This window comes from Mycobacterium botniense, from assembly GCF_010723305.1.
In the GTDB taxonomy this organism is placed as follows: Bacteria; Actinomycetota; Actinomycetes; order Mycobacteriales; family Mycobacteriaceae; genus Mycobacterium; species Mycobacterium botniense.
The window spans coordinates 1,086,883-1,548,255 of sequence record NZ_BLKW01000002.1; the positions used below are offsets into that span (position 1 = coordinate 1,086,883).

Below are 461,373 nucleotides of genomic sequence, written 5' to 3' on the forward strand. Positions count from 1 at the left end.
CCCAGCGCAAGCATAAAGAGCACGCCGGCCCCAGCAGCGTGATTGTGGTGTCCAGACCAAGGTCGCAGCTCATTGCGCGCCGAGTGTAGTCGCGTGGTCTCCGGGTACTTTCAGATCATGCGATTCGCCTTCAAAACCTCGCCGCAACACACGACCTGGACCGACATGCTGGCCCTCTGGAAGCAAGCCGACGATATCGAGGTCTTCGAGTCTGGATGGACGTTCGACCACTTCTATCCGATCTTCTCGGATTCCACCGGCCCCTGCCTGGAAGGCTGGACCACGCTGACCGCGCTCGCGCAGGCCACCACGCGGCTTCGGCTGGGCACTCTGGTGACCGGTATCCACTACCGTCACCCCGCGGTGCTGGCCAATATGGCCGCAGCACTTGACATCATCTCCGGTGGCCGACTCGAACTGGGCATCGGCGCCGGCTGGAATGAAGAAGAGTCGGGCGCGTATGGCATCGAGTTAGGCAGCATCAAAGAGCGCATGGACCGATTCGAGGAAGCCTGCCAGGTGCTGACCAGCCTGCTCAGCCAGGAGACCACAACCTTCAACGGCCGTTACTACCAGCTCAAAGACGCTCGCAACGAGCCCAAGGGCCCAGCGCCCGCACCCGCCGATCTGCATCGGCGGCAGCGGCGAAAAACGGACGCTGCGCATCACCGCGCGGTATGCCCAGCACTGGAACTTCGTCGGCGGCCCGGCCGAGGAATTCGCCCGTAAGCGCGACGTGCTGGCCGCCCATTGTGCCGATATCGGCCGGGACCCCGAGGCGATCACGCTTTCTGCGCACCTTTTTCTGGGGCCGGACCGCAACTACGGGCAGGTCATCGAGAACGCGGCGGCGCTGGAAGCCGAAGGACTGGACCTGGGAATCGTGTATATCGCACCGCCGCATGACCCGGCCGTGCTGCAGCCGCTGGCTGAGGCCATCCGGGACTCGGGCTTATGCGATCGAGAGTGACCGGCTGGCCGGGTCATGCGCGGCAGCCGAACCGCCCCGCCTGGTTGAGGCCGGGCGATATCTCCGCGCCATCGCCCTCAGATAACAATTTAATAAAACTGAGCAAATGTCGATGCGGTAGCCAGCGCGCGCGTCAGCCTGGACTACACCCCGAAACGCAACAGATCCTCAGCTGTGACCAGCCGTTCGTGCTTGGCCGGGAACTCACGGCTCTTCAACGGGTGTCGGAACAATGACCAGGCGATTCGTCCCACCCGTGACTGCGGTATTGCGGTGAGAGGCACGGTGATCACTCCAGCAATCGGTCGACTGAACCTGGACTCCACTTTAACGCAGAGCCACATCCGGTTATTACACACCCACCAGCTGGCAAACGCTGAGCGACTCGCCGAGCAATTATCGGCGCTGTTCCATGAAAGCCGGGCTAGCGTTGCGGCGCGGTCGTCGCCTTGATCGGGACCGGCAGCGCGCTGCTCCCCATCAGGTAGCGGTCCACGGCCGCCGCCGCAGCGCGGCCCTCGGCGATCGCCCACACGATCAGTGACTGACCCCGGCCCATGTCGCCGGCGACAAACACGCCGGGCACCGAGGTGCTGAAATCGTCGCCGCGGGCCACGTTACCACGGTCGGTGAACTCGACGCCCAGGTCGGTGAGCAGCCCCTCTTTCTCCGGGCCGACAAACCCCATCGCCAGCAGCACCAGGTCGGCCCCGAGTTCGAAATCGGTGCCCTCGACCTTGACAAACCTGCCGTTCTCCATTCGCACCTCATGCCCCCTGAGCCCGGTGACATGCCCGTTGCGGCCGACGAATTCCTCAGTGTTAACCGAGAACACCCGCTCCCCGCCCTCCTCATGGGCCGCCGACACCCGATACATCAGGGGATAGGTTGGCCACGGGGTGGATTCGGCGCGGGTGTCCGGCGGACGGGGCATGATCTCAAACTGGTGCACGCTGATCGCGCCTTGCCGGTGCACGGTACCCAGACAGTCGGCCCCGGTATCGCCGCCACCGATGATCACGACCCTCTTGCCTTTGGCTGTGATCGGTGGCTGACCGTCCGGCCCGAGCACGTCATCACCTTCCTGTACCCGGTTAGCCCATGGCAGATACTCCATCGCCTGGTGGATCCCATCGAGTTCACGACCGGGAATGGGCAGTTCACGCCAGGCGGTGGCGCCACCGGCCAGCACCACCGCGTCGAACTCGGCGCGGAGCTGATCGGCTGCGATGTCCACCCCGACGTTGACGTTGGTGCGAAATTCGGTGCCCTCCTGTTGCATCTGTTCCAGCCGGCGGTTGAGGTGACGCTTTTCCATCTTGAATTCGGGAATCCCGTAACGCAGCAGGCCTCCGATGCGGTCGGCGCGCTCGAAGACGGTCACGCTGTGACCGGCACGGGTGAGCTGCTGAGCGGCGGCCAAGCCCGCCGGCCCTGAGCCGACCACCGCGACGGTTTTGCCGGTCAGCCTGTCCGGCGGCAGCGGCCGCACCCAGCCTTCCTCGAAGGCGCGGTCGATGATCTCCAGCTCGATTTGCTTGATAGTCACCGGGTCCTGGTTGATCCCGAGCACACATGCCGGCTCGCATGGTGCTGGACACAGCCGCCCGGTGAAATCCGGGAAGTTGTTGGTGGCATGTAACCGTTCGATCGCGTCGCGCCACCGGCCCCTGCGCACCAGATCGTTCCACTCCGGGATCAGGTTACCCAGTGGACACCCGTTGTGGCAGAAGGGAATACCGCAGTCCATACAGCGGGTTGCCTGGCGTCGCACGATGCGCTCGTCGAAGTCTTCGTAGACTTCGTTCCAGTCGCGCACACGCAATTCCACCGGTCGACGTTTCGGCAGCTCCCGGTGGGTGTACTTCAAAAAGCCCGTCGGGTCAGCCATGGGCAGCCGCCATCACTGCCTGGTCGACGTCGGTGCCGGTGCGCTCCGCCTCAGCGATCGCCTGCAGCACTCGCTTGTAGTCGCGTGGCATCACTTTGGCGAAGTGCCGCTGTTGTGTTGGCCAGTCAGCCAGGATGCGTTGGCCGACCGCGGAATCAGTGGCATCGACATGCATTTCGATCATGCTGTGCAGCCACTCGAGGTCGTCCTCGTCCAGTTGGTCAAGATCCACCATTTCGGTGTTGAGGTGGCTCGGGAAGGTTCCATCCGGGTCGTACACGTAGGCCACACCCCCCGACATGCCCGCCGCGAAGTTGCGTCCGGTGCGGCCAAGTACGACCACCCGGCCGCCGGTCATGTACTCGCACCCGTGGTCACCGACTCCTTCGACCACCGCATGCGCGCCGGAGTTGCGGACCGCGAACCGTTCGCCGACCACACCGCGTAAGAAGGCCTCGCCGCTGGTGGCACCGAACAGGATCACATTGCCGGCGATGATGTTATCTTCGGCGACATAGTTTTCCGGCGTGTTGTCCGGGGGACGGATCACGATACGGCCTCCGGACAAACCCTTTCCGACGTAGTCGTTGGCGTCACCGTATACCCGCAGCGTGATGCCTTTGGGCAGGAACGCTCCGAAACTGTTACCTGCAGATCCGTCGAAGGTGATGTCGATGGTGCCATCCGGCAAACCTTGACTGCCATATGCTTTCGTCACTTCGTGGCCAAGCATCGTGCCCACGGTACGGTTGACGTTGGAAATGGTGGTGGAGAAGCGCACCGGGGTTCCGGAGTCCAGCGCCTCGCGGCTCATCACGATCAGCTGCTGGTCGAGTGCTTTGTCCAGACCGTGGTCCTGGCTGGAGCTGCAGTACAGATCCTGATTCATAAATGCCGACTCCGGCTCGTGTAGCACAGGAGTCAGGTCGAGTTTGTGCGCTTTCCAGTGCGCGCGCGCCAGGGTGGTGTCCAGCGAACCGACCTGACCGACGGCCTCGTTGAGGGTCCGGAAACCCAGCTGTGCCATGTATTCACGGACTTCCTCAGCGATAAACAGGAAAAGTTCTCGACAAACTCGGGCCTGCCGGTGAAGCGCTGGCGCAGAATCGGGTTCTGCGTCGCTACACCCACCGGGCACGTGTCGAGATGACATACCCGCATCATGACGCAGCCGGACACCACCAACGGTGCTGTGGCGAAACCGAACTCTTCGGCGCCCAGCAATGCGGCGATCATCACGTCGCGTCCGGTCTTAAGCTGCCCATCCACCTGGACCACGATCCGGTCGCGCAGGCCGTTGAGCAGCAATGTCTGCTGTGTTTCGGCCAGCCCCAGCTCCCATGGCGCGCCGGCGTGCTTCAGTGAGGTCAGCGGCGCCGCGCCGGTTCCGCCGTCGTGCCCGGAGATCAACACCACGTCGGCGTGCGCCTTGGACACACCCGCGGCGACTGTGCCCACGCCGACCTCGGCGACCAGCTTGACGTGAATCCGCGCCGCAGGGTTGGCATTCTTCAAGTCGTAGATCAGCTGCGCCAGATCCTCGATGGAGTAGATGTCGTGGTGCGGCGGCGGGAGATCAACCCGACCCCGGGGGTCGAGTGCCGCACCTCGGCGATCCACGGATACACCTTGGCGCCCGGAAGCTGCCCGCCCTCACCGGGTTTGGCGCCCTGGGCCATTTTGATCTGGATGTCGGTGCAGTTCGTCAGGTAGTGCGAAGTGACGCCGAACCGGGCCGAGGCCACCTGTTTGATGGCGCTGCGGCGCCAGTCACCGTTGGGGTCACGCTCGTAGCGGCTGGCGTGCTCGCCGCCCTCCCCACAGTTCGAACGTCCACCCAGCCGGTTCATCGCAATGGCCAGCGTCTCGTGTGCCTCGGCCGAGATCGAGCCGTAGCTCATCGCCCCCGTCGAGAAGCGCTTGACGATCTCACTGGCCGGTTCCACCTCATCGAGCGGCACCGGCGGACGCACACCCGTTTTGAACTTCAGCAGCCCGCGCAGTGTGGCCAGCCGCTCGCTCTGATCGTCGACCAGCTTCGTGTACTCCTTGAAGATTTTGTACTGGCCGGTGCGGGTGGAGTGCTGAAGTTTGAAGACGGTCTCGGGGTTGAACAGGTGATACTCTCCCTCACGGCGCCACTGGTATTCCCCGCCAACCTCAAGCTCGCGGTGCGCCCGCTCGTTAGGCCGATCCAGGAACGCCAACCGGTGGCGATCGGCGACGTCGGCGGCGATGTCGTCGAGGGTGATCCCACCGGTGGGACAGCTCAGACCGGTGAAATATTCGTCGAGCACTCCCTGCGAGATGCCCACCGCCTGGAACAGCTGCGCTCCGGTGTAGGACGCCAGCGTGGAGATGCCCATTTTCGACATCACTTTCAACACACCCTTGCCGGCGGCTTTGATGTAGTTGCGCAGTGCGGTCTCACGGTCGATGTCTTCGAGCACCCCGCGGTCGATCATGTCTTCGATTGACTCGAACGCCATGTAGGGATTGATGGCTCCGGCACCGAAGCCCACCAGCATGGCCATGTGGTGCACCTCGCGGGCGTCGCCGGACTCCACCACCAGCCCGACCCGGGTGCGTAAACGCTCCCGGACCAGATGGTGGTGCACCGCCGACACGGCCAGCAGCGACGGGATCGGGGCCATGGTTTCGTCGGACTCGCGATCGGAGAGGATGATGATCCGCGCGCCGTCGGCAATCGCCGCCGACGTTTGCGCCCGGACCTCGTCCAGCGCGGCCTTCAGGCCTGCGCCGCCCTCGGCCACGGGGTAGAGGCACCGAATCACCTGGGAACGTAATCCGTGCCGACGGCCGTTGACCTCGATTTCGGGGTCGAGGTTGATCAGCTTGGCCAGCTCGTGGTTGCGCAGAATCGGCTGCTGCAAGACGATCTGGCGGCAGGAATTCTCATCGGGGTTGAGCAGATCGCCTTCCGGCCCGATGACGCCCTGCAGGCTGGTCACAACCTCCTCGCGGATGGCGTCCAAAGGCGGGTTGGTCACCTGCGCGAACAGCTGCTGGAAATAGTCGAACAGCATCCGGGGCCGCTGCGAAAGCACCGCAACCGGGGTGTCGGTGCCCATCGACCCGACCGGCTCGGCACCGGTACGCGCCATCGGCGCGACCAGCAGGTTGAGCTCCTCATACGTATAGCCGAATACCAACTGGCGCAACACAACCCGGTGGTGCGGCATTCGTACGTAGTTGCCCTGGGGCAGCTCCTCGAGAGGGATCAACCCGTTGTCCAACCACTCCTGATATGGGTGCTGGGCGGCCAGCTCGGCTTTGATCTCCTCGTCGTCGACGATGCGGCCCTGGGCAGTGTCGACCAAAAACATCCGCCCGGGCTGCAGCCGCATCCTCCGCACAACTTTGGACGGATCCAGGTCCAGTACCCCGGCTTCGGAGGCCATCACGACCAGCCCGTCGTCGGTGACCCAGATCCGGGACGGGCGCAGGCCATTGCGGTCCAGCACCGCACCCACCACGGTGCCGTCGGTGAACGTCATCGACGCCGGGCCGTCCCACGGCTCCATCAGCGAGGCGTGGTACTGATAGAAGGCCCGGCGCGCGGGATCCATCGACTCGTGGCGCTCCCAGGCTTCCGGGATCATCATCAGCACGGCGTGCGCCAGACTGCGCCCGCCCAGGTGCAGTAGTTCGAGGACCTCGTCGAAACGCGCGGTGTCTGATGCCCCCGGGGTACAGATGGGAAACAGCTTCTCCACGTCCTCGTAGGAGCCGAAGATGTCGGTGTGGATCAACGCCTCCCGGGCACGCATCCAGTTCTCGTTTCCGGTGACGGTGTTGATCTCCCCGTTGTGGGCGATACGCCGGAACGGATGCGCCAGCGGCCACGAGGGGAAGGTGTTGGTGGAGAACCTCGAGTGCACGATTCCGAGCGCGCTCGCCAGCCGCTCATCTTGTAGGTCGAGGTAGAAGGCCTTGAGCTGCGGAGTGGTCAGCATTCCTTTGTAGACCAGCGTCTGGCCGGAAAGACTTGGGAAATAAACTGTTTCGCGACCAGGACCGTCCTGTCCGGGGCCTTTGGTGCCGAGTTCGTGTTCGGCGCGCTTACGGATCACATAGGCGCGGCGTTCGAGGGTCATACCCGAGGCTCCGGTGATGAACAGCTGCCGGAAAGTGGGCATCGCATCACGGGACAGCGCACCGAGCGAGGAATCATCGGTGGGCACGTGACGCCATCCCAGCACCTGCAAACCCTCGGCCTCGACGATCTTTTCCACCGCGGCGCAGGCCGCGGCCGCATCTTTGGACGACTGCGGTAAAAACGCGATGCCGGTGGCGTACTCACCCGGCTCGGGAAGCTCGAAGTCCACCACCGCGCGCAGGAATTCGTCGGGCACCTGGATCAGGATGCCGGCGCCGTCACCGCTGTGCGGTTCAGCGCCCTGGGCGCCGCGGTGCTCAAGGTTGAGCAGCGCGGTGATCGCCTTGTCCACAATGTCGCGGCTGCGTCGGCCGTGCATGTCCACAACCATCGCCACCCCGCACGAGTCGTGCTCGAATGCGGGGTTATACAGCCCGACGCGGTTAGGCGCCATTGCTACCTGACCCTTCACCAAACTTTCTGTGCGGCATCTGGACGGCTCCGTCGAAGCCGCGCCCGGAGGTTGTGGGCTAGGCCCCTTCGGTCTTGTCGATGAGGTGCTCGCCGGGTGGCGATGATCCGGTCAGGGGGTAGCCCGTGCAGCGCTGAACGGTGGCCCTGTACCCGTCTCGACAAGTCGTAAAACGATATGACAAAAACCGCCTGACATGCCAACTTAGTTATACTAACTCACTGGTTAGCGGTATCGCGCCGACCGCTTCATCCGCACTCGGCAGCTTTGCCGTGTCCTGTTGTCCGCCTGAGTGATTGGCGGTAGCGGCGCGCCGATCGTGAATCGGCGTCGCCGGGCGGGCGGGGAGACCAACCGCTGGGCCGGTTTGCTGTGATCGCCGCCCGAGGAATCGCCGCTACTGTCACGCGGATCACACACCGCATCCCGGGGGGCGGTGAAGTCCGTGGCAGCGGTCCCGCTGAGGTGAGCGAGTTACTCGGTGCCAGTATAGCCAAGACACCCCGGGGCTGCCGCCGGTCGAGTTTGCAAAAACTTGACCAGATTCTTAGAGAGAACCCCGGCCGGCCCGGCACCGCCGCGATAGCCGCACCTGTGCGCCGTCGGGTCGGCGCTCGCCCGAATACGCCTACAGCAGAATATGTTTCGTGAACGAATTGTTGACGCCCCGCGCGGCGGGCCTGCGTCTCACCGGTGAGCGCCATCCCAGCCGCCGGACCGTGTGACCGGGGCGGCCCGGTGCACAACCCCGCCGCCGGCTGTTCAAGCTTTTCCCTCGCACAACCACGGGGTAACCGATACTGGATGCCATGTCCGTGGGTTGGCTTATGAGGCTCGCCGCGCAGTTGGGCGCGTCGTCAGCCATCCCGGTCCGCCGGCGACGTGGGATATGACCGACCGTGACGACTTCCTGCGCGACCGGGTGTCCCCTGGACAGCCCGGTCCCCCGGCTGCGCAACCGTCGCCTCTCCCGCCCCGGCATCCCCGGACTGCGCCCCCTCCGATGGTCCCGGTGCCCCCGCGTTCGCCGGCAACTCCCCGCCCGGCACCGCGGTCACGCGTCGCCCCCACCGAACCGCCACGACCGGTGACTGCCGCGCCCCCGCCCAGTGCCCGGGCCGGCGTCGACGTTGGGTCAGGCGGCCGTCACATACGCCGGCCCGGCCGTGGCTGGCGGCATCTGCTTCGCGTCGCCACCTTCGGTCTTGTCGACCTGGGCCTGTCTGCCCAGGAACGTCAGGAGGCTAACGATGAAGCCGCGATCCGGGCTGTGCTGCGGGGCAACTATAAGGTCGGCGTCGTCGGCAAAGGCGGCGTCGGCAAAACGTCAGTGGCCGCCAGCATCGGCTCGATCTTTGCTGAACTGCGCCGGCAAGACCGCGTCGTGGCGATCGACGCCGACACCGCGTTCGGCAGGCTGGCCAGCAGGATCGATCCCCACGCGAGCGGCTCGTATTGGGAACTGACCGCCGACAAGAACCTGCAGTCGTTCGCCGATGTGCGTGCCAGGGTCGGCAGCAATTCCGCCGGGCTTTATGTGCTCGCCGGTGAGCCGGCGGCCGGTCCGCGCCGGGTGCTTGATCCCGCGATCTACCGGGAAGCCGCGCTGCGGCTGGATCGCCACTTCACGATCTCAGTCATCGACTGCGGGTCGTCGATGGACGCGCCAGTCACCCAGGAGGTGCTGCGCGATTTAGATGCACTGGTGGTGGTGTCTTCGCCGTGGGCCGACGGAGCCTCAGCCGCCGCGAAAACCTTGGAATGGCTGGCTGAGCATGGCCGCACGGATCTGCTGCAGCGCACGGTGGTGGTGCTCAACGATTCGGATGGCCATGCCGATAAGCGCACCCGCTCCTTGTTGGCGCGCCAGTTCCATGACCGTGGACAGAGTGTGATCGAAGTGCCCTTCGATCCGCATCTGCGGCCTGGTGGCGTCATCGACGTCAATGCCGAGATGGCGCCGGCGACGCGACGGAAGTTTTTGGAAATCACCGCGGTGATCGCGCGGTTTTTCGCCGCGCGACCCGCGGGTGTGCGCCACCCCACGGGCTGGTGATGCTGCGCGCTCGAGTTCCTCCCGGACGCAGTGAAAGCGCGGTCGCTGGCCTCCGATCCCGCGCCGGCACACCAAACTGATCGGGCGGCGATACGTTACCGGGCCGACGTCTGCTGGTCTGCGTTGTCGGTGTAAGACGATTCAAAGAACTATCGGCACATGCTTCTCTGCGCACGCGTCAAGCACGGCGTCGACGACGTCCTGGGAGCGCACGGTCTCCAGATCCTCCACTGTCACCGAACCTTTATTGCTGCGGTGCTGGGCTGCCACCCGCGAGTCACGGAGCCGTTCAGCGCGTTCGATCACATTGCGCGCGAAGCGTCCGTTCTGCATGATGTCGATGCCGTGCCTGCCGTCAGGTCCCACATACGCCCGCAGCATCGTGCACGCGACATTGAGCGCCTCGCGCGCGGCGGGCTCGATGACGGTTGCGCGGGGCTCGCCGTAGCGGACCGCGATTTCCACCAACTCATCGGGCGTGTAGGACTCGAACCGCAGCTTGCGGTTGAACCGGCCCGCCAAACCCGGGTTCACGGTGAGGAATTGGTCGACTTCCCGCTCATATCCGGCGCCGATGAAGCAGAAGTCGAACCGGTGCACCTCCAGCGCGATCATCAGCTGGTTGACGGCCTCCATGCCGATCATGTCCGGTCGGCCGTCTTGGTGGCGTTCCACCAACGAATAGAACTCGTCCATAAAAAGAATGCGCCCGAGCGAACGATTAATCAACTCATTGGTTTTCGGTCCCGAAGCGCCGATGTGCTCTCCACAGAAATCGGCGCGTTTCACTTCGATGATCTCGGGGTGGCGGACGATGCCCAGCCCGGCGAAAATCTTTCCCAGTGCTTCGGCGGTGGTGGTCTTACCGGTGCCGGGCGGCCCTACCAGGAGCATGTGATTGGTTTGGTTGGTCACCGGTAATCCGGCCGCCAGCCGCAGCGCCCGGACCTCGATCTGATCCTCAAGCTCAGCAACAGCTTTTTTGACTTCGGCCAGACCCACCTGGTTGTTGAGCAGCGCGCGCCCCTCCTCCAGCAGCTGCGCTCGCCGCTCCCGGTTAGCTTCTTCTTGGCGCTGTTCCTCGGACCGTTCGGTGGTGACGTCCCACTTATTAGTCCGACTGTTGATGGTCTCTTCGTCGGTGATCACCAGCTGCAACGCGGGGTCGGCCAGCGCCTGTTTGGCCGGCTCGATGAGCGCACCGTTGATCGTGGCCTTCGACAACCAGATCTGCGCTTTATCTTCTTCACCCAGCTGACGGTGAGCCATGCCCCGTACATAAGCCAGATCAGCTGCGATCAAAGGAAATTCGTTGGGATCTATCGCGGTGACCGCGGTGTCGGTCAGCTGGTGGCGCCGCCATTCCTGGGGACCGTCGTGTCCGGCGCGCAGTTCGACCCGGTCCGTCCAGTCCAGCGCGACCCGCGCCTGCCCGAGGTGGGCGGCGGCGTGCGCGGCCAACGCGTTCGTGCCGGCGGTGACCGCCGCCATGATGATGGCCTGCGGCGGCAGTATGCTCGCCGCGATTGAAATCACGTCCGGCCAGCGCTGGGTGGCGAACATCAGGTACGCCCGGATGTACTGCTGCCACTGGTGATTTTCCCAGCTGTCCAGTAAGGACGAATTTTGCAGCAGTGCATCAGCCTTCTCATACTGGCGGTCATCGACCAGCGCGCTGGCCAAGGCGAGACCCGCGTGCGATGCCTCCGTCACCGAGATCGACAGGTACGGCCCGGCTTTGATGGCCGCCGACAGATGCACCCCAAGCCGGTTAGTCTCCCGATGCAGCCGGGGTCCATAGGCGTAAAGCTCCTGCAGCGTCGATAACGAGTCGTCGCCCGCGGCGACGCGGCCCAGCCAGGCATCAGCCATCGAGGGGTCGATCTCCGTCGCTTCGCGAAACAATTCTTGGGCCGCAGCCGGGTCGGAGTTGAACACCGCCATGGCCTGGTCGAACCGTTTGCGCGCGGCGACTATTTCGGTGCTGCTGGTCATCGTCTAATCCACCGGTTCAAGTTCAGAAGTCCGTAGGCTTGTCGGTTCAGAGGATATGTAACGGTTCTCGGCGCGGAATAGTTCGACTTCCACGATATGCACCTGCCCGGCTGCCTTCACTTCGACGGTTGCCGGACCGATCTGGGTGATCAGCACATCAGCAGATCCCCGGTACGCTGCCTCTGGTGCCCCGACAGAGACCAGCGTGTTGGGCCGTGGTGCCGGTGTCACCGTGCCGTCCACAACACTGACGGTGGTGCCGGCGACGGGTCTGACCCGATTGTCGACAGCGATGTCCGGCATGCGCAGGCTGGCCCAGCGCCGCAGGTCCCGGGTGTGCACGGTGACCCGTTCCCCGGCCCCGGCCATCCGCAGCACGAATCGTTTTGCTAGCGCATCTTCGGCGGCGATATGGACCCGGCTGAAGTCCCCCGGGTCGTCGAGGGGCAGCATCATCCGGTTCCCCCTGCCGACCTTGCCCAGCAACACCCCTGACGGTCCGATCGGTATCGGCAGCGGGCCGCGCAGAGCGCCGCGGCGCACCCCCGACAGCGGTGGTATCGGCCCGCACAGGTTGGCCGCGATCGCCTGGGTCTGCTCCCCCGGCAGCGTCCGCAGCATTGTGCTCGGCGGAGCCGTCGGCGGCTGCCCACTGCGCACAATGACCGTGGCCATGGCGTTGCCGTCGGGGAATAACGTGACGTTCTGAATGATGCCGTCAGCACGCAGCGACCACGCGTGTCCCAAGTTGTCCGCGGTGATCTCGGCGGGCCGATACCAATAGGCCGTCAACCAGCCGACATCACCGCGCGCGGTGTGCCAGCGCCGGTTCGGCGGGTTCAGCGCGGCCTGTCCCAGCCGCCGCTCCAATTCGACGATATCGGTCGCGGTCGCGACCTTGGCGCGGATACCGCGTTGGCGCATCATCGCGCTGATGCGCTGCCCGGCGGCCAGGGTTGCGGTGCCGATCGAGGTACGCCACTGCAGTGCCTCGGCATTGGGCAGCGCTGCGACCCGCACGATCAACCAGGTTTCCCGCTGCCCCGCATACGGGGGGGTGCCGATCAGTGTGTCGTAGACCCGCGGATAATCGCCGGTGCTGCGCCGACGGGCACCAGCACTGACAACGCTCAGCGAATTGATCGTCAACCCGAGGCTTTGGTGCAGCAACGGCAGCAGATCAGCGATATCGACAGTGTTTTCGGTGTAGGTCGATGTCGACCCGGTGAACAACGTCGGGGTGTGCGCCTTACCGAGCAACTGCACAGCGACCGCCGCGACACCCTCCTGGTAGCGAAGACCGCCACCAGAGCGGTCGTTGGCCACCGTAATGGGTTCGCTCCATTCGACCGGGTGGCCACGCTGGCACCACAAGATCACCCAGTACCACAGCGGATGACCGCGCCAGTGGATCACCCCAGCGCAGACCCCGATGACCAAACCCGCTGCCGCGCCTGGATATCCGCCAGCGCTCCATCCGGTTAGTCCGGCAGCCAGGACCCCGGCGATGACAAGTAACCTTCTCGTCGCCGTCATCGTGCCCGCCTGGCCCGGGCTATCAGGTACGCGATCATGATCCCGGCCATCACCACACCGGCGAACCCCAGCGCGATGTTGCGGGCCCGGTGATCCGGCGGCGGTGGCGGGGCGGCGGGCGTGATCAGCCGGCTGTGCGCGCCAGGCGCCACTTTGTCGCCGGGAGGCACAGTGAAGGTCAGTGCGGCCACTGGATCCACCACCCCATAGCCGACTTGATTGTCCACCCCTCGCGGCGGATTGTGCGCGGTCTGCAAGATCCGGTTGATCACCTGGTGTGCGGTCAGTTCGGGATATTTCGCGCGCACCAGCGCAGCCACCCCGCTCACATAGGCCGCCGAGAAGCTGGTTCCCCAAAACGGCATGTTCTTTTCGCCCGGCCGCACCGGTGGATAGGCGTTCGCCGGTCCCCCGGTTTGCGGAGACAGCCCCATGATCCCGACTCCTGGTGCGGCTGCGGCTACCCACGGTCCAGCCAGGCTCTTACTGATCGGCGCCCCGGTGTTGTCCACCGCACCCACCGACAGCACGTAATCGGAGAACCACGACGGTGACGACACCGTCTTGACCTGATGCCAGTCGCGGGGATCGGATGCGTCCAGCGGGTCAAAGGACGGGTTCTGCGCGCACTCGTCTTCGCCCTCGTTTCCCGCCGCCGCGACGATGACCGCGTCTTTGACCGTGGCCGCATACCAGACAGCGGCGCCAAGCGCACTTTGATCCAGCGGGTCGGCAGCCGAGACACATGAGGTGACGCTGACATTGATTACCTTCGCGCTCATATTGGCCGCGTGCACGATCGCGCTGGCCAGGGTGGCGATGGTGCCGGCTTTCTTGCGCGCCTCCATGTCACCACCGGTCGGGTTGACCGGTTCGTAGGCCCGTGACGATTGGCGAATCGAAATGATGGTCGCGTGCGGCGCCACCCCGACCACCCCGTCCGGGGCTCCGGGTGGCGGTGGCGGTACCTCGGGATCATCCGCCTGGTCGGGAGCCGGATCGCCCGGCGCGTTAGCTGGTTCGTCGGCCGGTGGCGGAGGCGGCGGCGGCGCGGGTTTGACTTCGGTGATCGTTACCGGCGGAGGTGGTGGGGGTGGTGCGGGCGGGGGCGGGGGACTGCCCGGCGGTGGCGGCGCCGAGTCGCTCGCCGGTGGTCCCGCCGGCGGGGGAAATGCGGGAACCGCTGGCATTGGTGCGGGCATCGGGATGCCTTGCGGCGCAGCGGCGATCACGGAGGCCACGATGGTGCCGTGTGCGTCGCAATCCATCAACCCGTCGCCGCCCATGATGTAGTCGCCCCCGGGCACCGCCGGCAGCCGTTTGCTGGGGTTCACACCGGTATCGATCACAGCGACCGGGACCCCGTTACCTGTCGAGTACTGCCAGGCCCTGCTGATGTTGAGCATGGTGAAACCGGGCGCGGTGATGGCCACATTCGGTTCGGCGACGGTAATCGTTCGGGCGCAGATATTGCTTTGCCGCATCGGCTGATCCGGTCCTGGTTTGCCATCTGCGGGCACCCGGGCGGGGTCGATGGTCGGCGGCGGTATAGCCGACGCCATGGGCAGACTCGCCGGTAACCCGACAAGGAGACAGACCCCGAACATCGCTGCGATCCGCTGGTTCCACGCCGTTGATCTCGTCATCGCATACGCACCCAGGTGAACAGTCCGCCGATCCATGCAGCCAGCGGCAAGGCTACGATGATCGCCACTATTTCAAGCCATTCGGCGATCATCCGCACCAGCGGGGTGAACCGGGTGATCGGCACCAACAGCCCCGCCGCCAGTCCGGCACCGCCGAACCCGGCCAGCACGGCTGCACCCCAGAGCACCGGTCGAGTAGCTGCCGCGGGTTCGGCCAGCACGTATTTGAGCACGCCGGCACACACGGCAACCACCGCCCCACACACCAGCGCGATGGCTTGTTTTTTGTCCGCGAACGCCCGGCCCCGACTGATGAAGATCAGCACGAACAGTCCGGCGAGCACGGCCGCCGCGACGCTCTTGCCCCGGCCCGGCTCCACGGTGGCCCACACCGCGGCGGGCAGTGTCAGGCCCGCGCCGACACAGATTCCCGTGAGCACATGGTTGGCGCGGATCGCGGCGGCGGCGATTTGTGCTCCGCGTGGTGTGGTGTCCGGGGTCGTCTCCTCTTCAACGCCTTCCTCCTCCACCGGTGTGACGGCATCGGCCGGCAACCCCGCGGTCCGCCGAAAAAGATCCCGCCCAGTGATGGATCCGAAGTATGGTGGTCGGATCCGGGCCGCCCACAATGCAATCGTCGGCGCCATCGTCAGCAAAAACAGCAACGCGACCAGCACGCACATACCGAGCCACTGGGCCGGAATCGGTCGCCACATCCGGGCTGCGGCAACGGCACCGCCGAGGGCGCACACCGTCACCACTGTCGCCGCCACGTTGATATACCGGTGTGTGGTCACCGCTAGTCCGCAGGTCAGCACCCCAGCGGCGAGGGCGGCGATGAATACATGCGCTGAACCGAGGGCACCGGGCGCCCCGGCGCCCAGACTCACCGCCAGCAGTGGCAGCGCCAACCAGGCGAACCCGTCGAGCATGTCGCAGCGGTGCGGCCACCACCGCGCCACCACACCCGCTCCGCCAGCGGCCACCAGACCGAGAATGCCGGTGACGATACTGGGCGCCAGCGAGTCAGTGGCCAGGCGATTGCGCACCGCCGCCGCCACCACCACCGCTGAAATCATCGCCACGATAGCCAGGGCGGTGTGTGCCGCGGTGTCGGCCGACACGGGTTCGAACAGTTTTTTGCCGATCCGGGCCAGCCCGGTGGACAGCGACTCGTATTGCGGTTCGAACGACTCACCGTCTTCCGCCGGGACCAGGACGAGTGTGGCGCCGTCCTCGACGCCGAGTTCGTCGAGAGTCTTGGTGACATCCAGCCGCACGCCGTTCGCTTTGTGCAGCTCATAGCCGACTCCGGGGTCCAGCCCGGCTTGACCGCGGCGTTTGAGCTCGTCGTTGAGCAGCTCGACGATGTTGTCGATGAACATCTCGACCGGCACCGAGGCCGGGTAGACCTGCGAAACCAGGTGTTCTCCGCAGACCACCGCGACCGCGCACCGCGCCGGAAATGCGACCTTCGCCATTTAACGCGGCCTATCGGCGTCCGGAATATATTTATCTGCCAGTGCCGCGGTGATTTCGAATAACCGCAGTCGCGTTTTCTTTTTTAATTCGTGCTCGATATCGATGATCCCGCCTTTCGCAAGGTGGGGATCGTAGGGCATAAATTCGACCGTGGCCCCCGACTTGCCAAAACGCTCGGTGAGGTACGCCCTGGCGTCTTGGTCGTATTTATTGCGGCTGTCGTTGAGAATGACCATGCTGCGGGATACCAGTTCGTGATAGCCCATTGCACGCAACAGGTCGATGGAGCGGGTCACCGGCAGGGACGTGTCGGCCGTGAGGCCGGAGACGAAAACCAGTGTGTCACAGTTGTCGAAGACGGCTTTCATCACCGGGTGCTCAAGGTCGTCAGAGGTGTCCACCACGATGATCGTGTGGGTGCGGCGCAACCGCGACAACACCCCGGTGAACATCGAGGGCACCAGTGGGCGTGGCTGGTCTGAGGCCCGGTTTCCGGCTAGAACATCGAGTCCTATGCTGTTCTGCCCCAGGTGTTCTCGAATATCCGCATAGCCTTGAACGTCGGTGTCGTTGAGAACGGCGGTGTAATCGCCGGGGGGATTTTCGTCGATTCGGCCGGCCAGGGTCCCGAAACCGGGCGCGGCGTCGATCGCGACGACATTCTCGGGTCGGCATGCCCGAAAAACCGCACCGATGCACGCGGTCATGGTGGTTTTGCCCACGCCACCCTTGCCGGAGATCACCCCGATGACATACTGCTTGCGGATGTGCCGCCGTATCCGTTCCTGCAGTTCCCGATAATGACGTTCAGCCGGCGACTCACCCAGATTTACGGTATGAAATGACATTGCGTAGATGACTTTGCGCCAGCCTGAACCGGGCGGAATCCTTCGCGGTGCGACCATATCCGAAATGCGCAATGTCCCCGATACGGATTCTTGTTGCGGACGCGGCACGGTCGGTTCGCGGCGGCTCTGTCTGAACTGCTCCGCAGAATTCAGCGGCGCATTCCACGGATTTGTCACGATGCCGATGCTAACATGGGCGTGAAATCCTCGCTCACACAATCTTTCGGTACGAATACCATTCTTCCTGGGCGGGCAGCCGCCGCATCAAGTGAGTGACGGCCGAGGCGATGTTGCCGGCGGTCCCGGGAGCAATCACGACCCACTTCTTGCCGGCCGACAGCACATGTTCGGCGACCATTCGCCCTTCGGGGGTGTCGATGATAGTGACGACGCTCGATTCCACGTGTGTCCGGGAGGGCCGCCCGGTGTTCACGCCGGACTGGATTGCGACGATCGCGGCCTGAGCCGATCGCCGGGGGTTGGCCGCCATCATCAGGATCTGCAGCTGATCGGCTTCTAGGTGCTGATCCTCCAGGAACGTGCGCAATGTCTCTTCACTGGTAACAGCCGCCTGCAAAGCAGTGGCGTCAAGCGTGACCGGCCGCAACGGCGCAGGTGAGTTGGTGCCGCACAGGCGCTCGATCTGGGTGCTGATGATTGTGTTGGCCGCGCTCTCCGCGCTCGATGTCCCGGCGCCACCGATGCGGACGAGATTCTCGGACCGCTCCATGACCACCCACCATTGCGCAAACCGCGCTAAGAGCGCATTGTCTGGGCTATCACCGCGGCCCGGCCTGCGTACCGAGAACAGCAGCGCCACGTCGCGGCGGGCAAGAACGGTCAGCCATTCCACCACGGCCGGGTCCACGCGCCCCGATTCGTCGATCACGCCCGCGGCACACAAATCGGCACGCACCGGGTGCGCCAGCGTCATCCGCGGAGTTTCGATACTGGGCAGTATGGGCCGCAGCCCCAACTCGGGGGCCACCACCTCGGTTCCGGTAAGTACCTGCAGCACCCATAGCCCGTCGACGGTGGTGGTTAACATGGTTTCTCAACCGAACCGCTGGGGCGCACGCGCTCGCGTGCGCCCCAGCTTCGCCCAGTGACGCTTAGATGCTCAGCCCGCTGGCCAAAGAAGCATCTTGGTGTGCTGCGGCCTCGGATACCTGAGCATGCGTTCTGCCGAATGTCAAGACGACCTCAGCAAAGTGCTGGAACGACGCGTTGACCTGCTGCAGCAGCCCTTGCCAGGCCGCCGCGTGGTCACCGTGGTGGCTCTCCATCAGTGCTGAATTGAGAGCCGCCAAATCCGACTGGCAGTCGCTGAGCAGCGCCGACGCGGTGCCCAGGTGGGATTGGTAGTCGGCGATATTCCCATACCTGTAGATGATGGGCTGATCCATGACGTCTTTCTCCTTCTGTGCAATACGGGTTGTTCGGGCCGCCTGTCCCGGGCTAGGTGAGCTGACCGCCGACGTCGGTCCCGGCGATAAGTTGGGCCGCGTCCGTCGCTTGGCTTTCCCACTGCAACGATGCAATTCCCAGATTTTCAGCGAGATGCATAATGCTGTTTTTCAGCTGTTCTCCGGCCTGGGTGATCTCTGCCGCTTTAGCCGCTGAGGCGACCCCGGCTGCCCCCGCTAATGATTGGCCTTGGATCAGATCGTCGTTCGCGCTCTGCGCTTGCATAATGATTGCATGGGTATGATCCATAAGCGATTGGATTTTTTGCTTAGCCAGCTGTAACTGCTCTAACGGAATACTTGCTACATCGGCCATTCGCGTCTCCTTATCGTGAAATCTCCGACGTCCCGAACGCCGGGAGTGAACGTGAGTCTAGGCTCTTCTCGGGTGTTGTCACTTCACCTTTACTAACCACCCTCAGGCATCACCTCCTGGCTGTCGGGACGGTTGCCACGGAAGAGGTTGCGGCATCAGCTGTTCTGCGGTTGTTCGCCGACGACGATGCGGGCATGCGTCACCTTATCCTTCTCTGCATCGGCGTTGTCGCGCCCCAGCATCCCGGCGGCGGGTGATACCGGCAGCGCCGCCCCTCCCATCGGGGTGGTGGCCGGGGTGCGTATCTCCGCCGCGTTGAGCAACCCTCCCGGCCTGAGACCGGCCGGTCGCCCACCGAGTTCCGGCTCGAACGTGCTTGCCGGGCGCGTGAAACTGGTCAATCCGGCTCCCGGGTAGCCGACACCGACACCACCCGCACTGCCGCCCGCCCCCGCCAGGCCGGCGGCGCCTCCACCGCCAGCCGCGACTGGTTCAGCCACCGCGGCAACCGGTTCGGCCGCAGCGGAAGCACCCGACTGCGACAGCAACGAGGGAAACATACCCATCAACGTTTGCGCCGGGCTCGACAGGCTCTGCGATGCACTTTCGACCAGCTGGCTGGGCGCATCGCCTGCCGATTTCGCTAATTCCGGCACGCTTGAAATCATTTGCTGGAAGGGCTGTGCGAGCTGCCCGATCGCGTCCATGGGCGATGCTGTTTGACTGGCCATCTGCACCGCCGCTGTCGGTCCCGATTGCAACCCCCCTGCAGTGTTCGCTGCGGATTCCGCAACGCTTTCGGCGGGCGCTGCCGCAATGCCCGGCGATGCCCCCAGCGGTGTGATCGGCGGAGGTGTACTGGTTACTGCGGCCATTAACGTGTTCAGGACGCTCGCATAGGCGACCCCAGCGCCCGTATTCTGGCTCCAGTATTCGCTGTATTCACCTTGCAGTTCGCAAATCCGTGGAGTAAGCGCACCAAGAACCCACGGGTTGATGTTGTTGTCTGCGACAAACTCGTCGCGATTCGCCTGACACACCGCCGAGGGGATCACGGTCGATCGGGCGACGGTGTTGGCCTCCACCGCAGCTTGCCCGATCGCGACGTGCTTTAAACAGTGGGCCGCCAAAGGCTCCAGTCCGAGAAAATTGAGTTCGCTGCCTTTCAAGGCCGATGCGGCACCGCCGAGGCCGATCCATGACTCCATGGTTGCCGCGATGTTGGCCATCGACGCGCCCATCGATAATTCGTGCGAGATCGCCTCGCTCAGCCACGCCGCGATATTGGCGATGATCGTCGAGGGGTTACTGCCCTCCAGGAGCGCAGCCACGCTTTCCGGTGGACCGAACCACAGTGGGTCGGGCATAACGACTCAGTTAAACAACCGTCGATGACAGGCTCGCGGCACTGAGCAGTTCGTTGAGCACGTAGGCAATCGACGAAATCCCTTGCGCCCCCGCATAAGCGGCTCGCTGACCGACATGTTCAGCCACCGAGCCGAGGTAGGCCGTGCCCGCCCCGTTAAGCGCCGCGGAAAACGCTGCATCATCCGAGGTGGGCACCATGGGCGTTGTCCCTGTGAGCGCCGCGGCTCCCGCCGCGTTGTTGGCCGCCACCTCGCCGCTGATCACCGCCTCCGTGATCGCCGACAGGTTCACAGCCTCCGGGAGCACGTTCAGGAAAGCGGTCATGTCAACTCCTCACGCTGTTCAGCGGACCTTACCCGCGGAGTCGTCTGAGTCTACGGCGTCCCCCACAGGTCATGGGCAGAAATTCTGCCGCAGCCCGCGCCGATCGGCAATTCAGCTAATCCAGCTGCTCCGGTGAGCCCACGAGCACTCCCTCGATTTCTCCGTCAGTCGTGACCAGCAGCCCACGCCCGGGCGGCAGCTGTTGGGCGCTGATTCTGCCGTAGACCTTGACCTGTGCCGGATCGTTGTCCATGAACAACGTCGGTGAGCGGGATCCGGTCAGCTTTTGCAGGAGCGGATTCATCATCACCTGCGAGCCCCAGTTCCCGGGCAAACGTGCGGCCACCACATGCAGACCGACCTCACGGCTGCGTTCGATCAAACCCCACAACGGAGCGGTGGCTGCCGGCTTGACCATCTGATTGTGCGGACGAAGCTCGTGCTCATCGTCGATCAGGACGAAGTGATGCGGGCCGGCCCATGGTTTGCGGTTCAGCAGCTCTTCCTGGGTCAGGCCCGACGGCGGCAAGCGGTCCCGCAACAGCGCGGCAAGCTCTCCGATCACTGCGTCGATGTCCTCCGCCGTATAGGCGTAAGCCCGCACGTGCGGGCCCCGGACCCGGCCGATCAGCGTGGTCTTCGGGTCGATGATGGTGATCTGCGCCTGTTCCGGGGTGAGGCGGCTCACGATCGCCTGCCCGAAAGCTGCCAATGTCGTGGTCTTTCCGCACAGCTGGCGACCCATCACCAGTATGTTGGGCACCAGCCGCGTGGGCAGGGCCACCGGCTGCAGAGCGCTTTCACCGAGTGCGAACGGGATATTCAACGGGTCGTCCGCCCCAGCGGTGCGATCGAACGCCTCGATGATCCGGCTCAACATCACCCGTTCAGGCAACCGGGACAGGCGCTCCACCTTGCCCACACCGGTCACCTCACCGATGACAGACCCCAGACGGCGGGTGCCGACTCGCTCGCCTTTGGTCCCGGTGATCTCCGGAAGGCCCACCAGCAACTCGTAACCGTCGCGAGTCAGCCCGAATCCCGGTCGATCCAGCGTGTTGCGAGCGGCCTTGCGCTGCTCGGGCGACGTGCCCATCTGGGTCTCGTCGGGGTTACTCAGCCGCAGCTGGATACGCGCGTTGGACACGGTGACCATGCCCTGCTTCTGCCCCACGAACCAGCCGTTGGCGCTGGTCATGACATGTACACCGTACGACAGGCCCTGGCGGGCGATGGCGATCGCGCGATCACCCATCGCGAAATCCTTCTCGTAGAGCTCCCCGTAGTTATCGATGACCAGGAAAACGTCACCGAACTTGTCGTCGGGATCGGTTCCACCGCCCCCGGCCGCTCCAAACCGTCGTTCGCGAAATTCGGTGATATCGATCTGATAGTGCTTGAACGAGGCCTCGCGGGCCCGGATCAGTCCCTCGATCGTCGCAATGGTCCGCGACACCCCTTCGGTGTCGTTGAGGCTGACCACCCCCGCCACGTGCGGCAGGTCCTCCACCGGAAAAAGCGACGCCCCGATGCAGAAGAACGTCACCCGCTCCGGCCGATACATCAGCCCAGCCGAGGTTATCAACGTCATCAGCGTGGTGGACTTGCCGCGTTGGGCGGTGGCAACCACCATGATGTTGTCCATCTCGGCGTCAATGACGTGCACGCGTTGCGCATGCTCCTCGGGAATGTCGATGATCCCGACCGGGAAGATCAGCCCGGGGTTTTGCCCATAGTCGATATGCCAGGGTTTGCCCCGCCAGCGCGCTACCAATGCGTCGACGGGTTCGCTGACTTCCAATGGTGGAAGCCAGATTTGGTGCGGTAACCGAGCTGGGTGCGCGATCAACGACTCACGGATCACGTCCAGGATCTTCTTCTTCTTAAAACCGTCAGCGTGATAGAGGAATTCGTCGGGCTCCTCGGGTTCCTCGGCATCAGCCAGCGCCGCGGTGTCTTCGGGGCTTAACGGTTGGTACTCCCACGTCAGCGGACGCGGCTGCGAGAAGCTCAAATCGACTGTCCGGTCGACTTTCTTGGACTTCTTCGGCAGCACGAACGGCGCTGACAGGTAAAAGCACCGGAAGGGCTCGAGATCACGCGGACCGACTTTGAGTAGCGCGTACCCGGCTTCCCGAGCCGGCAAGTGCAGCGCAGCGTCGCTGCCGATGACATCACGTGAGTCTTCGGCGGTCTCCGCGCGCAGCGCAATCCGGAATGCGATGTTGCTCTTGACTTTACTCAACGACGTAAGATCCAAACGCTGGCCGCCCAGTGTGAAAAACACGTTGCAGCCGCGGCCTTCCTGTCCGATGTGGATGACCAGCTGGACCCACTCCGGATGATGATGGAACAGCTCCAGGTACTCGTCGATGATGACCAGAAGGATGGGGACCGGTTCCAAATCGCGGCCCGCTAACCGCATCTCCTCGTACTCGTTAGCGTCGCGCGCGCCAGCTTCTTTGAAAAGCCGGTAACGTCTTGCGATTTCGCCGTTGATCGCCTTGCGCATTCGCTCCGCAAGATGCCGGTCGTCCTTTCCCAGATTCGACAGCGACCCCGCGACATGCGGCAAGCCTTCGAGGTCTTGGGCGGCAGATTCGAACTTCATGTCAACAAAGATGACGATGAACGTTTCCGGCGAGTGGGTCAGCGCGATCCCGTTGCACAACGACAGGAACAGCTCCGACTTGCCTGAGCCAGACGTCCCGATCACCATGGAGTGAAAACCGTAGCCGCCGAAGTCTTTTGCCCGGAAGATGATGTACTGTAGCTCGCCGCTCGGCTTGATTCCGACAGGCACTACTGCCCATTTCGGGTCCCCGCGGCCTCGGCTTTCGGCCCACAATCGGTCGACGTCGAGCTGGCGTGGATCGCTGATCCCCAGCGCGCGGAACAATTCACCGCCCTGGCTGTCGGTTTCGGATAGCTCTCCCGCACTCATCGGCGACCAGCGCGCCAGCGCCCGCGCATACCGGTGGGCGGTGCTTTCGGCGAGCATGTCGGCCGCCGCATAGAACGCGTCGCGGTGATAGAGCCGACCTTCCCGGAGCTCAAACCGCTGGTCATCCTCGGCGAACCCGACACCCACGCCGGGACGTGTCGCCAGCCGCAGCACCGTGATGCCGGCCATGCCCTTCTGCCCGGTAACCCCCTCCCATTGCTCCGGGGTGCCGGTGTTGTCGTCGACGATTACCCAGTGCGAGCCCAGCGAAAGACCCGATGACTCCATCGGCGAAGGCATCGACGTCGGGCTGGTACCGGCCGGCGGTGTCCACGGACCACGGCCCTTGCGGTGCAACTCCGCATCCAGGGCTTCTTCGAGTTCCATCGGGGAGGTGAACACTAACCGGCGCAGCCCGCACGCGTCGAACATCTCATCGTGCTGGTTGTGCGGTAACCACACCAGCCAGGACCACTGCTCGGGGTGACGCGTCACGACCATCAGCTTCAAGTCGTTGGGGCTGTGATAGACGGCCAGCGAGCACAAAACCGCACGAAAGAGGCTGTGGAGCTCTGCGGGGTCCTGCCCGATGACGCTGAACCCAGGTTTTGACCGCAGACTCAAAACCTTTCCGATACCACGAATCTTGCTTTGCTCAAGGATGAAATCCCTTAACGCACCGCCGGTTACCGGCTCCAGTTCCTCACCAATCGGAACCTCCGGCCATTGCAGCGACACCGCGGATTCGCTGGCCTGCTGGACACCAATCCCTAATCGCACATCCAGAAAATCCGGATCGCCGGGCCGGCGCTCCCACATCCGCGGACCGCCGATGACGGTGTCCAGCTTCTGCGGATCGGCGTGGACGAAAAGCTGGCTCCGCCGCTGTTCTTGCGCAGCACGCTGAATTTCATCGCGATCCTCGTCCAACTGGCGCAAGTAGATTCGGCGCTGTTTTTCTTGCTCACCCCAACTTATGCGTCGGCCCCGGCCGAACCGGCCGCTGAACATCAGCGCCCCGAACCCGAACAGACCCACCATCGGAAAAAACCCCGACTGTAGTGATCGGACACCCGAGGTGTACATCACGACCAGGGTGCCGATGATCCCCACCAGCAGCGCCGGGACCGCGATCATCATCAGGATGTTGCGCGGCTCCCGCTCAGGCAGTGCCAGCGGCGGCGCGACCGCCACCCGCACCGGGGGAACGGCCGGCGGCTGGGTGCGCGCGCCCCGGACGAATCCGCGTTTGGACATGCCTAACCCCCCGCCTGTTGGTTGGCTTCCGGGATGGGGGCCACCGCGCCGTGGCCGGTGATGGTGTCCCGGGCCACCAGGGCGCTGTCGCGGCTGATTGCTGGCCCTGCTGCGAAGGTGCGCACGATGGGCCAGGGTGCCTGCACGGCGCTGCGCGGGTCCAGTCCGAGTGCCTGCAGGGTCCGATTATCCGATTGGATTCCGTACCGAACGCCTTGCGGCGAAATCCAGTACAGGCTTTCCCGGCTCTCAGAGGTCGCCACACCGCTTGTGGTTGCGACGAAGTTCGCCGCGCCCGGCAGCAGCAGTACCTGGTCGGCTTCCACGGAGTCGGGTCCGCGATCGTCGCGAACCAGGCGCACCAACCGGGAATCCATCGTGATCGGGACCGGCAAACCCCGGCCGCTCAGGAGGGTGATGGTGGCCTGCGGGTCGCTGGTCTGCTTCTGCCAGGCTACACACGTTACTGGGTTAGCTGATGTGTCAACGAAATTCAGCTTTCCCGAGGGATAATAGTCCACGTTCAGCATGTCGACTGTCGGGATGTGGATAAGCTTGTCCGGAGTGACCAATATGGGGATGGCCGAGCCCGCCGGATTCGCAGTGCGCAACAGATCGGCCACAAAGCTGGTGATCTTTTGAACGCCGTCGGATAGCAGCGCGTAGAAGCCGGTGACCGCGCCGGTGGCATCGCGGGTTTCCAGTACGCTGCCGACCGTCGCGCCGGGTAGCCACCGTGACGGTGTTCCCACTTCCGGGATTGCCGGCACCACAAGGGGTTCGGTCGACGGCATGGCGTCATAGAGCGCGTTGGAAATCTCGATGGGGTAAGTCACCCCGGGATCGAGGCCAAGGTTGAAGGTGACCGACCGGTCGGTGGGATCGATCCGGGAGCGTTGCCCTCCCCAGATCACATAGGTCATGCCCTTGTGGGTCGCGAGGATCGCCTGCCGTGGCCCGAGCGGAGTCGCCCGCCCCGACGACGACAATTCGCCGGCGATCGAAGTCACCACCGGCGCACCACCGCTACCTCGCGTGGACGCGGTATCGCACACCGACCATGCCGACGTGCTGTTGGGCGTGACGGTAAGACTGTCTGGCACGCCGGGGATACCGATCATCGGCCCGGTGGGGTATCTGGCGATTTCGCTAGCTTTCACCCAGGTGGGTCCGGCGGGATTACCCACCGCCAGCCGCGCCGAGGTCAGGTTGAGTGCCGGGTACAGCCGCCCGTTGATCTTCGCGTAGATTGCGCCGGTGTCGCGGTTTCCGACGATTGCCGACTGGCCCACCAGACCGGACGGCTTCCAGATGTGCAGCAAAGCCATCCAGCCCACACCAATCAGCACGAAAACCACCGACAGCGCCACCGCCGCTTGCTGTTTGCGGTCGTCGTGTTTCATCCGCACGGAGAACCGGGTGATCGCGGCCCGCAGGCGCCGGTTGTAGAACAGGTGCCCCGAATTCTGGTCGCGGTTGGACAGGTTCAGCGGCACTGTCAGTATCCTTTCGGCGGTCGACGTGCATCTGCCTGCTGCACCAGGGCGATGAGGTTTTCACCATTGCGGCTCACACCGTAGCGGTGCATCACATAATTCATCGACGCACAGATATTCGCGACCGGATCGTAGATATTGGTCGAGGTGCCCGGTTGGTGGTACTGCGCGAAGGTAGCCGGGAGCATCTGGGTGAGGCCGCGAGGATAGCCCAGGCCATGACCGTCGGGCCGCAGCGGGCCGGGTGCGGTCGCCGGCACGGCGCTCACTGCAGCGGGGTGGCCGCCGGATTCCCTGGCGATCAGCGTGCAGTAGCCGTGCAGCCAGTTGCGCTGCGCTGCTGGATCGGTGATACCGAGCTGATTGAGGGCCGCCACCACGCGATCCCTGATGCGGACGGCGGTGAAACCCTTGTGGTAGCGCACAGCAGTCAACGGGATGGCGCCCGGTGTCGATGAGTCCGGTGACTGCGCAGCGGATCGCCGATGCGAATAGGCAATTCGCCTTAACCGCAGCGCGAGCAGATGCGAAAACCGCCGTGAGCGTCGAATGTGCCGGCTCTGCGTGCGCAGACGAGCCGTCATGCGCCGCAGCGCTTCTCGGCGGCCCGGTGGCGTGTCGGCCGCCGGCATCGCATCAGCGTAGGCGTCGTCCAGAATCGCTCGGGTGCCGTGGTGTCCCAACCGGTGGCTAGCGCGCGCAGCGGCCAGCACCGCCCCGAGCTCGTCGTCGGCCGCAGCTGCTCGGCGCAGCTCGGCTACCGTGCGCAGGGTCGCTGACGCCGCGACGCTCATACCGTCTCGGGTGGCCAGATGAGTGAACCGCTCCGCGCGGCGTCGCAGTGCCGGTGCCTGCACCAGATCGGCTTCGCGACAGCCACCCCGGTACCCGCCCCTGTACAGATGGTGGCCACGAGCGAGCAGCACAAGCGCGTCCGTCAACGGGTCGGACATCAGTGCAGGTCTCCGCCGTAACGTGCCTGGTTTTCGGCTTCGGCCTCTTCACGCAGCGCCGTGATCGCCAGGTTGAGCCGGTTGGCCAGCTCCACGTGGTTGTAGCCGACCATGACATCCGGGTGCAGCTGCAACTTCACCAGCCGGCCATCGGAATTCACAACGGCATGAATATCACCCAGATCGGCGCTGTAGGTGACGGTCTCGGCCTGCGTGATGAGGGCTTCCCATTTATCGGCTGCCTCGCTCAGGTCACGCAAAACCGAGTCGACGAGATCCTTGTCGCTGACTTTGGCGCGACTACCCGATCCCGGCACTGTCACAGTATGTCGACCCCTCCGACCAGCGTCAATTCATCCGCCGAGCCCAAAACACCCTCACCGGCACGACGTTCTCGCGCGTTTTCGGCACCGTGAAACCCACCGCAACGACAGCCGGTGTTACGAGTCGGCAGGCCACTTACTGGCCGGCGGCGCACTGAGCGCTTGGAACCACGCGAAGTGGTAGTTCGCCGATACCCGGTCACCGGTCGCGATACCTTCGGTGGCGGCCAGCAGCAGGCAGTTGAGGAGCAGCGCAGCGTCGACATCGGGGTATTGGGCGAGCAGTTGGTAGCGCACGATTTCGAGGTGGACCCGCAGGACGTCGAGTTCAACATCGACCACGCCGGTGCCGGCAGCACCGGCTTTGGCCAGGGTGTGCACGATCCGCGGCAGCCCGTCGCGCCAGTGCGTGGCTTCGCTGAGCAACCAGCCCAGATCGTTGACGGGTGGCAATTCGCGGGGTTTCAGGGACGATTCTGTCACCTCGAACTCGGGCGGGCGGCCCAACGAGTCGCCGGGGGCATAGGTCGCCGAGATCTCGGCGTGGCCCAGCAACACACCGGCGTTGCCGCGGTGGCGCCCCGGTTCGAGTAGGCAGACATCCGCGGGTAGCGCGATGCCGGGCGGGATCCAGCCGTAAGCCAGATCGGTAACCAGTATCGTTGTGCCGTCCTCGCGGTCGCCGACAGCCCAGCGCAATCCCGGTTCTTGGCGGGCGACGAACTCCAGCAGTCGCTGCAACCGTTCGCGGCGGGATTCCGGTTCGGCCCGGGGTTGGCGGTGGTTCAGACTGTCGCCGGCATATGTGTCGCTGTGCCAGGTAACCGGTACGTCTGCGGCTGAGGACGCCTCATCCCACGGACCGGGAACTCGGTGGGGGGCGGGCTTGGCGTAGCGGACTTCCGGAGTTTGAGTGCTGGCTGGCCCTGCCTGCCCGGCTGCTGATTCGCTGGTGGGAGTCTCACCCCCGGGCAACCGCCAGTACCCTGCGGTCGGCAGTTCCTCGGTCGTGGCTTCCGGGGCGCGGATCTCCAGGCGATCGGCCGCTGCGGCGTCGGCAACGGCGGCCCCGCCATGTCCGGTCGGCGGCGGTATCGCGACGCGCGGCTCGGCGACGGCGGGTTCCCCAGGCTGCGGCCTGGAAACCATGTCGAACCGAGGTTCCAGCCGCGTGACCGGCACCTCTTCCGTGGGGGGTTCCGACGCGGCGGTCTCGTCGACAGCGGGCTGCCGATGCTGAGCGGTTGTCGGCTCACCGGCGGGCGGCTGCGCCGGCTGAGCGGTGAGGGTGTCGGCGCTGCCGTGTGCTCCTCGTTTATTTCCGGTGCTTTGCTGGAGAGCTTGCGGTTCGGCCACCGGGGTCGTGCGCTGCTGCGGAGCGACCCTCGGCCGGTCCGGGCCGGCTGCCGGGAGGCGGTGCGCGTTGCTGAAATCGGGGGCGGCGACGCCGTCCCCAGAAGAGACTGGAGTTTGTCCGGGCAATTCCTGAGGCAATTCCTGAGGACTTGCCCGCAGATGGCGGATCGCCGATTCGACGCGCCGAGCAGCAAAGGTACGGGCCCGGTTGATCACCCGAGCCTCTGCCGCCTGGCGGGCCGGATCGGCCATCCTCGATAACCGAATGGTCCGTAATTCTTTGTTGGCGGACTCAGCGATCCGCTGCAGGTCTGCTTTGAGATAGTCCGCGAGCGCTGCCGTCTCAGCGGTGACGGTTGACAACTCAGCAGGCCAAAGCCCGCCGAGCACCCAGGGGGTGCAGTCGACTGGAGAGCTGAAGGCCGGGATCTTGAGCGATTCCCGGGCAGCTTTCCGGAGGCGCTGACGCGCCGTTATCCGACCGAACATCGCCACTGGCCAAGCGTACCGTCATCTCCGACTTAGCTATTCCGGGTAATCGCCGCTCGGCAAACCGCTCTCCGACGTTGGTGGGTCGTCATCGCGGCGACGGATCGAGGCGTTATCCACCCGGGTGTGGGCGACCGCATTACCGGTGAATTGTCGAGATGAGGAGGTCCGGATAGGGTGAGCTCATGACCGCAACGGCGCTGCAACAGCACCTCGACGAAGTGCGGGCTCTGCTGCAACGCGCGCGCGAGTTGTTCGGCGCTAACCCGGTAGAACCGCCAACCGATATCCTGCCCGAGCCCGGCACCGTCAGAATCTGGGTGCGCTAAGACGGCTTTTTGCCCTGCCGGCGACGCAACCGGTGCGCCAGGAGTTTTTCGATCGCCACATCGAGATCATGGGGAGTGGGTACCTCCGCGGACGGGGTATGCCCGGCGGCCACGATTTCGCCACGCACCTCCATGAGCGCCTTGAGATACGAGACGTCCGCAGTCAATACGATGCCCTCGGCCAGAGTCTGCGCATCGGTGTCCATCGCCGCTTCACTCAGCGCGACGCTGTGGACATACCCGCCCCGACACGAACGCACCAGGATGTGCCCACTCGGGTGAACGGTGTCGAAGGCCGGGTTGGCTTCTGTCATCGATGGTCGGTGCGCAGATGTGTCATCTTCGCCGCGGCCTGCTCGTCATGGTGTTCCCAGGCATCTGCTGCAACCCGCAGGTTGTGCGCCATCTCGGCATGGGCCTCGGCTTGCCGTTCATAGCACTGCCGCCGTTGCTCGAGCAGTTCACGGCCGGCTTCCCGCAGCCCGCTGAAAATCGGACCCAGCGAGTCCAGGCTCTCTTGAATAGCCGCGTGCGCCGCGGGGATGCTCCGCAAATAATCAGACGCCTCCTCATGATGGCCGGCGGCCTCGCGCAGATTCGCAGGCACCACGTGGATGTGATCTGCCATCGTGTATTTCTCCTTTTGCCATGCCGACGGTTCCCGCCGGGCGCACTGCTACCCTCGCCGCTAACCTGAGGCGCCGGTGGTGGCCGCCGGTCGGGTCGGTGTCGGTGCCTCGGACTTGGCCGGCGCGGTCGTCGTCGCCGGCGGATGTTCCCAGCCTAGAAACCCTGGCCCCGTGACGGTGGAGATGTGCTGAATCTGGCCGTTGAGCAAAGCCTTGCTTTTCCCGAGCGCCAGTGCGTGGTGATCGGTGAACATCCCGATATCCCCGGGCGCGAGGAGCGACGGATCGACCGGATCGACGACCGGGGTTCCGGGTGGGGGGATGGTAATACCCTGCTCGCGGAAAGCATCGGGGATAGGTGTCCCGCCCGCGGCGGCTTTGATCGCCGCAGCGAGTTGTGGGCTGGCGGCAGTGACCGTGTCCCCATTGGGCAGTGTGACAGTGGTTGGCCCCGCTGGTGGCTGGGATGGTGTTCCTGCCCCGGACTCGTCGTCGGGTGCATTGTGGTCCGGGTGTTCGGGCACCGGCTCGTCGTTCGGGTCGTCGAGGTCCATCAACTCGTCGGCGCGGTCCCGCGGTGCGCGGACATCTCCGGGGGTCCACGCCCCGGGAACACCGCCAGGCGCACCCCAGCCCGGCATCACACTGGGCACTCCCCCTGAACCGGGTGCCATACCACCCAAGCCGGGGATACCCGGTATTGTCGGCGCCAGCGGCATCGGCGCCGGCGAAAGTGGGGCCGGCGCATCCCCGGGCAGTACGCTGGGATCCTGCGCAAGCAGCGACTCGAGGTACGGATCCAATGCAGCGTCTGAGGATGCTGCCGGGTCGTCGCCGCGCAGCGCCGCCACAACCGGTGCAGCCCGTGGCGGCTGGCCTTCGCCCGGAGCGCCCGGGCCTCTTGTGGACGCGCCGTACAGCGACGTCCATGCGGCCATCAATGCGGATTCGGAGGTGTCATCGAGGTTCGCGCTGGCCACCACGGCTCGGATATCCCGGAGTTTGCCGACCAGAAACCGCTGAAAGTCGCGTGCTCCCGCTGGAGTATCCAGGTCGGTTCGTGTCCGGACCGCCGCCTCGATTTCCTCTTATAGCCTATCGAGCGCGCCCCTGCCCGCTCCGGCTTTCAGGTGAGCGTTCAGGATTGCGGTGACGACCTGCAGGTCGAGTTGCGCGGTTGCCGAATTCTGATGTGCCAAAGCAGCTTCCGCATCCCTCATCGCCTGTGCGGCAACGCTTTCCTGCCGCTCAGCCCATGCGGCGCCCGGCGGGCTTAAAGCTAAGCTCTGGGCTCGACTCGTCGGGCAAAAGTTGTCGACCGTGGCCATCGGTTAGCCGGCCGGACCCGTACCCGGTGCCGAACGGTGTTGCGGCCACTCCATGCCGCGCGAGAGTACCCAGGTAGACGATCACCGACAATTCACCGCAGCCCGTTCTTGTGCGTTCCCGCACCAGTCGTCAGCGTCACTGCTCGGCATAGCACGAGCGCAAACTCTCCAATGCTGTCTTTTTCGCCTCGGCGAGTTCACGGGCATGGGCCACGACAGCGATGATCTCGCGTTGTTTGGCGGTCAGGAATCTGTGGAACTCGCGCGCACCGATCGGGGTGTCGGTGGCGAAAAGGGCGAATTTCTGCACGGCGGATTCGATCTCGGCTCCGATCTCATCCAGACGGCGGGCACCTTCGAGTGTCGCGGTGTGTGCGCTGGTGACCACGTCGGCCAGCGCGCGGTCGGCATCCACCGCCGCGGCGTACTGTTGCGCGAGGCCCGCCTGCCTGGATTGCAGCGCGGCTACCGCGTGTCCGGTCTGTTCTGCCACGAGTTGACCCTACTTACCTCATCACTCACTGGGTTGGGCTTGGCTATATCACCGGCCGGCGGATCTGCACGTTCACCCCTAACTGGCTGATGCGCACCGGAGCGCCGGCATGGGGCGCCTCGATGACCAGGTTGTTGCCGATGGCCATCTGCACGTGTCCTGCGTGGGGGAAAACGAGGTCACCCGGCCTGACCTGTGAACGTGGGATCGGGATCCCGTCGTGAATCTGTTGATAGGTGGTGCGATCCACGTGAACACCGGCCTGCGCGTAGGCCCATTGCACCAGCCCCGAACAGTCGAACCGGTCGGGGCCGGCTGCGCCCCACACATACGGGCAACCCAGTCGCGACAGTGCGGCCCGCACCGCAACTCCGGCGCGACTACCCGCCGATGGTGTCCGCGATCCCGTGAGAGCGCGCCGGCGCAGTATGCGATAACGCAGCGCCCGCAGCGCTGCCTGGTGCTGCAGAGCTTGCCCACGCGCCCAAAGCACGTGGGCTCGTTGAGCGCGCATCCGCGCCACACGCCGCCGGATCGCCTCCCGCTGCGCCAGGGGAGTATCCGATCTGGTGGCCGCATCGGCGCGAGCTTCGTCCAGCACTCCGCGCGTCAGCTGGCGGCCGCGGGCATAATCATCTCGGGCGTGGGTGATGATGTCCGCGAATTCGGAGTCTGCCAACGCGGCTGACCGCAGGGCTGCTCGGCTGTCCTGCACCGCATTCTCGTATCGTTGGTGTCCCCAGCCGGGGTTGATTGCGGCAGCATGTCTCAATACTCCGTCGTAATACCCGGTTCCAGGGTCCAGCGGCGCGTGGCGTACGAGTCCGGCAAACAGCCGGTGTGCACGGCTTAGGACCTCGAGTTCGCGTTCACTCACGCGATCCCCTCACCGCTGTCGTCGGCCACCTGATCGCCGTTGGCGGAGTTGACCGCGTCGGCGAAGGCCCGGACCCGCGCGAGCGCCCCGGGCGGGATGACACCCCGGTTGCGGATCTCCCACATCTCCTCGACAGTGACTCCCACCAACACAGCAATAACGGCTTCGGGTAGCGACGAGCGGGCGCATGCCTGGTCGAATCGCGCACCCAAGCTGGCGGGGATTCTGCTCAGGAGTGCCCGGCGCATCGATTCCAGTGCGCGCAGATGCCCCATCAGCCGGCCGGCCGAGGCGGCGTCGGCGCTCACCGCCACCCGCCACGAGTTGGCGGCCAGCATCTCGGCCTTCGCACACTGCGCAATCACAGACATAATATACGACTCGTAGTCGTTTGATGTCGTCGCGGGCAGCTGTTCTATCACAGAATGCAGCGTGTCGAGCTGCGCTTCTGCATACGCTTCGAGGACTTCGGTGTCACTGTGACGGTTGACTACGACCATCTCTCTGGGCCGCGGCGACAGCGGTGCCGGCGGCTTGGCTGCGAGCACCCGGGCCAGTTCAGCGTCGGCGTCGGCGGCCACGACCAGCCTCGAATAGGTGCCCGGAGGCAGGCCGAGAGCGTTTTCCACCTTCTGAACGGTGCTTTTGTGTGGCTTTCGGGCACCACGTTCGAGATAGCTCAAACCCATGATGCTCACGCCGGTGGCGGCCGCAAAATCTGCTAATGACCAGTTGCGTGACTCACGCAACGCCCGGATGGCCGCTCCCGCCGATTCGCGACTCACCGCAGCGCTCCGGCCATAAACCGGATACTACACATCCGCGAAACAGAGGTACATGCCATATGCGTTTCTATCGCGTTCTCTTGCGTCCCCTTACCTATTTCGCATACAGTTTCATATACACTTCGTGTAAGGAGACCGACCTATGGGGTACCCCTGCTCAGCTAACCCAGAACTGTGGTTCGGCTACGCCGATGACGATGACGGTGACGGTGCCGCCAAGGCCCGTGTGTACGAACAGTCGGCCACCGAAGCCCGGCTCTTGTGCCTACGTCGCTGTCCGCTCGCGCAACAGCGGGTATGCGCCCAGCGCGCGGTCGAGCATGGCGAAGAATACGGCGTCTGGGCTGGCGTGAAGCTTCCCGGCGGCCAGTACCGCAAGCGTGAACAACTCGCTCGCGCCCACGAGGTGCTGCGCCGTATCGCTGCCGGGGAGATCAACTCCAGGCAACTGCCGGAAAACCAGGCGCTCCTCGCGCGACGTGAGCACGATCCCGTTCCCGCCGAGGCGAACGTCTTCCATTTGCCGATCGCCCAAGTCGGCCCCCGGTCGGCGGCGTAGCCGAATCAGACCAGCGCACGCGCTACCCTCCCCCGGTTTCCCGGCCGACGGCGGGTGAATCACCGTGCCGTCGTCATCCCGCAGGTGCGAGCCGTCCAGCGGGTCGATGCGCACCGCCCACCTCGGTGTCCAACTAAGCCGGCGGCTCAGCGCGTACTGTCGCGGTATCGGCGCCAGCACTACTGCCAGCGACGACGGGGCATGACGATCGCGGCACGCCCCACACCGCGAGCGGACGGAAAAATGCAGACGCACAGCGCGGAAGAACGAGGACGATGAGGAAGAAACGGAAAGGCAGAGACAGGTGTCCACCGACAAAACCGGCGCCCAAACCAGGATCAGTTGCGCCGATGGCAAGTACACCATCGCCGTGGAGGGCGAACTAGCCGGACACGTTGCCGTTGCTGACCGCGGTGAGCAGCGCGTCTTCTACCACACCGAGATCGACCAGCGGTTTAGTGGGCGGGGCTTGGCGACCATCCTCGTCCTGGAGGCACTCCGGGCTGCCCGCGCCGACCGTAAGCGCGTCGTCGCGGTGTGCTCGATGGTTGCCGCAGTCCTCACAAAGCATCCGGAGTTCGGGGACATCACCGATCCCGTCACACCCGATATCGAGCACTGGGCACGCTCTTTGCCCCAGGTATCGGCGCCACCGCGACAGGCCCGCTGAACCGAGCCGAAGACCGCGCACAAGGGGACATTCGACATTCGTGGGCGAAGGGGGACTTGAACCCCCACGTCCCGAAGGACACTGGCACCTGAAGCCAGCGCGTCTGCCATTCCGCCACTCGCCCCGAACGACCGGTCGAGCCTACCACTCTCATAGGCGGGTAATAGCCCGCTCCCCACCGTAGTGCAAGCTCGTGCGATGCGTCCCCACCATCATCCCCGACCGGCGCAAAACCGTTGCTGAACTGCTCCTCCCCGATGTTCACAGCAACACAGAAGCGGCAGATCCGCGGTGTCCCGATACCATTTTCTGGCAAGGATGGGGATGACACGCGGGAGGGCCGTCGGTCCCGCTGTAAAGCTTTTCAACGACGAGTGAGGCGGGCGCTGGAGATGAACAGCCACAAGGGCCTGGTTCAGCGCATCGAGCGTAAACTCGAGTCCACTGTGGGTGATGCGTTCGCTCGAGTGTTCGGGGGAGCGATCGTCCCACAAGAATTGGCCACCATGTTGCGCCGGGAGGCAGCCGACGGGGTTCGCTCACTCCCAGGAAATCGTTTTTTGGCACCTAACGAATACATCATTACTCTCGGTGTGCACGACTATCAGAAGGTAGGCACCGAGCCGCACCTCACGTCAGGCGCTTTAGCCGAGCACCTGGTGGGATACCTCAGCGAACAGGGGTGGCAAACATATGGTGATGTGGTTGTCCGCTTTGAGCAAGCGCCGAACCTGCACACCGGCCAGTTTCGCGCCCGTGCCGCCATCAACCCCGATGTCGAGCCCCGCCCGGCAGTTAGCGATTCCGCCCCACCACAATCAGATCAGGCGTTTAGCGCAGAACCAGGAGTATCGCCAATGACTGAGAATTCCAGCTATCGCAGCGGTCAGGGGCAGGGGCGGCCCAGCGATGAATACTACGAGGACCGTTATGCGCGTCCAGACGACGATCCTCACGGTGGCCAAGAAGCCCACACCGGCCAAGACAGCCGGGGTGGATATCCGCCGGAGTCTGGTGGCTACCCCTCCCCATCCGGATATCCTCCACCGCGCCAACCCGAGCAGGGCGGCTACCCAGAACAGGGCGGCTACCCCGACCAGGGACCGGGCGGCTACCCCGACCAGCGCGGCTATCCCGAACAGGCTCGATACCCGGACCAACGAGGCTACCCAGAACAGGGTGGCTACCCCGACCAGGGACCGGGCGGCTACCCACCGCCTTACGAGCAACGGCCTGGCGGTTACGGCCCGGCACCAGGCTACGAGCCCGGGTATCGCCCGGGTGCCGGCGGCTACGGGCCGCCCGGCTACGGCTATGGCGATTACGGGCGCGGGCCCTACCCGCCACCTGATCAACGCGCACCCTACCCCGACCAGGGGGCCGGTTACGAGCAAGGCGGCTGGCCGGGTGGCCCGGGCTATGGTCGACAAGAGTATGGCCAGGCCGATTACACCCGTTACGCGGACGGTCCCGCAGGCGGGGTGTACGCTCCGCCCGGCGGCTACGGGGAGCCCGCCGGCCGCGACTTCGACTATGGCCAGACCGCCATGTCCGGCGACTACGGTCAGGCCGCCGGCTACGGCGGTTACGGCCCGAGCGGGTATCCGCCGGCCGGTGGGCCCACGGTGACTTTGCAGCTCGATGACGGAAGCGGCCGCACCTATCAGTTGCACGAAGGTTCCAACATTATTGGCCGCGGACAGGACGCCCACTTCCGGTTGCCTGACACCGGGGTATCACGTCGACACTTGGATATCCGCTGGGACGGACAGGTAGCGCTGCTCTCGGACCTCAACTCCACCAATGGCACCATGGTCAACAACGCGCCGGTTCAGGAATGGCAGCTGGCCGACGGTGACGTCATCCGGCTGGGACACTCTGAGATTATCGTTCACATCCAGTAAGCCAGCCGCGGCGAAGCCGCCTTGCTTCGCCCCACTGTGGCCGCCGTCCAAGTATCGTGACGTTGCTAATGTGCTCGCCGATCGGGGCATGACGTGAGCGTCACGAGGACGGAGAGGACGCCAGATGCAGGGATTGGTGCTGCAGCTGACGCGCGCCGGATTTTTGATGCTGCTCTGGCTATTCATTTGGTCTGTGCTGCGGATTCTGCGGACCGATATCTACGCGCCGACCGGTGCTGTCATGGTGCGACGGGGTTTGTCGCTGCGGGGTCCGCTGCTGCCCTCGCGTCAGCGCCGAGATACCGCACGACACCTGGTGGTGACCGAGGGGTCGCTGGCGGGAGCACGTATCACTCTCACCGGTCAGCCGGTGCTGATTGGGCGTGCCGACGATTCCACCCTGGTACTCACCGACGACTATGTTTCGACCCGCCATGCTCGGCTGTCTCAGCGCGGCTCAGAATGGTATGTCGAGGATTTAGGATCGACCAACGGCACTTACCTTGACAGGGCGAAGGTGACGACGGCGGTACGAGTTCCGATTGGGACGCCGGTTCGGATCGGCAAAACGGTGATCGAGTTGCGCCCGTGACACTAGTCCTTCGCTATGCGGCTCGCAGTGACCGCGGCCTGGTACGCGCGAACAACGAGGATTCGGTGTACGCAGGTGGACGGCTGCTCGCTCTGGCCGACGGTATGGGCGGCCATGCTGCAGGAGAAGTGGCCTCGCAGTTGGTCATCGCCGCGCTGGCCCCTCTCGACGAAGACGATCCCGGTGGCGATCTGCTGGGCAAGCTTGATGCGGCTGTCCGGGCAGGTAACGCCGCCATCGCCGCGCACGTGGAGATGGAACCGGATCTCGAGGGGATGGGCACCACACTCACCGCCATCCTCTTCGACGGTAGCCGCATCGGTCTGGTGCACATCGGTGACTCCCGGGCCTATCTGTTGCGCGACGGCGAACTGACTCAGATCACCAAGGACGACACCTTCGTGCAAACTTTGGTGGACGAGGGCCGTATCACTTCCGAAGAGGCGCACAGCCATCCGCAGCGGTCGTTGATCATGCGGGCGCTGACCGGCCACGAGGTCGAGCCCACCCTGACCATGCGCGAGGCGCGCGCCGGGGACCGGTATCTGCTGTGCTCAGACGGCCTATCCGATCCGGTCAGCGATGAGACCATTCTCGAGGCACTGCAGATTCCCGATGTGGCCGAGTGTGCAGACCGTCTCATCGAATTGGCGCTTCGCGGCGGCGGACCGGATAACGTGACCGTCATCGTCGCCGATGTCGTCGATTTCGACTACGGTCAGACCCAGCCAATACTGGCCGGGGCCGTGTCCGGCGACGACGACCAATCGACTCTCCCCAACACCGCCGCCGGCCGGGCCTCGGCCATCCAGCCTCGCAAGAGCGTCGCGCAACGCGTGCTGTCGCAAGTTGATACGTTCGCCCGGCCACGACGATCACGGCGCCGGATGGTTCTCGGCGCCACCCTTGTGGCACTGTTGATACTCGCCGTTCCTGCGATCGGCTGGACGGTTATCCGCAGTTATTACTACGTTGCCGACTACAACGGCACCGTGTCGATCATGCGGGGCATCCAGGGATCGATCTTGGGTATCAAATTGCAAGCGCCGTATCAGTTTGGCTGTCTCACCGGTCGTAACGAACTATCGCAGATCAGCTACGACCAGTCCCCGGCGAACCGCGCCTGTCAGCCGATGAAGCTGCAAGACCTGCAGCCCTCTGCACGCAAACAGGTCGCTGACGGGCTGCCGCCGGGAACCCTCGACGAGGCGATCAAGCAGCTCCGCGATTTAGCGCACAATTCCCTTTTGCCGCCATGCCCTCCGCTTCGCACCGCGTCGCCACCGGGCCCGCCGACCCCGAGCCGAGCGCCCACGCCGAGCCCCACGGTGACCGCCCATGCACCACCCCCGCTGCAGCAGGGCACCGATTGCCGGGCGGCCGCATGACGACACAGCCGCAGCCGCCGGTGGCGGTGACACCTCCGCTGCCGACTCGGCGCAACGCCGAATTACTGCTGTTGTGCTTCGCAACCGCGATCACCGTCGCCGCTTTACTGATCGTGGAAGCCGACCAGGAGCGCGGTGTGCGCTGGGATCTGACCAGTTATGGGCTGGCGTTTTTGACGTTGTTCGTGTGCGCGCACCTGGTCGTCCGGCGCTTCGCCCCCTATACGGACCCCCTGCTGCTGCCAGTGGTCGCACTGCTCAACGGCCTGGGACTGGTCATGATTCATCGGCTTGACCTCGCCGACAACACGTTTAGCGGCAACCGGCACCCCAGCGCGAACCAGCAGATGCTGTGGACCCTGGTCGGTGTTTGCGCATTCACCCTAGTGGTGAGCTTTTTGAAAGACCATCGGCAACTCGCGCGGTACGGCTACACCAGTGGATTGGCCGGCCTGATCCTCTTGGCCATACCTGCGCTGCTGCCCGCGTCGTTCTCCGAACAAAACGGTGCCAAGATCTGGATTCGATTGCCGGGCTTTTCAATTCAGCCCGCAGAGTTCTCCAAAATCCTGTTGCTTATCTTCTTTTCGGCGGTGCTGGTAGCTAAACGGGGGGTGTTCACCAGCGCGGGCAAACACGTGATGGGCATGACGCTGCCGCGTCCAAGGGACCTCGCTCCGCTGCTCGCGGCCTGGGTCATGTCGGTGGGGGTGATGATCTTCGAAAAAGACCTGGGTACGTCGCTGCTTCTGTACACATCGTTTCTGGTGGTCGTTTACCTGGCTACTCAACGGCTCAGTTGGGTTGTCATCGGGCTGACCTTGTTCTCCGCGGCAAGTGTCGCAGCGTACTACCTGTTCGACCACGTGCGGATCCGCGTCCAAACCTGGGTTGATCCATTTGCCGATCCTGAAGGTAGCGGTTACCAAATCGTGCAGTCACTTTTCAGTTTTGCCACGGGCGGCATCTTCGGCACCGGGCTGGGTAATGGGCAGCCCGATACCGTACCCGCAGCATCGACCGATTTCATCATCGCCGCCTTCGGCGAAGAGCTGGGCTTGGTCGGGCTGGCCAGCCTGTTGATGCTTTACACCATCTTTATCGTGCGTGGCTTGCGTACCGCGATCGCGATCCGCGATAGCTTCGGCAAGCTGTTAGCCGCAGGTCTGGCCTCGACCTTGGCGATCCAGTTGTTCATTGTCGTCGGCGGCGTGACCAACCTTATCCCGCTGACTGGATTGACCACCCCGTGGATGTCCTACGGGGGATCCTCGCTGCTGGCGAACTACGTGCTCCTCGCCATCCTGGTGCGTATCTCACACGGTGCGCGCCGCCCGTTCCGTACCCGGCCGCGAAACACATCACCGATTGCGGCCGCCGGCACCGAAGTGATCGAGCGGGTATGAACGCCTCCTTGCGCCGGATGTCGGTGACCGTGATGGCGCTCATTGTGCTGTTGTTGCTTAACGCCACGTTGACCCAGGTGTTCACCGCGGACGGGCTGCGCGCCGATCCGCGAAACCAGCGGATCTTGCTTGACGAGTATTCCCGTCAACGCGGCCAGATCACGGCGGACGGGCAGCTGCTGGCCTACTCGGTGGCCACTGACAGCCGCTTCCGGTTTCTGCGGGTGTATCCCAATCCGGTGGTCTACGCACCGATTACCGGGTTCTACTCGCTGCGTTATTCCAGCACCGGTCTGGAACGGGCGGAAGATCCGATATTGAATGGCGCAGATCAGCGGCTGTTCGCCCGTCGGCTGGCCGACTTTTTCACCGGCCGCGATCCGCGCGGCGGCAACGTCGACACCACCATCACTCCCCGGGTGCAACAAGCTGCCTGGGATGCCATGCAACAGGGCTGCGGTGGTCCGTGCAAGGGAGCGGTAGTCGCGCTTGAGCCCTCGACCGGCAAAATCCTCGCGCTGGTGTCGTCGCCCTCGTACGACCCTAACCAGCTCGCGTCGCACAACCCCGAAGAGCAGGGACAAGCGTGGCAGCGGCTGCGAGACGATCCCGACTCCCCGCTGACCAATCGCGCTATCTCGGAGACCTATCCGCCCGGTTCCACGTTTAAGGTGCTCACCACCGCGGCGGCGCTGCAGGCCGGGATTGCTGAAGACGAACAGCTCACCGCGGCGCCTACGATTTCGCTGCCGGATAGCACTGCCACCCTGGAAAATTACGGCGGGACCGCGTGCGGAAGCGAGCCGACCGTGTCGCTGCGTGAAGCGTTCGCTTTGTCCTGCAACACGGCGTTCGTCCAGCTCGGCATCCGTGTCGGTGCCGACGCGCTGCGCCGGACCTCCCAGTCATTCGGGCTCGACAGCGCACCCGGGCCCATCCCGCTGCAAGTCGCCGAATCCACTGTGGGGCCCCTGCTCGACGCTGCCGCGGTGGGTATGTCCAGTATCGGACAAAAAGACGTGGCCGTGACGCCACTGCAAAACGCGCTGGTTGCGGCGACCATCGCCAATGCCGGGGTGACCATGCAGCCGTATCTGGTTGCCAGCCTCAAAGGCCCGGACCTCACCAACATCAGCACCACAGCCCCGCGTCAGCAGCGCCGCGCGGTGTCACCGCAGGTCGCGGCTAAGCTGACAGAATTGATGGTCGGCGCCGAGAAGGTCACACAGCAGAAAGGGGCGATCCCCGGCGTGCAGATCGCATCAAAAACGGGTACCGCAGAGCACGGCACCGACCCGCGTAACACTCCCCCGCACGCCTGGTATATCGCGTTTGCACCGGTGCAAACCCCCAAGGTGGCCGTCGCGGTGCTCGTGGAAAACGGTGCCGACCGGCTTTCCGCTACGGGCGGTGCCCTCGCCGCGCCGATCGGGCGGGCCGTGATCGAGGCCGCGCTGCAGGGGGGACCATGACCGCGCGCGTCGGTCTCACGCTGTCGGGCCGCTACCGCCTGCAACGCCTCATTGCCACCGGCGGAATGGGCCAAGTGTGGGAGGCCGTCGATAATCGGCTGGGTCGGCGTGTCGCAGTCAAAGTGCTCAAACAGGAGTTTTCTCAGGACCCCGAATTCATCGAACGGTTCCGCAACGAAGCGCGCACCACCGCGATGCTCAACCACCCTGGAATCGCCAGTGTGCACGACTACGGCGAAACCACCATGAATGGTGAGGGTCGCACCGCATATCTTGTGATGGAGCTGGTCAACGGGGAGCCGCTGAACTCCGTGCTCAAGCGCCTCGGCCGGCTTTCGCTGCGGCACGCGCTAGACATGCTTGAGCAGACCGGGCGTGCACTGCAGGTCGCTCACGCCGCCGGTTTGGTGCATCGTGACGTCAAACCCGGCAACATCCTGATCACACCCACTGGGCAAGTGAAGATTACTGACTTCGGTATCGCCAAAGCCGTCGATGCGGCGCCGGTCACGCAGACCGGCATGGTGATGGGGACCGCTCAATACATTGCGCCCGAGCAGGCTTTGGGCCATGAGGCCACCCCGGCCAGCGATGTCTACTCGCTGGGAGTTGTTGGATACGAATGCGTTTCAGGTAAGCGACCGTTCAGCGGTGATGGCGCTTTGACAGTGGCGATGAAGCATATCAAAGAGCCCCCGCCGCCATTGCCCAGCGACATTCCACCGAATGTGCGCGAGCTCATCGAGATCACACTGGTGAAAAACCCCCAACTGCGCTATCGCAGTGGGGGACCCTTTGCCGACGCCGTTGCCGCGGTGCGCGCTGGTCGTCGGCCTCCGAGGCCCAACCAAATGCCTGCCGGGCGCGCGGCCCCGGCCGCTATCCCGTCCGGCCCGCAAACGCGGGCCGTGATCAACCCCACTGGCCGAGGGCCCGCGGTAACCCACCGGTCTCGCGCCACCACAGGTGGCCACCGTCCACCACCGCCGCGGCGCACATTCTCCTCGGGTCAGCGGGCTTTGTTGTGGGCCGCCGGCGTGTTAGGGGCGCTGGCAATCATCATCGCGGTGCTTATCGTCATCAACTCCCGTAATGAGAACGTCCAGCAGCAACCGTCCACACCGACCGTTACCGATACCGGGACTCCCACACCCAGCACGACTCCGAGCGGTACCGGTACGTCACCGACTCACCCGTCCAAGTGGACGGATCGCGGGGTGACAGGTCATGCTGGACAGCGGAGCACGCACTTCCAACCTTGCCCGGTTGACGATGCCGGCCGAGACGGCCCGCGGAGGGGCTGGGCAATTGAACCTAGCTGGGCTGTCCCATCGATGCCGCAGCACCGCGCGTCGCTGGCCTGACCTGGGATAATGCGATGACCACCCCGCAACACCTTTCCGACCGCTACGAACTAGGTGAAATCCTCGGCTTCGGCGGCATGTCCGAGGTGCACCTGGCGCGGGATGTCCGGTTACACCGCGATGTGGCGATCAAGGTGTTGCGCGCCGACCTGGCTCGTGACCCGAGCTTCTACCTCCGCTTCCGACGTGAAGCGCAAAACGCCGCGGCGTTGAACCACCCGGCCATCGTCGCGGTCTACGACACCGGCGAGGCACAGACGGAGGCCGGCCCGCTGCCCTATATCGTCATGGAGTACGTCGACGGTGTCACCTTGCGTGACATCGTGAACACCGAGGGTCCGCTGCCGCCTCGCCGCGCCATCGAGGTCATTGCCGACGCCTGCCAGGCGCTGAATTTTTCGCACCGCAACGGCATCATCCACCGCGACGTTAAACCGGCGAACATCATGATCACCAAAGATAATGCCGTCAAGGTGATGGACTTTGGCATCGCCCGGGCAATCGCGGACAGCGGCAACAGCGTCACGCAGACGGCGGCAGTGATCGGGACCGCGCAGTACCTCTCACCTGAACAAGCCCGCGGGGATACCGTCGACGCCCGTTCGGATGTGTATTCGCTGGGTTGTGTCCTCTACGAAATCTTGACCGGCGAGCCCCCTTTCGTCGGCGACTCGCCGGTTGCTGTCGCCTACCAGCATGTCCGCGAAGATCCGATACCCCCCTCACAACGCCATGAGGGCATCTCGCCGGATCTTGATGCGGTGGTGCTCAAGGCGCTGGCGAAAAACCCGGAGAACCGGTATCAGACCGCGGCGGAGATGCGCGCTGACTTGATCCGGGTGTACAACGGTGAGACTCCCGAGGCGCCCAAAGTGCTCACCGACGCGGAACGGACCACGCTGCTGGCGGCCGCACCCGGTGTGAGCACCAGGGGTTCGCGCACCGACTCGCCGCCTCATCAGCTCGACTTCGCCCGAGACCGCGCAATCGGCTCGGTAGGCCGCTGGTTGGTCGCGGTTGCGGTGCTGGCGGTGTTGACGGTGATCGTCACCATCGTGATCAACACATTCGGCGGCAACACCCGCAACGTCCAGGTTCCCGATGTGCGGGGTCAGGCGTCGGCTGATGCCATCGCCGTCTTACAGAACCGGGGCTTTAAAATACGCACCCAGCAGAAGCCTGATTCGACGGTCCCACCCGATCATGTGATTGGCACCGATCCCGCCGCCAACTCTTCGGTGGCTGCGGGCGACGAGATCACCGTCAATGTGTCAACCGGGCCCGAACAACGTGAGCTGCCTGATGTCTCCTCACTCAGCTATGCCGACGCTGTGAAAAAATTGAAGGCCGCGGGGTTCGGGCGTTTCAAACAGGTGAGCTCGCCGTCAACGCCGGAGCTGAAAGGCCGGGTGATAGGGACCAATCCCCCGGCAAACCAGACGTCGGCCATCACCAACGTGATCACCATTATCGTCGGATCCGGGCCGGCGACCAGAGAGGTTCCTAACGTCGCGGGACAGACGGTCGAGTTGGCGCAGAAGAACCTCACTGTGTACGGGTTTAGTAAGTTCAGCCAGGCTTCGGTGGACAGCCCGCGCCCCGCCGGGGACGTGATCGGCACCAATCCGCCTGCGGGGGCGATGGTTCCAGTGGATTCGGTGATCGAATTGCAGGTCTCCAAGGGTAACCAGTTCGTGATGCCGGACTTATCGGGCTTGTTTTGGGCAGACGCCGAACCACAACTGCGAGCATTGGGATGGACCGGTGTGTTGATCAAAGGCGCCGACGTGGACGCCGGCGGTTCCAACCACAATCGCGTTGTCTACCAAAACCCGGCGCCGGGTCAGGGGGTCAACAAAGACGGCACTATCACGCTCAAGTTCGGCCAGTAGCGCCTCATCGGGCGGCTACTGCGGCCACGTCTACCGGAAAGTGCGGGCGCACCGCGGTCATCACCTCCCTCTCGAGGCGACGGATCAGCGCTTCGTCTCGTGGCTGCCCGCAGTAACCGAGCCAGTTAGCCAGCATACGATGCCCACCCTCGGTCAGGATCGACTCCGGGTGGAACTGCACGCCGTGAATCGGCAGATCGATGTGCCGCACCGCCATGATCACACCGCTGCGGGTTCGTGCCGTCACCTCCAGCACGGCGGGCAACGTTTCCGGCAAAATCGTCAGCGAATGGTAGCGTGTCGCTGTGAATGGATCCGGAAGTCCTTGCAGCACACCAACATTCGTGTGGAAGACGCTGCTGGTCTTCCCATGGATCAGCTCGGGTGCACGATCGACCGTGGCGCCGAACGCAACCCCGATCGCCTGATGTCCCAAACACACCCCCAGCAGCGGGATACGCGCCGCCGCGCACGCTCGGACCAGCTCGATCGACGCACCTGCCCGCTGCGGGGTGCCCGGTCCGGGACTGAGCAGCACGCCGTCGAAGTCGTTGACCACAGCCGCCGCGTCGGACAACCTGGTGTCGTCGTTGCGCCACACGTTGGCGTCGACTCCGAGCTGGCCCAGATACTGGACCAGATTGAAAACGAAGCTGTCGTAATTGTCGACGACCAAGATCCGCACCGTGCCAGGCTACCGCTGGGCCTGCCCGCCCGACTCGAGCGGCTCACCACACCGGCGGGCTCAGTAGTTCACCGGACCGGCCGGCTGCGCGAAATGCATCCGCACGGGTTCGGTGTAGCCGACGATCCGCAGATCCGCTTTGACTTGTTCGTCATAGCCCAAGCCGAACCGGATCACATACTGTTTGTACAGGGCGACCTGGGGCGAAGCCGCCAATGCGGCTTGCATCGCCACAGCATTGCCGACCGCGCTAATCGTGTAGGGCGGACTATAGGTCCGACCGTTGAGCAGCAACGTATTGCCGACACAACGAGGCGCCGAGGTCGCGATGATGCGCTGGTCCTGCACCTGGATTCCCTCCGCGCCGGCCCTCCACAACGCGTCGAGCACCGCCTGGATATCTTGCTGATGCACCACCAAGTCGTCGGGAGAAGCGTCCCGCGGGAAGCGGCCGTACGGGTCGCGCTGGGCGTCGGTGAGGCTGACCACCAGACCCGGCCCGTGGACAGGATCCAGCCCGGCTTCACCGGCCAGCACTTTCGCGCGTGCCTGCATCGCCCGCAAGGCCGCGTCGGAGGACCGGCCGTGGGTGGTGTCGATCTTGGCGGACAGTGCATCTCGTTCGGCGCTGAGCTGCTTGACCGAAGACTGGGCGTCGTGAACCAGGTCGACCAGGCGGGGAGCGTCGCTGCGGCGGATTTCGGCGCCGCCAGACACCCCGTGTGTGGCCACCAGCAAGAGTCCGGCCGACAGGCAGACCAATGGCACACCAAGGCGCCATGGTGACGGCCGGTTTTCGGCCTGGCCACGCCCGGGGCCGCCCAGCAGCCCGGCGAAGAACCCGGCAATTGGTGCCCGCATCGGCCCTCCGTTTCCTGAGGCCGGGTAGGTTACCCTCGGACCCGACCCCTACGCGCGACTGCAGTCGTTATCGTTACACCGAACCTGCTCACCGTCCGAGGTAGTCCCGAGGTATCGATGCCCAAGTCCAAGGTCCGCAAGAAAAACAACTTTACCGTCACCGCGGTGAGCCGAACGCCCGTCAAGGTGAAGGCCGGCCCGTCGAGTGTGTGGTTTGTGGTGTTTTTCGTCAGTTTGATGCTGACCGGTCTGGTCTGGCTGATGGTGTTCCAGTTGGCCGCCACCGGCAGTGCGGCACCCTCGGTGCTGAACTGGATGGCCAACCTCGGCCCATGGAACTACGCGATCGCGTTTGCTTTCATGATCGCCGGTTTGTTGCTCACCATGCGGTGGCGCTAGTTGCACAGCGCAGCGTAATGAATTCATCATGCGCTCGCCCGGTGCCGGAGCTGGCAACTTCGCCAGTCCGCAATCACACGGATGTGATTTATCCCCATTGTGGATAGCACCTGTGGATAACCCCATCGGTAGTGGCAGGAACGTCGAGTAGAGCCGTGCAGCAAACAGAATGGGCGCCGTCTACAGCCGGAATCGCTGGTTGTGCGGTCGCGGGGGCGCTGATGGCTATCGGCTCTGTGACCCTAGTCACAGATTTTCCGGGCCGGATTCTGACCGGTATTGCCGCCGCTGGTTTGATCTTGTTTGCGGCCGTTTCGTGGCGCGCGCGGCCGAAGTTAGCAATCACCAACGATGGTGTGCTTGTCCGGGGCTGGATTCGGACGCAACTATTACGCCGATCGGATATCAAGATCATCCGCATCGCCGAGTTCCGGCGCTTCGGCCGGAGGGTCCGGCTGCTCGAGGTCGAGACGGCCGATGACCATCTGCTCATCTTCTCCCGCTGGGATTTAGGGACCGACCCCCTGTCCGTTCTCGACGCACTCGTCGCCGCCGGTTACGGACGCTGAGCGCGCTTCACGAAACGGTGATCGACTCGATGACAACCGGCTCGATCGGCCGGTCGTTCCCGTCGGTGCGGGTGTTGGCAATCGCGTCGACTACCTGCTGCGACTCCACGCCGATCACCTCACCGAAGATGGTGTGGCGCCGATTCAGGTGCGGCGTCTCGCTGACGGTGATGAAAAACTGTGAGCCGTTGGTGCCAGGGCCGGCATTGGCCATGGCCAGCAGGTAGGGCCGGTCGAACTGCAGCTCGGGGTGGAATTCGTCGGCGAACTTGTAGCCCGGGCCGCCCCGGCCGGTGCCGGTCGGATCGCCGCCCTGGATCATGAAGCCCTTGATCACCCGGTGGAAAACGGCGCCGTCATAGAACGGACCAGATGTGCCACCGGAGGCGTTCTGGCTGGAGTACTCTTTCGTGCCTTGCGCCAGACCGACAAAGTTGGCGACGGTTTTGGGGGCGTGGTTTCCAAAAAGCGCAATCTTGATGTCACCCCGGTTGGTGTGCAAGGTAGCGGTGGCGGTCTGCAACGGACTGAGAGTCACGGCATCACAGTCTGCCACCGGTTGTCGGCTCTTTCCGTCTGGGGTCCCGAAACGCCCGTCGTTTCTTCGTTCGCCAGCATCCGCATCCGTTGCCGGGTGGGCTGAGCTCATCGGCCAGCACCCAACGATGGCAGTCTGAGTAAGGCGACACACACCGTCGGCAGAAAGGGCAGGAGATGAGCACGACAATGCAACCGCGGCCGACGCCCCGGCAGCGGCTCGTTCGGGGGTTGACCTATACCGTGGTCGGGCCGGTGGACGTCGTGTGGGGCACCGTCGGGCTCGGCGTGCATTCCGCGCGGACCGGCGCATCTGCTGTGCGGCGCCGCTACCGGCAGGGCCGTGTGGCTCCGCACCTCACGGCCGCCCACAAGACATTTGCTCAGGAGCTGGCGGCGGCGCGGGAAGTGATGGCCGGGTTGCCGCAGGCGCTGCAGGAGGCTCAACAATCCCCGCGCCGCCGAACACACCGCTGGATGGTCGGCGTAATTGCGGCAGTGGTCGCCGCCGCCGGCGGCGTAGCGGTCGTCACGATCATCCGCCGTCCGTCGCGTCCGGAGCCGTCACCTCGTCCGCCGAGCGTGGACGTGCACCCCAAACCGTGAATGGCGGTGCATCACGACGGCGCGCTGTGGAGCCTAGGGGACTTGAACCCCTGACTTCTGCCTTGCAAAGGCAGCGCTCTACCAACTGAGCTAAGGCCCCGTGCTGTGGCCAGCGTTGTGTGGTCGCCGCCCATGTGCTCACCCGCGGTGCGACGACCGTTGGTCGCTCACAACGCGGTCGCCGCCAGCGCGGCCTGTGCGAGTCACCCACGTCGGCAAGCACATGGTCGTGGGCCTAGGAGGACTTGAACCTCCGACCTCTTCGTTATCAGCGAAGCGCTCTAACCGCCTGAGCTATAGGCCCGTACTCGGGTCCGGCCGATCGCCGAGATTACCCCAATCGTCGTCGGCTCCCCAAAACGTTCCGGGCACCGCGGCCCGAAATGCCAGGGCGCTAATCGCGATCTGCGAGCATCACTTCGATACCGCCGATCAAATCGGTGGTGAGGTTGTACACCAGGGCGCCGATCGTGGCCATCGCGGTCAGCAACACGATGTTGACCAGGCCGATCAAGAAAGCGCCGCCGAAGATGGTGCCGCTGGAGACGAGGTCGGCACTGCCACTGGTGTTGTTCAGCAAATCGCCGACGTTGCTGTTGAGTTTGCTCCACACCCCCATTCCGCCGAGCACGAGATAAAGGAACGCCACCGCGATCATCCAGACGAAAAATAACGCTATGGAAAGCACCAGGGATACTTTCAAGGTGCTCCACGGGTCAATGCGGCGAATCTGCATACTGGCTCGTACCGGACCGCGGGGCCGACGGGAAACCTGGATGCGTGGTTCCGGCGACGCGGGCGGACTCGACCGCAGCGCGGCCGGGCTGTCCGGGCCGTAGTCGGGTGTCCTGCGCTGCGCGGAGCGCGGAACCGGACCGGATAGATCGGGCAGTTCACTGGTGTAGGCCTCAGCGCGCGTGCCTTCGTGGTGGACAGATTCAGCGTCTGGCGGCGGGGGTTTGGCCTGCCCACCGGTGCCAGCGGCGCCCGGCGTGGCTGTGCCCGAGATAAAGCGTGCTAACCGAGCGTCCGCCCCGGAAAGCTGGCCAGGCGCGCGTCCTTCGTCGTGTGCCGGAGGTTCCGACGAGGGCCGATGCGTCGCTTTGGGCTTACGGGGACCACCGCGCTGCCACGGTGGAAGGCTTCCGCTCTCGGGGCTTCGGCCGGCACCGGACCCTGACCGACGGGCATCCCCGCGGTCGATTGACCCGTTTCCGTTCGGACTGTCGCCCAGGTTGGGGTATCCGGCCTCGTTCGGTGAAGTCACCCCGGCTCCTTTACCTCGATACCTGGCCCGCCCGCGCGGTTGGGGTTGCGTTACGTCGTGTCCGGCTCGGCGCCCGGCTCCTCCGCACTGTCGGTCTCCTCGGCGTTGCGTGCAATGGCTAACAGTGTGTCGCCCTCGTCCAAGTTCATCAACCGCACGCCCTTGGTCTGTCTGCCTGCTTTGCGAATCTCGCGCGCCGCTGTCCGGATGACGCCACCCCCCGAGGTGATCGCGTACAGTTCGCTGTCATCATCGACAACTAGCGCTCCGACCAGCCTGCCACGTCGGCGGTCGTATTGGACGGTCAGGACTCCCTTGCCGCCGCGGCCCTGCACCGGATATTCCTCGATTGCCGTGCGTTTGGCAAAACCCCCTGCCGTGGCGACCAGCAGATATGTGCCTTCGCGCACGACGTTCAGCGATAGCAGCCGATCATCGGCGTTGAAGCGCATGCCCTGCACACCGGATGTCGCGCGACCCATTGGGCGTAGTGCTTCGTCTGTCGCGGAGAACCGGATTGCCTGGCCGTTGGCCGAAACGAGCAACAGGTCGTCATCGGCTGAGCACAGCACCGCCCCGACGAGTTCGTCGTCGTCGCGCAAGTTGATTGCCACAATCCCGCCCGAGCGGTTGGAGTCGAACTCGGTGAGCCGCGACTTTTTGACCAGCCCTTTCCGGGTGGCCAGCACCAGGTACGGGGCGTCGGTGTAGCTGTGGATCTGGATGACCTGAGCGATGCGTTCCCCGGGCTGGAACGCCAACAGGTTGGCCACATGCTGGCCACGTGCTGTTCGGGAGGCCTCCGGCAACTCGTAGGCCTTCGCCCGGTACACCCGGCCCTGGCTGGTGAAAAACAGGATCCAGTCATGTGTCGAGCACACGAAAAAGTGCGCGACGATATCGTCCTGCTTGAGGCCGGCGCCCTGGACCCCTTTGCCGCCGCGTTTCTGGCTGCGATACAGACCGGTCTTGGTGCGCTTGGCGTACCCGGTCTCGGTGATCGTGACGACGACGTCCTCGCGGGCAATGAGGTCCTCATCGGTGACCTCGCCGTCGGCGGCCACAATACGGGTGCGCCGATCGTCGCCATGTTTGTCGACGATCTCTTTCAGTTCGTCACGAACGATGTGGCGTTGACGCTCGGGTTTCGCCAGGATGTCCTCGAGGTCGGCGATCTCGGCTTCGATTTTGGCCAGGTCGTCGATGATGCGTTGCTGTTCCAACGCTGCTAACCGACGCAGCTGCATGTCCAGGATGGCCTGGGCCTGGATCTCATCGATATCGAGCAGCTCGATCAGCCCGGCCCGGGCGACATCGACAGTTTCCGAGGCCCGGATCAACGCGATCACCTCGTCGAGTGCGTCGAGTGCTTTGACCAGACCGCGCAGAATGTGGGCACGTTCATTGGCTTTGCGCAGCCGAAAGGTGCTGCGGCGCACGATGACGTCGAGCTGGTGCTCCACGTAATGGCGGATCAGCTGGTCCAGCCGCAGTGTCCGCGGCACTCCGTCGACGATCGCTAACATGTTGGCGCCGAAGCTAGTTTGCAGCTGGGTATGCTTATAGAGGTTATTCAGCACCACCTTGGGGACCGCATCGCGTTTGAGTTCAACAACGATGCGCAGGCCCACCCGATCACTGCTTTGATCTTCGATGTTGGCGATACCGCTGAGCTTGCCGTCGCGGACCTGTTCGGCGATCGAGGCGATAAAATTATCGTGGTTGACCTGATATGGCAGCTCGGTGATCACCAAAGAGGTTCGGCCGCGCGAGTCTTCCTCGATTTCGACCACACCGCGCATCCGGATCGATCCGCGGCCGGTCTTGTAGGCCTCAGCGATACCTTCGGTCCCCACGATTAACCCTGCGGTGGGAAAGTCGGGACCTTTGACGCGCTGCATAACCGCGGCCAGGGTTCCCTCTTCGTCAGCATCGAAATTTTCCAGACACCAAAACACCGCCTCGGCGAGTTCGCGCAGGTTGTGCGGCGGGATGTTCGTCGCCATCCCGACTGCGATCCCGCCCGAACCGTTGGCGAGCAAGTTGGGGAACCGGCTCGGGAGCACAGTCGGTTCCTGCACCCGTCCGTCGTAGTTCGGTATGAAATCGACTGTTTCTTCGTCGATTTCACGCAGCATTTCCATTGCCAAGGGCGTCAGCCGGGCCTCGGTGTTATGGCTGACGAAGCCGTTGGTGATGAAGGCGTGATCTTGGGTGCCGATGCGCAGGCTGTACACCGGCTGGGTCCCGGCGTCGGTGACGCTGATGACTTTCGCGTAGTAGTAACGCCCGTCCGTGAGCTCCTCGGCGATCGCTCTGACATCGTGATCCGCAATTCGCGCAAGGATCTCCTGGCCGTTGATCCGCCATTGACCGATGCTGTCAATATTGCGGGAACGCAGCCAATCCCGGTCGTTCGGACGGTTCGCACCATATCGCCGAATGAAACGACCCAGCCCTGGCACCTGGTCGCGGTCGCACGCTGCCGGCGGTGGGACGGCTTCCAAGAGACCGGTGAGTGTCTTTTGCTTGCCGGCGGCGAATCCGATGTGATCAGCGAATAGCTCGACCTGTGCGCGGCTGTCGATCACGACCTGGTGGTCACCGCCATCGTCGCGGCGGCGCGCGGAAACGATCCCGAACTCGAGCAACATTTGTTGAACGTCCGCCGCGAGGGCCTTGCTCGCCGTCGCATAACGCACCTCAATTGTGTTATCTGGCAGAAGAAAACACGATCCACCGCTCTCGAACAGGGCTTGCAGAAAAACGTGCTTGGTTCCCGCCGGCGATTGCCAGAGCCACTCCGGAACGGACGTGGCGGTCGCTGGTCGGCCGACCAATGTGCTAAGGCAACGAGTGCCTTTCATAGCGTCGAGGTCCTGGACCTCAAGCTCGTACAGACATGGTCCGGAACCGTTGGGTCGGTGATAGATACGGCGCGGGCCGCCGACAATGGCGTCATACGCCGCCACAACATCGGCAAAGTAGCGACGGTCGACGCTCCGGAACAGCGCGCGTGGAGGTGAAACTTTCTCACAGACAAAAGCCCCGAAAAGCAATGCTTCCATCGCAGCGTTCCGATCAGCTGCACCAAATCCCGCCGGTGGCGTACGTTGCAGCACGACGCGATCGTCGGGGCGGATCTCTGCGACGAGCTTCCACAGCAATGTCGGTACACCGGCTACGTCGACCAAACAGAGCAGAGGGTGATTAGCCGTGCATGTGACTTCGTATCCTTCAGCAGTGCGCACGGTAAAAGTCTGATGTCGACCCGAATGGAACAATCGATCCGCGACTACTGGATCACCTTGGCGGCCAATAACTTTCAGGTCAATGACATTGTCCGAGTTGGGTCGGGCGTCCCGAACGAGGTCGCCGATCCGCACCGATCGGCCCAGGGGTAGGCGGACGAGTGCATCGGCGGTGACACAGTACCTCATCGCCGCCGGTGGGTCATTACCCGGCGAACCGAAGTTGCCCTGACCGTCGACCAAGGGATACCGCATCGACCAGGGCTGAGCCATCCGCACCAGCGTGTCGTAAATCGACGCGTCCCCGTGGGGATGGTAGTTGCCCATCGTCTCAGCGACCGAGCGGGCGGACTTGGCATGGCTCCGATCTGGACGGAAGCCGGAGTCATACATCGCATACAGCACGCGGCGATGCACGGGTTTGAGCCCATCCCGGACTTCCGGCAGCGCTCTCCCGACGATGACGCTCATCGCATAGTCGATGTAACTGCGCTGCATCTCCTGCTGGATATCGACCGGTTCTATCCGGTCGACCGAATCATCCCCCGGCGGCAGCGTGGTATCGGTCATATCTTCCTCGCTGGTACATCAGGACGAAATCCACTCACCCGGCTGTTCAGCTCGCGCTCCGCGTGCACCTGGTAGCCGGTATCAGGCCGCCGTGGTTAAACATCAAGGAAGCGCACATCTTTTGCGTTTCGAGTAATGAAACTCCGCCGGGCATCAACGTCCTCACCCATCAAGATGGAGAACAGTTCATCCGCCGCGGCGGCGTCGTCGAGCGTTACCTGGCGCAGGATCCTGGCGGCCGGGTCCATCGTCGTTTCCCACAGTTCCTTGGCGTCCATCTCACCGAGACCCTTGTAACGCTGGATGCCGTCGTCTTTGTTGATCTTCTTGCCGGCCTTCAACCCTGCTTCCAGCAGGCCGTCGCGTTCCCGGTCGGAGTAAGCGAACTCGGGGTCCGCGCGCTGCCACTTGAGCTTGTACAGCGGCGGTTGTGCAAGAAAAACGTGCCCGTTTTCGATCAGCGGACGCATGAAGCGGAACAGCAAAGTTAACAGTAGGGTCGAGATGTGTTGACCATCGACATCAGCGTCGGCCATCAGGATGATCTTATGATAGCGGAGCTTGGTGATGTCGAACTCGTCGTGGATTCCGGTGCCCAATGCAGTGATGATCGCCTGGACTTCAGTATTTTTCAGCACCCGGTCGATGCGCGCCTTTTCCACGTTGATGATCTTCCCGCGCAACGGAAGGATCGCCTGAAACATCGAGTCGCGGCCGCTTTTGGCTGACCCTCCTGCCGAGTCGCCTTCTACGACATACAGTTCCGAGATACGCGGGTCGGTGGAGCGACAGTCGGCAAGTTTCCCGGGTAAGCCTCCGATGTCGGTAGCCGTTTTGCGGCGCACCAATTCCCGGGCTTTCCGGGCTGCGATCCGGGCCTGCGCTGATGACACGGCCTTGTTGACTACCGTCTTGGCATCGGTCGGGTTGGACTCGAACCAGTGAGTGAGTTGCTCGTTGCAGACCTTCTGCACGAACGACTTGACCTCGGTATTACCCAGCTTGGTTTTTGTCTGCCCTTCGAACTGAGGCTCAGCAACCTTGACCGAGATGACCGCGGCGAGCCCCTCTCGGATGTCGTCACCGGTCAGGTTTGGGTCTTTGTCTTTCAACAGCTTACGGTCTTTGGCATATTTATTGACCACTGATGTGAGAGCGGCGCGAAAGCCCTCTTCGTGAGTGCCGCCCTCGTGGGTATTGATGGTATTGGCGAAGGTATGCACTGATTCTGAGTAACCAGCGTTCCACTGCATCGCCACTTCGACTTCGCAGCCGGGTCCTTTACCAGAGAACGCCACGATACTGTTGTGGATCGGGTTCTTGGTTCGGTTGATGTGCTTGACGAAGTCGACCAGCCCCCCCGGATAATGAAACGTACGATGCTTAACCTTTTGCGGGGCAATCGATTCAGCCGCCTGTTCTTCTGCCGATTTGGGCGCTTCCGCAACGTCGCTGACGACTTCGTCGACCACGTCGTGTTGCGTAACCCGCTCGTCGGTCAGGGTAATCGTGAGCCCCTTGTTAAGAAATGCCATCTCTTGGAGCCGGCGCGCGACTGTCTCGAAGTTGTATTCCGTCGTCTCGAAAATGGTGGGGTCGGGCCAAAATCGGACAGTTGTGCCAGTTTTTTTGGTCTTCGCTCCTTGTTTGAGCGTCCCGGGAACCGAACGGTCGTAGAATTGCGACCATTCATAGCCGTCTCGGCAGATCTCGACTTCCATCCGGGTGGACAGCGCATTGACCACCGAGACGCCCACACCATGTAGCCCGCCAGATATTGCGTAGGCTTCAGAATCGAATTTTCCACCGGCGTGCAACTGGGTCATCACCACATCGACCGTGGGGATCCCTGAGGCGTGCATGGCAACCGGAATGCCGCGGCCATCGTCTTTGACTTCAACCCCGCCATCTGCCAGCAACCGAACCTCAACCCTGGTCGCGTATCCGGCCATGGCCTCATCGACGGCGTTGTCGACGACTTCCCAAATCAGATGATGAAGACCACGTTCGCCGGTGGACCCGATGTACATGCCCGGGCGTTTGCGGACAGCTTCGAGGCCTTCGAGAATCGTGATGGATTCGGCGCCGTATTCGTCTTGTGCCTTCTTGTTCGGGGCAGCCACGGTCGGAATGCTCTCCTCGGGGTTGTATGCGAGCGGTCCAATCACCGCAGCAATCGCTCCGTCCAGTCTACCGGCATCGGCGGACAGCACCCGTTTTCTGGGGGTGTTTCCGGCTGGCTGGGCGCGTCGTGAGATCGTTATCGGCAACTGAGGTGGGTCCTACCGCTTGCCGCGGGCATGAACGGATTTTCGGTGCCTCTCAGGCCCGGCTGTTAACCATACGTGTCACGGGGTCCTCGGCCAGCGATGTGCAAAGGTCCCTTTCGCCACGACGGTGCTGTTGGGCCCGTGATCTTCAAGGCCTTCACCACGCCGGTCCCGGCAACGGCACTGATCTTTGCCAGCAATTGACGGTGCATCATTCGCAGCTGCGTCGCCCAGGCTGTTGAGTCAGCCGTGATGTTGAGCACTCCGTCGCGCAATGCGGTCGGATTGGCGTGTTCGGCGATGTGCTCGCCCACGATCACGGCCCATTGTCCCACCACAATGCCTTCTGTGACGCGTGTCGACCAACCGCGTTTTCTCGTGAGCTCGCGTACAGCGGCACCGAGCCGTTGTGGATCGCGAGAATCGGGTCCCGGCCCCGACCAGCCACGCTGACGCCCCCTGCCCGCGACTCGGCGCCCAGCCGAAACGACTTCACTACCACCAATACCTTTGCCGCGCGTGCTCGCTGCTGTGCGCACCTGATTGAGTGCACGTTTCACCAAGTCCATATCCGCTGACCGAGGTAGCTCCGAAGGAATTTTCGGTCTTTTGCGTTCAGTCATCGGCGTATCACCGACACGTGACCAGTGTCATCATGGCGTAACCCGATCATGACCCGCCGGGCATTTTCGGTAACCGGAACATGCTCCGCCAGGGCAGCGGTCATCAAGACTTGTTCTGCCGATGCGGTGACAGCAGACAGCGCATGTCGCCGCGCTGTGTCTAGTTCGGCGAAGACATCGTCAAGCAGCAACACCGGCTCAGCGCCTTCGCTTCGCAATAACTGGTAAGCGGCCAACCGCAACGCCAACGCCATCGACCATGTCTCACCATGGCTGGCAAAGCTTTTCGCCGGCTCATCACCTAACTGTAACTCCAAATCATCGCGGTGGGGCCCTACCAGACAGACTCCACGTTCAAGTTCTGCGCCACGATGTTCGGCCACAGCAGCCAAGAAGCTGTGTTGTATGTCGTCCATGTCCGTCGCCTCATCGGGGGAAATTTTCACACTGGGCCGATAACGTATCGACATCGGATGCGAGCCGGGCGCCAGGACGGCATAGGCTTTTACCACCTCGGGCGCCAGTTTGTTCACCAAATCGATTCGTGCGCTAATCAACTCTGCGCCGTAGGTCGCCAACCGGCTATCCCACACCGTAAGAGTGTCCAGCGCCGCCCGATCCGGGCGGTGCCGCGGCGCTGATAACGTCTTCAACAGAGCTGTGCGCTGGCGCAAAACTCTGTCGTAATCAGCGCGTACAGCAGCAAAAGCCGGGCGCCGGACGGTTGCCAAGTCGTCCAGGTAACGGCGACGGTCTGCCGGCTGGCCGCGTACCAAGGCTAAATCTTCAGGAGCAAACAACACCGCCCGAACAACACCGACGACATCACGAATAGTGCGCACCGGTGAACGATTCAATCGCGCTTTATTCGCCCGACCGGGATTGATTTCAACGTCGACTATGCATTCCCTCCCCTCATGTACCACAATCGCTGAGATCACCGCTCGCATCAGGCCTTTGCGAATTAATGGCAAATCCGTTGTCACGCGGTGTGAACTCAGTGTCGATAAATACCATAATGCTTCGATCAAATTCGTCTTACCATAACCATTAGGACCTTCGAACACGGTCTGACCGGGCTGTAGTTGCAGATCGACGTGTGCCCACGACCGAAAATCACGGAGTACCAGCTGCCGGATGTACACCTATTCACGTGACCTGGTTGCTAACTGATGCCACTTCACGACCCGGATAACGAGCACCAATCTTCTGTTCACCGTCATTCGATCCACAAAGTTAACACAATGCCGAAAAGGTTCATCGTGCCGCTCCGATCACGGTTTCACCTTCTCAACCTGGTAAGCGCACTGGCATTAATAAATACGTATAGTCGGTGGGTACGGCGGAGTAAGGCCCTGGACCCTGGATCTGGGTGTCTTCCTCCAAAGCCGGCCGTAATACCGCTGGCTTATTGGCGGTTGTGAAACATAGTGACACCCGCTCGGAATGCAGTGCCGCTAATCCGTCGATAAGGTATGTCGGATTAAACGCAATCGTCAACGGGTCACCGGCGAACGACACCGATAGATCCTCCTCGGCCCGCCCGACGTCATCAGCGCCGGCAGCGAGCTGCAATACGTCATCGCGAAATTCCATCCGCACCTGTGCGCCCCGGTCGGCTACCAGGGCCACACGTTTAATCGCCTCGGTGAGTTCCGAGACGCTCATCGTCGCCACAGCCGTATGTTCTACCGGTAGGAGCTGTCGGAACTTGGGGAACTCCACATCGAGCAACCGGGTAGTACTCCGTTTACCGTCACCAGCGATACCCAGAAGCCCGTCTTTCCCGATACCAGGTCCCGTCCCCAACGCGAGATGTATCTCACCACCGTCGCCCCCACCCTTGGCAACGTCCACCAAGGTTTTCGCCGGTACCAAAACCGCTGCCTCCACGTCCGGTACCACCGGTGACCACGTTAACTCCCGAACCGCGAGCCGAAACCGATCAGTAGCAGCTAAAACAAGTTTCGCACCGAAGATCTCGACACGAATCCCGGTCAGCATAGCCAATGTGTCGTCGCGGCCGGCCGCGACGGCCACCTGGTTGATTGCTTCGACGAACACGTCCGCCGGCAGTGTTCCGGTCTTGTCGGGCAACGCCGGCAGTGTCGGGTAATCCTCAACTGCCATCGTCGGCAACGAAAACCTGGCGTTCCCGCATGTCAACAATACACGGGTGCCGTCGGCGGAAAACTCGACAGGCTTCTCGGGCAGAGCCCGGGTAATATCCGACAAAAGCCGCCCGGAAACCAAAACAGTTCCGGGAGAAGCAATTTCAGCGGGAACGTGAGCTTCGGCGGAGACCTCGTAGTCAAAGCCGGAGATCGTCAGTCCGTCATCGGAACCGGTTAACAAGATGCCGGCGAGAACTGGCACCGTCGGCCGAGAAGGCAAGTTCTTTGCCACCCATGCGACTGCCTCGGCGAAGGTGTCTCGGACGAGACGAAACTTCAAATCAGTGGAGCCCACAGTGGTTGTGGCCACGTTCATAGCGTCCCTTCATTACTTCAGAACAACACGGTGGGATCTCGGGGCCGCTGGGTGCCGAACACTTGTGGCCCTGCATCCGCCAGGACAGCCGTGACGGCAGTCGAACAATCACGGTAGAGCGTCTGGCGCAAAGTGAAAAGGCTAGTCGACGGCGGCCGCCATGCACCAGTGACCGAGCAGGCCGTTCGGGACGGTTTTCCCCGACAGCTGTGATGAGAACAGATGAGGAAGATGATCCAGCAGTAGTAGTAAGGCTTGTGAAGGTTGGGGACAAGCTCGTTTTGTGCTGGTGAGGGAGGAGCAGCGGTGGGGATAGAGCCGTGGACAGCTGTGTGCGGTGGTGCCAACCGTGGGGATAATGCCCGAGCTGGGGATGGGGAGAGCTGGCGGTGGGGATCAACTGAGCAGGTTGTGCACAGACTATCCACAGCGTTCACCGATGGGGAAGGTCAGCGTTTCGACCGTTGACGGATCCGGGTCGTGAGTTCCTTGACTTGGTCGAACACCTCGCGCCGCTCAGCCATCTCCGAGAGTATTTTGCGTTGGGCGTACATGACGGTTGTGTGATCGCGGCCGAACGCTTGGCCGATTTTCGGCAGCGAGAGGTCGGTGAGTTCACGGCAGAGGTACATTGCGATCTGCCGCGATTGGGCGAGGGCTCGGGTTTTACCGGGGCCACGCAATTCTTCAACTGTGGTGTCGAAGTATTCCGCGGTCGCAGCCATGATCGTTGCGGCACTGATTTGCATCGTGCTGGCGTCGGCGATCAGGTCGCGGAGGACAATCTCTGCCAAGGATTTGTCGATCGCCGTTTTGTTCAGGGAAGCGAACGCGGTGACCCGGATCAGCGCACCCTCGAGTTCACGGATGTTGCGTTCAATGCTGCTGGCGATCAGTTCGAGGACGTCGTCGGGTACCGCTAGCCGTTCCATTTGTGCTTTTTTACGGAGGATCGCGATACGTGTCTCTAGCTCGGGTGGTTGTACGTCGGTGATCAACCCCCATTCGAACCGGGTTCGTAAACGATCTTCGAGCGTCGCCAGTTGCTTGGGCGGCCGGTCAGACGAGATGACGATCTGCTTGTTGGCGTTGTGCAATGTGTTGAAAGTGTGGAAGAACTCTTCTTGGATACCTTCTTTTCCCTCGATGAACTGGATATCGTCGACAAGAAGGACGTCGACGTCGCGGTAGCTTCGTTTGAACGCTACTTTACGGTCATCCCGAAGCGAGTTAATGAAGTCGTTGGTGAATTCTTCAGTCGAGACATATTTTACTCTCATACCTGGGAAAAGGCGCTGAGTATAATTTCCCGCGGCGTGCAGGAGATGGGTTTTACCTAATCCAGATTCACCCCAAATAAACAAGGGATTGTAAGCCCGTGCCGGGGCCTCGGCAATAGCCAAAGCTGCTGCGTGTGCGAACCGATTGGAGGCACCGATGACGAACGTATCGAATGTGTACCGGCGATTTAAACTGGTTCCGCTGCCGGTTGATGATTCATCAGTAAGTGGGCGCTCGATAAAGTAATTGGGCCAGTTCGCCTGCGCACTGGCAAGAGCTTCGCCGTCTTCATCGACTTCGTCAATGTCGGGGCCGACGATGTCAGGTTCGGTACCGGCGTTGTCATCGATCTGGTTGCTCGCAGGTGGTGCGATGCGGACCCCGAGTTGGATTTCGTGCCCAAGACGTCGGCTGAGGGCTTCAGTTATTTGAACCCGCAGATGACGTTCGATCTCGTTCTGCACGAAACTGCTCGGAACCGACAGAAGAGCAAAGCCTTCGACAATGGTGAGCGGCTGAACAAGGTTGAGCCAGGCTCTTTGCTGTGGGGTTAGTGGGGGAGTGCGCGGCTGGTTGTCATCAGCGGCATCAGCGGGATGGGACTCACCGTTGAGTTCTGAAACAACCGCGTTCCAGACCAGTGCGAAGTTTGTGCTGGGATCCTCAGTCAACGACGGATCCCCCTCATTCCGTGTCGAACTGGAAGCACCCCGAGCGACGGGGAACTGTCCACATACTTATCCACAGGTGTGGACAGGACAGTTGTCATCACGCCGCCAGCTCCGGTGATGGTTGACGCAATCGGCGCTCCAGGCAGCCGCCGGAGGTTGTTCTGCAGTGAGAGCCGACGCGCCATTGTCGCTTCGTTGCCGGGCGCCGTTCCACCCTGAAACGGCATTGCCTGAAGCTAACAGTTTTCTGTGCGCATGGCCAACCGTTCGGCAACATTGGGGTGAGTGCGAGGGTGACCTGAGGGGCAGGTGCGCGGAGATCGGATGGGCCGGCCGGGTGAAAGAGTTGATCGACGGATTGTTTGTGTGGAGGGCAAGTTTGACCAGGCGAAGGTGGGTCAGTACCCTCGAACAGTCGCCCGAACGGTGGCGATCCAGCTGCGACCCGGGTAAGCCACACGGGGACCGCGCTGGGTACCCGCGAGATGGTGGGCTGCGCAGGCTCACCGAGGACTTTTACGGATCATCGTTTCCGGTCGATAGGGCTTTACGGCGTGAGCGGCTGGACTGCGATATGAAGTAGAGCGAGGAGTGAGCCGTGGCGAAGGGCAAGAGGACTTTCCAGCCAAACAACCGGCGCCGTGCCCGGGTGCATGGTTTTCGGCTGCGGATGCGCACCCGTGCCGGACGTGCGATCGTGTCCAACAGACGCCGTAAGGGACGTCGACTGCTGACTGTGTGATCTGGGTACGGGTATTGTCGCGGTGCTTCCGGCACGTAACCGCATGAAGCGGTCGACGGAGTTCGACAACACCGTGCGATTCGGGATCCGGGCGGTACAGCCGGACCTCGTGATTCATGCACACCGGGGAGTTGACGAGACCGGTCCACGGGTCGGCGTGGTGGTCACCAAAGCGGTAGGTTCAGCGGTGGAGCGGCACCGTGTGGCGCGGCGGTTGCGGCATGTGGCACGCCGTCTGCTGACCGATATGGATCGGCGTGAGCTAGTGGTAATCCGGGCGTTAGCAAGTAGCCGGTGCGCGACGTCGACGAGACTGGAAGAGCAGCTGAAAGCGGGGTTGCGTCGTATTCACGAACGAACAAGGACCGGTCGATGAACACGGCATCACGGTGGGCGGCGCGGCTTCGGAATGCACGAACTGCGCCGGTGCGCGGTGTGATTGCCACGATTCAGCTGTACCGGCACATGATCTCGCCATTACGGTTGCCCACATGCCGCTTTATGCCGACCTGTAGTCAATATGCGGTTGAAGCCCTGAACACCTATGGGTTAGTACGGGGCGGTTGGTTGGCTATCATTCGACTCAGCAAATGCGGACCGTGGCATCGTGGCGGATGGGATCCCGTACCTGAACCCGATAGCAGAAGGGAAAACGTTGCGCAGTGCATCCGCTGCCACCGTGGCACGGCAAACGTAGGAGAGAGTGAGTCTTTTGTTTGATTGGTTCAGCCTCGACATCGTCTACTACCCGGTGTCGGCGATCATGTGGCTTTGGTATAAAGCATTTGGATTCTTGCTCGGGCCGTCGAATTTTTTCGCGTGGGCACTCGCTGTTATGTTCCTGGTTTTCACGTTGCGCGCGTTACTTTACCGGCCATTTGTACGCCAAATCCGTACCACGCGCCAAATGCAGGAACTGCAGCCACAAATTAGGGCATTACAGAAAAAATATGGCAAAGATCGTCAGCGGATGGCGCTGGAGATGCAAAAGCTTCAACGCGAACATGGTTTCAATCCCGTTCTGGGGTGTTTACCGATGCTCGCGCAGATCCCGGTGTTCCTGGGGCTCTATCACGTGTTGCGGTCGTTTAATCGCACCACGGGAGGGTTCGGACAACCACACCTGTCGGTCGCCGATAACCGTGCAACCGGGAACTACGTGTTCAGTCCCACCGACGTGGCGCATTTTTTGGATGCCAACTTATTTGGTGCGCCCATTGGTGCGTTCATGACCCAGCGCACCGGATTGGACGCGTTTACGCATTTCAGCCGGCCCGCGGTGATCGCGGTCGGTACGCCCGTGATGATCTTGGCGGGTATTGCGACCTACTTCAACAGCCGTGCGTCGATTGCGCGGCAGAGCCCCGAAGCAGCGGCGAATCCCCAGACGGCTTTGATGAACAGGCTGGCGCTGTATGTGTTCCCGCTGGGCGTGGTTGTCGGCGGTCCTTTTCTGCCGCTGGCGATTATTTTGTACTGGTTTTCGAATAACATCTGGACTTTCGGTCAGCAGCATTACGTGTTCAGGATGATCGAAAGGGAAGAAGAGGCGAAAAAGGAAGAGGCGCTCCAACGACGAGCCGCGAGCGCGCCGGCACCGGGAGCGAAACCAAAAAGGTCAGCGAAAACAGCGGCAACCAGTGGTGATGGTGGGGCAGAGATAACCAGCGATGAGGTGCAGGCAGATCCTGCGGCCACGGAGTTGAGCGGGCAACACCAACCGGGAAAACCGTCGCAGATGCGGTCGGGCAGGGACGGTGGGGCGGGACGCGGCGGGGGTTCGGTCGAGCGTTCGCCGCGCCCGGGCGGACGCTCGAGACGACGGAGACATTGAGGGGGTACTTCGTCAGCGATGGTCGATGGGACCAGGTGGTGCGATCCGGGCGGGGCGCCGCCGTGGAACGGCGAGGTAGAGACGGTAGGCGGGGTACGAAGCTGGGGGCACGGGAAAGATAGGCCGCGATAGAGGAGAGATAGGCATGAGGGACGCCGAGACGACCGAGTGCGACAACCCCACAGACAGTCGTGAGGAAAAGCTGGTGGACCATGGGAGGCCGGCAAGTTCGGCGAGCACCGGGATAGACGACGTAGAAGAGCGGTTGGTGGCCGAGGGGGAAATAGCCGGCGACTATCTCGAGGAGTTGCTGGACTTGTTGGACTTTGACGGCGACATCGATCTGGACGTCGAGGGTGACCGTGCGGTGGTGAGCATCGATGGCAGCGCGGATTTGAATAAGCTGGTCGGGCGCAGGGGGGAAGTGCTCGACGCGTTACAGGAATTGACACGCTTGGCAGTGCAGCAAAAAACGGGCGTGCGGAGTCGGTTGATGCTCGACATTGCGAGCTGGCGGCGGCGACGGCGAGACGAGTTGTCAGCGTTGGGAAGCAAGGTGGCGCGACGGGTGCTGGAAACGGGTCAGCGGGAGGAACTGGCGCCGATGACACCGTTCGAGCGGAAGATCATCCACGACGCGGTTGCGGCGATGCGTGGGGTGCGCAGCGAAAGCGAAGGTGTCGAACCGTCACGGCGGGTCGTGATTCTGCGCGACTGATGCGGTAACCGGGGTCCAGGCCAGTGAGTCTGGCGTACGGGGCCGCCACAGAGTGGAGGACTGTTTCACGTGAAACATGTCGCGGTCGGTGCGCTGCCGGAAGCGGCAAAAGTGGTGTTTGGATCGCGACTGGATATCGCCGAGAAGTACGCGACGATGGTGGCCGGCGCGGGAGTGGAGCGGGGAATTCTCGGTCCTCGGGAAGCGAGTCGCATCTGGGATCGTCACGTCCTGAACAGTGCGGCGGTGGCGGAAGTGCTCGCCCAGGGTGCGCGGGTGGTGGACATCGGGAGCGGCGCTGGGTTGCCCGGTGTGCCGCTCGCAATCGCCCGCCCAGATCTGCAGATGGTGCTTCTCGAACCGCTGTTGCGACGAAGCGAGTTTTTGAATGAAGTCGTTGACGAACTCAGGTTGCCAGTGCAGGTCGTGCGGGGCCGGGCCGAAGAAGACCACATCCGGGAAATGATCGGCGAGATGGATGCGACAGTCTCACGGGCGGTGGCCGGCCTGGACCGGCTGGCAATGTGGAGCGTGCCACTTCTGCGGCCGGGCGGGCTGCTGGTTGCAATTAAAGGAGAGCGTGCCGCGGAGGAAGTGCAGCGGTATCGGCGTGTGATGAACGATTTGGGCGCAGTTGATGTCAGGGTAGTGAGGTGTGGCGTGAACTACTTACGTCCTCCCGCCACCGTCGTGCTGGCACGACGGGGGAGGCGCGTACAACGGAGGCATATGCGGACGGGCAGCAGGCGACCGCGATGAGTTCGCCACCAGATCCCCCGGCGATGACACCCGGGCATGGATCGCGGCCGGCATCGTCGGCGCCATACGCATCTCCGGTGCCGGTGTCGCATCCACCGGGATTGACCGGGCCGCCCAGGCCCGATGTTTCACGTGAAACCTCCGACGAATTCGATACCCCGATCGGCGCGGAGGCAGAGCGCGCAATGCAGGTTTTGCATACCGCGCACGGCCGACTCCCACGCCCCCGAAACCGGCGCCTCTTCACCATCGCGAACCAAAAAGGCGGCGTCGGTAAAACAACAACAGCCGTCAACCTCGCAGCCGCGCTCGCCATTCAGGGACTTAAAACCTTGGTCATCGACCTGGACCCGCAAGGTAACGCCAGTACGGCGCTCGGTATCACGGAACGGCATTCCGGCACCCCCTCTTCTTACGAGATGCTGCTGGGTGAAATTCGGTTGCACACGGCACTACGGCGCAGCCCGCACAATGAGCGGTTGTTCTGTGTACCGGCCACCATCGATCTCGCCGGGGCGGAGATCGAGCTGGTGAGTATGGTGGCCCGGGAAAACCGGCTCCGTACCGCACTGGCCGAGCTGGACCGGTTTGATTTCGACTACGTGTTCATCGACTGTCCCCCATCGCTTGGGTTACTGACCATCAACGCACTCGTCGCCGCACCCGAGGTTTTGATCCCCATCCAATGCGAGTACTACGCCCTCGAGGGGGTCTCGCAGTTGATGAGCAACATCGAGATGGTGAAGGCCCACCTGAACCCCACGCTCGAGGTGACGACTGTCATCCTCACCATGTACGACGGCCGCACGAAACTCGCGGACCAGGTCGCCGATGAAGTGCGACGCTATTTCGGCAGCAAAGTTTTACGCACCGTCATCCCGCGCAGTGTCAAGGTGTCGGAGGCACCGGGATACAGCATGACCATCATCGATTACGATCCCGGTTCCCGCGGTGCCATGAGCTACCTCGACGCGAGTCGCGAACTCGCCGAACGCGATCAACCACCATCCGCAAAGGGGCAACCATGACTCAGCCGTTACGCAGGAAAGGCGGCCTCGGCCGGGGCCTGGCTTCCCTGATCCCTACCGGACCATCTGACAGCACCTCCCCGCAGCTGGGACCGCGGATGGGGGATGCTGCAGCCGATGTCGTCCTGGGTAAGCCGGTTCCGGAGACGGGTATGGGCGCAGTGTATCGGGAGATCGACCCGGCAGCGATCGAGCCGAATCCCCGCCAGCCGCGACAGGTGTTCGACGAGGAGGCCCACGCTGAACTGGTGCACTCGATCCGCGAGTTCGGGCTGCTGCAGCCGATCGTCGTGCGCGCCCTAGACGGGTCCCACAATTCCCACAATGGCACGCGCTATCAGATTGTGATGGGGGAGCGGCGCTGGCGCGCAGCGCAAGAGGCAGGGCTGAGCACGATCCCGGCCATTGTGCGCGAGACGGGTGACGACAACCTGCTACGCGACGCTTTGCTGGAAAACATCCACCGGGTCCAGCTCAACCCGTTGGAAGAGGCAGCGGCCTACCAGCAGCTGCTCGACGAATTTGGCGTGACCCATGATGAACTGGCCGCTCGCCTCGGACGGTCCCGCCCGGTGATCACCAACATGATCCGGTTACTGCGGCTGCCGCTCACCGTACAACGGCGGGTGGCCGCCGGAATCTTGTCGGCGGGTCACGCCCGAGCGTTGCTGTCCTTGGAAGCCGGTCCAGAGGCACAAGAAGAGCTGGCAGCGCGGATTGTCGCCGAAGGGCTCTCGGTGCGCGCCACAGAGGAAGCCGTGATGCTGGCCAACCGTGGTGGCGCGTCGACACCGACGCCGCCACGGCGCAAGCCCATCCAGATGCCGGGGCTGCAGGACGTTGCCGAGCGGTTGTCGGCGGCGCTTGACACCCGGGTCACGGTCAGCCTCGGCAAACGCAAAGGCCGGATAGTCGTCGAGTTCGGCTCGGTGGACGATTTGCAACGCATTGTCGACCTGGTCAACGGACTAAAACCCTGATCCAGAGACACCACGTCGTTACGTCACTGTGACATTACCGCCCCCGGTAGCCGGAAAGCCGGTTGCAGGAGGCTCTGCCGCACGTAGAAATCAATTGTGGATCAACAGTTTTCGGCCCAGAACCCGGATCGGGTACGGGAATAGCCGGAACAAGGGTCCGATCACCGGCGCAGTGGCCGGGCGGCCGGGATCCCTTTTATCCTTATAGGGGTTGCTGGGAGCAGGTTCGCCAGGCCGGGACGCCAGCCCGGGGCGTCCGGAGCTGGCCAGCTGCGGTAAAGTCGGCACGCGCCGAAGCCAGGAGTCTAGTGTCCGTCCACATCCAACCGCTACGGCTTGAAGCTTTTGAGCAACTTCCCAAACATGCACGCCGGTGTGTCTTCTGGGAGGTGGATCCCGCCACCCTCGGTGCAGAGGATCATCTCACCGACCCGGAGTTTGAGAAGGAAGCCTGGCTGTCAATGGTCATGCTGGAATGGGGTTCGTGCGGCCAGGTGGCTCGCATGATCCGGGCCGGTGATGCCGACGATGAGGGCGGGGAGCGGCCTTGCGTTGGTTATGTCCTTTACGCGCCGCCCCGCACGGTGCCGAGGGCGCATCGCATGCCGACCGCTCCCGTTTCCGCTGATGCCATCCTGCTCACGTCGATGGGTATCGAACCCGGGCACACCACCGACGACCTGCGCCGAAGTCTGATCACCCGTGTGGTTGACGAATTAGTGCGGCGCGGTGTCCGCGCTTTGGAGGCTTTCGGGCGCACGCCGGCAACCGCCGAACTGCAAGACCCGCGGATGATCGATCCCGCCATGCGGCCCGTGGTGGAATGTCTCGGCGACTGCTCCGTGGAGCATTGTGTGATTGATGCGGAATTCTTGCGCGATGTGGGGTTTGTGGTGGTCGCACCCCACCAGTATTTCCCGCGGCTGCGGCTCGAGTTAGATAAAGGCCTTGGATGGAAGGCTGAGGTGGAGGCCGCCCTGGAACGGTTGCTGGAAAACGCACAGTTGGAGCACGCGGTGCCAGCGGGTGGGTCGCTGGTTGACCAGTGAGCCGCTAAGGACCGCTGAGCCGGCTCGTCTGCTCCGCCGATAACTCGTGGGCAAGCAGCTCAGCGAAGGTAAACGTGCCGGTGGGTCGATCATTCTTGCCGAGCAGGTAAAGCCGCTTGACCGCGGCCAGGATACCTTCGGCGATGGCATCCCGAGTTTGCGCAGTAACCAGCATTGCCCGGTCGTTGGGGTTGCTGATATAGCCGACATCAACCTGAACGGTGGGCATCCGGGTCAGGCGCAACAGATCCCAGGTCCGGCCGTGAGTACGGCAATCGCGTAAACCGGTGCGGGCCACAATTTCCCGTTGAATAAAGTCCGCGAGATTGCGGCCGATGGTGGACACCGAACCGTGCGAATTGCCGAAGTAAAACGAGGCCACACCATTCGCGGCCGGGGTTGGCTGGGTGGCACAGCGCAGACTGATCATCAGATCTGCACCGACCGCGTTCGCGGTGCCCGCGCGTTCGGCGTCGGTTGGGCTGCTGTGAATCGGCCTGGACAGGAACGTTTCCATGCCGATGGCGGTCATTCGGCCTTCAAGACGGCTTGCCAAGTCCCACAGGAGCTCTGCCTCACTGATCGGTCCGGCGGGCCCCTGCATCACCAGACCGTGATCGGCGCCGCCGCGGCCGGGGTCGATGATGATCCGCTTGCCGGATAGCTTTGGACCGGACCGGCGGACCAGCTCTTCTTCACGAATAGCGTGCGGCGAACCGCCCGTGACCCGTGAGCTGAGAAAGTATAAGGAGCGCAGCGTCTCTGGGCCACAGATCCCATCGGCGTACAGCCCGTACTCGCGCTGGTAGGACATCAACGCGTTGTGGGTTTGCAACCCGAAATAGCCGTCCACCAGGCCGGTATAAAAGCCGAGATCTTGCAGCCGGGCTTGCAGCGTGGCGACATCGTCACCGTACATGGGGGCGCCGAATTGGTGATAGAGCGTGCGGGCACCGAGACGGTACGAGGCTTCTTTCAAGGCGCGGTAAGTCGCTTCTCCGACGATGCCGTCGACAAGCAGTCCCCGATGCTGCTGGAACGCCCGCACCGCCCGATCCAGCTCCTCGTCGAAAACATCGAGTGCGACGTGTTTGCCGGTGGCGAGGTCTTCGTCAGGATTGTCCAGCAGACCTAAGGCTGCCAGCTTAGCCCGAATCTCGGTGACCGCCGGACCGCGGTCACCGAGCCGCAGCACCTCGCTCTCTTCGCGGCGGGGACTCGACATCACAGGCCTTCCGGGAACCACAGACACCGCCGCCGGTGCAAGGCGGCTACGCGGTATTGTCGCAGACCCTGATCGACTGCGGGATAACGCGTGGCGACGGAGAGGGTAACTAGACGAGGTCGGGAACGGCGTCGGACAGTTCTCGCAGCAACGCGGCCTTCCCCTTGGCGCCCACGATCCGTTTCACCGGCTGACCGTCTTTGAACAAGATCAAGGTCGGGATCGATACCACCTGAAAATTGCGCGCTGTTTCGGGGTTAGCGTCCACGTCCAGCTTGGCGACCGTCAGTTGCCCGGCTTTTTCGGCGGCGATCTCCTCCAGAACCGGTGCCACCATCCGGCACGGACCGCACCACGTCGCCCAGAAGTCGACGAGTACCGGTTTGGTGCTGGACAAGACCTCGGTGGCGAAGGAGGAGTCCGAAACTTCTTTGGGGGTGTTGGCCGCGCTGGTCATCGCTGTGCTCCAATCAAGGTGTCGGTACCGTCGGTGTCGGCAGGTATGTGTGCGTGTTCGGCCAGCCAGCGTTCGGCGTCGATGGCGGCGGCGCAACCGCTGCCGGCGGCGGTGACGGCCTGCCGGTAGGTGCGGTCCACCAGGTCGCCGGCGGCGAACACACCGTCGAGGGAAGTGTGGGTGGTGCGTCCCTGGACCAGCACATAGCCGTCGGGGTCTAAGTCGATGATGCCGCGCACCAGCTGTGAGCGCGGCTCGTGACCGATGGCGATGAACACTCCGCTGACTGCCAGCGTGGTGTGGGCACCGGTGCGGGTATCACGCAACTGCAATCCGGTCACACGGGTATCACCGTGCACGGCGAGCACCACATGGTTGGTCATAAACCGAATCGTGTCGTTGTGGCGGGCGCGATCCAGCATGATTTTCGACGCCCGGAACTGCTCACGGCGATGCACGATGGTGACGCTGCGGGCAAACCGGGTCAAAAACAGCGCCTCTTCCATCGCCGAATCCCCACCGCCGATCACCGCGACATCTTGATCACGAAAGAAAACCCGTCACAGGTGGCACACGAACTAACCCCGCGGCCCAAAACTCCTGCTCACCGGGCACATCCAAATACCGCGCCGCCGCGCCCATCGCTAAAATCACCGCCCGCGCCTGATAACGGCCCTCGGCAGTCACCACCGATTTCACCGGCCCCTGCAGCGAGACCTCCTCCACATCTTCCATCCGCAAATCCGCACCAAACCGCAGCGCCTGCTCGCGCATCTCCTCCATCAACTGCGGCCCGGTGATCCCCTCCCGAAACCCCGGATAGTTCTCCACCTCCGTCGTGGTCATCAGCGCACCACCAAACGACGTCCCCTCAAACACCAGCGGCGCCAACTGCGCACGCGCCGCATACAACGCCGCCGTATACCCGCGCCAACCATACAAGCCTCTCCGGTATGCACCGCAGTGCCAGTGTCTACAGACGTCTACCAACACCAGCGTGGGTACTGCTGTTCCCACGACCTCCGGTCAGACGTCTGCCAACACCAAGCCTAAGGGCCGCTCATCCGGTGAACCCCTCAGGGCGGGCGACCCAGGTGCTGGCCAACAACTGTGTATCTGCTGCATTGCAGTGCGATGCCACCACCAGCACCGCGAGGCGGTCGGGTTTATCCGCTGGCAGCACCAGCAGCACGCCGGAACGCCCGTTGATCTCGATCGGCCGGGCGCCGAATACCTGGGTAGACGTGGCATAACCGAGGCCGTTGAGACACGACGCGCGGTGTGCGGGGGTGCTCAGCGCACCGTAGTCGGGTGTGCGGTGGAGCAGGGCCAGGATTTCTGCCTCGGAGAGCGGAATGGCCGGGGGCGAGACCGTGATGTACTGGGCGGTCGCCGGTGTGCTGGGGGTGGGGGCCGGTGCCCGCAGCAGCGCCGCTGTTCCCAGCACGACCACGGCGGTGAGCGCCCCCAGGCCGGCCATCGCGGCGAGCACCTTCGCCGGGAAGGGACGCGGCCGGGCGGCATGGACCGCATTGTGGGGGACGCATGCTGCGGAAACATTCGAGCAGCGCAAGACCGCGATGCCCGCCAGCGCTCTCCGGATCGCTGCGATCGGATAGCTGCGCCCGGACCCGCGTGCCGCCGCTGCGGCAGCGTCGTGACGATGGTTCGACCGTGGATCCTCAGGACGCGCCTCGGCCATCGAGGTGCCGGACGTCGCCCGGTCTGGTTGCTCCACCGGATCGGACTCGGTATGCCTCATCCGCCCCAGTGTCCGTCATACCCAGCCGGGCCGCCATCCACAGCTCAGGTAACGGCACGTGTCAATCGACGGGATTTGCCGGGCTGTGCGGATCACCCGGGGGCTCGCCGGGGCGGGTGTCGAGGGAGCCGAGAACCGCTGCGAGCCGGGCCCGGGCCCGGGCACATCGACTCTTGACGGTGCCCTCGGCCACCCCAAGCATCCGGGCGGTGTCGGCGATCGAGTAGCCCTGCATATCGACGGCGACGACGGCCGCGCGCTGCTCGACGGGCAGACCCATCAGTGCCTGCTGCACCACGATCGCAGTATCGACCTGAGCGGTTCGGTCGGGCACCGGGTGCACGTCTTCCAGGGCGGCAGTTGGGCGTGTCTTGTTGCGGCGCAACCGATCTAAACAGGCGTTGACCACGATGCGGTGCAGCCAGCTGCTGACCGCAGCATCGTGGCGAAAAGAACGCGCACCGCGATGCGCGGAGAGCATCGCGTCCTGTACCGCATCGGCGGCATCCTCCGGATTGCGGCTGGTGAGCTGGGCGAGCCGGTGAAGCCGACGTTTATGACGGTGAAATAACTCTTCGAACGCATAAGGGTCACCGGCAACGTGGGCGGCAAGCAGCTCGGCGTCACTGCGGTGCAGCCGGTTGCCGGTCCTGAAACCCACGGCCGGACAGTAACCAATCAAGCGGCCTGCGGCACTTCACCCCTGCGCGTTCCTCTGCACCCGGGCGCGCCGGCGCGGGGACGCGAGGGGGGCTAGTGGTGAATCAGGAAGCGGCCCGCACGGTGACCTCGGAGACGTCGGCGCGGCTTTTACCGCCGGTATTTCCCAGCGTGGAGATCCACACCAGCAGATTCGAGGTGGGCGCGGATGTTTTCACCGGGATGTCGTTGTGTCCGGGGTGCAACGGTACCGGCGGGGTCAGCGGTGTGGTGTCGTCGAGTTTGACCGGTGTCGCCGTTGCCGACGAGCGAATCTGCACGACGGTGCCGGTGCTGGAGATGTCGATCGCAACAGCGCCGACGACCGTCGGCTGCGGCAGCTGCAACAACAGCCCGACGCCGCTTTTGAAGCCGGGGAACGGCACGGCGTCGTTGTAGGTGTCGGTCGCCCATACCGTGGCGGGATCACCGTCGATTGCCAACCCGGCCTGGCTGGGGTTGTCGGGGTCACCACCCGGCGAGAACACCGTTGCCCGCACGGGTTTAACGATGCTCCCAGCCGGCGCTGAACGGCTGGCAGACGCCGACGCGGTTGTGGAAGGCGTGTTGAGGCCCAGTCTGGCTTTGTCGAGTCCGCCGCCGACATCACCGAAGATGCGGCTGAGCACCGAGGCCAGCACCAGCAACGCCACCGCGATGATCGCCAGTGCGGCACCAATGCCGATGAGCAGGTTCCGGCGGCGCCGGGCGCGGACCTCCTCGTCGACGGGTGCCGCGTGGTAGAAGGGATCGGGCAGCGACACCGGATCGTTGATCGGGCCCAACACCTCGGTGCGGTCGGCGACGACGGCCGCCTGCTGCAGGAGATTCAAAAGCGTTGAGGCGCTGCGTATCCCGCCGTCCTGCTGGACTGACCGGACGGCGATTGCCGAGATCTGGAACGGGATATCGGGGTCGATCACGCACGGATCGAGGGGCTGCCCGGTGGCATCACGCTCAGCCGGCGCCAACCCGCTGCGCACACCCGATTCGGGCAGCGGCCACCGGTTGACCAAAAGTGCATACAGGGTGGCGCCGATTCCGCGGATGTCGTCTTGCGGATTGGCATCGGGCATGGTTGCCGGGTAGGCCAGCACCACATCGCCGTCGATGCTCACCCGCACCCGGCTGGGGTGATCGAGTGACAGCGCCACGCCCAATCGGTGCGCGGCGTCAGCGGCCGCGGCCAACGACTGCATCGCCCGTACGGCGCCGACTGGGGACGGCGCGGTGTCGGCGACTTCTTGTAACGAACCGCCGCGGACCCACTCAGCAACCACTAAACCGCCTGCGCCGGTGCGCACGACGTCGAGCACTCGGGCAATACCGGGCGTGTGGATGCGGCTCAGCCGCAACGTACGGGACAGGATTTCCTGCCGTTCCTCGTCAGGTAGTGCTCCATCCGGGTCCACGAAGGTCAGCGCGACCTGCCGGTCTAAAGCCGTGTCCAGCGCTTGCCAGAACTGCAGGGGAGGTGCACCGCCGTGAAAGACCAACAGCCGGTAACGTCCCCCGGCCACCCGGGCGCCAGGAACCAGGTGGACCACGTCCTGAGGCGCCGACGAAGGTGCACTCTGTTCCCACGGGGTCTCCCGCGGACGCGGCTCGGGGAGTGGATTGTCCGAGAAGCGGGCGCTGGACTCATCGGGCCGGTGCAGCGCCGACCGCGGCAGCTCGGTGTCCGACGTGGCGCTCGGTGAGGCGGTGTCGGATGGGTGATCGGTCACCTCCGGTCCTTTCCCTACAGCCGCCCCGGCTACCTTTCCTCTCGGGTCCCGGATCGGCTCCGGGACCGCATATCCCCTTGGCGTTAACGGATTCCTGTGCTTAGGGTACGTGAACCCACTGCGGACGGGTGGTCGAACGGTGGGGGCTGTTTTGCTGCGGGCCGCCCTCAGTCGGGTGCGCCCGGGCATGTGATGTCCGAAGGGCATGAACCCTGCCCGCCGCTTCGCGTGTGGTCGACCGTGTCCGCGGGTGATCCATCGGCTGACAACATCCAGTGCAGCGTGTGCCTCCGGCAGCTGCGCGCGCAGCATGACCGCCGCCATGACCGGCAGCATCACCGCGGTGAGCGCGAAAAGCCGCAGTAGCGAGCCAACTCCGCCGCTGTGGGTTGTCAGCACAGCCAGTCCGAGCAACCAATCCGACACACGGGCGATCAGAGCGGCCGACAGCGAGGCCGCGAGGGTCACCAGAATGGTTCGCACTTCCGTGACGCCGACCAGGTGCCCGCCAGCTGGCCGCAACGTGCGCCGCAGCAGGTAGTAGCCGACGATCGCACCGGCCAGGAACCCGAGACCGTTGGCAAATCCGAGATAACCGGCGACCAACGCACGGTCATCGGTGAGGTGGGGCGCCAGTACCGACGCGACGACCTTCACGGTGGTGATGACGACGATGATCGCGATCGGCGTCCAGGGCTGCTCTCGTGCGTAAAAGACGCGCAGCTGAAGTAACACCAGCGCATAAGGGATCAGTGTGAACGCCGATAACGAGATCGCCGCACCCAGATACCCTGCGTCGACGTCGCCGAAATGACCGTAGGCGAACAGTGCGCTGCCGATTGCCGGGCCGCCGACGGTCATGACCGCCACCGTGGGAATCAGCGTGATCATGGTCAGACGCGTGGCCAGCGAGAGATCGGCGAGCACGGCTGCGGTGTCATCGGCGGCCGCATTGCGGCTTAGCCGCGGCATAACCACGGTCAATACCGTCACCCCGACGATGCCGAACGGCAGCATCAACACCAGCCAGGTGTAGTAGTAGATCGCGGGACCCGACGCTGCTGCGGTACTGGCGATCTGGTTGGTCACCACGAGACCGAGCTGGCTGATCAGTACGTAAAGCACCATGGCGGCCGCCATGGCGCCGAAGCGTTTGAGCCGTTGATCGATTCCCCACAGTGGGCGCAGGCTGACGTGTTGGCGTCGCAAAGCCACCAGCAGCACCGCGGTCTGGGCGATCACCCCTGACGTGGTGCCAATCCCCAGTACCAGCAGCTTGTGGTTGCCCATCCGCACCGGGTCTACCGACAGCTCTCCGGGTACTAACACGTAGAGGCCGAGGGTCGCGATCGCGACAACGTTATTGACCACCGGCGCCCAAGCCGGCGGGCCGAACACGTTCCGGGTGTTCAGGATCGCCATGAACACCGACGACAGGCCATAGAAAATCACTTGTGGTAACAACAGGTAGGCGAACGCGGTAGTGAGCGGTTCGTTGACCTGAGGAGTGTGCCCGAGCATCAGGCGCACCAGCAGCGGTGCAGCGCACACCGACAGCACAGTGGCCGCTAGCAGCACGCTGGTGGCCAGTGTGACGAGACGCCGCACGAACGCCGCGCCACGATCGGGGTCGTTCTGCTCGGCGCGGGCCAGCACCGGGACGAAGATCGCTGTGAATGTCGCCTCCAGCACCAGCGCCGCGACGAGGTTGGGCAACTGGTTGGCGACCGAGAAGGCACTCGATAGTGCAGCCCCCAAGATCGCCGCCAGCAACACGATTCGAGCGAATCCGGTGATCCGGCTGACCAGGGTTGCCAACGCCATACCCCACGAACGCGACACCACAGCGGCGTCTGAGAGCTCAAACCTGGACTGCGACGCCGCGTGCGCGGAGCGCGGCAGCGCCGTCGCCTGTGATGGAGTGTGCGGCGGGAGCAATGGCGGCACACGCCGGCCCGCGGGTGTCATACTCGGTGCTCTTCGTCCATGCGGTTATCGATGTCATCAGGCAGGCCGGCGCCTGTCGCCACGGGCGGTTCCGGGCGGTCGAAATCGGCGCGATCCGGTTGACCCCGGAAGCGGTGCCAGAGCCGACGGCCCGCCAGTGCGATCAGCACCCCGGCGGCGGTCAGTGTGATCGCAAACAGCACCTTGCCGTAGGCGTTGGAGTGTACCGACAAGCGGACCGGCTCTCCGAGCGGCAAACCATCCGGGGTGTGCAGGGACACGTCCACGGCCACCCGTTGAGTGAAGTTCACCTCGATGGGGACGCGGAGCGGCAGATACCCGGGAGGCAACTCGATCTCCCCGATGTCGGTCACCGTCATGCCGGGTGGCGCGTCGACATTCAGCCGCACCCGGATCGGAACAGCCAGGCCGTTATGCAGCGCGAGCGGCAGCGGACTGTGTTCAGTGGCCAGGGTGTAGGAGCCACCGGGATTGACGATCGTCACCGCTGCGAACAGATCACCGATGGTGTCGCCGACAATCGCCAAGCGCTGCTGAGCCAGCTCGTTGCGGATATCGGGGGGCTCGGACTGGCTGAGCGCTCTCAGCATGTCCTCACGCAACGGTGCGGTGTACTGGGCGCCAGTCAGTCCGGTGCGGGGGTCGGCGGTCAGCGCCGAGGTCAGGCCCCACAGTCGGCCCACCTGAAAGGCGACCTGGCTAACGATGTCATCGGTGAATCGCCCGCGCACATCGGGATCGGGGCCCACCGGCTGAGGTGCTCCGGTGACCGCCTCGGCGTGCGCGATCACTGCTGGCAGCGGTCTCGGCACCGCCAAACCTGAGCGAATTGTGGTTGCCAAGGTGGTGAGGATGGCCTGCGCGTCGTCGGCCTGCAAACTCCACGACGCCGGCGGCATTAAGATCTGGGTGCGCGGCGCCACCCCTGGTTGCAGGCTGCGCCATAACATCGACCCCAAAGCATCCTGACGACGAGCGATGCTCGAGTCGTGCTGGAGAGGAATCGCCAGTGCGGCGTCGGCATAGGTCGGTATTACCGGCTGGGCGCCCGCGGCTGCCAGTGCTGCGCCGACCGCCGGGTCGAATGGCGCGGTCACGACCTGCGGTGATATTCGCCGCGGCGCGAGGTCAGGGGCGTGATCAGCGGTGGCGCTGGTTGCGGAGGCGCGCTCAGAAAAACCGGCGGCCGCGACGGCCACGGTGGCGCCGTTGGCGCTGAGCAAATCGGTGATCCGGTTGGTCAATGGACCGTCTGCGATCAGGGTGACTCCTCTGGTCGAGGAGGTGCCCAGGATCTTGTCGACGATGTCGCTCGTGTCGCGGGTGGCGATCGCACTCAACCCGGGGTCGTTGATCCGCTGCAATGCGTCAAGATCGGCTTGCGCGTACGGGGTCGACGCGACGCACATTCGGTGCGCGAGGGCGCGTAGCCGGTCTAACCACAGCACCGCGGCGGCTTGCCCGGTGCCCGGGTGGGTGGGGGTGCCGGGCTGTTGGGCGGTACTGTCGGGAGAGTCGGATACCACGTAACCCCCGGTCATCGCGTTGACGGTTACCAGCAGGTCCGGGTCGACGGCTAAGCACAACGAGCGGCCAACCGCGCCGTCGGGGTCCACGTCATGCCGGGTCGCGAACTCGGCGGCGGAAAGCAAAACGTCCAACCGCCCGCCGGGCGCCAGCGAGGTCGCCAACTCGTCGTCAACCAGCCGGACCGGATGGGTGCCACCGGGCACTCCGGGAGCCAGCCGCGGGCGGTCGGCCAGCGGCCACAACATGGTGATCTGGATGGGTTTGGAGGTATCGGGGGCCACCATTGAGGCCAGCGTGTCCGCGGACGACCCGCCATACGGTGGCACCCCCATTACGGGCAGGAGAAACCGGGCATTATCGAGGCGGGCGGGTGCGCCGTAATCGGGTGTCCCGTTGACATTGACGAGAACCGGGTAGACACCGGGTTGTTCGATGGCCAACGACGGCCCGGCTAGCGAGTGCACCGGAGCCGACAAGGTGAAGCCGGCGTGGTGGCCCCGCTGTAGTTCGGCTGCGACGGTGACGAAGTCGGCGATTGGCTCATATTGGTCGGTGGCACCGTCGAGGGCGGAACGCAACCCTGCTGATGACGCGATCGCAGTGGCGCGTTCAAGGCGGACCATCACATCCCGGACTGCGCGGTCGCCGACATTGGTCACCGTCCCGGTGACTGTGATGACGGGCTCGCTGGTGGTGGTGACCACGTCCGGGGTGACTTGATCGACTCGCACCTGAACAAATGACCCGGAACCGGGCTCGCCGGCCGCAACGTGGGGCGCCGTCATGGGTGCCATGAGCAGAGTTCCCAAACCGGCTACGATGCCGGCAACCACGGCGAGGCGCGACACGACCGCCCGCCGGAGCCGCAGCATGGTCACGGGTCTGGACCGTGACCGTTCTTCCGGCCCGGGGCGGGTTTGTCGGGACGGCGATAGCGGGTCCGCGAATGCGTCTGGGGCTGTCGCTGCGGCGCACTGGGCGGCAGCGGGGGTAGCGCGCCCGGGCCGCCGGTCTGCAACTTGTCGATCAATTCATCGGCTACCTCGGCCAGTCGCCGCTCATCGGCGTAGGCCAACCGAGACCGCAGTTCGCAAAGCGGAACCCACGCCACTTCGGTGACCTCCACGTCATCGTCGGACAGCTGGCCACCGGCAAAACGCATCAGATAGTGGTGCACCGTTTTATGCACCCGCCGTCCCTCGGTGACGAACCAGTAGTCAATACTTCCCAGCGCGGCCAATACACTGCCGTGGATTCCGGTTTCTTCCGCGACCTCACGGATCGCGGTCTGCTCGGCGGTCTCACCGAGCTCGATGTGGCCCTTGGGTAATGACCACAACATCCGTCCACGCCGATCAACACGTCCGATCAGAGCCGCAACCTGCTCCTCCCGCGGCCGGTCGATGCCGTCGATAACCAGCCCGCCGGCAGAGGTTTCGTGGACGGTGCGCAGCCGCCGCGACGTGCGCCGCGCCCGGCCTGAAGGCTGCGGCGGCGTCTTACCCGGAGCTTTGGCCGGGGCCTCCGCGACCGCTTGGCTGTTGACGCGTTTGTCGGCGGGATCGGCAGCCCGACGACCGCGGCGCCGACCGCGGCGCCGACGGGCTTTGGCTTGTTCGCCGTCCGACACCCAAGCGATAGTAGCTGGCACGGGTCGGGCCTCCAGGGTGTACTCGCCGTGCAACCCGACTGGGGCTGGACGGCGGCGCGCGGGCCGGCCGCTCAGCTCCTCCTCACGCTGCCGGGGCAGCGCACGTTGTCGCCCGACTAGGCTAGTCGAACGTGCCCGAAACCGCCCAGGACTGCGACCTGCTGACCACTGCCGCGGTCGCGCTGAACCGCCACGCCGACCTGTTGCGCGAGCTGGGTTCGGCGTTCGCCGCCGCCGGTCATGAGTTGTACCTGGTCGGCGGCTCGGTGCGGGACGCATTACTGAACCGGCTGAGTCCGGATCTAGACTTCACCACCAACGCCCGCCCTGAGCAGGTCCAACAAATCCTGCGGCGGTGGGCCGACGCCGTGTGGGACACCGGGATCGCATTCGGGACCGTCGGCGTCGGCAAGGGCAATCACCGCCTTGAGATCACGACATTTCGCGCCGACCGCTATGACCAGGTGTCGCGCAAACCGCAGGTGCGTTACGCAGACCGTCTCGAGGACGACCTGGTGCGCCGCGATTTCACCGTCAACGCCATGGCGGTGCGAATCACGCCGACGGGAGCAGGCGAGTTCCTCGATCCCCTCGGCGGTTTGGCGGCGCTGCGCGCAGGAGTATTGGACACGCCCGCGCCGCCGCCGGTGTCTTTCGGTGACGATCCCCTGCGGATGCTGCGTGCCGCCAGGTTCGTGTCACAACTGGGCTTCACCGTCGCACCGCGGGTCCGCGCGGCGATCGAAGAGATGGCGTCCCAGCTGGCCCGAGTCACCCCGGAGCGGGTGGCCGCTGAGCTGGACAAGTTGCTGCTCGGCGCCGACCCGGTCGCCGGCATCGACCTACTGGTGCAGACCGGGATGGGCGACGTGGTCCTGCCCGAGGTGGGCGGGATGCGGATGGCGATCGACGAGCACCACCAGCACAAAGACGTCTATCAGCATTCATTGACGGTGTTGCGTCAGGCGATCGCTCTGGAGGACAACGGTCCTGACCTGGTGTTGCGCTGGGCGGCGCTGTTGCACGACATCGGCAAGCCCGCCACCCGCCGGTTTGAACCGAATGGCACGGTGACCTTCCATCATCATGAGGTGATCGGGGCCAAGATGGTCCGGAAACGCCTGCGGGCCCTGAAATACTCCAAGCAAATGGTCGACGACGTCTCCCAGCTGGTGTACCTGCATCTGCGGTTTCACGGTTACGGGGACGGCAAGTGGACCGATTCGGCGGTGCGTCGCTATGTCACCGACGCCGGGCCGCTGCTGCCACGACTGCACAAACTGGTGCGTGCCGATTGCACTACCCGCAACGCCCGGCGGGCCGCGCGATTACAGGCCAGCTACGACCGGTTAGAGGCCCGTATTGCCGCCCTGGCGGCTAAAGAGGACTTGGAACGGGTGCGGCCGGACTTGGACGGGAACCAAATCATGCAGGTGCTGGGCATCCCGCCTGGTCCGCAGGTCGGTGAGGCGTGGCGTTATCTCAAAGAGCTGCGGCTGGACCGCGGACCGCTGACCCGCGAGGAGGCGACCACCGAGCTGCTGACATGGTGGCAGAGCCGTCAGCAGGCGTAGCGGAACCCGCAGTGATCGGGCAGCATCCGAACAGGTATGGAGTATTGCCTGGGCGACGGTGACGGCGCAGCCAGAATATGGGATGGCCAACCCGACCTGGACCTCGACGGCGACGGCCGGTTGGATGCCCTCAGCCTGGATTTCGACGGCGACGGAATGCGTGATGACGCGCTCGCCGACCTTGACGGGGACGGCGTCGCCGATCATGCGGTGCTTGACCTCGACGATGACGGCGCCCCGGAAAGTTACTTCACTGACGATGGTTCCGGCACCTGGTCGATCGCGGTCGACGGTGTCGCGCGGGGAGCACCGGCATCCGGCGGGAACCTCCGGTGGTTCGGGCTTGACGGAGCGGAGCACAGCGGCGGTCCACTCATCGATTTCGACGGCGACGGACATGCCGATGACCGGCTACTCGATCAAGACGGCAACGGAACCGCCGACCGAGTGATGCTGGCCGACGACGCGGGCGGTTACCACACCGCGTATGTCGATAGCGACGGTGACGGACGCTGGGATATCAAACTGAGCGATACCGACGGTGACGGCGCCGCTGACGGGGCAGCGACACTGTAAGGACAAGGAGTTCGCGCCGGGTGCGCAGTCGGCCACAATCCCTGATACGACGACGAGCAGCCACCCGCACGTCGTCGCGGCGGCGGGAGCGCGTGTGGCCCGTCGGGGCGCTAGCGCCGACAAGCGACAGCTGACGGCGAATAACGTTGCTGCAGAACATCTGCACTGTTGACGTGAAAGGCCCGACGACCAGATCTGAGGCGCTCGGTCCTTTTCGGGACGTTCTCATCGCCCGGGGCCCGGCGGCCCCGCGAAGGCTTGGGCGACGCCCAGCCAACGGCGCGCCTCGGCGCCGGTAGCGGTGATGTCAAGGGTGCTGGGCGGGCGCCGCTGGGTAACCAGGAAGCAGAAATCCTCGGCAGAGCCGGTGATCCGCTGGGTCGCGTTTGCCGGTCCCCACGACCAGATGCTGCCGTCAGGTGCCCGGAGCTCGATGCGAAACGGTTCGGCGGGCGGCGTCAGCCCATTGATGGTGAACGCGTAATCGCGGGTGCGCACACCGAGATGAGCGATCGAGCGCAGCCGCGAGGTAGGGGGCTTGCGGACGCCGAGGGTATCTGCGATATCGAGCCCGTGTGCCCAGGTCTCCATTAAGCGCGCGGTGGCCATCGACGCCGCGCTCATCGGCGGGCCGAACCAGGGCAGTTTGCGGCCCTGGGGAACCGTGAGCAGCGCGTCGTGCAGGCGGGTACGGGTGCAGCGCCAATCCTCGAGCAGCTGCGTGGGGGGTAATGCGGCAAATTCGTCAGCGCCTGCGTCGACGAAGCCGCTGGGGTTCACCGATGCGGCCCTCAGCAGCTCGGCGAATCCGCCCGCATCGGTGATTGCGGTGAGCGCCACCCGATCAGTCCACAACAGGTGGCCTATCTGGTGGGCGATCGTCCAGCCGGGCGCAGGCGTCGGTTCCCTCCAGCGCTCATCGGGTAGCGGCGCGACCAACGCGTCGAGCTCATCGCTTTCGGTGCGCAGGTCAGCCACGATCGGGGCGCAATCGGTCACCGGGGTACTTTACGTGGGCCAACGCTGTATCGGGTGTGGGGGCCGCCGCGACATTGATCGAAACAAGCCCGGGAAGCGGCGCGCCGATCGTCACCGACGGGGGATACGGCCGGGTGAACCGCCAAGTCTTCTGCGTGATGTGAGGCAACGCTGTGCCCCGTCACGCCCCTGAGGTTAACTGCGAAACACACATCGGTCACCGGCCACGCTTGTTCGTCGCCTTGTCGCGGGGTGCCATGATGGTGGGGTGGCGCAGCCCGAAGACCCCGAGGACTATGTCGCACCGACCGCGCATCGAGTGCGAGCGGGCACATTGTTATTGGCCAGCACCGCTCTGCTCGAGCCGACGTTTCGCCGCAGCGTGGTCTACATCGTCGAGCACAGCGGCGGCGGCACATTGGGTGTGGTGCTCAACCGGCCCAGCGAGACCGCTGTGTACAACGTCTTGCCGCAGTGGGCCAAGCTGGCTGCCAAACCGAAAACGATGTTTATCGGGGGGCCGGTGAAACGCGACGCGGCGCTATGTCTGTCGGTGCTGCGGGTGGGCGCCGATCCGCAAGGGGTACCGGGTTTGCGGCACGTGTCTGGGCGACTGGCGATGGTCGACCTGGACGCCGACCCCGACGTGATTGCTCCGCTCGTGGAAGGTGTGCGCATATTCGCGGGTTATTCGGGGTGGACGATCGGACAGCTCGAAGGAGAAATCGAGCGGGACGACTGGATCGTATTGTCGGCCTTGCCATCTGATGTTCTGGCTGAGCCCAGGACTGATTTGTGGGCACGGGTGCTACGACGGCAGCCGCTGCCGCTTTCGTTGCTGGCCACCCACCCGATCGACATCAGCCGGAACTGAGTCAACGACAGCCAGACCGCATCGCGGCGGTCAGAGTTCACCGCGCCGACCCGGCCGCTTCGGCCAGGACGCCGACCCTTTCGCAGTGAGCAGCCGGGTACTGCGTGGCGGAGCTGGCCGTGCTACTGCGACGGGGTAACGGCGTTGACGCCCAGTAACCTCAATGAGCGGCTCAGTCCCGCTGCCGCTGGAGCAGGCGGCGCGCCCGGCGCGGGCGCCGTCACACGGAATCCGGTGAGAATAGCGTTCGTTGCGGGCGCATCAGCGACCGCTTCGGCGATGTCGGTGGTCACCGCCAGCGACACGAGGTATCTGTCCGGCGCCGAATCGGCAATGATGTAGCGCCGCGACGTGTTGAGCGTCATGTCGTTCTGACGGTAGGTTCCTTCGATGTTCGAGGACGGGAAACCGTCGTAGTCAGCCAATGAGGCTCTCGTCGTTCGCCACGCGGGCAGTTGCTGACTGTCGATATAGCCGTGGCTGATAGCTTGTCTCGGGTCGAAGTCGCCGATCAATTTGTAGACCACCACCTGAGCATTCGATGTGTACAGGCTCCTGCTGGGCCGTTCCGCGATCACCACAAAGGCGTCCGGGACGTTGGGGTCAGGCACCTGCGACCAGCCGGCCGGCATCGGCAATGTGATATCGAGCGCGTTGAAACCTTGTGGCTTTTGCGGCTCCAGTTTGACTCCTTTGGTCTGCAGGTAATCACGAAGCGTCCCCGAAGTGGCCGGGACCACTGTCGGCCCGGCCGGCGGTGTTGTGGGAACCGCAGGAGCAGGGGATAAGGACGGATATGGCGTCGTCGGCGAGGCAGCGCCGGGCCTGCTGCTGGCGGCCGAACCGGGGGTGATCACAGCGGTGGGGGGTACCGTCGTCGGCGTGGGGGTCGGCGGCACCGGCAGCAGAGGTTCAGCCGAAGCGGTGGTGCCCGCAAAACCGGGGACACCGATCGCCCCGAGGGCCAGCCACGCTGCGAGTACCCGCCAGGCCCGAGCAGTCTTCACCATTCGCCTCGGTCCTCCCGCTTGAGCTCTCATCGGTCACCAATGCTTAGGCGCTGACTGTAACCGCTGGTCAGCGCCATGCACCAGGTCCGGAACCGAGCTGGGATGAAGCTCTGACCGCTCTGCAACCCAACCGAGACCAAGTCGTGGCCAGCGAGACGCCCGGCGCCTCCTTATACCCTGTTGACGTGACCGAATCCCGGACTGCCGCGCCGACCAGCAACTCCGGCGCCCCAGACGCGGACATCGACGTTCCCCGGCATCGCTACACGGCGGAGCTGGCGGCCCATATCGAACGAACGTGGCAAGACACGTGGGCTCGCCAAGGGACGTTCCACGTGCCCAACCCCGTCGGCTCGCTGGCGCCGGCAGATGGCTCCGCGGTGCCGGAGCGCAAGCTTTTCGTGCAGGACATGTTTCCCTATCCCTCGGGAGAGGGGTTGCACGTCGGTCACCCGTTGGGCTACATCGCCACTGACGTTTACGCGCGCTACTTCCGTATGACTGGCCATAATGTGCTGCACGCGTTGGGATTTGACGCTTTTGGATTACCCGCGGAACAATACGCAGTGCAGACTGGCACGCACCCGCGTGCGAGGACCGAGGCCAACATCGCCAATTTCCGGCGCCAACTGGCGCGGCTAGGTTTCGGTCACGACAGTCGGCGAAGCTTCGCGACCACCGATGCCGATTTCTACAAGTGGACACAGTGGATCTTCCTGCAGATCTATAACGCGTGGTTCGACGACCGCGCCAACAAGGCGCGTCCGATCAGTGAATTGATAGCCGAATTCGATTCCGGTGCACGTCGTCTCGACGATGGCCGGGAGTGGGCCACATTATCGCCCGGGGAGCGTGCCGACGTTATCGACAGCCACCGGCTGGTTTACCGAGCGGATTCGATGGTGAACTGGTGCCCTGGCCTGGGTACCGTTCTGGCCAACGAGGAAGTGACCGCTGACGGACGCAGCGACCGGGGGAACTTTCCCGTGTTCCGGAAGCGATTGCGGCAATGGATGATGCGGATCACCGCTTACGCAGACCGGCTCCTCGACGATCTCGATCTGCTGGACTGGCCGGAGAAGGTCAAGACCATGCAGCGCAACTGGATTGGCCGCTCCACCGGAGCTTCGGCCCTGTTTTCAGCGACTACCGCCGAGGGCGCCATCGATATCGAAGTGTTCACCACCAGACCAGACACCATGTTCGGTGCCACGTACCTGGTTTTGGCGCCGGAGCACGACCTGGTCGATCGTTTGGTGGCGACTAGCTGGCCCGACGGAGTCGACGAGCGCTGGACATTCGGCGCTGCCACACCTGCCGACGCTGTCGCTCGGTACCGGCGCGCGATCGCGGCGAAATCCGACCTTGAGCGGCAGGAGTACAAGGAGAAAACCGGGGTCTTCTTGGGCAGTTACGCCATTAACCCGGCCAACGGCGCACAGCTGCCGATCTTCATCGCCGACTATGTGCTGCTCGGATACGGCACCGGTGCGATCATGGCGGTTCCCGGGCACGATCAGCGAGACTGGGAGTTCGCTCAGGAGTTCGGGCTGCCGATCGTCGAAGTCATTGCCGGTGGTGATATTTCGCGATCGGCTTACGTCGGCGACGGTGTGCTGGTGAACTCCGGGTTCCTCGACGGCATGGATGTGGCTGCGGCCAAGAAGGCGATCACCGCCCGGCTGGAGTCCGAGGGCCGCGGCCGTGCTCGCGTCGAATACAAGCTGCGGGACTGGCTGTTCGCGCGCCAGCGGTATTGGGGCGAACCATTCCCCATCGTGTACGACAGCGACGGACGTCCACACCCGCTGCCCGAATCCGCGCTGCCTGTCGAGTTACCCGACATGCCCGACTATTCACCGGTGCTTTTCGACCCGGACGATGCAGACAGCGAGCCGTCACCTCCGCTGGCCAAGGCGACCGACTGGGTGCATGTCGAATTGGACCTTGGCGACGGACTCAAGCGTTACACCCGAGACACCAACGTCATGCCACAATGGGCGGGCAGTTCCTGGTACGAATTACGCTACACGGATCCGCACAACTCAGAGCGCTTCTGCGCCAAAGAAAACGAAGCCTACTGGATGGGTCCGCGGCCGGCAGAGCACGGTCCAGACGACCCGGGTGGTGTTGACCTCTACGTCGGTGGTGTCGAGCACGCCGTGTTACACCTGCTGTATTCGCGGTTTTGGCACAAGGTCCTCTACGACTTGGGTCATGTGAGCTCTCGTGAACCGTATCGCCGGCTGGTCAATCAGGGCTATATCCAGGCGTTCGCCTACGCCGACAGCCGGGGATCCTATGTGCCGGCCGAGAAGGTGGTCGAACGTGACGGCAGATTTTTTTATCCCGGCCCCGACGGGGAAATAGAGGTATTTCAGGAATTCGGCAAGATCGGCAAGAGCCTGAAGAATTCGATATCACCGGACGAGATTTGCGATAACTACGGCGCTGACACGCTGCGGGTCTACGAGATGTCGATGGGGCCGCTAGAGGCCTCGCGGCCGTGGGCCACCAAGGACGTCGTCGGCGCATTCCGTTTTCTGCAGCGGGTGTGGCGACTGGTGGTCGACGAATACACTGGCCAGACCCGCGTTGATGATCACGCGGCTTTAGACGACACCACTGTGCGCCTGCTGCACCGCACCATTGCGGGTGTATCCGACGACTATGCGGCACTGCGTAACAACACCGCGACGGCTAAGTTGATCGAGTACACCAATCACCTCACCAAAAAGCACCGTAACGCGGTGCCACGGACGGCGGTCGAGCCGTTGGTGCTGATGCTGGCGCCGCTGGCGCCGCATCTGGCCGAGGAGCTTTGGCAACGGCTGGGCCATACCGGCTCGCTGGCGCACGGCCCGTTTCCGGTGGCCGATCCCACCTACCTGGTTGACGACACCGTCGAATATCCTGTGCAGGTCAACGGGAAGGTGCGCAGCCACATCACGGTAGCCGCCGACGCCGGCGCAGACGCCGTGGAAGCAGCCGCGCTCGCCGATGAGAAGGTGCAGGGTTTCCTGGCGGGTGCCGCACCGAAACGGGTGATCGTCGTGCCCGGCCGGCTGGTCAACGTGGTTTTGTGATACGTCGTCGTGGTGGTGCGAATAACGCGGTTAGGGGTCGGTCTCAGTCCCGCATCGCCGCCAGGTTGACCTGGTGTGGCCGTCACACGGCAGGGCGGACCACAACTTCGTGGATATCTCCATCAGGCGGTGTTTTCAGCACACCGGCCACCACTGCGGCCACGGTCTCGGGCCGCAGGAATTTCCCCGGCTCGTACTCGCCGCCCTCGTAGGCGACCAGTTCGCGCTGCATATCGGTAGCGGTGCGGCCGGGGTACACCGTGGTGACCCGCAATGCCGGCTCGTCGTCACGCAGGGCGTCAGCGAAGGCGCGTAACGCGAACTTACTGGCCGAGTAACAGGCCATACCCGGCGACACTCTGCGCCCGGATCCGGAATTGATGAACACGACATGACCGTGCGCCCGCCGCAGGGCCGGCAGCAGCGCCAATGTCAGTGCAACCGCCCCGAATACGTTCACGTCGAAGGTGACCCGCCAGTCGTTGATGTCAGTCTCGGCGACACGGCCCGGTCTCGACACCCCGGCGTTGTGCACCAGAACGTCGAGTTCGGAAACGGTTGCGGCGACAGCCTGTGTCGCGGCAGCGTCGGCTAGGTCCAGCCTCAAGGCGGTGGCACCAAGCCGCCTGCTGACAGCGTCGAGCCCGGGCGACGGTCGGCCGGCCAGCAGCAGTGTGTGTGTCGGCGCCAGGGCAGCGGCGATCGCCGAACCGATGCCGCGGCCGGCGCCGGTGATTAGTGCGGTCGGCATGACTGCCAGCTTAGGACGGTCGCGCGCCGACCACCGTGACAGCGCGGGTAAACGCACACGTCAAAACTGTTTTCGCCGGTGCTGATCCGCCGCGAACCGGATGGTCCGGTCGGTGATGAATAAGCGCCGGGGTATCTCTTTGTCGGAGAAGATTTCACGCACGCTCGTGGTGGGAGCTAGCCGAACTGGTCGCGGGTTCTCCGCACGCCAGTCGCTCCAGCGGGCCCAACGCTTTCATCAGCGTTTCCAAGTCCGATTCGGGTAGTTGGTTGAGCATTGTCGCCAGGGCAGCCCGCCGATTGTCGAGCGACTCGGCGAGGATAGAGCGACCACGCGGAGTGATGTCAACCAGTACGGCCCGCAGGTCTGAGGGGTCACGCGAGCGTTTCACCAGTCCGATCTTCTCCAGCCGGCGGATCGCGACCGTGGTGGTTGGGGTTCGGACCCGTTCGTGTGCAGCCAGGTCGGTCATCCGGATCGGACCCTGCTCGAGCAATGTGACCAGGATCGACAATTGCGCCAGAGTCAGATCCCCGGCCATAGCGCCGCTGGGGTCTCCGCGGCGTAGGATCGAAAACAGTTTGGCCAGCGTGCGGTGGAGACCCTCCGCCAACTCCCTCACTTCTGGCGCGATGGCATCACTGTCCACCATAATTCGGCAGTCTAACCTGGCTCACCCTCGGCAAACCGCAATATCGTGTAAACAGTCAAAGTACTTGGGACAAGAACCGCTGCAGCCGCTCCGTTTGCGCAGCTTCGAATATCTGGTCTGGCGGCCCGGTTTCCACTACCTTGCCGTGATCCATGAACACAACGGCGTCTGACGCCGAGCGGGCAAATCCCATTTCGTGCGTGACGACCAGCATCGTCATCCCATCGGCGCCGAGTTCGGCCATCAGTTCCAGGATGTCTTTGACCATCTCAGGATCGAGCGCCGAAGTCGCCTCATCGAACAGCATCACCTGGGGTGACATCGCAAGAGCGCGGGCGATGGCGACCCGTTGCTGCTGACCACCCGACAGCGCCCCGGGTCGGGCATCGGCCTTGTGTTTGAGTCCGACCCGGTCCAGTTGCGCCAGCGCCAGTTCCCGGGCGGCGTCCGCAGATAAGCGTTTCAGCTTGCGCGGTGCCAGCATGACGTTGTCCAGCACGCTGCGGTGCGGAAACAGGTTGAACTGCTGAAAGACCATGCCGATACGTTGGCGAAGGTGGTCGGGGTTGTCGCGCAGCACCGAGCGACCGTCGAGCAGGATGTCGCCGCTATCGGGCTCATAGAGACGGTTGAGCGTGCGCAGCAACGTCGACTTACCTGAACCCGAGGGGCCGATCACGGCCACGGTGTCGCCCGCCGGCACATCGATGTCGACACCGCGAAGTACCGTATGTTTGCCGAACGCTAGATGAATGCTTTTGCCCGCGAGTGACACTGGCTTGCGGCGGGCAACCTCGGTCATCATGTCATCTCCTGACCAGACGTCGACGTGATCAAATCGAACGTCTCCTCCGGCTCAGCAAAGGTACGGCCCCGGCGAAGGCGCGCGTCGATGACGTTGACCAGATGGGTCAGCGGGATCGTCAACATCAGGTAGAAGACACCGGCGGCAACCAGTGGCGACAGGCTACCGGTCTGGGCGTTGAGGTCACGGCCGATCTGAAACAGCTCGCGCTGCCCGGCGATGAGCCCCAGGAAGTACACCAGCGCAGAGCCCTTCAGCAGTGCGATGACCTGGTTGACCAGTGCGGGCAGCACTCGGCGGATCCCCTGCGGTATCACCACGAGCCGCATCGCGGCCGGGTAGCTAAACCCCAGTGCGCGAGAGGCTTCGAGCTGTCCCGGCTCGACGCTTTGGATCCCGGACCGAAAGATTTCGCCGACGTATGCCGCAGAGGTCAATCCCAGCGCGGCGATTCCGAGCGGGTACGGGTTGTTGGCAGTCAAGCCACCCACCAATGGGCCGACGCCGAGCCCGATCAGCAGGATGATCACCACCTCGGGCAGGCCGCGGAAGATATCGGTGTAGACCCGGGCCGGCCAGCGCAGCCAGCGGGAATGGGACAGCCCGGCGATCGCCAGCAGCATGCCCAACACCAACCCGATCACGCTGGCGCTGACGGTGAGGATCAGTGTGTTGGGCAGCCCGGTGGTGAACAGCAGCGGAATTGCTTGTTTGTACAGGCTCCAGTCGAAGAACGAATCCCGTAGCTGGTCCAGCGTGGACTTGGCCGGTGCGGGCTCATCGACCGCCCGGTGGTGACGTGCGGCGATCGTGGCGAAATTGGGCAGATGCGGAGTCAGGGCCGCTTTGGAGCCGGGTCGCCAGCCTGGCGGCAGCGGCCGGGGGACCCAGTCGGTGTAGAGCTGCGACCAGGTGCCATCGGCGATGACGGCATCCAGTCCCGAATTGAGGGCCTCGATGAGCGGACGGTTTTCTTTAGCGACCGCATACGCCACATAATTGCCCGTGCTGAAGGTGTGCGCGACGATCGCGGTCGGATCCCCGGGGTGTACTGCGTTCAGTGCTTCCAGAGCCGGTGCTACCCACGCGTCAACCTGGCGGGTTTTCAGGCTGGCGTAGACGGTGGTGAAGTCGGGGAACTTCACCGGCTGCAGGTGCAGGTTGTCGACGACATAGGCATCTTCCACGGTGCCCTGAACGACACCGATCCGCTGTCCATGGGTGAGGTCGTCGAAACTGGTGATCGCGGAACCGGCCGGCACGACCAGCGAGAAATATCCGAAGTCATAACCGTTGGTGAACCCAACCGTGCGCCGGCGCGCTTCTGTGGCGGTGATCGAGGCGGAGCCGACGTCGAAGCGTCGTGACGCCACCTGGGCGAGCAGCCCGGAAAAATCGGTGCCGAGGAAATTGACGTGCAGGCCGAGCTTACGGGCGATAGCTCGCAGCAGCTCGTTGTCGAAACCCGTGAACTGCCCGGTGGCGTTAACGCACGTGGTGGGTGGCGCTTGCGAGAGGGTGCCGACCGTCAGGGTGCCGGGCGTGCGCAGCCCCAACGCGCCGATGTCCACCGAACTCAGTGGTTTGACCTCAGCGGTCGTGTATTTGTCCTCGTGCGGGCGAGTGGCAGTGGCCAGTTTTCTGGGCAGCGCGGTCGCGCCCTCGATACCGGGTGGGGAGCATTGATCGATATCTGCTGCCGCGGGCGGAGCCGGCGCCAGGCCGCAGACCATGAGGATCGTTGCGGCCACCGCTAGCGCTTTTCCGCCGAAGTGGCGGTGCTCGCCGACTTTGAGGGTCATAACCGTTAAGGTATCCGCCGACAGGCCGATCGGCCTGTCGGTCAACACCTCGTGTACGCGTTAATCCCCGGGTGGCAACCGCGTGGCTGAAGAACCCGCGTCGATGCACTCGGGTGGGCTGAACACTCCGCGACGGATCAACTCGGCCAGCATGGTCTGGGCCATCAAATCGGAGCGGGCAATACATGCGGCCCGCGCCGCTTCTGGTTCACGTCGGTGGATGGCGGCGGTTTCTTCTTCGTAGAACGGCAGCATTTCGTCGCGGCTGTTTTGGTAGGTCACCCAGAAGACGCGGGGGACAAAGCTTTGCGACGCGCGGATAGCCGCATGCAGCCGCGGGCCCGCGTACTCGTCGTTTATCGTGCGCCGGTATTCGTCGGCGACGTCAAAGAAGGTCCGGGATTCTCTCGAGGCGCGCAAGGAGCGCATAAGCGCGCCGAGCTGACCCAGGATCCGCGGGGTGGGATTGACCGCCGCGCGTGCTGAGGCGATGCCGTTGAGTAGACCGTCGAGTTCGTAATGTTCCCGCACAGTGGCCTCGTCGAACCGCTCGACGAAGGCACCGCGGTGATAGCGGAGAGACACAATACCGTCGTGCTCGAGTTGGACAAGGGCCTCTTGGATGGGGACCCGGCTGACCCCTAGACGGGTCGCGATCTCGTTACGGTCGACCCGATCACCGGTGCGCAACTTTCCCGTCAGCACCAGGCTGAGAATGTGCGAGACGATCAGGTCTTTTTCTTTAACTCCGTACTTTTTTGGCATCGCTGTCTTTCAGCCCGATTCCACAATCGGCGCTGGCAGTTTCTCACGGAGCATGCCGGATCGTGCTGTGTTTGAGTCGCGGCACCGAAATTTTTCGGCCACACCTCGGTCGGCAATCTGGGGCCTCAACGCGTGTCGCGCCACCGACACAGCGCCTCGGCGCCAGTCAGGTCGTAATCAGGTCCGCTGCAGCCGATGGTCAGCAGGCTTACACCCAGGTCCACAAGGGTCTCGGCTTCGCCGATCAACCCGCCGACGGGGGCACCGGGGCGCAACCCGGTTTCACCGCCAACCGCGGCCGATCGCTCGATACTGGCCGGGTCACGCCCGAGGGCCGCGCAATGCTCAGCCAGCACAGCCGATTTCGCCGGGTAGGTTTTGGCGGTAGCGAAGCTGTGCCAGATGTCGGCGTACTCGGCCACCAACCGCAGGGTTTTCCGCTCGCCCTCACCGCCGATGAGCAACGGAATGTGCCGCGTGGGTGGCGGGTTGAGCTTGGCCAGCCGCGATCGGATTCGGGGCAGCGCGGCCGCCAGGGCGTCGATGCGGCTGCCGGCCGTGCCGAACTCATAGCCATACTCGCGGTAGTCCTTATATTTCCATCCGGAGCCGATCCCCAAAATGAGCCGGCCGTTGGAGATGTGGTCGACAGTTCGGGCCATATCGGCCAGCAGGTCCGGATTGCGGTAGGAGTTACACGTCACCAGCGCCCCGAATTCGATGTGCGAGGTCTGTTCAGCCCAGGCCCCGAGCATTGTCCAGCACTCGAAGTGCGGACCGTCGGGATCACCGTAGAGCGGGAAGAAGTGGTCCCAGTTGAACGCAATATCGACACCGATGTCTTCGCAGCGCCGGACCGCATCACGGATCTTGCCATAGTGCGGGGCCTGCTGGGGTTGCAGCTGTACCCCGATGCGGACGGGACGGTCGGGAAAACTCATGCCCATAACGGTAGGCGGTTGAGGGGCGCTTAGCCGTTGAGCACGGCGCGCACGATGTCGGTCAGTATCCGGGGCTGGTCACTGTGGACCGAATGACCGGAATCTGGCACGACGTGCACACCCTGGAAGTGCCTGGCGCGTCGGCTGAGTTCCGCGACGTCCTCGGCGGTGACGAAGTTCGAGGCGCCGCCCCGCACCAGGGTGATAGGCACCGACGCGGCGGCGACATCGTTCCACAGATCGTCGAAATCGGGAACCGTGCGCATGACGTCATAGCGCCACATCCAACGGCCGTCATCGAGTCTGCGGGAATTATGGAACACGCCGCGCCGCAATGTCTTGACGTCGCGGTGTGGCGCGGCAGCAATCGCCAGATCCAGCATGGCGGTGAAACTGGGAAACTCCCGCGGGCCGTGGATCAACTGCACAGTGCCACGCTGATCGGCGGTCAGCTCGGAATGCCGCCGCAGCGAGGAGGGGGTGACGTCGATCAGGATAAGCCGGCGAACCAGGTCGGGCGCCACCGCGGCCAACCGGATCGCAGTCAGCCCTCCCAGTGACATGCCCACGACCAGGGCGGCACTGGGCGCAAGCTGGCGCAGCACCGGGGCCAGGGTGTCCGCATTGCGGCGCGGCGAATAATCGCTGTCGTCGCGCCAGGCGGAACGACCGTGGCCGGGTAGGTCCACAGCCAAAGCCGGCTCGCCCAGCCCGATGATCACAGTGTCCCACGTGTGCGCGTTTTGCCCGCCGCCGTGCAGAAAGATCACCCGCGGGGGGAGATCGCCCCACCGGAGTGCGCTGATATCCCCGCAGTCGAGCCGCCGCACGGACGGCAGCGGACCGACCACTCCGGCCTGCGCGGCGTTTTCGGCCAGCAGCGCGAACTCGGAGAGCCCAGCCAGATCCTCGTCGGAGATATCGAAGCGATCGGTCACAGAGACTGACCTTACGAGCCGTGCGGGGATCCAGCGCCCGGCCCCGCGCCGTCGCCGCGTTAGCCGATGATGAACTCTTCGAGCCGCGCGCGTGCCAGATCGTCGGGCATCTGCTGTGGCGGGCTTTTCATCAGATATGCTGACGCCGGAATCACCGGTCCGCCGATACCGCGGTCTTTGGCGATCTTGGCCGCTCGGATGGCGTCGATGATGACGCCGGCCGAATTCGGCGAGTCCCACACCTCAAGCTTGTACTCCAGGTTCAGCGGCACGTCGCCGAACGCCCGGCCCTCCAGTCGCACATAGGCCCACTTGCGATCATCCAGCCAGCCGACGTGGTCGGAGGGGCCGATATGCACGTTTTTGGTCTTGAACTCACGCTGCAGGTTCGACGTGACCGCCCGGGTCTTGGAGATCTTCTTCGACTCCAGCCGCTCACGCTCGAGCATGTTGAGAAAGTCCATGTTGCCGCCCACGTTGAGCTGCATCGTGCGGTCCAATTGCACGCCGCGGTCTTCGAACAGCTTGGCCAGCACCCGGTGAGTGATGGTGGCACCGACCTGGCTTTTGATGTCGTCGCCGACGATCGGTACCCCGGCCTCGGTGAACTTTTTAGCCCACAGCGGATCGGAGGCGATGAACACCGGCAGCGCGTTGACGAACGCCGCGCCGGCGTCAATGGCGCACTGGGCGTAAAACTTGTCGGCCTCTTCCGAACCCACCGGCAGATAGGACACCAGCACGTCGACGCGGGCGTCCCGCAGGACTTTGACAACGTCGACCGCCTCGGCATCGGAGAGTTCGATGGTGTCGGCGTAGTACTTGCCGATCCCGTCCAGAGTTGGCCCCCGCTGTACCACGACATTGGTGGGCGGCACATCGGCGATCTTGATGGTGTTGTTCTCCGAGGCGAAAATCGCGTCCGAGAGATCAAAGCCGACCTTCTTGGCGTCCACATCGAACGCCGCGACGAACTTCACATCACGAACGTGGTAGGGGCCGAACCGCACATGCATCAGGCCCGGCACGGATGTTGTCTCCTCAGCATCCCGGTAATACTCGACGCCCTGTACCAGCGAAGACGCGCAGTTGCCGACGCCGACAATGGCGACTCGGATCTCCGTCGACGCCTCGGGCGCGGTGTACTCACTCATAGGGCGTTCTCCTTACCTCTACCTGTGTCCTGCTGTTCACGTATTGCCGGGTTTTGCCGGGTTTTGCCGGGTTTTCAGGCCTGTTCGGCGCGGCTCTGCGCTACTCGCTCGGCGGCGATCAGCTCATTGAGCCACTTGACTTCACGTTCGCTGGACTCCAGCCCGAGTTGATGCAGCTGGCGGGTGTAGCGATCAAACGAACTGCTGGCCCGTGCAATTGCTTGCCGCAAACCTTCGCGGCGTTCCTCGACTTGACGGCGACGGCCCTCCAAAATGCGCATCCGGGCCTCCGCCGGGGTGCGGTTGAAGAATGCCAGGTGCACGCCGAAACCATCGTCGGTGTAGTTGTGCGGACCGGTGTCGGCCACCAGCTCGGCAAAACGCTGCCGGCCGGCGTCGGTCAGTTGATACACCCGTCGGGCACGCCGTACCGGCGTCCCAGCGGGCGCGGCGTTTTCGGCGATCAGCCCCTCAGCCTGCATGCGCCGCAACGCCGGGTAGAGGGAGCCGTAGGAAAACGCTCGGAACGCCCCGAGTAGACCCGTCAATCGTTTCCGCAACTCGTAGCCATGCATGGGCGACTCGAGCAGGAGACCCAGGATGGCGAGCTCCAGCACCGAATCACCTCCTTTGCTCGGCTCGCTACAACGGATCGACGCGTCGAGCAATCCTATCGCGTCGATATATTTACCACTACATCGGTGTGTGTTCCGGTCCCGTTCAGCCCCAGGTAACCGCCGAGCCAGTTGGCTGCGGCGCTGGTATGCGGCCCCGCGAGCCGGCCTGCGCTCCCGCGGATCCAGCCACGGACGCGGTGTCGGTCACAGCCCGGTGCCGGGATAGGCGTCGTACTCTGGTCAGCGTGCGATTGCAGCGACAGGTGGTCGATTATGCGCTTCGGCGTCGGTCCCTGCTGGCCGAGGTCTACTCGGGACGTACCGGTGTATCCGAGGTGTGTGACGCGAACCCCTATCTGCTGCGCGCCGCGAAGTTTCACGGCAAGCCCAGTCAGGTGATGTGCCCGATCTGCCGAAAGGAGCAACTCACACTGGTGTCGTGGGTGTTCGGCGATCAGCTCGGCGCGGTGTCAGGTTCGGCGCGCACCACCGAAGAGTTGCTCGCGATGGCATCCCGATACGAGGAGTTCTCCGTGCACGTGGTAGAGGTGTGCCGGACGTGTAGCTGGAATCACTTGGTGAAGTCCTATGTGCTCGGCGCCGGCCGTCCGCCCAAAGGCTCGCGCACCACACAGACAGCGGGTAACGGGGCTCGCACGGTCAGTGAATAGCGGAGAACCGCGCGACCGGTGGGCCAACGCCGGTGGGCCCGCTGCCAGCGGGGGATCCCGATATGTGCCGCCGGACGACCGGCTGACGACGGTGCTTCCGCCGGTCTGCGACGACTCATCGGCACAGCTGCGCGATCCGATCGACGCGGTCAAGGCGGCACTGGACGGACCGCGCCTGAAACCGGCCCAGCCGGGGCTGCTCAACACGGTCACCGCCGCGCCGGATAACGCACCGCCGGGGCGTGCGCGGCGGCACCCGCCGGGCGCGGGCGCCTCCCCACCGGGTGGTGGGGAGGGTGTTATTCCACCCGGTCCGCTGCCGCGTCGGCCTCCCCGCCTGAACTGGCCCTGGATCCGACGGGTGCACTGGCGGTGGGTGCGCCGCGCGCTCTACGTCACGGCAGCGGTCGTGCTGTTGTTGCCCATCGTCACCTTCGCCATGGCCTACCTCATCGTCGATGTCCCCAAGCCAGGTGACATCCGCACCAACCAGGTCTCGACGATTTTGGCCAGCGACGGTTCCGAATTGGCGAAAATAGTCCCGCCGGAAGGCAATCGGGTCGATGTCAACCTCGACCAAGTTCCGATGCACGTACGTCAGGCGGTGATCGCCGCCGAGGATCGCAACTTTTACTCCAATCCGGGGTTTTCGTTGACCGGCTTCGCACGCGCGGTGAAGAACAATATCTTCGGCGGTGATCTGCAAGGCGGATCCACGATTACCCAACAGTACGTGAAAAACGCGCTGGTGGGCTCTCAGCGGGTTGGGCTAAACGGGCTGATCCGCAAGGCCAAAGAGCTCGTGATCGCCACCAAGATGTCAGGAGAATGGTCTAAAGATGAAGTGCTGCAGGCCTACTTGAACATCATCTACTTCGGCAGGGGTGCCTACGGGATCGCAGCGGCCGCTAAGGCCTACTTCGACAAGCCGGTTGACCAGCTCAACGTGGCCGAAGGCGCCCTGCTGGCGGCGCTGATTCAACGGCCGTCCACCCTTGATCCGGCGGTTGACCTGAAAGGCGCCAAAGCCCGCTGGAACTGGGTACTGGACGGCATGGTCGAAATCGGTGCGCTGTCAGCGAAAGAGCGTGCCGCCCAGGTGTTTCCGCCAACACTGCCGCCAGATGAGGCCCAGGTGCAGAACCAGACCACTGGTCCCAACGGGCTCATCGAACGCCAGGTGACCAAGGAGCTGCTCGATCTGTTCAATATCAACGAGCAGACTCTGAACACCCAAGGTTTGCAGATCACCACCACAATCGACCCCAAGGCTCAGAAAGCCGCGGAAGAGGCGGTGTCGAAATACCTTGAGGGACAAGATCCCGACATGCGGGCCGCGGTGGCCGCGATCGACCCGCGGAACGGCGCGGTGAAAGCCTACTACGGCGGTTCGGACGCCAACGGTTTCGACTTCGCACAGGCAGGGTTGCAAACCGGCTCATCGTTCAAAGTGTTTGCGCTCGTCGCCGCGCTTGAACAGGGTATCGGCCTAGGCTACCAGGTGGACAGTTCCCCACTCACCGTCGATGGGATCAAGATCACCAACGTCGAGGGCGAGAGTTGCGGGATCTGCTCAATCGCGGAGGCGCTCAAACGCTCACTGAACACGTCGTATTACCGGTTGATGCTCAAACTCAAACATGGCCCAGAAGACGTAGCCGACGCCGCTCACCGGGCCGGTGTTGCAAGTAGTTTCCCCGGTGTGGCGCATACGCTGTCCGAAGATGGTCAAGGCGGACCACCTAACAACGGGATCGTGCTGGGCCAGTATCAGACTCGGGTAATCGATATGGCCTCGGCCTACGCAACGCTGGCCGCCTCGGGTGTCTATCACCGGCCGCATTTCGTGCAGAAGGTGGTTAGCTCCGACGGCCAGGTGCTCTTCGATGCGGGTGCTCAAGGTGATACCGGCGAACAGCGCATCGACAAGGCGGTCGCCGATAATGTGACAGCAGCGATGCAGCCGATCGCCGGCTATTCGCGCGGCCACAACCTCGCCGGCGGGAGGCCGTCGGCGGCTAAGACCGGTACCACCCAGTTGGGCGACACCGGCGCCAACAAGGACGCCTGGATGGTCGGCTACACGCCGTCACTGTCGACAGCGGTGTGGGTAGGCACTGTCGGGGGCGACAAGCCCCTGGTGAATAAGTGGGGTTCGCCCGTGTACGGGTCGAGCCTGCCGGCTGACATCTGGAAGGCCACGATGGACGGCGCGCTCAAGGGGACACCGAACGAGTCGTTCCCCAAGCCGACGGAGATCGGCGGTTACGCGGGTGTGCCGGCAGCCCCGCCGCAGCCGGAGCTGCCGGTGCAAGCGCCGCCCTCGGAGACCGTCATCCAGCCCACCATCGAGGTAGCGCCGGGGATCACCATCCCAGTGGGCCCGCCCACCACCATCCCCGTGATTCCGCCCGCCGGGGGCCCAGCAGCCCCGCCGGCGGCGGGACCGCAAGTTCCCGCACCGCCGCCGTGACCGGAACCGAGGCTTCACGTATCACGTCGCCTGGGCCACTGGCCGCTGATCTGCGCAGCGCCGACGATCGAGATTGCCCGAGCCGCACAGACGTCTTGGGTGCAGCCTTGTCACATGTCATCGGCGGGCCCGTGGGCCGGCACGCGTTACTGGGGCGCACACTGTTTTGGACGCCGTTACGGGTGATGTTGGCGATCGGGCTGGTGTTTTTGGCGCTGGGGTGGTCGACAAAGGCGCCCTGCCTGCAAAGCACCGGTACCGGACCAGGTGATCAGCGAGTGGCCAACTGGGAGCACCAGCGCGCCTATTACGAGTTGTGTTATTCCGACATCGTGCCGCTGTACGGCGCGGAGTTGTTGAGCCAGGGCAGATTTCCGTACAAGTCTAGCTGGGTCGAGACCGATTCCTCCGGCAAGCCGCAGCTCCGTTACGACGGTCAGCCAGCGGTGCGCTACATGGAGTATCCGGTGCTGACCGGTATCTACCAGTACGCGGCGATGGCGGTGGCCAAGACCTATACGGCGCTGAGCAAGCTGAGCGTGTTCCCGGTGGTCGCCGAGGTGGTGGTGTTCTTCGACGTTGCCGCGTTCGGGCTGGCGCTGGCCTGGCTGGCGACCATCTGGGCCGCGGCCAGACTGGCCGGACGACGGGTCTGGGACGCGGCGCTGGTGGCAGCTTCTCCTGTGGTGATATTTCAGATCTTCACCAATTTTGACGCGCTCGCAACAGCATTCGCGATCGCTGCGCTGCTGGCTTGGGCACGGCGAAGACCAACCTGGGCCGGTGTGTTGTTCGGGCTGGGTGTCGCAGCGAAGCTCTATCCGGTGCTGTTCTTGGGGCCCTTGTTGGTCCTGGGAATCCGCGTTGGGCGCGTTGGTGAGGTGATCCGCACCGCAGTGACCATGGTGGCGACCTGGCTGGTGGTGAATCTTCCGGTGATGCTGCTTTTCCCGCGCGGCTGGTCAGAGTTTTTCCGGCTCAACACCCGTCGTGGTGACGACATGGACTCGCTCTACAACGTCGTGAAGTCGTTCACCGGCTGGCGCGGTTTCGATCCCGCACTGGGCTTTTGGCAACCACCGATAGTGCTGAACACCGTCAGCGCGGCACTCTTTGTAATGTGTTGTACAGCAATAGCTTACGTTGTGCTAACTGCTCCGCGCCGGCCTCGGGCGGCGCAGTCGATATTTTTGGTGGTGGCGGCATTTTTGTTAACGAGCAAGGTGTGGAGTCCACAGTTCTCGCTGTGGCTGGTGCCGCTGGCGGTACTTGCTGTGCCGCATCGGAGGATCCTGCTGGCGTGGATGACGGTGGACGCGGTCGTCTGGGTGCCGCGGATGTATTACCTGTACGCCGTTCCCAACCGGAGCCTGCCGGAACAGTGGTTTACTGCGACCGTGCTCCTGCGCGACATCGCCGTCGTGGCGCTGTGTGTGCTGGTGGTGCGGCAGATTTACCGGCCCGGCGAGGATTTGGTGCGTTGGGGTGGGCGCCTGGATGACCCGGCGGGCGGGGTGTTTGACCGGGCGCGCGACGCGCCACCCGGCTGGCTGCCCCGGTGGCTGCGGCCGGCTCAATCACGGCGGCCGGCCGCAGCAGGTGCGACTCCTGATTTCGCGGGTTAGGCCAGCATCCGGTAACCTGGGCCGGTCGCCGACGCAGCAGGTGGCCCTCCTGCCACGGACCGCCCGTGGCCGCACAGACCAGAGGAGGTGATGAGGTTCCCGTGCGTCCTTACGAAATTATGGTCATCCTCGACCCCACTCTCGACGAGCGCACCGTGGCCCCGTCCTTGGAGACGTTCCTTAACGTTGTCCGAAAGGACGGGGGAACCGTGCAGAAAGTTGACATCTGGGGTCGCCGCCGGCTGGCGTACGAGATTGCGAAACATTCCGAAGGCATCTACGTGGTGATCAACCTCGACGCCGAGCCGAAAACGGTCTCTGAGCTGGACCGTCAGCTTAGGTTGAATGAATCGGTGCTGCGCACCAAAGTGCTGCGCACCGACCAGCGCTAGCGCGTCCGGTGACGATGCAGGCCGTCGAGCGGCAGACCCGTTAATGAACGACTGCCAAGCGTCAGAGCCGTTGCGTAGGCTCTGCGATAGGCGCTTACCGCAAAGCGTCGGGCTCAAATCTATCCACGCACGGATCCCAGGAGGACGTTGTGGCTGGTGATACCACTATCACCGTCGTCGGTAACTTAACCGCCGACCCCGAGCTGCGGTTCACCCCGTCCGGTGCTGCCGTGGCGAACTTCACCGTCGCCTCAACGCCGCGGATCTATGACCGCCAGAGTGGAGAATGGAAAGACGGCGAGGCATTGTTCTTGCGCTGCAATATCTGGCGAGAGGCAGCCGAGAACGTGGCCGAAAGCCTCACCCGGGGCGCGCGGGTGATCGTCACCGGCCGGCTCAAGCAGCGGTCCTTCGAAACCCGCGAGGGCGAAAAACGCACCGTGGTGGAGGTCGAGGTCGACGAAGTCGGCCCGTCATTGCGCTACGCCACCGCCAAGGTCAACAAGGCCAGCCGGAGCGGCGGTGGAGCGGGCGGAGCCCGACCAGCGTCGGCTGCGCCGAGCGCTGGAGCCGCTGACGACCCGTGGGGCAGCGCGCCCGCCGCGGGCTCGTTCGGTGACACTGATGACGAACCACCCTTCTGATACCGACTTGAGCCCAGGAACGAAAGAGGAACGAGAGAGAAAGATCCATGGCTAAATCGAAACGGCGCCCCACGCCGGAAAAGCCGGTCAAGACGAAGAAGTGCGTGTTCTGCGCCAAGAAAGACCAAGTGATCGACTATAAAGACACGGCGCTGCTGCGCACCTACATTAGTGAACGCGGCAAGATCCGGGCGCGCCGCGTCACAGGTAACTGTGTGCAGCACCAGCGTGATATCGCGCTCGCGGTGAAAAACGCCCGGGAAATGGCGCTGCTCCCATTCACGTCATCAGCGCGGTAACCGATAAAGGGCCGGAACGGAAAGAGCACAGCGATGAAATTGATCCTTACCGCCGACGTCGATCATCTCGGTTCTGTCGGCGAAACCGTCGAGGTCAAAGACGGGTATGGGCGCAACTTCTTGCTTCCGCGCGGGTTGGCGATCGTGGCCACTCGGGGCGCGCAGAAGCAGGCTGAGGAGATTCGCCGCGCGCGGGACAGCAAAAAGGTGCGCGATTTGGAGCACGCCAACGAGATCAAGGGCGCCATCGAGGCGCTGGGCGTGGTCACGCTGCCGGTCAAGGCCGCGGGCGATACCGGCAAGCTCTTCGGCTCGGTGACCGCCGGTGATGTGGTCGGCGCGATTAAGGCGGCCGGTGGACCGAACCTCGACAAGCGGATCGTGCGGTTACCCCGGGAACACATCAAGGCGCTGGGAGCTCATTCGGTGTGGGTACGTTTGCATCCCGAAGTCGACGTCGAGGTAGCGCTCAACGTCGTGGCGAAAGACTAATCGGGCAATGAGGCGGGTGGCGGCCGCTGCGTGGCCGCCACCAGTGCTCCCAGCCGGGCGAACAAATCCCGGTCACTTCTCACTTAGCTAACGTAACGGTTCGTTAACGCAGCGCATAACTGACCGCAACACAACACGCCCGAAATCGCAACCCGGCCCGACACGCCGAAGAGATTCTCATCCACAGAATTCACGGCGGGTTATCGTCCGGCTAGCTGCGGTGATGGTGCAACACCCGACATCGGTCCACAGGTTGTCCACAACCGCTTCAACACGGCGACAAATATATATGCACACTCGATGCACAGGTTTATGAACAGTGCCACTTGGAGTCCGTGCCAGCAACGTTTAACGTCGACCGTCGCGAGACGAATGCCGGCGTGTCAGCACGAGATGATGCGAGTCCGCGCAGCGGGTCATCCAGGAGGTGGGCAGGTGGGCTGAGGCGAGCGGTGTCGGTGTCTTGTTCTACTGTTCACGACATTCGAATGTGCGTTCGACAGCTGCTGCGTCGAGGGGAGGTGAGCGCCCATGGCGGTTATCGACGATCTCGGCTATCCCGGCATGGATGCGTCGCCATCCAGTGACGACTTCGGCCGTCAGCCCCCACAGGACCTCGCCGCTGAGCAGGCGGTGCTGGGTGGGATGTTGCTGAGCAAGGATGCGATCGCCGATGTAGTGGAACGGCTTCGGCCCGGCGACTTCTATCGGCCGGCGCACCAAAATGTTTACGACGCAATTTTGGACCTCTATGGGCGCGGCGAGCCGGCCGATGCGGTGACAGTAGCCGCTGAACTGGACCGCCAAGGCCTGCTGCGCCGGGTGGGAGGCGCGCCCTACCTGCACACGCTGATCTCGACAGTCCCGACGGCCGCCAACGCGGGCTATTACGCGGGGATTGTCGCCGAAAAAGCACTGCTACGCCGGCTGGTGGAGGCCGGGACGCGGGTGGTGCAGTACGGCTATGCGGGTGCAGAGGGCGCTGATGTGGCCGCGGTGGTCGACCGCGCCCAGGCCGAGATCTATGACGTCACCGACCGGCGTCTCTCTGAGGACTTCGTCCCACTCGAGGATCTGCTGCAGCCGACGATGGACGAGATCGACGCCATCGCGTCCAATGGCGGCATAGCGCGCGGCGTGCCGACCGGGTTCACCGAACTCGACGAGGTGACCAACGGGCTGCACCCCGGACAGATGGTCATCGTCGCCGCCCGCCCGGGGGTGGGAAAAGCGCTGGCACTCAACACGCCGCTGCCCACTCCCTCGGGGTGGACCACGATGGGCGACGTCGCCGTCGGTGACGAACTGCTGGGCGCCGACGGGATGCCGACCCGGGTGCTGGCCGCGACCGATGTGATGCTGGGTCGCCCGTGCTACGAGATCGAGTTCTCCGACGGCACGGTCATCGTCGCCGATGCCGATCACCAATGGCCGACCGGGTATGGCATCCGCACGACAGCTGAACTGCGTTGCGGTCTGGACACGATCGCGGCAGCCGGCTCGATTGCGCCCTATGCGGAGCGCCGCGCGACAGCCACCTTGATGGCACCGGTGCTGCAGCTGACCGCGGTGCGCCGGGTGCGCAGCGTTCCGGTGCGCTGCGTCCAAGTGGACAACGCCGCGCACTTGTATCTGGCGGGCCGCGGCATGATACCCACGCATAACTCCACTTTGGGATTGGATTTTCTGCGGTCGTGTTCGATCCGCCACCGGATGGCCAGCGTCATCTTCTCGTTAGAGATGAGCAAGTCCGAGATCGTGATGCGCCTGCTGTCGGCGGAAGCGAAAATCAAACTGTCCGACATGCGTTCAGGTCGTATGAGTGATGATGACTGGACCCGGCTGGCGCGGCGGATGAGCGAAATCAGCGAGGCACCATTGTATATTGATGACTCGCCGAACTTGACGATGATGGAGATCCGCGCTAAGGCGCGCCGGCTGCGGCAGAAAGCCGACCTGAAGCTTGTCGTCGTGGACTACCTGCAGCTCATGACCTCGGGTAAAAAGTTCGAGTCGCGGCAGGTGGAAGTGTCGGAATTCTCGCGCAGCCTCAAGCTGCTCGCCAAGGAGCTGGATGTTCCCGTCGTCGCGATCAGCCAGCTCAACCGCAGTCCTGAACAACGCCACGATAAGAAGCCGATGCTGGCTGATCTTCGGGAAAGTGGTTCACTGGAACAAGATTCAGATTTGGTGATTCTGCTGCATCGCCCTGATGCTTTCGAACGCGACGATCCGCGCGCCGGCGAGGCCGATCTGATTGTTGCTAAGCACCGCAACGGCCCAACCAAGACGGTCACCGTCGCGCACCAGCTGCATCTGTCGCGGTTCGCCAATATGGCGCGGTAGTCATCCGGTACCGGTTCTCACCGAACGTGGTGGAATCTCACGAATGGTGGCCGAGTGGTTAATGCTCGTCCTCGTGACATGACAATGGCGGCTGCGCCGCGAAGGTGAGAATATCTTGAACTGTTGACGTCACGAAGGAGCCTCTGCACCAACGACATTGGTTCGTTAGCTGCTCATCGGACCGCCATGATGGGCAGTTGCAGATATGAGGAGTGTTCCCCGCCGGTGTGGATGATGTGCTGTCCGCTGTTGCGCGGGGCGTATTCACGTAGTCCGGGCATCCATGGGCCAAATAGGTTTTGCGCGCTGATGATCAGCCTGAGCTGCTCGCCGGGGTAAAAGACCAGCCCGATCGGCAGCAGGTCGATATCGACGGCGACGACTTCACCGGGAGTCAGTTTCTCGATGCGGTCGAAGCTGTGGACGGGGACTTCGTCGGTCGACATCGTCTCGTCTAAGTGCCGCATCGACACGCGCAGGCGGCCGCTGGATCCCTTGTACCGCAGGATCGACGCTCCCCGCTCGGTGACATCGTGGATCATGGCGCCGTGGTTGGGCACGGTGAAGCCCTGCAAAGGTGTTCCCTGCTCACTGAGCTTCTGGACGAAGACAAACAGATCCATGTCGTCAGCGCCCTCCGCCTCGACCCACAGCCGCGCTTTGGGGTAGCCGACCATCGTGGTCTCGTGGTCGAAGCGGACAATGAAGGACACCCAGCTTGGATTAGCTTGCGTGTCGTAGACCGTCGTCACCTGCTGCGCAGGCGCCTGGGTGCGTAGTGTGCGTGAGCGGCCGTCGAGGTAGTACTTCGTGTAGGCGATGCCCTCCGGCGGGAACTGATGGGCGGCCAGATTGACCCTGTCGCCGCCTTCCAGGTCGAGAAGGGCGTACCGCACGCGCGGCGTCTGTTCCCAGCCGTTGTCCTCACCCTTGAGGAAATGATCGAAAAACCGGCGCAGATCCTCGGTGTTGGCCTCGTCGTAGTAGTCGGGCCATTCCTGGCTGTTGTGGATGCGCAACCACTTGTCCTTCGACCCAATTTGCCGCCAGGCGCGGAAAGTGCCCGCCGTATGCAGCGTGTTGGAGTAGCTGGCCACGACGTATGCCGGCACAGTAATCCGGTCGACGCGCGGGATCTTGTTCTGCCACAACTGATTCATCAGCGGGTAGCGCTGTGCCTCGGCGAGAATGTCTTCCTTGCGGTTCTTGCCCCAGAAGCTGTTGTCGCGGAGTTGTCGGGCGAACCCGGTGTCGGGTATTCCGCCGCGCATCACCAGATCGCGGTAGACGTCGCTGATCCCCTCCCACGGGTTGATCGCCGCCAGGTGGGGCGGCTGTTCGGCCGCGGTAAACCATTGCGCGACCGCTAGATAGGAGGTGCCGCTCATGGCGACCTTGCCGCTGCACCAATCCTGAACGGCCAGCCACTCAATGAGATCATGGCAGTCTTGGCCTTCTTGACGGTCCCACAGCACGCTGTCACCTTCAGAGTCGCTGACGCCCCGAGGATCGGGATTGCAGATGGCGTAACCGTGAGCACACCAGTACGCGGGGTCAGGCCCCTCGAACTTGTGCAGACCCGACACGATCGCGTTGTCCAGACCGACCAACCCGAACACTGCCATCGCGGCCGGGGCGCTGCCCTCACCCTTACCGTACGGGCTCCACGCCACGATGACCGGCACCTTCTCGGCGCCGGCCGGCCGGAAGATGTCGACATAGATCGTCACTCCGTCACGGAGGGTGACCGGGACGTCCTTGTCGAGCACGATGTCGACCGGTAGCGCCCTAAACGGAGGCGCGAGCCGAAAGCCGGCGGGTAGGGTCCGCGTGCCGGGATCGAATCCGCTGAGCACACCGTACCTGTCACCCGGTTCCAACGGATGCGATGGCATAAACACCTTCTCCACCCGAGCCATATGCCTCCTTTGACATCGCGGCGCGCCCTCCGCTCTTCCCGACGATAGGGCCCAACCCGGCAAGAAATCAACAGCCGTTGAGATGATCGCGCGGGCGACGGTAGATTCGGGGCGTGACCGCTAACAGGACGCCGGCGGTGCGCCGCGGGCGTCGGCCCGGTATCAGCACAACCCGGCAGGCCATCCTCGACGCGGCCCGCGCCCGGTTCGCCAGCGATGGATTCGCTGCGACGACGATCAGGCAGGTCGCTGCCGATGCGGGAGTCGACGCTTCGCTGGTGATGCAGTTCTACCAGTCGAAAAATGAGCTGTTCGGCGCGGTCATGTCGATATCGCCGGAGGCGTTGGCAGATTTGACTCATGCGTTCGAGGGACCCGTCGAGCGCCTCGGCGAACGTGTGGTTCGCGCCTTTCTGGGTGTGTGGGAGGGCGCTTCTCAGGATTCGGACGCGCTCATGGCGATGCTGCGGGGCGCCATCGTCAACGAGCGCGCAAACGCACAGCTACGGGAGTTCATCCAAGCCCGGCTACTCGACAGCATCGACTCATGGCCGGTCCGCCACGACGATGCGGCGCTGCGCGCCGGACTGGCGTCGGCGATGCTCGTCGGGATCGTCGTCGGACGACGAATCGTCGGTGTTCCGGTGCTTGCGAATGCAGACCGGGAAACACTCGTCGAACTTCTCGCACCGGCAGTCCAGAGCGTGCTGACATCGCCGGCCTCGGAATCGGAGAGTTCGTCAGGCGAACTCGTGCGCAGCAGACAGGAGACGAACCGCGAATGCCAAGACGAACGGAAGCGCACTGGTGCGGCTGAGCGTGAGAGCCCGCATGTAAAGACTCACTAGCCTCGGTGATATCTGACGGGTGATTGCGGTGCGATGCGGGTCTGTTAATGTCGAGCCCTAATGGCGGTAATGTCATCGATGAAGCTCGACTTGAGTTGGCACACTTAATCTTTGCAGATCTCTGTGCGAATGTGATTGCTGCTGGCCGTCGCTCAACCGTTTGCGCTTCGCGCTTTGCGCCGACCGAGCGTCGGGAAAGCAGATCTCGGACTGCCAGGCGATCACAGACACGGACGTGTTCACGCATCAGTCACTCGAAGCCGGCCTATCACATCAAATCTATTGTGCTGCAATATATCTAGTGCACATACCGAATTGTCCTACCAGGGAGCACTTGAGCCATACCACAACTGGGGAGACACCGCGGCAAAGGCGACTTCGAGAGCGGCCGCGTTCGCGCTCATCGGTATCTCCTCCCTCAGCCGGTTCGCGATGAGCCCTAAGACGGAACAGGCCCTAACACGCACGGGGCCGACTGACGCCTTCGACACCGCGCGATATCGGCTGGGTAGCTTGTCGGGCACGTGCCATCTCCAGTCATGCCAACCCTACCTTGCATATAGGTAAGGCTTCCCTATCGCTCACTCAAAAGTGTTGAGGCACATCACGTTAGCTTGACCAGTCCGAGTGGTCGTGCCAGTATTACCACGCGTGCACCTCGCTAGGTGAGGCTTCTGCACCGGACACAGGCCACTGACCCCGAACGTCGAGAGACGGGTCAGGACAGCTCCTCCCGGCCTAAGGGTTGAGCCCAAGTGGCTTCCGAAGATTGATCGGATACGCCGTGCAGTGCCGAAACCCGGACGAGTGGGGTGTCGCCGCGGTTGATCGTCAGGTGGCCCGACCCTTTTGTGCGACGTATCGGCATCCCTTGTGCCCTGGCCGTGAGGAGGTGAGAGCGAGATGAGTCCTAGTGATAGTCCCTATCCGAGTTCGGTGACCGTTTTGCTCAGATCAGTCCTCGGTTTAGTCCTCTTTAGCTGAATCAGACTGCACTGACCGAGCGTTCACGGGCACGCTTTGTTTTGCTATGCGCGCGTGTCGATTCCGAACCTAGGATTCTGCAGTTCTCGAGTTCTGGTCGCATCGTTACGGGAGGTTGTGATGTCGTTGCCGCCGCTGTGCCGAAGCTGTTCGCGGGTGTTGCCGGCGATGGTTCGCACTGCATCACCCACCTCTGGGCAGACGATGCCGAAGCTGTAGGCGTGGCTTTATCACCGACCTCGGACGCCACCGGCGCGGAGGTTAACTGCTGCACTGATAAGGAGAAGTTCGATGGCTTTTGTTGTGACACAACCGGAAACGCTCGCAGGTGCGGCGGGCGACTTGGCACGGATCGGGTCGGCGGTAGCTACGATGAACGAGGCTACTTGGGCACCGATCACTGGTGTGGTGCCGCCCGCCGCCGACCAGGTTTCGGTTTTGACGGCGCTCGAGTTCGCCGCCTACGGCCAGCTATATCGGATGCTCAGCGTTCAGGCTGAGCAGGTTCTCGACGCGTTCGTCGCTACCTTGAGGGACAGTGCTGGATCGTATGCGCTCACCGAAGCCGCCAACACTGTTGTCGCCGGGGGGTGAGGTGGTGATCGGTGTGTGGGATTTCGGGGCGCTGCCTCCAGAGATCAATTCCGGCTTGATGTATGCCGGTGCGGGCTCGTCTGCGTTGATCGCTGCCGCAAACGCGTGGGCCAGCTTGGCCCAGGAACTCGACGCGGCCGCAAGCGGCTGCGCCGCAGTGCTATCCAAGCTGACAAGTGACGCGTGGAAAGGACCGGCAGCGGCGGAGATGGCCAGCGCAGCGGCCCCCTACGTGGCGTGGCTGCACGCCAGCTCCGACCGTGCCGCCCGGGCGGCCAGCAGTGCCGCCGCCGCCGCCAACGCCTATCAGACCGCGTATGCGGCCACCGTGCCACCAGCGGTGATCGCTGCCAACCGGGCGCAGCTGGCGGCGCTGGTGGCCACCAACGTGCTGGGCCAAAACACCCCGGCCATCGCGGCCACCGAAGCCCACTACAGTCATATGTGGGCCCGCGACGCCACCGCCATGTACAGCTACGCCGGTCACTGCGCCGCCGCAGCGGCTCTCGACCCGCTGACCGCGCCCCCGGCCACCACCACCCCCGTCGGGCCGGGCGCCCAAACCGCTGCAACCGCACACGCCGCCGCGGCCGCCGCCAGCCAAACCACCCTGTCCCAACTCATCACCACCCTGCCCACCACGCTGCACACACTCGCCACCCCCTCGGCGCTAAGTTCAGCGTTGAATTCGCTGAACGTCATCGATCCGGCGAACGCCTCGTCGGCCTCAGGTTTGTCCGGCCTGCTGAATATGCTCAGCGGCCGAACCGGATCGTCATTAGGCGCCTTCCTCAACTCAGAAACACTCTCGTCCGCTTTCTCCGGTGGGTTTTTCAACCCAGAGGGCTTCCTGTCAGCGTTTCACGCATTTGACTGGATTGCGATCTACGCGGCCACCGATTACGTGCACAGCGTTATGGGCGCAGGAGCAGGCGGAGGTGTCGGGGGAGTCGGCGGGGGGGCGATATCGCAGATGGGCAGCGTCACTGCGGCCCCGCCCAGCCAAGGTGTACTCGGCGTTTTGGCTGCTGCCCACACCGGCGACGCCGCGGCCACCGCCGGTGTCGGTAAAGCCACCATGGTCGGGGGGCTGTCGGCACCACCTGCCTGGACCAGCACGGCAGCGCCAGCTGTACGTCTTGTTAGCGCCGAGAGTCCACTATCAGCTGCGACACCCTTGGCTAGCCCAATCCTCACAACCGGGATGCCGCGCCTCTCCACGGCTCGTATGGTCGGCAAAACCCCGGGTAACCGGCACAGCACGCCTGCTAACGGCACACCCGCTTACGGTATCCCTACCGACGATGGCATCCCCAGCCGATCCCTTTCCGCCCACACACCCGCCGGCGGGTAGCGGTCTAATTTCTCGACTCACGCACAATCCGTGTGTTCAGGAGGCGCAGCAGGACAGCTTGGTGACATCGGTGGTGTAGGACTGGCAGGTGATCTTGATAGCTTCGGCCATGGTCAGATACGGGGCCCAGGTGTTAGCGACCTGTTGCACGGTCATGCCGGCGGCCAGGATGTAGACCCCGGCCCCGGCGATCTCGCCGGCGTCCTTCGCGACTGCGGTGATCCCGAGGATCCGGCCGGTGTCGGCGTCGGCGACCACTTTGACGAAGCCGCGGGTGTCGCGGTTGACCACCGCCCGGGTCACGTGGTGCAGGGGCAGCACGCGGCAGTCGCAACGGATGCCGGCCGCAGCGGCCGCCTCGTCGGTCATCCCGACCGCTCCTAGCGCGGGGCTGGTGAACGTGACCCGGGGCAGGTGCGTGTAGTCGACCGAACGGTTGGCGCCGGTGAACGCGTTATCAACCACCATCGTGCCGTGCGAGGCGGCGACGTACACAAACTGGCGATGCCCGGTGACATCCCCGGCCGCCCAGATCCGCGGGTTGGACGTGGCCAGCTGATTAGTGACCACAATCTCCCCCGCATTCCCGGTCGTGACGTGCACCGCCTCGAGGTTGAGCCCCTCGGTGACCGGGGTTCGGCCCAGCGCCACCAGCAGCCGCTCAGCGGTGAACTGGTGCGGGGCGCCGGCCACCGAGGCGACCACTACCCCCTGGCCGGTGACCGGATCGGTCCGCACCGAGTCGATGCTCGCCTGGCCGACCACACGGATGCCCTCGTCGGCGAACACCTCGAGCAGAGACTGCGACGCCTCGGGCTCTTCACGGGAGGCCAGCCGGGAGCGGACCAGCATGGTGACCTTGGTGCCCAGCCGGGCAAACAGCTGGGCCTGTTCGACGGCGACGTACCCGCCGCCGAGCACCAGCAGTGTCGCGGGGACCTCCTTGAGCTCCATCGCCGTGGTCGAGGTCAGGTAGTCGACCTGGTGGAGTCCATCAATCGCGGGGACGGCGGGCCGGGAGCCGGTCGCGACCAGGTAATGCGCGGCCGCCACCAGCCTGCGGGTGCCGTCCTCGGCCATCACCTGCAGGACCGGCGCGTCCGGGGTGCCGTCGAATGAGGCGTCCCCGCGCAGCAGCGTCCAGCCGTAGTCGGCGGCGATGTCGAGGTATTTCTCCGCGCGCAACGCCTCGACCAGGGACCGCTTTCCCTCGATGAGGTCGGGCATGTCGACCGGCTCGGCACTCGTGGTGATCCCGGGGAATCGGCCGGAGTCGAGGGCCACGTGGCGGGCCTCGGCGGCGGCGAGCAGCGCCTTGGAGGGCACACACCCGGTGTTCACGCACGTTCCTCCCACTGTGGCGCGCTCGATCATCGCCACCGACTTGCCCAGCGTGGAGGCGCGGATCGCGGCGGCGAACGCCGCCCCACCCGACCCGATGACGGCAAGATCAACCCTCGTGTGTTCCACTTGGCTCAGGGGTTTCATCGGTTTCATCGGTGTTCCGCGGGCAGTTCACAGCCTTCGGGCCCGCAACGGCGGCGACGTGGCGAGACCAGGTCCCACACCGCGTAGACGACCATGACCACTAGCCCTGCGTACAGCACAACCCTTGCCGGCCCGTGAGCGAGAACACCGCTCATGAACGAAACCCACCCGATCAGAACCAGAATCGGACCGATCACCCCCAGGGCGCTGCGACGCCACTGCCGATGAGCCCCCAGTGCGTTGGCGACCAGGACGAGCACCGCGAACAGTGGCAAAACGTTGATGAAGACGTCTTCCCACCGGGACAGAAATCCCAGCCCGAGAGCGGCCCCGATAGCACCCACTGCCGGGAAACACATGGCGCACGCCATGGCCGACACCACGGTGCCCACGACGCCCACCTTGTCGGTCATCATGCGCACAATCTGTTGCACTTGGCCCTCCTGACTCGCTTGGGTAATCCGTCCGCTGGGGCCAGAATGGACCTTCCAGTACAGGTGAAGGTCAAGTCCTCAAATCACACGGGAGATAGGGGCAGTGCGGATCGGAGAGCTGGCCGCCGCCGTCGGCACCAGCACCAAAACCTTACGTTTCTACGAAGAGCAGGGCCTGCTCCCCGAAACCCAACGCACCGCCGCCGGTTACCGCGACTACCCACCCGAAGCCGTCACGAGGATCGACTTCATCCGCCGAGGCAAGGCCGCCGGGCTTACGCTCGCCCAGATCCGGCAGATCCTGCTCATCCGCGACCGTGGTCAGGCACCCTGCGAGCATGTCCGCGATCTTCTCGACACCCGACTCGCCGACCTCGACAAGCAGATCAGCAAGCTCGTCGCGCTTCGCGACACGATCGCCCACCTACGCCACCAAGCAGCCACACCCGAACCCGCCACCTGCACCGCCGAACAGGTCTGCCGATACCTGTAGTGGTGTGGCCGGGCGCTGCAGGCATCATCGTTCTCGCAGAGTGTGGCGCTGGCGGCGGCCAGGTTCCAGCGGTGGTCGGCGACAATCGCCCGGTATGGTCTGTGGCTCTAGTGGGCGTCCGGGGTTTGGACATGCTCGGGGCGAAAGCCCCGCCCAATGAGAATCGGCGGAATGAACTGCAGCGGGCCCCGGCCGACGATCGACGGGATACGGAACGGGGACAGATCACCGCTCAAATAAGGCCGGATTGCGGCGTTTTGGATAAACACCTGGCCAGCCTGGATGATCCGGGTCGGCAGCTGCCGGCGACGTTGCACGTTGGCCAGGTGAGCAGTGGTCACTCGGCCGCGGCGCAGCGGGGCGCACAGGAGATTGGCTGCGGCCACCGCATCGGCAACAGCGAGGTTGATACCGACTCCGCCCACTGGCGACATGGCATGCGCGGCATCGCCGATGCAGAGCAGCCCCGGACGCCACCACCTTTTGAGCCGGTCCACCCGCACATCGAGCTGACTGACGTCGTCCCAGGAACGCAGATCGTCGACTCGTTCACCGAGCTGCGGTCGCACCGCCACCAGGCGCTGCTTAAACGCCTCCAGCGAACCGTCCCGGGGGTTCGTCCCCTTCGGCACCAGATAGGCGACCTGCCAGTAGTCACCCCGGTAGATCATGGCCATAACAAAGCCCTTACGGATCACTGCGAACAGCTCACGGGGATCGCCCGGGCACCATCTGAGCCGAAACCACAGCACATCCATCGGGGAATACGCCCGCACGACGCGCAGCCCCGCCGCAGCCCGCACCGCCGACGTGCGGCCATCGGCGGCTATCACCAATTCAGCGCGCACCTGCAGCTCCGGTGTACGCACCCCGGCGACCCGATCGCCGTCGAAGATCAAGTCTGTCACCTCAGCGTTACGGATCAAGGTGAATTCCGGGTAGGTAGAGGCCTTTTCGGCGAGGAAGTCCAGGAAGTCCCACTGCGGCATCAACGCGACATAAGGCTGGCTGAAGCCAAGCCATTTGAGCGCACTGAAGTTGCCGAAGGTGCGAAGTGAGCCGTCAGTGTCAAAGGCAACACGATCGATCTTGGTGTGCGGCAGACGTAAGAACTCATCGATCAACCCCAGTTCGTCCATGATCCGCAGTGTGGACGGATGTACGGTGTCGCCGCGGAAATCACGCAGGAAGTCGTTGTGCTTTTCCAAGACAACAACCGGGATCCCGGCACGAGCCAGCAGCAGGGCGTGCACCAGGCCGGCGGGACCTCCACCAGCAACGCAAACCTGGGCCTGCACAATTCGGGTCATGACCTGACACTACTCACGGACACCCGCCGGTCTGTGGGCGCTGGCCGGCGGTGCAGGTCGACTGCCACCACGGTCTTGTTAGTCGGGCGATCGGCAAGGCGAGACCTCGACACATCAGGCGTTCAGGATTGTCACCGACCGTAATCCGAGGTACGGTTGGCCACCGGCTGTTTTGAGAGAACGACAACGACCATTCATCACCACGACGCCCGCCTTGACCACTATACCCTACCGGGGTATAGTTCAGACATGGTTGTGGCCGGGGTATAGTCGCATGGATCCCGCGAGGTATCACGTAACGCTCGGCACAGCCGCGGGCGCTGCAACGGGAGCCGCGGCTAGTTACACAGCCGGTGAATTCCCGGATTACGGTTCATTACCGCCGGAAGTCAACTCAGCCAAGATATATCTCGGCCCAGGCTCAGCGCCGATGCTTGCCGCGGCGACAGCGTGGGAGGTGCTCGCCGACAATTTATGTTCCGCGGCGGCCTCGTTTCGGCGGATGATCGCAGATCTGACTACCGAGGGATGGATGGGGCTGGCCTCAGTGGCGATGGCCGCGGTAGCCAGTACCTACGTGTCCTGGATGACTGACACCGTCGCGCGCGTCGAGCAGACCGCCGGCCAGGCCCGGCAGGCGGCGGCTGCCTACGAGACAGCCTTCGCGATGATGGTGCCACCCGCGGTGATTGCGGCCAACCGCGCCCAATTAGCACTGCTGGGGCGGCGAAACCCGTACGGACACCAAGCCCATGCGATCGCGGAGACCGAGGCCGACTACCACGACATGTGGGCCCACAACGCCGCCACAATGTATTGCTATGCCGCCCAGTCAGCCACCGCGTCGAGCTTGGCGCCGTTCCTTCCACCACTGCACACCGCCACTTCGTGCACGACCGAACTTCTGTCGGCCCCCGCAGCGCTGAGAAGGCTCGGCCAGCCGGTGCCGGCGACCATCCCGGCGGCAGCAGCGGTGGGTCGTGCAGGCTGCCTTGGGCCGCTATCGGTGCCCCCGGCCTGGACCTTGACGGGCACCCCCGAGTCGCGGCGCGCCGCCGGTTATCGCTTCATCGCGAAACCGTTGCGCCACAACACTACCGACCTCGTGCCCGCCTGGGGATAGCAGGTCGCGGCTACCGTCCGATGCCGAGAGCTCAGCACCGCACGCTTCGGATGTCGTCATAATGTCGGCATCGGTGAGCGGTTGTCTGCGCGCAGGTACGTGAAGACCATCGCGACGACCACTGTGATCAAAACGACACGAATGAAGAAGGAAGACGCGTATCTCCGTGTTGCATGACTGACCGGGGTGAGCAGCTGATCCTGTCGTGCCGGAATGCTACCCGGATGCTCGCGACGAGATCCGCCAGTTCAGGTAAAGGTTCGGACACGTTTTCAGTTGTGACGCGACACGTCAGGCGGCACCGCGGTTTTTGTCGTGAGGTGACCGACAATGCGGGACATGACGCAATCGCGAGCGCCCGGCATTGGCGCGTGAGATCTCGCGGCAAGCGTTTCTGCGGGGTGCCGCCGGAGCGTTAGCCGCTAGTGTGGTTTTCGGATCAGCCCGGGTGACTGCGGCCCCGAATACCGCCGGCTGGGAGGATCTTTCCAGCGCCCTCGGCGGAAAAGTGTTACGGCCTGACGACGGTGCCCAATTCGCGGCGGCCAAGCAGGTTTTCAACACTAACTACAACGGCTATGTACCGGCAGCGGTCGTCACGCCGACATCGGTGGCGGACGTGCAAAAAGCGATGGCTTTCGCTGCTGCCCACAACCTCAAAGTTGCTCCGCGCGGTGGTGGGCACTCCTACGTCGGGGCCTCCACGGCAAATGGCGCCATGGTTGTCGACCTGCGCCAATTGCCGGGCGGCATCAATTACGACGCCTCCACTGGACAGGTTACTGTGACACCCGCCACTGGTCTGTATGCGATGCACGAGGCACTGGCCGGCGTCGGCCGGGGCGTGCCGACCGGTACCTGTCCCACGGTCGGCGCTGCGGGGCACGCCCTGGGCGGTGGACTGGGCGCCGATTCACGGCACGCGGGTTTGCTCTGTGACCAATTGACGTCGGCAACGGTCGTGCTACCCGGGGGACAGGCAGTCACCGCATCGGCCACCAGCAACCCCGACCTGTTCTGGGGTTTGCGCGGGGGCGGTGGCGGCAACTTCGGCGTGACCACCGCGCTAACTTTTGCCACGTTTCCCACCGGGGACGTCGACGTCGTCAACCTCAATTTCCCACCGCAGTCGTTTGCTCAGGTTCTGCTTGGTTGGCAGACGTGGCTGCGTAACGCCGACCGAAACAGCTGGGCGCTGGCGGATGCCACCGTCGACCCGCTGGGCACGCATTGCCGGATCCTTGCGACCTGCCCGGTCGGGTCAGGAGGCAGCGTGGAGCGTGCCATCATCTCAGCCGTTGGTCTGCAACCGATCGGGACCGAGAACCATACGTTCAACCGGTTAGATCTGGTGAGATATCTGGCCGTCGGTAACCTCAACCCGTCGCCGCTGGGATACGTCGGCGGATCCGATGTTTTCCCGACCATCAGCGCCGGTGCCGCCCAGGGGATCGCCGCGGCGGTCGACGCCTTCCCCCGCGGGGCCGGCCGCATGTTGGCGATCATGCATGCGCTCGACGGCGCCCTCGCCAGTGTGCCCCCCGGCGCCACGGCCTTTCCGTGGCGCCGGCAGTCGGCGCTGGTGCAGTGGTATGTTGAAACATCTGGTGACCCGGCGGCAGCGACCAACTGGCTCGCCACGGCACACCAAGCGGTGCAACCGTATTCGGTTGGTGGTTACGTGAACTATGTCGAGTCGAATCAACCGGCGTCGCGGTATTTCGGCCCGAATCTGCCCCGCCTGAGCGCCGCACGCCAGAAGTACGATCCCGGCCGTGTCATGTACTCGGGGCTGAATTTCTAGCCACTGCTTAACCGGGCCCCAACAGTATTCGGCTGCATCTGGCTGCCACATCGCCCCCGCCGGCAGCGGCGCGTCACCGACCGTGATAGTCACCAACGTGATCGGCAAAACGGCTTGGCATCTCAAGCCACGGTCTCGACGACACATCGCCGATGTCGCACCCGGATCGGCCGGTCCTGGCGAGCCACCTTTTCACTGGTTTTGGTCCAAACGTGCCGGATGTCCTCGAGTTGCCTGTTTGTGGTTTCGGGGGCGCACCGGTAGACGAAGACAAAGCTGATCAGGGCGAGCGCACCGAGAATGGCGAACACGGCTGTGCCACCAAGCGATGTCAGCAGCGTAACGAAAACAGCGACGACGATCGCGTTGGCCACCAGATTGGCGGTGTGCATGACAGCTGATCCGAGTGACCGCAGCCGTGCCGGCAAGCTCTCACCGGCATACACGCACGCCAGGGGACCGAAGCCGGCGTTGAAACCTAAGGTGAACAGCAGTACGCCGACGACTCCGAAGACGGTCGGCATGCCACCGGAGTTCCCGCCGAATGCGAAGGCGCCCATCAGCACCAAGTCTGCACTGACCATGATGGCGATTCCGGTTAACAAAACCGGCCGGCGGCCCAGCCGGTCGACGAACACCAGCGAGACGAATACTGCGACCAAAGCAAAGACCTGAATGAGTGCTGGCAACACCAGCAATGCGAAGTTGCCCCGCAGGCCCATCGACTGAAACAGCAACGGGCCGTACGAGATGATCGCATTAATGCCGGTGATTTGGACGAGAAAGCCCAGCACCACGACGAAGATGGTCGCCCGCAAGTACGGTCCGCGGATCATCTCGGCAAGTGCGCGAACACCGGCCTGCTCTTCGTCGAGCGCTGTACTGATCTCGACGAGCTCAGCCTCTACATCCGCAGTGGGCTGTCCCCGCTGCAAGGCACGCCGCGCGTCAGCGACGCGGCCCTTGATCATGTACCACCGAGCGGTGTCGTCCACTCGGCGCAACAGCGCCAGCACCAGAAGAGCCGGTACAGCGGCCAACCCCAGCACCCACCGCCAGCTTTGCTGAGTGCCCAGCAGATAGGCGGAGAGATAGCCGAGCGCAATGCCTGCCACGTTGGCCGCCTGATAGGTGACGAGCAGGGACCCCCGTATCCGGGCCGGCGCCGATTCGGCCACGAACACCGGAACCACCACATACGACACCCCAATAGCCAGACCAGCCAACAGTCGTGCGGTAACCAGCGCGGGCAACGACACCGAGAGCGCGCCGAACAGCGCAAACCCCGCGTAGGACGCCACCACCACGATCAGCGATTTTCTCCGCCCGATGACGTTGGCAAGCGCACCGGCACCGATCGCTCCGGCGATATCACCGACGGCCAGCGCCGTCGTCACCACTTCTTGGTGGCGCGCGCTCAGGCTGAACTCATCGGTGATGAACAGCAAGACGCCGCCGATACTGGAGACGTCATAGCCGGAGACCAGGCCAATGCTCACGGCGACCAGAGCCACCAATAGGCCGTAGTGCGACGACGGTTGCTGGCAGGGCCGGCCGAGTCGCAGCCCTGTCGGCGTTGATGCCGGGCGCCGAGTGCTCACTTGACGGCCAGTGACAGACCGAAGTCGCCGGCAGTGTCGGTCCACCAGCGGGTTTGATGCAGGCCCGCCGCGGCCAGTTCGGAAACCACCATCTCGCGGTGGAACTTACAGGACACCTCGGTGAGCATTTCCTCGCCGGCGGCGAACTCGACGGTCAAGCCCAGCGCGCCGACCCGCACCCGCTGGCGGCTACTGGCCCGCAGCCACATTTCGATTCGCTGTTCGGCGGCGTTCCAGCATGCGACGTGAGTGAAGGCGCCGAGATTGAAGTCGGCGTCGAGTTCACGGTTGATCACGGCGAGCACGTTGCGGTTAAACGCAGCGGTCACCCCGGCGGGATCGTCATAGGCGCGAATCAACCGGCCAACGTCTTTGACCAGGTCGATACCCAACAACAGGCTGTCCCCAGGCTGTAGCACCGCAGCCAGTGATGCCAGAAACCGGGCGCGCGGTCGAGGGGTGAGGTTCCCGATCGTCGAGCCCAAAAACGCGAACAGGCGGCGGCCTCCGCAGGGAATTTCGGTCAGGTGCTCCTCGAAATCGCCGCACACAGCCGCGATGTCGAGACCCGGGTACTCGAGTGATATCGCTGTCACCGCAGCCGCCAATACGCTGGCGTCGACATCGAACGGCACGAATTTACGCAGACGTTCACAAGCGCCCAGTGCGTCGAGCAGTATTCGGGTTTTCTCCGACGTTCCGCTGCCGAGTTCGACCAGGGTGTCCGCCCCGGTGGCTGAGGCGACCTCAGCGGAACAGGCGTGCAGGATCTCAGTCTCGGCCCGGGTCGGGTAATACTCGGGTAGCCGGGTGATCTGGTCGAACAAGACGCTACCTGTCGCGTCGTAAAACCACTTGGGCGGCAACGACTTCGGACAGCCTGTCAAGCCTTCGAGCACATCGCGACATAACAGCGGATATAGCGAGTCCGCGGCGAGGTGATTGGACAGCGACAGGGTCATCACAGTCCTTCCCAATCGAAGCGGCCAGCAGTCAGGTCAGTGGTTGGGCCATGCGGGTCAGGGTGGGAACGATGCCGTGGGCGATGACGTCGTCAGCGAAATCATCGGCGGGACAGCGGCCCTGTTCGACGGCGCGGATCAGCTGGGCCATCATGTCCTGCAGCGAGGACGGGGCGCGGTGAGCGGCGATGTCCACGCAGCGGTTGGCGGCAACATACAGGCGCCGGTTGGCCAGCCCGAGGCGAGCCGCGGTGTCCCAGGCGGTGGCCACCGGTTCAACGGCTTCGGCGGCCTGGTCGGCGGCCGTGGGGTCGTCAAGCAGGGTGACGATGGTGAATACCACCGCAGGCCAGATGTCGTCGGGAACGGCATCGAGGTAGCGGATTTCCAGCCAGCCGCGGGGGCGCACCGGAGGAAACAGGGTGCTGAGGTGGTAGTCCAGATCCGCGGCGGTGGGACAGCGTCCGCCCAGCAGGGTATGCCCGTCAGCCCAGTCGGTGAACGGCACGTACTCGGTGACGGGCACCACCTCGGGTTGGTGTACCAACATCACCGGCGCCTTGAGCGCATAACGTGCCCAGTCGGCGCCGGGATCCTCACCGCTGGCGCTCAAGATGGGCCCACAACGCGCGGAGTCCAGCTCACTCCATACCCGTTGGCGCGTGGACAACCACCCCGAAAACTTTCCGGCCAACAGCGGAGAATTGGCCGCGATCGCGACCATGGTCGGGCCCAGCGCATGAGCCAACCGCACCCGAGCCGCCCAGCCGGCTTGCGGGCCGGCGTCCACATTGACCTGCACCGAGGCCGTCGAGGTCATCATCGCCGCACCGGCCGCAGCGGTGCGGCTCGCGATGAAAAACCGTTCCATCGCCCGATAGCGCGCACCCGGATTGGCCCGCCTGGCCGGGCGCAGCGGGTCGGCGCCCACCAGCACGAGGCCCAACCCCGCCTCCGCGAAAGCTGCACGCAGCACCTGCTGGTCACGGCGCATCGCGTCGATCGCGGTCAGCACCGACTTGACGGGCGGGCCCGACAACTCCACTGCGCCCCCAGGTTCAACACTGACCGCGCTGCCACCCGGCAACGCCGGCAGCGAGTCGATCACGTCGACGATCTGCGGCCAGGCGGGCCGGCGAGCGAGCTCGCGCAGATCGAAACAATGTGCTTCAAGCTCCAGGCCAACCCGGCCCGCGTGGCCATCGGTCAAACACGTATCGCTGATGTAGTGCGCAGCATCCACTGAATCGGCGAGTTCGCCTTCGACCAGGCACGACCCACGCAACTGCGATGTACACGCCATATCACCGATTCCTCTCGCCTGGGATCCGGATGTCGCAAGTCACTGGGTATTCGTCACCATGCCCGGTGTGGTTGGGGTGAAAAGATCCGGGTATGCCTTTGGTCTGAGGTAGCAGGTTTCGGTCCGTGACCGGTCTCGGCAGGCTCAGCGGATGTGGATCAGCGGATACGGGCAGGAACCAGTCCGGGTGTATTCTTAGTTACGCGAACGAACTATCCCACTGGCGTCGCCGATGACACGGGCTCGAACCGTGCGCGCCCGGGCTCGATGACGGAAAAAGGAGGCGGTTATGTCCCGAACTCCGGGGGATACCTGGGACATCGTGACGAGTGTTGGGTTTACCGCATTAGCTGTCTGTGCGGCGCGTGCGCTGGACGCTGCGCTGGAGCCACCTTTGGCGAACGATACTTTCGCCGCCAGTTTCGTGGCCGCCTCCGGTGAGCCAAATCTCATGACGGCACTGGCAAAGACCGATCTGAGCAGTGCAGTAGGGTTCAATGCACGCTGGGTGGGAGTGCGGACGCGGTTTTTCGATGACTTTTTCACCAGCGCGATCCGGTGCGGATCACGGCAGGCCGTGATTTTGGCAGCTGGATTAGATTGCCGCGCATACCGATTGGTTTGGCCGGACGATTGCATCGTTTACGAGGTCGATCAGCCGCGAGTGCTCGAGTTCAAACAACAAGTGCTTGATAAGCGGGGCGCGCAGCCATCGACGCGCCGTATGGCCGTCGCGGCGGATTTACGGGAGGACTGGGTCCGCCCGCTGGTTGCAGCGGGGTTCGACCCCGCGCAGCCGACCGCATGGGCGCTGGAAGGCCTGCTGCCGTATCTTCCCGGTCCTGCCCAGGATGTGCTGTTCGAGAAGCTGCACGAGTTGTCAGCAGTCGGAAGTGAGATTGCCGCCGAACTCGGGCCGGAGCCCGGAGAGCTGCGAGAATACGCCGAGCACATGCGGACCGTCCGCCAAGATGGCACACAGTCCCCGATTCTGGATTTGTGGTACGACGACCCGCATATCAACATCAAAAGCTGGCTGCGTGAGCGGGGTTGGGACGTCACCAGCGCCGACTTGGTCGATAAGGCCGCTAACGACTATGGTCGACCATTCCACGGGCTGCCACCCGTGTTCGAGCGGCTGCTGCGCACTAAATTCTTCACCGCAACTCGCAAACGTTGAAGCACAGTGGTTTTGCTGAATAAGAAGATGTCTAACCTCAGCAGACGAATCGGAATAGGGGCAGATTTGGCGGTCGATGAGCGCGTCGCGGGAGCACAACCATCGACAAGTCAACTCGGGGGGCCTCGCGCCAACTCAACTGCTACTAATCGATGGGGAGGATGACGTCAGCCATGACGGCAAAGAATTCAGCCGACGTGTCGGAAGCTGCGGCCGATTTGGTGGCTTTGCTCGCCGACGAGGGGGTGTCCCACTTTTTCCTCAATCCCGGCACCGATTCAGCCCCGCTGCAGGAGGCGCTGGCGGCGGCACGCACAGCCGGAACGCCCGCCCCGCAAGCAGTGCTGTGCGTCCACGAAAGCGTCGCGCTGGCGGCGGCCATCGGCCACCACATGATCGGCGGACGACCCCAGGCAGTGATGGTGCACGTGGACGCGGGAACATTGAATCTTGGTTGCCAGATCCACAACGCCCAGCGCAACCGGACGCCGGTGGTCGTGTTCGCCGGGCGCGCGCCGTACACCTCGGTACCACAGATCCGCGGTCATCGCGATAGTCACATCCACTGGCAGCAGGAGCAGCTCGACCAGCAGGCCGTCATGCGTGCCTACGGTAAATGGCATATGGAGGTGCCGCGTGGCCGCGAGCTAGCGCCCATTGTGCGCCGGGCATTTCAGGTCGCCCAGTCCAGCCCACCCGGGCCGGCCTACGTCATGTTGCCCCGGGAAGCTTTGATGGAGCCCGGTTCCCGCCCGCTGCCGCGGCGGCTGACGCCGGCTGTGCCGCCAGGCCCGGACCCGGGTGCGCTGGAGCGTCTGGCAGCGATTCTGGTGGCCGCTACCAAAGTGGTGATCGTCACGGCACGAGCCGGTGCCGACCCGGCCAGCGCGTCCGTGCTGGCGCGGATCGCCGAGTTGCTGGGCGCGCCGGTAGTGGATCAGGGTGACCGGCGCAACCTGCCGAGCGGTCACCCACTGCACAGCGTGGGTGATCCGGCGCCGCTGGAATCTGCTGACACCGTACTACTTGTCGACTCCGAAGTGCCTTGGGTGCCCACGCAGATCGCCCCCCCTAAGGACGCGCGGGTGGTGCAAATCGACGTGGATCCCATCAAGCCGGCGATGCCGCTGTGGTGCTACCCGGTCGAGATCGCGCTGACCGCCGATAGCCGCGCAGCACTCCCGTTGCTCGAACAGGCGCTGCTGCGCCAGGCCACGGCTGAACTACGGCAACGATGGAGTGGGCGTCGGCACGCTGCGGAAGCTGAAATCGCCCAACGTCGGCACCAGGCGCATCGCAAGGCGGAATCCAGCCGCTCGGCTGATGCCCCAGACGCGATGCTGGCTGCCCTGAATCGCGCGCTGCCAGAAGATGCCGTGGTGATCGAGGAAGCCGTCACCAGCCGGCCCGCGGTGAGCAGGCAGGTGTCACGAGCACCGGGGCGTTTCTTCGACACCGGCGCGCCGGCGCTGGGCTGGGCACTTGGCGGCGCCTTCGGCGCCAAACTCGCGCGCCCCGAAGCGCCGGTGGTCGCGATCTGCGGCGATGGCTCGTTCAACTTTAGTGTGCCGACTGCAGCGTTGTGGTCCGCTCACCGGTATGCCGCCGCATTCGTCACGGTTGTGCTGAACAACCATTCCTATTGGGCATCGAAGCAGCCGGTGATCGACCTGTACCCCGATGGAGCATCCGTACAGGCCAACGACTTTGCCGAGACACAGCTAACACCCGACATCGATTACGTCGCGCTGGCAGCGGCGTGCGGGGGAATCGGCCAGGTTGTGCACAGTCCCCAGGACATGGAGGACGCCGTCCAGTGGGCACTCGCCGAGGCCGGCCAAGGCCGCTGCGCGGTATTGGACGTGCATCTGCCGCAGCCATAACCGTGTTTGTCTCGTGACCGCGGCGTTTCGGGCGAGGTCACACGTGGGCGAGGCGCGCACGGCGAAGCTGGTGCACAACAGTGGTGGAACAGTGGTGGAAGAAGAACCCGTGAAGGCGATCGCGATTGAGGAAACGTGTCGCTATGAGAAGCCCACGACAGCGGGATTCGCGTCGCAAGGCTGCCGGTGACGGCTGATGTGCCCGCCGCTCGGAAAGCTGATGGGCTTCACAAATTTTCGTCTTCCAGAGATTGCGCCAAGGTCTTTTCGTTGACCGGTCCAGGTAACCAGATGCCGCCGGATTCGCGGGTTACGGTGGACGGTGCGCGAAAATCAACGTCTGCGCGCTAACCGTGTCGGAGGCCGTATCAGGATCTCGATGCGCAGCGCCTACGGGCAAGATGCCCGTGCAGTATTTCCAGACCAATATCGCCGCCACGACTCGGGCGTGTTCTCGCGTGCCGCACCGATTGGCGCGACAAGCGGTCGGCGTCGACACGGTGACGTTCTCCACCGACCGGCCGCACAGCAGCCGGACATCCTGGGCGGCCGGGCATCCTTCCATGTCGGCGGAGAGGGTGGCAGCCAAGCGGTACGGTACTGGGCTGTACTACCTGAGGGTTCTATCGTGAATGCTGTGTCCGAGGCCCGCGATCACGCCGTCGACTCTTCACCATGGTCTCCGCGGGAGGCTGAGTTACTTGAGGTCACATTGCGGCTGCTGCAGGAACACGGCTATGAACGGTTGACCGTCGACGCGGTGGCGGCCACCGCCCGGGCCAGCAAGGCAACCGTGTACCGGCGCTGGCCGTCGAAAGCTGAACTGGTGTTGGCCGCGTTCATCGAGGGTATCCGCCACGTCGCGGTTCCCCCCGAGACCGGCAGCCTCCGGGGTGATTTGTTGCGAATCGGGGAGAAGGTGTGTGAGCACGCCCGCCAGCACGCCAGTACCATCCGCGCTGTCCTGGTCGAGGTGTCGCGCAACCCCGCGCTCAACGAGGTGATGCAGCATGAGTTCGTCGACCAGCGGAAAGCCTTGATCCACCACGTGCTGCGACAGGCCGTTGACCGTGGTGAGATCGATAGCGCCGTCATCAGCGACGAGCTGTGGGATCTACTACCGGGCTACCTGATCTTCCGGTCCATCATCACCGGCCGGCCCCCGACTCGCCGTACTGTGCGAGCCCTGGTCGACGACGTCGTCCTGCCTAGCCTCACCCGGCCCACGCGATAACACACAGGGCACCACCGGCGCTCTGCTCCGCTGAGCTCGACGGGCTGTTTACTCGTCTCTTGTACTGTCCGGTCCCGTACCGTACTGTAAAAGCCGTCGCCTCTCGCTCGACACGCTGGGAAGACGACCTCGCCTGTGCGATCGTGTCACCGGTTATCGAAAGGTTAACGGGTGAACGGGATTTCAATTACCAACGTAGTCAGACGGGGATGGATGCTGCTGGTCGCCGTCGTTGTCGTGGCGGTCGCGGGGTTCGGCGTGTATCGCCTGCACGGCGTCTTCGGAGCGCACCATAAAACGTCAGCTGCCGACGGCATCTCAAATGAAATTATTCCGTTCAACCCCAAGCATGTGACCCTCGAGGTCTTTGGCGCCCCGGGGACTGTCGCAACCATCAACTACCTGGACGTCAATGCTGAGCCAAAACAAGTCGTCGACACACCGCTGCCGTGGAGGTACGAAATTACGACCACGCTGCCCGCGGTCGTCGCCAACGTGGTGGCGCAGGGCAACGGCAATTCCATCGGGTGTCGCATCACCATCAACGGCGTCGTCAAAGACGAAAGGACCGTCAACGAAATGAACGCCTACACCTTCTGCCTGGATAAGTCCGGATGAGCAACCACCACAGTCGCCGGCCTTTCGTGGCGCGTACCATTCGCCGGCTTTCGGTGCCGATTCTGCTGTTCTGGCTCGCCACCGTTGCCATAACGAATGCTGCGGTACCGCAACTGGAGGAGGTCGGCCGGAAACATAACGTGGCAGCGAGTCCGCCCGACGCGCCGTCGCTGCTGGCAATGAAACACATGGGCACGGTGTTTCACGAATTCGATACTGACAGTTTAGCCATGATTGTGCTGGAAGGTGATAAGCCGCTCGCCGACGACGCGCACCGCTTCTATGACACCGTAATCCAGCGACTAGCTCAGGACACCAAGCATGTGCAGCACATACAGGATCTCTGGGGAGACCCGCTGACGTCATCGGCCTCGCAGAGCACTGACGGTCAGGCCGCGTATGTGCAAGTCTATCTTGCCGGTGACCAAGGCAGTGCGCTTGCAAACGAATCCGTCGCCAGTGTGCGCGACATTGTGCGACAGATACAGCCGCCGAAGGGCGTCCAGGTTTATGTCACCGGCCCGGCGCCGCAATTCGCAGATCAATTTACGGTGGGGAGCAAAAGTACCGCCAAGGTCACCGGGATGACTTTCGTGGTGATCGCGGTGATGCTCCTGTGGGTGTACCGAGCAGTTGTCTCGATGATTCTGGTACTTCTCACCGTCTTTATTGAACTGGCTGCGGCGCGCGGCGTTGTGGCCTTTTTGGGGAACTCCGGGATCATCGGGTTGTCGGTATACTCGACCAATCTGCTGACGTTACTGGTCATTGCCGCTGGGACGGACTACGCCATATTTTTCCTCGGGCGTTACCAAGAAGCACGCGGTGTGGGCGAAGATCGCGAGACTGCCTTCTACACCATGTTTAACGGTACCGCTCACGTTGTGCTGGGCTCGGGCCTGACCGTGGCGGGCGCGGTCTCGTGCCTGAGTTTTGCTCGTATGCCCTATTTTCAAAGCCTGGGTCTTCCTTCCGGCATTGGTGTCCTGATCTCGTTGGTGGCGGCGCTCACCCTAGGACCGGCCGTGATCACCGTGGCTAGTCATTTCGGTCTGTTTGAGCCCAAACGCACGATGCGCACCCGGGAATGGCGGCGGATCGGCACGGCGATTGTCCGCTGGCCCGGACCGATTCTGGCGGTGGCTTCTGCGGTAGCACTGGTCGGGCTGCTCACCCTGCCGGGATACCAGACCAGTTACGACCCGCTGCCATATATGCCGAATGCAGCCCCTTCTAAAATTGGATACACGGCCGCTGAGCGGCATTTTTCTGCGGCCCGGCTGAATCCGGAGCTGCTGATGATCGAAACCGACCACGATATGCGTAATCCGGCGGATATGCTCATTCTAGAGAGGGTGGCCCGAGGCGTCTTCCATACCCCTGGTATCGCCCAGGTACAGTCCATCACCCGGCCCTTGGGAACACCGATCGACCACAGCTCTATACCGTTTCAAATCAGCATGCAAAGCGTCGGGCAGATCGAGAATCTGAAATACCAGAAAGACCGGGCGCATGACCTGCTGACGCAAGTTGCTGAGATCTCGAAAACAATCGATATTTTCAGGCGCCAATACGCCCTGCAGCAGCAGCTCACAGCCGCGACCCACGACCAGACGCAAAGTTTTCACGAAACCCTCGACACGCTCAACGATTTGCGTGATAAGCTTGCGAATTTTGATGACTTCTTTCGGCCGCTGCGCAGCTATTTCTACTGGGAGAAACACTGCTACGATATTCCGGTGTGCTTTGCCTTTCGATCCATCTGGGATGTGATGGATGGTCTCGATAAGGTTAGCGAGCAGTTAGGAAAACTCTCGGTAAGTTTCGACAAATTGGATACGATCCAACCACAACTGCTTGCACTAATACCACAACAGATCGACAGTCAGGAAACACTCCGCAAGTTAACTCAGTCGAATTACGCCACCATGTCCGGGATCTATGACCAGACGTCGGCATTGATTGAAAACGCGTCTGCCATGGGGCAAGCGTTCGACGCTGCGAAAAATGACGATTCGTTCTATCTGCCTCCGGAGGTTTTCGACAACTCGGATTTCCAGCGGGGTCTGAAACTGTTTCTCTCGCCGGATGGCAAGGCCGCCCGCATGATCATCACTCATGAAGGTGATCCCGCGACTCCCGAGGGTATCTCGCATATCGACCTGATCATGAAGGCCGCCCACGAGGCCGTGAAAGGCACCCCCGCACAGGAGGCTAAGTTCTATCTCGGTGGTACCGCAGCAGCCGACAAGGACATCCAAGAAGCCGCCAAATACGATCTTATGATCGCCGCAATATCTGCGCTGAGCCTCGTTCTACTCATCATGATGCTCATCACGCGGAGTCTGGTGGCCGCGATCGTCATTGTGGGTACGGTGGCCTTGTCGCTGGGCGCCTCATTTGGGGTGTCGGTGCTGGTGTGGCAGTACGTTCTTGGCATCAAGCTGTACTGGATCGTGTTGGCGCTGGCCGTCATCCTGCTCTTGGCGGTGGGATCCGACTATAACTTGCTGCTGATTTCCCGGTTCAAGGAGGAAATCAGCGCCGGATTACGGACAGGCATTATTCGTGCGATGGCCGGCTCCGGGTCGGTGGTGACCTCAGCCGGGCTGGTGTTCGCCTTCACTATGTGCTCTTTTGTGTCGAGCGACTTGCGGGTTCTCGGCCAGATCGGAACCACCATCGGCCTTGGGCTGCTGTTTGACACGCTGATCGTGCGCGCCTTCCTGACTCCTTCGGTTGCAACGCTGCTCGGACGCTGGTTCTGGTGGCCGCAACGGGTGCGCCCGCGACCGGCCAGCCAGATGCTGCGGCCCTATGGACCGCGTCCCGCGGTTCGGCAACTGCTGCTGTGGGACGACGAGGCGACAACGGTGACGTCCGAATGATAGCCCGGGCCTGGATGAGTGAGTCATAACTCCCGCGCTGCGCGTGCCGCGGGCGGTGTCGAGTGTGTATTGGTGGCGGGGACACGCCGGGCGAGCCGCCGTGATTGCACGCTCGGCGTGTCGTCGGGTGCTGGATGCGGCCGGCGGATCGCCTCACGCCAGCTCGCCTTCGCCGCGCAACTGGGAACCGTGTGGAAGCAGCAGCTGACGACAACAAGTGACGCGGGAAGCGGCTCATCGACAGCGAACAGGCCGCTGTCAGTACACCCGGGCCCATCGGTTGCTGAAGAGTTCGTTGACGGCAACGTCGTGGCAATCTGCCGTTAGCTCCATGCTACGGCCGGAGCCTATTGTTACGACCACACCACGCTGGGCGGCCCCGGGTCCTGGACGCTGCGACTGTACAAATGATTCCTCACCGGCAGGTGATGTCGGCGTCGCAGCAGGAATGAGGCGTGACGGCGTTGCGTCGAAGGAGCGTACCGGACATGACAAGTCGCTGCGAATCACCCTGCTCGGGAAGCGATATCGTGCGGCTCGACGCACTGGGCCCGAACGGTGACTACCGCACCCGTAACCGGGAAATCATCACAGATACCGCTGGCGTTGCCGTCGCCGCGCTCAGCATCGTCCCGGAGTTGTTCGTCGCTCGAAGCATCGCCACGCAGCGGCGGATCCACCCGCTTCCGCTGGCCCAACGGCAAGCCGCACTGAAAAAGTCGGCTGACATTTTTCGCTACGCCCAGATCGCCGGGCTGGATTTCGAGTCCTACGTCACGCGGGTGACTCGGGTGTCGGGCCTGCCGATCGCCATAACTCGGGCCGGAGCCCTAGAGGTGGCGGCCGCGCTCGGCCAGACACCGGATGCGGTGTGTGTGGCCCGGCCGATGGGTTCAGTATGTGACTGGCGGGACGAGCTCACCCGCAGCGGCAGCGGTGTGTGGGTGCGCCGGGGAGAGGTTTTGGCTGTGCACGCCTCTGCCAACCATCCTGGGGTGCACAGCGGCTGGCCGCAGGCGTTGGCGCTGGGATACCGGGTCGCAGTCCGCCCGTCCCGGCGGGAGCCCTTCACCGCGCATCGCGTGGTCATGGCGTTGCGTCAGGCTGGATTCCGGCCTGAGGACGTGCTGTATCTGCCGGCGGACCATGCCGGTGCTGACGAGATGATCCGCGCCGCCGATCTGGCCATCGTCTTCGGGGGCCGAGATGTCGTCGACACCTATGGCGCCGACCCGCGGGTGTTAGTCAACGGGCCTGGGCAATCGAAGATCCTGGTCACCGCCGAACAAAACTGGCGCGATTACCTGGATCTGATCGTGGACTCGATCAGCAACCGGGGCGGGATGGCTTGTCAGAACGCCACGGCGGTGCTTTACGAAGGTGACCCGGCACCGCTGGCTGAGGCTATCGCGGAACAGCTCGCGCTCATCCCGGCGTTACCCGCGGGCGACGAAACCGCGCTACTGCCCACCCGGCCCATCGGGCAGGCACACGCGCTGGCCGAGTACGTGGCCGCCAAGGCGGCGGGCTCGATCTCGCTGTTGGGTGCTGATCACGTGATCGGCGACCTCGGGGACGGCAGTGCTGCGCTCCGGCCGGCGGTGCACCTGCTGAACGCACCCGAGGTGGACAAGCTCAACATCGAGGTGCCATTTCCCTGTGTGTGGGTCAGTGCGTGGTCGCGCAACGATGGTCTTGCACCGCTGAGGAATTCGCTGGTGATTACTGCCATCACCTCCGATGAGCAACTGATCGACGACCTCCTTGCTGAGCCCACGGTGACCAACCTCTACCGTGGCCGGCACCCTACGCACTTCTCAGCAACATGGATGCCGCACAACGGCTACCTGGCCGAGTTCCTGATGCGCAGCAAAGGGTTCATTCGGGACTAGCCCGGGCGCCACGCCGGCGAGAGTCGGTCAATCACCTCAGCCAGGCCGGTGAGCGGCGGCAACAGCAGAAGGTGGGCGCGTGCCCCGCCGGAGGGGAACGCCTCGGCTGTCACCAGATGCGGCGGGGTGACCTGCCGACCAGGTAGCCGGTGGGGAAGGACATCTCAATCACCCGCAGCTGGTGATTAGCGTTCGACGCAAGCTCGAGAATCACGCAGCTCTCACCTACTGCTTTAGACTCCAGCACCCTGTAGTGTTGACCGCCACCGTGGATGTCGGTGATCGGGTCACCTGAGCGCAATCGTTCGACGGGGACCAGCTCGGCGGTTTCGTCTAACTCCACGCGGGTAACGGTAGGCGAGATCGGCGAGCAGAAAGACCGGTTTCCGCAGATTAGGCGCGGACCGGCCGGCGTGCGGTGTTAGCCACGTTTGGCGCGCACCGACTGAAAAGTGCCGAAGCTCCTGGTCCGCACACTCACAAAACCGTGTTGCTCCAGGATGTCGCCGAGTTCGTCCTCGCCGAACACGCGGGCCCACCTGTTCGGCAACAGCTGCCAAACACGAGCGGCGAATCCGGCGGTGGGCACCATGACGGCGACTCGCCCGCCTGGTCGGAGCACCCGCGCCATCTCCGCTATCGCTGCGGATGGATCCGGCACGAGCTGGAGTACGGCGATGCAGACCACCGCATCGACCGTTGCCCCGCGCAGCGGAAGCTGTTGCGCATCTGCGCGCAGGAAGCCGACCTGGGGTCCCGAGTGGGCCCGGACAGCGCGCGCCAGCATTGATTCGGAGATGTCGATACCCAAGGCGAGTCCGTCGGGGCTCACAGCACGGCCGAGAGCCGCCGTCACAGTACCCGGGCCGCAGCCGACGTCCAGGGCGGTTCCGCCGGCGGGTATGGTCAACGACTCGGTGGGATTCAGCCATGCCGCGAACAGCCGGCGCAACGCCGCTTGGTTGTAGTCGTAAACCATCGAGCCGATTCGCGTGGTGAACATCGCCTGCAACGGGCCGGTGTTTTTCGGCACACCCGCACCCGCCGCGTCAGCACCCACCAGATCGAGGTAACCCTTACTGACATCCGGCTGCGATGGGGGGTCAGCGAGGAGCTCAAGCGCCCGTTGTAACGCGGGAGGCACTGTCGTGGTCAGATCGGTCATAAGCATTCCTTCGAACAAACACAAAGTGATACAGACGATTACGAAACGGCAGTCGCGACACGCAACAGCCGCCCCACTTGAAGCCTACCGTCAACTGGGCGCTGACGCCGACGCCGCGAGTGCCGCCGGTCAGCGTCAGCAACGAGGAGAGAACACCATGCAGATGAGCGGCAACACGATCCTGGTAACCGGCGGAGGCACCGGAATCGGTCGCGGGCTGGCCGAAGCGTTACACCAGTCGGGTAACCGGGTGCTCGTTGCCGGGCGGCGCCGCGAACCGCTGCAGGCCGTCGCGCAGGCCCATCCAGGTGTGGACTATCTGACGTTGGACCAGGCCGACGCGGCCGACATCCAACGAGTCGCCGCGCGGATAACCGAGCACTATCCGGACCTCAACGTGGTCGTCAACAATGCCGCCATCCAGCGCGTCGAGGACCTCACCGGTGCCGACACGTCGGCGGCGGAGGAGACGGTTGCGACCAACTTGCTAGGGCCGATCCGCCTCACCGCCGCGTTACTGCCGGTGCTGATCAGGCAGCCGCACGCCGCGATCCTCAATATCACGTCCGCACTGGCGTTCATGCCGAGCGCCCTAACACCGACATATTGCGCGACCAAGGCGGCGCTGCACTCTTACACACAGTCGCTGCGCTTTCAGCTGCGCAACACATCGGTTCAGGTGATCGAACTCATCCCTCCGCAGGTGCAGACCGCGCTTCAGGGAGAGCGCGGCTTCGATCCGAAGGCGATGCCGCTCGACGAGTACATCGCCGAGACGATCACACTGTTGCGGACGCAGCCGCAGGCCGACGAGATCGTCGTGGACCGAGCCAAGCGGTTCCGGTTCGCTGAGCGAGAAGGCAGGTACGACGCCATCTACCAGGTTTTCAACGAGGCGATGACCGCGCGGCTTCGCCGTGGCGGTGACTGACCGGCGCAGAGCCGAGAATGCCGATGCTCCGACAGAACCGAAAAGCCTATTCGACACGGCCGCCACAATAGACGGGGTTTTTCATATCGGCCCGGCGCATGCGGCACGTGAGGCGAATATGGGTGTAGCCGTGGTGAATGCAGCACACGCCGCCGGTGTACGAAAATTTGTCTTCTCCGGCCCTCAGACAAAGTGACAGCTGTGCGCTGCTAATCAAGTCGACAGCCACGACGTCGCTGCGAGTATCAGCAAGATGCTCGGACTGCCGATTACCCCGACACACACCTTTTGGACGAGTGCACGTCGCAGATGCCGGCGGGTTTTAAACGCAGTTCACCGTGTAATACCTGCCGGTACAGGACGACGTTGGTGAGGTGACCTCCGTCAATAAACACCTTCGACAACAGCTGAACCCTCGAAGGTCGCTAGCGGGCGCACCGCAGTGAGAGAATCGCCGACTTGACCTGCGGGCCCCCTCATCCGAATCGCGCTGTCGCGTTCCCAGTTGTTTGGAATAAACATCCCCTTGCTGATGTGGTTCATCACCACCTGGCCACGCTCTCCGTAGGGCACCTCGTCACCGGTGTCCGGGTCCACCACCCAGAACACGACATAGGGAGTGCGTGGATCGAATACGAACGGGTGACCGTCCCTGCCGGTTCGGGTGCTAGCCTGCGAAAGAATCATCGTGCTGCCGAAAACCATTGTGATGACAGTGTTGGGAAATATTTCACGAAGTAGGTCCAAGGTATCGGCATCCGCATACGCACCGCTGAGCAACACGTACCGCAGTTTACGGTTGCAGAGGTCGACCAGCACATCGTCACGCGCAATTGCCTCGAGCAGCGGTGGGGTGGTTTGTAGATTGGCGACCTCCTGAGACCGCAGGATCAATTCGGCTTGTCCGACGACGTGGTCGAGATATTCCGATACCTTGCCGGCGACACCACGCCGCACAACCTTCTTGACCCAACGCGGATCGATGTCGATCGAGTAAAAAATCGAGCCGAGCCGCTCCGCGACCAGCCGGGAAAAGTAACCGACACCGTGTGGCCCGCTGGGCATCACGCACAAAAAGCCACGGCCCCGGAGGAAGCCGCCCGCTACGAAATCCTCGGTCTGCCACCGGATAACTTGTTCGATCCAATCCGGCAGTTGCGCGGTCCGTTTAGGAGCGCCAGTAGTACCACCGGATTCGAATACCTGGGGTAGCGGAGGCGGTGATCCGTATCCACGCGGTATCAGATCCCCGATCGGTACACTGCGCAGATCATTCACCACGTTGGGAAACAACCGCAGATCACTGAACGTGTGGATGCCGGTTAACGGGTCGAAGGGCAGGGTTTCAGCCCTGCGCAACCAGAATGGGGAACCGGTGTCCTCGCTGAAATGCCAAGCGATCGCCGCGTGCAAGTACGCCTGCGGATCAGGCACTGCAACCGCCCGGGGCACATCCAACAACGACAGATCGACGTCGGCCACGCTACAGATCTTCGCTCGGCTCTGGCCGCCGGGCGACCGCAGCGCGAACTGTTCGCGCCACGGTGGCCTTGCCGTAACCAAGCCGGGCATGCGGGTCGCCCGTTATCCGGACTCACTCTGGTATGGGAAACCGCCTGCGCCGCGGCGACAGACGGCGGCGAACCTCCGCGGCTACATCCGGGCGGTGACGGTGGGCGATCGCCTGCAGGCTACAGCACGCAACCGCGGATTGCCGTCATCGCCGGTCGCGAAGACGAGAGGATCATGTCCGGCAGGGAGAATCTGGATCCACGCGCGGTGCACAGCGCTCTCGCTGAACAACGCGGTATCGGCGAGAGCGCGGTCATCAGGGTTCCCGAGGAGCGGTCTGGGCAGCGGCCGGCGGTGTTCGTCATGCCACGCGCAGATCACCAGATCCGCGAAACCACAGTGCGGGATTGCCTGCGGCACAGGGCGCTTCGAACAGCCGAGAGACATTCACATTGTCAGGAGGATTCCGCGTAATCCCGCCGGCAAGGTCCTGCGCAAAGAACTGCCGATGTCCGGACCGCCGCCGACAAAATCTCGCGGGAGATCAACAGGGTGGTCGTTTTCGCCCACCGATCGGGCGTTACGACGCACCGATGCTCTGTCCCGCGGACGACCCTAACGAGCAGGCCGTACCCCTGTTGGCGGGTGAGCTAGCTCTTCATGCCGACAGTGATCACGTCCGATAAAGGCCGTGTCCACGGGGGCCGGCGGACACGGTGCTGTGCAGTGATGACGAAACCGGCGGTCTCGAACAAGGTCCGTACCTCAGCCGCCGAGGCATGATGGGCGGGTTTCCACCTGGGGGCCGAAGGTCCCTGCAGAAGAGGTTGGCGCGCGCTTAAGGCTGCGACCGCCACCAGCCCGCCAGGGGACAGCACACGAGAGAACTCCCGCAGCGCTGCGGCCTGGTCGAAAAAGTGAAACGCCGAAGTCGTCACAATCGCATCAAGCGTCCCGTCGCCGAAAGGGAGGGTCTCGGCCGGGGCGCGCAGCCACTGCACCCGGGGGGATCTGGCACGCGCTGCATTCAGCATGCCGTCGGACATATCGATTCCATAGACTTCGTCCGGATGCAGCTCACGCTCTATCCTGTCCGCGAGAATTCCTGTTCCGCAGCCTATATCGGCGATTCTGCGAGGTTGATGCACGCGCAGTTGCGTAATCACCTCGTCGTGCGGGGGACGGTAGACCCAGCGCTGCAGAAAAGGAAGGTCGTAGACCGGCGCGGCAAAACCCCAGATCCGCGTCACCGCACCATTAAGGCCACGCCGTCTAGGTGCGGTCATCGCGCAGTCATCACTAAGGCGCAGGAGGCGTTGTGCAGTCCCGCCGTCGAAGTGCTGTGGTGCCGGCTTGCCGTCACAGAGCCCGGCCGCCTTCCACCCCGGGCACGTCACCCGGCCGTTTCATGTAGACGCTGACACGCGAGATGAGCCCGGCATTGTTCCGCTCGAAGCGGATGCATTCCGGGTAGGCCGTGGGAACGGCGTTGATCTCGAAGGTCTCGGTCAATTCGACGTAGCATAGCCGCTCACTCACATGCGAGATGCGCTGCACCGTCAACCGGTAGCCCGGAAGACGGGAGAAAACATCGCGCAGGAAAGCGATGTAGGGCTGTTTGCCCTCAACGATGTCGCAAAACGGCCCGTCACGGACCAGGCCCTTGTCTACCATCGTGGTGGCAAGACCGTCCCAGTCGTTGGCGCTCAGGCATCTCAGATAACGTTCGATGACATTGTCAGCGGCTGCAATCACCTCAGCCATCACGCCTCCTCATCAGCGCCTCGCGAATCGCTCGACAGCACTACCGTAAGCCCGGTGCACCAGATGGGGCAGTCACCGCGATCCATTGCCCGGTTCGCCTGTCACACTCGTATCACGTAACCCGTCGGGTGGTGCAGCTGATGAGAGGACAACACGATGGCTGCTATCGATGACCTGCTGTCGACGTTCATGATCAGCCGGGCCTCCTTCGACGGCGGCGTCATGTCGCTGCGGCAGTTTGTCGGCCCCACCCTCGCTGACCACCGGGGGCGAATCGAGATGCCGGCCTACGCCGTGATGGTCGAGTCGGCCACCAGCGGTGCATTCTGGTATTCGCTGGGTGAACCGGTGGGCAGCGTCCAGTCCTGGCTGTCTCTTGCCTCCGCCGCGCCGGTCGTGGCCAACCAGCAGCTCTCTGCGAAGTCCCTGTTGGTGCGCCGGGACGACCGCTACGGAACCCTTACCGTGCAGATCAGCGATGAGCGGGACGACGTGGTCTGTGTAGGAGTGGGTCGATGCGTGCGCGTCGGCCGCACCAGCGATGCGTTGTCGGCGATCGACGGTGCACCGTCGGAGACTGGAAGCGCTTTCGCATCGCCCACCGGCGTTCTGCCGCCGCCGATCGATCCTGAGTTAGACGGTTCGCAAATCCTGGCTGAAATCGGCAAAGGGCGTATTTCCCCCGGGCCACTCTGTGAACTGCTCTGTGCCACAGTGAAGTCAGACAACGACACCACTCAGCTGGTCGTATCACCGCAGCAGTGGATGGCCAATCCGCTGGGAACCATGCAGGGCGGAGTAGTCACAGCCATTGTCAGCCAGGCCTGCGTCCTTGCCGGCCAGCGGTATACAATTCCGGGCCAACAGTATTCGCTGGCGGGGTTCAACATTAACTTCTTCAGGTCGCCGCCGGTCGACGGCGAGCTGACAGTGACGACTACCTTAGACAAGCTAGGCCAGCGCATCGGCACACTCTCCGCGATCATGACGGGTTCGAACGGTGTTACATTCGCCCGTGCGGTGGCCGATATCGAATACCAACCGGCACCGCGATTGGATTGATCGGTGTGCTGGTGGCCGCACTCTCGTCGTCGACAGCGAGGTGGCCCCCGAGGGCGGTGGTGACCCCCAACCCGCTAGGTTCATTACTTGTGAGCTGGTGGATCACCCGGACAACTCAAATATTGTGTGAAAAAGTGCCGGCGCCGCCGGAGCAGGTGCGCGACTTCTACGCAGATCTGAACAACCTGAAAACCGTTCATCCATTGATTGTTTCGGTGCGAACCACAGCACGCAGGGAAAATAGCGACGGTTATGAGCAGACCTATCGGATATGTGACCGGATTCCCCTGCGGGGGTTCGCCATCAGGATCGGCTATCAGGCGCATCTCAGGGTTTACACGCACGGGAAGGTGATCACCGAGGCCCGCCAGTTCCCTCGGGTGCGTTTAACCGGAATGGTATCATTCGAGCTGGTCGATTCGGGAACCCTTGTCACTGAAAGGCTTTGGATTCAAGCTCCGCGGCCGCTGGCGGGGATCACGAATCGTGAAGCTGTCAAAGCCCATCGCGCGATGCTGTCTGGTATCCGCAGTCACTTTGAAACACGATCATGAACAGCTCTCTGCGGCGTTAACACGGAATCTCCAGGGTATCCCGTAGAGCTCCGACTGCCGTCGCATCCCGAGTCGCTGTACGCACCGACAGATGACCCAGCAAGGCGATCGGTGCAACACAACCTTGGGTTTGGGCCGGACACCTCCCGTGACCACAGGCCCTGAGCGGTTCAACGAAAGCTCTGACGGCGCGCGACTGGTGTTGAGTGCTGACCGGTCTCGTCGAGGCTTTCAGTGAGTTGCTCGCCGAGTGCTGCGACAAGGGCGATCTGGGTGGGCTCGTCCTGGGATGGTGAGAGCATGTCCGGCGATCGGTTTGTGGGTGTCACGAGTTCCGGCAGGGGATGAGGACACCCCCACACCGTGGTGTTTCTGGACCGCCGGATGGCCAGGGTGGTGTCACCGAGACCTCCGCGTGAATCACCCCGTCGATCGGGCCGCGGAGTGGTCGGACCTGGCTGACCTGCAGGTTAGGGGCGACACGGGCGCCGATGCGACCAACATGGAGCCACTTGAGGGAATTTTGGTGGTGCACCGCCGTGTCTTCCGCTCATCTGGCCTCGTCAGATCTAAGCTTGCGATGACTACGAGGAGGGGCATCGACGTATCGGCGGCAACTATGGTGTCAGCTGGCCATATGGCCGGGACACGCCACGGCAGAGGACCGAACCGGCCGGGGGATACCCTGCGCCGGTTCGTTGTCCTCGGCGGCGCCGATGGATCGCTCCTGATCCGCGTTCCAGTCGCCGAGCGACTGGGCGGCGGCGAGGTCAGCGCAGCACCGGCATTCCCGCGTTGGACGGGCTCCGTGGCGTCGCAGTTGCCCTAGTACTCGCAGAGCACGGCGGGATCGCCGGCATGAGGGGCGGATTCATCGGTGTCGACATCTTCTTCGTCCTCAGCGGGTTCTTGATCACCTCCCTGCTGCTTGACGAGCTTGGCCGAAGCGGTCGGATCGACATGCCCGGTTTCTGGATTCGCCGCGCCCGCCGACTGTTGCCCGCGTTGGTGTTGATGGTGCTGGTTGTGGGCTGTGCGCGCCGACTCCTGCCGCCGGAAGCGGTCGCGGGCCTACGGGACGACGCGATCGCCGCATTTGTGTGGGCAGCCAACTGGAGGTTCGTAGCTCAGCGGACCGACTATTTCACCCAAGGCGCTCCACCATCACCTCTGCAGCACACGTGGTCACTGGGTGTGGAGGAGCAGTATTACCTCATCTGGCCGGTGCTCATGGTGGGGGTCGCTGTGCTGCTGGCCGTACGCGCCCGGCGCCGCGGCGTCTGGGCGACGCTCGGCGGGGTACGCTTCACCGTTTTTCTGCTGGCCACACTGGGAGCACTGGGATCGGCCGCTGCGGCCATTGTGCTGGCCGGTAATGCTTCCCGAGAGCGGGTGTACTTCGGCACCGATACCCGTGCGCAGGCACTCCTGACCGGCGCGGCGGCGTCAGCGTTGCTGGTCCGGGATTGGCCCGCGCTGAACCGTGGATGGTGTCTGATCCGGTCGCGAGCGGGCCGGTGGGCTGCCCGCCTGTTGCCTGTGGTCGGGATAGGTGTGCTGGCAATGGCCGCTCACCATGTCACGGGCAGTGGCCGCGAATTTCGCGGTGGACTGCTGGCAGCGCTGGCCGTAGCCGCGGTGCTTGTTATCGCTCCGGTGGCCTTAGACCAGAGCGGGCCGGTGGCCCGTGTGCTGGCCTGGCGTCCTTTGGTGTGGCTTGGGACCATTTCCTACGGCGTCTATCTGTGGCACTGGCCGATCTTCATGGTGCTCAACGGGGAGCGAACCGGGTGGTCGGGATTAACGCTGTTTGCCGCTCGGTGTAGCGCCACGGCGGCGGTGGCCACAATGTCATGGTGGTTGATCGAACAGCCGATCCGGCGCTGGCAGCCGTTACATGTACCGCTGCTCCCGTTAGCAGGGGCCACGGTGGCAACAGCTGTCGCGCTGACGGTGGTGATGGTCCCCGTCGAAGCCGGGCACGCAGGTGGGAACAGCCTGCCGCCCGGGGTCTCTTCCGTCGCGGCAGTTTCGCCGTCCCCACCGCAAACGTCGGCAGCGGTGCGGGCTGCCGCGCGGCGAAATCCCAACCGTCCGTTTACCGTCTCGGTATTCGGTGACTCGATCGCCTGGACGTTGATGCATTACCTGCCGGAGACACCCGGATTTGACTTCGTCGACCACACTGTCATCGGATGCAGCATTGTCCGGAGCGGCCCATATCGCTATTTCGGTCAAGTCATCGATCAAAAACCCGAATGCGACAACTGGCCGGCCCGATGGTCAGCGCAGATCAATCAAGATCAGCCCGATGTCGCGCTGCTGATCATCGGCCGCTGGGAAACGATCGACCGAGTCAACGAGGGACGCTGGACACATATTGGCGATCCGGCATTCGATTCTTATCTCACTGCCGAACTTCAACGGGCGCTGGATATTTTGAGTTCGACCGGGGCTCGGGTGATGGTTGCCACCGCACCGTATAGTCGGCGGGGCGAAAAACCAGATGGCAGCCTGTATCCGGAGGACCAACCCGAGCGAGTGGATCAGTGGAACACGTTGTTGCGCCGAACGATTGGTAACCGCTCGAATGTCGTTGTGCTGGATTTGAATAAGCGATTATGTCCCGACGGTGTCTACACGGCCAAGGTGGACGGTATCCAGGTACGCAGTGACGGCGTTCACCTGACGCCGGAAGGGGTGAAATGGCTGACGCCGTGGCTGGAAGAATCCGTCAGATAGCTCCGCCGTAGCTTGGCGGACGGTCAATTATCTACCCGACAGCTTATTTCCATGCTGTCAGCATCCCTGGCCAAAAAGTTGACGCTCAGATAGCCGTTTTCCACATTCCTTACGTAGTCGAGGTAAGGTTTCGTTCCGGCCATCTCTGTGTTGTCTGCCAGGATCAGCGTTCCCGGTGATAGCTGTGACTCCAGCAGTTGAAGCACGGGCAGGTAGAGCTCTTTCCAACCGTCGAGGAGCAAGAAATCGACCGGTCTGTCGAGGGTCGGGAGCGTAGAAAGAGCATCGCCTTCAAGCACTGTGATCACGTCATCCAGCCCGGTATCAGTGAAAGTCTTTTTTGCGGCGGCTATCTTTGTCGCGGCGAGCTCAGTGGTGACGACATGCCCACTGCCGTTGTCACGAACCGCTGAAGCTAGGTGGATAGTCGAAATTCCGAATGACATGCCGAATTCCACGACCGTCGCCGGACGCGTCGCCCGCACCAATGAATACAGCAGCCTGCCGGCCTCGGGGGTAACCGGAATGTAGAACTCGCTCATCGCATCGGCACGTTCCTGCGCACTGGCCGAGGACAGCCGCTCCAACTCGTCTTGCCGGTCGCGCAGCAGGGGTGTCTGTTTTTTCGCCTCGGCGAACATTCGATCCAACGCCTCGGCGACTCGAGAGTCTCGCAGAGTAACGGTCATGGGGTCGAGCGTACGCGGCGGCGGTTTCGACTTCAGGCGCATCAGGCACCGTTAGGAGACAAGCTGCCTGATGTTGGTTTCGCACCTCGTCGTTCTGCGAGGCATCCACCGTTGCTCGCCGCGGTGACCACGATCGCCGATCCGGCGGTGCACATGTTGTGGTTGTCGGATAGGGAGCTGGTTTTTCCACCACCCGCTTTGTTTACGAAGACTGTGGTAGCAGAACAATTTTGCCATGCGTGTGTCGCTGTTCAAGTTGCGCGAACGCGTCCGCAACTCGCTCGAGCGGATAAGCAGCGGCAATATCGACATCGATCGCGCCGGTAGCGACGAGGTCGGCCATTTCCGCCAGCACCTCCGCAGTCGACGCCTCGGCGCTGCCCTCGGTCTTGGCGCCGACTTCGGCGGCTTTCTGAAATGCGATGATGGTGTTGATCCGTTCCGGCGGCACACCAAGGTCCACTGCGAGCTGCACGTATTCCGGGCCGAATAAGTCGATGAACGCGTCGATTCCGTGCGGCGCCATTTTCCGCAGCCGGTCCGCCAGCGCATCGCCATATGCCACCGGGGTGACGCCGTGACTCTGCAGCCAGTCGGCGTTGCGCTCCGAGGCGATGCCGAGCACTCGCGCCCGGCGACGGACTAACAACTGCACAACCAGGCTGCCCACCCCACCGGCGGCCGCCGACACACCCACCGTCTCGCCCGATTGCGGCGACACAGCGCGAACTGCCGCATATGCGGTGACGCCAGCGACATACAGTGAACCAGCCACCTCCCAACTCAATTGAGGAGGCTTGCGGATCAACTGACGTGCCGGGACAACAGTGTGGGTGGCGTGGCTGGACCGACGCAGGCTGAAGCCCATCACCTCGTCGCCGACCGAGAACTGTGTCACCCCCGGTCCTACCGCCGCCACGACACCGGCGAGATCACTGCCTTCGCCGCACGGAAACGTCGCGGGAAACCTCTCGTGCAGTGCACCGGTCCGGATCGCCGCTTCACCCGGGTTGATCCCCGCGGCGCGAACTTCGACCAGCACCTCGCCTTCGCTTGGCGAGGGTATGTCGATGTCAGTCACGTAGAGCACGTCCCGCCCCCCGTAGCGGTCGAAACGTACCGCTCGCCCTGTCGTGGAAGTCATCTGATCTCCTTGTCCGACAACGCGCTGCATGAACGGCGAAATAATTCATCGGGGCCACAGCGGCGCCCCAGAAGCGCTGCCAACCCCTCAGCTCTGCACAATGATCGGATCGCCGATGTGCACCATGTCGAAATACCATGCGGCGTTCTCTGGGCTCAGATTGATGCAGCCATGACTGACGTTCGCGTAGCCTTGCGAGTCCACCGACCAGGGGGCTGAATGCACATACACCCCGCTCCAGGTGACACGAACCGCATATTGGCCCTCGATGAGATACCCCTCGGGAGAACTGAGGGGAATACCAATCGTGCGCGAATCGAATGTGACGGTCCGTTCTTTCGATAAAGCGCTGAAGTGTCCGATCGGGGTCGGACGGGTGGGTTTACCCATCGACGCCGGCATCACCCGCATCACCTCGTCGTTGACGCTGACGGTGAACGTATGAGCTGAGATGCTGGCAACGCCGAGGACCGCGTCACCGGTTTCGAAGCCGGTCGACAAGCCGTGAACCTGCACCGTCACTTTTGTGTGCGCGGGCCAGTACTGCTCTGGAATCCATTGCACGACATTGTCATCCACCCAGCTAAAGTGCCCCGGGGGCCGGCTCGGCGAAATAATCGTGATACTGCGTTCGGCAGCTGCCCGATCGGCTACCGGTCGGGTGAACGATATGACTACCGGATGGGCCACACCCACCACTTCCCCCGCCGCTGGTCGGATCGACCCAACGCGGGCCGCATCGGGTACCGCGACCCCTGCCGAGGCGAGGCTGGCAGGCACCACCGTGGCCGTCGCCGCAGCCCCGACCGCGACGACGACGAATAGACATCGAACCGCTCTCCGCATGGCGTCCACCCCTCTGAGGTGCCGGGATCGACAGCACCAGACGCTGTGTGCCTTACTTTCTACCCCATTCTGCGTTCGGCAAACGATTACCGCAGCGAAAACATCTCATCGGAAGGGAAGGACCGCACGAGTCTGGCGGTGAGGCAAACATACCGGACGCCCACCTGCGGGCCGTCACGTCGTGGCCTTTACCCGGGCGGCGGCAGATTCCGGCATCGGTTCGTAGCGGACGAAAGAGCGGGTAAACGATGCGGCACCGTGCGAGAGTGAGCGCAAGTCGATCGCGTAGCGGGTGAGTTCGATCTGCGGTACCTCCGCCTTGACGACGGTGCGGTCGTTGGCCGCAGTGCCGGTGCCCAGGACACGGCCACGGCGCCCGGACAGGTCACTCATCACTGCGCCGACCAACTCGTCGGGTACCAGCACCGAGATCTCGTCGATCGGCTCCAACAAGATCACCTTGGTCGCCGCTGCCGCCTCTTTCAACGCCAGCGCACCCGCCATCTGGAATGCGAAGTCCGAAGAGTCCACGCTATGGGCCTTGCCGTCAAGCAGCGTGACCCGAATGTCGACCACCGGGTAGCCGGCCAGCACCCCCTTTTCCATCTGCGCGCGCACCCCCTTTTCCACGCTGGGTATGAATTGCCGCGGCACCGCACCTCCGACCACTTTGTCAACGAACTCGAACCCGGAGCCCTCCGGCAACGGCTCGACCTCGATGTCGCACACCCCGTACTGTCCGTGTCCCCCGGACTGTTTGATGTGGCGGCCATGGCCTTTTGCCTTGCCGGCGAAGGTCTCTCGCAACGGCACGCGAAGCTCGACTGTGTCGACGGTGACGCCGTAGCGTTTGGCGAGCGCGTCGAGTACCACACTGGCGTGGGCCTCGCCCATACACCACAGCACGATCTGATGGGTTTCCTGGTTCTGCTCGATCCGTAGCGTCGGGTCTTCGGCGGCCAGCCGCCCCAACGCAACTGAGAGCTTGTCTTCGTCGGTCTTGGCATGCGCTTGGACGGCAATGGGCAACAGCGGCTCCGGCATGGTCCAGGGTTTGAGCACAAGGGGATCGGATTTGTCCGACAGTGTGTCGCCGGTTTCTGCTCGGCTCAGCCGGCCGATCGCGCAGATGTCACCGGCCACCACGGCAGGCGCGGGCCGCTGTTGCTTGCCCAGAGGGAAAGTGAGAATCCCAATGCGTTCGTCCTCGTCGTGGTCGGTATGCGCGCTCACGGAGGTGGCGGAGGACCCGAAGAACGAGGTGAAATGACCCGAGACGTGGACCGTGGTATCGGGTTTGATGGTCCCGGAGAACACCCGGACCAGGCTGATCCGACCGACATACGGGTCCGAGGTGGTCTTCACCACCTCGGCGAGCAGCGGCGCGTTAGCATCGCACGTGAGGTTGGTACGGGAGGCGCCGTTTGGTGTAAACACTTCCGGCAGCGGATGTTCCAGGGGAGGGGGGAATCCTCTGGTGGCGATTTCCAGCAATTCCAGTGTGCCGACACCGGTGCTGCTGCAGACCGGGATCACCGGGAAAAAGGAACCCCGGGAAATCGCTTTTTCCAGATCTTTGATCAGTACCGACTCGTCGATTTTTTCACCGCTGAGGTAACGGTCCATCAACGACTCATCTTCAGATTCCTCGATGATTGCCTCGATCAGCGTGCCGCGCGCTCCGTCGATCTGGTCCGCGTAGGACGAGTCCGGTGCATGCGTGGTCCGTTTACCGTCGGTGTATTGGTAATGTATCTGCGACAGCAGCCCGATCAGACCGTGGTCAGTCGGCAGATACAGCGGTAAAACCTTGTCGCCGAATGCTTTCTGCGCTGCTGCGAGCGCGTTGGGATAGTTTGCGCGGGCGTGGTCGAGTTTGGTGATGACCACCGCGCGAGGCATGCTGACCTGGCTGCACTCCTGCCACAGCGACTTGGTCGGCTCGTCGACACCCTCATTGGCTGCGATGACGAAAAGCGCGCAATCTGCCGCGCGCAGCCCGGCCCGCAGTTCACCCACGAAGTCGGCGTAGCCGGGTGTGTCGATCAGGTTGACCTTGACACCGTCGTGTGCCAGCGAAGCCACGGCAAGGCCAACGGACCGCTGCTGGCGGATCTCAGCATCGTCATAATCGCAGACCGTGGTTCCCTCGGCGACGGAACCGGGTCTGGTCAACACGCCGGATGCGACGAGAAGAGCTTCGACAAGGGTGGTCTTGCCGCCCCCCGACGGCCCCACCAGCACCACATTGCGGATGGCGGCCGGGTTGTCCGGGACGGGAGCGACTGCGGCCCCCTGCGAAGTAGTCGTCTTGTCAGCCATGACGTCTCTCTCCTTGTACCTGCGTCGTCTCGCGCGCGGGGTATCCCCCAAGCCCTCCAGGACTCAGTAAGTCACCATTCCCTCCTGTGACCCGTAACACAAGGGCGTGAGCCTGGACGCCCAGATGGAATTTCAGGCGTGCCAGCTCACCCATCGCCGCACCGTAACGGCGATCACCGGGCCGGTCAGCGGGACCGATCGATACTGCGGATACTTGGCACGCAACAGCTCGTAACCGGTGTGCATGAGCGCGCCGTCACGGTGGATGCTGGCCATACCGTCGGCACGCACCCACCACAACTGCGTCCAGTCCGGGGCGTAGTGGTCGACCAGCACGCTGACGCGAGGGTTGATCTCGATATTGACCAAACGGCGCAGCCGCCGTGTCGACTTGGGTTTGGCGTCGACAGCGCTGTAGACCACGTTGTCGCCGAGCGCGAACACCACCGGCACCAGATGTGGGCCGCCGCTGGGTGTGACGGTGGCCAGACGCGCTACCGGTGCCTGCGCGAACCTGGCCCTGGGGTCGAACCCGCCCACGCCGTCAGCTTAGGTCGCTGCCGACGATCCGACCGGTTGACACCGCCCGACATCCACTCCGGCGGCGGGAACACCGTCAACGCGGCCGCCGTGCCGACGTGCCGAACGGCACCGTGCCAGATCAGGCTGGGACACCACGTGAGGTCCTCTTCCCGCCTCACCCGATCGTTTACGCTCGCTTCCGGGGCGGTCGACTGCGTTCACGGTGCGTGAAGGTTCGCTGATCGCTAATTCAGACTCAGCGAGATGGTCGGCAATGTCAGCCACCACCGTCAGTCCGTGTTTCACACCGGGCAGCTCCTGTTTCGTTTGCCAGGCCGATAACGTGGCTATTCCCCAACCCATGTGGAAATGAACGACTGGGTGTCGGGACGCGATGACAGTGCACCACGGCTACCTGGACTACGGTTAGGTGAACAATAATTGCGTCGTCCGGAGACGGGCGCTGCGAGAATTCGGGCAATTGGGGCAGGTCAGGCCCGCCCGATGCAGGAGGTGACGGGATGAGCAAATCGCACCGCCGCACACCGTGGTGGTCGTGGTGGTTACTCATTTTGACAGTTGTGCTGGGACTGGGCCTGGTCACACCGCCGGCGCACGCTTCGCCGCCGGTACGTGGCCGGTTCACCGAGGCTCCCGCTCCACCGCCTGACCCGTTAGCGACCGTCGGGCAGGTAGGCCCGGCCATCGTCGACATCGACGCCCAGCTGGGCTACCAAAACGCGGTGGGAGCGGGAACCGGTATTGTGCTCGATCCCAACGGCGAGGTGCTGACCAACAACCATGTCATCGCGGGCGCCACTGACATCAAAGCCAGAGATATCGGAAACGGTCAAAGCTATGACGTGGATGTTGTCGGATACGACCGCAGCCATGACATCGCCCTGCTGCGGCTGCGCGGGGCGAGCGGTCTGCCGACAGCCAACCTGGGTGACTCGTCCCAAGTGGCGATCGGCGAACCGGTTGTCGCCTTGGGAAACGCCGGCGGAGTCGGGGGAACTCCCAGTGCGGTGGCGGGCCACGTGACCGCGCTGAACCAGACCGTCACCGCCTCAGACGCCCTGACCGGAAGCTCGGAGACGCTGAGTGGACTGATCCAGATGGATGCGGCTATCCGGCCCGGAGACTCGGGTGGGCCCACCGTGAACGCCGCTAACCAAGTGATCGGCATGAACACCGCGGCGTCCGACAATTACAAGTTTTCCGGCGGCGGGACAGGGTTCGCGATTCCGATCAATCAAGCCAGGGCGATCGCCGGACAGATCCGTGCCGGTGCTGCATCAGCGACCGTGCATATCGGCCCCACGCCGTTCCTGGGCGTCGGTGTCACCGATCACGGCGGCAACGGCGCAAAGGTGGTTCGGGTGCTACCAAATGCTCCTGCCGCACAAGCGGGCATCGCGAAGGAGGACGTGATCACCGCAGTTGACGGGCAACCCGTCGACTCGGCCACTGCGCTGACGAGCATCCTCGACCAGCACCACCCCGGGGACACCATCTCGTTGAGTTGGCATGGCCCGCTCACCGGTGAGCACACAGCTAACGTGACGTTGACGGAGGGGCCGCCGGGCTGATACCGACGCGCAGCGACGGCTGCATCCAATCCTTTTGGTACCGTCCAGGATTGGGTTTGCGGTCTCGGGTAACCGTGGCATCGTGGATGTGATGAACCCTGTAGATGACAGCGCCGAGCACGGTCCGGCGGGGGGCAGTCACCTCGAAGGCGGTCTGGTCGAACATCCCAGTGCCGACGATTTCGCCGAGGCCCATATCCTGCCTGCCGATCCAACGTGGTACAAGCACGCCGTTTTCTATGAAGTGCTGGTCCGGGCCTTCTACGACGCTAACGCGGATGGTTCGGGCGACCTGCGTGGGCTCATCGATCGCCTCGACTATCTCCGATGGCTCGGCATCGACTGCATCTGGCTGCCACCGTTTTACGACTCTCCGCTACGTGACGGCGGCTATGACATCCGTGACTTCTACAAGGTGCTGCCCGAATTCGGTACCGTCGATGATTTCGTTGCGCTGGTTGACGCCGCCCATCGGCGCGGTATCCGCGTTATCACCGACCTGGTGATGAACCACACGTCCGACTCACACCCGTGGTTCCAGGAATCCCGTCGCGACCCTGACGGGCCATACGGTGATTACTACGTGTGGAGTGACACCAGTGAACGTTACGCAGACGCCCGGATTATCTTTGTCGACACCGAAGAGTCGAACTGGACGTTTGATCCGGTTCGCCGCCAATTCTATTGGCACCGGTTCTTTTCTCACCAGCCGGATCTGAACTATGACAATCCAGCCGTGCAGGAAGCGATGCTCGACGTCATTCGCTTCTGGCTTGGTCTGGGTATTGACGGGTTCCGGCTCGACGCAGTGCCCTATCTTTTCGAGCGTGAGGGTACCAACTGCGAAAACTTGCCGGAGACGCACGCGTTTCTCAAACGCGTCCGCAAGGTTGTGGACGACGAATTCCCGGGCCGGGTGCTGCTCGCCGAGGCTAATCAATGGCCGAGTGACGTCGTCGAATACTTTGGTGACCCCGAGACCGGCGGCGACGAATGCCATATGGCGTTCCATTTTCCGCTGATGCCGCGCATCTTCATGGCCGTCCGTCGTGAGTCACGGTTTCCGATCTCAGAGATCCTGGCGCAGACCCCACCGATCCCGAAGATGGCCCAGTGGGGGATTTTCTTGCGCAACCACGACGAGCTCACGCTGGAAATGGTCACCGACGAAGAACGTGACTATATGTACGCCGAGTACGCTAAAGACCCGCGGATGAAGGCGAATGTGGGGATTCGGCGTCGACTGGCCCCGCTGCTGGAGAACGATCGAAACCAGATCCAGTTGTTCACCGCGCTGTTGCTGTCGTTGCCGGGATCACCGGTGATCTACTACGGCGACGAAATCGGCATGGGTGACGTCATCTGGCTGGGCGATCGCGACGGTGTCCGCACTCCGATGCAGTGGACGCCGGATCGCAACGCCGGCTTCTCCACCGCCAACCCCGGCCGGCTCTACGTGCCCCCCTGCCAGGATCCGGTGTACGGCTACCAGGCCGTTAACGTGGAGGCCCAACGTGATACCTCAACATCACTGCTGAACTGGACCCGTACCATGCTGGCGGTGCGACGACGACACCCCGCATTCGCCATCGGAGCCTTCCGTGAGCTGGGCGGATCCAATCCATCGGTGCTGGCGTACGTGCGCGAAGCCGATGACGACACGGTGCTCTGTGTCAACAATCTGTCGCGATTCCCACAGCCTATCGAGCTGAACCTGCAGCACTGGAACGGCTACACACCAGTGGAGTTGACTGGGCATGTGGAGTTTCCTCGCATCGGTCACTTGCCCTACCTGCTGACCCTGCCGGGACACGGGTTCTACTGGTTTCAATTGAACGCTTCTGAGGAGACACCATGAGCTCGCCAGCCAATCTGCCGTGGTCAGAGTGGCTTCCACAACAACGCTGGTACGCCGGGCGCAGTCGGGAGTTGTCCACCGCCGAACCCGGTCTTACCGTGGCCCTGCGCGACGACCTGGACTTGGTGCTGGTCGACGTCTCCTATGCCGACGGGTCGACGGAGCGCTATCAAGTGCTCGTCAGCTGGGGTTCAGGACCCGTCTCGGAGTACAGTGCGGTGGCCACCATCGGCGCCGACCAGGACCATACCGCTTACGACGCGCTCTACGAGCCGAGGGCAGCTCGATACGTGCTGTCGTTGATGGATTCGTCGGCGATACGCGGCGATGTCTCGTTTATCAGGGAGCCCGATGTCGTGTTGCCGCTGGACGCAGCGTCATGGGTCTCGGAAGCTGAGCAAACCAACACCAGCGTCATTTTCGAGCAGGAAGCCATTCTCAAGGTCTACCGCCGGGTCACTGGCGGAATTAACCCCGATATTGAGCTGAACCGGGTCCTCGGTCGCGCGGGTAACCCCCATGTCGCGCGGTTGCTGGGCTCCTACGAGGTGGTTGTGCCCGGACAGCCGGACGATAACCGCTGCCCGTTGGGCATGTTGACTGCCTACCAGGCCAACGCGGCTGAAGGGTGGGCGATGGCGACCGCCAGCGTGCGGGACCTATTTGCTGAGGGAGACTTGTACGCCCACGAAGTTGGCGGAGACTTCGCCGGCGAGGCGTTCCGGCTTGGGGAAGCTGTCGCGTCCGTGCATGCCACGCTCGCCGAATGTCTGGGCACGTCGGAGGCCGCGTTTCCGGTGGACACGATGCTGGCTCGGCTGTCGGCGACAGCGGCGGCGGTGCCCCAGCTAGCGCCGTACGTCGCCGCAATCGAACAGCGATTCCAAAAGCTTGCCGAAGAGACGGTGACAGTTCAGCGCGTGCATGGCGATCTGCATCTCGGACAAGTGCTGCGCACGCCGGAAACCTGGTTGCTGATCGACTTCGAGGGTGAGCCCGGCACGCCGCTCAGCGCGCGACGGGCACCGGATTCCCCGCTTCGCGACGTGGCCGGGGTGCTGCGCTCCTTCGAATACGCTGCTTACGGGCCGCTGGTAGATCAGACCGCCGACAAGCAACTGGCCGCCCGTGCCCGGGAGTGGGTCGAGCGGAACCGGGCCGCGTTCTGCGACGGATACGCAGCAGGATCGGGAATTGATCCCCGCGACTCAGCGCTGCTGCTGGCCGCTTACGAACTGGATAAGGCCGTCTACGAGACCGGTTATGAGGCCCGCCACCGGCCCGGGTGGCTGCCCATACCGCTGCGGTCGATCGCCCGGATGACCGCGGCCTAACCCGTGAGCGTGCTGTCCGGTCCGGTCTGGTCGGTCCACCGCGTCACGGCCAGGGAGGGTGAAAAACATCGGCAGCAACGCCGTGATGGCGCTGCTGCCGATGAGCGGAGGGGTCAGGCGGCGTTGGAGGTGCCGTTGAGTGTGCGCTGGATGTCGGGTTTCATGGCAACCAGCTGCTCATTCCAGTACGGCCAAGAGTGAGTTCCGTTGGGCGGGAAGTTGAAAACGCCGTTGTGCCCGCCTGCCGCCAGATAGTTGTCCCGGAAGCTTTCGTTGGTGCGCAGCGTAAAGCTCTCCAAGAACTTGGCCGGCATGTTGTCGCCGCCCAGATCGTTCGGGGTGCCGTTGCCGCAGTAGATCCAGATGCGGGTGTTGTTGGCGACCAGTCGGGGAATCTGGACCATCGGGTCGTTGCGTTTCCACGCCGGGTCGCTGGACGGACCCCACATACTGTTGGCGTTGTAACCGCCAGAGTCATTCATCGCCAGCCCGATCAACGTCGGCCACCAACCCTCTGAAGGGTTCAAGAAGCCCGAAAGCGAGGATGCGTAAGGGAATTGCTGCGGATAGTACGCCGCTAAGATCAGTGCGGACCCACCCGACATCGACAGGCCGACGACAGCGTTCCCGGTTGGTGAAACACCTCTGTTAGCTTGCAACCACGGAGGCAGCTCCTTGGTCAAAAAGGTCTCCCACTTGTAGGTGTAGTCCTGGCCGTTGCCCTGCGATGGCTGGTACCAGTCGGTGTAGAAACTGGACTGCCCGCCCACCGGCATAACCATCGACAACCCGGACTTGTAGTACTCCTCGAAGGCGGGTGTGTTGATATCCCAACCGTTGTAGTCGTCCTGAGCACGCAGGCCGTCGAGCAGGTAGACCGCGTGCGGTCCGCCGCCCTGGAATTGGATTTTGATGTTGCGGCCCATTGAGGGTGAGGGCACCTGCAGGTACTCGACCGGAAGACCGGGTTTTGAGAACGCCCCCGCAGTCGCCGAGCCTCCCATGGCGCCGACCAAGCCGGGTAATAGGGCAGCCCCCGCTGCCGCGATGATCAGCCTGCGCGGCAAATGTGCCGTTGCAGCACACAACTTTTCAACGAACTTCATAGCTCCTACCCATCCCAACTGTCATCGCCGCACACTGCGGTCGAATGCCGTTCTTAGGCAGTGAAACACAGCGCCGTCGAGTCTTCGGTTTATTGCCGCCGAGCAGTAGGTCGCGGTTGGCTAACGATTGGGAGTCGGAGCGGACTCGAGCCCGGCTGACCCCATCGGTGAAGGCTGGGCGAGCTATTTTTGCAAGCGATGCAGCCGCACTTCTTGTAGCGCGCGGTTATCGACAGTTGCGGTCATATAACTGCCAGCGGGTTCTCGTCGGCGGTCCGTCGGTGATCCGGGGTTCAGCAAGCGCAGGCCGCTAGTCGTCGTGGTGTCCCAAGGGATGTGACTGTGGCCGAATACCACGACGTCGCTGTTCGGGTAGAGCCGCGACAGCCGTGCTTCGCGACCGGTGGCGGCGCCGGTGTCGTGCACCACCGTGAACCGCAGCCCGCCGAGTGACGCTTCAGCGCGTTCCGGCAGCCGTCGCCTCAGCACAGGCCCGTCGTTGTTTCCCCAACAGGCCAGCAGGCGACGGGCTCGGTTCTGTAGCTCGTCGAGGAGTTCCGGTGCCACCCAATCGCCGGCATGGATGACAACATCGGCGTGTGTCACCTCGTCCCAAACTTGCGCAGGCAGATCGGGCGCCCGGTGTGGAACATGGGTATCGGCGAGCAGCAGCAACCTCACACCACCATCCTGCGCCGTCACCCTGGCGCACCCGATCGGGGGTTGCCGTGCGGCGCCGACCCGAAATCGTGGCGCGGCAGCGGTGGGCCACTCACCGGCAACCAACACCAGGCCAGGAAATATCGCATGCGATCTCATTTCGGGCGGCGAAGGCACCGGAAGCCACTCACGGCAGGGATATCGGCGTGTCAGTCTCAGCACCCGCGGCCCGGCTGTACGCCCTGGCGAGGCGGGGAAGCCGCTCGACGCACAGCCAGTCGGGCGGCTCCGATGCGGAGCCAAGTGCGGCGTCATGCCGAAGCGGAGCGTCTGGTTCTGACCACGCGATGTTCATCGCCGGGTCTGATGCCGCGGTGCTCCCCCGGGGCGCGCTTGCCCGGATGATGGCCGGGGTTAGACTAGCGGGCCGGAACTAGAGGAGAATATGAATGCGCACCTTCGAGTCGGTCGCGGAACTAGTTGCGGCCAAGGGAAAGAGCCTCGGACACAGCGACTGGGTGACGATCACCCAGGAAGCCGTGAACTTATTCGCTGACGCGACCGGGGATCATCAGTGGATTCACGTGGACCCGGAAAGAGCAGCGAAAGGACCGTTCGGCGGGACCATTGCACACGGGTATATGACATTGTCGCTGCTGCCGCGATTCCAGCATGAGATTTACACCGTCAAAGGCATCAAACTCGCTATCAACTACGGGCTGAACAAAGTTCGCTTTCCCGCCCCTGTGCCGGTGGGTGCCAAAGTACGTGCGCACAGTTCGCTGATTGACGTCGAGGATCTCGGCAACGGCGCGGTGCAGGCGACACTCTCCACAACCGTCGAGATCGAAGGATCCGCCAAACCCGCGTGCGCGGCGGAAAGCATCGTCCGCTACATCTCGTGACAACACGTGAGGCGGCAGGTTTGCTCAGGTGACCGGGAGTGCGGGAACACGGGTGCGCAATCGTTTATGCCGGCTCAGAATTCGCCGACAGCGTGCTCCAGGCGTTCAGCTAACCGAGCTTGAGCCTGAGCGCGGCGGGCCGGCAAGTGGTGAGACGGGAATAATGTTGACACAGGCTCGTATTCACGTAGAGTGCGGCGCGCCACGGTCATCTTGTGCAGTTCAGTGGCGCCGTCAGCGATGCCCAACGACTCAGCGGCGACCATCATCTTGACGAACGGCATTTCGTTGGACACCCCAAGCGCCCCATGCAGGTGCAGGGCACGCTGAACGACGTCGTGTAGTACTTGGGGCATGGCGACCTTCACCGCCGCAATGTCCCGGCGGACCTTCTGATAGTCCTGGTGCTTGTCGATCAACCACGCGGTGCGCAGCACAAGCAACCGGAACTGTTCGATCTGGATCCAGCTGTCGGCGATCTTCTCCTGGGTCATCTGCAGATCCCCCAGCCGCCCGAACCGGGTTTGTCGTGAGACCGCCCGTTCGCACATCATGTCGAACGCCAGCCGCGCCAGCGCGATGGTGCGCATCGCGTGGTGGATGCGCCCTCCACCGAGCCTGGTCTGAGCGATCGCAAATGCCTGACCTTCACCACCCAGCAGGTGATCAGCCGGCACCCGCACGTCGGTATAACGCACGTAGCCGTGGCTGGCATGGTCGGATGACTCGCCTCCGACACCGACATTGCGCACGATCTCGATGCCCGGCGTTTCGGCGGGAACGATGAACAGTGACATTTTCTCGCGCGTGCGGGCATCGGGATTAGTAACAGCCATCACGATGAAAAACGACGCGTGCCGGGCGTTGGAGGAAAACCACTTCTCTCCGTTGATCACCCATGAGTCGCTATCACGTTCCGCACGCGTGACGAACAGACCAGGGTCGGATCCGCCCTGCGGTTCGGTCATCGAATAGCACGAGGTGATCTCCCCGTCGAGTAGCGGCTGCAGGTAGCGGGCTTTTTGTTCCTCGGTACCGAACAACGCGAGGATTTCGGCATTACCGGAATCCGGCGCCTGGCAGCCGAACACCGATGGCGCCCAGCGGGACCGCCCGAGAATCTCATTAAGCAGCGCCAGCTTCACCTGGCCGTAGCCTTGGCCCCCGAGTTCGGGTCGCAGATGCGCGGCCCACAGTCCCTGGTCCTTCACCTGTTGCTGCAAAGGTCGCAGGACCGCCATCGTGTCGGCGTTCTTCTTGTCGTACGGATCAAGCGGAACCACGTCGAGTGGCTCGACTTCCTCAGTAATAAACCTGTCGACCCAGTCCAGTTTCTTCTGGTACTCCGGTTCTGTTTCGAAGTCCCACACCGTCGTCACCGTCCCATGGCGTCTGTGGACGCCGGCGTCTGTGCTGAAGCGAGATCATCGTAATGCGGACGGGCGGTGATGTTGAAGGCGTGGTCACTGCCGGCTACTGGTACACGCCCATGACGGTCCGGTCAACGGCACCTGGCGAGGGGCCGGACGTCGCGGCGAGCAGTGACTAGCCTGGCATGGTGACCATCGTGGCACGTGCCGCGGCGAAAGCCGACATCCGCACGCTTTCACATGTCCTGGCGAGGGCTTTTTACGACGATCCGGTGACGACCTGGATGTTGCCCGACACCAAGTCGCGGACCAAAAACCTGTCTCGGCTGTTCGCGACGATGACCCGACACCACCACCTGGGCGGTGGCGGCGTGGAGGTGGCCTGCGACGGGCCGGTTATCGGCGCCGCGGCGCTGTGGGATCCGCCCAACCGGTGGCAGCAAACAGTCCGCGCACAACTGGCGATGACACCAACACTTGTCCGTGCGTTCGGTTTTCGGCTTCTATCTGCCCACGAAGCGATGGAACTACTGAAAAGGTGTCACCCCGAAGAACCACACTGGTATCTGGCCGTCATCGGAAGCGACACAGGGGTGCGTGGCCGCGGATTCGGGCAAGCGCTGATGCGCTCGAGGCTGAACCGCTGCGATGCCGAACGCTGTCCGGCTTACCTGGAGTCGAGCAAAGCCGAGAATGTGCCCTACTATGAGCGATTCGGGTTCATAGTCACCGGCGAGATCGTACTGCCCGGCGGGGGGCCGACCCTGTGGCCGATGTGGCGGGCACCGAGGTAGAGGCGCGATATCCACAGCTAGGACCGGCGCGCAAACCGCGATAACGTTAGCGTGTGCGCTTCCAGGGGAAGACCGCATTCGTCACCGGCGGCGCTGTCGGGTTCGGGCGCGCGTTCGCCCGGGCGTTGACTAGCGAAGGAGCCGCTGTCGCCATTGCCGATATTGACGCCGACACGGCTGAACGCACCGCCGCCGAACTGACGTCACACGGCGCCCAGGTGATCGCGGTGCCTTGCGATGTCGCCGACGAACATCAGGTAGACCGGGCTGTCGCTGTAACGATCAAGCGGTTCGACGGCATCGACATCCTGATCAACAACGCCGGCCTGCACTTGACGAAGTACAACCAGCCGTTTGGCGTGCTGTCTCGTGACGACATTCGCGATTTGTTCAACGTCAACGTGATAGGTGTCATCAATTGCACTCTGGCATGCCGTGATTCGATGCGCGAACGCGGCGGCGGTGTTGTGTTGAACATATCCTCGATGGCGGGCTTCATCAATATCAGCCCTTACGGGGTGTCCAAACTCGCGGTGCGCGGTCTGACGGTCGCCTTCGCGTCGGAGTTATCCCCCGACCGGATCCGTGTCAACGGGATTGCACCGGGTTTGATGAACACCGAGAACGCTCTCGCGGACCTGCCTCATTCCCTCGTCCATGACATCGTTCGTGAACGTCAGCTCGTGCATCGGCTCGGCACCATGGATGACGTCGTGTCGGCCATGCTGTTCCTCTGCTCTGACGAGGCATCGTTTATCACCGGTGAGACACTCAAGGTCAGCGGCGGCTACCCACTCACTGTGTAGGCTGGTTCATGGCCTTAGCACGACTCGTATCTGCCCATTCCGCCGTTACCCGAAACCTGGTCTCGGGGGGAGGCCTGCTGGAAGCCAAACAAAGTCCTTGGATAACGACATCGCCGCTGAGGAATCCGCGTCGTTCACCATGCCGATCCCCGGCGCAGACCCGGGTCCGGGCACAGGACATAACGGCTCAGCCATGTCGCAGACCTCGCCATCATCGACCGCGGCACCTCAGCGTGATCGGGATGTCACAGGGCGGTCCCGGCGGTGGCCGTCGACAACGCCGTCGACCTTCAAAAAAGCGATACGGTCACGCACCGGCTCCGTGTCATGCAGCGGCGCGTGGTATGCCCACGCCACATCCGCTGGCCCGTCGGGGACCGAATAGTAGGACGCCCGGCTCTTATACGCGCACTAGGTAACGGTATCGCTCGGCTGCAGGTCGACCAGACGCCGGCGCGCGACAGGTAAAACCGGACCGGCAGCAGCGTCTCGAACAGCCGAAAAGGATGTACAGATCTCCGTGTCTGCGCCTCGGCGCGACTGTGAAACCGGCGACGGCCACTCGGCGTGTCGCGTCGTGATATTCACTGTCGCGGGCGAAAGCCCCTACGCAGAGGTCATGACACACACGTCACTCATCGTGACTCCTGCGCAGGCCGAAGCGTTCGCTCACGAACTTGATGCCATCAAGCAGCGTGTGGTGGCTGAACTCGGCGAACGTGACGCCTCCTACCTCTGCCGCGTCATCAGACCCGTAGGGGGACCTGCTTTGTTACCGGCTGGCATAGTCGTGGGCAAGATCGTCAAGCTGGCTTTTCCGCCGAAGAGTCGCATGGGGGACACGGCGCGAAGGGGTGGCCGGGAGTCAGTCGCGGACTGAGCTGTGGCTGCGATGAGGAATATGCCAACGCGCTGAGGGCATCCGCAGTCCGGTCGCAAAATTCCGCGGCGTCAAACATCCCGACCGTGAGGGCGCGAATCGATGTAACGGCGACCAGAAAGTCGAAGACCACGTCGACGCGTGCTTCGAGGTGATCGGCGGCTAACAGTTCAGCGAGTTGGGCGCGTACATCGTCCTCGCTGCGCGCTACCAGCCGCGCATAGAGCCCCTGATCATGCTGATAGGCCAGGAGCAGGCCGGGAACCGCTGCCCGCGTAACCGGATCGGCCAGCCATCTGAGAAAAGCCTCGACCCATGCCCTCAGGTCCGCGCGCACGTCGCCGGTCGGTGTCGGCAACGGCGCAGGCCGAGTATGCCCAAACGCCGCGTCCTCGATCAGTGCTTCCCGCCGCGGCCAGCGCCGATAGATCGTGGGAGCGCCAACGCCCGCGCGCCGGGCCACGGCAGTGATCGTGGTCTGCTGATAGCCCACCTCGACCAGCAATTCGCGGGTCGCCGCTAACACGGCGCGATCCTTCTGCGGATCTCGCGGCCGGCCGGGTGGTTGCGGCTCGGATTCCACAAAACACCACCAAATCGTAGTTTTATTACATGTCAGCATATAACGTAATTGGGCATGTTGACATCACACGACGAGCTGCTGTGCCACCAGCTGCCCACCACCTTCGACCACGTTGATCAGAGCGACCTGCGCTGGACCGAGCGCATCGTGATGTACGGGTTCGACAAATCCGGTGACATCAATGTGATGACCGGGCTGGCCCGCTACCCCAACCGCAACGTCACCGACGCCTACGCGATGGTGACCCGACGGGGTGGAAAGACCACGGTGGTGCGGATGTCGACCGAACTCAACCCGGACACCGGGCCGCTTGGGACGTATACCGTCGGGCCGTACCGGTACGCGATAGAAGAACCGCTGCGACAAGTACGGGCCGTGCTCGGAGCGAACGACTACGGGTTGAGCCTGGACTTGCGGTTACGCGGCCGGTTTCCCCCCTATGAGCAGACACCGGCCTTTCACCGCAGCCGCGGCCGAGTCCTCGAGGACGCGCGGCGTTTCTACCAGAACGGTGAACTCGAAGGCTGGATCGACGTTGGGGGAGAGCGCATCGACATCGACTCACGGCGCTGGTGGTTCGGCCGTGACCACTCCTGGGGTATCCGCCACGGACCCGGTGGCGGGAGCCTACCCGACGGTGTGCAGTTGCAGCCCGCAGAAATCCCCGACGGTGTGCTCTATTACATGGGGATCTTCGAATTCGATGATGAACTCGTACATTTCGCGCAGCGCGAGACCAGCACCGGGCAGCGCTGGCAGTTCGAGGGCGAGCTGCTCTACCCGCTGGGCAGCGGCCGCGAATCGGGCCAGATCATCGACGTCGAACACGACCTGAAATTCCGCGACGACCTGCGTGTCATCCGTTCGGGCACCTTCACGGTGCACCGTGGTGACCGTAGCGTCAGCACCATCGACGTCACGCCGCTCTGCGACTTCTGGCCCGGGTTGGCCGGCTACATGGAAGTCAATGGCTACGCGTCCGGCTATTGGCGGGGCACTGACTACATCGACGGGTACACCGTGGACACCGGGAACGTCGATGTCATCCGGCCGGTGAGCATGCTCAGCGAAACACTGTGCGAGGTCCGCATGGACGGCAAGGTCGGACACGGCCTGGTGGAGATGGTGTTCATGGGCGCCTACCCGCGTTACGGCTACACGGGGTGGTGACCCGTGGCGCGACTAAACGCCGACGAGCTGCCTGCGGCGCTGGAACCTATTGTGAGAGAGAAGGTCCCCGGGGCTCGCCGCGCGAAGATCGACAACTGGCGGCGCGCCGAGGGCGGGTTTTCCACTGAAACATTTCTTTTCGACCTGGTAGGCGTGGAAGCACCTGAGCCGGGCACCAAGGGTTTGGTTTTTCGCCGGCCGCCAGAGCACGCGATCCTGCCCGACTACGATCTGCGCCGCCAGTTCCTGACCATGCAGCGGCTGGCCGACTCACCGATTCCGGTGCCCACCGTGCGTTGGATCGACACCGATTCCGATGCGCTGGGAACACCCTATTTCGTGATGGACCGCATCGACGGAGCCGTCACGGTCAGCGACTCTCCGCCCTATCATCAGTGCGGCATATTCGCTGACGCGGATGCCGCCGGGCGGGCCAAGCTGTGGAACGGCTGCCTCGACCTCATCGCCGACATCCATCGGATTGACCCCTACCGCTACCGGCTTGGCTTCCTCGACCTGGCGGCCTTCGGGGATAGTCCACCGCAGCGGCTAGTTAATTTCCTTCGCTACGCCCTGAATTGGGCCAGCGGAGACGCACCGTTGCATCCGGCCTTCGTCCGAGCGCTCGACTGGCTGGACACGCACCTGTATACCCCTGAGCACGTCACACTCTGCTGGGGCGACAGCCGAATGTCCAATGTGCTTTATACGCCGGATCTTTCGCCTGTCGCCGCACTAGATTGGGAGATCGCCTACCTGGGCGATCCAGCTGGCGACGTCGCCTGGATGCTGATGACCGACTGGATCAGCAGTCCGTTCGACGGGCATGCCCCGGCACCGGGCACCCCTGGCCGCGACGAAACCATCGACCGTTACCAGCAGCGAACCGGACGCCGGCTGACGCATATTCGGTTCGCCGATGTGACCGCTCCGCTGTTGCTGGCGATCGCCTTGATCCGGCTGAACACCATACTGGCGATGGAGGACGTTGACCTGGCCGGCATCTGCGCCCAGCGCGTGGAGTTCGTGCTCGAAGGCGACTGAACCCGCCGCGTTATCAGGTCATCGTCCCGATCCCACCTCGTGACGGCTCAAGGGTCGATCACGGGAGGGCCTTGCCTATGAGCGGGGCGGCAGCCGCTGACGGGTGACCTGGTGGCGGCGCGTCACCTCGTAATTGCTATCGACGTCGTGGAGGAGCCGCGTCATCGGCACGAATGTCGAAGTCGCACATCCTGTAATCTTGTGCCGCCGACCTAAACAAACTCCGCGCACATTTCCAGTCGCTAGTCCACGCCGATCGTCACTTCTGTCGACTTGATGAAAACTGTCGCCGGCTGACCGGCTTTCAGACCGAGATCGATCACCGCGTCTTTGGTGACCGACGATGTGACGACCTGGTCACCGCCGTCGAGGCGAACTTTCACGATCGCCATCACATTGCCGAGCTCAACCTCGGAAATGGTCCCTTTGAGCTGGTTACGTGTCGATAGCCGCATCGTAATCCTTCCTGTAGTCCGCGCTCTCCGACGAGCCTAGGCCCGGCGCGATAACTACGTCACGGTTTCACTGGCGAGGGCCCAATAACGCCACGGAAGCATCGACGGCCGGTTCGACGATCTCGCGGACGTCTCTTCCGTCTTCGACGGCCAGTGCGGTCAGCTCCCGGAGACCTCCCAGCAGAATCACCGCCAATGGTGGTGTCAGCGGCGCTAAACCGGCCCGCTGAAACCCCGCGCTGCCGCTGAGGTCGATGAGCAGGTTGGTCAGTAGCTGTAACCCGTGCCGCTGCACCGGGCGTGCCGCGGCGCCAAGCGACGGAAGCTCACGGATCCAGCTCAACGTGATCGCCGGGCGCGCCTCGATATGGTGGACGTAGGCCTCAACCGCTTGACGGATCTGGTGATGCCAGTCAGCCTCCGGGTCGACAGCAGTTCGGATATCGTCCGCAAGTCGCTCAGTGTCAGCGCGTAGCAACTCCAGAAAGCATTGTTCCTTACTGGAGAACTGGTCGTAGAACGTCCGTTTGGATGTGCGCGCATGGCGCACGATATCGGCAACGGTGGTGGCTCGGTAGCCCCGTTCACCGATCGAGTTGGCGAGTCCGTTCAGCAGCCGGCGGCGAAACGGGTCGACGTTCCCACAGGCCGCGTCGTGGACTGCTGCTGTCACGGCCCTGCTCCCTTTGGTTAGAGCCCTTGTCAGGCCTAAAGCCACAGAGTACCGTACAGGCAGCGAGCATTGGTACGCGACGGTACCAGAATGGATTGGGGGTGTCCCCGCTATGAGCGACGCAGTCTCCGACGTTCCGGTCGTGCGTGCCGTCAAGCTGCCTCCGACGCCCCGGATCCCGAAGGTGCTGCAAGGCCTGGCGTTCACCGTCTCACGCCGATGGATGGTGCAGCAGCTGCTTCGCCGCTACGGCAATGTCTTCACCATCGATTTTCCGGTTTATGGTCCTGCGGTAGTGGTGGCTGACCCGCGGCTCGCCCGCCAAGTCTTTACCACCAGTCCAGACGATCTCGGTAACATCCGGCCCAACCTGAGCCGTCTGCTCGGGTCAGGGTCGGTGTTCGCCCTCGACGGCGACGACCATCGACGGCGGCGTCGGCTGTTGGCGCCGCCTTTTCACGGCAAGAGCGTCAAGAATTACGAGGCGGTTGTCGAAGAAGAAACCCTCCGCGAAACTGCGCACTGGCCTGAGGGCAAGGAGTTCGCAACTCTGCCCTCGATGATGCGGATCACCCTCAATGTCATCTTGCGCACGGTTTTTGGTGCCGGTGGCGCCGAGTTCGACGAGCTGCGGCGGATAATCCCCCCCTGGGTGACACTTGGTTCCCGACTGGCGATCCTGCCAAAACCCGCCCGCACCTACGGTCGCTATAGCCCGTGGGGACGGTTGGCGGAATGGCGGCGCAAGTACGACGCCGTGGTTGACAGGCTGATCGACGGCGAGCGGGCAGACCCGCATTTTGAGGAGCGCACCGACATATTGGCGCTGATGTTGCGCAGCAGCTACGAGGATGGTTCACCGATGTCGCGCAAGGATATCGGCGACGAGCTGCTGACATTACTGGCGGCCGGTCATGAGACCACCGCGGCGACGCTGGGGTGGACGTTCGAGCGGCTGAGCCGTCACCCCGATGTTCTCGCGGCGTTAATCGCAGAGGCCGACACCGACAACCACCAGCTGCGGCAGGCGGCGATCCTCGAGGTGCAGCGCGTGAGGACCGTCATCGACTTCGCTGGCCGTCACGTCTTAGCACCGGTATACGAACTGGGCGAGTGGGTGATCCCAGGGGGTTATTCGATCGTTGTCAGCATCGCGCAAATACACGCCAATGCCGATGTCTTCCCTGATCCGGACCGTTTCGATCCGCAACGCTTCATCGCGGGCAAGCCGCCCACCTTTGCGTGGATCCCGTTCGGCGGTGGCACCCGGCGCTGCGTCGGAGCCGCCTTCGCCGGTATGGAAATGGACGTGGTGCTGCGAACAGTGCTGCGGCACTTCATTATCGAGACGTCGACGGCCCCGGGCGAGAAGTGGCATGCGCGGGGCGTTGCATTTACTCCGAAGGATGGCGGCCGCATCGTCGTGCACCGGCGCCGCTGATGCCGATAGCGCCACCGGCGCGTCCGATCAGCTGCCGGCGACAGCGTTCGCCCCAGTGGCGCCCTGCGCGGACGCAAGTTCCCTGCGATCACTGCCCGGCGGTTGCTCGTCGCGGCAACGTCCACTCGGGCCGTACGTAATGGCAGGTGTAGCCGTTGGGGTGGCGCTGCAGATAGTCCTGATGCTCGGGCTCAGCTTCCCAGAAGTCGCCGGCGGGGCTGACTTCCGTCACCACCGTGCCCGGCCACAGCCCGGACGCCTCGACGTCGGCAATGGTCTCCTGCGCGATCCGCTTCTGCTCCTCGTCGAGATAGAAAATCGCCGAACGGTAACTGGTCCCGACATCGTTGCCCTGGCGATTCTTTGTCGTCGGATCATGGATCTGGAAGAAAAACTCCAGCAGCGTGCGGTAATCGGTGCGGCTCGGGTCGTAGACGATTTCAATGGCCTCGGCGTGCGTGCCATGGTTGCGGTAGGTTGCGTTGGGAGTATCGCCGCCGGTGTAGCCGACACGAGTGGACACCACACCTGGCTGTTTACGGAATAACTCCTGCATGCCCCAAAAACAGCCACCCGCCAGGATCGCCTTGCCGTAGGTCGTCATCTTTTTCTCCTTCAATGACGTTCTGGGTATCTTCTGGCATGAAACCGGGGCAGGCGCCTCCATATTTCATCGAACGCGATGCCGTGCTGCCCACGGTGCCGGTCGCATCGCCGGCGGCCAGCAGACTTGGTCCAGTGCCACACTATGTCGTCTGGCTCAATGCCGCCTCACTCGGATGGTGTGGCGTCGATGCGCTCCACCCGCACGCCTATTGTCACGGCGCGCGACCTGACAGATCCGTCTGACTCGGCGGCACGTATGCTGCTCGCTGTGCTGCCCACAGCTAGCCGAACGAGCCGAACGGCCGGCCTCAGGACAGGGTAGTGACCGGTGTTTAGTCGACGGGAATTAGCCGACGCCTTTCGGAAATTCGAGCAGACCGTGGCCCGCGCTGCCGAAACCCGGGACTGGGACGCCTGGGTCGAGCACTACACGCGCGATGTCGAGTATGTCGAGCACGCGGCCGGAACCATGAAAGGCCGCGAGGAGGTGCGGGCCTGGATCCGCAAGACCATGACGACATTCCCGGGCAGTCACATGGTCGCCTTCCCGACCTTGTGGTCGGTGATTGACGAGTCAACGGGGCGGATCATTTGCGAACTGGACAACCCGATGGTCGATCCCGGTGACGGCACCGTGATCAGCGCGACGAACATCTCGATCCTTACCTACGCGGGCGACGGCCAGTGGCGCCGTCAAGAAGACATCTACAACCCGCTGCGGTTTGCCCGGGCAGCGATGACCTGGTGCCGAAAAGCACAGGCTTTGGGCACTCTCGACGACGCCGCGGCCCGCTGGATGAGCGCGCACGAAGGAATGACATGAACGCACGACCCAAGCTCGTGATCGGCGCCAACGGCTTCTTAGGCTCGCATGTCACCCGTCAGCTGGTCGCGGGCGGTGCCGATGTCCGCGCGATGGTCCGGCCGACTGCCGACACCCGCAGTATCGACGACCTCGCGGTCACCCGATTCCACGGCGACATCTTCGACACCGCCACGCTGCACGCCGCGATGGACGGCTGCGACGACGTGTACTACTGCGTGGTCGACACCCGCGCGTGGTTGCGTGACCCGTCGCCACTGTTTCGCACCAATGTGGAGGGCCTGCGCAACGTTTTAGACGTCGCCAAGGACGCCGACCTGCACCGGTTCGTCTTCACCAGCACCTACGCGACAGTGGGCCGGCGACGTGGCCGGGTCGCCACCGAAGACGACCCGATTCGCCGTACCCGGCTTACTCCATACGTGCGATCCCGGGTGCAAGCCGAGGACATGGTGTTGCGCTACGCCTCCGAGTTCGGGTTGCCGGCTGTGGCGATGTGTGTTTCGACCACCTACGGCGACGGGGACTGGGGCCGCACCCCGCACGGCGCGTTCATCGCCGGTGCGGTGTTCGGCAAGTTGCCTTTTCTGATGCGCGGCATCCGCCTGGAGGTCGTCGGTGTCGACGACGCCGCCAGGGCACTGATTCTGGCCGCCGAGCATGGGCGCACCGGCGAGCGGTATCTCATTTCCGAACGCATGATGCCGTTGTCTGAGGTCGTGCGGATCGCGGCCGACGAAGCCGGTGTGCCGCCGCCCCGATGGTCGATCCCGGTGCCGGTACTGTACGGGCTGGGCGCGCTGGGCAGCCTGCGGGCGTGGTTTACCGGTAAAGACGCTGAACTCAGCCTTGCCTCGGTGCGGATGATGCGCGCCGAAGCCGAAGTCGATCACGGTAAGGCGATGCGGGAGCTGGGGTGGCACCCGCGTCCCGTGGAGGAATCCATCCGGGAGGCCGCACGGTTCTGGATGAAACAACAGGCGAGAAAACGCAACACTACGACCGCAAACTGACCTTACCGCTGCGGTGGGGTGCCCTCAGGGTCGATGCCGGCCGTCAGGCGCCCGGCCCGCTGCCGCGCGCCCACTGCCCGGCTTCGAGGAGCATATCGCCGATGGTAGCCGTGGCTCACCCGGCCCGGAGCAGCGCGGCCGATGAGGACCGGCCCGCATCCCGCGCGGCGGGAATGATCAGCGCCGCTCAGCGTTGCACCTCGCATCCACGCGGGAGGAGTTGCCAATGACGAGTGACCGGATCGTCTTAGAACCCAGCACAGAGCACCCGATCACGATCGAGCCGACCAACGGGCGGGTTCAGGTGCGTGTCAACGGCGAACTGGTCGCCGACACGTGTGACGCGCTGGCGTTGCGTGAGTCTACTTACCCTGTGGTGCAATACATTCCGATGAGTGATGTTGTTCACGAGGTACTGACCCGCAGTGACACGACAACGTATTGTCCGTTTAAGGGTGAGGCGAGCTACTACAGTGTGACCACCGCAGCCGGCGACACCGTCGAGGACGCCATCTGGACGTATGAACACCCCTATCCGGCGGTGGCCGCGATCGCCGATCGGGTCGCCTTTTACCCCGACAAGGCCGAGATCACCGTCAACGCCGATTAGCCGAAGAGTTCTTCGGCCAGCCGGGTATCGCTGTATTCGCGGATCGAGACAATCAGCCCATCGCAGGTGTCGAAGAGGAAGACATACGGGTTGTCATAACGCGCTCCGCCGACGGTGATTCGGCCGTGTGCCTCCACCACGACACAGTCACCGTCGTGGATACACCGGATGAAATCGAGGGTCGTTTCCGCGAGGCGCTGGCGCCGCTGGATCTCGCGCCGCAGTGTTGCCTTATCGATTGACGTGCGAGTGACAATGCTCCAGTAGGTGAAGTCGTCGCTGAGCAGCGTGAAGCATTCGTCGAGATCTCCGCTCTGGCATAGGCATTGCAAAAACATCCACGCCAGCTCGGCCTGGGGATCATCGAACGGCGTGGTCACCCGGTCATCCTGGCGTGTGGCGCGCTGGGTGGTCAATTATGCCGGTTACACCGAAGCCCGGTCGGCAACCCCTATGATCACCCGCAACCCGTCGATAGGGGACGCGAGTCGTGGTGGTCAGCAGTGCTCGCACGGTCACTTTCTCGACTGTAGTCAGCTTCGGGACGATCCGGAGATGGAACGGCTGCTCGAGCCGATGTGGCCGCATCGCTATCGCGCGGTGCGATTGCTCGAAGTAAGCGGGCTGGCGCGGCTGCCGCGTTTCGCATCCCGCGCGGCCATCCGCGATCTCAGTGCGCTGTGATCGGCCCGCTGACCTGCCCGGGTGTCATCGGAGGTCATGGGTTGTCTCAGGGTTGTCGGGGCCGGCCGCCGTGCTGTGGCTGGTGTCGTCAGCGGGGACGAGGATGCTGATCCGGTCGCCTGCCGCGAGCCGGACGGTGGGCTCAGCCTCGATGAGCCGGCGCTCACGGAGGATGGACACCGGGAGATAGCCGTCGGGCCAGGCGATTTCGCCCAGGCTGCAGCCGACAGCCGCGGATTCGGCGGCCAGGGTGTGTTCGACGATGCGATACCCCACAAGCTGGCTTCGCGGAGCGTGTTCGGCCTCCGGAGCGGCCCACTCGGCGGCTTGATGACTCGCGGTGATTCGCGGTTGAGCCTCCGCGAGGTAGGCGTGCACCGCGCGCATGACGCTCTGAGGGGTTAACCAGCCCTGCACATGCCGGGCGTCGACATCGATGACCGGTAGACCGTCGCGACCGTAGACGACAAGCTGCCGCAACGCCTGGGCCAGGCTATCGTTGGCAAACAGTGCCTGGGGTCGGTGGACATGGGTGAGAGGACCCAGCAAGGCCGTCCAATCCCGCTCGATGGCAGGGGTCCGGTCGGTGAGCTCCAGCGGGGTGGCGAACGGATCCATGGCGTCGGCGGCGGTGAGATTGACGAACGCGTGTGTGGGAGTAGGGCGGTCGATGTCGATGCCGCGGCGCAGCAGTTTGGTCGTGTAGATGGTGCCGTACGACAGCGCGCGGGACACGGTGGTGGCAATCGCAACGGCTAACATCACCGGCAGGGTAAGGGTATAGTCGCCAGTCATTTCGACCGTGCTGGCCAGCGCGGTGAGCGGCGCACGGGCCGCCGAGGCGAACACCGCGCCCATCCCGACAATCGCGTAGAGCGCGGGTTCTCCGGCGGCCGGGCCGATCAGGTGGTGAACGATCAGCCCGAAGGCCATACCCGATGTCGCCCCGACGAACAGCGAGGGCGCGAACACGCCACCTGAGCCGCCGATACCGATTGTCAGGCTGCAGGCCAAGATTTTGCCCCCCGCGAGGATGAGCAGAAACCACAGCGCATAGTGACCGGCGAAGGCGGCATACATCACGGGGTAGCCCACTCCGTACAGTTGCGGCACGCCCAGCAGCAGCAGGCCGAGCACGATACCGCCCACCGCGGGACGTGCCCATTCCGGACGGTGGCGCCAGACGCGGTCGCACCAATCCTCGGTTGTGTACAGCACCCTGGTGAACAACACCCCGATCAGTCCGCACAGTGCCGCAAGCAGCGCCACCAGTAGGTAGTTGGCGATGTGGTCGAGAGCGATGCCGCTGGGCAGTTGAGTGAGGAAGGGGGCCGAGCCGAAGAAGACCCGGGAGATGACGTCGGCGAGCATCGCCGACAGCATGATGGTGAAGATCGCTTCGATAGAGAACTCTCGCAAGATCAACTCGACACCGAAGAACACCCCCGTGACGGGGGCGTTGAAGGTGGCCGAGATACCGCCGGCCGCGCCGCAGGCCACCAAAATACGTAGCCGGTTCTCCGGCATCCGCACCCACTGGCCGAGGCTGGAGGCCAGCGCTGCACCGATCTGCACAATCGGTCCCTCACGGCCGACGGAACCGCCGGTTCCGATGCACAGCGCCGAGGCGAGCGCCTTGACGATGGTCACCTGCGGCCGGATGCGACCGCCGTTCTCGGCCACCGCGATCATCACTTCCGGCACGCCGTGGCCGCGCGCCTCACGGGCAAAGTGGAAGATCAACGGCCCATACAGCAACCCGCCCAGGACCGGGATGAGTACGAAGAATGCAAGGCCTAACCAGGGCAAGTGGCCGCTGGGCACCCAGCCTTGCTGGCCGAATGCCGGGTGTCCGGTGGCCAGCCAGGTGAACCCGTAGATGAGGTAGCGAAACGCTACCGCCCCAAACCCGGCGCCGATTCCCACCACGATCGCCGCCCAGAGCAGGCCGAATCGGCGTGACCGGAGCCAGCCGGTTGTCCCACCCCCTGCCCTGGATACCGATCGGCCCGGCCACGCCGGAGCGGCAGCTGCCCGTGATTGCCCCATTCGCCATCACCTTTCTGCAGCGGCTTTCTTACTTCTGGCCCGCGCGGACGCGGGAATACGCGGTACCAACCCGGCACGCCAGCAAACATTGCCCACTACCATGATGTCTTACGACAACATATCGATGGAGCTTATCCACCCCGGACAGCACCGTGGTGCCGATTGAGCGCGGGTGAACGGATCCGGGCCCCGAGACCACAGCTGCGTGGGCCGGACGGGACGAGCGGCCGCCGCGGGCGGCCGCTCTGTGCACCAGCGCGCGCTCAGCCGGTCCGGACGGCGATGTTCCGCGGGCGGTCTATGGGCGCGCCGCGGCCGACATGACCGGTAGTTGAAGACGTCCACACCGCAACGGCCAGCAGTGTCATGGGATCGCCGCATCGGGCCCCACATGCCGCGACGATCCGCCGAACCCGAAAGAGCACCCGGCGAGAGGGGCGCTCACCATCGGCGGTTTCCGGAGGAGGCTCTTTTCAACGTGTTCGCTCTGTGATTTATGGCACAATTTGGATGTGCCGCAAATGGCGAAGCGTGGACCCGGCCGTCCTCCCGCAGCGAAGGCGGCGGACACGCGAAAGCGTATAGTGCGCGCAGCGCGCGAAGTCTTTACCGAACGTGGCTATGACGCGGCCACATTCCAGGAGATCGCGCTCCGCGCCGATTTAACACGTCCGGCAATTAATCACTACTTTCCCAGTAAACGCTTGCTCTATCGGGAAGTAGTGGATCAAACCAACGCCCTGGTCGTCACGGCAGGGATCGAGCGCGCGCGCCGCGAGACCAGGTTGATGAGTCAGTTGTCGGCGTATATGACGACCGTGATTCACGGCGATTTTGGGGATCCCGCAGTTGTGGCCTTTCTGATTACTACCGTGATCGAGTCGCAGCGGCATCCGGAATTCCGTCGCCTCGAGAATGGCTCAATACGCGCGACCCGGTTATTCCTTACCCAGGCAATTAACGAAGCCAAGGAGCGCGGCGAGATCACCCTCGAGACCGATGTTTCCACGGTAGCCGAGATGCTTCTGGCCTTAATTTATGGTGTCAGTCTCTATGCCGGCTTCATCGGAAGTGTGGGGGAGGCTGAAACCGTCACCGAACGGCTCCTGCAACTGATGAGCGGCACGCTGTGGCGGCTCGAGTCCTGACCGGGGCGTAGGAGGCGCCGCACTTGCGCGGCGGCCTGCGACAGATGTCCCGCGCCGCGTTCCCGGCCGTCCGCACCGCGGTGATGTCACCCACACCGGCGCATAGCTTACCTAAGTTGTTCGGTAGCATGGCTCACGACATGACTGATGTTGAGGACGTGCAATCCGTACGGACCGACGGCGACACCTGGGCCATCACCGAGAGCGTCGGTGCCACGGCGTTGGGCGTCGCCGCGTCCCGCGCGGTTGAAACGGCGTCACCCGATCCACTGATCCGTGACGAGTTCGCCTACCTCCTCGTGTCGTCGGCCGGGCTGGCGTGGGCGCGCCTTGCCAGCCCCGATATGGACTGGATCGGCGACGACGAGCACGGGCGCCGTGCCCACCGGGTGGGTTGTGATTACCAGGCGGTCCGCACCCACTTCTTTGATGAGTTCTTCAGCGCCGCTACCCAGAGCGGCATCCGCCAGGCAGTGATTTTGGCTGCTGGGCTGGACTCGCGGGCTTACCGACTGGACTGGCCGCCGCACACCATTGTCTATGAGATCGACCAGCCCAAAGTGCTCGAATACAAAGCGGGCATCCTGGGATCCCATGGAGCGGTTCCCACCGCAACACGGCGCCCCGTCGCAGTGGACCTGCGTGACGATTGGCCGACCGCACTGATCGCCGCCGGTTTCAACCGAACCCGGCCGACGGCCTGGCTGGCCGAAGGGCTCCTGCCGTACCTGCCCGCCGATGCGCAGGACCGCCTCTTCGAGAGGCTCACCGCGCTGAGTGCACCGGGCAGCCGGGTGGCCGTCGAAGTGTTTGGTTTCGATGGCAGCAACGAGCGGCGCCGAGCGGCGCGCCGCGCACGATGGGCGCGTATGCGGCGGCTCGGTCTGGACGTCAACGTCGAAAAGCTGACTTACCCGGATGCCAACCGCGCCGACGCCGCTCAGTGGCTCACCGACCACGGCTGGCAGGTGCACGCCGTCAGCAACGCCGACGAGATGGCGCGCCTGGGCCGCCCAATACCCGCAGACCTGGTCGAGGAGACCGTCGCCAGCACGCTGGTGCGGGCACGCCTGGATCGACCGGACAGATAGGGAAACGCGAACACCATGAGCACAATGCGCACCGATGACGACACCTGGGACATCACCACCAGCGTCGGCACCACCGCGGTCATGGTGGCTGCCGCCCGGGCCATCGAAACCGACAGGCCAGATCCGCTGATCCGTGACCCCTACGCCAAGATTCTGGTCACCAACGCCGGAACCGGTGTGTGGGAAATGATGCTCGATGATTCGGTGGTCGCCAAGGTGGAGTCCATCGACCCCGACAGCGCGGCGGTCTTCCACCACATGCGCAACTATCAAGCGGTCCGCACCCGGTTTTTCGACGCCTACTTCGCCGATGCGATGACGGCGGGGATCAGGCAGGCGGTGATCCTGGCTTCGGGGCTTGATTCCCGTGCCTATCGGCTGGCCTGGCCGACCGGCACGACCGTGTTCGAAATCGACCAGCCCAAGGTGCTTGCCTACAAATCCGAGACACTCGCGGCGCACGGCGCGACACCGACAGTCGACCGCCGCGAGGTGCCTGTCGATTTGCGCCAGGACTGGCCGACCGCACTTCGTAGTCAGGGCTTCGAGGCGGCGACGGCGACGGCGTGGTTGGCTGAGGGATTGTTGATGTATCTGCCCGCCGATGCCCAGGACCGGTTGTTTGAGCAGATCACCGAGCTGAGCGCGCCGGGCAGCCGTATCGCGGTCGAAACCGCTGCCCGCCACGCCGACGACAGGCGTCAGGAAATGCGGGAGCGCTTCAAAAGAGTGGCCGACGAGCTGGGCATCGAACAGACGGTGGACGTGCAACAGCTGATCTACCACGACCAGCACCGCGCGCTGGTGGCCGACTGGCTCAACGAGCACGGCTGGCGGGCGAGGGCGTGCAACTCGGCAGACGAGATGCGCCGGCTGGACCGCTGGGTCGACGGTGTGCCGATGGGCGACGATAAAGACGCGTTCGCTGAGTTCGTGGTGGCGGAGCGGCTGTGATGTCGTCCGGCGACGTCGCGGGCCGACACGGCCCGGCAAAGAGCCGGCCCATCAGCCGGCGCACGGACAACGACTCGTGGGATATCGCGACCAGCGTGGGGGCGACCGCGGTCATGGTGGCGCTGGCCCGCGCCGCCGAGACCGCGAGCGACGCTCCGCTTATCCGCGACCAATTCGCTGAGCTGCTGGTTTCCACTCCCGAACTGGAGAAAGTTCGTGCCCAGGTGATGGGGTGGTGGTCGGCTTCGGCAGATGACGACGACGTCGCGATGGACGCCCAGCAGATGATCAGCTACCAGGCGGTGCGCACCCACTTTTTCGACGCCTACTTCACCGACGCCGCAGCTGCCGGGATCCGCCAGCATGTCATCCTGGCAGCCGGTCTGGATTCCCGCGCATACCGGCTGGCGTGGCCGGAAGGCTGCGTCGTTTACGAGATCGACCTGCCCAAGGTGCTGGAGTACAAGGCCGAAACGCTCGCCAGGCACGGTATCGCACCAGCCACTACCCGGCGCGCGGTCCCGGTCGACCTCCGTCACGACTGGCCGAAAGCGTTGCGTGACGCGGGTTTTGATGCAGGATCGCCGACGGCATGGTTAGCTGAGGGATTGTTGCCATTTCTGCCGGCTGCGGCGCAGGAAGCCATGTTCGTCGCGATCGACGACCTCAGCCCGGCCGGCAGCCGTGTGGCGGTCGAGGTTTTCGGCGTGGACCCAGAGCAGCGCAAAGAAGCCGAAAAGAGATGGGCCAGGCTGCGAGAAGCACGAGAAAAACGCGGCGAAGATGTCGAGTTCGACCCGTTCGAACTCTGGTACCACGATGAGGACCGCCCGGACTGCGCCGAGTGGTTTTCCCGCCATGGCTGGGCGACCCGCACCGTGGACAGCCGCGAGGAATCTGCGCGACTCGGCCGAGCGCCCGCGACCGACGACAGGCGTCCGGTGAATTCTTTTCTCATGGCGACCAAGCGTTGAAGGTGACTGCCGTCGACAAAACCTGACCGGCACCTGTTACCCAACCGGGTGGTTGGTTAGGATTGGGATTCCGCCGGTGAGGAAGGGAAGCCCAATGACCACCGAAGCCGCCGCACACGGCACTGCCGCCAAAATATCGGCAGGCCAGGACGTCCCGCAAACAGTGACCCGACTACGCGAGACGTTTGCCAGTGGGCGAACCCGCACGCTGGAGTGGCGGCGCACCCAGTTGCGGGCCATCGAGACGATGATGGCTGAGAACGAGGACAAGATCGCCGCCGCCCTGGCTGATGACCTTGGCCGCAAACCATTCGAAGCCTGGATGGCCGACATCGCCGGCACCGCCGCCGAGGCGCGGTATGCGGCCAAGCATGTGGGCAGGTGGATGCGCCGTAAGCACCGCCTGTTGGAACGTGCGCAGCTACCCGGGCGTGGCTGGGTGGAGTATGAGCCCTACGGGACCGTGCTGGTCATCGGCGCGTGGAACTACCCGTTCGTTCTGACACTCGGCCCGGCTGTCGGAGCGATCGCTGCTGGAAACACAGTGGTGCTCAAGCCGTCTGAGATTGCACCGGCCTCGTCGCGGCTGATGGCCGAACTGGTGCCGGCCTATCTCGACCGGGATGCGGTCGCGGTGATCGAGGGAGATGGTGCGGTGAGCCAGCAGCTGATCGCCCAAGGCTTTGACCGGGTGGTATTCACCGGTGGCACCGAGATCGGCCGCAAAGTCTACGAAGCCGCCGCCCCGCACTTGACCCCGGTGACCCTCGAACTGGGGGGGAAGAGCCCGGTGATTGTCGCGGCGGACGCCGATGTGGATGTCGCGGCCAAGCGGATCGCCTGGATCAAACTGCTCAATTCCGGCCAGACGTGCATTGCCCCCGATTATGTACTGGCCGACGCAACCATCCGAGACGAACTGGTGACCAAGATCAGTGACGCCATCACCACGTTTCAGTCCGGCGAAGCGGCGGGAATGCGCATCGTCAACCAGCGGCAATTCGATCGGCTGAGCCGCTATCTGGCTGACACTAAGGGCAAGATCGTTGTGGGCGGGAACGTCGATGCGTCGGCTCTGCGGATCGAACCGACTGTGGTCGTCGACCCTGATCCCGACGAGCCGTTGATGAAAGACGAAATCTTCGGCCCGATCTTGCCAGTAATCTCGGTCCAATCTCTCGACGAAGCAATACGTTTCGTGAACTCTCGGCCCAAGCCGTTGTCGGCGTATCTGTTCACCAAGGCACGCGCCGTGCGCGAACGGGTGATCAAGGAGGTGCCGGCGGGCGGCATGCTGGTGAATCATCTGGCGTTCCAATACTTCACGTCCAAGCTGCCGTTCGGCGGGGTCGGCCCGTCAGGTATGGGCGCTTACCACGGCCGCTGGGGTTTCGAGGAGTTCAGCCATCGCAAGTCAGTGCTCACCAAACCCACCCGACCCGACATATCGAGGTTCATCTACCCGCCGTATACAGAGAAGGCGTGGAAGTTAGCGCGTCGGCTGCTTTAGCCGTGTCGGCGCGTACCTGACCGAATAGCCCGGCGACGATTCGGGCCACGCAGCGGCCCGGCCACGGTCGGGCCGCTACACGCAGAAAGGAAGTTCATGCCCGGAGTACAAGATCGTGTCATCATCGTCACCGGAGCCGGGGGAGGGCTGGGCCGCGAGTACGCTCTAACGCTCGCGCGGGAAGGCGCCAGCGTGGTAGTCAACGACCTGGGCGGCGCGCGTGACGGCACCGGGGCGGGCTCGGAGATGGCCGACCAGGTGGTTGCCGAGATCAAGGACGCCGGGGGCCGCGCTGTCGCGAACTACGACAGCGTCGCCAGCGAGGAGGGGGCGGCCAACATCATCAAGACTGCGCTCGACGAGTTCGGCGCGGTGCACGGTGTGGTGAGCAACGCCGGGATCCTGCGTGACGGCACATTCCACAAGATGGCGTTCGAGAACTGGGACGCTGTGCTCAAGGTGCACTTGTACGGGGGTTACCACGTGCTGCGCGCGGCCTGGCCGCATTTCCGCGAGCAGAGCTACGGGCGGGTGGTCGTCGCCACCTCCACCAGCGGGCTGTTCGGCAACTTCGGACAGTCCAACTACGGGGCGGCCAAGATGGGATTGGTCGGGTTGATCAACACGCTGGCGCTGGAGGGCGCCAAATACAATATTCACGCCAACGCGATTGCACCGGTGGCCGCGACCCGGATGACGCAGGACATCCTGCCCCCGGAGGTGCTGGAGAAGCTCAAACCCGAATTTGTGGCGCCGGTGGTGGCGTATCTGTGCACCGAAGAATCTGCGGATAACGGGTCGGTTTTCATCGTCGGCGGCGGCAGGGTGCAGCGGGTCGCATTGTTCGAGAACGAGGGTGTGAACTTCGAGAACCCGCCGTCAGTGGACGACGTGGCCGCGAAGTGGGCGCAAATCACCGACCTGTCCGGGGCTAAACAGGCGAGTTTTTCGGTGCGCTGAGCTCTTAGGCGCAAATAGCCCAGGCCGGGCCGGGGCTGAGGCTCATGCTGAGCGTTTGCCGATCTAACCTAGCACCGCGGTAGCGGCGCCGCAGCGATCATGGGATGAGACTGGCGAATTCGCTGATCGTGATTGCACCGGTTTCCACCAGCGGCACGAGGCCAAACCCGAGGGCGAACGGGATCAGCCCGACGTCGGCGGCCACCGGGTTGCCGATCGCGTCAAGGAGATTGCCAGCAGAGACTCCTTCCACAAATAGCGTCGCATCGTATTCGGGCAGTGTGACGCCCAGTGCAAGCGCAGCATCTGCCAACGGCTGCACGGTGGCGACGTCAGTGGAGACGGTGCTGACGAGCGCATCGACGACATTGCTCGCCGAAACCGGGACGTCCCCATGGGCGAAGGTGCTGATGGCGTTGATAAGTTCCAGCAGGTTCGACGGCGGGTTCAACGGGTTCGTGAGGAGGTTCGGGGTCAGGCCGAACGTGTAGGCCGCATTCAGAAGTGGTTGCAGCGAGGTGAAGTCGAACGTGAACGACAACGATTGCAGATCTTTGACGAAGTCGCCGATCCCCTGTTGCGTCCCGGCGGCCAGCGCCGTTATCAGCTGGGAGGGGCTGATATCGGTGGGGAATAACCCGAACGGCGTGGGCACATCCGGCGGATTCTGGGTGTCCCAACCTTGGGTGAGGCTGCCGTAACCCAGGTTGACCAGGATAGCCGTGTCCGGTTCAAGCAGAGCGTAAAGCGGCTGGCCGATTCCGGGGATCACCTGCAGCGGCTCCAGCAGCGGCAGACCGGTCGCCGGAATCATGTAATAAGTGGTGTCGGCGTAGGTGCCCAGATCGATGACATTGGTCAGCTCGGACGGGTCCAGGTAGGTGGCGTGCTCGTAGGCGATGCCGATCAGGGCGTTGAGGTCGGACAGCAGGTTGATCGGGTAGCGCGGGAAATCGGCAAATCCGTCGTATTCGTTGGTGTAAATGTCGGTGGGGTAGAGATCGCTCGGGGTTGCGCCGCTGAACGTCGCCCCGAAGCTGGGGATGGACAGGCCGGCGAAACGTTCCAGGAGTCCGCCGTCGGGGTTGTTGGGATCGCCGACCAGCACGAAACTCACGTCTGAGCTCGGCACACCTTCGGCATGCAGCTGCGACATTTCCAGCGAGGCGATCGTGGAGCTCTGCGAGTAGCCGAACACCTCGACGTGGTTGTGGTCGGCGATCTGCTGGCTGATCGCGGTGTTGAGGGTGGCTTCCCCCTGGGTGACCGACGAATCGAACGGCAACGTGTTGACACCGGTGACCGGGTAGAGCCCTTCGGGCGTGGTCAAGGGCAGGACAGAGGTGTCGGGCAGGTGCAGGAACAGCTCGTTGGCGGCGTCGACATAGGTTGGCGGGGGTACCGGGAAGCCGCTGGGGCCCATCACCAGGGCGGTATCATCGCCGAACGCCAAGGCTGAGTGCAGTATCGACGTCAGCCCCAGAAGAGACGCACCGGCACCAGCCAGTAGACCAAAAGCGAACCAGCCGGACTTTGACCGTGGCATCGAAACCTCCCCTGGGCAGGGACAACGTTACTAAATCACCAAGTTATTCAGCTGCGTTCGGGCCGACGCGGGAATTGTGGGGCGCCGGTGACCTTTACGGCCGGGCCCTGCCCCTGATCGGATCGAATTCGTGCGGGCGCTGAGGCCGTGTGCGGCGTTACGGGCACCCGCCAAACCGCGCACGTTCCAGTGTCGTGTACTCCGGGTTCCTGTCCCCACGTGCGAGAGGTTCTGGCAAAACACGCCTGGGTTAAAGCCGACGAGGCTTTTCGCGGGGGTTGGTATCCGCCGCCGACGGTACAACACGCAACCTGACCTGCGCCGGACACCCGGTCCAGCGCAGGACAGGTTGCCGGTTTCCTGGTCAGCTGTCAGGGGATCAGGCTGCCGAGATCGCCTGCGATGCTGGTCGCAGCGTCCAGGAGTACGTCGAATTCGAAACCGCCGGCCAGGGTGACAAGTGCCATATCAGCCGCGATCGGCAAACCAATCGCGTTGACCGGGTCGCTGAGGTTGTTCAAGAACAGGCTGACGTCGTATGCGGGCATACTGGTCAACAGTGCGTTAGCGAGGTCTGCTGTGGGCAGCAGAGTGGCATAGGCCGTCGACGCCGCACCGGAAAGCGTATTAACGACGTTGACGATATCGGTGACCAACGAGCCGGGGTCACTGGCAAGGGTCGACAGCGCCGTCAAGGGGCCGGCTAACGCGCTTGAGGTTCCCGAGGCGGAATCCAGCAGCGAGCCAAGTGAGAACGTCACCGGATTCGGTCCGCTACCGGTCAAATCGGCAATGAAGTTATGGATGCCTTCCTCGGTGCCGCTGACCAGAAGCCCCGGTAACTGTTCGAATGCGCTGAGGCTGGGGAATAAGCCGAACGGGGTGGGAATGTTGGCGGGGCTGGTCGACCAGCCATACAGCGGGTCGCCGTAGCCCAGGTTGACAAGATACGTCAGATCCGGCTGCAACAGGTCGGCTACCGCGTTGCCGAAGAAGGGGATCGACCTAATCGGATCGAGCAGCGGCAAATCGTTGACGGTGATCATGTAGTAGTTGGTGAGGCTGTCCGCTGTGCCGGAGCCATAGTCCATCGAACCAGGCAGCAGCAGAGCGCTTTCGACCTGCGTGGACGTGAGGTCCGGGTAGGTGCCGTGCACGTAGTAGATACCGGCGAAAGCATTCAGGTCGGACAGCAGATCGATCGGGTAACGCGGGAAGTCGGCGTACCCGTCGTACTCCAACGTGTAAATGCTGTTCAGGTAATCGTCGGCGGGGGTCGCACCGCTGAAATCAAGACCGAGACTGGCGATTTGCAAACCGTCAAAACGTTCAAAGAGCCCGCCGTTGGGGTTCATGACGTCGCCGATCATCGCGAAAGACAGAGGGCTGTCCGGCTGTGGCGTGCCGTTCGGGTCGAGCGCCTCCATTTCCAGCGAGGCGATGATTGTGCTTTGTGAGTAACCGAAAACCAGGGTGGCTTCAGGGGTTAACACGCCATTAGGGTTGATGGTGTTGTTGAGGATCGTCACCCCCTGCGCGACTGACGTGTCCAGGGGCAGACTTTTCACCCCGGTGAGCGGATACAACCCTTCGGGGGTAAACAGGGCGTTTTCCGGATAGGGATTCGTCGGTCTGATATCGGGAAAGTACAGCTTGTTAACGGCTGCCACATACTCCTCGGAGGGTATCGGGTCACCGCTGCCGCCCATCACCCAAGTGATTTCGGGTGTGACAGGGTCGACCGCGCTGTCACCGTATGCGAAGGCCGTGTTCATCATCCCTGTGAGGGTTAAAAGACCTGCACCGCCAGCTGCGGTCAGCCCGAATCCCAGGAGTCGAAGCTTGTAACCCCACATACGACCTCCCCAAAGACGGCACTTGTGTGACTCGAGGGTCCACCACGAGCAAGCTTTTGGATGCACGTGCAACATACCCCGAACCGCGCTCCTCCTGTGGGAAATCCTCAAGATTTCCTTTGAAAAATCTCAGTCCGGGCTAGTCTGACATGCGGTTTTTCGCGGAGCGTCCTCAGCTGCCGGTCGTCGTCGTGTCACAGCCGCCGCGGGACCCGTTGTGTGGTCGACCGGTTTGTCGATGCGGTTTCGTGCGCAGCCTGATTCTGGCGCGCCCGTGATCAAAGCTGTGCCGCTATGTACTCTGGCGCGTTCATCCTGGGCGCCGCCGTCACCGTCGAGATCACCATATCAACGCCAAGAGAGTGGCTCGTGCTGCTCCGGCCTTAACCGACGAACGCTGTCGCCGCACGAAGCCTTTGGCCCTCAATAACTCTCGATGCTTTCGGAGGAATGGTTGAGGACAGAAGCTGAGCGATAGTACCGCTGGCGCAGAAGGTCATCGACGGGGTGATCAAGCGGCCGAAGACCTACGGGACCACTGCGGTCATAGTGCTAATAGTCGCGGTGACCGCCTGATAGACAAGCTCGAGTTCGATGCTGGCCACCAGGGTGAGCAGCCCGGTGTCTGCGGCGATGGGCAGGCCGATGGCGTCGATGGGGTTGTTGAGGTTGGCGTCAAAGAGGCTGATGTCGTAGCCGGATAAGCTGATTACCGCGGCGTTGACGATATCGGTGGTCTGCATCGCCAGGGTGGCCAGGGACTCGCCGGCGCTGCTGAGCGCGTTGGTGACATCGGTCAGCGTTGTTGCCGGATCGCTGAGGCCAGCCGACACCGCCGTGACAAGATCGGTCATGCTCGGCAGCGACAGCGCGGGATCCACGGTTGCCGACACCCCTGACACCAGCGCCGGCAGCGACACGGTGGCCAGGTCGTTGCTGAAAGCGCTGATACCCTGCTGCGCCCCGGCGGCCAGCTCGCCGGCGACGGTGATCGGGCTGACATCGGGAAACAGCCCGAACTCGGTGGGCACATTAGCCGGAAGTGAATAGCCAAGGTTGCCAGGGCCATAGCCCAAATTGATCAACACCGTCAAATCCGGGCCGAACAGGGCGGCCAACGGTTTGCCGACCACCGGGACATCCGAGAGCACGGCCACCAGCGGCGGGGTTTCGTCAATCATGTAATAGTTGGTGAGGGTGTCCGCGCCGAGCGCCTGCGAGCCCGGCAACAACGTTGCGGTGGCAACCTCTTCGGGCGTCAGCTCCAGGTAGATGCCGTGCAGGCTGATCGTGCCCAGCACGGCGTTGAGGTCGGCCAGAAAGTCGATGGGGTAGCGCGGGAAATCGGCATACCCGTCATATTCGAGGGTGTAGATGTCGGTGGGGAAATCATCGGCGGGAGTGGCGCCGTCGAACGAGATCCCCAGACTCGGCACGGCGAAACCGTCGAAGCGCTCCAGTATGCCCCCGTTAGGTGCGCTGGGGTCACCGATCAGCACGAACTGCAGCCCGGCGTCGGGTTTCGGTGTGCCAGTGGGGTCAAGCTGCTCCATGACCAGGCTGGCGATCGTGGCGCTCTGCGAATACCCGAACACTGTTGACGCATCACCGGCTGCGGTGTTGGTGGCGATGGCGTTGTCCACGATGAGCATGCCCTGGCCCATCGAGGTGCTCAGCGCCGGAAACCCGGCCAGCGGCCCGGTCGTGGCAGTGGGGTAGTTGAGTGAGAACGGCATGCTGAGTTCCGGATATTCCGGGGTGAACAGCCCATTCTCGTAGGGAGCGGGATAGGTGGTGTCGGGGAAATTCGGGTGAATGTAGAGGGTGTTGGCCGCTTGCACATAGCCGGGAACGTTGTAGTCGGGCAGCGGGATGCCGCTGCCACCCATGACCAGCCCGATCGTCGTCGGATCAGCGGGCTCAGAGGCGGGATCCCCGTGGGCGAGCGGCGGATTCATTAGTGCGGTGAACGCCAGGACGCCCGTAGTTGTCAGCAGTCCCAGGCCTAGCGAACAAACCAGCGAATGAGGTTTACAGCCGAACATGTGCGACCTCCCAATTGTGGACAGGCCTACTGGTGGTGAATCGCAGTACTGAATGTCGAAGCAGGACAGCTCTCCACTGGGAAAAGTCTAGACCTTTCGCATGATTTTCTAAGAAATTCACAGATTTCTTTGTGAGATACTTAGCTGGCGCTTGTGGTGCTCACACGTTCGCGCGGCGGGTGCCGCTACTGCCGGACCCCGCCCCCGGCAACCGCGAGCACGCAACCGTGGTCGGAAACCCTCTTCGCATTCAGCCGAGCAGCGCCTGACGCAACCGATCCACGTCCGCGGCGGTAACGCCCGCGTCCCGCAGGTAGCCGTGCAGCGATCCGTAGGTTTCGTCGATCGTTTGCCTGGCCACGGCCAGGTATTCTTCGCGCACGCCGAGGACTTCGTCGGATAGCCGGGCCTCGGTGAACGCCATCACCTCGGGGGTCAGTTCTGCTTCGGCGCGCTGCCGGATCATGTCCATGATCCGGACCCTGAGGTGCGGTGCGGCGTCGTTGCTGCGCAGATAATCGGTCAGAATGCTGTCGCGGTCCAGGCCGATCGCCTCCAGCACCACCGCGACGATAAAGCCGGTGCGATCCTTGCCGGCAAAGCAGTGCGCCAACAGTGGCCGCCCGGCCGCCAGCAGGGAGACCACCTGGCGCAGCGCCCGACTGGCCCCGTTGGCGGTGGGAAAGCGCCGGTATTCGTCGACCATGTAGCGGGTCGCCGCGGCGGCAACGGATTCGTCATCGGGTTTCTCGGTCATCAGCCGCTGGAATGCCTGCTCGTGCGGGGGTGCCCCATCGGTGGCGGTCTGGTCGGCGGCGAGATCAGGGAACGGCAGCAGGTGAACCTCGACACCGTCGGGAACCCGACCCGGCCCGCGCCGGGCCACCTCGCGGGGCGAGCGCAGGTCGGCCACATCGGTGACACCCAGTCGTCGCAGCGCCGCACGGCCGTGGTCGTCGAGACCGGTCAGCTCACTGGAGCGGAATAATCGCCCAGGCCGCAGCACATTGATGCTGTCAGCTACGTCGCGAAAGTTCCACGCCCCGTTGAGTTCCCGCACATCAGCCGCCATAACAGGTGCCCGCCGCGACGAAAACGCTTGGTTCCCTAGCCAGTTCAGCTCGTGCGATAGTTCGCAAGTGCACCTCATCGGGTCCATCGAAGATGCGCATCGCGCGATGCCAGCCGTACAGGCGGGCCAGTGGGGTGTCATCGCTGACACCGGCGGCGCCGTGCACCTGGATAGCGCGGTCGATGACCTGGCAGGCCACCTGCGGGGCCACCGCTTTAATCTGCGAGACCAGCACGTGCGCGGCTTTGTTGCCGTGCTGGTCGATGGTCCACGCCGCCTTCTCGCACAGCAGGCGCGCCTGATCGATCTCATTGCGGGACTGGGCAATCCACTGCTGCACCACGCCTTGCTCAGCCAATGGCCGGCCAAACGCGACGCGGTTCCGGGCCCGGTCCACCATCAACGCCAGCGCGCGTTCGGCCGCGCCCAGCGCGCGCATGCAGTGATGAATGCGACCCGGTCCCAGCCGCGCCTGGGCGATCGCGAAACCCGCACCTTCATCGCCAAGAAGGTTAGCCGCGGGCACCCGGACATTGTCGTAGATAACCTCGCAGTGCCCGTGCTGGTCCTGCCAGCCGAATACCGGTGTCGAGCGGACGATCGACACCCCCGGCGTGTCGATCGGCACCAGGATCATCGACTGCTGCTGATGGGCGGGCGCGTCCGGATTGGTGCGCCCCATCACGATGAGAACCTTGCAGCGCGGATCAGCAGCCCCCGACGTCCACCACTTGTGACCGTTGATCACGTAGTCGCCACCATCGCGGGTGATCGACGTTTGGATGTTACGGGCGTCACTGCTCGCGACCGCCGGCTCGGTCATCGAAAACGCGCTGCGGATCTGGCCGTCAAGCAGGGGCTGCAGCCACTGCTGGCGCTGCTGCTCGGTGCCGAACATGTGCAGGATTTCCATGTTGCCGGTATCCGGTGCCGCGCAGTTGAGCGCTTCGGGCGCGATCTCGGTGCTCCAGCCGGTCAACTCGGCCAGCGGCACGTACTCCAGGTTGGTCAACCCCGATATCGCAGGCAGGAATAGGTTCCATAGTCCGCGTTCTTTAGCCTTGGCCTTGAGGTCCTCGACGATCGGCGGCACCGTGTGATCATCCGGACCGGCTTCGCGGCGATAGCGGTCGTAGTCAGCCTCCGCGGGAAAAACATACTCGGTCATGAACGCAGACAGCCGTTTGTGGTAGTCGTCCGCTTTAGCCGACATCGCAAAGTCCATGTCGGTCACGATAGGCGACGCCGAGCCGCGGCGGGCACGCCGCCGATATCGAGCTTGTGCGCGTCAACTCCTGCGGCGCACAACGATGCGTTGTGACCCCACAACCCCGTGAGCGCTACCAAATTCCCCGGATCAGTCGGATCATCAACGGCATGATTCCGCCCAGGTGATTGGTACATGCTGTGCCGGGAACTCCGAGGAAGCGCGGCGGAGCCCCGGGCGGGCACACTTCGGTGATGACCCGCGGTGCGGGTTAGGGTAGCGAAGCGTGCGGCCGAGGCCGCGTCGGCCGGGGAGGAATGGGCAGGAAAGTACGGAAACGATGTGCGCGTCATGACAGGTTCACAGACGACGATCGGCGTGGTCGCCGAAGCCGGGCCAGAGGAGCGGCGCGTCGCCCTGGTGCCCAAGGCGGTGCCGGCACTGGTGAGCAGCGGTGTGGCAGTGGTGGTCGAGTCCGGCGCGGGGGCGCGGGCGCTGCTTCCCGACGAGTTGTACACCCGGGCGGGTGCCACCATCGGTGATGCATGGGCCGCCGACATTGTGGTCAAGGTCGCGCCGCCGACCCCCGAGGAGGTCAGTCGGTTGCGCCGCGGGCAGACATTGATCGGCTTTCTCGCTCCCCGCGACACCAACAACCAGATCGCGGCGCTCGCCGCGGCGGGTGTGCAGGCGTTTGCGCTGGAGGCGATCCCGCGAATCTCACGGGCGCAGTCAATGGACGCGTTGTCGTCGCAAGCCAACGTGGCCGGGTACAAGGCGGTGCTGCTGGCCGCGTGGGAGGCGACCCGGTTCTTTCCGATGCTGACCACAGCGGCGGGCACGGTAAAGCCCGCCACGGTGCTGGTGCTCGGTGTCGGGGTGGCGGGGCTGCAGGCGCTGGCCACCGCGAAACGATTGGGTGCGCGCACCACGGGCTATGACGTGCGGCCTGAGGTGGCTGACCAGGTCCGATCGGTGGGCGCTCAGTGGCTTGACCTCGGTATCGGCGAAATCTCGGCCTCAGGTGAAGGGGGATATGCTCGCGAGCTGACCGAACAGGAGCGCGAGCAACAGCAGAAAGCACTCGAACAGGCGATCGGCGAGTTCGACGTGGTGATCACCACCGCTTTGGTTCCCGGTCGCCCGGCGCCGCGACTGGTCACCACCGAGGCGGTCAAGGGGATGAAGCCGGGCAGCGTGGTCGTCGACCTGGCCGGTGAGACGGGCGGTAACTGTGAGCTCAGCCAGCCCGGCCAGACCGTCGTCAAGCATGACGTCACCATCGCCGCTCCGCTGAACCTGCCGGCGACCATGCCCGAACACGCCAGCGAGCTCTACAGCAAAAACATCACCGCACTGCTGGATCTGCTGCTCAACGACGGCAAGCTGGCCCCGGACTTCGACGACGAAATCGTGGCGGCGGCGTGTGTGACCCGCGCCGGCGACGAGGCAGAACGCAGCCAGGGCTAGGAGCGATGAATCCCGGAGAGGGTGGCTAAATGTACGACGAACTGCTGGCCAATGTGGCGATCCTGGTGCTGTCCGGGTTTGTCGGCTTCGCTGTGATCTCCAAGGTGCCCAACACGTTGCACACCCCGCTGATGTCGGGCACCAACGCCATTCACGGCATCGTGGTGCTCGGCGCACTGGTGCTGTTGGGCCGCATCGAGCACCCGTCGCTCGCGCTACAGCTCATCCTGTTCGTCGCCTTGGTGTTCGGCACCCTGAACGTCATCGGCGGCTTCATCGTCACCGACCGCATGCTGGGCATGTTCAAGAGCAAAAAGCCGGTGCCGGCCCGAGAGGGCGCCGAAGCGTCGACACCCGCGAAGACCCACGGGCAAACCCGATGAACTATCTCGTCAGCATTCTCTACATCATCTCTTTCGCGCTGTTCATTTACGGGCTGATGGGATTGACCGGCCCGAAAACCGCGGTGCGGGGCAATCTGATCGCCGCGACGGGAATGGCGATCGCAGTGGCGGCCACACTGATCGCGATCCGCCACACCGGTCAATGGCTGTTGATTATCACCGGCCTGACCGCCGGTGTGGTGCTCGGCGTACCCCCGGCGCGGTTGACCAAAATGACCGCGATGCCGCAGCTGGTGGCCTTTTTCAACGGGGTCGGCGGCGGCACGGTGGCGTTGATCTCACTGTCGGAATTCATTGAGACGACCGGTTTTTCGGCCTTCAAGTACGGCGAGTCACCCACCGTGCACATTGTGGTGGCGTCGCTGTTCGCCGCGATCATCGGGTCGGTGTCGTTCTGGGGCTCGTGCATCGCTTTCGGCAAGCTGCAGGAGATTTTGCCGGGCCGGCCCATCGGACTCGGCCCCGTCCAGCAGCCGCTCAACGTGCTGTTGCTGCTAGCGGCGGTGGCGTGCGCGGTGGTCATCGGGGTGCATGCCCGGCCCGGCAGCGGCGGAGTGCCGTTATGGTGGATGATCGGGCTGTTGGTCGCAGCCGGTGCGCTCGGGCTGATGGTGGTGTTACCCATCGGTGGCGCAGACATGCCGGTCGTCATCTCGATGCTCAATGCATTGACCGGGCTGTCCGCGGCGGCGGCCGGGCTGGCGCTGAACAACACCGCCATGATCGTCGCCGGCATGATCGTCGGCGCCTCCGGGTCGATCTTGACCAACTTGATGGCCAAGGCTATGAATCGATCCATCCCCGCAATCGTCGCCGGCGGGTTCGGCGGTGGCGGCGCGGCGGTTGGTGGCGACGGAGGGGACAAGCACGTCAAGTCCACCTCTGCGGCCGATGCCGCGATCCAACTGGCGTACGCCAACCAGGTGATCGTGGTTCCGGGCTACGGCATGGCCGTCGCACAAGCCCAGCATGCGGTCAAGGACATGGCCACGTTACTCGAATCCCGTGGTGTGCCAGTCAAATACGCTATTCACCCGGTGGCCGGCCGGATGCCCGGGCACATGAACGTGCTGTTGGCCGAGGCCGAAGTGGACTACGACGCCATGAAGGATATGGACGAGATCAACGACGAGTTCGCCCGCACCGATGTCACACTCGTCATCGGCGCCAACGACGTCACCAATCCGGCGGCACGCAACGAACCGAACTCACCCATCTACGGGATGCCGATCCTGAACGTGGACAAGTCGAAATCGGTGATCGTGCTGAAACGATCGATGAATTCCGGTTTCGCCGGGATCGACAACCCCCTGTTCTATGCCGACGGCACCACCCTGCTGTTCGGTGACGCCAAAAAATCGGTAACCGAGTTGACCGAAGAATTGAAGGCGCTTTAGCCAGTTGGCCGAGCCGAACCCCCTACTCCGCTGGGAACAAGAACAAGGGAGTGAGGTGACCGGCGCCGTTCACACCGGGGGATATGCGGGCGGCGGATAGCCGTTGCCGTCGACGACACCGCGCAGACCCCAGGGAACATACCGGAAGAAAAACTCGAGCTCGTCAGAAAAGTCGTAGTCCGGGTTGGGATCCGTATCCATGGCGCACCTCTCGGCTCGTGACCTGTGCAGCAGTCTAGCCCCATGCGTCAACCGGGCGACAGTGCATGGGCGGCTGCGCTTAAACTTCCAACCAGTTGATTGACACCGTGTTGTCCGGGTCCTGGCGATAGTGAGTAGACGATGCCATCCGAAAACGGGGTTTCCCGCCGCGAGGAGTTGCTGGCCGTGGCCACCAAGCTGTTTGCCGCGCGCGGATATCACGGTACCCGGATGGACGACGTCGCCGACGTGGTGGGGCTCAACAAGGCGACGGTCTACCACTACTACGCCAGTAAGTCGCTGATCTTGTTCGACATCTACCGCCGGGCCGCCGAGGGCACGCTGGCCGCTGTCCACGACGATCCGTCCTGGACTGCCCGGGAGGCGCTGTACCAGTACACCGTCCGACTGCTCACCGGGATCGCTCAAAATCCCGAGCGGGCCGCCGTGTACTTCCAGGAACAGCCCTACATCACCGAGTGGTTCACCGAGGAACAGGTCGCCGAGATCCGAGAGAAGGAGACCCAGGTTTACGAGCATGTGCACGGGCTCATCGACCGCGGCATCGCCAGCGGCGAGTTTTACGAGTGCGACTCGCACGTGCTGGCGCTGGGCTATATCGGGATGACGCTGGGCAGCTACCGCTGGCTGCGGCCCAGCGGGCGGCGCACGGCCAAGGAGATCGCCGCCGAATTCAGCACTGCTCTGTTGCGCGGGCTGATCCGCGACGAATCGATCCGCAAGCAGTCCCCCCTCGGCCCGGGAGCCGATATCGATACAGCCGGTCGGGGGGCCTGATCGCCGGGATCGCGCCCGTGCGCGCGCCCCTTCTACCGACCCCTGTGCACACCGCCGACGTCACCCGGCCCGGCATCGCTTCGGTGTGCCTCAGGCATGAGCCGGATCGACTCGCCGCGGCCTAACCACCGCCGGGTTTGACGTGTTTGTCGAGAAAAGCGATCTGGTCAGCGACCACGCGCTCGAATGCGTCGTCGACGTAGATCGCAAAATGGCCTTCCGGATACATCTTGACCTCGCCGCGCGGCGCCTTGGCCGCATAGCGCAGCGTCGGATTTGCCGGTGCCACCGAGTCGGCCTCGCATACGCAGAACAGAATCGGACAGGTGACTTTCGCGGCGAGGCGTCCTGGACGGTAGGCCAGAATTGTGATGCCGAGCCGGGCGGCGACCTCGTTGGGCACCGTCACACCCTCAGGTACCAGGCGCATAAAGCCTGGGTACGCATCCGGGGCGTTCATCAGGGCAACCTCGTCCGGTCGGCCCACGACCGGGACCATCACCGGGGATCTACCCATCCAGGCAGCGACGAGGTCACGCACTGCCAGCGCGGTGATGCGTGCGGTGACCAACGGACGGAGTGTGCGCGCCGAGGCGATGCCGTCGGTGAACGGGCATTGGGCGACAACGGCTGAGATTCCCGGCACCCTTGCTGCGGTCGCGATCACATGCCCGCCGCTAAACGACGTTCCCCATAAACTGATTCGGCCGTGGTCAACGCCATCGAGGGTATGCGCGTAGGCCACGGCAGCGGCCCAGTCCGCCAGCTGCATGCCGATGTCGAGCACCTGGCGCGGCCGACCCTCGCTGTCGCCGAAATTCCGGTAGTCGAAAACCAGACAGGCATACCCGGCCGCACAGAATCGCTCGGCATAGCTGTCCAGCCGCATGGTGCGCACGCCGGCCAAGCCATGTGCCATCACTAGCAGCGGCGCCGCGCTCTTGCCCGGCGGCCGGTACAGCCAGGCGCTGACCCGGTCCTCGCCTGAGGTGAAGCAGACATTCTCGCGGTATGCCATACGTTTGTCCTCCCCGCCGCCCACGGCCATCGGCCTGGATCATTCCGTACCGTGCACGCGCCGTCACCGGGTGCACCATGAATTCGTGATCGCCGCATGTGATACACCGGCGCCATGACGGCGAGTATTCGGCAGAGCCTGGCGGCGGCGGTGGGCTCACGCCACGTCATCACCGATCCCGACGTCCTCGCCAGCCGCAGTGTCGACCACACCGGCCGATATCGGGGCCGTGCCGGCATGCTGGTGCGGCCCGGTTCAGCGGGCGAGGTCGCCGAGGTGCTGCGCATCTGCTGCGACGCCGGCGCCCACGTGACCATCCAAGGGGGTCGCACCTCGCTCGTGGGCGGCACCGTACCGCTGCACGACGACGTGCTCTTGTCGACTGAGCGGCTGTGCGCGGTCGGCGATGTCGACACCGTCGAGCGTCGTATCCAGGTCGGCGCCGGTGCCACCCTGGCCGCGGTACAGCGCTCCGCGGCCGCGGCCAACCTCCTGTTCGGTGTCGACCTGGGAGCCCGAGACACGGCAACCGTAGGTGGGATGGCCGCCACCAACGCGGGAGGCCTGCGCACCGTGCGCTACGGAAACATGAGTGAGCAAGTCCTCGGCCTGGACGTCGTGTTACCCGACGGCTCGGTGCTCCACCGGCATAGCCGGGTGCGCCGGGACAACACCGGCTACAACCTGTCGGCGCTATTCGTCGGTGCGGAAGGAACTCTGGGTGTCATCACTGCGCTTGACCTCCGCCTGCACCCCACGCCATCGCATCGGGTGACCGCGGTGTGCGGGTTCGCCGACCTTGAGGCAGTGGTCGAGATGGCCCGGGTGTTGCGGGACGTCGACGGGATCGCGGCCTTAGAACTCATCGACGCCCGCGCCACTGCACTGACCGCTACACATCTCGACGTGCCGGCCCCGGTCCGAGGTGACTGGCTGCTACTGGTCGAGCTGGCCTCCGACCACGACCAGTTCCAGCGGCTGGCCGAGGCGATCAGGGGGGCGCGGATGTGCGACGAGCCGGCGGTCGGCACGGACCCGGCCGCCCAGCAGCGGCTGTGGCGGGTCCGCGAATCGGTGTCCGAGGTGCTCGGCGTTGACGGGCCGCCGTTGAAGTTCGACGTATCCCTGCCGCTGGCCGCAATCAGCGATTTCGCCCGGGACGCGGCCGCGTTGATTCACGCACGCATCCCGGAGGGATTGCCGGTTTTATTCGGGCACATCGGCGAAGGCAACTTGCACCTCAACGTACTGGGCGGTGCGCTGGAACGAGAAGATGAACTGGTCGGCGCGATGATGGACCTCATCGCCGCTTGCGGGGGCAATGTCAGCTCCGAACACGGTGTGGGCACCCGGAAACGGGCCTACCTCGGTATGACACGCGAACCGGCCGATATCGCCGCCATGCGGCTCGTCAAGGCTGCGTTCGACCCCACCGGATACCTCAACGCCGCCGTGCTGTTCGGCCCGTCTTGAGCCGTTCGGCCGCGAGTGTGGGAGTCAGCGAAAAAACGGAAAAAACATTGTGCTCTCGGGCACGGGGAGTATGTGCGGCGACCTGGCCCACACGATTGATTGCCCCCGACGAATCGCTGATTTCCGGGTTCAGGATGAGTTGGGTGTTTTGATCCCGACCACATGGCGCAGCTGCGCCAGAAACTGGTCTGCATCGTCACTGCGAATCATGTAGTGCGAGATCGCGATACGGATCGCAGCGGCCGCTTTCACCGCGGCATTAGATCCAGGAAGCAGCCGTTGTAACCCTTCCCGCATCTCGGGGAGAACGCGGGAAAACTCCGCGATGACATGTTCAGGTTCGATATCGACCATCCGCACGCCCGTGGCGGCGTGCTGATATTCCACGATGAAGCGCAACGCTGCGTCGAGCTTCTCAACCCCGGTCAGTCCGGCTGTCGCCTTGCTCAGGCCGCTGTCGAAGGCCTGGCGTTCATAGCGGGAAAACGCGGACAGTAGCTCCTCTTTGGATGCGAACCAACGATACAGCGTGGGGCGCGACACCCCGGCTTGCGCCGCCACCTCCGAAAGGCTCAACTTGGACCTGCCGTTGCGGCCGAGCACCTCCGCGGTGGCGGCGAGAATGCGCTGTTTGGTCGAGGTGTCGGCCTCAGTGGCGGCGCGGCGACTCATAGCCGAACTTTACAGAGTGTCGATGAAGTGTCACGGTGCTTTGGCGCCACTGTCATGATCCTGTGGGTGAGCCGCTGTGTCCGGGTCGATACCGGCCTTCCCATCGTAACCGTGTCCGTGCACGGCAGACCGGTGGGGCAAACAGCGTTCGGACCTCGCGGAGGCGCTCAGGCCGCCACCCCCGGGAACTTTACACATTATCGTAAAAATGTCACGACTGAGGGTTGCGCGCTCGACGAGAAAGCTGGCCATGTATTTCACGATCACCCATCCCATGCATCGTCACCCGTACCATCCCGAACTGGTTAGCGGGGCGGGGGTCGCCGCTGTTGCCGCAGCGGCGGAAGCCGCCGGATTCCACGGGTTCGGGTTCACCGACCACCCCGCTCCGTCGCAGCGCTGGTTGGACGCCGGCGGGCACGACGCGCTGGACCCGTTTGTGGCGATGGGTTTCGCCGCAGCCTGCACGACAACGCTGCGGCTGATCCCCAACATCGTGGTGTTGCCCTACCGTAATCCATTTGTGGTGGCCAAATCCGGTGCGACACTGGATGTGCTGTCCGGCGGCCGGTTTACCCTCGCGGTCGGAGTCGGTTACCTGAAACGGGAGTTCGCGGCCCTCGGGGTGGACTACGACGAACGCACGGAGTTGTTCGACGAGGCGCTGCACGTTATTCGCACGGTGTGGACACGCGACGACGTGTGGATCGAGGGACGGCATTTCAGCGCCCGTGGGATCACCGCCCATCCCCGACCGGTGAGCCAGCCGCACCCGCCGATCTGGATCGGCGGCAATACCGCCGCGGCCCGCCGGCGGGTGGCAGCGCACGGGGATGGCTGGTGCCCGTTCGCGGCGCCCGCCCAGCTAGCCCAGACCGCGCGAACCGCGGTGATCGACTCGGTCCAGCGCCTCGCCGCCGGTATCGACGATCTGCGCTACCGCCTCGACGCGGCAGGCCGCGACCACTCGGCGGTCGACGTGGTGTTCACCAACGCCGCGGGCGGCAGTCCCGCAGACGCGGACTTCAACGCCGACGCCTACCTGGCCGGTGCGGAAAAGCTGGCGGCGCTTGGGGTCACGTGGCTGCAGGTGGGTTTGCCGGGAGACAGTCTGGCGCACGCACTGGAGACCATCGAGCGGTTCGCGGCTTCCGTGATCGACCCGGCGGGCGGCTCGTAACTCTTTACAAGCGTGGCCTGAAATGTCACGCTCCCTCTGTGACCACGGAATCTGAACAGACACATTGGTCGGTCGCCGGCCTGCTCGAGTTGTTCGATGTGCAGCCCGACGGAACCAACCATTTCACGGGCGGAACCGGCATCGCCGGCGCTGACGAGCGCCAGGTCGTCGAAGGCAGCCAAGTGCTAGCGCAGTCGATTATCGCTGTGGCCAAACAATTTCCGGAGAAATCGGTCCGCTCCGCGCACGCTGTTTTCGCCCGCGCTGTCGCCCCCGGCCCGCCGGTGGAATTCGACCTCGACGTCGTGCATGAAGGCCGCTCCACCGCTACCGCGGTCGTGGCGGCGCGGCAGGGCGGTCGACGCTGTATGACGATGACCGTGCTCGCCGACATCCCGTCGCCAGATGTGATCCGTCACCATCTGCCGCGGCCGGACGTTGCCGCCCCGGCCGACGCACATGTCTGTGAGATGCCGATGGCCGGGCGTGAGGTGCGCCTCGTGGACGTCGTCGACGTCAACAGCCCCGACGAAGTCGGGCCGCCCGAACTGTACGCGTGGGTGCGTTACGACCCGATCCCGGCCCGGGACGATCTCGCCAAGGCGTTGATCGCCCATTTCACCGGGCATTTGGGGATTTCGACCACGATGCGTGCGCACGCCGGGATCGGCACCAGCCAGGCGCACCTGAGCGTGTCCACCGCCCCGATGACCCTGACCGTCAGCTTCCACGAGCCGGTGTCGTGGAGCGGTTGGTTGCTGTACACGCACGAAAGCACCCAGGTGGGCGCCGGGATGTCGTATGTCCGCGGTGCGGTGCACACGGAGGACGGGGCGCTGATCGCGTCGTTCACGCAGGAGGCGCTGATCCGCCCACTGCGCAGCAGCGACACCGCAATCGAAGCCCGGGCCCGGTTGTAGCGGTCAGCTGACACGGAGACCGGCACACCGCACGTCCGGTCGACGCGGGTCACCGGTGGGCATCCGGTGGGGGCGGCAGTTCAGCCACAACACGTGCGCGCGTCTCGTCGAAACTGAGAAACCCCTTGATAGGCAGGCTCTCCGGTGGCGGGTCCGGATAACTCCAGGCGACGTCATCGACGACTGTGTTGCCGACGACTGCGGCCCAGTACGTCGCCGCGCCTTTGTAATTGCAATACGACGTGGTCTCGGTGGGCCGGAGCAGGTCGATGCGAACGAATGCGGGGTCGACGTACAGGCGGGGTTGCACTGCTGTTTCGAAGACGATCACCGTGTCGTCGGTGTCGACCAGTGTGGTGTCAGCGACGGTGACGCGCAGATGCCGTTTAGTCGGGCGGCAGTCGATGCGGTGATAGGGGTTGGGCGGATAGGTGACGAGTCTGCGCCCCTCCTCGAACCACACGTCGACGGCATCCCAGGGGACCGCGACGAACCCCGGCGCCTCCGCGACCGGCTGGTGTGGCAGCCCGCCGACCTCACCGGCCGGAAAGGCGTAGCTCAGGGCATGGTTGCGCCGGTGCACCAATAATGCACGCTCGGTGTCAAGCACCACGTGCCCGTCGCGAAATGCCTGGACACGGCGCGGGTGTGGTTCTATGTACACCACCTCACCCGGCAATGGGGGAGTGAACCATCCCGCGGGATCCGAACTGAGCGGACCACGCCCAGCGGTAAGCGTCATGGCCGGAATTGCGCTGGCACCGTGGCCAGCCGTGCGATTGTGAGCGATCCTGTCATGGGCCGTCCTTGCACGCAGTGTCCCGTTCCGTGGTGCCGATAGCCTCCACGGGTGGTCAGCATAGTTGCCCAGGTTTACAACTTGGCGTGTAAGTGTTAACGATTTCAGAGAGGATCTGTCGTGGCCGGACCGATGGAGGGCGTCAGGGTCATCGAGCTGGGGATCTGGGTAGCCGCCCCGGCAGCGGGCGGGATCCTCGCGGATTGGGGCGCAGACGTCATCAAGATCGAGCCACCGACTGGTGACCCGGCGCGGACGTTCGGCCGCATGCTTGGAGTTGCCGGCGGGGAGAACCCGCCGTTCGAAATGGACAATCGCTCCAAACGCAGCATCGTTGTGGACTTAACCACCCCGGATGGCCGGTCGACTGCACTTGAATTGCTCAGCAGCGCCGACGTTTTCCTGACCAATATCCGGCCAGGTGCGCTGCAACGCCTCGGAGTGGACTTCGAGACGGTGGCCGCCCGCAACCGGCGGCTCGTCTACGGGTTGATCACCGGGTACGGTATGGCCGGACCCGACGCCGACCGCGCCGCCTATGACGTGGCGGCGTTTTGGGCCCGTGCCGGGGTGGCTCACTTACTCACCCGTCCCGGTGACACCCCTCCGTTTCAGCGTGGCGGCATGGGTGACCACATGGTCGCGATGACCCTTGTCGCGGCGGTGTGCGCCGCCCTGCTGGCCCGGGAACGCAGCGGAGCCGGTCAACTGGTGACGACGTCGCTGTACCGGCAGGGCACCTACACGGTCAGTTTTGACCTCAACACGTACCTGATGTCGGGGCAGCCGATCGCCGTCGGCCAGCGCGAATCGATGGCTAACCCGTGCATGAACAACTACGCCGCCGCAGATGGGCGGCGGTTCTGGGTGGTGGGCCTACAAGGAGAGCGCCACTGGCCGGCGCTGTGCCGGGTAGTCGGGCGACCCGACTGGCTGACCGATCCCCGTTTCGCCACCGCGCGCGCCCGCGCGGCCCACGCTGTCGAGCTCATCAGCGAGCTGGACGCGATTTTCGCCACCAAAGCGCTCACCGAATGGGCGGAGATCTTTGCCCGTGAACCGGAGTTCTTCTGGTCACCGGTCAACAGCCTCGAAGACGTTCTGGCCGACGAACAGTTCTATGCCGCGGGCGGTATCGTCTCGGTGCCTGGTGCCGACGGTGGTGTCCCGATGGTTGCAACACCGGCAGATTTTCACGGCACGCCGTGGGCCCCACGCTCGATCGCCCCACAGCTCGGCGAACACACCGAGGAGATCCTCGCTGAGCTGAAAGCTCGCCGCACGCCCTGACCACACCGCTCAGCCCGGACCAGACGAGACTTTACAGATTGTGGTGACAATGTCACATTGTTGTGGGTCGCGTCATCAATCTCCGGTGAATGCGGGTGACCAGTCGGGCCGGCCAGGCCGGCCTACCGGTCAGGGGTGCAGCGATAGGGAAGAGATCTATGGTCAGTCAAGCTTTGCGCCGGCGTGGCCGCGGTGCCGACCACGCTGGGCCGATGCGCAATTCGCGCGACGGCAACACCATCTCCCTCAAGTACCGGCTCGACGTTATCGGCTGCCGTGTCACGGACGTGGTCCGGTCTATCGGCGGATGGTTGTATGACCGGGCAATGGCGGGCTGGGAGGTGAACGTGATGCTGCCGCGGATCAGCGATGCGCGGCCGCTGCAGATTCTCGGCGCGCGAATGCTCGGCGCGCACGGGGACGTCAGCACGACCGGTCTGGCAAACCACGGGTTGGCTGTCAGCGCCGATGTGTTCGCACAGAACGCGGCTATCCGCAAGACTGTGCTCGAAGCCTTGGACAGTGGTCTGACCGAGGTCACATTGTGGGGGGACAGCTGGCCGGTGCGGGTTCAGCGCGGCCTTGGTGCCGTCGACTACCGGCTGAGCGGGGCAGCGCGTGCTTTTAAGCACCAAGCGCTTGCCGCGGCACAACTTCCGCACGAATCGGTTGGGTTGCTGGAGACGTTTTTCACCGACAGGCGATCGTTTTCGCCGCTGGGTTCCGAGCTGATTTCAGCCGGCTAGCCCCGGAACGCCCGTGGAATGCTGGCACAGCCGTACCATTGCACCAGCTGCGTTGTCAGCAGCGCCGGTTCGCGGTGAGAGTGCGACGGTTTGGTCGTCGATGTTGCACCGGAGGCGTGCAGTGTGCGGTGATGTCACGCCCCGGCACGGCGAGGATCTGGTGAACGCCAACAGGCAGTGGCCCTGCCGGCCTCAAAGCCGGCGCTCGACCAGCGGCAACCGATGCGGCAAGCGATCGAAGGCCCCACGCGTATGACAGCCCGGACGCGGGTGGCGCTCGTTACCGGAGCGGCCGGCGGACAGGGCTGGGCGATCGTCGAACGGTTGCGCGCGGCAGGGTTTCTGGTCGCGGCGTGCGACCAGCGGTCTGATGAACTCGGCGTCGCCGTCGATAAGCGCGGCGACGCCGCGGTGATGGGGATCTCTCTCGATGTGACCTCGGAGTCCCAGTGGGATGCCGCCGTCCGGCAGGTTGTCGATCGCTTCGGGTCGCTGACCGCTTTGGTGAACAACGCCGGTGTACTGCATCGGGCGGCGATCGCCGACGAGACGGTACCAGGATTCGAAACGGCCTGGCGGGTCAACTGCCTGGGTGCGTTTTTAGGGATCCGCGCAGCGCTCGACCAACTGCGCGCCGCCGAAGACGCTGCCGTCGTGAACATCTGCAGCACTGCCGCGATCCGGCCCTTCCCGCTCCATTCGGCATACGGATCATCCAAATGGGCGCTGCGCGGACTGACCCAAATCGCTGCAGCCGAGTTGGCCACGTGCAAAGTCCGGGTCAACGCGGTGTTTCCCGGACCCGTGGCGACACCGATGCTCGACGACGCCGTCCGTCAGCGGCTGGTCGCGACGTCGGTGTCCGGCCGACTGGGACAGCCGCTGGAAATAGCTGACGCGGTGGCGTTTCTGCTCTCAGAGCAGGCATCCTTCATCACCGGATCAGAACTGGTCGTCGACGGCGGACAGTGTTTACAGATCCGGTGACGCCCGGCGTGGCCCACGCTCAGCAAGCGGCAAGCTATGGTCGCGGGTTTCCACCGCTCAGCCGGTGTCGAAGGTGATGAGCTGGCGCACCTCGGTACCCTCGGCGAGGCGATCCATAGCTGCGTTGAGCTCCTCCAGCGCGATCGTCGACGACACCAGCTTATGCACCGGCAGGCGGCCCGACTGCCACAGCGACACGAATCGGGGAATGTCGCGGCCAGGCACCGACGAACCCAGGTAGCAGCCGATCAATGATCGGCCCTCGGCGACAAAACCCAACGGCGCCAGGCTGATCCGGGTATCAGGCGGGGGCAGTCCCACGGTGATCGTGCGTCCTCCTGGCGCGGTCAGTTCGATCGCTGTCTGCAATGCGGCGGGTCGGCCCACGGCCTCGATGACAATCGGCGCCTTCACGCCGTTATCGATGGCCTGTTGCGGCGTATAGATCTCGTGCGCACCGAAAGCTTCTGCCGCTGCCAACTTCTCAGGCTGTTGGTCGACCGCTGCGACCGTGACATCGTCGTGGGCGAGCGCGGTGAGCACCGCGGCCATGCCCACACCACCCAGGCCGACCACGGCAACAGTCTGACCGGGAACCGGTTTGCCGACATTGAGCACGGCGCCCCCGCCGGTCAGCACAGCGCAACCCAGCAATGCCGCCACACCCGGCGGAACCTCGTCCGGCACCGGAACGATGCTGGCGCGGTTGACGACGGCGTGGGTGGCGAACCCGGACACACCCAAATGGTGGTACACGGGTTGTCCACCGCGGCTGAGCCGAATTGCGCCGCCGAGCAATGTGCCCGCCGCGTTGGCGGCGCCGCCCAGATCACACGGGGCCATTCCAGCGGTGGCGCACGCCGCGCACCGCCCGCAGCGCGGCAGGAATGTCATGACCACCCGCTGTCCGACGGTGAGGTTGAGACGACCGCGGTTTTCGGTTGGGCCGATCTGCTCGACGATTCCGGCGGCTTCATGGCCGAGCAGTATCGGTACGGGGCGCATCCGGCTGCCGTCGACAACAGAAAGATCGGAATGACACACCCCGGCCGCTTCGATGCGGACGAGAACCTCGTCACGCTGCGGCGGCGCCAAGTCCAGTTCGCCGACGCTGATCGGACGCGATTCGGCATAGGGCCGCGGTAGACCGCTCTGGTCCAGCACGGCGCCCCGGATGTGAAACATGTTGGAATACAACCATGGCATCGGTTCCCCGCGCACCAGCCGAACTCACCAGCCGGGACTTTCCAGTGCTGTGGCCCGTGCTCACCCGCTGGGCCGACAACGACATGTTCGGTCATCTCAACAACGCCGTCTACTACCAGCTCTTCGATACCGCGATCAACGGCTGGATCACCACGAACGTCGACGTCGACCCGCTCACCGTACCGGCCTTGGGCATCGTCGCCGAGTCGGGTTGTCGCTACTTTTCCGAGCTGCGGTTCCCGGAAAGGCTCGTGGTCGGCCTGGCGGTGACGAGGCTGGGGCGCAGCAGCGTCACCTACCGGCTGGGGGTGTTCCGGGCCGCCGAAGACCTTCGCGACGGTGAGGCGCAGGCCATCACGGCGCTGGGGCATTGGGTGCATGTCTATGTCGACCGATCGAGCCGCAAACCGGTCCCGATTCCCGACGCCATCCGCGCCCTGCTGTCGACAGCCCGTGTCTCCGCGAGGCGGAAGCCCCAGCAGTGAACCAAGCGAAACCACAGCCGCGGCTTCTCTTTCACGATCTCGGGCGGGCGCTCGATATGCTCAGCCAATGCCGTTCGTGAGCAAGACCGTCGAGGTCGCCGCCGACGCGGCCTCGATCATGGCTATCGTCGCCGACTTTGAGTCGTATCCGGAGTGGAACGAGGAGGTCAAGGGTCTGTGGGTACTGGCCCGTTACGATGACGGCCGGCCCAGCCAGCTGCGGGTCGACACCGTGGTCTCCGGTATCGAAGGCACCTATATCCAGGCGGTCTACTACCCGAGCGATCACCAGATCCAAACCGTCATGCAGCAGGGTGACCTGTTTTCCAAACAGGAGCAGCTGTTCAGTGTGGTGGAGCTGGGTCCAACCTCGTTGCTGACCGTCGATATGGATGTCGAGCCCACCATGGCGATCCCCGCGCCGATGGTGAAGAAAGCCGTCGACAACGCGCTGAACTATCTGGCCGATAACCTCAAGCAGCGGGCCGAGCAATTAGCTGCTAGCAGCTAGCTCCAGATGAACGCCTTCTCCAGCCTTTCGGTGAGGCGGCGTGCTCCGTCGGTGAAATGCCAACTGATGTGCTCGGCAGCGGCGGCGGCATCCCGGTCGCGCAGCGCGGCGATCAGCCGGCGGTGGTTCTCCACCGCGGCGCTACCCCAGTCAGGTTCGGCGGCGTACGTCACCTCAGGCACGTAGCGGGTGGCATTCAACAAAAACCACGCCAATTTGATCCGGCCGCTGGCCAGGTTGAGCACGCGGTGGAAAGCGAACTCGATCGCGGCGATGGTTTCAGCATCACCGGACTCAACGGCTGCCGCCAGTGCCTCGTTAAGACGCTCGAGTTCGTTGATCTCGGGGACGCTGATCCGCTCAGTGGCCGCGACAGCAAGCTCCTTGGCGATCGTGGCTTGCAGCCAGAAGATATCGGCGATGTCCTGTCGGCTCAGTGGCAGGACCACGTGGCCGCGGTGCGGCTCGAGTTTCACCATGCCCTCACCGCGCAGCTTCAACAGGGCTTCCCGCACCGGGGTGATGCTGACTCCGAGTTGAGCCGCTGTCTCATCTAACCGGATGAATGTCCCGGGGCGGAGCGTCCCGGACATGATTGCGGCCCGCAGGTGGCCCGCGACCTCATCGGACAACTGTGACCGGCGCGGCCGGCGCGGCCCGCCCGGCTGCGTGGAGAGAGCAGAAAGAGGTGCGTTCACGGTGCTTCCGGGGACTTGTGTGACCGGCCGGTGAGGCCATAATGTGATCCAGACGACACCGAGTTTATCAAATATCAGGTTTGCGGGGCCACCGAGTACGGAGGGAATGGCAGTCAATTGACCGCGCAACGAGCGACTCGAGCTCCCGAGCAACCCTTTCGCTCACGGCGGCAGAACTGGATCAACCAGCTGGAACGGCATGCCTTGATGCAACCAGGTGCACCGGCATTGCGGTATTTGGGAAAGACAATGACCTGGGCCGAGTTGCACCGGCGGGTGACTGCACTGGCCGACGCCCTCAGCCGCCGCGGGGTCTCGTTCGGGGACCGGGTGATGGTGCTGATGCTCAACCGGCCGGAGTTCGTTGAGTCGATGCTGGCCGCGAACATGCTGGGAGCGATCGCAGTCCCGTTGAACTTTCGGCTCACCGCCGCCGAGATTGCTTTCCTGGTCCGCGATTGTCAGCCGCGGCTGATGATCACCGAAGCGGTCCTGGCCCCGGTGGCTGCCCAGGTGCGCGAAATCGAACCGGTGCTCAGCACGATCGTCGTCGCCGGGGACACCGCCGGGAAAGGTCTGCTCGGTTACGAAGACCTGATCGCGGAGCCCGGTGACCCCCACCAGCCGGTGGACATCCCCAACGATTCGCCGGCTCTCATCATGTACACCTCGGGCACCACCGGGCGCCCTAAGGGCGCAGTGCTCACTCACACCAACTTAACCGGCCAGATGATGACGACGCTGTACACCAGCGGCGCAGATATCAACAATGATGTCGGTTTCATCGGTGTGCCGCTTTTTCACATCGCCGGAACCGGCAACCTGTTGACCGGGATGTGGCTGGGCATTCCCACGGTCATCTACCCGCTGGGCGCTTTCGATCCCGGGCAGCTGCTCGACGTGCTGGAGGCGGAGAAGGTCACCGGCATCTTTTTAGTGCCCGCCCAGTGGCAGGCGGTGTGCGCCGAGCAGCAAAGAAAACCTCGCACGCTTCGGCTGCGGGTGATGTCATGGGGGGCGGCCCCGGCGCCGGACACGCTGCTGCGGCAGATGTCGGAGACGTTCCCGGGCACCCAGATCCTGGCCGCATTCGGCCAGACTGAAATGTCGCCGGTCACCTGCATGCTGCTTGGCCAGGACGCCATCCGCAAGCGGGGGTCGGTCGGCAAGGTGATCCCGACCGTCGCCGCTCGCGTGGTCGACGAGAACATGAACGACGTTCCGGTCGGTGAGGTTGGCGAAATCGTCTACCGCGCGCCGACCCTGATGAGCGGCTACTGGAACAATCCGGAGGCTACCGCCGAGGCTTTCGCCGGCGGCTGGTTCCACTCCGGTGATCTGGTCCGCATGGACGAGGACGGATATGTCTGGGTGGTCGACCGCAAAAAGGACATGATCATTTCCGGCGGCGAGAACATCTACTGCGCCGAAGTGGAGAATGTCTTAGCCAGCCATCCCGCGATCGTTGAAGTCGCCGTCATCGGCCGGCCCGACTACAAGTGGGGTGAGGTGCCGATCGCGGTCGCGGCCGTCACCCACGATCTGCGGCTGGAGGACCTTGACGGATTCCTCACGGAGCGGCTGGCGCGCTACAAGCACCCCAAGGGTCTGGAGATCGTCGACGCGCTCCCGCGCAACCCGGCCGGCAAGGTGCTCAAGACCGAATTACGGCGCCGGTACGGCGCTGCACCCGAGCCCGAAAGAGTCGCCCCATCAAAGGATTCTGCGGACAACACGCAAAGCCCGTAAAAGCTGACATAACGATAAAACAGCCGTGTGAACTCGACGAAAGGTAAATAGGCCGATGCCCTACCCCCCGGCCGAACCATCAGGTACAGTCCTGTCGTCTCTCTTACTACCTGCCAGTAAGGAGTCGGCGGTCACACACCGGGGGACGGGGCAAGGAGGAGGCGTGCGACACGATCCGCCGGAACGCCGGGACACGGGAGTCTCGTCGTGAGGTGGCAGCGGTGACGGCGTCGACACGGCCCCCTTTGGTCGATTACGTCCGCGACCAGACGAAGACGCCGCTGATATTGATCGGTGGCTTCTTCCGGATGTGCGTCCTGACCGGTAAGGCGTTGTTCCGTCCGCCGTTTCAGTGGCGCGAGTTCGTCTTGATGTGCTGGTTTATCGTCAGAGTCTCGCTCGTGCCGACCATGGCGGTCTCAGTGCCGGTGACGGTGCTTTTCGATTTCGTGTTCAACATCCTGCTGATCCAAGCCGGTGTCGGCGACATCTCGGGGGCGGGCACGGCGGTCGCTGTGATCACCCAGATCGGCCCGATCGTGACCGTCTTGGTGGTGGCCGGCGCCTGCGCGACGGCGATCTGCGCTGACCTGGGTGCCCGCACCATCCGGGAGGAAATCGATGCCATGGAGGTGCTCGGTATCGACCCCATTCACCGGCTGGTGGTTCCCCGGGTCGCGGCCATGTCCATCGTCGCCATGTTGCTCAATGGCCTGGTGAGCATGATCGGCCTGGTGGGCGGCTACCTGTTCGGGGTTTACCTGCAGAACATCTCGGGCGGCGCCTATCTGTCGACACTGACCCTGGTGGTCGGGCTGCCCGAAGTGGTTGTGGCAACGACCAAAGCCTTCATCTTCGGGCTGATCGCGGGATTAGTGGCCTGCTACCGGGGCCTGACGGTGCGCGGCGGTCCCAAAGGTCTGGGAATTGCGGTCAACGAGACCGTGGTTCTGTGCGTGGTCTTTTTGTACGCGGTGAACGTGGTGCTGACCGCCATCGGTGTGCGGTTCGGAACGGGGGCGCTCTGACATGACGACGGCTCAAGTACTGCGCGCCCGTTTCCCTCGGGCCACCGCCAACCTGCGTCGCTACGGTGCCGCCACCACCCGCTCATTTGATGAAGCCGGCAGGCTGGGCTGGTTCACGCTGATCAGCGCTCGCGACACAGTGTTCGCGCTGACCCGTTACCGCAGTGAAGTCCTGCGGTTGGTCGCTGAGGTAGGGATGGGCACCGGTGCCATGGCCGTCGTCGGGGGCACCGCGGTGATCGTCGGTCTGGTGACGGCGTCCTCCGGTTCGATAGTCGCCCTGCAGGGCTTTTCGACGCTGTCCCACGTCGGCCTCGGCGCGCTTATGGGGTTCGTCGCCGCCATGATCAACGTTCGTCTCGTTGCCCCTGTTGTCACCGGGGTCGTGCTGGCGTCAACGGTCGGCGCCGGCGCCACCGCCGAACTGGGCGCCAAGCGGATCAGCGAGGAGGTGGACGCGCTGGAGGTGATGGGCATCAACTCGCTGGCGTATCTGGTCTCCACCCGGCTGATCGCCGTGCAGGTGGTGATCATCCCGCTCTACGCGTTGGCGCTGATCGCATCGTTTGTGGCTCCACAGCTGGTCACCACGGTGATGTATGGGCAGCCCTCTGGCAGCTACCAGCACTACTTCAATACCTTCTTGCGCCCCAATGACGTGTTCTGGTCCTTCGCCGAGATGATCCTCGTCGCCGGGGTGGTGATGCTGAGCCACTGCTACTACGGGTATAACGCCAGCGGCGGTCCGGTCGGCGTCGGTGAAGCTGTCGGGCGCTCGATGCGCTTCTCGCTGGTTGCGATCAACGTCGTGCTCATCTTGTTTGAAATGACGCTCTACGGCGTCAACCCGAACTTCAACTTCACCGTTTGAGGCAGCAGGAAAGCCATGACGAGTCCACAAGCGAAGGTCAACAAGCCGGAGGGCCGACCATACAAGTTGATCGGCGTGGTGGTTTTCGTGGTTGCGGCGCTGGTGCTGTGGTTGGTCTACCTGCAGTATCGAGGCGATTTCACCGCGAAGACACCGTTGACGATGCTGTCGTCACGGGCGGGTTTGGTGATGGATCCGGGGGCGAAGGTCACCTATAACGGGGTGCAGATCGGCCGGGTGGCCAGCATTTCGGAGATCACGCAAGACGGCAAACCGGCGGCCAAGTTCGTCCTGGACGTGTACCCGCGCTACCTCAAGCTGATTCCGGCGAATGTGGATGCGAGAATCACGGCAACCACACTGTTCGGCCAAAAGTATGTGGCGCTGAGATCACCGAAACATCCCACACCGCAACGAATCACGCCGCACACCATCATCGATGCCAGATCGGTGACCACGGAGATCAACACACTGTTTCAGACGATCACGTCGCTCGCCGAGAAAGTGGATCCGGTCAAGGTGAACCTCACGCTGAGCGCGGCGGCGCAGGCATTGAGCGGGTTGGGTGACAAGTTCGGTCAGTCCCTGGTTAACGCGGATGCTGTCCTCGACGACGTCAATCCGCAGCAGCCGCAAATTCGGCACGATATACGGCAATTGGCTGCGTTAGGCGACGTGTATGCGAATGCGGCTCCGGACCTGTTCGATTCTCTCAACAACGCGGTGACCACCGCGCGCACCGTGCACCACCAGGAAAAAGATCTCGACGAAGCATTGCTGGCGGCGACCGGGTTGGGTAACACGGGTGCGGATCTCTTCCACGGTGGCGGGCCCTATCTTCAGCGGGGAGCCGCCGATCTGGTACCCACCGCAAAACTGCTGGACACCTATAGCCCCGAACTTTTCTGCACAATCCGCAACTATCACGACATCGAACCCAAGGTCTATGAGTTCACCGGTGGCCGTGGCGGTTACGCGCTGCGAACCAATACCGAGGCGCTGTCCGGATTAGGAGCTATCCTCACCCCCGCGGGTCTGACCGGCACGGTGCTGACCCAAGGGCTTTTAGGGCTGGCCGGACTGGTGGGCGGGGCACCCAATCCTTACATCTATCCAGAGAACCTGCCGCGGGTGAACGCTCATGGTGGGCCGGGGGGTGCACCGGGATGCTGGCAGACGATCACCCGTGATTTTTGGCCGGCGCCGGAGTTGGTGATCGATACCGGCAACAGCGTCGCGCCCTATAACCACCTGGACACGGGCTCCCCGTACGCGATCGAGTACGTATGGGGCCGTCAAGTAGGGGATAACACGATCAACCCATGAAAATCACCGGTACCCTCGTCAAGCTCGGCATCGTCTCGATGGTGCTGCTGATGTTCACCGCAATGATCGTGGTGGTGTTCGGTCAAATGCGCTTCGAGAAGACCTACAGCTATTCCGCGGAGTTCACCAGCGCCAGCGGGCTTCGTAACGGGCAGTTCGTCCGCGCTGCCGGGGTGGAAGTCGGCAAAGTCAAAAGCGTACGGCTCGTTGACGGCGGCCGCCGGGCGCGGGTGGACTTCACTGTCGACCGCGCGGTGCCCCTCTACCAGTCGACGACGGCGGCCATCCGTTATCTGAACCTGATCGGTGACCGGTACGTGGAGCTCAAGCGCGGGCAGGGCGAAGGTGCCGACCGGGTTTTGCCGCCGGGCGGGTTCATCCCCTTGTCGCGCACACAACCCGCCCTGGATCTCGACGCGCTCATCGGTGGTTTCAAGCCGCTGTTCCGGGCGCTGGATCCGCAGAAGGTCAACACCATTGCTTCGGCCATCATCACCGTGTTCGAAGGTCAAGGGGGCACCATCAACGACATCCTCGACCAGACCGCCCAGGCCGCATCGCATATCGCCCAGCGTGACCAGGCGATTGGTGAAGTGATCAAGAACCTCAACACCGTGCTGGATACCACGGCCAAGCACCGCAAGGAATTCGACCAGACCGTCGACAACGTCGAGAAACTCATCACCGGCCTGCGCAACCACGCCGACCCGGTGGCGGCCGGTGTCGCACACATCAGCACCGCCGCCGGGACAGTTGCCGATCTGCTGGCCGACAACCGCGCCCTGCTGCACAAGGAATTGAATTATCTGCAGGCCGTTCAACAACCGATCATCGATGAGCGCGACAAGTACGACGACCTGTTCCACCGCGCCCCGGGTGCGTTAAACACGATCGGGCGCGTTATCGGCACGTACGGAGACTGGGTGAACTTCTACGCCTGCGACATCACCATCAAGTGGAACGGGCTGCAGCCGGGTGGACCGGTTCGCACGGTCAAGATCTGGTCGCAGCCCACGGGTAGGTGCACGCCGCAATGAGAACACTCGAACCCCCGAACCGGCTGCGCATCGGGCTGATGGGAATCGTTGTGGTGGTGCTCTTTATCGCCGTGGGCCAAAGCTTTACGAGTGTGCCGATGGTGTTCGCCCAGCCGAGCTACTACGGGCAGTTCACCGACACCGGCGGGGTGAGCAAAGGTGACAAGGTACGCATCGCCGGGGTAACCGTCGGCTCCGTCGAGGCGCTCAAGATCGACGGCGATCACGTCCTGATCAAATTCTCAACCGGCAGTAACACTATTGGCACCGAAAGCCGGCTGGCGATCAAAACCGACACCATCCTGGGTAAGAAGGTGCTCGAAATCGAACCGCGGGGCACCCAGACCTTGCGACCCGGAGCCGTGTTGCCGCTGGGCCAAAGCACCAGCCCATACCAGATCTACGACGCCTTCTTCGATGTCACTAAGGCCGCCGCTGGCTGGGATATCGACACCGTCAAGCAGTCGCTGAATGTGCTGTCGCAAACGATCAACGAAACGTATCCGCATCTGCCTCCCGTCCTGGAGGGTGTGGCCAAACTCTCCGACACCATCGGCAAACGCGACGAAGAGGTCAAACATCTCCTCGCACAAGCGAACAAGGTGGCCAGCGTGCTCGGTGACCGTAGCCAGCAGGTCGACCGGCTGCTGGTCAACACGAAGACACTGCTGGCCGCGTTCAACGAACGCAGCCGGGCCATTGACGCGCTGCTGACAAATGTGTCTGCCTTTTCGGCGCAGGTGCAGGGCCTGATCAACGACAACCCGAACCTGAATCACGTGCTGGAACAATTGCGCGCGGTCAGCGACTTGCTGGTGGCGCGCAAGGACGATCTGGCTCAAGTCCTCACCACCCTCGGCAAGGCCGCCGCGGCGGTTAACGAGACGATCGCCTCAGGACCGTACTTCAAGGTGATTCTCGCCAACCTGCTGCCGTATTGGATTTTGCAGCCGTGGGTGGATGCCGCGTTCAAGAAGCGGGGTATCGACCCGGAGAATTTCTGGCGCAGTGCCGGGCTGCCCGCGTTCCGCTGGCCCGACCCCAACGGGACCCGCTTCCCCAACGGCGCGCCGCCGCCGGCGCCGCCGGTGCTGGAGGGCACCCCGGAACATCCGGGACCCGCCGTCCCACCGGGATCGGCGTGCTCCTACACCCCGCCGGCTGACGCTGTGCCACGGCCGTGGAACCCGCTGCCGTGCGCCGGTGTTGACGTGGGCGCCTTCGGCGGTGAGTTCCCGGCCCCGATCGACGTAGCGACCTCGCCGCCCAACCCCGCCGGTTTGCCGCCCACACCGGGGATCCCGATCGCCGGCCTGCCCGGCGAACCACCACCGGACGTGCCGGGCACACCGGTGCCGCTGCCGCCCAACGCACCGCCGGGCGCGCGCACCGAGAACCTGGCACCGGCCGGCCCGACGCCGCCGCCGTCGACGTTTGCGCCGATGCTTCCGCCCGGGCCGCCCGCGCCGCCGGGGCCCGGGCCGCAGCTGCCTGTGCCGTTCATTCCCCCCGGTGTCCAGGGAAGCCAGCCAGGTGGCGGCGGAGGAAGTGTGGGAGGAAGCCAAAGTTGAGCACTGTCTTCGATATCCGCAACCTGCGGCTGCCGAGAATGTCACGTGCGTCGGTAGTCATCGGATCGCTGGCGGTGGTGCTGGCCCTCGTCGCCGCGTTTGTCGGAAGGCAGCTTTACCGCGAGTTGACCAACAACACCGTCGTGGCGTACTTCCCCGAGGCGAACGCGCTCTATGCCGGGGATCAAGTGCGGATCATGGGCGTGCAGGTGGGGTCGATCGACAAGATTGAGCCGGCCGGCGACAAGATGAAGGTGACGTTTCACTACAACAACACCTACAAGGTGCCCGCCAACGCGTCCGCGGTCATCCTCAACCCGACCCTGGTGGCGGCGCGCTTCATTCAGTTGGAGCCGCCGTACCGCGGCGGCCCGGTGCTCGCCGACGGTGCGGTGATCCCGATCGAGCGCACCCAGGTGCCCACCGAGTGGGACCAGTTACGCAACAGCGTCACCAACATCATTTCCAAACTCGGCCCGACAAAAGAGCAACCCAAGGGGCCTTTCGGCGAGGTCATCGAATCGTTCGCCGATGGACTGGCCGGCAAGGGCAAGCAGATCAACACCACCTTCGACAGCCTCTCGCGTGCGTTGACCGCACTCAACGAAGGCCGCGGCGACTTCTTCGGGGTGCTGCGCAGCCTGGCGCTGTTCGTCGACGCCTTACACCAGGACGATCAGCAGTTCGTGGCGTTGAACAAAAACCTCGCCCAGTTCACCAGCAGCCTGACCCGCTCTGATCGGGACCTGGCTACTGCGATACAGCAGTTCGATGGTCTGCTGTCCACCCTGCGCCCATTCCTGGCCCGCAACCGCGAGGTGCTCGCTCACGACATCAACAACCTCGCCACCGCCACCACGACACTGGTCCAGCCTGACCCGTTAAACGGGTTGGAGACCGGCTTACATGTTCTGCCCACCGCGGCCGCGAACATCAACCAGATCTACCATCCCGCGCAGGGCGCGGTCGTGGCGATTGCGGCAATCCAGAACTTCGCCAACCCCATGCAGTTCATCTGCAGCTCGATTCAGGCCGGCAGCCGGCTCGGCTATCAGGAGTCGGCCGAGCTGTGCGCGCAATACCTGGCGCCGATTCTGGATGCGATCAAATTCAACTACTTGCCCTTCGGGCTCAACCTGTTCAGCACGGCCGCCACCTTGCCGAAGGAGATCGCCTACTCCGAACCCCGGTTGCAACCACCGAACGGATATAAGGACACCACCGTCCCCGGGATCTGGGTGCCGGACACGCCGTTATCGCACCGCAACACCCAACAGGGCTGGGTCGTCGCGCCGGGCATGCAAGGGACACAGGTGGGGCCGATCACTGCGGGGCTGCTGACGCCCGAGTCGCTGGCCGAACTGATGGGTGGCCCGGATGCTCCGCCTCCGCCGGGAGGGTTGCAGACGCCGCCGGGGCCGCCGAACGCCTACAACGAATATCCGGTGTTACCGCCGATCGGTGTGCAGGCGCCGCAGGTTCCCATCCCTCCGCCTCCGCCGGCACCGGGTGTGGTCCCGGGCCCGGTTCCGCCGACACCGGCCCCGGTGGGGGGACCGGCTGGACCACCGCTGCCCGCTGAAGCGGCGGCCGCATCCGCGGGAGCGGGCTCGTGAGGCGCGTGACAAGCACCGTCGATACCCAGAACCCGGCGAGCCGGCGGCTCTGGTGGCGGGTGAGCAGCGCGGTCCATGCGGCGGGCAAGCCGAACCGGCGGCAACCGCAGAAGGGGGTGAGGGTGACCATGATCGGCGTGATCGGCCGCAGAGCCCGGCACCGGGCCTGGCAGGGCTTGGTTTTACTGGTGATCGCTTTGGCGGTGAGTTCCTGTGGCTGGCAAGGCATCTCGAATGTGTCGGTCCCTGGCGGCCCGGGCAGCGGCGCCGGGTCCTACACGATTTACGTCCAGGTCCCGGACACACTGGCGATCAACGGCAACAGCAAGGTGATGGTGGCCGACGTCTTCGTCGGCAAGATTCGTGCGATCCAACTGAAAAACTGGATCGCCACGCTGACACTTGGGGTGGATAAAAGCGTCAAGCTGCCCAAGAACGCGATCGCCCGAATCGGGCAGACGAGCCTGTTGGGTACTCAGCATGTGGAGCTGGATTCGCCGCCTCACCCGTCCCCGGAGCTGCTGAAGAATGGTGACACGATCCCGCTGAAGAACTCGTCGGCCTATCCCACCGTCGAACAGACGCTGGCCAGTCTTGCCCTGATCTTGCGGGGCGGCGACGTCCCCAACCTTGAAGTGCTGCAGAACGAGATCTACAACATCGTCAACGGGCGAGCCAAGCAGATTCGTGCCCTGCTCGGCAAGCTGGACACCTTCACCCGTCAAGTCGACGCGCAACGCGATGACATCACCCGGGCCATCGATTCCACCAACCGGCTGCTGGCGTACGTGGGTCCCCGTTCGGATGTGATCGACCGGGCTCTCATCGAGTTCCCACCGCTGGTCAAGCATTTCGACGAGAAACAGCAACTTCTCATCAATGCGGTCGACGCGGTGGGGCGGCTCAGCCAGGAAGCCGGCCAGTACTTGTCCGCATCGCGGGGAAGTTTGCACCAGGACTTGCAGTCATTGCAGTGTCCGTTGCGAGAGCTTGGCCGCGCCGCACCGTATCTGTTCGGGGCGCTCAAGCTCATCGGCACCCAGCCCTTCGACATCGACAGCGTGCCGAAGCTGATGCGAGGTGATTACATGAACGTGTCGCTGACGCTCGACCTGACCTTGAGCGCTGTCGACAACGCGTTCCTCACCGGAACGGGGCTCTCGGGAGCGTTGCGCGCGCTGGAGCAATCCTACGGCCGCGACCCCCAAACGATGATTCCCGACGTCCGCTACACGCCGAACCCCAACGACGTGCCCGGCGGTCCCCTGGTGGAAAGGGCGGACCGGCAGTGCTGAGCACCGTCATCAAGCGCCAGCTGATCTTGTTCAGCATCCTGACCGTGGTCGCGCTCGTGGTGCTGGGCTGGTATTACCTGCGGATTCCCACGCTCATGGGGATCGGCCAATACACCTTGAAGGCGGACCTGCCGGCCTCGGGCGGTCTGTATCCCACCGCTAACGTGACGTACCGTGGCATCACCATCGGCAAGGTGATCGACGTGGAGCCGACCGAGGCGGGCGCCGAGGCGACGATGAGCATCGCCAGCCGGTACAAAATCCCGATCGACGCGGTTGCCAACGTCCATTCGGTCTCAGCGGTTGGCGAGCAGTATCTGGACCTGGTGTCGAAGGGCAACCCCGGCAAATACTTTGCGCCCGGGCAGACGATCACCCAGGGCACGGTGCCCGCGGAGATCGGTCCGGCGCTGGACACCGCCTACCGGGGACTGAAAGCACTGCCCAAGGACAAGATCGCTTCGCTGCTCGATGAGACGTCCCAAGCGGTGGGCGGCCTCGGGCCTGCTCTGCAAAGGCTGGTCGATGCCACCCAGGCGATCGTCGGCGATTTCAAAACCAACATCGGCGACGTCAACGACATCATTCAGCACTCCGGGCCGGTCATCGACAGCCAGGTCAACTCGGGAGATGCGATCGAACGCTGGGCCCGGAACCTGAATAGCCTGGCCGCGCAGGCTGCGCGCACCGATCCGCATGTGAAAAACGTTCTCACCCAGGCTCCCCCGACCGCGGACCAGGTTAACTCCGTGTTCAGCGATGTCCGTGAGTCACTGCCGCAAACGTTGGCGAACCTGGCGATCGTGTTGGACATGCTCAAGCGCTACCACAACGGCCTCGAACAGTACCTGGTTTTTCTGCCGCAGGGGGCGGCGATCGCCCAGACGGTGGCTGCACCGTTTGATAAGGAAGGCATGGCCGCCCTCGACCTGGCATTCTCCATCAACCAGCCGCCACCGTGTTTGACCGGTTTTCTTCCGGCATCTGAATGGCGGTCTCCGGCAGACACCAGCCCACAACCGTTACCGTCGGGGTTGTACTGCAAGATTCCCCAGGATACGCCGGCGAACGTGGTGCGCGGATCACGAAACATTCCGTGTGTAGACGTCCCCGGTAAACGTGCTGCGACGCCGCAGGAGTGCCGCAGCAACAAGCCTTATGTTCCGTTGGGCACCAACCCCTGGTACGGGGATCCCAACCAGATCCGCAACTGCCCGGCACCGGGGGCGCGCTGCGATCAGCCCGTGGATCCAGGCAGGGTGATACCGGCGCCCTCGATCAACAACGGTTTGAACCCCGCGCCCGCCGACCGGCTGCCACCGGGGGGCTCGCCGCCGCCCATCAGTGACCCGCTGCAACGGCCGGGATCGGGCACTGTGCAATGTAACGGCCAGCAACCCAACCCCTGCGTATACACTCCCAGCGGAGGTCCTGCGGCGGTCTACAGTCCACAAAGCGGTGAATTAGTGGGGCCCGACGGGGTGAAGTGGACGGTCGAGAACTCGAACAAACCGGGAGACGACGGATGGAAGGAGATGCTGGCACCAGCCGGCTGAGCCGCGCCGATGCGGGTGATCCATCGTCTTCGGAGGTGACGGCCGAGGATTCGCGAGAATCTGAGGCCGGAGCCGACCAGACTGGCCCCGGGGTGACGGCTGAGGATTCGCGAGAATCTGAGGCCGGAGCCGACCAGACTGGCCCCGGGGTGACGGCCGAGGATTCGCGAGAATCTGAGGCCGGAGCCGACCAGACTGGCCCCGAGGTGACGGCCGAGCATTCGCAGACGGCTGCCGACAGTGGCTCTGAGGTGGCAGCGGACTCGGCATCGCCCGTCCCGGTGCGCGGTCCTTCCCGACTGGGCCGGGGCTGGTTCGCCGGTATTGCTGTGGCACTTCTGCTGCTGGCCGGAGGTGTGGGTGCTGGCGGCTATTTCGCGTTGCGTGCTCATCGTCAAAGCCAGGCTCTCGCCCGCAATGACGCTGCAGCCGTGCAAGCCGCCAAGGAATGCGTCGCCGCAACGCGAGCACCGGACACCTCTGCGATGGCCGCCAGCGCCCGCAAGATTGTGGAATGCTCCACTGGCGATTTCGGGGCGCAGGCTGCGCTATACAGCGGTTTGCTCGTCGACGCGTATCAGGCCGCGAACGCTCATGTGCAGGTGTCGGACATGCGGGCGGCTGTCGAGCGCAATAACAAAGACGGTTCGGTGGATGTGCTGGTGGCGTTGCGTGTCAAGGTGACCAACAGTGAATTCAAAGATCAAGAGACCGGTTACCGCCTGCGCGTGAGAATGACGCGCGACGAGGGGCGTTACAAGATATCCAAACTCGACCAGGTCACAAAGTGACGGTAGCTGTCGACGAGACCGCAACATCTGAGGCTGTTCCAGAAGCATCCCCGAATGCGTTGGCTCCTTGGCGCCTCCGAGCTGGTGCTTTCGTGCTGGATTTGGTGCCAGGTGTGGCAGTGGTGGTCACGATGGCGCTGGTTGCGTTGATGATGCCGCTGCGCGGCCCTTGGTGGTGGGTGTGCGTGTGCGTCGCGGCGCTGGTGATTGTGCTGATGGGAGTCAACCGGTGGCTGTTGCCGAGTGTCACCGGCTGGAGCCTGGGCCGGGCAGCTGCCGGCGTGCGGGTGACCCGCAGCGACGGCTCGGCTGCGGGACCGTGGCTGCTGCTGAGCAGAGATCTCGCCCATCTGCTTGACACCCTGTCGGTTTTGGTGGGTTGGCTGTGGCCGCTGTGGGATTCGCGGCGACGCACCTTCGCCGACTTACTGCTGCGCACTGAGGTCCGGGTTGAGCCTGGCCCGCCTTTCAGGAATGTGCGCCCGCTGGCGGTGGCGGTGCTAGCGGTAGCGGCATTCACCTGCACCGCAGGGGCCGTGCTCGGCTATGCCGCGGTGTATCGCAATGACCGGGCCACCGAGCACACTCGCGCCCAGATTGCGCGGCAGGGGCCCAAAATCGTCAGCGAGATGCTGAGTTACGATCCCAAAACGCTACCAAGTGATTTCGAACGCGCACGGTCGCTGGCCACCGACAAATACCGTGAACAGTTGGCCGCCCAGCAGGCGGCGGTGCAAAAAGGTCACCCCGTCACCAACGAGTATTGGGTCGCCGACAGTTCGATCCAGTCGGCGACGCCGGATCGGGCCACCATGCTGTTGTTTATGCAGGGCCGGCGAGGCTCGCCACCGGAAGAACGATACATCAGCGCAACAGTGCGGGCGACTTTCGCCAAAGGCGCGGACGCGCGTTGGCGTGTTGACGACCTCAGCGTGTTGACAAAACCCAAACCGGGTCAGAACGGAAAATGAGTCCCCGGCGCAAGATTCAACCCGGCGAGCGGCCGCTTCTGGTCGCGCCGACGGGCAGGCCATCGCGCTGGTGGACGTTGCGACGGCCCACCTGGCAGTTGCGATCCCGGCAGTGGGGCTTGCCGCTGACCGCGGCTGCGGCTGCCGTGGTGGCGCTGGCCGCGATCACGGCGTGCATCCTCATGCTGGTTTCGCATGAAGCGGACCGACGCACAACGGTCAAGGACGCCGCCGTCCTCACCTATGTGCGCGCCTTCATGGCGGAGTTCACATCCATCGATCCGTTCCACGCCAACGACTATGTGGATCGGATCCTGGATCAGGCCACGGGTGATTTCGCCAAGCAGTACCAGGACCACGCCAACGAGATCCTTCTTGGGATCGCGCGAGCCGAACCGACCAAGGGCACTGTACTGGACGCCGGCGTGGAACGCTGGAACGACGACGGTAGCGCCACCGTCCTGGTGGCCACCGCGGTCGCTTCAAAGTCGCCGGACGGTAAACAGGTCATTGAGAACACGAATCGCTGGGTAGCCACCGCCAAGCAGGAAGGAAGCCAGTGGAAGATCAGCAACCTGCTGCAGGTGATGTGACCGGAGCCCGACCGCCGCGGCGTATGTCTCGGTGGCGGCCACTTCGTCGCGCCCGCACCGCGTCCCCGGCCACCGAGGACGTCGACCCGGCGTCCTCCGGAGCGGACGTCACCGGTTGCGACGCTGCCGCCGAGACCGATGCCGGGCTGCCCAGCGCACAAGATCCGCACCCTGGCACCGAGCGTCAATCCTTATCAGGAACGGACGAAAGCCACGACACCACAACAGATTCAGCGTCCAGCGAACCAGACGACATCCAGAGCGACGAAACACACGACGCCGCCGACCACAGCGGCGCCGAGGCGGCGCCGGAAGTCGAACAGACTGGTGCGACACGGACCAGGCAGCCGGCCGGTAAGCGGCTTGTCCTTGTTGTGGGCGCGGCGGCGGCACTGTTCGTGGGGTCCGCGGCGTTTGCCGGCGCAGCGGTCCAACCGTATCTTGCCGACCAGGCCACCGTGGCCACCAAGCTCAAGATCGCGCGAACCGCGGCCAATGCGATTACCACGTTGTGGACCTACACGCCCGAGAACATGGACACGCTGGCAGACCGTGCGGGCAACTACCTGACCGGCGATTTCGAGGCCCAATACCGTAAATTCGTCGATCGGATCGCCGCAGCGAACAAACAGGCGAAAATCACCAATAACACCCAGGTGACCGGGGCGGCGGTGGAATCGCTGAACGGCTCCGAGGCTATCGCCATCGTCTACACCAACACCACCTCGACAAGTCCGCTGACCAAGGGCATCCCGTCGCTGAAGTACTTGTCGTACCGGCTGTTCATGAAGCGTGAGCACGCCCGCTGGCTCGTGACCAGGATGACGACGATCACCGCCCTGGATTTGACGCCCCGCCTGTAGTGCGGCCGGTCGGGGAGGTGGTGATTGTGCCCATGCGATGTGCTGGTAGCGAAGCGGTTATTTCACCGCCGGTGCTGCTCCCCGTTGCCTCGGCGGGGCCGATGTGCCCAGCCTTTGGCCGAAGCGAGCCGCTGGCATGGGTGAGCGGGAAAGACTGCGCTGCAGCGTTACACCGGGTGGAAACGCCATTCCCGGTGCGCCGGCGCGGCACCAACCCGCGCCGGTTCCGGGCCGATAGTTCGTGTGTGGGGGGCGTCAGTTGAATGCAAGCCAGCTGGGCAGCGCGCGCTCATGGGAATCGCAGAGAACCTGGCGGGTGTCGCAGTTTCCCTTCGGTGCTCCTGCTCCGGCCCACATGCCGCCGGTATCCCGGCGCAACACAATCGCCGACGATCCACCCCCGTCGAGCAACACCGCATTATCACTGCCCAGGCCGCGGAACAGGTCCTGCATGTTATCGGGGGTGTAGTTACCGCCCTGAAAGACATACATCTCATCTTTTTGCCGGGAGTAGCCGATGGCCGTTCGCGCCGCGCTGGGCCCACCGTCATTGAGTTGACCGGTGTCGCCCGGAGACAGCAGCCCGATGCCGCTCACCGCCACAAACTTGGCACCCTTGTCCACTAAGCCCTGGATGACCGGTCCGGCGGCGTCAAAATCTTCTCTGCTTTTAGGGCGAACCACATACGGCGCAGCGCCGGACGGCAGGATCATCGTCGATAGCGCAGTCCAGTGATTGTCGCCACCGGAAAGGCCCGGCTTGCCGGCGTAGGGGATGGTACCGGTGACCGCCATGTTGGCCCGACCCTGCCCGCGCGTGTTGTCGACGAACGCGCCCATCGGTGAGCTACAGCCGGTCGACTTCCATGAACCGCCGTGCTGTCCGCGGATATCAAAGAAGTTGGCGTTGATCGCGATTGTCGGTTGGCCCAACACTTGCCAGGCTTGCAGCGGGGCGTAGGTCTCGGAAGCCTGCCACAATCCGTCGCTGGTACGGGCACCGGGATTGTGTTCGCATCGCGCCTGGTAACCGGTGTGGGTGTCCACTAGCAGGTGTGGTGAAAGTCGTTGCGACGCAGCCTTGATGATCATGAGGTGACCACCGTTGTTCATCTCGTACCACTCACCGTTGGCATTGAGCATCGGCGTGGGATGGCCGGGCCCGAAGTTGTAGACCAAATAGGAGCCCCGAGTGGTGGCAATGGCATTGGCCAGCAAGTCACGTGCCCCGGCGTGTGCGACAGGCTGCCCGGTGGTCACCGCCAGCACCGCAACCAGCATCAGCCCGGCGCCACAGGACACCGCGCGGCGGAGACTGGAAGCAAGACTGATCACAGCGCACCTTTCGGTCCGACACCAATACACAACAAACACAACACCAGAAACACAGGTAACACACTCAACCTGCGTAACGATCGTGTGACGCTTCAGCTGCGGTGCAATTACGTTTGGCCGGTTAGTGTTTCCCGCGTCGCCGAATCGCCGGTGCGTGGGTGCGCGGTGGTATCCGGAATCCGGTGGTAGCCGCGACGGTCGTAGATCCAGGTGACAACGCTCCCCAGAAGCAGCCCGATGACAAGGCCGATGGCCGTCATCGTCAGTGCCTGGGAGAGGCCGGCGTCCGCGCGACCGCCGAGATACAGCAGAGCCCGGGCCCCCAAGAACACCTGATGCATGGGCTCAAAGGTGGCTAGCCAGCCGAACAACGACGGTGTGGCCTCGAGCGGGATCGTCGCGCCGGCCGACGGCAAGCCGAGGATCACGAACACCAGTAGGCTGGCCAACAGGCCGATCGAGCCCAGCACGGCGATCAGCGAGGTGGACGTGATGCCGACCGCACTAATCGCAAACACACCGTAAAGCCAGAGTGCCCACCCGTTGTAAATCGGCATCCCGAGCCCTTTGGCGATGGCGATATACACTGCCGACGTGAGCGCGGCCTGCACTACCGTTAACGCCCACTTGATGAGCAAGGTGCGAAACCGCGAGATGTTGACCTGCGCGGCGAACCGGTACACCGGGCCGAATTCGGCAGGTATATAGCCGAGCATCGAGTCGACCAGGGTGCTGACAACAATGCTGCCGGTAAACCCCGCGAGCAGCAGCAACAGCGAGTAGTAAAAAGCCGACAATCCATTCCCGGTGCCGTCCGGCAGGGGATTGTGCACCTCGGTGTTGATTTGGATGGGACTGCCCATCACCAGCGACAGGGCACCCGATTGCGGTGCGCCACCGGTATGCTGCGTGATCTGTTGGGAAAGACGTTGACCTGCCAGGGTATTAAGTGCGTGCAGCGCTGCGCCGAGGGTCTGGCCGGCGATGCTGGAGCCCAGAGTGCCGGCTCGCGGGTTCGTCACGATCGTGATGACGGGTCGCTCCGCGTGTCCAGGGCGCATGAGGTTTTGCGGCAAGTCGCGCACCCGTGACGAGAAGTTCGGCGGGATCACCACGGCGCCGTAGATCCGGGCGGTGTCCAGCTGGTGCCAAGCCTCGCCGCGGGAGAGCAGCCGAACGTCGAACTTGTTCTTGTCCAATCCCGATACCAACCTGCTCGTGATCTGCCCACCGGCCGGCCCGGCATCCTCGTTCACGATGGCGATGGGGAAATGCCGCAGGCTGGATGTCGGGTTCAAGATTCCGCCCAGGTACAAGGCGGCCAACGCCGAGAGCACTGCCAACGTGATGACGATCGGCGCAATCCAGAACCGTATGGTTCGGGTGGCTCTGCGACCGGCTGAACCGGATCGGCCGGCGCGCGGTCGGGGCTCTCGGGCGGCTTTTTCCGGGGACGCTGCCCGGTCGGCATCGTCGCCGGACCTGGCTGCGTGCCGGGGCGCTCTGTCAGTCATGCAAGGCTCCTTTTGCCGGGGTCACCCTCAGTCCTGGTGGGGGACGCCGATTGCACCGATTACGTGGTCGTGGCGAGCATCACGGACACGGACTGCCGCGTCATCGCCGCTCACTTGCTGCAGACGGGTAGCGGATGCGAGGGCGGGCACGTTGGGACCGAGCTTTTCCCCGACGACCCAGTCGTTTCACCCACCACCTAGCTGCCCAGTGCCGCATGCATCTCCCAGACCAGGATCTCCGATGGCTCGACGGCACCGACACGCACACCGCAACACGAGGTGAACCGGACTGCATCACCCTCACCCACGGTGTCAGGTCGATCGCTGTCACTCTCCAGGGTGAGTCGCCCGCGTGTGACAAAAAGGTGCAGATAGGGCGCCGAGGGCAGTTCGACCCGCTCACCCGGTTGCAGCCGTGCGCCGTGCAGCGCCGCATGGCGATTGTGGATCATGAGGGCCGCGTCGCGTCCGGGGATGCCGGAGGCGATCGGCGCCAGGGCGCCCCGCAGCAGTTGCTCGTCGATCTCCCGCTGTTGATAGCTCGGAGCAATACCGCTGTGATCGGGGATGACCCACATCTGGACGAAATGTACTGGCAACGTGTGCGAATCGTTCTTCTCCGAATGCAGGATGCCGGTGCCTGCTGACATGCGCTGAGCCAGGCCGGGGTAGATCATCCCGCGATTTCCGGCGGAATCTTGATGCACCAGTGCGCCCTGCAGCACCCATGTCACGATTTCCATGTCCCGGTGCGGGTGGGGGTCAAAGCCGCTGTTCGGCTCGACGGTGTCGTCGTTGTTGACGAGCAGCACGCCATGATGAGTGTTGGCCGGATCGTAGTGATCGCCGAACGAGAACGAATGCCTGGAAGTCAGCCAGGAGGTCTTTGTGACGGCCCGTTCTGCGGCACGGCGGATGTCGACGGCGGCAGGCATGGCTTCAGGGTAGCGGCTGCACCACCCCTAGCCGCCGCCAGCCGCGAGCGGGTGCCGCACACACTGCAATACATCCCGTGGCCGGCCTGGGAGGTGTCAAACGACCGCGGCTGCCAGCAGCTGCCGAGCGTGGCTGAGTGCTGCGTCGAGGTCAGACAGCGTCAGGGTCTCGGGACGGGCTAAGTGGATTTCGATTTGGTAAGCCGGCTGGCCATCGCGACCGAAAATAGGCAGGACCACGAATTCGGTTGAGGCCAGCTTACTCTCAAGAACTCCGGTCACCGATTCGAGTGTGACCATGGTCATCAGCGTGCTGAGCTGCCGGGCCACCTGCTCGCTGGTGTCCACCGAGGCCAACACCGCAGCGAGCCGGTCGTGTAGTGCCGCGTGCGCGTCGCCGAAGCGCCACGCCCCGTAGCCACGGTTGCGGATGTCAGCGAGCACCCGGCGGTGCTGAGCGGCGTCGGTCTCGGTCAGCCGCGGTCTGACCCGGCGCAACCATGCGTCGACCGCGTCGTCATCGCGCCACGCCATCGCAACCAAACCGAACGGTGGATCGATCGGAAAGCGCTGACCGACAGCGTGTTCGCCATCGGTGCCGTGCCCTACCGCATCAACCGTGGTCAGGTGCCGATCGCCGATCCTCGACATCGAACAGCCTGCACCCAGTGTCCTGTGCAGGAATGTGAGCGCCTCGCGGCCGCGATCCAACAGTGGAAACTGCGCCCGCAGACCGTTGACCAGCTTGAACAAGCCGGCGCCGAGGACATAACGCCGATCCGGGTGGCGGGCCACCCAGCTACCCTGCTCCAGCTCGGTGAGTAGCAGCGCGCAGGTGGAGGTACTGATGCCGCACAGCTTGGCCAGTTCAGCCGAAGTTCGACCAGCCGGTGAATCCGCCAGCGCAGCAAGGACATCCATGACACGGCGAGTGGGTGGCGATTTGGGCCGGCTGGATCGCTGCGGTCGGCTTGTTGACGAACCCATACGCAGCTCCTACCATCCGTCCCAAATATTAGCAACGACTTCCTAATATATGGAGACTGGTGATGCTGAGGGTGGGCGTGTGGGGTCCGGGGTCGATGGGTGTGATCGCGCTGCGGGCAGTGATCGACCATCCGCAGCTGGACCTGGTCGATCTCGTCGTGCACAGCGACGCGAAGGCGGGGTGTGACGCCGGTGAGCTGTGTGGGATCGGCCCGGTGGGTGTGGTGGCGACGCAGGATCCCGCCGCGATGCTCGCCGGCAACGCCGACGCGGTAGTCTACGCCGCCGCCGCCAACCTGCGGCCGGCCGAGGCAGTGCAGGAGATGGCCTCTCTCCTGCGGGCGGGCAAAAATGTAGTGTCCTGCTCCGTGGTGCCGCTGGTCTATCCGGACGCCGTTGACCCGGCTTTCACCGAACCACTCCGCGAAGCGGCGCTAGCCGGCGGTGTCTCGTTTATGACCACCGGAATCGATACGGGGTTCGCCAACGATATCCTGCCTCTGGTGCTCTCGGGGGTTGCACGGGTGATCCACAGTGTGCGGGTGACGGAAATCTTCAACTACGCGACCTACCCGGACACCCAGGCGGTATACGAGATTCTCGGTTTCGGCAAACCACCCGAGGCCAGCGCGTTGGCGGCTGCGCCCGGCGCGTTCACCTTCGGTTGGGGGCCAGTCCTGCACCAGCTTGCGCGGGGGCTGGGCGTGCGGATCGACCACATCGACGAGAAAGTGGAACGGCTCGCCGCGGACACGTCATTTGATACTCCCACCGGGCATATCGCGGCCGGGACGATTGCGGCGATGCGGTCGACGCTGACCGGATACAGTGGGGACACACCGACTTTCGTCGTCGATCATGTGACTCGTATCCACGACGACATCGCCCCACACTGGCCGCAACCGCATATTTCGATCCCGCCGCGTGACCTCGGTTATCCGGGAGCGTCTGGCCGTGGCGTGTACCGGGTGGAGATCGAGGGTTCCCCGAGTATGCGCTGTGAACTGGAGCTGGCCGACGATCACGACCATGATCTGGGTGCACGAATTGCTGGCGCCGCGCGGATGGTCAACGTGATCCCTGCGGTGTGCGCCGCCCCGCCGGGCTTGCTGTCGGCGCTGGATCTGCCGCTGATCACCGGTGCCGGCCTGGTGCGGCCGGTGCCCGGACCGTCACCGGACAGCCGGCTCTGGTCGGCGCCGGCGGGCAGTCGGCGCACCCTCGTTGACCAATCGCCGCCCGTCACCGGCAACCACGGCACAATCCGTGCTCCCAGCGGAAAGCTCCCCGATGGGTAGGCTCCCGAATTCGAGCGCACGCAGTGCGTCTCAGCCGGCTTACCCGGCTTACGCCGGCACGAGCCCGGACGATTCGGTTTAGGCTGCCCTGATGGTTACCACCCGTTGTGAACGGACCTTCGCCGGTGTGGGCGGTGTGCGCATTGTCTACGACATCTGGACACCGCACACCACCCCGAAAGCGGTGATCGTCCTCGCGCACGGTCTCGGTGAGCATGCCGGCCGCTACCACCACGTCGCGCGGCGTTTCGGCGAGAGCGGGCTGATGACCTACGCGCTCGATCACCGTGGACACGGCCGCTCAGACGGCAAGCGGGTGCTGCTGAAAGATATGTCGGAGTATCTCAACGATTTTCACGCCTTGGTCGGCATCGCCGGTCAAGAACACCCCGGTGTGGCCCGTATCGTGCTCGGACACAGCATGGGTGGTGGAATCGTCTTCGCCTGGGGTGTCGAACACCCCGACGACTACGACTTGATGGTGCTGTCTGGACCCGCAGTCGCGGCGCAGCAGTCTGTGTCACCGCTGCTGGTGGTTCTCGCCAAGATCCTGGGTGCAGTCGCGCCCGGCCTGCCGCTGCAGAAACTCGACGTCGCCGCGATATCACGCGACCCCGCGGTGGTCGCCGCCTACACCAACGATCCGCTGGTATACCACGGAAAGGTTCCCGCCGGTATCGCCCGTGGTTTGCTACAGGTCGGCGAGACCATGCCGCGGCGAGCGCCGGCGCTCACCGCGCCGCTGCTGGTGGTGCACGGCTCAGAAGACCGGCTGATCCCGGTGGACGGCAGCCGCCGCCTGGTGGAATGCGTCGGCTCGTCTGATGTCGAGCTGACCATCTACCCGGGGCTTTATCACGAAGTCTTCAACGAGCCGGAGCGCTACCAGGTGCTCGACGATGTCGTCGCCTGGATTTCGGCACGAATTTGAGCGACTGCCGACTCGGCGCACCCGGATCTGTCCGACGGGTCGCTTAGGTTAGTGCCATGACCGACGACAAGATCCTCGCCCGAATCGCCGCTTTACTGCGCCAGGCCGAAGGCACTGACAATCCCCATGAGGCTGAAGCATTCATGGCAGCGGCCCAGCGCCTGGCCACGGCGGCATCGATCGACTTGGCGGTGGCCCGGTCGCATGGGGCCGCCCGCTCGGCCGCGCGGACTCCGATCCAGCGCACCATCACCATCGGCCCCGCGGGCACGAAAGGACTGCGAACCTATGTGCAGCTTTTCGTGTTGATCGCCGCGGCCAACGACGTGCGCTGTGATGTGGCGGCGAACTCGACGTTCGTCTACGCCTACGGGTTCGTCGAGGACATCGACGTCACCCATGCCCTCTATGCCAGCCTCGTGGTGCAGATGGTACGTGCGTGTGACGCCTACCTCGCCTCGGGTGCGCACCGCCCAACGCCGACGATCACCGCCCGGTTGAACTTCCAGCTGGCGTTCGGAGCGCGGGTCGGTCAGCGGCTGGCCGAGGCCCGTGAGCAGGCCCGGCGGGAAGTGACCCGTGATCACAACCGGGCACCGGGTACTGCGGTTGCTTTGCGGGACAAGGAAATCGAGCTGTACGACTTCTACCGCAGGATGACGAAGGCGCGCGGCACCTGGCAGGCCAGCCGGGCTGCCGCCGGGTATTCGGCGGCCGCACGCCGCGCGGGTGACCGCGCCGGCAGACGGGCGCGGCTGGGGACCAGCCCGGAACTGCCGTCGGCGCGGGCAGCGTTGGGCCGATGAGCGCGCAGGGTTCGGCGGTGCGTGACGCGCAACGCTCGAAGGTCTACGCGGCTGAAGAGTTCGTGCGGACCTTATTCGACCGCGCCGCTGAGCATGGATTACCGGTTGTCGAGTTCTTCGGCTCACAGCTGACGCTGCCTCCAGAGGCGCGGTTCGGTTCGATTGCCGCGGTGCAGCGCTATGTCGATGCCGTGCTGGCGCTGCCGGCGGTGCGACGGCACTGGCCCGCGGTGTCTTCACTGACGGTGCGAGCACGACAGGCTGCTACCGCCGCTCATTACGAAAACCGGGACGGCGCAGCCGTTATCGCAGTGCCGGATCGTCACGCAGCCGACTGGGCGATGCGTGAGTTGGTGGTGCTGCATGAAATGGCGCATCACCTGTGCAGCGCCCAGCCACCACACGGTCCGGAGTTCGTCGCGACGATGTGCACACTGACCGAGCTGGTGATGGGCCCCGAATCGGGGCACGTACTGCGGGTTGTGTACGCCGAAGAGGGCGTGCGATTAGCGTTGAGCAGGTGAGCAATCGCGCCGCACTGCGGTACGACACAGACGCCGATGCCCGCGCGCGCGAGATCGAAACGCAGATGACCGACGACGAGCGATTCTCGTTGCTGGTCAGCGTGATGGGCGCTAGCGAGATGCTGCCGGTGCGAGACGAGCGCATCCCTGCGGACGTTCCGATGAGCGCCGGGTACGTACCAGGCGTTGCGCGCCTAGGAGTGCCCGCGCTGCTGATGAGCGACGCCGGCCTGGGTGTGACCAACCCGGGTTATCGGCCGGGTGACACCGCCACCGCGCTCCCGGCCGGGCTGGCGCTGGCCGCCACCTTCGACCCTGCGCTGGCGCGCGCGGCCGGTGAGGTGGTCGGAACCGAGGCACGCAGCCGCGGGTTTAATGTGCTACTGGCGGGCGGGATCAACTTGGCACGCGATCCACGCAACGGCCGCAACTTCGAATACCTCTCCGAGGATCCGCTGTTGAGTGCCACGATGGCGGCAGCGTCGATCAACGGAATACAGCAGCAACAGGTCATCTCGACAATCAAGCACTACAGCCTGAACTGTAACGAAACTAATCGCCACTGGCTCGATGCCGTCATCGACCCGGATGCACACCGCGAATCTGACCTGCTGGCATTTCAGATCGCCATCGAACGCTCCCAGCCCGGTGCCGTCATGACGGCCTACAACAAGGTCAATGGAGAGTACGCGGGCGGAAACGACGCCCTGATCAACACTGTGCTCAAAGGCGCTTGGGGATATCGAGGTTGGGTGATGTCCGACTGGGGCGCCACGCGCAGCTGGGAATACGCCCTGAAGGGTCTCGACCAGGAATCGGGCGCGCAGATCGACGCCCTGCTATGGCAGGGCGAGGCGTTCAGCGGGCCCCTGCGGGCCGCCTACGCCGACGGCAGGCTTTCTCGCGAGCGGCTGTCGGACATGGTGCGGCGGATACTGCGCTCGATGTTCGCTGTCGGAATCGACCGGTGGGGGGCGGCGCCAGCGCTGGATATGTCTGCGCATCACCGGATTGCGTTACAGATAGCCCGGCAGGGGATAGTGCTGCTGAAGAATGACGGCGTGCTGCCGCTGGGCACTGAATCGGAAGCGCACGTGGCTGTTATCGGCGGCTACGCCCAACTTGGCGTGGTCGCGGGTTGCGGCTCCAGCACGGTCGTTCCGCCGGGCGGCTACGCCGACGTCCTCCCGATCGGCGAGCCCGGCCCGCTCAGCGGTTTCCGCAGTCTGTACCTGTTGCCCTCGCCGCCGCTCACCGAACTGAGACAGCACCTTCCCCATGCCCGTATCGAGTTCGACCCGGGTCTCAGCCCGGCGGAGGCGGTGCTCGCGGCGCGCCGCGCCGACATCGCCATCGTGTTCGTGATCCGCGTCGAAGGGGAGGGTTTCGACAACGCTGACCTCTCGCTGCCCTGGGGTCAGGACTCGGTGATCGCCGCTGTTGCCGCGGCCAACCCGAACACCGTGGTGGTGCTCGAGACCGGCAATCCGGTCGCCATGCCCTGGCGTGATTCGGCCAACGCGATCGTCCAGGCATGGTATCCGGGGCAGGCCGGTGGCCAGGCGATCGCCGAGGTTCTCACCGGCACCGTCAATCCCTCGGGTCGGCTGCCGATCACCTTTCCGGTCGACCTCCGTCAAACACCGCGCCCGGGGCTTCCGGGCCTGGGCGCGCCGTGGGGGACACCGACCACGATCTGCTACCGCGAAGGGGCCGACGTCGGCTACCGGTGGTTCGCCAGGCAGGGGCACGTCCCGATGTTCGCGTTCGGGCACGGGTTGTGCTACACCAGCTTCGAGCACCGCGATCTGGTGGTCAGCGCCGGTGACACCGTCACCGCCAGCTGCACCGTAATGAACACCGGCGACCGGGCGGGTGCTGACGTGCCGCAGCTGTACCTCACCGCTGCTCCCAGTGAAAAGCGGCTGCGGTTACTCGGATTCGAGCGAGTCGAACTCGAGCCGGGGGAATCTCGGCGGGTGACCATCGAGGCGGAGCCGCGCCTGCTAGCCCGATATGACGGTGGCGCCGGGGGCTGGCGGCTTGAGCCCGGCACCTACTCGATAGCGCTGGCCACGTCGGCGACGGCTCCGCAACTGGTGGCCGAGGTGCAACTGGGTGGCCGGTTTCTCGGGCGGTGAACAGTCTGCCCGCTGCCCGATGTCGACTCGTTACGCGACGGGCACCATTTCGTCGCCACAGGTGCACCGATACGGGGCGCCGGCCTCAGGGCAGTGACATTCGGCCTCGATGCGCACCCGGCATCCGCAGCCCTCGTGCGCACAGGTCAGCAAGGTCCCGGTCTCATAGGTTGTCATTGACTGCACCCTCGTTCGTGTCGGGGACCCCGAGGGGTCCGATGTTCTTGCGGGTTGCCCATGACCCGGACAACCGTGGCGAAGCATATACCCCGTACGGGTATATAGTAAACCCTCGAGCAGCGCGGGCCACCGGCCTACCCGGGGAGCAGCCTGATAGAGCAGGCCGACTAGCGTTGGCCCTATGGGTGAGCAGCCGACTGCGCAAGAGGTCGATGCCTATCTGGACAGCCTCGTGGTGGGAGACGATCCGGCGTTATCCGCGACGTTAAAAGCCAGTGACGCGGCGGGATTACCACGTATCGCGGTGTCGACACAGCAAGGCAAATTCCTGTGTGTGCTCGCGAACGCCATCCGGGCACGCCGTGTACTGGAGATTGGCACACTCGGCGGCTTCAGCACGTTGTGGCTGGCGCGCGGGACCGGGCCCGAGGGGCGGGTGGTGACACTGGAATACCAGCCGAGGTACGCGGAGGTCGCGCGGGAGAACCTCAACCGCGCCGGCGTCGGAGAGCGAGTCCAGGTGGTGGTCGGTGCCGCGTTGGACACGCTGCCCACCCTGACCGGCGGCCCTTTCGACCTGGTGTTCATCGATGCCGACAAGGAAAACTACGGCGCCTATCTGGAATGGGCTGTGCGGTTGGCGCATACGGGCTCAGTTATTGTGGTTGACAACGTCATTCGTGAAGGGGAGATTTTGGCGCCTGCTCCGGACAACCGTGAGGCGCAGGCGACGCGCCAGACGCTGCAGCTGATGGGCGAACATCCGCGGCTGGACACCGCCGTGATCCAAACCGTCGGCGCCAAGAGGTGGGACGGATTCGCGATTGCCGTGGTGAAGTAGTCACTGCCGACCACGGTGTAGCAGTTACCGCATTCCCTGCGCAGAGCCTGACAGGCATTTGCGCCCGGATGCCGAGACCGCCGGCTTCGCGAACCATGGGCGTCGTCCGATTACGTTGCTGACAGTTGCTGGCCGAGCGTAATGTTGGAGGCGATGGATGGGTGGCGGTGAGCCCAAACCGCTTGCTGCATAACAGAAAGGTTGCAAAATGAGTACAGTTCATCCATCAATCGAACAACACCCTGATTTGTTGGCTCTGCGTGCCCGCTACGAGCGTGCTGCGGAGTCGATGACCGCGCAGACCACCTTCGGCCTCACGTTGCTGGCGGCGGTCTACGCGGCCCTGTCGCCGTGGATCGTCGGGTTCAGTACGACGAGAGCGCTGACCGTCAACGACCTCGTCGTGGGCCTCGTGTGTGCGGTGCTGGCCTATGGGTTCGCGGCGGCACTGGACCGTACGCACGGCATGACCTGGACGCTTCCGGTCTTCGGTGTATGGTTCGCCGTTTCGCCGTGGATCCTGCACCACGTGTCGCCGCACGGCGGCATGATCTGGTCGAATGTGATCGCCGGTGCGGTGTTGACGTTCCTGGGTTTGAACGCGGTGTACTTCGGTATGCGCGCGCGTAGCCCGGAAGCGCAGCACGCCTGACACGGCGGCTCCGACCTACCCCTCCCTGCTGGGTGACTCCCAGCCGGGAGGGGTGCGCTGATGTCGTGATTGCCCCGGCGGTGCTACGTGCTACATACATACCGCACCCGTGGCCGCCGAGCCCACGAGCTTGGTGTACTTGGCCAAGACACCCGTGGTATAGCGTGGCGGCAGTGGTGCGAATCCTGCTCGGCGGGAGCTGAACTCGTCGGGATCCACTAACACGTCGAGGGTGCTGTTGGCTACGTCCAGCCGGACCCGGTCACCGTCACGGAGCAGTGCGATCGGTCCCCCGTCAACCGCCTCCGGAGCGATGTGGCCGACGCAGAAGCCGGTGGTTCCGCCGGAGAATCTGCCGTCTGTCAGCAGCAGCACATCCTTGCCCAAGCCCGCCCCTTTGATCGCGCCGGTGATGGCGAGCATTTCCCGCATTCCCGGGCCGCCCTTGGGGCCTTCGTAGCGGATCACCACCACGTCTCCGGCGGTGATGGTGCCGTCTTCCAGAGCATCGAGCGCGGCCCGCTCGCGGTCGAACACCCTTGCTGTGCCTTCGAATACCCGTGATTCGATACCGGCTGTTTTGACCACTGCGCCCTCCGGCGCCAGCGAGCCGTGCAGGATCGTGATCCCCCCGGTCGGGGCGAGCGGGTTGTCCAGGGCGCGCAGCACTTTGCCGTCCGGATCCGGCGGGGCGATGGCGGCGAGGTTTTCGGCCATGGTTTTCCCGGTCACCGTCAGGCAGTCGCCGTGCAACAGGCCGGCGTCCAGTAATGCCTTCATCACGACCGGTACCCCGCCGATGCGGTCGACGTCGAACATCACGTGGCGACCGAAAGGCTTGACATCAGCCAAGTGCGGCACCCGCGCTCCGATCCGGCTGAAATCCTCCAGCGAGAGCTTGACATTGGCCTCGTAGGCGATTGCCAGCAGGTGCAACACCGCATTGGTCGAACCGCCGAATGCCATGACCACCGCGATAGCGTTCTCGAACGCCTCCTTGGTGAGGATGTCACGGGCGGTGATGCCGCGGCGCAGCAACTCGACCACCGCTTGGCCGCTGCGCCGCGCGAACCCGTCGCGGCGCCGATCGGTAGCCGGCGGCGCCGCACTGCCGGGCAGCGACATGCCGAGCGCCTCGGCCGCGCTGGCCATGGTATTGGCTGTGTACATTCCGCCGCACGCGCCCTCGCCGGGACAGATGGCCCGTTCGATCGCGTCGACGTCCTCGCGAGGCATCAACCCGCGGGCGCACGCACCCACCGCCTCGAACGCATCGATGATTGTGACGTCGCGTTCGGTGCCGTCATGCAACTTGGCGCGGCCGGGCAGGATGGTGCCCGCGTAGAGGAATACCGCCGCCAGATCCAGCCTGGCTGCCGCCATCAGCATCCCCGGCAGCGACTTATCACAGCCGGCCAAAAGCAGCATGCCGTCGAACCGCTCAGCCTGCATCACCGTTTCGACGCTGTCAGCGATGAGCTCCCGTGATGGCAGTGAAAAGTGCATGCCCTCATGGCCCATCGATATGCCGTCGGATACCGAAATCGTCGCGAACTCAAGCGGATAGCCACCCGCCGCGAACACACCGTCCTTGGCGGCTTTGGCCAGCCGATCCAACGACAGGTTGCACGGGGTGATCTCATTCCACGATGACGCCACCCCGATCTGGGGTTTGTCGAAGTCGTCGTCGCCCATACCCACCGCTCGCAGCATGCCGCGGGCGGCGGCTTTTTCCAGACCGTCAGTGACGTCACGGCTGCGGGGTTTGAGGTCGGCGACCTCGGGGGCGTCATTGATCTCGGGCATCGTCTCAGTATGCGCGCCAGGCGATGTTCCCCAAAATCGCCGGGAAATACCCCGCCCCGGTATGCGGTACGGTGAGCGGTAGCACGCGTATCGCCGACGACCGGGATCGTAAGGACGCCGCTGCGCACCGTCGTGCGCACAGCGGGCGATCGACGACACGATGGACACAACGTCGGAGGGAGATGGTGGAGGGAAATGACATCCGCACACGGCTACTCCCAGCAAAAGGAGAACTATGCCAAGCGGCTGCGTCGCATCGAGGGCCAGGTGCGCGGCATCGCCAAAATGATCGAGCAGGACAAGTACTGCATCGATATCCTCACCCAGATCAGCGCCGTCAACAGTGCATTGCGGTCGGTGGCGCTCAACCTGCTCGACGAACACCTGGGCCATTGCGTCACCCGTGCGGTGGCCGCAGGCGGAGATGACGCGGAGGGCAAGCTCGCCGAGGCGTCGGCGGCTATCGCGCGACTCGTTCGATCGTGATCCGCGCGCACCGGCGACATCCATGGTTGAGTAGTGGCCGTGGGGCCAGCCCGTGTGGTAGGAGCGGCGCGATCGCGCCGCAAGCCTTTCGACGCCGCATCGGACGAGATGACAGCCGAAACGTCGACCGGCCGGACCTGGACGCCGCGGATCGCCGTGCAGTTGGCGGTGTTGGCGGCTGCGGCTTTTATCTACGTCACCGCTGAAATCTTGCCGGTGGGCGCGCTGCCCGCCATTGCGCGCGATTTGCACGTCAGCGTGCCGGTGGTCGGAACCCTGCTTGCGTGGTATGCCCTGGTTGCCGCGTTGACGACGATCCCGTTGGTGCGCTGGACGGCGCACTGGCCGCGGCGCACAGCGCTGCTGATGACATTGGTGTGCCTCACCGGATCACAGCTGATTTCCGCGGTCGCACCCAACTTCGCGGTGCTGGCGTGCGCGCGGATGCTGTGCGCGATCACCCACGGTCTGATGTTGTCGGTGGTAGCTCCGATCGCGACCCGGCTGGTGCCGGCCAGCCACCACGGACGTGCGACGACGGCGACCTATGTCGGGATCAGCCTGGCCGTTGTGGTCGGCAGCCCGCTCACGGCGGCGCTCAGCTTTGTGTGGGGCTGGCGGGTGGCTGTGGCAGCCATCACCGTCGTCGCGGCACTGATCACGGTAGCGGCCTGGGTGGTGTTGCCTCCGCTTGTGCTCAGCGCCGAGCAGCTTCTCACCGTCGGGCCCCGCGCGCATCATCACCGCAACAGGCGGCTGCTCACGGTCAGCGTGCTTACCCTCATCGCCGTCACCGGCCACTACATCTCCTACACCTTCATCGTGGTGATCATCCGCGATGTTGTCGGGGTCCGGGGACCGAATACGGCATGGCTGCTGGCTGCCTACGGCATCGCCGGGCTGGCAGCGATGCCGCTGGTGGCGCGTCCGGTGGACCGCCACCCCAAGGCCACCGTTATCACGTGCACGGCCGTGCTGTCGGGGGTCTTCGTCGTGCTGACGGTGTTGGCATTCGGCGCATGGTCGACCACCGCGACGGTGTTGATCGGAGCGGGCGCATTCGTGCTGTGGGGCGGCACAGCCAACGGGGCGTCACCGATGTTGCAAGCTGCGGCGATGCGGGCAGGCGCCGATGACCCCGATGGGGCGTCCGGGCTTTACATGGCGGCATTTCAGATTGGCATCACGGCCGGCTCGCTCGCCGGGGGCCTGCTTTACGGATACAGTGTGCCGACGATGCTCGGCGCGTCGGCGGTGCTGATGGGGGCGGCGCTGGCGGCGATGACAGCAACGCGGCATGTCTTTGAGGTTCCCCCGCTCGGCCACGCGTAACGTTCACGCCTCGCCGGCGATTAACCACAGGGCCGGGCAAGCCGGGCCGTCAGGCCGGGGGCGGCCGCGGAAACGGTAGCTGGCCTGTTCGCTATGCAACACTGGGCTGAGCAAGTGACTGGAGGTTATTGCAGATGTCGCGATCGACGAGAAGTGCGCTTCTCGCCGTTTTCAGCACCGCTGGCGTAGCCGCTGTCCTGACGCTGGCCAGTGCGCCGGCGCTGGCTGATCCTGATCAGCCGCCCCCGGCTGATCCCTCGCCGGCCGGTGCTGCTCCCGCCGATCCACCGGGGCCGCCCGCACCCGAGGCGCCGGCACCCCCACCCGCCCCCGAGCAACTAGGGCCACCGCCGGCGCCGGTCGAGGCTGCCGCAGCACCGGCGGGGCCGGTCGCCGGGCAGGACCCGACGCCGTTCGTCGGTGAGCCACCGTTTTTGCCGCCCTCGTTCAATCCGGTCGACGGGGCGACGGTCGGAGTGGCCAAACCGATCATCATCAACTTCCAGCGGCCGATTGCTGACACCGCGATGGCCGAAAGAGCGATTCACATCTCGTCGGAGCCGCCGGTGCCGGGAAAGTTCTACTGGATGAGCCCGACTCAAGTGCGATGGCGGCCACTTAATTTCTGGCCCGCCCACACGACCGTCAACATCGACGCGGGCGGCACCAAGTCGAGCTTCAAGACAGGCGACGCGCTGGTGGCGACGGCCGACGACGCTACCCACCAGATGACGGTTACTCGTAATGGCAAGGTGGAAAAGGTCATCCCCATGTCGATGGGTATGGCCGCCGGCGGCCACCAGACGCCCAACGGCACATACTACGTGCTGGAGAAGCTGCCGACGGTGGTGATGGATTCCTCGACATACGGGGTGCCGGTCAATTCGCCATACGGCTACAAGGTGACGGTGACCGATGCCGTGCGGTTCGACAACAGCGGCAACTTTGTGCACAGCGCGCCATGGTCGGTGGCAGATCAGGGTGTGCGCAACGTCAGCCACGGCTGTATCAACATCAGTCCAGCCAATGCACGGTGGTTCTACGACAACTTCGGCAGCGGCGACCCCATCGTGGTGAAAAACTCCGTGGGCACCTACAACAAAAACGACGGCTCAAACGACTGGCAGATGTAGCGGCTGGCTGCTCGCGGTTCAGTTCCAGATGCTAACCCGACGCTGCGGGTCGAGGTAAAGCCGATCGGTTTCGACGACACCGAAAGCATCGTAGAAGGCGTCGATGTTACGCACGACGCCGTTGCACCGAAACTCAGGCGGTGAGTGCGGATCCACCGCTAACCGCCGGATCGCTTCGGCCTCACGCGATTTAGCGCGCCACACCTGGGCCCAACCGAAGAACACGCGCTGCAGACCGGTCAGACCGTCGATGACGGGAGCGGGTTCGCCGTTGAGTGAGAGTTGGTAGGCCAACAGCGCGATGGACAGCCCGCCCAGATCACCGATGTTCTCACCCACGGTGAACGCACCTTGGACATGCGGAGTGTCATCGCGGTTCGTCAGATCCCTCGGTGTGTAGCCGTCGTATTGCTCGATCAGGGCCGTGGTGCGCGCGGCAAACTCCGCGCGGTCTTCGTCGGTCCACCAGTCGACAAGATTCCCGTCTCCGTCGTATTTGGCACCCTGGTCGTCGAAACCGTGCCCGATCTCGTGTCCGATAACCGCCCCTATACCGCCGTAATTGGCGGCGTCGTCTGCGTCGGCGTCGAAGAACGGCGGCTGCAGAATCGCTGCCGGAAAAACGATTTCGTTGAGACCTGGGTTGTAGTAAGCGTTGACGGTCTGCGGCGTCATGAACCATTCATCACGGTCGACCGGCCGGCCGAGCTTACTCAGCTCGCGGTCGTAGTTGATGGCATAGCCCCGTTGGTAATTGCCATACAGGTCACTGCGGTCAATCACAAGTTTGGAGTAGTCTCGCCATTTCTTGGGGTAGCCGACTTTTGCGGTGAATTTCGCCAGTTTAGCCAGTGCGCGTTCCCGGGTCTGTGGTGTCATCCAGTCCAGACCGCTGATGCTGATTCGGTAGGCTTCCAGCAGATTCGCGACCAGAGCGTCGATGCGCTCCTTGGCTTTAGGCGGGAAATGCCGCTCTACGTAGAGTTTTCCGACAGCATCGCCCATCAGCTGCTCGACCAGTGAAACGCCCCGCTTCCACCGTTCCCGGATCTGTTCGGCCCCGGTGAGCGTACGGCCATAAAACGCGAAGTCCTCTGCGACCACATCACCGGTCAACAGCGGTGCACGGGCGTGTATCACCCGCCAACGCGCCCAGTGCTTCCAGTCGTCGAAATCCCGATTCTCCCACAATGACGCGAATGCGGCTAGATAGTCCGGCTGGCGCACAACAAGTTCCGCGAGGGAGTCAGGAGAACTGCCGAGGGCAGTCACCCAGGCAGCCCAGTCGAATCCCGGCGCTTCATCGTGCAGCGCCGCGAATGTGCGCACGTTATAAGTGAGCTCGGCGTCACGGCGTTTGACCACATCCCAGTGCGCATCGGCGATCGAGGCCTCCAGCGCCACGATACGGGCGGCCGTATCGGCGTAACCGTCGGGGCTGCCCCCGTACACGAGCGCGAACATGCGGGCAATGTGATCCGGGTAGACCGCCCGCACCTCAGCGTGTCGGTCGTCGCGGTAATAGGACTCGTCGGGTAATCCGATGCCGGACTGGGTGAGGTGCGCCAGATACCGGGTGGAATCTTTCGCATCGGTGTCGACGTACACCCCGACACCGCCGCCGACGCCGCTGCGTTGCAGGACGCCCAGGACCGTCGCCAGTGCCCCGCGGTCGCCGGCGCCATCGATCATGGCCAATTCGTCGTGCAGCGGTTGCAGGCCCCGGCGTTCGACGGTGTCTTCGTCGAGGAAACTGGCGTAAAGATCGCCGATGCGTTGCTCATCCGTCCCTACCGTTGCCCGGGCTTGGCTGGCGTCGGTGAGCAGGTCACGGACCTGGGCTTCAGCCCGGTCGAATAAGGCGCGGAAGGCGCCGTCGGTGGCGCGGTCGGCTGGGATCTGATACTCGGCCAGCCAGCGGCCGTTGACATGACCGAACAGGTCGTCTTGCGGACGGATATCGGTGTCGACGAAGCTCAGGTCGATGCCTGAACGGATGGTTTCTCGCGTCACGCCGCCATACTCGCATGCCGCGGCCAGCGCAGCGGTTCTGCCTGCGTCGTTGCGACGAATCCAGTGGGGGGTAGCCTCACGGCCATGTCAGACGCGCAGCTGACCGAGGCGGCGGGCGGAGATGACGCCGCCGCGCCTGAACCGTCGCATGAGCGGGTCTTCTCGGCATACGGCGTCGCGTCTGCCGTCCTGGGCGTGTTGTCGGTCGCCGCGATCGTGCTTGCGGCGATTATCTGGTCGGTGCATCGCCGTGATCTCGACGAGCGTGCTTACCAGAGCCGAGTCTTGCAGACCGCCGCCGAATGGACCGGCGTGCTGATCAATATGAATAGCGACAACATCGACACCAGTCTGCAGAAGTTGCACGAGGACACCATCGGTGAACTCAATGTCGATTTCGACGCTGCCATGCAGCCCTACCGGCAGGTTGTGCAGCGGTTGCGGTCCCGCAGCAGCGGCCGGATCGAAGCGGTGGCGATCGAATCAGTGCACCGCGATCTCGGCTCGTCAGCAGCAGCCAGTCCGGCCCCCCCGCCTGACCCGTTGCCACGGTCGATCGCCAGACGCACCGATACCGTCATGGTGGTTGCGACATCGGTCGCTGAAAATGCTGGCGCCCAACCCCAGACGGTGCACTGGAACCTGCGGCTGGATGTTTCCGAGGTAGACGGTAGGCTGATGATCTCGCGGCTGGGGTCGATCCGATGAGAAACCTGTGGCGAGTGCTGGCCTTCGACATCGCCGCACCATTGGGCGCCATCGCCGCCTTGCTCATGATCGGAATCGTCCTGAGCTGGCCGCGGTGGTGGGTGTCGTTGTGTACCGTGCTTGTCCTACTCATTGTTGAAGGCGTGGTCGTCAATTTCGTTCTGCTGCGACGTGATTCGGTTACTGTCGGTACCGACGACGACGCGCCCCTGCTGCGGCTGGCCGTTGTTGCGGTATGCACGGCGGCGCTGGTTGCCGCGGTAGTGACAGGGTTTGCCTGCTGGTCGATACCAGACCGTGACTTCAAGCGCGACTCGCGCGAAGTGGTCGGGATCGCCACCGACATGGCAGAGGCGACGGCGACGTTTTCTCCGCAAGCTCCCAGCGCGTCGGTCGACCGGGCCGCGGCGATGATGGCTCCGGAGCAGGCGACCGCGTTTAAAGAGCATTTTGCCAAGTCCATCGCTGACCTGGCCCAGCGCAACGTCACTGCGCAGGCGTCAACCTTGTCGGCGGGTGTCGAGGCGCTCGGGCCGTCGGCGGCCAGTGTGGCGGTGATCTTGCGCGGCACACAGAACGTCCCGGGCCAACCCCCCAGCCATGCGGTGCTGGCACTGCGGGTGACATTGACCAAGCGCAGCGGTCAGTGGCTGGTGTCCGACGTGTTCCCGCTCAACGCCCGCTAGCCCAGTCGCATCGGGTGCAGTGCTGTGCGGGGCCTGGTCATGGCGGTGACAGTTCGGCGTCCTTGGCGTCACCGCTGATATCGGCCCAGCTGGCTTCTGCTGTAGTGGCTGGATTTGGCTCCGAAAGCGCGGGAAAGGAAGATCGGCAGAGGAAGCGGATTGCCCCGGCAGAGCCTGGCCTGACGGGAGATCAGACGTTGCCGGGGCTATCCGACAGCAGCTCAAGCCCTGCGCGCACTAACAACCGCTGCTAAACGGAATGTTATTGCACAGGTTCACGACGGATGTTGTCAGAGTTGGCAGGAGGCCGTTCAGTACGTCGACGTTGCCGTTCAGGGTTCCGACGCCGTCCTCGAGGCCGGTGACGGTGTTGTCGAGGCCGGTGACGGTGTTGTCGAGGCTGGTGACGTTGCTGTTGAGCCCGGTGACGGTGTTGTCGAGGCCGGTGACGTTGCTGTTGAGCCCGGTGACGGTGTTGTCGAGGCTGGTGACGTTGCTGTTGAGCCCGGTGACGGTGTTGTCGAGGCCGGTGACGGTGTTGTCGAGGCTGGTGACGTTGCTGTTGAGCCCGGTGACGGTGTTGTCGAGGCCGGTGACGGTGTTTTCGAGGCTGGTGACGTTGCTGTTGAGGCCGGTGACGGTGTTGTCGAGGCCGGTGACGTTGCTGTTGAGCCCGGTGACGGTGTTGTCGAGGCTGGTGACGTTGCTGTTGAGGCCGGTGACGGTGTTGTCGAGGCTGGTGACGTTGCTGTTGAGGCCGGTGACGGTGTTGTCGAGCCCGGTGACGTTGCCGTTGAGGGTTTCGACAGTGCTCTGGAGACCGGTGACTTCTCCGCCGAGCGTGACGACGTGCCCGTCCAACGTTGTGATGTTCGCGTCAAGGGCAGGCAAATCAGCGTTCAGCGTGGCGACGTTCTTATCCAAGGCGATGACGGTATTCCCGATATTGAGCAGACCGTAGACGTCGGAAACCAGCCCCCCGAGGTTACGTGCCAGCGGTGCGGTCAGCGTGTCGACAGGGCCGGGTAACGCGTTATCAAGCTCGAGGGCCAAGCTGCCGAGGGGGGTGGCCGCGGCACCGTCGGCGGTGAACGCGGCAGGGTCGACCGATCCCAGATAATCTGCAAACGGTCCGCCGAGGTTGGCGCCGTTCACCAGGTCAGCGCCCAGGAGGTTGCCGCCGATCACATCAGCCCACAACGCAGGGTCTAGGAGGAGATCGAGGATGTCGGCGTGGGCAGCGGGGGCGGTAGGCGCGGGAATCACGGCGGCGGCCAGCGCGGCACCGACCACCGGGCCCACAGCCGCGGCGCGAACTCCTTGGCGGCGGCGGGGCTTACAAGTACCACGGTTGCGTCGCTGAATGGCCATCACGGCATATCTCCTAATCGTGCGAGGTGGTGCAGGGACGGCCCTAGCGTAATTGCACTCACGTCAACCGATACGAATATGTAATAAAATCGATGCCGGATCGCTACCACAAAGTAATGATGGTGGTCGATAATGTCTAAACTTTTTACAAAGGGATTGACGCTGTTGATCGTCTCCGGAGATTCCCGCTCGCCCGCTCAATTTTGTGTCTGCCGAAAGCTGGCAGGTATCAGTGCAACATCCGATGATGTGGGGAAGTGCTGTGCCGGATTGGCTGGTGGCTGTCCAGGGGAATTAAACGGGAGTTCTGGGACCTGACCGGTCGCAGCAATATGGCTGCAGCTGGGCGAACTCTACGGGCAATCCAGCCCCGGAGGCGGGTTCCCACGTCGGCGGCCGGCCTGCTGATCGGGCCCGCGACCGCGGTGGCATGGTTAGTTGATACCCTCGTCGCCGTGACCGAAGGCAAACACGCCAAAAAAGAGCCGGGCGAGGTTCCTTCGGAGCCCGACGAGATCACCGCCGAACCGGCGAACGGTGCTGAGGCCGCGGCTACCGCGCTGCTGCGAGAAGAGGCCGCCGGCCCCGGTGCCGACGACCACGCGCCGCAGCCGACTGACGGTGGCGTCGTTTCGGCGCCCAAGCCGGGCAAAGTGTTCTCCGGCTACGGCATCGCGTCGGCCATTCTGGGGCTGGTCTCGGTGGCCGCGCTGGTGTTCAGCGCGATTACCTGGTCAATGCATCGCAGGGCCGACGAAGAGGGGCACTACCGCACCGAGGTCAAAAAGACCGCGGCCGAATGGGCCAGCCTGTTGCTCAACATCAACAAAGACAATGCCGAGCGCGTGCTGCATCGCTTGCGTGAGCAAACCACCGGCCCGCTCAACGCCGAGTTCGACCCCACGCTCATGCCGTTTCGAGACACATTGCTGAAGTTGCAGTCTCGCGGTGGGCGTGTCGAGGCGGTGGCCATCGTTTCGTTGCCTCAAAAACTCGACCTCGGGACGGCGCCAGCCGCTGCCGTATCCCGGGGAACCCGCACCGAGACCGTCCTGGTGCTCGCCACCTCGGGCGCTGTGAACAAGGAAGGCAAGCCGCAGCGCGTGTATTGGAATCTGCTGCTGAACGTGTCTGACGCGGCGGGCAAGTTCATGATCTCGGGGCTACAACCGATCCGATGAAAGGTATCCGCACTCTCGCGCCTTCGGCGGCAACTCTGCGCCGCTGGTGGCGGGTGCTGGCCTACGATATCGCCGCGCCGCTAGCCACCATCGCCGGGCTGGTGATGATCGGAATCGTGCTGCGCTGGCCACCGTGGTGGGTGTCGGCCTGCTCAACCCTGGTGGTGCTGATCATCGTGGGCGCAGTGGCCAACTTCGTGCAGGGTCGCGGGCCGGGGACGATCGGGACAAACGACCAGAGACCGTGGCTGCGGCTGGTCGTGGTCATCATCTGCACGACCGCGCTCCTGGCAGCGGTAATCCTCGGGTATTTCGGCTGGACGGTGCGCGACCGTGAGCTCGACCGCGACACCACCGAAGTGGTTCGGGTGGCCACTGCCGTGGCAGAGGCGATGGCGTCGTTTTCCCCGGTCGACCCGGCAGCGTCCCTCAAACGCGCTGAGGCCATGATGTTGCCAGAAAGTGCATCGGTGCTGAAAGACCGCTACGAGAAATCCAAAGCCGCGCTGGCCCAAAACATGGTCACAGCCGAATCCCAGCTCGTCGCGGCTGGTGTTCTGGCGCTCAGGCCGCCAGCGGCCACCGTGGTGGTGGTGATGCGGGGCACCCAGAGCAGGCCCGATGTGACGCCCATCCACACGGTGATCGCGCTGCGAATGAAGCTGGCGAAAAAGGGAGACCGCTGGCTCGTCGCCGACATATTGCCGGCGCATGTCCACTGATCCGGCAGTCAGCGCCGCAGTTATTGTCGGCGCCCCCGGCGCCCGGCTCAGCCTGGGTTTGGCGAGTGTCGGGACCGCAGCTTGGCGAAGCGATCGGATAGCCGGCGCATCCGAATCATCAGCGACGCCGACGGGCTGACCCTGGCGTCGAGATAGCTACTCAGTTCGTCGACGCTGACGCCGATACGGGACGCGAATTCCTGCTCACCCAGGCCTGATCGTTCGATTAGTAGGCGCACGTGACGGGCCACTTCCGCGCGTTCATCGGCCTCCAGATGTATGCGGGCGCGGTCGAGCACCTCCCAGAGCGCTTTGGAGATCCCGTAGGGCCGGGTGCCCTCGAGAACCTCTTCGACCTGGCGGGCAGTCCGCCCGTACGGGTCGCGCTTTAGCGCGGCAGCAATCTGCTTCCAAATATTGATATCGCCATTCTCCAGCGCTGAGCGGATCGCCGCTGTCGACCAAAATTCGACGGGCCGGTTCCCGTGATTGTCTGGCTGGGCACCCGGCTGTGGGCGCGGCATCCCCGTACGCCGGTCTGCTGACGGCGATGGCGGAACCTCTCCAGGGTGCCGGTCCGGCGCAGGCCGTTGAGGTGTCGGCCCGGGGCGTGGATCCGCTGCCAACGTCACCTCGTCTCCTCCAGCATCGCGACCGCCACCGCCAAGCAGCGCTTCGTGACCTGCTCCCAGTGTGCCCTCGCATCGGTATCAGACCAATCCTCATCGGCGAGGTCAGCTGGATGCGGGTCGGCAAGCCGGCGAACTAGCTGGGTGGCGATCGGGTGCCCCCGGTGTGCTTCACAACAGTAGTACCTATCCATCCCGGCCAGCACCACAGCGGCGGTCTCGGGCTCCATCGCCGCGACCAACTCCGCAAATTCCGCGTAGTCGCGGTGGCTGTTTCGGCACATGATCAGGTAACCCTGGAGACGCAGCGTTTCCGCGCCGGTGGGAATCTGAAGCCGGTCGCCAGTGGGCAGCTGGACGAAGGTGGTCTCCACCGGACTGCGCCGCTGGACCATCGGGGAAGCAGCCGCACGCTCGGCGGCCTCGGTTTCGAGGGCATCAAGGGCGATGGTGAGCCGTTCCCGCCACAAGGTAACCGGATGCATCGCCCGCGCCGTCTGTGCGTTCCCGCGGCCGTTGCGAGAAGACAAACCGCTGACGAGCTTTCGCGCCATCGACTGGCCGCCGGCGAGAGTGGTCGCGCCCACCAGCGCTTCGCGGTGAGCGGCGGCGTCGCCACCCTTGGCCTGGGCGTGCAGGTCGGCGCCGCGCAAGCAGCCGGTGAAGGCCAGCGGGTCGGAAACGCAAATCGTCTGCGGAGCCAGATGCTTAAACCTGGCCGCTGATTTCAGCACCATTCGCAGATCGGCGCTGGGCACCACCGGGGCGGGGATGTCATCGGGGATGAGCACGACACCACCGAGGTCCACCTTGGGCAGTGGCCGCTCGAAGTCAACCGACGGCAGTATGCGAGCCAGCCAGCCGGGCAGCCACCAATTCCATTGGTCGAACATCGCCATCAGGGCCGGAACCAGCACCAAGCGCACGACGGTGGCATCCACCGCGATCGCCACGGCGCACGCCACACCGATTTCCGCGACCAGCGGCATACCGGCGAATGCGAAGCCGATGAACACCGCGATCATGATCAGCGCGGCGCTGGTGATGGTCCGTGCACTGGTGCTCACCCCGTAGGCGACCGCATCGCGGGTTTCACCGAACTGCAGGAAACGTTCCCGGATGCGGGTCAAAAGAAAGATCTCGTAGTCCATCGACAACCCGAACGTCATTGCCAGCACCAGGGGAGGCACGGTGCTATCGATCGACCGGATCGGTGCGAAACCGAGTTTGTCCAGCCAGCCCCACTGGAACACCATCACCAGGCTGCCGTAGGCCGCGGCCACCGACAGCACGGTCATCAGCACGCCCTTGAACGCCAGAAACACCGAATGGATCGAGACAAGCAACATCACGAACGCGATCAGGGCGACAAACACCAACACCAGCGGTTCAGTCGCCGACACCCGATCGTCGAAGTCTTTGATCAACGCAGTCGGACCGCCCACATCCACTTGGGCCGATCCGAGGCCCGGCACCTCGGGGAGGTGCGTGCGCATCCAGTCAACGGTTTCCCGCGCGCGCATGTCCTCGGGATCAACGGAGAGCACCGCGTTCAGTAGCGCGCTGCTGTTGTTGTCGGCGAATATCGGCGGCGACACCGAGATGATTTCGGGAGCGCGCTTCATCTCGTCACGGACTGCGTCCAGCGCCTGGCTGTGCGCGGGCGAGGACGCTTCAGCATCCGGGAAAGTCACCAGCACCTGGATCGGACCCAACGCGCCGGGCCCAAGCGCCTGGGCAGCTGCCGCCACGCCGGCGCGAATCTCATGCGACGAATCGAATTGCCGCAACAGGCTATTGCCCAGGGTCAGCGACAACGCGGGCGCTGCCATGGCGATCAGGAGCGTCGACGCTGCCAGCGCCGATGCCCACGGACGGTGCATCACCCAGCCGATCCAGCGGCTCCAGAAGCGCGATTGAGTGCTCTCCGGCCGCCGCGACCAGTGCAGTAGCGCCGACCGCTTAGCCGCCGCCCGCCCGAATGTGGCGAGCACGGCCGGCGTCAACGTGGCTGACGTCAACATCGCGACCGCCACCGCGAGAATCGCTCCGGTGGCCATCGACGCCAGCGCCGGGGTGTTGATGACATAGATCCCGGTCAGTGAGGCGATGACTGTCATCCCGGACAGCACCACCGCGAGACCCGACGTTGCCATGGCCGCGTCGATGGCCTCCTGGGGCTGGCGCCCGGCGCGCAGCTCCTCGCGGAAGCGCATCAAAATGAACAGCGAGTAGTCCACCGCGAGCGCGATGCCGAACATGGACACGGTCGAGGTCACAAATACCGACATCGTGGTATGGGCCGAGAGGAGGTAGACCACTCCCATGGTGATCACCACGGTGCAGATGCCCAGCGCCAGCGGGATGGCCGCCGCGGCCAGCGAACCGAACACCGCGAGCAACACGATCAGGATGATGGGCAGGTTCCAGCGTTCCGCGTCGGCGATATCGTGTTTGGTGTTTGCTGCAGCGGCCGCGCTCAGCGCGCCCTGCCCGATGACATACAGCCGCACCCTGCCGTTATCGATCTGCCCGGGCTGATCGCCGCGGACGCCGAGTCTGTCGCGCAGCTTTTTCGCCACGTCACTCGCCCCGGTGTTATCGAAGTCCAGGCGCAGCGAGACCACATACGGGCGGTCAGGCCGTGGAGCGGGCTGGCGCTGGTCAGGCAGCACCGACACGCTGGGAACTTCGCCAGCGACCCGCTTCAAAAACGCGACGGCGGTGTTCATGTCTTGGTAGCTGGCATCCGCGCGCGGGGCCGCCACCAAAGCCAGCGGTGATGCTCCCTGGTCGCGGTAATGGTTTTCGAGTTGGTCGTGCACAGTCAGTGACTGCGATCCGGCAACCTCGAAACCTCCGCCGGTGAGATGACCCGACTGAGTCAGCGCCAGGTAGATCGCCGGCGCCAAAGCCAGCAACCACCCTGTGAAGACCAGCCAGCGGAATCTGCGCAGTGTGCCGCTGAGGCGCATCATGAACTGCTGGATTTTCGGTCTCCCCGCATCTTCCGGCGTTGCGTGCACGTGAGCCTACCGCAGCATGCGGTAAATTAGTTGGGCTTATCAGCCGTTGAGCTGCAACAACTTGGTATCGGTGGCCGGTTGGTAACGTGCGCGCAGCTGGTGAGCCCATACCAACAGTGCGGTCTCATCGTGCTGCTGTTCCGCCTGAGGATTTGGCGGCGGCGCCGCCGGGGATGGCAGGATGTCGGGTGGCCGTTCGCGGGCGCGGTGATTTGACCGCAGCCGCTTGCCAGGGTCGATATCCGCGAACCGTAAGGAGTTATCGATGATGACGACCACCGCGCGCCGCCGACTCGCGGGCGTTTTGACCGTCACGGCACTGGGTGGGGTTGCCGCTGCGGCTCGGATAGGCGCGTTGGCGATCGCCGCACCGGATCCCTGCGCCGCCAGCGAGGTTGCGAAAACAGCCGGTTCGGTTGCTAAATCGACGGGCGACTACCTGGACTCGCATCCGGAGACGAACCGGGCGATGACCACGATCTTGCAGCAGCCCGCGGGGCCGCAGTCGATTACGTTGCTGAAGAACTATTTCGACGCCAATCCCAAAGTCGCCAGCGATCTGCAGACCATCTCCCAGCCGCTGACCGGCCTGTCCACCCAATGCCAGCTGCCGATCACGATTCCTCAGGTGCTCGGATTGATGCAGGCCACGCAAGGCCAGGGCGGGCTCCCGGCAGGGCTGTCCGGGCTGGCCGGGCCGCAGCCAGCGGTCGGGACAGCGGGGAGCGTCCCTGCGGGCCCCGCCCCGGCTGCGCCGCCGGCACCGATTGGGCCGCGCCCAGGTCCGGCGCCGGTATCGCCTGCTCCCGGCAGGTAGAGCTGACAACCGTTGCCCAACCCCGACCGGTGCTCAGCGCCGAGGATTCCGCGGGTCTGGGCTTTGGGTATGCGGTTCGGGTGGAGGCAGCGGCCCCTGCAGCGGCGTGTCGGTCGGTTCGGCCAACGAGGATTCGGGGGTGTGCGACGCCGACATCGTCTTCTCGTCGAGGCTGTCCTTCTCGGCGTCTGGGTCGACCTCATTTGAGGTGCGGAACATGAAGAAGAACACCACCCAGCCGATAGCGGCGATGAGCAGCCAGCTGATCGCCCGGTAGATCAGCATGGCCGAGATGGCCGACGGCAGCGACATACCACTGGATACCAGACCGGGCACCAGCACTGCCTCGACAACCAAGAGACCGCCCGGCATCAGCGGGAGCGACCCGACCGCGCGGGCCGCCGCATAAGCGACCGTCAAACCGGCGAGGGACGCGTTGTCACCGGTGGCATAGGCCGCGAAGCCCAGACAGGCGACATCGGCGACCCAGTTGAAGAGTGACCAGCTGAACGCGATTGTCAAGTCGCGGCGGCTCAGGCTGACCGATTCGAGCTGCATGAGGATCTCACGCCACTTGTCCACCCCGGTGTCGGCCGGTTTGCCGCGGATTGAGTTCACCCACGACAGGACGCGCAACCCGATCCCGTCCATCAGCTCGGGTCGTGAGGCCACCGCCTGACCCAGCAGCAACAATGCGACGAAACCACCCAGCGTAAAGAGCAATGAGAACGGGTTGTTTTTCGCGCCCAGCAGAAAGGCGCCACCCAGCCCGAGTAGTGCTAACCCCACCGCCTGCAACACGCCCGACATCACCAGCTGCCACGATGCCACCAGCGTCGACGCACCCCAGAGTCGTTGCTGTCGAAGCAGAAACGTGGCTGAGAGTACCGGCCCCCCGGGCAGCGTGGTGCTCAGCGAGTTGGCGGCGTAGTAGGCCGCCTCGGAGCGCCACTGCTTCACGTGCACCCCAGCGGACTTCAGCAAAGTGCGTTGGATCTGAGCAAAGCTGTGGATCGATGCGGCGGCGGCCAGCGCCGCGGCGAGCAGCCACCACCACTTGGCCGAGTACAGGCTTGTCCAGGCCTTGGCCAACTGGTCCCACACCAGGGCGATCTCGACCGCGAGAATGGCGGCCACAACGGCGAGAACCGCCCATCGGACCCACCAATACCTGCCGCGTGCAGCCGCATCCTGCTGACGGCGGTTGCGGGCCGGCGCGTCTTGCGACACGTGGTTCAGGGTAGCCGCGCGGGTCGTCCCGCAATCACGTTTGCCGCATGCGTCGTGTCGCATACCGTCGTCAGCGTGACCAGTGGTGGTGCGGGTGCGACAGCTACGCTTACGCCCATGCCGTCGACCCCTGACGACGATTCGGTCGAGCCGATTGTCCGTAAAACCGCGGCGTGGGCTTGGCGCTTGTTGGTCATCCTGGCCGCGGCGGTCGCGTTTTTCTGGCTAGCCAGGCGGCTCGCGATCGTCGTCGTTCCGGTACTGGTGGCGTTGATGTTGACGGCGTTGCTGGTGCCGGCGGTGGACTGGCTGAATCGCCGCGGCGCCCCTCGCGGTGGGGCGGTGGCGCTGGTCCTGCTTACCGGCATGGCGATCGTAGGTGGCATCCTCGCGTTCGTCATCAGCCAGTTCGTCATCGGGTTGCCCGGGCTGGTCGAACAAGTAACGCGCAGCATCGATTCCGTCCGCAAATGGCTGATCGAAGGACCGCTGCATCTGAGTCGCGCGCAGATCGACAACGCCGGGAATGCGGCCATCCAAGCACTGCGCAACAACCAAGAGAAGTTGACCAGCGGCGCGGTGTCCACGGCGGCCACCGTGACCGAGGTTGTCACGGGCGCGTTGATGATGCTGTTCACGCTGATCTTCTTTCTCTACGGGGGGCGCAACATCTGGCACTACGTGACCAAAATCTTCCCGGTGCGCGTGCGGGATCGGGTACGCGCTGCCGGCAGCGCTGGATTCAGGTCGCTGATCGGCTATGTGCGGGCAACATTTTTGGTGGCGCTGGTGGACGCTGCGGGGGTGGGCACTGGGCTGGCGATCATGGGGGTGCCGTTGGCGCTGCCGCTGGCCTCGCTGGTGTTTCTGGGAGCTTTTATTCCGCTAGTCGGTGCTGTGATCAGCGGCTTTCTGGCTGTAGTGGTCGCGCTGTTGGCTAAAGGGTTTATCTATGCGCTGATCACTTTGGGCGTGCTCATCGGAGTGAACCAACTTGAGGCACATATTTTGCAGCCGCTCGTGATGGGCCGTGCGGTGTCGATCCATCCGCTGGCTGTGGTACTCGCCATCTCGACGGGCGGGGTGCTGGCCGGGGTTGTCGGAGCGTTGCTGGCTGTTCCGACGGTAGCGTTTCTCAACAACGCATTTCGGGTTTTGACGGCGTCGCAGCCGTCCACTGAACCGCTCACTCACGACGGTGAGGGTTCAGCCATCATGCAGGCGGAGCCGGACAGCCTGGAGGACCGCTCCGAGTAGCGGGCTGCGAGGAGCTGGTCCGACTATTGGGGTCAGAGGACCGCTCCGAGTAGCGGGCTGCGAGGAGCTGGTCCGACTATTGGGGTCAGAGGACCGCTCCGAGTAGCGGGCTGCGAGGAGCTGGTCCGACTATTGGGGTCAGGGGACCGCTCCGAGTAGCGGGCTGCGAAAAACTGGGTCTACTGGGATTTCAGGGGACCGGTCAAGGCCCAAGGGATGGCACCGAGGAGCGCGGCGGCCCCAGGCGCGGCGTGCCGTTGGAAGCCGCAGCCTCATTCCAGTTGAGAAGCCGTTGGAAGCCGCAGCCTCATTCCAGTTGAGAAGGTTGAAAACAGTTGAGAAGGTTTAGAAGCGGCCTTCGCGGCGCAGCAAATCTTGAGCACTGAGCCCGCCACCGCGGCGCGGACGGGTGTTGTCGGCGTTATCGCCGTGCTGTTCTCTGGTGTCGATTTTTTCGGTCGCCGCCTCGGCGTCATTGTCCTGGGGTGACGACACGGGAAGCGCCGTAGTGGAATCCTCGGCGTCGTTCTGCTCATGGCCTGAAAAGTGCTGCGGAACGGGTATTGCTCGGGTCTGACCGGCAGACGGCGGCGGTGGCGGTGCGCTCTCTTCCGGGTCGCGTGGGTCACCAGCGTGATCGCCGTGCTTGCGGTTGCCCCGCAGCTCGCTGAGCCAAGACTCGATTTCACGACCCTGCGGCGGTGCTGTGCGGGCTTTTCGGGGACGCTGAGTGGCCGGGGATGCTTTCATCGCGGCGCCCCCGGTGGAGAGGCGAGTCGTTGGCGGCTCCTCAGCCTCTCCCGCGCCGGCGGGCATCCGGGTCGTGCTCGCCGCTGACGGGGTGATTTGAGCTCTCTGCTCCGGTCGCTGCGCCGCGCGTGAACGCGGCGGCCCGCCGACGGCCGGGTGGGTGGGGTCGTGCGGCGGTCGCGGCGCGGTGGCGATCGGGCCGCGCATCGCGACTGGAGGCCGATCACCGCCATATCTGGCCACAGCGGGCCGCACTTTACGCTCGTCGGGCAGATGGATTTCGCCGAGCCCGATACGGTTCTGCAGCCGCTTCATCCAGCGCGGCGCCCACCAGCAGTCGTCACCGAGCAGCTTCATCACCGATGGCACCAGGAACATCCGCACCACGGTGGCGTCCAGCAGTAACGCCGCGATCAATCCGAACGCCAGGTATTTCATCATCACCAGATCGGAGAACACGAATGCGCCCGCGACTACGGCGAGGATCAGTGCAGCGGCGGTAATGATCCGCCCGGTGGTTGCCGTTCCGATGCGGATAGCCTCAGCGGTCGACATGCCGCGTTCTCGCGCCTCGACCATGCGGGAGACCAAGAACACCTCGTAATCGGTGGCTAACCCGTACCCCACGGCGATGACCAGCCCGATCACCGGCGCCGTTAATGGGGTCGGAGTGAAATTCAGCCACCTGGAGAAGTGTCCCTCGACAAATATCCAGGTCAAGATGCCCAGTGTCGACCCCAGCGTCAGCGCGCTCATCACCGCGGCCTTGATCGGCAGCACCACCGATCCAAACGCCAGGAACATCAGCACGGTGGTGGTGCTGATCAGGATCACCAGCATCAAGGGCAGCTTTGCGAACAGCACGTGAATGCTGTCCTGCTCCAGCGCCGGGGTACCACCGACCCACACGGTAACTCCCTTGGGGGCGGTGATAGCGCGCAACTCGCTGACCTTCCGAGCCGCGTCATTACGGTTGACCAGGCCGTTCTGGATGACCCGGACCGCCGGATTCTTCGACGCGCCCTGCGCATAGGGGCGCTCCTGCCACATCTGCGCCGGATCGTGGTTCGGGTCGGTGAATCCGCTGATCGCCATCGCCTGGTTGCGAATGTCGGCGATCTGCTGATCGGTGACAGGTCGATGGTTGTCGGTCTGGATCACCAGGGTCAGCGGCTCGGTGCGGTAGCCGGGAAAAAGCTTGTCAAATTCTTCTTGTGCCTGGCGCACCGGGTTGCTTGGTGGCAGATATTTTTCGCTGATACCTCCCAGCCGCAAATTGCCCAACGGGATAATCAGCAAAACCATAGCGATGATAATCGGGGCTGCGAACAGCACCGGTCGTTTCATCACCCGGTTGACCAGCTTGCCCCAAAATCCGGCCTCGACCTCTTCGCGCGTTTTAGTCCGTTGCAGCAGGTCGGCGAGCCAGCTCAAATAGGCGCGGGAAAATCTCCAGTTCGCCAGCAACGGTATTCGGAATAGTGTCCGTACCCCGAGCGCGTCGACATGGCGCCCAAGCAGCCCGAGACAGGCCGGCAACACGGTGATCGACAGCACCGCCGACAACATGACCGACGCGATCATGGCGTAGGTCAGCGATCTCAGAAAGCCCTGCGGGAACAGCAGCAATCCGCTCGCGGAGGCGACGATGATCACCGCCGAGAACGTCACGGTGCGTCCGGCCGTCATCACCGCACGACGCACCGCCGCCTCGGTGTCATAGCCCTCGGCGATCTCCTCACGGAAGCGGCTCACCACAAAAAGCCCGTAATCGATTGCCAGACCGAGGCCGATCAGCGTGACCACCGGCTGGGCGAAATAATGCACCGGGCCGAACACCGCGACGAGTCGCATAATCCCCAGCGCACCGGCGATGGACAGCCCGCCGACCATCACCGGCAGGCCGGCGGCGACCACCCCTCCGAACACGAAGAACAACACCACTGCCACCAGCGGCAACGCCAGGACTTCGGCTCGCCTCTGATCTTTGGCGATGGTGCCGGTCAACGCGTTGGCCACCGGCTCCAACCCGGCGAGTTTGACCGTGCCGCCGTCAAGCTTTTGCAGGTCGGGTGCGATGGCCTTGTAGTTGTTGAGAATGGTGTCGTCGTCGTCACCCCGAAGGGGAATGCTGACAAAGGTGTACTTCTTGTCCGGGGTCACCATGCCCTGAACAACGTGGCTCTTCGAGTCGGGCGCTCTGAGGTAACCGGCCCATCCGAGGACCTGTTTGGGGTGGTCGCGTTGAAATTGGTTGAGTTCGGCCACGATCTTCTTCGACCACGCCGGGTCGGTGACCGTTTTACCGGCCGGAGCGTGGAAGATCGCCACGATGTGACCGGTGCGGTCCCGGCCGTAGACCTCGTCGGCGAGTTTTGACGCCTTCACTGACTGGCTGCTGTCGTCGTAAAAACCGCTCTGGGTCACATGCGAGCCCAGCGTCAACCCGAAGATGCCGCCGCCGAGGCATAGCGCCACCAGCACGCCGATTACGATGAATCGGTAGCGGTAGACAGTTCGACCCCACCAGGCGAACACACAAGCTCCTTACTGGATCCGTGGCGACGCGCGCATTGGTTTTCCAGTCTCACACACGCGAGGTCAGTAGCGAGGACAGCGGCCGGAACGGCTGCAGCCACGCTCCCTGCTCCGGCAGCGAATCTAGGCCGATTCGCGGCAACGGTTCCCGGAACACACCGTCGATGTCCTCCAGGTCGACGAACTCCAAGCTATCCGACGCTAGCGCCCAACTGGCGTGTTCGCGAAATCCGAGCACCTGGACGGGGACCCCGGCGCGTGCGATTTCCTCCAGCGGTTGGCGGAAGGCCTGACCGTCGGCGGAGGCCACTACCAGCGCGGCAAGTCCTTCGGTGCACCGGAGATCGATATGCCGGAGCATGTCGCCGTCGACATCGCTGTCGTCGTCGATCTTTGGTTTGGCGAAAACCGCAAAGCCCACGTTACGCAACGCGTCGACCCACGGGCGCACCACTTCGGCTGTGCCAGGTGCGACGTTGGTGAAAACCGTGGCTTCCGGTTCGACCACGACGTCCCGATGATCAGCGGCGATCTCTGCGGTGCGCGCCAACAGCCAGCGGCCCAGCGCGTCGAAACGCGGGCGTTCCAAAGCGGTCGGCCGACGGCCGAGGATCGAGCCTAAGCCCATGTCGAGATTGGGCGCATCCCACACCAACAACACCCGCCGGACCGGCAGCCCGAAGCCGGCCACTCCGTTCACCGATGGATCCACAGCAACCGGGGCGACCGGCTCGGGGACCGCCGGGGTGGTCTCTTCGGTCATGCTCATCAGTCAGCGTCTTTCCCAGACCAGGTCGGTGACGGCGTTGCCCGCCTGCCGGGCTTTCGATTCGTATTTGGTGCTGGGCCGCACGACGGAGATCGCCAGTTGGCGGGAACCGGGATCGGTGCGCCGGAGCCGGGGCTCGGCGTCGCCGACCTCGGCGATGTGTTCGGCATAACCACGGTGGTCGGTGGCCACGTGCAAAACGCCGCCGGGCCGCAGCCGGTCCGCGATCAGGCTTATGGTGGCCGGCTGCAGCAGTCGGCGTTTGTGGTGGCGCTTTTTGGGCCACGGATCCGGAAAAAAGACCCGGACTCCGGTCAGCGAGCCCGGCGCGATCATGTGTTCCAGCACATCGACCGCGTGACCGCAGATCAGCCGCACATTGCCGACATTCTGCTGTTCCAGTGCGCACAGCAGCTGCGCCAGCCCCCGCTGGTACAACTCCACCGCGATGACATCGACATCGGGTTCGGATTGCGCCATCGCCAACGTCGACGTACCGCTACCACAGCCGATTTCCAGCACCAGCGGAGCGTCACGACCGAACCAGGCCCGGGTGTCTAGCTCGGTGACGGTGGCGTGCCGGCCCAGGTGAGGCCAGAGCCGCTGCCAGGTCTTTTGCTGCGCACTCGAGAGAGACCCACGCGAGCGGAAGCTGGTGGTCTGGGGATAGCGCTTCCCGGCGCGTGGCGCAGGCTGACCGCTATCGGGCGGATGCGACGGGATCACCAGGGCCGCCTCATGCTGCGCACGCATTCGTCCATGGTGGCCCATGAACCCATGATGTAGCCGCCGGGTGGGGCAGATTGATACCCAACAGTTGTCTTCACCTGGTAACGGCCCGGTGGCTCGCGTCCCGGCGATGCAGATGTCACGATTCGGTAGGGCTTGCCGGCCAGGCCCAGTGAGTGACGCCATGGTGATGCAGTCTGGCCGGCGGGCCTGAGGAGGACCCGGATGGACAATCACATCGCTCGGCGACAATACCAACCAGGCTGCGGCCCTGCCCGGCGGCGATGTGCACCGGGCAATGTCACGAGCGGGAAATGGTGATCCGGAGCGGGCCGGGAGCCGAACAGCGGAGAGCGAACAGACGGGACATGCGCGGGCAGGGGCATCAGATCTTCGCCGAAAAGCTGAGGCGATTTGCCGCTGACGCCGCCAATCCGCGGGTGGCGGCGATCGCCCAGCGAGTCGGAGCACCGCTGCGGATTGCGGTGTCTGGACGTCGTGGGGTGGGTCGGGCCACGGTCGCGCGAGCCCTGGCAGCGGCGGGTTTTGCTGTGACAGCACAGGACAGCTCCGAGGTGGTTGTCTACGTGATCGCGGAGGTGCTCAAACCGGAAGACCAGGTCGCCCTGGCGGCTGCGCGGCGTCCGGTGTTGGCGCTGCTGAACAAGGCGGATGTGGCCGGCTTGCGTTCCGGCGCGGGGCCGCTCGTGTTCGCGCGGAACCGCTGCGCGCAGTTTTCAGCGCTGACCGGGGTACCGATGGAGCCGCTGGTCGGTCTGCTGGCCGACGCCGTGCTGAACAACCTGCTCGACGGTGTCCTGTGTGAGGCGTTGTCGACGCTGGCCGCCCATCGCTTCGATGACGGCTCGCCGGGTGTTGTGGCGGCAGCGCGCGGTGTGCTGCCCGCGGCGACCTGGCGACATTTGCTGGACACTCTCGACGTATTCGGTGTTGCCGTGGCGATCGCCGCGATCCAGCAGGGCAGGCCCGCTGCGGAGATCCCTGCGCTCCTGCTGGGCGTGAGCAATGCCGACGCCGTTGTCGACCGGCTCACTGCGCTCGGGAGCGAGGCCTGTTACTTGCGGGTATGCGATGCTGTCACCGAATTGGAGGCGCTGGCCGTCACCGACCCGAATGTCGGCGAGTTCCTGTGTTGCGATGACACGGTGATCGCCCGGATGGACGCGGCCGCCGATGTGCTCGACGCGGCCGGCATGGGTGTCGAGCGGTGCGACGGCCGGGCCGCGTACCTGGCTCGCGCGGTGCGCTGGACGCAGTACAGTCGCCGACGAGTGAGCCCCGTGCAGCGCGCCTGCAGCGCCGATCTAGCCAGGGGATCGCTTCGGCTGTGGGCACGCACCGGCGGGTCTGTGTCGATAGCGGCGCGTTCCGGAGCATCACCGTGACCGGTCAGACCTGCGACGACCCGGTCGCGCAGGTGGACGCGCTGGTCGCCGCCATCGGCCCTCGTCTGAGTTTTCCCGCCATCCGCCGCCGCGACGTCGTGCTCGTGACCGGCCCGTGGCTGGCCGGGGTCAGCAGCGTGGTGGCCGCCTTACGGGACCGGCTGCCCCAGTATGCGTTCGTGGAGTCGAACGACCTCGCCGCCGGGGACGCGCCAACGGCAGTGGTGTTCGTGGTCTCCGCTGCCGCCCCGCTCACCGCATCCGATTGCGCGCTGCTCGATGTTGCCGCCGCCGACACCGACGTCGTGATCGGTGTGGTGTCAAAGATCGATGTGCACCGCAAATGGCGCGACGTGTTGGCGGGCGACCGCGAGCTCTTGGCCGCGCATGCGCCGCGCTACCACCGGGTGCGTTGGGTTGGAGTGGCCGCCGCACCCGAGCTGGGTGAACCACACCTGGATGATCTGGTTGCTGCGCTCGAAGAACAACTCGGCGATCCGGATGTCGCGCGGCGAAATAGATTGCGGGCATGGGAATCTCGGCTGAATACCGTCGCACGGCGTTACCACCGCGACGCCGAGGGTGCGGGTCGGCGGGCGCGAGTGCAGGCACTGCGGGAACAACGCAGCACCATCGTGCGGCAGCGGCGAATGGCGAAAACTGAGCGCACCATCGCGCTGCGCAGCCAGATCCAGCAGGCGCGAGTGCAGCTTTCCTATTTCGCGCGCAGTCGCTGCTCCTCGGTGCGCGGTGAACTGCAAGAGGACATCACCGGCCTGACACGGCGGAAACTACCGGAGTTTGAGGCCTATGCGCGTGAGCGGATCGAGCAGGTGCTGACAGAAGTCGACGAGGGTGCCACAGCGCACTTGACAGATGTCGCGCAGGCGCTCGCGGTGACGGCGGATCCGCCGAGCGCCGAGCGTCCGCGGCTGGAGATACCGCGTCCGCCGTTGAGATCCCGCCGGCTGGAAACCCGATTGATGATGCTGCTGGGCGCCGGTTTCGGGCTGGGTGTCGCGCTGACACTCAGCCGGTTGGTGACCCACCTGGCGCCGGGGCTGACGCTCGCCGGTACCGCGGCATGTGTCGTGATCGGACTGGCGGTGACGGTGTGGGTTGTTGGCACCCGCGGCCTGCTGCATGACCGTGCAGTGCTGGACCGCTGGGTGGGCGACGCGATCGCATCGCTGCGGTCGGCGGTGGAGCAACTCGTCGCCACCCGGGTACTGGCGGCCGAGTCGGTGCTCAGTACAGCACTGGGGGAACAAGACGAACTCGATAACGCCAAAGTCACCCGGCAGGTCAGCATGATCGACACCGAGCTGCGGGAACATGCCATCGCAGGCGCACGGGCGGCGGCGTTGCGGGACCGTGAAATGCCAACACTTCAGGCCGCGCTCGAGGCGGTTCGGGCGGAGCTGGGCGACGTGGGCGCACCTAAAACTGACGAAGCCGTCAGTAAATCAGGAGACGCTGTGCCGCGGTGTGAAACGGACTTGCTACTGGGTACCCAACACAACGAAAACGATCGCGTTCCCATCGACGAGGGCAGATGGTAACGGTTCTGAATTGTTCCTGTAAGGGAGCTGATACCCGCCCGGGCCGGTTGGGAGAAATGGCCCGCGATAGCCTGTGTTAAGGCCATCGTAAGAATCGCGTGGGCGATTGCATGCACAACGGTGCATAGCGGGCGCCGCGTTGAGAGCGAGCAGGAGAGTTCGATGACGTCAGCGACCATTCCCGGTCTGGATACCGCGCCGACTAATCACCAGGGGCTGCTGTCCTGGGTTGAGGAGGTGGCCGAGCTCACCCAGCCAGACCGGGTGGCTTTTGCTGACGGCTCCGATGAGGAATGGCGACGGCTCACGGACCACCTCGTCGAGGTCGGGACGTTCAAACGGCTCAATCCCAAAAAACACCCCAACTCTTTCCTCGCGTTATCCGATCCGTCCGATGTGGCGCGGGTGGAGTCGCGGACTTTCATTTGTTCTGAGCGGGAGGCCGACGCGGGGCCGACCAACAACTGGGTGGAACCCGCGGAAATGCGCTCCACTATGACCGATCTGTACCGCGGTTGCATGCGCGGTCGAACCATGTGGGTGGTGCCGTTTTGCATGGGACCGCTCGGTGCCGACGATCCCAAGCTGGGTGTGGAGATCACCGATTCCGAATACGTCGTCGTCTCAATGAAAGTCATGACGCGGATGGGCACCTCTGCCCTTGAGAAGCTTGGTGACAACGGTTTTTTCGTCAAGTGTTTACATTCGGTGGGAGCCCCGCTGGAGCCGGGTCAAAAAGACGTGCCGTGGCCGTGCAATGACACCAAGTACATCACCCATTTCCCGGAGACCCGCGAGATATGGAGCTACGGTTCGGGCTACGGGGGCAACGCGCTGCTCGGCAAAAAGTGCTATTCGTTGCGCATTGCATCGGTGATGGCCCGCGATGAGGGCTGGCTAGCCGAGCACATGCTGATCCTCAAGCTGATTTCGCCGGAGAATAAGGCCTACTACATCGCAGCGGCGTTCCCGTCGGCCTGTGGAAAGACCAACCTGGCGATGATCCAACCGACGATTCCGGGCTGGCGTGCCGAGACGTTGGGTGACGACATCGCCTGGATGCGGTTTGGTAAGGACGGCCGGCTGTACGCGGTCAACCCAGAAGCCGGGTTTTTCGGGGTGGCACCCGGCACCAACTGGAAATCAAATCCCAACGCGATGCGCACCATCGCAGCCGGTAACACCGTGTTCACCAACGTCGCAATGACTGATGACGGCGAAGTGTGGTGGGAAGGCCTGGAAGGCGATCCGCAGCACCTCATCGACTGGAGAGGCAACGACTGGTATTTCCGCGAGACGGAAACCACTGCTGCACATCCGAATTCGCGATATTGCACACCGATGTCGCAGTGCCCGATATTGGCTCCGGAGTGGGATGATCCGCAGGGCGTGCCGATTTCGGCGATTTTGTTCGGCGGCCGGCGCAAGACCACGGTGCCGCTGGTGACCCAGGCGCGCGACTGGCAGCACGGCGTGTTCATCGGCGCCACCTTGGGCAGTGAGCAGATCGCGGCGGCCGAGGGCAAGGTCGGTACCGTGCGGCGCGACCCGATGGCCATGCTGCCGTTCATGGGCTACCACGTCGGTGACTACCTCCAGCACTGGATCGACATAGGCAAGAACTCCGACGAGTCCAAGCTGCCGAAAGTGTTCTTCGTCAACTGGTTCCGCCGTGGAGAAGACGGCCGGTTTTTGTGGCCGGGTTTCGGCGAGAACAGTCGGGTGCTGAAGTGGATCGTTGACCGTATCGAGCAGAAAGCAGGTGGCCGGTCCACCCCGATCGGCATCGTGCCCGGGGTGGAGGATCTGGACCTCGACGGCTTGGACGTGGAGCCCGCCGATGTCGCCGAGGCTCTTGCGGTCGACCCCGCAGAGTGGCGTACTGAGCTGCCGCTGATCGAGGAGTGGTTTGAGTTCATCGGTGAGAAGTTGCCCAGCGGCATCAGGGACGAATTCGACGCGCTGAAACAGCGGCTGGCCGAGTAGCGCACGATCCTCAGCCGCCTCTGGGTGATGGCGCAAAAGGCGGGGGCGTTGGCGAAAACCGGTGTTGTCGCCCCCGGTCGGTGAAGGCTGGCGCAGCCGGGTCATCAGGGTCGGATGTCACGCACTTCGCCGGCTGGTGCTCCCACCCCAGGTGGGGTGGAGTATCCTGGTGGTGATGCGAGGCGGTGAGTAAGTGATGAGCACGGAATTGACGGCGAAGAAGCGTGCTGCGCTGAATCGGCTGAAGACGGTTCGGGGCCATCTCGACGGGATCATTCGGATGGTGGAGTCCGATGCGTACTGCGTGGAGGTGATGAAGCAGATCTCGGCGGTTCAGTCCTCGCTGGAGCGGGCGAACCGGGTGATGTTGCACAATCATTTGGAAACATGCTTTTCCTCTGCGGTGCTGAATGGTGATGGGCAAGCAGCCATTGAGGAGCTGATCGATGCCGTCAAGTTCACACCGGCACTGACCGGTCCGCAGGCGCAGTTAAACGGCACCGCAGTCGGCGAATCTCACTGAGAACCACCCGGCGGGGGCGGGGAATCTCCGGCGAAGGCAAGCAGATTCTTGGTGTCGGCCCTGTGGCGGCGCGCTGACGGAACAACGAGAGACGAAGGATGTATCCGGAATGTCTTGGCAGGGATTCGTGACGAGGGCGACACCCACGGTGGTGACCGGCGTGGCGGGGGCTGCCGCGTTTGAGGCGCTTCGTCGGGCGATGGCGAAGGCGCCGCTGCGGAAGGCGGCCGTGATCGCGACCGCCTGGGGCATGCGCGTTGTGCGAGAAGCCGAGCGCAAGGTGGGGCAAAGCGCTGAACAGGTGCGACTGACGGTGGCCGATGTGATGGCCGAGGCCAGGGAGCGGGCCGGACAGGACGTTGCACCGCCGACCGTGGCGAACTCTGGCGATCATGACCGTTGACGTCCGTCCCGGTGCCGACGCCGGGCTGAACGTTGTTGCTCATGCTTCAGGGCGAATGCGTTTGCACGTCAGTGGGTTTGACGTCAACGCGGTTCGTGCCGTCGCGATCGAGGAGACCGTCGCCAGGGTGGCTGGTGTGCAGTGTGTTTACGCCTATCCGCTTACGGCGTCGGTGGTTGTCTGGTATTCACCGGGGCGATGCGACACGGTCGAGGTGCTGTCGGCGATCGCCGAAGCCGAGCACATCCCGACAGAAGTGCTGCCCCGGCGTGCCCCGCACTCGGCTGGAACCCGCAAAAGCGGGGTCGTGCGGCGCATTGCCGACAGGATGGGGCCGCTGCTGTTGGGGAGCCGCCCTCGCGCGAGCGGTCCCGCGGACATCGAGGATTGCAGCGGCTGTTCTGCCGGAGCGGTCACCGCCACCGGATTGTCGCCGAACGAGCAGAGCCGGCGCGAGCGCCGCACCTGGCTGCGGCGAGTCTGGGTGGCCTTACCGCTGGGCCTGGTGTCGACGGCGACGATGGTCTTCGGCCAGCCGTGGGCCGGATGGCTGGCCTTCGCCGCGACAGTGCCGGTGCAATTCGTCGCCGGCTGGCCGTTCCTGACAGGCGCGGTACGGCAGGCGCGGGCGGGCACATCGAATATGGACACGCTCATCACGCTGGGCACGCTGACCGCGTTCAGCTACTCCACCTATCAGCTGTTCGCCGGCGGACCGCTGTTTTTCGACACCGCAGCGCTGATCATCGCGTTCGTGGTGCTGGGCCGCTATTTCGAGGCCAGCGCCCAGGGCAAGGCGCGCGAGGCGATCAGCACACTACTGGAGATGGGCGCCAAGGAAGCCTGCCTGCTCGTCGACGGTCAAGAACTCCTCGTACCCATTGAGCAGGTCCGCGTTGGGGACCTGGTGCGGGTACGCCCGGGCGAGAAGATCCCGGTCGACGGCGAGATCGTCGACGGGCGCGCCGCCGTCGACGAATCGATGCTCACCGGCGAGTCCGTCCCGGTCGAGAAGAAGGTCGGTGACCACGTTGCCGGAGCCACGATCAACACCGACGGGCTGCTGACCGTGCGCGCCACCGCCGTCGGGGCCGATACCGCGCTGGCTCGGATCGCGCGTCTGGTCGAGCAGGCCCAGGGCGGCAAGGCCCCCGTGCAGCGGTTGGCCGACCGGGTCTCGGCGGTGTTCGTCCCGGCGGTCATCGGGGTCGCCGTTGCGACGTCTGCCGGGTGGGCGCTGATCGCCGCCGACCCGGTCGCCGGTATGACCGCGGCGGTGGCGGTGCTGATCATCGCCTGCCCGTGTGCGCTGGGACTGGCCACCCCGACCGCGATCATGGTCGGCACCGGCCGCGGCGCCGACTTGGGGATTTTGGTCAAGGGCGGCGAGGTGCTGGAAGCCTCGAAGAAGATCGACACCGTCGTGTTCGACAAGACCGGCACCCTGACGCGCGCCCAGATGCGGGTGACCGATGTGGTGGCCGGCAAACGGCACCAGCCGGACCTGGTGCTGCGCCTGGCCGCCGCCGTCGAGGCAGGCTCCGAGCACCCCATCGGCGCGGCGATCGTCGCCGGCGCGCACGAGCGCGGGTTGGAGATTCCCGGCGCGACGGCGTTCGCCAACCTGGCCGGGCACGGGGTGCGCGGCGAGGTCGACGGCACGCCGGTGCTGGTCGGGCGGCGCACACTCGTCGACGAGCAGCGCTTGCAGCTTCCCGGGCACCTCGCCGCGGCCGCTGCCGAATTCGAGGCCCAGGGGCGCACCGCGGTGTTCGTCGGTCGCGGCGACCTGGTCGTGGGCGTGGTGGCGGTGACCGACACGATCAAAGACGATGCCGTCGACGTGGTGCGCCAGCTGCACGCCATGGGGCTGCAGGTCGCCATGATCACCGGTGACAACGCCCGTACGGCGGCTGCGATCGCCGAGCAGGCCGGGATCGACCGGGTGCTCGCCGAGGTGTTGCCCCAAGACAAGGTTCGTGAGGTGCGCCGGCTCCAGGACGAGGGCCGGGTGGTGGCCATGGTCGGCGACGGCGTCAACGACGCCCCCGCGTTGGTGCAAGCCGACCTGGGCATTGCGATTGGCACCGGCACCGACGTCGCCATCGAAGCGTCCGACATCACCGTGATGTCGGATCGGCTCGACGGTGTCGTGCACGCGATCCAGCTGTCTCGGCAGACCCTGCGCACGATCTATCAGAATCTCGGCTGGGCCTTCGGCTACAACACCGCCGCCATCCCGCTGGCCGCGCTGGGCGTGCTGAGCCCGGTCGTGGCGGGCGCGGCAATGGGGTTCTCGTCGGTCAGCGTGGTGGCCAACTCGCTGCGGCTGCGCCGGTTCGGCCGCTACCCGCCGCACACCGAAAGCCTTGGTAACGTGCATGATCTCTGACCCGGTGCTGCGTTGGGTGGTGACCGGACTGTTTGTGCTGTCCGCCGCCGAATGTGGGTACGCGATTCTTGCCAAACGCCGTCCGTGGACCATGGTTGTCAGCCATGGATTGCATTTCGCCATGTCCGTGGCGATGGTGGTGATGGTCTGGCCGCGGGGCGCGCAGCTGCCGGCGTCGGGGCCGATGCTGTTATTCCTCTGGGCGACAGCGGTCTTCGCGACAATGGCCCTCGTTGTGGCCCGAACACCGACGTTGCGGCTGCAGTACGGATACAACAGTCTGATGATGCTGGCGACGGCCTGGATGTATGCCCTCATGGATGATGATCTGCTGACCATCAGATCGGGCACCCAGAGCGTCGCGCACTCGGGCGCTGCGCTTCCGGGCACGGGCATGGCGACCATGACCATGTCGGCAAGCGGCGGGTCACCAGCGTGGTTGGGCGCGATCAACTGGTGCGGCACGGTAACGTTCGCGGCCGCGGCGGTGTTCTGGACCCACAAGCACATCGTCGAGCGGCTCCAGGGAATCGGCCGATCCAGGTCGCTGGGAAGTTTGGGTCAGGCGGCGATGGCCGCCGGCATGACAATCCTCTTTGTGGCGACGCTGTTTCGGATCTGAGCACATTGCTCACGCCCCGGACCCCGCACCGACACGTCCCGGTCCGGCAAGACCAGGGGCAAGGCAACGGCCGCACTTGACAGCCGTCAAATTTCGCGGCGGTACAGTCGGCGTATGCAAATTCGCGAACACCTCGGTGCCGGCAAACCCGCTGTTATCCTGCACCCTTCCGGCACCGTGATCACCTTCGACGAGCTCGAGGCCCGCGCCAACCGGTTGGCGCACCACTTCCGCGACGCAGGGTTACGCGAAGGCGACGCTGTCGCGATCCTCATGGAGAACAATCAGCATATTCACGCGGTCATGTGGGCAGCGCGGCGCAGTGGCTTGTACTACGTGCCGATCAACACCCACTTGACCGCGCCCGAAGCGGCCTACATCATCGACAACAGCAGCGCCAAGGCGATCATCGGTTCAGCGGGGCTGCGCAAGACCTGCGAAAACCTGGCCGAGCGTCTGCCCGGCGGGCTTCCGGGTCTGCTGATGATCGCCGACGATGAGCTTCCCGGCTGGCAGCGCTACCCGGAGTGCGTCGCACACCACCCCGACACCCCTATCGACGACGAACGCGAAGGCGATCTGCTGCAATACTCGTCGGGCACCACAGGCCGGCCCAAGGGGATCAAACGCGAACTGCCACATGTCTCGCCCGCCGCAGCGCCGGGAATGATGTCGGCACTGGTGGGAACGTGGATGGACACCGAGTCCGTTTATCTGAGCCCGGCGCCGATCTATCACACGGCACCGTCGGTGTGGTCGATGAGTGTCCAGGCGGCAGGTATAACGACGGTCGTTCTGGAGAAATTCGACCCCGTCGGTGCGCTGGAGGCTATTCAGCGTTACCGGGTCACACATGCCCAATTCGTGCCGGCGATGTTTGTGCGGATGCTGAAACTTCCTGACTCCGTGCGTGGCTCGTATGACGTGTCCAGCCTCAAGCGGGTGGTTCACGCGGCGGCGCCGTGCCCGGTGGAGATCAAAAAGAAAATGATCGACTGGTGGGGGCCAATCATCGACGAATATTACGCGTCGTCGGAGGCTACCGGGTCGACGTGGATCAGCGCGGAGGAATGGCTGGCTCATCCCGGTTCGGTCGGCAAGCCGATGCTGGGCAGCGTGCACATCCTGGACGAAGACGGCAACGAATTACCCCCCGGGCAGGCGGGTGAGATCTACTTCGAAGGCGGATATCCGTTCGAATACCTCAACGACCCGGCGAAAACCGCTGCGTCACGCGATAAACATGGCTGGGTGACGGTCGGCGACGTCGGCTATCTCGATGAGGACGGCTACCTCTACCTGACCGATCGGCGTCACCACATGATCATCTCCGGCGGGGTCAACATCTATCCGCAGGAGACCGAGAACATGCTGGTTACCCATCCTAAAGTGCTGGACGCGGCGGTGTTCGGCATCCCCGACGACGAAATGGGCCAACGCGTCAAGGCGGTGGTGCAGACCGTCGACCCCGCTGACGCCACCGAGCAGTTCGCCGACGAGCTGCTGGCGTGGCTGCGAGATCGCCTGGCGCACTACAAATGTCCCCGGTCGATCTCGTTCGAGGTTGAGTTGCCGCGCACCGACACCGGCAAGCTGTACAAGGGCGAGCTGATCAACAAGTATTCGGTGTGACATTACGCATCGTCGAGGTGTCGGAGCCTGAGCCCCAGACCCGTCCGGCGTGCCCGTCGGTTCCGGTCTGTGCCGTCGGGTCACTTGATGATGCGCGCGAATTTTGGTTGCAGTATGCGACTTTCACCCTCACCGAAGACGACGCTGACGACCGTCGTGTGGTCACCGTCGACTCGCTCAGCTCCGCGGTCGCTGAATTGCGGGCGCGGGTGCAGCGCTGGCCACTGGCCGCCTCGGTATGTGACGATGTGCTGCGGTCGGTGGATCCCACCGGTCCCACGCTGGCCGGTGTAATGACCGAGTCGCTGGCGTATTCCACTTTGCAAGGCGGGCCGGAGTTCGCCCGCTGGCTTGCCGAACGCGGGCCGGCGACGATGCCCCACATTCCTGATCCGGTGCTGGTCGAGCGCGACGGCAATACCCTGCGCCTGACCTTCGACCGCCCGCAACGCCACAACGCGTTCTCCACCGACGCGCGGGCGGCATTACTGGAAGGGTTGGCCGTCGCGCAGCTGGATCCCTCCATCGACGAGCTCGTGCTGGCCGGCAACGGTCCGTCATTCTGCAGCGGCGGTGACCTCGCCGAATTCGGGTCATTCGCCGACCCGGCCAGCGCTCATCTCGCTCGCACCCGGCATAGCCCGGCGCTGGTCTTAGACGAGCTGGCCATGCGCCTTGGCCCGCGGTGCCGCGCCGAAGTGCACGGTCAAGTGCTGGGCAGTGGACTGGAGATGGCGGCGTTCTGCGGGCGGGTCGTCTGCCGGCGCGACGCCGTGCTGGGGCTGCCCGAACTCAGCCTGGGGCTGATACCCGGTGCCGGGGGGACCGTCAGCGTGACACGGCGGATCGGTCGTTGGCGCACGGCCTATCTGGTGCTTTCGGGGCGGACCATCGATGCCGCGACCGCTCTGGCCTGGGGACTGGTGGACGAGATCTCCTGACTAAGACCCGGAGCGCAGCACTGCTTGCTCGCGCAAAAACCGCAGCACGGCGTCGAGCATCTCGGTGCCGTCGAGTAGTTGTGGGCTATTGTGGTCAGCACCCGCTACCATGACGAACCGCTTTGGTTCACAAGCTTTCTCGTAGAGTCGACGGCTGAGCTCGGCGGGCACCAGATTATCGCGCTCACCGGCGATCACCAACACAGGGGCAGCCACCCGCTGGATCCGGTCGATCGACGGATACCGGTCGGCCAGCAGCGCTGAGACCGGCAACCACGGGTAATGCAGCCGGCCGACGTCGGCCAGCGACGTGAACGGCGAGCGCAGCACCAGCGCCGCCGGCGGCGATTCGAGCGCCAACCGGACCGCGACGGCGGCGCCGAGTGACTCACCGAAGTAGACGATGCGGAGCGGGTCGACATGCGGGTGAGCGTCCAAGAATGCCCGCGCTGCCCGCGCGTCAGCGGCCAGCCCTTTCTCACAGGGACGGCCGGGGTTACCGGCGTAGCCGCGGTAGTCGAACAGCAGCACCGAAAGACCCGCGCGGGCCAGCGCAGCGGCCAGAGGGGCGCGCATCATGCGATCACCGGCATTGCCGTTGCAGACCAAGACCGCCGGCCCACAGTCTGCGGCAGGAATGAACCAGCCGCCCAGCCGCATCCCGTCCTCGGTATCCAATGTCACGTCCTCGCCGCGGCCCAGCACCGCGCCGACAGCGGGCACCGGACTACGCGACGGAAAGTAGATCAGCCGTCGTTGCACAGACCTCAGCACCGGGACGGCGTCGGCAACATGGCGCATTCGCACACTATGGCAGAGCCGCCGGTGCGCCCAATACGGCGCTGGCCTTCTCTGCTGTCACGATTTGCGCACCAGTGTGGACGCGAACAGCGCGGAAGGCCGGGCCCGACGGTGCGCGGCTCCGCGCCGAGCACCGGCATGCGGTAACCATCGACGCTTCCACGCCGCTGCCAGGTGGTGACGCCTCTTCCGGGGTGCGCCGGTGGCAACGGCAATCTTGCGCGCCTTGCCTGTGTTCACCGGGATACTCAGTCGCAGAACACCGTTGGTGTAGTCAGCGCTGATTTTGTCGGGGTCGGGCCGATCGGTGAGCCAAAGGTGCCGGGTGAACACCCCGTGCGGACGCTCAGCAACCAGCCAGCTGCGATCCTGGCTGGCGGGGTAAGCGCGCTCGGCCCGCACGGTTACCACGTCGCGTTCGACACTGACATCGAGCGAGTCGGGAGTGATGCCCGGGAGGTCGAACTCCGCAACGAATCTGTCCCCATCGCGCCAGGCATCCATCCGCATCAGCGCCGGCCGGGCTGCGGCGCCGGCGGTTGGGCTCAGTAGCTGTTGAGTGAGCTGGTTGACGTGACCGACTAACGGATCGGACAAGCCCACCATCTCGATCACCTCCTTTGGTGTGGGCACGTATCAGACCGGCGGGCAGACGAGTGACACAAGCCGGCGGGCCCGCGTCAGACAGACCGGAACCCGCCGTCAACCGATCGCCTCCCCAACCTCCCGAACGGACAACAGAAGCCGCCCGAGCGCAAACTCGTCGGAGACGGCTTCATCCACCACGCGGTCGATGGTGTGCCTGCCGTGGGCAGGCGCGTCGACTCAGGCGTTGATCGCTTTCTGCGCGCCGGTCGCAATGGCGATCTTGCGCGGCTTAGCCGCTTCGGCCACCGGAATGGTCAGCCGTAACACACCGTCGGTGTAGTCGGCGGTGATCTTGTCGGTGTCCAGGCCATTGCCGAGGAACACCTGTCGGCTGAACACGCCGTGCGGACGCTCGGCTACCAGCCAGTCGCGATCCTCTTTCGCGGCGGGGCGTTCGGCGCGCACGGTCAGCACATCGTTGTCCACGCTGACGTCCAGCGACTCGGCGTTGATACCAGGCAGGTCGAGTTCCACCACGTAGTTATCGCCGTCCCGCCAGGCGTCGACCGGCATCACCGCCGGACGGGTCAGGGTACCCAGCGTGGCACCGAACAACTGCTGAGTTAGTCGATCGAAATCACGGAAGAATGGATCAAACCCCAACATGGCTCTCACCTCCTTTCGCCACCTATTCTATGCTTTCTGCCACAGATAACCTATAGAGATTGGATGATATTCCCTGTAGTGCGAGGTACAGTGCCGACGAAGCAGTCGGCGTGGCGGGGATACCGTGCGCGGGTTAAATCCCGCCGCGACGCACCAGCTGCTCAGCGATGACGTTGCGCTGGATCTCGTTGGTGCCCTCGCCGACGATCATCAGCGGCGCGTCACGGAAGTAACGCTCGACGTCGTATTCGGTGGAGTAGCCGTACCCGCCGTGGATGCGCACGGCGTTCAGCGCGATCTCCATCGCCACCTCGGACGCGAACAGCTTGGCCATTCCGGCCTCCATGTCGCAGCGCTGGCCGCTGTCGTAGCGCTCGGCGGCATAACGGGTGAGCTCGCGGGCAGCGGTGAGCTTCGTCGCCATATCGGCCAGATAGTTGCCGACGGCCTGGTGCTTCCAGATCGGTTTGCCGAAGGTCTCCCGCTGCTGGGCATAGGCCAACGCGTCCTCCAAAGCTGCCGTCGCCACACCGAGGGCGCGCGCCGCCACTTGGATACGCCCGGTCTCAAGACCTTTCATCATCTGGGCGAAACCCCGGCCGGGCACCCCGCCCAGAATCGCCGCGGCGGGCACCCGGAAACCGTCGAACGACAGCTCGCAGCTCTCCACACCCTTGTAGCCCAGTTTGGGCAAATCCCGCGACACCGTCAGCCCGGGTCCGGGTTCGACCAAAACCACCGAAATCCCGCGGTGCCGGGGCGTGGCGTGCGGGTCGGTTTTGCACAACAGCGCGATCAGCCCGGAATGCCGGGCGTTGGAAATCCAGGTTTTAGATCCATTGATCACCAACTGATCTCCGTCGGGCAATGCGGTGGTCGACATGTTCTGCAGATCCGAGCCGCCGCCGGGCTCGGTCAGCGCCATGGTGGCCCGCAGCTCGCCGGTGGCCATCGGCGGCAGATATGCGCGTTTTTGCTCCTCGGTGCCGAACAGGGAAAGCAGCTTGGCGACGACGGTGTGCCCGCCCATCGCCCCGGCCAGGCTCATCCAGCCCCGCGCCAGCTCCTGGGTGACCAGCACATAGCACGGCATCGACACCGGTGAGCCGCCGTATTCCTCGGGCACGGCCAGCCCGAAGATCCCGATGCGTTTCATCTGCTCGATCCACTGCTCGGGATAACTGTTGGCGTGCTCGACCTCACGCACGGTCGGCTTCACGTCACGATCGATAAACGCCCGCACTGTCGCGACCAGCATGGCTTCGTCGTCACTTGATGTGCTGCTCACCTGCGCCACCTCATCCATGAGATCGTTGGACACCCACGGGGAAAGACTGCCAGCATGTGAGGCTGTGACGGTGTCCAGCCAGATCAGTGGCCGCGAAGGCGGCCCCTTTTTCGACGACCTGTCGGTGGGACAGGTGTTCGACACGGCGCCGACGGTGACGTTAACGGCCGGCATGGCCGCGGTGCATCAGTCCATCGTGGGAGATCGGCTGCGGCTCGCGCTGGACGCCGATCTGTGCGCCGCGGTGACCGGCGCACCCGCGCCGCTGGCGCATCCGGCGCTGGTCTGCGATGTGGCGATCGGCCAGAGCACACTGGCCACCCAGCGCGTCAAAGCCAACCTGTTCTACCGCGGGCTGGCGTTTCACCGGTTCCCGATCCTCGGCGACACCCTCTACACCCGCACCGAGGTCATCGGGTTGCGGGCGAACACGGTTAAGCCCGGCCGGGCGCCGACCGGGTTGGCGGCGCTGCGGATCACCACCATCGACCAGGCCGACCGGCTGGTGCTCGACTTCTACCGCTGCGCCATGCTGCCGGCCAGCCCGGGGTGGCGCCCGGATGAGGAGCCGGGCCGCGATGATGACCTGTCCGCCGTCGGCGCCGACGTGGTGCCGCCGGCGTCCGATCCGACCGCCAACTGGGACGGGCGGGCTTTCCGCACGCGCGTACCCGGACCCCACTTCGACGCCGGGCTGGCCGGCACAGTGCTGCACAGCACCGCCGACGTGGTCAGCAGCGCTCCCGAGCTGGCCCGTCTGACTTTGAATATCGCTGCGACACACCACGATTCACGGGTCAGCGGGCGCCGGTTGGTATACGGTGGGCATACCATCGGGCTGGCCCTGGCGCAGGCCACTCGGCTATTGCCCAATCTGGTGACGGTGTTGGGCTGGCACTCGTGTGATCACACCGGTCCGGTGCACGAGGGCGACACACTGTATAGCCAGTTACATGTCGAGTCGGCCGAGCCGATGGCGCAGGGCGGGGTGCTGGGGCTGCGATCGCTGGTCTATGCGGTCAGCGAGGCCGGCGCCGACCGCCCGGTGCTGGATTGGCGTTTCACCGCGCTGCAGTTCTAACGCGGCTCTCGTCGTGCGCGAGCGTACCGCTGCGAACACCAGTCGGGCGTGACAGCGCCGCAACGTGACAGCGGCGACCACCGCCCCGCGCGAGGACAATGAGCGGGTGGGTTCATTGGGCATACCAGGTGCCGTGCGGCGGCAGGCGGGGCGCGTCGCCGATGACATCGCCGCCGCGATCACGGCGCTGGGCGGGCGACCGGTGCGGGTGGATGCCGACGAGATCCTCACCGGGCGGGCCGCGTTACTGGGCCTGGCGCCCGCGGACGGTGTTTCAGCCGGTGGTGCGACCCGGCTCCTGGCCGCTGCCGACGGCTGGTGGGCGCTGACGCTTTCCCGCCCCGACGACATCGACGCGGTGCCGGCATTGCTGGAATCGGCCACGGTGGGTCGCGACCCGTGGGGGCCGATCAGCCGTGCCTCCTCGGCGCGGGCCGCGGCTGAGCTGGTGGACCGCGCCCGGCTGCTCGGCATGCCGGCCGCGCTGCTCGGCGAATCCGCACCCACCCCTCCGCAGGTCACGGTGCATACCGATACCGCCAACGTTCCTCTGACCGACCTGCTGGTGGCCGACCTGTCGTCGCTGTGGGCGGGCCCGCTCTGCGGGCGGTTACTGGCCGCCGCGGGAGCCACCGTCGTCAAGGTGGAAACCCCCCAACGTCCGGACGGCACCCGCGCCGGCCATCGCGGGTTCTTCGACTGGGTGAACAGCGAAAAGCTCTCGTATGCCGTGGATCTCAATTCAGCTGAGTTGTCGGAGTTGTTGACGGCCGCCGACGTGGTCATCGAGGGATCACGGCCGGGTGCACTGCTGCGCCGCGGGCTGGGGGCACATCAGCTGCCGGCGCGGCCGGGACGGGTGTGGTTGCGCATCACCGGGTACGGTCCCGCCCATCCCGAGCGGGTGGCCTTCGGCGATGACGCTGCGGTGTCCGGCGGGCTCGTCGCACCGGGGCCGCGGTTCTGCGGGGACGCCATCGCCGATCCGCTCACCGGCCTGGAGGCCACCCGTGCCGTCCTGGAATCCCTGGGCCGCGGCGGCGGTGAGATCATCGATATCTCCCTGGCCGGCGTCGCCGCCACCTATGCGTCCCTGCCTGCGGCCGGCCCGGAGCGCGATTGCCTTCGACCACCGACCCCGCCGCCGCGGAAAGCCAGTGAACTGGGCGCCGACACTGCGGCTGTTCGCCGGCTGGTCGCGGCGCGGCGCGTCCCATGTTGATCCGCCGCGGCACGCTGCTCGACGGGCGCATTGTCGATGTCCGGGTCAGCGATCGGGTCGTCGATGTCGCCGAGACGCTGGCTCGGCGGCACGGCGAAGACGTGCTGGACGCGGGTTCGGGGACGCTGCTGCCCGGGCTGCACGACCATCATCTGCATCTGCGGGCCGCGGCGGCCGCCCTGGACTCGCTGTCGGCAGGCCCGCCCACCGTCTACACCAAAGATCAATTGGCACAGGCATTGTCAGATGCTGTGCCGGGACCCGATGGGTGGATCCGCGCGGTCGGCTATCACGAGTCGGTCGCCGGCGAGCTGAATCGGGCGGCGCTCGACACGCTGGTGCCCGATATCCCGGTGCGCCTCCAGCATCGCAGCGGCGCACTGTGGGTGCTCAACTCGGCTGCCCTGGCCCGGATCGGTCTGGCCGACCACCCTGACGGGCGTCTGCGCAGCGCGGATCACAGCTGGTCGCACGCGTTGCCGCGCCGCGACGCCGACCTGGCCGAGCTCAGCCGCCGGCTGACCGCGTTGGGTGTCACCGGGGTCACCGACGCCACCCCCGACCTGTCCGCCGACGACATGGTGGCGCTGATGATGGCGCACCGGCATCGCGAATTCCGGCCGCGGCCGTGTTTTTTGGCTCCGGCCAAGATGATCCTGCACGACGACCGACTCGATCTGGACGCGCTGACGGGCTGGATCGCGCAGCATCACCGGGCGGGCCGGCCGGTGGCCGTACACTGCGTGACCGTGGCCCAGCTGGTGGTGACCATCGCGGCGCTGCGGGCGGCCGGGACCAATCCGCGCGACCGCGTCGAGCACGCCGCGGTAGTGCCCGACGACAATCTTGCCGACCTGAAAGAACTCGGCGTCACCGTCGTGACGCAGCCCAACTTTGTCGCCGAACGCGGGGCGCAGTACCTGCGCGAGGTGCCCGGTGACGAGCAGCCGCAACTGTGGCGGCTCAAGTCGCTCATCGCTGCCGGCGTGCCGGTGGCCGGCAGCACTGACGCCCCGTTCGGGGCGCTTGACCCGTGGGCTGCGATGCGCGCTGCGGTCAGCCGTGAAACCGCAACCGGAACAGTGCTCGGGCCCGACGAGCGTATCGCCCCCGATCAGGCACTGACCTTATTTCTCGGCCACCCCGAGCGGCCGGCGCAGCCGCGCCGCATCGAGGTTGGCCAACCCGGCGACGTGTGCGTGCTCGCCGTTCCACCCGCCCGGGCGCTGACCGAATTATCGGCCGACACGGTGGCCGCCACCGTCATCGGCGGTGAGCTCGTCTACCGGGCCGGGTGATCCTCGGGGCGGAGCGCTGCTCGCAAGCTGGCACACTGGCTGGCGAAGAATGCTTGCGACACCGGTTTTTTCGGAACCAGCAAGTCGAAGCCGTGAAACGCGCCCTGCACCACCTCGACCTGGCACGGCACGCCGGCCCGGGTGAGACGCTCGGCGTAGGCGACATCCTCGTCGTAGAACAGATCGTTGGTGCCCACCCCGATCCACGCCGGCGGCAGGCCGCTGAGGTCGTCGCGGCGCGCGGGAACCGCGATGTCGCGGTCGGCGCCGGCGAGATACGCCGTCCAGCCGAACTGGTTGCTTCGGGGCGTCCACAGCCGGTAGTTGGGGTTGTCGGGTGCGTCGGCGCTGCGGTCATCCAGCATCGGGTACGCCAGTAACTGCAGCGCCGGTTTGACCTCCCCACGATCGCGGGCCAGCAACGCCAGCGCAGCGGCCAGGCCGCCGCCCGCGCTGGCGCCGCCGATGGCCACCCGCGCCGGGTCCACGCCCGGCAGTCGGGTCAGCCAGGTCAACGCCGAGTAACAGTCCTCCAGTGCCGCCGGGTAGGGATGTTCAGGTGCCAGCCGGTAGTCCACCGAGGCGACCACAATGCCCAGGGTGCGGCTGAATCGGCGGCACAACCCGTCGTCTTGTTGGGCGGTTCCCAGCACGTACCCGCCGCCGTGCATCCACAACAGGGCGGGCGTGGGCCCGCCTACCCCGGACGGCCGGTGCAACCGGACTCCGGCGCCGGAGCTCAACGTGAGCACTTCCACATCAGCAGGGGTGCGGCCGGCCATCAGCGGGCTCAGCACCCGGATCACCCGCAGGGTGCGCGGACCCACCAGTGTTCGTGGGGCGATGCGGGCAACGCGGCGAAGGTCGGGGTGAAAATCGGTGCTCGGCATTGGCTCAGTATGGCCGCTGCACGCACGCCGGTGTCAGGCATATCGTGACACCGCTGTGCCGGCATGCCGCAGACGCGCGGCGGTGCTGCCCTGCCGGTCCCGTCGAGATCGCCGGTTTGCCCACATGCCCGGCGCCGCGACCCACACCTCCACCCGCCGATCCGCAACCCGCGCAAGCGGCGCGCGAACCGGTCGATACCATCGCCTGAACACCTGTCTTTGAGCGTGAATGGAGCGTCACAGCGTCGTGAGCGAAGGCGACACCGAACCTGTGGTCCTGACCGAACAGCGGGACCGGATTCTGATCATCACCATCAACCGCCCCGAGGCCAAGAACGCGGTCAACGCCGCAGTCAGCCGGGGTTTGGCCGACGCGATGGACCGGCTCGACGGCGATCCGGGCCTGTCGGTGGCAATAGTGACCGGTGCGGGCGGCTCATTCTGCGCCGGCATGGATCTCAAGGCATTCGCCCGCGGTGAGAACGTCGTCGTCGAAGGACGCGGCATGGGCTTCACCGAACGCCCTCCGGCCAAACCGGTGATCGCGGCCGTCGAGGGATATGCCCTGGCCGGCGGCACCGAGCTGGCGCTGGCTACCGACCTGATCGTGGCGGCCAGGGACTCGGCCTTCGGGATTCCCGAGGTCAAGCGCGGCTTGGTCGCCGGCGGCGGCGGCCTGCTGCGGCTGCCGCAACGCATCCCCTACGGGATCGCCATGGAGTTGGCGCTCACCGGGGACAACGTGCCCGCCGAACGGGCACACGCGCTGGGCCTGGTCAACGTGCTGGCCGAACCGGGTAAGGCGCTGGACGAGGCGATCAGGCTGGCCGAGAAGATCACCGCCAACGGCCCATTGGCGGTAGCGGCCACCAAGAGGATCATCGTCGAGTCCCGCGGGTGGAGCCCGGAGACCATGTTCGCCGAGCAGATGAAGATCTTGATGCCGGTGTTCGCCTCCAACGACGCCAGGGAAGGCGCGATCGCCTTCGCCGAGAAACGACCCCCGCGCTGGACGGGAACCTGAGACCACCGCGGTGATCGGGATCGCTCATCCGGCGCTGCCGGCGCGGCACCCTCTGCGGCTCAAGCCCGGTGCCGGGCCGCCGAGCAGCGCACCGGCAGATCGATTAGGTGATCTACACTACAGTCTAGAGTCCGCCTGGAAGCGGTCTCGGCTGGTGACGAAATGGGTTGAGGCCCAGAAGGATCGGGGATGAGCATTGCATTAATTCTGGAGATGGCTGTGTCGGCCAACCCCGATCGAACGGCCCTGGTGTCCGGTGACCTGCGGTTAACCACTCAGCAGCTCAGTGATCTCGCCGACGGCGGTGCGGGCGTGATCGCGGGATCGCAGGCAAAGCATGTGGCCTACGTCGGCACCGGCGGTGTGATGCTGCCGTTGCTGATCTTCGCCTCGGCGCGTGCCGGGCTGGCGTTCACATCCCTGAACTATCGGCTCTCCGCCGAAAGTATCCAGGCCCTGATCCGGCGGTTGTCTGAGCCGCTGGTGGTCGTGGACCGCCGCTACCGGCAGATGGTCGGCGATTGCGGCAAGCAGATCATGGTTTCTGACGATTTTGTGGAGGCTGCCCGCAGCAGCGACCCTGTCACGGAGATTGCCGACCCCGACTCGGTGGCGATCGTGCTGTTCACCTCCGGCACCACGTCAGAGCCCAAGGCCGTCGAACTTTCGCACAACAACCTGACCAGCTACATCACCGGCACGGTCGAATTCGACTCGGCCGCACCCGCCGACGCCGCGTTGATCTGCGTGCCGCCCTACCACATCGCCGGAGTGGGCGCGGCTCTGTCGAACCTCTACGCCGGCCGCACGATGGTGTATTTACCCGACTTTGACGCCGAGGAATGGGTGCGGTTGGTCAACCGGGAGCGCATCACCACCGCGACCGTGGTGCCGACCATGCTGGACCGGATCGTCTCGGTGCTGGAGAAAGGCCACCATGAACTGCCCTCGCTGCGCAACCTGGCCTATGGCGGCTCCAAAGTGGGTTTACCGCTGATCCGCAGGGCGCTCGAGTTGTTGCCGAACGTGGGTTTCGTCAACGCCTACGGGCTGACCGAGACCAGTTCGACGATCGCGGTACTCACCCCGGAAGATCACCGTCGCGCACACCGGGCGAGCGATCCCGCGATCGCCAAGCGGTTGGGATCGGTGGGCCAAGCGGTCCCGGGCATCGAGCTGCAGATCCGCGACGAGCGCGGCCGGGTGCTTCCGCCGGGTGAGCCGGGCGAATTGTTCGTCCGCGGCGCGCAGGTTTCGGGCCGCTATACCGGGATCGGCTCGGTGCTCGACGAGGACGGCTGGTTCCCGACGAAAGATATCGCCATCCTCGATGAGGACGGTTACCTCTACATCAGTGGGCGCAGCGATGACACCATCATCCGGGGTGGGGAGAACATCGCGCCCGCCGAGGTGGAAGACGTCCTGATCGAGCATCCCGATGTGCGCGATGTCGCCGTGGTCGGCGTCGACGACCCGCACTGGGGTCAGGCGATCGTTGCGGTGGTGGTGCCGGCGGACGGCGCCGATCCCGACCCTGAGGAGCTGCGCGCCCATGTACGTGAGAACTTGCGCGGATCGCGTACCCCCGACCGGGTAGTGTTTCGTGCTGAGCTGCCAACCAATGCGACCGGCAAGGTATTGCGCCGCGAACTCGCCCAAGCACTTCGCGCCACCCCGGCCGGACAGTAAGCAACCAAGGACGAAACCATGATCAAGAACGGAACCCGCCTAGCCAGCCAGGTGTGCGACACCCAGGTGATCGTCGTTCGAAGCGCCGAGAGTCTCGATGATTTGCGTTGCGGCGGCCGACCGATGGTGCCGATCGGCGCCGAGCGTTCGGGCGAACTGGACCCCGCTTTTGCCGACGGCAATCTGATGGGTAAGCGTTATGTGAACGACGACGGTGGCGAGGTACTGGTGACCAAGGCCGGCGCCGGTACCCTGACCGTCGGTGATATTCCGCTGCGGATCAAAGAAGCTAAGCCGCTGCCGGCCAGCGACTAGCCGCGCGGCTCATATGCGCCCGGCGCCGGCAGCGGCTTCCGGCGTTCCGGGTCACCGCCGCGCCGCCAGCGTGGCCAACCGATCCTCGTCGGCAGCCGTGGTGTCGGCAGCCTCCTCGACGATGACCGGGCCGGCTACCGCCGAGGCAGCCGCGGTGGTGGGCTCGGGCGCCAAACCCGGTTCCGGCGTGCGCAGCAGCCTTGCGCGCGCGTCCAGCACATGGCCGATGAAGAAGTCGTAGAGCAGGATGCCGACGACACCGCCGATCAATGGCCCGGCAATCGGAACCCACCAGTACTGGCTCGTCGGGCCGTAGTCACCGGAGAAGGCCAAACGTCCCCAGCCGAGCAGATAGGCGAAAAACCGGGGTCCGAGATCGCGGGCAGGGTTAAGCGCATAGCCGGCGTTCGTCCCGTAAGAGAACCCGATCACCGCGACGATGAAGCCGATCAGCATCGGCGCCATGTTGCCGGCGGGTGCTTGGTTACGGTGGTCGACCAGCGCCGCGATCAGCCCGACCAGGATCGCGGTGCCGACAATCTGATCGACGAATGGTCCGATGTAACTGCCGTGAAAGTAGGGTGCGGGGAAAGTGGCGAAGATCGAGTAGGTATCCAGCGAGTCTGGCCGGGCGAGCCGGTACATCGCGTTGAAGTTATCGATCGCGGAGTCGTAAACGGCGTAGACCACGGCCGCACCGCAAAACGCCCCGACGAGTTGAACCAGCCAGTAGGGAATGACGTTTTTCCAGTCGAAATCGCGGCGCACCGCGTAGGCAAGGGTGACCGCAGGATTCAGGTGGGCTCCACTGATCCCACCGGCCACGTAGGCGCCGAACATGACGGCAAAGCACCAGCCGAACACGATGATGAGCCAGTTGGCCGGACCGAATGGCATGAGGTTCAGGTTTTGCCGACCCGAACCGGGCAACCCGACGACTGCCACAGCGACGGTGCCGTCGCCAAGCAGGATCAACAGGAACGTGCCGAAGAACTCGGCCAGCATCGCACCGGGCAGTCCGGCCCGCAGCCTGGTAAGCGGCGTGGTTTTCGCCAGGTTTCGTTCCTTGACGGTCGCCAACGTGTCTCCCCCTCACTGATGTTGCTGTTTGGGCGGCTCAGAGAGCCACTTCGGTCCACAGCCTCGACACGGCCCATGACACGTGCGTGTGCCCCGCGGCCTTCACAGGGATAACCCGACCGATCAAGCGATAAACCCCGGCCTGCAATTGGTTGGCCGTTGGCTGGTCATAGCCAGCCGGGAATCGGTAGCGCCCCCGCGCACGTCATCGGCTTACCAGTGGCCAGGCACCGGTTGCGGGCCGGGCCGGGTCGGAGCACGCTGCCGGACACCCGAGCACCCGTCGGTGCGGAAGCAGCTCCCGGCGGGCGCACGCTGGATCAGCTGTCGATCGTGTACCCCATCGGCAACAGAACGCTCTTGAGCTGGCAGAAGTGCTCGACGCCCTCCGGTCCGTTCTCCCGGCCGATTCCGGAGTTCTTGTAGCCGCCGAAAGGAGAGCCGGGATCAAAAGCGTACCAGTTGATTCCGTATGTTCCCGTGCGAATCTTCTGCGAAATCTCAATACCGTGAGGAACATTGGTGGTCCACACGCTTCCCGCCAGGCCGTACACCGAATCGTTGGCGATCGCGATCGCGTCTTCCTCGGTGTCATAGGGGATGATGCACAGCACCGGACCGAAGATCTCCTCCTGCGCGATCGTCATCTTGTTGTCGACATCGGCGAACACCGTGGGCTGCACGAAATAACCGCTGTCCAGGCCTTCCGGGCGACCGCCGCCGCACACCAGCCGGGCCCCTTCCTCGATGCCCTTGGCGATGTAGCTTTCGACGCGGGCGCGCTGCTTCTCAGAGATAAGCGGGCCGATTTGCGCGGCTGGGTCCGACGGTAGCCCCACCGGCAGCGACTGAACGAAACCGGCGACCGCATCCACGATTTCGTCGTAACGCGAGCGCGGTGCCAAAATCCGGGTCTGGTTCACGCAGCCCTGCCCAGCGTTCATCACCCCGGAGAACACCAGCATCGGAAGCGCGGCGGGCAGGTCGACGTCCTCGAGGATGATGGCCGCCGACTTGCCGCCCAGTTCCAGCGTGCACGGCTTGAGCATGTCTGCGGCGCGTTTGCCGACTTCCCTGCCGACAGTGGAACTCCCGGTAAAGGTGAACATGTCGACGGCGGGATTGGCCGTCAGCGCCTGTCCGGTCTCCACACCGCCGGGCACCACCGACAGCACACCTTCGGGCAAGCCGGCTTCGGCGAAGACCTCCGCTAAGGCGTTGGCGGTCAGTGGCGTTTCGGCAGCGGGCTTGAGTACTACCGTGCAGCCCGCCAGCAGCGCAGGCCCCAACTTGTTGACCGCCAAGAACAGCGGGACATTCCACGCCACGATCGCGCCGACCACCCCGACCGGCTCGCGGCTCACGATGGTCTGCCCGTAGGAGCCGTTACGGGTCTCGGTCCATTTGACGGCGTCGGCGGCGCCGGCGAAATAGGTCAGCGAGCCCAGCGCGCCCATCCACTGCATGGTCTCGATGATGGTGGGTGGCTGGCCGGTTTCGCCGGCGAGCAGTGAAGTGAACAGCTCCTTGCGGTCTTCCATCAGTTTCACCGCCGCGGCAATGACGGCCGCGCGCTGCGACGGCGGGGTAGTGGGCCATGGTCCTGCGTCGAATGCCTTGCGAGCGGCGCCGACCGCGGCGTCGACGTCGGCCGCCGCGGCGAGCGGCACCCGGCCGACATACTCGCCGGTGGCCGGGCAGCGCACCTCAATCACCTCCGAGGTCGACGGTTGCCTCCAGGTGCCGCCGATGAACAGCTTGTCGTATTCGGTCTTGTGGCTGTCGGTCATGGCGCCAACCCTACCCAGCCCGGAGGGAAACGAGAACACGTTTCAGTTAAGTGGTGTCGGCGGGTGATCCAGGTTGCAGCACCAGCACCAAATTACTCACCAGAAACTCCCGCAGCAGCGGCACGGATGTCAGCCACCACGCCCATCGAGGGTGGTAGCGGGGAAATGCGGTCACCATGGCGCCGGTGCTGGCCGCCCAGTCCAGGCCCTCGGCCGCCGAGACCGCAAAGAGCGACGATCCGTAGTTGTTCTTCGCCGGGCGGCCGTGCCGGCGGGTATAGCGCGCCGCTGCGCGAGCTCCGCCGAGGTAGTGGCTCAGACCCATCTCATGGCCGCCGAACGGCCCCAGCCACACCGTGTAGGACAGCACCACCAGGCCGCCCGGCCTGGTCACCCGCAGCATTTCGGCCCCGAGTTGCCAGGGTCGCGGGACATGCTCGGCGACATTGGAGGACAAGCAGATATCCACGCTGTGGTCAGCGAAGGGCAATGCCATCCCCGATGCCCGCACGAAAGCACACGCTGCATCGGCGAAAGCCGTTGCAGCCCCATGTACCTCGCTAGGATCGGGTTCGACACCGATATATCGGAGCCCCGCATCGGTAAACGCTTTGGCGAAGTACCCGGGCCCGCCGCCGACATCGAGTAGCGTGCGGCCCGTCGCGGGTTCGCCGCGGATGGCCTGCCACAGGTCGCCGACCATCGCCACCGTGTCGGCAGCCAGCGCACCGTAGAAACGTGCCGGCTGCGACCGCTCATAGCGGAATTCGGTGAGCAGCCGCAGCGAGCGGGCCAGGGTCGCACGGCGGGCGAACAGGTCGGTGGCAGCCATCGGCCCCAGGTTAGGCTGTGAATCCATGTCTGCCGCGCACCGTGAGCCTGCGGGCCACCACCCCCGGGGCTCACCGGATGTGGGCGCGGTTTTGCTGTTGTGCTGGCGCGACACCGGCCACCCGCAGGGTGGCGGCAGCGAGGCCTATGTGCAGCGGATTGGCGCCCACCTGGTTGCATCCGGTGTTGCGGTGACGCTGCGCACCGCGCGTTACCCCGGGGCGCCCCGGCGTGAGCTGGTCGACGGCGTGCGGATCAGCCGGGCTGGGGGGCGCTATTCGGTGTACATCTGGGCGCTGTTGGCGATGGCAGCGGCCCGCCTGAGGCTGGGACCACTGCGCGATGTGCGGCCCGACGTGGTCATCGATACGCAGAACGGGTGGCCTTTTTTGGCCAGGCTGCTGTACGGCCGGCGGGTGGCGGTGCTCGTGCACCATTGCCACCGCGAGCAGTGGCCGGTGGCCGGGCGGCTGCTGGGTCGGCTCGGCTGGTTTGTGGAGTCGCGGTTGTCGCCGCGCCTGCACCGCCGCAACCAGTACGTGACGGTGTCGCTGCCGTCGGCTCGGGACCTGGTCGACCTGGGTGTGGATATTCAGCGAATCGCGGTGGTACGCAACGGTCTTGACGAGGCTCCTGCGCAGTCTTTGAACGGGCCACGCGCGGCTATGCCGCGCGTGGTGGTGCTGTCGCGGCTGGTGCCGCACAAACAGATCGAGCATGCTCTGGAAGCGGTGGCGCTGCTACGCTCCCGGATACCGTTTTTACATCTCGACATTGTCGGCGGCGGTTGGTGGCAGCAGCGGCTGGTGGACCACGCGGCGCAGCTTGGCATCACCGACGCGGTGACCTTTCACGGCCACATCGACGATGTCACCAAACACCATGTGGTGCAGCAGTCGTGGGTGCATCTGTTGCCGTCCCGCAAGGAGGGCTGGGGTTTGGCGGTGGTCGAAGCGGCCCAGCATGGGGTGCCCACGATCGGTTACCGATCATCAGGTGGGCTGTGTGACTCCATCGTGGACGGTGTCACGGGGATCTTGGTCGACAACCACGATGAGCTGGTGAGCCGGCTTGAGCAGTTGCTGTCGGATCCGGTGTTGCGCGATGAATTGGGCCGCAAGGCGCAAGCGCGCAGCGCCGAATTCTCGTGGCGGCAAAGTGCCGAGGCGATGCGCAGTGTGCTCGAGGCGGTGCATGCCGGCACGTGGGTCAGCGGAGTGATGTGAGCACCTGCTGCGGATGAGGTGCGCGCCGTGCACGCATCCGCCACGTCGACACTGCCAGCCCGGCCGCGCCGCCGGCGAGCAGCGCCAGCCAGGCCAGGTGCGCGGTCACCGTCGCTCGGCGCCGGCCGGCGGATATCCCGGCGGTCTCGCCTCCCACCCGGAGGAGAGCCAGGTCGGCGTCCCGGTAAACCACCGGCAGCGCGTCGAGGGTGCGCGGGGCCCTACCCATATCGCCGGGGGTGCCCGATTCGACCACCAGCCACGCCACACCGGCGCGGGCCACCGCGGCCGGACTGCTGCCGGCCAGTAGCAGCGTCTGCACCGCCCGGGCCCGGCCGCCCTCGCCGCGAATTGTCAGTCCCGAGATCGTCAGGTCACCGGTGCTCAGTACGTCGGCGTGCACCCAGCGGGGCAGCGGATCGAGCACCGGCGCCGGACCGGACCAGGAGAAACGCCGCATGGTGCCGGCGGGCAATACGGCCACCAGCCCGGGCTGACGGTCGATTGCCGCGGCCACCGCGGCCCATCCCGGTGGGTAGCGCACCGGCTTAACCTGCCCCCACACGCCGTAGGCCAGGTCCGGCAGAGTGAGGATGAGCGCAGCCGAGAGCGCTGCAGCGCTGACCGCCGGCCTCAACCCGCGCCGCAGTGTGACCACGGCGCCCGCCCCGGCCAGCGCGTAGCCGGGCATTGCCAGCGCCACCCATTTCTGGCCGTCGCGGAGCACGCCCAGTCCGGGCGCGGCCTGCACCACCGCGCTCAGCACGTCCATGCCGGGCCGGGTGGCCAGCGCCGCGGGTACCAACAGCGACACGGCCGCCAGCACCAACAGCCGCAGCGCTGCCGGGCGGCGCAGCACAGCCGGCAGGCCGATCCCGACCACGCCCACTAACGCCACCGCCCCGCCCACCGCGAAAAATGTTGTCCGCGAGGTCGGTACGGCCTCGGCGTTCCAGATCCCACCCAGGTTGGCCAGGCTGCCCAGCGTGCCCAAGCCCGGCTCGGCGCGAGCGGCGAAAGCGGCAACCGCGGCTGCAGCCGACCAGTCTTGTGCGGGAGCCGACGGTCCCAGCGCCGACGCGGTCAACCACGGCAGCGCCGCCACTACCGCGACAGCCAGCGCCGCGGCGGCGCACAACCAGCGCGGCTGACCACCGCCGGGGACCGTCGCGCACAACAACGCCACGGCGGCAGCCAACATCAGCCCGGTCGGTGTCAACCCGGCCAAACCGATCCACAACGCCAGGCCGAAGAAAGGAGCCCGGCCGGATCCGTCGGCTGACCGCAGTGCCAGCATTGTCGCCGCCGTCCAGGGCAGGCAGCCGTAGCCCAGCAGCAGGCTCCAATGTCCCTGCAGCAGCCGTTCTGCAACATAGGGATTCCAGATCGCAAGCGTGGCTGCGACGAACTGGCCGCCCATCCCAGCGTCAGGCACGACCCCGGCGGCCAGCCGCGTCGCGCCCCAGCCGGCCAGCCACAGCCCCAGCACGAGAAGTGCCTTGACCACGACACCGCCGTCGATCAGATGCGATGTCAGCGCCACCGCGAAGTCCTGAGGCGTCGCCCGCGGCGGCGCCATCAGCCCGAGGGCGCTATCGGAGAGATAGGAACGCGGCGTGGACACCGCATCACGCAACAGGAGATAACCTGGCCCGAGCGCAGGCGCCAGAACCAGCAGCGCAAGGCCCAGTGCGTATCCGGGCAACGCCGTGGCATGTGCCCATCGAGAGCAGAGCAGGCGCATGACGCCGGCTATGACGGAGTGGGCGGACCAGGCTGAGGCGGGCCCGAACTGGGTGCACCCGGATGGGGCCGACTGGGACTTGGCGGACTGCGTTTGCGCGGGCCCTGATCCGGCGGCACGTCATGATGCAGTTCGGGCAGCTTCTCGGTCTGGGCCTCCGCGCCGGGGACGGGTTCCTCGGACGGCCCCCGGTACAAGCCGTAGTCGGTGCCATCCAGACCGGGGCTGAGCAGCGCGGCTTCGGTGCGCAGGCTAAACGATCCGAGCAGCACACCGCCGATCAGCGCGACCAGTCCGGCCGCGGTGAAGGTGATCGGCAAAACCCGCGACCACAGGGCCAACCGGTCACGCTCGTCGCGTGCGGCATTGACCTGGGATTCGACAGTGTCTTCGTTGGTGGTGACCTTGTAGTCGGCCACCGCCACCTCCGGCTTCAGCGGATCGCGGGCGAAGTAGTGGTTGGCGTGCACCTCTTCTTTGACGATGGTGCCGGACACCGGGTCTACCCAGAAGGTCCGCTGCGCGGCGTAGTAGCGGGTCATGGTGATCTTCTCGTCCGGGTCGTCGCCGCCGATCCCCCACATCGCTGCGGATGCGGTGACTTTGCCGTCCTCGTCGTGGGCGTACAGCGACGGATATTTGACCGGGTCGACCAGTTTGCCGTCGGCGTCGTAGCCGACGTTTTGACTGAAGCGGTAGGTGGTCAAGCCGTTGACGTCGTCTTCGCCCTCGTAGTTGGCGTCGAAAGCCTTCTGCGCGATGGGATCGAAGTACGGGTAAGTCTTTTTCTGGGTGTGGAAGGGGAACCGATAGTCCAGCCCTTCGTGCGGCAGCGCGATGTTGGTGGGCGGATTCTCGTCGCCGACGGTGCGTGGCTTCTGCACGGCCCCGCCGGGGTGGGTTTCGTCGGACACCGCCATCGCCGTTTTACGGTTGAGCGTGACCGTGTCGACCATGGCCAGCAGCAGACCGGTGTCCTTCTGCTTATCGGTGCGCCGGACCGACGTTCCGACCTGCAGGGTGACGACATCGGCGTTGGCCGGGGATTCGACGGTGATCTGCTGTTGCGATACCAACGGCACATTTTTGTCGACGACGAAATGGTCGCTGGATAACGAGGCGGGGTCGAGAGCGGTTCCGCTGCCGTCGCTGATCAGTGTGGTGTCGATGTCGAGCGGGATCTTGGTGATTTTGCTGGTGGTATAGGTCCACAGCAAGACTGCGGCGATGAGCAGGGCGGCCCCGAGTCCCATAATTCCGCACGCGGCGATCCGCAACATGACTGCTCGGTTCACGTTGCCGTGACCTCCTTCTGGTCGGTGACCGCCCAGCTTCTCGTCGCGACCATGCGAGGTGGCAGCGAGGCGAAACCCGTTTGACCCTAACAAGCGAATTTAAGGCGACCGTTTACTGGATCGAGTGCCGGTTTGGCAGCCAACCGCCGGACCCGTCACCATGCCTGCGGTGAGCTCTGTGGAGGTACCGGTTTGTCCGCTCGTAGCGCACGGCAGACTGTGGTCGTGACCGATGGCCCGCCGGTCGGGGGCGCCCGCGGCTTCCTGCCCGCAGTCGAAGGGATGCGCGCCTGCGCGGCCATCGGGGTGGTCGTTACCCACGTCGCGTTTCAGACCGGCCATTCCACCGGTGTCACCGGCCGGCTGTTCGGGCGTTTCGACCTTGCTGTGGCGGTTTTCTTCACGTTGTCGGGATTTTTGTTATGGCGCGGGCACGCCGCGGCCGTCCGAGGCTTTGGTTCACGGCCGGCCACCGGCCGCTATGTGCGCTCGCGGGCGGTGCGCATCCTGCCGGCCTACGTGGTGGCCGTCATCGTGATCCTCAGCCTGCTGCCTGATGCTGACCACGCCAGCCTGACGGTGTGGCTGGCGAACCTGTCGCTCACCCAGATCTATGTCCCGCTCACCCTGACCGCCGGTCTGACGCAGATGTGGAGTCTGTGCGTCGAAGTCAGCTTCTATCTGGCATTACCTGTTCTTGCTTTGGCCGCGCGCCAGATTCCGGTGCATGCCCGGGTACCGGCGATCACCGCTGTCGCGGTCGCGAGCTGGGCCTGGGGCTGGGTCCCGTTCGGGTCGCCGTCCGGGCAGAACCCGCTGACCTGGCCACCGGCGTTTTTCTCCTGGTTCGCCGCGGGGATGCTGCTGGCGGAGTGGACCTACAGCCCTGTCGGGTTCCCGCATCGCTTGGCGCGGCGGCGCGTGGTGATGGGTGGGGCCGCGGTGATCGCTTATCTGGTGGCGGCCTCCCCACTGGCGGGTCCTGCGGGTCTGGTGCCCAGCACCGCGACCCAGTTCGCGGTGAAAACGGCGATGGGCGCCGTGGTGGCGTTCGCCCTGGTCGCACCGTTGGTGCTGGAGCGGCCCGGGACCGGCCATCGGCTGCTGGCGTCGCCCGGCATGGTGACGCTGGGGCGGTGGTCCTACGGTGTGTTCATCTGGCATTTGGCGGCACTGACGATGGTGTTCCCGGTGATCGGGCGATTCGCGTTCAGTGGTGGCATGCCTATCGTTTTCGCGTTGACGCTGGTCTTCAGTATCGCAATCGCTGCGGTCAGCTATGCCCTTGTCGAGTCGCCATGCCGGGAAGCGTTGCGCCGCTGGGAGTTCCGCAGACACCAGTCAATGTCTGCACCAGAGGCGGACGCCAGAGAGGCGCAAGAGAACGCCATTGCGCCGTGAGGGCGCTGACTTTGGCCGCTCACGTGTAGGCGCCCTGGCGTTCGAAAATGCGCCGCGGGTTGTCGACGAGCATGGTGTGGAGCTGATCGTCGGTGACCCCGCGCTCTTTGAGTGCGGGGATGACGTCATTGTGGATGTGCAGGTAATGCCAATTGGGCGCCGCCACCGGCAGCAGTTCCTCGGGCAGCGCGTCGAAATAGCAGTTCGCATCGTGGGAAAGCACCATCTTGTCGGCATGCCCCCGCTCGCACATCCGGGCCACCGTGTTGACCCGGTCCTCGAACGGAAGGATCACGTCAATACCGAACCGGTCCATGCCGATGTAGGAGCCGTTGGCGATGAGTTCTTCGAGGTAGTCGAGATCGGTGGTGTCGCCGGAATGCCCGATGATCACTCGGGACAGGTCAACACCCTCCTCGGCGAAAATCCGTTGTTGGTCCAGGCCGCGCCGCAGACCGGCGTGAGTGTGCGTGGAGATGGGCACGCCGGTGCGCTTGTGGGCTTGCGCGACCGCGCGCAGCACCCGCTCCACACCGGCGGTGACACCGGGTTCGTCGGTGGCGCACTTGAGGATCGCTGCCCTGATGCCGGTGTCGGCGATGCCTTGCTCGATATCGCGCACGAACATGTCGGTCATGATCTCCGGGCCATCGAGCTGGGTTCCCGGTCCGGTGTAGTGGAAGCGAAACGGCACGTCGTTGTAGGTGTACAACCCGGTGGCGACGATGATGTTCAACTCCGTGGCCTGTGCGATCCGGGCGATGCGCGGAATATAGCGGCCCAGTCCGATCACGGTCAGGTCGACGATGGTGTCCACTCCGCGGGCCTTGAGCTCGTTGAGCCGTTTGATGGCGTCGGCTTCGCGCTTGGCCTCATCACCCCACTCTTCTGGATAGTTCTGCATGATCTCGGTGGTCATGATGAACACGTGCTCATGCATGAGAGTGACACCGAGGTCGGCGGTATCGATCGGTCCCCGTGCGGTATTTACCTGTGACACGCAGCCGATGCTAGGACGCTCGCGGGTCCGCGTCGGCGGAATGCCGAAGCCGGCTGAATTGGTTAGCGTGGCGCGCCCGGTGCCGGGGACCCGCATGCCCAGCCGTTTCGGCGGCGTATCGCCGGCCCGGCAAAACCTTGAAGAGTGAATTGACTCACACTAGGATGACCAGTGGTCATCGACGAGGAGGTCGTGGATGCCGACGGTGACGTGGGCCCGGATCAACCCGGCCCGTCGGGCAGCGGTGGTGGAAGCCGCGGAGGCCGAATTCGCGGCGCACGGGTTCTCCCGCGGCAGCCTGAACGTGATCGCCCGGCGCGCCGGCGTGGCCAAAGGCAGCCTGTTTCAGTACTTCGCGGACAAGCGTGACCTCTACGCGTTCATTGCTGATATCGCCAGCCAGCGGGTGCGCGGTCACATGGAGGCGCGCATCCGTGAACTCGACCCGAGCAGGCCGTTCTTCGAATTTCTCACCGACCTGCTCGACGCCTGGGTCGCCTATTTCGCCGACCATCCACGGGAACGCTCACTTCATGCCGCAGCGAGTTTGGAGGTCGACACCGAGGCCCGCATCAGTGTGCGAACTGTGATCCACCGTCATTACCTGGAGGTGTTGCGGCCGCTGGTGCGCGATGCGCACGTACGGGGCGACCTGCGGCAGGATTGCGACACCGACGCCTTGCTGTCGTTGCTGCTGTTGATCTTTCCGCATTTAGCGCTGGCTCCCTATGTGCGCGGTATGGACCCGATCCTCGGGCTCGATGAACCCACACCCGAGCAACCGGCGCTGGCCGTGCGCAGGCTTGTCGCCGTGCTGGCGGCCGCTTTTGCCGCGGTGCCGAGCACGAGCGGTCCCCCCGCCCACCGGTACGACCTGAAGGAGGTCACATGACACGGACACGTTACGGCTCGCTCGGCGCGGATGGGCTTAACTGGGACAGCTTGCCGCTGAAGCTGTTCGCGGGTGGTAACGCGAAATTCTGGAATCCGGCCGATATCGATTTTTCCCGGGACGGCGAGGACTGGCAGATGCTCTCCGACCGGGAACGCGATTACGCCACCCGGCTGTGCGCGGAGTTCATCGCCGGCGAAGAAGCGGTCACCCAGGACATCCAGCCGTTCATGGCTGCTATGCGCGCGGAAGGCCGGCTGGGTGACGAGATGTACTTGACCCAGTTCGCTTTTGAGGAGGCCAAACACGTGCAGGTGTTCCGCTTGTGGCTGGACGCGGTCGGGGCCGATGACGACTTGCACAGCTATCTCGAGGAACTTCCGGCATACCGGCGAATGTTCAACGACGAATTACCCGAGTCGCTCGAGGCGCTGTTGACCGATCCGTCGCCCGTTGCCCAGGTTCGCGCGTCGGTGACCTACAACCACGTCGTCGAAGGAATGTTGGCGTTGACGGGATACTATGCCTGGCACAAAATCTGTGTGGAGCGCGGTATCCTGCCCGGGATGCAGGAGCTGGTCCGGCGCATCGGTGATGATGAGCGGCGACACATGGCGTGGGGCACCTTCACGTGCCGTCGCCACGTCGCCGCCGACGATGCCAACTGGACGGTGTTCGAAATGCGGATGAACGAGCTGATCCCGCTGGCACAGCGCCTCATTGAAGAGGGGTTTGCGCTCTACGGCGATGACATGCCGTTCGGTTTGTCGGTTGACGAGTTCACGGCCTACGCCACCGACAAGGGGATGCGACGCTTCGGGACGATCAGCAGCGCCCGCGGGCGCCCGGTCGGTGAGATCGACCTCGACTACTCACCGTTGCAGCTGGAGGACACCTTCGCCGTCGAGGACCAACGGACGTTGGCCGCCTCGGCGTAGTGCCGACCTATAGCCGCACCGGCTCTGGGCCTCGGTCAAAGGATCCGAGAAAAAAAAGGGAGCGTTTCTCGGCGGGTCAGTCCCGGCCCATCCATACCGTCTTGACGTTGCAGAACGCGCGGATCCCGTGCGCCGAGAGCTCGCGGCCGTAGCCGGAACGTTTGACACCGCCGAACGGCAGTTCGGGGTAGGACACCGTCATTCCGTTGATGAAGACCTGACCCGCCTCGATCTCATCGATGAAACGCTGTTGTTCGGCCGTGTCGGTAGTCCAGGCGTTGGAACCCAGCCCGAAAGAGGTGGCGTTGGCGATCTCGATTGCTTCGTCGATGTCGCTGGCCCGGTACACCGCCGCCACCGGACCGAACACCTCTTCGCAAAATATCGGCATATCGGGGCTGATATCGGTGATCACCGTTGGCGGGTAGAACCATCCGGGACGGTCCAGGCGTTTACCGCCGCAGCGGATCACCGCACCGGCCGCGGCCGCTTGGTCGACCAAGTGCTCGACCTCAGCTCGGCCCTGTTCGGTGGCCAGCGGGCCCACATCGGTATCGGGGTCAGTCGGGTCGCCGACGCGCAGTGCGGCCATCTTTTCGACGAACTTGTCCACGAACTCGTCGTAGATGTCGCGGTGTGCGATGAATCGCTTTGCTGCGATGCAGGATTGGCCGTTGTTTTGCACCCGGGCGGTGACCGCCGTATTCACCGCGGCTTCCAGGTCCGCCGACGGCATCACGATGAACGGGTCGCTGCCGCCGAGCTCGAGCACGGTCGGCTTGACTTCGTCGCCAGCGATGGCGGCGACTGACCGGCCGGCCGGTTCGCTGCCCGTCAGCGTGGCGGCGGCCACGCGGCGGTCGCGCAGGATGTCTTCCACCGCCGTCGATGGCACCAGCAAAGCGGTAAAACAGTCTGGCGGGAAACCGCCCCGGGTGATCACGTCAGCGAGGTACAGCGCGCACTGCGGCACGTTGGAGGCGTGTTTGAGCAGGCCGACGTTACCGGCCATCAGCGCCGGAGCAGCAAACCGGACCGCCTGCCAAAGCGGGAAGTTCCACGGCATGACGGCGAGCACGACCCCGAGTGGCTGGTAGCGGGCGTACGCTTTGGCCGCACCCACCGCGGCGGCGTCCGCGGGTTCGTCGGCCAACAGCGCTTCAGCGTGATCGGCATAATATCGAAAACCCTTGGCGCACTTAAGAACCTCAGCCTTTGCTGATGTCAGCGTCTTACCCATCTCCAGGGTTATCATCGCCGCGGTCTGCTCCGCTTCGGCCTCCAGCAGCGCTGCGGTGGCATGCGCCCACTGCGCGCGCTGCGCGAAGCTGGTGCGCCGGTAGTCGGCGAAGCGCTGATAGGCATGGGCTATCGCGGAATCAATTTCCCCGGAAGTTGCCGGTGCGAAGGTCTTGACCGTTTCCCCGGTGGCCGGGTTGATCGTGGCGATCGGCATGCTGACATCCTTCGGTGAGTGGTTTAAGAATCACGATCGCTAACCAGCGTGCCACTATCGTGGCCTGAGTAAACAGATCTGGGCACAATTTGAGACGGAGGTGCTGATGAGTACGCCCGCCCAGCTAATGGTGAGGTGCCTCGAATCCGAAGGCGTTACCGTCGTGTTCGGGCTGCCCGGCGAGGAGAACATCCGCTTCCTGCAGGCGCTGGCCGCATCGAATATCCGCTATGTCTTGACCCGCCACGAGCAGGCGGCGGCGTTCATGGCCGAGATGTACGGGCGCGTCACCGGCCGCGCGGCAGTGGTCTCGGCCACACTGGGCCCAGGTGCTATCAATATGCAATTGGGGGTGGCCGACGCCAGCACCAACAGCACCCCAATGGTCGCGATCTCCGCCCAGGTCGGCCACGATCGCCAGTACAAAGAGTCGCATCAATACGTCGACTTGGTATCGATGTTTGCCCCGATCACCCGCTGGTCTGCTGGCGTGCCCACCGCGCAAGCGATACCGGAGATGGTCCGCAAGGCCTTCAAGCTCGCCGAGACCGAGCGCCCGGCCGCCGTTTACCTGGCGGTGCCTGAGCATATCGATACCGACACCGCCGACTATAACCTCACGCCATTACCGCGCAACGTTGTGCGCCCAGAGGCGCCGTCCGCGGGGCAAATCGCGAGGGCGGTCGATGTCTTGCGCACCGCCCGGCGTCCGGTTGTGCTGGCCGGACATGGCGCCGCGCGGGGTAACGCGACCGCGGCCTTGATCCGATTCTCCGAGCAACTCCGGATACCGGTCGCCAACACTTTTCATGGCAAAGGGGTGATACCCGACGACCATCCCAACAGCATCGGGACCATCGGATTCATGCGGCGCGATTACGTCAACTTCGGATTCGACAACGCCGACGCCATCATCGCGGTCGGCTACGAGCTACAAGAGTTCGACCCGATCCAGATCAATCCCCACGCCGACAAAAAGATCATCCATGTGCATCGCTTCCCGGCTGAAGTGGATATGCACTATCCGGTCGCGGTGGGCATCATCGGTGATATCAGTGCCTCGCTGAATGCACTCACCGATGCGCTGACGGGCCACCGCTTCAGCCTCGACGTGATCACGCCTGGCCGCGACTCACTCGCCGAAGAATTGACTCGCGGACAACAAGATGCACGGTTTCCGCTGGCACCGCAGCGGGTGGTCGCTGATACGCGTGCTGCGCTGGGGCGCAGCGACATCGTGCTCGTGGACACCGGCGCTACCAAAATGTGGATGGCGCGGTTATACCCAACCTACGAACGCAACACCTGCCTGGTATCGAATGGATTGTCCGCCATGGGTTTTGCCTTACCAGGAGCACTCGGCGTAAAGCTGGCGCGTCCCGAGGCCAAGGTGCTCGCGGTGGTGGGTGATGGGGCGTTTCTGATGAACTCGCAGGAGATCGAGACCGCCGTCCGGGAGCAGATACCGCTGGTGGTGTTGATCTGGGAAGACGGCGGTTACGGCCTCATCGAATGGAAGATGGATCTCGAACTCGGTGAACACCACTATGTTCGCTTCGGCAACCCCAACATGATAAGTTACGCAGAAAGCTTCGGCGCCAAGGGATATCGGATTACCAGTGCCGACGAGTTGTTGCCGACGCTGAAAGCAGCCCTCAGTGACGACGGGGTGTCGATAATCTCCTGTCCGGTCGACTACTCGGAAAACCTTCGCCTTACTGAAAGGCTCGGTCAACTGCAGGAGGCCCTGTAGGAGGGCTCAGTGGGCCTGCCCGCCCACAGATATTTGGGTCGAATCGCGCCTAGTCGCCTGAGGCGGGCTGCGACGGCTCTTTTTCGAGCGTAATAGGTGGGGCATACTGACCGATCAGCGTGCGATGCCACCACGCGTGCTCTCGCCACAGTTCCCGCCACGTAGTGAACCGATAGTGGTAGAGCTGTGCACGCACAAACCGCGGCGGGGATTCGGGGAATGGATTGTGCCGCAACAGCCGCAGTGTGTCCCGGTCATTTCGCAGCAGCCGCAACAAAAACGGGGTCATCCACTGGTACGCGTAGAGCGGTGAGATCGCGGCAAACCACATCAGCCAGTCCAGACGCAGATGATAGGGCGCCCATTGCCGTGGCAGTCGGCGTACCGCGCCGGGTTTGCCTTTGAACTCGTATTCTTTCCACACCGTCTGGTCGGTGATCTCGTCGTCGTCGGTGCCTTCGATCACCACCTCGCGGCGGATGCGGCCCACACTGCCGAATGCTCCATAGGTGTTGACCAGGTGAAACGGGTTGAACGACATGTTCATCCGCTGATTGCGGGAGATCAGGTTCCGCACGGGCCAGTAGCTCAGGAATGCCACCAGCACCGTGAAGCCAATCACCAGGGCGGCAAACCAGGAGGGTGGCCCGGCCAGTGCGGGTGGGTTGGGCACGGGCAGAACTGCCGCGAGCGATGAGCGGTCGAATACGCTGCAGGCGAGGATGATCGTCAGCCAATTCAGCCAGGCGAAGTTGCCGGAGATCACCAGCCAGAACTGGGTAATGACAACAATTGCCGCTGCCAGGCTGGCGATCGGCTGCGGTGCGAACAATCCGAAAGGCACGATGAGTTGGGCGAAGTGGTTGACCGCTGCCTCGACACGGTGGAGGGGTTTGGGCAGGTGGTGGAAGAACCAGCTCAGCGGACCCGGCATCGGCTGAGTCTCGTGGTGGTAGTACAAACAGGTGAGGTTACGCCAGCACGAGTCACCGCGCAGTTTGATCAGCCCTGCCCCGAACTCGAGCCGGAACAGCAGAAACCGCGCCAGCCACATCGTCAGCACCGGTGGGGCTGTGCGCTCGTTGCCGAGAAATATCGCCAGGAAGCCCGTCTCGAGCAGTAAGGACTCCCAGCCGAACGAATACCACGTCTGCCCGACGGCGACAATCGACAAGTAGAGCACCCAGAGCAGCAGCCACATCAGCATGGCGGCCCATAGCGGCACCAGGTCGGCCAGCCCGGCGACGATCGCGCCGCTTGTCACCGCCCCCACCCAGCAAACCGTCGCGAACAGCCGATCCGAATAGTGGAAATGAAAAAGGCTCGGCGCCTCCCAGAAGGATTCCCGGGCTAAAAACCGCGGCACCGGCAGCATGCCGTGTTCGCCGATGAGTGGCCGAAATTGTCTCGCGGCGGCGACGAATGCGATCAAATAAATCGCCGCGACGCCCCGTTCCAGGGCCAGTCTTCCCAACCAGTATTCGGGTGCGCTGAACCATTCCATGGCGCAACTCCTCGGGCAGCGGCCTTGATACCACCTCCTCCTATCCAGTCAACCAGCTTCAAACGCGCAGGCCAACCGGCTGAACCCGGTGCGGCCGATGCGCCCGCTGGTTCAGCCGCGCTGTTGCGCCAAACAACCGTCGCGGCGGGCCTCACGCCGCAGGCCACATCCCGTACGGCTGGGTTCATCGAGCCGCCGCTACTGGCGTTATTTCTGGTCGCGGGGTAGCCGGCAGCCGGTGGAACCGGAGACCACCAGGTTGCCCCGGTAGCCGACCTTGATGAACAGCCCGGCCGGACCGTAAAAACCCACATCATGGTTTGCCGGCCCGTTTTGCATGACCTGAACCTCGGTGGCCTCCAGTTTGGCGGCCGCCTGTTTGGCGGCCTCCTGAATTTTGGCCCAGTCCTGCTCAGACACTACGACATTCTCCGCGACCGCGCGGGGGAAAAAGTATTCCCGCCCGTCGCTTTGTTCGTAGGGCCGCGCGCAGGTACTGCTGCCCGAGCCTTCGTTGAGGGTTTCCCAGCTGATGGCGGGGATGAGTGTGCTGGCGGCCGTTTTGATCTCATCGATGGCGGCTTGCACCTGGGCTTGGGTGTCCTGCAGCGAAGGCAGGGATTTGAGCACCTCGAGGGCCTTGGCGGCCACCGAGGGTGGGGTGTGGTCATAAGGTCCTGTCACGTGACATCCTGCGGCGGTGAGGGTGGTGGTGAATAGGGCGGCACCCAGCAATCTGTGGTGTCGCCGGCGCGGGGGAGGGTCAGCGGGTTTCTTCACTGGCCGGCAACCGCCTTATCACCCAGCCCGGCCACCACGGCGGCGATGTTGTAGTTGGTGGTCCGGATCCCCCCGTCGTCGGGAAAACGCGGGTAGTCGCCGTGGCCGTGCGCGCCCTCCAGCTGCAGGGTGCCGCCGTGGCCGTCGGGAACGGTGGTGGCGCCGGTGGCCAGGCGGGTGAAGGCGGGGTTGGTGGCCGGGTTGGGCCCGAAATGCCCGGCGCCGGTGGCGTCGGCGCCGCCGACGATACCTTCGGCGATGGTGTTGAACGGCGGCGGCAAAAACGGGGCCACATCATGGGCGATACGCGGGCCGTCGTAGGTCCACTGGATGAGATCGTCGGGGGTTTCCATGGCGAACACCTGGCCCGGTTGCAGGTGCAACTGGGCCGGCGTGGATGCTTCGACGCCGGGTGAGCCGTAAAACAGCGCCCGCGACACCCCGTGCTCACCGGGCTGCTGCAACGCCAGCCCGGTCGTGAGCGAGCCGTAGGAGTGCCCGATCGCGGTCAGATCGGCCCGCCCGCCCTGGTGGGAGGCTTGTATCCCGTCGTAGAAGCGGGCCAGGTCATGCGCGCCGGCGCGGGCCAGGGTGTCGTGGCTGACATCCCACGCGCCGGCCAGGGACTCACCGGTGTTATCGAAGCCGGGCACCTGCGGGGCGTCATAGCCGATCCAGGCGATCGCCGACACGCTGTCGTTCCCGTGGCCGGGGGTGAGGCTCAGCTGGCGAAGCGTTTCGCCCCTGAGGCGATTTGCTTCGTCGGCCATGGTCTCGATGCTGCCGTGCACGGTGGTGTTGAGCCCGGGGGCGGTGACCGACACGTGGGTGGCGGTGTCGGGGTCCCCGACGGCGATCGCGGCGTGGACTTGTTTGCCGGTTTGGGTGTCCAGCAGCATCAGTTTGCGATCCGGGCCGGCTTTGAGGGCTTTGTCGACCGCCTGCAGATCGGGCAGGTTTTTCGCGGCGTTTCGGGCGGCGTCGTAGCGCCGCTGCCAGGCCTCATAGGCCAGCCGGTCGGTAAAGATCGCGCCCGGCTCGTTGGGAGGCGGAATATTTTTGCCCTGCGCCCAGTCGGGGTGCTGGGCTTGCAGCGCGTCGGCTTGCGCGGCGGCGGCCCGGGCGCGCGCCAGCTGGTCATCAAGATTGAGCCGGTTGTAGTGGTCGTAGCCGAGGTGGTCCGGGGGATCGCAGGGCATCCCGGGATGGTTGCCGATGTTGTGGTCTTGGGCGTAGAGCCAGTCTTTTTCTTCCGGGGTCAGCTGATTCCACAGCGCGGTGAACTGCTGCGGATCCTCGGGCAGGGGTTTAGACAGCGCCTCTTGAATCTCGGGGCGATTCTCGTGGGGGCCGGCCGGGATGGGAGCATCGCCGTCGGCCATGTTGATCGCCGCCGCCAAATCCGCGTCGACCGCGGTCGCCTCGGCCACGATCGCGTTCAGCCGTGGCTGCAGCTGGGCTTGCGCTGCGGCCAGCTGCTTGTCGTCGCCGCGGAAACCCGACCCGGCCACCACCGTGTTGGCCAGCGGATCGATCCATAGACCCATCTCGGCGGCATCAGCGCGCAACCGGCGCAACTCGCCCTGCACCTTATCGATGCCGTCGGCGGCTTTGCCCGCCGCGGCGCCCACCGCCAGCGCCTCGTTGCCATGCGCATCAAGGTCCTGGCGGATCAGCGCATTGTGGTGTTTGCGGGCCGCAGCGGTTTGGCCCTCCCAGGTGTCAAACACCGCCAACGAGGACAGCTGACGCGACACCTCCACGGTGGCCTGCCCGCGCGCGGTGGCCGCGTGAAACACCGCCCGCACCGCATCCGAGCTCCACCGATCAATATCGGCCACCGTCAGCGCCACGGCTCACCCCCGGCCCACACCGGCCACCCGATCGGCATCCCCGCCGACCGCACGCAACCGCTGGGCGTTCTCACGCTCCATCGCCGCGAAATCGATGGCGTCATTGTGCAGATCCAGCGCGTGCGCACCGACGTCGGTCAGCAGCCGCCGCGAGCTCTGCCCCCACCGGTCCATGCGGGCGGCCAGCGCCGCCGCCGACGCCCCCACCCAACCGGACTGCGCGGCCTCGATCGCGTTATCCGACGTGAGATGCGCCGCCGCCAAGTCCTCCCCCTGCCCGCTGACATGCGCCGCCGAGCACACCAACGCCTCCAGGTCAACCCGGAATTCGCCCGCCACCGCCATGCCACCATCTCGCCAGCTGACATTGCTCAGAGTTAGGTAACACCGTCCGTTACCGATGCACAAGTCAGTCGGCGCCGCGATCGCAGCATGCGCAAGGTCGTACCGGTCCGGCCGGCGAGTGCTCGGCCACTGGCCGGATCCCGGCATCTGCGGCTAGCCTCGCTTCGCGGTCATTTTCTCGGCGCGTGTGGTCGCCGACGCGGCCACCGCGGCCAGCGAGACCAGCGCCAGCAGCTGCACAGCCGCCGAATGCCCGGCATAGCCGTCGACTGAGCGCCACGGATGGCGGGACAACGCCGCCCCGGCCAGGATCAGCCCGCCCGCGCTCAACCCCACGGTGATCGCGTCACGCAACCGCTGTCGGCCGCGCAGCGCGTAGCGCACACCGAGCGCAGCGCCGAAGACCGCTATCCCCGCTGCGCCAGCGATCACCGCCCCTGCGGCCAGCAGCGCTGCCGCCGCCCATGGCCCGGTCGCCCAGGGGAGCGCGGCCGGCTGGTCAGGGGTTCGCCGTGCCGGCCACCATGCCAGCAGCGCCAACAGCGGCAGCAGTAGCAGGCCAGCCGCCAGGCCGACGCGGTAAAGCGGGTTGGGGGCGTAGGTCAGCGTGATCGTCCCGGATTTCCCTGCGGGCACCACCCACCCCTGCTGCCAGCCGTTGACCGCGACAGGTGTTAACCGGGTCCCGTCGCCGGCCCGCCCCACCCAGCCGGGGTTGATGCTTTCGGGCACCACCAGGACCCGAGACGCCGGGGCCGCTTGCATGTGCACCTGGCGGCGGGCCGGGCCCCAAACCCCTGTTGCGGCGGGTACCGGCGCCGTGTCGGTGGCGCCCGGCAGCGCAGCGGCCTGCGGGGCAGACAGCTGGGCTCCGTCGACGACGAACTGCTCGCCGGGGCTGATCAACAGCTCCTGCTGACCCGTCGGCAACATGATCGGCCGGCGATCGCACACCTGGGCGGCAACCGGTTCGCCGTCCAGCAACGCGCCCACAGTCGTGGTGATCGAGGTGTGCACGAATCGGCCCGCGACCGCGATGACGGGGCCGTGGGCGCAGTCCACGGTGATCTCGCGGGACCGATTGCGGGCTGCGTCGGCAACACCCACCGGTGTGCCGTCGCGGCCGAGCACCGCGACCTCGGCCAGTCCTGGTGGTTTGAGCTGATCGAAGCCCAGAGCGGTGCGGTCGATCACATCGTCCCAGTCGAGCAAGCTCACGGTGACGGTGTCGGTGAGCCGGGGTTTGAGCCGCAGCGTTTGGGGCCGCCCGGGTCCGTCACTGCTCGGGTTCAGCTGCCGAACCTGCGGGCCGTCACCGAGGTCGACCGCGACCACGCTCGGGTGCGCGGGCACCGCTGATGCGCTGGGGGTGAGCCGCAGCCCGGTCACTTCGGCAGGCCCGGGCAGGCTAAGGGTCAGGGTCGGCGCGGTCTTGTGCTGCACGACCCGCTGCGGCGCCGTCCATGCGGTGGTCGGATCCCCGTCGGTGGCCGCGTATGCCGAGCCGAGGACATCGACCAGGTCGGAGTCACCGCGGGCCCGGGTGGTGCCCGGCTGGGCGATCAGGTCAGCCAGTTTGGGGCCCTGCCGGGCCCGCACCCACACCGTCGGAGTCACCTCGACCGGGCGGGGCACGGTCAGTGTGCGGCTGAACGTGGCCGGCTCTTCGGGGGCGAGGGCCATCGAGGCGGCGCAGCGCACGGTGTCGAGCCCTTGGGCGCAGCCGGGTCTGCCCACCAGCTCAGGTCCCAGATCCCATTGGGCGACAGTCGAACCGGGCGGGGGACCCGGCACCAGCACGGTGTGCCGCAGATCGACCGGGTGGGCGAAGCCGGAGGCGTCGTATTGGGTGATCGCCAGGTCGGTGATACCGAATTGCACACCGGCGGAGCCGTCGTCGGCGCCGATCGCGGTGATGCGCACCCACGGGGTTTCCCCGTAGGGCAGGGCTGCGGTGAGCGGCTTGCCGGGTTCGTCGAACTGCAGCGTTGTGGTGCCGTTGATGGTGGCGATCTGGATTCGGCGGATCTGGGCGCCGACGGCGGTGGCGCTGGGTGTGAGGGTGATGACGGCATTGGTCACCGGGTGGTCGAAATCCACTTGCAGCCATTGACCCACGGCGGACTGCAGCGCGTTAGACACCCAGGCGGTGCCCGGATCGCCGTCGATGGCGGCGGCAGGTGAGGCCGCGGGCGCGACATCGGGCAACGCGGTGGCATCCGACGACGAGCTGGACGCGGTGAGCCGTCCGCCCATCCACCCGCCGACGACCATGTCGGCGCCCGGGACGGGGTAGTCGGGCACCCGGTTGAACGTATGTCGTGGATCGCCGGCGGCACGGATCGCCGAGGAATGGTCGTCGACCCGCCCGTAGTCGGTCTCCCGGGCCAGCGGAGTGTCGGTGACGGTGACCAGGGGGGCGGACAGACCGGCGCGGCGGGCGTCGGCGGTCAACAGCACCGGGCCCAGCGGAGCTTCGCCCAGCAGACGGCGATGTTCGTCGAGGCGCAGCAGCACCTCCGGGCCGCCGTCGATGCGTGCGAGCTGATCGGTGTTGACGAAATACGGCGCCGCAGGATCGCCGTGGACACTCACCCGGTAGATCTCCACCGCCGGATACCGCGGTCGCAGACCGCTGTCGGTGACGAAGCCCGGTAACGAACCCGGGCCGACCGGCGCCCCGAACTGCGCCACTTTCTGTAGTCCCGGCGAACCACTGACAGCGCGATGTACCAGGATCGGGCGCGCTGAACGCGATTTCTCCGGGTCTAGATCGTTACGCAGCACCAGATACGAAATGCCTTGCCGGGCCAGTGTATCGGCCAGACCGGCTGAGGGTCGGCCAGCGGCAAGAAGGCGCTGCACGGAATCGAGCGCCCGGATGGTTTGGGGGGGTGTCAGCGGGATAGAGTCACGCACCCCCCACGGACCGGGGCCCAGCACCTGCAATGGTTCGTCGTGGCTGGTGCCCCACACCTGGGTGGCGAACGGCGCTCCCGGGATAACGAGCACCCGTCCGGGAACCGGGTTACCGGTATTGTGCTCAGCCAGCCAGGCGGCGGCCTCATGCCAGTACGCGGGTATGGCGGTGAACGTGCCCGGCGGGGCGAGCCGGCCGGTCCACGCCAGCGACGTGCTGACCATCAGTGCGGTCAGCACGACGATGCCGACCGCAACCCGCTTGTCACGTTCGGGATGGGCGAAAGCACGAAGCCACACCGGTGCCGGCGCGCTGGCCGGTAGTGGTATGCGGCCCAGCAGCTGGGCCAGTCCCAGCACCAACGGGATACGGATCACTGGCTCCAGCTTGTGGACATTACGGAGCGGCGCACCGCCGGCATCGAGAAACGACTGAACCTGCTGCGCCAGCGGTGATCCCGGATGTCCCGAGTAGCCGACGGCCAGCAAGACCAGCCCGACCAGCAGCATCGTCACCAACCGCCCGCTCCCGGGTACGCCGCGCGCGGAGAGCATGGCCAGGCCCGCCAGCCCGGCGGCGGCGACCAGGCAGGTCCCCACAATGGCCACCGACGTGGTCACCAGCGGCGCCCCCGCGGTGGCGTTGGGCGCCACGAACGGTGTCCAACCGGCAGTGCCGCGAAGCACCTCGACCAACGACGTCCATTGTGTGGTGACGCCCGAGGATTCGATGAAGTCCAGAAACGGTGGGCTGATCCGCGCCAGCAGCAGCAACGGCACCAGCCACCACGCCATTGCCAGCAGAAGAGCCAGCAGCCACCACCCCGTGTAGCACCACCACCGCCGATTCGGTCTGTGGCAGGCCCACCAGATCACCGCGGGCAGGCATCCCGCTAGTGTTGCGATGGCGTTGACGGCTCCCATCAGCGCCACCGCAAGCCCAGCTTGCGCGCCCAGCACTCGCACCGATCGGCCCGCCTCGCCGCGCAACGCCACGATGGTCGGCAGCAGCACCCACGGCGCCAGCATCATCGGCAGGGTTTCCGACGAGATCGATCCGAGCGTGGACAACACCCGCGGCGACAGCGCGAACGCCGCTGCGGCGATCACGCGCGACGTGGGGCTGCCGATGCCCAACGCTTCAGCGACCCGCAGCACGCCCCAGAACCCAACCGTCAGCAGCAGCGCCCACCACAGCCGCTGGGTGACCCAACCCGGTAGCCCCACGAGGTGGCCGATCAGGAAAAACGTGCCGTGCGGAAACAGATAGCCGTAGGCCTGGTTCTGCGCTTGGCCGAACGGCAGTTCGCTGTTCCACAGGTTGGTGGCGCGGGCCAGGAAGCGCAGCGGGTTGGCGGTGAGGTCGAGTTTGGTGTCCGACGAGATCCGGCCCGGGGATTGCGCGAGGGCCAGCGCCAACGCGACAGCCGCGACCACCCACAACTGGCGGCGCGGCAGCGGTGTCATGGCAAGTTCCTCCCGCGAGCAGGAGGTGAGGGCCGGGGTGCTCAGGCTAGCTACGGGTGCCGTACTCGACCCGGTTGAGCACCGAGGACGCGGGATCGCCGCCGGGCAGCGGCGGCTTCGTGTTTTGTTCCACCATCAGGGTGACCCCGAAGATCGCGGCCGCGCCCAGCAACAAACCAACCACGATGCTGGCGGCGGCGGGCGCAACGAACCGGTTCATCGATGGCTCCTTGGTTGCGGTCGTGGTTTGTCGCCAACCTAGCAGATCGGCAATCGCGCACCGCGGGAGCGAATCTGCCCGACAGCCCATCAGGCCCACAACGGGGACACCGCGCGGCGCCCGCGGTTTCGGACCTAGGGCCGCAGCTGCGGCGGCAGCTTATTCAAGCACTCCTGCTTGCTGGCGCACGGCAGGCAGTGCCCGTGATAACAGCGATTTCCGTACTGCACCAGGTGCGATATCGACGGGTTAGGGTCACGCGGCGGTTGCGGCGCTCGGCCATGGTGCTGCACGACGAATGTCCCACCGAACATCGCGACGGCGCCGAGAATCGCGCCTACGACGACGCTGCTCGCCGCGTACGGAACCAGCCGCCGTAGCGAGGGCTTCTTGGTTGTGGTCGCGTTGGTTGTGGTCGCGTTCGTCTCGGCAGCGTTTGTCACCGTTGCGGCAACGTCGGTCGTCGCCCGCCACCAACGCCCTGCGGACGTGGTGAGCCGTGCCACCCGCCATGCTCGCGCTGTGCCCCGCCCCGGGTGGGGTCGTGTCAGCCGACATCGGCGTCGTGACAGCATGGGCCGATGGTATTCGCGCGCATCGCGGTCGTGCTGGCGGCGGCATCTCTGCTGGTGACGGCGTGCTTCTCGCACCCGCACCCGACCCTGCCCGCAGGGCAGTCGCCGTCGCCCCCGGCTCGTCAGCCGGCAGCCCGGCCGGCGCCGCCGCTGTGTGGAGAAGCTACGGGCCTGTCAGCCCGTGACAAGTTGGCGCAGCTACTGATGGTCGGGGTGCGGGACGCCAGCGACGCCCGGGGTGTCGTCACCGGCTATCACGTGGGCGGCATTTTCATCGGGAGCTGGACTGACCTCACGATGCTCAGCGACGGCTCATTGGCCGACATCGCCGCCAAGGCTGGCCCACTGCCGCTGGCGGTAAGCGTTGATGAAGAAGGTGGCCGGGTGTCGCGGCTGTCGCCAATGATCGGCTCCGCTCCTCCACCGCGAGTGTTGGCGCAGACCCACACCCCGGACGAGGTCTACCGCCTCGCCCGCGACCGCGGCCGCAAAATCCGCGAGCTCGGGGTCACCATCGATTTCGCTCCCGTGGTCGACGTGAGCGACGCGCCGGCTGACACCGTGATCGGTGACCGATCGTTCGGCTCGGATCCGGCAGTGGTGACCGCCTACGCCGGCGCTTATGCCCGCGGATTACGCGATGCCGGGCTGTTACCTGTGCTCAAGCATTTCCCCGGCCACGGGCACGGCTCCGGTGATTCGCACACCGGCGCGGTTACCACCCCGCCGCTGGACGTTTTGAAAGTCAGTGATCTGGTGCCGTACCGGACGCTGGTGGCCGCGACCCCGGTTGGCGTGATGATCGGTCATGTGCAAGTGCCCGGTCTGACCGGCAATGAGCCCGCCAGCCTCAGCGCCGCCGCGGTACAGCTGCTCCGCGACGGCAGCGGCTACGGCGGCCCGCCCTTCAACGGACCGGTGTTCAGTGACGATCTGTCCAGCATGGCCGCCATCGCCGACCACTATGGGATAGCGGAAGCGGTGCTGCGCACTTTACAGGCTGGCACCGACACCGCCCTGTGGGTCACCACCGAGCAGGTGCCGGCGGTGCTGGACCGGTTGGAGAAGGCGCTGGCCGCAGGCGAGTTGACGATGCCGGCGATCGACGCCAAGCTCGCGCGCGTGGCGGCGATGAAGGGGCCAGACCCCAGGTGCGGGAGGTAGCACGTGAGCGGCACGAGCGGCGTGTTTACCCTGAAGTCAGATACCGTTTAAGCGCACACAGCAAGGCGGCTGGGAGAAGGACACGGCATGGCAGGTGGTACCAAACGGCTGCCCCGTGCTGTACGTGAACAGCAGATGCTTGACGCTGCCGTAGAGATGTTCTCGGCCAACGGCTACCACGAAACATCGATGGACACCATTGCCGCCAAGGCACAGATCTCCAAGCCGATGCTGTACCTCTATTACGGCTCCAAGGAGGAGTTGTTCGGTGCGTGTCTGAACCGCGAGCTGGCTCGGTTCATCGACGCGGTGCGTGCCGACATCCGACCCGACCAGAGTCCAAAAGACCTGCTGCGCAACACGATCTCCTCATTCCTGCGCTACATTGACGCCAACCGGGCGTCGTGGATCGTGATGTACACGCAGGCCACCAGTTCAACGGCGTTCGCGCATACCGTACGCGAAGGACGGGAGCGGATCATCGAGTTGGTTGCCGCACTGCTGCGGGAAGGCACCCGAAACCCCCACCCGGACACCGATTTCGACACGATGGCTGTGGCGTTGGTGGGTGCCGGCGAGGCAGTGGCCACCAGGCTGAGCACCGGAGAAACCGACGTCGAGGAGGCGGCTGAGCTGATGATCAACCTGTTCTGGCACGGCCTTAGGGGCACACCCGGCGAAACGGACACCACTGACGCCGATATCGGAATGACCGCCACCCGCAGGCCCGGCTGAGAACCCCGACGTCCCGGCCGCTGGAAATCGGCCCGACTGAACCGGGGCGCGGCTGGATTGCGGATGGGCATACATTCATCCCGTGGCCCGCCGTAACCTCGATTTCGTCACCGCACTCCTGATTGTCGGATTGCTCGCCGGGGTCGCGGGCCTATCGACCAGTCTGGCCCTGCGATTCGTTGAACACCTCACCTACCACTACAGCTTCGGATCGCTGCTGTCCGGGGTCAGAGGCAGCAGTCGGTTTCGCCGTGCCGTGGGACCGATGGTCGGTGGCGCACTGGCGGGCTTGGGCTGGTGGATGCTGCGATCCAGGACCGATGTCCGGCCCCTGATTCAAGCTATTGTGGACCGCGATCGGATACCGCTGCTGCCGTTCGGTATCGACGCCCTCTTACAGGTGGTCCTGGTCGGATCTGGCGCATCACTGGGCCGCGAGGGGGCCCCCCGGCAATTTGCCGCGGCTCTCGCCGATCTCGGCATTGGGTGGCTCAAACGGCTGCCGCCGCGAGACCGCGAGATCCTCCTGGCCTGCGCAGCCGGCGCAGGACTCGGTGCGGTGTATGCCGTGCCGGTGGGCGGGGCGCTCTTCAGTGCGCGGATCGTGCTGAAAACCTGGCATCCGCGTGCGGTGGGTGCGGCACTGGTCACGTCGAGCGTGGCGGTTGCGATCGGTTCCGCCGCGACGCATGACAAACCCACCCTGGCCTGGCCAACCGCGGCCTCCTCGCCACTGCTGGCCGCTCATGCCCTTGCCCTGGCGCCGCTGACTCTCGTCGTGGGGTTGGGGTTCAACCGGCTCATGGCACTGGCCAGCAACCCGATGCGGTCGTGGGTACTGGTTCCGGCGATCGCCGCCGCCGGTTTGCTGATCGGTATCTGCTCACAATGGTGGCCCGAGCTCCCCGGCAACGGTAAAAGCATCCTGACAGTGAGTCTCACCAGCGGCATGACCCTGACAGCGGCGGCCGTGATCCTGGTTTTAAAACCGGCCCTGACGGCACTGTTTCTGCGCGCCGGCGCCGCTGGCGGGATGCTGACTCCCTCACTGGCCACCGGCGCTGCCACAGGATCGGTGTTCGTGCTGACGGTCAACACCTTGGCGGGCGCCGATATCCACGTTCCGGCAATCTCTTTGGCAGGCGCTGCCGGAGTGCTTGCGGTCACTCAGCGCGCACCGTTGTGGGCCGCGGTGTTCGTCTGGGAACTCGCCGCCCCACCCTTGTGGCTGTTGGCGGTTTTCTTGGCGGCAGCAGCCGGTTCGCATGGGCTAAGGGTGCTCACCGAACGTCACCGTGTTATCGCGGCGGCTGCCTGAACCGCGGCCCTGGTGGGTTCGCCTGAGACGTCAAAGCAGCTACAGTGCGCGGATTGTGCCAGTCAGGTGGGGGTACCCTGCGGTGATGTGGCGCAGCGCGAGATCCCAGCCGTCTTCGACCGGATCGACGTACAGTCCCACCTTCGCGGGCAGCACCACCGGCTTGCCGAACCGTACCGAATAGGTCACGGCATCTGGAAGACGGGCTTCGATATTAGCTAAAACCGCTGCTGCACTGTACATTCCGTGCGCAATAACGGTTGGAAATCCGAATAGTCTGGCCGCGATCGGATTGGTGTGGATTGGGTTGTGATCACCGCCGATGGCCGCATAGCGCCGGATCTGTGCCGGGGTGATCTGCAGGATCGCGTTCGGTGGAGGGAGTTTGGGCTGTTTCTGCGGGGGCGGTTTAGGCTCGTCGGATAAGCTAGTCCGCTGTTGGTGCAAAAACGTCGTCACCTGGTGCCAGGCAATGTCGTTACCGATCCTGATGTCGGCCACCAGGTCCGCCAGCAAGCCCCTGCGGTGTTCGCGAAGGTTTTCGGCGTGCACCGCGATTCCGACGGTGTCAGTCACCGTGATCGGCCGGTACTGCGTGATGTGGTTTTCGGTATGTATCGCTCCAATTGCGGCGAAGGGGAAATCAAATCCGGTGACCAAGGACATCATCGGCGGAAAGGTCAGCGTGAATGGATATGTCAGCGGCACAGCGTTGCGGTAACGCAGCCCGGTGAGCGCGGCGTAGTCGGCGACGTTCGCGCGGTCGATTGGCACGTCGTCGACGGTCACGGTCCGGCTGGGCAACTGGTCGCCACGCGGCACCAGCGGCAACGCGCCGGCCGCCGCGCGGAGCATGTTCATCAGGCCATGTGATTGAGTCATGTCACCCCGTTACGATTTGTTGTCCGGCACAGGCGCTGGGTTGTGTTCGCCGGCCCGGCTTCTCGCTAGGGCCGCTGCGGGCCGTGCATTGTGCTCAAGCACCCATCATGGCTTGGCCGCACACACGAATCACGTTGCCGGTCACAGCATTGGAAGCGGGGTTGGCAAAGTAGGCGATTGTTTCGGCGACATCGACAGGTAGGCCGCCCTGCAATAACGAGTTCAGCCGGCGCCCGACCTCGCGGGTGACCAGCGGAATCGCTGCGGTCATCTGGGTTTCGATGAATCCGGGGGCGACGGCGTTGATCGTGATGCCCTTGTCGGCGAGCGCGGGAGCCAGTGCCTGGGTCAGACCAATCATGCCGGCCTTGGTGGTGGCGTAGTTGGTTTGCCCGCGATTGCCCGCAATGCCGGCCATCGATGACAGCCCGATCACTCGCCCGCCTTCGCCGATACTGCCGTTGCCAACGAGTCCCTCGGTGAGACGCAGGGGAGCGAGTAAATTGACCGCGATGACCGCATCCCAGCGGGCGTCGTCCATGTTGACCAACAACTTGTCACGGGTGATGCCGGCGTTGTTGACCAAGATGTCCGCCCGCCCGCCGTAATGCCCGCTCAGGTGGTCGGTGATGCGATCGACCGCATCGTCTGCGGTGACGTCGAGTGTCAGGGCGGTGCCGCCCACCCGGGACACCACCTCGGCCAGGGCCTCGGCAGCAGCGTCGACGTCGATCCCGATGACGCGGGCACCGTCGCGAGCAAACACCTCAGCGATGGTCGCACCGATACCGCGGGCGGCTCCGGTGACAATGGCAACCTTGCCGTCCAAGGGGCGGTCCCAGTCGGCCGGGGGCGTGGAGTCGGCCGCCCCGACATAGAACACCTGGCCATCCACATACGCCGATTTCGCCGACAAGATGAACCGCATCGTCGATTCCAGGCCGGTGGCCGCCGGTTTGGCCTCCGGGGACAAGTACACCAGCTGGACGGTTGCGCCGCGACGCAGTTCTTTACCCAGCGAGCGGGTGAAGCCCTCCAGCGCACGCTGGGCGATCCTTTCGTGGGCGCCGGTGATCGCCTCGGGTGTGGTGCCGACGACAACCACACGTGCGCAGCGGCCCAGATTGCGCAACAGCGGGCTGAAGAACCCGTGGAGCGCTTTCAACCCCGCCGGGGCGGTGATACCGGTGGCGTCGAAAACCAGCCCGCCGAACGAATCGGCCCAGCGGCCACCGAGGTTGCGGCTGACAACCTCGTAGTCATTAGCCAGCGCGGCCCGCAGCGGCTCGACCACCCGCCCTTCTCCGCCGATCAACAGCGATCCTTCCAGCGGAGGGTCGCCGACCCGATAGCGGCGCAATGTCTCGGGCTGCGGAATACCCAGTTGCTTGGCCACAAACGATCCAGGACCTGATTTGACAACCTGGGAGAACAGATCCGATGAAAGCTTGGGTGCCACTGACCTGCCTTCCGTGTCGGGAATGCCTGATAGTGATAACCGTATCGATCACCCTGAACTTACTCCAGAGTAAGAATGGTGAGTACTATGGACCCCGGGACGAATCCCCACAGCGGTAACTGCCAGACAGATAATCGGGAGACACACGTGGCCCCTGAAAGCACCCAGGCTTCTCAGAAGAGTTCGCTGACTAGGCGACGCGTCGCGGTGTTAGGCGGTAATCGCATCCCGTTCGCGCGATCCGACGGCGCTTACGCCGAGGCGTCCAACCAGGACATGTTCACCGCCGCTCTGGGCGGGCTCGTGGAGCGATTCGGTCTCGCCGGCGAACGACTCGGCGCAGTCATCGGCGGCGCGGTGCTCAAGCACAGCCGCGATTTCAACCTCATGCGTGAATGCGTGCTGGGTTCAGCGCTGTCGCCGTACACTCCGGCGTTTGACCTGCAGCAGGCGTGCGGCACGGGGCTGCAGGCCGCAATCGCCGCAGCGGACGGGATCGCCGCCGGCCGCTACGAAGTGGCCGTTGCCGGCGGGGTGGATACCACCTCCGATCCGCCGATCGGTTTCGGCGACGAGCTGCGCCGCACGTTGCTGAAGCTGCGCAGGTCCACGTCGAACCTGGAACGGCTGAAGCTGGTCGGCAAACTGCCCGCCACCCTCGGGGTGGAGATTCCCGTCAACAGCGAGCCGCGCACCGGGCTTTCGATGGGGGAGCACGCCGCCATCACCGCCAAGCAGATGGGGATCACGCGGGTCGACCAGGACGAGCTGGCAGTCGCCAGCCACCGCAACATGGCGGCTGCCTACGACCGCGGCTTCTTCGACGACCTGATCACACCGTTTCTGGGACTGTACCGCGATGACAATCTGCGGCCCGACTCGACGGTGGAAAAGTTGGCCGCATTACGTCCGGTTTTCGGGGTGAAATCCGGTGACGCGACGATGACCGCGGGCAATTCCACTGCGCTGACCGACGGTGCCTCGGTCGTGTTGCTGGCCAGCGAGGACTGGGCAGCGCAGCATTCGCTAACCCCGCTGGCCTATTTCGTTGATGCCGAGACCGCCGCGGTCGACTATGTCAACGGCGACGACGGGCTGCTGATGGCGCCGACCTATGCTGTGCCCCGGCTGCTGGCCCGCAACCAGCTGACCTTGCAAGACTTCGACTTCTACGAGATCCACGAAGCATTCGCTTCGGTGGTGCTGGCGCACCTGCGGGCTTGGGAGTCCGAGGAATATTGCAAACGACGACTGGGCTTAGATGCCGCACTAGGTTCAGTTGATCGCTCCAAGCTCAACGTCAATGGTTCGTCGCTCGCCGCCGGGCATCCCTTTGCGGCCACCGGTGGGCGAATCCTCGCGCAGATGGCAAAACAGCTTGCCGAGAAAAAGGCGCAGCTAAAAGGGTCCGTGAGCAAACCAGTCCGCGGGCTGATCTCCATCTGTGCCGCTGGTGGTCAGGGCGTAGCCGCGATCGTGGAGGCCTGATCCCCGGCGGAGGCCGTAATTTTGGTGCCGGTGGTTTGGTAACGAAACACGGCGGGTAGCCGATGCTCTGGATAGCTCCGTGTTGTCGTCCGACCCCCGACCCGATGACAACGCGGGGCATCCCTGACGTGCGTGACGGGGTTCGGGGAAGGGCTCACCGCCGGACCGAGGGGATCCGGCGGTGCCCTGTTCCGGGATCAGTCCCGGTGGCGGTGTACTGGTAAAACAACACCGGACTGCGGACGTCTCACCGGACTGCGGACGTCTCGCGGATTAAAAGGCCGCTTCCTCGAGCTCCATGATGTCGTTGTCCAGCGTCTCAATGATCTGGCGCGTGCTGGTCAACATCGGCAGGAAGTTCTTGGCGAAAAACGAAGCCGCCGCAACCTTGCCCTCGTAGAAGGCACGATCCTCACCGGCCGCCCCGGCGTCAAGCGCCTCGACGGCGACCGCTGCCTGACGCTGCAGCAACCAACCGATCATCAAGTCGCCGACGGCCATCAGGAAGCGCACCGAACCCAGCCCAACCTTGTAGACATTGGTGGGATCCTCTTGGCTGGCCATCAGGTAGCCGGTCAGGGCGGACGCCATCGCCTGCACGTCGGTGAGCGCAGTCGCCAGTAGTTGGCGCTCGGCCTTCAGCCGCCCGTTACCCGATTCGCTTGTGACGAACTCCTCGATCTGGCCTGCCACATGCGCCAGCGCCACACCCTTGTCGCGGATGATCTTGCGGAAGAAGAAATCCTGGGCCTGGATGGCGGTGGTGCCTTCGTAGAGCGAGTCGATCTTAGAGTCCCGGATGTACTGCTCAATCGGGTAGTCCTGCAAGAACCCGGATCCGCCCAGCGTTTGCAGGCTCTCGGCCAGTTTGGCGTAGGCCTGCTCGGAGCCCACGCCCTTGACAACCGGCAGCAGCAAATCGTTAACCCGTTCCGCCAGCTGGGCGTCCACCCCGTGCACCGCCTCAGCCACGGCGGCGTCCTGGTAGGTCGCGGTGTAGAGGTAGAGCGCGCGCAGACCTTCGGCGTAGGCCTTCTGGGTCATCAGTGATCGCCGCACGTCGGGGTGGTGCGTAATCGTCACCCGCGGTGCGGTCTTGTCGGTCATCTGGGTCATGTCGGCGCCCTGTACCCGCGATTTGGCATACTCCAGGGCGTTCAGGTAGCCGGTAGATAGCGTCGCGATCGCCTTGGTGCCGACCATCATTCGTGCCTGCTCGATGACATCGAACATCTGTGCGATACCGTTATGTACTTCACCGACCAGCCAACCTTTGGCGGGCACACCGTGCTGGCCGAACGCCAGCTCACAGGTCGCCGACACCTTCAGGCCCATTTTGTGCTCGACATTGGTGACGAAGACACCGTTGCGCTCACCGGGCTCACCGGTTTCGGGGTCGAACAAGAACTTCGGCACGAAGAACAGCGACAGACCCTTGGTGCCCGGGCCCGCGCCCTCGGGGCGGGCCAGCACCAGATGGAAGATGTTCTCGAACAGGTCACCCGAGTCAGCGGAGGTAATGAATCGCTTAACGCCGTCGATGTGCCAGGACCCGTCGTCCTGCTTGACGGCCTTGGTGCGCGCGGCGCCCACATCGGAGCCGGCGTCCGGCTCAGTCAGCACCATGGTGGCGCCCCAGCCGCGCTCAGCGGCCAGCACCGCCCACTTCTTCTGTTCGTCGGTTCCGAGTTTGTAGAGAATGTTCGCAAAGCCGGCGCCGCCGCCATACATCCACACGGCCGGGTTGGCGCCGAGGATGTGCTCGTGCAGTGCCCACACCAGCGCTTTGGGCATCGGCGTACCACCAAGCGCCTCTTCGATGCCGATTTTGTCCCAACCAGCCTCAAGAGTCGCTTTCACTGACTTCTTGAACGCCTCAGGCAGCGTCACCGAGTGAGTCTCAGGATCGAAAACCGGCGGGTTGCGGTCGCCCTCGACGAACGACTCGGCGATCGGGCCTTCCGCCAGCCGGCTCATCTCCGCCAGCATCTCGCGGGCAGTGTCCACGTCCAGTTCGCTGTAGCGGCCGGTGCCAAACGCTTTGTCGACACCTAAGACCTCGAACAGGGTGAACTCCTGGTCGCGGACATTGCTTTTGTAGTGGCTCACGTGTTCCTCCTCGCTGAGAACGCCACTTCATGGTTGAGTACTTAGCGATTAAGTTACCCACCAGTAACACCGATAAACTATACCGATCAGTAACTTCAACGCAACAAACTGTGAGCTAAATTCCATGAGCTAATTAACCAACTAGTTGGATAGTGTGGTGCTGCCGTACTGGCAACGACGTGACCTGCGATGACGGTATCCAAACGGCAGGTGTGTCCGGTCTCACGATGTGCGTCGAGGGAAGCCAGGCACAGCTTGTGGCCAACTGCTGAGAGGTCAGCGTGAACGGTTTTGCCGTGTCCGGATGGTCCCGCGCGCGCCGCGCCGCGGGTAGGCTCAGGCGAGTAGGTGTGCAAAGTTCCGCGACGCGATATAAGCCCGATGCCAGGCCCGCTGACCTCGACCAGTAAGCTCACTCCCACCTCCTTGCGGGAGGCTTTCGGCCATTTCCCGTCGGGTGTGGTGGCGATCGCCGCAGAGGTCGACGGGGTCCGGGAAGGTCTGGCGGCCAGCACATTCGTCCCAGTCTCACTGGATCCGCCGCTGGTGTTGTTCTGTGTGCAGAACACCTCGACAACGTGGCCGAAACTCAGGCGGGCACCGTTGCTGGGTATCAGCGTGCTCGGTGAGGCCCACGACGAGGCAGTGCGCACGCTGGCCGCCAAAACCGGGGACCGCTTCGCCGGCGTGGAAACGGTGTCCAACGGCGGCGGCGCGGTATTCGTCAAGGGGACCAGCGTATGGCTGGAAAGCGCGATCGAACAACTGATCCCCGCCGGGGATCACACCATCGTGGTCTTGCGGGTCTGCGCTGTGAAGGTGAATCCTAACGTGGCGCCTATCGTGTTCCACCGGAGCATTTTTCGTCGACTCAACACCTGACGGCGATCCAGCGTCCCAGGAAACGTGCTTCTCAGCAACTCCGGATGCGCCGCTCAAGGGTTACGTCATACCCGGGCTCAGCCGTGTGGTCCCTCAGCGGCGGAATAGCTTGTTACCCAGCCATACCACCGGATCGTATTTGCGATCGACAACCCGCTCCTTCATCGGGATCAGCGCGTTGTCGGTGATTTTGATGCTTTCCGGGCAGACCTCGGTGCAGCATTTGGTGATGTTGCAGTAGCCGAGGCCGTGCTCCTCCTGCGCCTGACTGCGCCGGTCGAGAGTGTCTAGCGGGTGCATTTCCAGTTCCGCGATGCGCATCAGAAAGCGCGGGCCCGCGAACGCTTTCTTATTTTCCTCGTGGTCGCGGATGACATGGCAGACATTCTGGCACAGGAAGCATTCGATACATTTGCGGAATTCCTGTGACCGCTGCACATCGACCTGCGCCATCCGGTATTCCCCGGGCTGCAGCTCCTTGGGCGGTGTGAAAGACGGGATCTCGCGGGCTTTCTCGTAGTTGAACGACACATCGGTGACCAGATCACGGATCACCGGGAATGTCCGCATCGGCGTCACCGTGACGACCTCGTCTTTGCCGAACGTGGACATCCGGGTCATGCACATCAACCGAGGTTTACCGTTGATCTCCGCCGAACACGAACCGCACTTGCCCGCTTTACAGTTCCAGCGCACCGCGAGGTCAGGCGTCTGCGTCTGCTGGAGACGGTGGATGACGTCCAGCACCACTTCACCCTCGTTGACCTCGACGGTGAAATCCTGCAGGGCGCCGCCGGTTTTGTCGCCGCGCCACACCCGCATGCTCGCCTTGTAGGTCATTAGCGTCTCCGTCCTGGGTGCCCGACCAGCTCTTCGTCGGTGTAGTACTTCTCGAGTTCAGAGATTTCGAAGAGCTCCAGTAAGTCGGCTCGCATCGGAACTTGCGGCTCGCGGGTGATGCTGATACGGGGGATCGCTGAATCGCCGTCGTCCACGGCACGGCATACCAACAACACCTTGCGCCAATTCGCGTCCATTCCAGGATGGTCGTCACGGGTATGGCCGCCCCGGCTTTCGGTGCGCTCCAGCGCGGCCCTGGCCACGGACTCGCTCACCAGCAGCATGTTGCGCAGGTCGACGGACAGATGCCAGCCCGGGTTGTACTGGCGGTGCCCTTCCACCTGCAGGTTGGCGTACCGGGCGCGCAGCTCCTCCAACCGCGTCAGCGCCTGCGACACTTCGTCGGCGGTGCGGATGATCCCGACCAGATCGTTCATGCACTCCTGCAGTTCAATCTGCAGCTTGTACGGATTCTCGGCTGGTGAGCCGCCTTTGGGTCCTTCGAACGGCGCCAGTGCCCGTTTGGCGGCAGTCTCGACCGCCTCGGCTGGGATCGTGGGACGGCTGCGTAAAGCCCGCACGTAGTCGGCGGCGCCCAGGCCGGCGCGCCGGCCGAACACCAGCAGGTCCGACAAGGAATTGCCGCCAAGCCGGTTGGAGCCGTGCATACCGCCGGAGCACTCGCCGGCGGCGAAAAGACCGGGCACAGTGGCTGCACCGGTGTCCGGGTCGACCTCGATGCCCCCCATCACGTAATGACAGGTCGGTCCGACTTCCATCGGCTCCTTGGTGATGTCTACCCCCGCTAGTTCCATGAATTGGTGATACATCGACGGCAGGCGGCGTTTGATCGTCTCGGCCGGCAGCCGCGACGCGATGTCGAGGTAGACGCCGCCATGGGGGGTGCCCCGGCCGGCTTTCACTTCGGAGTTGATCGCGCGCGCCACCTCGTCGCGCGGCAACAGATCCGGGGTGCGACGGGCCGAGTCGTTGTCCTTGAGCCACTGGTCGGCTTCCTGCTCAGTTTCGGCGTATTGGCCTTTGAACACCGGCGGGATGTAATCGAACATGAATCGCTTGCCGTCGGCGTTCTTCAGCACGCCGCCGTCACCGCGCACACCCTCGGTGACCAGAATCCCCTTGACGCTGGGCGGCCACACCATGCCGGTCGGATGGAACTGAACGAACTCCATGTTGATCAGCGTGGCGCCGGCCCGCAGCGCCAGGGCGTGTCCGTCGCCGGTGTATTCCCAGGAATTCGACGTCACCTTGAACGACTTGCCGATCCCGCCCGTGGCCATCACCACCGCGGGTGCCTCGAACACCACGAAGCGCCCGCTTTCACGCCAGTAGCCGAATGCTCCGGAGATGGCGTCGCCGTCTTTGAGCAGCTCGGTGATCGTGCACTCGGCGAACACCTTGATGCGCGCCTCATAGTCTCCGAGCTCGGCGTAGTCCTCCTGCTGCAGCGAAACGATTTTCTGCTGCAGGGTGCGGATCAACTCCAGGCCGGTGCGGTCGCCCACGTGCGCCAGCCGGGCGTAGGTGTGTCCGCCGAAGTTGCGTTGGCTGATCCGGCCGTCCTTGGTGCGATCGAACAGCGCGCCGTAGGTTTCCAGCTCCCAGATCCGGTCGGGTGCCTCTTTGGCATGCAGCTCGACCATCCGCCAGTTGTTGAGGAATTTCCCACCCCGCATGGTGTCGCAGAAGTGGGTTTTCCAGTTGTCCTTGGGGTTGGTGTTGCCCATCGCGGCCGCAGCGCCCCCCTCGGCCATCACGGTGTGAGCCTTGCCGAATAACGACTTACACACCACGGCCACCTTCAAGCCGCGTTCCCGTGCTTCGATCACCGCACGTAGCCCCGCGCCGCCGGCACCGATGACGATTACATCGAAGGAGTGCCGTTCGACCTCAACCATGAAACCTCGCTACAATGATCCGGGAATGTCCACTGGAATGTGTAATTACTTGTCATCCAACAAATCTCAAGTCATGGATGGTGCCACTCGCCACTAGCATGATGTAGAAGTCGGTGAGCACCAAGGTTCCTAGCGTGATCCATGCCCAGGTCATGTGCCGGGCGTTGATCCGGCTGACCTGCGTCCAGAGCCAGTACCGGATCGGGTGCTCGCCGAAGTGTTTGAGCCGGCCACCGATGAGGTGGCGGCAGGAGTGGCACGACAACGTGTAAACCCACAGTAGCACCACGTTGACGACGAGAATGACGTTGCCCAAACCGAATCCGAAACCGGACGGCGAGTGAAATGCCATGATCGCGTCGTATGTGTTAATCACCGAGACGACCATGGCGACGTAGAAGAAATATCGGTGGCTGTTCTGAATGATCAGTGGTAGCCGAGTTTCTCCGCTGTAGTGTGCACGCGGCTCAGGCACCGCACAACTCACCGGGGACTGCCACACCGAGCGGTAATAGGCCTTCCGGTAGTAGTAGCAGGTGATGCGGAACGCCAGCAGAAAGGGCAAGACCAGCATCCCCAACGGCACCCATGGCGGGAAGTGTCCCAGCCATACGCCGAGATGGCTGGATCCCGGCACGCACGACGCGCTGATGCACGGCGAGTAGAAGGGTGTGAGGTAGTGGTACTCAGGGACCCAATAGGCGCTTCCCCAGATTCCCCGGATGAACCCGTAGAGCAAAAAAGCGCCCAGGCCGAGGTCGGTGATCAGCGGCGACAACCACCATCGGTCAGTTCGCAGCGTACGTTGGGGTATCTGGGCACGCGCCGGTGAGAAGACTCCGGTCGCAGGACGGTTCGCTGTGGGTGCGCTCATCTGGTGTAATCCTGTTCGGGTGGTCTTGTCGGAGGGTACTCAGGCAGGAGCACCCCGTTTCGCGGGGGGTGCGTCAGAACCTCCCGCGCCGCCGATCCCCGCGTCCTCGGCGTCGCCCCAGAAGCCAGTGTCCTACGGCGTGTCGGGAATCGCGACCTTTGGGTCTGACTGCGTTTCCGGGGAGGGGCTCAAAACCAACTCCTGGGCGTCGACCTCATTCGGTGTCACTCAGAATCCCCTTGGCGCGCTTGGCGATGCGCCGCAACCCAGGGTGTCACCGTATCGCGCTGTCAACGATGGCAGCCAAGGCCACAGGTCCTGATCGGTTCGTGAGGTCGGACAAGTTCACTAACGTCGGACAACGCAACTGCCTGCCCTGAGGAGTGTCTCGGATCACAGCCCCGATACCATCCACCGAACCGGCAGTGAGATAGATCACCTGGGCCGGTGCGGCAATTGCCGGGGCGGGACAGTGCCGACCGCGCACGCGGATCGTGGGCCGCCGCTCTACAGCCGAATCCGGCCGAGCCGCAACGGCTCGGCCGGATTCGGCGCCATGGGATTACGTGGTGACGGCGATGCGTCTCGCCTCAGGCCGGGCATAAGCACCGGCGACCCGGATGGTCAGCACACCGGCCTCATAGGAGGCCGAGACGGCGTCGCTGGTGACGTGCTCCGGTAGCCGAAACGACCGGCGGAACGATCCGTAACGGATCTCCCGCAAGCTGCGGCCGTGCTCGTGCTCCGCGTGTTCGTCGCGGTGCTCGCCGTGGATGACCAGCCACCCGCGATCTAGCTCAACAGCGACGTCTTTGTCGACATCGATACCCGGCAGCTCCAGCCGCACAACCGCGTCATCACCATGTCTGATGATCTCAGCGGCGGGCGTGAACTGGTCGTGTGCGCGGGGCTGAATCCAGTCGACCATGGCGGCAGGTCCGAAAAAATCGCGCAACCACCGCTCGGTGTCCCACGGTCGCGACCACAACGTCAGATTGCTCATCTGCTGTCTCCTCGTCGTTGCCGGCCGGCACCACGCCGGCTCTGCAGAGATAAACATGAGTCGACCACGCTAAAGTTCCGCCTGGGAGTTCGCTGGTGGCGAACCCGCACCTCACAGCCCTGCCGCCCTGATGTGAGGAGATGGTGATCTGCATGTCACATCAGGCGACATCGCCGCAACGTCGCCGTTCTACGTTGGCCCTATGAGTTCCGTGGGGGGTTCGGCGACTCGCGACCTCGTCGTGGTCGGCCATGGCATGGTGGGTCACCGGCTTGTCGAGGCGCTGCGTGCTCGTGATGTCGACGGCCTGTGGCGCATCACCGTGCTGGCCGAGGAATCCACCGCCGCCTATGACCGGGTGGGGCTGACCGGCTATACCGAGCATTGGGACCGGGAGCGGCTGGCGCTGCCTGGTAACGATTACAGCGGTGACGAGCGGGTGCGGCTGCTGCTGAACAGCCGCGTCGTCGCCATCGATCGGGATGCCAAATCCGTGCTGACCGCCGACGGCCACCGGTATCGCTACGACAAACTGGTACTGGCGACCGGATCCTCCGCGTTCGTGCCGTCGGTTCCCGGCCACGACTTGCCTCGCTGCCACGTCTACCGCACCTTCGACGACCTCGACGCCATCCGCGCCGACGTCCAGCGCACGCTGGAGGCCGGGCACCCGAAAGCTGCCGTGGTCGTCGGTGGCGGCCTGTTAGGGCTGGAAGCTGCTCATGCATTGCGCCAGTTCGGATTGCAGATCCATATCGTGGAGATGATGCCGCGCCTGATGTCTCAGCAGGTCGACGAGGCCGGCGGAGCGCTGCTTGGCACGATGATTACCGACCTTGGCATCACAGTGCATCTGGCGGTGAAAACCGAGTCCTTACAAGCCGTCGAGCATGCCGACGGCTGGCAGTCTGTGCGGGTCAGCCTGTCTGACGGCACCGTCATCGACGCGGGCCTGGTGATCTTCGCCGCTGGCATCCGCCCCCGTGACGAGCTGGCTGCGGCCGCGGGTCTCGCGATCGCCGAGCGCGGCGGCGTGCTTACCGATTTATCTTGCCGGACAAACGATCCGGACATCTACGCGGCGGGCGAGGTGGCCGCGATCGAGGGCCGCTGCTATGGATTGGTCGGGCCGGGCTATACCAGCGCAGAGGTGGTAGCCGATCGGTTACTGGACGGCGCTGCGGAATTTCCCCAAGCCGATTTGTCGACCAAGCTCAAGCTGCTCGGGGTCGACGTCGCCAGTTTCGGCGATGCCATGGGGACCACGCCGAACTGCCTGGAGGTCGTCGTCAACGACGCGGTGAGCCGAACCTACGCCAAGCTGGTGCTCTCTGATGACGCCAAGACCTTGCTCGGCGGAATCCTGGTGGGCGACGCGTCCAGCTACGGGGTGCTGCGGCCGATGGTCGGCTCCGAACTGCCCGGTGACCCGCTCGCGCTGATCACCCCGGCCCAATCGGGTGGTGGCGCAGCGGCGTTAGGGGTGGGCGCGCTGCCTGACTCGGCGCAGATCTGCTCGTGCAACAACGTCACCAAAGGCGAGCTCAAGTGCGCGATCGGTGACGGCTGCTCCGACGTTTCTGCGCTCAAGACATATACCGGGGCCGGCACATCATGCGGCTCGTGCATCCCGATGCTCAAAAAGCTCCTCGAAGCCGAAGGCGTGCAACAGTCCAAGGCACTCTGCGAGCACTTCAGTCAGTCGCGCCAAGAGCTGTTCGACATCATCATGGCCACCGGCATCCGGAGTTTCTCCGGTCTGTTGAAGCGCTTCGGAAACGGCAAAGGTTGCGACATATGCAAACCCGCGATCGCCTCGATCCTGGCATCCACCGGCTCCGAACACATCCTTGACGGCGAGCAGGCATCGCTTCAGGACTCCAACGACCACTTTCTGGCCAACATCCAAAAGAACGGCAGCTATTCGGTGGTGCCGAGGGTTCCCGGCGGCAGCATCGAACCGGATCACCTCATCCTCATCGGCCAGGTCGCGAAAGAGTTCGGGTTGTATACCAAGATCACCGGTGGCCAGCGCATTGACATGTTCGGCGCCCGAGTCGATCAGCTGCCGGCAATCTGGAAACGTCTGGTGGACGGCGGCATGGAATCCGGGCACGCCTACGGCAAGGCGGTCCGCACGGTCAAGAGCTGCGTCGGCAACGACTGGTGCCGGTACGGCGTCCAAGATTCCGTGCAAATGGCCATCGACTTGGAGCTGCGCTACCGCGGTCTGCGCGCACCGCACAAGATCAAGATGGGCGTGTCGGGATGCGCACGCGAATGCGCCGAGGCCCGCGCCAAGGACGTGGGTGTCATCGCAACTGACAAGGGCTGGAATCTCTACGTCGGCGGCAACGGCGGTTTTTCACCCAAGCATGCGCAGCTGCTGGCCAGCGATCTTGACGGTGAGACGCTGATTCGCTACATCGACCGGTTTTTGATGTATTACATCCGCACTGCCGACCGGCTTCAGCGCACCGCGACATGGATCGAAACCCTCGACGGCGGACTGGATCATGTGCGTGAGGTGGTGTGCAACGACTCGCTGGGCCTGGCTGCGGAATTCGAGGCGGCGATCGAGCGCCATGTGGCTAACTACCGGTGTGAGTGGAAAGGGGTGCTGGAAGATCCGGACAAGCTTGCCCGCTTCGTGTCCTTCGTCAACGCTCCCGACGCCCCCGACCCCACCGTGACGTTCATCGAACACAACGGGCGCAAGCGGCCGGCGCTTCCCAGCGAGCGGCCTGATCCGGTGCTGATCGGCATGCCGCGAATGCGGACATCGAGCGAGGGGAACAAGGAGATCTCATGACGGTGCTCGACGACACCACCGAACGGCAGAGGTTTTCCGGCGAAACCTGGACCGCGGCCTGCCCCTACGATCACCTGATTCCCAACCGCGGTGTGGGGGTGCTGCTCGACGACGGATCGCAGGCAGCGTTATTCCGGCTCGACGACGGATCGCTGTATGCGATCGGCAATATCGACCCGTTCACCCAGGCTGCGGTGATGTCACGCGGCATCGTCGGAGACCGCGCGGGGCAGGCCATGGTGCAATCACCCATCGGCAAGCAGGCTTTCGGTTTGGCGGACGGCCAGTGTCTTGACGATCCGACGGTAGCGGTGCCGGTGTACCCGGTGCGCGTCACACCCGGCGGGCACGTGTATGTCGGTCGGCCTGCCGCCTAGGAGGTTGTGCTTCGCGGCGGCGACAGCTATCACACGACCCGGCGCACAGCGCGCCCTTTTCTCAAACGACACCCTCAGCACAGGGGTTTTGTCACTGGCGTCCGGCACAACCGCTACCCGGCCCGCGACGGCGTGGGCATGAGGTCTACCGGGTAGCCGGGTTCACGCCACCTCGGTCGCGTCGTCGACCGCCAAACGATACCCGCGCTTCACCACTGTCGTCACAATCTTCTTGTCACCCAACGCTGATCGCAAACGCAGCACTGCCGTGTCGACGGCATGGGTGTCACTGCCATGGCCGGGCAGCACCCGCAGCAGCTCTTCGCGGGCCACCACGGTGCCCGGTTGCCGCGCAAGCGCCCGCAGAGTAGCCATCGCCGACCGCGACATCGGCTTGACTACGCCGTCGACCACCACACAGGTTCCGCGGATTTCGATCACGTGACCGGCGGCTTTCACGATGCGAGACCGTAGCGATGGCAGCGTGTCGACGACGTGACGGGCTAGCGCTCCCAACCGCATTCGCTCCGGTGACGACGTCGGAACGCCCTCCCGCCGCAACGGCTGGGCTGTCACCGGACCCACGCACATGGCATGTACGTCCGAGCGCAGGGCGTCGAGCAGCTGGTTTTTGATGCGCATCTCATGGGCGCGCACCAGCGTCGCCGCTGCCGCGGGTGCAGACGTGAACGTCACCGCATCGAACTGTCGCTGCGCGATCTGGGTGATCAGCTGGTCGAATTCGCTGCCTGCCGGTGCCGGCCGCCAGCGGTACACCCGGATGGGAACGACGTCAGCACCTGCCGAACGCAGTCGGTCAAGAAATTCCGGGAACGGGTCCCAGTCGTCGGTAGCGCCGTGCAACTGGACCGCCAGACGCAGGCCCGCAACCCCGGATTCGAGCAGGTATCCCAGCACTTCGCGAGACGATTCGGATTCGGGTGACCACTCCTCGGGCAGGTTGGTGGCGCGCAGTGCGCCTTTCGCCTTCGGTCCGCGAGCAACGATCCTCGCTTGGGACAAGGCCGTGATCAACTCGTTTGCGAGCCCCCACCCGTCGGCCGCGGCGATCCACCCGCGGAACCCGATCCCGGTCGTGGCCACTAAAACGTCGGGCGGCTGGGCGATCAAAGCCTCGGTTTGACTGTGCAATTCGTCGTCTTCAGGCAGGGCGACCATAGTGATCGCCGGGGCACTGCACACCGTGGCGCCATGCCGCCGCAATAATGCGCACAGCTCCTCGGCGCGGTTTGCTGAGGTCACCGCCACCCGATACCCGGTGAGCGCGGCCGCGTCGGGCTGGCCCATATGACGTATGTATGCCCGCCAGGTTTCCGTCGGGTTACCACACAATTGCTGACACGTTGCTGCCGCTGCGTTTCCGATCACGCACGAGCCGGCGCTGACGCGCGGTCCGGTTCGGGCACGGAGGCTCGGGCCGGGCGGCGGACATACATTGTCCAGGTGACAGCCAAAGCCACGAGGTAGAAGATGAGGAAGCTCCAGAACGCCGTCGTCTCCTCACCGGTGCTCATGTAGGACTGACGGAGCGCCAGGTTAATGGCCACACCACCGAACGCGCCGATTGCGGCGGCGAATCCGATCAACGCACCGGACATAGCCCGTGACCAATGACGCCGTTCCGCTTCGGTGACTTCCAACGAGCGGCTGCGTGCATCGAACACCGAGGGGATCAGCTTGAACACCGACGCATTGCCGACCCCCGAGAGCACGAACAGGGCGATAAAGCCGATGACGTAGCCGACCAATGCGACACCACTTGTCACGGGACCGGTGTGCTCATCGTAGGTGCTGACGCCGACCAGCAGCCCGGCGGCGACGATCATCCCGGCGAACACCGTCAGGGTGACACGGCCGCCGCCGAAGCGGTCGGCCAGGCGGCCGCCGTATATCCGGGAGAGGGAGCCCAGCAGTGGCCCCAAGAAAGCGATTTGGGCGACGTGTAGGGCGGCCTGGGCGGCACTTTGCCCGGTGGTCAGGAAGTTGATGTAGAGCACCCGGCCGAACGCGAACGAAAATCCGATGAACGAGCCGAAGGTGCCGATATACAGCAGTGAGATTGCCCAGGTATCGCTGGTGGACAAGATCGAGCGGATGTGGCCGACCTCGATGCAGTGGTCCAGGTTGTCCATGAACAGTGCCGCTGCGGTGCCGACAACGGCCAGCAGCACCAGGTAGATCGCACACACCCAGTACGGTTGACGGTCACCGGCGAGCGCGAGCACGAGCAGTCCGACGATCTGAACCACTGCCACCCCGAGGTTTCCCCCGCCGGCGTTGACCGCAAGCGCCCAGCCCTTGAGCCGCTGCGGGTAGAACGCGTTGACGTTGGCCAGTGACGCCGAATAATTGCCGCCACCCAAACCGGTCAGCGCTGCGCACACCACATACGGCCACAGCGGCAGGCCGGGGTGCGCCAGCAGGACGATGGTGGTGACGGTCGGGATGAACAGCACAAAGGCCGAAAACACGGTCCAGTTACGCCCGCCGAACCGGGCTATAGCCAACGCATAGGGGATGCGCACACAGCCCCCCACCAGTGTGGCAACCGCGCCTAGCAGGAACTTGTCACCCGCGGAAAACCCGTAGACGGACTGGGGCATGAACAGCACCATCACCGACCACAGCGACCAGATCGAGAAGGCGACGTGATCAGCCGCCACGGTGCAGACCAGGTTGCGGCGGGCTATCTTGTGGTTGCCGGCGTCCCAGGCCGCCCGATCCTCAGGGTTCCAGTCGACGATCCGATGTGAACGGGCCATGCAGCCTCCTCGTGCCTCGATACCGCGGCCAGCGCCCGGAAGGCCCCAATCCCGTCACGCCGTCACATTGTGGCCGCGGCGCGAAATTACCTGGAACGGCTGGGAGGTGACAGTGAAAAAGCTGGGAGTCAGCAGTGACCGGCGGCCACCCGGATCAGCGACGGCCCCGGCGCGCGCGGCTCCGCCCCACCGTGAGCACGTGCGAAATCCCGCGCTGCCGGGCCGTTGCCAGGTGGTTACCAGACGTCGCCGTCGCGCCAATCGCACGTCAGTGCCGCGGAGGTGTCCAGGTCCATCCCGACCGGCAGCACGAACACCGACCCGTCGGCCTCGGGTGTGCGGGCCGGCCCGGTGGGGGCCAGCACCGAGGTCGGGCCGCGCCAGGCCAGCCAGCCGCGCGACGTGAAGAGTGCGCGGCCCCGGTCTGACGAGCAGATTGCTCCCAGCTGGTAGGCACCGCGGATCACCTGCTCGCACGCGTCGAGCACCGCGACCGCCAGTCCTTGGCCGCGCCAGTCTTCCCGCACCGCGACACCTTCGACATAACCGCAGCGCAACGCCGCACCGCGGTAGAGCAGCCGGCGTTGCACCACCGCGGCGTGCGCGATGATCGCGCCGTGGTGCCAGATCAGGGCATGCATCCCGCCCAGTGTGTGCTCCCAGTCGCTGTCAGTGAAGCCGCCGGCGAACGCCTCGGCAACCATCTGGCGGGCGCTGCGGCGGGTGTCGCGGTCGAGATCGGCGGTGTGAACCAGGCGGGCGGTGTGGACCAGGGTGTGCACACTTCTTATTTACCAGTCGATTCCAGCGGCCGAACGGACAACGGCGGGGGCCGGCTGTTGACGCGGGCGCGACCAGTGCAGCCGCACTCGCTGGCCGGGCCGCACCTGAGCCACCTTGTCGATGTCCTCGTCGATCACCACGCCCACCACCGGGTAACTGCCCGTCACCGGATGATCGGGCCCCAAGATGACCGGTAACCCGTTGGGCGGCACCTGGATCGCCCCACGTGCGGTGCCCTCAGCCGGCAGCTGCCGGCCCGCACAGCGATATGACAGCGGGTGGCCGACCAACTGCATGCCCACCCGGTTACTGCGGTCGGAGACTTCCCAATCGGTGTGCACCAGTGCGTCGGGATCGACCAGCCAGTCGTCGCGCGGGCCCGGCACCACTCGCAGCTCGAGCGGGCCGTTGGTGATGGCTGCGACCGGAGCCTGGTCGAGTTCGGGGTAATCCGGGGTGTGCTCGCCGACGGGCAGCAGGTCGCCGCGCTGCAGCGGCGCCGGACCGATCTTCGTCATCACGTCATAGCTCCGCGAGCCCAGCACCGGTGGCACGTCGATGCCGCCACGCACCGCCAGATAGGAGCGCAGCCCAGCGCGCGGCACACCCAAAGAGATGACCTCACCGTCGCGAACGTGATGAATACTGTTGGTGCCGAACATAATTCCGTTGACAGTTGGGTTGGTGTCAGCGCCGGTGACCGCGATATCGACATCGCCGCCGCGCACCCGCGCCGCGAACCCGCCGAACGTCACCTCCACGGTGGCGCGGTCGGCGGGGTTGGCCACCAGCCGGTTGGCCAGCCGGTGCGAACGGCGGTCGGCGGCCCCGGAGCGGGTGACACCGAGGTGCGCCGCTCCGGCCCGGCCGAGGTCCTGGACGAGGGCCAGCGGTCCGGTACGCAGGATTTCCAGAGTGGTCATAACCCTTTCCTTTCAGGCGCTTACGCGGCTCGGAATTGGACCCACATGCCCGGCGTCAGCAGCGCCGGGTTGGGGCGGTCGAGGTTCCACAACACCGCGTCGGTGTGCCCGATCAGCTGCCAGCAGCTGGGGGACCGGCGCGAGCAGATCCCGCTGAATTCATCGGCAAGCCCAACTGATCCGGGCGGCACCGCTGCCCGCGTTCGGGCCGCGGCGGCACTTTCAGCCGCGGGTCACCCCCGACGAGGTAGGCGAAACCCGGGGCGCATCCGCTGAATCCCACCCGCCACGGGGTAGCGGTGTGGGCGTTGATCACTTGCGCCGTAGTGAGTCCGGCCAGGGAGGCGACCTCGGTGAGGTCGGCACCGTCGTAGACGACGTCGATGACCAGCTCCGCACGCCGGTCCGCGCCGAGTGCTTCGGGGCTGATGCGCGACCTGCGGAGACGCTGGCGGGTGACCCCTTGATAGCGCGGCCCGTCGAGCTTGACCAGCACGGTGCGGCGGGCCGGCACGATATCGAGCACACCGGGCAGCTCCGCCTCCCGCAGCGCCGCGGTAACTGTCAACACCTCGGCGGCAGTGCCGAACTGCAGAAGCAGAGCCCGGTCGCCATAGTCGAAGATGGTATCGGCCACTGCCAAATCCGTTGCCACACTCATTACTCGACGGTAATCCCGGCCTATGGGGCAGGCGAGCGATTTTCGAGCACTGCCAGAGGTGCCTTAGCGAATGCTCAGACGACGCTGCCACCGGCGCGGCCGCGGGATCAGTCCCGGTGTCAGAAGCCCAGAATCTTGGCGATCAACGGGGGCAGCTGATCAGCCACCAGCGGGTAGCTCAGGGGCGAGGCGAAGGCGATCGCTCCGGCCTGATCTTTGGTGGTGAAAATGCTGCGGGCCCGCAACGCCGCCACATCTGCGACGGCCAACAGCGCGTGTTGATCCTCGGGGCTGTCCGTGGTCCAGATCAGCACGTCGGCGGCCCCCAGCACTTCGGCGACGTGATCGTGCGGGATGAATGCCCGGTAGTCGACACCGTAGGGTGTGATGCTCTCAGCGATAACAAGACCCATCTGGGTCAGAAACTCGGTCCGCCAGCCGGGCATGGTGGCGACCACATTGCCGTCGCTAAGGCCGCCCTGTAGCAGCAACACTTTCTTGCCCTTGAATTGCGGGTTTTTCTGGGCGATCCCGGCGAATTTCGCGTCCACGGCATCGATGAGCGAGGCCATCTGGTCGGCCTGAAACACCGCCTGCGCAATCACACGGGCCTGCTCCTTCCACGGTTCGAAGAACGGGTCGCCGTCCGACTGCGGCACGGTCGGGGCGATCGCCGACAGCTTCTGGTAGGTGTCGGCGTCCACGCCGGCGTTGATCGCCACGATCAGGTCGGGTTCCAGGCCGGCGATCTGGCCAACTGGAATCCCGTTGTCCAGGCTCAACACCACGGGTTTGGCGTCCCCGAGTTTGGGCTGGGCCCACGGCCACACCGCGAACGGCTGGTCACCGAACCAGTTGGTCACCGCGATCGGCACCACCCCAACAGCCAGCAGATCGTCCTGCTCGGTGTATCCGGCGCTGACCACGCGCTGGGGTGGCGCGGGGATAGTCGTTTCACCGAAAACATGTTTGATCGTCACTGGCCGGCTGCCCGCCGTGCCCGCGGCCGGTTTACGCGGGGAGCAGGCTGGTGCGGTGAGCAGGCCGACGGCCCCGGCGGCGCGCAAGAATCTGCGTCGACTCCAGAGCTGTTGCACTGCTGAGGAACTCATGACAGCGGCATGCCTGCATCGAGGAAGTCCAGGGCACGGTAGACCAGTTCCGGCGTTCCCGGCGCGCGGTCGAAAGCGGCCATCATAGCGCCAGTCAGCGCGCCGGAGAAAACACGCACTTCGAAATCATGTGGTTCACAGCCGATTCGACGGGAGACCGCTTTGGCGATCACCGTGACAGTGCGGAGGTACTCGTCGTGCATGGCGGCTTTGAGTTCGGGTATCGAGAAGATCAGTCGTTGCCGGGTCTTCTCGAATTCCCGCTGACCCTCGGACATGGCCACAGTGGTCTCACAGGCCCTGTGCAGCGCCCGGGTCAGTGAGAGGTCGGGTGGCTGCATGACGTGATTGTCTCGCAGTGCCTGCGGGCGGCCCGTATCCGCCGCCACCGGGGGTCTGGATCTCCAGAATGTCTCCGGGGTAGACCTCGACCGAATCGCAGCCCGCGAGTTGGAGCACGGTGCCGTCGGCGCGGCGCACCAGGTTGCGGCCCAGCGCGCCGGGCGCGCCTCCGGCCATCCCGTAGGGCGGGACGCGGCGGTGCTGTGAGAGTGTGCTGACCGTCATCTGCTCGCGGAATTGCAGCCGCCGCACCGCACCGTCCCCACCGCGCCAGCGTCCGTCACCGCCGCTGCCGCGGCGGATTGCGAAACTGTCCACCAGCACCGGGTAACGCCACTCCAGCACCTCAGGGTCGGTCAGTCGGGAGTTGGTCATGTGGGTCTGCACCACGGCTGTGCCGTCATATCCCGGTCCCGCACCGGATCCGGAGGCGACGGTCTCGTAGTACTGGTGGCGATCGGTGCCGAACGTCACGTTGTTCATCGTCCCCGATCCCTCGGCCTGCACCCCCAGGGCGGCGAAGAGGGCACTGGTGATGGATTGCGACGTTTCGACATTGCCGGCGGCAACCGCGGCCGGGTAGACCGGCGCGAGCATGCACCCGGCGGGGATGAGCACCCGCAGGGGTTTCAGACAGCCCGCGTTGAGCGGGATGTCGTCGTCGACTAGGGTGCGGAACACATACAGCACCGCGGCCGTCACCACCGATGACGGCGCGTTGAAGTTGGTGCTCAGCTGCGGTGATGTACCAGTGAAATCGATAGTGGCCGAACGCTGTTGCCGATGCACCGTGACACGGACGTGGATGACCGCGCCGCTGTCCATTTCGTAGGTGCACTCTCCGCCGCCGAGCGTATCGATCACCCGCCGCACCGCTTCCTCGGCGTTGTCCTGAACGTGGCGCATGTAGGCTTGCACCACATCCAGCCCGAAGTGCTCGATCATGGCGCGGACTTCTGCCACGCCCTTCTCGGTGGCGGCGATCTGGGCGCGCAAGTCCGCCAGGTTGGTCGCCGGGTCACGTGAGGGATAGGGCGCGCGGGTGAGCAGCTCGCGGGTTTCGGCCTCGCGGAAACGCCCGTGCTCGACCAGCAGCCAGTTGTCCAGCAGCACCCCCTCCTCGTGCACCTGCCGGCTGTGCGGCGGCATGGATCCCGGGCTCATCCCGCCGATCTCGGCGTGGTGGCCCCGGGCGGCGACGAAGAACAGCGGCCGGTCGGCGTCGCCGAACACCGGTGTGACGACCGTGATGTCGGGCAGATGGGTGCCGCCGTGGTAGGGGTCGTTGATGGCGAAGACATCGCCGGGCTTCATCCGGGTATTGCGGGCGATGATCTCGTGCACGGCCGCGCCCATCGAACCCAAATGCACCGGGATGTGCGGGGCGTTGGCGACCAGATTTCCGTCCGGGTCGAACAGCGCGCAGGAAAAGTCAAGTCGTTCCTTGATGTTCACCGACTGCGCGGTGGCCTCCAGGCGCACCCCCATCTGCTCGGCGATCGACATAAACAGGTTGTTGAAGATCTCCAGCATCACCGGATCGGCCTCGGTGCCGGCCCCGCTCGTGCCGATGCGTGCGCGCACCCGCTCCAACACCAGATGGCCCAGCGGGGTCACCTCAGCCGACCAGCCATCCTCGACGACGGTGGTCGCGTTGGCCTCGGCGATGATCGCCGGCCCGGTGACCGTCGCACCGACGTGCAACCGCTCTCGCCGGAACAGTGGCACCCGCCGCCAGGCCCCCCGGGTGTACATGCGGACGCTATCCACCGGCCCCCGCAGTGGTCCGTCCCGGCCGGGCGTCCGCTGCGCGCCGGCCAGGTCGGGCTGCTCGGTGAGGCCCACAGTCTCCACCGAGACGGCCTCCACGATGAGGGGACGGTCCATCAGGAACGAATAGCTGCGTCGGTAATTCGCCTCGAATTCGGCGACCATCGTCTGCATATCGGCAAGGCCCACCTGAACGGCAGTGTCGGTGCCGTCGTACCGCAGGTGCACCCGCCGGGTCACCCGGATGCGTTCGGCGGGCACATCCTCGTCGCGCAGCCGGGCGCGGGTCGCCTCCTCCAGCGCGTCGGCCACCTCACCCAGCCGCTGCATTGCCTCTGGGGCAAGCACGCATTCAACCGACTGCTCGCGCATCGCGGTGATATCGGCGAGCCCGATGCCCAGCGCCGAGAGCACCCCGGCCAGCGGCGGCAGGAGAACGGTGCGGATGCCCAGCGAATCGGCCACCGCGCAGGCATGCTGGCCACCGGCGCCGCCGAACGTGGTCAGCACGTACGCGGTAGCGTCGCGGCCTTTCTGCACGGTGATGCGCTTGATCGCATTGGCCATGTTGGCGACCGCGATGCGCAGAAAACCCTCCGCAACCTGCTCGGGAGTTCGGTCGTCGCCGGTCGCGGCCGCGATCTCGCGGGCCAACTCGGCGAAACGGTCCCGGACGAGCGCGGCGTCAAGTGGCTGGTCACCGTCGGGACCGAACACCGCGGGGAAGTACTGCGGCTGGATGCGCCCGAGCATGACGTTAGCGTCGGTGATCGTCAGCGGACCGCCGCCCCGGTAGCAGGCCGGACCCGGATCGGCGCCGGCCGAGTCAGGGCCCACCCGGTACCGGCTGCCGTCGAAGTGCAAGATTGAGCCGCCGCCGGCGGCGACGGTGTGGATGTCAAGCATTGGGGCGCGCAGCCGCACCCCGGCGACCTGGGTGTTGAACACCCGCTCGTACTCGCCGGCGTAGTGCGACACGTCGGTGGAGGTGCCGCCCATATCGAAGCCGATGACATGGTCAAAGCCCGCCAGCGCGGACGTGCGGACCATTCCGACGATACCGCCGGCCGGGCCGGACAGGATCGCGTCCTTACCGCGGAAGTGACCAGCCTCGGCCAGCCCGCCGTTGGACTGCATGAACATCAGCCGCACGCCGGGCAGCTGAGACGTCACCTGGTCGATGTAGCGGGACAGGATCGGCGAGAGGTACGCGTCGACGACGGTGGTGTCACCCCGGGACACCAGTTTCATCAGTGGGCTGACGTCGGATGACAGCGAGATCTGCGGGAAGCCGATCTGCTCGGCGATCTTGCCAATGGCCTGCTCGTGAGCCGGATGCAGGTAGCTGTGCAGGCAGACCACCGCCACCGCACGGATCCCGTCGTCATACGCCGCCTGCAACTGGGTGGCTAGCCGGCCCAGGTCCGGCGGCCGCAGCACCGTGCCATCGGCGGTGATCCGCTCGTCGACCTCGACCACCCGCTCGTATAAAAGATCCGGCAGGATGATGCGGCGGCTGAAGATATGCGGACGGTTCTGGTAGCCGATGCGCAGTGCATCCCCGAATCCGCGGGTGATGACGAGCAGCGTGCGCGCGCCTTTTCGCTCCAGCAGCGCGTTGGTTGCCACCGTGGTGCCCATGCGGACCGCGTCGATGCGCTCGACCGGGATTGGTTGGTCCGCGGCGAGGCCAAGGAGCGCGCGGATGCCGGCCACCGCGGCATCGGCGTAGCGGGATGGATTGTCCGACAACAGCTTGAGCGTCACCAGCTGCCCGTCGGGGCGGCGTGCGACGATATCGGTGAACGTGCCGCCGCGGTCGATCCACAATTGCCACTTACCGGTCACTGGCTCAGGCATCGTCACCGGGTCCCACGCGTGGGCCATGGGCTGTAATCGGCGATCAGCGTTTCCTGCGGTGGGCGCTGGTCGGGCGGCACATGCTGCAGGTTGACGCGGATCCGATACCAGATCGAACTCGGTCCGCGCATGCTGTCGACGAGAACATCGGCCGGCTGTAGTCGGGCGGCCACCGCCGGATAGCGCTCGCGCCAGGTTTCCAGTGCGGCCATCGCCGCATCCTTGGTTTTGGTGCGGGCGATCTCGATCAGCGGCTTCGTCGAAACCCGCCGCCGGGCGCCGCCTTTCCCGGATTTCGGCGGCTTCTCGGCGGGGCCCAGCTCCTCGGCCAGCGCCAGCAGTCGCTCGAGATCACCGCGGGCATCGTCCATGCCGACCCACGGATCGCCGCTCGCGGCGAACCGCTCGGGCACGGTCGCCAGTGTGAACGCCTCCGGGCGGCAGCCGATCACCTCGTCCCAGCGCAGGGGAGTGGACACCCGGGCATCCGGGGTGGCGCGCACCGAATACGCCGAGGCGACGGTGCGGTCGAAGGCGTTCTGGTTGAAATCGACGAATACCCCGTGGCGCTCTTCCTTCCACCAGCGGCTGGTCGCCAGATCGGGTATGCGCCGTTCGACTTCGCGGGCCACCGCCTGAGCAGCCAGCCGCACCTGGCGAAACGGCCAGCGCGCGGTGATGCGGGCATACACGTGAAAACCGCGAGACCCCGATGTCTTGGGCCATCCGGTCAGCCCATGGTCGGCCAGCACGTCACGGGTCACCAGCGCAACCTCGATGATCTGCGGCCAGTCCACCCCGGGCATCGGATCCAGGTCGACCCGCAGCTCGTCGGGATGCTCGAGGTCGTCGGCGCGCACCGGGTGCGGGTTGAGGTCGATGCAACCGAGGTTGATCGCCCAGACCAGCCCGGCCGTGTCGCGGATGACGGCCTCCTTGGCCGAGGCGCCCGAAGCGTAGCGCAGTTCGGCCACCTCCACCCAGTCCGGCCGCGTGGCGGGCGCGCGTTTCTGGAAGATGGCCTCCTGATTGATTCCCCGCGTGAACCGTCTCAGGATCATCGGGCGTCCCGCCACGCCGCGCAGCGCACCGCCGGAGACACTCAGGTAATAGCGGATCAGGTCGAGCTTGGTGTAACCGGCCGCGCCGTTACCGGCCGGAAAGATGACCTTGTCCGGGTGAGTGATCGCGACCCGGCGCCCGTCCACCTCCAATGACAGCGGGCCGGCCATGCGGTTCATGCTAATTTCCCCGCCGGACTGCGATCGTTGTCACATATTGTGAGGTCATGCCCAAGCTCACTGACGCGCCCCGGCAGACTCCCGCCACAGTCAAAGCCAAGCTCCGGCAGTACGCGGAACGTGGTGCGGCCGAACTGCATTACTTACGCAAGATCATCGAATCCGGCGCACTACCGCTGCGCGCGCCGCAGTATTACGCCGCGATGGTGGCGGATGCGCTGCGGTGGGGCGAGATCGGAATGATGCCCGCGCTCAATGCCCGGCGCGCGCCGAACCGCGCGGCGATCATCGACGACGAGGGTCCGTTGACGTTCCAGCAGCTTGACGAGGCCGCCAATGCGGTGGCTCACGGGCTGCTGGCCAAGGGCGTACGTGGCGGCGACGGCGTGGCAATCCTGGCCCGCAACCATCGCTGGTTTCTGATCGCCAACTACGGCTGCGCCCGCGTCGGCGCGCGCATCATCTTGCTCAACAGCGAGTTCTCCGGCCCCCAGATCAACGAGGTCGCCCAGCGCGAGGGTGCCAAGCTGATCATCTACGACGACGAGTACACCCGGGCCGTCAGCGCGGCGGATCCGCCGCTGGGCAAGCTGCGGGCCCTGGGTGTCAACCCGGACGCTGACCAGCCGTCCGGCAGCACCGACGAGACCCTGGCTGATCTGGTGGCCCGCCACAGCACCTCACCGGCACCCAAGGCGACCAAGCATGCGTCGATCATCATCTTGACCAGCGGAACCACCGGAGCTCCGAAAGGCGCGAACCGCAGCACTCCGCCGACCCTGGCACCAGTCGGCGGCATTTTGGCGCACGTGCCGTTCAAGGCCGGCGAGGTGACGGTGTTGCCGGCGCCCATGTTTCACGCGCTGGGTTATCTGCACGCCACTATCGCGATGTTTCTGGGTTCCACCCTGGTGCTGCGGCGCCGGTTCGCACCGGCCACCGTGCTCGCCGATATCGAGAAGTACAAGGCGACGGCCGTGGTCGTGGTCCCGGTCATGCTCTCGCGCATGCTCGACACCCTGGAAAAGTTGGAAACCAAGCCCGACCTGTCGAGCCTGCGCATCGTGTTCGCCTCCGGCTCAGCACTGGGCGCCGATCTGGCCACCCGTGCGCTCGAAGACCTCGGGCCGGTGGTGTACAACATGTACGGCTCGACCGAGGTCTCGTTTGCCACCATTGCCGGACCGAAAGACCTGGAGCGCAACCCGTCGACCGCCGGACCGGTAGTTGCCGGCGTCAAGGTCAAGATTTTCGACGACAACGGCAAGGAGGTGCCGCAGGGGCAGGTGGGGCGGATCTTCGTCGGTACCACCTTCCCGTTCGCCGGATACACCGGTGGTGGCGGCAAGCAGATCATCGACGGGCTGCTGTCTTCCGGTGACGTCGGCTACTTCGACGAGCATGGCTTGCTCTATATCAGTGGTCGTGACGACGAGATGATCGTCTCCGGCGGTGAGAATGTTTTCCCCGCCGAGGTTGAAGACCTCATCAGCGGGCACCCCGACGTGGTGGAGGCGACCGCGGTCGGTGTCGAGGACAAGGAGTGGGGGCAGCGGCTGCGCGCATTCGTCGTCAAAAAGCCCGGCTCAGCTTTGAGCGAAGACGACGTCAAGCGGTACGTGCGCGAGCACCTGGCGCGTTACAAGGTGCCCCGCGACGTGGTCTTCCTCGACGAGCTGCCGCGCAACCCGACCGGCAAGATCCTCAAACGCGAGCTGCGCAACCTGGCAGTGGAGTAGCAGCGGCCACACCCAGGTCCGATCACGCCCCGGGTCGCGACTTGGTCGCAACAGCAGCTGCCACTGCTTTTTCGCGGCGCTCAGCTGTGCGGTTTAGCCATCGAATCCTGTTGTACCGTCGAGCTGTTCGCGCAAGATATCCAGCTGACCCGTGTGGCGGGCGGTCTCTTCGATCATGTGCACGTAGATCCAGCGCAGCGACACCCGGCCAAGGCGAACGTGCGGAACCTGGTGATCTAGTGAATACCGTGCCGCGATACGCCGTGACTCCTCGCACTGGGCCCGGTATTCCCCGATCAGGGTGGCCAGTGACTCCTCGGGGAAAAACTCGAATTCCCAAGAGCGCTTGTGGGTGCGGCGGTTGTCGTTGGTTCGTTCTTGCAGCAGCTGACTGAACCAGCCGTATTCCACCCAGCGCAGGTGCTTGACCAGCCCGCCGACCGTCGTGGCCGACGTGACCAGGCGGCGGCGGGCTTCGGCATCGGACAGACCGGTCACCTTGCGTAACACGATGTCGCGGTAGTCGTCCAGAAACGCCTCCAGCGTTTCGCGCTCACCGACGGGTCTTTGTTCGCGTCGGCGGGGGCGCGGCGGGACTTCGGACACCCCGGCGAGGCTAACATCGCCCCGCGCCGTGTGCACATCAGGGTAGCCGTCGACGAAAATCTAAGCTCAGCAGACGATTTCGACGGAAGCGCTGATGCCCGCAGAGCCGCTACGGATCGCGGGGCAGGCCCAACAGCCGTTCGGCGATGATGTTGAGCTGCACCTCCGACGTACCACCGTAAATGGTGGTGGCACGGCTGGCCAGCAGGTAGTCATTCCACTTCCCGGGCAGCTGCTCGGGGTCGCCGATCGCGGCTTCGGTGCCGAACGTGGATACCGCGAACTCCGCGTAACCCTGCGTGGTGCGCATCGACAACAGCTTGGAGATTGCCGCCGAAGGCATAGCGTCCCCGCCGGTCAGCGTCAGCAGAGTGGAGCGGAGGTTCAGCAACTTGACGGCGTGACCCTCGGCGATCAGCTGCCCGGCCCGGTTCTGCGCGATCTGGTCGAACTGACCGTCGCGCATGAACTGTACGAGTTCATCGAGGGTGGCCAAAAACGGTGCTTCGCTGCTGCCTATCGACACCCGTTCGGCGGTCAACGTGTTGCGGCTGACCTCCCAGCCCCGGTTCACCTCGCCGAGCACACAGTCGTCGGGCACGAACACGTCGTCAAGGAACACGGTGTTGAACATCTCCCCACCGGTGAGCTCACGCAACGGCTTCACCTGCACGCCTTCGCTTTTCATATCCACCAGGAAATAGGTGATGCCGTTGTGTTTCGGCGCCGACGGGTCGGTGCGGGCCAACAGCGCACCCCAGTCTGAGAACTGTGCGGCGGTTGTCCAGATCTTTTGCCCGGTGATGCGCCAGCCGCCGTCGACCCGGGTGGCCTTTGTGGTCAGCCCGGCCAAATCCGACCCGGCACCGGGTTCGGAAAACAGTTGGCACCACAAGATCTCGCCCCGGAAGGTCGGCGGCAGAAACCGCTGCTTCTGTTCTTCGGTGCCGAACGCCACGATCGAGGGGACGATCCACGACGCGATCCCCATCTGTGGGCGTTTGACCCGCCCCGCGGTGAACTCCTGGGCGATGATGATCTGCTCCACCGGGCTCGCCGCCCGCCCCCACGGCCGGGGCAGATATGGCAGCACCCACCCGCCCTCGGCGATGGCGACGGTGCGCTTTTCTCGGGGCATCGTCTTGAGTGCGGCGACCTCGGCGCGGATCTCGGCGCGCAGCTTCTCAGTTTCGGGATCCAAGTCGATGTCGACCTTGCGCATACCCGCGGTTGTCGCGGTGTCCAGCACTCGCTGCGGATGGTCCACGTGACGGCCGAATGAGGAGGCCAGCATCAACGCCCGCCGGTAGTACACGTTCGTGTCGTGTTCCCAGGTGAAACCGATGCCGCCGTGCACCTGGATGCAATCCTGAGCGCAGCGCTGGGCAGCCGCCGGCGCCAGCGTGGCCGCCACGGCGGCAGCGAACTCTGCGGCGCAGCCAGTGGTGTCCCACCCGTTTTGGCGGGCTTCGTCGATCGCGCGGGCGGCGTCCCATACCGCGGCGGTAGCCCGCTCGGTGTCGGCGACCATCTCCGCGCATCGGTGCTTGACGGCCTGGAACTGCCCGATGGGGCGGCCGAACTGCTCGCGGATCTTCGCGTAGGCCGACGCGGTGTCGGTAGCCCAACGCGCCACGCCGACGGCCTCCGCGGACAGCAGCGTCGAGATCAGCGCATAGGCGGCGGGTGCGCTCAGGTTGCTCAACACCGAGTCCGCGCCGACCTCGACGGCGTTGGCCCGCACATGCGCAATCGGCCGGAGCGGATCAACGCTTTTGACCGGTTCAATTTCTAGCTGATCGGCGCGCAGCATGACCCATTCTTCGCCGCTGTCGATTGCCGCCGGCAGCACCAGCAGCGAGGCTTGTGCCGCGGCGGGAACCGCCCGGATCTCGCCGCGGATCACCAGCGCGTCGCCGTGCCGGGTGGCGGTCAGCCCGCCGGCATCGAGCGCGTAACAGGCGATGAGCGCACCGGACGCCAGTTCGGCGAGCACCCCGGCGTCGGGGTCGTGCGCGGAGATCAGCGCGCTGGCGATCGCCGACGGCACGAATGGGCCGGGCACCGCGCCGTAGCCGAATTCAGCCAGCACGACCGCCAATTCCAGAATGCCGAACCCCTGGCCGCCGACGGATTCGGCCAGGTGCACACCGTGCAGTCCCTGGTCGGCGGCCGCCTGCCAGTACGGCGGGGGGTTGTCGATGGGGGTTTCCATCGCCGCGTGCAGCACGTCCGACGGGGCGACCCGCGCTACCAGGGAGCGCACCGAGTCGGCCAGTTCTTGATGCTCAGGGGTTATCGCGATCGGCATTGGTCGCCTTTCCTCGGGCAGTTTCGGCCAGTGCTTAATCTAATAACCGGTCGGTTGGTTGACTACATGGGCCAGCCGTTCGCCGTCGCGCAGCCTGCGGCAGTTGGCGATCGCCTCGGTCAGGTAGCGGCGCATGGTGTCGACGGTGTACCAGGTGACGTGCGGGGTCAGCACGACGTTGTCCAGGCCCAGCAGCGGGTTGTCCGCCGCAACCGGTTCCACGGCGTACACGTCGAGCCCGGCAGCGGCCAGCCGACCGGCGCGCAGCGCGTCGACCAGAGCGTCTTCGTCGACGATCGCGCCGCGCGAGGTGTTGACCAGCACGGCGGTGGGTTTCATCGCGGTCAGCTCAGCGGGGCCGAGCAGACCGCGGGTGGCGGGGGTGAGCGGCACGTGCAAGGACACAATGTCGCTGGCCGCCAGCAGTCGCGGTAACGGCCGCCAGCGTGGCAGCCCGTCGTCACGGGTGCTGGTGTGCACGACGTCAGCACCCATCGCGGTGACGATGGCCTCTACCCGCCGCGCAATATTCCCGTAGCCGACCAGCCCGACCGTGCAACCGCCGATCTCACGCACGATGTCGCCCAGCTGCGGATCCGCCGGCCAGCCACGACCGGTGCGGGTAGCGTGGTCCAGCGCCGGCAGCCGGCGTAGCGCGGCCAACATTAACATCACCGTGCCTTCGGCCACCGACGGCGCGTTAGCGCCGGGCATATTGGCCACTGCGACACCGCGCGCAGCCGCGGCTTCGATATCGATTGTGTTGACTCCCGTCCCGAACTTGTGCACCAGCCGCAGTTTCGGTGCCCGCCGCAGGTCTGCGGCCGAGAGTGGTCTCAACACATGCCAGATCACCTCAGCATCGGGCAGCTCACGGTAGAAGGTGGTGTCATCGTTGTCAGCGCACCACCGAATGTCAAGCCAATCAGCTTCGGGTGCAACGAGATCACGGACCGTGGAGCCGGGAACGAAATGAGCGAGAACCCTCAGCGCCACCGTTTGCTGATCCACTTGGCGATGATGTCGGCCTGCTCGCTGCGCGCCCCCGGGGTGGTGAAGTAGTGGTCGGTGTCGATGGTGACAAGGGTTTTATCGCTACTGGCCAGGGCTTGGTAGATGCGTTGCGCATCGGAGGGGAAGACTCCGGTGTCGGCTTCGGCGTTGATGACCAACGCCGGACAGCTGATGCGTGCCAGATGCGGTTCAGCCCGGGTTTGCGCGGTGCGCAGGCTCCACATGCCCAGCCAGTTGCGCAGCGTGCAGGCCGCGGCGATCCCGTGCGCGGAGCGGTTGGCTTTGGCCGGGACGCCGGCATAACACATGTTGGGCTGGCGTTTGGTCGGCTCAATACTGGGATCGACCATGCGCGGGTCGGCCCACGTTCTCATCACTGTGAACGGGCGGTCGGAAAACCCCGCCGCTCGGACGCGTTTCAGTTCGGTTTCGGCCCAATCGGTGATGGCGTGGTTGCGGGCGACCTGCGCTGACCGGTAACGAGTGAGAAAGTCGTGCGAGTAGGGCGGCCCGTTATGCTCGTTAAACAGGTCCAGATCGGGATCGGTTGCGACCGGGTCATTTTCGTCGACGACAGCGGCATCCATCCAGGCGGTCAGCACGTCTGGGCGTCCGGGATGAGCAGCGCTGGCTACGTAGCCGTCGGCGGGTGGCAGCTCGGTCAGTCCGGCAGCGGGACGCATACCGGCGACCGGTGTCACGTTCGGCTCGACCGCTTGCGACTGGTAGGCTGCCATCAACGAGCCGCCTCCGGAATTACCCAGCAGCACAACAGTTTCCACGCTCTGAACTTCACGAAGCCAGCGTACGCCCACGCCGATGTCCACCAGTGCGTGGTCGAGCAAGAAGCTGCTTTCGAACCCGCGGAAGCGCGTGTTCCAGCCTAAAAATCCGATGCCGCGGGTGGCCATGTAATCGGCGAGGTAGTGCTCGGAGAAATCGATCTGGTAGTGCGTGGCAATCATCGCCACCTTCGGCTTGCGTCCCAGGCCACGGTGGTAGAGCCCCTGGCAAGGATGACCGCCGGCGCCGGCACGTCGCGCGGTCGGCGATGGCAGCCCGACGAACTCACGGATAACTCCGAGCGCGCCGCCGCTTACGCGAGTCATTACAGCCGTCCTCCTTGGAGTAGATCGCTCGGAAAAAGATACTGGCCGCGGGCTTGATGCAGGGACGTATTCGCTAATTCAGCGGTTAGTGTCCGCAAGCCGGTGCCACACAGTTTCGCGGTAGTGATCGCATCGCCTCTGGGCCAGCAGCGGGTATCCTGCGGCGCACATGCCTTCATCCCGGGCGTGTTCAGTGTATCGACGCGCCCTGGGTTTCGCTGCGCCAGCAAACCCCGCGACACCCTGGAATCAGCCTGAAGCCGATGCTAAATTCAGTTTCACCTCTGGGCAGCGCGGCCGGGCCGATGGGAGCAACGAGATGATCAAGCCGCATAACGTCAACTCCGAGTTCGAACTCAGCGGAATCAACCATGTGGCGCTGGTGTGCTCGGACATGGCGCGCACGGTGGAGTTCTACAGCGAGATTTTGGGCATGCCGTTGATCAAGTCGCTCGATTTACCCGGCGGCCGGGGCCAGCACTTCTTCTTCGACGCCGGTAACGGCGACTGTGTCGCATTTTTCTGGTTCGCCGACGCGGCGGACCGGGTGCCAGGGGTGTCTTCGCCGGGGGCCATCCCCGGTATCGGCGACATCACCAGCTCGGTAAGCAGCATGAACCACCTGGCTTTTCATGTTCCGCCCGACAAGTTCGACTCCTACCGGCAGCGGCTCAAGGACAAGGGCGTGCGGGTAGGGCCGGTGCTCAACCACGACGACAGCGAGATCCAGGTCTCGCCGACGATGCATCCCGGTGTCTACGTGCGGTCATTCTACTTCCAGGATCCCGACGGGATCACACTTGAATTTGCTTGTTGGACCAGAGAATTCACTGAGAACGACACGCAAGCTGTGCCGAAGACGGCAGCCGACCGCAAGGTGCCGGTGACCCGCTAGCCGCAGTACAGGTTGGGGTCGGCGAGCCGGTCGAGCAGCGACGCCAACTGATCGACGAGCTGTTCAGGACTCAGGCGCACCTGGCCGGCCAGCCAGGCGCTGATGGTTTGGCCGACTCCGCCGACGACGAAATACGCTGCTGCTCTTATCCGATCGTTTTCCGGCACTCGCAGGACAGCCCCCACATGCTGGCCGGAGAGCATCGCGAACAGAGCAGTCGATTCGACCCGTTTACGCACCACTACGGCGTTGGCCAGTTGCGTACTGAACAGCAGGCGCCCGATCCGGGCATCCCCGGCGATCGTGCGCACAATAGTGGCCATGCCTGCCCGGGTCTGCTTCCCGGCGGGGACCGCGGCGACGGCCGCCGCGGTGGCGGCGGCCAAGTCGTCGACCACCCAGTCGAACACCGCGCTGACGAATTCGTCCTTGTCGGCAAAGCTTTCGTAAAAATAGCGCGCGGCCAAACCGGCTCGGCGGCAGATGCCGCGCACGGTCAATTCTTCCGGTATTTCGGCGCCCAGCAGGTCCAAGCCGGCGGCCAGTAGCCGGTTTCGGCGGCCGGACAGTCGCTCGGCGGCCTCGATACCGCGGTAGGGCCGCACGCTCGAGGTTCCGGCTGACGTCATGGGCATCATCTTGACACCGGCCCGCACCCGCGGCAATATCAGGAAACGCGCGTTATCAGATTTAGCGGCAGGTGGCGATGACGGTGAGCGAGTCAGTCCGGCAGGTTGAGCGGTCGATCGCCGATCCGCCGCGGCCCGGGCGCCGGCCAAGGTTTTGCCGGAAGGGCATCGACGACGGTTTGATGGGTGTGGCGCTGCTGGCCGGCCCGGCCAACGTGATCATGCAGCTGGCGCGTCCCGGTGTCGGCTACGGGGTGCTGGAAAGCCGGGTGGAAAGCGGCCGGCTGGACCTGCATCCGATCAAGCGGGCGCGCACCACGTTCACCTACCTGGCGGTGGCGACTGCGGGCACCGAGGCGCAGAAGGCGGCTTTCCGGCGGGCGGTGAACCGCGCACACGCCCAGGTGTATTCGACACCGGAGAGTCCGGTGCAATACAACGCCTTTGACCCCGAGCTGCAGATGTGGGTCGGGGCGTGTCTGTACAAGGGCGCGGTGGATGTTCACCGCATGTTCATCGGCGAAATGGACGACGAGGCCGCCGACCGCCACTACCGCGAGGGCATGGCACTGGCCACCACGCTGCAGGTGCCGCCGGAGATGTGGCCACCGGATCGAGCCGCTTTCGACCGCTACTGGCGCAAGTCGCTGGAGCAGGTGCACATCGACGACGCTGTGCGAGATTATCTCTATCCGATCGCTGCGGGGCGCATCCGCGGTATGACGTTGCCCGGCCCACTGCAGCGCTGGTCGGAGCGTGTCGCGCTGCTGATCACCACGGGCTTTCTGCCGCAACGGTTCCGCGACGAGATGCGGTTGCCCTGGGATGCCGCCAAGCAGCGCCGCTTCGACCGGTTGATCGCCGTGCTCCGCACGGTAAACAGCCTGATGCCACACGTGGTGCGCCGCTTCCCGTTCAATGTGCTGTTGTGGGATCTCGACCGGCGCATCAGGACCGGCCGGCCGCTGGTGTGAGCAACCTGGATCAGATCTGCGACAGTTGCTGGCCGCGGCGCCGGCACACGTCCTCGGCAAACGTAGGTTCTGTTGAGTCGGCTGATCAGCATGATCGGCGACGAGCCGGGGCAGGGGCACTGCCGGCACCGTCGGAGCCCACGCTGCTGACACCGCAACACTGACTGTGCACCGGCCCGCCGGCGGTGTACGACGCAACGGCTCGCGCCCACCCCACACACGGTGCAGCTGGCCGATGACGTAAGGTCTGTTGGGTGCGTACGGAAGGTGACAGTTGGGACATCACAACAAGTGTCGGTGCGACCGCGTTATTCGTCGCCACCGCACGCGCCCTGGAGGCGCAAAAACCCCAGCCGCTCGCTGTCGACCCCTTCGCCGAGGTGTTCTGCCGCGCGGTAGGCGGTCCCGCGGCCGATGTTCTCGACGGCAAAGCACCTGAGCACCCGCTTAAGACCGCCGATTTCGGCGAACATTTCGTCAACTTCCAGGGCGCTCGTACCCGATATTTCGATGTCTACTTCCGCCGGGCGGCCGACGCCGGTGTGCGGCAGATCGTCATCTTGGCCGCTGGACTGGACTCTCGCGCCTATCGGTTGACATGGCCCGCCGGCACAACGATTTTCGAGTTGGACCAGCCGCAGGTGCTCCAGTTTAAACGCGACGTACTCACCGCGCACGGTGCTAAACCCAACGCGGAGCGTCGCGAGGTTGCAGTCGACCTACGGGAAGACTGGCCGCAAGCCTTGCGGGACAGTGGCTTTGACACCGGCAAGCCTTCAGCCTTTATTGCCGAAGGTCTGCTGATCTATCTGCCGGCTTCCGCGCAGGAGCAACTGTTCGTCGGCGTCAATGGGTTAACCAGTACGGGAAGTCACTTTGCCGTAGAAGACGGCGCACCCCTTCATCCGGATCACTTCGCCGCCAAAGTCGAAGAAGAGCGCGCTGCTGTCGCTCAGGGTGGCGGGCGCCTGTTCTTTCAGTTGGTCTACAACGAGCAGTTCGCTCCGGCCGATCGGTGGTTGGGCGAGCATGGCTGGACGGTGGTTGCGACTCCGCTGGCCGACTATCTACGCGAGGTCGGCCGGCCGGTGCCCGGGCCGGGTACCGAAGCCGAACCGATGGTCGCCCGCAATACTCTCGTCAGCGCGGTCAAGAACTGACCCGGTGAACCACGGCACCTGAAGCATGCCGAAGGTTCGGGCGGGCTGACGCCAGCGTGGTGATCGGGTGAGCGTGCGGGCTGGCGAGCCGGTCTTCGGGTTGATGGTGGGCCGCCGCTGAATGGATAGACGATCTGCGGGCTGCAACATACCGCGTCGAAACCGTATATACGGTGTGAAATCGGTCTACACATTCGCAACGGCGAAACTTTATGCTATATCTCTCCGTGTTTGCGTAACTATGATCGGGCCGTGGTAACCGGTGCGACGGGACGAGCAGTGGGTGTTGACGATCACGTGACGCCGGTGGCGGGCGGGTGGCCCGACTCATCACCGACCCGACGGGCCGGCGGTCAGCGGACGCCACGGCGGCGCCGCCCGGCCCATATAGCCCCATCTCGTCTCATATAGTAATGAAAGTCATTTTCAACTTATCCGGATTGCGGTATCGTCCGTCCTGGTCAGCGCGGGTCGGGGGCACGCACCGGGGGAGAGCACTGGGCTCGGGAGCGCCGGCTGCACCCTGAGCTAGCCCGGTCGGTAACCAGCGATGTGATGAGGAGGCGATCGACGTGGAAGGTGGGGAGTCCGCGACGTTCCCGGTCGGCCGGGCGACTCTGCGGCCGGGATTGGCCGCACTCACCCGGACCACCTCGTTCACCGCGGGGCCGGCCCCGCGGTGCGGGCACCCCAAACCCACGCGGGCCGCTGATTGCCTGGAGCACTTCGGTGAGCGCCCCCAGCATGAGCGCCGTCGACAATTGACGCAAACTACCGTCTCGACACTTAGCTTATGCAATGCTAACTTCACCACCGAAGTTAGGTTAGGCAATGCTCGCCAGAGGGGGCGCACGCGTGGGAACGGGTCGTTTTGCCGCGCTGGCGGCTCGACCACATCGGCCGGAGCGCGATGGTCTGCGCCCGGCCGCGTCATGGTGCGGGGCTCTCACCGGGGGGGCACCACCGAAGCGTCAGGCCGACGGGCGATGACTGTCCCCGTGTGGATGGCCTCACCACCGGAGGTGCACTCTGCGCTGCTGGCCAGCGGGCCCGGCGCCGGTGCATTGTTGACGGCCGCTGGAGCGTGGACATCCCTGAGCGCTGAATACGCCTCAGCGGCAAATGAACTCACCGCAATCCTGGGCGCGGTGCAGGCCGGTGCGTGGCATGGCCCCAGTGCCGAGCGCTATGTCGCCGCCCATGTCCCGTATCTGGCCTGGCTCACCCAGGTCAGTGCCGACAGCGCGAGCATGGCCGCCCAGCATGAAGCCGCTGCCGCGGCCTACGCGGCCGCCTCAGCCGCCATGCCAACCCTCGCCGAGTTGGCCCTGAACCATGCCCTCCACGCGGTGTTGGTGGCGACGAATTTCTTTGGGATCAACACCATCCCGATCGCGCTCAACGAGGCAGACTACGTGCGGATGTGGATCCAGGCTGCCACCACAATGGCGACGTACCACGCCGTCTCCGGCGCCGCGCTGGCCTCCGCGCCGCGTACCACCCCCGCACCCCCAGTGGTCAAACCCGGTGAAGCCGGCGGCACCATGGCTATCGCCGACCACACCGCGGCGCAGGCACAAGCCGCGCAGTCCGGCGCATCGCTCAGCCTCTCCGATCTGCTGTCGGCTTACCTGAACTTCTACGAGGGCGGGTTCACCGAGATTGTCGCCTTCCTCCACAATCCGATCGGCAACTCGCAGGCGATACTCAGCTCCTTCTTGACCAATCCATCTGCGGCGCTGGTGACTTTTGGGCCTTTCCTGTTTTTCGTCGGCTATGAGGTGGTGAGCAACATCCTGGGCTGGCCGACCTGGGGAATGATCCTGAGCTCTCCGTTCGCGCTGCCGCTGGCGATCGGTGTGGGCATCAACTCACTCCAGTCGCTGCTCATGACGCTGACCCCCGCCCTCGTGCCCGTCGCCGCACCCCCAGCAGCCCTCGCGGCCACCGCAGCCCAGCAGCCGGCCATGTGGTCGATCGCCGGCCTTCCGCCCACGGTGACAAGCGCCCCGCTGCCGTCAACGGCAACGTCGATCGGCGGCGTCGCGACCGTGGGCGCCGCACCGCCGGCCAGCGCCCCCGCGTTCGGCTATCTGGTGGGCGGTCACGATCCCGGGACCGGGCCCGGCCCCACGCTCATCGACCGCCGCGGCGCCAGGGCACCGGCCAGCTCCTTGCCGGCCACGGCGACAGCGGCAACGGTGTCGGCCCGGGAGGTCAGACATGCCCGGCGGCGCCAGCGGCTGACCATGCGGGACTATGCCGACGAATTCATGGATATGGACGTGGATATGGAGGCCGGGCCGGGAGGTTCTCCACCGCAGCAGCAGCCGGCGTCGATCGCCGCGTCCGATCAGGGCGCCGGCGCGGTGGGGTTTGCCGGAAGCGCGGCCAAAGCCGGCGTCGCACAGGCTGCCGGCCTGACGACGCTGGCCAGCGATGATTTCAGCGACGGCCCCACCGTGCCGATGATGCCGGGCTGCTGGGGCAGCGATACCGACGAGACCGGTAACCCTGCGGACGGTGACAAGCGCACCTGAAGCCACCCGTGAACTGGCCATCGATGGGAGAGAGGGATGACGACACGCGTTGCCGAGGCGTTGACGTGCTCAGCCCGAGCAGTCGCGACCGGCGGGCATTCCACAGCGACCAACCACAGACCGCTGTTTGCGGGTCAGCAGGGCGCGAGCGGGGATCGCGGTCTGACCGCCGTCGACCGCAGCGGACGTTAGCTGATGTCTCGCTCGCAGACCCCGGTCACCCTATCGCCATGTCTGCAAATCGCTTGCATGACGAGCTGGCGCGGCGTTAGCCTACCCACTACTGGCTCGAGGGGACGGGTGTAGCCATGGAAAACCGTGACGCCAGTGTGCTTGTGGCTCGGCCGCCCCGGGTAGATGGGGACGTCGTCAGCCGCTTTGCGACCTGCTGCCGGGCGCTCGGCCTGACGGTCTATGACCGGCGGCGCCCGGCGGACCTCCCGGCCGCCCGCGCAGGGTTTACCGCGCTGACTCGAATCGCTTATGACCAGTGCGACGCATGGACCGGACTGGCCGCCGCCGGCGACGTCTCACCCCGTGTGCTGGAAGCGGTTTCGCAGACCGCCGCGACCGCAGGCGTATTGCAGCGCCAGATACAACTCGAGCCCAAAGCTCTGGGATTCCATTACGACACCGGGCTGTATCTGCGTTTCCGGGCGACCGATCCGGACGACTTCCACCTCGCCTACGCCGCGTCGCTGGCAATGGCCGGACAGTATGCCGATGCGCACAAGCTGGTCAGCGATGTCGCCGCACGCCGGCCAAGCTGGCGCGAGGCGCGCTGGGTGGAAGTCACCATCCACAACCGCGCCGAGCGCTGGTCGGATGTGGTCAAACTGCTCACCCCGATCATCAACGATCCCGGCCTCGACGAACTCTTCTCCCATGCCGCCAAGATCACCCTCGGCATCGCGCTGGCCCGGCTGGGCATGTTCGCTCCGGCATTGTCGTACCTGGAGGAACCGGGCGGGCCTATCGCGGTGGCTGCTGTCGACGGCGCACTGGCCAAGGCGCTGGTGCTGCGCGCAGATGGTGATGAGGACAGCGCCACTGAGGTTCTGCAGGAGCTGTACGCGGCCAATCCGGAAAACAAACAGGTCGAACAGGCGCTCTCCGACCCCACCTTCGGGATCATCACCACCACCGCGGCCCGGATCGAGGCCCGCAGCGATCCGTGGAACCCCGGCACTGAGCCGGGCGCGGAGGACTTCATCGATCCCGAATCCCGTGAGCGCAAGAAAGTGCTTCTCGCTGAGGCGGAAAAAGAGCTCGACGAGTTCATCGGTCTTGAACAAGTGAAAAACCAAGTGGCGCGGCTGAAGAGCTCGGTAGCCATGGAGTTGGTGCGCCGGCAGCGCGGGCTGGAAGTCGCGCAGCGCACCCACCACCTGGTCTTCACCGGGCCGCCCGGAACCGGCAAGACCACCATCGCCCGCGTCATCGCGAAAATCTATTGCGGCCTGGGTCTTTTGAAAAAAGAAAATATCAAAGAGGTGCACCGTGCCGATCTGATCGGCCAGCACATCGGGGAGACCGAGGCCAAGACCAACGCGATCATCGACAGCGCACTAGACGGGGTGCTGTTCCTCGACGAGGCCTACGCGCTGGTCGCCACTGGCGCCAAGAACGACTTCGGATTGGTGGCCATCGACACACTGCTGGCCCGTATGGAAAACGACCGCGACCGGCTGGTCGTGATTGTCGCCGGCTACCGCGCCGACCTGGACAAGTTCCTCGACACCAACCAGGGTCTGCGATCGCGTTTCACCCGCAGCATCGACTTCCCTTCCTACACACCGGCGGAGCTGATCGAAATCGCCAACTTCATGGCCCAAAAGCGCGACAGCGTCTTCGAACCGGCCGCGCTCGAGGATATGGAACGACTTTTCGAGCAGCTGGCCACCACGTCCAAACCCGACTCGTCGGGAGTCGAACGTCGTGGACTTGACATCGCCGGCAACGGACGCTTCGTCCGCAATGTCGTGGAAAAGTCCGAAGAGGAACGCGAATTTCGGCTGGATCATTCTGAACACGCCGAAACCGGCGAGTTCACCGACGAGGAGCTGATGACGATCACCGCCGAAGACGTCGCCAATGCGGTGGAGCCACTGCTGCGCGGCCTCGGGCTCGAGGTGCCGGCGTGACGGGCAGCCAGCCGGGCGGCGACAGGCGTTCGTTCGCCTCGCGTACCCCGGTCAACGACAACCCCCACCAGGTGGTCTACCGCCGCGGGTTCGTCACCCGCCACCAGGTGACCGGCTGGCGGTTCGTGATGCGCCGGATCGCGTCCGGGGTAGCACTGCATGACACCCGGATGCTGGTCGACCCGTTGCGCACCCAGGCCCGCGCGGTGTTGATGGGTGTGCTCATCATGATCACTGGCCTCGCGGGTTGCTTCGTGTTCTCGCTGATCCGGCCCAGCGGGTCGGTGGCGAGCAACCCGGTGCTGGCCGATCGTTCCACCGCCGCGCTGTACGTGCGGGTGGGCGATCAATTGCACCCGGTGCTGAACCTGACCTCGGCCCGGCTGATCACCGGCCGTCCGCTAAACCCCACCACGGTGAAAAGCAGTGAGCTGGACCGGTTTCCGCGCGGCAGCCTGCTGGGCATTCCGGGAGCGCCGGAACGTATGGTGCAAAACAGCTCCCGGGATGCCGACTGGACCGTATGTGACGCGGTCTCAGGACCGGCTCAGGGGGTCACACTGATCGGTGGGCGCTTGGACCACAGTGGGGCCCGGGCCGGCACGCTGGACGCCAGACACGCAGTCCTGGCCGACAACGGCGCGGGCACCTGGTTGCTGTGGAATGGACGGCGCAGCCGTATCAACGTAGCCGATCGCGCAGTTACCGACGCACTGGGCTTGGGTGTCGATCTGCCCGCGCCGCGGCCGATCGCGACCGGTTTGTTCAACGCGATCCCCGAAGCACCACCGCTGACAGCACCGCTCATCCCGGGTGCGGGCAACCCGCCACGGTTCGCACTGCCACGGCCCGCGCCGGTGGGAGCGGTGGTGATGTCCTACGCCCTGGACAGCACCTCAGATCACAGCGTCCGGTACTACGCGGTGCTGCCCGACGGCTTGCAGCCCATTTCACCGGTGCTGGCCGCGATACTGCGCAACACCAACTCCTACGGCCTGGACCAGCCGCCGAGGCTGGGCGCCGACGAGGTCGCCCGGCTACCGGTGTCGCGGCTGCTGGACGGTACCCGCTATCCCGAGCAGCGGCTCACCCTCGTCGACCCCGCGCGTGACCCGCTCACCTGTGTGCACTGGAGCAAGCCGGCCGGAGCGGCCGCCAGCTCACTGACGTTGTTGTCCGGCTCGCTGCTACCGATACCCGATGCGGTCCGCACCGTGGAGCTGGTCGGTGGCGGTACGGCCGGCACCGCCACCCGGGTCGCGTTGACGCCCGGGACCGGCTATTTCACGCAGACGGTCGGCGATGGCCCGGCCACCCCCCCGGCGGGATCACTGTTTTGGATCTCCGACATCGGCGTCCGATACGGCATCGACACCGAGTCCAGCAGCGGGCAGAGCACGAAAACAGTTGAAGCACTCGGCCTTATCCCGCCTGCCGTTCCTATCCCGTGGTCGATGCTGTCGCTGTTTGCGCCCGGTCCCACGCTGTCGCGCACCGATGCCCTGCTGGCGCACGATGGCCTGGCGGCCGACTCGCGACCGCGCCGCCCCATCTCAGCCCAGCAGGAGTCCCGATGAGCCGACTGATCTTCGAAACACGCCGCCGGCTGCCGCCGCCGGCGGTTCGCAAAGGCACCATCAGCATCGAGCCGCCCCCCGAACTGCCCCGGGTGATCCCGCCCTCGCTGCTGCGGCGCGCGTTGCCGTATCTGATTGTGATCCTGATCGTGGGCATGGTCGTCGCGATGATCGCCACCGGGATGCGGCTAATCTCACCGCAAACCTTGTTCTTCCCGTTTGTGCTGCTGCTCGCCGCAACCGCGCTTTACCGCGGCACGGATAACAAGATGCGCACCGAGGAGGTCGACGCCGAGCGGGCCGACTACTTGCGCTACCTGTCGGTGGTCAGAGACAACATCCGTACCCAGGCCGCCGAACAGCGGGCGGCGGCTGAATGGTCGCATCCGGACCCGGCAGAGCTGACCGCTATCCCCGGGTCGCGGCGCCAGTGGGAACGCGATCCGCGTGACGACGACTTCCTGGTGGTGCGCGCCGGGCGCCACTCGGTACCGCTGGCGACGGCGTTGCGCGTCAACGACACTGCCGATGAGATCGATCTGGAACCGGTGTGCCACAGCGCGTTACGCAGCCTGCTTGACACCCAGCGCACTGTTCGCGATATGCCGGTCGGTATCGACCTGGCCACAGTGTCCCGGATCACCGTACTGGGTGACGCCGGCGAAGTTCGTGCCGCGTTGCGTGCCTGGATTGCCCAGGCGGTGACCTGGCATGACCCGACGGTTCTCGGGATCGCCTTGGCCACACCAGATCTGGAAGATTCCGAGTGGTCCTGGCTAAAGTGGTTGCCACACGTCGACATTCCCGGCAAGTTTGACGGCGCCGGGCCTGCTCGCTACTTGTCGACCAACCTCGATGCCCTGGCCCCGGCCCTGGGGCCCGCGCTCGCCGACCGGCCGACCTTCACAGCCGGGCCGACGGACGCGCTGCGGCACCTGCTGATCGTCGTCGACGATCCTGACTATGACGTCGCCGGCTCGCCGCTGGCTGCCGGATGGTCCGGCGTCACCGTTGTGCACCGCTCGACCACACCCCCACACCGCGAGCAGTATCCGGATCCCGAGCGGCCGATCCTGCGGATTGCCGACGGCGCCATCGACCGCTGGCAAACCGGGGGGTGGCAGCGCTATATCGACACCGCAGACCAGCTCAGCGCCGACGAGGCCGCTCACCTGGCCCGCCGGCTGTCCCGCTGGGACTCTAACCCCACCCATGCCGGGCTGCGCTCGGCGGCCACCCGCGGGGCGAGTTTCACCACGCTGCTGGGGATTGCCGACGCCTCGGCGCTCGACGTGCCGACATTGTGGGCGCGTCGTCCCCGTGAGCAGGAATTGCGGGTCCCGATCGGGGTCACCGCGACCGGAGAGCCGCTGATCTTCGATCTTAAAGACGAAGCCGAAGGCGGGATGGGCCCGCACGGCCTGATGATCGGCATGACCGGCTCCGGCAAGTCACAGACCCTGATGTCGATCCTGTTGTCGCTGTTGACCACACACTCCGCTGAGCGGTTGATCGTCATCTACGCCGATTTCAAGGGCGAGGCGGGGGCAGACAGCTTCCGCAACTTCCCGCAAGTCGTTGCCGTGATCTCTAACATGGTCGAAAAGAAATCGCTGGCCGAACGATTCGCCGACACGCTGCGCGGCGAAGTGGCGCGCCGCGAGCGGCTGTTGCGGGAGGCGGGCCGACGCGTACAGGGCAGTGCGTTCAACTCCGTGGCCGAATATGAAAACGCGATCGCAGCAGGACACGACCTGCCGCCGATCCCCACGCTGTTCGTGGTCGCCGACGAATTCACCCTGATGTTGGCCGACTACCCCGAATACGCGGAACTCTTCGACTATGTGGCACGCAAGGGCCGCTCCTCGCGCATCCACATTTTGTTCGCGTCGCAGACCTTGGATGTCGGCAAGATCAAAGACATCGACAAGAACACCTCGTACCGGATCGCGTTGAAAGTGGCCAGCCCCAGCATTTCTCGCCAGATCATCGGCGTGGAAGACGCCTACCATATCGAACCCGGCAAAGAACACAAGGGTGAGGGTTATTTGGTGCCCTCGCCCGGTGCGGCGCCCATCAAGTTCCGCAGCACTTATGTCGACGGCATCTACGAGCCGCCGCGCAAGACGAAAACATTTGTCGTGCAGTCTGCTCCGGAGCCCAAGCGGTTCACCGCAGGCCGAGTCGAGCCGGACCCGGACACGGTGATCGCCAGCGACCAAGAGGAGCCGGCCGGCCCGCCGCGTAAGCTGATCGCCACCATCGGGGATCAGCTGGCCCGGTACGGTCCGCGTGCGCCGGAGCTGTGGCTGCCGCCGCTGGACGACCCGATTCCGCTTTCGGCCGTGCTCGCGCGCGCCGGGATCGCCCCCCGGCAGTGGCGCTGGCCGTTGGGCGAGATCGACAAGCCGTTCGAGATGCGCCGCGATCCGCTGGTATTCGACGCGATGTCCTCAGCGGCAAACATGGTCATTCACGGCGGCCCCAAGTCAGGCAAATCGACGGCGCTGCAGACGTTTATCCTGTCGGCCGCGCACCTGCACTCGGCGGCCGAGGTGACGTTTTACTGCCTGGACTACGGCGGCGGCGGGCTCCGGGCGCTGGAGGATTTGGCGCATGTCGGTAGCGTGGCCTCCCCGCTGGAGCCTGAACGTATCCGGCGCACGTTCGGCGAACTCGAACAGTTGCTGGCTTCCCGCCAACGGCGTGAGGTCTTCCGGGATCGGCGCGCCGACAGCTGGTCACTCGACGACGGCTACGGTGAGGTGTTTTTGGTCATCGACAACATCTACGCCTTCAGCCGCGACAACACCGATCAATTCAACACTCGAAACCCATTGCTGGCCAAAGTAACTGAGCTTGTCAACGTGGGCCTGGCTTACGGCATTCATGTGATTGTCACCACCCCGAGCTGGCTGGAGATACCACTGGCGATGCGCGATGGCCTCGGGATGCGGCTCGAGCTTAAGCTGCATGACCCGCGAGACAGCAATGTCCGGGTGCTGGGCGCCCTGCGCCGCCCGGCTGAGACGGTGCCCCCCGATCAGCCCGGTCGCGGGCTGACCATGGCCGCCGAGCACTTCTTGTTCGCGACCCCGGAGCTCGACCAGATCGCGGCGATCAACGCCCGCACCCCTGGTGTCACCGCCCCGCCGGTGCGGCTGCTGCCCACCAACCTGGCACCGGCCGCGTTGGGCAGCCTGTATCCGGGCCCGGAGCGGGTCGTCATCGGGCAGCGTGAAGAAGACCTGGCCGCGGTGGAAATCAACTTCGCTGAAAACCCGCTGCTGATGGTGCTGGGCGACACCAAGTCCGGCAAAACCGCGCTGCTGCGCCACATCATCCGCACGGTTCGTGAGCACTCCACCCCCGAGCAGGTGGCATTCACCGTGCTGGATCGCCGGCTGCATCTCGTCGACGAGCCGTTGTTCCCGGACAACGAGTACACCGCCAACATCGACCGCATCATCCCGGCGATGCTGGGTCTGTCGGCGATCATCGAGTCACGCCGCCCACCGGCAGGCCTGGCCCCGGCCGAACTGTCCCGGTGGCGTTACCAGGGCCATGTCCACTACCTGATCATCGACGATGTCGACCAGATACCGGATACGCCGGCAGTGAGCGGGCCCTACGCCGGGCAGCGGCCGTGGACCAGCCTTATCGGATTGCTGGGGCAGGCCGGCGACTTGGGGTTACGGGTGATCGTCACCGCGCGCGCCACCGGATCGGCGCACGCGCTGATGACCAACCCGTTACTGCGTCGGCTCAACGATCTGCAGGCGACCACGTTGATGTTGTCGGGCAACCCGCAAGATGGCGGCAAAATCCGCGGTCAGCGGTTCGCCCGGCTGCCTGCGGGGCGGGCAATCCTGTTGGGTGACGCGGACACCCCGATGTATGTGCAGTTGGTCAACCCGCTGATCGACGAAAACGTGGCCATTGACGGCCGGTGAGGTTCATCGGAAGGAGTATCTGAGATGACACTGCGAGTTGTTCCCGAAGGCCTGGCCGCGGCCAGCGCGGCGGTGGAGGCGCTGACTGCGCGCCTCGCGGCCGCGCATGCCGCTGCGGCTCCGGCGATTACGGCGGTGGTGCCGCCGGCCGCTGATCCGGTGTCTGTGCAAACCGCGGCCGGGTTCAGCGCGCGGGGCAGCGAACATGCCGCGGTGGCGGCCCAGGGCGTGGAAGAGCTCGGCCGCGCCGGTGTGGGTGTGGGCGAGTCGGGGGTCAGTTACGCCACCGGTGATGCGGCCGCCGCGGCGTCGTACGGGATCGCCGGCAGCTGACGATGACTACCCCGATTGCGGCGGCATTCCCCGGGGTGTCTGCGAGCTCGCTTTGGGCAGCCCGACCGAGAGGAGGAAGGGGCCACACTGAGACTTCTTGTCCATCAACCGCACTCGATTGAAAGGTGTAATCATGAGTCTTCTCGATGCGCATATTCCGCAACTGGTGGCGGCGCAGTCCTCGTTTGCTTCCAAGGCGGCCCTGATGCGATCCACCATCAGCCAGGCCGAGCAGGAAGCGCTCTCAGCGCAGGCGTTCCATGTCGGTGAGTCGGCTGCCGCCTTCCAGGCGGCGCATGCGCGTTTCGTTGAGGTCGCTGCGCGGATCAACACACTGCTCGATATCGCCCAGGCCAACATCGGCGATGCCGCCGGCACCTACGTCGCCGCCGACTCTGCGGCCGCAGGCAGCTACACCGCGTTCTGAACTGCGCGACTGCTGAACATTTCTGAGTTCAGGAAAGGATTTAGGAAAGGAATAACGATGGCCCAGATCATGTACAACTACCCGGCCATGCTGGCGCATGCCGCCGACATGTCCGCCTATGCCGGCACACTGCAAAGTCTTGGTGCCGATATCGCCAGCGAGCAGGCTGCGCTGTCGGGCGCGTGGCAGGGCGACACCGGCATGACCTATCAAGCCTGGCAGACCCAGTGGAATCAGGCGATGGAGCAACTCGTGCTGGCTTACCGTGCGATGGCCGGCACCCACGAGATGAACACCACGTCAATGCTCGCCCGCGATCAGGCCGAAGCCGCCAAATGGGGTGGCTAAACCCTGAGCGAGATTAGGGAGATGCTCACATGGGCGCTGAACCTAACGCTGTCGAGTTGACCGTCGACCAGGCGTGGTTCATCGCAGAAACTGTTGGAGCGGGCACATTCCCGTGGGTGCTTGCGATCACCGTCCCCTACCGCGACACCGCGGAACGGTCGGTGTTCTTCGAACGTCAGGCTGCTGAACTGACCAGGATGAGGTTGTTGTCCCCGGACGGCGCCGTCCATCCCGCAGTGGCCGACTGGGTGCGGGTGGTGTGTTTCCCGGAACGGTGGCTGGATCTGCGCTATGTTGGCCCCTCTCAGGTTCTTGGTGGCTGTGACCTGTTGCGCGGCATTGTCGCGCGCCGCGCCGGCAGGACCGTGGTCGCGCTGCGCAACGCCCAGCTGATCACGTTGACAGCGATGCAGATTGATGACCCTCGTGCGCTGGTCCCGGTGCTGGGAGCCGGGTTAGCTCAGCGGCCGCCCGCGAGGTTCGATGAGTTCAGCCTGCCGGCCCGGGTCGGTGCCCGCGCCGACGAGCAGCTGCGTTCCGGCGCAGAGCTGTCGAAAGTCCTTGACTACCTGGGTATCCCGGAGTCAGCACGCCCCGTGGTGGAGTCGGTTTTCGCCGGCCCGCGCAGCTACGTCGAGATCGTCGCCGGCTGCCGCCACGACGGACGGCATGTGAGCACCGAGGTGGGGATGAGCATCGTTGACGCCACCGCCGGCCGGATCGTGGTCAGCCCCTCCCGCGCCTTTGACGGTGAATGGGTGTCGACATTTCGCCCGGGCACGCCGTTCGCGATCGCCGTCGCAGTGGAACAGTTGACCGCTGAGCTGCCCGGTGGCCAGTGGTTCCCCCAGGTGCGGCTGTCCCGAGATTTCACGGCCCAGCTGTCCTAGCACACGGTGGCCGTCTGGAGAGAGAAGAGGTAGTGATGTCCCTTGATGCGGGTACAGCGGTGATGTCCAGCGGTGCCATGCCCATTGTGCGTGTCGCCATCCTGGCCGACAGCCGGCTGACCGAAATGGTTCTGCCCGCGGAGCTGCCGCTGCGCGAAATCCTGCCCGCCATAAGGCGTTTGGCGGCACCCGCCGCTTCCGATGACGCTGCCGACGGCGGGGATGATGCGGCCGCCCCGGTTCGGCTGAGCCTCGCACCGATCGGTGGGGCGCCGTTCAGCCTGGATGCCAGCCTGGACACCGTCGGCGTCGTGGACGGCGACCTGCTCACATTGCAGCCGGTGCCGCCCGGTCCCGCCGCCCCCGGCATCGTCGAGGATATTGCCGACGCCGCGGTGATCTTCTCCGAATCCCGACTCAAGCCGTGGGGCGCCGCCCACATTCAGCGTGGAGCGCTGATTGCGGTTGCCGGCTTGGTCATCGCCGCAACCGGTTTGGCGTTCACCCTCCGGGTGCGCACCGGAGCCCCGGCAGGGCTGATCGCGCTGGGGACGGTCGCGGCGCTCACCGTACTGGCCGCTCTGCTGGCCCGGGCCCGCTCACCGTACACCGGGCTTGTGCTCTCTATCGTCGCGTTGGTGCCGGTTGCTGCCGCCTTGGATCTCGCAGTCCCGGGCGGAATCGGCGCCGCGCACGTGATGCTGGGCGCGGCCGGGGTCACCGCGTGGTCGTTGATCAGCCTGATACTGCCCACCCGAGATCGTGAGCGCGCGGTCGGATTCTTCACCGCCGCCACGGTGCTCGGCGCCGTGGTCACCCTCGCCGCCGGCGCCGAGTTGCTGTGGCAGCTACCGCTACTCAGCCTCGGCTGCGGACTGATCGTGGCTGCCCTGCTGATCACCGTTTCAGCAGCCCAGCTGTCCGCGCTGGCCGCCCGGTTCCCGCTGCCGGTCATCCCCGCACCGGGCGACCCCACCCCATCGGCGCCACCTCTGCCGCTGCTGGAGGATCTGCCGCGTCGAGTGCGGATCAGCGACGCCCACCAGACCGGTTTCGTCGCGGGCGCTGCGCTGCTGAGCGTGTTAGGTTCGGTCGCGATTGCCGGCCGGCCGGAGGCGGTGGGGGGATGGGGCTGGTATCTGGTGGCCGCCACCGCGGCCGCGGCGGCGCTGCGCGCCCGCGTGTGGGATTCAGCGGCCTGTAAAGCCTGGCTGTTGGCCCAGCCCTACCTGGTGACCGTTGCGTTGTTGGTGCTCTACACCGCGACAGGACGCTACGTGGCAGCGCTGTGCGCGGGGCTGGTACTCGCCGCGCTGGTGTTCGCCTGGGTGGTGGTCGCGCTGAGTCCCCGGATCGCGTCGCCGGAAAGCTATTCGCTGCCGGTGCGCCGGGTGCTCGGTTTTGTTGCTTCGGGCATCGACGCGTCACTGATCCCCGTCATGGCCTACTTGGCGGGCCTGTTCAGCGTGGTGCTCAATCGATGATCCGCACGATCGGATTGTGTTGCTTCACCGCGGTACTGGCTGCTGCTCTGGGCTCCGCTCCGGCAGCGCTGGCGATCAGCAGGCCGGAGGTCGATCCCGCCGTACCACCCCCGAACGGAACCCCGGGACCTGTGCAGCCGATGGAGCAACGCGGCGAGTGCGTCACCTCCGGGGTCATCCCGGGCACCGACCCCCGCGCGCCCACGTCCAACCAGGCCATGCTGAATCTTCCTGCGGCGTGGCAGATTTCCCGCGGCGAAGGCCAGCTGGTGGCGGTCATCGACACCGGGGTACACCCCGGGCCGCGGCTGCCCAACGTGGATCCCGGGGGGGACTATGTGGAATCGACCGACGGTCTCACCGACTGCGACGGGCACGGCACCCTGGTCGCCGGCCTCATCGCCGGCCAGCCCGGCGACGACGGGTTCTCGGGGGTGGCGCCCGCGGCGCGGCTGTTGTCAATCCGCGCCACGTCGATGAAATTCTCGCCGCGGCAGCCCGGGGGTGACCCGCTGCTGGCGCAGGCCTCCCTGGATGTGATGACGCTGGGCCGGGCAATCGTGCATGCCGCCGATCTGGGCGCTCGGGTGATCAACATCTCCGAGGTGACTTGCTTACCCGCCGACCGGGGCCTAGACCAGGCAGCGCTGGGCGCCGCGCTGCGTTACGCCGCGGTGGAAAAAGACGCTGTCATCGTGGCCGCTGCGGGCAACACCGGGCCGGCCGGTTCGGTCGGCGGCGGCACGGCTTGCGAGTCGAACCCCCTCACCGACCTGAGCCGCCCTGAGGATCCGCGCGACTGGGCGGGCGTTACCTCGGTGTCGATTCCGTCGTGGTGGCAGCCCTATGTGCTGTCAGTGGCCTCCCTGACCCCGGATGGGCAACCATCGAAATTCAGCATGGCCGGGCCGTGGGTTGGTATCGCCGCGCCGGGGGAAAGCATCGTCTCGGTGAGCAACCGCGACGGCGCCGGCCTGGCCAACGGCCTGCCCAACGAGAAGCAGCAGCTGGTTCCGCTCAGCGGCACCAGCTACGCGGCGGCATATGTGTCTGGGGTGGCTGCGCTGATCCGGAGCAAATACCCGGACCTGACCGCGGCGCAGGTGGTGCAGCGCATCACCGCGACCGCGCACAACGGGGCGCGCGTCCCTTCCAATGTGGTTGGCGCCGGCACCCTGGACCCGGCCGCGGCCCTGACTTGGCAACTGCCTCCCACTGCTCAACCTGGTGCCGCGCCGGTGAAACCGATCGCCGCGCCTGCAGAGCCGCCGGCCAAAGATCCCACCCCGCGGACCGTTGCCTTCGCCGGGACCGCGGTGCTGGCACTGGTTGTTGTAGCCGCTGTCGCGATTGTGGCGCGCCGACGAAAGGAGCCTGCCGGATGAGCCTGCATCACTCGACCATCGTCTGGCCGGGTGCTGCGCGCAGCGCCGTCGCGCTGCTGGTGCTGGTGCCCGCCGCGATGGCCTATCCCTGGCAATCGATGCGAGAACAGGTAGTCCTCGGTATCGCCGTCGTCGCCGTGATCCTGCTGTTCGGCTGGTGGCGTGGACTGCACGTCACGACGATCCTGCGGCGACGGTTCGCGATGCTGCAGCTCAAGAACGGGAACCGGCCGCGGCGGCGAACCGGCGCCGATGTGCGGACCACCGCGCTGCTGCAGATCGCGCCGCCGCTCACCGGCCCGGACCTGCTCCCGCTTCCGCTGATCGCACGATATCTGAACCGCTACGGTATTCGGGCCGATACTATCCGGATCACCAGCCGAGACACCGCAGCTGAGACCGAGACGCCGCGGCGGACCAGCTGGATCGGACTGACACTCTCGGCTGTCGACAACCTGGCCGCGCTGCAGGCCCGCTCCCCGAGGATTCCGCTGCGCGAGACCGCCGACGTCGCAGCCCGCCGGCTCGCCGACCACCTCCGCGAGCTCGGCTGGGAGGCCGGCCTTGTCGCGGCCGACGACATCCCGCCCCTCTTCTCCCCGACCGCCCGTGAAACCTGGCGCGCGGTTCAGGAAGGCAGCACGGATTATGTTGCGGCATATCAGGTCAGCGTGGACGCTGACCTGCCGTCCACACTAGCGGCGATACGCTCGCATCCCGCTCGCGAAACCTGGACGGTGCTGGAGATCGGCGCGGATGGGCCCCGGCGAACCCTCGCGGCTGCCTGTGCGTTTCGCACCGACGCGCCGCCGCACAGCGCACCACCCGGCGTGTCTCCGCAACGCGGGAACCACAAGGCTGCGCTGACCGTATTGCATCCGCTGTCTGCCCAGCGACTTGGCGGGCATGCGCGGCCGCCCGACGGCCTGCTGGAGCGTTTGCCCTGGCCCAGCGCGGCGCCTGCTCCGGTGATGGTTCCGTCGCGGCACCGGGCCGCCGGTCAAATACGGGCTCCGGCATGACCATGCCCTTCCGGTACAGCCGCCGGCCGGGTGTGCCGCGGACCGGCAGCCGCCGGCCCGTGGATGGTCAGCGGCTGTGCGCGGCGTTGTCTGGCGGGTAGAACAGATCCGCCGCGTTGTGGTAGAAGACCGCACGCAGCCAATCATCGTCGATCCCGCGAAGCCGGGTAAGTGCCTGCATCGCCTCGAGATAGTGATACGGAATGTTCGGAAAGTCACTGCCGAATAAGATGCGTTCGCGCAGCTGCTGCAGCCGAGGCTGCTGGGAGCGAGGGAACGGCATGACCTCCTCGACGAACGACGTGAAGACCATTGTGGTGTCCAGGTGCACCTGAGCGGAACGCTCGCAGATATCAAGGAACTCTGTGTATTCCGGCATCCCCATATGCGCGATGATCAACCGCAGTTGCGGAAACCGGCGCATTAGTCGGCGGATCGGTTCCGGGCCGGTGTGCTGTCCCGGAACCGGGCCGGAACCGCAGTGAATGACGACCGGTACGCCAGCGTCGTGGATTGCTCCCCAAACATCATCGAGCAGCGGGTCGTTGGGGTCGTAGCGGCCCACCTGGACGTGGGCCTTGAACACCTGGGCCCCATCGCGGATGGCGGCTTCCACATAACCGCCGGCTTCCGGCTCAGGGTAGAACGTCGCGGTCTTCAAGCAGTCCGGAACCGAGCGGGCAAACCGCGCAGCCCACTGGTTGAGCCATGCCGCCATGTGCGGTTTATGCGGATAAACCAACGCAGTGAAGCCGCGCACACCAAACCGCCTCAGAGTATGAATTCGCCGAGATTCATTGGTGCGGTATGTAATGGGCCACGTCCTGCCCACCAGCGGGCCGGCCGAATCGAAATAGCTCCACACCTTGTCCAGCACTGACTTCGGCATGAAATGGGTATGCACGTCGATGATGCCGGGCAGGCCCAGGGCAGACCAGATCTGCCGTACCGCCAGGGTTTCATCCACGGTGCCCACCGTCATGTGCGGCGCTGCCGTCCGCTGCAAACGCTGCGCGGCCGAGCCGCGGGCCGTTGATCCATGTCTCTCCTCATCGGGAAACGCTCGGTAATACGGTTTGTCTATATCAGCCGGCTCGTGGTGGTGTTGACCAGGAGGTCCGATATGTGGGATCCCGACATCTACCTGGCCTTTGCGGATCAACGTGCCCGGCCATTTTACGATTTGCTGTCGTGGGTGGGTGCGGAGCGACCGCGCCGGGTGGTGGATCTGGGGTGCGGGCCGGGTAACCTCACGCTGGAGTTGGGACGGCGCTGGCCGGAAGCGGTGATCGAGGCGCTGGACAGCTCACCGGAGATGGTCGCAGCGGCGCGGGCGCGCGGTGTGGACGCCACCCTCGCTGACCTGCGGGACTGGAAACCCCAGATGGACACCGACGTGGTGTTGAGCAACGCCGCGGTGCAATGGGTGACTGAACACACCGAGCTGATGGTCCGTTGGGCTCGCGAGCTCGCCCCCGGGGCGTGGATCGCCGTTCAGATGCCGGGCAACTTCGAGTCGCCCGCCTACGCCGCGGTGCGCGCTGTCGCCCGCCGCGAGCACTTCGCGAAGACACTGCGCGACATACAATTTCGAGTTGGCATGGCAGCTCACCCGCCGGCCGTCTACGCCGAGCTGATGATCGACGCCGGGTGCAGGGTGGACGCGTGGGAGACCACCTATCTGCACCAATTAGCTGGCGAGCACCCGGTGTTGGACTGGATCACCGGTACCGCGCTGCTACCGGTGCGGGAGCGGCTCGACGATGAGGGATGGGAGAAATTTCGCCGGGAGCTCACCCCGTTGCTGGCCGACGCCTACCCGAGACGTCCCGACGGTATCACCTTTTTCCCTTTCCGGCGCGTGTTCGTCGTGGCGCAAGTGAAGTGAAAACCCCTGGCGGCGAGGGCGGCCCGACGCCACCGCTCGGCCGGCGCCAATCGTGCAGCCGGATAGCCAGATCGCCGGCGATCACCTGAGCATGGTCATTCTCGCCATCGGCGAGCGAATTGTGCAGAGGCTGATGCGCATAGTTCTCGATGTAGCTGTACCCCGGTGTGCGAATGGCCCGAATAGGGTGACCGCCGGCCGGGATGCGCCAGGCCGATCGGACCGTTGCTGTGCAGGTATTTCGGGTGAAAAGGTGTCCTCGCAGACGCCGAACACAACGGCGCGGTGGCATGTGTCCTCGCGGGATGCTCTCGTCGGCCCACTGGTCCAGTCGCGGCTCCGCAACATCGACATGCGCGTAGACGACCAGGCAGCGGCCAAAGGTCATGCCGGTGCACCAGCAGCACACTGCCGCATCGGCGGTCGGTCACCGTGCCAGCCACAAGCCTCTCCGGGTCAGTACCGCAGGCGGGGCTGCGCGAACGGGTTGGTGTGTGGGGCGGGCAGGCCACGTCTGCTACACAGCCCTGCGGGCTGGGCCGACATGCGCTGGAGCCGGTTCTCAGCGAGGCGTGACGGCCTGCAGCGCGTGTGCCGGTCCGAGCCGGGCACCGCGAACACCTGATCGGCGCAAGTGCGGGCAAGGGTTAAATCGGGTTCATTGGTTCGGGAGTTGGGCCTCACCGGCGTCGGGCCGCAGCATACCCGGTTGCAGCGGCGCACCCCACTGGTTCTCGGAGACGAATTCCGTCAACGGACGAGCGGAGGCCCAGCCATCCAGCTCCAGTGCCGGACGGTCCGGGAACTCGGGCACCGGGCCGAGGCACAGAATGGCCACCGGCTCAGCGTCGGCCGGCATCGCCAGCAGGGCGGCGAGGCGCTGCGGGTCGAACAGGGACACCCAGCCCAGGCCCAGGCCTTCCGAGCGGGCGGCCAGCCACAGGTTTTGGATTGCGCACGACACCGACGCAAGGTCCATCTGCGGCAAGGTGCGGCGGCCGAAGACGTAGGCGTCCCGGCCGTCGCACAGCGCCACCACCAGCAGCTCAGCGCACTCAAGGATGCCTTCAACCTTTAGCGCCAGGAATTCCTCGGCCCGGGGCCCCAGGGCTTGCGCGGTGAGCAGGCGTTCCTCGTCGACCAGCGCGTGGATGCGGCGTCGCAGCGTCTCGTCGGTGATCCGGATGAACCGCCACGGCTGCATCAGTCCCACGCTGGGCGCGGCATGCGCAGCGTGCAGCAGCCGCGCCAGCACCGGCTGGGGTATGGCCGCGCCGGGCACGAAGCGGCGCATGTCGCGCCGCTCGGAGATCACGCGATACACCGCTTGTCGCTCGTGGGCGCTGAACGCGTGATCGGCCATGGGGTCATCGTAGGAATCGACCCGCGGCAGTGGGATGGGCGGCCGGCGAGCCAACCTCGGGCCGGGCGGGTCGCCGAGGCTGCGTCGACACACCACGGCGGCCCATACCGGGCATAGTGAGTGCGGTAAGCCGGCACCCCGGCGGGAAACGCAAAGGAGATGTGCCATGAAGTTTCCTGATGCCCTTGATCAGTTGAGCGCCGACGGCATGGCCAGACGCGTTTACGGTGAGCCTTACCAAACACCCGGCGGCGTGACTGTGATCCCGGTGGCCCGGGTTGCAGGCCGGGGAAAGCCCGGTGAGGACACCAAGTTGGCGCGGTTCACCATCGCCCCGGTCGGGGTGTTCGTGGTGCGCGGCGATCGCGCGTCCTGGGTAGCGGCGGTCGATGTCAACAGGATCGCGCTGATCGGCGTGATCACTGGCCTGCTGTCGGCCGTGATCGGCAGTCTGGCCGTCCTGCGCCGCCCACCGTGGCCGGAGATAACACTGGGGCGCTCAACCGGATTCGGTGATTAACCGCCCCGGCTACGGGTGATAGGCGACACCGACCGCGCGGACGATATATTCCGGCGGCACGCCGAAGGCCAGCGATCGGCGCGGTAGCCCGGTGAGCACGTCGCCCGGGATCGTGGCCTTGTAGTGCAGCGAAAGATGCCCGCTGAACCTCGGGTCGACCTCAAAGACATCGATGTCAACCTGCACACCGGTCGACGAGATCACCGCCGTGGCCGCGCCGATCTGCGGCGCGTCCCACCGTGTGTCGACGGTCGGACCGGCCATCTTCGGCAACGTCGCCAGCGTCGCCAGCACCCGATCCGAGGTGAACACCAGTGACCCCACATAACTGGCGACACTGTGGGAGGCCCTTAAGCCCGGAATGGCGCCGCTGAACCGCCGGGTCACCGGCACATAGTCGGCGAGATACAGCAAGCCTTCCGCTTCGACCTCGGCACGCAGCTCGGATGGCAGCTTGCCGATACCGAACAGCCTGCGGACGATGACCGCCATGACACCAGTATGGCCGCGACCCGCATCCTCGATCCGGTAAGCGCTCGTGGTCGGGGCCATGCGACGGGCACCGACGCGGCGGTTGCCGTATCGGGCGGTCACGGGAGGATGCCCGCGATGATTTCGGCCGCATCCAGGAGAACATTTAATTCGAAGGCGCTTCCCAGCGTGACGGCCGCGGTCTGAGCCCCGAGCACCAAACCGATCGCGTTGACGGGGTTGGCGAGATTGTCCACAAAGAGACTGGCCTCGTATGCGGGGATACGGGTTAAGAACACGGTAGCGAAATCTGGCGTCCCACGACGAGTGCCATAGGCCGTCGATGCGTCAGCCGAGAGAGTGTTCATCACGTCGGTGAGCGGCAAGGCGGGATCACACCTCCGACGGGCGAGTCCTGGGGTCACACAGCACTCGAGAACCGCGTCAGCCAACGACACTGACTAATCGTTGTCGCATCTGGACCACAATGAAGTAGGGGTTCACACTCGCGCGTTTGGCGCGACAACAGGTTTCACCTGACTGCGCTACCGGGGTGTGCGGGGGACGCGGGCGAGCCACCCCTCGCACCGACCAGTTGCCTTACCGCGGGGCGTTTCCCGAGGCAGATACCCGTTGTCGGCGTAATGCGTTTCTCGGAGCGTAGTCAAAGGTGTTGACCCTCGGCGCCACCGAACACTGTGGGCGACTGGACGTTACGGTCCGATACGGATCTTGCCGGGTGACCACCAGCCGCTGCGGGTCGCGCGGCCCAATTCGAGGTCGGCAGGGCGTGCGTCGACGATGGTGTCGAACTTGCGCAACGACCCCCAGTCCCGGCCCCAGTCGCGCGACAGGTAAGTCGCCATCACATGCGCCCGCAACAGCAGGTCGGTGATGCCCAACAGACCCCCGTTGACGCCGTCTTCCCAGGTGTCGGTGTCTTGTTTTTTGGCGGTGTAGTCCGGGGTGATCCGGAACTTCGGGATCTCGGTGACACCGTAGGCGTGCAGCATCGGGTGCTGGCAGGGGAAGGCCAGCCCCACCGCCCAGTCCATCAGCACCGGCTGCGAGGAGCCGACATACTCTTGCAGCGAGCGCAGTTGCGGCACCCGCGGCGGAGTGACTGCGACCCAGTCTTCGGGGGTCAGTGACAGGTCCTCGACGACCAGCCGCACGGCAGTCGCATTAGCCGGAATGTGGGAGCGGGCGAACCGCAGATTGCGCCATGCCTTGGGCTGCTCCCCGTAAAGGTCGTAGGGCACCAGCCGGCCGGCGGGCACCACGGTGCCGTGCGGGCCGGGCCGACCGTATTCCAGCACCACCGTCTGCCCGCTGGTGTGGCCGTGCAACACGCTGTTGCCGGCAATCTTGCCCGCCGCAGTCACCACCACCAGTGGATGAGCCTTGTCCGGCGCCGGCAGCTGATACCACGCGGACGTGAGCCGGCTTTGCTGCTGGGGGCCGGTGGTGTAGCTGCCGGCCACTGGAACCCGCGCCGGGTCAAGGCCGTACGGCAGCGGCACCGTCGAACCGTTGACGCCAGGGGTTTTCAGCGTGGTCGGCGCATCCCAGTCGTAGTCGGTGCCCGGCTGTGGTGGATGATAGCGAATCGCCTCGGCCACAGTGTGTTCGGGCACGCCGTTAGGGGTGAACCCGACGGGGTTGGCACCGCCTAAGGGGCCCAACGGTCCCCATGGTCCTGGGTCAGTCGCCGACGTTGGCATAAAGCCGTCGTTGGGGTCCGGCTCGACGAGCACGTCATCGGCCAGCCCGCAGCCGCCGGCGAACGTCCGCAGGTTGGCCCAGCCGTTGGAATACGTGGGGTACTGGCGCACGATTCCCGTCACCATCGTCGCTACGAACACCAGTGCCATGAAACCCGCGACGACCGGCACCGGCGCCGCGGTCAGGGTCCGGGCCACCCAACTCTCGCCGCGGTCCTGCGGCGCGAAATGCAACCAGATCGCATACAGCGCAACCAATACGAACAGAGCGAAAAATATTGTGCTGACGGCGATCCCGTCAATCTTGGGCATCGAGCTGTTGAACGGAACGCCGTAGCTTGAGACATACCACCAACCGTTAGTGGTAGCAAAACACAGCGCCAGCAAAAACATCAGCGCCGCCAAAAACGCGATCCGGTTGCGCGACCAGCGCAGCACCTTCGGTGACACCAGTACAGTCGTCAGCGCGGCCATCGCCGCCCCCACCGCGGCGAACAAACCGAAGTGATGCACCCACTTGGTGGGAGTGAACATCAAAAAGAACATGGTGCCGAAGATGACGCCCATTAGTCGCCACGCCGGTCCACGGGCCACTCCGGGAACCCGCTTGCGCCGCAACATGATAAAGACTGCTGTGAACAAACACAGGGCTGTGATGAGGAAACCGAACCGGCGGGACAGTGAACCGTCGACGGTGGGCAGAATCAGGTAGTAGTAGCGCAGGTTCTCGGTGTACCAGGCTTGGCTGGGACCGATCGCACTGCGGATCCTGGTTGCTTCCAACACTGTTGCCAGCGTCTGATCGGCAAACACTACAGTCAGCACCACGAAACCCGCCGCCAACAGCGGCGCCACCAGCGGCCAGGTGCCCACCAGCCGGTGCCGGCGCACCAGGATCCGCAGGATCGGGCGGCCGCCGGCCACCAGCGCGGCCACCGCGATCAGGCCGGTGGGCTGGATCCCGAGGGTGAATGCGGCGGTGGTTGCCGCGAGCGCGGCAGGTGTCATCCGGCTGTAACGCATGGACCGCTCGATCAGCACATAGGTGACAAGCGACCCGAGCGCGATGATGGGCTCGGGGCGTAGCCCATTGTTGAACGGCATCCACGCGGTGAGCAGCACCAGGCCCGCCGCCCACACCGCAGCCTTGCTGGACGCCACTGCCGGTCCCAGCCTGGGCAGCACCTCGCGCGAGAGCAGGAGCCAGCACAGCAGCCCGGCGATCAGGTCGGGCAACCGCATCCAGATGCTGGCGTCGCTGACGTGGGTCATCAGGGCCAGCAGGTTGTAATACCAGCCGAACGGGTCTTCCGGACTGCCGAACCACCGGAAGTAGTTGGACATGTAACCGGCGTGGTCAGCGACACGGGCCATGCCCAGGATGTAGCCGTCGTCAGAGGAGTTGGCCCCGATCACATGCCAGAGCAGAAACCCGGAAATCACTGTGGCATCGGCCAACGTGAAGCCACGCCAGGTCGCCGGGATGAACCGGCGCATGCGGCGCCCGTCCAACTGGTCCAGCCGCCACAACGCGACCAGCGCGACCACGGTTGCCGCGATGGCCAGGATTATCGCGGCCAATTTGAGCGCGGTCGGCCGGGTGGAGAAGCGGGTGTCGATGGTCGCCGACAGTCTCAGCCCGGACGGCGCCGGGCCGGTCAGGTCGGTAAACACTCCCACGATCTGCGGACGCAAGTTGGGGTCGGCCCAACCATTGCGCACAGGGTGCCCGGACGGGTCCGTCAACCCGACGAAGCTGGCAAAGGTGCCGGTGTGCGAGGACGCGATCTCGATGCGCTGACAACGCGGCCCGGCCACCAGGTCGCGAGGAACGCTGCCGATCACGACGTTGCGATCGGTGATGTCGACCCGAGAGCTGGTGACGTTGACGAACAAGCCGTTGAGCGCGGCGTCCTTGCCGTGCTTCGGCGCCGTGCCCAGCAGCATCGCGCCCTGCGGCGGCACCGAGCGGACCACGCCGCACGGCACGGTCACGGTCATGGCGACCGGCGTCTGCGAGATCAGCGGCGCCGTGACGTTGGCCAGCTGGCCGTGCTGCGGCCAGTTCAACGTCGCCGTCGTCTGCACCACGGGCAGCAGCGGGGTGGCGATCGAGAGCACAAAGCCGAGCAGACCCGCGATCGTCGCGACCCGGCGCGTGAGCCGCACGTCGCGGGCCACAGCTCGAGTGGCAGCGGGAACTGCGGTACCGGTGACAGTCACGGCAGTGCTCGAATCGGTCCGGGCCGGCTCCAGCCGGGCACTGTGGTCACACCGTGCTCGATGACGGCATCCGGCGCTTGATCGGCTGGCACCAGCCGGTAGAACTTTTCCACCGAACCCCAGTCGCGGTACCAGTCGCCGCGCAGGTAGGTCGGGATCGTGGAGGTCCGCAGCAGCGTCCGGGTGAACAAGAACGGCCCGCCTTTTTCTGCCGACTCCCAGAGGTTGGACGACGCCGCCGTCTGTTTGTGGTCGGGCAGAATGCGGTACTCCGGAAGTTCGGCCACCCCAAGGTGTTCGGCGAACGGCCGCTGGCAGGGGAAGTTCGCCGCGGTCGCGATGTCCATAAACACCGGGGCGTGTGAGCCGATCAGCTGCTGCAGTGTCTGCAGTACCGGTACCCGTGGCGGTGTGAATCCGAACCACTGATCGACGCTGAGGTTGGGGTCGTCAGCGACGATGCGTGCCACATTGGCCTGCGGGGGTGCCCAGCTCAGCGGGAACCGCAGGTTACGCCACGCCTTCTGCGGCCCGATGTCAATCGGTTCGAATTCCCCGAGCGGCGAGACGGTGCCGTCTGGGTGGGCCACCCCCCATTGCAGCCGCAGCGGCTGCCCGTAGCTCAGTGTGCCGTCCTGTTCGTGAGACCAGATGGACCCGGCGGCGGCCACCACCACCAGCGGCCGGTCCGCGATGCGCTCCTTCCAGTCAGACGGCAATTGGTACCACACCGATGTCGCGTGCGCTGCCACGGTGTTCTCGCCGTAGCTGCCCATCACCGGGACCCGCGCCGGGTCCAGACCGAATGGCAGCGCCACCCGCGACCCGTTGATCCCGACCGGGCCGTAACCGCCGGCGGTGCCCGCGGAATCGCTCACCGCGGCGTTGGGCTTGTTGGGGGAGGCGTCGGAGTTGACCAGCCCGGGTTTGGAGATGACCGGGTCAGAGGTCAAGTCTTCGCTGACACCGTTGGGGTTGAAGCCGACCGGGTTCTCACCGCCGAGCGGCCCGTAGGGCCCATAGTTCTGACCCGGGACTGGTTGCAGCAGACCAGCGTTGGGGTCGGGTTCAGCCAGTACATCGTCGGCCATCGCGCAACTGGTGACAGAAAGCCCGCTGCGCAACGCGTCCAGGTTTGCTTTGGCGGTGGTGTAGACGGGGTAACGTGCTGCGCCGGCCTTGGCCATCGAGCCGACCTCCACGAGCACCATCACCGACGCGACAACCAACAGCGGGGTCGAGGCCAGGATGCGGTTACGCCGGGTGTCCTTGACCTCGGTGTGTCCGGCATAGTCCATCCGGAAATGCTGCCAGGCAGCCAGTAGTCCGGTCGCGATCGAAGCCGCCAGGAACAGTGTCGTCACCGGATGGCTGGCGATGACCGGCTGGATGTCGAACCACGGCACCCCGTAATTGCCGACATAAAACCAGCCGTTGATGCCCGAGGTGGCCCACGCCAGCAGGAACAGCAACGCCGTGATGTACAGCGAGAGATTGCGTCGGCTGTGCAAACCGACCCGGGCTACGGTGAACGCGGTAACCGCGCCCAGCGCCCCGGTTAGTCCGGCGAATGCGCCGAATTGCACGGCCCACTTCGTGGGTGTGAACGTCAACAGCAGCAACCCCAGCGCTGTCGTGCCGATCAACCGCCATGCCGGCCCGCTGGCCACCCCGGGAATCCGGGCGCGCCGCAGCAGCACCACCAACACTCCGAACAGGCACAGCAGCAGCACCAGTACGGCAAAGCGGCGGGTCATCGACGCGTCGACATTTGACTCCACCGTCAGAAAGTAGTAGCGCAAAAACTCCTGGTACCACGAGATTGTCGGTCCGACAACGTATTTGATGCGTGCCGATTCGGCGACCGTGGCCAGCGTCTGGGCGCGAAACACGACGACGGCGATGAGGGATAACGACGCGGTCAGCACGGCGAGCGGCGCCAGCAGCCCGTCGGCGGGCCGGCGCCGGGCGATCATCTGGGCGATCGGCCGGGCTCCGGCCAGCAGCGGGGCGACAGCTATCACGCCCTGGGGGGCCAGGGTCGCGCTGAGCATTGCGACAACGATCGCCGCCGCAGCCGGGACCAGCCGGCGCGTGGCGAGCGCATTCTCCACCAGCACCCAGGCGACCAGCGTGCCGAAGGCGATCAGCGGTTCGGGGCGCAGCCCGTTGTTGAATGGCAGCCAGGCGGACAGGAACACCGCACCGGCCGTCCATATCGCGACCCGATTGGTCGCCAGCCCGCCCCTGGCGGGACCGAGCCGACGCAACATGCACCGGCTGATGATGAGCCAGCATCCGATCCCGGCCGCGGTGGCCGGGATTCGCATCCAGACACCGGCCGTGCTCACCGCGGCCAGATGCGCCAACACCGCCGGATACCAGTCGAACGGTGCCTCGGTCGTACCGAAGAACCGGTAGTAGTTGGTGACATATCCGGCACTCTTGGCGGTCCGGGCGATGATCAGGTTGTACCCGTCATCCGATGAGGTGGCACCGATGATATGCCAGACCAGCAGCGTGGCGATCACCGTGATATCGGCGAGCCAGCTAGCCAGACCGACCCGCGACCACGTTGCCCAGCGGTGGGTCGGGGCGCGCGGCGATCCCCCGAGCAGCCGGGCGATGGCGGGGGACCGGGGTATGGGTCGCCCAGATCTTCGGTCCAGGACCGTCAGCGCGGCGACGGCCGTGCATACGGCCAACGCGGCCAGCCCCATCACCACTTTTTTCAGGCCGGTTGCCCGGGTGATGAACCGGGTGTCGATGTCGATGTGCGCCGACAGCCCAGGCTGTACAGGCACCTTCAGATCAGTAAAAATCCCGCCGACTTGGGGTTTTTTCTCGGTCGGGAGAACGCCGGCAGCGCCTGGGATACCGACGAAGTCCGCCCCCGCTCCGCCGGTATCGGCCCAGATGTGCAGCACACTGCAGGCGCCGGCGGCGATCGCCGCGCGGGGCGCCACCGCGGCAACTGAGTCGCGGAACGCGACGACCACTATGTCGGTGTTGGCGCGCACGAATAGCCCGCTCTTGCCGGTCTGGAAACCGTCGGGGGGCAGCGTCGACAACACCAGGCCGCCGTCGGCGGGCAAAGTCGCGATCGCCGGGCACGGAATGGAGATGTCCATTGCCCGCGGTGCCCCGGACACCAGCGGGGCGGTGATCCCGGTGACATAACCCAGACGACTGCCCTGGGGCCACCGGATGGTCGCCGTGGTTTGGCGCACCGGAAGCAACGGGACCAGCGCACACAACAGCGTCCCGGCAATCCCCGCGGTGACGGCAACGATTCGCGCGATTCGCTGTGTTGATCGCTGGCTACCGTCGTGGGGCACGAGGCTCGATGGTAGGCGACGGTCTTAAGTCCGGTGAGGATGCAGCCCGGCGGGCCGGGGTGCGCAGCGATTTCGCGTCGGGTCTGACCGGCGTGCGGCCTGCGCCGGCCCGCACGCCGCGCGGCACGGCGAGAGGGGCTGCTGCGGTGAGCAGAGTGGCTGTCACTGGTCCAGATATCAGGCAAGCCGGCCGACGTTACGCCGACTGTTCGATCGAAAACGCAGGGCCCAGTTCCCGGCTCCGATGCACCACGAGGAACTGTCCGGGCGCACTCGCCGCCGAAAGCAGCTCATAATCAAACTCCAGCTCACCGAAGTCGCGATGCCGGAGGCGTTTGATCTTGCCACCGGATACGCCCACGTCATGACTTTTCCACATCCGGACGAAGTCAGTGCTCTTCTCGGAAAGTTCCTGGATGATCTCAGCCACATCGGGCTGGTCGATATCCGCGCCCATGATGCGGTGCAGCGTGGCGATGGCGGTTTTGGCGTAGGATTCCCAGTTCACCCAGACGGTTTTCGCCGCCGGGTCCAGGAAAAGCAGGCGCAAAATATTTCCGGTGGTCTTGAATTGATCGAACAGCAGCGACGCCTGCGGATTTTCGGCCAGCACATCGCACCGATGGTTGACGATATAGGCAGGACCGAGTGTCCAGGTCTGCATGAGCAGCAGCAGATACTCCGCCGGGCTTTGTTGCGCACCGGTTTTCCACCGCCATCGGTGTTGTGGGATCGCCAGATCGTGCAAATACGCCGCCTCGTCCGGAGACAGGCCGAGCGCAATCACTAAGGCGTCTAAAACCTGAACAGACGGGTGTTTTTCGCGTCCTTGCTCCAGTCGCGCGTAATAGTCGGCACTGATCCCGGCCCGCGCAGCCACCTCTTCGCGGCGCAACCCAGGGGTCCGTCGGCGCCGCGCAAACTCACCGTCGTGCCCCGGGCACGGTGCTATCGCCTCGCGACGGGCACGAAGAAACTCCCCTAACGTGGTCGTCACGAAGGGATGCTAACGCCTCCATCGTCCTGGGTGTCAGACTCCTAGGTAAACCTCGCCCTGCCTGCGATCGGGGGGCGGCTACCACCATAGGTAGCCGTGGTATCCGTCGACCGGTCGTCTCTGCATGCTCCTCATGACACGTCGGCGAGCATTCCGTCAATCGGTCTGTGTATGAGACCGGACTGGATTTCGATTCGCGCGGTAACGGTCGGTTTGCGGACGGGCGGTTTTGTCGTGCAGCGAAGCGGCGGCGCGGCGATTCACCGCGGTCTCGGTCCCGCCGCGGCGAACCGGATGGGGGCAATGATCCGCGAACGCAATCGAAACGGCGCCAGGCACCAGGTGGGTTTAAGGAGATACGGTCGGCTCGGCCGTGCCGGGTCCGCAGCTGAAATGGGTTGACATATGCTGGGAGTTCTCAAGCGGATGTGGATACCGTTGGTCATCGCGGCGGTGGTGATGGTCGGCGGTTTTGTCGCCTATCGGTTGCATGGAATCTTCGGCTCGCACCGTCTTTCGGCGGCAGGACAGGTTGAATCGATTGTGCCGATCAATGTCAAGCGGGTGACATACGAAATCTTCGGTCCCGCGGGTACGGCAGGCTACGTCACATACTTAGACGAGAACGCTCAGCCCCACGGGGCGAATTTCACCAGCCTGCCCTGGTCGCATACCCTGACCACGACCCTGCCGGGAGTGTTCGCCGCCGTGGTAGCCCAGGGTAATAGCGACACGATCGGGTGCCGGATTGTTGTTGACGGCCGGCTCAAAGATGAGCAGTCCACAACCATCCTGAACGCTCAGACTTTCTGTTTGGACAAAGCCGCATGAGCGGCAATGACACCCAGGAGTCGTTTCTCGCGAGAACGATCCACCGGCTGGCGGTGCCGATCATCGTGGGCTGGCTCGCGCTTACCGTCATCACCTTCATCGCCGCGCCAAAGCTAGAAAAAGTCGAGCGCGACAACACGGTGGGCTTGTTACCCGCCGACGCTCCCTCGCTCATCGCGATGAAGCGTCAGGGCAAGGTATTCCACGAGTTCGATTCCGACAGCGTCGCCATGGTGGTGTTGGTCGGCGACAAGCCACTGGGAGCCGAGGCGCGCCGCTATTACGACGGTCTGGTGCGTGAACTCGAACACGACACCAAACATGTCCAGCATGTGCAGAACTACTGGGGCGACCTGATCACCGCCGCGGGCAATCAGAGCGCCGATAGCAAAGCCGCCTACGTGCAGGTGAACCTTGTCGGTGATCAGGGCACCACAGCGGCAGACGAATCGGTGCACGCGGTGGAACACATTGTGGCGCACTCACACCCGCCGGCAGGGATCAAGGCGTATGTCACCGGGCAGGCGCCGCAGACCACCGACACCACCGAGGCCGGCGACAAGAGCATGGGGCAACGGGTCGCCATCACGATCGTCGTTGCCGCGATCATGCTGCTTATCATCTATCGCTCCCTGGTCACCGTCCTGGTGGTGCTCCTCGTGGTCTTCGTCGAATTGGGCATTGCGCGAGGGGTCGTCGCGACGATCGGGAACTTTCACGTCATGGGGTTCACGACGTTCGCCGTCAGCCTGCTCATGTCGCTGGTGATCGCGGCGGGAACTGATTACGCGATCTTTTTCATCGGCCGTTATCACGAGGCACGCCACGCGGGCCAGAATCGCCAGACCGCGTTTTACACCACTTATCGCGGGGTCTCGCATGTCGTCTTGGGATCGGGTCTTACCGTTGCCGGAGCGATGCTGTGCCTGCGGCTGACTCGGCTGCCTTATCTGAATACGCTGGCGATTCCCTGTGCGATCGGGCTGCTCGTGGTGATCGCCGCCTCGCTCACCCTGGTTCCGGCCATTCTCGTCGCGGGCGGTCGTGTGGGTCTGCTCGACCCGAAACGACCGATCAACGTGCGCGGGTGGCGCCGGATAGGCACCGCGGTGGTGCGGTGGCCCGCGCCGATCCTGGCCGGCGCCCTCGTCGTGTCGATTGTCGGGGGGCTCGCCTTGCCGGGCTATCAAACCAGCTATGACAACCGCCGCTACATTCCCGCAAGCCTGGGATCCAATGTCGGATACGCCGCGGCCCTTCAGCATTTCACCTACGCCAGACTCAATCCGGACATATTGCTCGTCGAAGCCGACCATGATCTCCGGAATCCGGTCGACATGCTCGACTTGGACCGAATCGCGGGCAACATCTTCCGTGTACCCGGAATCGCCAGGGTGCAAAGCATTACCAGGCCACTGGGGTACAACATCGAACATGGCACCATTCCGTTTCAGGTGGCGATGGGCCCCATTCCCATCAGGGACAACCTGCGATATCTGAAAGATCGTCTCGACGATATCCTCAAACTGAGCCGCGACGATCTCGGTCTCCAGATTGCGACTTTAGAGCGCATGTACAAAGTACAGCAAGACCTGACCAATTCGATTAACGACAGCGCCCACGTTACGGAGGAGACTGCCGCCATTACGGACGAAATACGGGATCATATCGCGGATTTTGACGATTTTTGGCGACCGATTCGCAGCTACTTCTACTGGGAAAAACACTGCTTCGACATCCCTATATGTTGGTCGCTCCGCTCCATCTTCGATGCGTTAGATGGCTTTGACAAACTCACGGATAAATTTCATACTCTCGCCAAAGATCTGCAAAGAGGTGCTGACGCGAGCCGGGAGTTATCTCAGTTGATTCCGCCGATGATCGACGTCGCAAAGTCGATGCAGACCACATTTTTGACCCTGTACAGCAGTTTTAACGACTTGGTCACCCAAATGGACCGCATGACCGACACGGCGACCCTGATGGGCAAATTTTTCGACCAAGCAAAAATTGACGGTCTCTTCTACATCCCGCCGGAGGTCTTTGGTAGCCATGACTTTCAGCAGGGACTCAAACTGCTGGTCTCTCCCGATGGCAAAGCCGCCCGCATGATCATCACCCACGACGGGAACCCGGCGTCAACCGAGGGCATCTCACATGTTGACGCGGAACTCAAGGCCGCCCGCGAGGCCGTCAAGGAAACCCCATTGGCCAACGCCAAATTCTATCTCGGCGGCACTGCGGCGACCTGGAAAGATATCCAGGAAGCCACCAAATACGACGTGATGGTCGAAGCTATGGCCGCGCTGATACTGATCTTTATCGTCATGCTGGTGATCACGCGGGCCCTGTTTGCCTCACTGGTAATCGTCGGCACCGTGGTGCTCTCGCTGGCTACCGGTTTTGGATTATCCGTACTAGTCTGGCAGCACCTGGTCGGCCTGGAACTGAACTGGATCGTGTTGCCGTTCTCGGTGACTATCCTGCTCGCCGTGGGATCGGACTACAACTTGTTATTGGTCTCGCGGTTCAAAGAGGAAATCGGCGCCGGCCTGAAAACGGGTATTATCCGCGCAATGGGCGGCACCGGGGGAGTCGTCACCGGCGCTGGCCTGGTATTCGCCTTCACGATGGCCGCATTGGTCGTCAACAAACTGCGCACGATTGGACAAGGGGGCTCGACCATCGGGCTGGGCCTGCTGGTGGACACCCTGGTGGTGCGCTCACTGATGACGCCCTCGATCGCCACGCTGCTGGGACGGTGGTTCTGGTGGCCGCTGCGGGTGCGGTCGCGGCCCCTCTACCGTCCGCCGGCCGCCAGCTCAGATATCGAAGACGCCGACACGGCCGAGTTCGCGCGACCGTCGAATGTGTAGCTGGCGCTGCCGGTACAGCCCGGGCGAACCACGTAAGGGATTGCCGAACGGCACTGTCAGCGCCACCTGGGGCTACCAATGTCGCAGCGGCGCAGGGCTCCAGAGGCCGCTGCGTGTTGCCGAACCCAGGACGAGACGGGCGGGCTGGGCATCCGGGTAATAGGGCGTCAACCGCTCCAACGCCCCCCAGTCTCTGAACCAATCGTCTTTGAGGTAGCTCGGCACGGTGCTCGCGCGCACCAGCAGTTCGGTGATACCCAGCGGCCCGCCGCCGTTTTTGTCCATCACCGGTGAATTGGCCTCGGCGCCGAACCGGTCGGGCAAGATCCGCCATTTCGGCGTCTCGATGACACCGTTTTGGTGGCCGAACGGCCGCTGGCAGGGGAATGCGAGGCCCACCAACCAGTCCAGCAGCACCGGATCGGTCGAGCCGACAACCTGCTGCAATGAGCGCAGATGCGGAATGCGCGGCGGGGTCAACGCGATCCAGTGTTGCGGCGCCAGGTCATCGTCGTCGGCGATCACCCGCACCCGGGTGGCGCTGCGCGGGATCGCGGCCAGCGGCGCCCGCAGGTTCCGCCAGGCCGGGGCCGCACCCACATCGGCGAAACCCATTGCACCAGCTGGTTTTCCGTCGTCACCAGCCCACTGCACCTGCACCTCGCCCGGATCGAACCGCCCCGCCGCCGACACCACCAGCAGCGGCCCCGCCTTTTCCCGGGGCGGCAGCCGGTACCAGGCCGAGCGCAGCCTGGCCGGTATCTGCACCCCCGGGCGCCAACTGCCCAGCACCGGCGTGCGGGCCGGATCCAAGTCGTAGGGCAGCCGTGCGCGCGAACCGTTGATCCCCGGTGCGGCGGTCGTCCCGCCCTCGGTTCCGGCCTCGCTGCTGGTGATGAGCCCGTCGTCGCTGAGAAAACTGCGGTCACCGGGACGCTCCAGCACCGGGTCGGCCGAGACGTCGGCGGGAATGCCGTTGGGTTCGAATCCCTCAGCGAAGTTGGCGCCCAACGCGTCCCGCACGGGCACTCCGATCGGTGCGAGCATGCCGGCGTTGGGATCTTGCTCGACCATCACGTCGTCAGCCAGTCCGCATGTCTTGCCGGTCAGCGCCTGCAGATTAGAACGGCCCACCGACCACGCCGGATACTGGTGGATCATCGCCAGAGTCAGCGACAACACCTCGAAGAAGACTAACGCCCAAGACGCAACAGCCAAGGGCGACTGGGTGATACGCGCGACCCGCGAGGAATGCCGAAGCTGCGGGCCATCGCCGTTGTAGGCGAAGTGAAACCACGCGGCCACCAGCAGAGTAAGCACCGTCAGCCCCAGCAGCATCGTGGTGAAGCCGAACTTCCACTCGGGAAACTTATTTGACCACGGCACACCGAAACTGGACACGTACCACCAGCCGTTCACGCTGGCGAACGACAATGCGACCACGAACAGCACCACCGCGGCGAACACTGTGCGGTTGCGCCGCGAGCGCATCGCTGCCGCGGTGACCGCGACCGCAGCCAGTGCGCCCAGTGAGCCGGCCAGCCCGGCGAACACCCCGAAATGGTGTGTCCACTTGGTGGGGGTGAACATCATCGCGATGAACGAGATGACGGTGATGCCGATGATGCGCCGGCTTGGCCCGGCCGCGGTGCCGGGAATCCGGCCCTTGCGCAACGACATCGCCACCGACACCGCCAGTGCGACGGCCAGCGCCAGCACGGCGAACCGGCGCGCCACTGAGCCGTCCGGGCTGGCCATGAACAGCCGCTCGTAACGGATGTGTTCGTCGAACCAACTCAAGCTGGGTCCGACGGCACGTTTGAGCATGCTGGCCTGAATCTCACCGGCGAACGTCTGGTCGCGGAAAATCAAGATCACCGCCACCGTCGCCGCGGCCGCGATGGGCGCCACCAGCGGCAATACTCCAAACCGTTTGGTACGACGGTGCAGGATGGTGCGCAGCGGCCCGATCGCCACCAGCAGCGCCCCGATGGATGCGATACCGGTCGGCCCCGAGAACAGGGTCAGCGCTCCGATGATGCAGGCGACCGCGACCGGCAACAGCCGGCTGGTGGCCACCGCCCGCTCCACCGAACACCAGGTCAGCAGGATACCCAGTGCGATGATCGGCTCCGGGCGCAGACCGTTGTTCAGCGGCAGCCACACCGCCAGGAACATGCCTGCCGCCGTCCAGGCCGCGGCTCGGCTGTGTTTGACGGCGTGACCAAGTCGGGGAATGATCTCGCGGCTGATCACCCACCAGCACGTCAGCGCCATCGCCAGGGTGGGCAACCGCATCCAGATGCTGGCGGTGGTGACGTGCGCCCAGAGCGCCAGCAGGTCGTAGTACCAGCCGAACGGCGCCTCCGGCGTGCCGAACCAGCGGTAGTAGTTGGCCATATACCCGGCGTGCTCGGAGACGCGGGCCATGGTCAGGATGTAGCCGTCGTCGGCGGTGTTGGCGCCGACGAAATGCCACCACACCAGCACCGCAGTGACCAGCCCGTCCAGCCCGCTGAACGACCACCAGCGCGGCGGCAGAAAACGCCGGTGACGGGTGCCGTCAGCGGTGTCGAGAATATGCAGCGCGATCAGCGCAGCGACGGTCGCCGCCACCCCGAGAACCATCGCCGCCAGTTTCAGCGGTGTGGGTGAGCTGCTGTAGCGAGTGTCGAGCGTCGCCGAGAAGCTCAGCCCGGACGGTGCGGGCCCGGCCAGATCGGTGAACACACCGACGATTTGCGGCCGGAAATCGTAGCCCCCCCGTTCACCGCGAAGCGGCGCTCCGGGGTGGTCAGCGTGTGGGCCTTGCCGGAGCCCGACGAATTCCCCGACGACTTTGTCGGTGCGGGCGGTGAAGGTCAGCCGCTGACACGCCGGGCTGAGCACCTGGCCCATTGGGGCGGCGACTACCGGGGTGTTGCGCACCACGACCACCAGATCGCCATTGGCGCGTTCGATGAGCAGGCCGCGATCGACCGCGTTGGGTGCCTGCTTGGGCACCGTCGACAACAGCACCCGCTTGGCGCTATTGGCCGGTCCGGCCAGTCCGGCGGCTGCCCGGCACGGAATGGTGATGGACAGGTCGGTGGCCACATAACCGATCAGCGGGGCTTCGACGCTGGCGAAGACGCCGTTTTGGGGCCAGTCCAATCGGGCGGTCGTCTGGGTGACCGGCAGCAGTGGCGTGACGACCGCCAGCACGGTTCCCACCATGCCGGCGATCACGGCGACCACACGGGCCAGCCGATAATCCCGGGTGGTCCTGACCTTGCGGGCTGGGGGACCAGCCACGGTGAGCGGGCCGTCTCCGGCGAACGGCCCGGCCGGGGTGGTCAGGTGTTCCCCGGTTGTTCGGTAGTTTGCCCCCGCGGCAGTCACGGATCGATGGTAGTTGCGCGACCATTCCGGTGCGGTTTCGGTGGCCATCAGCCTCCCGCTTCCGGTCTGCGGATGGCCAGCACGAACGGGCCGATGTGCACGACGCTGAATCGCGGGTCGGCGAACAACGCGGCCGGGAGAGCGACCGTGTAGCGGCGGACATTGGGCTGGTTGGGGTACACGTCCTCGGCCAGCCGCAGGGTATAGGTGTTGTGCGCGCCGCGGCGCATCAAAAACACGGTCGGCGGCCGCCAGGGCAGCGTGTCCAGCGCGTGGATGAACTGTTGGGCCGTGGTGAGCCGTGACCAGCTGTTGATCTGGGCGGCTCGGCGGTCGAACTGCGCCAGGGGATTAGCGTAATGCGCGGTCAACCCTTGAAACCCCCAGTAGGGGTAGTAAGACAGGAAGCTGTAATCGGCCGTCAGAACAACCGTTTGGTTCCGCGGTCTGCCGGTGACCACCGTGATGACGCCGTCGATGGCCGGGTAGTACTTCTCCGAGCCCGGAGGGCGGCGGTCGCCGCGGTGGCCGAAACCGTCGGTGTCGGTGTAGGCGACAGTGAGGTCCGGTCGCAGCACCTCGGGGATGTCCTGGCTGAACGCGATCGCCCCGGCCAACCCGACCGCGGTGGCCACCGGGACGACGCTGCGCCCCCATCCGCGCTGGTGTCCGCGTACGGCCAGCGCCACGGTGACGTCGATGAACCCGAAAACACCTGCCGCGGTGAGCAGCACGGTCAACGTCGGCTGCAGCCGAAACGACAGCAGTGTGGTGCGCGCCAGTGTGGTCAGCATCGACAGCAGCGACCACAGGTAGACGGTGAGCACACCAATGGCCAGTGCGGTCGCCCGCACCGACGAGCGCGCGCGCACCACCAGCCACACCGTGCCCAGCATGCAGATCACGCCCAGCAGGGTGAACCGCAACATCGGAAATGTCAGCACCGCACCGTCGCCGGGCAGGTAGTGCTGAGCGCTTGCGGTGTTGCTCACCGGCTCATGGGCCGCCTGCAGCCAAAACGGCAGCCACGTGGTCGCGGCGATGAGTGCCGCGACCAGGCCGATCACGGTCAGCCTGATCACCGGATCAGCCATGGCGCGAAAGCCCTGCTGCCAGCGTGAACCGGCCAGCAGCAGCGCCATCACCGCGACCGTGAACGCGCTGTAGGCCAGCAGCAGGGTGTAGAAAGTGGCCGCGAAGCCGAGGAAGATCCCGGCGCCGATCACCGCGGCCCACCCGGAACCCGCCCCCGCAGACATATGAGCTGCGTCATGGCCGGCGCTGGGTGTGACAGAGGGGCGGCGGTCGCGGGCGCGCAGACCGGACCAGGTCAGGATCAGCATCGGCGGAAGCAGCACGGTGATCATCGCGGCGTACGGTTCGGGCGAGCTGTAGGCGAGCGTCACGGCGGCGGTCGCGGCGGTCACCATCAGTGCGTACTCGAAGCGGATCATGCGCCACCACAGCACCATTGCCACCGCAACCGCGATTGTGATCGAGGTAATGGCCCACGGCTTGTACATCTCCCAGCCGGGTGTGCCGCTCAGGGCCGCAGCGCGTCCACCGATCCAGAACCACCCCGGCGGGTAGAACGGTGGTAAGCCGAAGTAGGTCATATCGCGCAGCGCCGCGGTGTCGGTAAGCCGGGTCAGGTATTCGGTGCGGAACTGCTGATCGACCGAGATCCCGAAGAGGTACAGCTTGGTGGCGCCCAGGGGCATGCCCAGCGTCACCACACAGAACGCCGACACGAATACCAGCGCGCCGAGCCGGGCCGGCAAGCGCCACCGGCGGTCGCCGGCCTCCCGGCTACGCCGCCACACCCAGCCGGCGCCGATCAATCCGATCATGCAACCGACCTGCCCGACTGTGGTCAGGGCATGCAGCTGGTTCGACGACGGGTACGCCGGCCAGTTGACGTCGGCGATGGCCTTCAGGGAGACCGCCGCGACCACGATGGCCACCGCCACCGCTGCAATCATCTCGGCGATGGTGGCCAGTACGTTTCGCATGCTCAGATGGGCAGCTTGCGAAAAAGCCGTCGCGGCAGGTGCCGCAACACGATCATCACGTAGCGGAATGCTGGTGGTGCCCAAACCAATTCCTTACCTTTAGCAGACGAGGTCACGGCTAGCTCAGCGACATACTCCTTGTCGACGGTCAGCGGAGCTTCTTTCAGATGCGCGCTCATTCTGGTGCGCACCTGTCCGGGACGAACCACCAGAACCCGAACACCGAACTCGCGCAGCGCTTCTGACAGCCCAAGGTAGAAACCGTCCAGGCCGGCCTTGGTGGAACCGTAAACAAAGTTGGACCGACGTACCCGCTCGCCGGCGACCGAGCTCATCGCGATGATCTGACCGTAGCCTTGGCGTCGCATCCTTTCAGCGAGTAGAACACCCACGGAAACCGCTGCAGTGTAGTTGATTTCGGCGATCTGAACGGCTTTGCGCTGGTCCTGCCACAGCTCTTCGGCGTCGCCCAGCAGCCCGAATGCCACGACGGCCACGTCGATATCTCCGCCGGAGAACGCTTGCTCGATCACCTGTGGATGGCTATCGGTATCCAAAGCGTCAAAGTCGATCAACTCCACCGACTTGGCCCCGGCGCTCTTCATCTGCGCGACGGCGTCGTCGCGTCCCGGATCGTCGGGCAGACAGGCCAGTACGATGCGCGCTGGTGCGTTCCGCAGATAACGCTCGCAGATCGCGAGGCCGATCTCGGACGTGCCTCCGAGCAACAGCACGGCCTGTGGGTTGCCGACAGCGTTGAGCACCATTTACAACAGCTCCAGGCGCCGGGCCATGTCGGAGGCGAATACCCGCAGTGGATCGACCTTGCGGCGCACGGCGATCCACTCGTCGACGCGTGGGTACATGGCGTGAAACGTTTCAGCGGTGGTGCGGGAGTCCTTGGCGGTGTACAGCCTGCCGCCGAATTCCAATACCCGCCGGTCAAGCCGGGCGACAAACTCGCCCAGCCCGGCTTTAATCGGGAAGTCCACGCAGATGTTCCAGCCCGGGATCGGGAAGCTCAGCGGCGCGGCGTTGGCCGGACCGAACAGCTTGAACACGTTGAGAAAAGAATAGTGTCCGCTTGCCTGGATGTCGCGGATGATCGTCTTGAACTCGTCGACCGCCTCAACGGGAACCACGAACTGGTATTGCAGAAAACCCGCCGGCCCGTAAGCGCGGTTCCACTCCGCGAACAGGTCCAGCGGATGATAGAACTGGGTGAGGTTCTGGATCTTGCCGCGATAGGTTCCCGACTTGCGGTACCAGAGCTCACCGATCGGGGTGAACGTGTATTTGTTTGCAAGCCCGTTGGGGAAAAAGTCGGGAAATGTGAAAAGTTGCGGTGCATCAAATTTCAGGGGGTTACGTCGGAGCCTTGCAGGCAGCTGGTCGAGGCGGGCCAGCGACCCACGAGATACCGCAGCGCGGCCCAGTTTCGGAGGCGCGCTGATGGCGTCGAACCAGGCGGACGAATACGTGTAGTTGGCTTCGCTGCCGTCGCTGTGCAGTGCGATGGTTTCGTCCAGGCTGGCGGTAACGTCACCGTCAGCGACGAAATACGCCGTCTCGGTGGGCGTCATTTCGATAGTTGCGCGCAGGATGACACCGGTCAGCCCGTTACCTCCCACGGTGGCCCAGAACAGGTGGCTGTCGGGTCCCTCCGGCGTGATGCTGCGGATTTGCCCATCAGCCGTCAGCAGTTCGATGGAGCGCACGTGGTTGCCGAAACTGCCTGCGCTGTGATGGTTCTTGCCGTGGATGTCACAGGCGATCGCGCCCCCGACGGTGACGTGGCGGGTACCCGGCAGCACCGGGACCCACAGACCGAATGGCAGCGCCGCTTTCATCAGCTGATCCAGGCTGACACCGGCATCGACGTCGGCCAGGCGGGTGTCGGCGCTGATCGAGTGGATGGTGTTCAACGGTGTCATGTCGATCACCAGCCCCCCGCCGTTCTGCGCATTGTCGCCGTACGAGCGGCCCAGTCCCCGGGCGATCACGCCCCGGCCACCTGCGTCAGCGGCTCGCACCACCGCCTGGGCGATCACCTCGGGATCGGGTGTGGAGAGCACATGGGCCACCGAGGGCGCCGTGCGGCCCCAGCCGGTAAGCCGCATACGCGTGGTCGGCAGGTCGTGGTTCGACATCGTCAAAGAGGGTACCGCTCGTGGCGGCGGCCGGCTGGTCAGCTTGTGCCCGCTGACGAGCCATGTGAGACCGCAGACCCGTGTCAGTCGGCCCGGAAGATCACCGATCGCTGCACGACGAAGTTGATCACCGTCGCCGTCGCCTGCGCGAGGACGAACGCGACCGGGACCGCCCACGTCCGGTAGCTCAACAGTGCCAGGCACACGTGGTTAAGCCCGACCTGGACGGCGAAGGTAAGCCCATAGAGCACCATGACCGCGGCGAACCGGGCCGTGCTGGGTGGCGCCTGAAATGTCCACCGGCGGTTGATCAGGTAGGCGGTGATCGTGCCCGCGACGAAGCTGGTTCCCTTGGACATGTCCACCTGCAGGTGCACCGCTTTGTACAGCAGCACATAGAGGCTGAAATCGACGATTGCTGACAGCGCGCCGACGATGATGAACCGCCGGACCTGGGTCGTCAGGCTCAGCCGGGTGCGCGGGACAGCGGGCTGGGATATCGCCGGGACTCGACGGGTGCGCCGGCGCCCCGCGGTCCGCTGGGAGCCGGGAAGGCTACGCCGGGTATTTGACGTCAAGCAGCTCAACCTGGTTTGGGCCCTGAGGCGTGGTGTAGGTAACCGTGTCTCCGGGTTTGTGTCCTGCGAGGGCCACCCCGAGCGGACTGCCGGCCGTCAACGTCTCGGCTTCCCGGCCGACCGGGGTCTCCTCCACCACCGAAATCACGTGCATGGTGACGACGGAGCCGTCGGAGAAGCGCAGGGTGACTTCGGTGCCGCCGGGAAGGAGGTCGCCGCCGTCCGACGGCGCCGGGCCGGTCCGCAGCAGCCGGTCGAGTTCGGTGATCCGCTCCTCGAGGCTGGCCAGCTCGTCGGCGCGCTGGATGGCGTCGGCGGCGTCACCGTGATCCCCGACCATGCCACGATCGTTTTTGACCTCGATCTCAAGCTGATTGCGTCGTTCCCGTAGCCTGGCCAGCTCTGCGGCGATGCGAGCGCGTGCCGCATCCGCCAGTCCTGTTGGTTCGACTTCCTCGCTCACGTCCGCCGACCTTTCGCGGGCGCACCCGCGAGTACCCCCGCGGAGCGCTCAGATTCTCTGATTGCCGTTTGCCAATTATTCATACGCCACGAATCGGATTTGTGGGGTTTCGGCTGGCAGACTACTACCCGCTGTCGGCGACAGGTGGGAAAAGAGCGTGATGAAGGCGGTGCCCGGGCGGGCGCTCACCGCTATCCGACCGGATCGTGACGGGCCGCCGTGGTGGGGTGCAGACCCGAAGCGCCATGGTGGCCTGCTCGGCGCCGCGCCGGCGGGCGCGCCCACGCGGGCTCGGTTCGGCCGCGGCGAGAACCACGTTCCCGGTGCCCGGCCGGGTCAGGGTTCGGCCCGCACGTGACGCCGAGCCTACGGTGCTCATCGACGGTAACGACCGGAGCCGGCCCACCCGGAGTGTCGGGCAAACCGCGCCCGCATCCGTACACCGCACACCGGTCCACGTCCTGTTCGCCGATGGGGGCATCGCAGGTGCGCGATTCTGCGCGCCGCACGCACTCGCACCACCGCCGAGGCTTGCTCGGCGGGCGGCAACCGCGGCATCCCGACACTGCAGCGCTTGATACCGTGCTGCGGTGGCAAAAGCGCATCGTGCGCTGGTCTGAGCCGTCAGCGACGGGTTTTGTTCACGTTCCAGCACACCGGATTTCGAAATTCTTTTCCACCCCACAAAACGTATTCGTGTGGGCTTAGACCCAGTACGGGACGCGGGCGCGGTATTGGCGCATCACAAACGCCGCCAGCAGCCAACCGACGGCCGTCAGCACCAAAACGACTGCCCAGTGCCTCAGCTCCTGGTGAGCGCCGAGCAGTGGTGCCCGCACAATATCGAGGTAGTGCAGCAACGGATTGAGTTCAACGATTTTCGACCAGCGACCGGCACCTTGCTGTCGCAGCGTATCGTCATTCCAGATGATCGGGGTCATAAAGAACAGCAACTGCACGACGGAAAACAGCAGTGGACCGATATCGCGGTAGCGGGTTGCCAGAATGCCGAAACACAGTGCTACCCATACCGCGTTGACGATGATCAGACCCAGCGCGGGAATGACCGAGAGGTCCGCCCATGACCACGGTTTGGGGTAGATGATCGCGATGACGAGGTAAATGAGGATGTTATGGGCGAACAAGATCAGCTGTCGCCATACCAGCCGGTAGACGTGCACGCTCAAAGGGGTGGGTAGCTGTTTGATCAGTCCCTCGTTGGCGACGAAAACGTCGGCGCCCTCCAGGATGGCGGCATTGATCAGGTTCCAGACGATCAGACCTAACGTGACATAGGGCAGGTGCTCCGAGAGATCCAGCCGAAATAGCTTGGAATACAGTCCGCCCATCGCCACAGCAGTGGTGCCAGTGGCGATGGTGATCCAGAACGGTCCCAGCACTGAGCGGCGATACCGCTGCTTGATGTCCTGCCAGCCCAGATGCAGCCACAGTTCGTGGCGGTGGTAACCGTCGACCAGATCGCGCCAGGCCCGGGTCAGCGTTTTGGACTGGGCCGCCGCATCGGTAAACATCACCGAGGTCCTTCGGGCCGATCGAATTTCTCGCGACGTCCCAAGCGCCGCAACCGGAACCACTCCATCAGGCCTTCAGGGTCGCGTCGGGACACCAAAAAGAACCAGCCGAACCGCAACCATTCCTGGGGAAGCAGTTTTCGCAGCCCGGGTTGGGACAGCAGATAGCCGCGGTTGCGATAGGTGAAATAACGCTTGGCGGGGTCCTCAGGGTACTGGGTGTGCATCCGGCCGCCCAGAATCGGCTTGAATTCGTCCGATCCGCAGGGATGCAGATAGACCGCCTGCAGGCAGGTTCCGAACGGCAGCCCGGAACGAACCAGCCGGCGATGCATTTCGACTTCGTCGCCCCGGACGAACAGCCGCAGGTCGGGAACACCGATCGCCTCGATGGCCGATGCCCGAAACAGGGCTCCGTTGAACAGCGAAGCGATGCCGGGCAACAGATCTTGACCAGGCTCGGTGCTCAGCTCACGTGCCCATCTGCGCCAGACCAGGCCGCGGCGCAGCGGGAACGCCAACCGTTGCGGGTCGTCCATGCTGCACACCATCGGCGACACCTCGGCCAGACCGTGTTTCGTCGCGCACGCCAGCAGCCGGTCCAGTACCTGTGTGTCCTGCGGGCGGCCGTCGTCGTCGGCCAGCCACACCCAGTCGGCGCCCAATGCCAGAGCATGTAATATGCCCAGCGCGAAACCTCCTGCGCCGCCCAGGTTTCGGCGTGAACCCAGATAGGTCGCGGGAATCGGCTGCCCGGACACCAGATCACGGACGCGACCGTCGTTGCCGTTGTCGATCACAATCAGGTGGTCGGGCGACCGGGTCTGGGTGTGCAGCGCATCCAGCGATTTCGCCAGCTCGTCGGGGCGGTGGTGGGTCACGACGACGGCGCACACCGATTCAGTCATCGGCGGGCGTCCTGTGAGCAATCGGCTGAGCCGCTTCGGCCATCACCTCGCGCACGTGCCGGGCGGCGTCCTCGCCCTCGTAGGCGCGCACCACGTCTTCGATGCTTCCGGTGAGTTTGATGGTGCCGTGCTCGATCCACATCGCCGTTTTGCACAGGCGGGCCAAGAACTCGGTGGAATGGCTGGCAAACACTAAGATTCCCGAACGCTCCACCAGCTGCTGCAGCCGGGGCTGGGCTTTCTTCATGAAGTCGGCGTCGATGGCGCCGATACCCTCGTCGAGCAGCAGGATTTCCGGGTCGATGCTGGTGACTACGCCCATCGCCAGCCGTACCCGCATCCCGGTGGAATACGTGCGCAGGGGCATCGACAGGTAATCGCCTAATTCGGTGAACTCAGCGATCTCGTCGACTTTGGCCTGCATCTGTTTGCGGGTCTGCCCGAGGAACAGGCCACGGATGATGATGTTCTCGTAGCCGGAAATCTCGGGGTCCATACCGATCCCGAGATCGAAGATGGGGGCCACCCTGCCGATGACGGTCGCGGACCCGCGTGTCGGCTCGTAGATTCCCGAAAGTAGGCGCAGCAGCGTCGATTTCCCGGCACCGTTATGCCCGACCAGGCCGACACGGTCACCCAGGCTCAGCGACAATGTGATATCGCGCAACGCCTCGATGACCACCACGTTGGAGGTGTTGCGCCCAATCGTGCCGCCGGCCTTGGTCAGGAAGGTCTTCTTCAGCGAGCGTGACTTCGCGTCGAAAATAGGGAACTCCACCCACGCGTTGCGCGTCTCGATGCGCGGTCGGGCTACGGACACCGCAGTCGGCTCACAGGTACTGCCCGTGGCCGGATGACTGCCCGGGCCGGGTGACACCGGGAGGAAGCGCGCCCTGGCGCATCTGTTCCAGCTGCGCGCGTGCGGCCATTTGCTGGGCGAACAGTGCCGTTTGGATCCCGTGGAACAACCCCTCCAGCCAGCCAACAAGCTGAGCCTGGGCGATCCGCAATTCGGCGTCCGACGGCGCGGTGTCCTCGCTGAACGGTAGGGTGAGGCGGTCGAGCTCCTCGCGCAACTCCGGCGCCAGCCCATCCTCCAGTTCGCGGATGCTGGTGGCGTGGATCTCGCGCAACCGGTTGCGGCTGGCGTCATCGAGCGGTGCGGCCCGGACCTCTTCGAGCAGTTGTTTGATCATGGTGCCGATGCGCATCACCTTGGCGGGCTGCTCGACCAGGTCGGTCAGCGACCGGTCCTCGGAGTCGTCGTCGGATTGCGCGGCCATCGCGCGGGGGTCGACACCGCCGATGACCTCGATGTTGTGATCGCCATGGCTGGTACTCAATCCAGTCACCGTCCTTATGCGTGTTCTAGGAGCGTGTCGCGGCGCCAGGTCCGCGCCATTCGTATATACGCGCCTCACCGTTGTCGTAAATCTTCGCCCACGACGTGGATTTCTCTAACGAGACTAGCCCGTCGGGCATCACGAACCCCCTGACGGTGGGTGAGCTGATCAAGACATAGCGGATATGAAGCGCCCGCACCGCCTCGAGGACGCGCGAATCGGTGTCCGCTTTGCTGGCATAGGCCCAGAAGATGAACCGGTGGTAGCCCGGGCCCTGCTGTACCGGGTAGTCGTAATGCGTCCACAGCGGGTGCAGACCGGCCACTGCATACATCCACGCGGTGCCGTCGGTATTGGCGTTGCCGATCAGGGTGTCACGGGCGCCGGGAAGAGTGGCGAGGTAGGCAAAGGCTTCCAGGTCTTTCTTGTCGATCATCACCGAGTCGTATTTGTCGCCGAACAAAAACCGGTGCCGCGGAAAGTAATGCCAGGCGCTCAGCACGCTCGTCGTCGCCAGCAGCGCGACGGTAACAGTGACCCACACCGGCTCGGGCAGGCGCCGCGGCCAGCGGTCGGCCACCCGCCTGACCGCCGCCACCGTGACCATGACCAGCGTTAACAGGCCGATACCGGCCATGGGCGTCAGCAGCATCGTGATGAACGCCGAGATCCGGCGCGGATCTTTGTAGAAGAACTCACTGAACATTCCCCCCACCGCACCGATGGGGTTACCCAACGGCGTTCCGGCGTCGACGTCCACCACAATCAGCAGCAGCCACACCACCAGCGGCCACCAGATCTTTGTGACCAGCAGCACCAGGCCGCCGACTGCGGCCAGCGCGATAAGCCCGTACTGGACGGGGAAGTCGTTGAGGTGGCGGGAGTGCTGGAAGATGGCGTCGAAAACTCCGCGTTTCTTGCTCAAATGGGTGAGGAACGAGTGTCCGGCGATGATGTCTTCCTGCTGTTTGACGCTCAAAAACTGCGGTAGCAGGATCAAACCGGCCGGCGCCACAACGGTCGCCAGAATCCCCAGGTCGGCGAGCCGGCCGCGTACCGGGCGCCGCAGCGCCTCCAACAGCCACCACGCCAGCAGCAACGTGACGACGATGACGCCCCCGGTGATGTGCACCGAGAAGACGCCCACCAGCGTCAAAATGGCCAACGGGATTCGGTCGCGGTGCCGCAGGGTGGAGGTGATCAGCGCCATGGTCGGCACCGCGATTCCATAGGCCACCAAGTTGGGCATGGCAGCGACGTCGAATTCGACGTAGGGCACCGCGGTAAACGATGCGGACAGGGCCGCTGCGGTGGCCGCCGCGCCTGCGGCGCGCCACTGGTCAGCGTGCGGGCGCATCACATGCCAGGTGAGGATGGCTGCGCTGGCCGGGAACAACCAGATTGCGGCTGCCAGCGAGCTCAGGGTGTATGCGGTAGTGGGCGCCGCGCCGGTGAGCTGGCATAACAGCGCGACCAGGGCGTGAAACGCCGAGGGGTAGTACAGCTCGGCGTGGGTTTCGACGTTGCGCAGTTCGCCCATATGAGTCGACGACGCCTGCCCGGTGTCGAGAATGAAGCGGACGGTGTTGGCATGCCAGACCGCGTCCCAGGTGCTGGGGATGGATTGCCAGTCGGGGATGCCACGAAGCGCTGCCAGGAAAATCAGCAGCGCGCCCAGCAGCACTCCCGCGGCGATGGTCACCGCCGGCCAGCCGCTGAGCGCTTGTGCTTCGGCCCGGGCGTCGCGGTAGCGGGCCAGCAGCACCCGGAAGGTCGCGGCCAGCACGGTGACCGCGGCCAGGGTGGCCAACGCTGTCCACGCGTTCCAAGGGATTCGCAGCGCGCCGAACGGGATGATGGCCACCGCGACCGTTCCGTAGGTCAGTGGCGGGCCAACCGCAACGGTGATCGGCCAGGTTAGCTGGCTGCTGCGTGCAATGATCGCCCCCGGTGCTATCAGCAAAATCAATGCTGTTAGCACTCCGCTCGCAAGCCCCACTGGACTAGTATGTCTGGCCGGGCGACCTGGCTCGGGACGGCGGGGACGCATCCGGGTGCCCGCTACCGTCACGGTTTGCAGTGATCGTGGTGGCTCTAAGGTGGCAGGCATGGCATATGACGTCGCCCGGGTGCGCGGACTCCATCCGTCGCTGGGTGACGGGTGGGTGCATTTCGACGCGCAGCTGGGAATGCTGATCCCGGAGTCGGTGGCGACCACGGTGTCGACCGCTTTTCGCAGGTCGGTCGCTAGCACCGTGGGGGCGCATCCGGCGGCCAAGCGAAGCGCCGCAATGCTGGAAGCGGCACGTGAGGCGGTTGCTGACCTGCTCAATGCCGACCCGCGCGGTGTCGTGCTGGGCGCCGATCGCGCGGTTTTACTGTCGTTGCTGGCCGACGCCTCGTCCTCGCGAGCGGGTCTGGGCTATGAGATGATCGTCACCCGTCTGGATGACGAAGCGAATATCGCTCCGTGGTTGCGTGCGGCGCACCGCCACGGCGCCCGGGTGAAATGGGCCGAGGTCGACATCGAGACCGGCGAGCTGCCGGCGTGGCAGTGGGAGACCCTGATCGGACAACCGACGCGGTTGGTCGCGATTGCCTCCGCGTCGGGCACGTTGGGCACGGTCACAGATCTTCGGGTGGTGACCAAGCTGGTTCACGACGTCGGCGGGTTGGTGGTGGTCGACCATTCCGCCGCGGCACCCTACCGGCTGATGGACATCCAAGAAACCGACGCCGACGTGGTGGCGGTGAACGCCGTCGGGTGGGGAGGACCCCCGATCGGGGCGTTGGTGTTTCGTGATCCGGCACTGATCAACGCGTTCAACTCCGTGTCGACCAACCCCTATGCGACGGGGCCGGGGCGTCTTGAGCTCGGGGTGCACCAGTTTGCTTTGCTCGCCGGTGTCGTCGCCAGTATCGAATATCTGGCCGCGCTCGACGAGTCTGCTCGCGGAACCAGACGTGAACGGTTGTCGGTATCAATGCAATCCGCGGCTGCCTACATGAACCGGGTATTCGATTACCTGATGGCGTCGCTGCGGTCGCTGCCGCTGGTCATGGTGATCGGCCGGCCCGAGGTGCGGATCCCGGTGGTCAGTTTCGCCGTGCATGAGGTACCGGCCGAACGGGTAGTGCAGCGGTTGGCCGATAACGGGATTCTGGCGATTGCCAATGCCAGCTCACGAGTGCTCGACGTGATCGGCGTCAACGATGTCGGCGGTGCGGTCACCCTGGGGCTGGCCCATTACTCGACGACGATCGAAGTCGACCAGCTGGTGCGCGCCCTGGCGTCGCTGGGTTAGCCGCGGGGGCACACCACCCATATGCCGGCGGCGGGTCACGCTAGACAGTCAACACAATTTTGCCGGCTACCTGTCCTGACACCAGCAATTGGTGCGCGTCCGCGGCCCGCTGAATTGGCATCCGGGCGCCGATCACCGGGCGGACCCGGCCATCGGCGAGCATCGGCCACACCGAGTTGACTACCGCCTCGACGATGACGCTCTTGCCGTGGGGGCCGGTCACCGGCCGGCCCCGCAGCGCGGTGCCGATGACACGCGCGCGTTTGCTGATCAGCGTGCCGAGGTTGAGCTCGCCTTTCACCCCGCCCTGCAACCCGATGACGATCAGCTGACCGTCGTCGGCCAGGGCATCGATATTGCGCCCCAGGTATGCGGCGCCCATGATGTCAAGGATCACGTCGGCGCCCGCACCGCCGGTTGCCTCGCGCACCCGGGTGACGAAGTCCTCATCGCGATACGCGATGGTGATTTCCGCGCCCAGGTCACGGCAGAGCTGCAGTTTGGCCGGTGAGCCGGCAGTAGTCGCCACCCGCGCGCCGAGCGCCCGGGCGACCTGGATGGCATGGCTGCCCACTCCGCTGGCGCCGCCGTGGATCAAAACCACCTGCCCGGCGGCCAGATGGGCGGTCATCACCAGGTTTGACCACACCGTGCAGGCGACCTCCGGGAGGCCGGCGGCGTCTACCAGGTCGACGCAGTCGGGAATGCGCATCACCTGACCGGCCGGGACAGCGACATATTCGGCGTAGCCGCCGCCGGACAGCAAGGCGCAAACTTCCTGCCCGACAGCCCATCCGGTGACCTCTGAGCCAACGGCGGTGATGACGCCGGCTGCCTCCATTCCCAGAATCTCACTGGCACCCGGCGGGGGCGGGTAGCGACCGGCGGCCTGCAGCACATCGGCACGGTTGACACCGGCGGCGCTGACCTTGATCAGCACTTCGTCGCGGTCCGGTTGCACATCGGGAACTTCCCGCCACACCAACTGGTCGGCAGATTCGGTGACGATGGCGTGCATGCCGGCCACCTTACTGGCCGCGGACAGCGGCTATTCGGCAACGGCCAGGCGCTCTACCATAGCGGCGCTGAAGCTATCCGGTCGACCGGTGCAGTCCAGGCGCCGGTGACGTGCAGCTACCCTGGTCAGCGGTGGTGTGGCAGAGCGGCCTAATGCACTCGCCTTGAAAGCGAGAGACGGCTAACACCGTCCGGGGGTTCAAATCCCTCCGCCACCGCGGATCGGCGGGTGACGCCCCGGCGGTGGCCCTGACATCGCCGGGGGCGGCGTGCCGACTTGCGGCCCGGTGAGCGCCGATCACGGCTGCGGTCTCGGCCACAGCGCATCCTATCGGCGCGGAATCACCGCGGTGATGGTGTCCATCACCGCGGTATAGCGGTTGGCCGCGGGATCCCGGCCGGGTTTACCGCTGCTGACCAGCCCAGCTGCAAGGCCGCGGTCAGGGTCGGCCCAGATGGCGATATTCACCAGCCCGAGATGGCCGAATGCCGCAGGAGCGTTGCGCCCAAATGGCCCAAACCTGTTTGATCCCAACATGAAACCTGTGCCCCAACGAAGTGGCTTCAGCCCCGTCGCGACATCAGGTCGCAGGCGCCGGCATTGCCGCACCGCAGTGTGCAGCGTGTCCGGCCGCATCACCCGCACGCCGTCGAGTTCACCGCCGCGGCGCAGGATTTCCGCGAAGCGTGACAGCTCGTAGGCGTTGGAGACAGTGTTGGACGAGGGGATCACACTGGTCAGAAAAAGCGGCTGGTTGGTCAAGGGGATGATCTGATGCACCGTGCCGCCGATCGCCTTGCGGAAGGCCTTCGCGATCGGCGCAGGTAACGGCTTGCCGGTGGCATGACTTGGTGCCACCAGCGGAAGATCTTGCGCCGCAACGCCGTAGTTCGTCCACCGGAAGCCGAGTGGGTTGAGGATCTCGGCGGCCAGGATATCGCGGATGTTTTTGCCAGTGGCGGCGGATACGATTTCCCGCGTCAACGGTCCCCAGGTCAGCGCGTGGTAGATATGCACCAACCCGGGCCGGTACAGGGGCCGCAATTCGGCGAGCTTTTCGCGGGCATATGCGCTATCGTCCGCGCGGGTGACGTCGGGTTTACGCCTGGGTGCAAACGGAACTCCCGCGCTATGGGTCAGCACGTGGCGGATCGTGGTGCGGTCTTTGCCGTGGCTGGTGTAGCTGGGCAGGTATTCGCACACGCGGTCATCGAGTGAGAAGTAGCCACGTTCGGCGAGCATATGCATCACGGTCACGGTGATAGCTTTGGCCGCGGAGTACACGCAAAACGGTGTGTCGGTCGTGACCGGAATCTTCTCGGCGCCGGGCGGATCGGTCGGAGCGTTACCCCAACCGTGCCCGATCGCCCGGTTGAGTATGACCCTGCCGTGGTACCGCAGACACAACTGGATCGCCGGGTGCATTCCGCCCGCATACCAGTGCCGCACGGCCTGCCAGATCCGTTCGATCGCTGCCCGGTCGATACCGGAGTGGTCTTCGTCGCCGACGGCCGTGACGGCGTCAAGGTCGTCGGGGACGCGGATCCTGCCTTCATCGGTCACGTCCGTCAGGGTACGTGTTTACCTGGTGCCCGCCGCGTGTCGGTCAGACTGGCCTGCGGGGATTGCAGCGCGGTGCCGGCCGGGGCGCGAGCTTGGGCGGCGGGGCCCCGGATGTGTCGGACACGGTCACCGCTCGGGCGGTCTATTCGCCGGTAAACTTCGCCGGACGTTTCGCGAAGGTCGCGCTGATCCCCTCGGCCAGGTCCTTCGACGGCAGGAATGCCGCGTTCCAGGCGGCGACATAGCGCAAACTGGCCGAGACCGCCGCGATGCGTTGCTGGTCAAGGACGTCTTTGATGCCCCGGACGGTCAGCGGCGGGTTGTCGGCGATGTCGGCGGCAGTGGCGCGTGCGGCAGCCAGGGTGGCTTCGGCGTCGGCGAACACCTCGTTGACTAAACCGATTTTTTCGGCCCGGGCAGCGTCGATGTCTTTGCCCGTCAAAGCCAGCTCCCGCAGCTGCCCGTCGTTTACGATCAGCGGCAGCCGCGCGAGGCTGCCCATATCAGCGACGATCGCGAGCTTCACCTCGCGAACCGAGAACTTGGCATCGGCACTGGCGTAGCGGATATCTGTCGCCGCGATGAGGTCGACGCCGCCGCCGATGCACCAGCCGTGCACCGAGGCGATGGTGGGGGTACGGCAGTCGGCCACGGCATTGATCGCCTTCTGCATGCGCAGGATCTCGGCGTGGAAGTCTGCGCGCGGGCGGGCCGACGTCCCTTCGGCCAGGACCGCCCCGAGCGACCCGCCCATCGCCGGCAAGTCCAGCCCGTAGCTGAAGTTGTCACCCGACCCGGTGATGACGATGGCCCGCACGTCACGGTCGGCGTCCAGGGCGGCGAATACCTCCGGCATCTCCGACCAGAACGCCGGGCCCATCGCATTGCCTTTGCCCGGGCCGATCAGCGTCACCTGCGCGATGTGATCGTGGGTTTCCACAGTGACGGATTCATACGGCTGACCCATGACGAGACCGTACCGTGCTCGTTTTGTCTTCCGGAGCGCGGCCCGGATTGGATGTGACGCCGTAGCCGTGGCCGGGCCGCCGCGGTAAGACCTGCTCGCGGGAGAAATACGCGACAGCGAAATAGAAAGAGCGGCCGATTTCTCGGGTGAGAGCGCGCGCCCGAAGGGAATCGAACCCCCAACCTTCTGATCCGTAGTCAGATGCTCTATCCGTTGAGCTACGGGCGCCTGTTTTCAATTCTCCCGGTGGCGGAGGCGAGAGGATTTGAACCTCCGGTCCCCGTTTAAGAGGACAACTCATTAGCAGTGAGTCCCATTCGGCCGCTCTGGCACGCCTCCTTGGATTTCCTGAGGGTACCGGACCGTAGCGAGGTCCCGGAACACCGCGGACCACAGCGTACACACCACCGACATATGCTGTCGAAGTGACCGTCCGCCTGCGCCCCGAGCTGGCCGGGTTGCCGGCCTACACTCCGGGCAAGACGGTGCCCGGTGCGATCAAACTGGCCAGCAACGAGACGGTGCACGGTCCGCTGCCCAGTGTCCGTGCGGCCATCGAGCGGGCCGCCGACACGGTCAACCGTTATCCGGACACCCACTGTGTCGAGCTCAAGGCCGCTCTCGCCGCGCACGTGAACACCGTCAATCCTGCAGGATTCGCCCCCGAGCACATCGCCGTCGGATGCGGATCGGTCAGCCTGTGCCAGCAGCTGATCCAGATCAGCGCCTCGGTCGGAGACGAGGTGCTGTTCGGGTGGCGCAGCTTTGAGATCTACCCGTTGCAGGTCCGTGTCGCCGGCGCCACCGCGGTACAGGTGCCGCTGACCGACCACACCTTCGACCTTGACGCCATGCTGGCCGCAATCACCGACCGTACCCGGCTGATTTTCGTCTGCAATCCCAACAACCCGACGTCCACCGCGGTACACCCTGATGCGTTAACCCGTTTCATCGACGCTGTACCGCCGCACATCCTGGTCGCCATCGACGAAGCCTATGTCGAGTACGTCCGCGACGGTATGTGCCCAGATAGCCTGGAGCTCGTCCGCGCCCATGACAACGTTGTTGTGCTGCGGACGTTTTCGAAGGCATACGGGTTGGCGGGTTTGCGGGTGGGGTATGCGGTTGCTCACCCCGATGTGATCCTCGCGCTGGGTAAGGTCGACGTTCCGTTTACCAAAACCAACGTTTCCCAGGCTGCGGCGATCGCCTCGCTGGCCGCCGGTGACGAGCTGTTGGCCCGCACCGACGCCGTCGTCGCTGAGCGTGTCCGCGTCAGCGCCACGCTACGGGCAGCCGGGTACACGCTGCCGCAGTCGCAGGCCAACTTCGTCTGGCTGCCCCTGGCCGAGCGCACCGCGGACTTTGTGAGCCAGGCCGCCGACGCGGGCCTCGTGCTTCGCCCGTTCGGTGCCGATGGTGTCCGGGTGACCATCGGCGCACCGGAGGAAAACGACGCCTTCTTGCGGTTTGCCGGCCAGTGGATCACGCGCAATGGCGGCGCCGGGCAAGCGGTGCCTGCGGGAACCAGGCCAGCGGATCAAGGAGACGCCGCGGACTAGACCGCAGCAGCGAAGCGGCCGGCAAGAAGTTCGGCGGCTTCAGCACCGCAGCGATCGCATTCCCGGCGCTGAACTCGACGATTACTAAAGCGTTAGCGTTAGCCGACGACCAGCATCGGCGACATGAGCGTGGGATGCTGCGAAACCGAATAGTGGTTATTGGAGGTGTCTTTCCCCGCCACGACACACGGAGGCTGAGGTGTATACCGCCGCTCTGCTCGCGTTGGGTTCCGCGCTGTGCATCGCGATTGGCGATGTGCTTCAGCAGCGTGCGACGCACCGGGTCACTGACAGGTCGGTCGGCCAGTTCGGGTTGCTGGCTAGATTGCTGCACGATCGACGCTGGTGGTTGGGCGCTGCGGTACTCATCGCGAGCATCGGGCTGCAGGCGGCCGCACTAGCTCAGGGCCCGGTGCTGCTGGTGCAGCCGTTGCTGACGCTTTCGCTGCTGTTCGCGCTGCCGATCAATGCGAGGCTGTCGCACCGGCCTGTGACCGGCCCGGAATGGCTCTGGGCCGGCGTGCTGACCGTCGCGATGGCCGTGATCGTCACGATCGGTCATCCACAGGCCGGTCGATCGAGCGCATCGGCTCACACCTGGGCTGTTGTCGTTGTGGGTTGGGGGCCTCTGCTGGGTGCATGCCTTGTGGTCGGCAGTGTCTACGGTGGCGCCGTCGCCGCGGTGCTGTTCGCTTTCGTGTCGGGTTCGTTGTGGGGCGCCTTCGCCGTGCTCACCAAAGACGTCGTTGCTCGGCTCAACGCGGGCGGATGGGCGATGGTCCGCACACCTGAGCTCGGTGTCTGGCTACTGCTCGCACTGGGCGGCCTCGTATGGAGTCAGTCAGCCTTCCGGGCGGGGCCGCTGACCGCGTCGATGCCGGTCCTACAGGTGTCGCAACCGGTAGTGGCAGCAGTGCTGGGTGTCCTTGTTCTTGGCGAGACAGTGCACACCGGCCACGTCGGCATGATCGCCCTGATGTCGGCAGCGGTGGTGACGGCGGCCGCCGTTTTGCAGCTCGCGCGCATTGAAGCTGCGGCGACCCGCAACGCTCGGGAGAAGAAAACCCGGCGGCGGCTTCAAACCGACCGGTCCAGTTGCGGTGCGGAGAGTTCGCTAACCGTGATCTGTCGCGGCAGCAGCCCGTTGCTGCTCACCAAAGCCCGCCGCAGGCTGCCCGGCTTCGGTAGCCCAGCGACGGCGCCCCACCGCGGCGGCCGCAGCCTCGCCCGGCGCGAAACGATCATGCAGCCACGCCAACGGCTTTGGTGCCCACCAACTCCACGGGCCAAGCATATGCATGAAAGCCGGAATCAGAACCGTTCGCACCAGGGTGGCATCGGCCAGCACCGCAAGTGTCAAGCCTAGACCTAGCATCCGAACAAATGAGACTTGCGCGGGAATCAGCGCGGCAAATGAAATCGACATCACCAACGCAGCCGCGGTGACAACCCGACCGATACCGGCCAGACCCAAAGCCGTGCTTTCGTCGTTCGCCGCGCGCGCCTCAGCGGAGCTGCGTCGCTTCCCCTGAGCGGCACCGGATGCCAGCCAATACTCGCGGATTCGCGAAACCAAAAACACTTCGTAATCCATTGACAACCCAAAAGCGATACAAAACAACAAGACTGGGATATTGGCGTTCAAAGTCCCGGTGGGGGTGGTACCCAGGGCGCCCAGATGGCCGTCCTGAAAAATCCACACCATCGCGCCGAACGCCGCGGTCAGCGACAACACATTGCAGACCAGCGCTTCCACCGGCAGCACCACGCTGCCGGTGAGCACGAACAGCAACACGAACGTGATGAGAGCGATCAAACCCAGCACCGTCGGCAGTCGTCTGGTTAGTGCGTCGACGCTGTCACGGTTCGTCTGGGCCAACCCGGCCAACTCCACCGAGCGTCCGCCGGGCCCGGCGATCGCGTGCAGTCGGTCGAGTTGGGCGTTAGAGGCTTGCGCAAATAGGGGCGCGGTGCTGGCTACGGACAAAAATGCGCTACCGCGGGCAAGGCCCGCGGGTGCAGCAGGCGCGCCTACCCGGTGTCCGGCCACGAATGTTCCGGTCGGTGCGGTCACCGCCGACACGTCAGGAACCCGGGACAGCTCTGCGGCGTAGCGGTCCAGGTCGGCAAGGCTTACTCCCCGGGCGTCGGGGATGACGACGAACACCGTCATTCCCGGGTCATCGACGAAATCGTGATCCAACATGTCGGCAACCTGACGCGCCGATGCCGACGGGGGCAATACGCGCTCATCGGGAAAGCCCCAGCGCACCCCCAGAAATGGCAGGCCCAGCAGCAGCAGGAACGCCACGACACTCGAACCCACCGGAAAGGCATGGCGAAGAACGAATTTGGTGGTCCGGTACCAGAACACCGAGTTAACCGGCTCCGACGCGGGCCGCTGCTTCAGCCAAGGTAGCATCCGGCGCGCCAGGGGGCGCACGTCCAACGCGTCCAGCCGGGATCCGAGCGTCACGATAACCGCGGGAGTCACCACCACTGCCGCAATGGCCACGATGACCGCGGTGGCCACAACGGTGTATGCCGCCGATTTCAAGAAGTACATCGGGAAAACCAGCAACACCGCCATCGATAATGCGACAGTGGTCGCTGAGAACAGCACCGTGCGGCCTGCGGTGGCCATGGTTCTGAACAGTGCCTGTTCCCGGTCCCCGGCTTGGGTCAGTTCCTCGCGGTAGCGGCTGATGATCAGCAGGCTGTAGTCAATTGCCAGGGCTAGACCCATCGCAATGCTCAAGTCAAGCGCATAGGTCGACACGTCGGTAGCCAAGCTGATCAGCCGCAACACCGACATAGTGCCCACGATGGCCAGCCCGCCCAAGGCAAGCGGTATTGTCGCCGCCACCAGCCCGCGGAACACCCATAACAGGACCGCAAAGCTCAGCGGGACCGCGATGGCCTCCATTAACAGCAGGTCGCGCTGGTTTTGGTGGTTGACTTGGGCATAGGCCACTGCCATACCGCCGGCGCGGACGGTGACGCCGTCGCGGTCGTGTACCAGTTCGTCCGACAGCGCGCTGGCGTACTTCTGTGCGTCGTTCTCCCCCCCTTTGAGGTTGGCCACAATCAAACCGGATTTGTGGTCCTTGGTGAGGAGGCGGGCGGCGGACTCTGGCGGCGACGTCCACGCCGAGGAGACATTGAGGACCCAGGGTGAGCGTTTCAGATGTTCGACGATGTCGATGGCGACGCGGCGCGCCAGGTCGCTGTGCGCACCCGCGGGTGCGGTCACCACGATCATCATTTTCTGATCGGGCTGCTCGAACTTGTCTCTGAGCAGCTCAGTCGCCCGCGCTGATTCGGACGTGGGGTCTTGAAAGCCGCCGGCCGACAAGCTGTTGATTACCGGGATGCCGAAGACCGCGGCCCCGACCATCACGAAAACTGCGACCGCGATGATGCGTCGTGGCGCCGCCATGGCAAGTCGAGCGATTCCTTGCAGCACCTCGGCGTCCTTCCGCTGTGCCTCCCAGCCGCTACCGCGATCTGTGGTCCAGAATGCCTGACCACCCACCGCACCGGGCAGCCTTCGAAAATTTGGTGAGATGTTCGAAGCAGTGATACCACACTGGCATATCGGCGATTCACCGTCGCCTCCTGATTGGCGGTTTCGACACAGCTTGGCGTGTAGCCGGCCTTGTTAGTGACCGGGGTTGACGGTGCCACGTCGAGAGCGCAGTTGTCGGCGAGCCGAATAAATTGGGGAGTCCGGCGATAAGCTGCGCCCGGCGGTGGCGGTGAGCCTTACACGTTGCGGCGCAGCACACCTTTCGATGCGACACAGCGCGTCGTCGCCGCGCCCGGACACGGATAAGCCGCGCCGTCGGGCCGAAGTATCGCCGCGGTAGCGCAGTTTTTGATCACCTCGGGCCCTGTGGGCGTTTGCTAACGCGACGAATCATGAGATACCAAGCCCGATTTCAGCGTCAGGAGACACCCGTGTCGCCCGATCACTATCGTGCGTCATTCCGAAGACCCTGATGATTGTCCTCAATAACCAGTGGGTACGATAAAGACGTCAAGCCAGACACGCCTCGGATTAAAGAAGCTGCGGCGATTTTTCGCGCGTTACACGGGTTCGGCGGACAACACGTAATTGGAGTGATGTGGTGAACACAACGGACGATAACATCAGAATAAGATATGCAACTGATGACGACCTGGAGACAGTCTATAAAAATCAGGCGCGCGTATACGGAGTTACGGTCGAGCGCGGAGATGTCGAAGCCTGGAAACGCCGCGTCAGGACTGACGATATTCTGGTGGCCGAAGACATTTCCAGTCCGCAGCATCCGTTTGTAGTCGGAACTTCCCTTTACTATCGGCTGCAGCTCACTGTACCGGGGGGCGCTCGTCTCGACGCTTCATGGCTCGCGATGATCGCCGTCTCGGCAACACACCAAGGACGCGGCATTTGGCGGCGGATCAGTTTCCAGGGCTTCGGAATACTTCAGGAGCGTGGTTATCCCATTCTCTGTGGTGTTCCGACTCAACCCGCAGTGTACGATATCTTAGGCGGGGGCGTTGCCAGCTATGCCAGGACTTACACGATTGAGCCGCGCTTTACAGAGATGCGGGCTAAACCGAGTCTGAATCGGGCACGTGAAATCGATGCGACGCAGGCGGAGCGCGAGTTACCGCCAATCTATGATCGATGGTGCGCCAAAACACCTGGTGCGCTCAGTCGGGATCGCGCGTGGTGGGCAGATTACTTGGAAGACCGGGTGACGCAGCGAGACAATGGGTCGGAGCTCAATTTCATCGTGCATCCGGAAGGTTTCCTGACGTACCGAGTAACTGGAGCATCACCACATGCTTATCGACGGCCTTTCGGCAACGTGCTCGTCCAAGACTTCTGTCCTGTTACCGAGGAAGCGCATACCGAACTCCTTGCCACGCTTGTGGGTATGAGAATGTTCGACAACATAGTGATCGAGGTCCCGGTCGATGATCCGTTCCCACTGAAACTCAAGGACCAGCTTGCCGTCCGAACGACAGGATTGCAAGATTTCCTGTGGATGCGAATCATGAATGTGCCCAAGGCTTTGAGTGCACGTACCTACTCGGCTGATGTCGAAATCGTGCTGGAAGTTGCAGATCCGCTCAGTGTCGCCGGAGGTCGATTTCTGCTGCAAACTCGTAATGGTGTCGGCGAATGTACACCGTATGACGGGCCGGCGGATATCAAAATCGGTCTGGGTGAACTGGGCACCATCTACATGGGGGCGCATCGCGCGTCGGAACTTCACCGAGCAAACCGCATTACCGAGCTCAACAGCGGCGCGTTGCGAAACTTGGATGCCGCTTTTGCTACCGAAAGTGCACCGTATTGCGGTACCTTGTTCTGATATCGCACATACTGTGCGCACGGGCCCAGAAGTGAAGCGGCCGCTGACGGGGGTCGAGAGGTTATCGCAAAAGTGATACCCAGCCGATGGCGATTCGGCGGCAGGGTGCGGTGGATCGCGTAACCGTTCGTGGCGCACGGTAGGGCCGGTCTACATCGAAGGCCGACTGTGCGGGCCGATCACCGCTGCGGCAGCGGGCGGGTACGCACCAGGGTCGGCCACCAAAACCATGGGCCGAGGATCCGGACGATGCACGGCACGACGAACGACCGCACGATCAGCGTGTCGAGCAGCAGGCCGATGCACACGGTCGAACCCACTTGACCGATTGTTCGCAGATCGCTGATGAGCATCGCCAGCATCGTGAACGCGAACACCAGCCCCGCGGACGTCACCACCCCGCCGGTATTTCCGAGCGCCCGGATCAAACCGGTGTGCAACCCCGCCGCGATCTCCTCCTTGACCCGGGCGATCAGCAGCAGGTTGTAGTCAGATCCGACGGCCACCAGGATGATGAACGTCAGCGGCAGCACCAGCCAGTGCAGATGCAGGCCGATGAGGTGCTGCCAGACCAGAATGGACAGTCCGAACGCCCCGGCGTAAGAGAAGGCCACAGTACCGGGAATGACCAAGGCCGCCACCAGGCTTCGGGTGATGTACATCATGATCAAAAAGATCAGCACCAAGGCGGCGATCGCGGCGATGAGCAAATCGGAAGCAGCATATTCTTTGATGTCTTTGTCATTGGACCCCGAGCCGCCGATATAGATCCGCGCCCCGGCCAGCGAGGTCTCCTTCAAGATCGTGGTGATCGCCTCAGGGAACCTTTCTACGTGGGCCACCCCTTCGGGGCCCATGGCGTCGCCCTCGTGAGTGACGATGAACCGGGCCGCCTTGCCGTCGGGTGACATCATGAGCTTCATGCCGGTTTTGAGATCTTCGTTGTCGAAGGCCTCGTGCGGGATGTAGAAGTAGTCGTCACTGCGGGACTTGTCGAAGTCGTTGCCGACATTGATCTGGTCGTCGAATGTCTGCTCGGTCTGGATGGACTGCAGGTCGGCGGCACCATAGGTGTTCACCAACTTCGACCGCAGCGCTTCGGTGTCATCGGCCGTGGCTTTCAGCTGCGCAATGATGTGCGGCAAGATCATGTCGATCTCCTCGAGGGAGATTTTGGCGTGCTTGATATCGTCAGCCAACTTATCGATGTGGTCGATCGTGTCGAATAACGATCTGAACGCCCAGCAGATAGGTATATCGAAACAGTGCTTCTCCCAATAGAAATAGCTCTTGATCGGCCGGAAGAAGTCGTCGAGGTTTGAGACCTCCTCGTTCATCTCCTCGCTGACCCGTTGCAGATCCTCGACGGTGAGCACTGTTTTGTGCAGTTCATCCGACATCCGTTGGAAGAAAAAGACCTCTCTGCGCAACACTTCGACCGAATGCGCCTGGATATCTGCCTGCTGGTCGGTGTTGCGGTTTTGTTCGTTATTGAACGGGAGCTGTTGCCCGTTGTTGCTGCCCTGGGTGGTGAACAAGTAGGGAATGCTGGCATGCTCGAGCGCGTGCCCCAGCGGCCGGGTGATGCTTTGCACCATCGCCACCCCGGGCAGGCGAATGAGGGCTTTGGCGACCCGGTCCAGCGTGATGAAGTCAGCCGAGTTGCGCATGTCATGGTCGGTTTCAACCATGAGCATCTCCGAGAAGAGTTTGCTCTTGGAAAAGTGCCGATCGGCAGCGGCGAATCCCAGATTCGCCGGGGCGTCACGCGGCTGGTATTGACGATCGTCGTAGTTCTGGCGATAGGTCGGCACGAAGATCGCCCCGATCATCACGACAGCCGAACTGGCGGCCAGGATCGGCACCGGCCACCGCACCACGCTCGCGCCGATTCTCCGGTATAGACGCGCCTTGGCGGCCTGCCGCGGTTCGAACATCCCGAACAGACTGCCCACGGTCAAGATGGCTGGACCCAACGTCATCGCTTCCGCGATGGTGACCAGCATGCTAATGGCAACCGCCGGGCCCATGGTGTGAAAGTAGTTGAGCCGCGCGAAGGTTAAGCAGTAGCACGCTCCGGCGATGGTCAGGCCCGACCCGATAACGATGGGCGCTATTCCGCGGTAGGCGGTGTAGAAGGCGTCCTGCCGGCTTTCCCCGGCCTGGCGCGCCTCATGATAGCGGCCCATCAAAAAGATGCCGTAATCGGTGCCCGCTCCCAGCGTCAGCGCGGTCACGATGTTCACCGCGAATGAGGACAGTTCGATGTAGCCGAAATGCCCGAGGGTCGCGACAAGCCCTCGAGCAACCTGCATCTCGATGAGCACGCCGAGCAGCGGTACCAGCAGGGTGGACGGTCGGCGGTACACCAGCAGCAGCATCACGATGATGAGCACGATCGTGACGATCGTGACGTTGTTCAGGCTGGAATTGGCGATGGCAAGTGTGTCGGAGGCCAGCGGTGCCGCGCCGCTGACATAGACCTTGAGCCCGGGTGGCGGGGTGTCTTTGGCGACGATGTCGCGGACGGCGGCCACCGACTGGTTGGCTTGAATCTGGCCGATGTCGCCGGCCAGACGCAGCAGCACATACGCGGACCTGCCGTCGAGGCTTTGCGCGCCGGCCGCGGTGAACGGTTTGCCCCACAGATCCATCACGTATTGCACATGCTGCGTGTCGCGCTCAAGCCGGCGCATCAGATCGTCGTAGTAGTAGTGATCGGCAATGACCAGCGGGCGGTTTGCCTCCAAGACGATCATGGCCAGGCTGGTGGAGTCCGACTCGTGGAATTTCGCGCCGATAGCCAACAACGACCGCTGCGAGGGCGCGTAGTGCGGGACCATCGGTCCGGCCAGCTCTGCCGCGACGTCCTCCACCTTGGGGATAAAAGTGTTTGTCGACACGGCGAGAAGACCCCAGAACACGATGATCGGGATCGCGAGGACGCGGACCATTGTGGGGATGACGGGGTGTTTGCGCTGGCCCGCCCGATGCTCACTCACGCGGACTTCACCCTGCACTCGACGTCGGCGTCCGGATGTTCTGTCCAATGTTCGTCGCGCACAACACCGTCCACCAACATCCGGCAGCCCACCCGCCCGCCGTGGACGTGCACCGAGACGCTGCCGGATACCACCGTGAGCGTGGTCGTCTCGGTGTGCGACCACGGCAACGTGGTGACCTTAACCTGGTGCGGGTGGCCGTCGATGTCAATGTAGACAAGTGTCCCGCCGGAGCCCGCGGAGCCGAACACCTCGTAGGTGAGCCGTTTGGGATTGAACTCCTCGGGCGCCTGCGGACCGTTGACGGTGATGACCGGACCCGGCGCGGAGAGCTGGTGCACCTTCCACATACCCAGCAGACCCAGGCCGACTGCGATGACGCTGACCAGGGGCATCCATGTCCGCGCCAGCACAGTTCTGCCGACTGAACGAGGGCTCACTCGGTCACCTTCTTCGAATCTGTTCTCGGGCACAGCGTCTCGCCGGATGCAGGCAAAACGTGCGGCTATGTATCAATTGGCTTGCGATAGGCCCGACGGGGAGAATACCAGCCGCACCGTGAAGGCCGGGTGCGGGGCCGTGCGCATTTTCGGGGGCTCTGGCCAGGACAGACGAGGTTGGAGAGACCGTGCTGTGGTGAAACAGGGATGCCTGTCCACGTCTTATCACATGTTCGTCAGCCGCTTTTTCAACCGCGCGCTGCTGATCAGTCGAAGGGTCAGGTTGGTAGCGGCCAGCATTGGGATGACCCCGAGAAATGTTCGCTCAGAGGCCCTCGCCCCGTGCAGATGGTAGAGGCTGCCGAACACGTAAAACGATCCCAACATAAACAGCGTACCGGGAAGGCAAAACGCCATCGGCGAGCTGCGGTCGGCAACGATTTGCCTGGCATAAACCAGCTCATCGTCTGACAAGGGTTGGCCCTTGCGCACCTTCTTGACTATCGCAAAGGCGCTATCGATCTGTTCGCTGATCGGCAGGGATGGCCGAGTGCGCAACCGCTGCACGTAGATCGACCCGATGGCAGCCAACACCAATGTCAAGCAGAAAGTGATGAGTGTGAGCACACCCCACAAACTCGACTCCACGTTTCGCTCCTTCACCGCGCTGTCCAACCGGGCATCACGCTAACCCATTGAGCCGCGGTTGCGGACCGGGTCACCGACCACCAGCGCCAGGATTCGGGAATGGGCCGAAGCAGGCCGCCAACCCGATCGGCATCTGAAAGAAACCCACGGCAGTGCGGCTGATCAGCAGCCTGAGCCGCTGAAGAATCCGCCTTGCGGATGCAATCCTCGACCGGCTCGGGTTTCCAGCCAGCTTCACTTTCCGCCTTGCTGTGGCCGAGCGGCGACCGTGTGGAGCCGGCTGCCAGTCGCCGGGACCGGAGGTCGTCGAAATGCACGACGCGACCGCTGGCAGGCCCTAGTCACGGGCGGAGTGCATCACCCCCGCGTCGTCGTTGGCCACGGTGTGGCGCTGTTAGGCGTCACAGGGTCTCCTCGTCGCGCTATTCCGATTCGAAACTGTCAGGAGGTTCCCGACGTGGCCGGGCCAGCACACCGGGACCGTACTTCTTCTCGATCAAAGCCCACGGATCGGCGAAGCGCCCGCGTCGCTCGATGCGGCGCTGGACCGCGAGCACCAGCCGCAAAGCCGGCCGGATCAGCGGGCCGGTGGCGCGCAGCACAGGTCGTAGCCGTGCGTGGGACTCGGCGATCCACGCGACCGTGGCGGGCCAATCATGCTGCTGAAATTGCAGCAGCCTCTGTGCTTCGGTGGTGTCGAACCAGCCGGTGAAGCTCCATCCGCGGTCGTCGCCGGGATCGCCGGGCAGGCTGGCCGACGCACCGAGCCGGCCCACCCCGAGCGCGGCCAGCATGTCGTCTTCAACCTCGCGGTGGGTGTGCACGTGCGTGTCGTCACCGGCAATCAACAGCACCGTGGTGTTGACCGCTTGAGCGTGGTCGACCGCGTTGGCGAACGCCAGGGCAGCGTCGCGGGCATCGACGGTGTGCAAGCGGTTGTCGCCCGGCGTTGCGCGCATCAACACCAGGTAATCCCGGCTGAGGTTGCGCGCCGCGTCTGGTGAGATGACCCCGCCCAACCGCAACACGGCATGGGGCAGGCCGCTGTCGCGGATGACCGTTTCGGCCAGCACCTTGTCCTCGCCGTACTGGTCGATCGGATTCACCGCTGTCGCCGAAGTGATCCTCTCGGGGAAGCGGTGCGGATTGCGCGAGCCGTACACTGCGGCGCTGGACGCCATGACAACCAGCGGCGGATCAGGAAGCGCTTGTGCCGCTTTGACCAAGTTTCGGGTGCCGCCGACGTTGACTTGTCGCGCCAGCCTGGGATTGCGGTACGACGGCGGCGAACACATCGCCGCCAGGTGCACTAGTGCACGCGGCCGGTGCGTCAGCACAAGCTGCCGGATAGCATCGGCATCCAGCACGTCGGCGTAGGCCACCACCAGCTTTCCGGGGTAGCCGCCGGCGGCGAGTTTATCGGCGGCGGCAACGGCCTTATTGGTGTGCAAGTCCGTTGCCACGACGGTGTGTCCGCGGCGCAGCAGAATCTCGGTGCAGCGCTTGCCGATCTGACCGAACGCGCCGGTAACCACAACAGCGCCGGTGGTACTGCGCTGAGCTGTCAACGGAAGCGCCGGTTCATCAGTCGCGCTCCCGCAGCCCGCAGTCGACCCGAGATGCGAAGCGAGAAAAACGGAGTGAAAAGGTCTTCACGAAGCCTGGTCAACGTCGACGTTTTGATGCGCCACTGGCCATCAACTTTCTCGTAGGTCTCGTGATAGTGCCCGTAGCCGTTGAGGTTCAGGCCCGGCGCCAGCCGAACCACGTCGTTGAGCGCCCACACGCCGGTTGCGGTCGTCGTCGATGTCAACGTGATCTCCGGTGCGTGGACCTGATGCACCGTCGGCCGCGACGGTTTACCCAACGTCGTGCGGATGAATGCGACGAACTCATCGGCACCGATGATCACCGGCCCCCCCGCCTGGGCTGTATCGCTCACAAAGTCATCGGTGAACAGCCGGCGCCACGCCTCCCAGTCCTTGGTGTCCAGGTAGCGGCAGTAACGGGCTTTCAACTGTTTGATCGCGTCGATCTCCAGCAACGCTGCGGCCTGCTCCATGCGGGGCCTTTCCACGCCAGTCATCGCGGACGTCCCAGACGATGCGGCCACGCCGGGACACGCGCACAGCATAGCTGCATCTACCAAGACAAGAACACGTCTCTTCACACAGAAGAATTCGACTCTTGCCTGTGGCGGTGGTTGGCGTGCGGTGGGTAACGGCTCCCGGCCCGGCTTGTCGCCAACACCGGGAAGCGCCGGGTCCGGGTGGGTGCGCCGGGTTCAGGGCGGGGTGCGCCCGCCGACACCGCGGGATGGCGAACCCGGTCACGGGCGGCTATCCATCACACTCAGCGCGCGCTCGAACAACCACACCGCCGCTGCGTGCAACTGGTCACCGACCTCTTGCGGCGCCTTGCCCGCACAGGCCCGAGCCAGGGTGCCCTCGATCACGATGCCCAGCTTGAAGCAGGCCAGTACGGTGTACCAGCTGATATGTGACAGGTCACGGGTGGTGTTGCGGGCGTAGCGCTCCAGCAGGTCGTCTGTGCTGGCCAGCCCTTCCATGCCGGTGAGCGTGTGGCTGAACACGCTCGACCCGTCCGGCTGGCGCCAGGTGGCCAGCAGCCAGCCCAGGTCCAGCAGCGGATCGCCGATGGTCGACATCTCCCAGTCGACGATGGCGACGACCTCAGGCCCGGTGCGGGAGAACATCACATTGGCGGCGTGATAGTCGCCGTGCATGATGCCCGGTGTCCAGGCCGAAGGCCGGTGCTGGTCGAGCCACCCTGCGACGTCGTCGACGCCGGGCAGATTCGGTCCGGGGTAGTTCTCGAACTCGCGATAGGACTCCAGTTCGGAAAGCCAGCGCGGCACTTGGCGTTCCAAAAAGCCCTCGGGCTTGCCGAAATCAGCCAACCCGACTGCAACGTGGTCGACGGCGCCGAGCTTGGCCAGCGCATCGGCCATCGACAGCCCCATCTGGAACCGCACCCCCGGGTCACTGGCGTGCAGCGGCGGCAATTCTTGGCCGGCGTTAAACCCGTCGACCGGTTCCATCAGGTAAAAGACAGCATCTCCGAGCACACCCGGGTCGTCGCAGACCGCGATCAGGTGCGGATGCGGCACGTCGGTGCCGGCCAGCGCGGCCAACACCTTGGTCTCGCGCAGGATGACCATGTTGCTGCGTGGGCGCAGGTGCTGCGGGCCGCGTCGAAGCACATACTCGCGGCCGGAGCGGCTGAACCTCAGCATGATGTTCTGGGTGCCGCCGCCGATGCCGGTGACGTTCTCCAGCGGTCCCTCGCCCAAGCCCTGCGCCGACATCCAGTGGGCTACCGCTTCCAGGTTCACCTGCCAGAACCTACCCTGCGCCGGCCGTGCCACCGATGAGGTGGTAGCGCCCTCAGGTTTTGCTGCGCACCGAGTATCGGACAGTTTGGGCCCGAATCATGCCGCCCTGAAATACAAAGGTATCGACGCCCTCGGCGAGGCGGTTGCCCGCCGACTCGGCGGTCCACTCGAGGAACAGCACATCGTCCTCGTAGATCTGAGTTTTCAGGTGCCACGTTGCGTCCGGCAGGTCATCGAAGAGCTGAACGAACGCTGCACGCACACCATCCCTGCCCCGCACTACGCCGCGCGGAGTGATCAAAACCGCGTTGTCGGCATAGTCGGCCACGAGCTGTTCGAGGTCACCCGCGGCGAGGGCCTGAGCGTGGTGGGTGAAAGTCTCCTGCGGTGTCCGTGTCATCGCACTCCCGTTGCATCTCGAAGAAAAGCGTAGGGCAACACCTTAGTTGATCGGCGGAATCGGCAGGCCAGCGGCGGTTCACAGGCGGCAGGAGTACTGTGCGGAACTGGTTTTTCGGCGAGGGGAGGACAGATCATGCCGCGTACCGACAACGATTCTTGGGACATCACCGAGAGTGTGGGAGCCACCGCGCTGGGCGTCGCCGCTGCTCGCGCGGCGGAGACTGAAAGCGAAAACCCGATTATCAATGATCCGTTCGCGCGGGTGTTTGTGGATGCCGCGGGGCCCGGGATGTGGACCGTTATGGCGAATCCCGCGCTGGCGGCTCAACTCGCCGACAGTGAGCCGGACGCACGGGCGCGGATGCAGGTGATGGTCGATTTTATGGCGGTGCGTACGGTGTTTTTCGACGAGTTTTTTCTCAACGCCGCGGACGCCGGCGTCCGGCAGGTGGTGATTCTGGCGGCCGGGTTGGATTCGCGCGCATGGCGGCTGCCATGGCCCGCCGGGACCACGGTGTATGAGCTTGACCAGCCTAAAGTGCTGGAATTCAAGTCCACAACCATGCAGCAGCGCGGCGCGCGCCCGGCAGCTAGCCTGGTGAGCATTCCGGTTGACCTGCGCCAGGACTGGCCAAAGGCGTTGCAGCAAAAAGGGTTTGATCCGACGAAACCAACAGCCTGGTCCGCTGAGGGACTGCTCCGCTATTTACCGGCGTCCGCCCAAGACGTGTTGTTTGAGCGAATTCACGCGTTGAGTGCTCAGGGGAGTTGGGTTGCGGCCAATGCGCCGGGAAAGGACTTTTTGAACCCCGAACGTGTGGCGCGCCAACGGGAACAGATGAATCGCCTTCGCACGGCGGCCGCCAGGATGCTCAAAACCGAGGTGCCCAACCTCGAAGAGCTGTGGTATCCGGAGGAACGCACCGATGTTGCTGACTGGCTGACCGACCACGGCTGGGATGCGTCGGTGACGACCCTGGAGGAGATGCTGGCTCGCTACCGTCGCGGCGTTAGTGACGAAAATTTAATACCACCAACAGTTTTAGTTTCTGCTCACCGGTCATCAGGCTAACCGGGCAGCACGGACTTGTGCGCTTATCTCGCCGGCCGAAAGAATTTCCATATCGTTGTGACGTCTCGGGCAGACGGGTTGCACACCGGGAGAGGGATGAAAGATGCCGAGCACCGATGACGCGGCCCGCGATATCACCGAGGGTGTAGGCGCGACCGCGCTGGGTATTGCCGCCGCTCGTGCCGCAGAGACCGTCAGCGATAACCCCATCATTCACGATCCGTTCGCGCAGGTATTTGTCGATGCTGCGGGCATGGGGATGTGGACGGTGACCGCAAATCCCGTGCTGTCGGCGGCATTCATCGCCCGCGAGCCGGGTCTGCGGGCCATGGTGCGGGCTCTGATCGACTTCACGGCAGTTCGCACAGCGTTTTTCGATGAGTTCTTCTCAGGCGCCGCGCAGAGCGGGATTCGGCAGATAGTGATTTTGGGAGCGGGTTTGGACGCACGCGCGTGGCGGCTCCCATGGCCCGACGGGACCACCGTCTATGAGTTGGATCAGCCGACGGTGTTGGAATTCAAGTCGGCCACGTTGCAGCAGCAGGGAATACTCCCGGCGTCACACCAGGTCAACGTGCCGACAGATCTGCGGGCAGATTGGCCAACAGCGCTGCAGGAAGCGGGATTTGATGTATCGGAGCCAACTGCCTGGTCAGCTGAGGGATTACTTCATTACTTGCCGGCGGAGGCCCACGATCGGTTGTTTCAGCGGGTACATGCGCTCAGCTCCGGGAACAGTTGGTTCGCCGTGAACGCCCCGAGTAAGCGGCGGGGGACTGTGGCCCCCGGGTCCCCGCAAACCGAGCCAGCAGACCTCGAACACCTATGGTATGCCGGTGACGTCACCGATTGGCTGCATCAAAACGGGTGGGCCACGTCGGCAGTGACCCTCGGGGACCTCCTGGCTCGTTATGGCCGTGTCATCCCCGATGGGGACGTCATGCCAACCGTTTTCATCTCCGCGCGGCGCCTGACCGCGGTGGACCGGTCCTGGGTGGGGCAGGCGCAGCGGCCGATCCGCTGACCAAAGATCGGTAACGCGATGTGATCATGCTGTGGGTGGAGCCTGAGAGTGGCAAACTAGCACTCGTTCGGCATCCAATGTCGCGGTTTTTCACCACGGGGGCATCCCGTGGTATTGGTGCGGGCCGGCCGATTGGGGGAGATTAGCAGGACCGCACTGGTCGAGCTGATCCAAGACGTGTGGCTGGCCCGCGCTTCGAAAAAGAAAGCCGTGGCATGGCTTGCTTCACATCAGTAGTATTTGGAGGGTCGGCGCTCAGATGGTGAGAAATTCGCCGACCGGGTATTGCAGTTTGCCCCGGGAATTGTCGGCACGATGGAGGTCACCATGCGGTACCGGGCGCGGGGCAGCGGAATCGTCGGTGTGATTGTTCTGGTGTGGCTACTCATTGGTGTGCTGGCAACGTGGCAGCGCGACTACTTCCAGGGCGGTAATGTCAGCTGCGCGACAGCGGGGAGCATTGCACTGACGGTGATCGCAGGCCCGTTAAATTACGCGGGAGTAAATCCCAAGGTGAGTTGTCATTTGCCCCAACCAAGTTCGATGGGGGCGGGCATGGAACATCAGATTGAAATGGAGCCTTTATGATCGCCCTCGGAGTGATTTTGCTGATTCTCGGGTATGTGTTCGGCATCCATGTGCTGTGGGTACTGGGTGTGATCCTGCTGGTGGTCGGTGCGGTGTTTTGGCTTTTGGGTATGGCCGGTCGCCCGGTCGCCGGCAGACGCTATTGGTTCTGATCAGCCTTGCCGCACACCAACCCGATTCGACGCGGGCAATGCCCCCTATTTTCACAGGGCGCGCATAGAATCGGCACAGCGTAGCCCTATTCACAGGCGGATACTGAAAGCCGTGGCCCAGTCACCCAGCGCAGTTGACCGTGTCGTCATGTCCCGCGCGGACGGCAATCCGATCAGTGTGCTGGTTGTCGACGACGAGGCGGTCCTTGCCGAGATGGTGTCGATGGCGCTGCGCTACGAAGGCTGGACCATCGCTACCGCCGGCGACGGGGCGTCGGCGATTGCGGCCGCCCGGGCGCAGCGCCCCGATGTGGTGGTTCTCGACGTGATGCTGCCCGATATGAGCGGTCTGGATGTGCTGCGCAAACTGCGTGACGATAGTCCCGCGCTGCCGGTACTGTTGCTGACTGCCAAGGACGCGGTGGAGGACCGCATCGCGGGGCTGACAGCCGGTGGCGACGACTACGTCACCAAGCCGTTCAGTATCGAAGAGGTGGTGCTGCGGCTACGGGCATTGCTGCGGCGCACCGGAGTGGCCACCCGCGACAGCGGCGCCCAGCTGGTCGTTGGGGACCTGGTGCTCGACGAGGACAGCCACGAGGTCACTCGGGCCGGGGAGCCGATCGCGTTGACGTCCACCGAATTCGAACTGCTGCGGTTCATGATGCGCAACGCCAAGCGGGTGCTGAGCAAGGCGCAGATCCTCGACCGCGTCTGGAATTATGACTTCGGCGGCCGGTCCAACATTGTTGAGCTGTATATCTCTTACCTGCGCAAAAAGATCGACAGTGGCCGGGAACCGATGATCCACACCCTGCGCGGCGCCGGTTATGTCCTCAAGCCGGCCCGCTAGGACCAGGCGTCTTTGGTCGCTTCGGCTGCGGTTGCTGGCGGGTCAGGTCGTCGTGCTCGCCGTCGTGTGTATCGGGATCAGTGTGGTGACCGAATTGGCGTTGTACCACCACCTGGTTGCTCAGCTCGACGGGCAACTACGGGGTGCCTCCCACCGGTCTGCGCTGATCTACGGTGAACCACCGCATCCGCCGCGGCGACAAGCGGCGCACCCTTACCTGCGGCCGGGGCCGGGCCCGCGGTTTCTGGACGCACCCGGTCAGCCCGCCGGGATGGTGGCGGCGGTGGTCAGCAACGGCGCCACGGTCGATGCCGGCTATCTGACCGCCAGCGGCTCGCGGGCCGCCTTGACCGGCACCGCCAAGGTCCAGCTGGCGGGGATCGCTGCTGACCGCACGCCCGTGACCCGCGATCTCGACGGCCTGGGGAGGTATCGCTTGGTCGCGGCCTCCACCCGGCGCCCCGGCGACGTCATTGTCACGGGCCTGTCGATGGCCAACGTCGACGCCACCATGATCCGGATGCTGCTGATTTTCGCGACGGTCACGGTGATTGCCCTGCTTGCCGCAACGACTGCCGGCATGGTGATCATCCGTCATGCCCTGGCCCCGCTGCGCCGCGTCGCGCAAACCGCGGGGCAAGTGGTTGACCTGCCGCTGGATCGTGGCGAGGTGGCATTGCCGGTGCGGGTGCCCGAACCCGACACCAACCCCTACACCGAGGTCGGTCAGCTCGGCTCGGCGCTGAACCGCATGCTCGACCACATTGCTGCCGCGTTGTCGACACGGCAAGCCAGCGAGACCCGGGTGCGCCAATTCGTCGCCGACGCCAGCCACGAACTCCGCACGCCGCTGGCCGCGATCCGTGGCTATACCGAACTGGCGCAGCGGATGCGCGGTGACATGCACGCAGTCGCGCACGCGATGAGCCGCGTGCAGTCCGAAACTGAGCGCATGACTCGCCTCGTGGAAGACCTGCTGCTGCTGGCCCGCCTGGACTCCGGCCGGCCGCTGCAACGCGAACCGGTGGATTTGTCCCGGTTAGCTGTCGATGCGGTCAATGACGCCCACGTGGCCGGTCCAGACCACCAATGGCAGCTCGACCTGCCGGATGAGCCGGTGGTCGTCGTCGGCGACGCGGCTCGGCTGCACCAGGTACTCACCAATCTGCTTGCCAACGCCCGAATCCATACCGGGCCGGGAACGGTGGTGACGACGCGGCTCACTACCGAACCGGCGCATATCGTGTTGAAGGTTATCGACAACGGTCCCGGTATCCCACCCGAATTGCAGTCGGAAGTGTTCGAACGCTTCGCCCGCGGCGACACGTCGCGGTCCCGTAAGGGCGGCAGCACCGGGCTCGGTCTGGCGATCGTGTCTGCGGTGATCAAGGCGCACGACGGCACGATCGCGGTCCAGAGCGCACCGGGTCATACCGAGTTCACCGCGCGATTGCCGCGCACCGATCACACTTGGGGACCGCCTGCCCAGTAATGGCACTGCGGTGGCCATGCCGGTTCGCCCGGACATTCGGATACCGTGTGCCACGACGCCGATTCGGAATCGTCGACATCAAGACTCGACACCGGACCGGCGCAGCGGCGTCCGGTCGGTGTTTATCTGCATCGTGGTGACCGGTGCGCGGTCGTCAAGCCACGTCGATGATCACCTTACCGATCGCGCGCCGCTCGGCCACATGACGCAGGGCCGCCGCAGCCTCCGCCAACGGGAAACGTGCACCGATATGGGGCCGGATCTTGCCCTCAGCGAACATCTGCGACAACTCGGCGGTGTCACGTGCCGCGTCGGCGGGGTAATCGCCGGCGAAAGTCCGGATCTCCATGCCGCGAATTGTGATCCCTTTGAGCAGGACGAGGTTCAGCGGGATAGCGGGGATCGTTCCGGCCGCGTAACCGAGCGTCACGAAGGTCCCGCCCCGACCCAAAGCCCGCAGCGCCGGTTCCGAATAGCGTCCGCCGACCGGATCGACGATCACCCGCGCGTTGCCGTCGGTGAGCTCACGGATGCGCAATTTGAGATCCTCGCGGTCGTAGTCGATCGTGGCTTCCGCGCCCCGCCGGCGGCACACCTCGAGCTTCTCGGGACTCGATGCCGCGGCCAGCACCCGGGTGTTCAACGCGACCGCCAGGTCGACCGCAGCCAGGCCCACGCCGCCCCCGGCGCCCAGGATGACCACCCAATCCCGTTCTTTCACTTGGGCTATCGAACGCAGTGCGTGGTAGGCGGTGCGATAGGTGACACCAAACGCTGCGGCCTCGGCGAAGTCAATGCCGTCGGGTATCGGCGCCGCCGACGCCGAATGCAGCACTGCCATCTCAGCAAAGGCACCGGTCATCACCGATCCGAAGACCCGCGCACCGGGCCCGAAGGCGGTGCCCTCGCCCGTTGCCACCACCTCGCCGGCGAACTCGCTGCCCGGTGTGAAGGGCGTCGGTATCCGGACCTGGTATTTGCCGGCGATCAGCAGCACGTCGGGAAAATTCACCGCCGCCGAGTGCACCCGCACCAGCAGCTCACCGGGCGCCGGGACCGGGGCGGAGATCTCGTCGACTACCAGGTCCTCCGGCGGACCATATGATCGGCATATAACCGCGCGCATTAACGGCCCGTCTTTCGGGTCACGCCCAGCCCGCGCAGGCAGAATCGCACCAGGTGCTCGACATCATCGCGTCCGGGCCGGTCGGTAGACCCGATATAGCGGCGCATGGTTGCGGCCGTAGCCAAGAACACCGCATCGGCGTCCCGTTCAGGGTCGTCGCTCCCCAGCGCGGCGATCGGCTGGGTCAGCAGATCGCGCAGCGGCCGCATGATCTCTTCGTCGGCTTTGCCGGCTGTCGACATCTGCCCGACCGCCGCTCGGGTCATGCTGAGCAGGTGGGGGTCGGTGACCTGCGCCAGCGTGCCTTCGATCCAGCGCGCGATCTTATCCTCCGGCCGGGATTGCTTGGCCATCTGGTGCTGCAAATAGGACACCACAATTCCCACCCCACGTTCCAGGACAGCCAGGATCAGATCGTCCTTGCCGGCGAAATAGCGGTAGAACGCCTTGTTGGAGGAGCCGGCCTCGGCAACGATGTCGCTGACCCGGGGTGGCTCAGGTGCGACCCGCTCCATTACCCGGACGGCGGCCGCCAGGATGCGTTCGACTTCCTCGGTGGCCTCACGCTGACGATCGTCGAGTGCGCGCTCGACAGCTGCAGCGACCCTGCTGCTCATGGCGAATCAGGAAGTGCCGGAACGCGGTCGACAAGATCGCCGTATTTGGCTCGGGCTGCTGCCCGGCGGTTCTCCAACATTTCGCTGGGCCACTCGGGGTCTTCGGCCTGGTAGTCCTTCAACAGCAGCCGTGCCAGGTTGACCTTGTGCGCCTCGGTGGGTCCGTCGGCGAGCCCGAGTGCAACCCCGCCCAGCAGTGCGGTGGTCAACGGCAGCTGATCGGTGAGTCCCAGCGCGCCGTGCACCTGGATGGCGCGCAGCCCAATCGATTTGAGCACCTGGGACGCCAAAATCTTGCAGGCCGCGATCTCGGCGCGCGCCGCGTGCTCACCGACAGTATCGATCAGCCAGGCAGCGTGCAGCACCGCCAGCCGGAACGGCATCAAATCGGTGTAGGAGTCGGCGATAAACTGCTGCACCAATTGCTTATCAGCTAGCGAACTTCCCTGGGTGAAACGGCTTTTCGCGCGACGGGCCATCATGTCGATCGCCCGTTGCGCCATCCCGATGGAGCGCATCGCGTGATGCAGCCGGCCACCGGCCAGCCGGGTCTGCAGGATCATGAAGCCCTGGCCGGGCTCGCCGAGCAACGCATCCGACGGGACCCGCACGCCGTCATAGCGCACCAGGGAATGCCCCGGTTCGTGCGGGTGTGCACCGACCAGATGATGGGTGGCTTCAATCACCAGACCCGGGGTGCCCGCCGGAACCAGGAACGTCGACGCCCCGCGATGGACCGGCACATCGGGGTCGGTGATCGCGACGACGATGAAAAACGAAGCGACAGAGGCATTGGAGGAAAAGTACTTCCGGCCGGTGATCACCCAGTCTGAGCCGTCGCGCACCGCCCGGGTGGTGAACACCCGCGGATCGGCCCCGCCCTGCGGTTCGGTCATCGAGAAACACGAAAAAATCTCCCCGGACAGCAGCCCCGCCAGGTAGCGATCCTTTTGCTCCTGGGTGCCGAAGCGGGCGAGGATCTCCGCGTTGCCGGTGTCGGGCGCTTGGGTTCCGAACACGATTGGCGCCCAGGGGCTGCGGCCCAGTATCTCGTTGATCAGCGTGAGCTTGACGGCACCAAAACCCTGCCCGCCGAGCTCCGGGCCCAGATGCGGGGCCCACAGCCCTTGGTCGCGAACTTGCTGTTTGAGCGGATCGACGATTTTGCGGCGCTCGTCGTTGAGCGGCAGGAATTCGCAGCCGGGGAAGAGCACCTCCAGCGGCTCTACCTCCTCGCGGACGAACTCGCGGATCCAGTCCAGCTTCTTCTCGAATTCCGGTTCAGTGGAAAAATCCCATGCCATCTGCCGTACCCCTCTCAGATCGGTTGGCGGCGACCCGCTGCGCCCGGCTGCGCCGCTGTGTGACCGCCGCTAGGGAATCCCGCCGTCCGCCCGCACAATCGCGCCCGTGGTGAAGCTCGACGCGTCGGAGGCGAGAAACAATGCAGCGCCAACGATTTCGGGTGGATCGCCGGCTCGTTGCAGTGAGAGATGGGCGAATGGGTTCTGCGTTGCCTGCTCTAAATTCCAGGCCTTGCTGATGTCGGTGAGAAACGGGCCGGCCATCAGCGTGTTGACCCGCACGGTCGGCCCAAATGCCCGAGCGAAGCCCTCCGTCATCGCGTTGAGCCCAGCCTTGGCCGCGGCGTAGGGGATGATGTCGGCCCCCGGCCGCAGTGACCCGGTCGAACTCACGTTGATAATGGAGCCCCGGCCGGCAGCGACCATGCGCTCACCCACCAGCGCCGACAACCGAAACGGGCCCTTGAGGTTGAGGTTGACCACCGCGTCGAACAGCTTTTCGGTGACATCGGTCAGCTTGTCGTAAATCGGCGACATCCCGGCGTTGTTGATCAACACGTCGACCTTGCCGAACCGCTCATAGACCGCGTCGACCAGTCCGTCGAGTTCATCCCACCGTCCAACATGCACCGCATAGGGCATCGCGCTACGCCCGGTTTCGGCCTCGATCTCCCGCGCCGTGGTTATGCAGTTGTCCATCTTGCGGCTGGCGATCACCACGTCGGCCCCGCATCGCGCAGCGGCGAACGCCATCTCCCGCCCAAGCCCCCGGCTGCCGCCAGTGACCAGGACGACCCGATCAGTGAGATCGAAAAGCTGGTCCGCATAACCCATCTCAGCGTCCCGCCGTGGGCCTGCCAGACGGCAGAACCTGAGCCAGTTCCGCCGCTGTCGCGATCAACTGCAGGATCATCGGTCCAAACGCCTCGGTGATCTTCGGATCGACGTTCGCTTTGTCGGGACCGGCACGGACCGCGGCGGCATAGGTCTTCTCCAGCACGATGCCCAATTTCCAGTTGGCCAGTACCAGGTAGTAGTCGATGTTCTCGGTGGAAAGCCCACTGACTTTCTCATAATGGGCGAGTAATTCGCTGCGGGTAGGCATGCCGGTCAGGTCGAGGTAGAAGCCGTCCGACCGGGGATGCTCGCCGTCATAACCCAGCAAGCACCACGCCAGGTCCAGCAGCGGATCACCAACGGTCGTCATCTCCCAGTCGACGATCGCGGCCAGCTTCGCCGGCGCGCCGTGGGCAAACATCACGTTGGCGAACTGATAGTCGCCGTGCATGATGCCCGGGGTGTAATGGTTGGGCCGGTTGCGGCGCAGCCAGTCAGCGGCCACATCAAGTCCGGGAAGCTCGCGCACCCGGTAGGTATCCAGAAAAGCCAGCCAGCGATCAACCTGTCGCTCGTGAAATCCGTCGGGACGGCCGAATCCCTCCAAACCTTGCGCACGCCAGTCCACCCGGCCCAGCTTGGCGGCCCCCTCGACGAGCTGAAACGCCAGCCCGCGTCGCGCCGCCAAGTCAGTATCGAAGGGCGCCGGCCAGCCACCGTCCATCGGGCTCCACCCCTCGATCGCCTGCATCACGTAAAACGGCATGCCGAGCAGATCGCCGGCATCGTCGGCGGCGATCAGCTCGGCATGGGGCACATCGGTGCCGGACAGCGCCCGCACCAGCCGGATCTCGCGCAGCAGCCCGTCAATGCGGGCCTTGTCCGCCCGCGGACCGGGCATCCGCAGTACCATGCGCTCGCCGCCGCGCCGAATCAGATACAGGGCGTTCTGCGAACCGCCGCCCAGCTGCTGCAGGACGGCTTTCTCGCCATGACCGGGAGCGTTGTTCTCGTCGAGCCAACGACTCAACGCACCCGAGTCGAGCCGAGCTTCGCCTCTCGACACCACCATACGAACACCTCACTCTCCGCCGGGAGAATAGCATTCTCTCCGCGCGGTGCCGGACCGAATGACAGTGCCGGGTAGTTCCGGCGAGCGTTAACCCGCGCATGGTGGGCCGGGCGCGACGGTGTCGACCGGTTGCGAACCCACCGCATGGAGGAGCCGCTTGAACTCCCGGCGCTCGGTGGGCGTGAGGTGGGCCAGTAGTCGCTCGTCGGCAATGTGCACGGCCTCCTCGGCGCGTTTCAGCAGCGCCCGGCCCTTTCGGGTAAGCCGGGCGGGCAGTGCCCGGCCAGACGGGACCGTCGCCGGTCGTGTGACCGCGCCCATGTCTTGCAGGCCGCGCAGCACCAGGTTCATCGCTTGTGGTGACACGTTGGTGTTTCGGGCCAGCTCCGCACTGGATTGCCCGGGAAATGCAGACAGAATTCGCAGGCACACGAATTCCGGTAAGCCGAGTCCGAGCGGTCCCAGTTCCTTCATCACCTGGGGCCGCAGCACTGTCATGACGCGATAGAGCAGGTAGCCCAACGGCTGATCCTCGTATTCCGACATGTCAAACATCTTGACACATATCAAGTATATTGATATCAATGACCCATGACTGTCGCCTTTGGATTCGAATTTGATGAGGTCTACCGCGGTGAATCCACCCGAATCGGACACGGCGTGCGTCCGCCCTGGAGCCTTGGTGAACCCCAGCCGGAGCTGGCGGCGTTGATCGAGGCCGGCAAGTTTCACGGCGACGTGCTCGATGTCGGCTGCGGGGAAGCCGCGATTTCGCTGTATCTCGCTGAACGCGGATACACCACGGTCGGGCTGGACTCCTCGCCGACCGCTATCGATTTGGCCCGCCGTGAGGCGGAAAAGCGCGGACTGGCCAACGCCAGCTTCGAGGTGGCCGACATCAGCTCGTTCACCGGATACGACGGGCGGTTCGGCACCATCGTCGACAGCACCCTGTTCCATTCCATCCCCGTTGAGGCCAGGGAGGGATACCAACAATCGATTGTCCGAGCTGCGGAACCGGGAGCGTCCTACTTTGTGCTGGTTTTCGACAAGGCCGCGATCCCACAGGGGCCGCCGTTTGCGGTGACCGAAGAAGAACTGCGACAGGTGGTCTCGAAGTACTGGGTGATCGACGAGATCAAGCCCGCCCGCATCTATGCCAATTGGCCCGAAGGCTACACCGAGGTGCCGGGTGCCCCGCGCATGAAGATCGAAGCCGCACCCAACGGCCGCAAGTCCGTTGCGGCCTGGCTGTTGTCGGCACATTTGGGTTGACATCGATCGATGTATACCAATCAGTTAGATCAACTACATTGACTGATATCAACAAACTTGATTAGGCTGGGTGTGGCGACCGCGGGGCGATCGCCATCACAGGAAGGAAGGCAGACATGGTTTATGGTGGATTTCCCGGCGGGCCGGGTTTTGGCTTCGGTTATGGCGGGCCGGGTTTTGGCGGGCTCGGTTTTGGCGGGCCGGGTTTTGGCTTCGGTTTTGGTAAGCGCGGTTTCGGGCGGCCGCGCTTTCTCAAGCGGGCAGCGCTGGGCACGCTGGCACTGCTGCTGGACGGCCCGGCTGACGCTGCGCAGATTGTGCAACGAGTCTCCGAGGCGACCGACGGCGCGTTCACTCCGCCCCAGCACATCGTGGAGCTGACGATCGGACTGCTCGCCGGCCGGGGCTTGGTGACCGTCGACAACGGCGTGGCCAGCCTGACCGAGTTCGGCAACAACATGTTGGCGTGGCGGGGGATCAGCAGCGAGACCGCACACGCGTTTCTGGGTCAGGCCGCACAGTTCGGCGATGTCATCAAGATCCGCTGGGGGCTCGTCGAGCTCGCCGGACTGGCGCGAAAGATCGCCTGGACTGGCACCGATGAACAGAAAGCAAAGCTCGCCGATGCCAGAACCAAGGTCTTGGCTGCGATTACCGAAGCCACAACGTCGCTGCACAGCGCGCTCGCCGAGAGCTGAGATCGTCGACGACCAGCGCGGTCGGGTGCTTCACCCGGCCGCGCTGACAATTGGCCGGTTCTGCGGGATATCTCGAGGGACGAATTCTGTTCGCGCACTGGGGTGGGTATGCCTGTTGCCGAGTGATCTGGGAACCTACACAGATCGACCCGACCACAGGAATGGCGACATGCAACTGCTTCTGGTGCGGCACGCGTTGCCGCTTCGCAGCGAACACGGCCAGGGTTCAGATCCCGCTTTGTCCGGCGAAGGATTACAGCAGGCCGCCCGATTGCCTGAAGCGCTGGCCAGGTTCCCCATTTCCCGAATTGTGAGCAGTCCCCAGCGGCGTGCGGTCCAGACCGCAGAACCCGTCGCAGCCGAATGTGGCCTGCCTGTTGAGGTCGATGAACGGCTCGCCGAATACGACCGTGGCCTGCCCATGTATATCCCTCTTGAGCACATCCGTGCTGAGTACCCGCAGGAGTGGGCCCGGCTGGCTGAGGGGCGCCTGCCCGGCTCGGTCGACGAGGATGCGTTCCGGGCGCGAGTTCGTGCGGCCGTTGACTCCGTCGTCACCGCGGCCGATCACGAGGACACCGTGGCGGTGTTCAGCCATGGTGGGGTGATTAATGTGGTGCTGCACGAAATTCTGGGAACCAAAAGGCTGCTGTCATTTCCCATCGACTATGTATCGGTGACGCGTCTGCTGTTCTCTCGTACCGGTCAGGCCACCGTGGTCACGGTTAACTGCACCGAACACGTGTGGGACCTCCTGCCGCGAAACCGCCGCTAGCTGGGCGCCATGGCGACACCGGCGTGCGCCCACACCTGCATGACTACCGTCGGGCCGCGGTGTTCTTCTTCGCGGCCCGGCGCAGTTGATAGATCCGTGCGGTACCGGCGAGCACAGTGATCAGTCCGCCGCCCACGGCCGCCAACAGGATGGCCACTCCCAGTGGCAGGCTCCAGCGCCAGCCCAGAAACGTAAATTGTGCCGACGCGGTGTTCTGGGTGATGAATATCAGCAGCACGATGAGGATCAGAAACCCCATGGCGAGCGCCGACCATACGGCGCCGGCGCGGGTGAACGGGACCGCTGCGCCCCGGGTCGCGTCCGTGTCGTGCTTCGCGGCCGATGCTGTCGTGCGAGGCGGCTGATCGGGCGAGGCAGGGGGATTGCTGCTCATAACGTCATCCTTGCTCGTTCTCGCGCGGAAAGAAACCACACGGCACCTGATCCTGCCGCACCGCCTCGCGAACCACGGCGTCCCGCTCAATCCACACCGCCCCGGCGGCGGGCACCAGCCACGCGCGCGTGCCGCCGGATTTGCACAGACCCCGTGTGCCCGCGATCGCCCGCCGCGCTCACCGCCACCGACGCCGCTGATCATGCCCTCGTCACCACGGGACGAAAGCCGGCGGAGCCGGTCGCCTACGGTATACGCGTGAACCCAGCCCAGTGTGATGCGGCGCGGAGCGTCTGGCCCGCCATCCTGACCTGGCGTGCGCACGACATCTCACGCATGGAATCAGTGCGGGTGCAGGTGTCCGGCAAGCGAATCAAGGCGAACGGGCAGATCGTGGCGGCCGCTGCGGAAACGAATCCGGCGTTTCACGCCTACTACGACCTGCAGACAGACGAGACGGGTGCCACGAAGCGAATCGGGCTGACCGTCACGCTGGCCGAACGAGAGCGCCAGCTTTCCATTGCCCGCGACGAGGAGAACATGTGGCTGGTGACTGACCATCGCGGGGAGTCGCGGGCAGGCTACAACGGCGCCCTCGACGTCGACGTGGTCTTTAGCCCGTTTTTCAACGCGTTGGCGATCCGCCGCACCGGTCTGCACCAGCGGCCGGACTCCATCACGTTGCCGATGGTTTATGTGAGCCTGCCTGACATGTCCGTGCGCGCGGCCACCGTCAGCTACAGCAACGCGGACTCCCGAAGTCTCGAGCAAATCGAGGTGAAGTCGCCGGTCGCCGACACCACTCTCAACATCGACGCTGACGGGTTCATCGTCGACTATCCAGGCTTGGCAGAGCGGATCTGATCACCCCGCCGGCCCGGCCTGCGGCAGCCAGTTCTTCGCGCCAGCTTTCTGCTCCGATGACGACGGTGACGATCTCGGTGCGCGGGAAACTGTCATAGCGCGTACGCGCCGCATGTCCGGCGTCGATAAGCTCGGCGAGCGAATCGTTGCGGGCCAGCGCATCCCTGGCGCGCCCGAGCAGCCCGATGACCCGGTCGATCGCCGGCACCAGATGCTCGGAGTTGCCTTCGCACATCGCGCGCACCAGATCGGGCGGACTTCCCGCAACCCGGGTTGCATCACGGAATGAGCCAGCGGCCAGCGCGAAGGCCAACGGAACATCCGCGGCGGTGAGAGCGAGCGCCTCGGCGAGCAAGTGCGGCAGATGCGAGATGGCTGCAGCAGCGGCGTCGTGTTCGTCGGATCTGGCTGGCACCACCATAGCCCCGCAGTCCAGCGCCAACGCCATCACCATCGACCACACTGCGGGGTCCACATGATCGTCGACGCTGATCACCCAGGGGGCTCCGTTGAAGAGCCGGGCATGCCCGGCCGACCATCCGGAGTGCGCGGTGCCGGTCATTGGGTGGCCGCCGACAAACCGCGCCTGCAGCCCCGCCGCGATGACCTCGTCGAGGACCGGCTTCTTGATGCTGGTGACGTCGGTCAGTGGGCAGTTCGGAGCCGATGCCCGGATGTGCGCGAGCATGGCCGGCACCGCCGGCATCGGAACGGCGAGCACGATCAGGGCGTCGGCCTGGGCGGCTCGGGTCAGCGCCTCGCTGATTTCGGTGGTGGCGTCAAAGCCCTCGGATCGGGCAGCCGCCACCCCCTCCACCGAGCGGTTATAACCGAACACCTCACGGCCCGCCGCTCGGGCTGCCCGCATGATCGAACCACCGATCAGACCCAGCCCGAGCACGCACACCGGTGTCTCGAGAACACTCCTAGCCACAGTCCAAGGTTGGCACATTCCGCCAATGGGCCGGCGCGTGATGATCTCGCGGGCCCACGCTCGATCGGCTGGTCAAGGGGCTGCACACCGACTAGCGTTGCGCGCATGGGAGCACAGCGCGCCTCCTCGCAGGCGGATACGCCCGACGGTTTCGGTGTTGCCGTCGTGCGCGAAGAGGGGAAATGGCGCTGTTATCCGATGGGCTCCAAGGCGTTGACGAGTTTAACGGCAGCCGAGACGGAGCTGCGGGAGTTACGCAGCGCAGGAGCTGTTTTCGGGCTGCTCGACATCGATGACGAGTTCTTCGTGATCGTGCGTCCCGGGCCATCGGGAACGCGGCTGCTGCTGTCGGATGCCACCGCGGCGCTGGACTACGATATCGCCGCGGAGGTTCTGGAGAACCTGGACGCTGACATCGACCCCGAAGATCTCGAAGACGCGGAGCCCTTCGAGGAAGGGGATCTGGGGTTGCTGGCTGATATCGGGCTGCCCGAAGCGGTGCTGGGCGTCATCCTCGACGAGACTGACCTGTACGCCGACGAGCAACTGGGCCGCATCGCACGTGAGATGGGCTTTGCCGACGAACTGGCGGCGGTGCTCGAGCGCCTCGGTCGGTGATCGCCGACGAAGACCTCATCCGTACTGCTCTGGCGGTCGCCGCTACCGCTGGTCCGCGCGATGTGCCGGTGGGTGCGGTAATCGTCGCCGCCGATGGAACCGAGCTGGCCCGTGCGGTCAACGCCCGCGAGGCACTCGGCGATCCCACCGCGCACGCTGAGATTCTGGCGATCCGCGCAGCCGCGAAGGTGCTCGGCGGCGGCTGGCGGCTGGGCAATGCCACGCTGGCGGTCACCGTCGAGCCGTGCACGATGTGCGCCGGCGCGCTGGTGCTGGCCCGCATCGAGCGCCTGGTGTTCGGCGCCTGGGAACCCAAGACCGGAGCGGTCGGTTCGCTGTGGGATGTGGTGCGGGATCGTCGGCTCAACCACCGTCCGCAGGTGCGGGGCGGCGTCTTGGCCGACGAGTGCGCCGCGCTGCTGCACGACTTCTTTGCCCGCCAGCGATTGGGGTGAGTGGAGCCCGGTTCGGTAAGCTGCTCGGCGGTGGTGTGTCCGAGCGGCCGAAGGAGCACGCCTCGAAAGCGTGTGACGGGTAACCCCCGTCCGAGGGTTCAAATCCCTCCGCCACCGCCATGAGATGATCGCTTTGTCGGTGACCGATACGTTCGAGGCTTGGGTGTCCTTGACATCGGAGCTGATCCGGCTCTACGGCGATTACCTGTACCGCGAATACGCCGATCCGGACAGCGGCGACATGGTGGTCAACCTGGGGGTCCGTTCGGAGAGCCGTGGACCTACGCCACGGTCTACGACCTCATCCGCCGCGTGCTTCAGCGCACCGGCACCGACTTCGATCCGCACTGGCTGCGGTCGTCGGTGACCACCACGCTACTTCGCCACGGGACGCGCCTGCATACCGGCCTCCCGGGAAAGTGCTGGCGCAGATATACGGGACGCAGCAGATCGCCCCGCCACTGCGTCTGCCACAACCACAAGTCCCATCCCGGCGCGGCACAGCGGTGCACCACGAAGGCGGAGCCGTGGCCCACTCACTCGATCCACGCCGAAATCAGGTGGCACCTGGCGCACAGCGCGTTTGCCGCCCCTGACTGGAACTAACCGACGCCCGGATGAGATCCGCCGTCTGTCGGAGGCCCCAGGACCACCGCTCGTCGAAAAACGTCCGTCTATGTCACCAACGTGGCGTGAAATCAACACAAAAGTATTGACACACGCGCAGACAGCAGAGAGGCTTAACGTGTTCTCAGTCAAAGCTTAGGTTGACTGGGCTTCGGTCACAGCACGAAAGGTGGGGTAGGTCATGGCTGGAGGTCCGCGGAGTCGGCGGCAGCGGCGTCGGGCGGGTGGGGATGCTCGTCGGCGGCGGGTGGTGGTGCGCGGTTTTGGTGTGGGTGCGGCGGCTGCGGGGTTGGTGGTGGCCGCGGGTGCTACCGCGCCGGGGGCGCGGGCCGACATTTTAGATGTGATCATCGATCCCATTATTGATCCGATGATGAGCGCGCTGAGTGCGGGGATGAGTGATCTGGGTGGGGCCGCCGCGGCGCTGGGTGTCGGGGGGCTGGCTGATGTGGGGTCGGCCACGTCGGTGTCGGCTGATCCGCTGGGCGGAGTGGATGCGGCGCTGGTAGGGGTGGTGCAAGACCTCAACAGTGTGGTGAACGGGGTGGCCCAGGATTGGATCACCAGCCCGATCGGGGGGCCTGTTGATAAGGTGATCAACGCCCCGTTTGTGTTGGTGTTTGGCCGGGATTTGATTGGTAACGGGATCAATGATTTCACCGGGACTAATGATTCGCTGTTGGGTAGCTCGGGGTTGTTCGGCAATCTGGGGGATGGCGGGTTTTTGATCGGTAACGGGACCAGGGCCACGGGTGGCCATTGATGGGGTGCCGGGGGATCGGTGATGGGGGTGGGGATGGGGTGCTGGTGGGGCACCGGTGGGTTGCTGCTGGGCAATGGTGGTGAGGGGTGGGGGGACGCTGTCACCGCGGGTGAGGCCGGCGGGGCCGGTGGTGCGGGTGGTTCGGCGGTGTTGTTCGGTAACGGCGGCGCCGGTGGCGCCGGTGGGGCCGGAGCGGCCGGGGCGACCGGCACCACGGGCACAACCGGCACGGAGGGCGCGGCCGGTGTGTTGGGCACCAATGACGGTGCGGGCGGCGCCGGTGGGACCGGCGGTGACGGCGGGGTCGGTGGCGCCGGTGGCGCCGGTGGGGCCGGTGGCGCCGGCGGGGCTGCGGGCTCGTTTATCGGTGATGGCGGTGCCGGTGGCGCCGGTGGGGCCGGTGGTGATGGCGGTGCCGGTGGTGTCGGTGGCACCGGTGGTGCCGGCGGGGCCGGGGCTGCCGGCACCAGCTCGGCTGCTGCGGGTAACGGCGGCACCGGTGGTGGCGCCGGTGATGGTGGCACCGGTGGTGTCGGTGGGGCCGGTGGTGCCGGCGGCGATGGTGGTGTCGGCGGCATCTTTGGTTACACCGGGGCCGGTGGTGACGGTGGCGCCGGCGGGACCGGCGGTATCGGCGGTGACGGTGGTGTCGGTGGCACCGGTGGAGTCGGTGGCGCCAACTCGCTGCTGGTGTCTGGTACCGGCGGGACCGGTGGTGATGGCGGCGCCGGTGGTAACGCCGGGGCCGGTGGCGCCGGTGGTGAAGGCGGGGCCGCGGGCACCGGGAGCGTTAATGGCACGGCCGGGACCAACGGCGCCAGCGGTATCGAAGGGAACGGCGGTATGGGTGGCACCGGTGGGGCCGGTGGCACCAATGGTGCGGCGGGTGTGAGCGGTGCGCTTGGCTCCGGCGGCACCGGCGGTAACGGTGGTACCGGTGGTGAGGGTTATGTCGGCGGCACCGGCGGTACCGGTGGGGCCGGTGGCGCGAACTCGGCCACGCTTGCCACCGGAGGCACCGGCGGTAACGGTGGTACCGGTGGGGCCGGCACCGAGACCGCGGGTACCGGTGGTACCGGTGGCGCCGGTGGTGCCACTAGCGCTGACGCCACCACCGGTGGGACCGGCGGTGACGGCGGTACGGGTGCGGCCGGTGCGGCTGGTCAGGTCGGCGGCGCCGGTGGTACCGGCGGGGCCGGCGGTGACGCGACAGGCACCGCTGGTATCGGCGGTAACGGTGGCACCGGCGGCACCGGCGGTGTCGGTGGGACCGGCACCACGCTCGGCGCCGATGGTGGCGCGGGCGGTCAAGGTGGTATGGGTGGCACCGGTACCGCAACCGGCGGCACCGGTGGTACGGGCGGTACCGGCGGGGCTGGTGGTAACGCCACCGAGTCCAGCGGTATCGGCGGCACCGGCGGCACGGGTGGCACCGGGGGCACCGGAGGAACCGGTGACGGTGTGGCCGGGACGGCCGGCTCGGCTGGTCAGCCCGGTGTGACACCCACCGACGCCACCGGCGGGGCCGGTGGGGCCGGCGGCGCCGGCGGGGCCGGCGGCAGCTAGCCCGGCTGCGCCGGAAGCCTAGGCCGCTGCTTTCGGTGGTCACTTCGTTGGGGCCTCTCCCGCTTTGGCGGGAGAGGCCCCAAACCATGAGTGCCGGGACGTGAGACATGCCGCGGATCGGTTCCGTCGGCTCGGTGTTGCCGCTGCCGGCGAATTCCCGTCGCCCCACACGAAGCCGGTTACGACATCAACCGACCTGGGCGACCGGAGCAGCGGCTGCCGTGACATTTCCGATGGGCCGCTCGGGCAACGGTCTTCCGATCCATCCTGATACCGACAACGCCACCTGCAAGCCGCCAGCGTGCCAGTGAGCGAACAATTCGACCGGGCCGAGCATCGCGCTACGTCTTTTCGGTATCAGCATGTTTGCATCCGTCAGCCAACGGATGCAGGGCAACCTTCCAGCGCGGTTCACACCGGGCAGATATACCGTCCAGGGCGGGCAATGACGTGACGGTCGGGGTGGGGGAATTCCGTGACTGACAGCGCCCACAAATGTGGGGCGATCGCTGACACGACGGGGCGCCCGGACTCGTTTTCCTCTGTCTTTCCTCTGTCGTCGAGACCCCCACACGCGACACCTGTCGAAGAGGGCCGCCGCGTTCTGCGACCGGTGTTGGCGAGGTTGAAAACTCGGCCGGAAGCGACGGTCGAACAGGACGCCACCCGATCTGATGGGATGGGTGATCAGTGTGGAGGCCTGGGCGTTGATCCGGCATCTTCATCGCAGCGAGGGTTTGTCGCAGCGGGCCATTGCCAGGCAGTGGGGCATCGCGCATGGCATGGTGGCCGCGGCCTCAGCCAGTGACGAGCCGCCGACGTGACAGCGGCGGGCCGGTCGATTCGGCGACCAGCGCGGCCGAGCCGCACATTCGAGCATTGGTGGTGGCCTATCCGCAGATGGCGGCGACGGTGATCGCCGAGCGGGTGGGCTGGACGGGTTCCATCTCGTGGCGGGGTGGGTGCGCGCCATTCGACGGGAGTATCTGTCGGCGGAGCCCGTTGATCGGGTTGGCATCCACCGAGATGGGCTGTGCAGCGCGATCTGGGGTGCACGCTGGCGCAAATCCACCCAGCCCTCGGGTGCATCGCACGTCGTTCGCACGTGGCCGCGCAACGATGGTGGGGTCGCCCCCGCCGAAGCGGAGGAGACCCCACCTGCCGACTCCCTGCGGGGGTTAGCTGCCGCCGGTCCCGCCGGCGCCGCCGGCCCCACCGGCCCCGCCGGTGGGGCCGGCGGGTGTCGCACCGTGCGCACCAGGCGAGCCGGCCGTCCCGGCCACACCGTCACCGGTTCCTCCGGTGCCCCCGGTGCCACCCGTGCCGCCGGTGCCGCCGATACCGCTGGACTCGGTGGCGTTACCACCAGCCCCGCCGGTACCGCCCGTACCACCGGTGCCGCCGATACCACCGGTGCCACCCATACCGCCTTGACCGCCCATACCACCATCGGCGCCGTGCGTGGTTCCGGTGCCGCCGACACCGCCGGTGCCGCCGGTGCCGCCGGTGCCGCCGATACTAGCGGTGCCCGTTACGGTTGTGGCGTCACCGCCGGCGCCGCCGGTACCACCGGCGCCGCCGACCTGACCAGCCGCACCGGCAGCACCCGTACCACCGGTGCCGCCGGTCCCGCCGATACCAAGTGATCCGGTTGCCTCACCGCCGGCTCCGCCGGTACCACCACTGCCCGCGGTCACGGTACCAGCACCCCCGGTACCGCCGGCGCCGCCTGTGCCACCGGTGCCGCCGATTGTGGCGTTGGCACCGCCCACCCCCCCGGTGCCGCCGGTGCCACCGACGACACCCTCCCCACCAGCGCCGCCGCTCCCGCCAGTGCCAGCACTGAGTTCACCCACGGTGGCGGCAGCCCCGGTGCCGCCGGTGCCGCCCATACCGCCGTTTCCTGCGGTGCCGCTGGCACCGTTGGCGCCGACGCTGCCATCGTGTGACCCGATCCCGGCAGCCCCGCCTTCACCGCCAGCCCCACCAGCTCCTGCGTTACCGCCGTCACCGCCCTCACCACCGGTACCCGCGGCGGTTCCAGTGCCCCCAGCACCCCCGGTGCCACCCATGCCACCGTCACCGCCCGTGCCGCCGGCGCCACCAGCTCCACCGTCACCACCGGCCCCGGTCTGCCCAAATAACAAACTGGCTCCGCCTGCACCACCAGCGCCGCCATTACCGCCGGCGCCGCCGGCTCCGCCATCACCACCGACACCCCCGCTGCTACCGGTGCCGCCGACCGCGGTGGTGCCACCATCAGCCCCGGCCGCGCCCGGGCCCCCCATACCACCGGTGCCGCCGATACCGCCGGCGCCACCGGCGCCGCCCGCGCCCCCGTTGCCGCCGTCGCCGATCAGAAATCCGCCGATACCGCCGGTGCCGCCGTCTCCGCCGGCGCCGCCGTCACCTCCAATTCCACCGGTGCCGCCAGCGCCGCCTGGAGCGCCCGGTAGGCCGTCAGCGCCGGTCTGACCGGGCACACCCGCTGCTCCAGCCCCGCCAGCTCCGCCAGCGCCCCCGTTGCCTAATAACTCGGCATCCCCGCCTAGGCCCCCGGCCCCGCCGGCGCCACCGTTGACTCCGGCCCCACCAGCACCCCCCTCACCACCATTGCCCAGCAGCCACCCACCGGTGCCCCCCGCACCACCAGCACCCCCATCAACCCCGGCACCGCCGGCGCCCCCATCACCGATCAGCCCGGCCGACCCCCCAATCCCGCCGGCACCCCCATCAACCCCGATCACCCCCGTGGCCCCGGTGCCGCCGTTACCGATCAAAAACCCGCCATCCCCCAGATTGCCGAACAACCCCGAGCTACCCAACAGCGAATCATTAGTCCCGGTGAAATCATTGATCCCGTTACCAATCAAATCCCGGCCAAACACCAACACAAACGGGGTGTTGATCACCTCATCAACCGGCCCCCCGATCGGGCTGGTGATCCAATCCTGGGCCACCCCGTTCACCACGTTGTTGAGGTCTTGCACCACCCCCACCAGCGCCGCATCCACTCCGCCCAGCGGATCAACCGACACCGACGTGGCCGACCCCACATCAGCCAGCCCCCCGACACCCAGCGCCGCGGCGGCCCCACCCAGATCACTCATCCCCGCACTCAGCGCGCTCATCATCGGATCAATAATGGGATCGATGATCACATCCACAATGTCGGCCCGCGCCCCCGGCGCGGTAGCACCCGCGGCCACCACCAACCCCGCAGCCGCCGCACCCACACCAAAACCGCGCACCACCACCCGCCGCCGACGAGCATCCCCACCCGCCTGACGCCGCTGCCGCCGACTCCGCGAACCACCAGCCATGACCTACCCCACCTCCCCTGAGCAGACCAACACGTTGGCCAACCTGAGCATGATTAATGAACACGATAGAGGCTTGGTCATCCTTAAGCTGACGGAACTGCAATTTACTCCAGTGCAGTAGCGTGAGCGATGCTGCGTGTGGGGAAATTGAAAACTTGTGTGGCTGAAACGGTTTGTGGGGAGTGCGGACACTGCTGGTACATGCTCTGAACCGTGATCCCGGGGGTCCGCGATAACCTCTCCCACCATCAGGCGGCCGGGTTGGTGCTGGCCGCTGAGGCACCGCTCACGCGGCTCCGCTGTCGAATCCGAAATCCTGCTTGGAGACAGCTCAGCAGCTCGTGACCACCGGGGTGGAAATACCCGCGGCAACAGATATGCCGGCGACCTTGGGGGCACCGCCTGCGCCAATCTCCCTGCGTCGGGATGCCACTTCATAACCTTCTCGTCCTTTCCCCAGATTGGTGCTCCCCCGCCCACATATCCCGGCTGTAATTGGCTGATGGAATTGATCTCGCCCGTCGACGCGATGTTCCTGCTGTTCGAATCGCGCGAGCACCCAATGCATGCGGGCGGCCTGCAGCTGTTCGAGCCGCCGGAGGGGGCGGACTCGGAGTTCGTCGGCGAGATCTATGACGACATGATCGCCCGCCAGGACGTTCAGCCCGCATTCCGCAAGCGTCCCGCGACGATCTTCGGCGGAATCGCCAACCTGGGCTGGACCTACGACGAGGACATCGACATCGACTACCACGTGCGCCGATCCGCCCTGCCCGCGCCAGGGCGGGTGCGCGATCTGCTGGTGCTGACGTCCCGCCTGCACAGCAGCCTGCTCGACCGCCACCGCCCGCTGTGGGAACTGCATCTGGTCGAGGGGCTCAACGACGGCCGCTTCGCGATCTACACCAAGTTCCACCACGCCCTGATCGACGGTGTGTCGGCGTTGCGGCTGATGCAGCGCGCGCTGTCGGCTGACCCCCGGGACCGCCAGCTGCGAACGGTATGGACTCTGCCGCGGCAGGAGCCGCGTCCGGGCACCTCGTCCCGGTTGCAGTCGCTCATCCGGACGGCGGAAACTGTTGCGGCACTGGGCCCGTCGACACTGCGCCTGACGCGTGCGGCGCTGTGGGAGCAACAGCTGACCCTGCCGTTCGCGGCGCCCCGCACCATGTTCAACGTCAAGATCGGGGGAGCCCGCCGCTGCGCGGCCCAGTCTTGGTCGCTGGACCGGGTCAAAAATGTCAAGCGGGCAGCTGGGGTGACTGTCAACGACGTCGTGCTGGCCATGTGTGCAGGCGCGCTGCGCTACTACCTGGCTGAACACAACGCGCTGCCGGACACACCGTTGATCGCGATGGTCCCGGTCAGCCTGCGTTCCGCGGACGAGTCCGACAGCGGCGGCAACCGGGTGGGAACGCTGCTGTGCAATCTGGGCACCCACACCAGCGACCCCGCGAAACGGCTGGAGACGATCGGCGCGTCAATGCGCCGCAGTAAGACCGTGTTCGCCGAGTTGCCGCGCATCCAGGCGCTGGCAGTGTCGGCGTTTACGATCGCGCCGCTGGGCCTGGCCGCCATTCCCGGGTTCGTCTCCTCGGCGCCACCGCCGTTCAATATCGTTATCTCCAACGTGCCGGGACCGGCTGAGCCGATGTATTGCCGGGGTGCACGGCTGGACGGCAACTACCCGCTGTCCATCGCCCTGGACGGGCAGGCGCTGAACATCACCGTGGTCAACAACGCCGACAACCTCGATTTCGGCCTCGTTGGATGCCGGCGCAGTGTGCCGCACCTGCAGCGGCTACTGGTGCATCTGGAAACGTCGCTGAGCGACCTCGAACGCGCGACCGGGGTGTAGCACCCATGCCCAAACTCAGCGCGGGTGTGCTGGCATATCGGGTCTGCGGCGGCGTCGTCGAAGTGCTCATCGCACATCCGGGCGGCCCGTTCTGGGCGCACAGGGACGACGGCGCGTGGTCGATCCCCAAAGGCGAATACACCCCCGGCGAAGATCCGTGGGTGGCCGCGCAGCGCGAGTTCGCCGAGGAGATCGGACTACCCGTGCCGTGTGGGCCGCACATCGACCTCGGCGCGCTGAAACAACCCGGCGGCAAGGTCGTCACCGTGTTCGCCGTGCCCGCTGATCTCGACATCGCCGACGCGCACAGCAACACCGTCGAACTCGAGTGGCCCACGGGGTCCGGGCGGATGCGACAGTTCCCCGAGGTCGATCGGGTCGGTTGGTTTCCGGTGGCCGTGGCCCGTACCAAGCTGGTCAAGGGCCAGGTGGCTTTCTTGGATCGATTGATGGCGCAGCCAGCTTTGGCGGGCCTGCAGGAAAGCGACTGACCAGGCGGTATCTTCACCCCTATGCAGACATTGCGAACACCTGACCGCTGTTTCATGGACATTCCCCAATTCCCTTATCCGCCAAAGTATTGCGAACTACCAGACGGTGATGGTGGAACGTTGCGGGTGGCGTGGGTCGAGGATGGCCCGGACGACGCCGACCCGATCCTGATGCTGCACGGCGAGCCGTCGTGGTCTTTTTTGTACCGCAAGATGATTCCGATACTGGTCGCCGCCGGGCACCGTGTCGTCTGCCCGGATCTGGTCGGCTTCGGCCGCTCCGACAAACCAACCCGACGAGAGGACCACACCTATGCCCGCCATGTCGAATGGATGCGGGCCGTGGCGTTCGACGTGCTCGAGCTGCACCGGGTGACCCTGGTCGGGCAGGACTGGGGCGGGCTGATCGGGTTGCGGCTGGCCGCTGAGCACCCCGAACGGTTCAGCCGGATCGTCGTCGCCAACACCGGGCTGCCGACCGGCGACCGGCCGATGCCAAAGATCTGGTGGCGATTCCGCGAGACCATCCAGAACCTGCCGACGATCGAGGTCGGGCGGTTCGTGGCGGCGGGGTGCCGACGGCCGATGAGCGATGCGGTGCGCGCCGCCTACGACGCACCCTTCCCCGACGACGCCTACTGCGCCGGACCACGTGCCATGCCGGGTCTGGTGCCGACCTCACCCGACGATCCGGCCGCAGCCGCGAACCGCGCAGCGTGGGCGGCGCTGTGCGCGAGCCCGATACCGATGCTGGTCGCGTTCAGCGACGGTGATCCCATCACCGGGGCGATGGCGCCGATCTTTCAGCGTGAGATGCGCGGTGCTCAGGGAATCGATCACCCTGTGGTACACGATGCCGGCCACTTCCTGCAAGAGGACGCCGGCGAAGAACTCGCCGGCTATATCGTGGAGTTTCTGCGCCGGTATTGAGCTGGTTCGCTGTGCCCAACGGTCTGCTGTTGGCTTGGTGTCCGGCTGAACGACCGGCCGGGTTGGTGCGATCCCGGCCTCCGTTAACCGTTGCAGTCTGCTGGTACCGCCTGCACGCAACAGCGGATAGGCGAAGATGAACGGCATGGACCTGCCCGTACAGCCACCGGTCGAACCCATGCTGGCCAGGGCGGTCGCCGAGGTCCCTGACGAGCCCGGCGAATGGTGCTACGAACCGAAATGGGACGGTTTCCGCGTCCTGGTGTTTCGCGACGGCGGCGAGGTGCTCTTGCACTCGCGTAACGGCAGGCAGCTGGACCGCTACTTCCCGGAGCTGGTGGAGGCGTTACGCACGGAGGTGGCACCACGGTGTGTGTTGGACGGCGAAGTCGTCGTGCCCCGTGAGATTGGCGGCCGGGTCCGGTTGGATTGGGCGTCGCTTTGCCAACGAATTCATCCTGCGGCGAGCCGCATCACGTTGCTCGCCGACCAGACGCCTGCGCATTTCATCGGGTTCGACGCGCTGGCCAGCGGGACGGAGTCGTTGATGAACGCGCCGTTTGGCGTCCGTCGACAAGCGTTGACAGAGTTGGTTATCGAAAAGCAGTGGTGCCATGTCACCCGCGTTACCGAAGACCCCCAGCTCGGCGCGCACTGGCTGACGACCTTCGAGGGAGCCGGCCTGGATGGGGTCATCGCCAAACGTCTTGCCGGACCCTATCTTCCCGGGAAACGCGCGATGGTGAAGGTCAAACACGTGCGCGATGCCGATTGTGTGGCAATCGGCTACCGGATTCACAAAAGCGGCCAAGGTGTCGGCTCGATCCTGCTGGGCCTCTACCGCGATGACGGGCAACTGCAGATGGTCGGCGGTGCAGCGTCATTCACTGCGAAAGATCGGCTGAAGCTGCTTGCCGAGCTTGAACCACTGCGCATCGGCGACGACGTGGTCTACCAGGGCGTGCCCAGCCGGTGGAGTTCGACCGCGGACAAGCGATGGATCCCGGTGCGGCCGGAGAAGGTCGCCGAAGTCGCCTACGACCAGATGGAGGGCCAACGATTCCGGCACACCGCGCATTTCGTGCGCTGGCGGCCTGACCGGGCCCCGCAAAGCTGCACTTTCGACCAGCTGGACGTGCCGCTGCATTACGACCTCTCCGATGTCTTGGAGTCGTAATGGCGGCTACCGCTGAGATCATCGAGGTCGACGGTATCTCGGTGCGGGTGACCCATCCGGATCGGCTGTATTTTCCCAGACTGGGATCCAGGGGGACGAAACGCCACCTCGTGCAGTATTACCGGGCTGTCGCCTCAGGGCCCATGATGGCCGCGCTGCGCGACCGGCCCACCCATCTGCAGCGCTTCCCCGACGGCATCGAGGGCGAGGAAATCTATCAAAAGCGGGTTCCGGTCCACCATCCCGACTATGTGAAAACCTGCCGGGTGACATTCCCGTCGGGCCGCACAGCCGATGCGCTGAAGGTGACTCACCCGGCAGCCATCGTATGGGCGGCACAGATGGGCACGATCACGCTGCACCCGTGGCCGGTGCGCTGCCCGGACACCGAGCATCCCGACGAACTGCGGGTCGATCTGGATCCACAGCCCGGCGTCGGATTCGGGCAGGCCGCCGCCGTCGCGGTCGACGTGCTGCGCCCGCTGCTGGACGAGCTCGGTCTGGTCGGATACCCGAAGACGTCCGGCGGTCGGGGGGTGCATGTGTTCTTGCGGATCGCCACCGAGTGGGATTTCGTCGAGGTGCGCCGGGCCGGTATCGCCCTGGCCCGAGAGGTGGAGCGGCGCGCACCCGACACGGTGACCACGTCGTGGTGGAAAGAGGAACGCGGTAAGCGAATCTTCATCGACTTCAACCAGAACGCCCGCGACCGCACCATGGCGGCGGCATATTCGGTGCGCAGCACCCCGATCGCCACGGTGTCGACACCGTTGACCTGGGACGAACTGGCCGATGCCGACCCGGACGACTACACCATGGCCACCGTGCCGGACCTGGTGAACCAGCGCGCGGATCCCTGGTCCGGTATGGACGCGGTGAAGCAGTCGATCTCACCGCTGTTGGCGATGGCCGACGCTGACGCAGCGCGTGGTCTGGGTGACCTGCCTTATCCCCCGAATTACCCGAAGATGCCGGGCGAACCGAAACGTGTGCAGCCGAGCCGGGACGCCGACTTGACCAGAAGAAACAGGCGGAAATGAGGTTGGTCATGCTGGCTGCCGGCCGCCGTGCTCGAGATGCGAGGGCAGAATCCCGTTGCTGCTCAGTCGATTACACTCCTGCAACGTCCAGCACAACACTGGCCCCCAACCGTAAAGGAGGCGGGTAATTGCTTTACTGTGCGAATTGGGGACAATAGGCGCGAATAGCGTTCTGCACAACCTGGCGCGCTTCCCGCGGTGTCAGCTGCGGGGATTTACGCAACTCTTCTGTGCCCCACGCGACCGTGGCCGGTCCGACCGCCTCGGCGGCGTGGCAATGGTGTCGCCGCCGCTCACGGCGCGATTGTCCCTCCGCGCACCGACAAGTGCCTAGATTGCGCAGCGGCTCGCCTGCGGCGCCGGATTTCGCCAATCGGCGAGTGCAACCACGCCGGGACGCCGATGTGACCCGATGTGAAGAGGCAAATCAGCCGCGAGTGACACGGCACAGTTCTTAGCATGGAACCCAATCTCTAACTGGCAAGACCGGGGTGGGGCTGCGCTGCTGCGCTTCGGGCCATAGTGGGACTGGGGTAGAGATCGATGCGTCTGTTGACAGCCACACTCGTCGTGATCAGCATCTGCATGCTCGCCGGGTGTGGCAGCGCGGCGAACCACAGCAGTAAGCCGTCGACCACGGCGTCGACCACCACGTCAAGAATTCCGCCTCCGGTGGCGGAAGGCTCGCTCAAAGGGTTCCTGCTCAATCCCGAGCAGATCAATACCGCCATGGGGGCAACGGACATGACGGTGACGAAAAACCACGTCGCGATGTCCGACGACAGCACGACGATGACGCCCAGAGAGTGCCTGGCGATCGACGGCGCGGCGCAGGCCCAGGTGTATGCGGGTAGCGGTTTCATGGCCGTCCGTGATCAGACACTGCAGGAAGGTGATAACTTTGCTCACTACGCCGAGCAAGCGGTGGTGTTGTTTCCCTCCGCCAAACAAGCCCGCGCCTTTTTCAGTGCTTCAGCGCAACAATGGCCGGCCTGCCATCACTACACCCATGTGCAGTCCCAATCGGAGTGGACCGTGGGGGCGATATCGCACACCAACGACACGCTGAGCACTATCGCGACCCAGCAGAACCCTAAGCCCCCGGGCTGGGCTTGCGGACGGGCGCTGGCCGTCAGAAACAACGTCATTGTCGACGTCAACACCTGCAGCGCCGATCCGAAGAACTCGGCGCTCGACATCGCCAACCAGATCGCCGCCAAAGTGCCCCATTAGACGGACGCCGGGAAGGTCAGGGTCTGTGCGCCCGGGGGCGGTTCGCCGGCTATGCCGCCGAGGATCCCAGACGACTCGCGGTGAACGTCGCGGCCTGGTTTGTCATGTCGGGAACATATAAAAGGTGCGCGACCATATTCCCACTGTCGTCGCAGATGATGTCGCTGGGAATGCACGAGTCGATGGTTTTCGGGCGGTACACGGCGCTGATGGCAGGAAGCTGGCCGCCCGCCAGCGACTTGGCGTATGCGCTTTCCGGATTGCCGAACAGCGCTACCGCGGCGACGTGATCAGCCACCCCGGCGGGCATGGAGTTGGTGGCCAGGTCAATCACACCCGCGCCCTGTGAATACCCGCCCAGTACCAATCTGGTGTTGGGACAGCTTGCGACCATGTCCTTGATGTGGGCGCTGGCATCGTCGGCGCCGGCCAACGCACTGTTCAGGTAGTCGTTGGTGGCGGGGTAGTTGACCGGGTAGACGCCGATAGACCGCCCGGGAACTTGGGATCGCAGCGAATCGATGAACGCCTGACCGACACCTCCGACGCCGGGCGGCTCGCCCGTACCGCGAGCAAACACCACTTCACTGTCCGGGCAAGGCTCGGCCCATGCCCTCGGCGTATTGACGAGGGCGCCCGGTAGTGCTGCCGACATCACGATCGCCACGGCGAGGATACGGGAGATGCTGCGTGCGCTCATTCGTCAATGCTGACATATCACGCATATCACGCGCGGCTACCCGCCACGATGGTCTTGCCGGCGCCGCGGCTGCTCCGGTGAATCCTGGGCAGCTCAGGACGGGACGAGTCCACGCGGAAGTGTCAGCGGCAGATCGGTGTAGGTGACGATACCCGGGGCGGCGGCGACGACGGCGGGTATGGCGTTGATGGTGGGCATCGCCGTCATGATGTGACCGAGCACCATGAAATCGGCGATCGTCTCCGCCTGGAAGTCGGGCGGAGGCAGGAAGCTGACGGCGGTGCGCACCGTCGGGCGGCCGTCGATCTGGATCACCCACCCGTCCTGGTCGATCTTCCAGTCGGGGTCCAGTGTTTGTCCTTTACGCCACCGGACGTTGAGTTCCACCACAGTCTTGTCGCCAACCAGACCTTGCCAGCTGGCGTAGACACCGGCCACACATCCCGCAGCGATGGTCCACGATCCCAGGTCGAGATCGGCGGTGGTGCGCGCATACTCGGCTTGGCAGCGCACCTGGTCCAGCTCGATACCCAGCGCGTCGCCCACCAGCCGCACTGCTTCGCCGAATACCGCGGTCCCCTGCGCGGTCATCGCCGGTAAATCGGGGTGATCAATCGGCTTGCCGAAACCCACGGGCAGCTCGGTCGCCGGTGAGTCGTAAAAGGTGGTGTCGGCAGCCTCGTTGACCGTCACCTTGTCGATCCGATCGCATACCATCGCCGAGACCATGGCCAGCAGCTCGGCAAACCCCGGGCTGACGCCGGATCCGAACATCGTCGAGTTGCCTTTGCGGCAGGCTTGGGTGATGCGCTCCCGGTCGGCGCCCAGGTTATGCCCGGTGATGAACGAGGCGGTGGCCACCACGTTGACACCCGCCGACAAGATGCGCACCAGCTCGTCAACATCGATCCACATCGGGTTGTAGACCACGCAGTCCGGTTTGAGCGCCAGCAGTGCCTCGACATCGTCAGTAGCGGTGACACCCAGCGGCGCTATTCCGCATAGTTCGCCCACGTCACGGCCAACCTTGTCCGGCGACCAGGCATAACAGCCGACCAACTCAAGGCCCGGATGGGTAGCGATCGCCTGCACTGAGCTCTTCCCGACGTTTCCGGTGGTCCACTGAACAACCCGATAGGTGTTTGGCATCCGCTTAGCATAGAAAAAGCGGGCACAGCCCCGGACCCACCCCGGTCGGATGCCCCGAGCCCAGCGGGCACCACACCGAAATAACGCGGCACATATGCGCTGTTCGCACCGGGCCTCAGCCGGGGAGCCGGCGTGCAGACCTATTCGTCGACGGCGACCCCTCCGCGGGAGCGTCGGCGGCGGCGCAGCGTCGAGGACTTGCCGGTAGGACGACGGTTGCGCAGCCTTTGCCGGGAGGGTTCGGCGGCCACCCCCGTGTCGGCTGCAGCGGTGTCGTCAGGGACGGGTTCGGGAAGTGCCGACTCGGGGTCGGGGGTACGGTCGGGGGTAGTAGTGGCCGCTGCCGACTCCTCAGCCGGCGCCGCGGTGTCGCCGTCAACGGTTTGCTGACGTCCGATCTGTCCCACTTCGGTCGACTCCGCGTCGGGGTGGTCGCCCTTAGTCACCAAGGTGGTCTCGGTGTCGGTAGTGGACGCAGCCTCGGTAGTGGTTTCGATCACGGCTTCTGCGCGGTCTTTGCGGCGCTGTCTGCGGCGCCGACGCCGTTGTTTGGGCTCTTGACGCTGTTTCGGTTTGGGCGGTGGCGGGGGCAACTCGGCGACAAACGACAGGTAGAACCCGAAGATTGCGAGCACCGCGATAGCGGCGGCGGCTCCGTAAATCCCGAACAACCACCGCCCGGCGGCATCCAGGCTGAGCCAGATCTCGCTGATCGCGGTGCCGACGATCAACACCCCAGCCACCACATGAGCCACGATCGACCCTGTCCGCAAGGACAGGGCAAGCTGCGGGGTGCCATATTCGGGTTTACGGGCCCGCAACAGGCTAAACACCACCGGCAATGCGGCCAGGGCGATCAGCGCGCCCACCCCGATTCGCAACGCCGTCCCCAGGGCGTGCGGCGTGTCACCCATGAGCTCAGGCCAGCGGGGCAACACGAAAAAGAAGTAGAGAACACCGGCGGCAATCGAAAACGACGCGTGCCACAGCATGGCGATGGTGCGCCCCATACCCCTCCTATGCTGGCGGGCTCAAGCCGGTGTACGGGCGCCAACCCGACAGTCACGTCTGGTCGCGCCTCGGACCCGAGAGCGGAGGATGCGGGATTTGAACCCGCGAGGGCTATTAACCCAACCCGCGTTCCAGGCGAGCGCCATAGGCCACTAGGCGAATCCTCCGCCGCCATGGTAACCGAGTGGGTCCGAGCACCTCCTTATCGGCATCGAGCCCGGTACTAGACTCGCGGTGGACCCCGTGCGGCGTCCATCCTGTGAACTCCCCCAGGGCCGGAAGGCAGCAAGGGTCAACGGGCTCTGGCGGGTGCGCGGGGTCCCCCAAGTCCCAGCTCGATGGTGGCCGGTCGCAGGAGCTGCCCACGGCGTTGACGGTGAAAGGGCGCATGGTGTCGTTCCATTGCCTCACCCGTGCGGAACTAGCCAGGTTGCACGCGCGCTATCAGCAGGAATACGCCGAACTGCAGGCCAGGAAGCTGGCGCTGGACCTGACCCGCGGCAAACCGTCACCTGAGCAGCTCGACCTGTCCAACGCGTTGTTGAGCCTGCCCGGGGCGGACTACCGCGACGGGGAGGGAACCGACACCCGCAACTACGGCGGCTTACACGGCCTGCCCGAGCTGCGGGCCATCTTCGGTGAGCTGCTCGGCATTCCGGTGCCCAACCTGATCGCAGGCAACAACTCCAGCCTGGAGATGATGCACGACGTCGTCGTGTTCTCGATGCTGTACGGGGGTGTGGACTCGCCGCGACCATGGAAAGACGAACCGGGCATCAAGTTTGTGTGCCCCGTCCCCGGCTATGACCGGCACTTCGCAATCACCGAGTCGATGGGTATCGAGATGATCCCAATCCCGATGCGCGAGGACGGCCCCGATGTGGACCTGATCGAAGAACTCGTCGCGGTCGACCCCGCGATCAGGGGGATGTGGGCCGTACCGGTGTTCGCGAACCCCACCGGCGTCACCTACTCGTGGGAAACAGTTCGCCGGCTCGTCCAGATGCGGACGGCGGCAAACGATTTCCGGTTGTTCTGGGACAACGCGTATGCGGTTCACACGCTGACGTTGGAGTTTGTCCGCCAGATCGATGTGCTCGGGCTGGCCGCCAAGGCCGGCAACCCCAACCGGCCCTACGTGTTCGCGTCCACGTCGAAGATCACCTTCGCCGGCGCTGGCGTCAGTTTCTTCGGTGGGTCGCTGGGAAACATCGCCTGGTATCTGCAGCATGCCGGCAAGAAGACGATCGGCCCGGACAAGGTCAATCAGCTGCGGCATCTACGGTTCTTCGGCGACGCCGACGGCGTGCGTCTGCACATGCTGCGCCAGCAGCAGCTACTGGCGCCGAAGTTCGCGTTGGCACTGGAGATCTTGGACAAGCGACTGCGTGATTCCAAGATCGCTACTTGGACCGAGCCGAAAGGGGGTTACTTCATCAGCCTCGACGTGCTGCCCGGCACCGCTCGGCGCACCATCGCCCTGGCGAAAGACGCCGGTATCGCGGTCACCGAGGCGGGTGCGGCCTTCCCCTATCGAAAAGACCCGGAGGACAAGAATATCCGAATCGCACCGACGTTCCCTTCGATACCGGACCTGCGCAACGCGATCGACGGGCTGGCGACGTGTGTGCTGCTGGCAGCGACTGAGGCACTGCTGTCGGGGGATTAAGCATCGTCGGCGGGCGAGGTTTGTCGTGCCCGTCTCCTCCCCGGACCCTGCGGGTCCGCGTCGTCGGCGGACCGGGCTTATCGCGCCCGTCTCCTCCCCGGACCCTGCGGGTCCGCGTCGTCGGCGGGCCGGGCTTATCGCGCCCGTCTCCTCCCCGGACCCTGCGGGTCCGCGTCGTCGGCGGGCGTGGGTAGCCTGCTGAGCGTGGCCCTCTACCGCAAGTACCGGCCGGCGACCTTCACGGAGGTGGTGGGGCAAGAGCATGTCACCGAACCGCTATCGAACGCGCTGGCAGCTGGCCGGATCAACCACGCGTACCTGTTCTCCGGGCCGCGCGGCTGCGGCAAGACATCTTCGGCGCGCATTCTGGCTCGGTCGCTAAACTGCACACAAGGACCCACACCCACCCCGTGTGGTGTTTGCGAATCCTGTGTCGCATTGGCGCCCAACGGACCCGGCAGCATCGACGTCATCGAGCTTGACGCGGCCAGCCACGGCGGCGTGGACGACACCCGCGAACTGCGGGATCGCGCGTTCTACGCACCCGCGCAGTCGCGCTATCGCGTTTTCATCATCGACGAAGCGCATATGGTGACCACGGCCGGGTTCAACGCGCTGCTCAAAATCGTGGAGGAACCGCCTGAGCATCTCATTTTCGTGTTCGCCACCACCGAACCGGAGAAGGTCCTGCCGACGATTCGATCGCGCACCCACCACTATCCCTTCCGGTTGTTGCCGCCGCGCACCATGCGCGCGCTCGTCGAACGGATCTGCGAGCACGAGGGCGTCGTGATCGACGACGCGGTCTACCCGCTGGTGATCCGGGCCGGCGGCGGTTCACCCCGCGACACGCTGTCGGTGCTCGACCAGCTGCTGGCCGGCGCCGATGGTGATCGGGTGAGTTATCAGCGGGCGTTAGGGCTGCTGGGCGCCACTGACATCGCGTTGATCGACGAGGCCGTCGAGGCGCTCGCCGCCGACGACGCGGCCGCGTTGTTCGGAGCGGTCGAGTCAGTGATCGATGCTGGCCACGATCCCCGCCGATTCGCCACCGACCTTCTTGAACGGTTCCGTGATCTTCTTGTGCTACAAGCGGTTCCCGACGCCGCGGCCCGCGGTGTGGTGGACGCGCCCGAGGACGTGCTGGAGCGGATGCGCGATCAAGCGGCCCGTCTCGGGCGGGCCACACTGACCCGGTACGCGGAGGTGGTGCAGACCGGACTGGGTGAGATGCGCGGTGCGACTGCGCCGCGGTTGCTGCTCGAAGTGGTGTGCGCGCGCCTGTTGTTGCCGTCAGCCAGCGACAGCGAGTCGGCATTGCTGCAACGCATCGAGCGGATCGAAACGCGGTTGGACATGTCGATACCCGGGAGCGCGAAAGCGCCGCCGTCGCGCAGCGGCGAATCCTCCGGGGAGCCGGGCCCAGCCAAGCGGACGAAGGGCGCTCAGCCCCGGGGTAACCCCGCTCGCGCGCAGACCCCCACTCCGGCAGCAACCGCCGGCGAACCCGACGCCGCAGCGGTACGAACGATGTGGCCCACAGTGCGCGACAAGGTGCGGCAACGCAGCCGCACGACCGAGGTGATGCTTGCCGGGGCCACTGTGCGGGCAGTAGAGGGCAACACACTGGTGTTGAGCCACGAATCAGCGCCGCTGGCCAAACGGTTATGCGAACAACGCAACGCCGATGTGATCGCTGAAGCTCTCAAAGACGCTCTAGGCGTGGACTGGCGGGTCCGGTGCGAGACCACCCACCCGGCACCGGCCGATGCAGACCCCGATCAGCGAGTCGACGAGGACAGCATGCTATCCGAAACCGGCCGTGACGACTCGTCGGCAACGCGTCGCGACCCCGAAGAGGTTGCGCTGGAGTTATTGCGAAATGAGTTAGGCGCGCGGCGCATCGAGCACGACCAACCGCGGTAAAGGCGAGGCCGGGTGGCCCGGGGTGGGTCGCGTGACCGGTAACAACCACTCACTCGCAACGGCCCGTTAAGGCAGCAGGCTGGAGACGTCGACGACGGGGCTCGCAGCATCGAGGGCGGCGATCAGCACGCCCTCGCCGACGGCGGCGATCTCGAAGAGTCCCGCCAGCGGCAGCAGCGCGACATCGGCCGCGAGGGGCAGGCCGATCGCGTCGAGCAGGTGGCCCTGGCCGAGCTCATCAGCGAAGATGGCCGCGTCCTCGGCCGGAAGCGTCGTGGTCACGGCATTGACGATGTCGGCGGTCGGCAGCAAGGTTCCGTACAGGTTCGAGGACGCATCGCTGAGCGCGTTGACGATCCCGCTGACGGTGTCCGAGGTGGTGGGCAAGGATATGTCTTCGGAGGCTACGGCGGTGAAGTAGGGGGTCTCCACGAGGGTCAGCAGCGGATTGTTGGCCAGGGACAACAACTGGGACGGGTTTTGAAGGTCGCTCAGCGCATGGTGGATACCTTCTGTGGTTCCCGTCACCAGCAGAGCGGGGACCCTCTCCAGGTCGGCGAGGCTGGGAAACAGCCCCGCCGGGGTCGGCACATTGGCGTCTGCGTTCACCCAGCCGTAGTCGGGGTTGCCGTAGCCAAGGTTCACCAGCACTTGCAGGTCCGGTTGCAGCAGATCGGCGACAACCGGACCGATCACCGGTATTGAGCGCACCGGGTCCAACAGCGGCAGATCCGCGGTCGGAATTATCCAGTAGGTGGTAGCGCCGTCGTAGCCGCCAGAGGTGGGTACTTCCACCGCACCCTGGAGCTGATACGACGTGAGATCCGGATACTGCGTATGCACGAAAAGGATGCCCAGGAGGGCGTTGAGATCGGAGAGAAGATCGATCGGGTACCTCGGGAAGTCGGCGAAACCGTCGTATTCTCCGGTGTAGATGGTGGTCGGGTATTCGCTAACCGGTGTCGCGCCGTTGAAGGTGACACCCAGACTCGGAATCGTCGGATTCGAGCCGGGCGGAAGGTCGAGGCGTTCAAGCATACCGCCGTTGGGATTGTTGGGGTCGCCGATCAGGACGAAGCTGAGCTGCCCGGGGGTCGGGTCGATGGCCGCAGTTCCGTTGGCGATGTCCGCCATTTCCTCGGTGGCGATGACCGCGCTCTGAGAGTAGCCGAAGACGGTGACGTCGTGCCCGTCGGTGAGTTGCCCGGCGATGGCGTTGTTGAGGATCGTGACACCTTCGGCCACCGACTGATTCAGCGTCAGCCCCTTCGGGCCGCCGATGATGGGGTACAACCCCTCGGGGGTGGCCAGGCCCTGGGTGGCGCAGGCGGGCGGATCGCAGTTCACATAGAGCTCGTTGACGTCCTGGATGTAGCTCGATGGCGGGATCGGGATCCCGCTACCGCCCATGATCAACGCAGTGTCGTCTTGACCTAACGCGAACGCGGCGGTGAGCAGCGAGGCGAGCGCCATCGCCCCACTACCGCCGCCGGCCACTGCGCCAAATCGCAGCCAATCCACACCGTGACCGTTCATCGGAGTCCGCCTGTCAGTGCCTGGTGCCGGGAAACTATCACGCCGGGTGATGCGGGAGGCCGCAGCTCAGACTTCCCCGTCCGCGGAACCTTCAGGCGCAATTTGCTGAGTCTGCACCATCGGGGCTTGCCGGGTCCACGCTTAAGCCGTGAGCAGGCTAATCGAGATCGGTGCAGGCGTCGCCGCCGCCGTTGGACTCAGCACAGCACCGTCACCTCACTGGGCTGCCCCGTGTTTCCCGGACTTCGAATTTGACTTCCATTTATGCTACCAGCTGTGAATTCATGTATCGGTTGCGGACTTGGTGACGTGTCCGATAGCCGAGTGCCGAGTGCATTCTGCGTCGCTTGTCGAACAATTCAATGGAGCATGGGATTGTCTTCCTCTGCTTTCTCCCGTGTCGGATAGACCTGTGGTGGACGCGTTCGTTCTTCACACTCGCGAAAAACGATTCCGCGAGAGCATTATCCCAACAGGTCTTCACATTTCTCGTTGCAGAATGTCTTGCCGCTGCGTTATCTATGCACTAACGTTAAATTCTCTTGAGAAAAGCCCTTCTGCTGCGCGGGAAGGTCGACAAGTAATGGCGCATCGTAGTTTCGGGAAGCACAAGTGGGCGTCGTGGAAGGGGAGGGCGCAGCGGTGTCGACGTGTCGTGGGGACTACCGCGGCGGTGAGTGCGTTCCTGGCGTCGGGGTGGGCGCCGCTGGCTTGTGGGCCCACGGCTCGTGCCGATGTGTTTGACGCGGTCATTGACCAGGTCCTCGATGCGATTACGGGTTCGTGGGCCGGTCTGGCTGGTGTGTCCGGGGCGGTTTCGGAGTTCGGTGGTCTGGGTGGGGGTGCCGCCGGTGTGGGCTCGATGGCGGCCGGTCCGCTTAATGGCTGGGTGCAGGGGCTTGAGCAGGATTGGATTAACAGCGGATTGGGCCAGCAGGTGGACACTGTGCTCAATAGTTGGTTCACCCTGGTCGATCCCACCAGTGGTGCGTGTGGGTTGATCTGTAACGGCACTGATGGGGTCGATGGGGTAGGCGGCGGGTTGATCTTTGGTGACGCCGGCAATAGTGCGCAGCCGATGAGTCAGAACTTGCTGGTTGATCCTGGCTTCGAAATGGCCGACCCGTCCGCGTCGGGCTACAGCGGGGTGACCATTCCGGGCTGGACCGAGACCGGTACCCCGACTGTGATCGCGTACGGCACCCTGCGTGGTTATCCGTCGCCGTTGTCGTTTCCGTTCCCGAAGTTGCCGGCTTTTCTGGGTTTTCCGCAGCACGCGCCTGCGGGCACCCCCGCCGGCGATGACGTTTTCGCCGGCGGCGGACCCGTTGCCACATCTAGTATCAGTCAAACTGTCGATCTCACGGGCGCAGCCGGGACGCCGTACACGCTGAGTGCAGATCTCGGTGGCCAGGGCTTGAACCCGTCGTATGCCTCGGTGCAGGTCACCTTCTTCGGTTCGAATGGGAACGTTTTGGGCACCGGCTCGCTTAGCCCGGTGACGGTGTGGGATCGTCTGGGTATCACCGGTTTTGAGCAACGAGACATCAGCGGGACGGTCCCGGAAGGTACCACCTCGGCGCAGGTAACCACGATCTTCCACGACGAAAACCCGTTCCTTGGCAACTACAATGGCGCCTACGCCGCCAACGAGTCGTTTACCGTCGGCGATCCAAACCTCACCGCGGCGACCCTCACCCCACCGGTGTCCGACGTTGGCCACCTCGATCACGTGTTCCTGATCTACCTGGAGAACAAGGGTGTCGGCGACATCGTCGGCAGCCCTAACGCGCCGTATATCAACAACCTGATCAAGACAGAAGATTTCGACAGCAACTACTTCGCGCTGGGCCACCCCAGCGATCCCAACTACATCCGGGTCATGGGCGGCTCGGGCTTCGGCATCGACTACAACCCCGACACCGACGTCGTCACTGCACCCAGCCTCATGCAAGAAATGGATCAGGCGGGTATATCGTGGGCCGGCTACGAGCAGGGCATCGCCCCGGGCACCGTCATCACGCCGCAGGACTCGGTCGAGGCTACCCCCTTCGGTCTATTTACCTACGTCTACGACAACACCCCAGCCTACCTGCAGGAACACATTGTCCCGCAGGCGGATTTGTCCAGTGCTCTGCAAAACCCGAGTACCTTCCCGTCATTCGCGTGGGTCGAACCCGATGAGGCCAACAACATGGAAGGCCCTGTCAATACTTTTGGTAGCGCTCTGCAGTGGCTTATCAGCCAGCTCACGACGCACCAGTACAACATCGCAGCCGGCGACCAGTACCTCCAGCAGACGATATCCACTATTGAGAACTCGCCGACGTGGACTGACCCGAACGAGAAGGATGCGATATTCATCACGTGGGACGAGGACTTCAACAACCTGTCCCTGGGCATCGATAACCAAGGCAACAACGTTCCGCTGATCGTCATCCCGAACCAGGGCGCCGTGACGGCTGGGGATATGCAAGCCGGCCCCTTTACCACCGACGCTTACTACAACCAGTACAGTCTGATGGCCACTATCGAGGACGCTTTGCGCACTACGCCAGGGACTCTGGCCCCGCTGACCGCCAACGACATGTACGCCCCACCCATGAACGCGTTCTGGAAGTAATGGTCGGCTCCGGGCCCACGTTGGCCATTAACCTCGATGGATCGAGGTTTGCTTGGTAGCTTAGGGCTGCCACCACGGCCGCAGCGGCAGACTGTCATTACCGCGTTGGTCGACCTTGCTGGCCAGCACGTGATGCAGTTGAATCTTATTTTGCTCGAAGCCCACTCGAGAAGCCGCCATGTACAAGCCCCATATTTTGGCGGTGGGCAGACCCACCTCGGCGACCGCCTCATCCCAGTGTTCGACGAGGTTGCGACACCAGTCACGCAGCGTCATCGCATAGTGGTGGCGGAAGTTCTCAGTGTGCAACACCTCGAAACCGACCTCTTGGATCTCGGTGATGACGCGGCCCGAGCCGGTCAGCTCCCCGTCGGGGAAGACATAGCGATCGGTGAAGTCCCCACCCCGGAAAGTCGACCTGTTGTTGTGCCGGGTGATGCAGTGGTTGAGCAACAGCCCGCCGGTGCGCAGCTTGGACTTGAGGAAACCGAAATACGAAGGGTAGTTCTTCACCCCGATGTGCTCGGTCAGCCCGATCGAGGAAACGGCATCGAATCCGCTTTCCGGGACGTCGCGATAGTCGCAGTGACGCACCTCGGCAAGGTCGGCAAGGCCCTCCTCGGCGATCGCCTTTTGCGCCCATTTCGCTTGTTCGGCTGAGAGCGTGGCGCCGATAGCGCGAATCCCGCGGCGGGCCGCGTAGCGCACCATGCCACCCCATCCACAGCCGACGTCGAGAAGCCGGTCACCCGGTTGGAGCCGCAATTTGTCGAAGATCAGCCGGTACTTGTTTTCTTGGGCTTCCTCAAGTGTGGCGTCGGGATGTGGGTAGACCGCGCACGTGTAGGTCATCGACGGGCCCAGCACCCATTCGTAGAAGGTGTTGGAGACGTCGTAGTGGTGATGGATGGCTTCGGCATCGCGTGTCTTGCTGTGCCGAAAACCCTCGGTGATCCGGCGCCAGCGCGGCAGCGCCTCTTGCGGCGGCGGCGCGACCGGAACCAGGTGCTGCACACCGATGGAGCGGACAATGCTGGCCAGCAGCCGCGGCGACGGCCGTTTGAAATCAAGTCTTTCGGCCATCATTTTCAGCAGCTCGTAGGGATCGCCGGGGTGCACGCCGCGTGCTTCAAGGTCACCCGAGATATAGGCGCGGGCTAGCCCGAGCTCACCGGGGGCGGTCGCCAGGTAGGTGGTGCCGCGCGGAGTCAACAGGTCCAGACCCAGCACGGCGTCCTCGGGTCCGGCGGAGCTGCCGTCGTACGCGGTAAACCGCAGTGGCGCCTGGCCGCTGCCGGTCAGGGTCGCCAAGATTTCGGCGAGGCCCAGTTTGCCCGCGGTGTATGTGTGCTCCCTGGTCGTCGTCATCGTCGTTGCACCGCCTTTGCATAGAGATCCAGGAGACGCGAGTCGGGGTCGTAGGTCTTCTTCACCGTCTTGTAGGTCTCGCCACCGTAGAGTTCGTCGAACTCCTCACGGCTGTAGTAGGAGTCCGAATACAGCGATTTGTGCCCCTCGAGCTCCGCGACCTTCTTCTCAATCCGCCGGTTGGTCGCGCCTTCGGTGGCACCCGCCGGCACCGAGGACCAGAACCCGATGTTGACGTAAGTATGGTCTGGACGGATCGGGTACAGCGGCCAACCCTCCCGGTCACGCAGCCGCAGTGGGCACAGCCAGATCGGCGTGATGGGGACGGTGTCTAAAAACCACTCCAAGAACTCGACGCAGTGTTCGATCGGGACCTCGATGTCTTGCACCACTCGTTCGCGGGGGGGCCGACCTTTGCGTTTGTCGATTCGGTCGCTGATTCCGAAACGCTGATCTAAGGCCACCAGCTTCCAGTAGACGCTGCTGCGCCGGTAGCGCCGTGGCCACACACGCCGCACCCGCGGGTTTTGCGCCCCGAACGAACGTGAACACCAAAACCAGTCGGTGTCCCATCGCCAGAAATAGTCGTGGATTGTCAACCGGTCTTCTTTCAGACCCGTGCTGTGCTGGATCGACCGGTAGTAGATGTCCTGGCCGGTATAGTCGCTGACCGGCCCGGGTGTGCTGGTGCGCACGCCCACGCACAGATAGCTTTCGTCGGCGCTGAACACCACGCCGTCGAGGTAGTCCACCGGGACGCCGTCGAAGCCCTTCGTGTCGATGATTCGGTCCATCGCCGCTGCCATCTCGGCCAGCGAGTGGAAGCGGGCGTGCCGCAGTGCCACGAACGGGGTGACAGGCTCCAACTCGATACGCAGTCTCGTTGAATAACCCAGTGTGCCATAGGAATTCGGAAAAGCGCGGTACAGGTCGCTGTGTTGTTCGCGGGAGACGGTGAGCAATTCACCGGTGCCGGTGAGGACGTCCATCTCCAGTACGGACTCGTGGGGCAGGCCGTTGCGGAACGAGGCGGACTCAATACCCAATCCGGTCACCGCGCCGCCCAGGGTGATGGTCTTCAGCTGCGGGACCACCAGCGGCGAGAGCCCATAGGGCAGCGTGGCGGCCACCAGGGTTTCGTATGTGCACATACCGGCCACGTCAGCAGTGTGAGCCTCGGGGTCGATTGCTACGACATGTGTCAGTCCCGAGGTGTCGAGGCCGGGAGCGTTGCGTTTAACACGTGCGCGGAACAGGTTTGACGTGGGCTTGGCAAGCCGGACGGACGCCGTCGCAGGAATGGCACGATAGCTCGCCAACAACCGCTCGACACCCGCCGCGTGGGCCGCTGGTCCGGCTACAGGAACAGCCACCACATATACCCTAGTCCTCGACAGCAGCCGGTGCAGCCGAACACGGCATCGCTGCGATCACAAGTCGCTGCGACCACACATAGAGGAGCCTCGTCTGATGGGACAGATCAGTGCCGCCAGCACCACGATGATCAACGTTCAGCCAGCGGCTGTGCTCGACGCACTCACCGACTACCAAAATTTCCGCCCGAAAATCCTGTCATCGCACTACAGCGACTATCAGGTGCTGCGCGGGGGCACAGGGCAGGGCACGGTTGCCCAATGGAAGCTGCGGGCAACCAAATCCCGTGTGCGCGACGTGCAGGCGAGCGTCGACGTCGCCGGGCACACCGTCATCGAAAAGGATGCGAACTCGTCGATGGTGACGAACTGGACCGTGGCTCCGGCCGGCGCGGGTTCCAGCGTCACGGTGAAGACGACATGGACCGGCGCCGGCGGGGTCAAAGGTTTTTTCGAGAAGGTCTTTGCCCCCCTGGGACTGAAAAAGATCCAGGCCGAGGTGTTAGCCAACCTGAAGAAGGAACTTGAACGTTAGCGGCACATGTGGCCGCTGCCCGTCGCTGGGCTGGTGGGGTCTGTGCACGAAGCCCGGCGCTAGCCGGCTTGGGCCTGAGCGGCCAGGAACCCCGCAATACCGCGAACGACGGCATCGGCGTATTTCTGGCGCCCGGCGGGGGTCTCCATCAGCGCCGAATCGGCGGGATTCTTCATGTTGCCCAACTCGACCAGGATCGCTGGATACTGCGCCAGGTTGAGTCCGGCCAAGTCCGAACGCCCGTAGAGGCCGTTTTGACCAATGTAATTAGCCGGCGGAATGCCGGAGGCCTGCAGCTGGTCGCGCATGATGCGCGCGAACTGCACCGAGGGACCGGCCTGAACCTGGTTGAGCGGGGGCGCCGAATAGTTGACGTGGAAACCGCGCCCCGTCGGTGGGCCGCCGTCGGCATGGATGGACACGATAGCGTTGGGGTGCAACGCGTTAGCCATAGCGGCGCGCTCGTCAACGCAGGGGCCAACCGAGCTGTCGTCGCCGCGTGACATGGCGGTTCGGGTGCCCAGCGCATTCAACGCGGCCCGGATCCGCAGCGTGGTGTCCCAGGTGAAGGTGTGCTCCTGGTAACCGTTGGTGGTTGAGGTCCCGCTGGCCTGGCAGTCTTTGGTGCCGCCGCGTCCGGTGGGTACTTGACGCGCGATGGATGCGTCGTTAGCCCCGTTATGGCCGGGGTCGAGGAACACGATGCTGCCGGCGATACTGGCGGGGACGGCGGTCGCTGCGGGCAGGGTTGGTGTCGAGGCGGCGACAAGTATGCCGCTGGCCATCGCGAATCCGACACGCAGGCAAACTGGTACGCGCACCGTGCCACCGTAGCCCCGGCCGTCTACGCTGGATGTCTCGAACCGCCGCAAAACCGCGAGGCGAAACCAAGTCGAGACCACAACGCAAGGGGATTGTCATGCAACCCGGAGCTCAGCCGGATATGTCAGCGTTCCTGGCCCAGGCGCAGCAGATGCAGCAAAAGCTGATCGAGGCCCAGCAACAACTGGCTAATACCGAGGTGCGCGGTCAGGCTGGCGGGGGCCTCGTCGAGGTCACAGTGAAGGGCAGTGGTGAGGTAGCGGCGGTGAAGATCGATCCCAAGGTCGTCGACCCGGACGACGTCGAGACCCTGCAGGATCTGATTGTCGGCGCCCTCGCTGATGCGTCCAAACAGGTCACCGCCATGGCGCAGGCGCGGCTGGCGCCGTTGGCCAGCGGGATGGGCAGCGCGCTGGGTATGCCGGAGTCCTGATTTGTTCGAAGGACCGGTTCAGGATCTGATCGACGAACTCGGGAAACTGCCGGGTATCGGGCCGAAGAGCGCGCAGCGCATCGCTTTCTATTTGTTGTCGGTGCAACCGCCCCAGATCGACAGGCTGAGGGAGGTGCTGGCGAAGGTTCGCGACGGCGTGCGCTTCTGCGCGGTGTGCGGCAATGTCTCCGACAACGAGCGGTGCCGGATCTGCGCTGATCCTCGCCGGGACGGCTCTTTGGTGTGCGTGGTCGAGGAGCCCAAAGACGTCCAGGCTGTCGAGCGTACTCGTGAATTCCGTGGCCGCTACCACGTGCTGGGCGGCGCGCTGGATCCGCTGTCCGGAGTTGGGCCCGAGCAGCTGCGGATCCGTGAGCTGCTGCACCGGATCGGCGAGCCGGTCGACGGGGTCGAGGTCACCGAGGTGATTATCGCCACCGACCCCAATACCGAGGGTGAAGCGACGGCCACCTATCTGATGCGGGTGCTGCGCGATATTCCGGGCCTGACTGTGACTCGGATCGCGTCCGGGCTGCCGATGGGCGGCGACCTGGAATTCGCCGACGAGCTGACCCTCGGTCGCGCGCTCACCGGCCGCCGGGTGATGGTGTAGGCCGCTATTTACCAGCCGCTCAGGCCCGAAGCCGTTCGCGGCGCAGCAACTCCACCTCAGGCAGCTCCAGCGGTGCCAGCTCGCCAACAACGCGGCTCAGCAGCAGGTCGGCGAGCTCCGGGTTGCGGGCCAGGCACGGACCGTGCATGTAGGTGGCGATCACGGTGCCCTGCACCGCACCGTCGAAGCCGTCACCGGCACGGTTGCCGGCACCTTTGTGCACCGCGCCGAGCGGCGAGGCCGCGGCCCCCAGCACCGTGCCGCCGCGGTGATTCTCAAATCCGGTGAGCAGCGTGGTCAGGCCCGCCGACAGTGGCCTGCTGACCAGTTCACCGATCGTGCGCACGCGTTGCGGTGAAGTGGTCACATCAAGCAGGCCCACGCCCTCGACCCGTTCACCCGACGATGTTTCGTACCATTGCCCGAGCACCTGGATCGCCGCGCAGATCGCCAGCACCGGTGCGCCCCGGGCGGCGGCACGCTGCAGCCCCGGATACCGGCGGAGATGCCGGGTGGCCAGCCGCTGCGCGTAGTCCTCCGCGCCACCCAGCGTGTACAGGTCCAACGACTCCGGTACCGGGTCGGCCAGCGTGATCTCGACGATCTCCGCGGGGATGCCGCGCAGCCGCAGCCGCTGCCGCAGCACCACGGCGTTGCCGCTGTCGCCGTAGGTGCCCATCACGTCGGGCAGTACCAGCCCGATACGCAATGTCGAGTCAGCCGTCTTTTTCATTTCAGCCGCACCAATTTTCGTTGCAGCTGCAAAAACGCGGTGTAATTGGCGACGACCTCCACCTGCCCCGGTGGGCATGACGCGATGGCCGCGAGAGGGTCGTGTACCAGCGTGTGCGGCACCCCTGCATACGTCAACCGGACCGCCAGGTCGGTGCCCCGCTCGCCAGCGGCTACCACCGAGGTGTGTGCGAAATGCTCGAAGTGTACGTCCCAGAGCCATGAGAGGTCTTCGCCGTCGGGCACCCGCCCGTTGACCGCGATGACCACCCCTCCGGCCTGCTTGTCCACCATCGCGAGAGCCTGCTGCCAGCCGGCGGGATTCTTGGCCAGCAGCAGCCGCACGGTATGTGCGCCGACGCGGATGCGCCGGTAACGTCCAGCGACCTCGTCGACCTGCGATACGGCTGCCACCGCTGCGGCAGGGTCGGCACCCAAAGCGACAGCGGCCGCGACCGCCTGGGCGGCATTACCGCGGTTCACCGAGCCGGGCAGCGCCAGCCGCATCGGCAGCGCCAGCCCATTGGGACCGTAGAGCATGTCCTCGTCGAACCACCAATGTGGGCTGGGCCGTTTGAAATCCGTTCCCGTGGAATGCCAGTGGCCGTTTTCGCGGACGATTACCTCGCCGCTGCGCGGGCAGCTGACTGAGTCGCGTGACCACGCACCGCCCGCGGCCACCCACACCACCTCGGCGCTGTCGTAGGCGGCCGAGGTCATCAACACGTCGTCGCAGTTGGCGACGATGACGGCCTTGGGATGTCTGGCCAGTCCGGCGCGCAGTGTGCGTTCGATGACGTTGATCTCACCGACGCGGTCCAACTGGTCGCGCGACAAATTGAGCAGGGTGATGACAGCGGGTTCGACAGCGTCGGCGACGTGCGGAACATGCATTTCGTCGACTTCCAAGACGGCCAGCTTGGCATCACGGTCTGCGGCGAGCGCGGCCACCAGACCGGCGTCCATGTTGGCGCCCTCGGCGTTGGTGGCCACCGCGCCCAATCCGCGCAGCGCGGCGGCGGTCATCCGGGTTGTGGTCGACTTGCCGTTGGTGCCGGTGACGAGGACAGTGCGCCGACCCGCACCGAGCTGACGCAGCACCGAGCGGTCTAGTGCCAGGGCCACCAGCCCGCCGATCATCGCCCCGGCGCCGCGCCCGGTGACCCGTGAGGCCCACCGTGCGCTGGCTCCGGCGGCCAGGGCCAGATGTGCGCGGGTGGTGATCACCCGCGCAGTTTAAGTTCACGACACGGCACGCAGCGAGCCGTTGATATCGCGCCGTGACGTGCCATGCTCAAGCTATGTGGACACTCCTGCGGCAATCCGGGGAATGACCTGGGGTCGGCCGGCTACGGATCCCAGCGAGGGCTGGGCTGTCGTCGATGTCGAGACATCCGGCTTTAAGCCTGGTCAGGCACGGATCATCAGCCTGGCTGTGCTGGGCTTGGACGCCGACGGGCACGTGGAGAACTCTGTTATCAGCCTCCTCAACCCGGGAGTAGATCCTGGCCCTACTCATGTGCACGGCCTGACCGCAGCCATGCTGGAAAACCAGCCGCGGTTCGCCGACATCGTCGCTGATGTGGTCGAGGTTTTACGTGGCCGCACCCTGGTCGCGCACAATGCCGCGTTCGACTATGCGTTCTTGGTCGCCGAAGCCGAGATGGCCAACGCTGAACTCCCGGTCGACACCGCCATGTGCACGGTCGAGCTGGCCCGCCGGCTAGACCTTGGCGTTGACAATCTGCGGTTGGAAACGCTCGCCGCGCACTGGGGGGTAAACCAGCAGCAGCCGCACGACGCGTTCGACGACGCGCAGGTGCTGAGCCGGGTGCTGCTTGCGGCGGTCGAGCGCGCTCGCGACCGTGGCGTGTGGCTGCCTGTGCGTCCGGTGACGCGCCGTTACTGGCCCAATGGCCGGGTCACCCACGACGAACTGCGACCGTTGACGGTGTTGGCATCGCGGATACCGTGTCCGTATCTCAACCCTGGCCGATATGTGCGGGGCCAACCGCTGGTCCAGGGTATGCGCGTGGCGCTTGCTGCGGAGGTGAAGCGGACCCACGAGGAGCTCCTCGAGCGGATTGTGCACGCCGGGCTGGCCTATACCGCTGTCGTCGACTCGGAAACCTCGCTGGTGATCTGCAATGAACCACATCCCGCACACGGCAAAGGCCTATTGGCTCGTGAGCTGGGTATACCGGTGCTCTGCGATGCCCAGTTCATGGAATGTGTCGGCGAAGTCGCCGCCGGCACCGGCGTGACGGAATTCGCCGAAGTGATCGGCGTCGACCAGCAGTACGCCTTGTTCTGATTAGCCGAGCGCTTTGGCCTTCAACGATTCGAACTCGGCTTGAGTGATGGTGCCGGCGTCGAGCAGCTCCTTGGCGTGGGCGATCTCCTGGGTCGGCGAGCGGCCTGCGACATCGCGGATATAGGCGTCGGTTTCCCGCTTAGCCGCAGCGGCAGATTCGCGTGCCCGAATCGCCATGCCCTCCCCGCGCGCGATCAGGTAGACCAATGCAGTGAGGTATGGAAAGACGATGAGGAACACGACCCAAATGGCCTTGACCCAGCCCGACGTCTGGTGATCACGCCAGAACATGTCGACAACAATGTTGAACAGGATCAAAAGATAGGCGATGAACGCGAAAATCACGATCGCCGACCACAGGAAATCCCAGAACGTATGCCACACGTTGGCTGCTCCTCACCTTCGACTGTGGCGGTCAGTCTAGTAGCGACAGTTCCGCCGCAGTTCAGCCGCGGCAGGCGCGGTTCACCGCCGACACTACGGCCCGCAATGAGGCGGTGGTGATCGACGGCGCGATGCCCACACCCCAAACTGTGCGCCCGCCCTGAAACCCGGGGTGAGGACCTGCGTCGCCCGGCTGCGCCGCGCTTGCCATCCTCACGGGGGGTTCGGGGTGAGGACCTGCGTCGCCCGGCTGCGCCGCGCTTGCCATCCTCACCACCGACGCTTCGACGTAGGCGGCGGCTTGTGCTTCCTCGCCCGCGGACATCGCGTGCTCGGAGTAGTCCAAGACGTGGACGAGGAAGCCAACATGGCTCAGCGCGTCGACGAATGCGGCCAGCGGGCCGTTGCCGGTGCCGCTGATCTCGGTCTCCACTCCATCGACCTTGACGACGGCTTCGATACGGTCCGTGCCTCCGTCGACCTCCGAGGCGATCACACGCTGTTTCATCCGCTCCAGTGGCCACACCGGCGCGAGGTACTCCTCGGCAAACGCCTCCCACATCTCCTTCGGCGAGACCTCTCCACCCTCCCCATCGGCGATCTTCTGGATCACCTGGCTGAACTCGATCTGCAGCCGGCGCGGCAGCGCCAGACCGTGATCGGTCTTCATGATGTAGGCCACCCCGCCCTTGCCGGACTGGGAATTGACCCGGATCACCGCCTCGTAGGTGCGGCCAACGTCGCGCGGGTCGATGGGCAGATACGGAACCTGCCACAGCATGTCGTCGACATCCGAGTCGGCCTCGTCGGCCGCGACCTTCATCGCGTCCAGCCCCTTGTTGATGGCGTCCTGGTGGCTTCCGGAGAAGGCGGTATACACCAAGTCGCCGCCGTACGGGTGACGCTCGTGCACCGGCAGCTGGTTGCAGTACTCCACGGTGCGCCGGATCTCGTCGATGTTGGAAAAATCGATCTGCGGGTCGATGCCGCGGGAGAACAGGTTCAGCCCCAGCGTCACCAGACACACATTGCCCGTGCGCTCACCATTGCCGAAAAGGCAGCCCTCAATTCGGTCAGCACCCGCTTGATAACCCAATTCGGCGGCAGCGACTGCGGTTCCGCGGTCGTTGTGCGGGTGCAGGCTCAAGATGACAGCGTCGCGGCGGGCCAGGTTGCGGCTCATCCACTCGATCGAGTCGGCGTAAACATTGGGCGTGGTCATCTCCACAGTGGCAGGCAAGTTGAAGATGATCGGGTTGTCCGGCGTCGGTTCGATGACGTCGCCAACCGCATCGCAGACCTGTTTGGCGTACTCCAGCTCAGTGCCGGTGTACGACTCCGGGGAGTATTCGAACCGCCACTGTGTGCCGGGGTACTTGGCAGCCTCGTCGAGGCATTTACGGGCACCCTGCACCGCGATCTCCTGGACAGCGGCCCGGTCGGCGCGAAACACAATGCGCCGCTGCAGGATCGACGTCGAGTTGTAGAAGTGCACGATCACTTTCGGCGCGCCTTCGCATGCTTGGAAAGTGCGCTCGATCAGCTCTGGGCGGCACTGGGTCAGCACCTGAATAGTGACATCCTCGGGAATCGCATCGTGCTCGATGATCTCCCGGACGAAATCGAAATCGGTTTGGCTCGCCGACGGGAAGCCGACTTCGATCTCCTTATAGCCCATGCATACCAGCAGGTCGAACATGCGCCGCTTACGGGCCGGGCTCATCGGGTCGATCAGTGCCTGGTTACCGTCGCGCAGATCCACCGCGCACCACAGCGGCGCGCGGTCGATGACCTTGTCGGGCCAGGTGCGGTCGGGCAGGCTGATGGGTTCGACTTCCTCAGCAAACGAACGATACCGGTGAATCGGCATGCTCGAGCCGCGCTGCGGGTTCCACGCCGGCTGACCGGGATTAGGTGGGCCTCCGGGTTGGGTGATGCTACGAATCGACGTGAACGCATCGGGGGTGTTGACCGGGGGTGGGGGAAAGCTAGTCACGGTGATTGCTCCGTAGATAAGGGGACCTCAGACCGGCGCATCACACACGCCCGCGACGGGAAGCCGGTCTGGATCAGACCCCGTCGCGGCGTCCGAGGAGGAGCACCCGCTGCACGTTATGCACTCTACCGCGCCCGATGCCGCTGCCAAAGCCGCAGGCTGGCCCGGCCGGGGTGTACCGTGGCCGGTTTTGCCGGACGTGTCGCCGCTGATCCATCGACGAACGCCGGTCAGGAGGAGCAAGCCGATGGCCGGATTTGCGACCACGATGCCGAGCCCGGCCGGGCCAGGGCAGGGATCCGCGACGCGGGCGCACGCCTGCCGGCCAGCCCACCTGACCTAGATGCGCCCAGAGTGAACGACACGACGGCGATCCGGCGTGTCGCGTCGCAAGGTTCACAGTCGGCGATCGACTTGCCCGGCTCGGATCGTTACCGGCGCGTCGGTGTCCGGGCAACGGCCCGCGTCGTGACGAGGTGGGCCCACGTATTCTGTTGTGGACCTAAACCCCAGCGATGCTGGCGAATCCGAGAGGGTAACGAGGGGAACAGTGGCGCTCGTCGTGCAGAAGTACGGCGGATCATCGGTGGCCGACGCCGAGCGGATCCGTCGGGTGGCCGAGCGCATCGTCGAGACCAAAAAGCAGGGAAACGACGTTGTCGTCGTGGTCTCCGCGATGGGCGACACCACCGACGGTCTGCTCGAACTGGCCCAGCAGGTATGCCCCGCGCCGCCTCCGCGTGAGCTGGACATGCTGCTGACCGCCGGTGAACGCATCTCCAACGCGCTGGTGGCCATGGCCATCGAATCGCTAGGCGCCCATGCCCGCTCGTTCACCGGGTCGCAAGCCGGTGTTATCACCACCAGCACCCACGGCAACGCGAAAATCATCGACGTCACGCCGAGCCGTTTACAAGACGCACTCAACCAGGGTCAGATTGTGTTGGTCGCCGGCTTTCAGGGCGTCAGCCAGGACAGCCGCGACGTGACCACGCTCGGCCGCGGCGGCTCGGACACTACCGCGGTCGCGTTGGCCGCGGCGCTGGGCGCCGACGTCTGCGAGATTTACACCGACGTGGACGGCATTTTCAGCGCAGACCCGCGGATTGTGTCCAACGCCCGCAGACTGGAGACCGTCACATTCGAGGAGATGCTCGAGATGGCGGCCTGCGGCGCGAAGGTACTCATGCTGCGCTGCGTGGAATACGCTCGCCGCTACAACATTCCGGTACACGTCCGTTCGTCGTACTCGGACAAGCCGGGCACTGTCGTCACCGGATCGATCAAGGACAAGCCCATGGAAGATCCCATCCTGACCGGAGTTGCGCACGATCGCAGCGAGGCGAAGGTGACTATCGTCGGCATCCCCGACATCCCCGGCTACGCGGCCAAGGTGTTCCGGGCGGTCGCCGACGCCGACGTCAACATCGACATGGTGTTGCAGAACGTGTCCAAGGTGGAAAACGGTAAGACCGACATCACGTTCACCTGTTCCCGCGACAGCGGACCTACCGCGGTGGCCAAACTGGATTCGCTCAAAGACGAAATCGGTTTCACCCAGGTGCTGTACGACGATCACATCGGCAAGGTGTCGCTGATCGGGGCCGGTATGCGCAGCCATCCCGGGGTCACCGCGACATTCTGTGAAGCGCTGGCCGGGGTGGGGGTCAATATCGAGCTGATCTCCACGTCGGAGATCCGGATCTCGGTGCTGATCAGAGACACGGAGGTGGATAAGGCTGTGCTCGCACTGCACGAGGCGTTCGGTCTCGGGGGTGAGGAGCGGGCGACCGTGTATGCGGGGACGGGCCGCTAAATGGCGCCCACCGGCCTGGCGATAGGGATCGTGGGCGCCACCGGCCAGGTAGGGCAGGTGATGCGCACGTTGCTGGAGGAACGGAATTTCCCGGCCACCAGTGTGCGTTTTTTCGCATCTGCCCGCTCCCAGGGCCGCAAACTCGCGTTCCGCGGGCAGGATATCGAGGTCGAAGACGCCGAGACCGCCGACCCGACCGGACTGGACATCGCGCTGTTCTCAGCGGGTGCGGCAATGTCGCGGGTGCACGCACCGCGGTTCGCCGCGGCCGGGGTGACGGTGATCGACAACTCTTCGGCATGGCGCAAAGATCCCGACGTGCCGCTGGTGGTGGCCGAGGTGAACTTTGCACGTGACGCCCGGCATCGGCCTAAGGGCATCATCGCCAATCCCAACTGCACGACGATGGTCGCGATGCCGGTGCTCAAAGTGCTGCACGACGAAGCGCAGCTGGTGCGCCTGGTGGCGTCGAGCTACCAGGCGGTGTCCGGCAGTGGCGTAGCCGGGGTGGCTGAACTGGCCACCCAGGCACGCGCGGTCATCGACAACGCCGAGAAGCTGGTGCATGACGGCAGCGCAGTGGAGTTTCCGACGCCGAAAACCTATCTCGCGCCGATCGCCTTCAACGTGGTCCCGCTGGCGGGGGGGTTGGTTGACGACGGCTCAGGAGAGACTGACGAGGACCAGAAGCTGCGCTACGAAAGCCGCAAGATTCTCGGGATCCCGGACCTGCAGGTCAGCGGCACCTGCGTGCGAGTGCCGGTGTTCACCGGCCACTGCTTGTCGATCAACGCCGAGTTCGCCCGGCCGCTTTCACCCCAGCGGGCCCGTGAGCTGCTCGACAACGCGCCGGGCGTGACACTGGTTGACGTGCCGACACCGCTCGCCGCCGCCGGGGTCGACGAATCGCTGGTCGGGCGGATCCGGCCTGACCCGGGGGTGCCCGACGGGCGCGGCCTGGCGCTTTTCGTCGCGGGCGACAACCTGCGCAAAGGGGCGGCGCTCAATACCATCCAGATCGCCGAGCTGCTGGCCGACGAGCTGTGATCCGCGGGTGAGCTCGGCCTACCCCCGCCGGGTCACCCGGTGTTCGCTGACAGCTGCGTCGGTGGCGTGTTTGCTTGTGCCGCAGACTCTTTGGGTGGCGAAAGCTGATCCGCCCGCTCCCCGGCCGGAGCCAATCGTGCAGCCGCTGGCCCCGGGCGAGGTGATCCGGATCGGACCGGCCGCGGGCACCGGCACACCCACCCGCGAGTACGGCATCGGCGCCACCGACCTGTGCGAGTTCATGGAGTTCCCCACCGAAGTGCTACAGGTCTGCGGTGATAGCTTCGCCGGCCAGGGTGTCGGGTTCGGTCCCTGGTTCTCCCCGATCGCGTTGCATGTGGACATGTCCTCGGTCGATGACCCGGCAGGGGTGCGCTACACCGGGGTCACCGGTGTCTGGGAGCGGCTGCTGGCTGAGCCCACGCCGCCGGGAGAGTCACAGCTACCCGCTGGGGTAGTGCAGATTAACCGGCAAAACTATCTACTGGTCACCACCACAAGAGAGCTGGTGCCACTGAATTCCCGTCTGGTGAAAGCCGAAGTAGCGCACGGTGATTGGGAAACCGTAGCGGGGTCGGTACGGGAAGCGTCCTACCAGAACGGTCGACAATCGCAAATCAGCGGCTACTATGACCCGCTGCCCACCGCTGACTCCCCCAGGGGGTGGGTCTACATCGTGGCCGATAGCTTCGACCGCAGCCAGCCCGTGGTGCTCTACCGGGCCACGCCTGAGGCGTTCACCGACCGGTCCCGGTGGCAGGGCTGGGCCTCCGGGCCGGACGGCGGTTGGAACAAACCTCCGACGCCCTTGTGGGGTGATCACGTGGGGGAGATGAGTTTCAAGCAGGTTGAAGGCAAAGCGGTGCTGTCATATTTCAACGCCACCACCGGCAACATGGAGGTTCGGGTGGCCAACGATCCGACATCGCTGGGGAGCGCGCCGGTCACCACGGTCGTCCAACACGACGAGTGGCCTGAGCCCGCAGAGAGCCTGCCCCCACCGTATGACAACCGGCTCGCCCAACCCTACGGTGGCTACATCTCACCAGGTTCGACGCTGGACGAATTGCGGGTGTTCGTCAGCCAGTGGAATAACGTTGATCCACGAGCCCGCGCCCCATACCGCGTCATCCAGTTCGCGGTCAACCCGTATAAGCCCGACTAGCAGCCCGGCGGTCAACCTCAGCGGGTGTTGCTCATAGCCAGTACATAACCAGTACATAGCTGTCACTAGTGTTTGCTGGGGCATTATTCGAGGCATGACTGAAACACCAGAACCCACCACCAGGCGGACTGCCGCCACGCCAGCGTCTGCGGATGCGGCAGCGCAAAAGCCGAACAGGCTCTATCAGGCCGCGGCCTGGGTCGCGATCATTGCCGGAATCGTGTTCATCGTCGCGGTCGTCTTCTTCAGCGGATTTGCACTCGGCAGACACACCGGACCGCACCGCTATCACCACCATCACCGGCACCACCACGCCCTCGTTGAGCCGGGCCACCCACACCGTGGGCCCGGGTCTGCCGCTCCCGGCGGCCAGCATCGGGTGACTCCGGGACCCGGCCAGTTGCCGGCGCCTGTTGCGCCTCCCCCCGCTCCGTCGACCCCGTGAACAGGTTTCGCGCTTGACGAGCCCCACGGGGCAGTGTCTGAAGAGCCGGCCCGGCGCGTGCAAAATAGCGCCGGGCCGCGCCACGAGTGTCGCCGGTCGCGCAAGGCTGAACCCGCGGATGATCGCTCACAGTAGTTTCCTAGCGGGAACACTGGCACGGCCGTGAGGGGCCTTGCCATGATGCGAAATATGAGCCAAGTACCCGAACCGTCGATGCCGTCGACTCCCGCCACGGTGCCACCACCGCTGGGGGGTCCGCCGGCCAAACCGGACAGGCTTTATCAGGTCGCGGCGTGGATCGTGATCGTCTCAGGCATCCTGCTCATCGGCGTGCTCGTGCTGTTTCTCGTCTGGATGATCGGATAGCCGGCCGCACCGCCGCCGGGCTCAATCCCCGGCACAGCTTCCGGATCTCGCGGGCCGAGACACCGCCCGGTGGTCGACAACATCACCAGCCACCATCGCGATCGGCTTCGCAGTGACCTCGATTCACAGCGATTTCATGCCTGGGGAGCTTTTGGTGTCCGTCATGCATGGGCATGATTCAAGGCATGACCGAAACACCTGAACCGTCGGCGCAGCCGACTCCCCCCGTCCCGGCTGCGCCACCGTTTGCGGTGCCGCCGTATCCGGCGAAGCCGAGCAGGCTCTATCAGTTCGCGGCGTGGGTGGTGATTGTCGCCGGCATCGTTTTCATCGTGGCGGTGATCTTCTTTACCGGGGCGCTCGTTGCCGGGCACGACCAATATCGCTACCACCCGAACCACCATGGGGTATTCGGTCCGGCTGGCTCAGGTGGCGGGCCGCCGCCTGGGGCGGGCCAGTGGTTATTCGTTTTCCCCGGTGGGCCAGGGATGGGGCAGGGCGGGCCCGGTGGTCCACCGATGATGCCGATGATGCCGGGTGGACCCGGTGGTCCGGGCATGGGCCCGGGCATGGGCCCGGGTATGGGCCCGGGCATGGGACCGGGGGGCATGTCTCCGACGGCCACGCCGCCTACCACGCCTTCGTCGCGTCCCTGACCTGTCCGCAGCGATGCGGGCGTGGTATTTGCGGGCTCGGGTAACGGCGCGTGGTTTTCTTGGCGGGTCCGCAATCGCGGGTCCGGGCACGCCGGACGGGGCAACCCGGGCTTCTGCTGGCCTTTTCTTGTTGGCATGATCGAGCCCATGAGCATTGAAGTCGTCTACACCACGGAGTGCACCGCCACCGGCGGTGGCCGCGACGGTCACGTGAAGTCAGCAGACGGTCGTATCGACCTCGACACCCGCCCGCCGAAGGAGATGGGTGGTACTGGAGAGGGCACCAACCCCGAGCAGTTATTCGCCGCCGGCTATGCCGCCTGCTTTCTCGGCGCGCTGCGCCTGGTCGCGGGCAGGAGCAATGTCAAACTGAACGACGCCACCGAGGTCACCGTCAAGATCGGGTTCGGCAAGGATTCTGCTGGCGGATTCGGGCTCACTGGCACCATCATCGGCTACCTACCCGGCGTGGAGCAGAGTGTGGCCGATGATCTGATGCACCAGGCTCACCAGGTTTGCCCGTATTCGAGGGCCACCAAGGGAAACGTCGATATCGACGTTTCGGCCAAGGTTTAGCCGGGCAGTTGGGGTCAATGCGGCTGATCGCCGCGGCGGCGGGTGCCGGTGTGATTGTCGGCATCGGCACAGGATTCGCGGCCCCGGTCGGCGCGGCCGGCCCATCGGATCCGGGCGTGGTCAACTACGCCGTGCTCGGCAAGGGTTCGGTCGGCAATATCGTCGGTGGGCCGATGCGGTGGGAATCCATGTCGACCGAGCCCTACCAGTCGTACTGGGTTGACGATCCGGTGTGCAACAACTGGGCTGACATCGGGCTGCCCGAGGTGTACAACGACCCCGATCTGGCCTCGTTCAACAGCGCCGTCACGCAGACGTCCGCGACCGACCAGGCCCACTTGGTCAAACAAGCCGTTGGTGTCTTCGCCACCAACGGCGCCGCCGACCGGGCCTTTCACCGTGTCGTGGACCGCACCGTCGGCTGCTCTGGCCAAACTACCGCGATGCACCTCGACAACGGCACCACGCAGGTGTGGACTTTCGACGGCGGGCCGCCGACGGCCACCGATGCGGCCTGGACGAAACAGGAAGTGGGCACCGACCGGCGCTGCTTCACCCAAACCCGGCTGCGAGAGAATGTGTTGCTGCAAGCCAAGGTGTGCCAGTCCGGTAACGGCGGTCCGGCCGTCAATGCGCTGGCCGGAGCCATGCAGAACATGCTCGGACAGTAAAGCGGCGCGGATTTGGGTATTCCTCCCCGACATGTCGCTCACCACAATCGCGGGAGTTTGCCGACGCCTTGGGGAGAATATTGCCCGAAGGGTCGTGGCTCGTCGAATAGTAGTAGCCGGGCAAGCAGCGGGTCGCGACACATCGGTCGGGGCCGGGAGGGGTTTTGCGATATGACACGTCCTCCGGTTGCGCCAGCCCCGGCGCCGTGCCCCGCTGGCAGCAGCCGCTCCGACACCGAACTGCTCGGTTCGTCCGCCGCCGCGCAACTTATCGCCAACAGCTGTCTCACCGACGCGCCGCTAGGTCGGGTCGGGCTCGAAGTGGAAGCGCACTGCTATGACCGGGCCGATCCGCACCGCCGCCCGGCATGGGGGGAAATCAGCGAGGTTCTGGACTCGCTGCCGGATTTGCCGGGCGGCAGCACGGTGAGCGTGGAACCCGGCGGGGCCGTGGAACTGTCCGGCCCACCCGCCGACGGGGTGGTGTCGGCGATCGAGGCGATGACGCGTGATCAAGCGCTACTGCGGTCCGCCTTTTGCGAGGCCGGTCTGGGGCTGGTGCTGCTGGGCGCCGATCCGCTGCGGCCCGCGGAGCGAGTCAATCCCAGCGCGCGTTACCGCGCCATGGAACAGTTCTTCGCCGCCACCAACACCGCGACAGCGGGTGCGGCGATGATGACCTCGACGGCATCGATCCAGGTCAACCTCGACGCCGGGCCGCAGGCCGACTGGGCGGCGCGGGTGCGGTTAGCGCATGCTCTAGGCCCGACGATGATCGCGATCGCCGCGAACTCTCCGCTGCTGGGCGGACGATTCTCCGGCTGGCGCTCCACTCGGCAGCGGGTGTGGGGGCAGCTGGACTCCGCGCGTTGCGGGCCGATCTTGGGTGCCAGCGGCGATGATCCGGGCACCGACTGGGCGCGCTACGCGCTGAACGCGCCGGTGATGCTGGTCCACAACCCCGAGGCCGTGCCAGTGACGCAGTACGTACCCTTCGCCGAGTGGGCCGACGGCCGGGCGTTACTGGGCGATCGCCGTCCGACCGCCGCTGATCTGGAATACCATCTGACCACGCTGTTCCCACCTGTGCGGCCCCGCGGGTGGCTGGAAATCCGTTACCTCGATGCGGTGCCCGACCCGATTTGGCCGGCGGTGGTGTTCACGCTGGTCGCGCTGCTGGACGATCCGGTTGCCGCCGACACCGCGGCCGAAGCCGTCGAACCGGTCGCCGCTGCCTGGGACATCGCGGCCCGGGTCGGGCTGCGCGATCCGCGGCTGTATA

General features: G+C 64.7%; 386 protein-coding genes, 8 tRNA genes, 1 other RNA gene, 10 pseudogenes and 1 riboswitch (2 of these 406 cut by a window edge). Of the genes and pseudogenes, 202 read left to right on the forward strand and 203 right to left on the reverse strand.

The window, feature by feature from the left end; all coding sequences use genetic code 11:
- A pseudogene (locus tag G6N08_RS05175) lies at nt 1-73 on the reverse strand (hypothetical protein) (it extends 358 nt beyond the left edge of the window).
- A 44-nt stretch (nt 74-117) separates the two neighbouring features.
- Here G6N08_RS05175 and G6N08_RS05180 point away from each other — a divergent pair.
- Nucleotides 118-970 (forward strand): annotated as a pseudogene (locus G6N08_RS05180) (LLM class F420-dependent oxidoreductase).
- 424 nt (nt 971-1,394) lie between these two features.
- Here G6N08_RS05180 and G6N08_RS05185 read toward each other — a convergent pair.
- Nucleotides 1,395-2,861 (reverse strand): glutamate synthase subunit beta, encoded by a 1,467-nt coding sequence (locus G6N08_RS05185; RefSeq protein WP_163754971.1) that lies wholly within the window; start codon nt 2,859-2,861, stop codon nt 1,395-1,397.
- Nucleotides 2,854-7,435, reverse strand: a pseudogene (gene gltB / locus G6N08_RS05190) (glutamate synthase large subunit). The gene G6N08_RS05185 and the pseudogene gltB overlap by 8 nt, the downstream one beginning before the upstream one ends.
- 907 nt (nt 7,436-8,342) lie before the next feature.
- Between gltB and G6N08_RS05195 the strand changes: the two are divergent.
- Nucleotides 8,343-9,509, forward strand: a complete 1,167-nt coding sequence (locus G6N08_RS05195) for a MinD/ParA family ATP-binding protein (RefSeq protein ID WP_163754973.1) — start codon at nt 8,343-8,345, stop codon at nt 9,507-9,509.
- A 141-nt stretch (nt 9,510-9,650) separates the two neighbouring features.
- Here the strand turns inward: G6N08_RS05195 and eccA (G6N08_RS05200) are convergent, their stop codons facing one another.
- From eccA (G6N08_RS05200) to G6N08_RS21270, 15 genes are all read right to left on the reverse strand, one after another.
- Nucleotides 9,651-11,504 (reverse strand): type VII secretion AAA-ATPase EccA, encoded by a 1,854-nt coding sequence (gene eccA / locus G6N08_RS05200; RefSeq protein ID WP_163754975.1) that lies wholly within the window; start codon nt 11,502-11,504, stop codon nt 9,651-9,653.
- A gap of 3 nt (nt 11,505-11,507) precedes the next feature.
- Nucleotides 11,508-13,040 (reverse strand): type VII secretion protein EccE, encoded by a 1,533-nt coding sequence (eccE, locus tag G6N08_RS05205; RefSeq protein ID WP_163754977.1) that lies wholly within the window; start codon nt 13,038-13,040, stop codon nt 11,508-11,510.
- Nucleotides 13,037-14,686: a type VII secretion-associated serine protease mycosin gene (mycP, locus tag G6N08_RS05210; RefSeq protein ID WP_174813253.1), complete on the reverse strand. Its 1,650-nt coding sequence runs from the start codon at nt 14,684-14,686 to the stop codon at nt 13,037-13,039. Before mycP (G6N08_RS05210) ends, eccE (G6N08_RS05205) begins: the two co-directional genes overlap by 4 nt.
- Nucleotides 14,683-16,167 (reverse strand): type VII secretion integral membrane protein EccD, encoded by a 1,485-nt coding sequence (gene eccD, locus G6N08_RS05215; protein ID WP_163754979.1) that lies wholly within the window; start codon nt 16,165-16,167, stop codon nt 14,683-14,685. Before eccD (G6N08_RS05215) ends, mycP (G6N08_RS05210) begins: the two co-directional genes overlap by 4 nt.
- Nucleotides 16,168-17,193 carry a MinD/ParA family ATP-binding protein gene (locus G6N08_RS05220; RefSeq protein WP_218033340.1) on the reverse strand — a complete coding sequence of 342 codons (1,026 nt, stop codon included), beginning with the start codon at nt 17,191-17,193 and terminating at the stop codon, nt 16,168-16,170.
- Nucleotides 17,194-17,227: 34 nt separating this feature from the next.
- Nucleotides 17,228-18,064, reverse strand: a complete 837-nt coding sequence (locus G6N08_RS05225) for an ESX secretion-associated protein EspG (protein WP_163754981.1) — start codon at nt 18,062-18,064, stop codon at nt 17,228-17,230.
- Between the two features lie 64 nt (nt 18,065-18,128).
- Nucleotides 18,129-18,422: a hypothetical protein gene (locus G6N08_RS05230; protein ID WP_163754984.1), complete on the reverse strand. Its 294-nt coding sequence runs from the start codon at nt 18,420-18,422 to the stop codon at nt 18,129-18,131.
- A 52-nt stretch (nt 18,423-18,474) separates the two neighbouring features.
- Nucleotides 18,475-18,798 carry a hypothetical protein gene (locus tag G6N08_RS05235; RefSeq protein WP_163754986.1) on the reverse strand — a complete coding sequence of 108 codons (324 nt, stop codon included), beginning with the start codon at nt 18,796-18,798 and terminating at the stop codon, nt 18,475-18,477.
- Nucleotides 18,799-18,953: 155 nt separating this feature from the next.
- Complete coding sequence (locus G6N08_RS05240; RefSeq protein ID WP_163754987.1) at nt 18,954-20,165, reverse strand: PPE domain-containing protein; 1,212 nt, start codon at nt 20,163-20,165, stop codon at nt 18,954-18,956.
- A gap of 10 nt (nt 20,166-20,175) precedes the next feature.
- Entirely contained in the window at nt 20,176-20,490 is a 315-nt protein-coding gene (locus G6N08_RS05245; RefSeq protein ID WP_163754990.1) for a PE family protein, read from the reverse strand.
- 115 nt (nt 20,491-20,605) lie between these two features.
- The gene (gene eccCa, locus G6N08_RS05250; RefSeq protein WP_163754992.1) at nt 20,606-24,691 is read right to left on the reverse strand and encodes a type VII secretion protein EccCa; all 4,086 of its coding nucleotides are present in this window, start codon (nt 24,689-24,691) and stop codon (nt 20,606-20,608) included.
- Between the two features lie 2 nt (nt 24,692-24,693).
- A complete protein-coding gene (gene eccB, locus G6N08_RS05255; protein ID WP_163754994.1) occupies nt 24,694-26,187 on the reverse strand; it encodes a type VII secretion protein EccB in 1,494 nt (497 codons plus the stop codon).
- A gap of 2 nt (nt 26,188-26,189) precedes the next feature.
- On the reverse strand, nt 26,190-27,044 hold the full coding sequence (locus tag G6N08_RS05260) for a transglycosylase SLT domain-containing protein (RefSeq protein WP_246216614.1): 855 nt from the start codon (nt 27,042-27,044) through the stop codon (nt 26,190-26,192).
- A 95-nt stretch (nt 27,045-27,139) separates the two neighbouring features.
- Nucleotides 27,140-27,463 (reverse strand): DUF2710 family protein, encoded by a 324-nt coding sequence (locus G6N08_RS05265; RefSeq protein ID WP_174813254.1) that lies wholly within the window; start codon nt 27,461-27,463, stop codon nt 27,140-27,142.
- Nucleotides 27,464-27,580: 117 nt separating this feature from the next.
- Nucleotides 27,581-29,314, reverse strand: coding sequence for a DUF5631 domain-containing protein (locus G6N08_RS21270; protein ID WP_170301263.1), 1,734 nt, complete (start codon nt 29,312-29,314; stop codon nt 27,581-27,583).
- Nucleotides 29,315-29,493: 179 nt separating this feature from the next.
- Here G6N08_RS21270 and G6N08_RS20130 point away from each other — a divergent pair, with 179 nt between their 5' ends.
- A complete protein-coding gene (locus tag G6N08_RS20130) occupies nt 29,494-29,637 on the forward strand; it encodes a hypothetical protein (protein WP_170301264.1) in 144 nt (47 codons plus the stop codon).
- Here the strand turns inward: G6N08_RS20130 and G6N08_RS05275 are convergent.
- From G6N08_RS05275 to G6N08_RS05300, 6 genes and pseudogenes are all read right to left on the reverse strand, one after another.
- Nucleotides 29,634-29,951 carry a DUF2694 family protein gene (locus tag G6N08_RS05275; protein WP_163755000.1) on the reverse strand — a complete coding sequence of 106 codons (318 nt, stop codon included), beginning with the start codon at nt 29,949-29,951 and terminating at the stop codon, nt 29,634-29,636. The two genes, G6N08_RS20130 and G6N08_RS05275, sit on opposite strands and share 4 nt — an antisense overlap.
- The gene (locus G6N08_RS05280) at nt 29,948-30,265 is read right to left on the reverse strand and encodes an ESX-1 secretion-associated protein (protein WP_163755002.1); all 318 of its coding nucleotides are present in this window, start codon (nt 30,263-30,265) and stop codon (nt 29,948-29,950) included. The genes G6N08_RS05275 and G6N08_RS05280 overlap by 4 nt, the downstream gene beginning before the upstream one ends.
- Nucleotides 30,266-30,325: 60 nt before the next feature.
- Nucleotides 30,326-31,594 (reverse strand): annotated as a pseudogene (locus tag G6N08_RS05285) (DUF4226 domain-containing protein).
- A gap of 136 nt (nt 31,595-31,730) precedes the next feature.
- A complete protein-coding gene (locus G6N08_RS05290) occupies nt 31,731-32,087 on the reverse strand; it encodes a DUF4226 domain-containing protein (protein WP_163755005.1) in 357 nt (118 codons plus the stop codon).
- Nucleotides 32,088-32,130: 43 nt separating this feature from the next.
- Nucleotides 32,131-32,964, reverse strand: coding sequence for a C40 family peptidase (locus G6N08_RS05295; RefSeq protein ID WP_163755007.1), 834 nt, complete (start codon nt 32,962-32,964; stop codon nt 32,131-32,133).
- On the reverse strand, nt 32,961-33,749 hold the full coding sequence (locus G6N08_RS05300) for a helix-turn-helix domain-containing protein (RefSeq protein WP_163755009.1): 789 nt from the start codon (nt 33,747-33,749) through the stop codon (nt 32,961-32,963). The genes G6N08_RS05295 and G6N08_RS05300 overlap by 4 nt, the downstream gene beginning before the upstream one ends.
- Nucleotides 33,750-33,891: 142 nt before the next feature.
- Here G6N08_RS05300 and G6N08_RS05305 point away from each other — a divergent pair, with 142 nt between their 5' ends.
- Together G6N08_RS05305 and G6N08_RS05310 are read left to right on the forward strand one after the other, a co-directional pair.
- Entirely contained in the window at nt 33,892-34,308 is a 417-nt protein-coding gene (locus G6N08_RS05305) for a WhiB family transcriptional regulator (protein ID WP_163755011.1), read from the forward strand.
- Between the two features lie 304 nt (nt 34,309-34,612).
- Nucleotides 34,613-34,978, forward strand: a complete 366-nt coding sequence (locus tag G6N08_RS05310) for a GNAT family N-acetyltransferase (RefSeq protein ID WP_163755013.1) — start codon at nt 34,613-34,615, stop codon at nt 34,976-34,978.
- 41 nt (nt 34,979-35,019) lie between these two features.
- On the opposite strand, the gene G6N08_RS05315 is transcribed toward G6N08_RS05310, so the two are convergent.
- A tRNA-Leu gene (locus tag G6N08_RS05315) sits at nt 35,020-35,102 on the reverse strand.
- 268 nt (nt 35,103-35,370) lie between these two features.
- On the opposite strand from G6N08_RS05315, the gene G6N08_RS05320 reads away from it, so the two are divergent.
- The 7 genes from G6N08_RS05320 (at nt 35,371) to pknB (ending at nt 44,996) form a co-directional block, all read left to right on the forward strand.
- Nucleotides 35,371-36,882: an FHA domain-containing protein gene (locus G6N08_RS05320; RefSeq protein WP_163756723.1), complete on the forward strand. Its 1,512-nt coding sequence runs from the start codon at nt 35,371-35,373 to the stop codon at nt 36,880-36,882.
- A 124-nt stretch (nt 36,883-37,006) separates the two neighbouring features.
- Nucleotides 37,007-37,474: an FHA domain-containing protein FhaB/FipA gene (locus tag G6N08_RS05325; RefSeq protein WP_163755015.1), complete on the forward strand. Its 468-nt coding sequence runs from the start codon at nt 37,007-37,009 to the stop codon at nt 37,472-37,474.
- Nucleotides 37,471-38,862: a PP2C family protein-serine/threonine phosphatase gene (locus G6N08_RS05330; RefSeq protein ID WP_163755017.1), complete on the forward strand. Its 1,392-nt coding sequence runs from the start codon at nt 37,471-37,473 to the stop codon at nt 38,860-38,862. The genes G6N08_RS05325 and G6N08_RS05330 overlap by 4 nt, the downstream gene beginning before the upstream one ends.
- Nucleotides 38,859-40,268, forward strand: a complete 1,410-nt coding sequence (locus G6N08_RS05335; RefSeq protein ID WP_163755019.1) for an FtsW/RodA/SpoVE family cell cycle protein — start codon at nt 38,859-38,861, stop codon at nt 40,266-40,268. The genes G6N08_RS05330 and G6N08_RS05335 overlap by 4 nt, the downstream gene beginning before the upstream one ends.
- Nucleotides 40,265-41,740 (forward strand): D,D-transpeptidase PbpA, encoded by a 1,476-nt coding sequence (gene pbpA, locus G6N08_RS05340; protein ID WP_163755021.1) that lies wholly within the window; start codon nt 40,265-40,267, stop codon nt 41,738-41,740. The genes G6N08_RS05335 and pbpA overlap by 4 nt, the downstream gene beginning before the upstream one ends.
- Nucleotides 41,737-43,104 (forward strand): serine/threonine-protein kinase, encoded by a 1,368-nt coding sequence (locus tag G6N08_RS05345; protein WP_163755023.1) that lies wholly within the window; start codon nt 41,737-41,739, stop codon nt 43,102-43,104. The genes pbpA and G6N08_RS05345 overlap by 4 nt, the downstream gene beginning before the upstream one ends.
- Nucleotides 43,105-43,118: 14 nt before the next feature.
- Nucleotides 43,119-44,996 carry a Stk1 family PASTA domain-containing Ser/Thr kinase gene (pknB, locus tag G6N08_RS05350; RefSeq protein ID WP_163755025.1) on the forward strand — a complete coding sequence of 626 codons (1,878 nt, stop codon included), beginning with the start codon at nt 43,119-43,121 and terminating at the stop codon, nt 44,994-44,996.
- Nucleotides 44,997-45,000: 4 nt separating this feature from the next.
- On the opposite strand, the gene G6N08_RS05355 is transcribed toward pknB, so the two are convergent.
- Both G6N08_RS05355 and G6N08_RS05360 read right to left on the reverse strand, forming a co-directional pair.
- Nucleotides 45,001-45,681: an aminodeoxychorismate/anthranilate synthase component II gene (locus G6N08_RS05355; RefSeq protein WP_163755027.1), complete on the reverse strand. Its 681-nt coding sequence runs from the start codon at nt 45,679-45,681 to the stop codon at nt 45,001-45,003.
- Nucleotides 45,682-45,741: 60 nt separating this feature from the next.
- Nucleotides 45,742-46,542 (reverse strand): DUF881 domain-containing protein, encoded by an 801-nt coding sequence (locus tag G6N08_RS05360; protein WP_163755029.1) that lies wholly within the window; start codon nt 46,540-46,542, stop codon nt 45,742-45,744.
- 117 nt (nt 46,543-46,659) lie between these two features.
- Between G6N08_RS05360 and crgA the strand changes: the two genes are divergently transcribed.
- Both crgA and G6N08_RS05370 read left to right on the forward strand, forming a co-directional pair.
- Nucleotides 46,660-46,941 carry a cell division protein CrgA gene (gene crgA, locus G6N08_RS05365; protein WP_163755030.1) on the forward strand — a complete coding sequence of 94 codons (282 nt, stop codon included), beginning with the start codon at nt 46,660-46,662 and terminating at the stop codon, nt 46,939-46,941.
- A gap of 155 nt (nt 46,942-47,096) precedes the next feature.
- Nucleotides 47,097-47,510: a PH domain-containing protein gene (locus G6N08_RS05370; RefSeq protein WP_163755032.1), complete on the forward strand. Its 414-nt coding sequence runs from the start codon at nt 47,097-47,099 to the stop codon at nt 47,508-47,510.
- Nucleotides 47,511-47,517: 7 nt separating this feature from the next.
- On the opposite strand, the gene G6N08_RS05375 is transcribed toward G6N08_RS05370, so the two are convergent.
- Nucleotides 47,518-48,066, reverse strand: coding sequence for a peptidylprolyl isomerase (locus tag G6N08_RS05375; RefSeq protein WP_163755034.1), 549 nt, complete (start codon nt 48,064-48,066; stop codon nt 47,518-47,520).
- 158 nt (nt 48,067-48,224) lie between these two features.
- On the opposite strand from G6N08_RS05375, the gene cwsA reads away from it, so the two are divergent.
- A complete protein-coding gene (gene cwsA, locus G6N08_RS05380; RefSeq protein ID WP_163755036.1) occupies nt 48,225-48,653 on the forward strand; it encodes a cell wall synthesis protein CwsA in 429 nt (142 codons plus the stop codon).
- A gap of 27 nt (nt 48,654-48,680) precedes the next feature.
- Here cwsA and G6N08_RS05385 read toward each other — a convergent pair.
- The 9 genes from G6N08_RS05385 to dnaA all read right to left on the reverse strand — a co-directional run bounded on the left by G6N08_RS05385 (nt 48,681) and on the right by dnaA (nt 61,076).
- A tRNA-Ala gene (locus tag G6N08_RS05385) sits at nt 48,681-48,753 on the reverse strand.
- Nucleotides 48,754-48,883: 130 nt separating this feature from the next.
- A tRNA-Ile gene (locus G6N08_RS05390) sits at nt 48,884-48,957 on the reverse strand.
- Between the two features lie 90 nt (nt 48,958-49,047).
- Nucleotides 49,048-49,920, reverse strand: coding sequence for a DUF3566 domain-containing protein (locus G6N08_RS05395; RefSeq protein WP_163755038.1), 873 nt, complete (start codon nt 49,918-49,920; stop codon nt 49,048-49,050).
- Nucleotides 49,921-49,970: 50 nt separating this feature from the next.
- Nucleotides 49,971-53,741 (reverse strand): intein-containing DNA gyrase subunit A, encoded by a 3,771-nt coding sequence (gyrA, locus tag G6N08_RS05400; RefSeq protein ID WP_163755039.1) that lies wholly within the window; start codon nt 53,739-53,741, stop codon nt 49,971-49,973.
- A 95-nt stretch (nt 53,742-53,836) separates the two neighbouring features.
- Nucleotides 53,837-55,864: a DNA topoisomerase (ATP-hydrolyzing) subunit B gene (gene gyrB, locus G6N08_RS05405; protein ID WP_163756725.1), complete on the reverse strand. Its 2,028-nt coding sequence runs from the start codon at nt 55,862-55,864 to the stop codon at nt 53,837-53,839.
- Nucleotides 55,865-56,076: 212 nt separating this feature from the next.
- Nucleotides 56,077-56,634, reverse strand: coding sequence for a DUF721 family protein (locus G6N08_RS05410; RefSeq protein WP_163755041.1), 558 nt, complete (start codon nt 56,632-56,634; stop codon nt 56,077-56,079).
- A complete protein-coding gene (recF, locus tag G6N08_RS05415; protein WP_163755043.1) occupies nt 56,631-57,779 on the reverse strand; it encodes a DNA replication/repair protein RecF in 1,149 nt (382 codons plus the stop codon). Before recF ends, G6N08_RS05410 begins: the two co-directional genes overlap by 4 nt.
- A gap of 145 nt (nt 57,780-57,924) precedes the next feature.
- Nucleotides 57,925-59,124 (reverse strand): DNA polymerase III subunit beta, encoded by a 1,200-nt coding sequence (gene dnaN, locus G6N08_RS05420; protein ID WP_163755045.1) that lies wholly within the window; start codon nt 59,122-59,124, stop codon nt 57,925-57,927.
- Between the two features lie 449 nt (nt 59,125-59,573).
- Nucleotides 59,574-61,076: a chromosomal replication initiator protein DnaA gene (gene dnaA, locus G6N08_RS05425; protein ID WP_163755046.1), complete on the reverse strand. Its 1,503-nt coding sequence runs from the start codon at nt 61,074-61,076 to the stop codon at nt 59,574-59,576.
- A 598-nt stretch (nt 61,077-61,674) separates the two neighbouring features.
- Between dnaA and rpmH the strand changes: the two genes are divergently transcribed.
- The 9 genes from rpmH (at nt 61,675) to G6N08_RS05470 (ending at nt 68,186) form a co-directional block, all read left to right on the forward strand.
- A complete protein-coding gene (gene rpmH / locus G6N08_RS05430) occupies nt 61,675-61,818 on the forward strand; it encodes a 50S ribosomal protein L34 (protein ID WP_163755048.1) in 144 nt (47 codons plus the stop codon).
- Nucleotides 61,819-61,840: 22 nt separating this feature from the next.
- Nucleotides 61,841-62,194, forward strand: a complete 354-nt coding sequence (rnpA, locus tag G6N08_RS05435) for a ribonuclease P protein component (RefSeq protein ID WP_163755049.1) — start codon at nt 61,841-61,843, stop codon at nt 62,192-62,194.
- Nucleotides 62,191-62,538, forward strand: a complete 348-nt coding sequence (gene yidD, locus G6N08_RS05440; RefSeq protein ID WP_163755051.1) for a membrane protein insertion efficiency factor YidD — start codon at nt 62,191-62,193, stop codon at nt 62,536-62,538. The genes rnpA and yidD overlap by 4 nt, the downstream gene beginning before the upstream one ends.
- Nucleotides 62,522-63,652 carry a membrane protein insertase YidC gene (gene yidC, locus G6N08_RS05445; RefSeq protein ID WP_163755053.1) on the forward strand — a complete coding sequence of 377 codons (1,131 nt, stop codon included), beginning with the start codon at nt 62,522-62,524 and terminating at the stop codon, nt 63,650-63,652. The genes yidD and yidC overlap by 17 nt, the downstream gene beginning before the upstream one ends.
- 145 nt (nt 63,653-63,797) lie before the next feature.
- Nucleotides 63,798-64,370, forward strand: coding sequence for a Jag family protein (locus G6N08_RS05450; RefSeq protein WP_163755055.1), 573 nt, complete (start codon nt 63,798-63,800; stop codon nt 64,368-64,370).
- Between the two features lie 60 nt (nt 64,371-64,430).
- Entirely contained in the window at nt 64,431-65,129 is a 699-nt protein-coding gene (gene rsmG / locus G6N08_RS05455; RefSeq protein WP_163756729.1) for a 16S rRNA (guanine(527)-N(7))-methyltransferase RsmG, read from the forward strand.
- Entirely contained in the window at nt 65,126-66,157 is a 1,032-nt protein-coding gene (locus G6N08_RS05460) for a ParA family protein (RefSeq protein ID WP_246216615.1), read from the forward strand. The genes rsmG and G6N08_RS05460 overlap by 4 nt, the downstream gene beginning before the upstream one ends.
- A complete protein-coding gene (locus tag G6N08_RS05465) occupies nt 66,154-67,137 on the forward strand; it encodes a ParB/RepB/Spo0J family partition protein (protein WP_163755058.1) in 984 nt (327 codons plus the stop codon). Before G6N08_RS05460 ends, G6N08_RS05465 begins: the two co-directional genes overlap by 4 nt.
- 308 nt (nt 67,138-67,445) lie before the next feature.
- A complete protein-coding gene (locus G6N08_RS05470) occupies nt 67,446-68,186 on the forward strand; it encodes an acetyltransferase (protein WP_163755059.1) in 741 nt (246 codons plus the stop codon).
- Between the two features lie 4 nt (nt 68,187-68,190).
- Here the strand turns inward: G6N08_RS05470 and G6N08_RS05475 are convergent, their stop codons facing one another.
- The 8 genes and pseudogenes from G6N08_RS05475 to G6N08_RS05510 all read right to left on the reverse strand — a co-directional run bounded on the left by G6N08_RS05475 (nt 68,191) and on the right by G6N08_RS05510 (nt 79,184).
- Nucleotides 68,191-69,411 (reverse strand): N-acetylmuramoyl-L-alanine amidase, encoded by a 1,221-nt coding sequence (locus G6N08_RS05475; RefSeq protein ID WP_163755062.1) that lies wholly within the window; start codon nt 69,409-69,411, stop codon nt 68,191-68,193.
- Between the two features lie 109 nt (nt 69,412-69,520).
- On the reverse strand, nt 69,521-69,868 hold the full coding sequence (gene trxA / locus G6N08_RS05480) for a thioredoxin (RefSeq protein ID WP_163755063.1): 348 nt from the start codon (nt 69,866-69,868) through the stop codon (nt 69,521-69,523).
- Nucleotides 69,865-70,864: pseudogene (trxB, locus tag G6N08_RS05485) on the reverse strand (thioredoxin-disulfide reductase). Before trxB ends, trxA begins: the two are co-directional and overlap by 4 nt.
- Nucleotides 70,865-70,928: 64 nt before the next feature.
- On the reverse strand, nt 70,929-71,630 hold the full coding sequence (locus G6N08_RS05490) for an RsmA family anti-sigma factor (protein ID WP_163755065.1): 702 nt from the start codon (nt 71,628-71,630) through the stop codon (nt 70,929-70,931).
- Nucleotides 71,631-71,691: 61 nt separating this feature from the next.
- Complete coding sequence (sigM, locus tag G6N08_RS05495) at nt 71,692-72,291, reverse strand: RNA polymerase sigma factor SigM (RefSeq protein WP_163755067.1); 600 nt, start codon at nt 72,289-72,291, stop codon at nt 71,692-71,694.
- A 103-nt stretch (nt 72,292-72,394) separates the two neighbouring features.
- Nucleotides 72,395-76,024: a murein biosynthesis integral membrane protein MurJ gene (gene murJ / locus G6N08_RS05500; protein ID WP_218033341.1), complete on the reverse strand. Its 3,630-nt coding sequence runs from the start codon at nt 76,022-76,024 to the stop codon at nt 72,395-72,397.
- Entirely contained in the window at nt 76,021-78,432 is a 2,412-nt protein-coding gene (locus tag G6N08_RS05505; RefSeq protein ID WP_163755069.1) for a hypothetical protein, read from the reverse strand. Before G6N08_RS05505 ends, murJ begins: the two co-directional genes overlap by 4 nt.
- Entirely contained in the window at nt 78,429-79,184 is a 756-nt protein-coding gene (locus G6N08_RS05510) for an NUDIX hydrolase (protein WP_163755071.1), read from the reverse strand. Before G6N08_RS05510 ends, G6N08_RS05505 begins: the two co-directional genes overlap by 4 nt.
- Nucleotides 79,185-79,336: 152 nt before the next feature.
- Between G6N08_RS05510 and G6N08_RS05515 the strand changes: the two genes are divergently transcribed.
- Nucleotides 79,337-80,779 carry a CCA tRNA nucleotidyltransferase gene (locus tag G6N08_RS05515; RefSeq protein WP_163755073.1) on the forward strand — a complete coding sequence of 481 codons (1,443 nt, stop codon included), beginning with the start codon at nt 79,337-79,339 and terminating at the stop codon, nt 80,777-80,779.
- 36 nt (nt 80,780-80,815) lie between these two features.
- Nucleotides 80,816-81,355 carry a pullulanase gene (locus G6N08_RS05520; protein WP_163755075.1) on the forward strand — a complete coding sequence of 180 codons (540 nt, stop codon included), beginning with the start codon at nt 80,816-80,818 and terminating at the stop codon, nt 81,353-81,355.
- Nucleotides 81,356-81,580: 225 nt separating this feature from the next.
- Here the strand turns inward: G6N08_RS05520 and G6N08_RS05525 are convergent, their stop codons facing one another.
- Nucleotides 81,581-82,354 (reverse strand): TIGR03084 family metal-binding protein, encoded by a 774-nt coding sequence (locus G6N08_RS05525; RefSeq protein ID WP_163755077.1) that lies wholly within the window; start codon nt 82,352-82,354, stop codon nt 81,581-81,583.
- Nucleotides 82,355-82,601: 247 nt separating this feature from the next.
- Between G6N08_RS05525 and G6N08_RS05530 the strand changes: the two genes are divergently transcribed.
- Entirely contained in the window at nt 82,602-83,207 is a 606-nt protein-coding gene (locus G6N08_RS05530) for a YqgE/AlgH family protein (RefSeq protein ID WP_163755080.1), read from the forward strand.
- Nucleotides 83,208-83,329: 122 nt separating this feature from the next.
- Here the strand turns inward: G6N08_RS05530 and G6N08_RS05535 are convergent, their stop codons facing one another.
- Nucleotides 83,330-84,217: an LpqN/LpqT family lipoprotein gene (locus tag G6N08_RS05535; protein ID WP_163755082.1), complete on the reverse strand. Its 888-nt coding sequence runs from the start codon at nt 84,215-84,217 to the stop codon at nt 83,330-83,332.
- 185 nt (nt 84,218-84,402) lie between these two features.
- Here G6N08_RS05535 and leuS point away from each other — a divergent pair, with 185 nt between their 5' ends.
- Complete coding sequence (gene leuS, locus G6N08_RS05540) at nt 84,403-87,303, forward strand: leucine--tRNA ligase (RefSeq protein WP_163755084.1); 2,901 nt, start codon at nt 84,403-84,405, stop codon at nt 87,301-87,303.
- Nucleotides 87,304-87,385: 82 nt separating this feature from the next.
- Here the strand turns inward: leuS and G6N08_RS05545 are convergent, their stop codons facing one another.
- The 9 genes from G6N08_RS05545 to G6N08_RS05585 all read right to left on the reverse strand — a co-directional run bounded on the left by G6N08_RS05545 (nt 87,386) and on the right by G6N08_RS05585 (nt 95,728).
- A complete protein-coding gene (locus tag G6N08_RS05545; RefSeq protein WP_163755086.1) occupies nt 87,386-88,054 on the reverse strand; it encodes an SDR family oxidoreductase in 669 nt (222 codons plus the stop codon).
- A gap of 154 nt (nt 88,055-88,208) precedes the next feature.
- On the reverse strand, nt 88,209-88,706 hold the full coding sequence (locus G6N08_RS05550) for a MarR family winged helix-turn-helix transcriptional regulator (protein WP_163755088.1): 498 nt from the start codon (nt 88,704-88,706) through the stop codon (nt 88,209-88,211).
- 55 nt (nt 88,707-88,761) lie between these two features.
- Nucleotides 88,762-89,511 carry an amino acid ABC transporter ATP-binding protein gene (locus G6N08_RS05555; protein ID WP_371868958.1) on the reverse strand — a complete coding sequence of 250 codons (750 nt, stop codon included), beginning with the start codon at nt 89,509-89,511 and terminating at the stop codon, nt 88,762-88,764.
- Entirely contained in the window at nt 89,508-91,313 is a 1,806-nt protein-coding gene (locus G6N08_RS05560) for an ABC transporter substrate-binding protein/permease (RefSeq protein ID WP_163755089.1), read from the reverse strand. The genes G6N08_RS05555 and G6N08_RS05560 overlap by 4 nt, the downstream gene beginning before the upstream one ends.
- 60 nt (nt 91,314-91,373) lie before the next feature.
- Nucleotides 91,374-92,078 (reverse strand): GntR family transcriptional regulator, encoded by a 705-nt coding sequence (locus tag G6N08_RS05565; protein WP_163755091.1) that lies wholly within the window; start codon nt 92,076-92,078, stop codon nt 91,374-91,376.
- 125 nt (nt 92,079-92,203) lie between these two features.
- The gene (locus tag G6N08_RS05570) at nt 92,204-93,019 is read right to left on the reverse strand and encodes an LLM class F420-dependent oxidoreductase (protein WP_246216616.1); all 816 of its coding nucleotides are present in this window, start codon (nt 93,017-93,019) and stop codon (nt 92,204-92,206) included.
- 29 nt (nt 93,020-93,048) lie between these two features.
- Nucleotides 93,049-93,957: an Rv0045c family esterase gene (locus tag G6N08_RS05575; protein WP_163755095.1), complete on the reverse strand. Its 909-nt coding sequence runs from the start codon at nt 93,955-93,957 to the stop codon at nt 93,049-93,051.
- Nucleotides 93,958-94,016: 59 nt separating this feature from the next.
- Nucleotides 94,017-95,111: an inositol-3-phosphate synthase gene (locus G6N08_RS05580; RefSeq protein ID WP_163755097.1), complete on the reverse strand. Its 1,095-nt coding sequence runs from the start codon at nt 95,109-95,111 to the stop codon at nt 94,017-94,019.
- A gap of 74 nt (nt 95,112-95,185) precedes the next feature.
- Complete coding sequence (locus G6N08_RS05585) at nt 95,186-95,728, reverse strand: PadR family transcriptional regulator (RefSeq protein ID WP_163755100.1); 543 nt, start codon at nt 95,726-95,728, stop codon at nt 95,186-95,188.
- 245 nt (nt 95,729-95,973) lie between these two features.
- Here G6N08_RS05585 and G6N08_RS05590 point away from each other — a divergent pair, with 245 nt between their 5' ends.
- From G6N08_RS05590 to dnaB, 8 genes are all read left to right on the forward strand, one after another.
- Nucleotides 95,974-96,399: a DUF5318 domain-containing protein gene (locus G6N08_RS05590; protein ID WP_174813255.1), complete on the forward strand. Its 426-nt coding sequence runs from the start codon at nt 95,974-95,976 to the stop codon at nt 96,397-96,399.
- 64 nt (nt 96,400-96,463) lie between these two features.
- Entirely contained in the window at nt 96,464-98,872 is a 2,409-nt protein-coding gene (locus tag G6N08_RS05595) for a transglycosylase domain-containing protein (protein WP_246216617.1), read from the forward strand.
- The gene (locus tag G6N08_RS05600; RefSeq protein ID WP_163755106.1) at nt 98,869-100,497 is read left to right on the forward strand and encodes a glycosyltransferase family 87 protein; all 1,629 of its coding nucleotides are present in this window, start codon (nt 98,869-98,871) and stop codon (nt 100,495-100,497) included. Before G6N08_RS05595 ends, G6N08_RS05600 begins: the two co-directional genes overlap by 4 nt.
- A gap of 101 nt (nt 100,498-100,598) precedes the next feature.
- Nucleotides 100,599-100,889: a 30S ribosomal protein S6 gene (gene rpsF / locus G6N08_RS05605; RefSeq protein ID WP_163756735.1), complete on the forward strand. Its 291-nt coding sequence runs from the start codon at nt 100,599-100,601 to the stop codon at nt 100,887-100,889.
- 149 nt (nt 100,890-101,038) lie between these two features.
- Nucleotides 101,039-101,533, forward strand: coding sequence for a single-stranded DNA-binding protein (locus G6N08_RS05610; protein WP_163755108.1), 495 nt, complete (start codon nt 101,039-101,041; stop codon nt 101,531-101,533).
- Nucleotides 101,534-101,580: 47 nt separating this feature from the next.
- Nucleotides 101,581-101,832 carry a 30S ribosomal protein S18 gene (gene rpsR / locus G6N08_RS05615; protein ID WP_163755110.1) on the forward strand — a complete coding sequence of 84 codons (252 nt, stop codon included), beginning with the start codon at nt 101,581-101,583 and terminating at the stop codon, nt 101,830-101,832.
- A gap of 33 nt (nt 101,833-101,865) precedes the next feature.
- A complete protein-coding gene (gene rplI / locus G6N08_RS05620) occupies nt 101,866-102,324 on the forward strand; it encodes a 50S ribosomal protein L9 (protein ID WP_163755112.1) in 459 nt (152 codons plus the stop codon).
- A 531-nt stretch (nt 102,325-102,855) separates the two neighbouring features.
- Nucleotides 102,856-104,670 carry a replicative DNA helicase gene (dnaB, locus tag G6N08_RS05625; RefSeq protein ID WP_163755115.1) on the forward strand — a complete coding sequence of 605 codons (1,815 nt, stop codon included), beginning with the start codon at nt 102,856-102,858 and terminating at the stop codon, nt 104,668-104,670.
- Between the two features lie 173 nt (nt 104,671-104,843).
- Here the strand turns inward: dnaB and G6N08_RS05630 are convergent, their stop codons facing one another.
- The gene (locus G6N08_RS05630; RefSeq protein ID WP_163755117.1) at nt 104,844-106,589 is read right to left on the reverse strand and encodes a CocE/NonD family hydrolase; all 1,746 of its coding nucleotides are present in this window, start codon (nt 106,587-106,589) and stop codon (nt 104,844-104,846) included.
- Nucleotides 106,590-106,702: 113 nt separating this feature from the next.
- On the opposite strand from G6N08_RS05630, the gene G6N08_RS05635 reads away from it, so the two are divergent.
- The 3 genes from G6N08_RS05635 (at nt 106,703) to G6N08_RS05645 (ending at nt 110,369) form a co-directional block, all read left to right on the forward strand.
- The gene (locus G6N08_RS05635; RefSeq protein WP_218033342.1) at nt 106,703-107,437 is read left to right on the forward strand and encodes a TetR/AcrR family transcriptional regulator; all 735 of its coding nucleotides are present in this window, start codon (nt 106,703-106,705) and stop codon (nt 107,435-107,437) included.
- A 650-nt stretch (nt 107,438-108,087) separates the two neighbouring features.
- Nucleotides 108,088-108,256: riboswitch (M-box (ykoK) riboswitch) on the forward strand.
- A gap of 456 nt (nt 108,257-108,712) precedes the next feature.
- Nucleotides 108,713-109,015 (forward strand): PE family protein, encoded by a 303-nt coding sequence (locus G6N08_RS05640; protein WP_163755119.1) that lies wholly within the window; start codon nt 108,713-108,715, stop codon nt 109,013-109,015.
- Nucleotides 108,972-110,369, forward strand: a complete 1,398-nt coding sequence (locus tag G6N08_RS05645) for a PPE family protein (protein WP_163755121.1) — start codon at nt 108,972-108,974, stop codon at nt 110,367-110,369. The genes G6N08_RS05640 and G6N08_RS05645 overlap by 44 nt, the downstream gene beginning before the upstream one ends.
- Nucleotides 110,370-110,405: 36 nt before the next feature.
- On the opposite strand, the gene merA is transcribed toward G6N08_RS05645, so the two are convergent.
- Both merA and merC read right to left on the reverse strand, forming a co-directional pair.
- Nucleotides 110,406-111,857, reverse strand: a complete 1,452-nt coding sequence (merA, locus tag G6N08_RS05650) for a mercury(II) reductase (RefSeq protein WP_174813276.1) — start codon at nt 111,855-111,857, stop codon at nt 110,406-110,408.
- 5 nt (nt 111,858-111,862) lie between these two features.
- Entirely contained in the window at nt 111,863-112,273 is a 411-nt protein-coding gene (gene merC / locus G6N08_RS05655; protein WP_163755123.1) for an organomercurial transporter MerC, read from the reverse strand.
- 121 nt (nt 112,274-112,394) lie between these two features.
- Between merC and G6N08_RS05660 the strand changes: the two genes are divergently transcribed.
- Entirely contained in the window at nt 112,395-112,784 is a 390-nt protein-coding gene (locus G6N08_RS05660; protein WP_163755125.1) for a heavy metal-responsive transcriptional regulator, read from the forward strand.
- 107 nt (nt 112,785-112,891) lie between these two features.
- On the opposite strand, the gene G6N08_RS05665 is transcribed toward G6N08_RS05660, so the two are convergent.
- Nucleotides 112,892-114,094 carry an FAD-dependent oxidoreductase gene (locus G6N08_RS05665; protein ID WP_163755128.1) on the reverse strand — a complete coding sequence of 401 codons (1,203 nt, stop codon included), beginning with the start codon at nt 114,092-114,094 and terminating at the stop codon, nt 112,892-112,894.
- A 274-nt stretch (nt 114,095-114,368) separates the two neighbouring features.
- Between G6N08_RS05665 and G6N08_RS05670 the strand changes: the two genes are divergently transcribed.
- Both G6N08_RS05670 and G6N08_RS05675 read left to right on the forward strand, forming a co-directional pair.
- Nucleotides 114,369-115,217: a PPE family protein gene (locus G6N08_RS05670; RefSeq protein WP_163755130.1), complete on the forward strand. Its 849-nt coding sequence runs from the start codon at nt 114,369-114,371 to the stop codon at nt 115,215-115,217.
- Nucleotides 115,218-115,581: 364 nt separating this feature from the next.
- Nucleotides 115,582-117,021 carry an FAD-dependent oxidoreductase gene (locus tag G6N08_RS05675; protein ID WP_163755132.1) on the forward strand — a complete coding sequence of 480 codons (1,440 nt, stop codon included), beginning with the start codon at nt 115,582-115,584 and terminating at the stop codon, nt 117,019-117,021.
- A gap of 122 nt (nt 117,022-117,143) precedes the next feature.
- Here the strand turns inward: G6N08_RS05675 and G6N08_RS05680 are convergent, their stop codons facing one another.
- Genes G6N08_RS05680 through egtA (G6N08_RS05690) form a run of 3 tightly spaced genes read right to left on the reverse strand, consistent with a single transcriptional unit; the run spans nt 117,144 to nt 120,887 of the window.
- Nucleotides 117,144-118,586: a sugar porter family MFS transporter gene (locus G6N08_RS05680; protein ID WP_371868998.1), complete on the reverse strand. Its 1,443-nt coding sequence runs from the start codon at nt 118,584-118,586 to the stop codon at nt 117,144-117,146.
- A gap of 32 nt (nt 118,587-118,618) precedes the next feature.
- On the reverse strand, nt 118,619-119,584 hold the full coding sequence (egtD, locus tag G6N08_RS05685) for an L-histidine N(alpha)-methyltransferase (protein ID WP_163755136.1): 966 nt from the start codon (nt 119,582-119,584) through the stop codon (nt 118,619-118,621).
- Between the two features lie 31 nt (nt 119,585-119,615).
- Complete coding sequence (gene egtA / locus G6N08_RS05690; RefSeq protein ID WP_163755138.1) at nt 119,616-120,887, reverse strand: ergothioneine biosynthesis glutamate--cysteine ligase EgtA; 1,272 nt, start codon at nt 120,885-120,887, stop codon at nt 119,616-119,618.
- A gap of 289 nt (nt 120,888-121,176) precedes the next feature.
- Between egtA (G6N08_RS05690) and G6N08_RS05695 the strand changes: the two genes are divergently transcribed.
- The 6 genes from G6N08_RS05695 to G6N08_RS05720 all read left to right on the forward strand — a co-directional run bounded on the left by G6N08_RS05695 (nt 121,177) and on the right by G6N08_RS05720 (nt 130,582).
- Complete coding sequence (locus tag G6N08_RS05695; protein ID WP_163755139.1) at nt 121,177-122,067, forward strand: SAM-dependent methyltransferase; 891 nt, start codon at nt 121,177-121,179, stop codon at nt 122,065-122,067.
- Between the two features lie 173 nt (nt 122,068-122,240).
- Nucleotides 122,241-123,950 (forward strand): thiamine pyrophosphate-requiring protein, encoded by a 1,710-nt coding sequence (locus G6N08_RS05700; protein WP_163755140.1) that lies wholly within the window; start codon nt 122,241-122,243, stop codon nt 123,948-123,950.
- Nucleotides 123,951-124,575: 625 nt separating this feature from the next.
- On the forward strand, nt 124,576-125,184 hold the full coding sequence (locus G6N08_RS05705) for a TetR/AcrR family transcriptional regulator (RefSeq protein ID WP_163756741.1): 609 nt from the start codon (nt 124,576-124,578) through the stop codon (nt 125,182-125,184).
- A 171-nt stretch (nt 125,185-125,355) separates the two neighbouring features.
- Nucleotides 125,356-125,802 carry an MmpS family transport accessory protein gene (locus G6N08_RS05710; protein WP_218033343.1) on the forward strand — a complete coding sequence of 149 codons (447 nt, stop codon included), beginning with the start codon at nt 125,356-125,358 and terminating at the stop codon, nt 125,800-125,802.
- The gene (locus G6N08_RS05715) at nt 125,799-128,690 is read left to right on the forward strand and encodes an MMPL/RND family transporter (protein ID WP_163755141.1); all 2,892 of its coding nucleotides are present in this window, start codon (nt 125,799-125,801) and stop codon (nt 128,688-128,690) included. Before G6N08_RS05710 ends, G6N08_RS05715 begins: the two co-directional genes overlap by 4 nt.
- 527 nt (nt 128,691-129,217) lie before the next feature.
- The gene (locus G6N08_RS05720) at nt 129,218-130,582 is read left to right on the forward strand and encodes an aldehyde dehydrogenase family protein (RefSeq protein WP_163756745.1); all 1,365 of its coding nucleotides are present in this window, start codon (nt 129,218-129,220) and stop codon (nt 130,580-130,582) included.
- A gap of 109 nt (nt 130,583-130,691) precedes the next feature.
- Here the strand turns inward: G6N08_RS05720 and G6N08_RS05725 are convergent, their stop codons facing one another.
- Nucleotides 130,692-130,925: a hypothetical protein gene (locus tag G6N08_RS05725; protein WP_163755142.1), complete on the reverse strand. Its 234-nt coding sequence runs from the start codon at nt 130,923-130,925 to the stop codon at nt 130,692-130,694.
- A 78-nt stretch (nt 130,926-131,003) separates the two neighbouring features.
- A complete protein-coding gene (locus tag G6N08_RS05730; protein ID WP_163755143.1) occupies nt 131,004-131,747 on the reverse strand; it encodes a methyltransferase domain-containing protein in 744 nt (247 codons plus the stop codon).
- A 157-nt stretch (nt 131,748-131,904) separates the two neighbouring features.
- Here G6N08_RS05730 and G6N08_RS05735 point away from each other — a divergent pair, with 157 nt between their 5' ends.
- On the forward strand, nt 131,905-132,678 hold the full coding sequence (locus tag G6N08_RS05735) for an SDR family oxidoreductase (protein WP_163755144.1): 774 nt from the start codon (nt 131,905-131,907) through the stop codon (nt 132,676-132,678).
- 384 nt (nt 132,679-133,062) lie between these two features.
- On the opposite strand, the gene G6N08_RS05740 is transcribed toward G6N08_RS05735, so the two are convergent.
- The 3 genes from G6N08_RS05740 to G6N08_RS05750 all read right to left on the reverse strand — a co-directional run bounded on the left by G6N08_RS05740 (nt 133,063) and on the right by G6N08_RS05750 (nt 135,954).
- The gene (locus G6N08_RS05740) at nt 133,063-134,160 is read right to left on the reverse strand and encodes a phenylacetate--CoA ligase family protein (RefSeq protein ID WP_163755145.1); all 1,098 of its coding nucleotides are present in this window, start codon (nt 134,158-134,160) and stop codon (nt 133,063-133,065) included.
- 680 nt (nt 134,161-134,840) lie between these two features.
- Nucleotides 134,841-135,476 carry a class I SAM-dependent methyltransferase gene (locus tag G6N08_RS05745; protein WP_163755146.1) on the reverse strand — a complete coding sequence of 212 codons (636 nt, stop codon included), beginning with the start codon at nt 135,474-135,476 and terminating at the stop codon, nt 134,841-134,843.
- Nucleotides 135,477-135,549: 73 nt separating this feature from the next.
- Nucleotides 135,550-135,954, reverse strand: coding sequence for a nuclear transport factor 2 family protein (locus G6N08_RS05750; protein WP_163755148.1), 405 nt, complete (start codon nt 135,952-135,954; stop codon nt 135,550-135,552).
- A gap of 156 nt (nt 135,955-136,110) precedes the next feature.
- Here G6N08_RS05750 and G6N08_RS05755 point away from each other — a divergent pair, with 156 nt between their 5' ends.
- From G6N08_RS05755 to G6N08_RS05765, 3 genes are all read left to right on the forward strand, one after another.
- Nucleotides 136,111-137,016, forward strand: a complete 906-nt coding sequence (locus tag G6N08_RS05755; protein WP_163755151.1) for a PaaI family thioesterase — start codon at nt 136,111-136,113, stop codon at nt 137,014-137,016.
- A gap of 89 nt (nt 137,017-137,105) precedes the next feature.
- Nucleotides 137,106-137,570: an SRPBCC family protein gene (locus G6N08_RS05760; RefSeq protein ID WP_163755153.1), complete on the forward strand. Its 465-nt coding sequence runs from the start codon at nt 137,106-137,108 to the stop codon at nt 137,568-137,570.
- A gap of 720 nt (nt 137,571-138,290) precedes the next feature.
- Entirely contained in the window at nt 138,291-140,312 is a 2,022-nt protein-coding gene (locus tag G6N08_RS05765; protein WP_163756747.1) for an acyltransferase family protein, read from the forward strand.
- Nucleotides 140,313-140,335: 23 nt separating this feature from the next.
- On the opposite strand, the gene G6N08_RS05770 is transcribed toward G6N08_RS05765, so the two are convergent.
- From G6N08_RS05770 to G6N08_RS05790, 5 genes are all read right to left on the reverse strand, one after another.
- Entirely contained in the window at nt 140,336-141,001 is a 666-nt protein-coding gene (locus tag G6N08_RS05770) for an O-methyltransferase (protein ID WP_163755155.1), read from the reverse strand.
- Nucleotides 141,002-141,203: 202 nt separating this feature from the next.
- Nucleotides 141,204-142,145 (reverse strand): NADP-dependent oxidoreductase, encoded by a 942-nt coding sequence (locus G6N08_RS05775; RefSeq protein ID WP_163755158.1) that lies wholly within the window; start codon nt 142,143-142,145, stop codon nt 141,204-141,206.
- 87 nt (nt 142,146-142,232) lie between these two features.
- Nucleotides 142,233-142,991: a L,D-transpeptidase gene (locus G6N08_RS05780; protein WP_163755160.1), complete on the reverse strand. Its 759-nt coding sequence runs from the start codon at nt 142,989-142,991 to the stop codon at nt 142,233-142,235.
- A 174-nt stretch (nt 142,992-143,165) separates the two neighbouring features.
- Complete coding sequence (locus G6N08_RS05785) at nt 143,166-145,313, reverse strand: elongation factor G-like protein EF-G2 (RefSeq protein ID WP_163755161.1); 2,148 nt, start codon at nt 145,311-145,313, stop codon at nt 143,166-143,168.
- Nucleotides 145,314-145,445: 132 nt separating this feature from the next.
- Nucleotides 145,446-145,853, reverse strand: a complete 408-nt coding sequence (locus tag G6N08_RS05790) for a TIGR03668 family PPOX class F420-dependent oxidoreductase (RefSeq protein WP_163755163.1) — start codon at nt 145,851-145,853, stop codon at nt 145,446-145,448.
- Nucleotides 145,854-146,356: 503 nt separating this feature from the next.
- On the opposite strand from G6N08_RS05790, the gene G6N08_RS05795 reads away from it, so the two are divergent.
- The 3 genes from G6N08_RS05795 (at nt 146,357) to G6N08_RS05805 (ending at nt 150,619) form a co-directional block, all read left to right on the forward strand.
- Nucleotides 146,357-147,427, forward strand: coding sequence for a S1C family serine protease (locus G6N08_RS05795; protein ID WP_163755165.1), 1,071 nt, complete (start codon nt 146,357-146,359; stop codon nt 147,425-147,427).
- Between the two features lie 91 nt (nt 147,428-147,518).
- Nucleotides 147,519-149,285, forward strand: a complete 1,767-nt coding sequence (treS, locus tag G6N08_RS05800) for a maltose alpha-D-glucosyltransferase (RefSeq protein WP_163755167.1) — start codon at nt 147,519-147,521, stop codon at nt 149,283-149,285.
- A complete protein-coding gene (locus G6N08_RS05805) occupies nt 149,282-150,619 on the forward strand; it encodes a maltokinase N-terminal cap-like domain-containing protein (protein WP_163755169.1) in 1,338 nt (445 codons plus the stop codon). The genes treS and G6N08_RS05805 overlap by 4 nt, the downstream gene beginning before the upstream one ends.
- A gap of 113 nt (nt 150,620-150,732) precedes the next feature.
- Here G6N08_RS05805 and ag85C read toward each other — a convergent pair whose 3' ends face one another.
- Both ag85C and G6N08_RS05815 read right to left on the reverse strand, forming a co-directional pair.
- Nucleotides 150,733-151,725 (reverse strand): diacylglycerol acyltransferase/mycolyltransferase Ag85C, encoded by a 993-nt coding sequence (gene ag85C, locus G6N08_RS05810; protein WP_163755172.1) that lies wholly within the window; start codon nt 151,723-151,725, stop codon nt 150,733-150,735.
- A 183-nt stretch (nt 151,726-151,908) separates the two neighbouring features.
- Nucleotides 151,909-152,406, reverse strand: a complete 498-nt coding sequence (locus tag G6N08_RS05815; protein WP_163755175.1) for a metallophosphoesterase family protein — start codon at nt 152,404-152,406, stop codon at nt 151,909-151,911.
- 428 nt (nt 152,407-152,834) lie between these two features.
- Here G6N08_RS05815 and G6N08_RS05820 point away from each other — a divergent pair, with 428 nt between their 5' ends.
- On the forward strand, nt 152,835-153,290 hold the full coding sequence (locus G6N08_RS05820; protein WP_163755176.1) for a MaoC family dehydratase: 456 nt from the start codon (nt 152,835-152,837) through the stop codon (nt 153,288-153,290).
- Nucleotides 153,291-153,364: 74 nt separating this feature from the next.
- Here the strand turns inward: G6N08_RS05820 and G6N08_RS05825 are convergent, their stop codons facing one another.
- Complete coding sequence (locus tag G6N08_RS05825; RefSeq protein ID WP_163756749.1) at nt 153,365-154,660, reverse strand: acyl-CoA dehydrogenase family protein; 1,296 nt, start codon at nt 154,658-154,660, stop codon at nt 153,365-153,367.
- 188 nt (nt 154,661-154,848) lie between these two features.
- Between G6N08_RS05825 and G6N08_RS05830 the strand changes: the two genes are divergently transcribed.
- Nucleotides 154,849-155,454, forward strand: a complete 606-nt coding sequence (locus G6N08_RS05830) for a GNAT family N-acetyltransferase (protein ID WP_163755178.1) — start codon at nt 154,849-154,851, stop codon at nt 155,452-155,454.
- A gap of 53 nt (nt 155,455-155,507) precedes the next feature.
- Nucleotides 155,508-156,260, forward strand: coding sequence for an SDR family NAD(P)-dependent oxidoreductase (locus G6N08_RS05835; RefSeq protein WP_163755180.1), 753 nt, complete (start codon nt 155,508-155,510; stop codon nt 156,258-156,260).
- A 228-nt stretch (nt 156,261-156,488) separates the two neighbouring features.
- Here G6N08_RS05835 and G6N08_RS21280 read toward each other — a convergent pair whose 3' ends face one another.
- The gene (locus G6N08_RS21280) at nt 156,489-156,617 is read right to left on the reverse strand and encodes a hypothetical protein (RefSeq protein ID WP_371868959.1); all 129 of its coding nucleotides are present in this window, start codon (nt 156,615-156,617) and stop codon (nt 156,489-156,491) included.
- A 446-nt stretch (nt 156,618-157,063) separates the two neighbouring features.
- Complete coding sequence (locus G6N08_RS05845) at nt 157,064-157,666, reverse strand: TetR/AcrR family transcriptional regulator (RefSeq protein ID WP_246216619.1); 603 nt, start codon at nt 157,664-157,666, stop codon at nt 157,064-157,066.
- A gap of 111 nt (nt 157,667-157,777) precedes the next feature.
- Here G6N08_RS05845 and G6N08_RS05850 point away from each other — a divergent pair, with 111 nt between their 5' ends.
- Nucleotides 157,778-158,893 carry an Rv3169 family protein gene (locus tag G6N08_RS05850; RefSeq protein WP_163755183.1) on the forward strand — a complete coding sequence of 372 codons (1,116 nt, stop codon included), beginning with the start codon at nt 157,778-157,780 and terminating at the stop codon, nt 158,891-158,893.
- Nucleotides 158,894-158,896: 3 nt separating this feature from the next.
- Nucleotides 158,897-159,937 carry a phosphotransferase family protein gene (locus G6N08_RS05855; RefSeq protein ID WP_163755185.1) on the forward strand — a complete coding sequence of 347 codons (1,041 nt, stop codon included), beginning with the start codon at nt 158,897-158,899 and terminating at the stop codon, nt 159,935-159,937.
- A 242-nt stretch (nt 159,938-160,179) separates the two neighbouring features.
- On the opposite strand, the gene G6N08_RS05860 is transcribed toward G6N08_RS05855, so the two are convergent.
- Nucleotides 160,180-160,392, reverse strand: a complete 213-nt coding sequence (locus G6N08_RS05860) for a TOBE domain-containing protein (protein WP_163755187.1) — start codon at nt 160,390-160,392, stop codon at nt 160,180-160,182.
- A gap of 67 nt (nt 160,393-160,459) precedes the next feature.
- Nucleotides 160,460-161,065 carry a TetR/AcrR family transcriptional regulator gene (locus G6N08_RS05865; RefSeq protein WP_163755190.1) on the reverse strand — a complete coding sequence of 202 codons (606 nt, stop codon included), beginning with the start codon at nt 161,063-161,065 and terminating at the stop codon, nt 160,460-160,462.
- A 112-nt stretch (nt 161,066-161,177) separates the two neighbouring features.
- Here G6N08_RS05865 and G6N08_RS05870 point away from each other — a divergent pair, with 112 nt between their 5' ends.
- Nucleotides 161,178-162,506 carry a cytochrome P450 gene (locus G6N08_RS05870; RefSeq protein ID WP_163755192.1) on the forward strand — a complete coding sequence of 443 codons (1,329 nt, stop codon included), beginning with the start codon at nt 161,178-161,180 and terminating at the stop codon, nt 162,504-162,506.
- Nucleotides 162,507-162,594: 88 nt separating this feature from the next.
- Here the strand turns inward: G6N08_RS05870 and msrA are convergent, their stop codons facing one another.
- Nucleotides 162,595-163,110 (reverse strand): peptide-methionine (S)-S-oxide reductase MsrA, encoded by a 516-nt coding sequence (gene msrA, locus G6N08_RS05875; protein WP_163755194.1) that lies wholly within the window; start codon nt 163,108-163,110, stop codon nt 162,595-162,597.
- Nucleotides 163,111-163,440: 330 nt separating this feature from the next.
- On the opposite strand from msrA, the gene G6N08_RS05880 reads away from it, so the two are divergent.
- From G6N08_RS05880 to G6N08_RS05890, 3 genes are all read left to right on the forward strand, one after another.
- A complete protein-coding gene (locus tag G6N08_RS05880) occupies nt 163,441-163,935 on the forward strand; it encodes a nuclear transport factor 2 family protein (protein WP_163755195.1) in 495 nt (164 codons plus the stop codon).
- On the forward strand, nt 163,932-164,948 hold the full coding sequence (locus G6N08_RS05885; RefSeq protein WP_163755197.1) for an NAD-dependent epimerase/dehydratase family protein: 1,017 nt from the start codon (nt 163,932-163,934) through the stop codon (nt 164,946-164,948). Before G6N08_RS05880 ends, G6N08_RS05885 begins: the two co-directional genes overlap by 4 nt.
- A gap of 226 nt (nt 164,949-165,174) precedes the next feature.
- Nucleotides 165,175-165,558, forward strand: coding sequence for a DUF427 domain-containing protein (locus G6N08_RS05890; protein WP_163755199.1), 384 nt, complete (start codon nt 165,175-165,177; stop codon nt 165,556-165,558).
- Here G6N08_RS05890 and G6N08_RS05895 read toward each other — a convergent pair.
- Nucleotides 165,555-165,938 (reverse strand): nuclear transport factor 2 family protein, encoded by a 384-nt coding sequence (locus G6N08_RS05895; RefSeq protein WP_163755201.1) that lies wholly within the window; start codon nt 165,936-165,938, stop codon nt 165,555-165,557. The genes G6N08_RS05890 and G6N08_RS05895 overlap by 4 nt on opposite strands.
- Before the next feature lie 163 nt (nt 165,939-166,101).
- Between G6N08_RS05895 and G6N08_RS21425 the strand changes: the two are divergent.
- Nucleotides 166,102-166,242: pseudogene (locus G6N08_RS21425) on the forward strand (DNA-3-methyladenine glycosylase 2 family protein); the annotation flags it as partial.
- 24 nt (nt 166,243-166,266) lie between these two features.
- Here G6N08_RS21425 and G6N08_RS05905 read toward each other — a convergent pair.
- On the reverse strand, nt 166,267-168,291 hold the full coding sequence (locus G6N08_RS05905) for a chloride channel protein (RefSeq protein WP_163755203.1): 2,025 nt from the start codon (nt 168,289-168,291) through the stop codon (nt 166,267-166,269).
- Between the two features lie 521 nt (nt 168,292-168,812).
- Here G6N08_RS05905 and G6N08_RS05910 point away from each other — a divergent pair.
- The 6 genes from G6N08_RS05910 to G6N08_RS05935 all read left to right on the forward strand — a co-directional run bounded on the left by G6N08_RS05910 (nt 168,813) and on the right by G6N08_RS05935 (nt 174,928).
- The gene (locus tag G6N08_RS05910) at nt 168,813-169,439 is read left to right on the forward strand and encodes a TetR/AcrR family transcriptional regulator (protein WP_174813277.1); all 627 of its coding nucleotides are present in this window, start codon (nt 168,813-168,815) and stop codon (nt 169,437-169,439) included.
- A gap of 140 nt (nt 169,440-169,579) precedes the next feature.
- Nucleotides 169,580-170,530: a class I SAM-dependent methyltransferase gene (locus tag G6N08_RS05915; RefSeq protein WP_163755207.1), complete on the forward strand. Its 951-nt coding sequence runs from the start codon at nt 169,580-169,582 to the stop codon at nt 170,528-170,530.
- 15 nt (nt 170,531-170,545) lie between these two features.
- A complete protein-coding gene (locus G6N08_RS05920) occupies nt 170,546-171,484 on the forward strand; it encodes a class I SAM-dependent methyltransferase (RefSeq protein WP_371868961.1) in 939 nt (312 codons plus the stop codon).
- The gene (locus tag G6N08_RS05925; RefSeq protein WP_163755211.1) at nt 171,484-172,458 is read left to right on the forward strand and encodes an SAM-dependent methyltransferase; all 975 of its coding nucleotides are present in this window, start codon (nt 171,484-171,486) and stop codon (nt 172,456-172,458) included. Before G6N08_RS05920 ends, G6N08_RS05925 begins: the two co-directional genes overlap by 1 nt.
- Before the next feature lie 94 nt (nt 172,459-172,552).
- A complete protein-coding gene (locus tag G6N08_RS05930) occupies nt 172,553-173,968 on the forward strand; it encodes an aldehyde dehydrogenase family protein (protein ID WP_163755213.1) in 1,416 nt (471 codons plus the stop codon).
- A 96-nt stretch (nt 173,969-174,064) separates the two neighbouring features.
- On the forward strand, nt 174,065-174,928 hold the full coding sequence (locus G6N08_RS05935) for an SDR family oxidoreductase (protein ID WP_163755215.1): 864 nt from the start codon (nt 174,065-174,067) through the stop codon (nt 174,926-174,928).
- A 97-nt stretch (nt 174,929-175,025) separates the two neighbouring features.
- Here G6N08_RS05935 and G6N08_RS05940 read toward each other — a convergent pair whose 3' ends face one another.
- The 5 genes from G6N08_RS05940 to G6N08_RS05960 form a co-directional block, all read right to left on the reverse strand.
- The gene (locus G6N08_RS05940; protein ID WP_163755217.1) at nt 175,026-176,474 is read right to left on the reverse strand and encodes a PE-PPE domain-containing protein; all 1,449 of its coding nucleotides are present in this window, start codon (nt 176,472-176,474) and stop codon (nt 175,026-175,028) included.
- Between the two features lie 371 nt (nt 176,475-176,845).
- Nucleotides 176,846-178,252, reverse strand: coding sequence for a PE-PPE domain-containing protein (locus G6N08_RS05945; protein ID WP_163755219.1), 1,407 nt, complete (start codon nt 178,250-178,252; stop codon nt 176,846-176,848).
- Nucleotides 178,253-178,857: 605 nt separating this feature from the next.
- Nucleotides 178,858-180,288: a PE-PPE domain-containing protein gene (locus G6N08_RS05950; protein WP_163755221.1), complete on the reverse strand. Its 1,431-nt coding sequence runs from the start codon at nt 180,286-180,288 to the stop codon at nt 178,858-178,860.
- Nucleotides 180,289-180,625: 337 nt separating this feature from the next.
- Nucleotides 180,626-181,447 (reverse strand): tyrosine-protein phosphatase, encoded by an 822-nt coding sequence (locus G6N08_RS05955; protein ID WP_163755223.1) that lies wholly within the window; start codon nt 181,445-181,447, stop codon nt 180,626-180,628.
- Nucleotides 181,437-182,660: an acyl-CoA dehydrogenase family protein gene (locus tag G6N08_RS05960; protein ID WP_163756751.1), complete on the reverse strand. Its 1,224-nt coding sequence runs from the start codon at nt 182,658-182,660 to the stop codon at nt 181,437-181,439. Before G6N08_RS05960 ends, G6N08_RS05955 begins: the two co-directional genes overlap by 11 nt.
- A 345-nt stretch (nt 182,661-183,005) precedes the next feature.
- Between G6N08_RS05960 and G6N08_RS05965 the strand changes: the two genes are divergently transcribed.
- The 3 genes from G6N08_RS05965 to G6N08_RS05975 are packed head-to-tail and all read left to right on the forward strand — an operon-like array spanning nt 183,006 to nt 185,925.
- The gene (locus G6N08_RS05965) at nt 183,006-184,124 is read left to right on the forward strand and encodes a Re/Si-specific NAD(P)(+) transhydrogenase subunit alpha (protein WP_163755225.1); all 1,119 of its coding nucleotides are present in this window, start codon (nt 183,006-183,008) and stop codon (nt 184,122-184,124) included.
- 29 nt (nt 184,125-184,153) lie between these two features.
- The gene (locus G6N08_RS05970) at nt 184,154-184,507 is read left to right on the forward strand and encodes an NAD(P) transhydrogenase subunit alpha part 2 (RefSeq protein ID WP_163755227.1); all 354 of its coding nucleotides are present in this window, start codon (nt 184,154-184,156) and stop codon (nt 184,505-184,507) included.
- Nucleotides 184,504-185,925 (forward strand): NAD(P)(+) transhydrogenase (Re/Si-specific) subunit beta, encoded by a 1,422-nt coding sequence (locus G6N08_RS05975; protein WP_163755229.1) that lies wholly within the window; start codon nt 184,504-184,506, stop codon nt 185,923-185,925. Before G6N08_RS05970 ends, G6N08_RS05975 begins: the two co-directional genes overlap by 4 nt.
- Before the next feature lie 69 nt (nt 185,926-185,994).
- Here G6N08_RS05975 and G6N08_RS05980 read toward each other — a convergent pair whose 3' ends face one another.
- Complete coding sequence (locus G6N08_RS05980) at nt 185,995-186,126, reverse strand: hypothetical protein (RefSeq protein WP_163755231.1); 132 nt, start codon at nt 186,124-186,126, stop codon at nt 185,995-185,997.
- A 141-nt stretch (nt 186,127-186,267) separates the two neighbouring features.
- Between G6N08_RS05980 and G6N08_RS05985 the strand changes: the two genes are divergently transcribed.
- Nucleotides 186,268-186,924, forward strand: a complete 657-nt coding sequence (locus tag G6N08_RS05985) for a TetR/AcrR family transcriptional regulator (RefSeq protein WP_163755233.1) — start codon at nt 186,268-186,270, stop codon at nt 186,922-186,924.
- A gap of 121 nt (nt 186,925-187,045) precedes the next feature.
- Here G6N08_RS05985 and G6N08_RS05990 read toward each other — a convergent pair whose 3' ends face one another.
- Nucleotides 187,046-187,942, reverse strand: a complete 897-nt coding sequence (locus G6N08_RS05990) for an alpha/beta hydrolase (RefSeq protein ID WP_163755234.1) — start codon at nt 187,940-187,942, stop codon at nt 187,046-187,048.
- 114 nt (nt 187,943-188,056) lie between these two features.
- On the opposite strand from G6N08_RS05990, the gene G6N08_RS05995 reads away from it, so the two are divergent.
- Nucleotides 188,057-189,415 (forward strand): FAD-binding oxidoreductase, encoded by a 1,359-nt coding sequence (locus tag G6N08_RS05995; RefSeq protein WP_371868962.1) that lies wholly within the window; start codon nt 188,057-188,059, stop codon nt 189,413-189,415.
- 129 nt (nt 189,416-189,544) lie between these two features.
- Here the strand turns inward: G6N08_RS05995 and G6N08_RS06000 are convergent, their stop codons facing one another.
- Nucleotides 189,545-190,087, reverse strand: a complete 543-nt coding sequence (locus G6N08_RS06000) for a TetR/AcrR family transcriptional regulator (RefSeq protein WP_163755236.1) — start codon at nt 190,085-190,087, stop codon at nt 189,545-189,547.
- Between the two features lie 250 nt (nt 190,088-190,337).
- On the opposite strand from G6N08_RS06000, the gene G6N08_RS06005 reads away from it, so the two are divergent.
- Together G6N08_RS06005 and G6N08_RS06010 are read left to right on the forward strand one after the other, a co-directional pair.
- Nucleotides 190,338-191,267 (forward strand): LLM class F420-dependent oxidoreductase, encoded by a 930-nt coding sequence (locus G6N08_RS06005; RefSeq protein WP_163756753.1) that lies wholly within the window; start codon nt 190,338-190,340, stop codon nt 191,265-191,267.
- Nucleotides 191,268-191,305: 38 nt separating this feature from the next.
- Nucleotides 191,306-192,187: an acyl-CoA thioesterase gene (locus G6N08_RS06010; RefSeq protein ID WP_163755237.1), complete on the forward strand. Its 882-nt coding sequence runs from the start codon at nt 191,306-191,308 to the stop codon at nt 192,185-192,187.
- A gap of 49 nt (nt 192,188-192,236) precedes the next feature.
- Here the strand turns inward: G6N08_RS06010 and G6N08_RS06015 are convergent, their stop codons facing one another.
- Entirely contained in the window at nt 192,237-192,929 is a 693-nt protein-coding gene (locus G6N08_RS06015) for a DUF427 domain-containing protein (protein WP_163755239.1), read from the reverse strand.
- 177 nt (nt 192,930-193,106) lie between these two features.
- On the opposite strand from G6N08_RS06015, the gene G6N08_RS06020 reads away from it, so the two are divergent.
- The 3 genes from G6N08_RS06020 to G6N08_RS06030 all read left to right on the forward strand — a co-directional run bounded on the left by G6N08_RS06020 (nt 193,107) and on the right by G6N08_RS06030 (nt 196,009).
- Nucleotides 193,107-194,276 (forward strand): CaiB/BaiF CoA transferase family protein, encoded by a 1,170-nt coding sequence (locus tag G6N08_RS06020; protein WP_163755241.1) that lies wholly within the window; start codon nt 193,107-193,109, stop codon nt 194,274-194,276.
- Nucleotides 194,277-194,488: 212 nt separating this feature from the next.
- Nucleotides 194,489-195,022, forward strand: a complete 534-nt coding sequence (locus G6N08_RS06025) for a hypothetical protein (RefSeq protein ID WP_163755244.1) — start codon at nt 194,489-194,491, stop codon at nt 195,020-195,022.
- Between the two features lie 252 nt (nt 195,023-195,274).
- Complete coding sequence (locus tag G6N08_RS06030) at nt 195,275-196,009, forward strand: SDR family NAD(P)-dependent oxidoreductase (protein ID WP_163755246.1); 735 nt, start codon at nt 195,275-195,277, stop codon at nt 196,007-196,009.
- A gap of 57 nt (nt 196,010-196,066) precedes the next feature.
- Here G6N08_RS06030 and G6N08_RS06035 read toward each other — a convergent pair whose 3' ends face one another.
- On the reverse strand, nt 196,067-197,194 hold the full coding sequence (locus G6N08_RS06035; protein WP_163756754.1) for an alcohol dehydrogenase catalytic domain-containing protein: 1,128 nt from the start codon (nt 197,192-197,194) through the stop codon (nt 196,067-196,069).
- A 14-nt stretch (nt 197,195-197,208) separates the two neighbouring features.
- Between G6N08_RS06035 and G6N08_RS06040 the strand changes: the two genes are divergently transcribed.
- Both G6N08_RS06040 and G6N08_RS06045 read left to right on the forward strand, forming a co-directional pair.
- On the forward strand, nt 197,209-197,700 hold the full coding sequence (locus G6N08_RS06040) for an acyl-CoA thioesterase (protein ID WP_163755248.1): 492 nt from the start codon (nt 197,209-197,211) through the stop codon (nt 197,698-197,700).
- Nucleotides 197,701-197,767: 67 nt separating this feature from the next.
- On the forward strand, nt 197,768-198,211 hold the full coding sequence (locus G6N08_RS06045; RefSeq protein WP_163755250.1) for an SRPBCC family protein: 444 nt from the start codon (nt 197,768-197,770) through the stop codon (nt 198,209-198,211).
- Here G6N08_RS06045 and G6N08_RS06055 read toward each other — a convergent pair.
- Nucleotides 198,208-198,909, reverse strand: coding sequence for a GntR family transcriptional regulator (locus G6N08_RS06055; protein WP_218033344.1), 702 nt, complete (start codon nt 198,907-198,909; stop codon nt 198,208-198,210). The two genes, G6N08_RS06045 and G6N08_RS06055, sit on opposite strands and share 4 nt — an antisense overlap.
- 117 nt (nt 198,910-199,026) lie before the next feature.
- Between G6N08_RS06055 and fadD5 the strand changes: the two genes are divergently transcribed.
- From fadD5 to G6N08_RS06120, 13 genes are all read left to right on the forward strand, one after another.
- The gene (gene fadD5, locus G6N08_RS06060; protein WP_163755255.1) at nt 199,027-200,658 is read left to right on the forward strand and encodes a fatty-acid--CoA ligase FadD5; all 1,632 of its coding nucleotides are present in this window, start codon (nt 199,027-199,029) and stop codon (nt 200,656-200,658) included.
- A 221-nt stretch (nt 200,659-200,879) separates the two neighbouring features.
- Entirely contained in the window at nt 200,880-201,686 is an 807-nt protein-coding gene (locus G6N08_RS06065; RefSeq protein WP_246216620.1) for an MlaE family ABC transporter permease, read from the forward strand.
- 1 nt (nt 201,687) lies between these two features.
- Nucleotides 201,688-202,557, forward strand: a complete 870-nt coding sequence (locus tag G6N08_RS06070) for an ABC transporter permease (protein WP_163755257.1) — start codon at nt 201,688-201,690, stop codon at nt 202,555-202,557.
- A gap of 15 nt (nt 202,558-202,572) precedes the next feature.
- On the forward strand, nt 202,573-203,883 hold the full coding sequence (locus G6N08_RS06075) for an MCE family protein (RefSeq protein WP_163755259.1): 1,311 nt from the start codon (nt 202,573-202,575) through the stop codon (nt 203,881-203,883).
- Nucleotides 203,880-204,920 carry a virulence factor Mce family protein gene (locus G6N08_RS06080; RefSeq protein WP_163755262.1) on the forward strand — a complete coding sequence of 347 codons (1,041 nt, stop codon included), beginning with the start codon at nt 203,880-203,882 and terminating at the stop codon, nt 204,918-204,920. Before G6N08_RS06075 ends, G6N08_RS06080 begins: the two co-directional genes overlap by 4 nt.
- Entirely contained in the window at nt 204,917-206,491 is a 1,575-nt protein-coding gene (locus tag G6N08_RS06085) for a virulence factor Mce family protein (protein ID WP_163755263.1), read from the forward strand. Before G6N08_RS06080 ends, G6N08_RS06085 begins: the two co-directional genes overlap by 4 nt.
- Nucleotides 206,488-208,107 carry a virulence factor Mce family protein gene (locus G6N08_RS06090; protein ID WP_163755265.1) on the forward strand — a complete coding sequence of 540 codons (1,620 nt, stop codon included), beginning with the start codon at nt 206,488-206,490 and terminating at the stop codon, nt 208,105-208,107. The genes G6N08_RS06085 and G6N08_RS06090 overlap by 4 nt, the downstream gene beginning before the upstream one ends.
- A gap of 128 nt (nt 208,108-208,235) precedes the next feature.
- A complete protein-coding gene (locus G6N08_RS06095; protein WP_163756756.1) occupies nt 208,236-209,402 on the forward strand; it encodes a virulence factor Mce family protein in 1,167 nt (388 codons plus the stop codon).
- Nucleotides 209,396-210,958, forward strand: coding sequence for a virulence factor Mce family protein (locus G6N08_RS06100; RefSeq protein WP_163755267.1), 1,563 nt, complete (start codon nt 209,396-209,398; stop codon nt 210,956-210,958). Before G6N08_RS06095 ends, G6N08_RS06100 begins: the two co-directional genes overlap by 7 nt.
- 92 nt (nt 210,959-211,050) lie before the next feature.
- Complete coding sequence (locus G6N08_RS06105) at nt 211,051-211,749, forward strand: Rv1363c family protein (protein ID WP_174813278.1); 699 nt, start codon at nt 211,051-211,053, stop codon at nt 211,747-211,749.
- Nucleotides 211,746-212,720 carry an RDD family protein gene (locus G6N08_RS06110; RefSeq protein WP_163755270.1) on the forward strand — a complete coding sequence of 325 codons (975 nt, stop codon included), beginning with the start codon at nt 211,746-211,748 and terminating at the stop codon, nt 212,718-212,720. The genes G6N08_RS06105 and G6N08_RS06110 overlap by 4 nt, the downstream gene beginning before the upstream one ends.
- On the forward strand, nt 212,717-213,313 hold the full coding sequence (locus tag G6N08_RS06115; RefSeq protein WP_163755273.1) for an Rv1363c family protein: 597 nt from the start codon (nt 212,717-212,719) through the stop codon (nt 213,311-213,313). The genes G6N08_RS06110 and G6N08_RS06115 overlap by 4 nt, the downstream gene beginning before the upstream one ends.
- Nucleotides 213,280-214,176 carry a mammalian cell entry protein gene (locus tag G6N08_RS06120; RefSeq protein WP_371868963.1) on the forward strand — a complete coding sequence of 299 codons (897 nt, stop codon included), beginning with the start codon at nt 213,280-213,282 and terminating at the stop codon, nt 214,174-214,176. Before G6N08_RS06115 ends, G6N08_RS06120 begins: the two co-directional genes overlap by 34 nt.
- Nucleotides 214,177-214,431: 255 nt before the next feature.
- Here G6N08_RS06120 and G6N08_RS06125 read toward each other — a convergent pair whose 3' ends face one another.
- The 4 genes from G6N08_RS06125 to G6N08_RS06140 all read right to left on the reverse strand — a co-directional run bounded on the left by G6N08_RS06125 (nt 214,432) and on the right by G6N08_RS06140 (nt 218,881).
- On the reverse strand, nt 214,432-215,457 hold the full coding sequence (locus tag G6N08_RS06125; protein ID WP_371869000.1) for a phosphodiester glycosidase family protein: 1,026 nt from the start codon (nt 215,455-215,457) through the stop codon (nt 214,432-214,434).
- Between the two features lie 161 nt (nt 215,458-215,618).
- Nucleotides 215,619-217,025, reverse strand: a complete 1,407-nt coding sequence (locus G6N08_RS06130; protein ID WP_163755279.1) for a YhgE/Pip domain-containing protein — start codon at nt 217,023-217,025, stop codon at nt 215,619-215,621.
- 197 nt (nt 217,026-217,222) lie between these two features.
- Nucleotides 217,223-217,960: a pirin family protein gene (locus G6N08_RS06135; RefSeq protein ID WP_163755280.1), complete on the reverse strand. Its 738-nt coding sequence runs from the start codon at nt 217,958-217,960 to the stop codon at nt 217,223-217,225.
- Nucleotides 217,961-218,056: 96 nt separating this feature from the next.
- Nucleotides 218,057-218,881 (reverse strand): helix-turn-helix domain-containing protein, encoded by an 825-nt coding sequence (locus G6N08_RS06140; RefSeq protein ID WP_163755281.1) that lies wholly within the window; start codon nt 218,879-218,881, stop codon nt 218,057-218,059.
- A gap of 128 nt (nt 218,882-219,009) precedes the next feature.
- On the opposite strand from G6N08_RS06140, the pseudogene G6N08_RS06145 reads away from it, so the two are divergent.
- The 5 genes and pseudogenes from G6N08_RS06145 to G6N08_RS06165 all read left to right on the forward strand — a co-directional run.
- A pseudogene (locus tag G6N08_RS06145) lies at nt 219,010-220,140 on the forward strand (NAD(P)H-dependent amine dehydrogenase family protein); the annotation flags it as partial.
- A 196-nt stretch (nt 220,141-220,336) separates the two neighbouring features.
- Nucleotides 220,337-221,176, forward strand: a complete 840-nt coding sequence (locus G6N08_RS06150) for an alpha/beta hydrolase (protein ID WP_163755283.1) — start codon at nt 220,337-220,339, stop codon at nt 221,174-221,176.
- Between the two features lie 56 nt (nt 221,177-221,232).
- On the forward strand, nt 221,233-221,982 hold the full coding sequence (locus G6N08_RS06155; RefSeq protein WP_163755284.1) for a DUF2786 domain-containing protein: 750 nt from the start codon (nt 221,233-221,235) through the stop codon (nt 221,980-221,982).
- Nucleotides 221,979-222,506 (forward strand): TIGR04338 family metallohydrolase, encoded by a 528-nt coding sequence (locus G6N08_RS06160; RefSeq protein ID WP_163755285.1) that lies wholly within the window; start codon nt 221,979-221,981, stop codon nt 222,504-222,506. The genes G6N08_RS06155 and G6N08_RS06160 overlap by 4 nt, the downstream gene beginning before the upstream one ends.
- A 65-nt stretch (nt 222,507-222,571) precedes the next feature.
- Nucleotides 222,572-224,647 carry a beta-glucosidase gene (locus G6N08_RS06165; protein WP_163756757.1) on the forward strand — a complete coding sequence of 692 codons (2,076 nt, stop codon included), beginning with the start codon at nt 222,572-222,574 and terminating at the stop codon, nt 224,645-224,647.
- Between the two features lie 30 nt (nt 224,648-224,677).
- Here the strand turns inward: G6N08_RS06165 and mymT are convergent, their stop codons facing one another.
- Nucleotides 224,678-224,824, reverse strand: coding sequence for a copper-binding metallothionein MymT (mymT, locus tag G6N08_RS06170; RefSeq protein WP_163755286.1), 147 nt, complete (start codon nt 224,822-224,824; stop codon nt 224,678-224,680).
- Nucleotides 224,825-225,008: 184 nt separating this feature from the next.
- Between mymT and G6N08_RS06175 the strand changes: the two genes are divergently transcribed.
- Both G6N08_RS06175 and G6N08_RS06180 read left to right on the forward strand, forming a co-directional pair.
- Nucleotides 225,009-225,668, forward strand: coding sequence for an O-methyltransferase (locus G6N08_RS06175; protein ID WP_163755288.1), 660 nt, complete (start codon nt 225,009-225,011; stop codon nt 225,666-225,668).
- Nucleotides 225,669-225,876: 208 nt separating this feature from the next.
- Nucleotides 225,877-226,320, forward strand: coding sequence for an SPW repeat protein (locus G6N08_RS06180; RefSeq protein ID WP_163755289.1), 444 nt, complete (start codon nt 225,877-225,879; stop codon nt 226,318-226,320).
- 90 nt (nt 226,321-226,410) lie between these two features.
- Here G6N08_RS06180 and ilvD read toward each other — a convergent pair whose 3' ends face one another.
- Nucleotides 226,411-228,126 carry a dihydroxy-acid dehydratase gene (ilvD, locus tag G6N08_RS06185; protein WP_163755291.1) on the reverse strand — a complete coding sequence of 572 codons (1,716 nt, stop codon included), beginning with the start codon at nt 228,124-228,126 and terminating at the stop codon, nt 226,411-226,413.
- A gap of 195 nt (nt 228,127-228,321) precedes the next feature.
- Here ilvD and ricR point away from each other — a divergent pair, with 195 nt between their 5' ends.
- The 3 genes from ricR (at nt 228,322) to G6N08_RS06200 (ending at nt 231,077) form a co-directional block, all read left to right on the forward strand.
- On the forward strand, nt 228,322-228,612 hold the full coding sequence (gene ricR, locus G6N08_RS06190; protein WP_163755293.1) for a copper-sensing transcriptional repressor RicR: 291 nt from the start codon (nt 228,322-228,324) through the stop codon (nt 228,610-228,612).
- Nucleotides 228,613-228,720: 108 nt separating this feature from the next.
- Nucleotides 228,721-229,944, forward strand: coding sequence for an MFS transporter (locus G6N08_RS06195; protein ID WP_163755295.1), 1,224 nt, complete (start codon nt 228,721-228,723; stop codon nt 229,942-229,944).
- A 134-nt stretch (nt 229,945-230,078) separates the two neighbouring features.
- Entirely contained in the window at nt 230,079-231,077 is a 999-nt protein-coding gene (locus G6N08_RS06200) for a L,D-transpeptidase (protein WP_163755296.1), read from the forward strand.
- An 18-nt stretch (nt 231,078-231,095) separates the two neighbouring features.
- On the opposite strand, the gene G6N08_RS06205 is transcribed toward G6N08_RS06200, so the two are convergent.
- Entirely contained in the window at nt 231,096-233,090 is a 1,995-nt protein-coding gene (locus G6N08_RS06205) for a M13 family metallopeptidase (RefSeq protein ID WP_163755298.1), read from the reverse strand.
- Between the two features lie 84 nt (nt 233,091-233,174).
- Here G6N08_RS06205 and G6N08_RS06210 point away from each other — a divergent pair, with 84 nt between their 5' ends.
- Together G6N08_RS06210 and G6N08_RS06215 are read left to right on the forward strand one after the other, a co-directional pair.
- Nucleotides 233,175-233,798, forward strand: coding sequence for a hypothetical protein (locus tag G6N08_RS06210; protein ID WP_163755300.1), 624 nt, complete (start codon nt 233,175-233,177; stop codon nt 233,796-233,798).
- On the forward strand, nt 233,795-234,484 hold the full coding sequence (locus G6N08_RS06215; protein ID WP_163755301.1) for a hypothetical protein: 690 nt from the start codon (nt 233,795-233,797) through the stop codon (nt 234,482-234,484). Before G6N08_RS06210 ends, G6N08_RS06215 begins: the two co-directional genes overlap by 4 nt.
- 237 nt (nt 234,485-234,721) lie before the next feature.
- Here the strand turns inward: G6N08_RS06215 and G6N08_RS06220 are convergent, their stop codons facing one another.
- The gene (locus tag G6N08_RS06220; RefSeq protein WP_163755303.1) at nt 234,722-235,786 is read right to left on the reverse strand and encodes a hypothetical protein; all 1,065 of its coding nucleotides are present in this window, start codon (nt 235,784-235,786) and stop codon (nt 234,722-234,724) included.
- 524 nt (nt 235,787-236,310) lie between these two features.
- Here G6N08_RS06220 and G6N08_RS06225 point away from each other — a divergent pair.
- Nucleotides 236,311-237,036 (forward strand): hypothetical protein, encoded by a 726-nt coding sequence (locus tag G6N08_RS06225; protein ID WP_163755305.1) that lies wholly within the window; start codon nt 236,311-236,313, stop codon nt 237,034-237,036.
- A complete protein-coding gene (locus G6N08_RS06230) occupies nt 237,033-237,758 on the forward strand; it encodes a hypothetical protein (RefSeq protein ID WP_371868964.1) in 726 nt (241 codons plus the stop codon). Before G6N08_RS06225 ends, G6N08_RS06230 begins: the two co-directional genes overlap by 4 nt.
- A 47-nt stretch (nt 237,759-237,805) precedes the next feature.
- Here the strand turns inward: G6N08_RS06230 and G6N08_RS06235 are convergent, their stop codons facing one another.
- From G6N08_RS06235 to G6N08_RS06245, 3 genes are all read right to left on the reverse strand, one after another.
- On the reverse strand, nt 237,806-238,390 hold the full coding sequence (locus tag G6N08_RS06235; protein ID WP_163755307.1) for a helix-turn-helix domain-containing protein: 585 nt from the start codon (nt 238,388-238,390) through the stop codon (nt 237,806-237,808).
- The gene (locus G6N08_RS06240) at nt 238,387-241,365 is read right to left on the reverse strand and encodes an MMPL family transporter (protein ID WP_163756760.1); all 2,979 of its coding nucleotides are present in this window, start codon (nt 241,363-241,365) and stop codon (nt 238,387-238,389) included. Before G6N08_RS06240 ends, G6N08_RS06235 begins: the two co-directional genes overlap by 4 nt.
- A gap of 87 nt (nt 241,366-241,452) precedes the next feature.
- Nucleotides 241,453-241,692 (reverse strand): hypothetical protein, encoded by a 240-nt coding sequence (locus G6N08_RS06245; protein ID WP_163755309.1) that lies wholly within the window; start codon nt 241,690-241,692, stop codon nt 241,453-241,455.
- Between G6N08_RS06245 and G6N08_RS06250 the strand changes: the two genes are divergently transcribed.
- The gene (locus G6N08_RS06250; RefSeq protein ID WP_163755311.1) at nt 241,679-242,230 is read left to right on the forward strand and encodes a hemophore; all 552 of its coding nucleotides are present in this window, start codon (nt 241,679-241,681) and stop codon (nt 242,228-242,230) included. The genes G6N08_RS06245 and G6N08_RS06250 overlap by 14 nt on opposite strands.
- Nucleotides 242,231-242,263: 33 nt before the next feature.
- On the opposite strand, the gene G6N08_RS06255 is transcribed toward G6N08_RS06250, so the two are convergent.
- The gene (locus G6N08_RS06255; protein ID WP_246216622.1) at nt 242,264-243,460 is read right to left on the reverse strand and encodes a lysylphosphatidylglycerol synthase transmembrane domain-containing protein; all 1,197 of its coding nucleotides are present in this window, start codon (nt 243,458-243,460) and stop codon (nt 242,264-242,266) included.
- A 117-nt stretch (nt 243,461-243,577) separates the two neighbouring features.
- On the opposite strand from G6N08_RS06255, the gene G6N08_RS06260 reads away from it, so the two are divergent.
- A complete protein-coding gene (locus G6N08_RS06260) occupies nt 243,578-244,717 on the forward strand; it encodes an AI-2E family transporter (protein ID WP_163755314.1) in 1,140 nt (379 codons plus the stop codon).
- A gap of 345 nt (nt 244,718-245,062) precedes the next feature.
- Here G6N08_RS06260 and mmpL3 read toward each other — a convergent pair whose 3' ends face one another.
- The 3 genes from mmpL3 to trmB are packed head-to-tail and all read right to left on the reverse strand — an operon-like array spanning nt 245,063 to nt 249,545.
- Nucleotides 245,063-248,005: a trehalose monomycolate exporter MmpL3 gene (gene mmpL3, locus G6N08_RS06265; protein ID WP_163755316.1), complete on the reverse strand. Its 2,943-nt coding sequence runs from the start codon at nt 248,003-248,005 to the stop codon at nt 245,063-245,065.
- Nucleotides 248,006-248,054: 49 nt separating this feature from the next.
- Nucleotides 248,055-248,774, reverse strand: a complete 720-nt coding sequence (locus tag G6N08_RS06270) for an NYN domain-containing protein (protein WP_163755318.1) — start codon at nt 248,772-248,774, stop codon at nt 248,055-248,057.
- Nucleotides 248,775-248,777: 3 nt separating this feature from the next.
- Nucleotides 248,778-249,545: a tRNA (guanosine(46)-N7)-methyltransferase TrmB gene (gene trmB / locus G6N08_RS06275; protein WP_163755320.1), complete on the reverse strand. Its 768-nt coding sequence runs from the start codon at nt 249,543-249,545 to the stop codon at nt 248,778-248,780.
- A 326-nt stretch (nt 249,546-249,871) separates the two neighbouring features.
- On the opposite strand from trmB, the gene G6N08_RS06280 reads away from it, so the two are divergent.
- The 9 genes from G6N08_RS06280 (at nt 249,872) to G6N08_RS06320 (ending at nt 260,970) form a co-directional block, all read left to right on the forward strand.
- Entirely contained in the window at nt 249,872-250,909 is a 1,038-nt protein-coding gene (locus G6N08_RS06280; protein WP_163755322.1) for a hypothetical protein, read from the forward strand.
- Nucleotides 250,906-252,471: a hypothetical protein gene (locus tag G6N08_RS06285; protein ID WP_246216623.1), complete on the forward strand. Its 1,566-nt coding sequence runs from the start codon at nt 250,906-250,908 to the stop codon at nt 252,469-252,471. The genes G6N08_RS06280 and G6N08_RS06285 overlap by 4 nt, the downstream gene beginning before the upstream one ends.
- A 162-nt stretch (nt 252,472-252,633) precedes the next feature.
- Entirely contained in the window at nt 252,634-254,457 is a 1,824-nt protein-coding gene (locus tag G6N08_RS06290) for a phosphoenolpyruvate carboxykinase (GTP) (RefSeq protein ID WP_163755324.1), read from the forward strand.
- Between the two features lie 196 nt (nt 254,458-254,653).
- A complete protein-coding gene (locus G6N08_RS06295; RefSeq protein WP_163755326.1) occupies nt 254,654-254,980 on the forward strand; it encodes a metal-sensitive transcriptional regulator in 327 nt (108 codons plus the stop codon).
- 109 nt (nt 254,981-255,089) lie between these two features.
- Entirely contained in the window at nt 255,090-255,383 is a 294-nt protein-coding gene (locus G6N08_RS06300; protein ID WP_163755328.1) for a DUF1490 family protein, read from the forward strand.
- A gap of 55 nt (nt 255,384-255,438) precedes the next feature.
- Nucleotides 255,439-257,775, forward strand: a complete 2,337-nt coding sequence (locus tag G6N08_RS06305) for a copper-translocating P-type ATPase (RefSeq protein ID WP_163756762.1) — start codon at nt 255,439-255,441, stop codon at nt 257,773-257,775.
- A complete protein-coding gene (locus tag G6N08_RS06310) occupies nt 257,765-258,397 on the forward strand; it encodes a DUF5134 domain-containing protein (RefSeq protein ID WP_163755330.1) in 633 nt (210 codons plus the stop codon). The genes G6N08_RS06305 and G6N08_RS06310 overlap by 11 nt, the downstream gene beginning before the upstream one ends.
- Before the next feature lie 114 nt (nt 258,398-258,511).
- Complete coding sequence (gene fadD4, locus G6N08_RS06315) at nt 258,512-260,029, forward strand: fatty-acid--CoA ligase FadD4 (protein ID WP_163755332.1); 1,518 nt, start codon at nt 258,512-258,514, stop codon at nt 260,027-260,029.
- On the forward strand, nt 260,026-260,970 hold the full coding sequence (locus G6N08_RS06320) for an enoyl-CoA hydratase/isomerase family protein (RefSeq protein ID WP_246216624.1): 945 nt from the start codon (nt 260,026-260,028) through the stop codon (nt 260,968-260,970). The genes fadD4 and G6N08_RS06320 overlap by 4 nt, the downstream gene beginning before the upstream one ends.
- Here the strand turns inward: G6N08_RS06320 and G6N08_RS06325 are convergent, their stop codons facing one another.
- The 4 genes from G6N08_RS06325 to G6N08_RS06340 all read right to left on the reverse strand — a co-directional run bounded on the left by G6N08_RS06325 (nt 260,971) and on the right by G6N08_RS06340 (nt 264,313).
- Complete coding sequence (locus G6N08_RS06325) at nt 260,971-261,771, reverse strand: alpha/beta hydrolase (protein ID WP_163755334.1); 801 nt, start codon at nt 261,769-261,771, stop codon at nt 260,971-260,973.
- 57 nt (nt 261,772-261,828) lie between these two features.
- Entirely contained in the window at nt 261,829-262,377 is a 549-nt protein-coding gene (locus tag G6N08_RS06330) for an Hsp20/alpha crystallin family protein (protein ID WP_163756766.1), read from the reverse strand.
- A gap of 219 nt (nt 262,378-262,596) precedes the next feature.
- The gene (locus tag G6N08_RS06335) at nt 262,597-263,025 is read right to left on the reverse strand and encodes an Hsp20/alpha crystallin family protein (protein ID WP_170301265.1); all 429 of its coding nucleotides are present in this window, start codon (nt 263,023-263,025) and stop codon (nt 262,597-262,599) included.
- Nucleotides 263,026-263,158: 133 nt separating this feature from the next.
- Nucleotides 263,159-264,313, reverse strand: coding sequence for an acyl-CoA dehydrogenase family protein (locus G6N08_RS06340; protein ID WP_281352700.1), 1,155 nt, complete (start codon nt 264,311-264,313; stop codon nt 263,159-263,161).
- Between the two features lie 70 nt (nt 264,314-264,383).
- Between G6N08_RS06340 and G6N08_RS06345 the strand changes: the two genes are divergently transcribed.
- The 3 genes from G6N08_RS06345 to G6N08_RS06355 all read left to right on the forward strand — a co-directional run bounded on the left by G6N08_RS06345 (nt 264,384) and on the right by G6N08_RS06355 (nt 267,914).
- The gene (locus tag G6N08_RS06345) at nt 264,384-265,394 is read left to right on the forward strand and encodes a MaoC family dehydratase (protein WP_163756767.1); all 1,011 of its coding nucleotides are present in this window, start codon (nt 264,384-264,386) and stop codon (nt 265,392-265,394) included.
- A gap of 106 nt (nt 265,395-265,500) precedes the next feature.
- Nucleotides 265,501-266,616: a CoA transferase gene (locus G6N08_RS06350; protein WP_371869001.1), complete on the forward strand. Its 1,116-nt coding sequence runs from the start codon at nt 265,501-265,503 to the stop codon at nt 266,614-266,616.
- Nucleotides 266,610-267,914, forward strand: a complete 1,305-nt coding sequence (locus G6N08_RS06355) for an amidohydrolase family protein (RefSeq protein ID WP_163755340.1) — start codon at nt 266,610-266,612, stop codon at nt 267,912-267,914. Before G6N08_RS06350 ends, G6N08_RS06355 begins: the two co-directional genes overlap by 7 nt.
- On the opposite strand, the gene G6N08_RS06360 is transcribed toward G6N08_RS06355, so the two are convergent.
- On the reverse strand, nt 267,899-268,804 hold the full coding sequence (locus G6N08_RS06360) for an alpha/beta hydrolase (RefSeq protein ID WP_163755342.1): 906 nt from the start codon (nt 268,802-268,804) through the stop codon (nt 267,899-267,901). The genes G6N08_RS06355 and G6N08_RS06360 overlap by 16 nt on opposite strands.
- 229 nt (nt 268,805-269,033) lie before the next feature.
- Between G6N08_RS06360 and G6N08_RS06365 the strand changes: the two genes are divergently transcribed.
- The 3 genes from G6N08_RS06365 (at nt 269,034) to G6N08_RS06375 (ending at nt 271,832) form a co-directional block, all read left to right on the forward strand.
- Nucleotides 269,034-269,828 carry a crotonase/enoyl-CoA hydratase family protein gene (locus G6N08_RS06365; RefSeq protein WP_163755344.1) on the forward strand — a complete coding sequence of 265 codons (795 nt, stop codon included), beginning with the start codon at nt 269,034-269,036 and terminating at the stop codon, nt 269,826-269,828.
- 189 nt (nt 269,829-270,017) lie between these two features.
- The gene (locus G6N08_RS06370) at nt 270,018-271,517 is read left to right on the forward strand and encodes a class I adenylate-forming enzyme family protein (protein WP_163755346.1); all 1,500 of its coding nucleotides are present in this window, start codon (nt 270,018-270,020) and stop codon (nt 271,515-271,517) included.
- 18 nt (nt 271,518-271,535) lie between these two features.
- Nucleotides 271,536-271,832, forward strand: a complete 297-nt coding sequence (locus tag G6N08_RS06375) for a hypothetical protein (protein WP_163755348.1) — start codon at nt 271,536-271,538, stop codon at nt 271,830-271,832.
- A gap of 51 nt (nt 271,833-271,883) precedes the next feature.
- Here G6N08_RS06375 and G6N08_RS06380 read toward each other — a convergent pair whose 3' ends face one another.
- The 3 genes from G6N08_RS06380 to G6N08_RS06390 all read right to left on the reverse strand — a co-directional run bounded on the left by G6N08_RS06380 (nt 271,884) and on the right by G6N08_RS06390 (nt 275,534).
- The gene (locus G6N08_RS06380; protein ID WP_246216625.1) at nt 271,884-272,912 is read right to left on the reverse strand and encodes an MIP/aquaporin family protein; all 1,029 of its coding nucleotides are present in this window, start codon (nt 272,910-272,912) and stop codon (nt 271,884-271,886) included.
- Between the two features lie 320 nt (nt 272,913-273,232).
- On the reverse strand, nt 273,233-274,702 hold the full coding sequence (locus G6N08_RS06385) for an aldehyde dehydrogenase (RefSeq protein WP_163755350.1): 1,470 nt from the start codon (nt 274,700-274,702) through the stop codon (nt 273,233-273,235).
- A 46-nt stretch (nt 274,703-274,748) separates the two neighbouring features.
- Nucleotides 274,749-275,534 carry a class I SAM-dependent methyltransferase gene (locus G6N08_RS06390; RefSeq protein ID WP_163755351.1) on the reverse strand — a complete coding sequence of 262 codons (786 nt, stop codon included), beginning with the start codon at nt 275,532-275,534 and terminating at the stop codon, nt 274,749-274,751.
- A 25-nt stretch (nt 275,535-275,559) separates the two neighbouring features.
- Here G6N08_RS06390 and G6N08_RS06395 point away from each other — a divergent pair, with 25 nt between their 5' ends.
- On the forward strand, nt 275,560-276,759 hold the full coding sequence (locus G6N08_RS06395) for a glycosyltransferase family 4 protein (protein ID WP_163755353.1): 1,200 nt from the start codon (nt 275,560-275,562) through the stop codon (nt 276,757-276,759).
- On the opposite strand, the gene G6N08_RS06400 is transcribed toward G6N08_RS06395, so the two are convergent.
- Together G6N08_RS06400 and pgfA are read right to left on the reverse strand one after the other, a co-directional pair.
- Entirely contained in the window at nt 276,743-278,503 is a 1,761-nt protein-coding gene (locus G6N08_RS06400; protein WP_163755354.1) for an MmpA family trehalose lipid delivery protein, read from the reverse strand. The genes G6N08_RS06395 and G6N08_RS06400 overlap by 17 nt on opposite strands.
- An 8-nt stretch (nt 278,504-278,511) precedes the next feature.
- Entirely contained in the window at nt 278,512-279,798 is a 1,287-nt protein-coding gene (gene pgfA, locus G6N08_RS06405) for a cell envelope lipid trafficking protein PgfA (RefSeq protein WP_163755356.1), read from the reverse strand.
- A 219-nt stretch (nt 279,799-280,017) separates the two neighbouring features.
- On the opposite strand from pgfA, the gene G6N08_RS06410 reads away from it, so the two are divergent.
- The gene (locus tag G6N08_RS06410) at nt 280,018-281,199 is read left to right on the forward strand and encodes an acyltransferase family protein (RefSeq protein WP_246216702.1); all 1,182 of its coding nucleotides are present in this window, start codon (nt 280,018-280,020) and stop codon (nt 281,197-281,199) included.
- Nucleotides 281,200-281,218: 19 nt separating this feature from the next.
- Here G6N08_RS06410 and G6N08_RS06415 read toward each other — a convergent pair whose 3' ends face one another.
- Nucleotides 281,219-282,199 (reverse strand): phosphotriesterase family protein, encoded by a 981-nt coding sequence (locus tag G6N08_RS06415; RefSeq protein WP_163755361.1) that lies wholly within the window; start codon nt 282,197-282,199, stop codon nt 281,219-281,221.
- A 196-nt stretch (nt 282,200-282,395) separates the two neighbouring features.
- On the opposite strand from G6N08_RS06415, the gene G6N08_RS06420 reads away from it, so the two are divergent.
- Both G6N08_RS06420 and G6N08_RS06425 read left to right on the forward strand, forming a co-directional pair.
- The gene (locus G6N08_RS06420; RefSeq protein ID WP_163755362.1) at nt 282,396-283,091 is read left to right on the forward strand and encodes a TetR/AcrR family transcriptional regulator; all 696 of its coding nucleotides are present in this window, start codon (nt 282,396-282,398) and stop codon (nt 283,089-283,091) included.
- Nucleotides 283,088-284,029 carry a R2-like ligand-binding oxidase gene (locus G6N08_RS06425; RefSeq protein WP_163755363.1) on the forward strand — a complete coding sequence of 314 codons (942 nt, stop codon included), beginning with the start codon at nt 283,088-283,090 and terminating at the stop codon, nt 284,027-284,029. The genes G6N08_RS06420 and G6N08_RS06425 overlap by 4 nt, the downstream gene beginning before the upstream one ends.
- A gap of 76 nt (nt 284,030-284,105) precedes the next feature.
- Here the strand turns inward: G6N08_RS06425 and G6N08_RS06430 are convergent, their stop codons facing one another.
- Nucleotides 284,106-285,485 carry an NADP-dependent succinic semialdehyde dehydrogenase gene (locus tag G6N08_RS06430; RefSeq protein WP_163755364.1) on the reverse strand — a complete coding sequence of 460 codons (1,380 nt, stop codon included), beginning with the start codon at nt 285,483-285,485 and terminating at the stop codon, nt 284,106-284,108.
- Between the two features lie 106 nt (nt 285,486-285,591).
- Here G6N08_RS06430 and G6N08_RS06435 point away from each other — a divergent pair, with 106 nt between their 5' ends.
- Nucleotides 285,592-287,238 (forward strand): acetolactate synthase large subunit, encoded by a 1,647-nt coding sequence (locus G6N08_RS06435; protein ID WP_163755365.1) that lies wholly within the window; start codon nt 285,592-285,594, stop codon nt 287,236-287,238.
- A 49-nt stretch (nt 287,239-287,287) separates the two neighbouring features.
- Here the strand turns inward: G6N08_RS06435 and G6N08_RS06440 are convergent, their stop codons facing one another.
- The 7 genes from G6N08_RS06440 to G6N08_RS06470 all read right to left on the reverse strand — a co-directional run bounded on the left by G6N08_RS06440 (nt 287,288) and on the right by G6N08_RS06470 (nt 296,832).
- Nucleotides 287,288-288,742: a lipase maturation factor family protein gene (locus G6N08_RS06440; RefSeq protein WP_163755366.1), complete on the reverse strand. Its 1,455-nt coding sequence runs from the start codon at nt 288,740-288,742 to the stop codon at nt 287,288-287,290.
- A gap of 207 nt (nt 288,743-288,949) precedes the next feature.
- The gene (locus tag G6N08_RS06445; RefSeq protein ID WP_163755367.1) at nt 288,950-289,426 is read right to left on the reverse strand and encodes an LppA family lipoprotein; all 477 of its coding nucleotides are present in this window, start codon (nt 289,424-289,426) and stop codon (nt 288,950-288,952) included.
- 92 nt (nt 289,427-289,518) lie between these two features.
- The gene (locus G6N08_RS06450) at nt 289,519-291,375 is read right to left on the reverse strand and encodes an alpha/beta hydrolase (protein ID WP_246216626.1); all 1,857 of its coding nucleotides are present in this window, start codon (nt 291,373-291,375) and stop codon (nt 289,519-289,521) included.
- Between the two features lie 3 nt (nt 291,376-291,378).
- Nucleotides 291,379-291,720, reverse strand: coding sequence for a WXG100 family type VII secretion target (locus G6N08_RS06455; protein WP_163755369.1), 342 nt, complete (start codon nt 291,718-291,720; stop codon nt 291,379-291,381).
- Between the two features lie 153 nt (nt 291,721-291,873).
- Nucleotides 291,874-296,106 (reverse strand): alpha-(1->3)-arabinofuranosyltransferase, encoded by a 4,233-nt coding sequence (locus G6N08_RS06460; RefSeq protein ID WP_163755371.1) that lies wholly within the window; start codon nt 296,104-296,106, stop codon nt 291,874-291,876.
- A gap of 46 nt (nt 296,107-296,152) precedes the next feature.
- On the reverse strand, nt 296,153-296,326 hold the full coding sequence (locus G6N08_RS06465; protein ID WP_163755373.1) for a DUF2613 domain-containing protein: 174 nt from the start codon (nt 296,324-296,326) through the stop codon (nt 296,153-296,155).
- 134 nt (nt 296,327-296,460) lie between these two features.
- A complete protein-coding gene (locus tag G6N08_RS06470; RefSeq protein WP_246216627.1) occupies nt 296,461-296,832 on the reverse strand; it encodes a DUF2613 domain-containing protein in 372 nt (123 codons plus the stop codon).
- A 75-nt stretch (nt 296,833-296,907) separates the two neighbouring features.
- Here G6N08_RS06470 and G6N08_RS06475 point away from each other — a divergent pair, with 75 nt between their 5' ends.
- The 3 genes from G6N08_RS06475 to G6N08_RS06485 all read left to right on the forward strand — a co-directional run bounded on the left by G6N08_RS06475 (nt 296,908) and on the right by G6N08_RS06485 (nt 300,118).
- The gene (locus G6N08_RS06475) at nt 296,908-298,065 is read left to right on the forward strand and encodes a glycoside hydrolase family 3 N-terminal domain-containing protein (protein WP_163755377.1); all 1,158 of its coding nucleotides are present in this window, start codon (nt 296,908-296,910) and stop codon (nt 298,063-298,065) included.
- Between the two features lie 87 nt (nt 298,066-298,152).
- Nucleotides 298,153-298,800, forward strand: coding sequence for a TetR/AcrR family transcriptional regulator (locus tag G6N08_RS06480; RefSeq protein WP_163755378.1), 648 nt, complete (start codon nt 298,153-298,155; stop codon nt 298,798-298,800).
- Between the two features lie 73 nt (nt 298,801-298,873).
- Entirely contained in the window at nt 298,874-300,118 is a 1,245-nt protein-coding gene (locus G6N08_RS06485) for a chloride channel protein (RefSeq protein ID WP_163756772.1), read from the forward strand.
- Nucleotides 300,119-300,157: 39 nt separating this feature from the next.
- Here the strand turns inward: G6N08_RS06485 and G6N08_RS06490 are convergent, their stop codons facing one another.
- Nucleotides 300,158-301,000, reverse strand: coding sequence for a MaoC/PaaZ C-terminal domain-containing protein (locus G6N08_RS06490; RefSeq protein WP_163755380.1), 843 nt, complete (start codon nt 300,998-301,000; stop codon nt 300,158-300,160).
- Between the two features lie 94 nt (nt 301,001-301,094).
- Nucleotides 301,095-302,459, reverse strand: a complete 1,365-nt coding sequence (locus tag G6N08_RS06495) for a 3-oxoacyl-ACP reductase (RefSeq protein WP_163755382.1) — start codon at nt 302,457-302,459, stop codon at nt 301,095-301,097.
- 147 nt (nt 302,460-302,606) lie between these two features.
- Here G6N08_RS06495 and G6N08_RS06500 point away from each other — a divergent pair, with 147 nt between their 5' ends.
- Nucleotides 302,607-303,947, forward strand: coding sequence for an acetyl-CoA C-acetyltransferase (locus G6N08_RS06500; protein WP_246216628.1), 1,341 nt, complete (start codon nt 302,607-302,609; stop codon nt 303,945-303,947).
- A gap of 273 nt (nt 303,948-304,220) precedes the next feature.
- On the opposite strand, the gene G6N08_RS06505 is transcribed toward G6N08_RS06500, so the two are convergent.
- The gene (locus G6N08_RS06505; protein ID WP_163755385.1) at nt 304,221-306,056 is read right to left on the reverse strand and encodes an acyl-CoA dehydrogenase; all 1,836 of its coding nucleotides are present in this window, start codon (nt 306,054-306,056) and stop codon (nt 304,221-304,223) included.
- A gap of 393 nt (nt 306,057-306,449) precedes the next feature.
- On the opposite strand from G6N08_RS06505, the gene G6N08_RS06510 reads away from it, so the two are divergent.
- Nucleotides 306,450-306,938 carry a flavin reductase family protein gene (locus G6N08_RS06510; RefSeq protein WP_163756776.1) on the forward strand — a complete coding sequence of 163 codons (489 nt, stop codon included), beginning with the start codon at nt 306,450-306,452 and terminating at the stop codon, nt 306,936-306,938.
- A gap of 93 nt (nt 306,939-307,031) precedes the next feature.
- Here the strand turns inward: G6N08_RS06510 and G6N08_RS06515 are convergent, their stop codons facing one another.
- The 4 genes from G6N08_RS06515 to G6N08_RS06530 all read right to left on the reverse strand — a co-directional run bounded on the left by G6N08_RS06515 (nt 307,032) and on the right by G6N08_RS06530 (nt 311,574).
- Nucleotides 307,032-307,778, reverse strand: coding sequence for a succinate dehydrogenase/fumarate reductase iron-sulfur subunit (locus G6N08_RS06515; protein WP_163755386.1), 747 nt, complete (start codon nt 307,776-307,778; stop codon nt 307,032-307,034).
- Nucleotides 307,778-309,697 carry a fumarate reductase/succinate dehydrogenase flavoprotein subunit gene (locus G6N08_RS06520; protein WP_163755388.1) on the reverse strand — a complete coding sequence of 640 codons (1,920 nt, stop codon included), beginning with the start codon at nt 309,695-309,697 and terminating at the stop codon, nt 307,778-307,780. The genes G6N08_RS06515 and G6N08_RS06520 overlap by 1 nt, the downstream gene beginning before the upstream one ends.
- Before the next feature lie 52 nt (nt 309,698-309,749).
- Nucleotides 309,750-310,571 (reverse strand): succinate dehydrogenase subunit SdhC, encoded by an 822-nt coding sequence (sdhC, locus tag G6N08_RS06525; protein WP_163755390.1) that lies wholly within the window; start codon nt 310,569-310,571, stop codon nt 309,750-309,752.
- Between the two features lie 562 nt (nt 310,572-311,133).
- Entirely contained in the window at nt 311,134-311,574 is a 441-nt protein-coding gene (locus G6N08_RS06530; protein WP_163755392.1) for an Hsp20/alpha crystallin family protein, read from the reverse strand.
- Between the two features lie 202 nt (nt 311,575-311,776).
- Between G6N08_RS06530 and nirB the strand changes: the two genes are divergently transcribed.
- Together nirB and nirD are read left to right on the forward strand one after the other, a co-directional pair.
- Nucleotides 311,777-314,386, forward strand: a complete 2,610-nt coding sequence (gene nirB, locus G6N08_RS06535) for a nitrite reductase large subunit NirB (RefSeq protein ID WP_163755394.1) — start codon at nt 311,777-311,779, stop codon at nt 314,384-314,386.
- The gene (nirD, locus tag G6N08_RS06540) at nt 314,383-314,763 is read left to right on the forward strand and encodes a nitrite reductase small subunit NirD (protein ID WP_163755397.1); all 381 of its coding nucleotides are present in this window, start codon (nt 314,383-314,385) and stop codon (nt 314,761-314,763) included. The genes nirB and nirD overlap by 4 nt, the downstream gene beginning before the upstream one ends.
- 162 nt (nt 314,764-314,925) lie before the next feature.
- Here nirD and G6N08_RS06545 read toward each other — a convergent pair whose 3' ends face one another.
- The 9 genes and pseudogenes from G6N08_RS06545 to G6N08_RS06585 form a co-directional block, all read right to left on the reverse strand.
- A complete protein-coding gene (locus G6N08_RS06545; RefSeq protein ID WP_163755399.1) occupies nt 314,926-316,071 on the reverse strand; it encodes a uroporphyrinogen-III synthase in 1,146 nt (381 codons plus the stop codon).
- Nucleotides 316,072-316,148: 77 nt separating this feature from the next.
- A complete protein-coding gene (locus G6N08_RS06550; RefSeq protein ID WP_163755401.1) occupies nt 316,149-317,546 on the reverse strand; it encodes a nitrate/nitrite transporter in 1,398 nt (465 codons plus the stop codon).
- A gap of 236 nt (nt 317,547-317,782) precedes the next feature.
- Nucleotides 317,783-318,328 carry a GNAT family N-acetyltransferase gene (locus tag G6N08_RS06555; RefSeq protein WP_163755403.1) on the reverse strand — a complete coding sequence of 182 codons (546 nt, stop codon included), beginning with the start codon at nt 318,326-318,328 and terminating at the stop codon, nt 317,783-317,785.
- Nucleotides 318,329-318,337: 9 nt separating this feature from the next.
- Complete coding sequence (locus G6N08_RS06560) at nt 318,338-319,252, reverse strand: 5-oxoprolinase/urea amidolyase family protein (protein WP_163755405.1); 915 nt, start codon at nt 319,250-319,252, stop codon at nt 318,338-318,340.
- Nucleotides 319,253-319,272: 20 nt separating this feature from the next.
- Nucleotides 319,273-319,913: pseudogene (locus G6N08_RS06565) on the reverse strand (5-oxoprolinase subunit B family protein).
- A 119-nt stretch (nt 319,914-320,032) separates the two neighbouring features.
- On the reverse strand, nt 320,033-321,010 hold the full coding sequence (locus G6N08_RS06570) for an ABC transporter substrate-binding protein (RefSeq protein WP_218033367.1): 978 nt from the start codon (nt 321,008-321,010) through the stop codon (nt 320,033-320,035).
- Between the two features lie 11 nt (nt 321,011-321,021).
- On the reverse strand, nt 321,022-321,366 hold the full coding sequence (locus G6N08_RS06575; RefSeq protein ID WP_163755409.1) for an acyl-CoA-like ligand-binding transcription factor: 345 nt from the start codon (nt 321,364-321,366) through the stop codon (nt 321,022-321,024).
- Nucleotides 321,317-324,997, reverse strand: a complete 3,681-nt coding sequence (locus G6N08_RS06580) for a hydantoinase B/oxoprolinase family protein (RefSeq protein ID WP_163755411.1) — start codon at nt 324,995-324,997, stop codon at nt 321,317-321,319. Before G6N08_RS06580 ends, G6N08_RS06575 begins: the two co-directional genes overlap by 50 nt.
- Before the next feature lie 2 nt (nt 324,998-324,999).
- A complete protein-coding gene (locus G6N08_RS06585) occupies nt 325,000-326,238 on the reverse strand; it encodes a DNA polymerase domain-containing protein (RefSeq protein WP_163755413.1) in 1,239 nt (412 codons plus the stop codon).
- 47 nt (nt 326,239-326,285) lie between these two features.
- Between G6N08_RS06585 and fadD2 the strand changes: the two genes are divergently transcribed.
- Nucleotides 326,286-327,977: a long-chain-fatty-acid--CoA ligase FadD2 gene (gene fadD2, locus G6N08_RS06590; RefSeq protein WP_163755415.1), complete on the forward strand. Its 1,692-nt coding sequence runs from the start codon at nt 326,286-326,288 to the stop codon at nt 327,975-327,977.
- A gap of 93 nt (nt 327,978-328,070) precedes the next feature.
- Here the strand turns inward: fadD2 and G6N08_RS06595 are convergent, their stop codons facing one another.
- From G6N08_RS06595 to G6N08_RS06610, 4 genes are all read right to left on the reverse strand, one after another.
- Entirely contained in the window at nt 328,071-328,583 is a 513-nt protein-coding gene (locus G6N08_RS06595; protein ID WP_163755417.1) for a DinB family protein, read from the reverse strand.
- Between the two features lie 109 nt (nt 328,584-328,692).
- Nucleotides 328,693-330,894 carry an acyl-CoA dehydrogenase family protein gene (locus tag G6N08_RS06600; RefSeq protein ID WP_163755419.1) on the reverse strand — a complete coding sequence of 734 codons (2,202 nt, stop codon included), beginning with the start codon at nt 330,892-330,894 and terminating at the stop codon, nt 328,693-328,695.
- 39 nt (nt 330,895-330,933) lie between these two features.
- Nucleotides 330,934-331,884: a 2-hydroxyacid dehydrogenase gene (locus G6N08_RS06605; RefSeq protein WP_163756778.1), complete on the reverse strand. Its 951-nt coding sequence runs from the start codon at nt 331,882-331,884 to the stop codon at nt 330,934-330,936.
- Nucleotides 331,881-333,017: an alpha/beta hydrolase gene (locus G6N08_RS06610; RefSeq protein WP_163755421.1), complete on the reverse strand. Its 1,137-nt coding sequence runs from the start codon at nt 333,015-333,017 to the stop codon at nt 331,881-331,883. The genes G6N08_RS06605 and G6N08_RS06610 overlap by 4 nt, the downstream gene beginning before the upstream one ends.
- A 319-nt stretch (nt 333,018-333,336) precedes the next feature.
- Between G6N08_RS06610 and G6N08_RS06615 the strand changes: the two genes are divergently transcribed.
- Nucleotides 333,337-333,912 carry a VOC family protein gene (locus tag G6N08_RS06615; protein ID WP_163755422.1) on the forward strand — a complete coding sequence of 192 codons (576 nt, stop codon included), beginning with the start codon at nt 333,337-333,339 and terminating at the stop codon, nt 333,910-333,912.
- On the opposite strand, the gene G6N08_RS06620 is transcribed toward G6N08_RS06615, so the two are convergent.
- Nucleotides 333,909-334,550, reverse strand: a complete 642-nt coding sequence (locus G6N08_RS06620; RefSeq protein ID WP_163755424.1) for a TetR/AcrR family transcriptional regulator — start codon at nt 334,548-334,550, stop codon at nt 333,909-333,911. The two genes, G6N08_RS06615 and G6N08_RS06620, sit on opposite strands and share 4 nt — an antisense overlap.
- A 68-nt stretch (nt 334,551-334,618) precedes the next feature.
- Between G6N08_RS06620 and G6N08_RS06625 the strand changes: the two genes are divergently transcribed.
- The 13 genes from G6N08_RS06625 (at nt 334,619) to eccE (G6N08_RS06685) (ending at nt 352,778) form a co-directional block, all read left to right on the forward strand.
- Nucleotides 334,619-335,515, forward strand: a complete 897-nt coding sequence (locus tag G6N08_RS06625; RefSeq protein ID WP_163755426.1) for an oxygenase MpaB family protein — start codon at nt 334,619-334,621, stop codon at nt 335,513-335,515.
- 254 nt (nt 335,516-335,769) lie between these two features.
- Nucleotides 335,770-336,675, forward strand: coding sequence for a class I SAM-dependent methyltransferase (locus G6N08_RS06630; RefSeq protein ID WP_163755427.1), 906 nt, complete (start codon nt 335,770-335,772; stop codon nt 336,673-336,675).
- 986 nt (nt 336,676-337,661) lie between these two features.
- Entirely contained in the window at nt 337,662-339,215 is a 1,554-nt protein-coding gene (locus tag G6N08_RS06635) for a PPE family protein (RefSeq protein WP_163755429.1), read from the forward strand.
- 308 nt (nt 339,216-339,523) lie between these two features.
- Nucleotides 339,524-341,359: a type VII secretion AAA-ATPase EccA gene (gene eccA, locus G6N08_RS06640; protein ID WP_163755431.1), complete on the forward strand. Its 1,836-nt coding sequence runs from the start codon at nt 339,524-339,526 to the stop codon at nt 341,357-341,359.
- Nucleotides 341,356-342,936, forward strand: a complete 1,581-nt coding sequence (gene eccB / locus G6N08_RS06645; RefSeq protein ID WP_163755433.1) for a type VII secretion protein EccB — start codon at nt 341,356-341,358, stop codon at nt 342,934-342,936. The genes eccA (G6N08_RS06640) and eccB (G6N08_RS06645) overlap by 4 nt, the downstream gene beginning before the upstream one ends.
- Nucleotides 342,933-346,889, forward strand: coding sequence for a type VII secretion protein EccCa (eccCa, locus tag G6N08_RS06650; RefSeq protein WP_163755435.1), 3,957 nt, complete (start codon nt 342,933-342,935; stop codon nt 346,887-346,889). The genes eccB (G6N08_RS06645) and eccCa (G6N08_RS06650) overlap by 4 nt, the downstream gene beginning before the upstream one ends.
- Before the next feature lie 24 nt (nt 346,890-346,913).
- A complete protein-coding gene (locus G6N08_RS06655) occupies nt 346,914-347,222 on the forward strand; it encodes a PE family protein (RefSeq protein ID WP_163755437.1) in 309 nt (102 codons plus the stop codon).
- A gap of 133 nt (nt 347,223-347,355) precedes the next feature.
- A complete protein-coding gene (locus tag G6N08_RS06660; RefSeq protein WP_163755439.1) occupies nt 347,356-347,649 on the forward strand; it encodes a WXG100 family type VII secretion target in 294 nt (97 codons plus the stop codon).
- A gap of 57 nt (nt 347,650-347,706) precedes the next feature.
- Nucleotides 347,707-347,997: a WXG100 family type VII secretion target gene (locus G6N08_RS06665; RefSeq protein WP_163755441.1), complete on the forward strand. Its 291-nt coding sequence runs from the start codon at nt 347,707-347,709 to the stop codon at nt 347,995-347,997.
- Nucleotides 347,998-348,026: 29 nt separating this feature from the next.
- Complete coding sequence (locus tag G6N08_RS06670; RefSeq protein WP_163755443.1) at nt 348,027-348,887, forward strand: ESX secretion-associated protein EspG; 861 nt, start codon at nt 348,027-348,029, stop codon at nt 348,885-348,887.
- Nucleotides 348,888-348,949: 62 nt separating this feature from the next.
- Complete coding sequence (gene eccD / locus G6N08_RS06675; RefSeq protein ID WP_163756780.1) at nt 348,950-350,371, forward strand: type VII secretion integral membrane protein EccD; 1,422 nt, start codon at nt 348,950-348,952, stop codon at nt 350,369-350,371.
- Nucleotides 350,368-351,756: a type VII secretion-associated serine protease mycosin gene (gene mycP, locus G6N08_RS06680; RefSeq protein ID WP_163755446.1), complete on the forward strand. Its 1,389-nt coding sequence runs from the start codon at nt 350,368-350,370 to the stop codon at nt 351,754-351,756. Before eccD (G6N08_RS06675) ends, mycP (G6N08_RS06680) begins: the two co-directional genes overlap by 4 nt.
- Entirely contained in the window at nt 351,753-352,778 is a 1,026-nt protein-coding gene (eccE, locus tag G6N08_RS06685) for a type VII secretion protein EccE (protein WP_163755448.1), read from the forward strand. Before mycP (G6N08_RS06680) ends, eccE (G6N08_RS06685) begins: the two co-directional genes overlap by 4 nt.
- Before the next feature lie 67 nt (nt 352,779-352,845).
- Here the strand turns inward: eccE (G6N08_RS06685) and G6N08_RS06690 are convergent, their stop codons facing one another.
- Nucleotides 352,846-353,760 (reverse strand): amidohydrolase family protein, encoded by a 915-nt coding sequence (locus G6N08_RS06690; protein ID WP_163755450.1) that lies wholly within the window; start codon nt 353,758-353,760, stop codon nt 352,846-352,848.
- Nucleotides 353,761-353,901: 141 nt separating this feature from the next.
- Here G6N08_RS06690 and G6N08_RS06695 point away from each other — a divergent pair, with 141 nt between their 5' ends.
- Nucleotides 353,902-354,666, forward strand: coding sequence for a trans-aconitate 2-methyltransferase (locus G6N08_RS06695; protein WP_163756782.1), 765 nt, complete (start codon nt 353,902-353,904; stop codon nt 354,664-354,666).
- Nucleotides 354,667-355,324: 658 nt separating this feature from the next.
- Here G6N08_RS06695 and bluB read toward each other — a convergent pair.
- The gene (gene bluB / locus G6N08_RS06700; RefSeq protein ID WP_163755452.1) at nt 355,325-356,029 is read right to left on the reverse strand and encodes a 5,6-dimethylbenzimidazole synthase; all 705 of its coding nucleotides are present in this window, start codon (nt 356,027-356,029) and stop codon (nt 355,325-355,327) included.
- Nucleotides 356,030-356,195: 166 nt separating this feature from the next.
- Between bluB and G6N08_RS06705 the strand changes: the two genes are divergently transcribed.
- Nucleotides 356,196-356,549, forward strand: coding sequence for a hypothetical protein (locus G6N08_RS06705; protein ID WP_163755454.1), 354 nt, complete (start codon nt 356,196-356,198; stop codon nt 356,547-356,549).
- A 9-nt stretch (nt 356,550-356,558) separates the two neighbouring features.
- Here G6N08_RS06705 and G6N08_RS06710 read toward each other — a convergent pair whose 3' ends face one another.
- The 5 genes from G6N08_RS06710 to G6N08_RS06730 all read right to left on the reverse strand — a co-directional run bounded on the left by G6N08_RS06710 (nt 356,559) and on the right by G6N08_RS06730 (nt 365,302).
- The gene (locus G6N08_RS06710) at nt 356,559-357,041 is read right to left on the reverse strand and encodes a hypothetical protein (RefSeq protein ID WP_163755456.1); all 483 of its coding nucleotides are present in this window, start codon (nt 357,039-357,041) and stop codon (nt 356,559-356,561) included.
- 98 nt (nt 357,042-357,139) lie between these two features.
- Nucleotides 357,140-357,406: a hypothetical protein gene (locus tag G6N08_RS06715; RefSeq protein WP_163755458.1), complete on the reverse strand. Its 267-nt coding sequence runs from the start codon at nt 357,404-357,406 to the stop codon at nt 357,140-357,142.
- A 327-nt stretch (nt 357,407-357,733) separates the two neighbouring features.
- A complete protein-coding gene (locus tag G6N08_RS06720) occupies nt 357,734-360,967 on the reverse strand; it encodes an arabinosyltransferase domain-containing protein (RefSeq protein WP_174813257.1) in 3,234 nt (1,077 codons plus the stop codon).
- Nucleotides 360,964-364,305, reverse strand: coding sequence for an arabinosyltransferase domain-containing protein (locus G6N08_RS06725; RefSeq protein ID WP_163755460.1), 3,342 nt, complete (start codon nt 364,303-364,305; stop codon nt 360,964-360,966). Before G6N08_RS06725 ends, G6N08_RS06720 begins: the two co-directional genes overlap by 4 nt.
- 196 nt (nt 364,306-364,501) lie before the next feature.
- Nucleotides 364,502-365,302, reverse strand: a complete 801-nt coding sequence (locus tag G6N08_RS06730) for a helix-turn-helix transcriptional regulator (RefSeq protein ID WP_163755461.1) — start codon at nt 365,300-365,302, stop codon at nt 364,502-364,504.
- A gap of 405 nt (nt 365,303-365,707) precedes the next feature.
- On the opposite strand from G6N08_RS06730, the gene G6N08_RS06735 reads away from it, so the two are divergent.
- Both G6N08_RS06735 and G6N08_RS06740 read left to right on the forward strand, forming a co-directional pair.
- Nucleotides 365,708-366,133, forward strand: coding sequence for an MmpS family transport accessory protein (locus G6N08_RS06735; protein WP_163755463.1), 426 nt, complete (start codon nt 365,708-365,710; stop codon nt 366,131-366,133).
- Nucleotides 366,130-369,009, forward strand: a complete 2,880-nt coding sequence (locus G6N08_RS06740) for an MMPL/RND family transporter (protein WP_163755467.1) — start codon at nt 366,130-366,132, stop codon at nt 369,007-369,009. The genes G6N08_RS06735 and G6N08_RS06740 overlap by 4 nt, the downstream gene beginning before the upstream one ends.
- A gap of 72 nt (nt 369,010-369,081) precedes the next feature.
- On the opposite strand, the gene G6N08_RS06745 is transcribed toward G6N08_RS06740, so the two are convergent.
- The 11 genes from G6N08_RS06745 to G6N08_RS06795 all read right to left on the reverse strand — a co-directional run bounded on the left by G6N08_RS06745 (nt 369,082) and on the right by G6N08_RS06795 (nt 383,375).
- On the reverse strand, nt 369,082-372,225 hold the full coding sequence (locus G6N08_RS06745; RefSeq protein WP_163756785.1) for an arabinosyltransferase domain-containing protein: 3,144 nt from the start codon (nt 372,223-372,225) through the stop codon (nt 369,082-369,084).
- Between the two features lie 212 nt (nt 372,226-372,437).
- The gene (locus tag G6N08_RS06750) at nt 372,438-374,402 is read right to left on the reverse strand and encodes a galactan 5-O-arabinofuranosyltransferase (protein ID WP_163755469.1); all 1,965 of its coding nucleotides are present in this window, start codon (nt 374,400-374,402) and stop codon (nt 372,438-372,440) included.
- A 2-nt stretch (nt 374,403-374,404) separates the two neighbouring features.
- A complete protein-coding gene (dprE2, locus tag G6N08_RS06755; RefSeq protein ID WP_163755470.1) occupies nt 374,405-375,169 on the reverse strand; it encodes a decaprenylphospho-beta-D-erythro-pentofuranosid-2-ulose 2-reductase in 765 nt (254 codons plus the stop codon).
- Entirely contained in the window at nt 375,170-376,552 is a 1,383-nt protein-coding gene (gene dprE1 / locus G6N08_RS06760) for a decaprenylphosphoryl-beta-D-ribose oxidase (RefSeq protein WP_163755472.1), read from the reverse strand. It lies immediately after the preceding gene.
- Between the two features lie 83 nt (nt 376,553-376,635).
- On the reverse strand, nt 376,636-376,992 hold the full coding sequence (locus tag G6N08_RS06765) for a GtrA family protein (RefSeq protein WP_371869002.1): 357 nt from the start codon (nt 376,990-376,992) through the stop codon (nt 376,636-376,638).
- A gap of 115 nt (nt 376,993-377,107) precedes the next feature.
- A complete protein-coding gene (locus tag G6N08_RS06770) occupies nt 377,108-377,593 on the reverse strand; it encodes a GreA/GreB family elongation factor (RefSeq protein ID WP_163755475.1) in 486 nt (161 codons plus the stop codon).
- Nucleotides 377,594-378,297: 704 nt separating this feature from the next.
- Nucleotides 378,298-379,125 carry a galactan export ABC transporter permease subunit Wzm/RfbD gene (gene wzm / locus G6N08_RS06775; protein WP_174813282.1) on the reverse strand — a complete coding sequence of 276 codons (828 nt, stop codon included), beginning with the start codon at nt 379,123-379,125 and terminating at the stop codon, nt 378,298-378,300.
- On the reverse strand, nt 379,125-380,033 hold the full coding sequence (gene glfT1 / locus G6N08_RS06780; protein WP_163755478.1) for a galactofuranosyltransferase GlfT1: 909 nt from the start codon (nt 380,031-380,033) through the stop codon (nt 379,125-379,127). The genes wzm and glfT1 overlap by 1 nt, the downstream gene beginning before the upstream one ends.
- Nucleotides 380,026-380,853, reverse strand: a complete 828-nt coding sequence (wzt, locus tag G6N08_RS06785) for a galactan export ABC transporter ATP-binding subunit Wzt/RfbE (RefSeq protein WP_163755480.1) — start codon at nt 380,851-380,853, stop codon at nt 380,026-380,028. The genes glfT1 and wzt overlap by 8 nt, the downstream gene beginning before the upstream one ends.
- Nucleotides 380,854-380,863: 10 nt before the next feature.
- Nucleotides 380,864-381,316 carry a bacterial proteasome activator family protein gene (locus G6N08_RS06790; RefSeq protein WP_246216703.1) on the reverse strand — a complete coding sequence of 151 codons (453 nt, stop codon included), beginning with the start codon at nt 381,314-381,316 and terminating at the stop codon, nt 380,864-380,866.
- An 85-nt stretch (nt 381,317-381,401) separates the two neighbouring features.
- Nucleotides 381,402-383,375 (reverse strand): DUF6541 family protein, encoded by a 1,974-nt coding sequence (locus G6N08_RS06795; RefSeq protein WP_163755484.1) that lies wholly within the window; start codon nt 383,373-383,375, stop codon nt 381,402-381,404.
- Between the two features lie 109 nt (nt 383,376-383,484).
- Between G6N08_RS06795 and G6N08_RS06800 the strand changes: the two genes are divergently transcribed.
- On the forward strand, nt 383,485-384,681 hold the full coding sequence (locus tag G6N08_RS06800) for a cysteine desulfurase-like protein (RefSeq protein ID WP_163755486.1): 1,197 nt from the start codon (nt 383,485-383,487) through the stop codon (nt 384,679-384,681).
- Nucleotides 384,682-384,721: 40 nt separating this feature from the next.
- Here the strand turns inward: G6N08_RS06800 and G6N08_RS06805 are convergent, their stop codons facing one another.
- A complete protein-coding gene (locus tag G6N08_RS06805; RefSeq protein ID WP_218033345.1) occupies nt 384,722-385,699 on the reverse strand; it encodes an NAD(P)H-quinone oxidoreductase in 978 nt (325 codons plus the stop codon).
- A gap of 130 nt (nt 385,700-385,829) precedes the next feature.
- Between G6N08_RS06805 and G6N08_RS06810 the strand changes: the two genes are divergently transcribed.
- Nucleotides 385,830-385,916, forward strand: a tRNA-Ser gene (locus G6N08_RS06810).
- Nucleotides 385,917-386,026: 110 nt separating this feature from the next.
- Here the strand turns inward: G6N08_RS06810 and lipE are convergent.
- The 4 genes from lipE to G6N08_RS06830 all read right to left on the reverse strand — a co-directional run bounded on the left by lipE (nt 386,027) and on the right by G6N08_RS06830 (nt 388,568).
- Entirely contained in the window at nt 386,027-387,262 is a 1,236-nt protein-coding gene (gene lipE / locus G6N08_RS06815) for a lipase LipE (protein ID WP_163755491.1), read from the reverse strand.
- Nucleotides 387,263-387,404: 142 nt separating this feature from the next.
- Nucleotides 387,405-388,229 (reverse strand): crotonase/enoyl-CoA hydratase family protein, encoded by an 825-nt coding sequence (locus tag G6N08_RS06820; RefSeq protein WP_163755492.1) that lies wholly within the window; start codon nt 388,227-388,229, stop codon nt 387,405-387,407.
- A 155-nt stretch (nt 388,230-388,384) separates the two neighbouring features.
- A tRNA-Arg gene (locus tag G6N08_RS06825) sits at nt 388,385-388,457 on the reverse strand.
- Nucleotides 388,458-388,476: 19 nt separating this feature from the next.
- Nucleotides 388,477-388,568: transfer RNA gene (locus G6N08_RS06830), tRNA-Ser, on the reverse strand.
- A gap of 86 nt (nt 388,569-388,654) precedes the next feature.
- Between G6N08_RS06830 and hisC the strand changes: the two genes are divergently transcribed.
- Both hisC and G6N08_RS20135 read left to right on the forward strand, forming a co-directional pair.
- The gene (gene hisC / locus G6N08_RS06835) at nt 388,655-389,791 is read left to right on the forward strand and encodes a histidinol-phosphate transaminase (protein WP_163755494.1); all 1,137 of its coding nucleotides are present in this window, start codon (nt 388,655-388,657) and stop codon (nt 389,789-389,791) included.
- Nucleotides 389,792-389,990: 199 nt separating this feature from the next.
- A pseudogene (locus G6N08_RS20135) lies at nt 389,991-390,848 on the forward strand (DMT family transporter); the annotation flags it as partial.
- 57 nt (nt 390,849-390,905) lie between these two features.
- On the opposite strand, the gene G6N08_RS06845 reads toward G6N08_RS20135, so the two are convergent.
- Nucleotides 390,906-393,257: an MMPL family transporter gene (locus G6N08_RS06845; protein ID WP_170301266.1), complete on the reverse strand. Its 2,352-nt coding sequence runs from the start codon at nt 393,255-393,257 to the stop codon at nt 390,906-390,908.
- A 664-nt stretch (nt 393,258-393,921) separates the two neighbouring features.
- Here G6N08_RS06845 and G6N08_RS06850 point away from each other — a divergent pair.
- Nucleotides 393,922-395,160: a GNAT family N-acetyltransferase gene (locus tag G6N08_RS06850; RefSeq protein WP_163755499.1), complete on the forward strand. Its 1,239-nt coding sequence runs from the start codon at nt 393,922-393,924 to the stop codon at nt 395,158-395,160.
- Between the two features lie 179 nt (nt 395,161-395,339).
- On the opposite strand, the gene G6N08_RS06855 is transcribed toward G6N08_RS06850, so the two are convergent.
- The 7 genes from G6N08_RS06855 to G6N08_RS06885 form a co-directional block, all read right to left on the reverse strand.
- Nucleotides 395,340-398,114, reverse strand: coding sequence for an MMPL/RND family transporter (locus tag G6N08_RS06855; protein ID WP_174813283.1), 2,775 nt, complete (start codon nt 398,112-398,114; stop codon nt 395,340-395,342).
- Between the two features lie 44 nt (nt 398,115-398,158).
- Nucleotides 398,159-398,557 carry an MmpS family transport accessory protein gene (locus G6N08_RS06860; protein ID WP_163756790.1) on the reverse strand — a complete coding sequence of 133 codons (399 nt, stop codon included), beginning with the start codon at nt 398,555-398,557 and terminating at the stop codon, nt 398,159-398,161.
- Between the two features lie 270 nt (nt 398,558-398,827).
- Nucleotides 398,828-399,250, reverse strand: coding sequence for a hypothetical protein (locus G6N08_RS06865; RefSeq protein ID WP_163755503.1), 423 nt, complete (start codon nt 399,248-399,250; stop codon nt 398,828-398,830).
- A gap of 422 nt (nt 399,251-399,672) precedes the next feature.
- Nucleotides 399,673-400,785: an NAD-dependent epimerase/dehydratase family protein gene (locus G6N08_RS06870; RefSeq protein ID WP_246216630.1), complete on the reverse strand. Its 1,113-nt coding sequence runs from the start codon at nt 400,783-400,785 to the stop codon at nt 399,673-399,675.
- Nucleotides 400,786-400,814: 29 nt separating this feature from the next.
- On the reverse strand, nt 400,815-401,312 hold the full coding sequence (locus G6N08_RS06875; protein WP_163756792.1) for a nuclear transport factor 2 family protein: 498 nt from the start codon (nt 401,310-401,312) through the stop codon (nt 400,815-400,817).
- A 267-nt stretch (nt 401,313-401,579) separates the two neighbouring features.
- Entirely contained in the window at nt 401,580-402,578 is a 999-nt protein-coding gene (locus G6N08_RS06880; RefSeq protein ID WP_163756794.1) for a phosphotransferase family protein, read from the reverse strand.
- 79 nt (nt 402,579-402,657) lie between these two features.
- Nucleotides 402,658-403,005, reverse strand: a complete 348-nt coding sequence (locus G6N08_RS06885; protein ID WP_163755506.1) for a nuclear transport factor 2 family protein — start codon at nt 403,003-403,005, stop codon at nt 402,658-402,660.
- Nucleotides 403,006-403,140: 135 nt separating this feature from the next.
- On the opposite strand from G6N08_RS06885, the gene G6N08_RS06890 reads away from it, so the two are divergent.
- From G6N08_RS06890 to G6N08_RS06910, 6 genes are all read left to right on the forward strand, one after another.
- Nucleotides 403,141-404,079, forward strand: a complete 939-nt coding sequence (locus G6N08_RS06890) for a class I SAM-dependent methyltransferase (protein ID WP_163755508.1) — start codon at nt 403,141-403,143, stop codon at nt 404,077-404,079.
- A 103-nt stretch (nt 404,080-404,182) separates the two neighbouring features.
- On the forward strand, nt 404,183-405,103 hold the full coding sequence (locus tag G6N08_RS06895) for an SAM-dependent methyltransferase (protein ID WP_163755510.1): 921 nt from the start codon (nt 404,183-404,185) through the stop codon (nt 405,101-405,103).
- Between the two features lie 315 nt (nt 405,104-405,418).
- Nucleotides 405,419-405,691, forward strand: a complete 273-nt coding sequence (locus G6N08_RS06900) for a hypothetical protein (RefSeq protein WP_163755512.1) — start codon at nt 405,419-405,421, stop codon at nt 405,689-405,691.
- Nucleotides 405,688-405,843: a DUF6131 family protein gene (locus G6N08_RS20140; RefSeq protein WP_170301267.1), complete on the forward strand. Its 156-nt coding sequence runs from the start codon at nt 405,688-405,690 to the stop codon at nt 405,841-405,843. Before G6N08_RS06900 ends, G6N08_RS20140 begins: the two co-directional genes overlap by 4 nt.
- A gap of 148 nt (nt 405,844-405,991) precedes the next feature.
- Nucleotides 405,992-406,696: a response regulator transcription factor gene (locus G6N08_RS06905; protein ID WP_163755514.1), complete on the forward strand. Its 705-nt coding sequence runs from the start codon at nt 405,992-405,994 to the stop codon at nt 406,694-406,696.
- Nucleotides 406,674-408,188, forward strand: a complete 1,515-nt coding sequence (locus G6N08_RS06910; RefSeq protein WP_218033346.1) for a sensor histidine kinase — start codon at nt 406,674-406,676, stop codon at nt 408,186-408,188. Before G6N08_RS06905 ends, G6N08_RS06910 begins: the two co-directional genes overlap by 23 nt.
- A 154-nt stretch (nt 408,189-408,342) precedes the next feature.
- Here the strand turns inward: G6N08_RS06910 and G6N08_RS06915 are convergent, their stop codons facing one another.
- The 6 genes from G6N08_RS06915 to G6N08_RS06940 form a co-directional block, all read right to left on the reverse strand.
- Nucleotides 408,343-409,314 carry an NADPH:quinone oxidoreductase family protein gene (locus G6N08_RS06915; RefSeq protein ID WP_163755516.1) on the reverse strand — a complete coding sequence of 324 codons (972 nt, stop codon included), beginning with the start codon at nt 409,312-409,314 and terminating at the stop codon, nt 408,343-408,345.
- The gene (locus G6N08_RS06920) at nt 409,314-409,931 is read right to left on the reverse strand and encodes a TetR/AcrR family transcriptional regulator (RefSeq protein ID WP_163755518.1); all 618 of its coding nucleotides are present in this window, start codon (nt 409,929-409,931) and stop codon (nt 409,314-409,316) included. The genes G6N08_RS06915 and G6N08_RS06920 overlap by 1 nt, the downstream gene beginning before the upstream one ends.
- Nucleotides 409,928-411,235, reverse strand: a complete 1,308-nt coding sequence (locus tag G6N08_RS06925) for an acyl-CoA dehydrogenase family protein (RefSeq protein WP_163755520.1) — start codon at nt 411,233-411,235, stop codon at nt 409,928-409,930. Before G6N08_RS06925 ends, G6N08_RS06920 begins: the two co-directional genes overlap by 4 nt.
- Nucleotides 411,236-411,304: 69 nt before the next feature.
- Entirely contained in the window at nt 411,305-412,069 is a 765-nt protein-coding gene (locus G6N08_RS06930; RefSeq protein ID WP_163755523.1) for an SDR family NAD(P)-dependent oxidoreductase, read from the reverse strand.
- 1 nt (nt 412,070) lies between these two features.
- Complete coding sequence (locus G6N08_RS06935; RefSeq protein ID WP_163755525.1) at nt 412,071-413,144, reverse strand: phosphotransferase family protein; 1,074 nt, start codon at nt 413,142-413,144, stop codon at nt 412,071-412,073.
- Nucleotides 413,145-413,231: 87 nt separating this feature from the next.
- Complete coding sequence (locus G6N08_RS06940) at nt 413,232-413,699, reverse strand: MarR family winged helix-turn-helix transcriptional regulator (RefSeq protein ID WP_174813258.1); 468 nt, start codon at nt 413,697-413,699, stop codon at nt 413,232-413,234.
- Nucleotides 413,700-413,735: 36 nt separating this feature from the next.
- Here G6N08_RS06940 and G6N08_RS06945 point away from each other — a divergent pair, with 36 nt between their 5' ends.
- The 3 genes from G6N08_RS06945 to G6N08_RS06955 all read left to right on the forward strand — a co-directional run bounded on the left by G6N08_RS06945 (nt 413,736) and on the right by G6N08_RS06955 (nt 415,892).
- The gene (locus tag G6N08_RS06945; protein ID WP_163755528.1) at nt 413,736-414,419 is read left to right on the forward strand and encodes a class I SAM-dependent methyltransferase; all 684 of its coding nucleotides are present in this window, start codon (nt 413,736-413,738) and stop codon (nt 414,417-414,419) included.
- Between the two features lie 116 nt (nt 414,420-414,535).
- On the forward strand, nt 414,536-415,117 hold the full coding sequence (locus G6N08_RS06950; protein ID WP_170301268.1) for a hypothetical protein: 582 nt from the start codon (nt 414,536-414,538) through the stop codon (nt 415,115-415,117).
- 169 nt (nt 415,118-415,286) lie between these two features.
- The gene (locus G6N08_RS06955; protein WP_163755530.1) at nt 415,287-415,892 is read left to right on the forward strand and encodes a histidine phosphatase family protein; all 606 of its coding nucleotides are present in this window, start codon (nt 415,287-415,289) and stop codon (nt 415,890-415,892) included.
- A gap of 43 nt (nt 415,893-415,935) precedes the next feature.
- On the opposite strand, the gene G6N08_RS06960 is transcribed toward G6N08_RS06955, so the two are convergent.
- Nucleotides 415,936-416,286, reverse strand: coding sequence for a LapA family protein (locus G6N08_RS06960; RefSeq protein ID WP_163755532.1), 351 nt, complete (start codon nt 416,284-416,286; stop codon nt 415,936-415,938).
- 336 nt (nt 416,287-416,622) lie between these two features.
- On the opposite strand from G6N08_RS06960, the gene G6N08_RS06965 reads away from it, so the two are divergent.
- Nucleotides 416,623-417,150 carry a putative glycolipid-binding domain-containing protein gene (locus G6N08_RS06965; protein WP_246216704.1) on the forward strand — a complete coding sequence of 176 codons (528 nt, stop codon included), beginning with the start codon at nt 416,623-416,625 and terminating at the stop codon, nt 417,148-417,150.
- On the opposite strand, the gene G6N08_RS06970 is transcribed toward G6N08_RS06965, so the two are convergent.
- A complete protein-coding gene (locus tag G6N08_RS06970) occupies nt 417,113-418,057 on the reverse strand; it encodes a prephenate dehydrogenase (protein WP_246216705.1) in 945 nt (314 codons plus the stop codon). The genes G6N08_RS06965 and G6N08_RS06970 overlap by 38 nt on opposite strands.
- A gap of 132 nt (nt 418,058-418,189) precedes the next feature.
- Between G6N08_RS06970 and G6N08_RS06975 the strand changes: the two genes are divergently transcribed.
- The 7 genes and pseudogenes from G6N08_RS06975 to G6N08_RS21290 form a co-directional block, all read left to right on the forward strand.
- On the forward strand, nt 418,190-418,702 hold the full coding sequence (locus tag G6N08_RS06975) for a tRNA adenosine deaminase-associated protein (protein ID WP_163755536.1): 513 nt from the start codon (nt 418,190-418,192) through the stop codon (nt 418,700-418,702).
- Nucleotides 418,699-419,157, forward strand: coding sequence for a nucleoside deaminase (locus G6N08_RS06980; protein ID WP_163755538.1), 459 nt, complete (start codon nt 418,699-418,701; stop codon nt 419,155-419,157). The genes G6N08_RS06975 and G6N08_RS06980 overlap by 4 nt, the downstream gene beginning before the upstream one ends.
- A gap of 29 nt (nt 419,158-419,186) precedes the next feature.
- Nucleotides 419,187-419,277: transfer RNA gene (locus G6N08_RS06985), tRNA-Ser, on the forward strand.
- Nucleotides 419,278-419,965: 688 nt separating this feature from the next.
- A complete protein-coding gene (locus G6N08_RS06990; protein ID WP_163755540.1) occupies nt 419,966-420,547 on the forward strand; it encodes a hypothetical protein in 582 nt (193 codons plus the stop codon).
- A 21-nt stretch (nt 420,548-420,568) separates the two neighbouring features.
- Nucleotides 420,569-422,113, forward strand: coding sequence for an exosporium protein (locus G6N08_RS06995; protein ID WP_163755542.1), 1,545 nt, complete (start codon nt 420,569-420,571; stop codon nt 422,111-422,113).
- Between the two features lie 683 nt (nt 422,114-422,796).
- The gene (locus tag G6N08_RS07000) at nt 422,797-422,937 is read left to right on the forward strand and encodes a hypothetical protein (RefSeq protein WP_246216631.1); all 141 of its coding nucleotides are present in this window, start codon (nt 422,797-422,799) and stop codon (nt 422,935-422,937) included.
- A 28-nt stretch (nt 422,938-422,965) separates the two neighbouring features.
- Nucleotides 422,966-423,061, forward strand: a pseudogene (locus tag G6N08_RS21290) (hypothetical protein); the annotation flags it as partial.
- 230 nt (nt 423,062-423,291) lie between these two features.
- Here the strand turns inward: G6N08_RS21290 and G6N08_RS07005 are convergent.
- Nucleotides 423,292-425,436: a PE family protein gene (locus G6N08_RS07005; protein ID WP_163755544.1), complete on the reverse strand. Its 2,145-nt coding sequence runs from the start codon at nt 425,434-425,436 to the stop codon at nt 423,292-423,294.
- Nucleotides 425,437-425,938: 502 nt separating this feature from the next.
- Here G6N08_RS07005 and G6N08_RS07010 point away from each other — a divergent pair.
- The 5 genes from G6N08_RS07010 (at nt 425,939) to ligD (ending at nt 430,932) form a co-directional block, all read left to right on the forward strand.
- Nucleotides 425,939-427,294 (forward strand): WS/DGAT/MGAT family O-acyltransferase, encoded by a 1,356-nt coding sequence (locus G6N08_RS07010; protein WP_163755546.1) that lies wholly within the window; start codon nt 425,939-425,941, stop codon nt 427,292-427,294.
- Between the two features lie 5 nt (nt 427,295-427,299).
- Nucleotides 427,300-427,785 carry an NUDIX hydrolase gene (locus G6N08_RS07015; RefSeq protein WP_163755548.1) on the forward strand — a complete coding sequence of 162 codons (486 nt, stop codon included), beginning with the start codon at nt 427,300-427,302 and terminating at the stop codon, nt 427,783-427,785.
- Nucleotides 427,786-427,806: 21 nt separating this feature from the next.
- Entirely contained in the window at nt 427,807-428,715 is a 909-nt protein-coding gene (locus tag G6N08_RS07020) for a haloalkane dehalogenase (protein WP_163755550.1), read from the forward strand.
- Nucleotides 428,716-428,851: 136 nt separating this feature from the next.
- Nucleotides 428,852-429,892, forward strand: coding sequence for an ATP-dependent DNA ligase (locus G6N08_RS07025; RefSeq protein ID WP_163755551.1), 1,041 nt, complete (start codon nt 428,852-428,854; stop codon nt 429,890-429,892).
- A complete protein-coding gene (gene ligD / locus G6N08_RS07030) occupies nt 429,892-430,932 on the forward strand; it encodes a non-homologous end-joining DNA ligase (RefSeq protein ID WP_163755553.1) in 1,041 nt (346 codons plus the stop codon). Before G6N08_RS07025 ends, ligD begins: the two co-directional genes overlap by 1 nt.
- Before the next feature lie 473 nt (nt 430,933-431,405).
- On the opposite strand, the gene G6N08_RS20600 is transcribed toward ligD, so the two are convergent.
- A complete protein-coding gene (locus G6N08_RS20600; protein WP_246216632.1) occupies nt 431,406-431,624 on the reverse strand; it encodes a hypothetical protein in 219 nt (72 codons plus the stop codon).
- On the opposite strand from G6N08_RS20600, the gene G6N08_RS07035 reads away from it, so the two are divergent.
- A complete protein-coding gene (locus G6N08_RS07035) occupies nt 431,605-432,165 on the forward strand; it encodes a sensor domain-containing protein (RefSeq protein WP_246216633.1) in 561 nt (186 codons plus the stop codon). The genes G6N08_RS20600 and G6N08_RS07035 overlap by 20 nt on opposite strands.
- 49 nt (nt 432,166-432,214) lie before the next feature.
- Here G6N08_RS07035 and G6N08_RS07040 read toward each other — a convergent pair whose 3' ends face one another.
- The 4 genes from G6N08_RS07040 to G6N08_RS07055 all read right to left on the reverse strand — a co-directional run bounded on the left by G6N08_RS07040 (nt 432,215) and on the right by G6N08_RS07055 (nt 435,192).
- On the reverse strand, nt 432,215-432,865 hold the full coding sequence (locus tag G6N08_RS07040) for a cutinase family protein (protein ID WP_163755557.1): 651 nt from the start codon (nt 432,863-432,865) through the stop codon (nt 432,215-432,217).
- A 93-nt stretch (nt 432,866-432,958) separates the two neighbouring features.
- Complete coding sequence (locus tag G6N08_RS07045) at nt 432,959-434,014, reverse strand: NAD(P)H-dependent amine dehydrogenase family protein (protein ID WP_163755558.1); 1,056 nt, start codon at nt 434,012-434,014, stop codon at nt 432,959-432,961.
- A 140-nt stretch (nt 434,015-434,154) separates the two neighbouring features.
- Nucleotides 434,155-435,024: a lipid uptake coordinator LucA gene (gene lucA, locus G6N08_RS07050; RefSeq protein ID WP_163755560.1), complete on the reverse strand. Its 870-nt coding sequence runs from the start codon at nt 435,022-435,024 to the stop codon at nt 434,155-434,157.
- A gap of 82 nt (nt 435,025-435,106) precedes the next feature.
- Nucleotides 435,107-435,192: transfer RNA gene (locus G6N08_RS07055), tRNA-Ser, on the reverse strand.
- A gap of 65 nt (nt 435,193-435,257) precedes the next feature.
- Between G6N08_RS07055 and ffs the strand changes: the two genes are divergently transcribed.
- The 3 genes from ffs to G6N08_RS07070 all read left to right on the forward strand — a co-directional run bounded on the left by ffs (nt 435,258) and on the right by G6N08_RS07070 (nt 438,620).
- An RNA gene (gene ffs, locus G6N08_RS07060) (signal recognition particle sRNA small type) lies at nt 435,258-435,354 on the forward strand.
- A 59-nt stretch (nt 435,355-435,413) separates the two neighbouring features.
- A complete protein-coding gene (locus G6N08_RS07065; protein WP_371868965.1) occupies nt 435,414-436,694 on the forward strand; it encodes an aspartate aminotransferase type Ic in 1,281 nt (426 codons plus the stop codon).
- A gap of 204 nt (nt 436,695-436,898) precedes the next feature.
- Nucleotides 436,899-438,620 carry a DNA polymerase III subunits gamma/tau gene (locus G6N08_RS07070; RefSeq protein ID WP_163755562.1) on the forward strand — a complete coding sequence of 574 codons (1,722 nt, stop codon included), beginning with the start codon at nt 436,899-436,901 and terminating at the stop codon, nt 438,618-438,620.
- Between the two features lie 66 nt (nt 438,621-438,686).
- Here the strand turns inward: G6N08_RS07070 and G6N08_RS07075 are convergent, their stop codons facing one another.
- Nucleotides 438,687-440,156 (reverse strand): PE-PPE domain-containing protein, encoded by a 1,470-nt coding sequence (locus G6N08_RS07075; protein ID WP_163755564.1) that lies wholly within the window; start codon nt 440,154-440,156, stop codon nt 438,687-438,689.
- Nucleotides 440,157-440,418: 262 nt separating this feature from the next.
- Complete coding sequence (locus G6N08_RS21295) at nt 440,419-440,640, reverse strand: integrase core domain-containing protein (protein ID WP_163755567.1); 222 nt, start codon at nt 440,638-440,640, stop codon at nt 440,419-440,421.
- A gap of 99 nt (nt 440,641-440,739) precedes the next feature.
- Here G6N08_RS21295 and G6N08_RS07085 point away from each other — a divergent pair, with 99 nt between their 5' ends.
- A complete protein-coding gene (locus G6N08_RS07085; RefSeq protein WP_218033347.1) occupies nt 440,740-442,779 on the forward strand; it encodes an alkaline phosphatase family protein in 2,040 nt (679 codons plus the stop codon).
- A gap of 60 nt (nt 442,780-442,839) precedes the next feature.
- On the opposite strand, the gene G6N08_RS07090 is transcribed toward G6N08_RS07085, so the two are convergent.
- Both G6N08_RS07090 and G6N08_RS07095 read right to left on the reverse strand, forming a co-directional pair.
- On the reverse strand, nt 442,840-444,147 hold the full coding sequence (locus G6N08_RS07090) for a class I SAM-dependent methyltransferase (protein WP_163755571.1): 1,308 nt from the start codon (nt 444,145-444,147) through the stop codon (nt 442,840-442,842).
- On the reverse strand, nt 444,144-445,523 hold the full coding sequence (locus G6N08_RS07095; RefSeq protein WP_371868966.1) for an FAD-binding oxidoreductase: 1,380 nt from the start codon (nt 445,521-445,523) through the stop codon (nt 444,144-444,146). The genes G6N08_RS07090 and G6N08_RS07095 overlap by 4 nt, the downstream gene beginning before the upstream one ends.
- A gap of 94 nt (nt 445,524-445,617) precedes the next feature.
- Here G6N08_RS07095 and G6N08_RS07100 point away from each other — a divergent pair, with 94 nt between their 5' ends.
- The gene (locus tag G6N08_RS07100) at nt 445,618-446,055 is read left to right on the forward strand and encodes an SRPBCC family protein (protein WP_163755572.1); all 438 of its coding nucleotides are present in this window, start codon (nt 445,618-445,620) and stop codon (nt 446,053-446,055) included.
- A gap of 59 nt (nt 446,056-446,114) precedes the next feature.
- Here G6N08_RS07100 and G6N08_RS07105 read toward each other — a convergent pair whose 3' ends face one another.
- Nucleotides 446,115-446,840: an Rv3717 family N-acetylmuramoyl-L-alanine amidase gene (locus G6N08_RS07105; protein ID WP_163756818.1), complete on the reverse strand. Its 726-nt coding sequence runs from the start codon at nt 446,838-446,840 to the stop codon at nt 446,115-446,117.
- Between the two features lie 134 nt (nt 446,841-446,974).
- Between G6N08_RS07105 and G6N08_RS07110 the strand changes: the two genes are divergently transcribed.
- Nucleotides 446,975-447,310, forward strand: a complete 336-nt coding sequence (locus G6N08_RS07110; protein ID WP_163755574.1) for a YbaB/EbfC family nucleoid-associated protein — start codon at nt 446,975-446,977, stop codon at nt 447,308-447,310.
- 1 nt (nt 447,311) lies between these two features.
- The gene (gene recR / locus G6N08_RS07115; protein ID WP_163755576.1) at nt 447,312-447,923 is read left to right on the forward strand and encodes a recombination mediator RecR; all 612 of its coding nucleotides are present in this window, start codon (nt 447,312-447,314) and stop codon (nt 447,921-447,923) included.
- 19 nt (nt 447,924-447,942) lie between these two features.
- On the opposite strand, the gene G6N08_RS07120 is transcribed toward recR, so the two are convergent.
- Both G6N08_RS07120 and G6N08_RS07125 read right to left on the reverse strand, forming a co-directional pair.
- A complete protein-coding gene (locus tag G6N08_RS07120) occupies nt 447,943-448,656 on the reverse strand; it encodes a type 1 glutamine amidotransferase (RefSeq protein ID WP_163755578.1) in 714 nt (237 codons plus the stop codon).
- The gene (locus G6N08_RS07125) at nt 448,653-449,882 is read right to left on the reverse strand and encodes a Mur ligase family protein (protein ID WP_163755580.1); all 1,230 of its coding nucleotides are present in this window, start codon (nt 449,880-449,882) and stop codon (nt 448,653-448,655) included. The genes G6N08_RS07120 and G6N08_RS07125 overlap by 4 nt, the downstream gene beginning before the upstream one ends.
- Nucleotides 449,883-449,985: 103 nt before the next feature.
- Between G6N08_RS07125 and G6N08_RS07130 the strand changes: the two genes are divergently transcribed.
- Nucleotides 449,986-450,969, forward strand: coding sequence for a DEDDh family exonuclease (locus G6N08_RS07130; RefSeq protein WP_246216707.1), 984 nt, complete (start codon nt 449,986-449,988; stop codon nt 450,967-450,969).
- On the opposite strand, the gene G6N08_RS07135 is transcribed toward G6N08_RS07130, so the two are convergent.
- Together G6N08_RS07135 and leuA are read right to left on the reverse strand one after the other, a co-directional pair.
- Nucleotides 450,970-451,353, reverse strand: a complete 384-nt coding sequence (locus G6N08_RS07135) for an SHOCT domain-containing protein (RefSeq protein ID WP_174813259.1) — start codon at nt 451,351-451,353, stop codon at nt 450,970-450,972. It lies immediately after the preceding gene.
- A 61-nt stretch (nt 451,354-451,414) separates the two neighbouring features.
- A complete protein-coding gene (gene leuA, locus G6N08_RS07140) occupies nt 451,415-453,298 on the reverse strand; it encodes a 2-isopropylmalate synthase (RefSeq protein WP_371869004.1) in 1,884 nt (627 codons plus the stop codon).
- Between the two features lie 601 nt (nt 453,299-453,899).
- Here leuA and G6N08_RS07145 point away from each other — a divergent pair.
- The 8 genes from G6N08_RS07145 to egtA (G6N08_RS07180) all read left to right on the forward strand — a co-directional run.
- A complete protein-coding gene (locus G6N08_RS07145; protein ID WP_163755583.1) occupies nt 453,900-455,165 on the forward strand; it encodes an aspartate kinase in 1,266 nt (421 codons plus the stop codon).
- Nucleotides 455,166-456,212, forward strand: a complete 1,047-nt coding sequence (locus G6N08_RS07150) for an aspartate-semialdehyde dehydrogenase (protein WP_163755585.1) — start codon at nt 455,166-455,168, stop codon at nt 456,210-456,212. It begins immediately after the preceding gene.
- Between the two features lie 7 nt (nt 456,213-456,219).
- Entirely contained in the window at nt 456,220-457,377 is a 1,158-nt protein-coding gene (locus G6N08_RS07155) for a DUF4185 domain-containing protein (protein WP_218033349.1), read from the forward strand.
- A 634-nt stretch (nt 457,378-458,011) separates the two neighbouring features.
- A complete protein-coding gene (locus G6N08_RS07160) occupies nt 458,012-458,188 on the forward strand; it encodes a hypothetical protein (protein WP_163755587.1) in 177 nt (58 codons plus the stop codon).
- A 185-nt stretch (nt 458,189-458,373) separates the two neighbouring features.
- Nucleotides 458,374-458,844 carry a hypothetical protein gene (locus G6N08_RS07165; RefSeq protein WP_170301269.1) on the forward strand — a complete coding sequence of 157 codons (471 nt, stop codon included), beginning with the start codon at nt 458,374-458,376 and terminating at the stop codon, nt 458,842-458,844.
- A 147-nt stretch (nt 458,845-458,991) separates the two neighbouring features.
- Nucleotides 458,992-459,420 (forward strand): organic hydroperoxide resistance protein, encoded by a 429-nt coding sequence (locus G6N08_RS07170; RefSeq protein WP_174813260.1) that lies wholly within the window; start codon nt 458,992-458,994, stop codon nt 459,418-459,420.
- A 17-nt stretch (nt 459,421-459,437) separates the two neighbouring features.
- Nucleotides 459,438-460,091 carry a sensor domain-containing protein gene (locus G6N08_RS07175; protein WP_163755591.1) on the forward strand — a complete coding sequence of 218 codons (654 nt, stop codon included), beginning with the start codon at nt 459,438-459,440 and terminating at the stop codon, nt 460,089-460,091.
- A 171-nt stretch (nt 460,092-460,262) separates the two neighbouring features.
- Nucleotides 460,263-461,373, forward strand: the 5' portion of a protein-coding gene (gene egtA / locus G6N08_RS07180; protein WP_163755593.1) for an ergothioneine biosynthesis glutamate--cysteine ligase EgtA. The gene runs 182 nt beyond the window's last position; only the first 1,111 of its 1,293 coding nucleotides appear in the window; it begins with the start codon at nt 460,263-460,265; the stop codon falls past the right edge of the window.

Coding starts and splice junctions, on each gene's coding strand:
- G6N08_RS05185 (WP_163754971.1), bottom strand. CDS start 2,861: ATGGCTGACCCGACGGGCTTTTTGAAGTACACCCACCGGGAGCTGCCG.
- G6N08_RS05195 (WP_163754973.1), top strand. CDS start 8,343: ATGACCGACCGTGACGACTTCCTGCGCGACCGGGTGTCCCCTGGACAG.
- eccA (WP_163754975.1), bottom strand. CDS start 11,504: ATGACCAGCAGCACCGAAATAGTCGCCGCGCGCAAACGGTTCGACCAG.
- eccE (WP_163754977.1), bottom strand. CDS start 13,040: ATGACGGCGACGAGAAGGTTACTTGTCATCGCCGGGGTCCTGGCTGCC.
- mycP (WP_174813253.1), bottom strand. CDS start 14,686: ATGACGAGATCAACGGCGTGGAACCAGCGGATCGCAGCGATGTTCGGG.
- eccD (WP_163754979.1), bottom strand. CDS start 16,167: ATGGCGAAGGTCGCATTTCCGGCGCGGTGCGCGGTCGCGGTGGTCTGC.
- G6N08_RS05225 (WP_163754981.1), bottom strand. CDS start 18,064: ATGTTAACCACCACCGTCGACGGGCTATGGGTGCTGCAGGTACTTACC.
- G6N08_RS05230 (WP_163754984.1), bottom strand. CDS start 18,422: ATGGATCAGCCCATCATCTACAGGTATGGGAATATCGCCGACTACCAA.
- G6N08_RS05235 (WP_163754986.1), bottom strand. CDS start 18,798: ATGGCCGATGTAGCAAGTATTCCGTTAGAGCAGTTACAGCTGGCTAAG.
- G6N08_RS05240 (WP_163754987.1), bottom strand. CDS start 20,165: ATGCCCGACCCACTGTGGTTCGGTCCACCGGAAAGCGTGGCTGCGCTC.
- G6N08_RS05245 (WP_163754990.1), bottom strand. CDS start 20,490: ATGACCGCTTTCCTGAACGTGCTCCCGGAGGCTGTGAACCTGTCGGCG.
- eccCa (WP_163754992.1), bottom strand. CDS start 24,691: ATGTCCAAACGCGGATTCGTCCGGGGCGCGCGCACCCAGCCGCCGGCC.
- G6N08_RS20130 (WP_170301264.1), top strand. CDS start 29,494: ATGACCGCAACGGCGCTGCAACAGCACCTCGACGAAGTGCGGGCTCTG.
- G6N08_RS05275 (WP_163755000.1), bottom strand. CDS start 29,951: ATGACAGAAGCCAACCCGGCCTTCGACACCGTTCACCCGAGTGGGCAC.
- G6N08_RS05280 (WP_163755002.1), bottom strand. CDS start 30,265: ATGGCAGATCACATCCACGTGGTGCCTGCGAATCTGCGCGAGGCCGCC.
- G6N08_RS05305 (WP_163755011.1), top strand. CDS start 33,892: ATGGGGTACCCCTGCTCAGCTAACCCAGAACTGTGGTTCGGCTACGCC.
- G6N08_RS05320 (WP_163756723.1), top strand. CDS start 35,371: ATGAACAGCCACAAGGGCCTGGTTCAGCGCATCGAGCGTAAACTCGAG.
- G6N08_RS05325 (WP_163755015.1), top strand. CDS start 37,007: ATGCAGGGATTGGTGCTGCAGCTGACGCGCGCCGGATTTTTGATGCTG.
- G6N08_RS05335 (WP_163755019.1), top strand. CDS start 38,859: ATGACGACACAGCCGCAGCCGCCGGTGGCGGTGACACCTCCGCTGCCG.
- pbpA (WP_163755021.1), top strand. CDS start 40,265: ATGAACGCCTCCTTGCGCCGGATGTCGGTGACCGTGATGGCGCTCATT.
- G6N08_RS05345 (WP_163755023.1), top strand. CDS start 41,737: ATGACCGCGCGCGTCGGTCTCACGCTGTCGGGCCGCTACCGCCTGCAA.
- pknB (WP_163755025.1), top strand. CDS start 43,119: ATGACCACCCCGCAACACCTTTCCGACCGCTACGAACTAGGTGAAATC.
- G6N08_RS05360 (WP_163755029.1), bottom strand. CDS start 46,542: ATGCGGGCACCAATTGCCGGGTTCTTCGCCGGGCTGCTGGGCGGCCCC.
- crgA (WP_163755030.1), top strand. CDS start 46,660: ATGCCCAAGTCCAAGGTCCGCAAGAAAAACAACTTTACCGTCACCGCG.
- cwsA (WP_163755036.1), top strand. CDS start 48,225: ATGAGCACGACAATGCAACCGCGGCCGACGCCCCGGCAGCGGCTCGTT.
- gyrA (WP_163755039.1), bottom strand. CDS start 53,741: ATGACCGATACCACGCTGCCGCCGGGGGATGATTCGGTCGACCGGATA.
- G6N08_RS05410 (WP_163755041.1), bottom strand. CDS start 56,634: ATGACTGAACGCAAAAGACCGAAAATTCCTTCGGAGCTACCTCGGTCA.
- dnaN (WP_163755045.1), bottom strand. CDS start 59,124: ATGAACGTGGCCACAACCACTGTGGGCTCCACTGATTTGAAGTTTCGT.
- yidD (WP_163755051.1), top strand. CDS start 62,191: ATGAACACGGCATCACGGTGGGCGGCGCGGCTTCGGAATGCACGAACT.
- G6N08_RS05450 (WP_163755055.1), top strand. CDS start 63,798: ATGAGGGACGCCGAGACGACCGAGTGCGACAACCCCACAGACAGTCGT.
- G6N08_RS05460 (WP_246216615.1), top strand. CDS start 65,126: ATGAGTTCGCCACCAGATCCCCCGGCGATGACACCCGGGCATGGATCG.
- G6N08_RS05465 (WP_163755058.1), top strand. CDS start 66,154: ATGACTCAGCCGTTACGCAGGAAAGGCGGCCTCGGCCGGGGCCTGGCT.
- G6N08_RS05475 (WP_163755062.1), bottom strand. CDS start 69,411: ATGTCGAGTCCCCGCCGCGAAGAGAGCGAGGTGCTGCGGCTCGGTGAC.
- trxA (WP_163755063.1), bottom strand. CDS start 69,868: ATGACCAGCGCGGCCAACACCCCCAAAGAAGTTTCGGACTCCTCCTTC.
- G6N08_RS05490 (WP_163755065.1), bottom strand. CDS start 71,630: ATGAGGCATACCGAGTCCGATCCGGTGGAGCAACCAGACCGGGCGACG.
- murJ (WP_218033341.1), bottom strand. CDS start 76,024: ATGACACCCGCGGGCCGGCGTGTGCCGCCATTGCTCCCGCCGCACACT.
- G6N08_RS05520 (WP_163755075.1), top strand. CDS start 80,816: ATGGAGTATTGCCTGGGCGACGGTGACGGCGCAGCCAGAATATGGGAT.
- G6N08_RS05535 (WP_163755082.1), bottom strand. CDS start 84,217: ATGGTGAAGACTGCTCGGGCCTGGCGGGTACTCGCAGCGTGGCTGGCC.
- G6N08_RS05545 (WP_163755086.1), bottom strand. CDS start 88,054: ATGCCGACCGCACTAATCACCGGCGCCGGCCGCGGCATCGGTTCGGCG.
- G6N08_RS05550 (WP_163755088.1), bottom strand. CDS start 88,706: ATGGTGGACAGTGATGCCATCGCGCCAGAAGTGAGGGAGTTGGCGGAG.
- G6N08_RS05555 (WP_371868958.1), bottom strand. CDS start 89,511: ATGATGACCGAGGTTGCCCGCCGCAAGCCAGTGTCACTCGCGGGCAAA.
- G6N08_RS05560 (WP_163755089.1), bottom strand. CDS start 91,313: ATGACCCTCAAAGTCGGCGAGCACCGCCACTTCGGCGGAAAAGCGCTA.
- G6N08_RS05565 (WP_163755091.1), bottom strand. CDS start 92,078: ATGCCAAAAAAGTACGGAGTTAAAGAAAAAGACCTGATCGTCTCGCAC.
- G6N08_RS05570 (WP_246216616.1), bottom strand. CDS start 93,019: ATGAGTTTTCCCGACCGTCCCGTCCGCATCGGGGTACAGCTGCAACCC.
- G6N08_RS05580 (WP_163755097.1), bottom strand. CDS start 95,111: ATGAGTGAGTACACCGCGCCCGAGGCGTCGACGGAGATCCGAGTCGCC.
- rpsR (WP_163755110.1), top strand. CDS start 101,581: ATGGCTAAATCGAAACGGCGCCCCACGCCGGAAAAGCCGGTCAAGACG.
- rplI (WP_163755112.1), top strand. CDS start 101,866: ATGAAATTGATCCTTACCGCCGACGTCGATCATCTCGGTTCTGTCGGC.
- dnaB (WP_163755115.1), top strand. CDS start 102,856: ATGGCGGTTATCGACGATCTCGGCTATCCCGGCATGGATGCGTCGCCA.
- G6N08_RS05630 (WP_163755117.1), bottom strand. CDS start 106,589: ATGGCTCGGGTGGAGAAGGTGTTTATGCCATCGCATCCGTTGGAACCG.
- G6N08_RS05640 (WP_163755119.1), top strand. CDS start 108,713: ATGGCTTTTGTTGTGACACAACCGGAAACGCTCGCAGGTGCGGCGGGC.
- G6N08_RS05645 (WP_163755121.1), top strand. CDS start 108,972: ATGCGCTCACCGAAGCCGCCAACACTGTTGTCGCCGGGGGGTGAGGTG.
- merA (WP_174813276.1), bottom strand. CDS start 111,857: ATGAAACCCCTGAGCCAAGTGGAACACACGAGGGTTGATCTTGCCGTC.
- merC (WP_163755123.1), bottom strand. CDS start 112,273: ATGATGACCGACAAGGTGGGCGTCGTGGGCACCGTGGTGTCGGCCATG.
- G6N08_RS05665 (WP_163755128.1), bottom strand. CDS start 114,094: ATGACCCGAATTGTGCAGGCCCAGGTTTGCGTTGCTGGTGGAGGTCCC.
- G6N08_RS05670 (WP_163755130.1), top strand. CDS start 114,369: ATGGATCCCGCGAGGTATCACGTAACGCTCGGCACAGCCGCGGGCGCT.
- egtD (WP_163755136.1), bottom strand. CDS start 119,584: ATGACCCTGTCGCTGTCCAATCACCTCGCCGCGGACTCGCTATATCCG.
- egtA (WP_163755138.1), bottom strand. CDS start 120,887: ATGGCGTGTACATCGCAGTTGCGTGGGTCGTGCCTGGTCGAAGGCGAA.
- G6N08_RS05695 (WP_163755139.1), top strand. CDS start 121,177: ATGTCCCGAACTCCGGGGGATACCTGGGACATCGTGACGAGTGTTGGG.
- G6N08_RS05700 (WP_163755140.1), top strand. CDS start 122,241: ATGACGGCAAAGAATTCAGCCGACGTGTCGGAAGCTGCGGCCGATTTG.
- G6N08_RS05715 (WP_163755141.1), top strand. CDS start 125,799: ATGAGCAACCACCACAGTCGCCGGCCTTTCGTGGCGCGTACCATTCGC.
- G6N08_RS05730 (WP_163755143.1), bottom strand. CDS start 131,747: ATGACCGATCTGACCACGACAGTGCCTCCCGCGTTACAACGGGCGCTT.
- G6N08_RS05735 (WP_163755144.1), top strand. CDS start 131,905: ATGCAGATGAGCGGCAACACGATCCTGGTAACCGGCGGAGGCACCGGA.
- G6N08_RS05745 (WP_163755146.1), bottom strand. CDS start 135,476: ATGACCGCACCTAGACGGCGTGGCCTTAATGGTGCGGTGACGCGGATC.
- G6N08_RS05750 (WP_163755148.1), bottom strand. CDS start 135,954: ATGGCTGAGGTGATTGCAGCCGCTGACAATGTCATCGAACGTTATCTG.
- G6N08_RS05755 (WP_163755151.1), top strand. CDS start 136,111: ATGGCTGCTATCGATGACCTGCTGTCGACGTTCATGATCAGCCGGGCC.
- G6N08_RS05770 (WP_163755155.1), bottom strand. CDS start 141,001: ATGACCGTTACTCTGCGAGACTCTCGAGTCGCCGAGGCGTTGGATCGA.
- G6N08_RS05775 (WP_163755158.1), bottom strand. CDS start 142,145: ATGACTTCCACGACAGGGCGAGCGGTACGTTTCGACCGCTACGGGGGG.
- G6N08_RS05780 (WP_163755160.1), bottom strand. CDS start 142,991: ATGCGGAGAGCGGTTCGATGTCTATTCGTCGTCGTCGCGGTCGGGGCT.
- G6N08_RS05785 (WP_163755161.1), bottom strand. CDS start 145,313: ATGGCTGACAAGACGACTACTTCGCAGGGGGCCGCAGTCGCTCCCGTC.
- G6N08_RS05795 (WP_163755165.1), top strand. CDS start 146,357: ATGAGCAAATCGCACCGCCGCACACCGTGGTGGTCGTGGTGGTTACTC.
- treS (WP_163755167.1), top strand. CDS start 147,519: ATGAACCCTGTAGATGACAGCGCCGAGCACGGTCCGGCGGGGGGCAGT.
- G6N08_RS05805 (WP_163755169.1), top strand. CDS start 149,282: ATGAGCTCGCCAGCCAATCTGCCGTGGTCAGAGTGGCTTCCACAACAA.
- ag85C (WP_163755172.1), bottom strand. CDS start 151,725: ATGAAGTTCGTTGAAAAGTTGTGTGCTGCAACGGCACATTTGCCGCGC.
- G6N08_RS05820 (WP_163755176.1), top strand. CDS start 152,835: ATGCGCACCTTCGAGTCGGTCGCGGAACTAGTTGCGGCCAAGGGAAAG.
- G6N08_RS05850 (WP_163755183.1), top strand. CDS start 157,778: ATGTTGACATCACACGACGAGCTGCTGTGCCACCAGCTGCCCACCACC.
- G6N08_RS05860 (WP_163755187.1), bottom strand. CDS start 160,392: ATGCGGCTATCGACACGTAACCAGCTCAAAGGGACCATTTCCGAGGTT.
- G6N08_RS05870 (WP_163755192.1), top strand. CDS start 161,178: ATGAGCGACGCAGTCTCCGACGTTCCGGTCGTGCGTGCCGTCAAGCTG.
- msrA (WP_163755194.1), bottom strand. CDS start 163,110: ATGACGACCTACGGCAAGGCGATCCTGGCGGGTGGCTGTTTTTGGGGC.
- G6N08_RS05885 (WP_163755197.1), top strand. CDS start 163,932: ATGAACGCACGACCCAAGCTCGTGATCGGCGCCAACGGCTTCTTAGGC.
- G6N08_RS05890 (WP_163755199.1), top strand. CDS start 165,175: ATGACGAGTGACCGGATCGTCTTAGAACCCAGCACAGAGCACCCGATC.
- G6N08_RS05905 (WP_163755203.1), bottom strand. CDS start 168,291: ATGGGGCAATCACGGGCAGCTGCCGCTCCGGCGTGGCCGGGCCGATCG.
- G6N08_RS05910 (WP_174813277.1), top strand. CDS start 168,813: ATGGCGAAGCGTGGACCCGGCCGTCCTCCCGCAGCGAAGGCGGCGGAC.
- G6N08_RS05915 (WP_163755207.1), top strand. CDS start 169,580: ATGACTGATGTTGAGGACGTGCAATCCGTACGGACCGACGGCGACACC.
- G6N08_RS05920 (WP_371868961.1), top strand. CDS start 170,546: ATGAGCACAATGCGCACCGATGACGACACCTGGGACATCACCACCAGC.
- G6N08_RS05925 (WP_163755211.1), top strand. CDS start 171,484: ATGTCGTCCGGCGACGTCGCGGGCCGACACGGCCCGGCAAAGAGCCGG.
- G6N08_RS05930 (WP_163755213.1), top strand. CDS start 172,553: ATGACCACCGAAGCCGCCGCACACGGCACTGCCGCCAAAATATCGGCA.
- G6N08_RS05935 (WP_163755215.1), top strand. CDS start 174,065: ATGCCCGGAGTACAAGATCGTGTCATCATCGTCACCGGAGCCGGGGGA.
- G6N08_RS05940 (WP_163755217.1), bottom strand. CDS start 176,474: ATGCCACGGTCAAAGTCCGGCTGGTTCGCTTTTGGTCTACTGGCTGGT.
- G6N08_RS05945 (WP_163755219.1), bottom strand. CDS start 178,252: ATGATGAACACGGCCTTCGCATACGGTGACAGCGCGGTCGACCCTGTC.
- G6N08_RS05950 (WP_163755221.1), bottom strand. CDS start 180,288: ATGAATCCGCCGCTCGCCCACGGGGATCCCGCCTCTGAGCCCGCTGAT.
- G6N08_RS05955 (WP_163755223.1), bottom strand. CDS start 181,447: ATGGCGGCTGATGTGCGGGAACTCAACGGGGCGTGGAACTTTCGCGAC.
- G6N08_RS05960 (WP_163756751.1), bottom strand. CDS start 182,660: ATGTCGGCTAAAGCGGACGACTACCACAAACGGCTGTCTGCGTTCATG.
- G6N08_RS05965 (WP_163755225.1), top strand. CDS start 183,006: ATGACAGGTTCACAGACGACGATCGGCGTGGTCGCCGAAGCCGGGCCA.
- G6N08_RS05970 (WP_163755227.1), top strand. CDS start 184,154: ATGTACGACGAACTGCTGGCCAATGTGGCGATCCTGGTGCTGTCCGGG.
- G6N08_RS05975 (WP_163755229.1), top strand. CDS start 184,504: ATGAACTATCTCGTCAGCATTCTCTACATCATCTCTTTCGCGCTGTTC.
- G6N08_RS05980 (WP_163755231.1), bottom strand. CDS start 186,126: ATGGATACGGATCCCAACCCGGACTACGACTTTTCTGACGAGCTCGAG.
- G6N08_RS05985 (WP_163755233.1), top strand. CDS start 186,268: ATGCCATCCGAAAACGGGGTTTCCCGCCGCGAGGAGTTGCTGGCCGTG.
- G6N08_RS05990 (WP_163755234.1), bottom strand. CDS start 187,942: ATGGCATACCGCGAGAATGTCTGCTTCACCTCAGGCGAGGACCGGGTC.
- G6N08_RS05995 (WP_371868962.1), top strand. CDS start 188,057: ATGACGGCGAGTATTCGGCAGAGCCTGGCGGCGGCGGTGGGCTCACGC.
- G6N08_RS06000 (WP_163755236.1), bottom strand. CDS start 190,087: ATGAGTCGCCGCGCCGCCACTGAGGCCGACACCTCGACCAAACAGCGC.
- G6N08_RS06005 (WP_163756753.1), top strand. CDS start 190,338: ATGTATTTCACGATCACCCATCCCATGCATCGTCACCCGTACCATCCC.
- G6N08_RS06015 (WP_163755239.1), bottom strand. CDS start 192,929: ATGACGCTTACCGCTGGGCGTGGTCCGCTCAGTTCGGATCCCGCGGGA.
- G6N08_RS06025 (WP_163755244.1), top strand. CDS start 194,489: ATGCGCAATTCGCGCGACGGCAACACCATCTCCCTCAAGTACCGGCTC.
- G6N08_RS06030 (WP_163755246.1), top strand. CDS start 195,275: ATGACAGCCCGGACGCGGGTGGCGCTCGTTACCGGAGCGGCCGGCGGA.
- G6N08_RS06035 (WP_163756754.1), bottom strand. CDS start 197,194: ATGTTTCACATCCGGGGCGCCGTGCTGGACCAGAGCGGTCTACCGCGG.
- G6N08_RS06040 (WP_163755248.1), top strand. CDS start 197,209: ATGGCATCGGTTCCCCGCGCACCAGCCGAACTCACCAGCCGGGACTTT.
- G6N08_RS06045 (WP_163755250.1), top strand. CDS start 197,768: ATGCCGTTCGTGAGCAAGACCGTCGAGGTCGCCGCCGACGCGGCCTCG.
- G6N08_RS06070 (WP_163755257.1), top strand. CDS start 201,688: ATGACGACGGCTCAAGTACTGCGCGCCCGTTTCCCTCGGGCCACCGCC.
- G6N08_RS06075 (WP_163755259.1), top strand. CDS start 202,573: ATGACGAGTCCACAAGCGAAGGTCAACAAGCCGGAGGGCCGACCATAC.
- G6N08_RS06080 (WP_163755262.1), top strand. CDS start 203,880: ATGAAAATCACCGGTACCCTCGTCAAGCTCGGCATCGTCTCGATGGTG.
- G6N08_RS06085 (WP_163755263.1), top strand. CDS start 204,917: ATGAGAACACTCGAACCCCCGAACCGGCTGCGCATCGGGCTGATGGGA.
- G6N08_RS06095 (WP_163756756.1), top strand. CDS start 208,236: ATGATCGGCGTGATCGGCCGCAGAGCCCGGCACCGGGCCTGGCAGGGC.
- G6N08_RS06115 (WP_163755273.1), top strand. CDS start 212,717: ATGAGTCCCCGGCGCAAGATTCAACCCGGCGAGCGGCCGCTTCTGGTC.
- G6N08_RS06125 (WP_371869000.1), bottom strand. CDS start 215,457: ATGCTGGTTGCGGTGCTGGCGGTGACCACCGGGCAGCCTGTCGCACAC.
- G6N08_RS06130 (WP_163755279.1), bottom strand. CDS start 217,025: ATGACTGACAGAGCGCCCCGGCACGCAGCCAGGTCCGGCGACGATGCC.
- G6N08_RS06135 (WP_163755280.1), bottom strand. CDS start 217,960: ATGCCTGCCGCCGTCGACATCCGCCGTGCCGCAGAACGGGCCGTCACA.
- G6N08_RS06140 (WP_163755281.1), bottom strand. CDS start 218,881: ATGGATGTCCTTGCTGCGCTGGCGGATTCACCGGCTGGTCGAACTTCG.
- G6N08_RS06150 (WP_163755283.1), top strand. CDS start 220,337: ATGGTTACCACCCGTTGTGAACGGACCTTCGCCGGTGTGGGCGGTGTG.
- G6N08_RS06155 (WP_163755284.1), top strand. CDS start 221,233: ATGACCGACGACAAGATCCTCGCCCGAATCGCCGCTTTACTGCGCCAG.
- G6N08_RS06160 (WP_163755285.1), top strand. CDS start 221,979: ATGAGCGCGCAGGGTTCGGCGGTGCGTGACGCGCAACGCTCGAAGGTC.
- G6N08_RS06165 (WP_163756757.1), top strand. CDS start 222,572: ATGACCGACGACGAGCGATTCTCGTTGCTGGTCAGCGTGATGGGCGCT.
- mymT (WP_163755286.1), bottom strand. CDS start 224,824: ATGACAACCTATGAGACCGGGACCTTGCTGACCTGTGCGCACGAGGGC.
- G6N08_RS06175 (WP_163755288.1), top strand. CDS start 225,009: ATGGGTGAGCAGCCGACTGCGCAAGAGGTCGATGCCTATCTGGACAGC.
- G6N08_RS06180 (WP_163755289.1), top strand. CDS start 225,877: ATGAGTACAGTTCATCCATCAATCGAACAACACCCTGATTTGTTGGCT.
- ilvD (WP_163755291.1), bottom strand. CDS start 228,126: ATGCCCGAGATCAATGACGCCCCCGAGGTCGCCGACCTCAAACCCCGC.
- ricR (WP_163755293.1), top strand. CDS start 228,322: ATGACATCCGCACACGGCTACTCCCAGCAAAAGGAGAACTATGCCAAG.
- G6N08_RS06195 (WP_163755295.1), top strand. CDS start 228,721: ATGACAGCCGAAACGTCGACCGGCCGGACCTGGACGCCGCGGATCGCC.
- G6N08_RS06200 (WP_163755296.1), top strand. CDS start 230,079: ATGTCGCGATCGACGAGAAGTGCGCTTCTCGCCGTTTTCAGCACCGCT.
- G6N08_RS06210 (WP_163755300.1), top strand. CDS start 233,175: ATGTCAGACGCGCAGCTGACCGAGGCGGCGGGCGGAGATGACGCCGCC.
- G6N08_RS06215 (WP_163755301.1), top strand. CDS start 233,795: ATGAGAAACCTGTGGCGAGTGCTGGCCTTCGACATCGCCGCACCATTG.
- G6N08_RS06230 (WP_371868964.1), top strand. CDS start 237,033: ATGAAAGGTATCCGCACTCTCGCGCCTTCGGCGGCAACTCTGCGCCGC.
- G6N08_RS06240 (WP_163756760.1), bottom strand. CDS start 241,365: ATGATGCGCCTCAGCGGCACACTGCGCAGATTCCGCTGGCTGGTCTTC.
- G6N08_RS06250 (WP_163755311.1), top strand. CDS start 241,679: ATGATGACGACCACCGCGCGCCGCCGACTCGCGGGCGTTTTGACCGTC.
- G6N08_RS06260 (WP_163755314.1), top strand. CDS start 243,578: ATGCCGTCGACCCCTGACGACGATTCGGTCGAGCCGATTGTCCGTAAA.
- G6N08_RS06270 (WP_163755318.1), bottom strand. CDS start 248,774: ATGAGCATGACCGAAGAGACCACCCCGGCGGTCCCCGAGCCGGTCGCC.
- trmB (WP_163755320.1), bottom strand. CDS start 249,545: ATGGGCCACCATGGACGAATGCGTGCGCAGCATGAGGCGGCCCTGGTG.
- G6N08_RS06280 (WP_163755322.1), top strand. CDS start 249,872: ATGCGCGGGCAGGGGCATCAGATCTTCGCCGAAAAGCTGAGGCGATTT.
- G6N08_RS06290 (WP_163755324.1), top strand. CDS start 252,634: ATGACGTCAGCGACCATTCCCGGTCTGGATACCGCGCCGACTAATCAC.
- G6N08_RS06295 (WP_163755326.1), top strand. CDS start 254,654: ATGAGCACGGAATTGACGGCGAAGAAGCGTGCTGCGCTGAATCGGCTG.
- G6N08_RS06300 (WP_163755328.1), top strand. CDS start 255,090: ATGTCTTGGCAGGGATTCGTGACGAGGGCGACACCCACGGTGGTGACC.
- G6N08_RS06305 (WP_163756762.1), top strand. CDS start 255,439: ATGCGTTTGCACGTCAGTGGGTTTGACGTCAACGCGGTTCGTGCCGTC.
- G6N08_RS06310 (WP_163755330.1), top strand. CDS start 257,765: ATGATCTCTGACCCGGTGCTGCGTTGGGTGGTGACCGGACTGTTTGTG.
- fadD4 (WP_163755332.1), top strand. CDS start 258,512: ATGCAAATTCGCGAACACCTCGGTGCCGGCAAACCCGCTGTTATCCTG.
- G6N08_RS06325 (WP_163755334.1), bottom strand. CDS start 261,771: ATGCGCCATGTTGCCGACGCCGTCCCGGTGCTGAGGTCTGTGCAACGA.
- G6N08_RS06330 (WP_163756766.1), bottom strand. CDS start 262,377: ATGGTGGGCTTGTCCGATCCGTTAGTCGGTCACGTCAACCAGCTCACT.
- G6N08_RS06335 (WP_170301265.1), bottom strand. CDS start 263,025: ATGTTGGGGTTTGATCCATTCTTCCGTGATTTCGATCGACTAACTCAG.
- G6N08_RS06355 (WP_163755340.1), top strand. CDS start 266,610: ATGTTGATCCGCCGCGGCACGCTGCTCGACGGGCGCATTGTCGATGTC.
- G6N08_RS06360 (WP_163755342.1), bottom strand. CDS start 268,804: ATGCCGAGCACCGATTTTCACCCCGACCTTCGCCGCGTTGCCCGCATC.
- G6N08_RS06365 (WP_163755344.1), top strand. CDS start 269,034: ATGGAGCGTCACAGCGTCGTGAGCGAAGGCGACACCGAACCTGTGGTC.
- G6N08_RS06370 (WP_163755346.1), top strand. CDS start 270,018: ATGAGCATTGCATTAATTCTGGAGATGGCTGTGTCGGCCAACCCCGAT.
- G6N08_RS06375 (WP_163755348.1), top strand. CDS start 271,536: ATGATCAAGAACGGAACCCGCCTAGCCAGCCAGGTGTGCGACACCCAG.
- G6N08_RS06385 (WP_163755350.1), bottom strand. CDS start 274,702: ATGACCGACAGCCACAAGACCGAATACGACAAGCTGTTCATCGGCGGC.
- G6N08_RS06390 (WP_163755351.1), bottom strand. CDS start 275,534: ATGGCTGCCACCGACCTGTTCGCCCGCCGTGCGACCCTGGCCCGCTCG.
- G6N08_RS06395 (WP_163755353.1), top strand. CDS start 275,560: ATGTCTGCCGCGCACCGTGAGCCTGCGGGCCACCACCCCCGGGGCTCA.
- G6N08_RS06400 (WP_163755354.1), bottom strand. CDS start 278,503: ATGCGCCTGCTCTGCTCTCGATGGGCACATGCCACGGCGTTGCCCGGA.
- G6N08_RS06420 (WP_163755362.1), top strand. CDS start 282,396: ATGCCGACGGTGACGTGGGCCCGGATCAACCCGGCCCGTCGGGCAGCG.
- G6N08_RS06425 (WP_163755363.1), top strand. CDS start 283,088: ATGACACGGACACGTTACGGCTCGCTCGGCGCGGATGGGCTTAACTGG.
- G6N08_RS06430 (WP_163755364.1), bottom strand. CDS start 285,485: ATGCCGATCGCCACGATCAACCCGGCCACCGGGGAAACGGTCAAGACC.
- G6N08_RS06435 (WP_163755365.1), top strand. CDS start 285,592: ATGAGTACGCCCGCCCAGCTAATGGTGAGGTGCCTCGAATCCGAAGGC.
- G6N08_RS06440 (WP_163755366.1), bottom strand. CDS start 288,742: ATGGAATGGTTCAGCGCACCCGAATACTGGTTGGGAAGACTGGCCCTG.
- G6N08_RS06455 (WP_163755369.1), bottom strand. CDS start 291,720: ATGGCGGTGGCGGGCGAATTCCGGGTTGACCTGGAGGCGTTGGTGTGC.
- G6N08_RS06460 (WP_163755371.1), bottom strand. CDS start 296,106: ATGACACCGCTGCCGCGCCGCCAGTTGTGGGTGGTCGCGGCTGTCGCG.
- G6N08_RS06465 (WP_163755373.1), bottom strand. CDS start 296,326: ATGAACCGGTTCGTTGCGCCCGCCGCCGCCAGCATCGTGGTTGGTTTG.
- G6N08_RS06475 (WP_163755377.1), top strand. CDS start 296,908: ATGGTATTCGCGCGCATCGCGGTCGTGCTGGCGGCGGCATCTCTGCTG.
- G6N08_RS06480 (WP_163755378.1), top strand. CDS start 298,153: ATGGCAGGTGGTACCAAACGGCTGCCCCGTGCTGTACGTGAACAGCAG.
- G6N08_RS06490 (WP_163755380.1), bottom strand. CDS start 301,000: ATGACTCAATCACATGGCCTGATGAACATGCTCCGCGCGGCGGCCGGC.
- G6N08_RS06515 (WP_163755386.1), bottom strand. CDS start 307,778: ATGACCTACAAGGCGAGCATGCGGGTGTGGCGCGGCGACAAAACCGGC.
- G6N08_RS06520 (WP_163755388.1), bottom strand. CDS start 309,697: ATGGTTGAGGTCGAACGGCACTCCTTCGATGTAATCGTCATCGGTGCC.
- sdhC (WP_163755390.1), bottom strand. CDS start 310,571: ATGAGCGCACCCACAGCGAACCGTCCTGCGACCGGAGTCTTCTCACCG.
- G6N08_RS06530 (WP_163755392.1), bottom strand. CDS start 311,574: ATGAGCAATCTGACGTTGTGGTCGCGACCGTGGGACACCGAGCGGTGG.
- nirB (WP_163755394.1), top strand. CDS start 311,777: ATGAGTTCCGTGGGGGGTTCGGCGACTCGCGACCTCGTCGTGGTCGGC.
- nirD (WP_163755397.1), top strand. CDS start 314,383: ATGACGGTGCTCGACGACACCACCGAACGGCAGAGGTTTTCCGGCGAA.
- G6N08_RS06545 (WP_163755399.1), bottom strand. CDS start 316,071: ATGGGCCAGCCCGACGCGGCCGCGCTCACCGGGTATCGGGTGGCGGTG.
- G6N08_RS06550 (WP_163755401.1), bottom strand. CDS start 317,546: ATGGCCCGTTCACATCGGATCGTCGACTGGAACCCTGAGGATCGGGCG.
- G6N08_RS06560 (WP_163755405.1), bottom strand. CDS start 319,252: ATGACCACTCTGGAAATCCTGCGTACCGGACCGCTGGCCCTCGTCCAG.
- G6N08_RS06575 (WP_163755409.1), bottom strand. CDS start 321,366: ATGCAGCCACCCGACCTCTCACTGACCCGGGCGCTGCACAGGGCCTGT.
- G6N08_RS06580 (WP_163755411.1), bottom strand. CDS start 324,997: ATGCCTGAGCCAGTGACCGGTAAGTGGCAATTGTGGATCGACCGCGGC.
- G6N08_RS06585 (WP_163755413.1), bottom strand. CDS start 326,238: ATGAACCGCATGGCCGGCCCGCTGTCATTGGAGGTGGACGGGCGCCGG.
- fadD2 (WP_163755415.1), top strand. CDS start 326,286: ATGCCCAAGCTCACTGACGCGCCCCGGCAGACTCCCGCCACAGTCAAA.
- G6N08_RS06600 (WP_163755419.1), bottom strand. CDS start 330,894: ATGCCGATCGCGATAACCCCTGAGCATCAAGAACTGGCCGACTCGGTG.
- G6N08_RS06610 (WP_163755421.1), bottom strand. CDS start 333,017: ATGACTCGCGTAAGCGGCGGCGCGCTCGGAGTTATCCGTGAGTTCGTC.
- G6N08_RS06615 (WP_163755422.1), top strand. CDS start 333,337: ATGATCAAGCCGCATAACGTCAACTCCGAGTTCGAACTCAGCGGAATC.
- G6N08_RS06620 (WP_163755424.1), bottom strand. CDS start 334,550: ATGATGCCCATGACGTCAGCCGGAACCTCGAGCGTGCGGCCCTACCGC.
- G6N08_RS06625 (WP_163755426.1), top strand. CDS start 334,619: ATGACGGTGAGCGAGTCAGTCCGGCAGGTTGAGCGGTCGATCGCCGAT.
- G6N08_RS06635 (WP_163755429.1), top strand. CDS start 337,662: ATGACTGTCCCCGTGTGGATGGCCTCACCACCGGAGGTGCACTCTGCG.
- eccA (WP_163755431.1), top strand. CDS start 339,524: ATGGAAAACCGTGACGCCAGTGTGCTTGTGGCTCGGCCGCCCCGGGTA.
- eccCa (WP_163755435.1), top strand. CDS start 342,933: ATGAGCCGACTGATCTTCGAAACACGCCGCCGGCTGCCGCCGCCGGCG.
- G6N08_RS06655 (WP_163755437.1), top strand. CDS start 346,914: ATGACACTGCGAGTTGTTCCCGAAGGCCTGGCCGCGGCCAGCGCGGCG.
- G6N08_RS06660 (WP_163755439.1), top strand. CDS start 347,356: ATGAGTCTTCTCGATGCGCATATTCCGCAACTGGTGGCGGCGCAGTCC.
- G6N08_RS06665 (WP_163755441.1), top strand. CDS start 347,707: ATGGCCCAGATCATGTACAACTACCCGGCCATGCTGGCGCATGCCGCC.
- G6N08_RS06670 (WP_163755443.1), top strand. CDS start 348,027: ATGGGCGCTGAACCTAACGCTGTCGAGTTGACCGTCGACCAGGCGTGG.
- eccD (WP_163756780.1), top strand. CDS start 348,950: ATGTCCAGCGGTGCCATGCCCATTGTGCGTGTCGCCATCCTGGCCGAC.
- mycP (WP_163755446.1), top strand. CDS start 350,368: ATGATCCGCACGATCGGATTGTGTTGCTTCACCGCGGTACTGGCTGCT.
- eccE (WP_163755448.1), top strand. CDS start 351,753: ATGAGCCTGCATCACTCGACCATCGTCTGGCCGGGTGCTGCGCGCAGC.
- G6N08_RS06690 (WP_163755450.1), bottom strand. CDS start 353,760: ATGACGGTGGGCACCGTGGATGAAACCCTGGCGGTACGGCAGATCTGG.
- G6N08_RS06695 (WP_163756782.1), top strand. CDS start 353,902: ATGTGGGATCCCGACATCTACCTGGCCTTTGCGGATCAACGTGCCCGG.
- bluB (WP_163755452.1), bottom strand. CDS start 356,029: ATGGCCGATCACGCGTTCAGCGCCCACGAGCGACAAGCGGTGTATCGC.
- G6N08_RS06705 (WP_163755454.1), top strand. CDS start 356,196: ATGAAGTTTCCTGATGCCCTTGATCAGTTGAGCGCCGACGGCATGGCC.
- G6N08_RS06710 (WP_163755456.1), bottom strand. CDS start 357,041: ATGGCGGTCATCGTCCGCAGGCTGTTCGGTATCGGCAAGCTGCCATCC.
- G6N08_RS06735 (WP_163755463.1), top strand. CDS start 365,708: ATGCTGGGAGTTCTCAAGCGGATGTGGATACCGTTGGTCATCGCGGCG.
- G6N08_RS06740 (WP_163755467.1), top strand. CDS start 366,130: ATGAGCGGCAATGACACCCAGGAGTCGTTTCTCGCGAGAACGATCCAC.
- G6N08_RS06745 (WP_163756785.1), bottom strand. CDS start 372,225: ATGGTGGGAACCGTGCTGGCGGTCGTCACGCCACTGCTGCCGGTCACC.
- G6N08_RS06750 (WP_163755469.1), bottom strand. CDS start 374,402: ATGCGAAACGTACTGGCCACCATCGCCGAGATGATTGCAGCGGTGGCG.
- dprE2 (WP_163755470.1), bottom strand. CDS start 375,169: ATGGTGCTCAACGCTGTCGGCAACCCACAGGCCGTGCTGTTGCTCGGA.
- dprE1 (WP_163755472.1), bottom strand. CDS start 376,552: ATGTCGAACCACGACCTGCCGACCACGCGTATGCGGCTTACCGGCTGG.
- wzm (WP_174813282.1), bottom strand. CDS start 379,125: ATGTTTACCGATGCGGCGGCCCAGTCCAAAACGCTGACCCGGGCCTGG.
- glfT1 (WP_163755478.1), bottom strand. CDS start 380,033: ATGACTGAATCGGTGTGCGCCGTCGTCGTGACCCACCACCGCCCCGAC.
- G6N08_RS06790 (WP_246216703.1), bottom strand. CDS start 381,316: ATGGCCGCGCAATCCGACGACGACTCCGAGGACCGGTCGCTGACCGAC.
- G6N08_RS06800 (WP_163755486.1), top strand. CDS start 383,485: ATGGCATATGACGTCGCCCGGGTGCGCGGACTCCATCCGTCGCTGGGT.
- G6N08_RS06805 (WP_218033345.1), bottom strand. CDS start 385,699: ATGCACGCCATCGTCACCGAATCTGCCGACCAGTTGGTGTGGCGGGAA.
- G6N08_RS06820 (WP_163755492.1), bottom strand. CDS start 388,229: ATGGGTCAGCCGTATGAATCCGTCACTGTGGAAACCCACGATCACATC.
- G6N08_RS06855 (WP_174813283.1), bottom strand. CDS start 398,114: ATGGTCCGCGTCCTCGCGATCCCGATCATCGTGTTCTGGGGTCTTCTC.
- G6N08_RS06860 (WP_163756790.1), bottom strand. CDS start 398,557: ATGCCCCTGGTCAGCGTCATCGCAGTCGGCCTGGGTCTGCTGGGTATG.
- G6N08_RS06875 (WP_163756792.1), bottom strand. CDS start 401,312: ATGGAGCAGGCCGCAGCGTTGCTGGAGATCGACGCGATCAAACAGTTG.
- G6N08_RS06880 (WP_163756794.1), bottom strand. CDS start 402,578: ATGTCGGCGCAGGGCTTGGGCGAGGGACCGCTGGAGAACGTCACCGGC.
- G6N08_RS06885 (WP_163755506.1), bottom strand. CDS start 403,005: ATGACACGGACACCGCAGGAGACTTTCACCCACCACGCTCAGGCCCTC.
- G6N08_RS06890 (WP_163755508.1), top strand. CDS start 403,141: ATGCCGCGTACCGACAACGATTCTTGGGACATCACCGAGAGTGTGGGA.
- G6N08_RS06895 (WP_163755510.1), top strand. CDS start 404,183: ATGCCGAGCACCGATGACGCGGCCCGCGATATCACCGAGGGTGTAGGC.
- G6N08_RS06900 (WP_163755512.1), top strand. CDS start 405,419: ATGGAGGTCACCATGCGGTACCGGGCGCGGGGCAGCGGAATCGTCGGT.
- G6N08_RS20140 (WP_170301267.1), top strand. CDS start 405,688: ATGATCGCCCTCGGAGTGATTTTGCTGATTCTCGGGTATGTGTTCGGC.
- G6N08_RS06905 (WP_163755514.1), top strand. CDS start 405,992: ATGTCCCGCGCGGACGGCAATCCGATCAGTGTGCTGGTTGTCGACGAC.
- G6N08_RS06910 (WP_218033346.1), top strand. CDS start 406,674: ATGTCCTCAAGCCGGCCCGCTAGGACCAGGCGTCTTTGGTCGCTTCGG.
- G6N08_RS06915 (WP_163755516.1), bottom strand. CDS start 409,314: ATGCGCGCGGTTATATGCCGATCATATGGTCCGCCGGAGGACCTGGTA.
- G6N08_RS06920 (WP_163755518.1), bottom strand. CDS start 409,931: ATGAGCAGCAGGGTCGCTGCAGCTGTCGAGCGCGCACTCGACGATCGT.
- G6N08_RS06925 (WP_163755520.1), bottom strand. CDS start 411,235: ATGGCATGGGATTTTTCCACTGAACCGGAATTCGAGAAGAAGCTGGAC.
- G6N08_RS06930 (WP_163755523.1), bottom strand. CDS start 412,069: ATGGGTTATGCGGACCAGCTTTTCGATCTCACTGATCGGGTCGTCCTG.
- G6N08_RS06935 (WP_163755525.1), bottom strand. CDS start 413,144: ATGGTGGTGTCGAGAGGCGAAGCTCGGCTCGACTCGGGTGCGTTGAGT.
- G6N08_RS06940 (WP_174813258.1), bottom strand. CDS start 413,699: ATGTTTGACATGTCGGAATACGAGGATCAGCCGTTGGGCTACCTGCTC.
- G6N08_RS06945 (WP_163755528.1), top strand. CDS start 413,736: ATGACTGTCGCCTTTGGATTCGAATTTGATGAGGTCTACCGCGGTGAA.
- G6N08_RS06950 (WP_170301268.1), top strand. CDS start 414,536: ATGGTTTATGGTGGATTTCCCGGCGGGCCGGGTTTTGGCTTCGGTTAT.
- G6N08_RS06955 (WP_163755530.1), top strand. CDS start 415,287: ATGCAACTGCTTCTGGTGCGGCACGCGTTGCCGCTTCGCAGCGAACAC.
- G6N08_RS06960 (WP_163755532.1), bottom strand. CDS start 416,286: ATGAGCAGCAATCCCCCTGCCTCGCCCGATCAGCCGCCTCGCACGACA.
- G6N08_RS06965 (WP_246216704.1), top strand. CDS start 416,623: ATGGAATCAGTGCGGGTGCAGGTGTCCGGCAAGCGAATCAAGGCGAAC.
- G6N08_RS06975 (WP_163755536.1), top strand. CDS start 418,190: ATGGGAGCACAGCGCGCCTCCTCGCAGGCGGATACGCCCGACGGTTTC.
- G6N08_RS06990 (WP_163755540.1), top strand. CDS start 419,966: ATGGCTGGAGGTCCGCGGAGTCGGCGGCAGCGGCGTCGGGCGGGTGGG.
- G6N08_RS06995 (WP_163755542.1), top strand. CDS start 420,569: ATGGGGGTGGGGATGGGGTGCTGGTGGGGCACCGGTGGGTTGCTGCTG.
- G6N08_RS07005 (WP_163755544.1), bottom strand. CDS start 425,436: ATGGCTGGTGGTTCGCGGAGTCGGCGGCAGCGGCGTCAGGCGGGTGGG.
- G6N08_RS07010 (WP_163755546.1), top strand. CDS start 425,939: ATGGAATTGATCTCGCCCGTCGACGCGATGTTCCTGCTGTTCGAATCG.
- G6N08_RS07015 (WP_163755548.1), top strand. CDS start 427,300: ATGCCCAAACTCAGCGCGGGTGTGCTGGCATATCGGGTCTGCGGCGGC.
- G6N08_RS07020 (WP_163755550.1), top strand. CDS start 427,807: ATGCAGACATTGCGAACACCTGACCGCTGTTTCATGGACATTCCCCAA.
- G6N08_RS07025 (WP_163755551.1), top strand. CDS start 428,852: ATGAACGGCATGGACCTGCCCGTACAGCCACCGGTCGAACCCATGCTG.
- ligD (WP_163755553.1), top strand. CDS start 429,892: ATGGCGGCTACCGCTGAGATCATCGAGGTCGACGGTATCTCGGTGCGG.
- G6N08_RS07040 (WP_163755557.1), bottom strand. CDS start 432,865: ATGAGCGCACGCAGCATCTCCCGTATCCTCGCCGTGGCGATCGTGATG.
- G6N08_RS07045 (WP_163755558.1), bottom strand. CDS start 434,014: ATGCCAAACACCTATCGGGTTGTTCAGTGGACCACCGGAAACGTCGGG.
- lucA (WP_163755560.1), bottom strand. CDS start 435,024: ATGGGGCGCACCATCGCCATGCTGTGGCACGCGTCGTTTTCGATTGCC.
- G6N08_RS07065 (WP_371868965.1), top strand. CDS start 435,414: ATGGTGTCGTTCCATTGCCTCACCCGTGCGGAACTAGCCAGGTTGCAC.
- G6N08_RS07075 (WP_163755564.1), bottom strand. CDS start 440,156: ATGAACGGTCACGGTGTGGATTGGCTGCGATTTGGCGCAGTGGCCGGC.
- G6N08_RS07085 (WP_218033347.1), top strand. CDS start 440,740: ATGGCGCATCGTAGTTTCGGGAAGCACAAGTGGGCGTCGTGGAAGGGG.
- G6N08_RS07090 (WP_163755571.1), bottom strand. CDS start 444,147: ATGACGACGACCAGGGAGCACACATACACCGCGGGCAAACTGGGCCTC.
- G6N08_RS07100 (WP_163755572.1), top strand. CDS start 445,618: ATGGGACAGATCAGTGCCGCCAGCACCACGATGATCAACGTTCAGCCA.
- G6N08_RS07105 (WP_163756818.1), bottom strand. CDS start 446,840: ATGGCCAGCGGCATACTTGTCGCCGCCTCGACACCAACCCTGCCCGCA.
- G6N08_RS07110 (WP_163755574.1), top strand. CDS start 446,975: ATGCAACCCGGAGCTCAGCCGGATATGTCAGCGTTCCTGGCCCAGGCG.
- G6N08_RS07120 (WP_163755578.1), bottom strand. CDS start 448,656: ATGAAAAAGACGGCTGACTCGACATTGCGTATCGGGCTGGTACTGCCC.
- G6N08_RS07130 (WP_246216707.1), top strand. CDS start 449,986: ATGACCTGGGGTCGGCCGGCTACGGATCCCAGCGAGGGCTGGGCTGTC.
- G6N08_RS07150 (WP_163755585.1), top strand. CDS start 455,166: ATGGCGCCCACCGGCCTGGCGATAGGGATCGTGGGCGCCACCGGCCAG.
- G6N08_RS07160 (WP_163755587.1), top strand. CDS start 458,012: ATGAGCCAAGTACCCGAACCGTCGATGCCGTCGACTCCCGCCACGGTG.
- G6N08_RS07165 (WP_170301269.1), top strand. CDS start 458,374: ATGACCGAAACACCTGAACCGTCGGCGCAGCCGACTCCCCCCGTCCCG.
- G6N08_RS07170 (WP_174813260.1), top strand. CDS start 458,992: ATGAGCATTGAAGTCGTCTACACCACGGAGTGCACCGCCACCGGCGGT.
- G6N08_RS07175 (WP_163755591.1), top strand. CDS start 459,438: ATGCGGCTGATCGCCGCGGCGGCGGGTGCCGGTGTGATTGTCGGCATC.